The 461,373-nt window shown below is 42.5% G+C and carries 346 protein-coding genes, 3 tRNA genes, 1 pseudogene and 1 riboswitch (2 of these 351 only partly in view); of the genes and pseudogenes, 124 read left to right on the forward strand and 226 right to left on the reverse strand.

Annotated elements, in window-relative coordinates:
- Positions 1-381 carry the 5' portion of a 5'/3'-nucleotidase SurE gene (gene surE, locus E2P86_RS11440; protein WP_134433117.1) on the reverse strand. The gene continues 345 nt to the left of window position 1, outside the view, so 381 of the gene's 726 nt are visible here — the first part of the coding sequence; the start codon lies at positions 379-381; the stop codon falls past the left edge of the window.
- Positions 382-457: 76 nt separating this feature from the next.
- On the opposite strand from surE, the gene E2P86_RS11445 reads away from it, so the two are divergent.
- The 5 genes from E2P86_RS11445 (at position 458) to E2P86_RS11465 (ending at position 7,795) form a co-directional block, all read left to right on the forward strand.
- On the forward strand, positions 458-1,360 hold the full coding sequence (locus E2P86_RS11445; protein WP_134433119.1) for a diacylglycerol/lipid kinase family protein: 903 nt from the start codon (positions 458-460) through the stop codon (positions 1,358-1,360).
- 51 nt (positions 1,361-1,411) lie between these two features.
- Positions 1,412-3,655: a bifunctional alpha,alpha-trehalose-phosphate synthase (UDP-forming)/trehalose-phosphatase gene (locus E2P86_RS11450; protein ID WP_134433121.1), complete on the forward strand. Its 2,244-nt coding sequence runs from the start codon at positions 1,412-1,414 to the stop codon at positions 3,653-3,655.
- Positions 3,645-5,450, forward strand: coding sequence for a glycoside hydrolase family 15 protein (locus tag E2P86_RS11455; RefSeq protein ID WP_085471476.1), 1,806 nt, complete (start codon positions 3,645-3,647; stop codon positions 5,448-5,450). Before E2P86_RS11450 ends, E2P86_RS11455 begins: the two co-directional genes overlap by 11 nt.
- Before the next feature lie 140 nt (positions 5,451-5,590).
- Positions 5,591-6,658, forward strand: a complete 1,068-nt coding sequence (locus tag E2P86_RS11460; protein WP_134433123.1) for a DNA topoisomerase IB — start codon at positions 5,591-5,593, stop codon at positions 6,656-6,658.
- 87 nt (positions 6,659-6,745) lie between these two features.
- Positions 6,746-7,795, forward strand: a complete 1,050-nt coding sequence (locus E2P86_RS11465; protein WP_134433125.1) for a saccharopine dehydrogenase family protein — start codon at positions 6,746-6,748, stop codon at positions 7,793-7,795.
- A gap of 67 nt (positions 7,796-7,862) precedes the next feature.
- Here the strand turns inward: E2P86_RS11465 and E2P86_RS11470 are convergent, their stop codons facing one another.
- The 6 genes from E2P86_RS11470 to E2P86_RS11495 all read right to left on the reverse strand — a co-directional run bounded on the left by E2P86_RS11470 (position 7,863) and on the right by E2P86_RS11495 (position 16,765).
- Complete coding sequence (locus E2P86_RS11470; protein ID WP_134433127.1) at positions 7,863-9,026, reverse strand: iron-containing alcohol dehydrogenase; 1,164 nt, start codon at positions 9,024-9,026, stop codon at positions 7,863-7,865.
- A gap of 254 nt (positions 9,027-9,280) precedes the next feature.
- Positions 9,281-10,972: a RagB/SusD family nutrient uptake outer membrane protein gene (locus tag E2P86_RS11475; RefSeq protein WP_134433129.1), complete on the reverse strand. Its 1,692-nt coding sequence runs from the start codon at positions 10,970-10,972 to the stop codon at positions 9,281-9,283.
- Between the two features lie 28 nt (positions 10,973-11,000).
- Entirely contained in the window at positions 11,001-14,303 is a 3,303-nt protein-coding gene (locus E2P86_RS11480; RefSeq protein ID WP_240775601.1) for a TonB-dependent receptor, read from the reverse strand.
- 177 nt (positions 14,304-14,480) lie between these two features.
- Positions 14,481-15,500: a FecR family protein gene (locus tag E2P86_RS11485; RefSeq protein ID WP_134433133.1), complete on the reverse strand. Its 1,020-nt coding sequence runs from the start codon at positions 15,498-15,500 to the stop codon at positions 14,481-14,483.
- Positions 15,501-15,545: 45 nt separating this feature from the next.
- Positions 15,546-16,112 (reverse strand): RNA polymerase sigma-70 factor, encoded by a 567-nt coding sequence (locus E2P86_RS11490; RefSeq protein WP_166785197.1) that lies wholly within the window; start codon positions 16,110-16,112, stop codon positions 15,546-15,548.
- Positions 16,113-16,303: 191 nt separating this feature from the next.
- A complete protein-coding gene (locus tag E2P86_RS11495) occupies positions 16,304-16,765 on the reverse strand; it encodes an Lrp/AsnC family transcriptional regulator (protein ID WP_085471468.1) in 462 nt (153 codons plus the stop codon).
- 124 nt (positions 16,766-16,889) lie between these two features.
- Between E2P86_RS11495 and rocD the strand changes: the two genes are divergently transcribed.
- A complete protein-coding gene (gene rocD, locus E2P86_RS11500; protein WP_134433137.1) occupies positions 16,890-18,146 on the forward strand; it encodes an ornithine--oxo-acid transaminase in 1,257 nt (418 codons plus the stop codon).
- A 6-nt stretch (positions 18,147-18,152) separates the two neighbouring features.
- Entirely contained in the window at positions 18,153-19,094 is a 942-nt protein-coding gene (locus tag E2P86_RS11505; RefSeq protein ID WP_134433139.1) for an arginase, read from the forward strand.
- A 52-nt stretch (positions 19,095-19,146) separates the two neighbouring features.
- Here the strand turns inward: E2P86_RS11505 and E2P86_RS18215 are convergent, their stop codons facing one another.
- From E2P86_RS18215 to E2P86_RS11525, 5 genes are all read right to left on the reverse strand, one after another.
- A complete protein-coding gene (locus E2P86_RS18215) occupies positions 19,147-19,317 on the reverse strand; it encodes a hypothetical protein (protein ID WP_159451794.1) in 171 nt (56 codons plus the stop codon).
- Positions 19,318-19,478: 161 nt separating this feature from the next.
- Complete coding sequence (locus tag E2P86_RS11510; RefSeq protein WP_085471465.1) at positions 19,479-20,381, reverse strand: DUF3078 domain-containing protein; 903 nt, start codon at positions 20,379-20,381, stop codon at positions 19,479-19,481.
- 211 nt (positions 20,382-20,592) lie between these two features.
- Positions 20,593-20,940 carry a hypothetical protein gene (locus E2P86_RS11515; protein ID WP_134433141.1) on the reverse strand — a complete coding sequence of 116 codons (348 nt, stop codon included), beginning with the start codon at positions 20,938-20,940 and terminating at the stop codon, positions 20,593-20,595.
- Positions 20,941-20,947: 7 nt separating this feature from the next.
- Complete coding sequence (locus E2P86_RS11520; RefSeq protein ID WP_134433143.1) at positions 20,948-23,773, reverse strand: collagen-like domain-containing protein; 2,826 nt, start codon at positions 23,771-23,773, stop codon at positions 20,948-20,950.
- An 18-nt stretch (positions 23,774-23,791) separates the two neighbouring features.
- Positions 23,792-25,054, reverse strand: coding sequence for a gliding motility-associated C-terminal domain-containing protein (locus E2P86_RS11525; protein WP_134433145.1), 1,263 nt, complete (start codon positions 25,052-25,054; stop codon positions 23,792-23,794).
- 394 nt (positions 25,055-25,448) lie between these two features.
- Here E2P86_RS11525 and E2P86_RS11530 point away from each other — a divergent pair, with 394 nt between their 5' ends.
- Entirely contained in the window at positions 25,449-25,937 is a 489-nt protein-coding gene (locus E2P86_RS11530; protein WP_134433147.1) for a DUF4822 domain-containing protein, read from the forward strand.
- Between the two features lie 79 nt (positions 25,938-26,016).
- Here the strand turns inward: E2P86_RS11530 and E2P86_RS11535 are convergent, their stop codons facing one another.
- A complete protein-coding gene (locus E2P86_RS11535) occupies positions 26,017-26,547 on the reverse strand; it encodes an NAD(P)H-dependent oxidoreductase (RefSeq protein ID WP_134433149.1) in 531 nt (176 codons plus the stop codon).
- Between the two features lie 95 nt (positions 26,548-26,642).
- Between E2P86_RS11535 and E2P86_RS11540 the strand changes: the two genes are divergently transcribed.
- Together E2P86_RS11540 and E2P86_RS11545 are read left to right on the forward strand one after the other, a co-directional pair.
- Complete coding sequence (locus E2P86_RS11540) at positions 26,643-27,014, forward strand: winged helix-turn-helix transcriptional regulator (protein WP_085471460.1); 372 nt, start codon at positions 26,643-26,645, stop codon at positions 27,012-27,014.
- A gap of 139 nt (positions 27,015-27,153) precedes the next feature.
- Positions 27,154-27,999 carry a hypothetical protein gene (locus E2P86_RS11545; protein ID WP_134433151.1) on the forward strand — a complete coding sequence of 282 codons (846 nt, stop codon included), beginning with the start codon at positions 27,154-27,156 and terminating at the stop codon, positions 27,997-27,999.
- A 110-nt stretch (positions 28,000-28,109) separates the two neighbouring features.
- On the opposite strand, the gene E2P86_RS11550 is transcribed toward E2P86_RS11545, so the two are convergent.
- The 18 genes from E2P86_RS11550 to E2P86_RS11635 all read right to left on the reverse strand — a co-directional run bounded on the left by E2P86_RS11550 (position 28,110) and on the right by E2P86_RS11635 (position 44,322).
- Positions 28,110-28,661 (reverse strand): GNAT family N-acetyltransferase, encoded by a 552-nt coding sequence (locus E2P86_RS11550; RefSeq protein ID WP_134433153.1) that lies wholly within the window; start codon positions 28,659-28,661, stop codon positions 28,110-28,112.
- Positions 28,662-29,171: 510 nt separating this feature from the next.
- The gene (locus E2P86_RS11555) at positions 29,172-30,521 is read right to left on the reverse strand and encodes an ATP-binding protein (protein ID WP_134433155.1); all 1,350 of its coding nucleotides are present in this window, start codon (positions 30,519-30,521) and stop codon (positions 29,172-29,174) included.
- A gap of 118 nt (positions 30,522-30,639) precedes the next feature.
- On the reverse strand, positions 30,640-31,554 hold the full coding sequence (locus tag E2P86_RS11560; RefSeq protein ID WP_240775498.1) for a helix-turn-helix transcriptional regulator: 915 nt from the start codon (positions 31,552-31,554) through the stop codon (positions 30,640-30,642).
- 365 nt (positions 31,555-31,919) lie between these two features.
- The gene (locus E2P86_RS11565) at positions 31,920-32,744 is read right to left on the reverse strand and encodes a DUF4595 domain-containing protein (protein ID WP_134433159.1); all 825 of its coding nucleotides are present in this window, start codon (positions 32,742-32,744) and stop codon (positions 31,920-31,922) included.
- 10 nt (positions 32,745-32,754) lie between these two features.
- Complete coding sequence (locus tag E2P86_RS11570; protein ID WP_134433161.1) at positions 32,755-33,522, reverse strand: MbnP family protein; 768 nt, start codon at positions 33,520-33,522, stop codon at positions 32,755-32,757.
- 28 nt (positions 33,523-33,550) lie between these two features.
- Positions 33,551-34,276 carry a superoxide dismutase gene (locus E2P86_RS11575; RefSeq protein WP_134433163.1) on the reverse strand — a complete coding sequence of 242 codons (726 nt, stop codon included), beginning with the start codon at positions 34,274-34,276 and terminating at the stop codon, positions 33,551-33,553.
- Between the two features lie 19 nt (positions 34,277-34,295).
- Entirely contained in the window at positions 34,296-34,784 is a 489-nt protein-coding gene (locus tag E2P86_RS11580) for a c-type cytochrome (protein WP_134433165.1), read from the reverse strand.
- Between the two features lie 25 nt (positions 34,785-34,809).
- A complete protein-coding gene (locus E2P86_RS11585) occupies positions 34,810-35,760 on the reverse strand; it encodes a transporter family protein (protein ID WP_134433167.1) in 951 nt (316 codons plus the stop codon).
- Positions 35,761-35,770: 10 nt separating this feature from the next.
- Positions 35,771-36,838, reverse strand: coding sequence for a cytochrome-c peroxidase (locus E2P86_RS11590; protein ID WP_134433169.1), 1,068 nt, complete (start codon positions 36,836-36,838; stop codon positions 35,771-35,773).
- A gap of 15 nt (positions 36,839-36,853) precedes the next feature.
- Positions 36,854-37,741: an MbnP family protein gene (locus tag E2P86_RS11595; RefSeq protein ID WP_134434044.1), complete on the reverse strand. Its 888-nt coding sequence runs from the start codon at positions 37,739-37,741 to the stop codon at positions 36,854-36,856.
- A gap of 156 nt (positions 37,742-37,897) precedes the next feature.
- Positions 37,898-39,019: a cytochrome-c peroxidase gene (locus E2P86_RS11600; protein ID WP_134433171.1), complete on the reverse strand. Its 1,122-nt coding sequence runs from the start codon at positions 39,017-39,019 to the stop codon at positions 37,898-37,900.
- Positions 39,019-39,891, reverse strand: coding sequence for an MbnP family protein (locus tag E2P86_RS11605; protein WP_134433173.1), 873 nt, complete (start codon positions 39,889-39,891; stop codon positions 39,019-39,021). The genes E2P86_RS11600 and E2P86_RS11605 overlap by 1 nt, the downstream gene beginning before the upstream one ends.
- Before the next feature lie 32 nt (positions 39,892-39,923).
- Positions 39,924-40,766 carry a FixH family protein gene (locus tag E2P86_RS11610; protein WP_134433175.1) on the reverse strand — a complete coding sequence of 281 codons (843 nt, stop codon included), beginning with the start codon at positions 40,764-40,766 and terminating at the stop codon, positions 39,924-39,926.
- Between the two features lie 183 nt (positions 40,767-40,949).
- Positions 40,950-41,330 carry a hypothetical protein gene (locus E2P86_RS11615; protein ID WP_134433177.1) on the reverse strand — a complete coding sequence of 127 codons (381 nt, stop codon included), beginning with the start codon at positions 41,328-41,330 and terminating at the stop codon, positions 40,950-40,952.
- 14 nt (positions 41,331-41,344) lie between these two features.
- On the reverse strand, positions 41,345-41,899 hold the full coding sequence (locus E2P86_RS11620) for an SCO family protein (RefSeq protein ID WP_206367961.1): 555 nt from the start codon (positions 41,897-41,899) through the stop codon (positions 41,345-41,347).
- A gap of 735 nt (positions 41,900-42,634) precedes the next feature.
- Complete coding sequence (locus E2P86_RS11625) at positions 42,635-43,258, reverse strand: ExbD/TolR family protein (RefSeq protein ID WP_134433181.1); 624 nt, start codon at positions 43,256-43,258, stop codon at positions 42,635-42,637.
- A 110-nt stretch (positions 43,259-43,368) separates the two neighbouring features.
- Entirely contained in the window at positions 43,369-43,803 is a 435-nt protein-coding gene (locus E2P86_RS11630; RefSeq protein WP_134433183.1) for a MarR family winged helix-turn-helix transcriptional regulator, read from the reverse strand.
- A gap of 186 nt (positions 43,804-43,989) precedes the next feature.
- Entirely contained in the window at positions 43,990-44,322 is a 333-nt protein-coding gene (locus E2P86_RS11635; protein ID WP_134433185.1) for a winged helix-turn-helix transcriptional regulator, read from the reverse strand.
- A gap of 106 nt (positions 44,323-44,428) precedes the next feature.
- Between E2P86_RS11635 and E2P86_RS11640 the strand changes: the two genes are divergently transcribed.
- The 20 genes from E2P86_RS11640 (at position 44,429) to E2P86_RS11735 (ending at position 55,830) form a co-directional block, all read left to right on the forward strand.
- A complete protein-coding gene (locus E2P86_RS11640) occupies positions 44,429-45,193 on the forward strand; it encodes an MBL fold metallo-hydrolase (RefSeq protein WP_134433187.1) in 765 nt (254 codons plus the stop codon).
- Between the two features lie 23 nt (positions 45,194-45,216).
- Entirely contained in the window at positions 45,217-46,113 is an 897-nt protein-coding gene (locus E2P86_RS11645) for an SDR family oxidoreductase (RefSeq protein WP_134433189.1), read from the forward strand.
- A gap of 10 nt (positions 46,114-46,123) precedes the next feature.
- Complete coding sequence (locus E2P86_RS11650) at positions 46,124-46,513, forward strand: nuclear transport factor 2 family protein (RefSeq protein ID WP_134433191.1); 390 nt, start codon at positions 46,124-46,126, stop codon at positions 46,511-46,513.
- Positions 46,514-46,552: 39 nt separating this feature from the next.
- On the forward strand, positions 46,553-46,942 hold the full coding sequence (locus E2P86_RS11655; RefSeq protein ID WP_123868560.1) for a nuclear transport factor 2 family protein: 390 nt from the start codon (positions 46,553-46,555) through the stop codon (positions 46,940-46,942).
- A 136-nt stretch (positions 46,943-47,078) separates the two neighbouring features.
- Positions 47,079-47,927, forward strand: a complete 849-nt coding sequence (locus E2P86_RS11660) for an AraC family transcriptional regulator (RefSeq protein ID WP_134433193.1) — start codon at positions 47,079-47,081, stop codon at positions 47,925-47,927.
- A 155-nt stretch (positions 47,928-48,082) separates the two neighbouring features.
- A complete protein-coding gene (locus E2P86_RS11665; RefSeq protein ID WP_134433195.1) occupies positions 48,083-48,673 on the forward strand; it encodes a TetR/AcrR family transcriptional regulator in 591 nt (196 codons plus the stop codon).
- Positions 48,674-48,742: 69 nt separating this feature from the next.
- Positions 48,743-49,201 carry a hypothetical protein gene (locus E2P86_RS11670; protein ID WP_134433197.1) on the forward strand — a complete coding sequence of 153 codons (459 nt, stop codon included), beginning with the start codon at positions 48,743-48,745 and terminating at the stop codon, positions 49,199-49,201.
- A gap of 1 nt (position 49,202) precedes the next feature.
- Positions 49,203-49,505 carry a DUF3817 domain-containing protein gene (locus E2P86_RS11675; protein WP_134433199.1) on the forward strand — a complete coding sequence of 101 codons (303 nt, stop codon included), beginning with the start codon at positions 49,203-49,205 and terminating at the stop codon, positions 49,503-49,505.
- Positions 49,502-49,873: a rhodanese-like domain-containing protein gene (locus E2P86_RS11680; RefSeq protein WP_134433201.1), complete on the forward strand. Its 372-nt coding sequence runs from the start codon at positions 49,502-49,504 to the stop codon at positions 49,871-49,873. Before E2P86_RS11675 ends, E2P86_RS11680 begins: the two co-directional genes overlap by 4 nt.
- Positions 49,870-50,133, forward strand: coding sequence for a hypothetical protein (locus E2P86_RS11685; RefSeq protein WP_134433203.1), 264 nt, complete (start codon positions 49,870-49,872; stop codon positions 50,131-50,133). Before E2P86_RS11680 ends, E2P86_RS11685 begins: the two co-directional genes overlap by 4 nt.
- 89 nt (positions 50,134-50,222) lie before the next feature.
- Complete coding sequence (locus E2P86_RS11690) at positions 50,223-50,639, forward strand: OsmC family peroxiredoxin (protein ID WP_134433205.1); 417 nt, start codon at positions 50,223-50,225, stop codon at positions 50,637-50,639.
- Positions 50,640-50,709: 70 nt separating this feature from the next.
- A complete protein-coding gene (locus E2P86_RS11695) occupies positions 50,710-51,417 on the forward strand; it encodes a DsbA family oxidoreductase (protein ID WP_134433207.1) in 708 nt (235 codons plus the stop codon).
- Between the two features lie 45 nt (positions 51,418-51,462).
- Positions 51,463-52,038: a class I SAM-dependent methyltransferase gene (locus E2P86_RS11700; RefSeq protein WP_134433209.1), complete on the forward strand. Its 576-nt coding sequence runs from the start codon at positions 51,463-51,465 to the stop codon at positions 52,036-52,038.
- A 60-nt stretch (positions 52,039-52,098) separates the two neighbouring features.
- Positions 52,099-52,377, forward strand: a complete 279-nt coding sequence (locus tag E2P86_RS11705; protein ID WP_240775499.1) for a hypothetical protein — start codon at positions 52,099-52,101, stop codon at positions 52,375-52,377.
- Between the two features lie 25 nt (positions 52,378-52,402).
- A complete protein-coding gene (locus tag E2P86_RS18300; RefSeq protein WP_240775602.1) occupies positions 52,403-52,582 on the forward strand; it encodes a hypothetical protein in 180 nt (59 codons plus the stop codon).
- Positions 52,560-52,853, forward strand: a complete 294-nt coding sequence (gene trxA / locus E2P86_RS11715) for a thioredoxin (protein WP_134433213.1) — start codon at positions 52,560-52,562, stop codon at positions 52,851-52,853. The genes E2P86_RS18300 and trxA overlap by 23 nt, the downstream gene beginning before the upstream one ends.
- Positions 52,854-53,103: 250 nt before the next feature.
- Entirely contained in the window at positions 53,104-53,727 is a 624-nt protein-coding gene (locus tag E2P86_RS11720; protein ID WP_240775500.1) for a TlpA family protein disulfide reductase, read from the forward strand.
- A gap of 105 nt (positions 53,728-53,832) precedes the next feature.
- A complete protein-coding gene (locus E2P86_RS11725) occupies positions 53,833-54,276 on the forward strand; it encodes a hypothetical protein (RefSeq protein WP_134433217.1) in 444 nt (147 codons plus the stop codon).
- Positions 54,277-54,339: 63 nt separating this feature from the next.
- Entirely contained in the window at positions 54,340-55,212 is an 873-nt protein-coding gene (locus tag E2P86_RS11730; RefSeq protein WP_123868576.1) for an AraC family transcriptional regulator, read from the forward strand.
- A gap of 66 nt (positions 55,213-55,278) precedes the next feature.
- The gene (locus E2P86_RS11735; protein ID WP_134433219.1) at positions 55,279-55,830 is read left to right on the forward strand and encodes a cysteine hydrolase family protein; all 552 of its coding nucleotides are present in this window, start codon (positions 55,279-55,281) and stop codon (positions 55,828-55,830) included.
- Positions 55,831-55,963: 133 nt separating this feature from the next.
- Here the strand turns inward: E2P86_RS11735 and E2P86_RS11740 are convergent, their stop codons facing one another.
- Positions 55,964-56,638: a hypothetical protein gene (locus E2P86_RS11740; protein WP_134433221.1), complete on the reverse strand. Its 675-nt coding sequence runs from the start codon at positions 56,636-56,638 to the stop codon at positions 55,964-55,966.
- 293 nt (positions 56,639-56,931) lie between these two features.
- Here E2P86_RS11740 and E2P86_RS11745 point away from each other — a divergent pair, with 293 nt between their 5' ends.
- From E2P86_RS11745 to E2P86_RS11770, 6 genes are all read left to right on the forward strand, one after another.
- Positions 56,932-57,531, forward strand: a complete 600-nt coding sequence (locus tag E2P86_RS11745; RefSeq protein WP_134433223.1) for an SCO family protein — start codon at positions 56,932-56,934, stop codon at positions 57,529-57,531.
- Between the two features lie 22 nt (positions 57,532-57,553).
- On the forward strand, positions 57,554-57,931 hold the full coding sequence (locus E2P86_RS11750; RefSeq protein ID WP_134433225.1) for a hypothetical protein: 378 nt from the start codon (positions 57,554-57,556) through the stop codon (positions 57,929-57,931).
- Positions 57,932-57,968: 37 nt separating this feature from the next.
- Positions 57,969-58,838: a helix-turn-helix domain-containing protein gene (locus E2P86_RS11755; RefSeq protein ID WP_134433227.1), complete on the forward strand. Its 870-nt coding sequence runs from the start codon at positions 57,969-57,971 to the stop codon at positions 58,836-58,838.
- Positions 58,839-59,072: 234 nt separating this feature from the next.
- Positions 59,073-60,554 carry a c-type cytochrome gene (locus E2P86_RS11760; protein WP_134433229.1) on the forward strand — a complete coding sequence of 494 codons (1,482 nt, stop codon included), beginning with the start codon at positions 59,073-59,075 and terminating at the stop codon, positions 60,552-60,554.
- A gap of 12 nt (positions 60,555-60,566) precedes the next feature.
- The gene (locus E2P86_RS11765) at positions 60,567-61,898 is read left to right on the forward strand and encodes a c-type cytochrome (protein ID WP_134433231.1); all 1,332 of its coding nucleotides are present in this window, start codon (positions 60,567-60,569) and stop codon (positions 61,896-61,898) included.
- 128 nt (positions 61,899-62,026) lie between these two features.
- Entirely contained in the window at positions 62,027-62,293 is a 267-nt protein-coding gene (locus E2P86_RS11770) for a hypothetical protein (protein WP_134433233.1), read from the forward strand.
- 19 nt (positions 62,294-62,312) lie between these two features.
- Here the strand turns inward: E2P86_RS11770 and E2P86_RS11775 are convergent, their stop codons facing one another.
- The 3 genes from E2P86_RS11775 to E2P86_RS11785 form a co-directional block, all read right to left on the reverse strand.
- Complete coding sequence (locus E2P86_RS11775; RefSeq protein ID WP_317128132.1) at positions 62,313-62,747, reverse strand: GNAT family N-acetyltransferase; 435 nt, start codon at positions 62,745-62,747, stop codon at positions 62,313-62,315.
- A gap of 354 nt (positions 62,748-63,101) precedes the next feature.
- On the reverse strand, positions 63,102-64,385 hold the full coding sequence (locus tag E2P86_RS11780; RefSeq protein ID WP_134433237.1) for a site-specific integrase: 1,284 nt from the start codon (positions 64,383-64,385) through the stop codon (positions 63,102-63,104).
- A 182-nt stretch (positions 64,386-64,567) separates the two neighbouring features.
- A tRNA-Ile gene (locus E2P86_RS11785) sits at positions 64,568-64,641 on the reverse strand.
- Between the two features lie 250 nt (positions 64,642-64,891).
- On the opposite strand from E2P86_RS11785, the gene E2P86_RS11790 reads away from it, so the two are divergent.
- Complete coding sequence (locus tag E2P86_RS11790; protein WP_134433239.1) at positions 64,892-65,524, forward strand: HAD family hydrolase; 633 nt, start codon at positions 64,892-64,894, stop codon at positions 65,522-65,524.
- 17 nt (positions 65,525-65,541) lie between these two features.
- Here the strand turns inward: E2P86_RS11790 and E2P86_RS11795 are convergent, their stop codons facing one another.
- Positions 65,542-66,666 (reverse strand): MBL fold metallo-hydrolase, encoded by a 1,125-nt coding sequence (locus tag E2P86_RS11795; RefSeq protein ID WP_134433241.1) that lies wholly within the window; start codon positions 66,664-66,666, stop codon positions 65,542-65,544.
- A gap of 315 nt (positions 66,667-66,981) precedes the next feature.
- Between E2P86_RS11795 and E2P86_RS11800 the strand changes: the two genes are divergently transcribed.
- A complete protein-coding gene (locus tag E2P86_RS11800) occupies positions 66,982-67,740 on the forward strand; it encodes a tyrosine-protein phosphatase (RefSeq protein WP_166785198.1) in 759 nt (252 codons plus the stop codon).
- Between the two features lie 105 nt (positions 67,741-67,845).
- Entirely contained in the window at positions 67,846-68,478 is a 633-nt protein-coding gene (locus E2P86_RS11805) for a TetR/AcrR family transcriptional regulator (protein WP_085471454.1), read from the forward strand.
- A 132-nt stretch (positions 68,479-68,610) separates the two neighbouring features.
- Here the strand turns inward: E2P86_RS11805 and E2P86_RS11810 are convergent, their stop codons facing one another.
- The 3 genes from E2P86_RS11810 to E2P86_RS11820 form a co-directional block, all read right to left on the reverse strand.
- A complete protein-coding gene (locus E2P86_RS11810) occupies positions 68,611-69,672 on the reverse strand; it encodes an acyl-CoA dehydrogenase family protein (RefSeq protein WP_134433245.1) in 1,062 nt (353 codons plus the stop codon).
- On the reverse strand, positions 69,665-70,288 hold the full coding sequence (gene pnuC / locus E2P86_RS11815) for a nicotinamide riboside transporter PnuC (RefSeq protein ID WP_085471976.1): 624 nt from the start codon (positions 70,286-70,288) through the stop codon (positions 69,665-69,667). The genes E2P86_RS11810 and pnuC overlap by 8 nt, the downstream gene beginning before the upstream one ends.
- A 184-nt stretch (positions 70,289-70,472) precedes the next feature.
- Positions 70,473-71,966 carry a malate:quinone oxidoreductase gene (locus tag E2P86_RS11820; protein WP_085471452.1) on the reverse strand — a complete coding sequence of 498 codons (1,494 nt, stop codon included), beginning with the start codon at positions 71,964-71,966 and terminating at the stop codon, positions 70,473-70,475.
- A gap of 267 nt (positions 71,967-72,233) precedes the next feature.
- Here E2P86_RS11820 and fabG point away from each other — a divergent pair, with 267 nt between their 5' ends.
- Both fabG and E2P86_RS11830 read left to right on the forward strand, forming a co-directional pair.
- Positions 72,234-72,977 (forward strand): 3-oxoacyl-[acyl-carrier-protein] reductase, encoded by a 744-nt coding sequence (gene fabG / locus E2P86_RS11825; protein WP_134433247.1) that lies wholly within the window; start codon positions 72,234-72,236, stop codon positions 72,975-72,977.
- Between the two features lie 300 nt (positions 72,978-73,277).
- Complete coding sequence (locus E2P86_RS11830) at positions 73,278-74,252, forward strand: LuxE/PaaK family acyltransferase (protein WP_134433249.1); 975 nt, start codon at positions 73,278-73,280, stop codon at positions 74,250-74,252.
- Between the two features lie 7 nt (positions 74,253-74,259).
- Here E2P86_RS11830 and E2P86_RS11835 read toward each other — a convergent pair whose 3' ends face one another.
- Positions 74,260-75,174: a bestrophin family protein gene (locus E2P86_RS11835; RefSeq protein WP_085471449.1), complete on the reverse strand. Its 915-nt coding sequence runs from the start codon at positions 75,172-75,174 to the stop codon at positions 74,260-74,262.
- A gap of 52 nt (positions 75,175-75,226) precedes the next feature.
- Positions 75,227-76,093, reverse strand: coding sequence for a KPN_02809 family neutral zinc metallopeptidase (ypfJ, locus tag E2P86_RS11840; protein ID WP_134433251.1), 867 nt, complete (start codon positions 76,091-76,093; stop codon positions 75,227-75,229).
- 143 nt (positions 76,094-76,236) lie between these two features.
- Between ypfJ and E2P86_RS11845 the strand changes: the two genes are divergently transcribed.
- Positions 76,237-76,815 carry a PhnA domain-containing protein gene (locus tag E2P86_RS11845; RefSeq protein WP_134433253.1) on the forward strand — a complete coding sequence of 193 codons (579 nt, stop codon included), beginning with the start codon at positions 76,237-76,239 and terminating at the stop codon, positions 76,813-76,815.
- Positions 76,816-76,858: 43 nt separating this feature from the next.
- On the opposite strand, the gene E2P86_RS11850 is transcribed toward E2P86_RS11845, so the two are convergent.
- From E2P86_RS11850 to fucP, 10 genes are all read right to left on the reverse strand, one after another.
- Positions 76,859-78,643, reverse strand: coding sequence for a DUF4091 domain-containing protein (locus tag E2P86_RS11850; RefSeq protein WP_134433255.1), 1,785 nt, complete (start codon positions 78,641-78,643; stop codon positions 76,859-76,861).
- 1,120 nt (positions 78,644-79,763) lie between these two features.
- Positions 79,764-81,140, reverse strand: coding sequence for a DEAD/DEAH box helicase (locus E2P86_RS11855; protein WP_134433257.1), 1,377 nt, complete (start codon positions 81,138-81,140; stop codon positions 79,764-79,766).
- Positions 81,141-81,327: 187 nt separating this feature from the next.
- On the reverse strand, positions 81,328-82,245 hold the full coding sequence (locus tag E2P86_RS11860; RefSeq protein WP_134433259.1) for a GNAT family N-acetyltransferase: 918 nt from the start codon (positions 82,243-82,245) through the stop codon (positions 81,328-81,330).
- Between the two features lie 25 nt (positions 82,246-82,270).
- On the reverse strand, positions 82,271-83,068 hold the full coding sequence (locus tag E2P86_RS11865) for an L-fucose dehydrogenase (protein ID WP_134433261.1): 798 nt from the start codon (positions 83,066-83,068) through the stop codon (positions 82,271-82,273).
- Positions 83,068-83,904, reverse strand: a complete 837-nt coding sequence (locus E2P86_RS11870; protein WP_134433263.1) for an amidohydrolase family protein — start codon at positions 83,902-83,904, stop codon at positions 83,068-83,070. The genes E2P86_RS11865 and E2P86_RS11870 overlap by 1 nt, the downstream gene beginning before the upstream one ends.
- 4 nt (positions 83,905-83,908) lie before the next feature.
- Complete coding sequence (locus E2P86_RS11875) at positions 83,909-84,766, reverse strand: fumarylacetoacetate hydrolase family protein (RefSeq protein ID WP_134433265.1); 858 nt, start codon at positions 84,764-84,766, stop codon at positions 83,909-83,911.
- Between the two features lie 64 nt (positions 84,767-84,830).
- A complete protein-coding gene (locus tag E2P86_RS11880; protein WP_134433267.1) occupies positions 84,831-85,595 on the reverse strand; it encodes an SDR family NAD(P)-dependent oxidoreductase in 765 nt (254 codons plus the stop codon).
- Positions 85,596-85,616: 21 nt separating this feature from the next.
- A complete protein-coding gene (locus tag E2P86_RS11885) occupies positions 85,617-87,281 on the reverse strand; it encodes a UxaA family hydrolase (RefSeq protein WP_134433269.1) in 1,665 nt (554 codons plus the stop codon).
- A 172-nt stretch (positions 87,282-87,453) separates the two neighbouring features.
- A complete protein-coding gene (locus tag E2P86_RS11890) occupies positions 87,454-87,783 on the reverse strand; it encodes an L-rhamnose mutarotase (RefSeq protein WP_085471440.1) in 330 nt (109 codons plus the stop codon).
- 84 nt (positions 87,784-87,867) lie between these two features.
- Positions 87,868-89,145: an L-fucose:H+ symporter permease gene (gene fucP, locus E2P86_RS11895; protein WP_134433271.1), complete on the reverse strand. Its 1,278-nt coding sequence runs from the start codon at positions 89,143-89,145 to the stop codon at positions 87,868-87,870.
- 133 nt (positions 89,146-89,278) lie between these two features.
- On the opposite strand from fucP, the gene E2P86_RS11900 reads away from it, so the two are divergent.
- Together E2P86_RS11900 and E2P86_RS11905 are read left to right on the forward strand one after the other, a co-directional pair.
- Positions 89,279-90,136 carry an AraC family transcriptional regulator gene (locus tag E2P86_RS11900; protein WP_134433273.1) on the forward strand — a complete coding sequence of 286 codons (858 nt, stop codon included), beginning with the start codon at positions 89,279-89,281 and terminating at the stop codon, positions 90,134-90,136.
- Between the two features lie 1,550 nt (positions 90,137-91,686).
- Entirely contained in the window at positions 91,687-92,280 is a 594-nt protein-coding gene (locus E2P86_RS11905) for a YceI family protein (protein WP_085471437.1), read from the forward strand.
- 30 nt (positions 92,281-92,310) lie between these two features.
- Here the strand turns inward: E2P86_RS11905 and E2P86_RS11910 are convergent, their stop codons facing one another.
- The 7 genes from E2P86_RS11910 to E2P86_RS11940 all read right to left on the reverse strand — a co-directional run bounded on the left by E2P86_RS11910 (position 92,311) and on the right by E2P86_RS11940 (position 98,682).
- Entirely contained in the window at positions 92,311-92,925 is a 615-nt protein-coding gene (locus E2P86_RS11910) for an HAD family hydrolase (RefSeq protein WP_085471436.1), read from the reverse strand.
- Positions 92,926-93,657 carry an HAD family hydrolase gene (locus E2P86_RS11915; protein ID WP_240775501.1) on the reverse strand — a complete coding sequence of 244 codons (732 nt, stop codon included), beginning with the start codon at positions 93,655-93,657 and terminating at the stop codon, positions 92,926-92,928. It abuts the gene before it with no gap.
- Between the two features lie 2 nt (positions 93,658-93,659).
- Positions 93,660-94,691, reverse strand: coding sequence for a lysylphosphatidylglycerol synthase transmembrane domain-containing protein (locus tag E2P86_RS11920; protein ID WP_134433275.1), 1,032 nt, complete (start codon positions 94,689-94,691; stop codon positions 93,660-93,662).
- Positions 94,681-95,631, reverse strand: coding sequence for a CDP-alcohol phosphatidyltransferase family protein (locus tag E2P86_RS11925; RefSeq protein ID WP_240775503.1), 951 nt, complete (start codon positions 95,629-95,631; stop codon positions 94,681-94,683). Before E2P86_RS11925 ends, E2P86_RS11920 begins: the two co-directional genes overlap by 11 nt.
- On the reverse strand, positions 95,621-96,511 hold the full coding sequence (locus E2P86_RS11930; RefSeq protein ID WP_134433279.1) for an ATP-grasp domain-containing protein: 891 nt from the start codon (positions 96,509-96,511) through the stop codon (positions 95,621-95,623). The genes E2P86_RS11925 and E2P86_RS11930 overlap by 11 nt, the downstream gene beginning before the upstream one ends.
- 1 nt (position 96,512) lies before the next feature.
- Positions 96,513-97,238 carry a nucleotidyltransferase family protein gene (locus E2P86_RS11935; RefSeq protein WP_134433281.1) on the reverse strand — a complete coding sequence of 242 codons (726 nt, stop codon included), beginning with the start codon at positions 97,236-97,238 and terminating at the stop codon, positions 96,513-96,515.
- Between the two features lie 115 nt (positions 97,239-97,353).
- Positions 97,354-98,682: an inositol-3-phosphate synthase gene (locus E2P86_RS11940; protein ID WP_085471431.1), complete on the reverse strand. Its 1,329-nt coding sequence runs from the start codon at positions 98,680-98,682 to the stop codon at positions 97,354-97,356.
- A 496-nt stretch (positions 98,683-99,178) separates the two neighbouring features.
- Here E2P86_RS11940 and E2P86_RS11945 point away from each other — a divergent pair, with 496 nt between their 5' ends.
- The 5 genes from E2P86_RS11945 to E2P86_RS11965 are packed head-to-tail and all read left to right on the forward strand — an operon-like array spanning position 99,179 to position 102,606.
- The gene (locus E2P86_RS11945) at positions 99,179-99,928 is read left to right on the forward strand and encodes a methionine ABC transporter ATP-binding protein (RefSeq protein WP_134433283.1); all 750 of its coding nucleotides are present in this window, start codon (positions 99,179-99,181) and stop codon (positions 99,926-99,928) included.
- An 11-nt stretch (positions 99,929-99,939) separates the two neighbouring features.
- Positions 99,940-100,596, forward strand: a complete 657-nt coding sequence (gene metI / locus E2P86_RS11950) for a methionine ABC transporter permease MetI (protein WP_085471429.1) — start codon at positions 99,940-99,942, stop codon at positions 100,594-100,596.
- 6 nt (positions 100,597-100,602) lie between these two features.
- Complete coding sequence (locus E2P86_RS11955) at positions 100,603-101,421, forward strand: MetQ/NlpA family lipoprotein (protein WP_085471428.1); 819 nt, start codon at positions 100,603-100,605, stop codon at positions 101,419-101,421.
- Between the two features lie 10 nt (positions 101,422-101,431).
- Positions 101,432-101,719 (forward strand): hypothetical protein, encoded by a 288-nt coding sequence (locus E2P86_RS11960; RefSeq protein ID WP_085471427.1) that lies wholly within the window; start codon positions 101,432-101,434, stop codon positions 101,717-101,719.
- Between the two features lie 2 nt (positions 101,720-101,721).
- Positions 101,722-102,606, forward strand: a complete 885-nt coding sequence (locus E2P86_RS11965; RefSeq protein WP_085471426.1) for a DUF72 domain-containing protein — start codon at positions 101,722-101,724, stop codon at positions 102,604-102,606.
- On the opposite strand, the gene E2P86_RS11970 is transcribed toward E2P86_RS11965, so the two are convergent.
- From E2P86_RS11970 to argS, 8 genes are all read right to left on the reverse strand, one after another.
- Positions 102,603-104,258, reverse strand: coding sequence for a GLPGLI family protein (locus tag E2P86_RS11970; protein ID WP_134433285.1), 1,656 nt, complete (start codon positions 104,256-104,258; stop codon positions 102,603-102,605). The two genes, E2P86_RS11965 and E2P86_RS11970, sit on opposite strands and share 4 nt — an antisense overlap.
- Before the next feature lie 112 nt (positions 104,259-104,370).
- A complete protein-coding gene (locus E2P86_RS11975; RefSeq protein WP_166785199.1) occupies positions 104,371-104,838 on the reverse strand; it encodes a hypothetical protein in 468 nt (155 codons plus the stop codon).
- A 91-nt stretch (positions 104,839-104,929) separates the two neighbouring features.
- Positions 104,930-106,066 carry a serine hydrolase domain-containing protein gene (locus E2P86_RS11980; RefSeq protein ID WP_134433289.1) on the reverse strand — a complete coding sequence of 379 codons (1,137 nt, stop codon included), beginning with the start codon at positions 106,064-106,066 and terminating at the stop codon, positions 104,930-104,932.
- A 101-nt stretch (positions 106,067-106,167) separates the two neighbouring features.
- Complete coding sequence (locus tag E2P86_RS11985; protein WP_134433291.1) at positions 106,168-108,381, reverse strand: NADP-dependent isocitrate dehydrogenase; 2,214 nt, start codon at positions 108,379-108,381, stop codon at positions 106,168-106,170.
- A 207-nt stretch (positions 108,382-108,588) separates the two neighbouring features.
- Entirely contained in the window at positions 108,589-110,196 is a 1,608-nt protein-coding gene (locus E2P86_RS11990) for a M60 family metallopeptidase (RefSeq protein WP_134433293.1), read from the reverse strand.
- Positions 110,197-110,814: 618 nt separating this feature from the next.
- Positions 110,815-112,008 carry a BaiN/RdsA family NAD(P)/FAD-dependent oxidoreductase gene (locus E2P86_RS11995; RefSeq protein ID WP_134433295.1) on the reverse strand — a complete coding sequence of 398 codons (1,194 nt, stop codon included), beginning with the start codon at positions 112,006-112,008 and terminating at the stop codon, positions 110,815-110,817.
- On the reverse strand, positions 112,008-113,087 hold the full coding sequence (locus tag E2P86_RS12000; RefSeq protein ID WP_085471419.1) for a Gfo/Idh/MocA family oxidoreductase: 1,080 nt from the start codon (positions 113,085-113,087) through the stop codon (positions 112,008-112,010). The genes E2P86_RS11995 and E2P86_RS12000 overlap by 1 nt, the downstream gene beginning before the upstream one ends.
- A 2-nt stretch (positions 113,088-113,089) precedes the next feature.
- Positions 113,090-114,874, reverse strand: coding sequence for an arginine--tRNA ligase (gene argS / locus E2P86_RS12005; RefSeq protein WP_134433297.1), 1,785 nt, complete (start codon positions 114,872-114,874; stop codon positions 113,090-113,092).
- Between the two features lie 109 nt (positions 114,875-114,983).
- Here argS and E2P86_RS12010 point away from each other — a divergent pair, with 109 nt between their 5' ends.
- Positions 114,984-116,375: an arginine decarboxylase gene (locus E2P86_RS12010; RefSeq protein WP_085471417.1), complete on the forward strand. Its 1,392-nt coding sequence runs from the start codon at positions 114,984-114,986 to the stop codon at positions 116,373-116,375.
- 79 nt (positions 116,376-116,454) lie between these two features.
- Here the strand turns inward: E2P86_RS12010 and E2P86_RS12015 are convergent, their stop codons facing one another.
- The 4 genes from E2P86_RS12015 to E2P86_RS12030 form a co-directional block, all read right to left on the reverse strand.
- Complete coding sequence (locus E2P86_RS12015; RefSeq protein ID WP_134433300.1) at positions 116,455-117,957, reverse strand: alpha-L-fucosidase; 1,503 nt, start codon at positions 117,955-117,957, stop codon at positions 116,455-116,457.
- A 9-nt stretch (positions 117,958-117,966) separates the two neighbouring features.
- Positions 117,967-120,066: a glycoside hydrolase family 2 protein gene (locus E2P86_RS12020; RefSeq protein WP_206367963.1), complete on the reverse strand. Its 2,100-nt coding sequence runs from the start codon at positions 120,064-120,066 to the stop codon at positions 117,967-117,969.
- Positions 120,067-120,283: 217 nt separating this feature from the next.
- A complete protein-coding gene (locus E2P86_RS12025; RefSeq protein WP_085471414.1) occupies positions 120,284-121,723 on the reverse strand; it encodes a dicarboxylate/amino acid:cation symporter in 1,440 nt (479 codons plus the stop codon).
- Positions 121,724-121,981: 258 nt separating this feature from the next.
- A tRNA-Arg gene (locus E2P86_RS12030) sits at positions 121,982-122,058 on the reverse strand.
- A gap of 192 nt (positions 122,059-122,250) precedes the next feature.
- Here E2P86_RS12030 and E2P86_RS12035 point away from each other — a divergent pair.
- Genes E2P86_RS12035 through E2P86_RS12045 form a run of 3 tightly spaced genes read left to right on the forward strand, consistent with a single transcriptional unit; the run spans position 122,251 to position 123,688 of the window.
- Positions 122,251-122,694 carry a VOC family protein gene (locus tag E2P86_RS12035; protein ID WP_134433302.1) on the forward strand — a complete coding sequence of 148 codons (444 nt, stop codon included), beginning with the start codon at positions 122,251-122,253 and terminating at the stop codon, positions 122,692-122,694.
- Positions 122,695-122,707: 13 nt separating this feature from the next.
- Entirely contained in the window at positions 122,708-123,229 is a 522-nt protein-coding gene (locus E2P86_RS12040; RefSeq protein ID WP_134433304.1) for an SRPBCC family protein, read from the forward strand.
- 6 nt (positions 123,230-123,235) lie between these two features.
- On the forward strand, positions 123,236-123,688 hold the full coding sequence (locus tag E2P86_RS12045; protein ID WP_085471411.1) for an SRPBCC domain-containing protein: 453 nt from the start codon (positions 123,236-123,238) through the stop codon (positions 123,686-123,688).
- A gap of 24 nt (positions 123,689-123,712) precedes the next feature.
- Here the strand turns inward: E2P86_RS12045 and E2P86_RS12050 are convergent, their stop codons facing one another.
- Complete coding sequence (locus E2P86_RS12050) at positions 123,713-125,470, reverse strand: amidohydrolase (RefSeq protein ID WP_134433306.1); 1,758 nt, start codon at positions 125,468-125,470, stop codon at positions 123,713-123,715.
- A gap of 154 nt (positions 125,471-125,624) precedes the next feature.
- Positions 125,625-125,975, reverse strand: coding sequence for a 4Fe-4S dicluster domain-containing protein (locus tag E2P86_RS12055; protein WP_085471409.1), 351 nt, complete (start codon positions 125,973-125,975; stop codon positions 125,625-125,627).
- Positions 125,976-126,131: 156 nt separating this feature from the next.
- On the opposite strand from E2P86_RS12055, the gene E2P86_RS12060 reads away from it, so the two are divergent.
- The 7 genes from E2P86_RS12060 to E2P86_RS12090 all read left to right on the forward strand — a co-directional run bounded on the left by E2P86_RS12060 (position 126,132) and on the right by E2P86_RS12090 (position 132,526).
- The gene (locus E2P86_RS12060; protein WP_134433308.1) at positions 126,132-127,145 is read left to right on the forward strand and encodes an acyl-CoA reductase; all 1,014 of its coding nucleotides are present in this window, start codon (positions 126,132-126,134) and stop codon (positions 127,143-127,145) included.
- A 33-nt stretch (positions 127,146-127,178) separates the two neighbouring features.
- Positions 127,179-127,382, forward strand: coding sequence for a fructose-6-phosphate aldolase (locus E2P86_RS12065; protein ID WP_085471407.1), 204 nt, complete (start codon positions 127,179-127,181; stop codon positions 127,380-127,382).
- 8 nt (positions 127,383-127,390) lie between these two features.
- Positions 127,391-128,071 carry a cell division ATP-binding protein FtsE gene (locus E2P86_RS12070; protein ID WP_085471406.1) on the forward strand — a complete coding sequence of 227 codons (681 nt, stop codon included), beginning with the start codon at positions 127,391-127,393 and terminating at the stop codon, positions 128,069-128,071.
- Between the two features lie 149 nt (positions 128,072-128,220).
- Positions 128,221-128,760, forward strand: a complete 540-nt coding sequence (locus E2P86_RS12075) for a nucleotide exchange factor GrpE (RefSeq protein ID WP_085471405.1) — start codon at positions 128,221-128,223, stop codon at positions 128,758-128,760.
- 4 nt (positions 128,761-128,764) lie between these two features.
- Positions 128,765-129,913 carry a molecular chaperone DnaJ gene (gene dnaJ / locus E2P86_RS12080; protein ID WP_134433310.1) on the forward strand — a complete coding sequence of 383 codons (1,149 nt, stop codon included), beginning with the start codon at positions 128,765-128,767 and terminating at the stop codon, positions 129,911-129,913.
- Between the two features lie 375 nt (positions 129,914-130,288).
- A complete protein-coding gene (locus tag E2P86_RS12085) occupies positions 130,289-130,876 on the forward strand; it encodes an outer membrane beta-barrel protein (RefSeq protein ID WP_085471403.1) in 588 nt (195 codons plus the stop codon).
- Between the two features lie 345 nt (positions 130,877-131,221).
- Entirely contained in the window at positions 131,222-132,526 is a 1,305-nt protein-coding gene (locus tag E2P86_RS12090) for a DEAD/DEAH box helicase (RefSeq protein ID WP_085471402.1), read from the forward strand.
- A gap of 313 nt (positions 132,527-132,839) precedes the next feature.
- Here the strand turns inward: E2P86_RS12090 and coaD are convergent, their stop codons facing one another.
- From coaD to E2P86_RS12105, 3 genes are read right to left on the reverse strand one after another with little or no spacing between them, the layout of a single operon-like run.
- Complete coding sequence (coaD, locus tag E2P86_RS12095; RefSeq protein WP_085471401.1) at positions 132,840-133,307, reverse strand: pantetheine-phosphate adenylyltransferase; 468 nt, start codon at positions 133,305-133,307, stop codon at positions 132,840-132,842.
- 22 nt (positions 133,308-133,329) lie between these two features.
- Positions 133,330-133,869, reverse strand: coding sequence for an RsmD family RNA methyltransferase (locus E2P86_RS12100; protein WP_134433312.1), 540 nt, complete (start codon positions 133,867-133,869; stop codon positions 133,330-133,332).
- Positions 133,860-134,654, reverse strand: a complete 795-nt coding sequence (locus tag E2P86_RS12105) for a DUF3822 family protein (RefSeq protein WP_085471399.1) — start codon at positions 134,652-134,654, stop codon at positions 133,860-133,862. Before E2P86_RS12105 ends, E2P86_RS12100 begins: the two co-directional genes overlap by 10 nt.
- Positions 134,655-134,743: 89 nt before the next feature.
- On the opposite strand from E2P86_RS12105, the gene E2P86_RS12110 reads away from it, so the two are divergent.
- Together E2P86_RS12110 and E2P86_RS12115 are read left to right on the forward strand one after the other, a co-directional pair.
- Positions 134,744-136,165, forward strand: coding sequence for an ATP-dependent DNA helicase (locus tag E2P86_RS12110; protein WP_134433314.1), 1,422 nt, complete (start codon positions 134,744-134,746; stop codon positions 136,163-136,165).
- On the forward strand, positions 136,155-136,700 hold the full coding sequence (locus E2P86_RS12115; protein ID WP_134433316.1) for a hypothetical protein: 546 nt from the start codon (positions 136,155-136,157) through the stop codon (positions 136,698-136,700). Before E2P86_RS12110 ends, E2P86_RS12115 begins: the two co-directional genes overlap by 11 nt.
- Here E2P86_RS12115 and E2P86_RS12120 read toward each other — a convergent pair.
- From E2P86_RS12120 to E2P86_RS12265, 30 genes are all read right to left on the reverse strand, one after another.
- The gene (locus E2P86_RS12120) at positions 136,683-137,555 is read right to left on the reverse strand and encodes a hypothetical protein (RefSeq protein WP_134433318.1); all 873 of its coding nucleotides are present in this window, start codon (positions 137,553-137,555) and stop codon (positions 136,683-136,685) included. The genes E2P86_RS12115 and E2P86_RS12120 overlap by 18 nt on opposite strands.
- Before the next feature lie 10 nt (positions 137,556-137,565).
- Positions 137,566-138,588: a Holliday junction branch migration DNA helicase RuvB gene (gene ruvB / locus E2P86_RS12125; protein WP_085471395.1), complete on the reverse strand. Its 1,023-nt coding sequence runs from the start codon at positions 138,586-138,588 to the stop codon at positions 137,566-137,568.
- Positions 138,589-138,652: 64 nt separating this feature from the next.
- Positions 138,653-139,378, reverse strand: coding sequence for a polyprenol monophosphomannose synthase (locus E2P86_RS12130; RefSeq protein WP_085471394.1), 726 nt, complete (start codon positions 139,376-139,378; stop codon positions 138,653-138,655).
- An 82-nt stretch (positions 139,379-139,460) separates the two neighbouring features.
- Complete coding sequence (locus tag E2P86_RS12135) at positions 139,461-140,945, reverse strand: peptide MFS transporter (RefSeq protein ID WP_206367964.1); 1,485 nt, start codon at positions 140,943-140,945, stop codon at positions 139,461-139,463.
- 49 nt (positions 140,946-140,994) lie between these two features.
- Positions 140,995-142,752 carry a peptide MFS transporter gene (locus E2P86_RS12140; protein WP_085471392.1) on the reverse strand — a complete coding sequence of 586 codons (1,758 nt, stop codon included), beginning with the start codon at positions 142,750-142,752 and terminating at the stop codon, positions 140,995-140,997.
- Positions 142,753-142,915: 163 nt separating this feature from the next.
- A complete protein-coding gene (locus E2P86_RS12145; RefSeq protein ID WP_085471391.1) occupies positions 142,916-144,496 on the reverse strand; it encodes a peptide MFS transporter in 1,581 nt (526 codons plus the stop codon).
- Between the two features lie 122 nt (positions 144,497-144,618).
- A complete protein-coding gene (locus E2P86_RS12150) occupies positions 144,619-145,419 on the reverse strand; it encodes a hypothetical protein (RefSeq protein ID WP_134433322.1) in 801 nt (266 codons plus the stop codon).
- 128 nt (positions 145,420-145,547) lie between these two features.
- Complete coding sequence (locus E2P86_RS12155) at positions 145,548-146,432, reverse strand: sugar phosphate isomerase/epimerase family protein (protein ID WP_134433324.1); 885 nt, start codon at positions 146,430-146,432, stop codon at positions 145,548-145,550.
- 19 nt (positions 146,433-146,451) lie between these two features.
- On the reverse strand, positions 146,452-147,180 hold the full coding sequence (locus E2P86_RS12160; protein ID WP_085471388.1) for a (Fe-S)-binding protein: 729 nt from the start codon (positions 147,178-147,180) through the stop codon (positions 146,452-146,454).
- On the reverse strand, positions 147,177-148,484 hold the full coding sequence (locus E2P86_RS12165) for an MFS transporter (protein WP_134433326.1): 1,308 nt from the start codon (positions 148,482-148,484) through the stop codon (positions 147,177-147,179). The genes E2P86_RS12160 and E2P86_RS12165 overlap by 4 nt, the downstream gene beginning before the upstream one ends.
- A gap of 36 nt (positions 148,485-148,520) precedes the next feature.
- Positions 148,521-149,822, reverse strand: a complete 1,302-nt coding sequence (locus E2P86_RS12170) for a D-alanyl-D-alanine carboxypeptidase/D-alanyl-D-alanine-endopeptidase (protein ID WP_085471386.1) — start codon at positions 149,820-149,822, stop codon at positions 148,521-148,523.
- A gap of 75 nt (positions 149,823-149,897) precedes the next feature.
- Complete coding sequence (locus tag E2P86_RS12175) at positions 149,898-150,419, reverse strand: hypothetical protein (protein ID WP_134433328.1); 522 nt, start codon at positions 150,417-150,419, stop codon at positions 149,898-149,900.
- Positions 150,420-150,636: 217 nt separating this feature from the next.
- Positions 150,637-151,755: a TlpA disulfide reductase family protein gene (locus tag E2P86_RS12180; RefSeq protein ID WP_085471384.1), complete on the reverse strand. Its 1,119-nt coding sequence runs from the start codon at positions 151,753-151,755 to the stop codon at positions 150,637-150,639.
- Positions 151,756-151,776: 21 nt separating this feature from the next.
- Positions 151,777-153,321: a PKD-like family lipoprotein gene (locus E2P86_RS12185; RefSeq protein WP_134433330.1), complete on the reverse strand. Its 1,545-nt coding sequence runs from the start codon at positions 153,319-153,321 to the stop codon at positions 151,777-151,779.
- A gap of 23 nt (positions 153,322-153,344) precedes the next feature.
- On the reverse strand, positions 153,345-154,199 hold the full coding sequence (locus E2P86_RS12190) for a DUF4843 domain-containing protein (protein ID WP_134433332.1): 855 nt from the start codon (positions 154,197-154,199) through the stop codon (positions 153,345-153,347).
- 16 nt (positions 154,200-154,215) lie between these two features.
- Entirely contained in the window at positions 154,216-155,685 is a 1,470-nt protein-coding gene (locus E2P86_RS12195) for a RagB/SusD family nutrient uptake outer membrane protein (RefSeq protein WP_134433334.1), read from the reverse strand.
- Positions 155,686-155,702: 17 nt separating this feature from the next.
- Positions 155,703-159,011 (reverse strand): SusC/RagA family TonB-linked outer membrane protein, encoded by a 3,309-nt coding sequence (locus E2P86_RS12200; protein WP_134434048.1) that lies wholly within the window; start codon positions 159,009-159,011, stop codon positions 155,703-155,705.
- Between the two features lie 205 nt (positions 159,012-159,216).
- Positions 159,217-160,389, reverse strand: coding sequence for a FecR family protein (locus E2P86_RS12205; protein WP_134433336.1), 1,173 nt, complete (start codon positions 160,387-160,389; stop codon positions 159,217-159,219).
- A 94-nt stretch (positions 160,390-160,483) separates the two neighbouring features.
- Positions 160,484-161,077, reverse strand: coding sequence for an RNA polymerase sigma factor (locus E2P86_RS12210; RefSeq protein ID WP_085471379.1), 594 nt, complete (start codon positions 161,075-161,077; stop codon positions 160,484-160,486).
- 326 nt (positions 161,078-161,403) lie between these two features.
- Positions 161,404-162,219, reverse strand: coding sequence for an endonuclease/exonuclease/phosphatase family protein (locus E2P86_RS12215; RefSeq protein ID WP_206367965.1), 816 nt, complete (start codon positions 162,217-162,219; stop codon positions 161,404-161,406).
- Positions 162,220-162,223: 4 nt separating this feature from the next.
- On the reverse strand, positions 162,224-164,407 hold the full coding sequence (locus E2P86_RS12220) for a DUF5689 domain-containing protein (RefSeq protein WP_134433338.1): 2,184 nt from the start codon (positions 164,405-164,407) through the stop codon (positions 162,224-162,226).
- A gap of 5 nt (positions 164,408-164,412) precedes the next feature.
- Entirely contained in the window at positions 164,413-166,821 is a 2,409-nt protein-coding gene (locus E2P86_RS12225; RefSeq protein ID WP_134433340.1) for a BACON domain-containing protein, read from the reverse strand.
- A 25-nt stretch (positions 166,822-166,846) separates the two neighbouring features.
- Positions 166,847-167,761, reverse strand: coding sequence for an endonuclease/exonuclease/phosphatase family protein (locus E2P86_RS12230; RefSeq protein ID WP_166785201.1), 915 nt, complete (start codon positions 167,759-167,761; stop codon positions 166,847-166,849).
- Entirely contained in the window at positions 167,748-169,226 is a 1,479-nt protein-coding gene (locus E2P86_RS12235; protein WP_134433344.1) for a RagB/SusD family nutrient uptake outer membrane protein, read from the reverse strand. Before E2P86_RS12235 ends, E2P86_RS12230 begins: the two co-directional genes overlap by 14 nt.
- A gap of 17 nt (positions 169,227-169,243) precedes the next feature.
- Positions 169,244-172,603 (reverse strand): SusC/RagA family TonB-linked outer membrane protein, encoded by a 3,360-nt coding sequence (locus tag E2P86_RS12240; protein ID WP_200811733.1) that lies wholly within the window; start codon positions 172,601-172,603, stop codon positions 169,244-169,246.
- 184 nt (positions 172,604-172,787) lie between these two features.
- Positions 172,788-173,996 carry a FecR family protein gene (locus tag E2P86_RS12245; protein ID WP_134433346.1) on the reverse strand — a complete coding sequence of 403 codons (1,209 nt, stop codon included), beginning with the start codon at positions 173,994-173,996 and terminating at the stop codon, positions 172,788-172,790.
- 86 nt (positions 173,997-174,082) lie between these two features.
- Positions 174,083-174,652: an RNA polymerase sigma factor gene (locus E2P86_RS12250; RefSeq protein ID WP_085471373.1), complete on the reverse strand. Its 570-nt coding sequence runs from the start codon at positions 174,650-174,652 to the stop codon at positions 174,083-174,085.
- 104 nt (positions 174,653-174,756) lie between these two features.
- Positions 174,757-175,779, reverse strand: coding sequence for a hypothetical protein (locus E2P86_RS12255; protein ID WP_134433348.1), 1,023 nt, complete (start codon positions 175,777-175,779; stop codon positions 174,757-174,759).
- 262 nt (positions 175,780-176,041) lie between these two features.
- Positions 176,042-177,754, reverse strand: a complete 1,713-nt coding sequence (locus tag E2P86_RS12260; protein ID WP_085471371.1) for a RagB/SusD family nutrient uptake outer membrane protein — start codon at positions 177,752-177,754, stop codon at positions 176,042-176,044.
- 19 nt (positions 177,755-177,773) lie between these two features.
- Positions 177,774-181,055, reverse strand: coding sequence for a SusC/RagA family TonB-linked outer membrane protein (locus E2P86_RS12265; RefSeq protein WP_134433350.1), 3,282 nt, complete (start codon positions 181,053-181,055; stop codon positions 177,774-177,776).
- Between the two features lie 593 nt (positions 181,056-181,648).
- Here E2P86_RS12265 and E2P86_RS12270 point away from each other — a divergent pair.
- From E2P86_RS12270 to E2P86_RS12295, 6 genes are read left to right on the forward strand one after another with little or no spacing between them, the layout of a single operon-like run.
- The gene (locus E2P86_RS12270) at positions 181,649-182,179 is read left to right on the forward strand and encodes an RNA polymerase sigma-70 factor (protein WP_085471369.1); all 531 of its coding nucleotides are present in this window, start codon (positions 181,649-181,651) and stop codon (positions 182,177-182,179) included.
- Between the two features lie 46 nt (positions 182,180-182,225).
- On the forward strand, positions 182,226-183,308 hold the full coding sequence (locus E2P86_RS12275; RefSeq protein ID WP_134433352.1) for a FecR family protein: 1,083 nt from the start codon (positions 182,226-182,228) through the stop codon (positions 183,306-183,308).
- 30 nt (positions 183,309-183,338) lie between these two features.
- Positions 183,339-186,584 carry a SusC/RagA family TonB-linked outer membrane protein gene (locus E2P86_RS12280; protein WP_134433354.1) on the forward strand — a complete coding sequence of 1,082 codons (3,246 nt, stop codon included), beginning with the start codon at positions 183,339-183,341 and terminating at the stop codon, positions 186,582-186,584.
- A gap of 26 nt (positions 186,585-186,610) precedes the next feature.
- Positions 186,611-187,981, forward strand: a complete 1,371-nt coding sequence (locus tag E2P86_RS12285) for a RagB/SusD family nutrient uptake outer membrane protein (protein WP_085471366.1) — start codon at positions 186,611-186,613, stop codon at positions 187,979-187,981.
- Positions 187,974-189,905 carry a TlpA family protein disulfide reductase gene (locus E2P86_RS12290; protein ID WP_134433356.1) on the forward strand — a complete coding sequence of 644 codons (1,932 nt, stop codon included), beginning with the start codon at positions 187,974-187,976 and terminating at the stop codon, positions 189,903-189,905. The genes E2P86_RS12285 and E2P86_RS12290 overlap by 8 nt, the downstream gene beginning before the upstream one ends.
- Positions 189,906-189,940: 35 nt before the next feature.
- Positions 189,941-190,441 carry a MepB family protein gene (locus E2P86_RS12295; protein ID WP_085471364.1) on the forward strand — a complete coding sequence of 167 codons (501 nt, stop codon included), beginning with the start codon at positions 189,941-189,943 and terminating at the stop codon, positions 190,439-190,441.
- Positions 190,442-190,537: 96 nt separating this feature from the next.
- Here E2P86_RS12295 and E2P86_RS12300 read toward each other — a convergent pair whose 3' ends face one another.
- Positions 190,538-191,140 carry a lysine exporter LysO family protein gene (locus E2P86_RS12300; RefSeq protein ID WP_134433358.1) on the reverse strand — a complete coding sequence of 201 codons (603 nt, stop codon included), beginning with the start codon at positions 191,138-191,140 and terminating at the stop codon, positions 190,538-190,540.
- Positions 191,137-191,406: a LysO family transporter gene (locus tag E2P86_RS12305; protein ID WP_085471362.1), complete on the reverse strand. Its 270-nt coding sequence runs from the start codon at positions 191,404-191,406 to the stop codon at positions 191,137-191,139. Before E2P86_RS12305 ends, E2P86_RS12300 begins: the two co-directional genes overlap by 4 nt.
- Before the next feature lie 177 nt (positions 191,407-191,583).
- On the opposite strand from E2P86_RS12305, the gene E2P86_RS12310 reads away from it, so the two are divergent.
- Positions 191,584-192,225: a hypothetical protein gene (locus tag E2P86_RS12310; protein WP_134433360.1), complete on the forward strand. Its 642-nt coding sequence runs from the start codon at positions 191,584-191,586 to the stop codon at positions 192,223-192,225.
- A gap of 109 nt (positions 192,226-192,334) precedes the next feature.
- Here E2P86_RS12310 and E2P86_RS12315 read toward each other — a convergent pair whose 3' ends face one another.
- The 12 genes from E2P86_RS12315 to E2P86_RS12370 all read right to left on the reverse strand — a co-directional run bounded on the left by E2P86_RS12315 (position 192,335) and on the right by E2P86_RS12370 (position 210,910).
- Positions 192,335-193,849 (reverse strand): DUF4434 domain-containing protein, encoded by a 1,515-nt coding sequence (locus E2P86_RS12315; RefSeq protein WP_134433362.1) that lies wholly within the window; start codon positions 193,847-193,849, stop codon positions 192,335-192,337.
- Between the two features lie 23 nt (positions 193,850-193,872).
- Positions 193,873-195,225 (reverse strand): glycoside hydrolase family 10 protein, encoded by a 1,353-nt coding sequence (locus E2P86_RS12320; RefSeq protein WP_085471359.1) that lies wholly within the window; start codon positions 195,223-195,225, stop codon positions 193,873-193,875.
- A gap of 57 nt (positions 195,226-195,282) precedes the next feature.
- Positions 195,283-196,389 carry an SGNH/GDSL hydrolase family protein gene (locus tag E2P86_RS12325; RefSeq protein ID WP_085471358.1) on the reverse strand — a complete coding sequence of 369 codons (1,107 nt, stop codon included), beginning with the start codon at positions 196,387-196,389 and terminating at the stop codon, positions 195,283-195,285.
- Positions 196,390-196,459: 70 nt separating this feature from the next.
- A complete protein-coding gene (locus E2P86_RS12330; protein ID WP_134433364.1) occupies positions 196,460-197,857 on the reverse strand; it encodes a DUF5018 domain-containing protein in 1,398 nt (465 codons plus the stop codon).
- 15 nt (positions 197,858-197,872) lie between these two features.
- Entirely contained in the window at positions 197,873-199,456 is a 1,584-nt protein-coding gene (locus E2P86_RS12335; protein ID WP_085471356.1) for a RagB/SusD family nutrient uptake outer membrane protein, read from the reverse strand.
- An 11-nt stretch (positions 199,457-199,467) separates the two neighbouring features.
- Positions 199,468-202,632, reverse strand: coding sequence for a SusC/RagA family TonB-linked outer membrane protein (locus E2P86_RS12340; protein WP_206367966.1), 3,165 nt, complete (start codon positions 202,630-202,632; stop codon positions 199,468-199,470).
- A gap of 186 nt (positions 202,633-202,818) precedes the next feature.
- Complete coding sequence (locus tag E2P86_RS12345) at positions 202,819-204,207, reverse strand: DUF4434 domain-containing protein (RefSeq protein WP_134433366.1); 1,389 nt, start codon at positions 204,205-204,207, stop codon at positions 202,819-202,821.
- Positions 204,208-204,221: 14 nt separating this feature from the next.
- Positions 204,222-205,235, reverse strand: coding sequence for a glycerophosphodiester phosphodiesterase family protein (locus E2P86_RS12350; RefSeq protein WP_206367967.1), 1,014 nt, complete (start codon positions 205,233-205,235; stop codon positions 204,222-204,224).
- Positions 205,236-205,257: 22 nt separating this feature from the next.
- The gene (locus E2P86_RS12355) at positions 205,258-206,637 is read right to left on the reverse strand and encodes a calcineurin-like phosphoesterase C-terminal domain-containing protein (protein WP_166785202.1); all 1,380 of its coding nucleotides are present in this window, start codon (positions 206,635-206,637) and stop codon (positions 205,258-205,260) included.
- Between the two features lie 61 nt (positions 206,638-206,698).
- On the reverse strand, positions 206,699-208,249 hold the full coding sequence (locus E2P86_RS12360; protein WP_134433370.1) for an ADP-ribosylglycohydrolase family protein: 1,551 nt from the start codon (positions 208,247-208,249) through the stop codon (positions 206,699-206,701).
- A gap of 40 nt (positions 208,250-208,289) precedes the next feature.
- Positions 208,290-209,471, reverse strand: coding sequence for an AGE family epimerase/isomerase (locus tag E2P86_RS12365; RefSeq protein WP_134433372.1), 1,182 nt, complete (start codon positions 209,469-209,471; stop codon positions 208,290-208,292).
- A 35-nt stretch (positions 209,472-209,506) separates the two neighbouring features.
- On the reverse strand, positions 209,507-210,910 hold the full coding sequence (locus tag E2P86_RS12370; RefSeq protein ID WP_085471352.1) for a sugar porter family MFS transporter: 1,404 nt from the start codon (positions 210,908-210,910) through the stop codon (positions 209,507-209,509).
- Between the two features lie 484 nt (positions 210,911-211,394).
- On the opposite strand from E2P86_RS12370, the gene E2P86_RS12375 reads away from it, so the two are divergent.
- A complete protein-coding gene (locus E2P86_RS12375; RefSeq protein ID WP_085471351.1) occupies positions 211,395-212,528 on the forward strand; it encodes an NAD(P)-binding domain-containing protein in 1,134 nt (377 codons plus the stop codon).
- Between the two features lie 61 nt (positions 212,529-212,589).
- Here E2P86_RS12375 and E2P86_RS12380 read toward each other — a convergent pair whose 3' ends face one another.
- The 8 genes from E2P86_RS12380 to E2P86_RS12415 form a co-directional block, all read right to left on the reverse strand.
- Positions 212,590-213,345: an SDR family oxidoreductase gene (locus E2P86_RS12380; protein ID WP_134433374.1), complete on the reverse strand. Its 756-nt coding sequence runs from the start codon at positions 213,343-213,345 to the stop codon at positions 212,590-212,592.
- A 592-nt stretch (positions 213,346-213,937) separates the two neighbouring features.
- A complete protein-coding gene (locus E2P86_RS12385) occupies positions 213,938-215,728 on the reverse strand; it encodes a mechanosensitive ion channel domain-containing protein (RefSeq protein WP_134433376.1) in 1,791 nt (596 codons plus the stop codon).
- Positions 215,729-215,829: 101 nt separating this feature from the next.
- Complete coding sequence (locus E2P86_RS12390) at positions 215,830-219,267, reverse strand: pyruvate carboxylase (protein ID WP_134433378.1); 3,438 nt, start codon at positions 219,265-219,267, stop codon at positions 215,830-215,832.
- 248 nt (positions 219,268-219,515) lie between these two features.
- Positions 219,516-220,223 (reverse strand): LytR/AlgR family response regulator transcription factor, encoded by a 708-nt coding sequence (locus tag E2P86_RS12395; protein WP_134433380.1) that lies wholly within the window; start codon positions 220,221-220,223, stop codon positions 219,516-219,518.
- Positions 220,208-221,278, reverse strand: a complete 1,071-nt coding sequence (locus tag E2P86_RS12400; RefSeq protein WP_134433382.1) for a sensor histidine kinase — start codon at positions 221,276-221,278, stop codon at positions 220,208-220,210. The genes E2P86_RS12395 and E2P86_RS12400 overlap by 16 nt, the downstream gene beginning before the upstream one ends.
- On the reverse strand, positions 221,275-222,306 hold the full coding sequence (locus E2P86_RS12405; RefSeq protein WP_134433384.1) for a sensor histidine kinase: 1,032 nt from the start codon (positions 222,304-222,306) through the stop codon (positions 221,275-221,277). Before E2P86_RS12405 ends, E2P86_RS12400 begins: the two co-directional genes overlap by 4 nt.
- A 29-nt stretch (positions 222,307-222,335) precedes the next feature.
- A complete protein-coding gene (locus E2P86_RS12410) occupies positions 222,336-224,846 on the reverse strand; it encodes a carboxypeptidase-like regulatory domain-containing protein (protein ID WP_134433386.1) in 2,511 nt (836 codons plus the stop codon).
- A 166-nt stretch (positions 224,847-225,012) separates the two neighbouring features.
- Positions 225,013-225,582 carry a TMEM175 family protein gene (locus E2P86_RS12415; RefSeq protein ID WP_134433388.1) on the reverse strand — a complete coding sequence of 190 codons (570 nt, stop codon included), beginning with the start codon at positions 225,580-225,582 and terminating at the stop codon, positions 225,013-225,015.
- A gap of 239 nt (positions 225,583-225,821) precedes the next feature.
- On the opposite strand from E2P86_RS12415, the gene E2P86_RS12420 reads away from it, so the two are divergent.
- From E2P86_RS12420 to E2P86_RS12430, 3 genes are read left to right on the forward strand one after another with little or no spacing between them, the layout of a single operon-like run.
- Positions 225,822-226,970 carry a 6-bladed beta-propeller gene (locus E2P86_RS12420; protein WP_134433390.1) on the forward strand — a complete coding sequence of 383 codons (1,149 nt, stop codon included), beginning with the start codon at positions 225,822-225,824 and terminating at the stop codon, positions 226,968-226,970.
- Between the two features lie 3 nt (positions 226,971-226,973).
- Positions 226,974-229,781, forward strand: coding sequence for a hypothetical protein (locus tag E2P86_RS12425; protein WP_134433392.1), 2,808 nt, complete (start codon positions 226,974-226,976; stop codon positions 229,779-229,781).
- Positions 229,782-229,827: 46 nt separating this feature from the next.
- Positions 229,828-230,664, forward strand: coding sequence for a DUF1835 domain-containing protein (locus E2P86_RS12430; protein WP_134433394.1), 837 nt, complete (start codon positions 229,828-229,830; stop codon positions 230,662-230,664).
- A gap of 93 nt (positions 230,665-230,757) precedes the next feature.
- Here E2P86_RS12430 and E2P86_RS12435 read toward each other — a convergent pair whose 3' ends face one another.
- From E2P86_RS12435 to E2P86_RS12495, 13 genes are all read right to left on the reverse strand, one after another.
- Positions 230,758-231,975: a TCR/Tet family MFS transporter gene (locus tag E2P86_RS12435; RefSeq protein WP_134433396.1), complete on the reverse strand. Its 1,218-nt coding sequence runs from the start codon at positions 231,973-231,975 to the stop codon at positions 230,758-230,760.
- A gap of 123 nt (positions 231,976-232,098) precedes the next feature.
- The gene (locus tag E2P86_RS12440) at positions 232,099-232,971 is read right to left on the reverse strand and encodes a helix-turn-helix domain-containing protein (RefSeq protein WP_134433398.1); all 873 of its coding nucleotides are present in this window, start codon (positions 232,969-232,971) and stop codon (positions 232,099-232,101) included.
- A gap of 267 nt (positions 232,972-233,238) precedes the next feature.
- Positions 233,239-233,311, reverse strand: a tRNA-Lys gene (locus E2P86_RS12445).
- 249 nt (positions 233,312-233,560) lie between these two features.
- The gene (locus E2P86_RS12450) at positions 233,561-235,168 is read right to left on the reverse strand and encodes a RagB/SusD family nutrient uptake outer membrane protein (RefSeq protein WP_206367968.1); all 1,608 of its coding nucleotides are present in this window, start codon (positions 235,166-235,168) and stop codon (positions 233,561-233,563) included.
- A gap of 10 nt (positions 235,169-235,178) precedes the next feature.
- Entirely contained in the window at positions 235,179-238,124 is a 2,946-nt protein-coding gene (locus E2P86_RS12455) for a SusC/RagA family TonB-linked outer membrane protein (protein ID WP_134433400.1), read from the reverse strand.
- A gap of 217 nt (positions 238,125-238,341) precedes the next feature.
- Positions 238,342-240,582 carry a S9 family peptidase gene (locus tag E2P86_RS12460; protein ID WP_085471334.1) on the reverse strand — a complete coding sequence of 747 codons (2,241 nt, stop codon included), beginning with the start codon at positions 240,580-240,582 and terminating at the stop codon, positions 238,342-238,344.
- The gene (locus E2P86_RS12465) at positions 240,575-241,993 is read right to left on the reverse strand and encodes an APC family permease (RefSeq protein WP_085471333.1); all 1,419 of its coding nucleotides are present in this window, start codon (positions 241,991-241,993) and stop codon (positions 240,575-240,577) included. Before E2P86_RS12465 ends, E2P86_RS12460 begins: the two co-directional genes overlap by 8 nt.
- Before the next feature lie 8 nt (positions 241,994-242,001).
- Positions 242,002-243,822 carry a DUF885 family protein gene (locus E2P86_RS12470; protein ID WP_200811729.1) on the reverse strand — a complete coding sequence of 607 codons (1,821 nt, stop codon included), beginning with the start codon at positions 243,820-243,822 and terminating at the stop codon, positions 242,002-242,004.
- A 20-nt stretch (positions 243,823-243,842) separates the two neighbouring features.
- Complete coding sequence (locus E2P86_RS12475) at positions 243,843-245,102, reverse strand: NAD(P)/FAD-dependent oxidoreductase (protein WP_134433402.1); 1,260 nt, start codon at positions 245,100-245,102, stop codon at positions 243,843-243,845.
- A 22-nt stretch (positions 245,103-245,124) separates the two neighbouring features.
- A complete protein-coding gene (locus E2P86_RS12480) occupies positions 245,125-246,123 on the reverse strand; it encodes a 4-hydroxyproline epimerase (RefSeq protein WP_134433404.1) in 999 nt (332 codons plus the stop codon).
- A 13-nt stretch (positions 246,124-246,136) separates the two neighbouring features.
- Positions 246,137-247,585 (reverse strand): aldehyde dehydrogenase (NADP(+)), encoded by a 1,449-nt coding sequence (locus E2P86_RS12485; protein ID WP_085471330.1) that lies wholly within the window; start codon positions 247,583-247,585, stop codon positions 246,137-246,139.
- Positions 247,586-247,601: 16 nt separating this feature from the next.
- Complete coding sequence (locus tag E2P86_RS12490) at positions 247,602-248,501, reverse strand: dihydrodipicolinate synthase family protein (protein WP_085471329.1); 900 nt, start codon at positions 248,499-248,501, stop codon at positions 247,602-247,604.
- Positions 248,502-248,582: 81 nt separating this feature from the next.
- Positions 248,583-249,464: an AraC family transcriptional regulator gene (locus E2P86_RS12495; RefSeq protein WP_085471328.1), complete on the reverse strand. Its 882-nt coding sequence runs from the start codon at positions 249,462-249,464 to the stop codon at positions 248,583-248,585.
- 193 nt (positions 249,465-249,657) lie between these two features.
- Here E2P86_RS12495 and E2P86_RS12500 point away from each other — a divergent pair, with 193 nt between their 5' ends.
- The 3 genes from E2P86_RS12500 to E2P86_RS12510 all read left to right on the forward strand — a co-directional run bounded on the left by E2P86_RS12500 (position 249,658) and on the right by E2P86_RS12510 (position 256,081).
- Positions 249,658-252,369, forward strand: a complete 2,712-nt coding sequence (locus E2P86_RS12500; protein WP_085471327.1) for a DUF5695 domain-containing protein — start codon at positions 249,658-249,660, stop codon at positions 252,367-252,369.
- Positions 252,370-252,513: 144 nt separating this feature from the next.
- Positions 252,514-253,905, forward strand: coding sequence for an aminopeptidase P family protein (locus tag E2P86_RS12505; RefSeq protein ID WP_134433406.1), 1,392 nt, complete (start codon positions 252,514-252,516; stop codon positions 253,903-253,905).
- Positions 253,898-256,081 carry a S9 family peptidase gene (locus E2P86_RS12510; protein ID WP_085471325.1) on the forward strand — a complete coding sequence of 728 codons (2,184 nt, stop codon included), beginning with the start codon at positions 253,898-253,900 and terminating at the stop codon, positions 256,079-256,081. Before E2P86_RS12505 ends, E2P86_RS12510 begins: the two co-directional genes overlap by 8 nt.
- 70 nt (positions 256,082-256,151) lie before the next feature.
- Here E2P86_RS12510 and E2P86_RS12515 read toward each other — a convergent pair whose 3' ends face one another.
- The 14 genes from E2P86_RS12515 to E2P86_RS12580 all read right to left on the reverse strand — a co-directional run bounded on the left by E2P86_RS12515 (position 256,152) and on the right by E2P86_RS12580 (position 281,008).
- Complete coding sequence (locus E2P86_RS12515) at positions 256,152-257,996, reverse strand: DUF4859 domain-containing protein (RefSeq protein ID WP_240775504.1); 1,845 nt, start codon at positions 257,994-257,996, stop codon at positions 256,152-256,154.
- A gap of 24 nt (positions 257,997-258,020) precedes the next feature.
- A complete protein-coding gene (locus tag E2P86_RS12520) occupies positions 258,021-259,412 on the reverse strand; it encodes a DUF4859 domain-containing protein (protein ID WP_134433408.1) in 1,392 nt (463 codons plus the stop codon).
- An 11-nt stretch (positions 259,413-259,423) separates the two neighbouring features.
- Complete coding sequence (locus E2P86_RS12525; RefSeq protein ID WP_159451790.1) at positions 259,424-260,560, reverse strand: DUF4859 domain-containing protein; 1,137 nt, start codon at positions 260,558-260,560, stop codon at positions 259,424-259,426.
- 18 nt (positions 260,561-260,578) lie between these two features.
- Positions 260,579-262,057: a RagB/SusD family nutrient uptake outer membrane protein gene (locus tag E2P86_RS12530; RefSeq protein ID WP_085471322.1), complete on the reverse strand. Its 1,479-nt coding sequence runs from the start codon at positions 262,055-262,057 to the stop codon at positions 260,579-260,581.
- Positions 262,058-262,069: 12 nt separating this feature from the next.
- Positions 262,070-265,180 (reverse strand): SusC/RagA family TonB-linked outer membrane protein, encoded by a 3,111-nt coding sequence (locus E2P86_RS12535; RefSeq protein WP_159451789.1) that lies wholly within the window; start codon positions 265,178-265,180, stop codon positions 262,070-262,072.
- A gap of 187 nt (positions 265,181-265,367) precedes the next feature.
- Positions 265,368-268,865 carry a family 43 glycosylhydrolase gene (locus E2P86_RS12540; protein ID WP_134433410.1) on the reverse strand — a complete coding sequence of 1,166 codons (3,498 nt, stop codon included), beginning with the start codon at positions 268,863-268,865 and terminating at the stop codon, positions 265,368-265,370.
- Positions 268,866-269,131: 266 nt separating this feature from the next.
- The gene (locus tag E2P86_RS12545) at positions 269,132-270,517 is read right to left on the reverse strand and encodes a DUF6055 domain-containing protein (protein ID WP_134433411.1); all 1,386 of its coding nucleotides are present in this window, start codon (positions 270,515-270,517) and stop codon (positions 269,132-269,134) included.
- A 166-nt stretch (positions 270,518-270,683) separates the two neighbouring features.
- On the reverse strand, positions 270,684-271,523 hold the full coding sequence (locus E2P86_RS12550; RefSeq protein ID WP_085471319.1) for a glycoside hydrolase family 16 protein: 840 nt from the start codon (positions 271,521-271,523) through the stop codon (positions 270,684-270,686).
- Positions 271,524-271,562: 39 nt separating this feature from the next.
- Positions 271,563-272,021, reverse strand: a complete 459-nt coding sequence (locus E2P86_RS12555; RefSeq protein ID WP_134433412.1) for a DUF4488 domain-containing protein — start codon at positions 272,019-272,021, stop codon at positions 271,563-271,565.
- Positions 272,022-272,132: 111 nt separating this feature from the next.
- Positions 272,133-273,368, reverse strand: coding sequence for a hypothetical protein (locus E2P86_RS12560; protein ID WP_134433413.1), 1,236 nt, complete (start codon positions 273,366-273,368; stop codon positions 272,133-272,135).
- A 13-nt stretch (positions 273,369-273,381) separates the two neighbouring features.
- A complete protein-coding gene (locus E2P86_RS12565; RefSeq protein ID WP_085471316.1) occupies positions 273,382-274,617 on the reverse strand; it encodes a DUF4998 domain-containing protein in 1,236 nt (411 codons plus the stop codon).
- Between the two features lie 25 nt (positions 274,618-274,642).
- Positions 274,643-275,836 (reverse strand): DUF5000 domain-containing lipoprotein, encoded by a 1,194-nt coding sequence (locus E2P86_RS12570; RefSeq protein WP_085471315.1) that lies wholly within the window; start codon positions 275,834-275,836, stop codon positions 274,643-274,645.
- Between the two features lie 35 nt (positions 275,837-275,871).
- Complete coding sequence (locus E2P86_RS12575; RefSeq protein ID WP_085471314.1) at positions 275,872-277,791, reverse strand: RagB/SusD family nutrient uptake outer membrane protein; 1,920 nt, start codon at positions 277,789-277,791, stop codon at positions 275,872-275,874.
- A gap of 10 nt (positions 277,792-277,801) precedes the next feature.
- Complete coding sequence (locus tag E2P86_RS12580; RefSeq protein ID WP_085471313.1) at positions 277,802-281,008, reverse strand: SusC/RagA family TonB-linked outer membrane protein; 3,207 nt, start codon at positions 281,006-281,008, stop codon at positions 277,802-277,804.
- 339 nt (positions 281,009-281,347) lie between these two features.
- On the opposite strand from E2P86_RS12580, the gene E2P86_RS12585 reads away from it, so the two are divergent.
- The 6 genes from E2P86_RS12585 (at position 281,348) to E2P86_RS12610 (ending at position 290,095) form a co-directional block, all read left to right on the forward strand.
- Entirely contained in the window at positions 281,348-285,418 is a 4,071-nt protein-coding gene (locus tag E2P86_RS12585; protein WP_134433414.1) for a hybrid sensor histidine kinase/response regulator transcription factor, read from the forward strand.
- Positions 285,419-285,569: 151 nt separating this feature from the next.
- The gene (locus E2P86_RS12590; protein WP_085471311.1) at positions 285,570-286,100 is read left to right on the forward strand and encodes a hypothetical protein; all 531 of its coding nucleotides are present in this window, start codon (positions 285,570-285,572) and stop codon (positions 286,098-286,100) included.
- 4 nt (positions 286,101-286,104) lie between these two features.
- Positions 286,105-287,058, forward strand: coding sequence for a DUF4407 domain-containing protein (locus E2P86_RS12595; RefSeq protein WP_085471310.1), 954 nt, complete (start codon positions 286,105-286,107; stop codon positions 287,056-287,058).
- 53 nt (positions 287,059-287,111) lie between these two features.
- On the forward strand, positions 287,112-287,426 hold the full coding sequence (locus E2P86_RS12600; protein ID WP_085471309.1) for a DUF4342 domain-containing protein: 315 nt from the start codon (positions 287,112-287,114) through the stop codon (positions 287,424-287,426).
- A gap of 487 nt (positions 287,427-287,913) precedes the next feature.
- Positions 287,914-289,554, forward strand: coding sequence for a ribosomal protection-like ABC-F family protein (abc-f, locus tag E2P86_RS12605; RefSeq protein WP_234991051.1), 1,641 nt, complete (start codon positions 287,914-287,916; stop codon positions 289,552-289,554).
- Positions 289,555-289,669: 115 nt separating this feature from the next.
- A riboswitch (SAM-I-IV-variant riboswitch) is annotated at positions 289,670-289,764 on the forward strand.
- A gap of 67 nt (positions 289,765-289,831) precedes the next feature.
- Complete coding sequence (locus E2P86_RS12610) at positions 289,832-290,095, forward strand: hypothetical protein (RefSeq protein WP_085471307.1); 264 nt, start codon at positions 289,832-289,834, stop codon at positions 290,093-290,095.
- A gap of 29 nt (positions 290,096-290,124) precedes the next feature.
- Here the strand turns inward: E2P86_RS12610 and E2P86_RS12615 are convergent, their stop codons facing one another.
- Positions 290,125-291,231: a DUF2891 domain-containing protein gene (locus tag E2P86_RS12615; RefSeq protein ID WP_085471306.1), complete on the reverse strand. Its 1,107-nt coding sequence runs from the start codon at positions 291,229-291,231 to the stop codon at positions 290,125-290,127.
- An 82-nt stretch (positions 291,232-291,313) separates the two neighbouring features.
- On the opposite strand from E2P86_RS12615, the gene E2P86_RS12620 reads away from it, so the two are divergent.
- Positions 291,314-291,985, forward strand: a complete 672-nt coding sequence (locus E2P86_RS12620) for a DUF937 domain-containing protein (protein ID WP_134433415.1) — start codon at positions 291,314-291,316, stop codon at positions 291,983-291,985.
- Between the two features lie 203 nt (positions 291,986-292,188).
- Here the strand turns inward: E2P86_RS12620 and E2P86_RS12625 are convergent, their stop codons facing one another.
- From E2P86_RS12625 to E2P86_RS12635, 3 genes are all read right to left on the reverse strand, one after another.
- Positions 292,189-293,817 (reverse strand): hypothetical protein, encoded by a 1,629-nt coding sequence (locus E2P86_RS12625; protein ID WP_134433416.1) that lies wholly within the window; start codon positions 293,815-293,817, stop codon positions 292,189-292,191.
- A gap of 192 nt (positions 293,818-294,009) precedes the next feature.
- On the reverse strand, positions 294,010-294,981 hold the full coding sequence (locus E2P86_RS12630; protein WP_134433417.1) for a FecR family protein: 972 nt from the start codon (positions 294,979-294,981) through the stop codon (positions 294,010-294,012).
- On the reverse strand, positions 294,978-295,511 hold the full coding sequence (locus E2P86_RS12635) for an RNA polymerase sigma-70 factor (RefSeq protein WP_085471302.1): 534 nt from the start codon (positions 295,509-295,511) through the stop codon (positions 294,978-294,980). Before E2P86_RS12635 ends, E2P86_RS12630 begins: the two co-directional genes overlap by 4 nt.
- 305 nt (positions 295,512-295,816) lie before the next feature.
- Between E2P86_RS12635 and E2P86_RS12640 the strand changes: the two genes are divergently transcribed.
- On the forward strand, positions 295,817-296,584 hold the full coding sequence (locus tag E2P86_RS12640) for a lysophospholipid acyltransferase family protein (protein WP_085471301.1): 768 nt from the start codon (positions 295,817-295,819) through the stop codon (positions 296,582-296,584).
- Between the two features lie 77 nt (positions 296,585-296,661).
- Positions 296,662-297,228 carry a porin family protein gene (locus tag E2P86_RS12645; protein ID WP_166785203.1) on the forward strand — a complete coding sequence of 189 codons (567 nt, stop codon included), beginning with the start codon at positions 296,662-296,664 and terminating at the stop codon, positions 297,226-297,228.
- 105 nt (positions 297,229-297,333) lie between these two features.
- On the opposite strand, the gene E2P86_RS12650 is transcribed toward E2P86_RS12645, so the two are convergent.
- Positions 297,334-298,824, reverse strand: coding sequence for an acyl-CoA dehydrogenase (locus tag E2P86_RS12650; protein ID WP_085471299.1), 1,491 nt, complete (start codon positions 298,822-298,824; stop codon positions 297,334-297,336).
- A gap of 349 nt (positions 298,825-299,173) precedes the next feature.
- On the reverse strand, positions 299,174-300,139 hold the full coding sequence (locus E2P86_RS12655) for a bile acid:sodium symporter family protein (RefSeq protein ID WP_085471298.1): 966 nt from the start codon (positions 300,137-300,139) through the stop codon (positions 299,174-299,176).
- 256 nt (positions 300,140-300,395) lie between these two features.
- Here E2P86_RS12655 and E2P86_RS12660 point away from each other — a divergent pair, with 256 nt between their 5' ends.
- Positions 300,396-301,601, forward strand: coding sequence for a pyridoxal phosphate-dependent aminotransferase (locus E2P86_RS12660; protein ID WP_200811728.1), 1,206 nt, complete (start codon positions 300,396-300,398; stop codon positions 301,599-301,601).
- Positions 301,602-301,732: 131 nt separating this feature from the next.
- Here E2P86_RS12660 and E2P86_RS12665 read toward each other — a convergent pair whose 3' ends face one another.
- A complete protein-coding gene (locus E2P86_RS12665) occupies positions 301,733-302,980 on the reverse strand; it encodes an ABC transporter permease (protein WP_085471963.1) in 1,248 nt (415 codons plus the stop codon).
- A 256-nt stretch (positions 302,981-303,236) separates the two neighbouring features.
- On the opposite strand from E2P86_RS12665, the gene queA reads away from it, so the two are divergent.
- A complete protein-coding gene (gene queA, locus E2P86_RS12670; protein WP_085471297.1) occupies positions 303,237-304,286 on the forward strand; it encodes a tRNA preQ1(34) S-adenosylmethionine ribosyltransferase-isomerase QueA in 1,050 nt (349 codons plus the stop codon).
- Positions 304,287-304,718: 432 nt separating this feature from the next.
- Here queA and rpmA read toward each other — a convergent pair whose 3' ends face one another.
- From rpmA to proS, 7 genes are all read right to left on the reverse strand, one after another.
- Positions 304,719-304,982 (reverse strand): 50S ribosomal protein L27, encoded by a 264-nt coding sequence (gene rpmA / locus E2P86_RS12675; RefSeq protein WP_085471295.1) that lies wholly within the window; start codon positions 304,980-304,982, stop codon positions 304,719-304,721.
- A gap of 46 nt (positions 304,983-305,028) precedes the next feature.
- Positions 305,029-305,340: a 50S ribosomal protein L21 gene (gene rplU / locus E2P86_RS12680; RefSeq protein ID WP_085471294.1), complete on the reverse strand. Its 312-nt coding sequence runs from the start codon at positions 305,338-305,340 to the stop codon at positions 305,029-305,031.
- Positions 305,341-305,426: 86 nt separating this feature from the next.
- On the reverse strand, positions 305,427-307,337 hold the full coding sequence (locus E2P86_RS12685) for an amidophosphoribosyltransferase (RefSeq protein ID WP_085471293.1): 1,911 nt from the start codon (positions 307,335-307,337) through the stop codon (positions 305,427-305,429).
- 94 nt (positions 307,338-307,431) lie between these two features.
- A complete protein-coding gene (locus E2P86_RS12690) occupies positions 307,432-308,487 on the reverse strand; it encodes a fatty acid desaturase family protein (RefSeq protein WP_134433419.1) in 1,056 nt (351 codons plus the stop codon).
- 23 nt (positions 308,488-308,510) lie between these two features.
- Positions 308,511-309,656, reverse strand: coding sequence for a cystathionine gamma-synthase (locus E2P86_RS12695; protein WP_134433420.1), 1,146 nt, complete (start codon positions 309,654-309,656; stop codon positions 308,511-308,513).
- A 26-nt stretch (positions 309,657-309,682) separates the two neighbouring features.
- A complete protein-coding gene (locus E2P86_RS12700) occupies positions 309,683-310,459 on the reverse strand; it encodes an NAD-dependent epimerase/dehydratase family protein (RefSeq protein ID WP_134433421.1) in 777 nt (258 codons plus the stop codon).
- Between the two features lie 160 nt (positions 310,460-310,619).
- Positions 310,620-312,092, reverse strand: coding sequence for a proline--tRNA ligase (gene proS, locus E2P86_RS12705; RefSeq protein ID WP_085471289.1), 1,473 nt, complete (start codon positions 312,090-312,092; stop codon positions 310,620-310,622).
- Between the two features lie 174 nt (positions 312,093-312,266).
- Between proS and E2P86_RS12710 the strand changes: the two genes are divergently transcribed.
- Positions 312,267-313,424, forward strand: a complete 1,158-nt coding sequence (locus E2P86_RS12710) for a hypothetical protein (protein WP_240775505.1) — start codon at positions 312,267-312,269, stop codon at positions 313,422-313,424.
- A gap of 75 nt (positions 313,425-313,499) precedes the next feature.
- The gene (locus tag E2P86_RS12715) at positions 313,500-315,053 is read left to right on the forward strand and encodes an OmpP1/FadL family transporter (protein ID WP_134433423.1); all 1,554 of its coding nucleotides are present in this window, start codon (positions 313,500-313,502) and stop codon (positions 315,051-315,053) included.
- A 150-nt stretch (positions 315,054-315,203) separates the two neighbouring features.
- Here E2P86_RS12715 and E2P86_RS12720 read toward each other — a convergent pair whose 3' ends face one another.
- Both E2P86_RS12720 and E2P86_RS12725 read right to left on the reverse strand, forming a co-directional pair.
- A complete protein-coding gene (locus E2P86_RS12720; RefSeq protein WP_134433424.1) occupies positions 315,204-318,599 on the reverse strand; it encodes a DUF1080 domain-containing protein in 3,396 nt (1,131 codons plus the stop codon).
- Positions 318,600-318,617: 18 nt separating this feature from the next.
- Positions 318,618-319,886 (reverse strand): Gfo/Idh/MocA family oxidoreductase, encoded by a 1,269-nt coding sequence (locus tag E2P86_RS12725; RefSeq protein ID WP_085471285.1) that lies wholly within the window; start codon positions 319,884-319,886, stop codon positions 318,618-318,620.
- Between the two features lie 259 nt (positions 319,887-320,145).
- On the opposite strand from E2P86_RS12725, the gene E2P86_RS12730 reads away from it, so the two are divergent.
- On the forward strand, positions 320,146-321,387 hold the full coding sequence (locus E2P86_RS12730; RefSeq protein ID WP_134433425.1) for an ROK family transcriptional regulator: 1,242 nt from the start codon (positions 320,146-320,148) through the stop codon (positions 321,385-321,387).
- A 9-nt stretch (positions 321,388-321,396) separates the two neighbouring features.
- Here E2P86_RS12730 and E2P86_RS12735 read toward each other — a convergent pair whose 3' ends face one another.
- Positions 321,397-322,155: a DeoR/GlpR family DNA-binding transcription regulator gene (locus tag E2P86_RS12735; protein ID WP_134433426.1), complete on the reverse strand. Its 759-nt coding sequence runs from the start codon at positions 322,153-322,155 to the stop codon at positions 321,397-321,399.
- Positions 322,156-322,279: 124 nt separating this feature from the next.
- On the opposite strand from E2P86_RS12735, the gene E2P86_RS12740 reads away from it, so the two are divergent.
- The 8 genes from E2P86_RS12740 (at position 322,280) to glpT (ending at position 334,542) form a co-directional block, all read left to right on the forward strand.
- Complete coding sequence (locus tag E2P86_RS12740) at positions 322,280-323,845, forward strand: glycerol-3-phosphate dehydrogenase/oxidase (RefSeq protein WP_134433427.1); 1,566 nt, start codon at positions 322,280-322,282, stop codon at positions 323,843-323,845.
- A 33-nt stretch (positions 323,846-323,878) separates the two neighbouring features.
- Entirely contained in the window at positions 323,879-325,372 is a 1,494-nt protein-coding gene (gene glpK / locus E2P86_RS12745; RefSeq protein WP_085471281.1) for a glycerol kinase GlpK, read from the forward strand.
- A 22-nt stretch (positions 325,373-325,394) separates the two neighbouring features.
- Positions 325,395-326,120, forward strand: a complete 726-nt coding sequence (locus E2P86_RS12750) for an MIP/aquaporin family protein (protein ID WP_085471280.1) — start codon at positions 325,395-325,397, stop codon at positions 326,118-326,120.
- Between the two features lie 74 nt (positions 326,121-326,194).
- Positions 326,195-329,440, forward strand: a complete 3,246-nt coding sequence (locus tag E2P86_RS12755) for a SusC/RagA family TonB-linked outer membrane protein (protein WP_085471279.1) — start codon at positions 326,195-326,197, stop codon at positions 329,438-329,440.
- A gap of 12 nt (positions 329,441-329,452) precedes the next feature.
- Complete coding sequence (locus tag E2P86_RS12760; RefSeq protein ID WP_134433428.1) at positions 329,453-330,946, forward strand: SusD/RagB family nutrient-binding outer membrane lipoprotein; 1,494 nt, start codon at positions 329,453-329,455, stop codon at positions 330,944-330,946.
- Between the two features lie 9 nt (positions 330,947-330,955).
- Positions 330,956-332,215, forward strand: coding sequence for a DUF5689 domain-containing protein (locus E2P86_RS12765; protein ID WP_085471277.1), 1,260 nt, complete (start codon positions 330,956-330,958; stop codon positions 332,213-332,215).
- 51 nt (positions 332,216-332,266) lie between these two features.
- The gene (locus E2P86_RS12770; protein WP_085471276.1) at positions 332,267-333,175 is read left to right on the forward strand and encodes a glycerophosphodiester phosphodiesterase family protein; all 909 of its coding nucleotides are present in this window, start codon (positions 332,267-332,269) and stop codon (positions 333,173-333,175) included.
- Between the two features lie 26 nt (positions 333,176-333,201).
- The gene (gene glpT, locus E2P86_RS12775) at positions 333,202-334,542 is read left to right on the forward strand and encodes a glycerol-3-phosphate transporter (RefSeq protein ID WP_085471275.1); all 1,341 of its coding nucleotides are present in this window, start codon (positions 333,202-333,204) and stop codon (positions 334,540-334,542) included.
- Positions 334,543-334,573: 31 nt separating this feature from the next.
- Here glpT and E2P86_RS12780 read toward each other — a convergent pair whose 3' ends face one another.
- Positions 334,574-335,290 carry a DsbA family oxidoreductase gene (locus E2P86_RS12780; RefSeq protein WP_206367969.1) on the reverse strand — a complete coding sequence of 239 codons (717 nt, stop codon included), beginning with the start codon at positions 335,288-335,290 and terminating at the stop codon, positions 334,574-334,576.
- Between the two features lie 182 nt (positions 335,291-335,472).
- On the opposite strand from E2P86_RS12780, the gene E2P86_RS12785 reads away from it, so the two are divergent.
- From E2P86_RS12785 to E2P86_RS12795, 3 genes are all read left to right on the forward strand, one after another.
- Positions 335,473-336,033 carry a helix-turn-helix domain-containing protein gene (locus E2P86_RS12785; RefSeq protein ID WP_134433429.1) on the forward strand — a complete coding sequence of 187 codons (561 nt, stop codon included), beginning with the start codon at positions 335,473-335,475 and terminating at the stop codon, positions 336,031-336,033.
- A gap of 106 nt (positions 336,034-336,139) precedes the next feature.
- Positions 336,140-336,796, forward strand: a complete 657-nt coding sequence (locus tag E2P86_RS12790) for a class I SAM-dependent methyltransferase (RefSeq protein ID WP_134433430.1) — start codon at positions 336,140-336,142, stop codon at positions 336,794-336,796.
- Positions 336,797-336,847: 51 nt separating this feature from the next.
- On the forward strand, positions 336,848-339,496 hold the full coding sequence (locus E2P86_RS12795) for a heavy metal translocating P-type ATPase (protein WP_134433431.1): 2,649 nt from the start codon (positions 336,848-336,850) through the stop codon (positions 339,494-339,496).
- 38 nt (positions 339,497-339,534) lie between these two features.
- On the opposite strand, the gene E2P86_RS12800 is transcribed toward E2P86_RS12795, so the two are convergent.
- From E2P86_RS12800 to fabV, 6 genes are all read right to left on the reverse strand, one after another.
- A complete protein-coding gene (locus E2P86_RS12800; protein ID WP_134433432.1) occupies positions 339,535-341,829 on the reverse strand; it encodes a GH92 family glycosyl hydrolase in 2,295 nt (764 codons plus the stop codon).
- Between the two features lie 78 nt (positions 341,830-341,907).
- Complete coding sequence (locus E2P86_RS12805; protein WP_134433433.1) at positions 341,908-342,873, reverse strand: NAD(P)H-quinone oxidoreductase; 966 nt, start codon at positions 342,871-342,873, stop codon at positions 341,908-341,910.
- A 1-nt stretch (position 342,874) separates the two neighbouring features.
- Positions 342,875-345,583: a carboxypeptidase regulatory-like domain-containing protein gene (locus E2P86_RS12810; RefSeq protein ID WP_240775506.1), complete on the reverse strand. Its 2,709-nt coding sequence runs from the start codon at positions 345,581-345,583 to the stop codon at positions 342,875-342,877.
- Positions 345,584-345,843: 260 nt separating this feature from the next.
- Positions 345,844-346,374 carry a ferritin gene (locus E2P86_RS12815; RefSeq protein WP_085471268.1) on the reverse strand — a complete coding sequence of 177 codons (531 nt, stop codon included), beginning with the start codon at positions 346,372-346,374 and terminating at the stop codon, positions 345,844-345,846.
- A 158-nt stretch (positions 346,375-346,532) separates the two neighbouring features.
- Positions 346,533-346,898 carry a hypothetical protein gene (locus tag E2P86_RS12820; protein WP_085471267.1) on the reverse strand — a complete coding sequence of 122 codons (366 nt, stop codon included), beginning with the start codon at positions 346,896-346,898 and terminating at the stop codon, positions 346,533-346,535.
- Between the two features lie 140 nt (positions 346,899-347,038).
- Positions 347,039-348,235 (reverse strand): enoyl-ACP reductase FabV, encoded by a 1,197-nt coding sequence (fabV, locus tag E2P86_RS12825; protein ID WP_085471266.1) that lies wholly within the window; start codon positions 348,233-348,235, stop codon positions 347,039-347,041.
- A 192-nt stretch (positions 348,236-348,427) separates the two neighbouring features.
- On the opposite strand from fabV, the gene E2P86_RS12830 reads away from it, so the two are divergent.
- From E2P86_RS12830 to rimK, 3 genes are read left to right on the forward strand one after another with little or no spacing between them, the layout of a single operon-like run.
- On the forward strand, positions 348,428-349,606 hold the full coding sequence (locus tag E2P86_RS12830; RefSeq protein ID WP_085471265.1) for an AIR synthase related protein: 1,179 nt from the start codon (positions 348,428-348,430) through the stop codon (positions 349,604-349,606).
- Positions 349,607-350,056 carry an ATP-dependent zinc protease family protein gene (locus E2P86_RS12835; protein WP_085471264.1) on the forward strand — a complete coding sequence of 150 codons (450 nt, stop codon included), beginning with the start codon at positions 349,607-349,609 and terminating at the stop codon, positions 350,054-350,056.
- A 49-nt stretch (positions 350,057-350,105) separates the two neighbouring features.
- Positions 350,106-351,041, forward strand: coding sequence for a 30S ribosomal protein S6--L-glutamate ligase (rimK, locus tag E2P86_RS12840; RefSeq protein WP_085471263.1), 936 nt, complete (start codon positions 350,106-350,108; stop codon positions 351,039-351,041).
- 67 nt (positions 351,042-351,108) lie between these two features.
- Here rimK and E2P86_RS12845 read toward each other — a convergent pair whose 3' ends face one another.
- From E2P86_RS12845 to E2P86_RS12885, 9 genes are all read right to left on the reverse strand, one after another.
- The gene (locus tag E2P86_RS12845; RefSeq protein WP_240775507.1) at positions 351,109-353,076 is read right to left on the reverse strand and encodes an OmpA family protein; all 1,968 of its coding nucleotides are present in this window, start codon (positions 353,074-353,076) and stop codon (positions 351,109-351,111) included.
- Positions 353,077-353,103: 27 nt separating this feature from the next.
- Complete coding sequence (locus tag E2P86_RS12850) at positions 353,104-354,114, reverse strand: PorP/SprF family type IX secretion system membrane protein (protein ID WP_085471960.1); 1,011 nt, start codon at positions 354,112-354,114, stop codon at positions 353,104-353,106.
- Positions 354,115-354,151: 37 nt separating this feature from the next.
- Complete coding sequence (locus tag E2P86_RS12855; RefSeq protein ID WP_134433434.1) at positions 354,152-361,099, reverse strand: T9SS type B sorting domain-containing protein; 6,948 nt, start codon at positions 361,097-361,099, stop codon at positions 354,152-354,154.
- 486 nt (positions 361,100-361,585) lie between these two features.
- Positions 361,586-361,930: a 50S ribosomal protein L20 gene (gene rplT / locus E2P86_RS12860; RefSeq protein ID WP_085471261.1), complete on the reverse strand. Its 345-nt coding sequence runs from the start codon at positions 361,928-361,930 to the stop codon at positions 361,586-361,588.
- A gap of 101 nt (positions 361,931-362,031) precedes the next feature.
- The gene (gene rpmI / locus E2P86_RS12865) at positions 362,032-362,232 is read right to left on the reverse strand and encodes a 50S ribosomal protein L35 (RefSeq protein WP_085471260.1); all 201 of its coding nucleotides are present in this window, start codon (positions 362,230-362,232) and stop codon (positions 362,032-362,034) included.
- A 34-nt stretch (positions 362,233-362,266) separates the two neighbouring features.
- Positions 362,267-362,791 (reverse strand): translation initiation factor IF-3, encoded by a 525-nt coding sequence (gene infC, locus E2P86_RS12870; RefSeq protein WP_134433435.1) that lies wholly within the window; start codon positions 362,789-362,791, stop codon positions 362,267-362,269.
- A 47-nt stretch (positions 362,792-362,838) separates the two neighbouring features.
- A complete protein-coding gene (gene thrS, locus E2P86_RS12875) occupies positions 362,839-364,764 on the reverse strand; it encodes a threonine--tRNA ligase (RefSeq protein WP_085471258.1) in 1,926 nt (641 codons plus the stop codon).
- 148 nt (positions 364,765-364,912) lie between these two features.
- On the reverse strand, positions 364,913-365,875 hold the full coding sequence (locus E2P86_RS12880; RefSeq protein WP_134433436.1) for a SphA family protein: 963 nt from the start codon (positions 365,873-365,875) through the stop codon (positions 364,913-364,915).
- Positions 365,876-365,879: 4 nt separating this feature from the next.
- A complete protein-coding gene (locus E2P86_RS12885) occupies positions 365,880-367,613 on the reverse strand; it encodes an amidohydrolase (protein WP_134433437.1) in 1,734 nt (577 codons plus the stop codon).
- Positions 367,614-367,956: 343 nt separating this feature from the next.
- Between E2P86_RS12885 and E2P86_RS12890 the strand changes: the two genes are divergently transcribed.
- Positions 367,957-369,090, forward strand: coding sequence for a DEAD/DEAH box helicase (locus E2P86_RS12890; protein ID WP_134433438.1), 1,134 nt, complete (start codon positions 367,957-367,959; stop codon positions 369,088-369,090).
- Positions 369,091-369,141: 51 nt separating this feature from the next.
- Positions 369,142-369,333 carry a cold-shock protein gene (locus E2P86_RS12895; RefSeq protein ID WP_085471254.1) on the forward strand — a complete coding sequence of 64 codons (192 nt, stop codon included), beginning with the start codon at positions 369,142-369,144 and terminating at the stop codon, positions 369,331-369,333.
- Between the two features lie 55 nt (positions 369,334-369,388).
- On the opposite strand, the gene E2P86_RS12900 is transcribed toward E2P86_RS12895, so the two are convergent.
- From E2P86_RS12900 to E2P86_RS12970, 15 genes are all read right to left on the reverse strand, one after another.
- Positions 369,389-369,820, reverse strand: coding sequence for a cold-shock protein (locus E2P86_RS12900; RefSeq protein WP_234991041.1), 432 nt, complete (start codon positions 369,818-369,820; stop codon positions 369,389-369,391).
- Between the two features lie 144 nt (positions 369,821-369,964).
- Positions 369,965-370,543, reverse strand: a complete 579-nt coding sequence (locus E2P86_RS12905) for a TlpA family protein disulfide reductase (protein ID WP_134433439.1) — start codon at positions 370,541-370,543, stop codon at positions 369,965-369,967.
- Between the two features lie 70 nt (positions 370,544-370,613).
- Positions 370,614-371,705: an efflux RND transporter periplasmic adaptor subunit gene (locus E2P86_RS12910; protein ID WP_134433440.1), complete on the reverse strand. Its 1,092-nt coding sequence runs from the start codon at positions 371,703-371,705 to the stop codon at positions 370,614-370,616.
- Positions 371,706-371,718: 13 nt separating this feature from the next.
- Positions 371,719-374,886 carry an efflux RND transporter permease subunit gene (locus tag E2P86_RS12915; protein ID WP_134433441.1) on the reverse strand — a complete coding sequence of 1,056 codons (3,168 nt, stop codon included), beginning with the start codon at positions 374,884-374,886 and terminating at the stop codon, positions 371,719-371,721.
- A 10-nt stretch (positions 374,887-374,896) separates the two neighbouring features.
- Positions 374,897-376,297, reverse strand: coding sequence for a TolC family protein (locus E2P86_RS12920; RefSeq protein WP_134433442.1), 1,401 nt, complete (start codon positions 376,295-376,297; stop codon positions 374,897-374,899).
- A 163-nt stretch (positions 376,298-376,460) separates the two neighbouring features.
- Positions 376,461-376,859, reverse strand: coding sequence for a hypothetical protein (locus E2P86_RS12925; RefSeq protein WP_134433443.1), 399 nt, complete (start codon positions 376,857-376,859; stop codon positions 376,461-376,463).
- A 460-nt stretch (positions 376,860-377,319) separates the two neighbouring features.
- The gene (locus tag E2P86_RS12930; protein ID WP_134433444.1) at positions 377,320-378,612 is read right to left on the reverse strand and encodes a TolC family protein; all 1,293 of its coding nucleotides are present in this window, start codon (positions 378,610-378,612) and stop codon (positions 377,320-377,322) included.
- 9 nt (positions 378,613-378,621) lie between these two features.
- Positions 378,622-381,720 carry an efflux RND transporter permease subunit gene (locus E2P86_RS12935; protein WP_134433445.1) on the reverse strand — a complete coding sequence of 1,033 codons (3,099 nt, stop codon included), beginning with the start codon at positions 381,718-381,720 and terminating at the stop codon, positions 378,622-378,624.
- Complete coding sequence (locus E2P86_RS12940) at positions 381,717-382,877, reverse strand: efflux RND transporter periplasmic adaptor subunit (RefSeq protein WP_134433446.1); 1,161 nt, start codon at positions 382,875-382,877, stop codon at positions 381,717-381,719. Before E2P86_RS12940 ends, E2P86_RS12935 begins: the two co-directional genes overlap by 4 nt.
- A 243-nt stretch (positions 382,878-383,120) precedes the next feature.
- Complete coding sequence (locus tag E2P86_RS12945) at positions 383,121-387,971, reverse strand: MBG domain-containing protein (RefSeq protein ID WP_134433447.1); 4,851 nt, start codon at positions 387,969-387,971, stop codon at positions 383,121-383,123.
- Positions 387,972-387,981: 10 nt separating this feature from the next.
- A complete protein-coding gene (locus tag E2P86_RS12950) occupies positions 387,982-388,866 on the reverse strand; it encodes a PorP/SprF family type IX secretion system membrane protein (RefSeq protein ID WP_134433448.1) in 885 nt (294 codons plus the stop codon).
- Positions 388,867-388,934: 68 nt separating this feature from the next.
- Positions 388,935-395,150, reverse strand: a complete 6,216-nt coding sequence (locus E2P86_RS12955) for an MBG domain-containing protein (RefSeq protein WP_134433449.1) — start codon at positions 395,148-395,150, stop codon at positions 388,935-388,937.
- A gap of 9 nt (positions 395,151-395,159) precedes the next feature.
- Positions 395,160-396,254, reverse strand: a complete 1,095-nt coding sequence (locus E2P86_RS18240) for a phage tail protein (protein ID WP_085471243.1) — start codon at positions 396,252-396,254, stop codon at positions 395,160-395,162.
- Between the two features lie 3 nt (positions 396,255-396,257).
- Positions 396,258-396,905, reverse strand: coding sequence for a phage tail protein (locus E2P86_RS12965; protein WP_234991039.1), 648 nt, complete (start codon positions 396,903-396,905; stop codon positions 396,258-396,260).
- Positions 396,906-397,140: 235 nt separating this feature from the next.
- Positions 397,141-398,202 (reverse strand): fatty acid desaturase family protein, encoded by a 1,062-nt coding sequence (locus E2P86_RS12970; protein ID WP_085471242.1) that lies wholly within the window; start codon positions 398,200-398,202, stop codon positions 397,141-397,143.
- Between the two features lie 189 nt (positions 398,203-398,391).
- On the opposite strand from E2P86_RS12970, the gene E2P86_RS12975 reads away from it, so the two are divergent.
- The 3 genes from E2P86_RS12975 to E2P86_RS12985 all read left to right on the forward strand — a co-directional run bounded on the left by E2P86_RS12975 (position 398,392) and on the right by E2P86_RS12985 (position 404,459).
- On the forward strand, positions 398,392-398,730 hold the full coding sequence (locus E2P86_RS12975) for a DUF6660 family protein (RefSeq protein ID WP_134433450.1): 339 nt from the start codon (positions 398,392-398,394) through the stop codon (positions 398,728-398,730).
- Positions 398,731-398,792: 62 nt separating this feature from the next.
- Positions 398,793-403,166, forward strand: coding sequence for a CusA/CzcA family heavy metal efflux RND transporter (locus tag E2P86_RS12980; RefSeq protein ID WP_317128133.1), 4,374 nt, complete (start codon positions 398,793-398,795; stop codon positions 403,164-403,166).
- A 6-nt stretch (positions 403,167-403,172) separates the two neighbouring features.
- Positions 403,173-404,459 (forward strand): efflux RND transporter periplasmic adaptor subunit, encoded by a 1,287-nt coding sequence (locus E2P86_RS12985; RefSeq protein WP_134433451.1) that lies wholly within the window; start codon positions 403,173-403,175, stop codon positions 404,457-404,459.
- Positions 404,460-404,696: 237 nt separating this feature from the next.
- Here E2P86_RS12985 and E2P86_RS12990 read toward each other — a convergent pair whose 3' ends face one another.
- The 3 genes from E2P86_RS12990 to E2P86_RS13000 form a co-directional block, all read right to left on the reverse strand.
- Positions 404,697-405,539: an SDR family oxidoreductase gene (locus tag E2P86_RS12990; RefSeq protein WP_134433452.1), complete on the reverse strand. Its 843-nt coding sequence runs from the start codon at positions 405,537-405,539 to the stop codon at positions 404,697-404,699.
- A gap of 309 nt (positions 405,540-405,848) precedes the next feature.
- Positions 405,849-406,259 carry an Rrf2 family transcriptional regulator gene (locus tag E2P86_RS12995; RefSeq protein ID WP_085471240.1) on the reverse strand — a complete coding sequence of 137 codons (411 nt, stop codon included), beginning with the start codon at positions 406,257-406,259 and terminating at the stop codon, positions 405,849-405,851.
- A gap of 97 nt (positions 406,260-406,356) precedes the next feature.
- Positions 406,357-409,248, reverse strand: coding sequence for a ligand-binding sensor domain-containing protein (locus E2P86_RS13000; protein ID WP_134433453.1), 2,892 nt, complete (start codon positions 409,246-409,248; stop codon positions 406,357-406,359).
- 182 nt (positions 409,249-409,430) lie between these two features.
- Between E2P86_RS13000 and E2P86_RS13005 the strand changes: the two genes are divergently transcribed.
- From E2P86_RS13005 to E2P86_RS13015, 3 genes are all read left to right on the forward strand, one after another.
- A complete protein-coding gene (locus E2P86_RS13005; RefSeq protein WP_134433454.1) occupies positions 409,431-412,508 on the forward strand; it encodes a SusC/RagA family TonB-linked outer membrane protein in 3,078 nt (1,025 codons plus the stop codon).
- 26 nt (positions 412,509-412,534) lie between these two features.
- Positions 412,535-414,085, forward strand: a complete 1,551-nt coding sequence (locus E2P86_RS13010; protein WP_085471237.1) for a RagB/SusD family nutrient uptake outer membrane protein — start codon at positions 412,535-412,537, stop codon at positions 414,083-414,085.
- 89 nt (positions 414,086-414,174) lie between these two features.
- A complete protein-coding gene (locus tag E2P86_RS13015; RefSeq protein ID WP_159451785.1) occupies positions 414,175-416,235 on the forward strand; it encodes a family 16 glycosylhydrolase in 2,061 nt (686 codons plus the stop codon).
- Positions 416,236-416,553: 318 nt separating this feature from the next.
- Here E2P86_RS13015 and E2P86_RS13020 read toward each other — a convergent pair whose 3' ends face one another.
- Complete coding sequence (locus tag E2P86_RS13020) at positions 416,554-417,249, reverse strand: ABC transporter ATP-binding protein (RefSeq protein WP_085471954.1); 696 nt, start codon at positions 417,247-417,249, stop codon at positions 416,554-416,556.
- Positions 417,250-417,278: 29 nt separating this feature from the next.
- Complete coding sequence (locus E2P86_RS13025; RefSeq protein WP_085471236.1) at positions 417,279-418,760, reverse strand: DUF5687 family protein; 1,482 nt, start codon at positions 418,758-418,760, stop codon at positions 417,279-417,281.
- Positions 418,761-418,943: 183 nt separating this feature from the next.
- Here E2P86_RS13025 and E2P86_RS13030 point away from each other — a divergent pair, with 183 nt between their 5' ends.
- From E2P86_RS13030 to mgtA, 4 genes are all read left to right on the forward strand, one after another.
- Complete coding sequence (locus tag E2P86_RS13030) at positions 418,944-419,624, forward strand: response regulator transcription factor (RefSeq protein ID WP_085471235.1); 681 nt, start codon at positions 418,944-418,946, stop codon at positions 419,622-419,624.
- Complete coding sequence (locus E2P86_RS13035; RefSeq protein ID WP_085471234.1) at positions 419,624-420,991, forward strand: HAMP domain-containing sensor histidine kinase; 1,368 nt, start codon at positions 419,624-419,626, stop codon at positions 420,989-420,991. Before E2P86_RS13030 ends, E2P86_RS13035 begins: the two co-directional genes overlap by 1 nt.
- A gap of 103 nt (positions 420,992-421,094) precedes the next feature.
- Positions 421,095-421,799 carry an MgtC/SapB family protein gene (locus E2P86_RS13040; RefSeq protein ID WP_085471233.1) on the forward strand — a complete coding sequence of 235 codons (705 nt, stop codon included), beginning with the start codon at positions 421,095-421,097 and terminating at the stop codon, positions 421,797-421,799.
- A 10-nt stretch (positions 421,800-421,809) separates the two neighbouring features.
- A complete protein-coding gene (gene mgtA, locus E2P86_RS13045; RefSeq protein ID WP_134433456.1) occupies positions 421,810-424,515 on the forward strand; it encodes a magnesium-translocating P-type ATPase in 2,706 nt (901 codons plus the stop codon).
- A 258-nt stretch (positions 424,516-424,773) separates the two neighbouring features.
- Here the strand turns inward: mgtA and E2P86_RS18410 are convergent.
- The 3 genes and pseudogenes from E2P86_RS18410 to E2P86_RS13060 form a co-directional block, all read right to left on the reverse strand.
- Positions 424,774-424,947: pseudogene (locus E2P86_RS18410) on the reverse strand (type II toxin-antitoxin system RelE/ParE family toxin); the annotation flags it as partial.
- Positions 424,948-425,071: 124 nt separating this feature from the next.
- A complete protein-coding gene (locus tag E2P86_RS13055) occupies positions 425,072-425,311 on the reverse strand; it encodes a hypothetical protein (RefSeq protein ID WP_085471230.1) in 240 nt (79 codons plus the stop codon).
- 158 nt (positions 425,312-425,469) lie between these two features.
- A complete protein-coding gene (locus E2P86_RS13060; protein ID WP_085471229.1) occupies positions 425,470-426,348 on the reverse strand; it encodes a DMT family transporter in 879 nt (292 codons plus the stop codon).
- A gap of 351 nt (positions 426,349-426,699) precedes the next feature.
- On the opposite strand from E2P86_RS13060, the gene bla reads away from it, so the two are divergent.
- Entirely contained in the window at positions 426,700-427,497 is a 798-nt protein-coding gene (gene bla / locus E2P86_RS13065) for a BlaB/IND/MUS family subclass B1 metallo-beta-lactamase (RefSeq protein WP_234991037.1), read from the forward strand.
- An 85-nt stretch (positions 427,498-427,582) separates the two neighbouring features.
- On the opposite strand, the gene E2P86_RS13070 is transcribed toward bla, so the two are convergent.
- From E2P86_RS13070 to E2P86_RS13080, 3 genes are all read right to left on the reverse strand, one after another.
- The gene (locus tag E2P86_RS13070; RefSeq protein WP_085471227.1) at positions 427,583-428,917 is read right to left on the reverse strand and encodes a MutS-related protein; all 1,335 of its coding nucleotides are present in this window, start codon (positions 428,915-428,917) and stop codon (positions 427,583-427,585) included.
- A gap of 110 nt (positions 428,918-429,027) precedes the next feature.
- A complete protein-coding gene (locus E2P86_RS13075; protein WP_134433457.1) occupies positions 429,028-429,609 on the reverse strand; it encodes an NAD(P)H-dependent oxidoreductase in 582 nt (193 codons plus the stop codon).
- A gap of 65 nt (positions 429,610-429,674) precedes the next feature.
- Complete coding sequence (locus E2P86_RS13080; protein WP_134433458.1) at positions 429,675-430,244, reverse strand: Crp/Fnr family transcriptional regulator; 570 nt, start codon at positions 430,242-430,244, stop codon at positions 429,675-429,677.
- A 229-nt stretch (positions 430,245-430,473) separates the two neighbouring features.
- On the opposite strand from E2P86_RS13080, the gene E2P86_RS13085 reads away from it, so the two are divergent.
- Both E2P86_RS13085 and E2P86_RS13090 read left to right on the forward strand, forming a co-directional pair.
- Positions 430,474-430,920 (forward strand): GNAT family N-acetyltransferase, encoded by a 447-nt coding sequence (locus tag E2P86_RS13085; RefSeq protein ID WP_134433459.1) that lies wholly within the window; start codon positions 430,474-430,476, stop codon positions 430,918-430,920.
- A 341-nt stretch (positions 430,921-431,261) separates the two neighbouring features.
- A complete protein-coding gene (locus E2P86_RS13090) occupies positions 431,262-432,860 on the forward strand; it encodes an endonuclease MutS2 (protein WP_134433460.1) in 1,599 nt (532 codons plus the stop codon).
- Between the two features lie 128 nt (positions 432,861-432,988).
- Here the strand turns inward: E2P86_RS13090 and E2P86_RS13095 are convergent, their stop codons facing one another.
- Complete coding sequence (locus E2P86_RS13095) at positions 432,989-434,044, reverse strand: NAD(P)-dependent alcohol dehydrogenase (protein WP_134433461.1); 1,056 nt, start codon at positions 434,042-434,044, stop codon at positions 432,989-432,991.
- Positions 434,045-434,192: 148 nt separating this feature from the next.
- Between E2P86_RS13095 and E2P86_RS13100 the strand changes: the two genes are divergently transcribed.
- Positions 434,193-434,720, forward strand: coding sequence for a GNAT family N-acetyltransferase (locus E2P86_RS13100; RefSeq protein WP_134433462.1), 528 nt, complete (start codon positions 434,193-434,195; stop codon positions 434,718-434,720).
- A 42-nt stretch (positions 434,721-434,762) separates the two neighbouring features.
- Here the strand turns inward: E2P86_RS13100 and E2P86_RS13105 are convergent, their stop codons facing one another.
- From E2P86_RS13105 to E2P86_RS13155, 11 genes are all read right to left on the reverse strand, one after another.
- Positions 434,763-435,581 carry a ZIP family metal transporter gene (locus tag E2P86_RS13105; protein ID WP_134433463.1) on the reverse strand — a complete coding sequence of 273 codons (819 nt, stop codon included), beginning with the start codon at positions 435,579-435,581 and terminating at the stop codon, positions 434,763-434,765.
- Between the two features lie 119 nt (positions 435,582-435,700).
- On the reverse strand, positions 435,701-437,857 hold the full coding sequence (locus E2P86_RS13110; protein WP_134433464.1) for an IPT/TIG domain-containing protein: 2,157 nt from the start codon (positions 437,855-437,857) through the stop codon (positions 435,701-435,703).
- A 10-nt stretch (positions 437,858-437,867) separates the two neighbouring features.
- A complete protein-coding gene (locus tag E2P86_RS13115) occupies positions 437,868-441,194 on the reverse strand; it encodes a TonB-dependent receptor (protein ID WP_240775508.1) in 3,327 nt (1,108 codons plus the stop codon).
- Between the two features lie 32 nt (positions 441,195-441,226).
- Positions 441,227-442,228, reverse strand: a complete 1,002-nt coding sequence (locus E2P86_RS13120; RefSeq protein WP_134433465.1) for a fasciclin domain-containing protein — start codon at positions 442,226-442,228, stop codon at positions 441,227-441,229.
- 3 nt (positions 442,229-442,231) lie between these two features.
- Complete coding sequence (locus E2P86_RS13125) at positions 442,232-443,575, reverse strand: fasciclin domain-containing protein (protein ID WP_134433466.1); 1,344 nt, start codon at positions 443,573-443,575, stop codon at positions 442,232-442,234.
- Positions 443,576-443,580: 5 nt separating this feature from the next.
- Entirely contained in the window at positions 443,581-444,648 is a 1,068-nt protein-coding gene (locus E2P86_RS13130; RefSeq protein ID WP_134433467.1) for a fasciclin domain-containing protein, read from the reverse strand.
- Between the two features lie 22 nt (positions 444,649-444,670).
- The gene (locus E2P86_RS13135) at positions 444,671-445,876 is read right to left on the reverse strand and encodes a hypothetical protein (RefSeq protein WP_134433468.1); all 1,206 of its coding nucleotides are present in this window, start codon (positions 445,874-445,876) and stop codon (positions 444,671-444,673) included.
- Positions 445,876-447,591, reverse strand: a complete 1,716-nt coding sequence (locus E2P86_RS13140; RefSeq protein WP_134433469.1) for a DUF4397 domain-containing protein — start codon at positions 447,589-447,591, stop codon at positions 445,876-445,878. The genes E2P86_RS13135 and E2P86_RS13140 overlap by 1 nt, the downstream gene beginning before the upstream one ends.
- A 2-nt stretch (positions 447,592-447,593) precedes the next feature.
- Positions 447,594-451,043: a TonB-dependent receptor gene (locus E2P86_RS13145; RefSeq protein ID WP_240775509.1), complete on the reverse strand. Its 3,450-nt coding sequence runs from the start codon at positions 451,041-451,043 to the stop codon at positions 447,594-447,596.
- Positions 451,044-451,301: 258 nt separating this feature from the next.
- Complete coding sequence (locus tag E2P86_RS13150) at positions 451,302-452,504, reverse strand: FecR family protein (RefSeq protein WP_240775510.1); 1,203 nt, start codon at positions 452,502-452,504, stop codon at positions 451,302-451,304.
- A gap of 638 nt (positions 452,505-453,142) precedes the next feature.
- Complete coding sequence (locus E2P86_RS13155) at positions 453,143-453,766, reverse strand: RNA polymerase sigma factor (RefSeq protein ID WP_159451784.1); 624 nt, start codon at positions 453,764-453,766, stop codon at positions 453,143-453,145.
- A 204-nt stretch (positions 453,767-453,970) separates the two neighbouring features.
- Between E2P86_RS13155 and E2P86_RS13160 the strand changes: the two genes are divergently transcribed.
- Positions 453,971-454,468 carry a ClbS/DfsB family four-helix bundle protein gene (locus tag E2P86_RS13160; protein ID WP_085471210.1) on the forward strand — a complete coding sequence of 166 codons (498 nt, stop codon included), beginning with the start codon at positions 453,971-453,973 and terminating at the stop codon, positions 454,466-454,468.
- Positions 454,469-454,532: 64 nt separating this feature from the next.
- On the opposite strand, the gene E2P86_RS13165 is transcribed toward E2P86_RS13160, so the two are convergent.
- Complete coding sequence (locus E2P86_RS13165) at positions 454,533-457,472, reverse strand: M16 family metallopeptidase (protein WP_134433471.1); 2,940 nt, start codon at positions 457,470-457,472, stop codon at positions 454,533-454,535.
- Positions 457,473-457,836: 364 nt separating this feature from the next.
- On the opposite strand from E2P86_RS13165, the gene E2P86_RS13170 reads away from it, so the two are divergent.
- The 3 genes from E2P86_RS13170 to E2P86_RS13180 all read left to right on the forward strand — a co-directional run.
- Entirely contained in the window at positions 457,837-458,586 is a 750-nt protein-coding gene (locus tag E2P86_RS13170; RefSeq protein ID WP_134433472.1) for a histidine kinase, read from the forward strand.
- A complete protein-coding gene (locus E2P86_RS13175; protein WP_134433473.1) occupies positions 458,552-459,283 on the forward strand; it encodes a LytR/AlgR family response regulator transcription factor in 732 nt (243 codons plus the stop codon). Before E2P86_RS13170 ends, E2P86_RS13175 begins: the two co-directional genes overlap by 35 nt.
- A 104-nt stretch (positions 459,284-459,387) precedes the next feature.
- A protein-coding gene (locus E2P86_RS13180) for a cation:proton antiporter (RefSeq protein ID WP_134433474.1) crosses the window boundary here: on the forward strand, positions 459,388-461,373 show its 5' portion. 291 nt of this gene lie beyond the right edge of the window; the window shows 1,986 of its 2,277 coding nt (coding positions 1-1,986); it begins with the start codon at positions 459,388-459,390; its stop codon lies off the right edge, out of view.

The raw sequence follows: 461,373 nt of genomic DNA on the forward strand, positions 1-461,373 counted from the left end.
GGTACTCAGCGCAATCCCCTTTATTCCCAGTAAGACCGCCTGTTTGGCGGCAGCTAATGTTCCAGAATGCCACATCGAATTTCCCAAATTTGGCCCCATGTTGATACCGGAGAGCACGACATCGACATTTTTCCATAGGTGCGTACCCATCGCCACACAATCTGCCGGCGTACCATTCACCCGATGGGCTTCAATATCTGGGAAATCTATCGGTGACTTTTTATAGCTCAATGGCCTCGAATGGGTAACAGCATGCCCCATAGAAGACTGCTCGACATCGGGAGCAACCACACGAACCTCACCAAATTTTCTGGCAACCTGTGCCAAAGCAGCAATACCCGGACTATAGATACCGTCATCATTTGTAATTAATATTTTCATAGCATCGTCATAAAGAAGTTCTCAAATTTTAAGAACGTTTAAGCCTACATAAACGTTCATTCATAAAACAATATCTATGGAAAAGGCCATTATACTACACAACCCAGGGGCTGGAGATGAGGACCACAAGAAATCGGACCTTATTGAATTGATTGAAGAAAAAGCCTACAAGGTGGGCTACTTTAGTGTAAAAAAAACTAAAGGATGGAAGAAAAAACTTGAAAAGGCAGCTTTTGCTGTCGTGGCCGGAGGTGATGGAACTGTGCGACGTATCGCCAAAGAATTAACGAAAAGAACGATACTGCATAAACAAATTCCTATGGCAATCTTGCCCATGGGAACAGCAAACAACCTGTCAAAGACTTTAGCCATTCATGCCGACAGAGATTATAACAGCTATCTGTTAAACTGGCAAAAAAAGAATATACAACCCTTTGATATCGGTATTATCAAGGTAAAAAGAAAACTACAGTTCTTCTTAGAAGCAGCCGGTTTTGGTCTGTTTCCCTTACTCATGAAAACAATGGACAAGATAGACTGTAGTCAACTAAAGACCACACAGGATGAGTTGATCTTCGCCTTGGAGACATTACATCAGGTTGTCTTATCTGCCCCTACTCAAAAGTATGAGATAACGCGTAATGGCGAAATCTGCTATCGTGGTAAATCACTGGCTATTGAAGTGCTCAATACCCCCTACATTGGGCCAAATCTACATCTTGGGCCACTTGCGAAAATAGACGATGGCTTATTGGATATCGTCTGTATCGAAGCTACACAACGCGCCGAATTCGCTGACTATATCCAACGACTCCTCCAGGGAAAAACGACAAATTTCTTTTGGAAAACATTCCAAGCCGAAGCGCTCACTTTAAAAACAAAAGACAGATGCTTACATATTGATGATGAACTCGTTGAGACGACACAAAAAAACTACGTTTTCGAAATAAGAAAGAGTGCCTTAGGGTTTCTTCGGTAAAAATGAACCTTTTGGGGTGCGAAACTGTTCGTATGTAACTATATGAAAATCATGAAAAAACAAGCAGGTAAAATACTAATCATTTCGAATAGACTCCCCATAAAGATCGAACGACAAGATGAAAAACTAGTGATCAGCGCCAGCGAAGGTGGGCTTGCAACGGGGTTAGGTTCCATTTATAATAAAGACAATAACCTATGGATTGGTTGGCCCGGTATCGTTCCAAAGGATCAAGCGGAGAAAGATTTTATAACAGAAACACTATCGTCGTTAAACCTTATCCCTATTTTCTTAACAGAAGAAGAGATTGCTGGCTATTATGAGGGCTTTTCGAATGAGGTATTATGGCCCATATCACACTACAGCCCCACCTACGCGAATTACAATACGGACAACTGGCATTGCTACCAAACTGTAAACCAAAAATTCGCCGACCTCGTCCAGTTACATTGCAGCAACGAAGACACGGTCTGGATTCACGATTACCAGCTCATGCTCCTTCCTCATATGATACGACAAAAGAAAGAGAATATTGCGATCGGCTATTTTCAACATATCCCCTTTCCCCCGGATGAAGTTTTTAGAAGCATACCATGGCGAGATGAACTCTTACGTGGTATTTTAGGTGCGGATCTCATCGCCTTCCATACCTTCAATGATACCCAACATTTTCTAGATGCCTGTACGCATATCCTTGGCTTATCCATCTTTAATAATAACTTGCAAGTTTCCGGACGAACAGTATATGTGGAGGTTTATCCTATAGGAATCGATTTTGAAAAATTCAATGCCCTTTCGAAGAAAAAAGCCATAAAAGCTCGTTCGAGAGAAATTAGGGAACACTTTTCCAATAGAAAGATCATCGTTTCGGTAGACCGACTTGATTACAGTAAAGGAATCTTACCACGTATCGCCGCGTTTGAAGACCTATTGCTTCGCCATCCCGAGTGGAAAGGTCAAGTGGTCCTCTATATGCTGGTTGTACCTTCGCGAGACACCGTGGACCAATACAAAAGGCTTAAAGATGAAATCGATCGAAAAGTTGGCAATATCAATGCGGCCTATGGCAATAATGATTGGACGCCTATTGTGTATTTTTATACCTCATACCCTGTCGAAGAGCTTGTTGCGCTCTACCGTGCTGCCGATATTTGCCTGGTGACCTCCGTACGAGATGGAATGAATCTCGTTAGCAAGGAATATATCGCGTGCAAGGAACAAACCGATGGTGTTCTCATTTTAAGTGAGCTGGCCGGAGCTTCCAAAGAGCTTATCGACGCCATACAGATCAACCCCCATTCTATCGATCAGATACGAGATGCCCTTTCTCAAGCTTTAACCATGCCCAAAGAAGAGCAACATGAGCGGATGGCAGCCAGCATCGCACTCGTTAAAAAGTTTAATATTCACCATTGGGTCGATCTCTTTTTCACCAAATTAAAAGAAATAAAAATGCAGCAGGGCAAAGATTTTGCACGTCGAATCCGGCCTGAAACCCAAGATGCCATTTTAAAATTGTATCAACTGTCCAAAAAAAGACTGTTCTTTCTCGATTACGATGGTACACTCATTGGCTTCAATAATGATGTCAACAAAGCTGCACCGACCAATGAGCTATATGATACACTGGATAAGATACAGGCGTCACCAAACAATCAGATAGTGATCATTAGTGGTCGTCCCCATCAAATCCTTGAAAAATGGTTTGCAAACAAAAACTATATTCTAGTTGGTGAACATGGCGTCTGGAAAAAATATCCCGATGGTGCGTGGAAAAGTAAGTCCGACTTATCCAATACCTGGAAGGCATCCATCAAGAAAGTAATGCATAAATATGCCAACAAGACGGCCGGTGCCTTTATTGAAGAGAAAGAGTATTCCTTAGCTTGGCATTACCGAAAAACACAAGAAGGATTGGGACAATTTCGTGCGCAGGAACTGATCGATAGTATGCGGTACCTTATCCCGCACCATGGCTTACAGCTGTTGCGCGGCGATAAAGTAATTGAGGTCAAAAATCGCGATGTAAACAAAGGTAAAGCAGCGTTATCTATTGTACGTCGCCTTCAACCGGATTTCATTTTTGCTATAGGCGATGATGCCACCGATGAAGATATGTTCATTGAGCTGCCTAAGAACAATACCATCAGTATTAAAGTAGGCAACAAAAAATCGGTTGCCAAATTTTACGTCGAGAACCAGCATGAAGTGGCGACCTTGCTACAGAGTATTTTCGTAGAAAAAGACAAAACAAATGTAACAGTAACAAAAAAAGAGCATGCCTATGGAATCTAGTCAAAGACATCGTTATAATAGTGGAATAATCGGAAACTGTGCCTATATCGCACACATAGGAATGGATTCCGACATCAATTGGTTGTGTTGGCCGACGTTTGAAGATTCATTTGTTTTCGGTTCGCTCCTCGATAAAAATAAGGGTGGTGAATTTTCCATCAAGCCAAGTACAGAAATAAAGCAAAGCAGACAATTCTATGTTGAAAATACGAATATCCTATGTACCGAAATTTTCAGCACTGATGGCGGATACCGAATTACGGACTTCGCTCCTCGGTTTGAGCAATATGAACGTTATTACAAGCCATTGATCTTGATCCGGAAAGTAGAGCCTATCGAAGGATATCCAAAAATTCAGGTCACCTGTCGCCCTACATATGAATACGGTAAGCAGGAATTTGAAAAACAACGCGGGAGCAATCATGTACAATATTACCACGACAACCTCAGAATGCGATTAGTCACGACTATGCCCGTCAGTCATTTTTTTGAAAACAACACCCATTATGTGCTTTCCAAACCTATCTACTTGATTTTGACATTTGGAAGCGCCTTTGAAGCTCCGATTGAACGGACGGCAGAAGAGTTTTTATCGCGTACAGAAGCCTATTGGCAAAAGTGGATTAAGAGTGCCTCTATCCCCAATTTTTACCAAAAAGAAGTTATTCGATCTGCATTAGCGCTTAAGCTGCATCAATACGAGGATACAGGGGCTATTATCGCCGCTAGCACCACCAGTCTACCCGAATATCCTGGGTCGGGCCGCAATTGGGATTACCGTTACTGTTGGTTACGCGATAGCTATTATGTTTTGACCGCGCTAAGTCATATTGGACAGTTTGAAGAGATGGAAAAGTATGCGGCATATATTGCTAATATCAGCCATATGGATACGGGCCGACTGCAGCCATTGTATGGCATCTTTGGACAACAGAAACTACAAGAAAGCACACTCGATCATATCGATGGTTATTTGCAAAACAAACCGGTACGTATCGGTAATCAAGCCTATGAACATATCCAAAATGATGTCTACGGACAAGCACTAATCGCTTTACTCCCCTTGTTAACTGATAGTCGGTTTAACTACGAACTACAGATTAACGCACGGGAATGGACCTCTTACATCCTACAAAAAATTAAAGCCACTATTGACGAATATGATGCCGGCATCTGGGAATTTCGACAGTTTGAAAATAGACATTGCTATTCGAATCTCTTCCAGTGGGCCGGAAGCACTGCCGCGTTAAAGATTGCCAAAATGTATGGCATGGAAGATATTGCGCATCAGGCGCGCGTAATGATTGGCAAGGCCACGAAGCATATTGAGGACTGTTACGACCAAGAGCGACATGTATATACCAATTCGGCCGGTGGAGAGAATCTAGACGCCAGCACACTACAGCTGATTATGATGAACTATCTTGATCCCGCGAGTGAGCGCGCGAAGCTACATCTAAGTGCTATGGAGAAAGAACTAAAAGGGGAAAACGGTCTATTTTATCGATACCTGCATCGTGATGATTTTGGTAAACCTAAATCTACCTTTCTGGTATGCGCTTTTTGGTATGTGGAGGCTTTGGCCTGCGTTGGTCGAATCGAAGAGGCACAAGAAACCCTGAATAACCTCATCGGATATTCAAATCACTTACTTTTATTCAGCGAAGATGTTTGTGAGCAAACAGGTAGTCAATGGGGCAATTTCCCACAGGCCTACAGTCATGTCGGCTTGTTGAATGCTGCCTACCGGATTGCCGTTAAGTTAGATCAACCTACCTTTTTCGAGAAAGAATAGGCTTGACTATTAAACAGTTTTTAACTATTTTAGATATAGGTTTCTTTTTTGCATTGATCTCTATTTAAATGATAAACAGGTAAGTAAACCAGCTTCAGAAAAAAACTGGTTCTAAGCATAACTTGACAGGGCAATCCATTATGACTCAACGAATAGATCTTGAGACAGAAGCGATGCATCAAGCAGGTCTTCGTTACATTTCATCCCAAGACAAGGGATATCAGCGGATCCGGAAAGGTGATACGTTTTGTTACTTTGACCACAAAGAAAGTATCATTCATAATCCAAAAACATTAGACCGGATTCGAAAGCTTGTTATTCCTCCCGCTTGGCAAGAGGTATGGATTTGTCGTTATGCCAATGGACACATTCAAGCGACAGGAATTGATAGTCGCGGGCGCAAGCAGTATCGATATCACGCTTTATGGACAGCGCTGCGAACCCGTGACAAATTCAATAATCTATATAGTTTCGGTCAACATCTACCTCGACTGGAAAAACAGATTGTACGCGACCTTAAACAGAAAGAGCTAACTAAAGATCATGTATGTGCAGTAGCTTTGGCTGTTATGAGCATGACCTACTTTAGGGTTGGAAATGATATTTACGAAAAAGAGAATAAGTCGTATGGTCTGACAACATTACGCAATCGGCATGTCAAACAGGTATCTACGGATAAAATGTTCTTTCGTTTTATTGGTAAAAAGGGCGTTCGTCAGCAAAGTTACTTAAAGCAAAAAGGATTAGTTGCATTACTTGCTAAGGTAAAAGAAATTCCAGGGCAACGACTCTTTCAGTATTATGATAAGAATAAAGAAATTACACCACTTGAATCGGGAGACCTCAATAATTACCTACGCCATTCTATGAACCTTGAGGTAACATGTAAAACAATGCGAACCTGGTATGCATGCATCTTAACCTTGCAATATCTATCGAGATCTGAAATCCCTACTACGGAACATGGGCGTAAAGATGAACTTCTACAAACAATTGATACGGTCGCGCAGCATCTTGGCAACACAAGAGCGGTTACGCGAAAACACTATATCCACCCTTGCCTTCAGGAGCTCTACCTATCGGGTAAACTGGATTCTTGGATTCGAAGAAATGCAACAAAACAACATGATCCCACCAATCCCGTGTATCGGAAAAAATTAATGCAAATTCTGCAACATTTCTCTCCGGCAGAATCACTTGCCCATTAACACGCAATAAATTTTATAACGAATAGCCAGAATCCTATAACGAACCAACGTCTGTATTCTTCTACATTTGAGGATATAAACATTGGCATGAAAAAAAAGATACTTATTGTTGGTGGTTACGGCGCTGTTGGACGGCAAATAGCGACCAATTTAGTTCATACATATCCAAACTTAATCTTGGTAGCAGGAAGAAACTATTCGAAAGCAGAAAAATTAGCGGACGAGCTGTCCTCTAAGGTAATTCCATATGCATTTGACTTAGCAAACTTTGAAGATGATCCAATACTGAATGAAGTTCAATTGGTCATCGTATGTTTAGACAGTCCAAATACAAAATTCGTTGAAGCCTGTATTATTAAAGGAATCAACTATTTAGATATATCTGCTCAATATGCAAGCCTGCAACTAATAGAAAATCTCGATGCCCAGGCGCGTACGCACAAAAGCACCATTGTATTGAGTGCTGGTCTTGCTCCAGGCATGACAAACTTATTAGCGCAGCACGCTTATAGTCAGCTACAAGCCCCCGTTATGGTAGAGATATCCATCTTACTCGGGCTAGGAGAAAAACATGGGGAACAGGCATATCGATGGACATTTAATCATATGGACCACACTTATATACTGGGTTCTATGCGTATGGACAGTTTTAGCGATCCAATCCGAACGGAACTACTTGGTACGAGAAAATTCTACACATTCGATTTCTCCGACCAGCATGTTCTACGGAAAACGCTACCCCATACGACAGTACAAACACGAATGGCATTCGACAGTAATTGGTTTACATCCATAACAGCATTCCTTCGAAAGTGTCGACTGACAAAGCTCTTTAAAAATAAAAGAATACAAGATTTCGCTATCACCCTATTCGACAAGTGGTCATTCGGCAGCGCTGTTTTTGGCGTAAAAGTGGAGGCAAAAGATAAAATAGGCGATTTGAAGACCTATACCTTCACGGGCTATAATGAAGGGAAAATAACAGCCGCCTTCACCACAGAATTAGCGCGACACTTGTTGACCCTGCCACAGCAGGCACATGGGGTCTTCCACAGTCATCAAATCATTTCGAATATACCGGACTTTATTGAACGGGTACAGCATTATGATCCCAGTTTCGAAATGAAAGAGGTTTAAAAGTACATCTGCTTAGAAAAGAAAAAACTTAGTTGTAAAGTTGCACAACCTACAAGTACGCTTTATACTATGCAATAGATAAACGAACGATTTCTCTAACTTTATCGGGTGTTACAATGCCGTTTTCACCGAGCTTTGTCCATCCTCTTTTTTCAAAGCGATCACTTATTAATTCGATAATATCTTCAGTATCGGATGTATAAGAGGAAAGTTTTCTTTCCATACCCATCTGATCAAAAAACTCGACCGTCTTGGCAATCGCCTCTACAGCAACCTGCTTATTATCTACCCCTTCAATATTCCAAACACGTCTACCGTACTGTGCCAGCTTTTCTTCTTTATGATCGATCATCACGGTATACAAGTTTGGTGCAATTATAGCTAATGTCCTCGCATGGTCGATACCATATAAAGCTGTTAATTCATGGCCAATCATATGAGTTGCCCAATCGGTCGGCACGCCCTTTTGTATCAGTCCATTCAACGCCATCGTACACGACCACATAAAGTTTGCTGCTAGTGTATAATCTTTCGGATTTTCGACCACCTTTACGCCTATTTCAACAAGCGTCTGTAGAATACCTTCAGCAAAACGATCCTGCAAAGAGGCGCCAACCGGATAGGTTAGATACTGTTCCATAACATGCGTAAATGCGTCAATGACTCCATTTTGCAATTGTCTTTTGGGAAGAGACGAAATAACGGTTGGGTCACAGATCGAAAACTTAGGAAACAAAGCGGGCCCTCCAAAAGGCAATTTCTCCTGCGTAGCAGCAATCGTAACTACCGATCCCGAATTCATCTCACTACCTGTTGCTGGTAAGGTAAGGACAGCGCCAAAAGGAACAGCATTCTCCTTAATGGACATCCGCTTGTAGAGAATTTCTTTAGGGTCATTATCAAAATTAACAGCCGCCGAAATAAACTTAGCTCCATCAATAACGGAGCCTCCCCCTACCGCTAAAATAAAATCTAAACCTTCATGACGTATGAGCTCCACAGCCTTCATCAATGTTTCAAAATGCGGATTAGGTTCAACACCACCAAACTCCGTCACCCGAACGCCGTCCAGCGCTTCTTTAACCTGTTCGTAGACACCATTCTTAAAAATACTTCCCCCACCATACAGCAACAAAACCTTCGCATCCGCCGGGACCAACTCTTTCAATTTGGCAATTTGTCCTTCTCCGAAGACAATTCTAGTTGGGTTATAAAATTCAAAATTTATCATATTATTCAATTAAATATGTTCCACTACGCGTCCTCTGCCTACCTCCACCGATTCCTTCGTCTTTTCGCACGCAGTTGTCATAAAACCTTTTATCATTAGGAATGTAAATGTACCGCTAAAGCCATTATTGTCACCTATGATTTTGTCATATTGAAAACACAAAATTTTCTGATCTGGTTATAAAAAACAAAAACTACGAAGACTGAGCTTCGTAGTTTCTTGCTAACTTATCTAACTAAAATCCCAATGAAGGCTTATCTCGCGTATCCATCATTTTGTGGGTAATCTGGTCCTAAGAGATTCATCTGCGCTCTCGGAATCACCCAATTCACCATATACGGGCGAATAATACGACGTGCATCATTCCGATATGGATAGGGATCCAACGGTGTATTGGCATGTCCTGTCGACTGGTTCGTGTCCGAACTCTCATCGCCCGGTTTTCCATACCCCGCATGTTCTTTTACAAAGTCATAGAGCTTTCCTGTACGCTTCAGCATATACCAACGCTTTCCTTCAAATGCCAGCTCGCGTGCCTGTTCATCCAAGATATCTTGGAAGCTTAAAGTTGTCAAACCAGCGGCGCCCGCACGCTTACGAATCGCATTGATTTGTCCTAAAGCAGTCTTCGCAGTTACCTGATCGGCAGCACTACCAATATTTCCAAGATTCAAATTCGCTTCGGCCGCGAACAATAACGTTTCAGCCAATCGATACATCATACGATTCATGGTATGTGCATCACTAACTGGGATCCCAGTCGTCGGGAAGAATTTCTTACAACCCGTCGTTAAACGTACAAAGAACAAGTGACGATCATTACCAGACGCGCCAAACTCCTTCCATTGCGGGTGCTCTATCTTACTACCCAATGTTTGCCCAGCTGGTAATGTCGCTGGATCGTTGTAATAGTAATCTTTGATATAATATGTCCCTTTAATACGTGTATCATTTGGATCCTTCAACAACAGATCACGTAAGTAGTTGTTAACGGTCAGCCAACCAAAACCTCTTCCACCTTGTTCGATAGAATATTTCGATCCAGGAATTAGTTCTGCATAGTTTGGCATAAGATTAAAGTTCAGCTTATTCGGGTTGCCGTCAATAGACTCCTTATACTGTAAGGTCCATAAAGATTCTCTATGGTTTAAATCGCCGGCAAACACCTGTCCTGTCGTGGCAACCAAACTATACGTTCCACTCTGACTAATAACCTCTTCGGCCTGTGTCTTCGCTTCCTGCCAATCTTTCTGCCACAAGGCAACTTCCGCTTTTAAGTGGCGTGCCGTAGCTTGATTGACCCGGCCAATTTGATAACTTGCCCAAGGTAAATTGGCAATTGCATACGTCAGATCCTCATTTACCAGTTTGTAAATATCTGCCTCTGACGTTTTTTCATTGATTGTATTGAAGGCCGTTTCAAAGCTTGTCGGTTCTGTCGTTACGTAAATATTATTAAACGTACGGAATAGCGTAAACACGGCTGTTGCACGGAAAAATTTAGCTTCCGCCAAAACCAACTTGCGTTTACTTTCGTCCATCCCGACCAACTTATCAGCAGACGCAATAAGCGCATTTGCCCGGTCTACAATTTTATAATAGCTGTTCCACCAATAAGAATGCACGGAACTGCTTTCCGCATGGATCCCCTGTCGTAACAATCCATAGTTCGAGATCTCACCACCACGCGGAACGGTCAGATCATCTTTTGCATCTATAATTAAACTGTTCGATCCATTATTATCGTTATTATCAAAAAACGCACGTTGTAAATTATACAAACCAACAACCCCTGCCTCTAATCCTTCCGGTGTATTGTAAACAAAATCCGCACTAAACTGCGTCGTTGGATTCTCTGTTAAAAAGTCTTTACAAGAACTTAGCGATAGTGTAGCCATCAATGCTAAACACCAAGCGGCTTTTCCTCTTTTATATAGATAAGTCATATCTTCTATTGTTATACCTGTAATTCTATTATAAACCTAAATTAATTCCAAAAGTGAATGATTTCGCATCCGGGAATTCATTCGGATTATTCTCTGGGTTATACGATTTATACTTCGTCGCTGTCCAAAGGTTTGTTCCTGTGAAATAAAAGCGTAAACTGCTTAAATTCGCTTTACTGACAAACGATTTCGGTAAGGTGTATCCAACCGAAAATGTGCGTAACCTAAAGTAAGAGGCGTCTGTCACACTTAGAGCTCCAATATTAGCCGGTGCCATATCAAAACTAGGACGTGGATACTCGTTCGACGGGCGCTCTGGCGTCCAATAGTCTACTTTAATACCGTTACGAACTGATTGGAACGTTCCGCCTTGGTTAAAATCACTCAAGTATGGATTTCGTTTCATGGCGCCTTTCACATAATAGAAGTCAGCTAGCAAATCAATCCCTTTATAAGAGAACGTCGTAGCAAAAGAACCGATCCAATCAGGTTGAGTTTTATAACGAACCTTATCATCGTCATTAATAATTCCATCACCATTTATATCCTTTAAACGTATCGCTCCAGCAATCAAAGAAGCCGGCGTTTGAAAATTAGGGGTGTTGGCTTGTGCTGAAGATTTCGCTTCTTCATCTGTCTGGAAGATACCATCAAAAGCATATGAATTAATGACTGTAATAGGACTGCCGATAAAACGACTATTGTTCTCATCATCACGCGGTCTTCCTTGTGCATCAACCAATCCAGTTTTTACAATTTCATTCTTGTTCTTCGCAAACGTCGCATTTATAGACCATTTAAAATCTTGATTCCGAATGATCGCATAATTCACGAGTGCCTCAATACCACTATTTTTAGATTCTCCACCATTCGCAATCGTACTTGTAAAACCGGTTAAGGAGTTAACAGGAACCGTTAACAATAGGTCTCGCGTACGGGTCGTATAATAATCGACCGATCCCGTAATACGATTTTCAAGTAAGCCAAAATCCAACCCCGCGTTGAGCGTCGTGGATGTTTCCCAGGTAATACCAGGATTAGGTAATTGACTGCCTGGCAAACTTCCTCCAACAATATTTCCATTGAAAACATAATTGTGCACATTGACTAATCCCAACGTTTGATAAGGACTCAAAGCTTGATTACCTACAGAACCATAACTTACACGTGCCTTCAATTCATTGATTGCCGAAACTGGCTTCAAGAACTCTTCTTGGTGTATCTTCCACGCCAATGAGGCTGCAGGGAAGAAAGACCACTTATCATTTGCAGAGAAAACCGAAGCACCGTCCTGTCTCGCTGTTACCGTAACTAGATATTTATCCAGGAGACTGTAGCGTACCCGTCCCATATAGGACAACAACCGGCGACGATCGTCGTTGCGCAGCGTTTTAAAGTTGAGCGCACTACTGATACCTTTATATCCTAAAAGATCATTCGGGAAATTATTAGCTTGGGTGCTTGTCAATGAATTATCGATTTGATTGATAGATTGCACCGCCGTCACATCGATATCATGGATATCGCCAATGTTTAGCTTATAGGTTAAGATATTCTCAATTAGATATTCTTGACGTTTAAGATCCGAAACCATTGCCTTTCCATTTACACTTCCCATTCCTTCTTGGTGAAGACGCGTACGGTAGGAACCTTCATCTACGTTTTTATTACTGAACAAGGCATTGATCTTGTAGGTCAAATTATCCAAGATCTTGTAATTACCAACTAGATTCAGATTATAGAAGTTAGACTTTACGTCATTGCTTGACTCCCGTATATTCCACAACGGATTGATGGTACTGCTACTTGCATTTACGCCCGCCACGTTATTCACCAAATTGCCATTGATATCGTAAGGACCGGTGAATGGATTAATCGTGATAAAATCTAAACCAGTAGATTCCTTTTTTTGCTCATCTAAAGCCGCATTCAAGTTCGCTTCGATACTAATTTTTTCGCTTACCTTATGATTAAGGTTTAATCGAAAATTTCCACGCTTATATCCCGAGGAAGGAATTAGTCCCGACTGATTAAAGTAATTTAAACTACTAAATACTTTTGTCTGCGCAGAACCACCATTGATACTCAAGGTACTATTACTGATTCGACCATTTTTTAGCACCGCATCTTCCCAATCTGCAAAATTACCGGCTATATAGTTCAAATATTCAGGCGCTTTCTCTCCACCAAAATTATCTGCATCCTTCGGTAAAAACACCCCACCATTACTTGTTCTTTTTGCTTCACGGCGGAATTGTGCGAATTCCTCTGGCGAATACAGATCAAAGTTTTTTGTTAGTTTTTGACTCGTTAGGTAGGTGCTTGCGGCAATGGCTGTTTTACCTTCTTTACCCTTCTTGGAAGTAATCAAAATTACACCATTGGATGCACGCGCACCATAAATCGCTTGTGACGATGCGTCTTTAAGAATCTCAATCGATGCAATATCATCTGGATTTACATCATTAATATTCTCTATTGGGAAACCATCTAAAACCACGAGCGGTGCATTACTTCCTGTAATAGATCGCTGTCCACGGATCAGAATATTGGATGTTCCACCAGGGCGTGCTGACCCCAACGATACAGCGACCCCAGCTGCTTGTCCCCGAATCATCTCTGAGATATTGGTTGTTGGAATAGCTTTGGCCGTATTCACATTGATTGTGGACACTGCTCCCGTAACATCGCTCCGCTTCTGCGTACCGTAACCAACTACCACCACCTCGCTCAATGCTTGGTTATCGACCGTAAGTGACACATTGATCACGGTTTGATTACCAATCTGAACTTCTTGTTTAAGATAACCGATGAAAGAAAACGTTAATGACGTTGCTCCATCCGGAATAGGCAGCTCATATCCACCGCTTGCATCCGACGTGGTTCCAGCCGTGGTCCCCGCAGCGACAACACTTACCCCGCCTAACGGTTTACCCGTTTCATCAACGACTCTTCCTTTAATTGTACGGACCTGCTTCTCCAAACGAGATTCTTCCATCTCCGTGCCTGCAGGTTTTGCATAAAGAATAACTTTATTTTCGTGAATTTTATAATCTATACCATACGGTCTTAATGCATTCTTTAAAAAGAATGCTAAAGATTGATTTTCTAGTTTAGAACTTATTTTTCTATTGGCATCAATCGCAGTCGGGCTATAAACAAACTCAATCTGATACCGGTTAGAAATATTCTTCAGGGTATTTTTTATCGTATTGTTTTCTGCCGAGACACTGATTTTAGCATCTAAAACAGCTTGCCCCACCGCAGGGCTTGCCATACCTACCGTATTACCTAGGGCAAGTAGTAAAATTTGTGCAACGGAAATTCTCATCACAGTCTTTGAGTGGACAATAATTCGCTTTTTTTTCATAAATTCGGTTTTCGTTCGTTTTGCTTAATTCGGACATTTTTTGCCGGCAGTCTCGTACACTGTCGGCATCTTTTTTAATTGGATGTAAGAATATTTTACATAGGCTACATGTTTTAAGGTTACGTAATTAATTCACGATTAACACCCCTCTCCCTCAATAATTATAGTACTATCATGAATGCTATATTTTGCCCCCAAGGTGGCACATAGCAATTTTAGTTTCTTAAATAAATCTTCGTCATTTAAATTTCCCGTGAAGGTACAGTCCTTCATTTTTGAATTTGTAAATGTGATCTGAATGCCATACATCCCCTCTAAAGCATCCACGACATCCTGTATCGGTGTATCCATAAACGAAAAACTATACTGTGCCGCATGACTTTCCATATCCGCGTTCATTGGCCTTGGCGATGAAACAATAGCTTCTTTAAAATCAGACAATTGCGCATTATAAACAAAGCGTTTGTTTGGTGTCAAAACAACAGTATTCTGCTGTTTTTCAGAAGAAAACAACGTGTTTTTCCGTGGACTGACCTTTACCTTCCCGGTACGAACTTCAACAAAATTCGCTGCGATATCGGGTGTTGATTGGACCATAAAACTGGTGCCAACCACGTGTATATCGTGATGGTAGTTATGCACAATAAAAGGTTTCTTTTTATTCTTAGCGACCTCGAAGAAAGCCTTTCCTTGTAGAAATACTTCTCGTTTTGATCCTTCAAATATTTTAGGAAAGCTAAGGCTTGCTCCTGGATACAATTGAATTTTCGTACCATCACTCAGTAATAGTTTCTTAATCTCTAAACTATTGTTTTCTAAACGCTCGGGTTGACCAACCGAAATGCGGTAAGACAAAGGTATAATACTGGTTTTCTCATAATAAAACCATGAAAACCCTAAAACTAACGATGCTGCCACTGCCACTTTGAAAAAGGGTGCAAATGACCTTTTCTTTTTACGCTGCAAGGTGGCGTCCGCCACGACCTCCCATATATTGGTTCCGATTCTTTTCAGTTCCGTTCCTTCGGGCGAAGCCTGTTGTTGTGCATTGAGGACATCCAAACCATCATACCAGTTCTGGAGCAGCTTTTCTTCTTCAGGGCTACATTGTCCATTTAGGTATTTTTCTAATAGCTTTTTGTATTGTTCCGTATCCATTTACGTATCGTTTCTATAGATAAGTAAACGAACAAGCTATTACCCCTAAAAAGAATTTAAGAAAAAATATATAAAAAGCACCACATAGTCTTTTAGGTGCCGACGTAAGGTTTTTATCGATTGGGTGATATGGTATTCGACCGCTTTTTCACTTATTTGAAAATCCTGGGCTATCTCTTTATTCGTGCGACTTTCAAAGCGGCTTAACTTGAAAATATCTTGCGTCTTTTGTGGTAAAGAAGCAATCCCTGCTTCAATGCAGGCATTTAGCTCTTTTAAATTATATGTCGTTTCAATCGATGGGTTAGGATTCCCATGAAGTTGTTCATGCTGCTTGTATCGCTCTTGAACCAGTTGATTTTTAATATAATTAATTACAGCATAGCGTACAGACATTCCTAAATAAGAACGCAGATTACTGATTTCTTTTCGATGTCTGTTTTCCCATAGGTCGATGAATATATTCTGCACGACTTCTTCTGCAACAACAGTCTTACCTGTCTTCTGCAAAGCTATAGCAAACATAAAGGACCAATACCGATCATAAATCGCCTTAAAAGCATGCTCATCATCATGCTTTATCTTTTCGAGAAGCGTTTCATCAAATTGCATAGGTATTGGCATCAAATTGAACCAAATTAAAGAAACAAGTTGAATTTACCAAAAGAAGGAACAAGATTAAGTGCAGCAGCGGTACACACAAAGGTCAACTCATCCATAGCCTGTATATATAGTATCCTACAAAAAAAGGAAAATAGCATTAAGAAATTGCTAAGAAGGTTTTAAATTTACATGTTACACGGCTACAAAATGATATTTCTTTTGAAAGCGCATCCCAGTTCAATAATAGAATCTGTTTTCGCAATCCCAGGAATCGTATCTATTTTCTCATACAAGACCTGGCGCATATGTTCATGATTTTTAGCAACCAGCTTTATATATAAGGTATAGTTACCGGTAATAAAATAGCATTCTGTTACTTCAGGAATCTTTTTCAGCTCTTCGATGACCCGTTGCGAATCCCCATCCTTTTCTAAAGTAATACCCGTAAATGCCCCCCAGTCATAGCCTAAAGCCTTCTCATTGAGAACAGGTCGCACCCCCAGCAGTAGCCCTTGGTCCAACAAACGCGTAACACGCTGGTGTACCATGGTATTCGAAACCTCCAACTCCGTTGCGATCGCAGAAAATGCTATTCGTCCATCCCGTTCAAGGATTTTCAAAATCCTGACATCAAAATCGTCCAATCTATTTAATGTATCCATCTAATATTTGTAAAAAAGTCAAATTAAACCCAAAACAACTAAAAAAAAGTTAATTTTCATCACAAATAGAGACCCAAGAATAAAATAACCTATTTTTGTATAACAAAACATAGATCTAAAAAACATGAACACAAAAGATAAGTCATACAGCACCGAAGAATACATAGCGCGCGAAGCGCAATATGGAGCACATAACTACCATCCCCTTCCCGTTGTTTTAGAACGTGGCGCGGGTGTTTATTTATGGGATGTGGAAGGCAAAAAATATTTTGATTTTCTATCGGCCTATTCGGCCGTTAACCAGGGCCACTGCCATCCTCGTATCATCGATGCGTTAAAAAAGCAGGCCGAAAAACTAACATTGACTTCTCGTGCATTTTACAATAATAAACTAGGCGAGCTTGAATCATTCTTATGTGACCTATTCGGTTTTGATAAGGCGCTGGTAATGAATTCTGGTGTGGAAGCCGTAGAAACCGCCATGAAGCTTTGTCGTAAGTGGGGTTATGAGGTAAAAGGGATTCCCTCCAATACAGCCAAAATTGTTTTTGCCAAAGATAATTTCCACGGTCGTACGCTATCCGTTATCTCCGCCTCAAACGACAGCACAGCTACCACGAATTTTGGGCCCTTCTTGGAAGGGATTATCCTGGTACCATACAACGACCTTGAAGCACTGGAAACATTGTTTGCAGCAGACAGTAGTATTGCCGGCTTTATTGTTGAACCTATCCAAGGTGAGGCAGGTATCATTGTACCAAGCCAAGAATACTTAAGTAAAGTACGCGCATTGTGCACCAAATACAATGTCCTATTCATTGCCGACGAAATCCAGACGGGTATTGGTCGTACCGGGAGTATGTTAGCTTCTTACGAAATCAACGACACGGCCTCCAAGAGTAAACCAGACGTATTAATCCTAGGGAAAGCTGTCTCTGGTGGCGTTATGCCTGTTTCAGTTGTTCTAGCCAACGATGATGTAATGCTTACTATTCGTCCGGGAGAACATGGATCTACCTATGGTGGAAATCCTTTGGGTTGCGCCGTTGCTTTGGAAGCGATGAAAACATTGATCGATGAAAAACTAGCGGACAATGCTAAAGAGATGGGCGATCTTTTCCGTGCAGGACTCGAAGATATTGCGACACGCTGTAAACTGATTCGCTCGGTGCGTGGTAAAGGTCTTTTAACAGCCATTGTTATTGACGCCGAAGAAGATGATGATCTGGCTTGGAATATCTGTGTGACATTTATGAAAAATGGTCTTTTGGCGAAGCCTACCCACGGGAACAAGATTCGCTTGGCGCCACCTTTGGTTATCACCAAAGAAGAGATTGCGCAAAGCTTGGCGATTATTGAAAAATCACTACGTACATTCTAAAATCTTATGAAAAGGTCTATCGAACTCATTAAAAACAGATCAGATATTGGCGCAGGGACACGAGGAGCAGACCTTGGAATCGATGCCATGGAGATAGCGGCCATTAATAAAGGGAGTTTATTTTTTAAACAGTTCCCGCATGTTGATGTCCCGACACGGAATGAAACAGTATATGAGAATAATCCCTCTCCCTATGCAAAACATATCAAAGAGATCTATCAACAGTGTAAGCACCTGTCCTTTGCTGTAGAGACCAGCCTCTCCAAAGGTAGTTTCCCCGTGGTTTTCTCTGGAGATCACTCCTCCGGTATCGGAACGGTTTCCGGTATCTCGGCTGCTTTTCCTGAAAAAGTAATCGGTATTATCTGGATCGATGCGCATGCGGATATACATTCGCCCTATACGACTCCTTCTGGAAACATGCATGGTATGCCTTTGGCCGCTGTTTTGGGTTTAGACAACCTCCAGGATCGCATAAATGATGTTGACCCAGAGACACAAAAATATTGGGAAAAATTAAAAGCCTTAGGCAAGAGCGAATCAAAGCTTGATCCCGGTCACCTGATATACTTTGGTGTCCGCGATACCGAAATACCAGAAGATAACCTGATTGCTGATTTAGGCATAAAAAATTTTAAGGTCGATGAAGTCCGCCAACGTGGCATCCAAGCATGCATCGACGAAAGTTTTTCCCGGTTGAAAGATTGCGATTTCATCTATGTATCTTTTGACGTAGATAGTATGGACAGCGATTTAGTCTCTGAAGGCACGGGGACACCGGTGCCAAAAGGTTTTGAGCCAACAGAAATTATTCAGTTACTAGATGGGTTCCTGATCAATGAGAAAGTTTTATGCTTAGAAATCGTGGAGGTAAACCCACTGTTGGATAAGCAAGGAAATAAAATGGCTGAAATTGCATTTGACATCGTAGAAAAGACAATTGTTTAGTCATTTTCTCTACAAATAAAAGAATGCATACTTTTACTATGTATGCATTCTTTTATACTTCATCAATATACAAGCTTTTAAACAATGTTCGCTCAATCCAGCACCACTCTTGGTATTCGGATTCATCCCAGTTCTTTCTGATTTTCAGTAAAAGAAAATAATAACGTTCCAGCAATAAATTTCTGCTGAAAGTCGTGTCTTCAAAACTAGACTCTAATTCCATATGATCTAAAATATAAAAGTGACCCCCAGAAACACTACGGTAAAGAAAAGGAACTTATTTCGAATGATACAACACTTTATGTGTGAAGCTTCAAAAAACAACTTTGAAGCGTCCGAATGTAACACCAAACCGTTCCGTTCATTTTCAAATCACTTCATATGTTAGAACTTATATGTCAGTCCGGCACCAAAGATCTGTCTTACCTGCAAACCTTTTCCAATGTGGCCATCCGATTTTGGCACATCAACATCATCATCATAAATAAGCTGTACACCCGCATTGACCGACACATAGCTATTCACTTTCATAAATAGATTAGCAGTATAATCGACATCTACATTTTTGGGGTTATCCAAATAATTAGAGTATAGCTTCAATATGTTTTCAAAAGATACATTTTCCATGAGCTTCACTTTGTAATAGGCATCCAAAGAGGCACCAAACTCGGCACGTGCAAATTTATCTTCATCTACGCCATATCGACTTCGAAGCATCTTATCCTCCACCATAACAAACCGGGCGGCGACGGGCGAAATATTTACGCGAAAATCATCTGATTTCTTATAAGCTACCCCTGGACCAAAGGTTAGGTAAGCTGGTGCGAAAAAGCGCGAAATCGCCTTTCCATCATTGCCTAAGGTATTATCCGATTTATAATCATATCCGTTCGTGAATTGTGTGTTAAAGTTCATATAGAACGTATACAACCAGTATTCGCTCGCCTTAAGTCCCAACAAACTATTTAGTATCAATCGGTCGTCATTCTTACGCCATTTGGTTGCGTCTTGAAATGTTCTTCCATACGCCAATATCACTTTATTATCCCAACTCCAGCGGTCCTTTTTGTAGTTGAAATCATAGTTTACGCCTAAATTACCTGCAAATGAGTTAATACCTCCGGCAGACCAGTTAGAAAAGGCACTTTGATTAATTAAGAAAGTATTTTCCCCCTTAATCGTCCATTTCTTCGTTTCCGCAGGTTCCTTTTCTGCCGCTTTATCCTGCGCATTCGTTTGGAGTCCACCGACTAATAATAATCCAAAAAAAAGTGTCTTAAATCGCATAAATTAAGTAATTAAAAAGTAGACAATTAGTTTAGTATGAACGGAAAACCGCATATATTATTAAACAATAAAAATATAATCTTGTTTAGCGTAATTCAAAGTTTATTTCATACGGGTTTATTTTCTTTTACGGCCCGGACCTCCGCTCATAAAAAATCCTCACCAAAAATGATGAGGACCTTACACAATGCTAAAAAGCTTCGAAAATATGCTACTTTTTAGGTTCTACGCCTTGGTCACTAATTTTAGGTGCCACTGCGGGCGAAGGTGCCTTTTTCGCAGCGTTTTCTAAGACCGCACGGCTAGAGACCAAATCACTTGCTGAGCCTTTGCTTTCGGCAGGATTTACTTTTCCTGTACCTGTATTTTTGATTGTCCCTTGTGGGGTTGAAAATGCTTGTTTAGGAGCAGCACTCTCCTGCTTAAAAGGAAGCTTATTCTTTCCTCCCGAAGTCACAATCTGTTCCCACCTTGCCTGCTCCGATTGTGACTGCGCCTGTACACTTCCTGCTATCGCGACGAAAAACAATATCGCCAAACCTATTTTAATATTCTTCATCACTCGTCTATTTAACGTTTACCAATACTTTTATCTTCTCCACTTTGGAACCCTTATAGGGTTGCAAAGCCTTCCCAATCACCTGACCGACTTTTACCTTATCCACATCCGCTTTCATCGCAACCCCTGGAATAGAAGAAGTCACCAAAAGGTCACCCCGCTCAATTGCTCCTCCTTCCAGACACACCTTCGTTGGAATCACCCCAACCACACCCATCGGTACTTTATCTGATATATCCGTGTCCATACTCTCCTCCGTCAACAAAACCCCAGGTTTAGTAGCATAGACCCCCACCACCAGCGTAGAATACGGAGAGGCAGATTTTTCTACGGTTCGATCTTCATCCTTGGAGATCACCAATACATCGCCCGCCTCGTAGGTGGACAAACCACCTATCACGTCAAAAGCTTCTGCAATATCGGCACCACTGTTTTGGGTTCCGCCATTAAAGAATGCCCTCCCACTTTTATTAATCCGTGCGACATTGGCACCACCACTTTGAAATACAACTAAATTACCTTCCGAACCTGTATGGTTCACCAATAAGGTTGCGCCTTTTCCCTCGGATTCAATATCAACCGTAGCTTGCGTATTGGATTCATTAAAATTGGCAAATTTTGCCGCCTTTCCAAGGCCAAAAGAAGGAACCCAACCGTAAACCGCTGTTCCAGTTCCTTGTGTGCTAGCTTCAATAGCATTTCCATTTTTCGCAGCATTGGTCGTTATGGCGTTACCATTACCATCAGCCTTCACCACTAAGGCGGTCCCATTACCGTTTACATTTGCCGCATGAAACAATCCGGCATAGCCACCCGTTCCCGAAGACTTTCCAAACACTGCGGCAGCACCGAAATTGCCAAAAATGGTGTTCACCTCAGCCCGAACGGCAGCAGCTACACTATTCGTATTATCGACGATGAAGGAAGCTGCATTTCCCTTGCTGTTATCCGGAATATTACCATTTCCATTTGTTACCACTTCTAGGGTATTGGCATCTATATTTTGAGTGTTATAGTTTTCAAAGCGTCCAGCGCGACCGGTACTATTGTTGAGTCCCACTTGTCCGAACACGCCTATCGCTTTTCCTGAAGAATTGGTTGAAATAAATCCGCGAACGCCATAACCACCACCATCATTTCGCCCCACCACGGCACCCGCAATATCGCTGGTTGTTAATCCCACTACGGCTTCTCCTCCTCCACTGTTTTGCCCAAGAATTCCTGCCGAAGTCTGTGCTGTTGTAATTCCTTTGATTGAAATTCCACCATTTGTATTCGCTAAAACCCCACCACCAGTACCCGTTGTTTGAACATTAATTACCGTTCCGTTCCCAACAGTACTCGCATCCAATACATTACTGTTATTCGAATTATTAAAAATACTTATATTAGCCGCCCGGCCATTATTGCTCGTTGCCGTTAAGCCTACCCCTGAGGTACTATTTGCATAGACACCAGTTCCATTCGCAGTAGCATTACCATAAACCCCCAATCCATTGGGCGTAACCCCATATAGGCCCCAACCAGAACCAGCATGGCTTCCCCAAACACCGATACCTAGGCCACCCGTGCCGTCATTCATTCCGCGTACACCCGTAGAAAATCCGCCTGCCGAAGTACTTTCAATACGTCCTTGAACAGCGGATACACTAGAGCTTGTGCTTGTTATCGTGCCAGAAACGGCTGTTCCATCGCCAGCATTGCGAAGGGAAAACAATTTATCTCCACTATTTTCGTCTGCCGTATACGGTAACGTGAATCCGCCTGATGACGCAGGACTAGGTACCCATTGCGTTCCATCAAAACGAAGGATATTATTCGTTGCAGGAGTAGCACTACTCATTGGGACACCTTGTAATTTAACAACTTTCGGATCGGGATAGGCACCTGTTAAGTCGCCTCCCGCAGTCACACCATTAATACTCGCATCCGATCCAGCAGGCCCGGCAGGTCCCTGCGGACCAACGACACCTTGCAATCCCGTATCCCCTTTCTCTCCTTTAGCGCCAGTAATTCCTTGCGGACCAACTGCACCTTGTAATCCCGTATCTCCCTTCTCTCCTTTAGCGCCAGTAATTCCTTGCGGACCAACTGCACCTTGTAATCCCGTATCTCCCTTCTCTCCTTTAGCGCCAGTAATTCCTTGCGGACCAACTGCACCTTGTAATCCGGTATCTCCCTTTTCTCCTTTAGCGCCAGTAATTCCTTGTGGACCAACTGCACCTTGTAATCCCGTATCTCCCTTCTCTCCTTTAGCGCCAGTAATTCCTTGCGGACCAACTGCACCTTGTAACCCTGTATCTCCCTTTTCTCCTTTAGCGCCAGCAACTCCTTGTGGACCAACTGCACCTTGTAATCCGGCATCTCCCTTTTCTCCTTTAGCGCCAGTAATTCCTTGTAACCCCGGATCTCCCTTCTCTCCTTTCGCCCCAGCAATACCAGGTGTTCCAGCAGGACCTACACTTCCTTTTAAGGATGCAATAAAATCAGAAACAGTGCCTTTGTTTCCTGTCTGTAACCAAAGATCATAGGCCGAAGAATTGGCTACCCATTTCTGACCATCGTTATAATAAATCCCAACTTGGACATCACCAACAGCTTTTGTATTAAACACCATAATCCCGGCCTCGTGCGCTGTCAACGGGTATGGATTCGCGGTAGCCTTCAGCTCTACACGTGCATGTAGCAAGCCTCGCTTCGTACTGTTTAGCTCCAAAATAGCGTTCTTACTTGGCAATGCATTTGTTCCACTATCATCTGAAACCTTTGACTGTGCCATCACACTTCCCTGTGCCAATAAGAAACCAATGAAAATACTGTATTTATGTTTCATACTTACTTGTTCAAAATTCTATTTTGTTAATAATACCCATCCTTTGAATACCGTCTTGCTACCTCCTTCATGCGCGGTAATAACATAAAAATAAGTGCCGGCAAGCTGTCCGATTCCAGCCCAACTGTTATCGTATCGCGTATGATGATAAAGCTGATTCCCCCATCGGTTAAATATCTGAACTTCCACATGGTCAAAAGCTTCGATTCCTATTAAGACAAATTGATCGTTAATGCCATCTCCATTCGGAGAAAAGGTATTCGGAATAAAAAAGTCTTTTGTTGAGGTACTAGCTTTTGTAAGCCACGCACTATTGTCTTCTTTATTTGCGGCCAGTGCAAGAGGCCCAATCTGGTGCAGGCCAAGGCTAATTCTCTTTGTCAAAAGTTTATCTAGATTTTCAGTCCCATTAAATTGATAAATGAACGCCTTTTCATCTATATATTTTTCATTATTAACGTCAGCAGGTTGCTCCAACGTTATCACGGCACTTAGCAGCTCCGGGCTATAGATATTCCAATCTAGGTTTATGCCGAATCGGGTATCTTTGGGACGTACAGGGCTACTGAATCTATCGGACGCGCGTACATACACCGTTCCTTCAGTAGTGACAGCGCTGATTGTAACAGGCGCATAATGAAGATCCCCACTCGCCACAGGATAAGTAAACGTTGCACCGGGCGAAAGGAGCTTCAATACATGCCCCCTATCTGTATCCGTAATCAACCGCCGTTGACCGCTATAGTTATTAATCACGGCGTTTCGCGCCAACCCTAGGTTGTAACCATTTAACCGAACATCTGCACCATTCTTCGCCAGGTGTAGCTCTGATCCTATATTTAGCCGTGCCGCATCGGAACCTGCCGGATTCTGGATGCTATATCCAGGATCGTTGATATCTTCCAATACAATCCCCGTGCTGTTGTGGTGCTCTACAAGTACTTGAATAAAATTACTGTTGTTGCCGTCGACTATGGTTGCCTTCTTTTTGGAATTCGGGAAATACGGACTGTCACCTGGGTTATAGATGATCAACCGACCCGACCCTTTTATTGCAGCATTTGGAGCTATCCATATTTTCTGCGACCAGATCTCTACAGTGCCATCGATTATCCAGTCGGCTTCTGGTCCAAAGTAAATAGTTTCAGAAAATAGTTGGTGTATATTTCCTTGTCCAATCTGTACACTTGAATTCTCCATTAAAACACCTCCCGGCATTTCTTGTCCCGATGAAGAACAAATGCTCAAAACGAATAAAAAGAAAAGTAATATCTTTTGCATAGTAAATTCTACCAACACGATTTCTAAACGTTGAATTTAAGTAACCCTAAAAGGGCTATCGTCGAATATGATTTAGTCGTAAAAGTAAGAACAGCACTGTCCCCCAACAAACTTTATAGGGGGACAAAAGGGGGACACACGCTCTAAATGCTGTTATCGCATATAAAAATTACATAAAAGGATGTTATAAAGTCGATTTTTCACTTTAAGGCTTACGATACTTTTAATTTCAACTATGGCTATTGAATAAAAAACTTATAGACACTAGTATATATTATTAATCAACCAAGAGGATAGCCACCAATAGATCTGTTATAAAATTTACAAGTTTCAGCATAAAAACCACAATAGCGTTCCCCTTGCTTCCATGATATTTGTATAAAAATATACAACGATGAAACACCTAAAAAAAATGACTTTCGGCCTTTTGGTCGCCTTGATTGGTATCACACTTTTCAGCTGTGATAAAGACGACCATGTTGTTGAAGACAAATTGACTCCAAGTGAGATCCTAGCCCATACGCCTTGGGTTACTTCCAATGCGAAAAACAACAAAGGCGAGAATGTTGCATTGAGCGATGCGAATGTATCCAATTTCGTGGGTTATGCGTACTTCAAAACCAACGGAACATTCACCATGTTCAACTTGGACGATTCACCTAAGATGCAAGGAGATTGGTCGGTACCTCTTGATGGTAAGACGCGCACTATTGTTGCCAAAAATGACGCTGGTATGGTCTTGTTTACGCGTGTGGTGGATATTACTGTTTTAACAAAACAGGAGTTTACGTATCGAATTTATCCAAACAATAACGATAAAACGGTGTTCTTCGATATTATTCATACACCGACCGACCACAAAGAGCCTTCGGCTAAAAAATAGTAGCCTCAGATACTCGGGCAAATGGTGGTCATACCACTTGCTCGAGTGTTATTTTGAGAACTCGTTCTGGTGAGTTCCCCTATAAACCATCTATATATTGAGTAAAAGGTTGAATACTTCTTTCAATCCATTCCTCCGTTGAATTGACTTCAATATCATAGTAAGCAAAGAAAGAACCATACGTGGCTTTTATGTAAAGGATGGTTACTTCAAAAGGTCTTAAAAGCTCTTCGATGGTATACTTGTACTGTCCATTGGGGCCATATTCTGCTTCACTAATCCCCACAGAAACCGCAAACCCAATGGTTTTATTGGAGAGCTTATATCCACTTTTGCTTCCATAGGCCCACCCATAGGTTAAAACTTCGTCTACATACTTTTTTAAGAACGGAGGGCAGTTAAACCAATAAAGAGGGAATTGAAATACGATTTTATCGAATTCCTCCATGATTTGTTGTTCAGCTCGTACATCTATTTTCTCATCAGGGTATAGTGCATGCAGATCCCGAACGACATACTTGTCTGGAAATTTTTCCAATTCTTGTTTCCACCTTTTATTAATCACAGATTGATCCATATTTGGATGAAAAATTAATACCAATGTTTTCATTTTATACTATTTTAAAACTTCTAGGTAAAATTACATCTTATACTTACGATTTAGTATATTTATGCTAATTGTAAGGTACTATCAAAAATGTAAGTATGGGAAAGATTAAAGAAACATCTACACACTTTTCGAATAAAGAAGCCCTGGAGAATGACTGTCATGAGGTATATGCTTCTAATATTATCGGTGGTCAATGGTCTATAGCCATTTGCTGTTACCTCATTGCTGGAAAGCATAGGTTTGGTGAGCTGAAGAAACGTTTGCCGAATATAACCGAAAGAATGCTGACCTTACAGCTGCGAAAGTTGGAGGAAAATAAAATTGTTAAGCGAACGGTTTATGCGCAAGTTCCGCCAAAGGTAGAATATGAGCTTACGGAAATCGGGCTTGAGTTGGGACCAATAATCAAAGAGCTGGGTAAATGGGGTGAAAAGCATAAAGTTGTATGTGATTCAACAACTACGTGATCTAAAGGAATATATAACGATTTCTTTAAATCAAATATGTCCATCACGAGGTTTAACTTTAAAAATTTATTAACTTGCAGTTACGCTAACCAAAAATCCATTTTCCAGCCTAATAATCGAGAGGACACCACTTACTTTTATGAACCATCTTAGATACTTTCCTTTTTTTATAGCTTTTGTCTTATTCTCATCAGTTTCATCTGGACAAACTGAAACCGATTTCTATAAAAACAAACAGTTACATGACACCTTCCATGAAATATTTCAATCGTATGAAGCCTTGGATTCTATTAGGATGAGAGTTAATAATAATAAAATAAAATCTATTACAATTTTTAAACAATTTGAGAAGGAATACACAGAAAAACATTATCTAAATAAATCAAAAAACTATTTACCCAATTTTTTGGGAGATATTTTTTTTCTAGAAAGAGAATATACAAAGATATACAAGCTATTCAATGATAAGCAAACACTAAAAGCTTTACTTAAAATTAGTAAAATGGAAAACTTCTATATCAATTTCTCTAGAGATAAATGTAATATTCATGAATCATCCCTTTTTTTAGGATATCCCAATGTTCGTGCTAATGAACCAAAATTAAAAGAATTAATTAAATGCTTAAATACGGCTTATGATAATAAAATTATCGCAACAGGAGATTCTGTTTTGATATTTCAAGACGTCATACAAAAAAATGGACTCCCCATGCGGAAGATGGAACTTCTTTACGGAAACAAAGATGAATTTTACTATTTCTTTTTGAATAATTACTATCAATTTCTTGATGAGATTAAGGCAAACTATTTTCGAAAAAATCTCATATTCTTTCCACATTTCCAAAATGGAGCCCGGAGCGGTCTTATCGATATTTTTGTAAAACTGGATAAAAAAGGTGCTGTTATAGTAGATGTATGTGGCCGAGGTAGAAACCTACAATTAAATGACTTTATAGAAGATCCTTATGATAAATTATTTTTTTAATGACTATTTTTCCATTGAAACGAGCCTTATCTCAAATATGGTCGATATTCATATTATAATAAAAACTACAGTAGAGAACTAATTGTAAAACAATTAACTTAGCTCAATCACTATTTTATATCATTTTTCGTTTTATACAGGACACATGTCCTAAGTCTGTTATTTTTAATCAATAAAGGATGTTCAAATTCATATTGCTTCACTAGCCCAATCTTTGTCATAATATGTTCAGACTTTCTATTAATTTTCGGTGCAATGGCATACACATTTTCGAGCTTCAGTTCATTCAAAGCATAGTCCAAACATCTTGCTGCTCCTTCTGAAGCAAACCCGTTGTTCCATTCCCTGCTTTTTATTCTCCACCCAATGTCAACACAAGGTGTAAAATCAGCCTCATACGTTTGCTCAGAAAGTCCGATAAAACCAATAAACGCTTCATTATCTAGCCTCTCAACAGCAAAATAACAAAATCCTTTATCCCGAAATTGCTTTCTCATTCGCTCAATAAACTCTGTGGTCTGTTCTTTTGTCGGAATACAAGGAAAAAACTCCATAACTTTTTCGTCAGAATTTATCGCGTGCATTTCATCGATATCGGATAAATCCCAGTTTCGAAATCCCAGTCTTTCTGACGTAAATTCATATTTTTTCTTGCTATCCATTTTCTACAGTTTATTTGAATAAATGACGATTAACAATGAATTATTAAAAATAACATTTCCAACCTAACCCATAATTGTGGGTCTCTGTCCTAAAAACTTTATAAACATGTTTAAAACAAAAAAAATCCTCCTATTGCTAGGAGGATTTTCCAGTGCGCCCACCTGGGCTCGAACCAGGGACCAAAAGATTATGAGTCTGATGGTCATATATCTTGGAAATGGGGCAAAAACGCCATTTCTACTTTACAGAAGCAATATATAAATAAATTTTGAAACTGTAAAATCTTTTACCGTAACGTATTTGTAACGGTTTTTTTGTTGATTGGATTATGGTGTTACGGACTGTAACTAAGATAGGTTTTGTTAAGGCTGTGGGGGTTCGTTATTGAATTACTTTTTGAGCTTTTCGATAGACTTGCTTATTCTATCTACGAGCAGGTCAAATTCGGGTTGTCTGTTATAATATAGTGCGGTGGAAACTGTGCACAAAATATTTACTATCACTTTTCTCTAAGCATCTGACAAATTAGGTTCTCCCCTCCAATGTTTTGTTAGCACCATCGTTTCATTATGTGGCCTGTTTTCGTCCGGAATCGAACTAACTTCAATGATTACAGGCAATTGAGCTGAAATACCTGCCAAGATACAACTACCCCGCGGTAGAATAGGCAAAGAGTCGAATGAAACCTTATCTAAATAAGAAATTGTCTTCTCTACAGCTTCAATATCTTTATTGTTTATAAGCCGGTGAAGCATATAATTATGTAGCTGTGAAATAATTGTACCGGAAATATCAGATGGTCGCTGGCTGGCTATGGTGAGAAATACTCCAAATTTGCGACCTTCTTTTATAATCTCCTCGAACGTTTCTAACCGATAATCTTTCCAGCTTTCGCTCTCACGTTCAGAATTGTAGGAAAGGATGTTATGAGCTTCATCTATAATTATATTTAGATATTTATCGCGGTCAATTTTTGCCTTCTTTTGTTCATATATCTGCTTACAGATAACCATAGGCAGAATTTTTCTCATCTGTATATTTACGTCTTTCAAGGAAATAATTGATAAAATAGCATTATCATCTCTTTCATCAGTGACATCGACTACTTTTTCCAAATCGCTAATACGATCCTCCATCCCGATCAGTATTTCTTTTTGGCGGTGTAGATTGGGTTCGTCCTCAAGTAATTTGTTGCAGTAGTTTATCCAGTAATTAAAGAATGTAGGTGTATTGAAATCTAATTGACAGAGCAGGTCTTCCAATACTGACGTGTTTAGCGAGTCAGTAGCTTTTAGAGAATCCATAACAGCGATTGTATAGCTTACCTCGGCCCGAGAAATCCCCTTTTTCGAAATTAACATTTGTAGACCTCTAACCAACAGTGAACTTAACTCCCCATCAATATCCGTTATGATGATTTTACGTTGTAAAATATCTAACCGTTGTCTCAATAATAGCCGGACATTGACTATTGAATGCAAAGTTAGAGGAATATGGTAGAATACATCACAGTCAATTTTACCACAGTCTTCTAAAAGAGATTCAAGCTGTCCTAGAATTTTTAGATATCGTTGCCTAATATTTTGAGTTGTTTTGTTTTCACCACGATATCTAGCCGATTCAATCAAAAAGTCATATATCTTATCACTAGCGATCACCAATTGCACCAGTGCAGTTTTGGCCTGTTTTTGAGAAAAACCAAGTCTTTCGACAAAGTATGGTCTAAACATACTAATACCAGTTTCTAATCTATTTTCTACATCAGATTGGTTAGTCTTTTCTTCTAAATTTTCTATTAACCGTTTTGGGGTTAGATGATGCTCCAACGTGTATACCCACTCCATAGATTTGCTGTCCATAACATTCAATTATCAGGTGTGCAACCATGAATCTGTAAAATTGAGTAATACGGGAGTACTACAGCTAGTTGCCTATAGCGTATTTTACTACGCATTGATAGCGTAATGTATTAATAGGTTAAACATTACGATCATCATAGTCGTTCATTTTCTTCACGAGTTGAGACCGAGAATTAACGAGTGTTTTGTTGAAAATATTCTGTACATGCTTGCTGACCGTACGATCAGAAATAAAAAGTTTGTCTGCTATTTCCTTGTAACTCAACCTTTGGCATATCAGATGTACGATCTCTATTTCCCTGCTACTCAGTGCGAAGAACCTACTGTTACGCTCGATAGCTTCAAGATTGATTGGTACCAGCTCGAGTTCGGCGAGCAATTTTTGTTCGGCACGGCTGACGTTTAGTGTTCTATATAATAACAGCGCACTAATGGCAATAAACCCTGCATTGGTAAACAAGGTTTCTATTAGTTGTCCCCATTGAAAGTAAACCACCGGTGCAAAAAAGGCCCAGGGTATAATAGCGAAATATGCTGCCACTTCTTCAATGTAACGATTTCTATTCTTATTCTCACGATATGTGTACCAGATAGCCTTTCCAGTTGAAATCAATAGAATGAAGGAATAGCATGTTGGTATTATGTATCCGTACCTATGGGTAAAAGTCAAATCACCGTGACTGGAGTATCCAAAAACGAAAAATGCAAGATAGGGCAGCACTATGAATAACGGCACCCCGTAGATCGCGAGAAACCGTAGTTTTTTCAATCCAAATGCTCGGTAGAAATAGAATGGGAAGTAGGATACAATGGCAAAGCCAATTCCGTTAACAATAATATGTTGCACATGGATAGGAATAGGATATGTTTCATCAGGGAAAAGCCCGTTGGCGATATTGAAAATTAATAGGAGAACCAACAGAACAAGACACCACAATCTGGTATGTTCTCGTAACCGATTCAGGTATAATACGCTCTGTGCGCCAATAGCGACGAGTTCAATCACAATTGCCAATAGTGTGACAGGATGCATTTGTGTACAGCTTATCTGCATATCAAAAAGTATTTATTTTAAACGTATGACCTAAATAAGCACTGGCTTTACTGATGCTCACAGAGGTACTGGTATACTCGATATGCAAAACAGAAAAGCCCGCACTTAAGGCAGGCCTGCACATGTTTCCATTTATGTTTTTAAAGACGAACCGTTTTTATCAAACGGGAACGTGTGCATTAGTTTTAATATATTTAATTTTCAACGGATTGGAAGTGATCGCCTTCCTTGGGCTTTCAACATCCATTCATAGCAAGTTATTTCCAGTTTAACTAAGAATGTCGGAAACAGCTTGCTAAATTTTCTTTAATCTAAAATATTCGCTTATCCTTCAATATGAGACATTACAAGCATTTATAGTTGATATGATAAACCATCGAATCGATTGATTCAGCCGAATTCACCTCCTTCAGTTTACTTATATTGTTTTTGTCATCTGCTTCGTATGACAGCTCATATGTACCAATAGTCTTAATACGATTTTTTGGAAACTTACCAAAGTATCCGCCGGATGTTAGAACGGCCATTCCGACCGGATTAAATATTGGTGTAGGTGTTCTGTGTAATGAACTAATATGATAAATCGGGGTGGTGCTGTGGATTGGAAGATTAGAGAAATCCGTATTTGTATAATAGGTAAGCTTTATATCCTCATCATTCCCATTGAGTCCATCATGGATATTGACCAAGTTTCCGTCTTCATATGAAAACAAAACTTCTCTGTCTTCTTCTTTTATGCGAGACAAGTATCCTTTTTCATCATATACAAAATCCAATACTAGATAATCTTTGGCTTCGGTCTCCCAAGGCGCCATCCATACACGCCTAAGGTGAGTAATAAGACCGTTTTCATTTAATGAGTAGTAGTCGGTTACAGTGTTGGGAGCTTCTCCTGCATATTTCAGAATCACGCTGTCATCATAATATTCGAAAGAAATCTGATTGTTTCCCACTGGAGCCAATATAACGCGTCCTTGCGCATCATAACCGAACGGTGTTTGCGCTGGATTTCCAGATCGATCTCCCATATACCAATTGCTCGTGTAAAAATTCACACGGCACGGCAACTCGGGCTCCGATTCTAATAACGGGCTGTCGTCCGAACAGCTTGTAAACAGAAATGCTATCCCTAGAACGGTAAATATAAATGGTTTGATATTAAGCAACATCGTTGTATAATTATTTTAGCGTAAAAAATTTAGTGGAAAAATTATCTGATACTGCCTTCATCTCATCTTGTTGCTGCGCTCCGACAACAGGTGTCTGCCAAGTGTCGAAGGAACCGAGAAGGCTAAGTACATCACCTTTAAACTCAATTCTTGATGGTATTGCCCGGGCAAGATTAACGGGAGCTTTAAAATCGAGCTTCACTGTTCGATAACTATCGTTCAGTCCTGTTTCAATCTTAACGATCTTAGTTGTACCGCCCTCTGCCATACCTTTTAGTGAACTGAAGATATAGCTTGTGTGCCACATCCACGAGATATTTGTCATAGCTGTCATAGCGGACAGTTCACCTGAGGTTATACTGAGGTTGTCGTTAAGTTCACTATCGACACCGATACCGAACTCGATTGCGGTGTAGGTTTCAATAGGCAGGTTTTGTAAGTCTATCTGCTCCCGCTTTCTGGCAGGATAGGTATAAGCTCCATCCTGAATAGCAATGTCCTTAGTTTCCTCGATCAGGTAATAAGAGTTTGGGATTTCGATCCATTCACCATTCTGTTTTTGTAATCGAATATTGCTTACCCAATATCTAAAACTATTAAATGTATAGGTCTTGCCATCAATGTCGAAAGCCTTATCAAGCGCAAAATCCTCGTTGCCTAACACATTGTCAAATTCGATGGAAAGATTTCCACCTACTACTTCCACAAGTTCTGTGTCCTTAGAACAAGATGCCATCATTGTCAATAATGCGATAGAAAAAAAACTCTTTTTGATCATTTGTTTATTGTATTGTGTATAATTAATTTTATTTGGATGTACGATATAGATGTTCCACCTGCTCCCAGTTTACAATCTCCCACCATTTATCGACATAGTCGGCCCGCTTATTCTGATAGTTCAGATAATAAGCATGTTCCCACACATCGAGTCCCAAGATCGGAGTACCTTTGAATGACGACACATCCATTAAAGGATTGTCCTGATTGGGTGTCGAACCAATTTTTAATTGATTGCCGTCTTTTACCAGCCATGCCCATCCCGAGCCAAACTGGCCTAATGCGGCTTTAGAAAATTGTTCTTTAAACGAGTCGAAAGATCCAAAACTGCTTCTAATCGCTTGGTCAAGCTGTCCTGTTGGTACATTGTTGTCTGTTGGTTTACGGAGAATAGACCAGAACAGTTCGTGGTTAAATGCTCCTCCCGCATTATTGCGGAGCTTCGTAGAATAGTTGGATATACGGGAAAACAAATCCTTTACATGAGCTGCCGATACGTTTTCCGAAATAATGGCTTCGTTCGCACTGGTGATATATGTCCCGTAGTGACGCACATAGTGTATTTCCATAGTAGCCGTGTCGATGACAGGCTCCAGTTCATTATAGGAATAGTTCAGGCTTGCCTTCTCAAATTTGAATTTGCTAGTTACCTTCGATTCTAGCGTACTACCTGCAAATGTCTTATTGGTTAACAATAAACCGGTAGCCAGTGTTAAACTACCTCTAACAAAGTCTCTTCTATTTGTTGTTTTCATGATAAATGGATTTTAGTTTCTAATTCGTTCTTGCATCTTCCTGTCTTAAATATTCCAGTATAGACTTTGCTTCCTGTTCATTTAGGCCAACACTGACCATCGTACTTTCGAAGTCGTCTTTTATGGCAAGTGCATCCGGATCCTTATCAAACATTTCCTGTGTATTTAATAGCAGATTCAGTATCCATTCCGGTGTTCTTTTCTTCGTTACACCTTTCAAAGCTGGGCCAAGCTTGTTTTCGCTGTATTCATGACACATCGTACACTTCACGATGAAAAGTTTATTTCCTTCATCTGCAACAGTCTGGTCAAATTCAGGTTGTGTAAATGACGTTATAGGTCCGATCCCTTTGTTGCCTTCTTTAAGGTAATCGTGGACGAACATTTCTTTCGGTTGGTCTGCTTTAGTCTGCGGTGGAGCTGCTGAACTGTTTGTCTTCGGACTGTTGTTGCATGCAATAGCTGTAGCGAGAAGACCAACGGCTAATATTATATTTAATTTTTTCATATATCGATTTATTTTACTGGTGAAATCAAAAGGAGAATGATACATGGGTCATAAAACGATTTTCAGCCTTTATACGTCCATCTGCGAGCTTTTGGTTGATCGGAGTCTGAAAATTTCCGCCAATAGAGATTGCCCCGACATTGATCTCAACACCTGCAATTCCCATCGTGGAATGTCCACCAGACTGGGTAACGTCAAAGCGGTTATAAAGCACATCTTTTGGCTGTGTTTCATATAGCACACCTGCATTAGGAGAAATACGTACTTTGTTCTTTATATTGAACTTATAGTATCCCAGTGCATTAATCGTTAATTTGTTGGCATAACGATAATCATGCTTGTTTTCTGTATTGATCTTATACGTTGCATTAACGTTGAGCCCGGCATCCATCAAACGAATGTCGTAAGCTGCATTGATCATAAAGTCTGTACTCGCCGTTCCTAATTGGAAGTTATTCGGAGCACCCATCTCTGCACTGGACTGTTCGCTGGTATCATATTTACCGGTAGGCGCCTTGATTCCTGCCCCCACCCATAACGACTGCATCAGAAGTTTGTTCGTTCCTGTCGTACGGACATCATCCAGAAGTTTGTAATGCCCCATAACAACAATATCACCAAGCCCGTTCTTCTTTCCGGTTTCCAAGCTGTTGTTACCAATGGTCCGCTCATTAAAACTATACGGAATTATCGCCATTACCCTCCAACGTTCTCCGAAATTCCATGCGCCCCAAAGCTCCATCGTACGATAGGTTTCATTCGTTGAATTCGGTGTACGGATACCGTTAGGGCCGAGGTGGGTCTGTAGTCTATTCTGTTGGTATCGTAAACCGACAAAACGTTTGTTGAAGTTCGGTAAGATGCCCAAGTAGTAGCTTCCGACTCCACAGCCGCAGACATCACAGGCTACTGACATGGGTATGTTTGCAAAAAGTGCGACAACGGAAAAAATCGATAGTATTATTCTCTTTCTCATATTCTAATAGCTAATTGACTATAAAATCAGACCCGAATGGTTCTGAAAGTAATTTGTTCGACAAAAAGGCAGGGTCTTCCAGTGTTTTCAGAAAGGCCATTAAATCTGTTTTTTCATCCTCGGTCATGGCAATGCCCAATGTGCCGTTAGATTGACGGAACAGTGGATCCAATGTCGGTGAATCTACCATATCATGGCGATAATGGTCGAGCATACGACTAACGGTCAGATAGCGTCCGTCGTGTGTATAAGGTGCGGTAAAGGAAAGGTTCCTTAAAGAGGGTACCTTGAATTTGTATTCGTCCTTTACGTTACCCGTTACGATAGCTCTTCCTTTGTCATTACTTCTATTGGGACGTATACCATTGTTACGATAACTAAGATCCGTGAACAAGGGTTCTTTGTGGCAGTTCGTACAGTTATTCTGGAAAAACAGATAACCCCGTTTTTCCGATTCTGAAAAAGAAGCACCTTTTTCCTTACGCGTCACTTTGTCGTATTTGGAATCACTACTGGTAGCCATGAGCATAAATTGCGACAAGGCCCTAAAAAACAACACATCTGTAATCTCCTCCGTACCGAAAGCTTTCTTGAACAGCGTAGGATATTCCGGACGTGCCCTTAATTTGAGCAGGATGTTGGGTACCGTCTCGTCCATCTCCACCTCACTATGGATAGCATTTACCCCTGACAAGTCGAGATCAAATACACCGCCATCCCAAAAGAACTCATTGTGCCAGGCCAAGTTCATAATCGGCATGGGATTACGTGTCCCGAGCCGGTCATCAATCCCGTGACTCACGTCATGACCGTGGTGTGTAAATCCAGCACCCTGTATATGACAGCTCCCACAGGCGATTGTATTGTTTCGCGAAAGCCTTGGTTCATAAAACAACTTTTTCCCTAACTCAAAACCATCCTTTGTCACCGGATTTCTGGAAAGGTCATAGGCAGGCTTCGGAAAATTGGAAGGCTGTACAAATCCAAAGAATATCTCTTCGTCCTCCAAAATGTCATTTCCTTTTTTGCAGGCCCATATCAGGGCAAGAATCGTGGTAATAACTATTATTTTCTTCATCTCTTCCTTGTTTTATTAATTCGAGGAAAGCTCCTCTTCACTTCGCACATAGTTCTCGGTATGGTCATGCGTAAACAGGGATTCAAAATTACCCGCGATATTCCCACTATCCTCTTTATTGAACATAACGTTAGGTTTATCCGCTATACTCAACTTATACGGGCCATTAAAGATCTGCATCAGGTCAACCATCAAATGGACATTGCTCCTTAAATCTGTTCTCACGTGCGCCAGATGGTCCCCACTGGTTTTGGTCAGGTCAACGGTAATGACTTTGATATTGTTCATTGCTTCCGGATCGTCAAAAGGATAACCGAAACCTCCGATATGATATTTGAATTGTTTATTACCAGTAGGGTCACCTTGCTGATCATCTGTTACCACGTCACTGTTCCCTTCCAGTTTGAAGAAGATATAACCCTGGCTCCATGTCCAGAACATACCCGCATGGCCTTCTCCCGGATTGAAGGAAAGCACCCCTGTTCTTCGTTCCATAGGCATCATGTTTCTTTCCTGATCGACGCCGATCATAAACTCAACTTTCGTATAATCTCCTTCCGGCACTTTAACCTTTGTAAAGCGGGTCGTTCGATCTGATCCATCTACCATAAAATAACTATCGTCCTGCGGAACGGTATAACTACTTCCATCGGCTTTGTAAAGCTTGATATTGCTGATGTAGTACATCAGGATACGTATACTGAATTGCTCGCCCTTTGCATTTCGGTACAGATAGTTAGGGTCGATATATAATCGGTCTTCCCCAACGATATGGTCAAACTCAATAGAGAAATCGCCCATTTTAGTTTCGTCAATAATATCGTCATCCTTTTTACAGGCCGATAGGAGAAAGCAAAACGCTATAAGTGCGGTCGCCATATTCTTCCAGTTTCTTTTTATCATTTTATATTTCATATGTATATAATTATTCGTCTTTGGTATGTGTTTTATTGGCACTCATGAATGCTTCGCATTTTGTCTTTTAACGGCCATATGGAATATCCACACTATATTCATTCGTGTTTGTGCAGCTTGTGCTACATGGATATTTCATATCAATTATTTAAAAGGACTTGAAAATTCCCTGTTTTTTAAAAATGTCTCATCGGTCAACGCATTCAGAAAAGACTTAATGTCCTCGACTTCTTTGTCTGTCATGGGTATGCCGACCCGGTCATTGTTCTGGTATAATACCGAAGCGGTAACAGGGGTATCTTTAATATCGAAACGGTAATGATTTAGTACCTCATCTATCGTCTTGAATCTGCCGTCATGCATATAAGGTGGACTTACCATCACATTGCGCAGCGTGGGTGTTTTGAAAGCACCCAAATCCAGTGGATTGTAGGTAATACGGTATCTGCCCCAATAAATTCCCTCATGCGATCCGTCCGAGAAATCATCGTCTATCCCATTATTGTGGAAATCATTATCCGTAAATAATTCCCCTGCGTGGCAAGAGCCACACTTTTGGCGAACCAGATTCAGTCCGCGAAGCTGGTCGGCGGATAGCGCGTCCGGCTGCTCTTCTCGACGGTAAAAGTCGTATGGAGCATCTGCCGAGATCAACATCCGCTGGAATTGCGATAGCGCCATAGCCGTTCGATGCTCGCTTGGCAGTTCCCCAAATGCTTTCTGAAATAACTCCACATAAGTAGCATCCGCACGCAAGCGTTCCACCAGCACAGGCAGGTACATGCCCATCTCGTCAGCATGTGTCAGCGGGCCAAATGCCTGTGATTCCAGATTGGTCGACCCACCGTCCCAAAAGAAACCCTTGTCAGTCCATGCGAGATTGATCAATGTGGGGGAGTGCCGCTCCAAAGGCTTACCTGATACACCGGCTGTGGTGAGTGCCACTCCATCGGAAAAGCCTTTGCTTTGGTGGTGACAACTTGCACAGGAAACCTGCTTGTTGGCGGACAGAATCGGGTCGTAGAAAAGTCGCCGGCCCAATTCAACTCCCGTCTCGGTCAGCGGATTTGAGGGCAGACCCGTTTTGGGATCGATAGCGGACTCGACCGCTTTGGGAAAAAATGCAGGCTGACGAAAAGCAAAAGGAATCTCCTCCTCGCCGGTAATGGGTAGGTCATCATCCTTTGAACAGGATAATACGCCGAACAACCCGACCAAAAGGACGAAGACTCCAATGAAATATTTATTTCTTAGCTTTATAGACATTAATTTGCTTCCACAGAAACCGAACCTGCTTCTTTGAATGTTAGCGATTTACTTAAGAAAGCATTGCGAAAAGCTTTCATCAGTTCTTTTTTGCTTTGGCTGATGCTGTTGTTGGTCCAAGGCTGATCGGTAGCTGATAGCAATTCTTTGACATCCACGTCCAAAGTGATTTTTGCCGAGTTTTGAGCATCAATTTTTAGCGGTGTAGCCAGTTCTATAGTTTTTTCAGCGCCATCAAACAGTTCGTTGGAACCTGTTTCCCACGACAGTGCCTTCGAAGTTGGTGTCCCGGCTGCCCAATGCATGGTACCGGCCAAGGTCAAGAATTTGTAACTCGTGAACCACATCCAGCCATCACTGACACCCATTCCGTTCAGCGAACCTAGTTCACCTGCGGTCAGGGTGATATTATCATTGTATTTTTGATCTACACCAATAGAAAATTTAATGGCCTTATATTCACCAAAAGGAATGTCTTTGACCGTTACGTCTTCGCGCTTGGTTGCTGGATACCTCTCTCCATTGACCAAATGCGGTACAGCTATCTCATTGGTTTCCTCCACCAGATAATAGGAATCAGGTAGGGCATGTTCATTATTATCTTTATCAATCAGTTTGACATTGCTTACCCAGTAACGGAGACGATTAAATTCAAATTCCAGATCATAAGTTCCACTGGAATTAACCAGTTTGTAGGGGTATTTCTTATTCAGTTCAAAATCAAACTCGCCATACTGGGCATCAAACGTCAGCGACAAATCTCCAGCCTGATCGGCATAAACAATTTTTTCGACTTCTTTTATTTCAGTCTTTTCACAAGATGTGAACACCAACGCAGCGATGGCTGCAAAAAATAGATTTTGCTTCTTCATTTCTCTAATTATTATACTAATTGGTTTGTATTTTATCTGACCTCAACAGGAAATACCAACTCCTCCTGTGATACTTTTTCTCCACCTTTTAATAGATTCACTTTAATCTTCCAATGACCTTTCATCGTAAAATTGACCATTCCGCTATAACGTCCATTACCTTTACTTGTAGCGGCTTCATTATTCGGAGATCCATGGCCCATATCCGGCATAAAAGGTTCTATCTCGACCGTGTAGCCGTCCAATACCGGGAAGAGGTTATGATCCATTTTGTGAAGCGTGAAGTCAATAGGTTGGCTAGCGGTCTTTACCTCCGCGGGTAATAATAGACTAACGAACACCTGGCTATCATCTTTGGTGCCTACGGGGATCGTGCGCGCAGGCTTCGCCTCTGATACAGGTAAGAGAAAAGACAAGCTATCTTTTTTGTTAAGGACGGCATGCAACATCCATCCTTCACCCATATCATCCATGTTGGCCATGATAAAGACAACTTCGGCCTTAAATAATCCGTTTCCCAAATCGATTAAAGGGTAATAGGGCCCTCCATGAGACATCATGCCCATGTCCATGATTACATCATAATCAAGATGTGCATTTGTAACTGGACTTCCTTCGAGGTCTGTGACCTGAATATAGATTGTTTCGTTTTTACTTGTCAGACTGTCCTGTGCAAATACACTCACCTTATTGTCGGTTAACGTAGTATCTGCAATTTTGGTTAATGTGCTTATATCAAACGTATTACCAGCTGTGTCAGCAGGATTCTTTTGTTGGGTCTGTGTATTGTTTCCGCACCCGGTTAAACTGTATACCAAAGCCATAGACGCAATGCCCAAAAGCATGGATACTTTTCCAAAGTAAACTGATTTCATCTGTTTATTTCCTTTTTAATGGAAGATGAGAGCTCGATGTAAATAATCATTGCCCTGTGATCAATATTATTTACATCTCGGTTTCATTCTCGATTTTATTCAATGCCAAAATAGCTGTGTTGACAGCCATAAGGATAAATATACCTTTGGCCAACACAGCACTACTAAATTTATAGGGGTAAATTAGACTTGGAATCGAGGGGGACGGAAGTTATTCTTAAAATGGATAAAGCTGTAGTAGGCGCTGTAATACGTAATATATTTATGTTCTGCACGAATCAATATTTGCTCCGGGATAGTCAACTGATCTTGAATCAGGCAAATGAAGTTTTCGTATTTTACATTTTGGGGGAGGCTTTTATCAGAAGATTTCTCATCGAGTGCCTTGAGCTTTTTCATGAGCACACATTGACCATTACAATGCATCTCAGGCCGGGCTCTATTTTCACAAAGGTTTGCTGCAATAAATGATCGGTTACTTTCAAACCACACAAACACCCCCATGCTTCCCAGACATTGGAAAGCAAGTACAATAAGGAGTAAGAAAGATACGATCTTTTTCAATTTGGTTTAAACGTTTACAGTTGTTTCAATAATTTTCGGATATCTTCTATTGCCTTTCTTGCTTCCTCTTCATTCGTGCCGTCGTAAACACCCCTTACATGCCCATTGGTATCTACCAGTGTAAATGCGCCGCTATGGTCAAATCCTCCTGGGACATCGGGGTTTTCCTCTGCATAAGAAAAATAACCTTCTTTACCTGCAATCGTATAAACAGCATCCTGAGGTCCGTTTAAGAATCTCCAATTTAATGGAGCTCCAAGTTTTTTGGCATAATCGCCTAGCACAGCTGGCGTATCATGTTTGTCATCAATGGTATGGGATAAGATAACGAACCGCTTTTCATTCTCAAATTCCTTTGCGATTATCAGCATATTTTTGGCAAGCAATGGGCATATCGTGGGACAACGTGTAAAGAAAAAATCTGCGAGATATATCTTGTCCGCTACATCCTCATTAGAAATCCAGACACTATCTTGGTCCACAAAACGGAATTCAGGTATAGTGTGGTATATCGTGTCGTTAACTGTTTTTCCATCTTTTTCCACCAATACAGTTTCCTTCTCACCCATAATAGGAAGATTGTCTTTGTCTTGGTTAATGCAAGAATGAAAGACAGAAATACTAAAAAGCAAAAGAGATGCTTTAAGAAATTTGAAAGACTGCATATATTTTTTCCTTATATCAGATTATACCAATAATTGCACACAAAGTTACCACTCTATATATTCACGAGCATAAACATAAGCGTGCCATTGATTTAGGTTTTCGTACATAAGTTGCGTTAACGAATCTATTAGGAAGATACAGTTGTATTCATAATCGTTTTAAAGAGAATTTATATTTTATAGTGAGAAAGATTGAAATCGACATAAGCACTGGAGCAAAAATTAGCAGAGCCAATTTTATACCCTTCAGATACATACTCACCGGAAAAATATTAGTTAAAAACAATACTTCGATAAGAATAACTACTAATACCAGTATAGTGTTCTTTAATTTTAAGTTTTTTAAAAACAGATTTCTTTTAATTTTTTCAGAACTGACTAGATCATAGCATATTTCTATTCTATCAAATATTAAGTACTCCTTTCGAATAAACCTATATGTTTCCCAAATTATGATGATTGTTCCTATAGATAGGCCATGCTTTAATCCATTTGAAAAATCTGAATAGTTTTGGATAAAATACACATATACTAAAAATAAAAAAACAACAAAAGAGCATGTTCCTAACAGGAAGAATGACAAAAATCGATAAAATTGCACCACTTTCTCTGACATAAATTTAATAATTGAAAGATGTATCAACTCTCGCTCTTTAAACTCGTAACAAAACTAAATTTATTGGCTTTTTGGTTTCGAAGTGTTTCTATAACTTTATCTACTGAGGGGAATTTTGTGTTACCATCTGCCTTGATCAATATTTTTAACTGTTCTTCATGCAATTTGTAGTTTACTTTGCGAACAGTCGAAATCCAGTGAAAAAGTTCATTAGAGATATTTACAGTTGTATCCACTGCAATGCCGAAATGATTCGCCTTATCCATTTGTTGATCTGGAGATAATGCAAGGAATTGTTTGAGTTGGCGCATCGGCACACCTAGGCTTTCCATCGCCATAAACTTCTCTTTCTCTTCAGAATTCAGTGTGAGGTTATATTTTTCAGCCATTATATCTAAGGCCTGTTCTTTCACATCTCTTTCTGCAAATGATAGAAGGCATTTACCATCTTCCGCTATTGTTATCATAGCATAGTTAATATCAGGCATTTTTTCTGTCGTAACAGAATTTGGTAAATCCACGGGAATAGGTTCTGGCGCTTTAAATACCGCCGTCATCACAAAAAAATTCAGGAGTAGAAACGTCACATCGGACATTGCTGTCATGTCTACACTTGGTGCAGTTCTTTTAATTTTAATTCTTGGCATAGTCTTGTATATTAACAAGACAAAAGTCAACAATGTTGACTAATAATAGTCAACATTGTTGACTTATATTTATTATTATGACTGAGATGTGACAATAATAAATTGCGCGGCTATTTTTTTCTTAATGCAGAAAGTACGTTTAAGCTTTCTATTATTGCCTCCTCATCTATTTTTTTTGAATTTTCTAATAAATATTTACTAAACCGCAGATGCGATTCGTAGATAATTTTCCGCCCGTATTCCGTCAAAGAAATTTTCGAATAGCGTTTATCTGAAGACATTGGTTGAATTGTTATAATGTCTTTCTCGACCATCTTTGAAATAATACGACTCATAGCCTGTTTAGAAATTTGCGCTTGTTGGGCTAGAAGTTTGTTTGTGGTGCCTTCTTCATTAATATGTATCAAAATTTGCATATAAGATAGTTGAAACTTTCCAGGCCATAAATCTTTCAAATTGATTTCAGCCCATTCTTCAATATCCTTTTTTAAAGCATATATTGTTCTAATATATTCGATAGGTTGTAAAATTTTAAACAAATCCATTTTCTTAGTTTTAAGGGTGCAACAAACATAATAACATAAACAAGAACTGCCAAATGTTGTAAATCTTTCACATTTCTTACTCTACTCTACTCTATTTCTCATTTAGCGATACACAGGGTATCCAAATATAGGCAGTCCGGAATTGAAGTCGTTCTATATTACAAATCAGTGTGTGAGAGGGCTTCGTCAAACCAAGTTCTCCAATCCAAATTCAGCCAGCTTATCTACGATTGGTAAAGTTTTTAATCCCAATTCCGTCAACTGATATTCCACTTTAGGAGGAATTTGGGGATAGACTTTTTTGCTGACTAATTTATTCTCAACCAGCATATTCAATTCTTGTATCAGCATTTTTTCACTGATGCCTACAACCGATCTTTTCAGTTCGCCATATCGCACCGTATTCTCGTTGATTTGAAACAATATCATTAACGTCCATTTACCACTTAACAAAGTTAAAGATGCTCTTACCGGACATCTTTCGTCGCAAGCCGGATTTATTTTTAAGTTTTTTTTCATTGATATTCAATAATTCTAACCATTTGGTAGGTACCTAACTAGATTGTAAGTACTTGTGCAAAGGTAAGTATTAGTTTAATTTTGTACAAGTTTAAAAATAGAATAAATGAGAATTCAACAAATACGAAATGCCACGCTAATTGTCGAATATGCAGGAAAGAAAATCTTAATTGACCCAATGTTATCTAGTAAAGGAACATTGCCTGCTTTTATTCCGGCTAAAAATTGGACTTTCAAAAAGAACCCTTTAAACGATTTACCTTTTCCTAAAGAAGAAATCATCAAAGATGTAGACTTTGTGTTTGTGAGTCACCTGCATCCAGACCATTGGGATAAAGAAGCTGTTCGTATTTTGCCCAAAGGAATTAAAATATTTGTCCAGGATCATACCGATAAATTGAAAATAGAAAAATCAGGTTTTTCTAATGTAGAAGTTCTTGGTGAACATTCTTTATTTGGAGAGATAAGGCTGAGCAGAACAAAAGCCCAACACGGGAAGGGCTATATTTTGAAAATTGCAGGATGTGTTTGCGGCTTAGTACTAAAACACCCAACAGAAAAAACCCTGTACATAGCAGCCGATACCGTTTGGTACGAAGGCGTCCAGGAAGCCCTTGATAAACACCAACCAGAAATAATTGTATTAAATGGTGGCGACAACCAATTTGCTTTTGGTGGACAGGTCATTATGAATAAAAATGACATTAACGAAGTCCATAAGGCGATTCCGAATGCCACAATTGTTGTAAGTCACATGGAAGGTGTGAACCACAATACGCTTACACGAAAAGAATTAAAAGAATTTCTTTCTGAAAAAAGAATAACCGATAAAGTGAACGTTCCTGAAGATGGACAATCATACACATTTTAATAATTAATCATAAAAATAGAAAAATGAAAATTTTAGTATTTGGAGCTACAGGCTCACAACAATTCAACGTGATAGGCGAAGCAAAGAAAAAAGGTGCAGAAGTAATTGCTGCGACAAGCTCAGAAAATAGTTTTGAAAAGTTGGCACAGGCGGGAGCAACGCCGGTTTTGGCAAACTTAGCTGATGCTGATAAAATTAACGAAATTACCAACGGTGTGGATGCAATTGCCTTTATGATACCTGTATCGCTTCCCAATCCTTCTGATGGTTTTCAATATTCCAAAAATGTAATTGACGCAACAAAAGCAAATGGCGTAAAAAAAATTGTTTGGAATACAAGTGGCTGGTTAGAAACTCAAAAAATAGGTTCTCCGGTAGATGATGTGAAATTGGATGTTCTGGATTATTTAAAAAATAGCGGTGTGGATTATGTAATCATCGAACCAACTATTTATATGGAAAATATGATGGGACCATTTTGTGCCCCTTTCATCACAAATGAGAAAAAATTAGCTTATCCTACGCCAGAGGCAATGCCCATCGGTTGGATAGCTTCCAGAGATGTGAGTGCTTTTGTGGTTGAAGCTATTTATAATGAAAATTTAAAAGCAGATAGTTTTAAGATCAGCGGGTTAGAAAATTTAAAAGGCAATGATTTGGCTACAGCGTTTTCTAAAGGTACAGGCGAAGAAATCGTTTATTATCCGCAGAAGCCGAAAGAATTTGGCGATATATTAAAACCAATGGTGGGTGAAGCAGGAGCAAACAGCGTTGCAGCTTATTACGAAGTGCTTCAAAACGCATCGGAATATCCTTCAAAATTCAATCCTCACATGAACGAAATACTGGAAAAGCTTCCTGTAAAAATGACTTCTGTAGCGGAATGGGCCAAAGAGAATAGAAATTATTTTATTAAATAATTTACAATATATGGGAGCGAAAGACGTTGTAGCAGCATATTTTGAAGCATTGTCAAAAGGTGAAATGGAAAAAGCATTTTCATCATTTACTCCGGACACCAAGTGGTGCCAGCCGGGAGACAATCAGTTTGCCGGATTGAAGAATAATCTCAGTGAAATTATCCAAATGTTTCAAGGTATAATGAGCCATACATCTGGAAATATGCAGGTTAGACCTAACGGACCGATGTTGGAAAGTGGAAATCTGATAGCAGTTCCGGTATGGTTTACCGCTAAAACAGAAACTAAAATTATGGATCTGGGCGGTCTTGATCTTTTCGAAGTAAAAGATGGAAAAATCATTCAGGTTTGGACATTCTCAGATGACCAGTCAGTAGATGATGAATTTTTCGGAAAATAAAAAAAGTATTAATAATTAGAAATTTTAAAACCAAATATTATGACAGCAATAGAAGTAGTAACGGCTTATTCAGTAGCCCTTTCGCAAGGAGACATTCCTACCGCCTTTTCACATTTTAGTCCAGACGCCAAATGGCACCAACCGGGAAACCATCAGTTTGCTGGAACCAAAACAGGTCTGGATGCTATTGGCAAAATGCTTGGCGATATGATGGCAGCCACACAAGGTTCATTGGTGATAGAACCTACAAGCGCCTTAATGGCTAACGGGAATTTAGTTTCATTTCCAACACGTTTTAGCGGTAAAATTGGAGAAAGAACAGTGGATATGAATGGTGTGGATCTGTTTGAAGTGGTGGATGAAAAAATTGTACAGGTTTGGTTGTTTTCTGAAGACCAATCTGCTGAAGACGAGTTTTGGGGAAAGTAAATCCTTTTAAAATTTGAAAATGGACGGTTGGTTTTAAAGCTTTACCGTCCTTTTTTTATCTATGAACGGAACGAGCCATTAGAGGCAAATAAAGTATTTTTGTATATCTCAATCGAAATAATATTAGTATCTATTTATGGAAATTTTAAAATCATTTGGAAGCAAGAAAATCGGTTATTTAGATTTTGACACCACTAGTCCGGCGGATGGTTTTTCGCTGCCATGCCGAAAATCGAACGACTGCTACATCGTTCTTTACGCACAAGCGGGAAGTTCCGTAATTACTGATTTTGTTGAGTATAAAAAAGAACAGGATACTTTATTTTTCTTTAGTGTGGGACAACATTTCCAAATTGAGGATAATAGTAAAGGGGCACTGATTTATTTCAATCCCGAGTTTTATTGCATTGCCTTCCACGACAAAGAGCTGACTTGTGACGGAATTCTGTTCAACAATGTTTTTGAAACACCGTACATTACATTAACTGATAACGAAAATAGATCGTTCAGCAGGATTGCTGACGAGATAAAGGAGGAATTGAATAAAGATGATTACTGGACAGAAGAAATGACAAGAACAAAATTGAAGGAGTTGATCATCACAGCAAGTAGAGCGTGGCTTGCTAGGTCGCCTGAACAAAAAGGATTGGGAACAATAGAGGATGCGGTAACGCGAAAATTCAGCCATTTGGTTGAAGAAAATTACTATCGATATCATGGTGTTTCACAATATGCGGAACTACTTTATATCAGTCCCAAAACTTTATACAGAAAAATTGTAGATGAAAAAGGAATATCGCCTAATACCATTATCAAAAACAGGATTATACTTCAGGCAAAGAAATTGCTTGTCAATACCGACCTCACTATAAAGGAAATTGCTGCCCAGCTCGGATATGAAGACCAATCTTATTTTGTGCGTTTTTTTAGAATACAAACTGGAAAATCTCCAATTGAATTTAGAAAAACAGCAAACGAAAATTAGAGAGAGGAAAATAGAACTCTGAGATAAACATAGACTACCAAGAGCCGGGTAGTGAGCTCTTAAAAAACTCCAAAAAAATTCGATAGTTGTTTTCAAAGCTTGCCAAACTAATAAAATTGTGCGTACTTCGTATTTCATACTAATTAGTATCTTTTATGACAAAAGCATCCACAACACGGCATACAATTCTTCAAAAAGCCTTTGAATTGATTTATACCAAAGGCTATCAAACGACAAGTATTGATGAAATTATTGCAACTACACAAGTTACAAAAGGTGCATTTTACTATCATTTCAAGACCAAAGATGAAATGGGTTTGGCAATAATTAATGAAATTTTGAAACCGACAATGAAAAATGATTTCATTAAACCATTGCAAAATGCTAAAAATCCAATCAAGGAAATTTACGATATGACGAAAGCATTACTTCTTGAAAATCCGTTTCTAAAGCTAGAGTATGGTTGTCCGGCAGGAAATTTAACACAGGAAATGACTCCCTGGAATATTGAATTTGGAAAAGCTCTGGCTGAACTTACTTTAGAATGGCAACAAACAATAGAAAATAGTATAAAAATCGCCAAAGAAAATGGAACGGTAAGAGATAGTGTAAATCCGCAGCAGGTAGCCTATTTTATTATGTCGGGATATTGGGGAATCAGAAATTTTGGTAAGGTTTATAATAATACTGACTGTTACCATTCGTACCTAAAAGAGCTAAAAATTTATCTAAATAGCTTAGGATAAAATATTTTACATAAAAACATACTACTTAGTATGTTTTTAATATCTTTGCATCGTTAAATAAAATTTACGATGTTTCAAACACTTACCTTTTACCATTCCATCATGCGTTGGCTTGTTTTAGCAAGTATAGTTTACGCAATTTATCGGGCATACAGAGGTTATTCTTCGAACGCCCAATTTTCCAAAACAGATAATGCCGTCCGGCATTGGACAGCTACAATAGCACACATTCAGCTTCTAATTGGGATTATATTGTACACCCAAAGTCCGATAATCAAATACTTTTGGCAAAACTTCAATGAAGCCATCCAAAATTTAGACCTTGTTTTTTTTGGCTTACTTCACCTGATTTTAATGCTAACCGCAATCATTTTAATTACCATTGGTTCTGCATTATCAAAAAGAAAAACAACTGACAACGATAAATTCAAAACAATGTTTGTTTGGTTTTCGGTTTCCCTCATCATCATTTTCATCGCCATTCCGTGGCCATTTTCACCCTTAGCAAACAGACCTTATTTTAGATAGTATGATACATTTATTCAAAACAAAAATCGGAAGATTACGCATTATTGGTTTTCTTGAAGGAGTTTCCTTACTGGTGCTCATTTTTATTGCGTCACCGATGAAACATTATTTTGACAATCCAGCTTTTGCAAAGATTCTTGGACCAATTCACGGAGCTATATTTTTACTATTCCTCTTCAATACTTTAGGTGTAGCTGTAGAGCAGAATTGGAAATTTAAAACCACGACCTGGAAAATTATTTTGGCTTGTTTTATTCCATTCGGAACGTTTTACATTGACCATAAAATTTTAAGCAAACTATGAAAACGATATACATTATTTTGGGTGCAATTCTTTTAATCTATATTTCTTACCGCACCTATCGCTTTGCGAAACTTGACAACGGACTTTCCGAAAAGATAGAAAATGGAGCAATAATTTTAGATGTTCGAACCGAATACGAGTATAAAACAGGTCATATTGATGGTTCGATAAATATCCCACTAGGAACAATTCGGGAAAGATACATTGAACTTGACACCAATAAAACCTACATCACTACTTGTTCTCATGGTTTGAGAAGTGTCAAAGTTGAAACGATTTTAAAGGAAAAGGGATATAAAAATGTTTTTAATGGCGGGGCTTGGTCTGATCTTGAAAAAATTGTAATCGAACAAAAAAACAAAAAATGATTTCGGTATTTAAAACAAATGTGACAAACAGGAAAGAAATGGAAACACTTAAACCACTTCTTGACGCACATCTCGAAATTGCAAAATGGAATTTTGACCTTGAAGACTGCGACAATATTTTGCGCATAGATAGTATAAACGAAATCACTGAATGTACTGTTAAAATTTTGATAGACAATGGTTTCGAATGCGAGGAGCTTGAAGGTTCACCGATAAGAATAACAGCCAATAACAACAAGCCAAGATTAAATGTTGGGTAAAATGTCCTATACAATGAGTTCTATATCCATTGTGTGAAATTTTAAGAGCCGGTAACTTTGTACTATAAAATTTTAGTAAAATTAAGTTTATGGAAACAAAGATTAAAGCCGTCTGGCAAGGAAGTTTTAAAGAAGGAAAAGGACAGTTTGATGTAACTGATTCTGCAATAAATAATACAACTTTCAAACCTTCATTTGCTAAAGACAATGAAAGTTTTACAAATCCGGAACAATTACTGGCTTCCGCTCACGCTGCCTGTTATACAATGACGTTGAGTTACATTCTGTCAGAAAACGGATTTTCTGCTGATAATGAAATTGAAACAACCGTTTCATTAGCGCTGAACAACAATGTAATTACAAAATCAATTTTGACCGTACAAGCTAAGATCGCTGATATAACAGAGGAACAGTTCCAAAATTTTGCCTTGAAAGCCAAAGAAATGTGTCCTGTGGGTAATGCCCTTAATGTTGAAATTAGTTTAGAAGCTACTTTGGTATCATAAAAACAGTTATAACCAAAACTTTAACTTGTTATGGAGCTAACCCATTTGAAATAAACAAAAAATCTCTTAAATGAAAATAGAAATCTGGAGTGATGTAATTTGTCCGTTTTGTTACATCGGAAAAAGAAATTTTGAAGCGGCTTTAGAACAATTTGCAGATAAGAAGAACATTGAAGTAATCTGGAAAAGTTTTCAATTGGATCCTGCAATTCCCGAAGTTGCTACGGAAAGCTATACCGATTATTTGGTGAAACGAAAAGGAATGGCTGTAGAGCAAGTCCAGGGAATGTTGTCCAATGTAACACAAATGGCAACGCAGGTAGGACTAGATTATCATTTAGATCAATCAATAATTGTCAATTCGCTAAAAGCCCATCAATTGATACAGTTTGCAAAGTTAAAAAATCTGGGCAGCGAAGCTGAAGAACGTTTGTTCAAAGCATTTTTTATTGAAGGAAAAAATATTGCTGATACAGAGACCTTAGTTCAATTGGGTAAAGATTTCGGTTTGGACGAAAGCGAAATCAAAGCCAATTTAGAGGATGAAAAATACAAGTATGAAATAGCTCAGGATATCCAGGAAGCCCAAAATATAGGAGTCACAGGCGTTCCATTTTTTGTTTTCGATAGAAAATACGCAGTTTCTGGAGCTCAACCAGCAGAAGCTTTTTTAGAAACTTTGAACAAGTCTTTTGTGGAATGGAGAAAGTCTAATCCTGAAGCTATATTAGAAATTACAGAAGGAAATAGTTGTACGGTTGATGGTAAGTGTGATTAACTTTATAAGTCACAAATACTCTTCTTTCTAAAAAATCAACAAAAAATGTTAGATATGTACCGAATGTTTGTTGTTCCAGAAGGCAAGTCGGGCGAAAAGGGAGCCAAGATGATGGTAGATTTAGGTGATGCGATGGCTCGTGAAGCGATCCCATTTCTTGGTCTTGGGCAAAAAGATCGTGTTATTGAAATAGGATTTGGACCCGGAATAGGTTTAGAAACTTTGGTAAAAACGGTATCGCAAGGTACTATTGTAGGAATTGATCCTTCCGAACTAATGCATCGTCTTGCCAGTGAACGTAACAAAGATTCTATAGTTTCAGGAAAAATCACTCTTATAAAGGGAACCGTAGAAAATCTACCTTTTGATGATGATTATTTTAATGGTGCAATCGCGATGGATAATATGCATTTTTGGAATGAACCGTTGAATGGATTAACCGAGCTCAAACGTGTACTGCTGCCGGGATCAAAGTTGGTCTGTTCCTTCACGCCACATTCTGGAGGAAGCAAACATGGCTGGGAAAAACTGTTCGAAAGAGCCGGATATGTGGACTTTACACTTTTGGAATCCGCATTAGGAATTCGCATAGTAGCGAAAATACCGGAGATATCTGTTTAAAAACCAGAACAGCAGTAAAAAAGCATTTTAGCGCATAACCCTGACCATCAAAGCTGTTACATGTCAGAACTTAAATTAAAGCAGCTAATCAAAACGCTTAAGAAGATGAATAGATATTTAAGAAATTGGAATTTAATGCGGGTGCTGCGGTTAGCATTGGGCATTTTTATTATTGTGCAGGGAATCATGGAACAGCAGTGGCTGCTGGTGGGTATGGGAAGTCTGTTTTCATTGATGCCATTAATGAATATAGGTTGCTGTGGTGTATCAGGTTGTAATACGCCAGTTCGGAAAAGCAATAAAAAATTAGAAGATATATTGTATGAAGAAGTTCGGTAAGAAATATTTGTTCACTATAATAGGAATGGCTATTGGTGGAGTCACAGGCTATTTCTATTGGAAATTTGTCGGATGCAATACAGGCAGTTGTGCCATTACTTCCAACCCAATAAACAGCACTCTCTACGGTTCGATCATCGGAGGGCTGCTATTATCAACATTTAAAAAAGACAAAAAGCAATATGACGTTTCAAGAAATAATTAACAGTGATAAACCGGTATTGGTAGATTTCTTTGCCGAATGGTGTAGTCCTTGCAAAATGATGTCACCCATTCTGGAAGAATTAAAACAGCGTATAGGCGATGAGGCAAGCATCATTAAAATTGATGTGGACAAGAACCCGCAGGCGGCAGCAGCGTATCAGGTTCGCGGCGTACCTACACTTATTATATTTAAAGAAGGAGAAATCCGCTGGAGGCAATCGGGTGTTTTTCCTGTAAATGAACTAGAAAGATTGATTAACGAAAACAAATGAGAATATACGTGTTAGAAGTTTTAATAGAACATCAGCAATAACATTATTAACTGCCATTGCAGGTACTTGGGTTTATGGTTTGCTCATGGGGAAGTTGTCACATAAAAGGATTTACTAATAAACTCCGTATATTCCATTTAAAGTAACCTTGGAATGTTATATCTAAAGATTTTAATAAAAAAGTCTGAAGAGGAAAATTGGCTGATACCAAGGATCAATAGTAAGTAAAAAACAAAGAACAGGAATAGTATTGAAAAATAAAGAGACTTCTAAAGAGAAACCAGTTGTAAACAGAATTTGGCAATATCCAAAGAAAAATATATTTACTCTATTAATTGTAATTTTTGTCGGGTCAATGCTTTTTAGCCCAGATGCAAAGTCATTTGTGCTTCGGCAATTAATGGCTACCGGAATTTTTAATGCAAGTATCGACAAAAAGGAGGACGATGCTACAAGCCAAATTAATGCACATTTTGAGTTTATGGACGAAAAAGGAAACATTCAGAACACTTCAACGTTAAGAGGAAAGGTTGTGTTTATTAATTTCTGGGCATCTTGGTGTCCACCTTGCAGGGCTGAATTTCCTTCGATTCAGAAGTTTCACGAAAAATATGAGGGAAATGACGATCTCGTCTTTCTCACGATAAATTTAGATGATGAACCACAAGCCGGAAAACTTTACCTTGAGAAAGAAAAATTTACTATTCCATTTTTAATTCCAAACGGAAATATTCCCAATGAATATTTCAGCGGTTCACTCCCAACAACTGTTGTTTTGGACAAAACCGGAAAAATAAGAATGCATCACGCAGGAATGGCAGATTATAGCAAGGATTCTTTCTATGAGGAAATCAATCAACTTCTAAAAGATTAAGAATAGGCTCTACGCATCCGTTCGTTTTTCCAAGAGCGCTCAAAATCAATCTTATGAGTTCTCGTTTTGAGCGTTTATTTTTTAATTAAACTAAAATTTTTTATAATGAAAGCAAATTTTTTATCAACAATAATTTTACTATCAGTCCTAATTTTCACTTCGAATTACAGTAATGCGCAAACCCAAACTTTTGGAAATAAAGTAGAATACAAAGGCGCTAAAAAGAAATTGGCAGTAATGATTTCAGACGTTAAGCGTTTTAATACCACTGTAGAAACCGTAGAATCACTAAAGCTAAAAGAAAACGGATTGACTTTTGAAATTGTGATAGTTGGTATGTTGGCAAAAGAAATCGTAGAAAATAAAGAACTTTTAGAATTGATTGACAGAGCAGAAAAGTCAGGCGCACATTTGGTAATTTGCGAGTATGCCTTAGATATTCTGAAAGTTGACAAATCAAAACTCGACAAACGAATTACCATCACTCCAAATGCGTTGATATATATGTTCGAACTGAATGATAAAGGGTATAATACGCTGGTTTATTAATAGAAAATAGTAAAATAAAATTGTGTGATTTCGGTTTTATATTTAATAATAAAAAGAGAATAGTTGGAAACAATAAAATTTAACAAGACAGAATGCGGGGTAGATTTTCTGCTCAATGTACTTCCTTCTGATGAAATTGGAGAGACATACCTTAATCATAAATTGTTTAATACAGATTATTTTGAAATCATTTTTTTCAAGAAAGGTAGTGGTCAACTTACGCTCAACTATCAAAAAATAAATGTTGAGGATAACAGTATTATTTTTATTTCCCCTTTTCAAAAACGCCAATGGAAACTTGATGCGGAAGATTTTGATTTTACGGTTTTGGCTTTTAAAGAGGATTTTCTGAATGAATTTTTCTCCGACAAACTGTTTACTTACCGATTGTCTTATTTCTATCAGTTAGAATTTCCTTTAAATATGCAGGTTGAGAAAGAAAACATCGATATGTATTGTGTTTTGTTATCAGAAATTAAAGCAGAATTACGTAAAACCAGAATAGACAGTGTGCATATCATCCGTTCCCTAATCTATTACCTTTTACAAAAATTGAACAGAGTGTATGCGGAAAAGCATCAATTATCATTAAAAAATCAAGATACCAATTATGCCTTCCAGTTTAAAAAACTGATTGAAACAAATATCGAAAACAAACAACGGATCAGCGATTATACAGACTTAATGGGCATCAGTCGTATTACGCTCAACAAATGTGTAAAAGACCAATTTAATGTAACTGCAACTCATTTGCTAAAGCAAAGATTGCTGGTGGAAATCAAAGATTACCTCATCCATTCTGAAATGACCGTTTCACAAATTGCCTATAAACTCAACATTTCTGAGCCCAATCATTTGATGCGTTTTTTTAAAAGTCAAACAGGAATGACGACCACCGAATTTCTAGCCGATTATCAAAATGGTAGCATTGCTTAATAAATTGGTAGACTAGCTCATCGTGATGTGTGCTAATTTTGCTAAACAATAAATAATATTAAAGTTATGAGCAAACAAGCATTGATTATCATCGACATTCAGAATGATTATTTTGAAAATGGCGCACTTGAATTAGTAAACCCAATAGAAGCAAGTTTAAACGCGGGTAAGGTATTGGAACATTTTAGAAAAAATAATTTACCCATTGCACATATTCAGCACATATCGGCTAATCCAGCGGAATCACCAGTTTTTGTAGAAGGAACATCTGGTGCAGAAATCCACGAAAATGTAAAACCACTTGCTGAGGAGAAAGTTTTTCAAAAGTTTTACCCAAACAGTTTCAGAGAAACAGGACTTGGGGAATATTTAAAAGAAAATGAAGTAACCGAAGTGATTATTACAGGAATGATGACCCATATGTGCGTGGACGCAACCACCCGCGCTGCATTTGACTTCGGCTATAAGTGTACGGTTCTAGGCGATACTTGTGCGTCACGTGACTTGGAAATTAACGGTAAAACGGTAAAAGCCGATGATGTGCACCACGCGTTTTTAGCAGCATTAGCGTTTTTCTATGCGGAGATTAAAAATACAGAAGAGTTTCTATCTGCATAATTTCACAAGGAAAAAGCAAAGGACAGGTTAACGTTTTTTAGTCTGTCCTTTTTTATTCCAATACTAAGAAGGTTACGGTTTTCTCCCTTTTTTATCTCCGTATTAGCAATTGTATTTGTCTGGGTTATTGCCCTTAGAAAAGCAAAAAGCTAACGAAGCCACCAAAGCTGTTTTTATTGTGTTTCTCTGGACCATAATAATCGATGTTAGAACCCAATCCAAAAGAAAACTCGTTATAACTTAATCCGGCACGAGCCATCAAATAACTTCTGGTCTGCATGTCGATGATGGTATTGTATTCATATAAAGCCTGAAGTCGTGAATAGACACGCCATTTGTCATTAATCTTTGGCTTATATTCAACTAAAACCAGGCCTTCAACATTGGTGTCTTTAGAAAAATCTATTCTCGAATTAGCCACAAACAACCAGGTCGGGTTGGCTACCGTATAAATTATGCCAGTTATAGGTCGCATACCTTTAACAGGCGTTACATGAAAACCTCCCGCAAGTTTTAAGCCTTTCACAACTTCATAAGTCAGGCTGGCTTGTGTCATGTAGTCGTCGATTTGACCATTATCCCATTCACCCACCAAGGAAGTTACGCTGAAAATTCCCAATTTAGGAATACTCTTAAATTTTTTATCAATGATCATTTGAAAAGCCAGTCCTCTGTTGCTGCCCAATAACTCTGTATTAATTGGAGGGTTTATTACTGGAATATCTGTGTTTTCTTGCGAAAAGGCATTTACGCTTAGGGCTAAAAGCGGTACTATAAAAACATAACTAATTTTTGTTAATAACTTCATTGTTCAGAAATTTACTTGTTTTGGAATTTTTTAAGAAGTTCACCTCAACTAAAGCAACTTACGTCGATCTGAAATTCAATTTATAATTATGTTCCTACCTCAGATTGGGCAGTACCAAAATTTCATACAAAGTTACCACTCTATATATTTCCTGATAGCTACATAAGCGTGCTATTGGTTTAGGTTTTCGTGCATAAAGTAACTTAAATAGAATATCGTGGGAGTCGATACAATAGATTTAAGGTGAGAAAACGTATATTTGGATATGAAATTCTAATATTTGTCAGCACTTTATGAATAAAGTCTTGTTGTTATTAATGGCGATTAGTTTTGCCTCTTGTCAGGAGAACAAATTACCTTATCTGGGCACAGCTTCAACGCAGGGGGATACTACCATTTATCCGACGATTGACTCGTTTACGATGCTCAATCAAGATAGTATGGAAGTATCCTCAAATAGTTTGAGGAACAAGATACATGTGGCATCGTTTATTTTCCTTTCCTGTCCGACAATTTGTCCCGAGATGAGCGCTCAGATGAAGGAGGTGCAGGAGAAAACCCAGAGCATGGACGAGGTGCTTCTGCTTTCGTATAGCATTGATCCGAAACGGGATACCATACCTGCCCTAAAGGCGTACGCTAAAAAAATAGGAGCAAAAGGTAATAAATGGCATTTTCTGTATGGGAATCAGGAAGAGGTAATGCGCTTGGCGGACAAATCTTATTATGCGATTGCATATCCTGATAGTCTGGCTCCCGGAGGTTTTACGCATAGTGGAGGCCTGCTTTTAGTCGACAAGGATCTTCATATCCGGGGAGTATATGATGGCACATCAAACGAAGAAACAAAAAGGCTGTTGAAAGACATCGCTATACTAAAAAAAGAAAAGTAAATTTTATTAAATTCGCTCAGTTTTGAAAAAATTCATGTACATATCGTTGCTTTTGGCTGTTATCATGCAGTCCACCAGCAGTATATGGATTTATCTGGGTTTTGAGCTCAACCGCGATTACATCGCACGCCAGCTATGTATCAATCGATTTGAAACCATTCCTGTATGTAAAGGATCCTGTTATCTGGAAGAAAAGATTAAAGAGGAAAAAAGTAACGCCGATGTACAGATAACAGTTAAGTTGCTCGAGGTTGTTATGGTTTTACCTGTTCTCGATGATAGCCACAAAAAGCCTATTGAACATCCCATTGAAGATATTGTTTTTACTCCGATTCCTATCGGGCCGTTGTGCAACGGATTTTGTTTTAGCATCTTCAAACCACCGATATTCCTTGTTTAATTAATCACAAGATTATTTAAATTAAGGAAATATTTATATGGTTGTCAGAACAGAAGAAATAAACGTTTTGACACTGGAAGATATGGGAAGCCCTAATATAGGCTTTATTGTCACTCCGCTTCACACCTTTAATCAACGATATGGTTTTCTGTCCTTACCCAATCAAAGAATGTTCTATACGATCATCTATTTTGAGGAAGAAGGGGGAAGATTTGCCATCGATCAGACGATCGTACAGGTTGAAAAAGGAGAAGCACTGAGCATTGCACCATCCAGTGTCTGCACATTTGAAATACATAAAGAAGCGAAAGGTTGGATTTTGCTTTTTACGGATGCCTTTTTTACAAAACGTTACAACGATAACGTATTGCATGACTTCTCTTTCTTAAAGAATAATGCAGTATATAAGCAATTGGAAAACAACATCGACATTTCCAAGTTGCGTATGATGATGGATTCGATGTATGATGAGCTCAAGCTGTCGGATAAGGACTCTAAAACGATTCTAAGGTCTTATTTGAATATTGTACTCGGTATGCTGGAACGTTGCAGCGGTATACGGCTTGCTACGCCTTATAATAAGGAAAGAGAAAATAGGGTTCGGGCATTCGAACAATTGCTCGAACAATATTACAAAAGTGAGCGCTTTCCTTCATTCTATGCAGAGAAGCTAAACATATCGACCAATTACCTGAACCGGATCTGTCGGGAGCGACGCAATAAAAGTGTAGGTGAATTGATACGGGAAAGAATTCTAATGGAAGCAGAGCGATTGCTATATCACACGTTCAAGACCGTGTCCGAAATTTCATTTGAACTGGGATTTGACAGTTCTTCGTACTTCATCACCTTTTTTAAAAAGAAACATGGAATCAGTCCAGAGGAATTCCGCAAAATGCAAAGATAAACTCAAAGTTTTAGTCGACATAGGCAGTTCTATTGAGTTAGGGCTGCCTTTCTTTTTCCATACTTACTAGAAAAAAGTACTTTTTTTGGCGATTATTAAGCTGTTACAAATAACTAAACTATTATACCATAAACAGCAATCGTCTGTTCCAAAAACGTAAATCATCCGCATCTCTATTTCATCCTTACCTCCGTAGAAAGTCAGAGCTTTGTCAACAACAAAAGAGAGAGATTTATGGATTTTCCTATGTTTCATTTGGATTGGTTGAATGACCGCTTTTTAATAGCCGTCATTGCCATCATCCACGTTATGATTAACCACGGTCTGGCCGTAGGTTTTATCCCTTACATTACCTGGTTGGAATACAAAGGTGTTAAGAATGCGCCGGCAGACCAGATAACTGATACCAAATGGGACGAGCTTATTTATAATAAGATGAAGGTAGCGTTCATCATCACGACTACAATCGGTGCCATGACCGGTGTCGGCATCTGGTTTTCTGTTGCTCTGGTCAGTCCAAGCTCGATCGGGAGTTTGATACGTGTGTTCTATTGGGCCTGGTTTACAGAATGGATCGTTTTCGTAACCGAAGTTGTACTTATCATGATCTATTACCTTACGTGGAAAAATTCCAATAAATCGTTGAACGCAAAACTAAAACACATACGATTTGGCGCTTTTTTAAGTCTTGCTTCTTGGATTACGATGGTGATTATCGTATCTATTTTAGGATTTATGATGGATCCCGGAAACTGGAATACGGACAAAAGTTTGCTTAATGGGTTTACAAATCCTATTTATATTCCTCAACTGGCATTTCGCACACCTGTAGCCATGTTGGTTGGTGGAATATTTGGGATGCTGTTGACGACTATATTTTCAAAAAAAGGATCCGCAATACGTATTCTAGCTATCAAATATGCCGGTAAATGGGTTATGTTCTGGACACCATTTGCCATCGCGGGAGCAATTTATTATTGGAATGTGATGCCCGATGCGATGAAGGCTAATATGAGTACAGCGGTAGGTTCTATGGATTTCGAAGAATATTATGATTTGCTGAAATACTTTATCGTAGGAGCCGCATCGCTGTCAATCATACTTGCGCTATGGGCCACTTTCAGACCCAAGAAAGTAAATTTTGCACTTGTAGTTGTACCGTGTCTATTCGTTTTCGGATTTCTCGGCATATTTGAGCGAGTGCGCGAATTCGTACGTAAACCCTATGTCATCGGAAATTACATGTACTCCAATCTCCTCCGTGAAGAAGATTATCCCTTGTATAAAAAAGATGGTGTGTTAAAGCATGCAACTTATGCTACCGTCAGTGAAATTACTCCTGAAAATAAAGTTCTCGCCGGCCGGGATGTGTTTATGCTAACGTGTAGCCGCTGCCATACAAGCAATGGTATCAACTCGATTGTCGAAGTATTTGAAAACATGTATGGCAAGGATAAACCGTTGAATGAACAAGCTATGGCGAGCTACATTCCGAATATGCATCAAGGAAGGGCATTCATGCCTCCATTTCCGGGGAATAAAAAAGAGCTCGAGGCATTAGTAGCATACATCAAACAACTGCAAAGCTCGGGTGAGTCGCTGCAGGGTGCGCAGTCCGAAGGTGTTGTAGTTAACCCCATAAATGCGGTCGATGAGGTAGCAAAGCGCATAGAGGCTGATTTGGCGCAAAAAGAACAAGAAGACGATAACAACTAAGATTTTATACCCATGTTATTACAAATAAACACACCAGTACCCAAAGATATACCATTGGATTTACCACTGCCTGAATGGCTACTGGTCACACTATTGATCGTTTCTTTTCTACTTCATATTATTTTTATCAACTTGATGGTTGGAGGTAGTATCGTCGTCCTTTGGGCTCAGGTCAAAGGCTTGAAGGATAAACAGTATGATGTGTTTGCATATGAGATAGCGAAGACTATCACTGTCAATAAAAGTATTGCCGTTGTATTGGGAGTAGCCCCTTTATTGAGTATCAATACGCTTTACACCGTTTACTTTTATTCTGCAAATGCGCTAACTGGATTTGCATGGATTATGATTATCCCATTGGTTACTATTGCGTTCTTGTTGACTTACTTGCATAAGTACAGTTGGAGTGCGATGAAAAACCATAAAGCACTACATATCGGCATCATAGCGTTATCCGTTTTGATATTTTTATTTATTCCCTTAATATTTTTGACGAACGTCAACTTGATGATGTTTCCTGAAAAATGGGGAACGATAAAAGGTTTTCTCAGTGCATTGGTTTTACCGAACGTTTTCCCCAGATATTTTGAGTTTTTAGGTGCTTGTGTTTCGGTTACAGGAGTATTCATTGTCTGGTACAACGGGCGTAAAAATTATCCGTTTGAAGAAATCTATAACAACTTCACCAGAGCCCAGGTTAAGCGCGTCGGCTACCACATCGCATTGGTTGGGTTAGCGGGACAGATCGTTTTTGGTGCTATTGTATTGATGACATTACCCGCAAAAGGGGTGAGTTTTGAGGTTATCGAAATTATGGGGGTAGCTGGGGGATTGCTCGTTTTGGCGCTATGGTGGATATGGCAAACGGTAAAAGATACCGATGAAAACCTGAATAGGCATTTTTGGAAAATAACGATAGCCATATTTGTTTTCATGATCTGTTATGGCGGAAGCCGCCAAATGTACCGACACAATGCTTTAGACAAGCATCAACAGATGATGGCAGCACATACCGCTTCATTTCAAGCCTTGAGTAAAGAAGCACGGGAAAACTATGTTGAAGAAGAGCCAGAATTAGAAATTGATGAGTCATTGGGCGATCTTGCAAAAGGGACTGCTCTCTTTCAGGCGAGTTGTTCAGGTTGCCATCAATTGGATCAGCAACTGGTGGGGCCTCCAATAAGGGAAATGAAGCAAATTTATGAGAAAGATGAACCGAAATTGATTGCTTGGATAAAAGCACCGGGGAGGAAGCGTATGGAACTAATGCAGATGCCGGGTTTCCCACAGATACCGGATGAAGATTTAAAAGAAATTGCAAAGTACATTCTCTCTGTTGAATGACAATTAAGATGTAACACTATGGACGATTACGATAGAAACATGCAGACAAGGGTTGTGGATGGTATACTGATTAGCTGTATGGTATTAAAAATCGCTTATATATTGTTTCACCTGTTTTTTTAAACACTATGATACGTAACATACCTAAAATTAAAACAACGTTTTTACTTATCCTGACAATACTTACGGCGCTGACATTCGCTGTACTTTGGTATATTGAAAAAGAACCAACCATATGGATTCTTTTTGTAGGGCTTGCATTAGGCGTAGTTGCAATTGTGGCGCAGTGCCTCAACCTAGTTTTTATAATGATTTTTGCCGCCAAAAAGCCTGAAGTTGGTTACAAAGAAAACGATAGAAACAAAAAGTATGAGTTTATTCGGGGGCTGTACTAAGATTAATTGGTAAAGTGACCTAATAATTCTTAACCACTTTTCCCATGCCTCTTGATTTTGGCCAAACGGGCTCAAAACCATATTTGGCATACAGGTCATAAGCATTGCCGTCGGCAATAAGATTGACATAGCAAGACGATGGCAATTCGCGTTCGATAAAATCATTTAGCATCGTCATGATAAGCTTTCCTAACCCCTTCTTTTGATGCTCTGGTAATACACAAATATCTACAATTTGGCAATGGCACCCCCCGTCTCCAACTAATCTTCCCATACCTATCACTTCGTTTTTGCTGTCTGTATCTAAGACGACAACACTGCAAAGTGAATTTTTTAGCGCTATTGTTGCGGCTTTTTCTGACTTTGGGAAAAGCCCGCAAGTCTCTCTTAGAAATCGGTATTTTTCTACAGTGGGAGAATCGTACAGAGCTTTGTATGTCATTTCTATTAGCATTATTTAAGTGTCGTTCCTCGAGAGGAATATTTTTTGTAAAAATAAATGACCAACCTTTAAAGGTTGTATTAACAAAAAATCGAAATCATCTTCTACGTCTTCTTGGCTTTGTTGTAGTCCATATAAATATAAACCATATACCAAAAGCGACACCAAACCCAATCCACGGAGTTTTCATAGATAATGCGGCAAAAAAACCTACCGTTGCAATGATGCAGGTAATAAAAAACCAAATTACATTTTTCATTGTTAGCCAAGTTTAAATTTTATTATTTATATAACTATAACGTTGCATAGGCTTAATGCCCATGCAACGAATTAATAGTTTATGCAGCGATCTTGTCTGAATTATCTTTAGCCTGCATATTTTTTTTTCAATATCCTGTCTTCGACTTTCCGAAGCTGTGCAATCACTTTCCGTTGTACATCATCCACAATCTTCCAATCTTTGGCAATATAAATATCTGTCGTACGGTTGCCCTCGTCAACGTGATTGAGCGCAAGAGCCACATCGTCCTTGCTCATCCGGCAATCGTTACGGGCGGTATTGGCAAAGGTGTGCCGGGCCCAATACAGCGTAAGGTCGGGTACGCCCGTTAATTTGCGTAACTGTTCCATGCCTTTGCACAATGCCCAATTGAGACAGCTACTGCTGGAATAGCGAAGCGAAAGTTTACCCAAGTACTTTTCAAGTAAAGGCTTGGCTTCATCAACGATCTTAATACTTATAAAGGCATTGTCCTTACGTTTGCCCTCAGTCTTGGAACGATTGTAGTCTATGCGGCCATTCCTGATGTCCCGTTCAGTTAATTGGTAAAGGTCTACAGCATTCATTCCGCACAGGTAGAACGAAAGCATATATAATTCCTTAGCCAATTCAACACGACTTCCGGGCTTGGTCACACAATCCCTTATAGTCAGCACTTGTTCAAGCGTGTTATTCCTTTTCTTGGTTAGGGGCGGGGAACCAACCTTATATTTCTTGAATGGATAATGCTTAATGCGATATATGCCCAGGTCTTCATTATTATAAATTTCCCGTGCAGTATTGAACAATGTCCGCAAGTCACGCATGTGATTGTGTAGGCCACTATCCTTTAAGCCTTTTTTTGTAGTGACAACAGGTTTACCGTCCTGATTGTAGCGTGTCATCGTACGCTCCGACCGCAGGAAACGTTCATACGCCACCAACATATTTGAATTGATCTCTTTAATGGATACGGATGGGCGTTTAAAATAATCCACCAAACTGTTACGGACAGTATTCTGATTTTTTGCTGTTCCTTTTTCTTTTTCTCCTCCTTTTTTCAGACGTTCGATGTGCTTATCACAAAACTTGATAAAGTCCACATCTTCATCTTTGTCACGCAAGTAATCCCGCAGTGATTCGGCAGTGAAGTAATCAAGACGGTCGTCCAGATCGCTAATCGTCTTCCGATGTTCTTTGAGTTCGTCACTAACCTTTTCCAAAATGAAAGGGTCTTTGATTTTTAAATCTTTCGTGAGTTGTTTCTTGACGACAAAATGTGCGGTGTCAATAAACTTTCTTTCGCCTTTGTGATAGACACAGATTTTCACGTTGTAAGTGTCATCAGCTTTCTTGTGGTGTGCATAAACTTTTGCGCTTACGGTTGCCATAATTTTTCCAATTGCCACGCAAAATGCTGTTACGTATTTGTTACATTTTTGCGTGAGGTTAAACAAAAAACTATGTAAAACCAGCCGTAGGGGCGATTTGCCCGTGACCGCTTCGCCGATGAAATCGGCTTAGAGAAATGAAAAAAAAACCGCTTCAAAATTTCTTCTGAAACGGCTTTTTGTGCGCCCAGCTGGGCTCGAACCAGCGACCAAGAGATTATGAGTCTCCTACTCTAACCAACTGAGCTATAGGCGCTTATGTTATTTTATTTGTCAAATATAGACAAAAATGCTCAAATTTTTTGAGTTTTAAACTTTCTGAAATTTTCTCTCTGTTTAGGAGAGGTTTTCAGTACTAAAAAACTCTTTTTTAGTGCCTTAGCCCATGAGATTATGAGTCTTCTACTCTAACCGACTGAGCTATAGGCGCGGTTTGTTTTTTTGACGGAGAATTCCGTTTTGATGATGCAATTATCGATATTTGGGGCGAGAAAACAAAATTTTAGATGCAAAAAATTGAAAATATTATTCTCGATTACGGCAATGTCATTTTCATGATCGACTTTAATCGAGCGTGCCAAGCTTTTATCACATTGGGTATCAAAAACGTAGACGATTTCTTTGGACATAAAGCACAAGATCCCCTTTTTGATGCATTTGACAAAGGAGAAATCACCCCAGCCGAATTCCGCACAGCGATTCGTGAAAAAACAAATAGCCCCGAGCTAAGCGACCAACAAATTGATGACGCATGGAACGCCTTACTCATCGGTGTACCCCAAGGAAAACATGAGGTCCTTCTTGCACTAAGAGAAAAATATCGCACCTTCCTGTTGAGCAATAACAACGAAATACATTACGCATACTGTATGCAACATATTCAAGAAAAATACGGCATCCCGAACAATGATATTTTCTTTGAAAAAGCATACTATTCCCATCAGATGGGTATGCGGAAACCCAACGCAGAAATTTTTGAACAAGTAGTAACCGAGACCGGTATCAACCCCGCGACAACCCTGTTTATTGACGACAGTCCACAACACCTCGCTACAGCAAACCAGTTAGGGTTTCAAACCGCATTATGCACCAGTGAAGACACATTGGAAATACTGGTGGAACGCTACGGGCTACTGTAACCCGTAGTTACAAACAACTACTCTACCCACCACTTTTTCGGTGCAGCCGCAGCAGTTTCGAGGTAGAGTGGTTCACCAATCATCGGCGTCACCAAAGGCAAAGAATCCCGCTGTGCCGAGCTGTAAATATTTTCCAACGGTTCATACCACGCATGCTTGCCCAACGCATATTTCGAGTTATGCACCGTAAAGAAGCGCTTAGGCTTAAGATCTTTCACCGCCTGTACTAAGTCCTCCGGCATCATATGAATGTATCGCCAATCAGCATTATACTGACCATTCTCCATTATAGCAAAGTCAATCTCGCCAAAACGCTCCCCGATGGCTTTAAAATGCGCCTCATATCCCGTATCCCCAGAAATATAGACCTTACCTGCACTAGCACTTTCCAGCAGATAAGAAGCCCAAAGGGTTTTGTTCGGTTGCAGACCACGTCCCGAAAAATGTCGTGCCGGCAACGTATTAATTTTGAGATGTTCATCCAAAACTACACTGTCAAACCAATCGTGCTCCACAATACGAGCAGGATCAAAACCCCAATATTCTAAATGTGAAGCCACGCCAAGCGGACACACGACCTTCCCTACCCGATTTTTCAGTACCACCATCGTTTCATAATCCAAGTGATCCCAGTGATCGTGTGTAATCAATAAATAATCAATATCAGGTATATCTTGTGGATGATACGCATCCGCACCTCGGAATGCTTTGTTGACAAAGGAAATGGGCGAAGCCGTCAGCAAGACAGGGTCCACCAAAAAGCGCTTACCATCCAACTGCATATATAACGAAGAGTGCCCTAACCACACCACCAGGTTATCCTTTCTGTTTAGCGCTTTTAGATCCGTTTTTATTGCCGGCACATCCTTGGTCGGACGCAAGTCTTTGATCTTCTGAAAGAAGAATTCGGTAAACAAAACAAATTTAGACTTATCGGTCGCTAAATTCGGTGTGATCGTTTGATTTTGAAAAATCCCATTTTTGAAATTTTCAGACTGCTGAATACGCGCTAAGCGAGCACCTTCAGGTAGCTTTCCAAAGCTGGGCTGTTGCAAGAAAAGGTATGTACCTACGGCAACCACGGCAAGCAATATAAAAAGTGTATACAAAATTCGTTTGATTAAAATTCTACGTTTAGACATGTCGATTATGCATTTTATGCATCCGCGGTAAAAATACACAAGTTCCAGGGTACAACTATACGACTACGATCTGAAAGACACATTTTTACGTTTTTCTTACAGAAATAAAGCCCCTTACTTTTAGCACGATACAAACAAAAAATACTTATGCATTGTTAATTCCGTATGTGCACGCACAAACTAACCCTTATTATGTTTAAGTATTACAAAAATATTCGCTTATATTGTTTCTGTCTTACCTTACTTATAACAGTAAATGCTTGCTTAAATCCAAGTGGGACAGATCAAACACAACATACCGAAAAGCAGCAGCAAATGAATAACTCAACTCTTGCAGATTCTGATATTTCCTTCGAAAAAATTGGTAATGCCCGTGATTTAGGCGGGCTGAAGGCTTCCGATGGGCGGACTATAGTTTATAGAAAACTCATCCGAATGGGAAACCCCGGCTTAGCCACCACAAAAGATATACAATACATAAAAAAACAAATAAACCCCGATGTAGTCATTGACTTTAGAACAGAATCAGAAAAAAATCCTGCTGAACAAACCTTTGCCGAATCGTTCGTCTGGGTAGCGGATCCCATTGATGCAGGAAACTTACAAGCGGTCGGAATTGAAGACTGGCTTAAAACAGCAAACGTAGATAGTTTGGAGCATATGATGATAGAAATATATCGACAGTTTCCTGTTCGTTATCAAGCACAATATAAACGCTTCTTAAAGTATGCCGAAGATGATAAAACGATTATGTACCACTGTACAGCAGGAAAAGATAGAACAGGATTTACAACACTGCTCCTCTTGGCGGCACTCGGTCTAGATAAGCAAACTATCTATGATGATTACCTCAAATCTAACCGCGCTATAAATAACCTACAACGAAGTATGGGTGAACAGCTGAAAGATGTTCCAATTGATGTGGAAACGCTGAAACCCCTGCTGGGTGTCAAAGCATCATATCTTCAAGCATCATGGGATATCATTAATAGTAAATATGGTGGTATGGATAATTACTTGACGAAAATATTAGAGATTGATGTTGATAAAATTAGAGCCAACTATTTACAATAAAACATCCATAACAACTTCAATCTCATTGAATATTATCGATAGTCAACAAATAACAAATGGTTCTGTTGTTTTGCATTTAAACGCTATTTTTTCTAAGTTTGACACATGACTAGAAAGACATACAATGGGGAGAAAAACAACAAAGAGCGGACGATGAATAAACTCATTCAAGCCGTTGGTGTTGTTTTGGAAAAAGAGGGGTATACCGGTTTAAGTATTGCTAATATAGCGCATGCCGCGGGTGTAGACCGCAAATTGATTACCGTTTATTTTGGATCGGTCAACCATCTCATTGAAACTTACATCAAAGGAAAAGATTACTGGATTGGCATCACAGAGAGTGTCGAAGCTCGTTTACAAGGATACGAGGATGCCAGTACGCGTGTATACCTAGAGACCATGATCTTAGAGCAAATGGCACATTTCTCTAAAAATGAGGAAATGCAAAAAGTAGTCACCTGGCAAATCAGTGAACAGTCAGATATTATGTCGCATGTTACACAAGAACGTGAACGGATTAGTTCCATGTTCTTTCCAATCGCCGACAAAGAGCTCGCTGGGCGTGCGGTAGATCTTCGTGCTGTAAGTAGTATTCTTATTTCCGCTATTTACTATCTAGTCTTACATGCGAAATATACCGATAGCACTGTTTGCGAAATTGACATCAGAACGGAAGAAGGCATGGCACGTATACAAGAAGCTGTAAAGTTTATTCTAAAAGCAACATACGGAGAGTAGCGGAAAGGATTCGCAAAACTAATCAGACACAAAAATTCGCTGCTTTGAGCCCTCCGCGGATTGTATCTCACTAAGGGAACTTCCAACAATAAACTACAATCTAAAGACTCCCTAAGACGAACAACGACAAAGCTACCCGTTTAACAAAGCGTGTTGTGTAGCGGTAAATATATTCCGAAATACCATATTGATTTCATTATCCCGTTGTGCTCCATCGATCCCCGTACGTGGGAACAGTTCCGTTGTCTTTTCACGTATAAAAAGAACCACCTCTTTCGCTAACTCCGATATCCGTTCCAATGAGATCGCGTCAGGACTTTCCTTCCCCCAAGTCTCCGTCATCAGCGTATACAATTCCTCGCTATGCGTTTCAAATGTGGTCAAAATAATATCCAATTCCTTAAAGTATCCTTTCCCTTTTCGCGTATTCCACACCGTATCTGCTGATTTTTGATACAGCAGTTTTTCGTAAAGCGCAACGAACTTCCGGAACATTCCCATATAATTAACCACCAATGTACAGGCGGCAAACGCCATAAAAGGATAGTAGTATAAGGCGGTATTTATAGTGCGTTGTTCTGGAATCAAATTGAACGATCTATTGGCCGGTACAAATAGACCTTCGACAGAGAAACTATGACTGGCGGTTACTTCCAATCCAAAAGTATCCCAATCATAATGAATCAATACATCAGCGCAGTCCACAAAAAAAGAAGCATAGACAGGCTCTCCTTCATCCGATAATATCGGTTGTCCCTCTTTATAAAGCCAAGCATTCAACGTAAAATGTGTGAGATGTGGAGCACCTGTAGCATACTTCCACAAACCTGAAATAACATAACCACCTTCCGTTATATCGGCTCTTCCGGCCGCTTTCCCACTCCCGCCCCAGCAGACATCATGTGCTTGAAAAACGCTTTCTGCTAATTGCGGTTCCAAAAAACCGGCAAACATATTGGCACCCGAGCACAAGGTTACCGTCCATCCTAATCCGCCATCCTGAAAAGCTAACTCTTCTAATAACTGACACCCACTCTTCAGGTCGTACTCCAATCCGCCATACACCTTTGGCACCCACAAGTTGAACCACCCTTGTTCATAGATCATAGCCAACTGCTCTGCTGTCAGCTGCTTCTTCGCAACAGCCAAATGCATATTATCTTTTATAATCGATTCTATAGATGCACTAAACATAGGTTGTATTTTTCTGATTAGCCATAATCCGCTTCCACTCCAAGTAACCGAAAATAGCAATAATAAACAGGACAAGAGTTAATAACGCAAAGAGAAAGAGCCCCTTATAAAACAAGAGTGGTATCGCTATAATATTACTAATATTCAGCAGAATCCAATTTTCAAGCTTACGTTTTGCTAAAAGCCACATCCCTGCCCACGCTGTACTTGACACGATCGCATCCATCATCGGTACATCCGAATTAGTGAAATATCGCAACACCAGGTACAACGCAAAATACCCCACCACTACAATAGCCGACACAATCTTCCATTCACTCGGTGTGCTGCGCGTAATCTGCACCGGAACAGCAGTCCGTTGTCCCCGCCAATACCACAATCCGTATACGCTCATCACCAGATAATACATATTAAGAAGAATCTCGGCATAGAGTTTTGCTGAGTACAAAACAGAAATCGTCAGTAAAATAGAGATGATGCCGAAGAAATAGTTGGAAATCTTATTTCGTTTGGATAACAGCACTTGCGTTACCCCAAAAAGAACAGCAATACGCTCCAACCAAGATGTTTGTTGCAAACCTTGGTACAGCTGTTCAAAAAGATCATTTACTTGCATAGATAAGTGTGTATTAATAATACGCACTTATGGAAGATGGCTTAAAAAAAGAAAATTTATCCCTACGCCAGCATTACCTGGATCAGGTTCCTCTTACGTTACCGCAAGATTGGGTATATTCTCAGCCTCTATCGTTCAGCTAAAAAATTGCTGAACGAGAGCACCCCATAAGTATTTTAATATATTATGATAATTTCAATGCCTCTGCAGAGCGACGACGTACATCGTTACAAAGCGTTGCATCATCATTTAATTTTTTCCCCCACGAAGGAATCATCTCCCGTAATTTCTTACGGTAATCATCCGATTTCGCACGTTCAGGGAAACATTTTTTCAATAAATTAATCATGATCGGCACCGATGTAGAAGCGCCAGGCGAAGCACCAAGCAATGCCGCAATCGAACCATCTGCACTAGAAACAATCTCTGTTCCAAACTCTAAGATACCACCATGTTTAGGGTCTTTCTTGATGACCTGTACCCGTTGTCCTGCGACCTCAATTCCCCAATCCTCCATCTTTGCAGACGGCATAAATTGCTTCAAAGCATTAAGCTTATCCGCGGGACTCTTCATCACCTCCGTGATCAGGTACTTCGTTAAATCCATATTATCTAATCCTGCCGATATCATCGGACGAATATTCGACAATTTAATGGAAGCCGGTAAATCGAAGTATGATCCTTTTTTCAAAAATTTAGTAGAGAAACCTGCATAAGGTCCAAACAATAACGCTTGTTTACCATCGATATACCGTGTGTCCAAGTGAGGAACAGACATCGGTGGCGCACCCACAGAAGCTTTTCCATATACTTTAGCGTGATGCTGTTTGATGATGGCATCGTTCTTACAACGCAACCATTGTCCGCCTACCGGAAAACCACCATATCCTTTTGCTTCTGGAATACCTGATTTTTCCAATAACAATAAGGAACGACCACCTGCACCAATAAACACAAAACGTGCCTTGATTTCACGTTTTTCGCCCGTTTTAAGATCTTTCACCTCAACCTCCCAACGGCCATCGTCCTCACGTTCGATATCGCGCACCTCGTGGTTCAGAGAAAGGGTAATGTTCTCTTTTTCTTGTAAATGCTTAATTAATTCCTTCGTTAAGGCACCAAAGTTCACATCCGTTCCAATTTCCATGCGTGTAGCGGCCATTGCCTCTGTTTCATCGCGGCCATCCATCATCAAAGGAACCCAGTCTTTCAACGTTTCCTTATCCTCGGTATAGATCATTCCTTTAAAAAGGTTCTCTTTCTGTAGTGTCTCAAAACGTGTGCGCAAGAACTTCACGTCCTTTTCGCCGAATACCGCACTCATATGTGGAACCTGACGAATAAATTCAGCAGGTTTCGTTAAAATTCCTTTTTCGACTAAGTGTGTCCAAAACTGCTTGGATATTTCAAACTGCTCTGCAATATTTATAGCCTTATCAATCTTAACTGTGCCGTTTGCCTGCTCTGGCGTATAGTTCAACTCACATAATGCAGAGTGGCCTGTGCCCGCGTTATTCCACGCATCGGAGCTCTCTGCGGCAACAACATCTAGTCGTTCTATAATTTCAATATTTATATCCGGACTCAGTTCATTGATTAGTGTTCCCAATGTAGCGCTCATAATACCTGCACCAATCAGAACAACATCAACTTCAGATTTTTTCGTTTTTTTACCCATGGTCTTAAAATTCGGTACAAAATTAACATTCACAACTCTTTTAACCGAATCAAAATGTCAAAATTCTTTCATTATTGCTATGATTTTTTCAACACAATCCGCCATTTCGTAAAATCAAATTACAAACTGGCCATTTCAGATAAAACCACGCCGATAGAAATCCTGAATTAAATTGTGATATCTAATGAATATTTAACATTTTTGTTGCCAGCTTCCTTCCTAAAAATCGAATGGAGAGGATGGTTTGAAAACTATATACACAACAGCATGAAACTATTAGAAGGCAAAACGGCTCTTGTTACGGGAGCATCTAAAGGCATAGGCAGAAAAATTGCAGAAGTATTTGCGCAGCATGGCGCCAATGTAGCGTTCACCTATTTATCTTCCGTAGAAAAAGGTCAAGCCCTTGAACAAGAGCTCCAAGCATTTGGCACGAAAGTAAAAGGATACCGTTCGGATGCATCTCAGTTTGCGGAAGCGGAGAAGCTTATTGAAGATATTGTGTCCGAATTCGGAACGATCGATGTTGTGGTAAACAATGCCGGTATCACAAAAGACGGTCTTCTGATGCGTATGACGGAAGAAAACTGGGACGATGTGATGAATGTGAATGTAAAATCGGTGTTCAATGTTACAAAAGCAGCTTCCAAAGTGATGATGAAAAACCGTAAAGGGTCATTTATTAATATGAGCTCTGTTGTTGGTGTGCAAGGTAATGCGGGTCAAGCAAACTATGCTGCATCCAAAGCAGGTATCATTGGTTTCTCCAAATCTGTAGCACGCGAATTAGGTTCACGTAATATCCGTACAAATGTGATTGCTCCAGGTTTCATTCGTACCGAAATGACGGAAGTATTAGACCCGAAGGTTGTTGCTGGCTGGGAAGCTAATATCCCATTAAAACGTGCTGGCGAAGCCGAAGAAGTTGCTAACGCATGTCTTTTCTTAGCTTCTGATCTTTCTTCGTATGTAAACGGACAGGTTCTTCCCGTTGATGGCGGAATGTTATAAGATATTTTTTGAGGCTGTCTAAGAAGAGTAGATCGTCATTACGTATAGGTATCAGGTCATTGCGAACCTGAGGAACGAGGGTGCGGCAATCTTCAGGAGATACATACATAAAGATTGCCGCGTCGCTTCGCTCCTCGCAATGACGAAAAAACTGCTTTTTAGAGTAAATCTTTTTTGCGAATAGGTATCTCGTCATTGCGAACTTGAGGAACGAAGGCGTAGCAATCTTCAGGAGACGTTTTTAGACAGCCTTATTTTTAACAAAGTACGCACCCGTTGTACATTTTTCATGTGTTGAATATGCTTGATAAAATCTTTTCCATTACGAATGAAAACGACTTCAATACCGTATGTATTGAGATATTTCATTTCCAGTATCAACAAAATCCAATCTATCGAAATTACGTTGATCTACTCGGGAAAAGAACAGATAGCATCACACACTATACGGAAATTCCATTCTTACCGATCGAATTTTTCAAAACGCAGCGTGTTACCTCCACTGAGAGCATTCCCGCTATCACTTTTTCGAGCTCGGGCACTACGGGGATGTCAACCAGTAAGCATCATGTGGCTGACCTCGACTACTATGAGCGGAGCTTTCGGCAGTGTTTCGAGATGTTCTATGGATCGGCAGCAGATACTGTCTTTCTGGCTTTACTCCCCAATTATCTTGAACGCACAGGTTCTTCACTGATCTACATGGTTGATGACCTGATAAAACAAAGCAAACAACCGGAGTCAGGGTACTTTCTATATAACCATGGCGATTTGTTTACGACCTTGGAACAGCTTAAGCAACAAGGAAAAAAGACAATTTTAATTGGTGTTACCTATGCACTACTTGATTTTTGCGAAGCCTATACTATCGATTTCCCGGAGCTTATCGTCATGGAAACGGGAGGCATGAAGGGACAACGGAAAGAAATGATCCGCGAGGAGCTACACCACATATTATGTTCAGGTTTTGGAGTTCCTAAAATTCATTCGGAATATGGCATGACGGAGTTGCTTTCGCAAGGTTATTCTAAAGGAGATGGTTTATTTGACACTCCCCCATGGATGAGAATCCTGATTCGCGACACAAATGATCCACTTACGTTAATCGACCAACAAAAGACTGGTGCCATCAATGTAATTGACTTAGCGAATTACTATTCTTGTGCTTTCATTGCCACACAGGATCTGGGCAAACATCACCCTGGCGGCTTATTCGAAATACTAGGTCGCTTTGATAACAGCGATATTCGTGGTTGCAACCTTTTGGTTCAGTAAAAACCGATTAACTCAAAATAAAATTAGCGTTAGGTTCTGTCACCTGCGGAAGTGGTTTACCCACCAGTTCGCATAAGCTGTATTCAATATTCTGACTCATATTATCGAGTGCCAGATCATTTTCCTCATACCCAAAAGGCTCGGCAATTTCTGCCACAATAGCATCCAAAGCGATAAAAGAATACGCCACAAAGGTTACAAAGAAAGGCATGGCCCAGCTAATGGTATCAATCAATCCAAAAGGCAACAGAAAACAATAAAGATAAACTGTACGGTGTAATAAAACGAAATAAACAAAAGGAATGCGCGTATGTAAAATCCGCTCACAGCCCCCTAATATAGACGATAGTTCATTGATATTTTGGTCGATTCGTACTTTCTCTATAGAATCGATGTAGCCAGCTTTCTGTTGGTCCTGCAGCCACCTGGTGAGCTCATTCAGGATCACTGCGGGTTTATATCTTTTGGTCGCTAACGTATCACAAAACTCTGCCGGTAGTAAGCGACGCATCTCTGTCATCATATCCTTGCTGCGAAGTTGCCCATTGAGTGCATAGGTGAATGCAATAATCAGGTCAATGCTATACCCCTGTTCTCTTTTGGAAGTACCACAATAATTTTGAATCTGGAAAGCTAAAGAACGGGTGTGTATAACGAGGCTTCCCCATAGTTTACGTCCCTCCCAAAAGCGATCATAAGCAGCAGAATTACAGAAACCCAAGAATATAGCCAACGAGATCCCCATCAGGGTGAACACCGTCACATTCAAAGGAAAATCGGTATTTGGGGTGTATTTATGGTAAAAGTAAACACCCCAAGAGAATGCAAACAAAAGCAATAAATTGGGGTAAATCTTTTTGAGAACAGATCCCTTCCAAGAAAACAACATCCGTAAAATGGTACCTCTAGATCGAACTATCATTGCATAACAATTTTCACAAAGTTACGAACATCGCGGATCAAAAGACAGGCTTTTACTGTAAACTTCGGTCCCCAAAAGTATTCCCTGCGTTCACATCCCCCGTTTCATATCCTTTTTTAAACCAATATACACGTTGCTCTGACGTACCATGTGTAAAGGATTCAGGATTTGACTTACCGTAAGCTTGCTCTTGTAAGTGGTCATCCCCTACTGCCGCCGCTGCGCGCATACCATCTAAAATATCATCGTAGGTAATTTCAATCTTGGTTTGTTTTTGCAAGTGGTGTGCCCATACGCCCGCATAAAAATCAGCTTGCAATTCAGTCATAACCGACACTTTATTGTACTCCCGCTCGCTCATCTTTGCGCGTAATGCATTCGTTTGATCGAGTACACCTAACACATTCTGAATGTGATGACCTACCTCATGCGCAATAACATACGCTAATGCAAACTCCCCCTTTGCACCGTATTTCTGGGTTAGCTCTTTATTAAAGCTTAGATCTAAGTATATCTTTTGATCGCCCGGACAGTAGAAAGGTCCAAAATGCGCTTGTCCGGTACCACAACCCGCGGTCTCTATAGCCCCATTGTAGACGGTAAGTTTAGGGATTGGATAGTTCTTTCCGCTTTGCTTAAAAATGCTGCTCCAAACATCTTCCGTACTTGCTAAAACGACATCCGTAAAGGCGAGTAAATTGTCTTCCTCAGGGCTTGATACATACTCACCTTGTGTAGTCGTGGATCCCAAACCACTTTGCTGTGCTTGGTTAAGTAACTGCATGGGATCGCCCCCCATCAGGAAGCCAATGATTAACACGATAATCCCTCCGATACCACCAAAGGCCAATTTCTTGCCTCCACTCATACCTCGTTTATCTTCAACATTACCGCTTCTGCGGGCGCCTTGCCATTTCATAATTCCTTGATTTAGTACGTCAGTTACTTGTCTAGTATTTTCTTTCAATATTACAAATTTTTCGTCAAGAATCAAGCCATAGAGACAAAATCGGCGTTGTCGTTAATTTTTAGTACCTTCGGGCTTTAATCAATACATGTATAATGTCTTTAGAATCTCAACTTTTAGAACGCGGAAATCAAGCATGTGAGCTCTGTTTGGGTGGAAATAATCTATCAGTTTATAGTGTTCCTCCGGCGGAACAAACAACAGCAGACAATGCTATCTTAGTGTGTAGCACCTGCCTGGATCAAATTGAAAAGCGGGAACAAATTCAAGCGGATCACTGGAAGGTGTTAGGTGAAACAATGTGGTCAGAGCATGCTCCTGTGCAAGTGGTGGCTTGGCGGATGTTAAATCGCTTCCGTAATGAAGGCTGGGCGGCTGACAATCTGGATATCCTTTATTTGGATGACACGCTTTTGGAATGGGCAAAGAAAACAGGTGATCACGAGCAAGATGGTACCGTGTCATTTCACCAAGACAGCAATGGAACACGTCTCTATGAAGGCGATACCGTTGTTTTAATTAAAACATTGGATGTAAAAGGATCCTCTATATCAGCAAAATTGGGTACGGTGGTTAAAAATATCCGCCTCGTCCCGGATAATGTCGAGCAAATTGAAGGAAAAGTAGAAGGACAAACCATTGTTATTCTAACCAAATATTTGCGCAAAGGTTAGCGTAAATATTTAGGGTCGCCCATCAAGAGCGACCCTAAATATTTTATTTTAACACCAACTGTCTCGAGAGATCATTCAACAGTTTTTTTGCTTCATTTAAGTTTTCATTCCACCCCGCTTTCCGCTCTGCGGTATTTAACTTTGAAATCGCCTCTTTAAGCTTCGCTAAGTTGTCCGCATCCCCTTTTTTCAACAGCGCTTTTTTCACGAGCTGTACCTTCTCATAATCTTGGATACCCTCTAACATTCTTTCATAACGGATAGAGCTACGATCATGCGGGTATACAATATAGGTATCGCCCGCTGGCCACGTCCTAAAGCGTGAGTCCTGCACCGGATTTTCAACCCATGAATTGTAGGCCCACCGCAACAGTCCATCGAAATTAGCGGCCTCTGCGTACCAAGCTAAATAAGTAGATTCTGCCGGGTCAGAAAAAGTAAACTGATTTGGAAACCCATCACTACAACAGATATAAAAGGATGTGTTTAGCCCTCTTGCTTTACGATCCGCCAAATCTTCCTGCGAAAAGGGATGGTTTGCCGCAATGCTGATATCGTCGCTATTGGGATAACGCTGGTAGGTTTTTTGATTATCCGCATACGACACTCCCAGTTCTGGAGCTACACGTTGAATAAGCGCTAAAGCACCATCCATCTCTTCGCGCGAACGCTCGTCAACTGCAATATTTGTTCTTTCTAGCCATCCTTTTTGTTTCAGGTGGTTAACAAAATCCTTTAAGAAAGGTGTCCAAAGCTCTTCGAATATCGGCGTACCAGGTTTTGCAACAACATTGATTACCTTACTCTGCCCTGCATCGGTATAATGGATTTCATTATTCCACGGCACAATGGAATAGCAATTGATCATTTTGGTAATTCCAAGATCCATCATAAACTGCACCCATTTGTCAAATACCGTATAATCATAGGACCATTTCCCATTGGCGTCTTTCTTCCAGGTAATCATATCGGCATACGGATCATAGGTTTGCACATTCCAAGGATCTTTGTTCAATGTCGCTGTAATAACCTTTTGACCTGCATCAGCCAACATTTTCATCGTTGGCTTCATCGCATCGAAATGAGCTTTGCTCCATACCGGCACACCTAATACACGCGCGACAGCTGACGGATGTTGCCATTGATCCAAGTGAAATGACCACGCCTGAGGTGCTGGTAATGACTGACCGATAACCTCGACCTCAAGATTCAGCTTCTGCATGGTTTCTCCTTTTGCTGACACTTCGACATCCGCTTTATAAACACCGGCTTTGGCTGTTCGAGGGATATCGATAGTCACCCATACCGGACGAACTTTCTTGCCTTCTAAATCAAATGAAGACAGATTATCCAACATATCCGGAGCAAGTGAAGCCGCAAAATCTTGCGGTTTACGATACCCGCACCCCGGTCCAAATTCATCGGTCATCACATACCTTACGAAATGGGTCGAAGCAATGGATTTAGGTAGTGTAGCATCCTTTGACTTAAATGACGTTACTGCAACCTGTGCTCCTTGAATCGGACTGCTTGTCCACAGCAAAACCTGAACTGAAACACGTTCGCCTTTCCATCCAGATACGCTTTGTATTGCTTGCGGTCTAAAATTGGGTGCTACAGATTTTGGAAAACGTTTATCTATAGTAACAAAGGAGGAATGAAGTCCTTTTTCTATCGCCGACCAATCTGATAACGTATCTACGGTTGGATCAGGTAGCTCTTGAAATCGTTCAGGTACGGTAGGTCTTACTTGGGCATAGCTCAAGGACGTTGTTGAAATAAGTCCAAAAAACAAAAAATGACGCCACAATCGATTTTTACTTCGCATAAAGAATAGGTTTAGTTGCTTCTGTCTTACAAGCTTACCAAATTTCTTATGTATCAGCAAGGAACAAACACAAGCAATCGATTGAGTAAAATATTGATAGATCATAGAGAGGATTTGTTACTTATTCCTCTATGCCGGAAGGGCATCCTACTTATTCCTCTATGCCGGAAGGGCATGTTACTTTTTACCGAAAAAGTAACCAAACCTCGTCGCTAGGAATTTTTGCAAGGAATGGACAGTGTCTGGGCAAATTACTACAGATCGCAAATATTCCTCAGGCGACATCTAGCTGTTAAGGGAAGCCAGAATATAAGTACTAACTACCAACGACCAACTAACCCCTACTAACTACTAGTAACAAGATTTACTTGCGCTGAGCCCTCCTGGGTTTATGGCTCTACTTTCGACCAACAAGCTACTCTCTCCTAACGACCAACTACCCACTTCGTCATGTCGACTCTGGAGACATCTAAACACTATAAGTACTTATTCCAAAAAGGTACAAACATAAACAATCCATTCAGTAAAATGTTGATAGATCATAGAGAGGATTTGTCACTTGTTCCTCTATGCCGGAAGGGCATGTTACTTTTTACCGAAAAAGTAACCAAACCTCGTCGCTAGGAATTTTTGCAAGGAATGGACAGTGTCTGGGCAAATTACTACAGATCGCAAATATTCCTCAGGCGACATCTAGCTGTTAAGGGAAGCCAGAATATAAGTACTAACTATCAACGACCAACTAACCCCTACTAACTACTAGTAACAAGATTTAGTTGCGCTGAGCCCTCCGGGGTTTATGGCCCTACTTTCGACCAACTACCCACTTCGTCATGTCGACTCTGGAGACATCTAAACACTATAAGTACTTACGCTAAAAAGTGTGAGACAGTACGCTACGCCCAGAAACACGAAGCTACGTCACTGCGAGAAGCACAATGACAAGGCAATCTTTGTTTATTTATCTCCAGACGATTGCCACACCTTCGTTCCTCAGGTTCGCAAAGACGTTTTATAATCATTAGCCACAAAATCTTGTGGCTCTACTAACCTACAAACTATTTCCTACGATCTACCAACTACTAACAACCAACTACAGACTACAAGCTCCCCCTACAATCTACTCCGTTCCTTCGCTATTCTTCGGTCGTTTTGGGCGATTAAAGCGACGCTTAGGCTTCGTTGATTTTGCAACCTCACCTCCATTTGCTTGCGCCTCTCCTGTTACAACAGAAGCCACCACAGGTGCTGCTGTTGCTGCTACGCCATGGGCACCACTGTTCTCTCCTGTTGGCTTGCGGTTCGGTTTTTTCTTTTTGAAAGAATTACGTTTTTTCTTTCCGCTTTTCTTCGGATCATAAACCGGTCCCGCTTCAAAACCTTCCGGTAACGGCATCTTTGGCACCTCACTTTCAATTAGCTGCTCAATACGGGCAAACCGATGTTGATCCTTATCGTTGATAAAAGTAATTGCCGTACCTGTTGTAGCTGCCCGTGCGGTACGACCAATCCGGTGTACATAATCTTCCGGATCTGGCGGTACATCATAGTTGACAACCAAGCTGATCCCTTCAATATCGATACCACGAGATATCACATCGGTACCAATCAATATACGAAGTTGTTTGGCGCGAAAGCGAGCCATAATCGCTTCCCGCTGCGCTTGATCCAAATCGGAATGAAATCCTTCTACCGATACCTTTTTGCGCTGGAGTTCTGCAGCAAGCTTCTTCACCATATCCTTCTTTGAAGAGAAGATAATAATACTGCTGTAGGTATCATTGCTTAGGATATGTTTCAATAAAGCTGCTTTCTGCTCATCATACACTAGGTATGCCTGCTGATCAATCCCCGCCGAAGGCTTCGATATCGCAATATTTACCTCCGAAGGATCTACCAATATCTTCTTTGCTAACGTCCGGATTTTAGGCGGCATGGTCGCCGAAAACAAAAGCCCTTGCCTTTCTTGTGGCAACGCCGTAATAATCCGCATGATATCCTCATGGAATCCCATATCCAACATCCGATCTGCTTCGTCAAGCACCACACATTTAAGCTTACTAAAGTCCACCTTACCACCAGACATATGCGCCAACAAACGTCCCGGTGTCGCTACCACGATATTGGCGCCCTCTTGAAGTGCACGTCTTTGCTGCTCATAGCCCATACCATCCCCACCGCCATACACGGCAATGGATGTTGCTCCTGTAAAGTAGCTCAAGCCCATAATCTGTTGATCAATCTGGAGCGCTAATTCTCTTGTTGGAGCAAGGATAAGGGCATAAATATGTTCTTTTGGATTTTCTCCTATCATATTTAAGATAGGTAACAAATAGGACGCTGTTTTTCCAGTTCCCGTTTGCGCACAGGCAATAAGGTCTTTTTTTTCTAACACAACAGGAATCGCCTGTTCTTGAATTGGAGTAGCCTCCACAAAGCCCATACTATCAAGACCTTCTTCCAGTGTTGGAATAAAGCCAAATTCGTTGAATTTCAATCTATTGCAGTTCTATTTCATGTAATCATAAGGTCCCTCGCCTATCAGGCAGTAATGTTTCTCCCTATAAACGAGAACCTTAGCACCTACAAAAGTGCAGGATTTTGATAAAAATAACGGAATATATCCAAATCCGCAAGGGGTCAACAGAAATTATCGGTTGGCTAACCTGTTAGATACACACCGTTTATGTGTGCGATAGCAAAGGTACCATCAACTTTTCGTGGGTAAATAACCCGACCAATCGTTCCGTCACAAACAACGTCAAATCCTCTTCTTTGTACTGGTGGAGGTCGACAGGAAGATCAGTCTGCGGGGTGAACCCAAAAACTACCCGACGAGTTTCACGAGTAGCGAGTATTTGTATCACCTCCCTAAGCGACACCTCCCGTTTCTGAAAAATCTCAAACACATGGAGTGTGTCCTCCTCATATTGTGCTACGACAACGGTATCTAGCTGTGGGAGGAAGTATATAGCGTCCTTAAAGCCAAAGTCAGGGTACGCATAACAATAAAAAAAAGTAAGTCCAAAATTACGGGTATAGAAACGAGATGTCGCCTTGGTATCCGTAACATAACGTTCAAACAGCAAACGATCTGTCTCCAGATCCAGATTCAATCTCGTCGCTTTGTTGGCCGGAGTGTTCCCCGAAAGGATCGATAAGGTCGGTTGATATTCCGCTACGGGTGTAAAGCCAAACTTCGGATAAAAATCCAATACCGTCTCGTTCGCAAATAGAAAATAACCATCCAAAACATCCTGATAATCGTGTTGAATCTCTTCCATAAGAAAACGTGCAAGACCTTTTCTTTGGTAATTAGCAGCCGTCATTACCGTACCAATTTGCCCCAACTGTAACACCTCACCACCTGTTGTTGTTTCTAAGATACTTAAGGTTGTATGTGCGACCATCTGGTCGCCATCAAAAAGCGAATAAAGAATACAGGTTTTATCCCAATATCCGGATTGATAGTAATTCTCGAAATCGAATCCCCAAAAGTCCATACTCATCCGATTGAGTTCTGCACGCAAATGGTCGACCTCCTGATACCCAATACGGAGGTTATATTTATCGTTCGAGATGTAAACTTCTTTTTCTATCATCAATTTTATTACACGCTAATTATCATTAGTTTGAAGGCTCCTTAATTAAGGAACGATCCAGATGAACATAGCCCCCATCGACATGAATAAGTTGCCCCGTGGTATGGCTCGATTTATCGGACAATAAAAAGACCGTCGTATCCGCAATCTCCTCTGCTGTTGTCATTCTATTTTCCAACGGTATACGCGCCGTTATTTTCTCCAATACTTCTTCCGGATTATCCAAAGTTTGTATCCAGCTATCATATTGCGGTGTAGCACACTCCGCCACCACGATTGCATTAACGCGGATCTGGAAAGGTAAAAGCTCTACCGCCCATTCCCGAGTAAGGGCATTTCTTCCGCCATTCGATGCGGCATAGGCAGACGTCCCCCCTTGTCCTGTCTCGGCCGTTTTGGAACTGATATTTACAATACTCCCCTTACTACTTTTCAACGCATCCAGTGCATGATGCGCCATGAGGTAATAATGAATTAGATTTTTGTGCAACGATGCAACAAAGCCTTCATAATTACCAGAGGCAAGCCCTACTCCATCATTGTGTCCGGCATTATTCACCAAACCATCAATACGCCCAAATACAGCCAACGTCTCCTTAACCGCGTATGCACTCGCTTCGGGATCAGACAGCTCAGCTTCAATACTTAGTGCCTTTCCGCCCAATGCTTCTACTTCGGCCTGCACCAACAGGTTGTCGGCTTGTTTACGTCCGACAATAACAGGAATAGCTCCCTCTTTTGCGAGCGAAATAACAACAGCACGACCGATACCTTTAGCACCACCGGTCACGATAAATACTTTGTCTTTAATATTTAGGTTCATTATGAATTCTTAAACTTGTAAAAATGTGCCGCATTGCCGCCCCAAAATGCGAACTGTTCTTCCGGTGTAAATCCCTTTAACGCATGATCTGCAATGGCGATACTCTCAGCATAGCTTGCCGCCACCAAACTGACGGGCCAGTCGGAACCATACATCAAGCGATCCTTACCAAAAGTAGCAACAGCATGGTCAATATAGGGAACAAAATCATCCAGTTCCCAGTCCGGCCATTGCGCTTCTACGGCCAATCCCGAGACTTTACAATAAACATTAGGAAACGCAGCCAGCTTTTCCATAAAGGATGCCCATGTATCAAACGCTTTATCTCTGATATTTGGCTTCGCCATATGATCCAAAACAAACTGTTGATTTGGATTGGCCTCGACACAAGCCAGTGTACTCGCGTAATGTCGAGGCGCAATTAACAAATCGTAGGTATAGTTGTATTCGGTCAATTGCTTGATTCCATTTAAGAAGGACGGTTGCATTAAAAAATCAGCATCCGCTTCGGCTTCAATAATATGGCGGTACCCTTTAATTATTTTATACTGACTGAAGTATGCAAGCTGTTCGGCGACTTGCGGCGAACGCAAATCGACCCAACCTACCACACCTTTAATCATGGCATACATCGTTGATAGATCCACCAAAAACTGAGTTTCGTCGGTCGACTGATCCGCTTGCACAGCAATCACGCCATCGATCCGATTCTCCTTCAAAGCGAATGATAAATCGGTCGGCAAAAAGTTACGACGAATAGCCGACATCTTTTCCGTAATCCAAGCGTCACGAACCGGGTCGAAAATCCAAAAATGTTGGTGGGCATCTATCCGCATATTCTTATCCTTGTGTGTACGCGATAACCTCTTGACGAGATACGCCTAAATAATCAGCCCCCAGCTCTACGACATCACCAGGCTGCAAGTAAATCGGTGGGTTGAAGCCTAAACCAACACCTGCTGGTGTTCCCGTAGAAATTACATCCCCCGGTAAAAGGGTCATAAACTGGGATACGTACGATACGATATGCGGTACCGAGAATATCAGGTTGCTGGTATTTCCATCTTGGTACATTTTACCGTTTACTTTTAACCAAAGACGTACATTATTAATATCTGGAATTTCATCGGCTGTTGCCATAAATGGTCCCATTGGTGCGAAGGTATCACAACCTTTACCCTTATCCCATGTACCACCTCTTTCAATCTGGAATTCACGTTCTGACACATCGTTGTGTAACACATAACCCGCTACATAATCCAATGCTTCTGCCTCCGTTACATAAGAAGCTTTCTTACCGATCACAATACCGAATTCTACCTCCCAGTCTGTTTTTTGCGAATTCTTAGGTATAACAACCTGGTCGTTTGGTCCAACAAGCGCTGTGGTGGATTTCATAAAGATGATCGGTTCCTCCGGAATCTTTGCTCCCGTTTCAGCAGCGTGATCTTTATAATTCAATCCGATACAAACAATTTTCGAAGGACGAGCAAATGGTGCTCCCAAGCGAGTTCCCGCAGGAACAACCGGAAGTTTACCGGCATTTTCTGCAACAAAAGCTTGCAGGCGCTCCAAGCCTCCTTCTTCAAAAAACTGCTCGTTGTAATCAACTCCTAAAGCTGATACATCGTAGTTTACATCGTCAATCTGTACACCAATTTTTTCCTTTCCGAAGGTACCAAAACGTATTAATTTCATAGTGTTGTTTTTCTTTTCCCTACATCCCGTCATTTAAGCGGATCATGAGGATTATTTTATTAGTCTAGTTGTTCAATTTTATAAAACCTCCATCTATCGGGTAATCATTCCCCGTGATGAAAGCCGCATCCTCGCTGCAAAGGAACAGTGTTAATTTAGCAATTTCTTCAGGTTTCGCCATGCGGCCGATGGGTTGTGAGCTCGATAATTTAGCAAACATCTCTTCTTCCTTTCCGGGGTAGTTTTTAGCAATAAAACCATCCACAAAAGGCGTATGTACGCGTGCGGGTGAAATCGAGTTTGAACGGATATTATGCGCCATATAATCACGTGCCACCGACATACTCATCGCATAGATGGCGCCCTTACTCATGGAATAGGCAAACCGATCACTAATACCGACCACCGCAGCGATAGACGCTAAGTTCAAAATCGCTCCTCCGCCATTTGCTTTCATTCCGGGAACGACCGCAAATAAGGTGTTGTATGCCCCTTTTACGTTCACCGCAAAAACCTTCTCAAAATCTGCTTCTTGGCAGTTTTCCAAATTTCCGACATGCGCAATACCGGCATTGTTGACCAATACATCTACCCGACCGATAGCGCCTACAATGGAAATAACCTCTTCCTGATTTGCAACATTACAAGCATGTACTTTTGCGTTTCCGCCTGTATTCTGTATCCCATCAACAACTGCTTGCGCACCGCTGACATTCAGATCTAAAATATGTACAAATGCCCCTTCAGCAGCAAAAAGTTCCGCAATCGCGCGACCAATTCCACTGCCTCCGCCTGTAATAATAGCTACTTTATTTTCTAATTTCAACATTATTTTCTAATTAATACGTTCTTACAAAGACACTCCACGACGCCATGGAATGAAATCATCCTGTCCCAATTGCACCGCTTTAGGTTGTTCCTCTCCACTCGCTACACGAATTACATAGTCTAAAATACGATGAGCAGCCTCCTCTATCGTTTCTTCGCCATCGATAATCGTACCACAGTTTATATCGATAATATCAGGCATTCGCTCGTAAACTGGCGTATTGGTTGATAGCTTAACAACTGGCGTAATCGGGTTTCCTGTAGGTGTTCCCAGTCCTGTTGTAAACAAAACGATAGTAGCACCGGCAGCCACTTCGGCTGTTGTACTTTCCACATCATTACCCGGCGTACACAACAAATTCAGCCCAGGCGCATTGGCCAACTCCGGATAATCTACGACAGCGGTCACCGGCGAAGTTCCTCCTTTTTTTGCTGCGCCAGCTGATTTTATTGCATCTGTAATCAAACCATCACGAATATTCCCTGGCGAAGGGTTCATATAAAATCCGGAACCATCGGCTTCTGCCTTCGCATTGTACACCTGCATCAGAGACATAAATTTCTGCGCTGTATCTTCATCGATACAACGATCGCTAAGCTCTTGCTCCACACCACAAAGCTCTGGAAATTCAGCCAGTATAACGGAGCCTCCAAGTGTTACAAGAATATCCGACAAGAACCCTAGTGCAGGATTGGCCGATATACCGGAGAAGCCATCCGACCCACCACATTCCAGTCCGATGCATAGTTTATCGAGCGTTGCGGGCTTTCGCTCCTGTTGATTTGCCTGCGCTAGTCCCGCAAAGGTTGCTTTTATTGCTTTATGCATGAGCTCTTGCTCAGTTCCTTCCAACTGCTGCTCAAAAACATATAGCGGTTTATCAAAATTAGGATCTCGCTTTGCAATCTCATCGCGTAAGATGGAGGCTTGTGCGTGCTGGCAACCAAGGCTTAAGATGGTGGCTCCTGCGACATTTGGATGCGTAACATAACCTGCTAATAGTCCGCAAAGGGCATCCGAGTCCATACGTGTCCCGCCGCATCCCATATCGTGGTTCAGGAATTTCACACCATCCACGTTGGCGAAAAGCTTGCTTTTTTGTTTTCCTTCAGCTGAATTGGACAAATCGATCTGAAGCAGATCATCCATAGATGCTCCGGCTTGATATTTCTGAATCAAAGTGTCGACTTCATTCGTATAGTCCTTGGACGCCACTTGATAGCCGAGTTTTTCCTCTAACGCTTTTTTTAGGGTCAACACGTTTCTGTTCTCACAAAAAACCAACGGTATAACAAGCCAATGGTTGGCGGTACCGACGGTGCCATTACTACGGTGGAACCCGTTGAATGTTTTACCGACAAAAGCTGACACATCGGGCTTATCCCATTCGAGTTTCCGTGTTCCCAAGTGAAAATCATCCGCCGCATGACGCAAATTTTCGGTTGAGATCAACGCTCCAGCATCTAACGCATAGTTTAACTTGCCTACAAGTACACCATACATATATACCGGTTCGTCCATTGGCATTGCGGCAATGGTAAACTTGTGCTTGGCCTTCACCTTTTCCCGAAGAACAAATTCTTGTCCAGCAAAAGAAATAGCTGTTCCCTCGGCTAAATCACGTAAGGCAACGAGTACATTGTCTTTCGTATGAATTTGTAAATAAGCTAACTTCTCTCTTCTCATATTTTTATTTTTCGATAAACACAACCCCCGAAGGGTTCATCGCAGTTACATCTACTGTCTCTACAAGGGTCTCTTCAATCTACCAATTAATCCCTTCCAATTAGCCACAAAACCTTGTGGCTCTACAACAAACTACTATCTACGGACTAATCAGACACAACACCTTGTGTTTTTACAATTCAAAAATCTGTTTCATTAAAACCCACTTCTCTCCTGGTTTTGCCCCTGGAATCGCTTGTTGATATTTCCACATCAGCTTTTCCCATTCCTGCACTTTAGGATTATTAGCATCCATTTCACTCTTTTTATCAAAACTAAAGTCCTGATCAACATCCATAATCATAAACAGCCGATTTTCAAACCGATATATTTCCATATGAAGAACACCAGCATCACTGATTGATGCCTTGATTTCTGGCCAAACATTTTGATGGTAGTCTTCGTACTCCTGGATTAATACAGGATCGTTTACTAAATCTAATGCGAATGTATATCTATGCATTTTATATTATTTTAACACTTTATTTGCACGTTTTCATTTTCATATGCTAATCTTAAACAGGTAAGCAACAGATGTTTTATGTCTCTATAACTCATTACGTGTACTGGAAACCGATTCCGGAAGTACCGCTACACTTTTGTTGCGCCAAGCAAAAAACAGGACTACAATAAAACAGAATAGTGGCACGTAATATGACAAGTGCACATTTCCACTAAAATCAGTTACCTTACTGGCCAACGGTGGAATGATCGCTCCGCCGACGATGGACATAATAATCAAGCTCGATGCCGATTTTGTATCGGCTCCCGTACCTTCCAAGCCCATCGCAAAAATCGTTGGAAACATAATAGACATAAAAAAGGCAATACCGACCAACGCATATAGCGTTACGATACCTTCGCCGTAAATAACCAATACACATAGTAGAACTGCAAAAACACTATACAACATCAGCAACTTATAAGGTTGTATGAATTTCATAAAGAAGGAACCTACGAATCGACCAATCATAAAAGCTAGTCCCGCTGCACCCGCGTAGTATTTCGCGTCCTGTCCATGCATTTGTAACGCATCTTCAGCAAAAACCAATAAGAAACTTAACACATAAACCTGCGCACCTACATAAAAAAACTGCGCTACAACAGCCCATGATACATTCTTATGTCTGAACGCACCAAAGAATCCTTTTGAAGCAACCGCATCCTCCTCCTCTTGAATTTCAGGTAATTTCGTTACGATAAACAACATGGCGACAAGCAGGATTATTAAGCCCAACACAAGATATGGACCTTTCACCAAAGCGGTTTCTGCCTGTATGTAAGCGAGACGCGCTTGCTCCGTCATATCAGCAATTTCACCGGCTGACTTAGGTTCATCAGCAAGAATGACATACCCTCCGACAATTGGCGCTACGAACGCCGCTAAACCATTGAATGATTGTGCAAAGTTAAGGCGCTGTGTTGCCTTCGCAGGATCCCCTAGTACCGTGATATATGGATTTGCAGCAGTCTCTAAAATGGTTAAGCCGCAAGAAAGGACAAATAGGGCACCGAGAAAAAAAGCATAACTCATGGTGTTAGCTGCCGGAATAAAAAGGAAACAACCTAATGCAAAAAGCAAAAGCCCCACGACGATACCGACCTTGTATCCAAATCTTTTCATAATGATACCTGCAGGAATAGCCAATACGAAATAGGCAATAAAAACAGCGGAATCTACGAGAGACGCTTGAAAATGGGTTAAACTAAACGCACTCCTTAAATGCTTGATGAGGATTGGGTCTAGGTTATGTATAAATCCCCAAAAGAAAAAAAGGGATGTTATCAGAACAATCGCCAAGCCGTAAGTTTTTGTTTTTGTCATATAGGATTATATTGGAATTGTAAAAATAGGTTGTGGTAAATAGGAATCATTGAACTATTTTACCAAAAAGATAAACAATATTACCACACAACTGATATATTTACATTTTATAACGAATATATACGTTATCACAATGCATATTCAGCGTCTCAATCATATCCAGGAAGATCAGGGTGCTATCTTAATTCGCCACGATCGGGCGCCACAGAATCATAATGTGTGGCACTACCATGATGAATTGGAATTTATCCAGATCACCAAAGGAAAAGGAACTTTCGTTGCAGGGGATCGCATTTTTAAGTTTAGTGATGGAGACTCCATGCTTATCGGTTCCAACATCCCCCATTACTGGCTTTTTGATGAGGAGTTTTTACAGACGGATGCTGTCGCTAAAGTGGATATTAGGGTCATCCACTTTAAACCGGATTTTATGGGGAATGATTTCTGGTCCCTCAAGGAATCTTCCGCTATAAAACAAGGATACCAACGGGCTAAACGCATCCTTTATTTTTCAGAAGATGATGCCTGCATTGCTGATTTCTTTCGTCAATTATCACCGCATTCCTCTTTCAAACAATTGCTTAGCTTGCTGGACACCTTAGATTACATTGGACAGAAGACGGACGCACAACTTCTTATTAGTGAAAGTCACAGTAATTTTCAACAAGAAGAGGACTACCTTCGTATGAATAAGATCCTAGACTATATACGACTCAATTACAAGCAAAAAATTCAGCTTCAATATGTCGCCCAACTGGCTGGATTAACTGAAAACTCCTTCTGCCGATATTTTAAACAAAAAACGGGTAAGACATTAATTCAATTTATCAATGAGTTGCGTATCACGCACGCCTGTAAACTTCTGATGGAAGAAAAGATGGCAATTAAGGAAGTCTGCTTTGAATCAGGGTTTCAGAATTTTGTCAGTTTCCATAAAACATTTAAAGCAATTGTAGGGCTTACGCCTGTACAGTATCGGGTTGGTGGTTAGTAGTTACGTAGTTGGTGGGGAGTAGTTTGTTGTTCTTAGTTAGTAGATAGTAGTTGGTAGTTGGTAGAGCCATAAACCGCGAAGGGCTCAGCGCAGCTATATTTTGTATCTGATTAGTTCGTAAGGATTTTCCTAAAAAATAAAAACGTCTTTGCGAACCTGAGGAACGAAGGTGTGACAATCTTCTGGAGATAAATAAACAAAGACCGCCACGTCGCTACGCTTCTCGCAGTGACGCATCTCCGGTATTTGGGGAGGAGCATACTATCTATTCATCCTTTTGTATAGATGTTGTTTTTATAGGGTTTAGATGTCTCCAAAGTCGACATGACGAAGTGGCTAGTAGTTTGTTGTTAGTAGATTGTAGGGAGTAGTTGGTAGATGGTAGTTAGTAGAGCCATAAACCGCGAAGGGCTCAGCGGAGCTATATTTTGTATCTTTTAATTAAATCCTAAATTGTAGCTTCTCGCTCCCTAAACAGTAAGATGTCGCCTGAGGAATATTTGCATTTGTAGAAATTTGCCCATGCACTATCTCACCCTGCAAAAATTCCTAGCGACGAGGTTTGGTTACTTTTTCGGCAAAAAGTAACATGCCCCTCCGGCATAGAGGAGAACGTTTTGACAGCACTTCGACAGGTCCAGAGTGACATCGCTTATCGGTCTGACATTGTCTGCCTGTGGTAGGCAGGCTCATTTGATAACTACGGTATAGCTTCCAACCCTCCTTAACAGCAGAATGTCGCCTGAGGAATATTTGCATCTGTAGAAATTTGCCCATGCACTATCCCACCCTGCAAAAATTCCTAGCGACGAGGTTTGGTTACTTTTTCGGCAAAAAGTAACATGCCCCTCCGGCATAGAGGAGAACGTTTCGACAGCACTTCGACAGGTCCAGAGTGACAGCGCTTATCAGTCTGACATTGTCTGCCTGCGGTAGGCAGGCTCATTTGATAACTACGGTATAGCTTCCAACCCTCCTTAACAGCAGAATGTCGCCTGAGGAATATTTGCATCTGTAGAAATTTGCCCATGCACTATCTCACCCTGCAAAAATTCCTAGCGACGAGGTTTGGTTACTTTTTCGGCAAAAAGTAACATGCCCCTCCGGCATAGAGGAGAACGTTTTGACAGCACTTCGACAGGTCCAGAGTGACATCGCTTATCGGTCTGACATTGTCTGCCTGCGGTAGGCAGGCTCATTTGATAACTACGGTATAGCTTCTAACCCTCCTTAACAGCAGAATGTCGCCTGAGGAATATTTGCATCTGTAGAAATTTGCCCATGTACTATCCCACCCTGCAAAAATTCCTAGCGACGAGGTTTGGTTACTTTTTCGGCAAAAAGTAACATGCCTCTCCGGCATAGAGGAGAACCGAGAGTAAGAGCGTTAAGAAGGTAGAAAGTTAAAGCGTTAGAGGAGAACTGAGAATTAGATAAAGGTTAAAAAAGCAAACAATTTCAATATTTTTTCACTTCTTATCATAGGTCAATGCTTATGTTTCCTGGAATGGAGAGCTTTGTCTTCAGAAAATAAAAACAAAAAGAATATGAAGAATCTATTGAAACTCGTTGCGGCTGTTGCCGTGTTATTGAACGTCTCTTTTGCGCAGGTGAAATGGTCTGTAGACCCTGCTCACACCAATACTAGATTTGAGGTAAAACACCTTGGTATTGCTCTTATTGACGGTCAGTTCAAAAAATTAGAAGGAAATGTTGAAACAAAGACTGGCGACAGCTTTGATGGTGCAACCATCAATTTCACTATCGATGTAAGCAGCATTGACACTCGTATTGAAGCGCGTGACAACCACTTAAAAAGTGATGATTTTTTTAATGCTGAAAAATTCCCTACAATAACCTTGAAAAATGGTATCCTGAAAAAAGGTAAAAAAGGAGAATATACCTTGACAGGAGATTTAACCATACGTGACGTAACGAAAAAAGTTGTTTTCGACGTGGTGCAAAACAATGGTATCATTACCGATCCTTGGGGAATGACACGTGCTGGCTTTACAGCGAAGACAAAAATCAATCGCTTAGAGTACAACGTTAAGTACAATGATCTTTTGCCAACAGGCGTACCGGCTGTTGCTTCCGATGTAAGCATTGTTGTAAATGCTGAAATCGTTAAACAGAAATAACAAAAAATCCCGCCAAATAGGCGGGATTTTTTATACATGATCTATTCGGATAGACTGCATCCCCGCAGCTGTCGCTGATGCCACACCGGGCGCCCCATCTTCAAAGACTAAGCACTTCTCCGGTAACACACCAAGCTGTTCCGCTGCCGCTAAAAAAGGATCCGGATACGGTTTGCCCCGCAAGGTATCCCCGGCACACACCGTTACTTCTACCAGCCTATCGATTCCCAAGACCTTTAACGTCTTCTCTACCGATTCTCGGGCGCCGCCAGAAACAACAGCAATTCGCACTTTACCCACATGCTGCTCCAAGTGTGCGACCACAAATGGAATAGCCACAACGCGATCCAAATAGTGATCGACATACAGACGATGTCTTCTTTCTGCAAAAACAACCGGATCCATCGCCACGTTATACCGTTTATTTATTTCGCGTACCACATCCACCACTGGCCAACCCGCCAATTCATCAATGATCTGTCCATCAATCTGCACCCCCATCTCTGCTGCCAAATCAACATAGGTCTCCGTATGTAATGGCATATTATCCGCTAACGTACCGTCACAGTCATACAAAAAGGCCTGATAGTCGCCCGCTGAAAGCGCTGTAAGCTTACTTAGTTTATGTAGATTTACCTCGTCCATCTATTTAACCAGTAGCTTGTCAAACATCAAAACTAACTCCGCAATGTCATATATCACATAATCCGCCTCTATTGGCCCTGTTCCACCCTCTTCGTCGCCAGTCCAAGCTGCTCCCTTAAACCAAACGGTTTGGCAACCACAAGCTTTAGCAGGAACAATATCCTTCGCAAAAGAGTCACCAATTACTAAACAGCGCTCTGGAGATAACCCCAACGCAGCAACGCCTAAATTATAGATTGCAGGATCGGGCTTCCGTACACCAACCACGGCTGATTCTATTACCGCATCAAAATAATCCAGAAGACCAAAATCTTCCAAAACAGCATGTAAGTTCCCATAAAAATTAGAAACCATAACCATCGGAATTTGCCCACGCAACATATCCAAAACTTCCTTCGCCTTTTTCACATGCTCACTCGCCAGGAAATAACCATCCCAGGCAATAGCTGTGATAAGCTCCCTACTGAGGGAAATTCCCTGCTGTTGCAAATACTCAAATTGCGCCTCCACCTTTGTTTGTAAAACCTCCTGAAAGTTAAAGGTTGGCAAAATCAATCGCGAAGTTGCCATCTTTCGCTCCGCATACACGTAGGCGGCATTAAAAGCTTCTCTTTCAATCTTTAAACCTGCCTTTTGATAAAGCTGCCAGATTACCTCACCCCAGTGCTGCCCATTGGAATCTAGTGTTCCACCATAATCAAACAATACGCCTTCAATATCTTCTATCTGCATAATTATATTTCGTCAATACTCATCTTTTCTTCCATTTGCGGCACACGCTTTCGCTTTGTCCATGTCATCATAAATAACCCTATAGCGATCCAAACACATTCTCGAATACGGGTAGCAATTCCTATAAAAACACCGATATCAGCAGCATAGCCAATACTGGCCATCGCCATGGCCATACCTCCTTCTCGTGTCCCCAGCTGCATAGGCAGAAAAAATATAAGATTCGCAAAAAAGGAAGAGCCAGAGCTCACCAACAACGATTCCATATAAGTCATCTCCACCCCGACAGCATGCGCAATAAAATAGATTTCAGCACACCCCACCACGCGGGCAAAAAACTCCCATGCCAATGCCGAATAAAACTTACTGCGTCGTCCAGAGTACAAATTACTGACCTGTCGATCTATATCCTCCAGTAAGTCATGCTTTTCCTCACCCAGCTTTTTCATCTTAGCACCAATCAGTGGAAATCTGGACAAAACCGATACCGAACTTACAGCAATACCATGCTGATATACCTTAGCAAACCACCCTCCAAGAAGAATAGCCATCAGTAAAATAAGCACACAAGCTATTAACACCGTTGTATTTATCGGAACAAACCAAATAATAAGTCCTACCGACAACACCCAAAACACCAAATGCGATAAGATATGCATCATGGTATATAACAAAACTGAGGATCCAGCCTTTGCACCACCTACATAACGCTTTAATTCCATGATTCGGTATGGCTCTCCACCTAAAGCAACAAAGGGCGTGATATAATTTATAGAAAAGCCACTGACAATCAGCTGAAAAATTTTCCCAAACGGCACAAAAGTTTTCGGATTATTTTTTTCGACCACGATATCCCGCAAGGCCATTGCATTCATCAGGTAGATGACCAACCAACTTAATAATACAGGAATAAACCACCACCCTGTCGCTAAAAGGCTAGACCAAATCTCTTCTACGCCTAGTTTATAAATCATATACCCGAGGGTTACGATCCCCAGCACAAAGAAAAAAACTTTGTAAATATTATTGCGCATATTTATTTTCTGTAGCTATCTTCTTGACAAAAAAGGAACTGACCTGCTCTTGACGCCAAACCATGTAGATTAAAATTGGGGTTAGTACCAAAATATCAAAAACGAAATATAACCAAACCTGATCGATAAACAACCATAGAAACAAGAAAATAACACGGGTATTGAACTGGACGATATTGGTGTACTTCATTAACGGTTTATTCATAGACCGAAAATCAGTAACCAGCTGCATAGGTAACTGTCCCCTAAAATTAGTTTTGACAAGCGATAACAGCTTTTGTAAGTTCGGCGACAGGTTTTCTTGCATTCGGGTATAATTTGTATAACCATTCAAGACAAATTTCGAAAAGAAATTCTTCGTCCAACTCAGTTTATCCAAATCAGCCTGTAAGCTTTTTGTATTGTCAAGTTCACTCCCTGACTCTCCCTTAATAAAAAAGAGATGAACATTACGATAATAATCTGCCATGGCCGACTGAAAAACATGTGCAACTCCGGCCAATACACCCGGGACCCAAATCCAGGCAGACCAACCGTCATTCATCAACCGTAAACATAAAGCTATATGGATGGATGCAAACCAAAAATCTCCTGCAAAACCGTCTAAGATACGTCCGAAACGACTCTTATTGTCCGTCATCCGTGCCAGCTGCCCATCTGCAGAATCTAAAGAATTTGCAAATATCAGCAGCAACATCCCTATGATATTCGTCCCTAAATCAGGGTAGTAAAATAAAATGCCTGCCGCAACTCCAAAAAATATACTAATGATCGTTACCGCATTTGGCGTGATGCCCACCTTAGCACAAAACTGTGCAATTCTAAAGCCTATAGGTCTATAAAACCAAATATCGATCCGTTCTTCCGTGTCGTTCGATTTTAGGGATTGTACAAAAGCGCTTTCAGGTAGGTCCATGTTTGAATTTTCTTTATTCTTCATGTAAATAGGTTTCTTCCTTTGCATCGTTAGCAGTAAAATAATCAAATAAAAATTGAGCTATCGCCCGACTGGCTTCATTCCGACATGGCGCAAAACTAGGCCAATCATTAAGGTCTATAATATGAAAAGTTCCATCCGAACCCACGATAGCATCACCGCCATAAATATGAACACCAAGCACCGACGCAGCCTGATCTGCACTTCGTTTCAGGTCTTCTATATTAAACGGATAATGTAACGTTTCCCCATTAATAGACTCATAATTTGTGTACTTATGATGATTATGATCGTACGGATAAAACCAGTGAAAAAAATTTGTCCCTCGCACCGCATAAAACTTAAGGAGGTCCCCAACGAGATGCTCCGAAAGAACGGCCTCTGTTATTCCACGCAGCGCATATTCGTTTAGGATAGACTGTGCCTCTTCCACGGAAGTTGCAAAGGTTACATCTTCCTTGTGGATGGCATGAAAGTCGCCTCGTTTAATCCATACGCCAGGTCCTCCAAATGCGGCTACGATGTCACTAATATCTGTGGTCGTATCAACCACCAAGCTCTTCGGATAGGGAACGCCTTCAGCCAATAACTTCAACGTCATATTTTTGCGAAAGCAATTCTCAATCCCATAACCTGAATTGAGCACGATCTTCCCTTGATCTTCTAGTGACTGTAAACGTTTAACAAGTGATTTAGTACGTCCCATAGTAATAATCAACTCTTGTTCCACCACTTCCCTTGCCATAAAGGCTTCTTCATCACAGACCTCCAAATGTCCGCCTTTTAAAAGCAGTTCTTGACTTACCATATCAAAGATGGCCGCATCATTACCAACATGATTCGGTGAAAAGTAGCCTTTTCTTTTTATTCCTAATACTTTCATCTCAATACTGTATAGGTTTTTCTCCAATTTCAGCTAAAAACACTTCAGCGGCATCCCTATCTTTAAGATGATCCACATCCACGATTTTACCAAAACGATGCGCACGAACCTCCAATTGTTGTTCCAGTAAATAACGTTGATAATTACGCATCCTCGTATTGCCGCTCGCGACACTGTCCGCCACGCAGTCGAGGGCTTTTCGTCGCAGCCCATAAATCCCTCCGGAGACATGCGTCATCTCCCCTGTATTCGAATCCGCAAATATCTCTACTTCCATATATTCATTTACGCCGACATACAACGGACTCTCATCATCAACAAACGAAGTCACCCCCATGTAGGCATCGACCCGTGGATGGTAGGTAAAAGCGTTCAGATAATCGATAAAATCACGTTCACTGAACACCGTATCCGTGGTCGTAACGCAAATGGCATTCCACTGTGGATTAACTTTTACAAGCTCATAAAGGCTATGCAATGAGCTCTCCGTATCCTTTACATAAAGTACTATAGGAACCTTAAAATCATGCTCCTGCAAAAAGTCGATTAACTCCTGCGATTGACTATTGACAATGATATGAATTCGCTTCGCATACTGACTTGCAAAGATTCCGATAAGGCGTTCAATCATCGGAATACCAAACAAAGGCAGTAGCGGCTTTGGCAGTGTGTGTCCCTCTTCTTTTAGGCGCGAGCCCTCGCCCGCAGCAATTATTGCATACTCCATAGGTTAAAAACAGGTTGTTATAAAAAACGTTTCCTAACTACAAAATTCTTTTAAAGAAAGTGCATACCGCTTTCAGGGCATGCATCTCCTTTAAAAAAGTCCTCGCGTGGATCCGTTATTGCATACTCTCCACAAGGTCTTGGTAATAATCCAACCCTAAGTGTGTAATCAGATCCTCTCCCATTATATGGCGAAGCGTGTTCTGCAACTTCATCAGTTGTTTAAAAATATCATGTTCTGCCGGTAATCCTGGAGCCGTTTGTGGGGATTTTAAATAGAATGAAAGCCATTCTTGAATACCGTACATATCTGCACGCTGCGCTAAATCTATGAAAAGGGCTAAATCTAATACGATGGGAGCTGCAAGGATAGAATCCCGACACAAAAAGTTAATCTTGATCTGCATCTTATATCCCATCCATCCAAAAATATCAATGTTATCCCAAGATTCTTTGTTATCACCATGCGGAGGGTAATAATTGATCCGTACCTTGTGATATAGATCACCGTATAATTCTGGGTTTTTATCTGCATCTAAGATTTCTTCCAAGACCGATAATTTAGAAACCTCTTTGGTTTTAAAGTTCTCGGGATCATCAAGCACAAGCCCATCTCTATTTCCCAGAATATTTGTTGAAAACCAACCCTCAACCCCTAATGCTCTAGCTTGTAAGCCGGGGGCAACAATAGTTTTCATTAAGGTTTGTCCTGTTTTAAAGTCTTTCCCGGCAATAGCGACCCGGTTTTGAGTGGCTAGCTCTACAATCGCTGGTACGTCACAGGTTAAATTTGGCGCGCCATTAACATAAGGAACCCCTTCTAACAATGCGGCATAACAGTAGATCATACTTGGCGGGATACGTTGATCATCCTGATCCAAAGCAGCCTCTAGTTTGGCCAATGAAGAAAATAAATCGTCCGATTCAATGTACTTCTCCGTAGAACCACACCAGACAATGACCACCCTGTCTAATCCGTTATCTGCAATAAAGCCGCGAATATCGGCACGAACTGCCTCCACCAACTCCCGACGGCTCAATCCTGTTTTGATATGGTTTCCATCTAGGTTTTTCACAAAATTACGATCGAAAACAGCTTTCATTGGCTGAATAGCTTCCAACGTTTCCCGAACAGCATCTAACTGGTGCTGCTCAATAACTTTTGCTTTCGAAGCTGCTTCATACACGTTATCCGCATAGACGTCCCAACCACCGAACACAATATCCGTTAGTTTCGCTAATGGTACAAAGTCCTTAATCAAAGGGTTCCTATTATCCGTACGTTTTCCCAAACGAATATGCCCAAGCTGAGCAACGGAACCAATAGGTTTAGAGAAACCTTTGTTAATAGCAGCAACCCCTGCAATCAGTGTTGTAGCTACTGCGCCTAGTCCAGGCATCAAAATACCTAATTTACCTTCGGCCTCTTTTACATTTTTCTTCATGATTTCAAATGGCAATGATTAATAAATGAATAAAATTAACACCGTAAATATTGGAGTAATAATTCAATGAATTGTTAAAATAACGTAAATATTTGACCATATTGATTAAATAGTTAAATGTTCAAAAAAAATCAATTGGTTACGGGATGCAATAAAATAAGCACATGTCCCTTATATTGAAATTGCTTACCATCTGCGTCCTCAACTTCCTGCAGATAAAAATACGTCCCTGTATTTAACCCGCTTCCTCGCCATTTGTTTTATTAATAAACATTCAAAACATAATATGGTCATTACATTATATTCTAAAATTAAAAAACACAGAACACAACGTTCTACAACATTCCCGCTCGCAGTGTTTTTGACCGTAGTAGAAGGAAGATAATCTGAGTTTCTGGTCTTTTGGCAAAAAAAACGACTAAACAAATAGATTACTTTTAAATCTTAACTTCTATCTTTGCAACATAGTATAGTTTAGGTTATATTGCTTGCGATAATGATAAGGTTAGAGAACATCCATAAAACTTTCTTAAAAAAACACCATAAGATAGAAGCCCTGCGAGCAATCAATTTGCAGGTAGACAAGGGAGATATCTTTGGTATCATCGGTTACTCTGGCTCTGGTAAGAGTACATTGGTACGTACCATCAATCTGCTAGAACGTCCAGATAAAGGGGCTGTCTATTATAAAGATGTGGAGATTTCTGCCTTTTCTGAAAACCAGTTGATCCCGTACCGTCACAAGATCGGGATGATCTTTCAACAATTTAATTTGTTGGCATCTGCTACAGTTTTCGACAATATTGCACTGCCACTTCGTCTTCAAGGCATCGATTCAGCCGCCATATCGACCAAAGTAAATGAGCTTTTGGTTTTGATCGGTTTGCAGGAAAAGAAAGAGGACTACCCATCTAGTTTATCGGGCGGACAGAAACAGCGTGTAGCCATCGCCCGTGCGATTGCGTCCGATCCGGAGGTGCTCCTCTGCGATGAAGCCACCAGTGCGTTGGATCCGCAGACAACACGAACGATACTCGCCCTCTTGCAGGAGATTAATCAACGTCTGGGCATTACCATTGTTCTGATCACCCACGAAATGGAGGTTGTACGAGCTATCTGCAATAAAGTAGCCGTTATTTCTAACGGCGAGATAGTCGAACAAGATAGTGTCGAGAATGTTTTCGCTCAACCACAGTCCGCTATAACACGCGAATTACTGAATCCAAGTTTAAGTTTACATCAATAAAATAAAGATATATGTCTGAATCTACCTACTGGTTATTAGCAAAAGGTATGGGCGAAACGCTTTACATGACCTTTACGGCCGGTTTTTTCAGCTTCCTCATCGGTTTACCGCTCGGTATTTTTCTATTCCTAACGCGTGAACGTCAACTACTTGAGAGTCCGGGTTGGAACCGCGTTCTCTCTTTTTTCGTCAATATATTCCGGTCCATCCCCTTTATTATTCTTATTGTGTGGATGATTCCCTTTACACGACTTATTGCCGGCACTTCGATTGGAATGAACGCAGCCATTGTACCACTCAGCATTGGCGCCAGTCCTTTTGTTGCCCGTTTAGTGGAAAACAGCTTATTGGAGATTCCTTATGGCGTAATAGAGGCGGCTCGATCGATGGGTGCGACAACATTTCAGATCATCCGTAAAGTCCTTATACCGGAAGCACTGCCTTCCTTAATCAACAATGCCTCATTGACCTTAATCACCTTGGTCGGTTATTCGGCAATGGGTGGTGCTGTAGGTGCTGGCGGCCTTGGCCATATCGGTTACCAATATGGTTATGTCGGTTATGACGCGTTCATCATGAATACCGTACTTATCCTGTTAATCTTAATTGTTTTCCTTATACAATTCACTGGGGATCGTCTTTCCCGCTATGTTGACCACAGAAAATAAAAACAAATGAAGAAGATATTCCTAAAAAAAATTGCTTACGCAGCACTTGCGATTACCTTAGTTTCATGCGGTTCTAGCACAAAAAACACCAATACATTGCGTGTCGGTGTACAGGCTGGCCCCGAGTATAAATTAGCTGAAGCAGCGAAAAAAGAAGCGAAAGAAAAACATAATCTGGATGTAGAGCTTATTTCTTTTACAGACTACATTATGCCCAATGAAGCCCTACAGCAGAAGGATATTGATGTCAACGTTTTTCAAACCGTTCCCTATTTAGAGGAGCAATCGAAAAACAGAGGGTATCAATTCGCTGTGGTCGGTAATACCTTTGTGTATCCAATGGCTGGATATTCTAAAAAAATAAAAAGTATCAGTGAGCTGAAGAAGGATGATACCATTGTGATTCCAAACGACCCTAGCAACTTAGGGCGTGCTTTGTTGCTTTTGCAGCAAGTTGGCCTGATTAAATTAAAGGCTGATGTAGGCCTGTTGCCTACGCAACGTGATATCATCGAGAATAAAATTGGATTTAGCATCCTAGAGCTAGAAGCACCACAATTGCCACGCACCTTGGACGACAATAAAGTTACCGTAGCGATCATCAATAATAATTTTGCGGCCAGCAATAATTTTGTAGCGAAGCGAGATGGAATTTTTATGGAAGATGAGAAATCGCCATACGTTAATATCATTGTGTCACGTAAAGACAATGCGATGGACGAGAAAGTGCACAAGTTCGTAAAAGCATACCAATCGGAAGCTGTAGCGAAAGCGGCGGAGGAAGAATTTAAAGGCGGAGCTGTTCAAGGCTGGTTATCGAAGTAATAAATAGGCTATGAAACCAAAAACTATTATTTCAAGTATTATTCTGGCGCTGCTGATCGTGATTCTTTTTAACAATAAGGAGGAAGCTTCATTTTGGTTGTTTGGCGAAATTCGCACCTCTAAACTCTTTATTATCGGAACATTTTTCCTTATCGGACTTGTTACCGGCGGACTTGTTTTTCGTCGCCGCAGCAAGCACCCGAAAGAGTACAGTGTGAGTAATGGAAATCAGCCTGATACCGATTTTATCGACGATGGGCTAACGGATGAGGATCGTAAATTTTTAGGTAAGGAGTAAACATGAAATTCGGACAAGTAAACAATCCGGAGGCGATTGATTTCACGCTTCCTCCAACAAGCAAAGTAAGTCTCGAAGTGCTCGAGCATTACCAAAGCGATACTCCTTTTGAGGCCTATGTAGGCTGTGCAAAATGGAACAAGACTGACTTAAAAGGATTTTACCCACGCGGCACCAAAGATGAACTGGCATATTACTCGAGGCAGTTTAATGCGATTGAGCTCAACGCTACCTTCTATAACTCGCCTTCCAAAGAACAGGTAGAGACTTGGCGCGATAAAACACCAGATGGATTTAAGTTCTTTCCAAAAATCCCACAATCGGTAAGCCATTATAGCCGCCTACTGAATACCAACGATAAGATTAAAGCGTTTGTCGATTCGACCGCTCTTTTTAAAGAAAAAATGGGAATGGCATTTTTGCAAATGCACGATAATTATAAGCCGAAAGATTTTGATCGACTGGCGCATTTCTTACATGATTTCCCCAAAGATTACCCACTAGCCCTTGAGGTTAGAAATGAAGAATGGTTTAAGGACGAAGTAACCCGCGAAAAGCTCTATAAATTATTAGAGGAAACCGGAACAACGAATGTCCTGGTCGATACGGCCGGACGCAGGGATATGCTACATATGCGCCATACAACCAATAGCGCTTTTGTTCGTTATGTTGGTGCCAATCACCCATCAGATTATGATCGTCTCCTGGATTGGGTTCAGGTGATAAAGGACTGGAAAGCCGCCGGCCTGCAGCGCCTCTATTTCTTTATTCACCAAAACCTCGAAGTGGAATCTCCGCTATTAGCGGCTCATTTTATTACGCATCTTAATAAGGAGATTGGCACAACACTAAACATTCCGAATAAAGGACAACTGGGGCTGTTCTAGTATAACAACACCCCAGATACATTCCAAAAGCTGAAACTAGAGCCTTCTGGTTCCCCTTGTGGAATTTTAACACGAATCGTATGTTTCCCGGCTTTCAAGTCGCCTAAGTTGATATAGTTCGGGTTCGTAATTGTACCCGGACACCAATTGGAGCGGCTGAGGTCGGAAGAGGACAATCCATTTTGGAAATTGCCGGAAACCGGATTGTACAAACGGTATGAACCACAATCTGTACGCCACGGCGTAAAGCTAAATACAACCTTATCGTCTAATAGAATAGTGTTTTCTTTGGGGACAAACTCGTCACCATTGCCCCAACCACCGTGACCGGTTGTGATATAGCGCAGCTGTAAATTCTTGGTATCCTCTGGAAGATCGAACGATACTTCTAATCCTTTTTCCTCACTAAAGAACGTCGCATACGTTTGTCCACCCATCTCCATCACATTGGTGGTATTAAATATGGACATTACTTGGGGAGATGCCATTCTTGAACTACCGGGATGAATGGTAAGTTCCAGGCTGACCCGATGCCCGCCTTTATCATAATTACCAATATAAGTACCGATATACACTTCCTTACCAGACATCACGGATAAAAACTCAGAAACATCTTGCCGATAAATGGACGAATCTTGCCACGTCTTTCCCTTCAACGTTAATCGATCGTTAAAATGAGAAACGCCAAATGGTGTAAAGAAACGCATTAACTCATAGACGGGTGAAAAACCTGCTGTACGCACCATTCCGGGATATTCCTTTCCGTCTCCATTACTATACTTCGGTAATGTCTGCATGCCATTCTTCATCCCATCTAGAAACGAAGTGGCTTGATCTTCAGCAATCATAAACACCGAACCAGTACGATCGTAGGCGTCTCCATTCGATTTCTCGATTAACTGTACAAATGCCTGACTATTTGTATCTAATTTTGGGACTTTTACTTTTTTCAAAATCACCGTACCGCTCGCAAAGCGCAGGATACTATCCTGTTTTGGTTGATCGACAAAGTTGATTTGCTCATCTTGAAAAATCGGGATATGAATGAAGCGACTCTTCCATACGATATCCTGATACGTAGGACCATCTACTACTTCATCAAATTTTGGTAAAGCAACATGGTTAGGGATTCTTTTAATCTTTTCCGCTTTCGTGGCAGTTATCTTTGTATTTCCGTTACGGACATATTCCAAAACAAAGCCCAGCTGTTGCCCTAACTCATTGGGTGCCCCCTGTACACCGAGTTCATCTGTATACCAAAGCTCAATGGTATTAGAATTAACGGAAGTGGTGGCTTTTTTACAGGTATATCCTAAAATAACTTTTGTTTCATTTGTTAAATTATAGGTACTTTTTCCAAGTAGGGCCAGATCCTTTGTGACAAGTTGTTTATCTGCCGAAAAGTTCATCTGCTTAAAGTAGGCCGCGTTATTCCGGTCAATATAATAGGTTTCATAAGGATACTTCGCCTGCGATTGTGTGGCACGATCTGTTGTAATAATGGTTTGATCTTTATCAGCGAACACAAGTAATGGATCTTCTGCACCTTGGACTTTGTCATTGTAACTACGCTGAAAAGTGACCTTCCATCCTTGCGCTCCAGCATGCAATGAAACAAAAAGGCACACGAATGTGACGATATTCTTTATCATAAATAAATGGTTTTAGCAAAGTGCTAAGATAAAGAAACTGTCCAAAAATTAGGCATAGAAAAGATACGTCAAGAAAATTTTACGGTTGACAAATAGTTAGGTCCCCTATCGTTTATCGTCCAAGCAGTCCTAACTCTTCATTGGTATACATCTTGGCGCCCTTCAAGTAATTATAAAGCAGATCTTTTGTGTTTTTATCATTGAGTTTATATAGGTTATCTCGGAGAAATACTTTGTCCTCATCAATATGACCCTTATACCCCAAATATGAAGGAATATAATACTGAATACAAAGGCGGATATAGCGCAGCTCGACATTGGAGGGGTTACTTGCAATCTCCTTTTCGAGCATATTTTTACCATTTTTAAAGTAGCCCATCTTTTTAAAGGGATTTCCACTATGCTTTGCCATAAACATGTGGTAGGCCGCTTCATACCCTCGTTCAACAGGACTATCGGCATACTTTTCTAACGCTTCCAGATGTTTTTTGCACGTTTCTTCATCCTTATGCCCTACTTTAAAATCCTTCCGTATGTCGGCTATCTTTAAACCTTGTCCAAACAATGTTGTTATGCACACTATTTGAAACATGAAAAAGCAAATACATGTCGCTCTCATAATGCTGCCTATTTTTTGGTTATTGATTGATAAGATAGTAAAACAACATCAATTATTCAATTAAGGTTTTATATAAATAATTTATTGTTTTGGCAGAAAGCGCCACAAACCCATTTTCATAGGTAGGCACACAACCATTTGTAACAACCACAAATCCATATTTTTTCGTAGGGTTAAAGAACATCGCACTATATAAGCCGTAAGCAGATCCCGTATGACCGACCAAGTGTATACCTGGGATTAAATTTTCTGTTTCCAAAAGAGCCAAGCCGTAACCTTCTTTTTCCGACAATTTTGTTTGCATTATCTTGGCGCTCTTTTCCTTTATTATACGCCTCTTTCCTACTTTACCATAGTTCATATGCATCCCCATATAAGTAGCCAAATCCTCGGGCGAAATTTTCATACCTCCGGTCGGTGAAAACACAGGTGTTGAATGTCCTACTGTATAATTTACAATCTCTTCAGACCGTGGGTTATATGCCGCTGGTTGTGGAGAGAAGCTGTCGTTTTCCTTGCTGTATTCATAGAGTGTTGCAAATCGCTTTTGATCCAGCGAATCCACACAATAACCTGCACGAAGATGGAGTGGATCTAGAATCACCTTCTTTATATAATTATCGAAACGTTGTCCAGTGGTCAATTCTAAGACAGCACCAACCATATTGAAATTTAAATTACAGTACTCGTATCCTGCTCCTGGCTCATATGTATTGTAAGATTTTGCCCAATTGGGATTTTTAGCCGGGTTGATGACATCTAAATCAAAATAGCCATTTCGATCGTTGATGCTTGAAGTATGGGATAAAACCATGCGCAAAGTAATTACCTTTTCTGGAAAATTGGGGTTACGAACCGGAAAGCCTATCAATGTCCCAAAATCATCATCTAACGAAAGTCTCCCCTGCTCTACCAATTGCATAATCGCTGTAGCAGAAAAAGACTTGGAAATAGAAGCTATCCGAAACAGATCCTGTGTACTTAACGGTTCCTTCTGTTCCAGATTTTTATAACCAATTGCCTCTTTATATATGGGTTTACCATCTTTGATGACAACAACAGCTAAACCAACGGCCTTAAATTCATCAGCAATAGTTTGTAATCCGCTGCGTAGATCGGTTTGTGCTCGTACAGCGCTTGTTATAGTCAACAAAAAGAAAAGGACCCAGGTCTTTGCGTTATGGTTCATAGTTTTATGATTTAACATGCACAAGTTAGCATTAAAAATGGGAGGATACAAAAAAATCCCTCGGCCAAATGACCGAGGGATTTCTCTTTTATAAGCAACGACTATAAAGCCGCAATAGCTGTATTTAATGTTGCTGAAGGACGCATCGCTTTTTCGGTCAACGCATCGCTCGGGAAGTAGTAACCACCAATTTCTTGTGGTTTTCCTTGTGCACCGATTAATTCTTCATTGATTTTCGCCTCGTTAGCTGTCAAAGCATCTGCTAAACCTTTGAAACGAGCAGCTAGCTCAGCATCTTTCGTTTGCTTCGCTAATTCTTGCGCCCAGTATAAGGTTAAGTAGAAGTGTGAACCGCGGTTATCAATCTGTCCAACACGACGAGCTGGTGACTTGTCATTGGCTAAGAACAACGCATTCGCCTCATCTAACGCATCAGCAAGCACCTGCGCTTTTGTGTTGTTCTGTGTTTGCGATAAATGCTCTAATGAAGCTTGTAATGCTAAGAATTCGCCTAAAGAATCCCAACGCAAATAACCTTCTTCCACAAATTGCTCCACATGCTTCGGCGCAGAACCACCCGCTCCTGTTTCAAACAAACCACCACCATTCATCAACGGTACGATAGACAACATCTTGGCTGAAGTTCCTAGTTCTAAAATTGGGAACAAATCTGTCAAGTAGTCACGCAGTACGTTACCTGTTACCGAAATTGTGTCTTCGCCTTTACGGATACGCTCTACCGAGAATAAAGTCGCTTCGATTGGTGCTAGAATACGGATATCTAAACCTGTCGTATCGTAGTTTGGTAAATATTTATTTACTTTTTTGATAATCTCTCTATCGTGTGCACGGTTTTCATCTAACCAGAAAACAGCTGGTGTATTCGACAAACGCGCACGGTTCACGGCTAATTTTACCCAATCTTGAATCGGTGCATCTTTCGTTTGACACATACGGAAGATATCACCTTCTTCTACCGCTTGTTCCATAAATACAGCTCCTTGTGCATCAACAACACGGATTGCACCTTTAGCTGCTGCCTCGAATGTTTTATCGTGTGAACCATATTCCTCTGCTTTTTGCGCCATCAAACCTACGTTTGGAACGGAGCCCATTGTGGTAGGATCATATGCGCCATTCGCTTTACAGTCATCAATCACAGCCGTGTAAACACCAGCATAACAACGATCTGGAATAATAGCAATCGTATCTTGTGGCTTACCTTCTTTGTTCCACATTTGGCCAGAAGTACGGATCATAGCAGGCATCGAAGCATCTACGATTACGTCAGAAGGCACGTGTAAGTTGGTAATACCTTTGTCCGAGTTCACCATTGCTAAATCAGGACCATTGGCGATAGCTGCATCAATAGCCGCTTTAACCTCAGCCTCTTCCGGTTGGCCTGCAATCTTCGCATAAACCTCACCTAGACCGTTGTTTTTGTTGATTCCTAGAGAAGCGAACAACGCGCCGTATTTAGCGAACACATCTTTAAAGTATACTTCGACGATAGCACCAAAAATAATTGGATCCGATACTTTCATCATCGTCGCTTTTAAGTGTGCTGATAACAATACACCAGCAGCTTTAGCTTCATCGATCGTTTTGGCAACAAATGTTTTTAGCTTCGCAATACTCAAAACGGATGAATCAATAACCTCACCTGCTTTTAAGTTTGCTAAACCTTTCAGTTCTTTAACAGAACCATCAGCTGCAACAAACTCAATTTTAAATTGTGTGTCCTGCTCTACTGTTACAGATTTCTCTGTTGCGTAGAAATCACCTTCTGTCATCGAAGCTACTTTCGTTTTGCTTGCTGATGACCAAGCTCCCATAGAATGCGGATTTGCTTTCGCGTAGTTTTTCACCGCTTTTGGTGCACGACGATCGGAGTTACCTTCACGCAAAACCGGATTTACAGCTGATCCTAAAATTTTAGCGTAAGTTGCTTTAATAGTCTCTTCTTCCGCATTAGCTGGAGCATCTGGGTAGTTTGGAATATTGTAACCCGCTTTTTGCAACTCCGCAATGGCACCTTTCAACTGAGGAATAGAAGCCGAGATATTCGGTAATTTGATAATATTTGCCTCCGGTGTAGTGGCCAACTGGCCCAACTCCGCTAAAGCATCTGCTGTCTTCTGCTCAGCAGTAAGGTATGCATTAAAATTAGCGAGGATACGTCCTGCCAATGAAATATCTTTTAATTCAACTTCAATATCAGCAGTCTTAGCGAATGCTTGGACAATAGGTAAAAACGAATAGGTCGCCAACAAAGGTGCCTCATCAGTTTTTGTGTAAATAATTTTAGATGACATAGTTCTCTATTGAAAGATTATTAATTTTCTATGAATAAGTATTGATTTTTATCAATGGTATAGAGCCATTTACAAAATCCGTTTAAAGATAAGCATTTGAAAGTAAAAACGCCATAATTGTGTGAATTATGACGTTTTTGACAAAATTTATGACTATTTCGAATAGAAATAGAACGAAATAGTATACTACGCGGAAGCGTGTATCAACTAATCTTTCAATTGTGTAATATCGACCTTAGGCTTCGGTAGTTGCATCGCCTTAATTGCCGCTTTGCAATTATCGACCATCTCCTGCGTCATCTTATAGGTATAATCACCGTAATCTTCAATATCAAACTCACCTACGTAGAAGAAGCCATACTGATCAAAAAAGCCTGTTAAATCCGTTTTACTCACTTCACATGCTTTTTTCACAAAATTCAGCTGATAAACCGCTGGATTATTAGCCGCTAAACGATCGCTAGCCCAGTCGCCACGGCGACGCCCTCTGCTTTGTGGTTGCTCCGACTTCGCTTGTTGACGGAATGCCTCAAACAAATCAGGGTAGAAGTTCGGATTTTGTCCAGCACCTTCAAAATAAAGCTGTAATTGCCAAAAAGGAATTAAGCGATTGAAAACATCCTTATCTTGTAGAAAAGAGATTCGCTTGTCAATAATACTACTACGTGCTGTCGAATAATTATTCTGTTCCGACACCCTTGTTTTATTGCCGAATGACCGCGTAACGTAGAGCGAGAACAGATTGTTACTCACCTCTCCTAGTCCGCCCCAATTAAAGTAAGGTCGCAACTGGTGCACATGGCCTACTTCATGCGAGAAGCCCCAGCAAGGATCTCCTTTAATCACGACATCGGGATTGGCAACCATCCCCATGGCATACCCTGGTTTTACGCCCATGTATGCCACACCATCTCCATCTCTGAACATGTAATAATTGTAGTTCACACGAGCTAATATTTTGTTAGCAGGTACTTTGCCGTGCTTTTCGAGCCCCATTAAGCGATGCTGACGGTATACTAAAGAATCGTAGTTATTGATTAAGTCGGTACCACGACCGGCCGCATATTTTTGTAAGGCTTCCTTCGGGTAAGCAACCTGAATATGCTTCCCTTTTGCATCCAAAACAGGATACACTGTATTGGCAATTAGCTTGTCCCAATCGGCATTAGTATTACGCTGATTATCGAAATATCCATTGACAGCAGCCCCTAAGAAATGAATCTCGACAGCAGGCTGTCCCTTTAACTCTTCCACAAAATAATCTACGTACGCCAATCCGCCAAAATCTTTCACATCAATGATATTAACGCCGTTGCGCAAACTAAAAGTTTGTCTTTTCAATCCCCAGCCATTTGGATCCTTTGTCGGGTCTTCCACCCCTTGCGGTGCACGGCGTTCCCAGTTAGGTACTAATAAATTTACCGGTGTTTCGCCTGTTATCCCATCGACTATGATAACATTTTTCCCGATCGGCAAGTAGATCCCGGTAATATTTTCGTATTTGCTGTAACCGTCACCAATAGACAAATCATGCCCCAAAACAGTCGGCGAAAGGATCGGTTGATATTTTGCAACGCGGTATGTAGTGCTGTACTGGTTTTTTAAAAGTTGAGTAGCAACCGCTTTAATTTCTTTGTTTTGAATCTTGTTGATGGCAGCCAATGCTGTTCCTTTTTTCAATTGCGTCGCCATTGGATTAGCGAACACGGAAAGATCTTGGTACACAGCTGAAACTTCTTTCGCTGTTTGCGCATACCCAACCTGTAAAGATGCAGCAGCACTTAACAGAAAAAATAGTAATCCCTTTTTGTTCATTTTTTGTTCGTTGGTACTTGAATGTGGTTTGTAGAATGTAGTTGGTTGTTTGTAGTTCGTGGTTTATTGTTCGTTGTTTGTAGAAATTGTCTTTAATAGTTGGTTATTGATAGTTTACTATTTGATGAGCACTATCTTCAAACAAAAAACACCGTTATCTGGCACTAAACTAGGTTAATTATCAAATTTTGATAAATGGAAGGTGTAACATTCCTGAAACAAAAAATCGTGAAAGGACAAATACGCAGACTAGCGTATTAGTAAATCGTTTGCGTAATTTTAGGTGGTTTTTAGTGCTTCGTTTCGAGTTTGTAGTAAATCCACAAACTAACGAACAAGAACGACAGGAGCTTACTAGTAGAGGTGAGTTTACAAAAGGACAGAAGTTGTTACAAAGGGCAGTTTCAAAGGACACGAGCCACAGGCTCGCGCCAGCGAAGTGACCCACAAACCACCTACGAACCACACTCTACAAACAACGAACTACCATCCACTTGGACGGGGACAAGCCCAACCCCTACAGCTAACGACCATCGAGAAACCGGAGCTCTACAGACACAAGATCTTGTGTCTCTACTACTTCATACCAACCACAAACTCCCCTCTACCAACTACCAACTAAATATCTTGTGCAATCAAGTAACCTGAGGCCCAAGCCCATTGAAAATTATAACCACCGAGCCACCCCGTGATATCTACGGCTTCGCCACCGAAGTACATCCCGGACATCTTTTTTGACTCCAGCGTTTTTGGATGCAGCTCGTCCGTAGAAATGCCACCACGCATGACTTCCGCTTTATCGTAGCCTTTATCACCGGCTGGTTTTACAGTAAACTGATGGATCGTTGTATTGATAAGTTTAGCATCAGCTTTGCTCAGCGACGCTATTTTTAGGTGTATAGGCAGAAACTTTCCTAGCGCCTCCACCATCTTTTTCGTAAAAAAATCATTCAACAACTGTCCAACCATACGTTTCCCCCCTTGCTCCCGCTCCTCTTTGAGAAGCTGTTCAAACTTATGGTTAGGCAACAAGTCGATCGTTATCGTTTCTCCTGGATTCCAGTACGAAGAAATCTGCAAAATAGCCGGCCCACTCAATCCCCAATGTGTAAAGAGAATATTCTCTTCGAAGGAAATCTTGTTGGTCGAGACACGCGCAAAGACCGAATTTCCTGCCAATGAAGCATACCAATCCGCGTCCTTACCTGTTATCGTTAAGGGAACCAATGCGGGCGCAGTCGGTTCCAATGCCAAGCCATACTTACGTGCTATGCGAAGTGCAAAATCAGATGCACCCAATTTAGCCACAGGCAGTCCACCTGAAGCGAAAACAACTTTAGCAGTTTGAATTACCTGTAGACGTCCCTCTCTTTCGATCGTCAGCGTATACCCACCATCAACCTGTTCTACCTCCTTCACTAAGGTATTGAGCCAAATATCCTGTCCCGTTTCATACATCAACTTCGTAAAAACGGCCACAATATCTTTTGCTTTATTCGTTGTCGGAAACAATTGCCCCAACGTTTTCTCTTCCCCAACGATTCCACCATGCCCTTCAAAAAAATTGATGGTATCATCAACTGTCCATTGCGCAAAAGCAGCATTAAGAAAATCAGGATTAGCGGATATAAAATTTGCTTTCGAGGTATAGAGGTTCGTGAAGTTACAGCGTCCACCACCTGAGATCAATATCTTAGCGCCTGGTTTATCGTTACGTTCTAATACCAACGTATTCTTTCCCAACATCCCAGCCTGCACCGCACACATCAAGCCGCAGGCGCCAGCACCTACAATAACCGCATCATACCCCATTAATACGCAATTAAATCATCGGGAGCTAAAGTAATTGTACGTTGTTCCGCCCAAGACTGCTCTGCAAGCTCTAACAGACGAATAACATCCCGGCCTTGTGCTGCTGTTACCGTAAAGCTAGACTCACCTTTTAAGGTCGAAGCCACATTCTTATAAAAATCTTGTCCGGTTCCCACCTCACTCACAACCTTCTCCACGTGATCTGCACCATTTTCGATAATATTCAAAACGCCCTGAATCTCTTCCCCCTCTTTACCCCAATCCGTAGACTCATGCGGCAGTGCTCCGGCACGCAATAGGTTTTCCTGTGGGTCGACACCATGTTTCACAAAAGATCCATTCCAGCCATACAAAGCAAATCGAGGGGTAGGCTCTTTCGCCAACATCTGCCCGAAAAGGGATACTTTTAACTTCGGATAGCTTAATATAAACTCAAAATCATCCACGGCTTGTGCACCTTCACGCTGCCGACGTAAGTCCGCAAAAATACGCTCTGGTTTCCCAAATAGTTGTAATGCCTGATCCAACAGATGTGCCCCTAAATCATAGTGAATACCTGACCCCGGAAGATCGATCTCCCGCCATGCACCTGGGCGCAAAAAGTTACGAAAACGATCATAGCGCGCTTGGTAATTCACGAGTGGACCTAAACGACCACTCTCGATAAGTTTCTTAACCGTTTTATAATCAGAATGAAAACGGGCATTATGATGCACCGTCAGTAACAGTCCCTTTTCCTTCGCCAAAGCAAGTAACGCATCAGCTTCCGCCACGGTATTGGTAAATGGTTTTTCTACCACGACATGTTTACCCGCTTCTAAAGCTTGCTTTGTCAACTCGAAATGCACATCATTTGAGGTGGCAACAACGACCAAATCGACATCCGGATCGTTGATAATATCATCTGCAGATGGAACCGCTATTGCCGTTGGATAGCGACTTGCTAAAAGCGCCTGCTGATCCGCCTTCCGTGCGGTCACTTTATAAAGCTCCAAATCGGGATTACCCGCTATAAACGGCGCATGAAAAACCTGTCCGCCAATCGAAAAACCGATTAAACCTATCTTAAACTTTGCCATAATTACATTCTTTCTGGAACCTGGATACCTAATAGACGCATACTCTCCGCAATAATGCGTGCAGCAACAGCCGACAGGTGTAAGCGAAAATGTTTCACCGACTCAACCTCTGCTTTGAGAATCGTTTCTTCGTGATAGAATTTGTTATACAATTTCGCTACATCGTATACATAGTTTGCGAGCTGTGCTGGCGAAAACTCGCTCGCCGCAGCGCTTAGAACTGTTGCAAAGTTACCTAAAGACTGAATAAGATCACGCTCATAAACAGATAGATTATCTACACTACTTAAAGGAAGACTTTCGGTATATTCTGCTTTACGTAACACAGATTTGATACGTGCATACGTATATTGGATAAAAGGGCCAGTATGTCCTTGGAAATCCACCGATTCATTCGGATCGAACAACAATCTTTTCTTCGGATCTACTTTCAGTAAGAAATACTTTAAAGCGCCCATACCGATCGTATTGTAAAGCACGGCTTTCTCCTCCTCTGTAAAGCCTTCAGTTTTCCCGAGCTCTTCGGTACGAAGCTTCGCTGTTTCCACCATCTCCGCCATCAAATCATCCGCATCAACAACTGTTCCTTCGCGAGATTTCATCTTACCCGATGGTAGATCGACCATGCCGTATGAAAGGTGGAACAAACCATTAGCCCAAGGTTTACCCAATTTCTTCAAGATGGCAAACAACACTTTAAAGTGGTAGTCTTGCTCATTCCCCACCACATAAATAGATTCGTTCATCTGAAACTCATCGTATTTCAATTGTGCGGTACCTAAATCTTGCGTTATGTATACCGACGTACCATCGCCACGTAACACCAACTTCTCATCCAATCCTTCCGCTGTGAGGTCGATCCAGACCGAATTATCTTCTTTCTTGAAGAAAACACCTTTCTCCAATCCCTCTTGAATAATATCTTTACCTAGTAAATAGGTATTCGATTCGTAATAGTATTTGTCGAAATCAACGCCTAATTGGTTATATGTTTTTTCAAAACCTTCATACACCCAACCGTTCATGGTCTTCCATAAACTTATTACCGCATCATCCCCAGCTTCCCACTGTTGCAGCATCGCCTGCGCAGCCTTAATCAATGGCGCATTCTTCTTTGCTTCCTCTTCCGTCTGCCCCTGCTCTTTTAGCGCTTCAATCTCTTTCTTGTATTCTTTATCGAAGATGACATAGTATTTACCGACCAGGTGATCACCTTTCAAACCGGCCTGTTCAGGAGTTTCTCCGGCACCAAACTGTTGCCATGCCAGCATCGATTTACAAATATGAATACCGCGATCGTTCACCAAATTAGCTTTAATCACATCATAGCCATCCGCTTTTAAGATCTCAGCCACCGAATACCCTAACAGGTTATTCCGGATATGGCCTAAGTGCAATGGTTTATTTGTATTTGGCGAACTGTATTCCACCATCAAACGCTTTCCATTACGAGGCATCTTACCGTAATCGTCCGCCAACATCACGCGTTGAACCAAATCAATCCAGTAGCTATCAGCGAGGCTGATATTCAAAAATCCTTTAATAACATTGAAATCTACAATTTCGGCAATATTGGCTTTTAAATATTCTCCAATTTCTGCTCCGGTTTGCTCGGGTGACTTTTTAGAGAATCGGGTAACCGGAAAAGTCACAATTGTAATTTGACCTTCAAATTCCTTGCGCGTTTCTTGCAAGGTAATCTGGGTTGTTGGAATCTCTGCTTGATAAAGTGCACTTACAGCATGAGCAGTTTGCTCAATCAATCTCTGTTGAATAGAATTAGCCATGTAATAGTTTCGTAATATTTATAACTTTCTGATAATGAACAAGAAAAATATATTCGTTTATAGTTAAGTATTCATCATGAAAGTATATCTTTGCCAAAAATAATAAAAAATGCAGAGCTATCAGGAATTTCTTGACTTAAGTGTTGGTTTTCCGCAAGACGGATTCGAAATTATCGACGACGAATTGTACTTCCACGACCTGAATTTGATGGAGATGATAGAGACGTATGGCACGCCATTGCGTTTTACCTATTTACCCATTGTCAGTAAAAAAATTCAACAGGCGAAGATCCTTTTTCAAACCGCTATCCTTAAGCACAATTACAGGGGATCGTACAAATATTGTTATTGTACGAAATCTTCTCACTTTAAACACATTGTAGAAGAAGCGTTAAAGAACGACATTCACTTGGAAACCTCTTCGGCTTTTGATATGCCGATGATTGACTCTTTGGAACGTGCCGGAACGGTAACCAAAGATATTACTGTAATCTGTAATGGTTTCAAAACCTACCAGTATAAACAGTATATTATCGATATGATTCATGACGGGTATACCAATATTATCCCGGTATTGGACAACAAAGAAGAGTTCAACCTATACGACGACGAAATCGAGCTGGATCAACCTTGTGCATTGGGTATTCGGATTGCTTCTGAAGAGCAACCGGATTCACAATTCTACACATCCAGACTAGGTATTCGCCAGGAGGATGTCCTTGACTTTTATAACAATAAGATTGCGGATAACCCGAACTTCAAAGTTAAGTTGTTGCACTTCTTTATTAACTCCGGTATTTCGGATACGCCGTATTACTGGAATGAGCTAGAGAAATACGTAACACTATACTGTAAATTCAAGAAGGTGAATCCTGATTTGGATACATTGGATATTGGTGGTGGTATGCCTTTCAAAGATTCTTTGGTACACGATTTCGATTACGAATATATGGTAAACGAAATTGTAAATCGTATCAAACAGATTTGTGCACATCACGAAGTAATGGAACCGGATATTATTACGGAGTTTGGTAAATACACCGTCGCTGAAGCTTCAGGTATCTTGTATAAAGTACTGGGGCGCAAGCAACAAAACGATCGTGAGAAATGGTTTATGATCGATGGTTCATTTATCACCAACCTACCAGATGTATGGGCGTTGAACCAGAAATACATCTTGTTACCGATCAATAACTGGGATTCCGAGTATGAACGGGTGAATCTTGGCGGCATTACTTGTGATGGTCAAGACTATTACAATCAAGAGGCACATATGAACTCTGTGTTTATGCCAAAAACGCGTAAAGTACAGTATTTAGGTTTCTTTCACACAGGAGCTTATCAAGATGTATTGAGCGGATATGGCGGTATACACCACTGTCTGCTTCCTTCCCCGAAACATGTACTTGTTCGTCGTAATAGAGATGAGACATTCAACTACGAAGTGTTTGGTGAAGAACAGAACTCCAAACAAGTAATGAAACTATTGGGCTACCAATAACAGATAAAAAAATAAGGGCTACCAAATTGGTAGCCCTTATTTTTTATCAATCTTCCTCACTTTCCCTTCTTACCTCTCCTTACATTTTTGCGTCCATCAACTTATCGGACTTCGATTGCGGTTGACCCAATTTCATCTTGAGAACAAAAGGTTCGGTACTCTGAAAATCGGTAGGCAATTCGATATCATAATACGTGTTTTTATCTAAATCTAAACCGATATCGGCATGCCGCACCGTCAATGCGCCCTTCGTTTTTAACAACATCGCATCTATAGGAGCCATTGTTGCTTTTTTGGGAACCGCTATCCGGATGCTGTTATTTACCGGCCTGTTGAATACCGTTAAATACAAAACATCGCCCTTCTGCGTATAATAACCAAGTTTCGAGGATGGCAAATCCGCATGACGCACGCCATACACCGCTTCACTGTTCACACGCATCCAATCCCCTATTTCCTTTGCCAACTTATCTTCTCCCGGATGCATCATTCCTTGTCCGTCCGGGCCAAAATTAAGTACAAAATTACCGTTCATTGATACGGACTGCATCAGCATATCCAATAAATCGTTGGATGTTTTGGTATACAAGCCAGACCAGTCTTTCATATAGCCCCAACCGTTAGGTGGTATCGTCATAACTGCATCCCAGTCGTTCCCGTCGAGCCATTCGAATGAACCAGGCAACTTCCGTTCCCAACCTTGCTCATAGTCGCCTAATATCTTTCCATTGCTATCAAAGTGACGCTTCCCATGCTCATCATTCCTAAAGCGAGATCCAATAATCAAACCTGGATGTTTCGCACGCAGGTCTTTCTCGAGCTGGTACGTAAACTCATACGACTGAATCCAGGACTGATCCCATGTTCCATCGAACCAAAACCCTTTCACAGCCGGATAATTATCCAACAGTTCCATTAGTTGGTTCTTGGTATAAGTCAAGAATTTTCCAAACTGCGCCTTTTCCTCATCCGTTTTTGGTGCTTTCCCCATATAATTGGGATTATTCCATTCCAACACCGAAAAGTAGAGATACACATCAATTCCTTCCGCCGTATAGGCATCAACGACCTCTTTGACGATATCGCGCTTATAGGGCGATTTGGTGATATTATAGTCAGAGAATTTTGTTGGCCACAATGCAAAACCATCGTGGTGCTTCGTTGTGAAAATCATGTACTTCGCTCCCATCGCTTTGGCTTGCTTAGCCCAAGCTTTCGCATCGAAGCTTTTAGGGTTAAACTGCTTGTACAGATTATCATAGGTATTTTTCCAGTCTTTCGGCACCGTATTTCCGCCCCAAGAACGGATCCACTCCGAAGCGGCGGCACCACCACGTGCGCTCACCCCTTCCCATTCATTTCCAGGAATGGCATAAACACCCCAATGGATAAACTGACCGAGGCCATAATTTCGAAACGCTTCCATGTCCTTATCCGTCCGTTTAGCCGGTGTAATTGGGCCGTATTTCACTTCTTTTGTCTCTGTTGGCTTTGGCTTTGGTCCAGTCCATTGCCCCACAGCGGACATCGTTGTTGCCACAGCAAAAGCGGCAACAAGGCTTGCTCTAATTGTGCTATTCATAATCGTTTATTATTGCAGTGTCCATACCATTTCATCCACCAGTTCTTTCCCAGCGGTGGTCCCTTTTGCTTGGATTTTATTTTCGCCCTTTTGGAGCGATACTTGGTCTACCACCCAATGCTTGGCATTCACTCCATTTTTTGCATGATACACTTTACCGTTCACTGAAATAGTGACTGCCGATAGATTGGAAAATACCTGAATCTTAGTAATCGCTGCTGTACGTTGGTGATCGCGACGGTTCGCCAAATACAACATCGGCTCTGGATTCCAGTTTGCTTTGTACCAATAGAATGAATCTTTCTTCCGTTTACGGTCAAATGTTACCAATCCCTTTAGGTTTCGTGCGTTTACGCCGCCCCGGTTCCATGCGGGAACAGCAAACTCAAACATATTCCACACATAAGAAGCGACGATGATCGGATTCTTCTCAATGGCAGCCCATTGTTGAATATGCGTTTCTGTTTGGTAATTCTCTGGGAAAGACTTTCCAGATACGACGTCTTTCGGCTGCTGCAAGAGCTCCTGACCGATATCCATATTTCCATCTGCCCCGTACTCGGTAAGCATCACCTTATACGCCGGAAAGTCTCGTTGCACCTTTTCTGCCCATGGCCCTAGATCTTCGATCTTACCACCGTACCAACCGAAATAATGGTTTATCCCTTGGACATCGGTACTCAGGTTTTCTTGTCTATCGACCACATTGTAACCTGTTACAGCGCCCGTATAGCGGTCAGGGTCTAATGTTTTGGCTATATCATTGAGCTCCCGCGAAAGAACAGGCACCTGCTCGTCGGCCGTCTTGGAATACACTTCGTTATGAACGCCCCAAATGTATATGGATGGGTGATTAAAGTTTTGTTTAACCAACTCATTCATTTGTTGCTTCGCGTTATCATGCTCATAATAAGAAACACGGTTAACAAACGGAATCTCGGCCCAAACGAGGAAACCCAAGCTATCGGCCAATGAATAGGTATCAGGCGATTGTTGGTAATGTGCCAGACGAACAGTCGTTACGCCAAGCTCCTTCATCATCAGAAAGTCTTCTTTATGTTGCGCAAAGGTCAACGCCGAACCATACCCCAGACGATCCTGGTGGCGAGCAACGCCGTACATGGGATATTTCTTCCCGTTTAAAAACACGCCTTTACCTGCCACAATCTCAACCGTACGCACGCCTAATGGTTGTTTTACTATGTCCAACTCCTTTCCGCCTTGCACCAACTTGGTCGTCACGGCATATAAATGAGGATCCCGAACACCATCCCACAGGTGTGGTTTCTCCAATCTGAGGGTTTGATCCACATAAGTAACGCCTTGTGGACTAATGGTCACGGGTTTCTTTTGGGATAGGACAACCTTACCCTCCATATCTGTGATTTCCGTCAGTAGATCGACTTGCTGTATGGTCTTTTCTTTGGTTTCTAATTTAGCTGAGACTGTAATATCGGCACTTTTTGCAGAAACATTTTTCTGACGGATATAGATACCGGCAGAAGCTTGATCAGTTACCACAAAATTAGTCTTGGCGGTGGTAATTAAAGAGACGGGCCGATAAAGACCGCCATAGACCGGAAACAAGAACTGATTGATGGGTAATACATCTTTCCGCGATTTATTATCGACTACGACTGTTACGACATTTTCTTTTTCGTAGTCAATCGAGTTGGTTATCTCAAACACGAACATGGAGTAACCGCCCTTATGCTCTCCGATATAACTATCGTTTACATATAACTGCGCAACCGCCCCTACACCTTCAAACTTTAGGAAGGTACGTTTTTGCTTCTGATCGGCCGCTGTGTTGAACCTCTTTCGATAAACAGCTTTTCCTTCGAAGAAGTTTCGATCTTGCTGCATATCGTCTTTATTATAGGTATGTGGCAGGGTTACATTATCCCAAATCTCCAGCTTGGTCCATTGTCCTTGCGATTCAACGTACTTCTGCCCATTTTCAAAATCGGTAAAAAAAGTACTGTTATTAGCCTTATAAAACTGCCATCCATCGTTAAAGGACTGCATTGTACGTGACTGTCCAAAACTGGCACTAGATAGTAGCATACCTACAGCACATAATGTAGATAGCTTCTTCAGATTCATCATTCTGTTACGGTTATAATTTACAATCTCTAAGATAGGGATTAATAGAGGAGAGTTTTGGACACAATCGATTGTTTGAACGACGAAAACGTTTACGTAACGGCTATGACACACAAAAAAAGAGACACAAATTAATTGTGTCTCTTTTTGGTATATTTAGTTCGACATAAGCCCAAAGGGCTCAGTATAGCTAAATCTGGTATCGTTAAATCAAGCTGTATTACGACTCGCTGGTATCTTCACGGAAAGGCGCTTCTTCATCAAATTCTCCTTCCCATTTAGCCACAACGACCGTTGCCAGGCAGTTTCCGATAACATTTACCGAGGTCCGTGCCATATCCATCAATTCATCGATACCTAAAATTGCTGCAATAACGAAAGTAGGTAAACCAAACTGATCGGCTGTTGCGATCAATACAATTAGGGAAGCACGCGGAACCGCAGCAACACCTTTAGAAGTAATCATTAACGTAAAGGCAATAAGCAATTGCTGCCCAATAGTTAACTCAATACCAGCAGCTTGCGCAACAAATATAGAGGCTAAAGAAAGGTATAAAGATGTTCCATCTAAATTGAAGGAATATCCCGTTGGAATTACAAAAGAAACTATTTTTCGCGGTACACCAAATTTCTCCATCGCGCTCATGGCTTTCGGTAAAGCCGCATCTGAACTGGTTGTCGCAAAGGCTATTGAAACCGGCTCTTTTATGGCCTGTATAAATTTCTTTACCGGCACCTTTAAAAATAGGGCTACAGGCAATAGGACCAAACCTAAAAAAGCAAAGAGAGCCAAGTATAGACTTCCTAAGAGCATGAAAAGATTTTTTAAAATATCCGCTCCCAAGTGACCTACCGTATACGCCATAGCTGCGCCGACACCGATCGGTGCAAACATCATAACCAAGTTCGTAAACTTAAACATAGCTTCAGAAAGACTTTCTGTAAAGTCAACCAACGGTTTTCGTTTCTTCTCCTCGACAAGCGCTAATCCAATACCGAAAAGCACCCCGAAAATTACGATCTGAAGAACTTTATTCTCATAAACCGACTTTACTATGTTCTCTGGAAATGTATCTCGAACAAAGGCATTGAACTTGTAGAGACCATGTACACTTTCATCAATATGACTCAGCGCTTTGGCGTCACTATCGGTCAAAGCTGACATCTTCGGTAGTTCTTCATGCGGCATATTAGCGACATCGACTCCTACCCCTGCCTTCGTTAAGTTAATAACGATAAGTCCAATAAAAATAGCACAAGAAGTGGCGAGAAAGAAGTACAACATGGATTTCCAGGCCATACGTCCGACAGACTTCAGGTCCGAATGTCCTGCAATACCAAATACCAAGGTGGCAAAAAGTATAGGACCAACAATCGTCTTCACTAATTTAATAAAGCCCTGTGAGAGTGGTTGCATTGCTTTCGCTACTTCAGGAAAATCGAGCCCGACGAAAACCCCTAGAATCAAACATGTTAATATCCATGTAGTCAGGTTTTTACGAACAATAGCATTCAGGGTTAAGACAGCGCCTACGATCCACCGTACAAACATCATAACATTCGGATGGATGGTAAACCAATCGAACTCATAAATTAAGGTCAGAATAATCGCAATCGAAACAGTGAAAAGGGTTAGATACCCAATTTGTTTTTTTAGCATGTAGTGTTATTTATGTTTCTTGGTAGCAAAAATATAAAAATAGGCATGGTATCCAAAATCTATAATGCAGTTAGGGCTGACCCCTGTATAGAAAAGTTACGCTTAAAGCCTATTTTTCTTACCTAAAATTAACAGCCTATCCGTACAACATGTGTAGATTAAAGCATAAAAAATAGTTCAATTCAAGGTTTTGTTTTGAATTCAAGAATCAGCACAAAACGAAAAAAGCCTGCTAATCAAATGATTGCAGGCTTCTGTTGGTACGCCAATCAGGGTTCGAACCTGAGACCTACGGTTTAGAAAACCGTTGCTCTATCCAGCTGAGCTATTGGCGCCTCCGTTTGTGCTACAAAAGTAGCTATTTGAGGCAAATAAGCAAAATTAATTCTCTTTTTTTTTGCGTCCTAATGCCGTTCAAACGGAAGCTACTTATACTGAGCCGCTTATTTTTCTTGCCATAGGACAAGCATAACATTGAAAATTCTATACTATCTTTGGTTTACTTATAAACTTAAAAAATTAACACCATGGCTAAAGTACATTTTTATCTAAACTTCAACGGGAACTGCGACGAAGCTTTCACATTTTACCAGTCCGTATTTGAAGTTCCCTCTTTAGGTACACATCGCTTTGGCGACATGCCTGAAGACCCTCATGTAACAATTCCTGCCGAACAAAAAAACAAAGTACTCCATACTGCACTTCAGATTAACGAGCAAGTCATGCTCATGGGGTCTGACTGTGTGGAAGGTTTTGGTCCAAAGGTCACTTTTGGCACAGGAACTTATATTATGCTGGATACCGACACACCGGAAGAGGCCCAAAAACTACACGCCAGACTTACCAAAGATGCTCAAAACATCGAAATGGATCTGGGGGAAACATTCTTTGCCGAACTATTCTCCTCTTTTATCGACCAATTTGGTATCGCTTGGATGGTTCACTATGAAGGAAACAAGAAATTAGGATAAACAAATAAAAACCATGAAAATTTTAAAGTATATACTGTTTATTGCCTTAGGACTTATTGCGGCCGTCCTCATCGTTGCCCTGATCGTGCCTAAAACATTCCATGCCGGAAGCACTATTAGTATCAACAAACCGGCAAACGAAGTTTTCGACTATGTTGTTTTGCTTCGTAATCAAGGGAACTACGACAATTGGTCAAAACAAGATCCAAATATTGATAAAAAATATACCGGAACGGATGGCACAGTTGGCTTTACTTACGAATGGAAAAGCAAGAAAGTTGGCGATGGAAAACAAGTTATCACCCAGATCGATCCCGGAAAAAAGGTGGAGATGAACCTCTTTTTCAATGGTTCGGAGACAGCCAACCCTTCTTCGTTTGTGGTAACACCGATCGACAGTGTCAGCAGTACAGTAGAATGGCAAATTGATGGAACAATGCCCTACCCTTTCAATATCATGTCTTTATGTTATGATATGAACAAGGATTTCGATGCGGGCTTACAAAATCTAAAGCGTATCTTAGAAAAAAACTAAGAAGATATGACGTTGACTGCTAATGCCTCTATACAAATACAAAAGCCCATTGCCGAAGTATTTGAAGCTATTGTAGACCCCGAAAAAATGCGAAATTATTTTATTTCGCACGCTTCAGGTACATTGGAGCCCGGGGTAACGGTGCAATGGTCTTTTCCTGAATTTGAAGGAAACTTTCCGGTTCTCGGAAAGGAGATTCAGCCGTTCTCCTATATTTCATTTGATTGGAGTGCTGGTAAGGAAGGACAGCTCGTTGAAATTTTCTTAACACCACAAGAAGATGGTTCGACGGTCGTGAAAATAGTAGAAAGCACAATGGAAAACACGGAAGAAGGGATATTAGCCATGAAACAGCAAACAGAAGGATGGGCCAACTTCCTGGCCTGTCTAAAAGCATTTTTAGAATACGGCATCAATCTCCGCACTGGAGCTTTTGATTTTATGAGAGAAAAGAAGTAAAACAACCTTCACGTCGCTTAATGTTTATTTCGCAACGTAAAGTGTAATCCCCTCCTTGATGGTCTCCGCAACTTTAATATTGCGGAGATCTTTCGGATCCATCGCTAATGGATTGCTATCTAAAATCACCAAATCAGCCAACTTACCTTTCGCAATCGACCCTTTATCATGCTCTTCATGGTATTGAAAAGCGGCATTAATCGTGATGGCTCGTAACGCATCCATAACAGAGATACGTTGATCTGCCCCCAAAACGACACCACTTCTTGTTGTTCTATTTACCGCAGCATATACCGCTGTTAACAGATTAGGTGGTGTAACCGGAGAATCATGATGAATAGTAAATGGTATACCGGCATTTTTTGCGGCTTGCGTCGGACTTAAGAATGCGGCTCTTGCGGAGCCAAAAACGTTATTCACAGACCAATCTCCCCATAGGTGTACATACGCCGGAAAGTAAGACGGAATCAAACCTAAGGCTTTAATTTTCGACATATGATCAGGACGGCTATTTTGCCCCTGAATTAACGTCGCCCGAATATCCTCGGTATACACACCTTCGCGAGATAATTGTTCCACCACACGAAGTGCCTGATCGATAGCTGCATCACCATTGACATGGAGCTGCGCCGTTACCTTTTGTAGGAACAGACACTTCAGATCCTCGTATAATACAGAATCCGGATATATAGACCTCCCCCGATACGTACTGCTTTCTCCAGCAGGTGGCACCAGATAAGGAGCTGTAAGCCAGGCAGCCTTCCCTTGTGTAGAGCCATCACTGGAAAATTTAAATCCACCAAGCTTTAGTCGATCTCTATATTTCATATAATCCGCCTTCATAGACCCTATTTCATTCCGTACCGATTCAAAGTCCGGGAAATAAATGACATCTACTTGAAAGAGACCTTCAGAAGCCACCGTTTTTAACAATTCCATACTCCCATTCATCGTTCGACCATCACAAACTGTTGTCTGCCCATTTCGGATCCATAATTCTTGTGCGTTAACCAAACGCTCAATCTTCTTTTTAAGCACATCTTTTGGATTATCGCCTGTCGGCAGTTTGGCCATCAATGTGGCTAAGGCATGGAAAGTGGCATTTCCGTCTAACCTCCCATTTAGCCGATCACCTAGCGAGTTCCTGGCGTAATCATAATAGCCACCTTCAGTATCTTTCGTTTTCTCATTAATCCCTAACAGCGCTAACATAGCAGAATTAACAACAGACATAGAACCGGAGGCGTGCAATACCATAATAGGGTGTTTTGAGCTCACAGCATCCAGTTCATCCCGCGTCGGATGGCGAGGTTCACTCATCATGGCATCATCGTACCCATTCCCGATAACAGGGGTGCCAGCAGAAATACTATCTGTTCTGATGTACGTACGCAATACCTGCTGTATGTTCTTAATCGAATTAACTTTCCCAGGAGGCGCAGGCGATAAATCCACAGCTCCTTCCAGATCGGCCACCGCAGTAAGATGGCTATGTGTATCGATAAAACCCGGAAGTAATGTTTTTCCTTTCAAGTCTCGCAGCACCGTGCGCTTATCCTTATAGTCCTCACTTTCCTCCAACATCCCCACAAAGAGAATCTTTCCATCCTTAACCCCAACGGCCTCAACTAAAGAGTCTTTTCCTCCCTCCATCGTAATAATCGGTCCCCCATAAAAAATAATGTCGGCCTTTTGTTTCACCGTAGGTTGTGAACAGGAGAAAAACAAAGTCAGTCCAACCCCCTGCAAACACAGGGTCAGTCTATTGATACAATTAAACATAAATTGATAGTAGTTTTTATTAACTATAAAAACAATAATTTTCTATTTATGTTTTAGAAGAAGTAAAGAGAGTGAAGACGTAAAGAGAGAGATATTCCAAATAAAAAAAGCGCTTCCTAATGGAAACGCTTTTATATATCTTAAAGTATAGTTACTATTCTGCGTGCAACCATGCTTTTTTCGCTAAAAGTTCTTCTTCACTTTCAACAACTTCTTCATCTTCCACGCAACAGTCTACCGGACAAACAGCAGCACATTGTGGTTCATCGTGAAAACCAACACACTCTGTACATTTATCAGAAACGATATAATAGACTTCATTTGATATAGCATCTTGCGATGCTGCTGCATCCAACGTTACGCCATCACCAAAATCTATCACACCATCCAAAGCGGTACCGTCTGCAAATTTCCACGGCACACCAGCATCATATATTGCATTATTTGGGCATTCTGGTTCGCATGCCCCGCAGTTTATACACTCGTCAGTAATTTTAATTGCCATTTATAACCTTACAATTATAATAAATAAACTAATTTTGTCTTGTCATCAGAGTTTCTACTAAACCCCGAATAAATCTATACAAAGCTAGTAGTTATTTCTTAATGACGGACAAAGATAACGGAAAAAAATATCAGAATAATTCTAAATAATAAGATTTTGACACTGAATCAACGAATAAAAGCCTTCGCCGCCTTGGGTGATTTTCTACGAAGCAAACCACAAGTATTACGCGATGTTATCGCGCAAGCTGCTGTAAAAAACCCGTGGTACACCCCTGCCAACACAATAAAACAGATGGAAGCGATCGCAAGTAACCTTGAATATGACAAGCTCGAAGCATGGGTTGCACCTTTCGGAGATATCGATACAACAAAAAAAGTAGGACTTATTTTAGCAGGTAACATCCCTTTGGTCGGCTTTCACGATATACTAGCGGTCTTAATTGCAGGTTTTACCGCACAGATTAAAGTTTCCTCTGACGATGCTGGCCTCACTTCTTTTCTACTAAACGCACTCGTAGAAATAGAACCACAATTTGCTACGCAGATTGAAGTCGTGGAGCGCTTGAAAGATTTTGATCTCATCATCGCTACAGGGAGTGACAATAGCTCTCGTTATTTTGAGTATTATTTTGGTCAAAAACCAAATATCATTCGAAAAAACAGAAACTCAATAGCCATCTTAACTGGACGTGAAAGTAGGGAGCAACTCGAAGCCTTGGGGCATGATATATTTGATTACTTCGGTCTGGGGTGTCGTTCTGTTTCCAAACTTTATATACCGAAAGACTATCCCATCGATCATTTTTTTGAAGGCATCGAAGTCCATAAAGGAATAATTGACCATTTCAAATACGGAAATAACTACGATTATAATAAATCGATCTACCTTATAAATGGCGATAAGCATTTTGACAATGGTTTTCTTCTGTTAAAGGAGGACACCAAATTTGCGTCTCCTCTAGCCGTTGTCTTCTACGAGACCTACGAAAGTTTAGAAGATCTAACCGCTAAACTGGAACTGGAAAAAGATAAAATCCAGTGTATCGTCACGCCATCAGCAATAAGCTTAGACATTCCTACGTTTGAATTAGGAGGTAGTCAAACCCCCTCTTTAACGGATTATGCCGATGGCGTAAATACGTTAGCGTTTTTGAAAGCAAATGCATAGACAGATTCTTTAAAAAAATTTTAACTTTGTTTTATGTATGTTATTAAAGTCAAAGGCGTCGCAAAAATACCCGACTACGTGCAATTACGGGATAGCGCTTTTACGCTGTTAGCATATTTTCGTGTCGATCGTCCCGACAAATCCCTAGAGAAGCTTGGTTTGGGCGATAAAGCGGAGTATATTATGCAAGTGGTCAAAGAGATGCCCTTTGGGCAGATAAAAAAAATTGATGTTTAAATCATATTATGGCAGAAAATACAGTTATCAAACTTAAAAACGTAAATATATACCAACAGAAGCACCTGGTGCTTTCGCATGTTAATTTGGATATTCAACAAGGTGAATTCATTTACCTCATCGGTCAGTCTGGTACAGGAAAAAGTAGTTTGCTTAAAATTATTTACGGAGATCTCTACATTGCGGATGGAGAAGGGATGGTTGCAGGATTCGACCTACGCAAGTTGCATGAAAATGATGTTCCTTATTTACGTCGTAAATTGGGTATTGTATTCCAAGATTTCCATTTGTTGAACGATCGTACAGTTGAAAAAAACCTTGAATTTGCACTGCGCGCAACGGGCTGGACAGAGAAAGGTTTAATTGAGAACCGTATGCTCGACGTATTGGAGAAAGTAGGTTTACGTTCTAAGTTACGCAAAATGCCACACGAGTTATCCGGTGGTGAGCAACAACGTATTGTGATTGCCCGTGCCCTACTTAACAATCCGGAGATCATCTTAGCCGATGAGCCTACCGGAAACTTAGACCCAGCAACCTCCGAAGAGATTGTTTTATTACTTCGTGATATTGCGGCTGCGGGAACCGCAGTTCTTATGGCGACACATGATTACCAGATCATCCGAAATATGCCTGCGCGGGTGATTAAAACCGCGGACGGCGCCCTACATGACAATGTAACGATATAAGGTCAGATTAGACTGACAGATCATCAAGAAACCGACATTTTGTTTGTTTATTTTCCAAATAAGCTGACAGGGTGTCGGTTTATTTTGCATTGGCAACATAATTGACCACCCCTATTTTAACATATTTAACATAGCTACATAATTTTGATATGACGAACGGACAAGAGAATGATTTTCAAGATGAAAATCTCGAGAATTTGGATCAAACTTCAGCGCAAGGAAGTACAGAAGAGCTATCTTTAGAAGAGAAGTTGCAGAACGAATTAGCAAATGCAAACGATAAGTATACCCGTTTATTTGCTGAATTCGACAATTATAAAAAACGCACATCCAAAGAAAAGGTTGAACTTATTCAATCAGCAAGCAAAGATGTGTTGAATAAACTTTTACCGGTTTTGGACGATTTTGACAGAGCACTAGCGGCTATGCAAACCACCCAAGAAGTAGAAGCGGTAAAAGAAGGAGTAGAATTAGTGAATCAAAAGTTTCGCAAAACATTAACGCAGGAAGGCCTGAAGGAAATGGAAAACCTGATCGGTCAACCATTTGATCCTGAGTTCCAGGAAGCGATTACAGCTATTCCTGCGCCTACTGAAGATTTAAAGAATAAGGTTATTGATGTCGTAGAGAAGGGATACTTCTTGAACGATAAAGTAGTTCGTTTTGCGAAAGTAGTAATAGGTCAATAAGAAGATGTCGAAGAGAGATTATTATGATGTATTAGGTGTTTCCAAGTCTGCGGAAGCTTCAGAGATTAAATCCGCCTACCGTAAGTTGGCGATTAAATTTCACCCAGATAAGAACCCTGATGACAAAGAGGCGGAAGACAAATTTAAAGAAGCTGCCGAAGCATACGAGATCCTAAGCAATCCAGAAAAGCGCCAACGGTATGACCAATTTGGACATTCTGGAAATTCAGCTTCAGGTTTTGGTGGTGGCAGCATGAATATGGATGACATATTCAGCCAGTTTGGCGATATCTTTGGTGGAGGAAGCCCTTTTGAGAGCTTCTTCGGTGGTGGTGCCCGTGGTGGCGGCGGCCGTCGTGTGCAACGCGGTAGCAATCTACGTATTAAGGTAAAACTTACACTAGAAGAAATTGCTAAAGGTGTTGAGAAGAAAGTTAAAGTAAACAAACAGATACACTGTCATACATGTAGTGGCACAGGAGCAAAGGATAAATCTTCATACCATACCTGTAACACTTGTGGTGGTTCAGGATCGGTGCGCCGTGTAACGAATACGATCTTAGGTCAAATGCAAACGACAAGCACCTGTCCTACCTGTAACGGTGAAGGTGTTGAGATTACCGCTAAATGTACCACATGTAAGGGCGAGGGTCTAGAACGTGGCGAAGAAACGATCACGATCAACATCCCTGCTGGTGTAAGCGAAGGCATGCAACTCTCCATGAGTGGCAAAGGTAATGCTGCGCCACGCGGTGGTGTACCGGGCGACTTGATTATCTTGATTGAGGAGGTAGCGCACGAAACATTGAAACGTGACGGTATTAATATTATCTACGATCTATACATCAACTTTGCAGACGCCGCATTAGGCACGAGTGTGGAGATTCCGACTATTGATGGCAAAGCCAAGATAAAGATCGATCCAGGAACACAGGGTGGCAAGATTTTACGCTTAAAAGGAAAAGGTATTCCGGAAGTAAATTCGTACCACAAAGGTGATCAGTTGGTGTATGTCAATGTATGGACACCAAAAGCTGTTTCGCAGGAAGAACGTACACTATTGGAGAAACTTAAAAACTCCGCTAACTTTAAGCCACAACCGGGCAAAAGTGAAAAGTCGTTCTTCGAACGGATTAAAGAATATTTCGAATAAAAAAAGTATAATACAATAAAAGATCCCTCCTTGCGAGGGATTTTTTATTAAACAGTCTTTCTGACATGACAAGAATGCCGCTTTTCGGCACAAACGGCAGCAAACTCATGTGCCGACTCCAAAATCAGTTCTTCTTTTGTATTTAACGATCTAGAACACAGCATAAATGCAACTATATGACAAAAATAATGTAACAAAAATTCTACAAAACAAGCCTCAGGCCAAACAATCGCAAATAAAGACACACAAATACAGATAGTTGCGCAAACAAACATTATTGTGACAAAATAATATTCACTTTGGCACAAGTATTGAACTAACTGAACCAAATAGAAAAATAGTCAGTATTTAAGAACAAAATTAATTTAAAGTACTATGAAAAAGTTATTCTTAACATTAACAGCTGTAGCAGCACTAACATTAGCTTCAAACGCACAAACTGAAAAAGGAAAATTCATCGTTGGTGGTCAAGTTGGTTTCCAATCTTCAAAAGTAAAAGATACAGACGCAAAAACTAACTCATTCTCTATCAACCCTACTGCTGGTTACTTCGTAAGTGACAACTGGGCAATTGGTACAGGTGTAGGTTACAACTTCGGTAAAGTTGAAACAGGCGCAGACAACAGCATAAAAACAAGCTCTTTCCAAGCAGCTCCTTTTGTAAGAAACTATGTAGGTAACGGTCAATTCAGATTCTTCTCTCAATTGTCAGTTCCTATGGCATGGGGAAAAACTACTACAGAAGTTGCAAGTGTTGAAACAGATCGTAAATTTGAGACTTACGGTGTTGAATTAGCGCCAGGTTTTGCTTTCTTCCCTACTAACCGCGTTGGTATTGAATTGAAAGTTCGTGGTTTGTACTTCGAGCACAGAAACGAAAAAACTGCTGATATCAAAACAAACACTTTCGGTTTAGATGCTAACTCTTTAGCACCAACTTTAGGTGTTCAGTTCCACTTTTAATCGGAAGCTTTAACAAGCCTTAAATAAGAGAAGTGCCAGTTTAACGACTGGCACTTTTTTTTGTTCACTGCCCTCCGTATACTTAGGACGACTTACCATCTCAGTACCTCCATCTCTCAAAAAGAAAGGCTTCAATCGGGGAGATTGAAGCCTTACTAACTAACCAATTATTAACCTAAATTATGAATACTAGTACTAGTTCAACTTACATGCCAAAACCAATTAGCAAGCTCCATTTAACACTTCTTAACAAGATCCAGACATAATGCTGACAAAGTCACGCCTCACACCAGGCTTCCTCGAATACCAACCGCCTAGCTCGCAAAAAAAGTGTACTTTTGTGACATGACAATACAGCAGATATTAGACAGGATGCAGATCGCCGAATTGAACGACATGCAAAAAGAAGTTCAAGAACGGTATAATCCAAATGCTGACTTTATATTACACTCTCCTACAGGCTCCGGAAAGACACTCGCATTTACGATGTTGTTGGACAAACACCTTAAACAAGACAAACCAGGTGTTCAAGCTCTAATTTTGGTTCCCACTCGAGAACTTGCCTTACAAATTGAACAAGTAGTAAAAAAAGTTCTTGTAGGCTATAAAGTAACCTGTTGTTATGGCGGTAATGACACCAAGGTGGAACGAAACAAACTGCGTGAAGCGCCTGCCATCCTAATCGGAACACCTGGTCGTATCCTCTACCATATGGATCGCAATCACTTCGACCCCCAGACCATCTCGGCTTTGGTGCTCGATGAATTTGATAAATCATTGGAATTCGGTTTTATCGGACAGATGACATCAATTGTAGAACGTCTGACCAACCTGACCAATAGGATCCTGACATCTGCCACCACGATGACAGATATTCCGACGTTCACAGGAATAGGCGAATATGTCATGGTAAATTACTTGGACAACAGTGCAGCCGCACCGAAGCTCAGTATCAAGAAAGTTATTGCACCGGCGCAACACAAGTTAAAAGCTTTATTCAAGCTGCTCTGCAAAAATGGTCCAAAGAAAACATTAATCTTTTGTAACCACCGTGAAGCGGCTAATCATATCAGTGAGCTACTGGAAGACCGTGAAATCATACACGACCTTTTCCATGGTGGCCTCGAACAAGTGGATCGCGAAATAGCACTTTTAAAATTCAGAAACAATTCGAATCGTATATTAATCACCACGGACCTCGCAGCTCGCGGCCTCGATATCCCGGAAGTAGACACTATTATCCATTATCAACTTCCTTATAAAGAGGATGCTTTTATTCATCGTAATGGTCGTACAGCACGTATGCAATCAAGTGGTGAAGTTTACGTAATCCTGAAACCTGAAGAGGATTATCCTTATATTGATAAGGACTGTCCGGAAGAATTGTTGGATGGTGAATATGACCTGCCACCAAACTCTCCTTTCGCTACACTTTACATTACTGGTGGTAAGAAAGATAAAATCAACAAAATAGACATTGTAGGCTTTATCCTCAACCTAGAAGATGTTCAAAAAGATGATTTAGGGATCATTGAAGTCAAGGAGAAAGAAGCCTATGTTGCTGTAAAGCGTTCTATTGCTTTAAGTATCATTAAACAAGCCAATAATCAAAAAATCAAAGGCAAGAAAGTACGCGTTGGACGGACGTAGGGTTTTAGTTGATAGATCGTAGTTTGTAGAAGGTAGTTTCGTTTGTAGTTTGTAGAGGGGAGTTTGTAGTTCCCTGATGCTGGCGCGAGCCTGTGGCTCGTGTCCATTAATATTAGTTGTTGTTGATAATAAGGAAGGACACGAGCTAAAAGCTCGCGCCAGCGAGAGAAGGATTCGTGCTAAGGCAAGTTGCTACAGGTTGCAAAATCCCTCAAGCGACACCTAACTGTTAAGCGTAGCCACAATATCTTGTGGCTCTACCAACCACGAACTACTATCTATCAACCACGAACTACAGACTACGAACTACGGACTACAAACTAATAAACTGCAAGATCTCTTTAGGCACGAGCTCCGTCGTGTCTCCTCCATTGGTGAGAATATCGCGAACGATGGTGGAAGAGATATGGCCAAGGCCAGAACGCGCCATAAGAAAATACGTTTCAATATCTGCAGCTAGTAACAAGTTATTTTGAGCAATCGCATTCTCAAATTCAAAATCATTGGTATTACGTAATCCTCTCAAGATATAGCTAGCGCCTACACGACGACAAAAGTCAACCGTTAAACCTTGAAATTGTTGTACCTCAATTTTTTCATTCCCGGCAAACAATAAAGCTATCGAAGAAACTCGGTCATCAAAAGCCATAATACCTCTCTTTGAGGGGTTGACACCTACGGCGATAATGATTTTATCAAATAACTGAAGACCTCTTTCAACTAAATCCTGATGGGCAAATGTAAATGGATCAAAAGATCCTGCAAATACAGCTACTTTCATATGTTACATGTTAGTATACCAACTACTTTGAATATGTATAAAAACTAAAAGAGGAATAACCATACTTCCGTGTCTCCACAAAAAAAATAGAGTCGTCCATCTTGCGCGTCGATGGGTGTTCGACCACCAATAACCCGCCTTCATTTAACAATCCAGCAGCCAAAATGTTATTGGCCAACATCGGTAACACCGGCAGGTCATAAGGCGGATCAGCAAAAATAAAATCGTAGTGCGATTTAGTGCTGGTGATAAATTTTAAAACATCCGCCTTTCGTGGATGAATCGCTCCTGCTTCCAACTTTTTGGCCGTTTGGGTAATATATTGTACACATTTGAAATGTATGTCCACTGCATCCACTAATTTGGCGCCACGTGAAGCCAATTCAAAGCTAATATTTCCAGTTCCCGCAAAAAGGTCTAAACAATCCGCATCCTCAAAGTCTATCTTATTATTCAAAATATTGAACAGCGCTTCTTTAGCGATATCTGTTGTCGGCCGCACTGGCAATCCCGCAGGTGGCGTTAAACGCAATCCACCATGTTTCCCCCCTATTATTCGCATAGATGAGCATCAATTAGCGTATTCAAAACCTCTATCTGACTTGAAGGTAAAGCCGAAGGATACCGAACTGCGGTACGCGTCTCCATAAAATGAAGCTCTTTACCATACGCCACCAATCCCGTAGCACGCACATCATCTTTGGTTATGCCGGAAACAATAAGGCGGTCGGCAACTCCTTCTGTACCTACCTGTTTTAGTGTATTCAGAATAAAGTAATGTAAATCTCCAGCCACGTTGGCTTCGAAAGTGCTATACATTTGAAATTGATTGTCTACAAAGGCGTAAATATCCGCCTGACAATCGCGTACATGAACCCCTACTAAAGTTCCTGCAGCAGGAATAAAAGATTGTACCTGACTTAACACCGTTTGAAAATCAGTTCCAAACTTTGCTTCCGGAAAAATCTTTCGCCAACGATTGTGCAACAGCAAATCATATTGATAACAAGCTGTCGCTTCCAATGCAGCAATCGAGAGAAAATTTGTCCGCTCCGATTTATCATCTAATAGAAAATCTTGATAATGCTTTTTGTCTGCTTCTTCAAAAACCTCAGTAGGCACAAAAATCAAGCTTTGTACCGGTAAATTAATATACACCTGTTGAAAAGGTAATCCCAGTAACTTAACAGCTTCACCATCGGGCATATCTGCCGGGTAGCTGTATAAAACCTCCACCTCATTGGCTGCATTCAAGACGAGTAAAGTATCGTTGATAAAATCTGTTTTCACCAATAGTTTATAGCTGGGCAGATAGTGTAACTGAAAATTCTTTGATGTATAATTCATGTATTTGTCGTATAACCCCAATAAGAAGCGTCGCAAAACAAAATTAGCTTTTACAATTGAATTGACCAACCTTTTGGATAACTTTGACTATGCATATCCAGAAACTCCTAACCCAACAGTTCCATTGGCCTCCAACAGTACAACAATCTGCTGCATTCGCCTTACTAGAGGAGTTTCTTTCCGTCTTTCATCCGCTCCATTGCTTTATCCTGAAGGGTTATGCGGGAACGGGAAAGACAACAATTATTAGTGCTTTAGTAAAAACATTACCTCATATCCGCAAACGAAGTGTACTATTGGCTCCTACGGGCAGAGCAGCCAAAGTCATGAGCCATTATGCTGGACGAAAAGCCTTTACCATTCATAAAAAGATATACCGAAAAAAGAGTGCTGCGAGCATTGATATGGATTTCGTACTGGCCGAAAATTTACATGAAGACACCTTGTTTATTATTGATGAGGCCTCTATGATTTCAGATGATGGGGTTCAGTTTTTTTCCCGTAGCCTGCTGGATGACCTGATTCGATATGTAGGAACCGGAAAAAACTGTTCGCTTATGTTTGTCGGTGATATAGCACAGCTGCCTCCTGTCGGCATGGTAGAGAGTCCAGCCTTAGACCCCGCCCACCTTAGCGCCAACTATCATCTACAGGTCTTTCACTATGAACTCCAAGAGGTTGTCCGACAAAAGCAGGAATCTGGCATTCTGTTCAATGCTACCCGGATTCGAGATGATATCCGCGAAGAGCAGCAAGACAACCTCAATTTTCCACAGATACAAACGAAAGGGTTCCATGATATCTTTCGGATGAATGGAGACCGTCTCATTGAAGGATTACACTACAGTTACGACAATTTTGATATAGAAAACACTATCGTTATCTGCCGGTCCAATCGTTCGGCAAACCTGTACAACAAACATATTCGGAATCAAATTCTTTTTCGAGAGGAGGAAATAACCGGAGGAGATTTAATTATGGTGGTTCGCAATAACTATTATTGGTTGCAGCAACACGACGAGACAAATACAGGATTTATCGCCAATGGCGATTTAGCCCGTATCCGCAAGGTGACCAATATGCATGAACAACATGGCTTTCGATTTGCAGATATCGCACTTGATTTCTTGGACGATGATGAATTAGATCCCATTACATGTCGGGTACTGTTGGACAGTATCTATGTAGACGCTCCAAATTTACCTTACGAACAGCAGCAACAGCTGTATGAAGCCATTGCTAACGATTATGCTGACATTCCCACAAAAAAAGACCGCATGGAGGCCATTAAAAAAGATCCGTATTACAATGCGCTACAGATAAAATTTGCGTACGCAATTACATGTCATAAAGCACAAGGTGGTCAATGGCCTTGCGTTTTCGTTGACCAAGGTTATCTCCATGATGAAATGTTGAACACGGATTTTTTACGTTGGCTTTATACCGCGGTAACACGGGCTACTCAACAGCTGTTTTTAGTAAATTTTAACCCCAAGTTTTATGGTGAGTAATCCACAAATAGAAAAATTCTTTAAAGAGGAAATACGACATTACCAGGCAAAAAGCTTTTCATTTGCTTTTGTCCAACAACATCATCTTTCACTACAAGAACTACTCACCTACTCTTTTCATACCGACGATCAAATCGCCTTTAGAGCAGCGTGGCTCCTCGAGCATGTTATGCTGAAAGAGCATCAGTTGTTATCTACAATTTACGACGATTTTATAGGTTTGCTACCAAAGCAAACAAACTGGAGCGCCATTCGCAGCTACACTAAGCTGTTGATGATTGCAACCGATAAAAAGACAGTAAAAAAAAGCACGCCTACGCAAGAGGAAATTATTATTGAAACGGTTTTTAGTTGGATGATCGATCCGAAGTGTCCCGTTGCCACACGCGTTAATTGCATGGATGTGCTATACAATTTGAGCAGCAAGCATCCCTGGATAAAGGATGAACTTGCTGCTCAAATTCAATATCATCTCCGAAACCCATCAGCCGCATTGGCTAGCCGTGGTAATCGTGTCTTAAAACGTATACTTTAAACCTATCGAAGTAAAGTTGTACATGTCATTCTTTGCACCAGAGCGACGCATCCCATCTGGACCAAGCGGATCAAAGCCATCCAGATCTTCATCTCCGGAGAAATTAAACTGGCTGTTCAGTACCGCACTAAAGTAACGACCATTCATAGATCGATCTTTATTTATAGGCACCGATAGACCGATATTTACAACAGGAAGAATAACGCTCTTCGTCTTTTTCTTATACATAATAACATCTGCCATCACCGGATTTCTATCTCCATCCAGAATAGGAGCACCTGCACCGTCAAGCACCGGAATCTGTCCAACATCTTTTGGTCCATTAGCATCCCCTCCGATCAAATCTTCGTACCCTACCCGCGTGACATCATTAAATTTGTAATTATTAAAAACGGCACCAGCGCCAGCACCAATATACAAGCCATTTAAAATATTACGCGCGACAAAACCTTTACGCATCAAATCACGCTCCGAGATAAAGAACCGATAAGGAAAAACAGTCACATTCAAGAAACCCGCATAATAACTGTTACTCGCTTCTCGAGGATCCCAATCAACTGATGTGGTATCTGTATTACCTGTAGCCTTCAATTTCCCAAACTGTCCTTCCAATCCCACAAAAAGACCTTTATACAAGCGGTAGTCACCTTTTAGGAAAACCCCGTACCCCATATTACTGGTAAACCCGTCCGGTTTGATGTCTCCATACAACAGGGTCGGACCACCGCCAACCGTTACATTATACTTACCATCTTGATCGCCACCAGCAATCGGTGGGCATTTTAACTGTGCACTTGCTGCAAATGGCAGTGCCAAACTAACTATCGAGCAACAAATCAGTGTACGTAGCGTCATTCGTTTTCTGTTAAAAAAGTGTATTTCCCTTAGTGTAATTTATCTTACCTAGATGTTTATAAGCGATATCAGTACATTCACGCCCCCGCGAGGTACGCATCAAATATCCTTCTTGTATTAAGAAAGGTTCGTAGACCTCCTCTATTGTCCCTTCATCCTCTCCAACTGCCGTAGCAATCGTTTTTAAACCAACGGGACCACCCTTAAACTTATCTATAATAGTGGTCAAGATTCGATTATCCATCTCGTCCAAACCATTTTCATCTACATTTAGCGCATTCAAGGCATACTGCGCAATGGCCCGATCAATAGAACCATTACCTTTTATCTGCGCAAAGTCTCGTGTCCGCCGCAATAAAGCATTCGCTATACGCGGTGTGCCTCGACTTCTGCGTGCAATCTCATACGCTCCCTCCTCGCTAATCGGAGTGTTTAATATTTGTGCTGAACGCAAGACAATGGTTGTCAAGAGTTTTGCATCGTAGTACTGCAAACGGGAATTTATACCAAAACGCGCCCGTAAAGGCGCCGTTAGCAAACCCGAGCGCGTCGTTGCACCAATTAACGTAAAGGGATTTAATGTAATCTGTACCGACCGTGCGTTCGGTCCTGTCTCCAACATGATATCAATCTTAAAGTCTTCCATAGCTGAATACAAGTATTCTTCTACCAAAGGACTTAACCGATGGATCTCATCGATAAACAACACATCTCCCTCTTCCAAGTTAGTCAACAATCCTGCCAAATCTCCCGGTTTATCCAATACCGGACCCGAAGTGATTTTTATATTCACTCCCATCTCATTGGCGATGATCAGCGAAAGCGTCGTTTTCCCCAAACCCGGAGGCCCATGTAGTAGCACGTGATCGAGCGCCTCTCCTCTTAATTTCGCTGCTTTAACAAAAATAGACAGGTTTTCTAAGATCTTATCCTGACCAGTAAAATCCTCAAATGCCTGCGGACGCAAAGCTCTTTCGATGTCTTTGTCAGCAGCATTTAATCGCTCTGGATTGGGATCAAGATATTCGTTCATGTTTACTCCTTTATTAATCTTATGGTCTTTTATGTCGACTCAACGACACACACCTGTTTTAAATTTACTTCCAACGTTTAAACCAACTTTCCACCTTCAGTTGGATGACTCCAAAGAAGGCTTCTCGAAAGATCCGTGTACTCATCTTTGACTCCCCTTCCGTTCGATCGGTAAAGATAATAGGTACTTCAACCACTTTAAATCCATATTTTATGGCTTTAAACTTCATCTCAATTTGAAAGGCATAGCCCACAAACTTAATTTCATCCAACGGAATTTTCTCTAATACCTTCCGCGAGAAGCAGACGAAGCCGGCTGTCGCATCTTGAATGTCAATTCCAGTAATGAAACGTACATATACCGAGGCAAAGTACGACATCAATACCCTGCTCATCGGCCAGTTCACCACATTTACCCCTTGGATATAACGGGATCCAATGGCCATATCTGCCCCCTCAACACAGGCCTCCCGCAAACGAACCAAGTCCTTCGGGTTGTGACTAAAGTCGGCGTCCATCTCAAAGATATACGCATAATGACGATCTAATGCCCAACGGAAGCCATGTAGATAAGCTGTACCTAACCCTAACTTACCCTTTCTTTCCTCTATAAACAAGCGATCGACAAATTCTGTTTGTAATCGTTTGACAATATCTGCTGTTCCATCAGGAGAACCATCATCAACGATAAGAATATGAAAATCTACCGCTAACGAAAAAACCTTCCGAATAATTTTCTCAATATTCTCCTTTTCGTTATAGGTTGGAATAATAACTATACTGTCTACCACGGACGCTATTATTAATTATCTCTTAAAATAAAAAAAACTTTCCTCGTATACCGAGGAAAGATACAAAAAACTATATGTTTATCTAGTTTACGCCGTGCATCAATTTCTTGATAAATGGCGATAACAAGATTATGGCAACCCCAGCTATCACAGAATAAATAGCCAATTGGTGATACCCTGCGGTATAGCCCAACAATTTATCCATCAAAGAAGCATTATCATCCGGCGAAGACATATTAGCACCGAGCAAACCGGCTACGTATTGTCCGTAGGCACTCGCTAAGAACCAAAGTCCCATCATCATACCGCCCAGATGCTTCGGTGATAATTTAGTAATCATCGACAAACCAATCGGAGACAAACACAACTCTCCCAATGTTACAGCAAGGTAAGCCAGTGTAAATATACCCAATGAAGTCTTCCCGTCCGCATCAGCAAAGAAACGCGTACAGAAGAAAATGTAATAAGCCCCCGCCAACAACAAGAACCCCAATCCAAACTTAACGACGGTATTTGGTTCAATCTTTTTCTTAGCCATCGCTAACCAAACCAGACCGAGCAGCGGACTAAAGATAATAACAAATAAAGAGTTTGCCCCGTTATTTACAACGTTCGGATCGATGTTAACCCCCAAGAGGTTATGGTGTAAATTATTATTCGCAAATAAGGCCAAAGAACCACCTGCTTGTTCAAAAATTGCAAAAAACAAAATAGAGAACAAAATGAGTGTCAATGCCGCAATAAGCTGCTGACGCACCGCTTTATCTTTTTCTTTAAATAGCATAAAGAAGAAATACAATAAAGCTAATGGTCCAATTACATACATAAACATATCCGTATAGGATGTGTTATGAATCATAATAAAAATCAAAGGAATACAAAGTAGCGCCCCAACGTATACAAGTACTTCGCGTGTCACTTTCTTTGTTTTTGGCAAGTGTTCTATCGGGCTATTACCAATTGGGCCCAAGTGTCTCTTTGTTGCCAAGAAAACAATGATACCAATAACCATTACAATGGCCGCAGCTAAAAAGGCGAGGTTCCAAGAGTGACTTTTACCAAGCCAGACACAAAGTGCACCACCTAATAGGGCTCCTATGTTAATTCCAGAATAGAACATGCCAAAACCAGCATCCCGTCTTGCATCTCCATCTTTGTACAACTCTCCCACCATGGAAGAGATATTCGGTTTAAAGAACCCTGTCCCAATAATAGTTAAGGCAATACCAAAGTAAAAGAATTGATGTGGATCTATAGCGATCAAACCGTTACCCGCAATCATCAGGATCGCACCAAAAGTTAACGAACGTTTAAAGCCTAATATCTTATCGGCAAAGATACCACCAACAAAAGTAAAGGCATATACAAAGGCTTGGATAGCACCATACTTTAAGTTGGAATCCTTTTCTGAAAGAAAAAGTTGATCTACCATAAAGATGGTTAGTACCCCCCGCATCCCATAGAAACAAAAGCGTTCCCACATTTCCACCAAAAACAAATACCACAATTGCTTTGGATATTTACCTTCAAAGTTCTGGATTTCCTCTAATGTAAGCTGTTTTGACATATCAATATATACTAAAAAATGCTCCCCAAGGGAAGCATTTCAATGAATGTTATTTAATTCCGTGCATTAATTTCTTAATCACTGGGTTCAGCACCATCACCAACAGACCTGCTGCTGCCGGAATAATGGTAAACAAGAAGAAGAAATGACTTAACGAGTAGTTCTCTTGAATCGTTTCGACCTGTCCCCCTAAAATGGCGGCTAGCTTTTGGGCAATAGCAATAGCTAAATACCACATACCGAACATAAAGGCGAGCATGCGTGCTGGCACTAGCTTCGACACATAAGAAAGCCCTACCGGTGAAATAAATAATTCACCCAAGGTATGAAACAGGTACGTCAACACAAGGAATACCATCGATATCTTTACACCAGGACCCGCACCGAGGGCACCAACACCTAAGATCAAGAAGCCGATCGCTACTAAAATAAGACCGTAACCATATTTCATCGCTGCTGGTGGATTAAATTTGGAATCCCAAATTTTAGAAACCGAAGAAGCCAAAGCGATAATAAAGAAAGAGTTTAAGATGGAGAACCAAGAAACTTTAATCTCTGAAATTTCCGCCGTAAACTCATTGTACAGCATCCATATACCTGCAGCCCATATTAGTAGGAAACAAACAAAAAGAATAATATTTGACCAAGCGATCTTCGTCCATGTAACCAAGGCTAACTTGATCAACACCCAAGAGATAATAATCAACGGAACGATCGTCAATAATGTATTTACGATATTGAACACCAATAAGCTATTTCCCGTCAACTCACGGTTTACATAATCACGCGCCACAAGTACCAATGAGGTAGCTCCTTGCTCAAAGCTCATGAAGAAGAAAACCAAGAAGAAGGCCAATAGAATTACGCCATACATCCGATCTCTTACAACTTTCGCATAACGCTGTATACGCGACACGACAAGAACCAAGAACAACACCAAGGCACCAATGATCATAATATTCTGCCCGCGTAAAAATGACGTATCTAAAAAGGCAAAAACATCGAGTACATTGTTTTTAGAAAGTGGGTCATTGAAAGCGTATACAAAACCTACCACCCCAACGATCGTCATCAAAATGATGTCTATTGTTGTAAATTTATTGTGCTTCGTTTCACCTGCTTCAAGATCTGCTTTCACATCTTTAGTCGCTCTTTCAGCTTTATCCAGAATTCCTAATTTACCTAACAAAGGTCCTGCTAACCAAAACTGGAATGTACCGAGCAACATAAAGATTCCGGCCAGGCCGAATCCCCAGTGCCAGCCCACAGTTTCTGCCAGGTATCCACAAAGCATCATACCAAAGAAAGCTCCGGCATTTACCCCCATATAAAAAATCGTGTATGCACCATCTTTCTTCTCGGGCAGTTGCTTATACATCTCGCCTAAGATTGCGGGCATGTTTGGCTTAAAGAAGCCGGTACCAAGCACTAAACAGCCTAAACCAATAAAGAACATTATCGGCGAATCAAAAGCCATTGACGCATGTCCTAACGTCATGATTGCGGCTCCAATGATTACGGCTGCACGAGAGCCAATATACTTATCCGCAATAACACCGCCGAAAATCGGCGTAATGTAAAGTAGCATCGCATACGTACCGTAAAGTGCACCTGCCTGCTCCGCTGTCCAACCCCAACCTGGATTAGCCCCCAATACAGAAGCTGTAAGAAACTGAATCAAAAGAACACGCATTCCATAGAAAGAGAAGCGTTCCCACATTTCGGTGAAGAAAAGGACAAACAGTCCGGACGGATGACCTAAGACTTTACCTTCCTCTTGAAGTGAAACCGAAGAATTTTCTGACATAAATATTAAATTAAGATGGCCAAATTTACAGAAAAATTAAAAGAAAAACTCGTCATCACGAAGAGAAGTTACAGAACAACTTTATAACAAAAACATATTACAAAGGATGGCTAGACTCCGCTCGCAATGACGAGATTATTTACATGTTTAAAAAAAGCTCCGATTAATTAATACCGTGCATCATCTTTTTAAGCAACGGACTGAATATCAACAAAAGCAATGCTGCTCCTACTGGAAGTGCTGCAATAATCAAGAAGAAGGTACTCATAGAGAAGTTCTCTGCTATTTTATCAATAAGTCCACCTGTAACACCCGCTAGTTTATTTGCAATCGCGGATGCCAAGAACCAGAAACCAAAGATTAAACCTAAAAATTTCTTTGGAGACAGCTTACTTACATAGGAAAGACCTACTGGAGATAAACACAATTCACCTGTTGTATGGAAGAAATAAGCCAATACTAACCAGATCATACTCACGGACGCTGTCTTAGCGCCCTGAGGAATACTCATACTACCATAGGCCAACGCAACAAAGCCAATCCCAACCAATAACAAACCTAAAGCAAACTTAACGGGTCCTGTTGGATTCCAAACACGTTCCCAAAACTTACTAAAAGAAGAAGCTAGCGTGACGATGAAGAAAGCGTTTAAGATCTGAAACCATGAGACAGTAACCTCTGTTTCCAATGAGGTAAACTCACGTTGCACTTTCCATAAACCTAAAAACGTAATAGCCAAGAACGACAGTGCGGTAAAGAAAATAGTTAATGGATATTTTCCGGCAATCTTTTTCGCTAAGCTGTACAGCACGTAGGTAACAATTAAAATAGGAAGGATGGTTAACGCAGCGTCAATCCATTTAAAGGTAGTTGCCGCACTCCCTACAAGTACACGTTGCGTGAAATCTTTAGCAAAGATAGACATCGATCCCCCTGCTTGTTCGAACGCAAAAAAGAAGAAAATACTAGCTACCATCAATACGGCAACCACGATTAATCGATCGCGTACCACATTCGCCGGCGTGTGTTCTTCTTCTTCCTCTTTTTTCGTTTCCCCGATAATTCCTTTACCCTTTGGTTGATCACCGATAATACCGAAGATCTTCTGTGCAAAGAAAAACTGCAACATACCAAAGAACATAAATACACCCGCTAAGCCGAAACCATAATGCCAGCCAATTTTTTCACCCAGGTAACCACACAACAAAGAACCTAAGAAGGCTCCAGCGTTGATTCCCATGTAAAATATGGTATAGCCAGCATCCTTTTTTGCGCTTGTATTTGGATACAATTGTCCAACCATTGAGGAGATATTTGGTTTGAACAAACCATTTCCTAGGATCATGAACAGCAAACCTAAATAGAAGAAATTCTTATCGAATCCCTCCAGCGCCATAGAGGCATGCCCTAATGTCATTACTAAAGCGCCCAATAAAATCGCTTTTTTATATCCTGTAAGTTTATCTGCAATTATACCACCGAGCAGTGGTGTGGCATATACCAACATGGTATACCAACCATAAAGAGACATGGCTTCTTCATTACTCCAACCCCATCCGCCTTTTGTTATTTCAGAAACGAGGAACACGGTCAACAAAGCCCGCATACCGTAGTAACTAAAGCGTTCCCACATTTCGGTAAAGAACAGCACGAACAGACTCGCTGGGTGCCCTAATACCATTTTGTCGTCAACTCCCTGCTTCGCCAGGTGGTTAACCAACACGTCATCTTTTACTTCTGTCATAAATTTTAAGTTAATGCTATAAAAATCTGCAATCGCTCGGATTTTAGATTTACAATTGTTATTATCTCCTTACAAAGAAAACAAAAAACGGCACATTTTTAGAATCTTATTTGGACGAACTTCTAAAATCCACTACTTTTTTTGGGAATTGCTTTACCGGGAACGATGTTTAAGTGATCTTCTTCTCGGGGTGGGTTCTGGAAAGGAATATTGCTTTTCAACACCAGTTTACCTTGCTCTATAACATAGGCATCATACGTTAAATCTGGGCCATAATACGCAAATTTCCCAACTAAATTAGGGGCTGCAGGCACGATATGGTCAAAAATAAAACTATTTTTATCCTTATGATATTTCAAATACATGGACGCTTGACTGGTGTATTTGAAGATACGTCGACTCCATATTGGGTTGTCAGAAAACACTTTTTTACCCAATGAATACACGCCATTTTCGAAATGTAAAATTTCAATTACTTTCTGGGTATACGTTGGTTCATGTCCTTTCCAACCCAACAAAACATAGGCATCCCCCATGGAAACGATATCGTAGTACTGCGCACCATACCAGTGGTCAGGTTTTAAAATATCTGAATCTGGATTCTCTACCCAAAAGGTCTTATCTAACAAGGGGACCAAATCCAGTTTCCCATCCTTAGTTTTCGTTTGAATAGCCCCATAATACAGGTAAGAACCGTCATTTAAGGGTATGTTCCAAGAAAAAATCCGAAAGCGATCATCTGGTGCTTTAACCACAGAAATCATATTTAGCTTCTCAAAGTTATACATATAGGAATGTTTCTCCTTGAGTGCCGACACCAATGATTTCACAAAAGTAAAGTTCTTCTCTAGTCGCTCTGCCTCTCCTTTTAAGCGGTACATATCCTTGCCTAACATAAGCAAGCTATCTTGCCACTTATTCATGTTATAAAAGTTCACCTGCGCTTGCAAACGTCCTCCTATTGTCAGTATCGAAATAAGCAGAAGGAATCTAAAGAAAAACTTTACCATAACAAACTATCTCACTGTTTTACAGATTTTAATTCTAAAATCTATAACGACTTAAATTTTTCCAACAATTTCTTAGAAGCAATAATACCATCTACCTCAGACAAATTACTTCCTTCATACTCAATCCCTACATATCCTCTAAATCCAGCGTCTTTAACAATTTTCATCATGCGTGCATAGTCTACTTTTGTTTCGTTGCCGCTAGCATCAAAATCATGTGTCTTCGCACTTACCCCTTTCGCATAAGGCATTAAATCAATCACACCTTGATAACGATCGTATTCATAGAAGTTACCAAAGTCAGGTAAACTACCACAATTCTTCTTTCCAACCGCTTTCAACACATCAGATAACCAATCTCCGTGTGAGGAAATACCACCGTGATTTTCAACGATAACATTGATTTTCGCTTTCTTGCCATAATCAGCTAATGTGCTTAGACTATGTACGACCTGATTCTTCACTTCTTCTGGGGTACCTTTACCCGCAGCATTTACGCGAATAGCACCGCAACCTAAGAAAGCTGCCGCGTCAATCCATTTATAATGGTTTTCAACAGCCTCTTTACGTTTTGCCTCATCAGCATCACCTAAGTTGCCTTCACCATCAACCATGATTAAAACGTTCTTTACGCCATTATCTTTAGCGCGGTGGTTTAAATCCTTGAGGTACGTCATGTCTTTAGCTTTATCCTTAAAGAATTGGTTCACGTATTCAACACCGTAGATACCAAATTTCTTGGCAGCAAGCTCTGGGAAATCGATATTTTTTAAATCTCCTTTAAACAACGTCTTGTGCAACGACCATTGTGCTAACGAAATTTCAAACCATGATTTTTTCGCAGCAAATAAATCCAACGAGGGTGCCATTGTAAGACCTGCCGTAGCTAAGCCTAAGTTTTTCAGAAATGTTCTTCTTGAGTTCATTGATTTTGTTAGGTTTTAGTTAAATATTTGCCCAGCCAGATGTTAAAACATCGGCTATATGTTTCGTTTTTATGGGTAGCTCATGCTTATCGATGTAACCTTGTAGCTGCATCAAACAGGAGCTATCTGTTGATATGATAAAATCAGCCTTTACGGCCAATGCATTTTGTACTTTTTGTTCAGCCATTGCTGCCGATATACCTTCAAACTTGACGGCAAAAGAGCCGCCAAAGCCGCAACAGCTTTCCTGATCTCGCATCTCCAACAACTCCAATCCACCGACGTGACTTAATAATCGACGCGGTTCATCGCGAATTCCACATTCCCGAAGAGCCGAACAGGCATCGTGGTACACAGCCGTACCGACCAACTCTGCACCAAAATAGTCTTTTTTAAGCACATTTACCAAGAAGTCAGTAAGTTCATATACATTCCCTTGAATATTTCGACAGCGGTTATGCTCTATCGAATTTGTAAAAAGATCATTATACCCGTTCTTAACCATTCCGACACACGATCCAGATGGAGATACGATGTAACAGTCGTCCGAAAAATCGTTCAAGAATTTAGTCCCTACTTTTTTTGCTTGATCCCAAAACCCCGCATTGTAAGCAGGCTGTCCACAACACGTCTGTGCCGGATTGTACGCCACTTCACACCCTGCTTTCTCTAACAATTTAACCGTACTGAATGCGGTCTCAGGATATATCTGATCGATAAAACACGGAATAAACAACTCTACTTTCATGAACCAACGGTTTTATTAAACTTTAACACCCGAGTTAACAAAAGCAACCCGATTAGAAAAAACACCGATAAGAATAAGGCTGACAAACGTATATTACGCGTCAGTTGCTCTATTAGACCAAATGAGATCAAACCAACCACAATGGCAATCTTTTCGGTAACATCATAAAAACTAAAGAATGAAGCCGTGTCTTTGATATTAGCCGGCAAAAATTTAGAATAGGTGGAACGTGACAACGATTGGATTCCTCCCATAACCAAGCCTACAACACATGCCAGCAGATAGAATTGCATCTCCGTTGTAATATAAAACGCAGATAAACAAACTCCAATCCACACACAAACCACGGCCATCAGCACCTTAACGTTTCCAAAACGTTTGGACAACAATGACATCAAGAATGCACCGGCAATCGCAACCAATTGGATTAAGAGAATCGTAATAATAAGCTTCGAGCTTTCCAATTTCAACTCTTTAGCCCCAAAGGCAGCTGCCACAATCATGACCGTCTGTACCCCTGCCGCATAAAAAAAATAAGCAGGAAGAAAGCGTCGAATTGCTATAATTTTATTGATTTTCTTCTGTACAATACGAAATTCCAAAACCACTATACGAAAGAGGTTCTTGGATGCGCGCACAGCCGATCTCTGATTATTGGGAAGAGCCCGAAAAGGAATCGTAGCAAAACCAGCCCACCATAAACCGACCAGGAGAAAAGACAATCGTGGCCCGAACGAAGGGTCAGTGATACCAAACCAATCGGGTTTTAGGATAAACACCAAGCAGATGATCTGCAAAGTAACGCAGCCGACGTATCCGTACGCAAATCCTTGCGCACTCACTTTATCCTGCTGCTCCACCGACGCGATTTCAGGCAGGTAGGAATTATTAAACAGAACTCCACCAATGTACCCCATCGCAGCAACGGCAAATAGAATAATGCTTATTTCCAGTGTTTCCAGCTTAAAAAAGAAAAGCCCCATGCACGATGCGGCCCCCAAGTAGGTAAAAAACATCATGATTTGCTTTTTTCGTCCTTTTACATCCGCATACGAAGAAATAAAAGGAAGTGCAAAAGCCATCAACAGGTAAGCAGCAGCTAAAGCAAAATTTGACAAAGCAGTATTTACAACCTTAAAGCCACAGAAGTTAACAATATCACCGTTCTCCTTAGTCTGGGTGATTGCCGTATAATAAGCCGGAAAAATAGTAGAAGTAATGACGAGGTTGTAAGCTGAATTTGCCCAGTCATACATCGACCAGGCACGTATTATTTTTTTATTGTTTTTTTCAATGATTGCCATACGTAAGAAGCGAAGATACCAATAGATTTGAACTTCCTAATAATTCTGTCTAATAAAAGTAATCAATCGAACCATTTCCTTACGCACGGGACTAGCAGACCCTATAAAATTGTTATTCATAAAGGAAAAAACGAGGTTTCTTCCTGATCGCGTTTTGATAAAACCGCTTTGGCAATGTACCGAAGTAATCGTTCCTGTCTTTGCCCATACAAAAGGCTCCCCTCGATCTAAACTGTAAGCTGACTTTATTGTTCCGTCGACTCCCCCCGTGGGGAAAACATGGTGAAGATCGTCCGGATTCGTTAACTCCGCTTGAACAAGAAGCAGCAATTCGACCATGCTACGCGGCGTCACCTTATTGTATGCAGACAATCCACTTCCATCATTCAAGTCAATTTTATCTGTAAAGTAATGATAATAGGTATCCATCATATACTTCCGCAGTTCGGCCGTCCGAAATGAACCGAACTTCTCCATAGCGGCCACCATGGTGAGCTGCTCTGCCAAAAAATTATCACTTGGAAGCATCATTTCCCGCAAAACAGTTTTGGTGTCGATAGAATAAAGTACAGTAATATCCTTCGGTTTCTGGTATTGAATCCGTTCCACCGTTTTATGAAGCGTATCTTGAAGAAGCTCTACAAAAAATGAAGGTGAATAGCGAAAAGGCTTTTCATTCACATAGTTATTTGGAACACGAGTCGAATTCATATAAAACAAATTAGCATCGAAGCTCCGCGTTAAGTTAAATTTCTTCCCCTGCTGTTCCTTCACCGAAATCTGTGCGTTAAAAAAAGAAGGTTCCGTAACCAATCGTCCAGCCTTTTCCCGGAAAGTCACTACATTCCCATAGATTGGAAAGCTGCTTAATTCTGGCTGATAGTACTCTTCAAAATCTTCAATTGCCCAACCATTCCGATAAAATGGTTCTTCGACGGATTTCTCCTCTACATAAAACAGCTTTTTATCCGTTTGTTTTAATAGGTTATACACCTTTCTGGAATCCAACTTACTATGTAAGAAGGTTGGATCCCCAGTTCCCCAGAAAATCAAAGAGTCTCCGCGCGTGACATACTGTAACCCAGGGATAGAATCTCCAATATTTTTCAAGGTGGTGAACAGGGTAAAAACTTTGGTATTAGAAGCCGGTGTAAAGTATTTATCTTCTTGTGTACCAAAAAGAAATCTATTTTGATCTAGATCGTACAGGTTAAAACCATAAAAATAGCCTTTCAGTACTGTAGAATTGTCAAATTCATATTTTAATGCATCAAACTCCTGCGCCTGAGCCCGCACAAAAAAAATGGACAATAAAGCACTTAAAAGGTATCTATTCATAATGTAAACATACAAAAAGGAATAGAAAAACCCGGTGCTTCTTCGCACCGGGTTCCTTGAAAAAAAGAATTGCAACTATTTTTTTATACCTTTTTTTGTGCGTAGCAACTTAATATTCCCACGGAGGTCAATATAAAAGGTATGTACGTTTAAGTAGGGATGCGTCGCGAGGATACTTGTCGTAAGCGCAGCTGCAAACTCATCATGCCGTTTCTCTTCTCCCTTTTTGAGATAGGCTTCCGTTAAATATGCCTTGTATGCGCCACAATTTTCATGTTCTACGATGTAAACATCCTCGATATGGTGGAGATCAAGCGATATATTTAAATGCATATCCCAGATATCTTTCCACACATGCAATTTTTTCTTTTCTTCTTCGCTCACCGTCACAAAATGCCCTTGCAGCTTCGGATTCTCCCGCTGTGTCATCAACGCAGCCCCCGCTAAAGCAAAGAGGTCATATCGATTGGTGAGGTTATCGTAATTTAGAAACTCTTGCAAATTGTCTGTTAAACGCAAATCTATACAACTCAGAACAAGCACATTACCTTGCGGCACATCATAACCATCTTTTGGATAACTTAAGTTGGAACACATAGTTTATAATATTTAAAAGTGATAAATTAATAAGTATAGCGTTTCAGTACTGTCGTACTGAAACCTTATTTTTTAACAAACGAAATTCGATTTAGTTAAAATAAAATACTTAAAATATAATTATAAACTTATAAACAACATTTGTTCCAAAAAAACTTTCCTATGCTATATGCCATATCGTATACCTTTAGCAAAGCTTATTACTGGATCTAAAAAACTACCGCAACAAACTCTGCACCTTTGCGAACAAGGTCTCCCCTCTCAAATTACTGGCAACAATATTACCGTTAGCATCAATCAACACGTTTTGTGGAATAGCACGTACACCGTACAATGCAGCGGCTGGTTCTTTCCATCCTTTAAGACTGGAAACATGATGCCAAGGCATGCCATCCTTTTCAATGGCAGCGGTCCATCTGGACATGTCATCATCGAGTGAAACGCTAAGCACAGTAAATCCTTTATCTTTAAATGCCTCATAAGTTTTCACAACATGTGGATTTTCTTTACGGCAAGGGCCACACCAACTCGCCCAAAAATCAACTAGGGTGTACTTATTCTTCTGAAGGATACTATGCAGGCTCAATTCTTTACCCTCTGGTGTAGTAGAAGAAAAATCCTTATACGGCTGCCCCGTTAGATCTCCCTTTGCCAGAAGCAACCGTTCTCCGAATTCTTTGCCCAGCATTGTTGCTTTAAGATCGGCACTTAATTTATCATAAAAAGGAAAAGTAGTTTCATAATTAGCCATACGACCCTGTGCTGTTTTTTCCAATTGATGAAGAGCAACATATGAATTTGGATTTTCCAAAACAAATTGATGAATGGTCTCTCTTCTAAAGCGGGTATATACATCCAAATCTTCCAACACCTTGGTGATGTATGCCTTTTTTTCATCCCCTTCCGGCATATCTTTAAACTGACTTAAAGCATTAAAAATTTTATGCTCTTCTGGCCTTAGTTTTTGCGCTAACTTTTCGTAGTTTTTCGCTAAATCCGTCCCCGACACTGTAGCTTGAGCAAGGGATTTCTTAGCCGACAAATTTACCGTTCCCTCAGCAAGAAAAACATCAAACCGGTCACCTGCCTCTTCCCCTAAGAAGCTGACCTTACCCACAGTAGGTGCATTAAGCGTCCCTTTAAACGAAAACCGGCCGTTCTTTACCAACACGCTATCCACGACTTTTGAGTCTTTATTTTCGTAGTAAAGCTTGATAAACTTACCGTTATCAGCAGCTGGCACCTGGCCTTGCAGCGTAAAATTAGTTGTTTGCGAAAACGCCAAAACAGGCGCCGCGACTAACATAAAAAGCATTTTTAATTTTGTTCTTTTCATTCTTTAGTTTTTTGAAAGTGATTAATTAATAGCGCGCCAATTGATATCTTTAATCTTTATCATATCTGTCCACGTGCTGTTATCCTGCAATGAAAGCTCGACTACATTCGGGTTCGTTCCAACCCGGAAGCGTCTCAGCGTACCTTTTGATGCCGTATCGTAGGTCGCGATATAGAGACTATTGACCACATGGTCCATTTGGGTATCAAATTTAACCATGGTTACCTCCGCATCCCCCAACTCCGGAAATGTATATATTTTCTCAAAACCAGGGTTATAATCATAGGCATACAAAGTTTTACCCACCGCATAAAAGACAACCGTTCTATTGGATGAAAAAGCATATAGACTCGCTTTATCGAAATCAGTTGCGATAGCTTTCACTTTATAAGCGGCACGTTTGGCGGGATTGGTTCCATTCGCATAAAATTTATAGATATGAGATGTGTTATCTGTATCCTTCATAATAGCAAAGGAATTTCCATTCGTTGATCCACCATCCGTATTCCGGGTGTTCTCCGCATACACCAAGGTGCGTCCGACAGGTTGATTCCATGGGAACACATCATTTACTCCATCAGTCAACGGAGTTGAGGAGGTAGAAACTCCAATACTGGTATGATTTAAAAAGCGTTGGTTACGTGTATCATACCACATAATACTGCTCATACTTCCAATCGGATACAATAAATATGGCGCTGCAGGAATACGTACATCCAGTGCCGAAGCGACTCGGTTTATCGGATTGTTATAGAAATCGCCCCCCATAATCAATGGCACACTGGAGAACACATCACCACCGACCGTCACCAATGCACGATACAAAGTACTGCCGACAGCTCCAGCTGCCGTACGCACCTGCGGAGCGATAACGACGGGGTGCACCGTTTGTGGATCTATTTCATCCGAGGTGAATAAAAAGCGTCCTAAATTATTTGCTGTGGTAGCCGTCATGGTAGCACGATCAAGAAAATAAGACCCTGTTTTTGTCATGGCCCAGAGGCGGATATAGGAGGCGTCACCGGCTGTATGTACAAGACTGATCGGTTCCCGCAACGACGGTAGGCCACTTTTAGAAAGAATACCTTTAATATGCAACGTATCCGACAACATAGATAACATCTCTGCTTCCGCAAATCCGTTCTCATTTTCGCCCATAATCAGAAGTCCACGGGAATAGGCCGTACTAACCGTTATTTTTGTATTAGCCGTCCATGTAACGCCGGTCACCTTATCCATCACCCGATAAAACAGGTCGTAAGGAACAGGATTAAGGAGAATGGGATACGATAAGTTCCTTTCTCTACTTATCGTATCAAACGTCAGTGACCCTGTTTTAAGAATCCACAGATACTCATATCTATCGCTACCAGACTGTTCTTCAGTCGCGGTAATAGTAGGATTAATGTGCAAGGTATCAAGCCCCGTACGCACCATATAATTAGTAAGAACACCCTTAATATCTAATTCATTAATATCCTTATAATTGTAATTACCTAAATCTTTACTACAGGATACTATAGCTAGCATGCAGCTAAAGATGAGCGGAAAATATAATAATTTCATTTTTCAATCTTAAATAAGTTAAACTAACGAGCAGGAACCCACGGCACACCAATATAGGACGTCCATGGAACGGTCCCCATCCACATCAAGCGGCCATCATCCTCTAAAACAGGGGTCCCGGCATTAAACAACCGAACAAGCGCCGCCGTACCATCGTTTGAAATAAGCATTTGCCGTGCCATCGGCATAATCTGGGTATTAGCAAAGTCTTCGTATTTAAGTCCGAGATAATCTTGAAAAAATTCCATCTTACGTCGACTAAAAACACCAAAGAGCCCTGATTCGCGATTGCCGGCCTGTATCGAACCGGACCATACTGCCGGACGAATCATGACGTCGTTTATCCGTAGGGTATGCAAGCTTGCATCAAACTTTTTGACACTTGCCCCGCCATCCAAAGAAGGAATAGCATCCCACGCGGGAAAAGACAATTCAAAGTCGGGACTAACCAGCAGACGCAGGCCTAGGGTCTGCGGTGTTTCCTCTAAATCCGGTGTACGCATTAAGCGCACCACCATGACAGCAGAAGTTGCACCTGCCGGAACAACCCATTCTCGCTTAAATGCTTCGTAATGCTTGCCCAAAGTAGCCGTCGTAGAATCATTATTCACTTCGACATAAAATGTACGATCATAGCTCTTAACTGGGCCTGAGATATCAACTTTAATTGCCATATCAACAACATCCTTTCCAATTGATACAAAGTCTACATTACTATACGATTGATAAGGCCATGAAGATTCTGCCCGATGTAAATCGCCCCAGCGAACACCAAAATAAACCCCTTCTTTGCCTTCGTAAGGCATAATATCCTTTTCACAGCTTTCCAACATAATCACCGTTATGCTTAAAAGCAGATATATCCATATTTTTTTCATATTGTTAATCGATATATTATTGTCGTTGTGCTGTTTCACTATCCGGTAGCGGAATAATATAATTGTTTAAAACCATGGTTTTCTCCGGCGTCAAGCTTACCGTAGCATGGTTGGGAAGCGACTGATAACCATTCCTTTTATAAAAGAAAAACTGTTGTCCTTCCCCTAGCATTTCACGACGAAACTCTTTCATTATCTCCTGCTTCAGCAAAGCTGAATTAGCCGGCGTTAGGGACACACAATTACGAGCCGTCCGAAGCGTATTAAAATAGCGTATGCCCGTTGTGAGATCAGGATGGCATTCCGCCGCAATTAACAACACCTCAGAGAGTCTAATTAACGGAACCATATACCTACCTGGGGCATCCACAATATCGGCGTACTTCATATTGGTCGTCGCTGTAACGGTACCTGTCGAGGCGCTTTGCCAGATGCGGCGTCGAAAATCATTACTATCATCATAAAGCCCATTTACACGGGTTTCATTGATGTCACCGTCACTGAAAGATAACTTACTATTGGGCTGCAAGCTCACGGCAAACAATCGGTTATACATCTCCAGACGGTTGCTTTTGTACAACGAAAACATGACTTCAGTAGAAAACACCCGATCTGGTTTTTCGACATGTGTAGCATTGGCAAAAGTGACAAATGGAAAGGTCTTCTTCTCTGGTGTCTGCACCTCCAACAAAAGTTCCTCTGCCGCTGCAAGTGCTTCCACCTTCTTGCCTTGCCACAAGTAAGCGCGCGCCAAGAGAGCCTTGGCGGCATAATAGTTTAACCGATATTGACGAAAGTAAAAATCGTTGGGTCCCGATGGATTACTTTGATTGCGTACACCATCTGTTCGGATAGGATCAGTTTCCAAAAGCACTAATGCTTGCTGCAAATCCGTTGTAAGCAGCTGCATAAATTCCTCCGAACTAAGCAAAGGTGCTATTTCATAGCCTGATTTAAGAACGTACGGAATTGCTTTTTTGTCTTTGCTTTCTGGGCTGTAAATCGGCCCAAACAAACGAAGCATATCTAAATGCAGCATCGCCCGAAGCGCAAGTGCTTCTCCCTTGATCACCCTATAATACGGCTCTGGAAGTAACTCGCTAGGGCCATCTCCACATTTTTCGATAATTACATTGCAGTTTGCGATTAACTCGTAGGCTTTTTTCCAAATATTGTCAACATTAGCTTTCACATTAGCATCGGTATACACAAAGGTGGTATACTTCTCAAACGTGTGTGTGGAGCTACGGATAACATAATATTGAGCCAGAACATCAAGGAGACCGGCACTCATATGTTGTCCATATAGATTCGTTGTTGCCATTTCGACATAAACTCCATTGATGGCCTTTACAAAACCTGCACTATTTACAAATAATTGATCCTCACCTAATCGATCAATGGGTTTCACATCCACCCACTTACTGCAAGAACTGGTCGCTAAGCAGACCAAGAGGATCATCACGGCTTTATATATTTTTTTCATCGTATTCTTTCTAAAATTTAAAAACGTAACCCCGCAGAAAATGAAACTGACCGCGCAAAAGGGTAATCAAGTCCACGTTCATTTTTAATTGTCGATACATGGAAAATATCATTCATATAGGCACGAAAAGTCACCGAAGAGGCGCGAATAGTACGCAACCAAGGCGCTGTTGTTGTCTCATAGCCCAATGAAAAGGATTCCCCTATCAACATATTATTATCAGCGACAAACCGAGAAGACATCGGTGTTTGTTCGGTCCTCGATATAGCCTTAAAGCGAGCTTCGTCTCCGGGTTGTTTCCATCGATCATAGAGCGCCCGTTTATCTTGGTTGAGCGCTACACCACGGGCCGAAATATTTTCTACCTTCTCAAAAAGTGTTTGCATAAAAGCTTGACCTCCTACACGATAACGCAGGTTAATGGAAGCTGTAAATCCTTTATAAAATAAGTTTGTGCCGATAACGCCTTCCAGATCAGGATCGCTATTTCCTACGATCACCTCGTCCTGAAAGTTATGAACGAAAGTCTGCTCCCCATTTTTATTGATAAAGATCTCGCGTCCTGTAGCCGGATCGATTCCCGCAGAACGGACTGCCCATAAGTCAGAAGGGCTGCCACCGTCGTAATAGCGCACCAGATTTCTGCTCCTATTGGTTTCATTAAAACTCCCCAGCTGATTCCCGATGTTTTGATATTCAGCTTTGAGCTGACGTACATTAAGATTTACGCGCCAATTGAAGGCATTACCGCGTAGTATGGTATAATCACTGATCAAGGTAAAACCGCGTGTCACCTGTCCGCCCATATTCTGCGCCACTTTCGAGACGCCGGTAGACGTCGGCAACGATACAAATACTAATAAAGGATCGGTGCTTTTTACGAAATAATCTATATTAAACCGCAAGCGATTGTCTAACGTTATTAAATCCATACCAACATTTCTATCCAAGGTTGTCTGCCACTGCAAACTACGGTTCCCCATATTGCTGATAATGGTGCTTGCACCAAAAGGGTTACGATTTTCATTATTATATCGGTATATACGCATCGAAATATAATCGTCGAAATTTTGGTTTCCGGGATTCCCTATCGATCCCCGGATCCGCAATTGATTGATCCAAGTCCACTTTTGGAGAAAAGCTTCATTATGTGCATTCCAGGCCAACCCTACAGACCAGATATTCGAAAATTGTCGGTCCGCGCCATAAACAGAGGAGCCATCTGAGCGTAACGTCGCGTCCATCAGATAGCGCTGATTATAGGCATACCCCGTATTGATGAAGAAACTAGCTCCCCTTCGCTGCGATGCGCTGTAATCCGCGCGTTGATCTTTGGGATAACCCAATGCAAAATTGGGATTAGAAAACTCATCATCAATAAAACCTTGTACCTGAAAGGCACTTTGCTGTCTTGTAAGTTGCTCCATACGCGTTCCTGCCACCGCATTGATCATATGTTTACCACCCAATAACTTGCCGAATGTGACACTTAAATCTCCATCGTAATTAATATTCTTACCATTGGTCTCACTGTAACGACCTCGCTCTAAAGCATCCGTTCCCAAAAATTCTGTATTAAAGGGCGATCGAAATATTTCGTCATGCGTCGTGGTGCTGCGTAATCCAAAACGTCCCCTAACACGAAGCGGAGCTGTGACCCGCCATTCCATCTCGAAATTATTCGTAAAACCCTGAGAACCTTGTTGGTTGATATTTAAGTTACTTAGGTCATATAATGGGCTATAAATGGGATCATCTCCAGAACGAGTGGCACTAAAATCTTCCAACACCATCTTTATATTGCCTGCCGCATCATATTTACGGTGATATGGATTAGCACGGGAAAAATCCGAAAAAGGGGTTGTTTCCTTATTGGCCTTGATATTGTCGATACTCAGGGAGTTATTTACGGAGAAGTTTCCTTTGCGGTAGAGCAAACGAATATTACCATTGGTGGCCTGCCTATCGGAGCCCTTCATGACCCCTTTGGTCAGTCCATGATTTACAGAAACACTATACCTCAAATTGGAATCACCACCTTCTGCAAAAAGCGTGTGCCGTTGGGTCAAAGCAGTTCGCAAGGGTTCATTCGGCCAATAGGTATTAACACCGCGACGCACTTCTTTCAACCGATTCAAATAATTCGCTTCGCTATTGAGGTTCGCTCCGAGAATGAGTTTCCCGTCTGCGTTCAAGAGGCCATAAAATCCCGAAAGGTATTCAAATTGTAGCTTTTCCTCGGCATTCATCAAATTATAATCGGTTAGATCAGCAAAATTCACACTCCCATTGAGGGTATAATTCACACGCAGCTGCCCAGGTACCGGACGTTTTGTTTCGACAACCACAACACCGTTGGCTGCCTTAGACCCATAAATTGCTGCCGCCGCCGCATCTTTAAGCAAGGTTATACTTTCCACACGGTCCATACTCAAATCCGAAATAATGGCCAGCGTGCTTTCAAAACCATCCAAGATAAACAACGGTTGGTTTGGGTTCGCGCTATACTCGTCCGTCAGCCCGATAACACTACTCTTACCACGTATTTCAATATCCGGAAGCCGATTCGGATCGGAACCAAAAAGGTTGTTATCAACAATAGCAAAGGATGGATCCAGCGTCTTTAAACTTTGTAAAATATTCTGATTGCCCACCATCTGTAACTCTTTTACAGTATAGGTCGCCGAGGATCCTGTAAAGCTCTCCTTATCGCGCTGATAAATCCCCGTCACCACGACATCTTTAATCGCATCGGTTGCCGGTTCCAGCTGCACATTCAGCACTTTCTGTCCACTATAGACCGTTTCCAATGTTTTCTTCCCGACATACCGAAACACGATAACATCGCGCGCTGTCACGTTAGTAATAGGCAACTGAAATTGCCCCTTTTGGTTGGTGCTGGTACTGAGCGCTGTTCCTTTTATTTGAACTGTCACGCCTTCCAGTAGTTGTTTCGTTTCACTATCGACCACCACGCCGGTAAGAAATTGTTGCGTCGCTACTGTGGCAAGAGACTTAGCGTCCCCTGTCTTCGCCTGAGGAAAGAAAGAGATTGTTTTGTCTTCTACTTGATACGTTACCGGTTGATTGGCGGTAACCAACTTAAGGAAAGCCATCAAATCCATCCCCTTAACGTCTAGGCTTTGGGGAGGTATCGATTGAAGCGTGTTTTTTGTGCTAAATACCGTATAGCCACTTTGCTTACGGATGACTTCCACGAGATGCAAAAAGGAAACATTTTTCCCTCGGAAAGTAATCTGCTGCGAATAGCTGTTAGCACTGACGGAGAGCATCCCCGCCAAAAGCAAGAATAGGGTTATTCTCATCACTCGTAATAAGTAATTTTTATTCATTAATTTTACATGGATTTGGTTAGTAAAAATCTGTCTTCAAACATGGAGTTTTATGGCTAACTGATATGATCTAGGGAAAGGATGGCAGTCCTTTCCTTTTTTTAACCGTTAGCACAGGAATGGTATAGGTTATTAGGTATCTGTCATTATAAATCTGTATTTAGGTTAATATATAGTGTTAATAAATAATTAGTCTTCTATGGGCCGTATCAAGCTTGTAGGTCACTGCCGCAGCATCTAAAAGACGCAGCACCAGATTAATCTTTTGATTGCGAAAGGCATCCCCCACCAGATCGACATCAGGCACCTGACCTTGATATACAACCGTCAAGTTGTACCACCGCCCAACTTCGTCTAATATTTCTTCAAATGATTTACCGTCAAAGCTAAATTTCCCTTCCGTCCATGCCGTAAAATTTGATGTATTCACGCGACTTACTGTAGTTCCATTGTCGGATGTTGTAGCCTGCTGTCCTGGCTGGAGAAGCAGCTTCTTTTGATTAGCATGCACCTGAACACGTCCCTCTACCAGTGTTGTTTTCACAAAAGGCTGCGTCAAATAACTGTTCACATTGAACTGAGTGCCTAGCACCTCCACCGTTTGCCCCTTGGTTCGTACGATAAAAGGAATCTTTTTCTTCTGACTATCCGTAACTGATGTCACTTCAAAAAATGCTTCCCCCTCTAACTCTACGGCTCTTTCGGCATCACCAAACACTGATGGATAAATCAACCGACTGTCTGCATTTAACCAGACTTTTGTCCCATCAGCAAGCATTATCTTATAAATCCCACCCCTGGGCACATACAGCTGCAGGTCCTTTTTTTGTACTTGCTCATCTTGCACACGGGCTACCTGTCTTCCGTCGGCATAACGTATAGATTCATCCATTACAATCCCCTCTTGCCCGGTATCCAAAGTCAACTGACGCCCATCCGCCAATATCAACACAGCCTTATTAGTCCCAGGCGTAATACTAGTATCTCGCGAATCTGCGATTGCTGTCTCAGAGCCTATATTACCCCCATCATTCACCTGATCTCTACGGGTCCACCACCAAATAGATAGCATAGCCAGTAAGACCGCTGCTGCAGCTGAAACCCATAGTCGTCGGGGTAATTTATTAGCTTTCGGTAACACCTGCTGATCCGCACGCACACGTTCAAGTAATCCATTCAACATACGTTGCTTAAGTTGTTCCCTTCCTAAAGGAGCATCCGTAATCAAGACTACTTTTTCATCCGTATGACTATTATACCATTGCAAAAGTGTCTCGGTCTGCGTAGGTGTTAATGTATCGCCTCGTTGGAACTTGGCGACTAATTCTTCTATGTGTTCCGTGTCTTCCATTATTCATTCATAAACAAGCATTCTTTGCCCGTCATATATAAGGACAGGCAGAAAACACAAAAGGGTGAGTTCCTTTTACTTTTTTTAGAAGAATTTACAACTGATTGAGGTAAATATAAGCGAAAACCAAGGCGATCAATAGGTCGGTATTGTTTCCAAGATCCTTTTTCGCCTTCTTCAGATGAGATTTTACCGTGTTTTCAGACAATTGTAATGTTTCTGCTATTTCTTTGGTAGATAGCCCTTCGTTTTTATTCATCATAAAAACAAGCTTGCATTGTGGTGGGAGGCTCTCGATGGCCTTGTCAATTTGATTTTGCAACTCCTGAAAAATAAGTTGTCGCTCTGGCGATAAAGCTTCGACAACTTCTTCTGTCGAATATTCAGACAGCTGCGATCGTCTCCGGTGGCGCTGTTCCAAAACATTAAAGGTATGATTTCGTATGGCCCGTGCGAGGTAGGCCGAAAGTCCATCTTTTTGCAGCGTAAAGCTATCTCGTAACCGCCAAAGCTTATACAGGACATCTTGTACACACTCCTCTGCCTCCTCCAAATTTCCCAAACGATTTACGGCAACAGCTAGCATCCTCTCCCAATAACGATTGTATATCTCCACCAATGCCTGTTCATCATCCGTCTTAAACAGCGTTAAGAGCTCTTGATCGTTATATGTGTGGTAGCTAGGCATTCTGGGTTAGTTGCAGGGAACAAACTTATATAAATTTCTTCGTAAACAAAAGTCATGAACTTATTGTATCCTACAATTGCTGCTTATTTACGACTTTAAAGGAAAGCACTAGAAGAACGGGGCCACTGATAGATCTATTCTTTCCACCGCGATGTTGACATCGCTGATCTCTGAACAAAAGAGGCTGACAATCCGCACCCCATTTTGCGGGGCACGGATCGTCAGCCGTCGATATTAAAGCCTACAGAGCAAACTACTCCACCAATAGGGAATGATGGATGGCCTGCAGCTCTTCGTTCGAAATTATCGAATTGATAGCTTCGAAACTACCAAGTAATGATTACATCCGCTAGGATTGGAAGATGGTCCAAATCATTCAACGTTGTAAAGGGAGCCTTCACCTGCATAATCTTAATATTACTGCTTGTCACAATATTATCAATACTTTTATTCGGTACTGCGCCAGTCCTTCCCTCAGCGGTATTACCGCCAGCAGCCGTTGCGAACCATCCCATGCTACCTCCATTTGCCATGTTAAAACCAGCATTGGTAAACTTCAGCTGTCCATTATCAGAGGCATTCATATCGCCCATGCAAATGAAGTATTCATACTTCTTCAACATATTAACCAAGGCGTCTAATGAACGAGCATGCCAATCCTTTTGCCACGGAATGTGCGAAGATATAATAGTAATTACCTTATCACCAATCTTCAGGTCGCCCAGGATCGCATAATAATCACCATCCCAATTCTCCTGGCGAATATTTTCCAAGGTATAGTTTGTCGCGATTCCGTTGTATATCCATTTGTGCTCCTTTCCGAAGTATATGTTATTGTAAAAAGGTTTCAAAATTTCATCGGAAGCCACACGCGTACTATCTTTATCAAAGTAATGACTCCACTCGTTCACGGCAAAAATATCGAGTCCTTGCTCTCCCACCCAGTTTTTCCATCGAACCAACTCTGCTTTCATCCAGTTTCCAGTTCCCTGGAAGCCACCGACACGACCTTGGTTAAAATGACCGAGGTTGTATACGCCAACTTTCAAACGTAAGGGTAATCGATCTGCCGTCTGTCCAACAGCGAACGTATAAGTCATGCCGAATAAAACCAGCATAAGTAAAAACTTTCGTAACATCATTTTTCTATTTATTATAGCGAATGGCTAAATAACCAATCCCTGTTGTTGTACTTACCGATAATGGTTCACTCGCATAACTGTTTCCATCCGATCCTAAATTCTTATCAACGACCAGCCGCAAGAAAACTTTCTCCTGACCGAGCAAAGCTAAAGGCAACTTCATGTTGATATTCTTGTAAGCTGCCAACTGATGTATTGTTGTATTGGCCCATAAAGGAGCATCGGGTACGGTAAAAGATTGAATTTTAGTCCAGGTACCATCCATATTACCATGCGTAGACCACTCTACCTTCCAAAAGCGAGGAGCCCCTTTACCCGTTCCGCCCACAAGGTTTAGCGCTGTTAATTGCAACGATAATTGACTGCTCGATATCCCCTGTGAAGAAAATTCGACAACAAAGCCTTCCCCTCTATTCTTATCGTAGTTCCACCACATAGTGGATGCTGTAATTGCACCATTCGTCACCGCTCCTTTTCCATCTGAATTTGTTGTCGTCGCTGTATTCTGCTTCGTGCCAGCGCCGGTCAATACCCCATTTCCATATTGATTGGTATTCCCCAAGTTGGTCGCTCCAACAGGACCTAAATATGAATAATCGATATTCATCCCTAGATTAACCGTCGGTGCAGAAAAACTCATCTTACCATTACTGCCATAAGTTGGAAAAGCAACACCATTTGTGATATTTGGATATTGATATTCCACAAGTAGACTAGAAAATCCCTGATCTACCGAAGCCGCCATCTTGATATCATCTTTAGTGAGGTGTCGAATCTGATATCGACCGATATTGCCATAGTCCTCATCTGAAACGCCATCTTCATATTCAAATCGGGTAAAATTCTCATGCACTATAATACCTGATAGTTTTCCCGATCCATACGGTAAAATCGCACCATCTCGTCGGTATGACGTACGTGTATTAGTCATGGTAAACATACTATTCCCCTGTATATCGCGCATCAACAAAGGATACTTCGCTACTCGGTGTGCCGAAAAAAGCGTCGAATATCCCTCATTAATCGGGGTAAATGATCCCTTTCTTACTGGAAATTCCACATCTTTCAATGTCACAAACGTATAGATATCGTCATCGGTCAATTCCGACATATACTTCTGTTTTACAGGAAGCTGGCTTGCATTACCTTCAACTTGGCTCATCACCATCATAGAAGTTACCCCGGTTAAGGTATAGTGATCTGGATTCGATTCCTTCTCCACCGCTACACCCTTTAATAGCACCTGCACCTTACTGTATCGCTTAAAGATGTTATCAGCCACCGTATTGGTTAGGATACGGAAACCATAACGTCCATCCACACTCTGCACATAGACTGTACGATCATTTTGTGTATAATTAATAACCGTTGGTGTTGTTTGCACGAAATCGCCTACATTCTGGTTCCCAACATCGCTTACGACAACCCCTTCTATAAACAAATCTTTCGTAATCTTCTCTCCCGCCCATACACGTACTTCTGGAAATTCTGCTTTCGTACCAAACATATTCTGTGCATTTGCTTGCAAGAGGTATAAGGTAGAGACATGTTCTACGCCCCATCCATCGGTATATGATAGGCGCAACTGTACACTTCGAAGTTCATTTTGGTCTGGGTTAGGTTGAACGGAAAAACTAAAATCGCTGGTCGATTTTTCCAAACTAAAATCATTGTTAACCCACGGCGTCACATCGGGCGTTGGGTATACGACTTGTACCTTAATATCCTCAAAAGGTATATTCGTCTCCAATTTCCCCGTAACCCGTCCGCCATTTCCTAATACCGTTGTGTTCAATGTCGGGAAATTAAGTACCGGAGTTTGCTTCCCTTGTTGCTTTACCCATACCGTATCAAAGCGCTCACTTTCTGGCGCATATAAAGCGACCTGTGACTTTCTCGGAAAACCGTCATTACCGTCATAAACCATCAGAAAGCTGGTATCGCCCTTCAGCTTTGTACCACTTAATTTTAACCAATTGTTTTCTGCGGGCACCGTCGCGTCAAAAGCCCCGTTAGACAGCACCTTGATTTCGACCTGTCCTGGTTCTGCGGAAACGGTATATTCTTTCACAGTTGTTCCAAGCTCGGAAAATTTCAGATAGGCCGCATCATCTTTCTTACAAGCAAAAGCCAATAAAAACAAGAAACAGGCACCTATTAACCGTATTGTTATGTTCTTTTTTTTCATGAGATCTACTGAATATATTTTAGTGAAACTGCGCCCCACCGCACTGTTATATTTGCTGAAGCATCTGTAATACGACCATCTTCAGCGCCTGTAGCCGTGTTGGCCCCCCCGATATTATTTTTTGCTTGCAGCTTCACGTACACATTTGGTTTATTGAATAATTCATTCGGCAACTTAAACGCGTAGGAGTTTAGTCCATTCGCCGTATACTCGTGATTAAGTCCCCAACCCGCTAATGGACGAATACCATAGGTTGACCCCGGCAAGACCGTATAGGTCACACCATCCAACGAGTAAGCAACTTCCCAATAAGCAGGCACATGTAAAGTTGCAGCTGTTCCCGAGCCACCACCTTGCGTGAAATTAACCGTTAAGACCTTCCCAGAAATACCAGTCGTAGCGAACTTCAGCACAATACCTTCTCCTTTATTTGCCGTACTGTTCCACCATTTTGTTGAATACTGTAACGCCGAGCTAGGCACGACTTTAGAAGCCGCATCGGTATGGTAAATTGGGTGGGCTCCCATAGAGACCGCAGCACCACTCACCGTTGGACGCATTTCCCCTTGTCCAACCGCCGGAACTATCGCACCATTGACCTGTGTGTATGTTCCCGTTGCACTCAGGTTACTCATATTCATCCAGCGCCACTCGACTAATGTTTTTACCTTCTCAGCATCTTGAAGTTTAATATCCGATTGAGTCACCGGTCGAATACTATATCGTCCAATTTCTCCTGTCCCGTATCCATACTTAATCAATTTATGGTGAACAATGATTCCGGCGAAAGTTCCTGACCCGGTCGGCAACGTACTACGGCTCCAGGATACGGCTGTATTTACAACAGCCTTAAGACTTCCCCCTTGTTCGTCCACGACACTCGTTGGCACGGCATCTACATATGGCGTTGTTGCACCCGCCGTGTTCCAGTTAAATATGGCCACGTAGCCCATGTTAACGTTTACATAGCTACCATAAGGAACTGCTATATTGGTGTTTTTAAGCGTCACAAATGTATATACATCACTATCAATCAACTCATTAATAAACTTACTTTTAAGCGGTAGATTAGCTACTGTTCCCGCTTCCGACTTCACAATGTTGGAAGCACTTAATCCGCGAATCGTATACCGTGTTGGATTTGCTTCCTTCACCAATAAAAGCCCATCTAGAGAAAGCGCCACTTTACTGTAACGTTTCAAGGAGTTTGCCGCAGCAGTATTGAACTTTAAACGAATACCTGAAGAGCCTGTTCCATTTTGTACGTACGCTGTTTTTGGTGCCTCGGTGTAATCAATCGTATTAAAGGACGTGTTTGGATTAACATCCATGTTGGTGTTAGCCGCATCAGAGCTAACAAAAGCCTCTAATACCCGTAAAGGCATAACAATCCTTGCCTCTCCTTCAGCCCCCGGGATCAACGCCTTTAACTCCTCCATGGTGGTGTAGGTAAAATCGTCGGCCGACTGGATTACTTTATGTGTAAGATCAATGTATGTCGTACCGTTATTAACATATTTCAGTTGAACATTGGCCGTACGCTCCAGTCCGCTATCATTTGCACGAACAGCAATAACCAACAAGCTATCGTTTAGCAGATCGACCTGCTCGATCCAACCATTGTCCTGTTCATAGGTTACATGCTTCTCAAAATCAGGAAATAATGCACCGACATTTCCCTTCACGATTAGCGTATCGAGCTTGGCACTCCGTGTCAAGAGCGATTCCGCTTTACGTTGCTCTAAGGTTGGAGCAAGTTGTGATTGATCAACATCTGTAAATACGGTATACTCTTTATCAAAACCATCAATTACCGTAAGGTAAATTCGCACGGTTCGATTTCTACCAGCATTGTTCTCTAAAGCCGTAAAGACCACACTATTTTCTGTAAAATCTAAATTAGTGACCCATTTTTCAGAAGTTTCGTCATCATACAAATATTCCACCTTCATCTTTTTAACATTTGACTTTACGTCGTTAACGATAGGCAGATTAATTTGAAAGGCATTTTTGGTAATGGTATACTTCGACTTCGAAAAGCGGAAAGCCGCGTCTAATCCTTTTTGTATAATTTTGATTTCCTGCTGCTCTTTCCCTTTGGAAAGTAACAAAGTCACACTTCGGGAAACGCCAAAGTTCTGCGTATATGAAAACAAAAGATCTCCATTACCGTAACCGCTAGTCCGATCTAAGGTAATCCAATCAACGTCCTCTTTCAGCGAAACTTGCCAATCGCCATTCGCGTAGACCATAATCTTAGTCTTCCCTTCAACGGCTTCCAGGTGAACCTCATTGGAATTTACAGCCAAGGAAAGATCCATTTCATATTTGCGATCACACTGCGTAAACAGAGCGACCACGACCATAAGCATGCTTAGAGTCGCTAGTTTATATCGTAATACTATCTTTTTCATTTGTTAAATACGTAACGAGTAATAATTAGAGAATCAAATGAAACAGCATCGGTGGATGATCCGAATACACCTTTGTAAAGTCATCATAGATCGGCATCGCTTTGGTCACCCGTTTCAAAACAGATGGAGTTCCGAATATAAAGTCGATCCGTCTTCCCGGGTACTGAAAATCATAAACAGCGGTACCATTTGATTTATAGCCATGTAAATGATGAATTGCGTCCATATAACCGGCCTTTTCTATTTCATCCAGTGCTGCGTAGCTGTTTCCCGTTACCGTGGGATCATAATCTTTGCGCGAGATCGAATTGAAATCCCCCATAAATACCCAGTCCTGTTCATTCGGAAACTTACGTATTGTACTATCCAGAATTACATTTGCTTCTTGTAAACGATAATCATTACCTAGATTATCCCCCACCTTATACCAATAGGCCTGTGGCCAAAAATGAGTAACGACAATATTTAAATCCGTATCCTTTAAGCGCGCAAAAATAGCACCATGAGACACATGTAAGGTCACCCGGCGACGTGCATCAATAGGGTACTTTGAGGTTAAAGCCACGGGATAGTTGTCTGTAGATTTCAAATTAGTAATCACATATTTATGACCATAACGTAATGCCAGTTTCTCCAATGCTTTTTGATTAAAACCATTGACTTCCTGTAACGCTAGCACGTCTGGATTATAAGATCGAACCCATTCCACGAACTTATTGTAATTATTAGCCTTATCGTTCTTCATCCCCTCCAAAATATTGTAGCTCATAATCTTTAGGGTATCGGGCAAAGTCAACTCTTCAGGCTCCTTTTCTCCGCCATTATCTGGAAGCTCAACATCTTTTTTGCTGCAGGCCGTCCATAAAACAAGGCTAAAACATGCCAATAATGTCCAGGCTCTCCAAGAACCCGTTTTATATAAATGCTTAACCTTTTCCATAATATTCATATGCTTTATTATCCAAACTATAACCTGATTTTACGACTTCCACATCTGGAATAGGGTAATACTCATGACAAGGCAACATATTGTTCTTTAAGGAGGCATAATCCGTAAAGTCGTATGTCATTTGATACCAATTTCCCCAACGTACCAAATCGTATTTGCGTTGGTATTCGCCCAACAATTCGCGTCCTCTTTCCTTTTGAATTTCCTCGCGCAACAAGTCCCAGTTCTTAAATACATAATCTGCCAAGCCAGCGCGTTGTCGCACTATATTGAGATAGCGAACGGAGGACGCCTGATCGCGGAGTTCCATGAAATTTTCCGCTTGCATCAACAATGCATCCGCATACCTAAATACCCGTTGATTATTACCGTCAGCGACATTATACATGTTGTAGGACCAAAACTTCGTGCCGAGCCACGGTCGCGTTGCTGTGCTTTTGAAATTCACCCCTTTATACGCCCATAGCATATTCATCTCCAAACGTTTATCCGGAGTCGCACGACGCATAACGGTCTGGAAATAATAGTTATTTGGTCGCAGAGGAGACCATGTTGTCGAATTAGCCCCTAACTCTGGAATCTCCACACCATCATAGATGGCCCCCGTACTACGCGTAGGCATACAAATTGCCGCGGCATTCGTCGTAACCTGCAACCCTGTTTCGGAGTAGGTAAATTGTATCTCAAAGATTGATTCTAGGATATTTTTGTTTTTCAACGCGATATCAGACAGCGGATACTGTCCAAAATCACCGTAAATTCCCACAAGCTGATCCATAGCCTCTTTGGCGACATCCCACTTCTTATTCCACTGTGCCAGCTTACCAATCAGCATCCACCCCATCGCGGCACCACTACGGTTTCCCGGCGTATCGTTCGTCCGCACCTGAGCCAGGTAAGGTACATACGTTAAGAGTTCCTGAATCAGATAGTTGCGTGTATCAACTGCAGGCATCCGCCCCATCTTTGAGATTTTATCCAACACTTGTGCATTTGCAACATCCTCTGTATAGAAAGGCACATCGCCAAAGGTGGAGGTCAAGAACCAATAGTAATACGCACGCATGATCATTCCCTCGGCTAACAGCCTATTTTTTGTTTCTTCCGATAAGGGAGAGCGTTTGATGCCCTCAATAATGGAATTACAATACATCACCCCACGGTAACCTTGGGTCCACATGGTTTGACCAAATCGGGGTTGCGCCGGAGAGATATCCAATTGCGCATCCAAAGTCCCTGAAGCGATATACATTAAATCTGAAACACCTTCGGTAGCCATAAGGTAGGTATAGCTGTATATACTCCGCAATGGTATGTATGTCGAATTCAGTCCTGAAATACACTGCGCTTCGGTCTGATAATAATTATCACTATTGACAAAGGAAGTAGGCTGTTCCTCAATCGAACAACTGCTCCACAGCACACTTGCCATAAAAAATAAAACTAAACGCTTCATTTATATGTTTTTTTGAATTAATACCTTATTTGAATACTTCCCACAATGGTTCTTGGCTTTGGATAAGCACCAATATCCACACGTCTCAACGTGGAGGTGCTACTTTGCGAAGACACGTCAGGATCAAACCCATTGTACTTCTTCCAGACAAAAAGATTTTCCCCGGCAAGCCCCAACTGAATGTCTTTCAGCTTACTCTTTGTTATTTTAGACATATCAAATGTGTAACCTATAGAGACACTTTTAAGACGCAGATAGCTCGCATCGTATACCATCCGGTTGGAGGCAATATTATCAGTCGACCCAGCACGAGGGATATCAGAATTCGGGTTGCGAATCGGATGCCAGTTATCCAACATATACGTATACTGGTTGGTGAAGTTTCCACCGTTCCCCATCCATTGTTCTGATATATTGTAAATTTTTCCACCCAATGAATAGTTTAAAAATACCCCCAGGCTCAGCTTTTTGTATCTAAAATTGTTTTGAAGTCCACCATAAATTAACGGATCGGCATTGCCCAGATAGATTAAATCTTTTTCATTAAACACACCATCGTGGTTCGAATCGATATACCGCGCCGACCCAAGCCTATACTGCTGATTAGAAGCAGAAACATAAGCTTTTGTTACTTTATTACGATTGATTTCTTCTTGTGACTTCCAGGTACCTGCATATTGAAATCCCCATAAGGCATTCAATGGATAATCTTTTACATAACCGTACATCATATAGCTGTTATTTCCAGCCGCACCATATACGTTGACATAATCATAATGCCCAATATCGTCTACACGTTGTTTATTGTGCGACACCGAGAAGGTTGTTGACCAAGAGAAATCAGTTTTTTCAATATTACGTGTCTCCACACTAAACTCAACACCTCTATTAGAAGTCTTGCCCACATTGGCAAAACGCGTTGTGTATCCTGTCTGTGTAGGCGTCTGTACATCTAAGAGCAGATCTTTCGTATAAGAAAGGTAGGCTTCAAGTGTCATATTTACCCGACCTTTAAACAGGGAGATATCTGTTGCTATGTTATACATATCAGTCTTCTCCCAAGACAGTTCTTCGGACGCTAAGCGTGATGGGTAAAAAGCGACAGGCTGTGAGCCATTAAACAGGTATCCGTTAGTCGAGGAGGAAAGCGCTGCCAACGAACGATAGGACGAAATCCCATCATTTCCTGTTCGCCCACCACTCGCACGGATAGAAAAGTCACTTAACCAGGTAACATCCTTTAAAAATTCCTCGTTGCTAACCGTCCATTTCAACGCGGCTGATGGGAAGAATGCCCACTTTTTGTTAGGTGCAAAGTTAGAAGCACCATCGCGACGCCCCGTTACCGTCAAATAATATTTGCTTTTATAGTTATAGTTGGCACGTGCTAAATAAGACATGGAGGTTTTACTCTCATTTCCTGTCCCAGCAACATAATTTTCTTTATCCGGAATGGCATTCATATTGTTCCATAAGATTGCATCCGATTGGTACCCTTCTCCCTGCAGGGTAAAATTGTTGCTCGACACCTTCTGTCCAATAAACCCCGCTGTAAAATCCAAGGAATGGATATCGTCCCATTTCTTTTGATAATTGACTGTCGTTTGGCTCATCAGGTTCTCTTCGGTAAATTCACCCCGGTAGGCTGTCCCCCCTTCGTTTTCGGCTTTAGCAGGCATATTACCAGGATCGTAACGATAGGTATGCTGTCCATAATAATAGTAGGTCAACTGTGAATTTACCTTTAGATTTTTGATCGGTTCTACTTCAATGTATCCGGTGTTCGTAATACCATCTCGTTTCACATTGCGTATCACGTCCAGGTCCAAAATAGATCGAGGAGAGTTGAACTTTTGTCCCGAATACCACAGATCATTAAAATTATCATACACCTTAATTAGAGGGTTGAGGTAAATTGCACCACTCCACCAAGTTGTTCCACCAATAGCTACCAAATTCTGATCTTCATCCCGCTTGGTATAATTCGTCTTTATTCCCACTTTCATCCAGGGAAACAATTTATAATCGAGATTCAGGCGCCCCGTAAAGCGTCCCAGCCCACTTTCTTGGATAATCCCTTGGGTATTATCATAAGCAACAGAGGCGTAATACGTGCTGCGACTACTACCGCCCGAAAGGGATAGGTTATGTGTATGGTAGGGTGCAATCCGCGTTATCTCATCGACCCAATCGGTCCCTTTACCGAGCGCACTCGGATCTGGAAATGGATAGTCCGACATCGGTGAATTCTCGGTGATATTACCGTAGGGATCAGAAGTCGTAAATAAAGCGAAGTCGTTTCTATATTGGGCAAATTGAGAAGCATTCATGATATCAAGCTTGCGGGGTAGTTGGGATAATCCAAATGTGCTTCGCCAGGTGATATTGTCCTTACCGGCTTTACCTTGTTTCGTCGTAACAATAATGACCCCATTACTTCCTCGTGACCCATAAATAGCCGTAGCAGAAGCGTCTTTAAGTACAGAGATAGATTCGATATCCGCAATATTGATATCCGCAAGGTTTGTAACCCCATCCAAAACACCATCCACAACAATCAAAGGTTCATTCGTGGCTGTAATAGAACGTGTTCCCCGGATACGAATTGAGGTAGCCGCCCCTGGTTCTCCAGACGAAGCCATAATATCAGCGCCCGGAACACGTCCTTGAAGCGCTAAATCGGCTGATAACACCGGAGCATCCCGTATGTCAGACATTTTCACGTTCACAACAGAACCTGTTAAATCCTTCTTCTTCACTTCCCCGTAGCCAATAACAACGACTTCATCAACGTCTGTTACCTTCTCAGTTAGTACAATATCAATTGGCCCTCCTTTTTGTACAATAATTTCTTTTCTATCATACCCCAGAAAAGAAATTTCTAGGATTGCGGGAAACTGATTCACCTGCAAACTGAACTGCCCTTGATCATCAGTGCGTGTTTGTAAATCACTATTTTTAATCTTTACGGTTACATTGGAGAGGGCAACTCCCCCGGCACCTTTAACAACGCCAGTAATAGGCTGTTGCTGTACCACAGGGGTTAACCAATCGGTGGTAATAGGATTCAGTTGTGCAACCTTGATTTTTCGAATTAGTACCAGACTTCGGTCTTTTCGCTTAAAATCCAGTTCAAACGGAGTTAGTACGTCACGTAAAACATGTAATGCATCGGCTTGCACATAATGAGCGTCTACCGTTGCTTGACGAGGCAACAAGCCCTGTGCATAGAATACGGTATACCCGCTCTTCCGCTCAAACTCTTTTAATAACCGGGATAAGTCTACTTTCTTTCCCGTAATGGTAATCCGCTGCCCGAAAGAAGTAGCGCTTGCATGCATAATAACAACAAGCAATAACATCCATGTCAATTTCATATACAATGGAATTTTCAATATAGGTAGGTCATGGGGATAGCCTATCCCTAACCGTTTTTTTTCATACATTTGTAATAGGTTGAGATTAATAATTTGATACGTTTCAATCTAAGATGTCTTCGGACAAAACTGGCAGGGACGGCTCCAACGTTCCTGCTTTTTTTATCGCCAAAGACCGCAGTCTTTATTTCATAACAGTGACCCTCCTTCCGTCCACTTTAAATGTTACTAGGTCGGTCCACTCTATTAATTGTAACAGTTGTTCAAATTTTTCAAATCGTGATATCGTCCCGCTATAGCGTATTTTGGACATATCTCCTTGATAGGATATATCAATATCGTACCACCGAGCCACCTCTTCCATAACCTGCTCAATAGAGGCATCATCAAAAGCAAAATTTCCAGATTTCCATGCAATACTGTATGAAGGATCGACATCCTTAATTTGGATATCTTTTTCGTTCACGGAATAATCGGACTGCTGCGATGGTTTAAGATGTTTCGGTTTCGCCTGATGCGCGTAGTGCAACGCGACAGCTCCTTCGATCAAGGTGGTTTTTATCTTATTGTTGTAGCTATTGATATTGAATTTGGTTCCGAGCACCTGCAATTTTTGATCTTTTGTTTGCACGTAAAACGGAATCGATGTATCCTGTTTTTTTACTTTTTCGACCTCAAAATAAGCTTCGCCCTCGAGTTCTACTGTACGGCTATCTGCCCCAAAAGAAAGTGGATATCGTAACTTAGAGGCCGCATTTAACCACACTTTAGAACCATCAGGAAGCACCAAACTATACTCTCCACCTTTTGGCGTTACAATCGTATTGTACACCGGTTTCTGTGTTTCTTTTGTCGCGGTGTAGGCGTAAGCAATGCTGCCATCGGCTTGTTTATAGATTCGTAAACCTTGATCTTGTAAAAATGTGTCCTGTTTAATCTTTTCGAGTTCCACAAAACTACCATCCTCAAACAGGATGCGGGCCTTATTGCTTCCCGGTTGAATAATATGTTGCTGATTGGCTAAGTCCTTGTCCGCATCTATCGTTGGTATCTGCCTATAAAACCAAAAGGCGGCCAAGCCTGAAAGAAGCAACAGACAAGCGGCGGCAACGAGTCGTCTCCATGGGAGGATCATTCCTTTCTTTTTGCCCTTATGCTGCGCCAAGATAGACACTATGCGTTTATCGGCTAACATACGTTCAAAAAGTGCATCTTGATTCCTTTCCAGATCTTTATCACCTGTCCAGGCTTCAAATTCTTCATCCCAGCTATCATACAACATTTGCTGCCCGCCCTTCGTTCCCAAAAATTTTTTCAGGATATCCAATTCCTCAGGTCGTAGATGGCCTCTGTGATAGCGTAATAATAATTGATGTAGCTGTTCTTTATCCAATCTCTGTAATATTTAATACTATAAATGCATTAAAACAGAAAATGTACTAGTTCAATTAAAAAAAAATAAAAGAGGAAAGGGTCGCGCTAAAACAAGAAAAAATACATCTTTTGTAATTTAAGACGTACGGTTTTAGTTGCTACTAACAGATGATTTTTAACCGTATTTTTTGAGATTCCCATGTATTCTGCGATCTCTTGATGTGGCAAGTCCTCTAGGCGACTAAGCCTATATACTTCTTGTTGCTGTGTGGGTAAGCTCAGAATAATTTTGTTTAAAACTTGTGACAATTCAGCATAATTGAGCTGTGTCTCCATATCAAAGGAAATCGAAAGCTCTTCCCCTGCATCCACGGGAAGAGCCTCGGTTCCACTAATTTTTTTCCGAAAGTAAATCAGACAAAGTCGCTTCGCGATGACAAATAAGTAAGGATATATATCAACAGCGGAAAAGATCTTTTCACGATGTAAAAATAATAGCGTAAAGGCCTCTTGGGCAATATCCTCCGCATCCTCCCGATCCCCGCATTTACTCATTGCATAGCGGAGGATAATGGGAAAATAAAAATCAAAAGCTTTTCGAAACGCCACAGCATCCCCCTCGATAAATCGATCAAACTCATCTCCAACGAAAACTTCCTTCATTAATTTCATCATGCAATACAGCGTCCATGGCTTGGCTATACAAAGAACTAAAATTTAGATAATGTATAGGTTAGCTTAAGGTTAACGAATTGTTTCTCTTTACCCCACACATTCGGCTATTTTTTGATCGCCTGAAACTGCGCAGTGGTATATAGGTTAATATTATCTACAAATAATCGGTTTTTGGCCATCTCTTGCCCATCTCCAGTAATGAATTCCAACTGGATTGTCGAGGCAGTTGGGTTATGCACGGGCTTCTTCAGTGCAAAAATAGCTTGTGTCTCTTCCCACATTTTAGTTAAGATCAAAGCAGATTGATGATCGTAATACTTTAATTCGACCATCTTGCTCGTCTGTCCATCAGCAAATTCTGCGCCCTTTAGTTTTATGGTCAGTTTATTCCCATCTTGTTCACCATTCCTAGCGGTATAGGCTACAGCATTAAAGGTCAATAGCAACAAACTATCCTTCTCTATACCAGGCACCACAGCAGAAAGCAATGTTCCACCAAAATCTGCCGAGCCAAGTTGCACAAAGCCATTCATCCCGTAGGTCTTCGATGTCGCAGCGGTCCCTGGATTTGTCCATCCATATTCCTTTTGCGCATTGGTCCACTGACCAATTAACGTTCCCCGCCCCTCATCTAGTGGATTTCCATTCCCATAACGCAACCAGGCAAACTCCTCTGCAATACGTGTATCATAACCTTGTGAAAATCGTATAAACTTCCCAGAATATGCTTCTGCACCTTTAATATTTAGCACGCCTGTACGTTTCTTGAATTGGGTTTGCATCGGACTTACCTCTAGGATTAAACGTACGCCGCCTTTACCCCCCACCGGTTCCATCTTATCCACTTTAACCCATGTATTAGGATCACTCGTTTCAAAGTTCACATCCAGCATCTGATCTCCAAATACATAGAGCGTATCCTTCCCCCCTTCAACGGTAAATTCATGTGCTGAAATAATGTGTGCTTGTTCAGCATCTTCGCTCACGATAATTTCAGTTACCCGACCGGTATCTTCTTTGCTTTTCTCACAGGATATGAATGTGCTTACCAAAAGGACACCCCACACCCGATAAGGAAGACCACACCATGATCTCCAGGTTTTGGTTATTAAAATATTTGATTTCATTTTTTAGCTAATTTTTAAGGCGAGTGGACCGACCCAGCAACAAAAATTAGATAAAGCACAAAACTAATAATTTCAATTGAACCCTTAGATTATGTAATTGTTAAGTTTACATAAGTCTTTAAAAAATAATGTCTTTAAACAGGTTTTCTATCTTGATTAGTCGTAATATGGAACTAAAGTAAAAATAAAAACCGAAATGCACAAAAAGGGCTGCTCAAAAGTTTTAATACTTATGAGCAGCCCTATCAATCATGTTTAATGATTAGTATCCTTCGTTTTGCTTTAATGTTCCACCACTGCGATCGATTTCTGTCTGCGGAATAGGGAAATAAGCATTATAAGTATTATACACTAAGCCACCGTAAAACGGAAGATGTTTACTTTCAAATGCCGAATAACTTTCCAGCACCTGTTTGGCAATCCCCCATCGCACGAGATCAAAATACCGATGGCCCTCCAAAGCCAGCTCTAATCTGCGCTCCATGCGTACCGCATTACGTGCAAAATCTGGGCTTGGGAAAGATGGGTAAGGCTTTACCATATAATCAGCCACATTGACATTATTGATCTGCTTACGCGGTAATTTATCGGCACGTTCCCGGACCATGTTTACATACTTCAGTGCTTTAGGTAAATTACCTGTTTCCACGGCACATTCCGCTGCCATCAAGATCACATCCGCCAGGCGCATAATATTGACATCGAGCCCTGTAATATAGTTTTCCCCTGCAACGGCGTGGTTGGCGAATTGACTCTTCCGAATCATCGTTTTGATTCCTACAAAAGGCCCTGCAAAGGAAGCTTTACGGATCCAGTCGTCCCCGGGCATAATACCATAATCCAAGTATGGAACACCTCGACGCCCTACCGTATAATCCAGGCGAGGATCTACCCGAAAGGTAACATCCAACTCATAATCTACTTTATCCTTCCCTGTCAATTCCATATCCGAAGTATTCGGATTATTTCGATAACTACCATCCAGGTACGGTAAACCATTTGCATCCACTTTATAAGCATTCACGAGATCTATCGTTGGTTGGTAAAATCCACAACATCCCACGGGTGAAGTACCATACAGACCGCCGAGCATATCCCCAACATTTGCATTATCGCCTGAGCCGTTCGGGTTGATGGCATGCTTAGATACCAAGATTGCTTCCGGCCCATCTTCTGTCTCGACATTGAAATTATTTTCAAACGGCATGGAAACTAAATTCTTACTTCCAATGACATCTTCAAAGAGCGGAAGTGCCAAGTCATGTTTCCCTTGGTACAAATAAAGTTTACCTAAATAAGCCTTCGCAATGGTTTTATCCATACGGCCAGACTGGCTCTTAAATTTAGTGACCGGCAAGTTTTCTGCAGCGAACTTCACATCATCAATAATCTTATCGTAGATGTCAACATCATTTTGTTTAGCTTTCGCTTCCTCGGTTGTTGTATTTTCATCGATGTAAGGTAGGTAACGGAAGATCCGCCACATAAAGAAATAATAGTGACCACGCAACATCTTGGCCTCCGCTTCAATTTCTAGCGCACGACTGGCCGCAATCTTCGAGGAACCAGCCTGCACGGTTTTCAAAAAGCGTAAGGTCGTATTACATCGCATCACCCCTTCATAGTATACCTGCCACATCGTTATCAACTGATCGTTGGCTGGATTTATTTTTAACGCCTCAATCAGATTCATTGCCGACTGATCGTTTTCATCGGAACCTTTATGCGCATTGTCCGAGGTCATCTCTCCAAACACCCATTGACTTGGTGCCGACGAATAATTACCCCAGGTACCGTTTACATTTCCGTTCATTATACCATAAGCCCCTAACAGGAGCGCTTCAACCCCATCTTCGCTCACAATCTGATCTCCATACAATTGCCCTTGAGGCACCTTATTTAAGAAATCCTTACCACAGCTACCAAATAGTAATCCAGCAGCTAACAAAGACATATATATTGATTTTCTTTTCATGACTTTCTATTTTTTATGCTTAAAAACCCAGACTCAAACCGAATAAATACTGACGCGACTGTGGATAAACACCAAGATCAACACCGATTGCGGGATAATCACTTGGCGTGGCTGTCACCTCAGGATCTAAGCCATCGTATTTGGTAATGGTGAATAAATTAGTCACCCCGGCATAGATACGTAGTTTGTTAATTGCAGTATTACTACCGAATAGACGCTGCACCGGGAAAGTGTAGCCAATTTGCAGATTTTTCATCTTCAAGAAACTACCATCTTTTACATAATAGCTTGAAGTAGCTGTTTCAAAAGACGAAGGATTTGCCGTCAAAGAAGGCATAGCACTATTCGGGTTCTCGGGACTCCACGCATCCAATAGTCGTGTGCTACGCGCACCGTTGAATACACCAAAGTCGGTAAAATAGCGTGTCATATCAAAAATATCATTCCCTTGTGATCCATAGAAAAACATAGCAATATCCCAATTCTTGTATGCCGCATTGATGCCCAATGAATACACAAAATCCGGGTGTGGATTTCCAATTACTGTCCGATCGGCATCATTGATAACGCCGTCTCCATTAATATCTACATACTTTAACCCGCCTGGTCTCCCCTTACCATCAGAATAGTTTGCGGAATTTGCCACATCGGCAGCATCTTTATACACACCCGCCACTTGATACCCATAGAAAGAACCAAATGCCTCCCCTGGTTTCAATACCGTTGTTTGGATTGTCCTGAAATTACCGTAATTCTGCTGTTTTACGGATGGTGCCAAGGCCACAACTTTATTGATATTTTTAGCGAACATTCCCGTTACATCTAAGGTAAAATCTTTTTGTTGACGACGACCATAATGGTAGCCTAACGTTGCTTCGACACCATGGTTCCGCATATTACCGACATTCACATAAGGTGAAGTCGCACGACCCGCAACTGCCGCAGGAAGAGGTACTCGGAAAAGCATATCATTGGTCTTCTTATCGTAATAATCGATCGCCCCATCAAAATCACCGCCCAACAGTGTGAAGTCCAAACCAATATTAAAGGCATTTACCTGCTCCCATTTCACATCCACATTTTCAAAATCACTTTGCCATAAACCACTCTCTACTGTACCATTGATTGGATAAGAAGAGTGTGTGATAGAGCTCGCGTATCGATTCAAATAGTTATAGGAAGGAATGCGTTGGTTCCCGGTTACCCCATAACCGGCACGAAGTTTTAAATCTGTAATCCATGTCACGGGCTTCATAAACTCCTCGGCGGATAAACGCCATGCACCGCTGACACCAGGAAATACCCCGTATTTATTTTTCGGGCCAAAGTTTGAAGAGCCGTCCCGACGTACCGTAGCACTTAAGATATATCGGTCGTCAAAGCTGTAATCTACCTTTCCAAAGATCGAAAACATAGAGCCCATATCTCCATCCCCTGTATTTCCAAAGTTGGATGTTCCTGCATTCAGGTAAAAATAATCCAGACTACTCAAGGTGAAAAATCCATTACGACTTCCAGCGAGATTCTTATTTCGGTTATTGATAGCCTCCGTACCGGCCAAGACATTCAAACTGTGCCTATCAAATACCTTACGATAGTTTAAGGTGTTCGTCCAGGTCCACTCTCGATTGTATCCACTAGACTCATTTAAACTGTTATTGCTGTATGATCCTTCCGAAAACTCTGGATTCGGATAGGTGATTGTCCGCCCTCCGTAGTTTTCATACCGCATACCAAAACTAGTACGTAATGTTAACCCACTGAGTATATCCACCTCACCGAAAGCGTTCCCGAAAAAGAAACTACTTCTATTTACATTATCTTTAGCCCGATAAGCCACCGCAACTGGGTTTCGGGAGTTTCCGTATCCACCCCGGCTACCGGCCCAATTTCCTCCCTCATCATATACTGGAATAATGGTCTGCGACCGGAAGGCCCAACCAATTACACTTTCATCCCCCATATAACCGCCAGCTGCATTCGGATTAACCCCCATCCCTACACCCTCGGTGTAACTATACTGCATATTTTCACCAAAGCGCAACTTCCCATCGAAAGCTTTAAACTGTGTATTTGTCCGGATATTGAATCGTTCAAACTCCGAGTGAATAACGGTACCCTGCTGATTTAAATAACCTCCAGACATGGCATAACTCGCATTTTCACTACCGCCCGTTGCCGAAAGCTGATAATTTTGAGTAGGTGCTGTCTGGCTTACTTCCCGAAACCAATCCGTTCCACTTTTATTGGCTTTTGTTATCTGATAAAATGTGGAAGGATCACGGGAATAGTTATACTTTGACATATCATAATCGGCCGGAGTAATATCATCTTGTTTCTCCAGCCCCTTCGCTCCGACCAACAGATAATCCGGCAAAGCCAAATTCGTCCCATTCATCTTATTGTTCATGTCATACACCTGCTGTGGTGTCATCATTTTTGGAAAACGGTTATACTGCGGCACTTGTATACCGACATAACTTTCCAAATTAATCTGTGGTTTCCCTGATTTCCCCATTTTGGTAGTGATGATCACCACACCATTATTGGCACGCGCACCATAGATTGATGCAGCCGAGGCATCTTTCAGTACCTGCATGGTCTCAATATCATTCTGGTTCAGCCAACTCAGCTTCCCTTCAAAAGGAACGCCATCAATGATATACAAAGGTTCATTGTTATTGATTGTACTATATCCGCGAATCTTTATTTGTGGTGTGGACCCCGGTGCACCATCATTCACGATCTGTACCCCGGCGGCGCGCCCTTGTAATGCTTCTACCGCCGTGGCAGCGGGCTGCGCTTTCAATTGCTCCGTATTAACTACCGCAACGGCTCCCGTCAAATCCTTTTTACGCTGCGTCCCATAGCCCGTTACAACAACCTCTTCCAAGCTACTATTATCTGCTTGTAGTGCTACGCGAATAACCCCTTGTGTTTGCAATACAGTAGTCCGTGCGATCTGATAGCCGATGTAACTTATTTCAAGTATATCGTTTGAGGCAGCCTGAAGCTCAAAGCTTCCATCCGCACCCGTGGAGGTCGCGATTGTCTTACCCGCAACCTTAACCGTTACCCCGGCCAAGGGCTCCTGTGTAACGGCGTCGGTAACGATTCCGCGAACAGTTTTTTGTTGTTTTTCTTTGTTTAGGGCTAATAAAGCGTATTCATGGGTCGAATATGAGTTTGCCATACTCGCATTACTCAGCATTAACAAGGCTCCAGAAATGCACAGAGCTTGCCGAAGCGGATTTTTTCTATCGATGAAAAATCCACTTGAAAACTTCTTAAGTTTCATCATGGTGATCGTAAAATGGTTTATAAAATTGATTAGCTTTTGCGTGTAGTCGCACGCGAAGAAAAATAGAATATTTATCTCATACGCAATTAATTTAGTTTATATACATAGGTGCATGAAATACCTAAAAAGATATTTCATTTAACAAAAATTATACTTGATTGCTTTAGTGTTTAGTTAGCTTAAGTTACACAACATGTTTATATATCAAAATATTTAACCAAAAAAAAATAAAACAATAAACACAACAACCTAAGTTTCAACATATAACAGTAATATTTTTGTAACAAAAACGTAACATAACAACGTTACAAACAGAAATATCTTTTAAATTAATTACAAAAATGTTTTAGCAAATATCTTCTCCGTTTATAAAAACAACCCATATAGTAAATATTTTTAATAACTAGATCCTATATTTAGACACTTGCAGAAACAAGCATATGTACGAATTCCCACGTGTTTATACGTATTTCGTAGCGGGGGTGCACATTGTTTAAATCATGTCATCACCTAAAAAATGACATCCATAACTGGAATAAAATTTGTACTATTGACGCTGTAACAATACCAATACAGACAGGTGTCTGCTTTTAATGAAGATTATTGATAAAAAGGAAATTTTCACCTCACTCTACGAAAGTCACTGGTTAAAACTTTACCTGCACGCTTACCGCATGGTTGAGGATGAGGATGAAGCGAAAGATATTGTTCAGGAAGTTTTTACTAACCTGTGGGATATCTTGGATACCATAGACATCAATAGTTCCTACTCTTCATATTTATATCGCTCTATTCGCAATGTTGTTATCAATCGGTTATCGCGTGGCAAATTGGCTGCTAAATTTGAAGCATACATCCAAGCGGCTCAACTAACCGACTACGCCTATACACCGGATGATCTTTTACGCGAAAAAGACCTGGCAGAAATCATCAACTACGAAATCGAAAACCTCCCTCCAAAAATGGCGGTGATCTTTAAGAAAAGTAGGTTCGAAGACCTTAGTTATCGAGAAATTGCAGCCGAATTAAATATCTCCGAAAATACGGTTCGCAAGCAGATTCACAATGCTTTAGTCATCCTTCGAAAAAAAATTAAATTTATTTTGATTTTCTTCTACTACTAACTCCCCGGTTCTTTGTCATATATCCGAACTAACCGACGTGGATACAATGTCAACACCAAAAATTACACAGGAATTATTACAAAAATATCAACAAAACCAATGCACGCCCGAAGAGCAGGCCGCGATAGAAAGCTGGTACAATGATGTCGCCAAGCAACGCGCGCGTGCACCGCTGGACGAAGAGAGCCTGATGGCGGTGGATGTACACCTACGGTCTATTTTACAGGATAAACTAATTGATCGTAAAGCATCTACCCAAAGGTCTATGATCTGGAAAGTTGCGGCGGCACTTCTCGTGGCTCTGACGGTAAGCAGCATCTTTCTCTTGTACCGGAACAGTACAAAGCCAGAAACGCTGACGGTCTCCAATCAACCAACTTTTTCTCCCGGCATATTTCGTGCAACAGTAAGTCATGGGAACGAAAGACCGGCAAGCAACCAGTACAGCAGCAACGTTTTAACGATGGACCATCAAAGCACAAAAAACAGTTTATCCGTTGAAACAGCTAAAGGTGAAGAGTTTAAGATCGTTCTTGCGGATGGGACTGAAGTGTGGATGAATGCGGCAAGTAAAATCCATGTTCCCGAAAAATTCAATCTAAACGACCGAATCATATTCTTGGAGGGAGAAGCGTATTTCAAAGTTGCGAAGAACAAGGCAAAGCCTTTTATTGTACATGTAGCGGACCTTACTGTCCAGGCCTTAGGTACCGAATTCAATATTCAGTACTATAATCACGATAGAAAATCGATTAAAACCTTCCTCGTGGAGGGTTCTGTTCAACTCAATCAAGGTAAAACGCAAACACTGTTGAAACCGGGCGAATTATTCGAAATAGATATACAGACGGGCGAACATGTACGAACTATCATCAGCGATCCTCCAAAATTGTATGCCTGGAAAGATGGCTATTTTGAGTTCGACAATACCCCTATTGCAGATATCTTACAAAATTTATCGAAGTGGTACAATTTCCAATATGAAATTGCACCAAGCTACAGCCATAAAACCTTAACCGGTAAAATAGCCCGTAAACAATCATTCGATGATGTATTGAAAATACTAAAATTCTCTGGCATAAATTACCAAATAAGCGATGGGTTATTACGCTTATCCCCTAAATCATAAACAAGACAATCAACCATTTTTTTTACACCTATGAAATATTACTTTACAGCACTTTGCTTAGTATTCGTCTCGCTAAGCAGTTACGCTTTTAGTCAGAACTTTACTTTAAAGCTACAGAATGTACGCTTTGAGCGACTTGTTCAAGAGATCGAAAAAAACTCCAATTACCGCTTTGTGTATGACCCGAAAGAAATTAACAGCAAGGCAACTTTTTCCATTTCGGTAACCAATGGCGGAATCAACAGTGTTCTGAGTCAGGCTTTTTCCAAGAACCAGATTTCTTATCAAGTTATTGGAGAGACAATCGTTGTGAAAAATACGCCTACTACATTAGGAAGCGTACAGCAACATATCCATGGTCAGGTGTTTAACCAAGACCAAGAGCCCCTGCCAAATGTGAGCATTCGCAATAAAGCGAATAACAGCAACTATCTTACCGATACAGAAGGAAAATTTAGCGTGAACACAAAAGGAAATACGACACTCGTTTTCAGCTCGATTGGTTATAAAACAAAAGAAATCCAAGTAACCAACGTATCGGAATTAACAGTTCACTTGGAAGCCGATCTAGGAAATTTGGATGAAGTCGTTGTTATCGGCTATGGCACCTCTTCCTTGCGCAAAAATGTCGGCTCTGTATCTAGTGTTACCGCCAAAGATATCGATAAACAGCCTGTTATGGATCCTTTGGCAGCCCTACAGGGACGCATAGCTGGACTAAGCATTAGCTCCAACAGCGGACTTCCAGGTGGTTCATTTAACGTACAATTACGTGGAGCCAACTCTATCAGTAATGGCAACAGCCCTTTATATGTTATCGATGGTGTCCCCTTCTCGGACAACAGCATGAACCAGTTTAACATGGCGAACGGTACGCAAAGCCCTTTATCTATTATCAACCCTCGAGATATCGAACGAATCGATATTATGAAGGATGCCGATGCAACAGCCATTTACGGCTCCAGAGCAGCCAACGGAGTAATCCTGATTACCACAAAAAAGGGCAGTTCCCAAGGGTTGGTGGTAGATGCTGGGGTAAACATTGGTAATTCAAGTGCGATCAATAAGCTAAAAATGCTGAATACAGCACAATTTCTCGAAATCCGTAGAGAAGCCTTTAACAATGATGGTGTAACACCAAATGAAACAAACGCTCCCGATCTTTTAGTTTGGGATCAACAGACAGACATGAATTGGCAGAACGCGCTTTACGGTCATAAAGCGGCATTCAACAATATGCAGTTATCCTTTAGAGGAGGTAGCGAATCTATCCAATATCTTTTTTCGGGAAATTACAACCAACAAGGTGATGTTTTACCGGGAGACAAAAACTACAAAAAAGGTGGAGCCCTGTTAAACGTAAGTAGTCAATCTGCATCTCGTCGATTCAAATTTACTGCTTCTGCAAATTTTAATGCAGACAAGAACAATACCGTTCCAGCAGATATTGCACAGTATTATAACCTGCCAACCAACTATAACCCATATAATCCAGATGGCAGTTACTATTGGTTTGGCACTTCATTGCAAAACCCGTTCGCCAGCATGGATCGTACGAGTATCAGCCGAACCAAATCCCTATTGGCCAATACAGCGCTAAGCTACCAGGTGTGGGATGGCTTGGAAGCGAAATTAAATATGGGTTACAACTATAACCGAATGAATCAATTGCAGATGCTGCCTGAAAAAGGATTCAACCCACTAACTAGCAGCGGAGCAACAGCTAATTATGCTTACTCGGACTACAATTCTTATATTATCGAACCGCAATTAAACTATAGTAAGCAAATAAAAGAACATGACTTCAAAGTATTGTTGGGTGGTACTTGGCAGCAGTCGATCTCCGAAGGTGAAAACCTATATGGGGTAGGTTATCCAAGCGACTCACAACTCGAAAACATCCGAGCGGCCAGTAAAGTTACAGTCAACAATTACAATTATGCTGACTACCGCTACCAGTCTTTCTTCGGACGTATCAGCTACGGTTTTAAAGATCGTTATTTGTTTAATGTAAGTGGGCGTCGCGATGGCTCTACCCGCTTTGGTCCCAAAAACAGATACGGTAACTTCGGTTCGATTGGTGCGGCATGGGTATTTACTGAAGAAGAATTTTTCAAGAACCAGCACATACTTAGCTTTGGAAAGCTACGAGGAAGTATTGGTGTAACAGGAAATGACCAGATTGGCAATTACCGTTTCCTAGATACATGGAGTGCAGGCTTTCCTTATCAAAATATTGCAGGTCTTTCGCCTAGCCGTGTATTCAACCCTTTCTACAGCTGGGAAGAGAATAAAAAAAGGGAAATAGCACTTGATTTGGGTTTCTTAAACGATCGTTTTTTCTTAACCACCAATTACTACAACAACAGATCTGATAATCAACTCATTGATATTATGCTGGCGCCACAAACTGGTTTTAGTTCGTATTTAGGTAACCAACCTGCCTTAGTAGAAAACTCTGGCTGGGAGTTTGAGCTAAACAGCACCAATATCAAAAAGAAAGATTTTGTATGGAGTAGCAGTGTTAACCTTACTTTACCAAAGAATAAACTTCTAAAATATCCGAATTTAGAAAACTCATCTTCTAAAAACAGTTATGTTATAGGCGAATCGGTACGGGTTGTGCGCGGGTTCCAATTTACCGGTGTGGATCCTGAAACAGGTCTAGCACAATTTCTCGATGTAAACGGCGATGGAAAAATCACAGAATATACTGATTTTGTAACACTGGGCAATCTGATGCCAAGTTTCTTCGGCGGTATTTCGAACAGTTTCTCTTACAAACAAATAGCACTAAGTTTCTTGTTTCAATTCGTAAAACAAGAAGGCCCAAGTATCGCTTATGGTCCACAAGCATCGCACATCGGCGCATTATCAAATATGGATGTAGCGGTACTCGACCGTTGGCAAAAACCGGGTGATATAACCGATGTTCCCCGTGCGACCGCAACAGCATCAAACCCCGCATACACAACCTACCGCGATCGGTACCGTTATTCTTCAGCCGCTTGGGATGATGCTTCTTTTATCCGATTGAAAAATGTGGCTGTCAGTTATGATCTTTCCAACTGGTCGCAAAAAATAAATATTAGAAAAATGATGGTCAACTTTAGTGCACAGAACTTGTTTACATGGACCTCCTTCCGAGGCTTGGACCCTGAAATGCAAGGCTTCGACAGAGCCTATGTATCCCAAGTGAATCCATTTGGAGCTGTTCGTACATCGTCCACACCGAGTATCCGTACTTATACCTTTGGTTTACAAGTTTCTTTCTAACATTTGAATTTTAAAAGACACATAACATGAAAACAAATAAACTATATATAGCATCCCTTTGTTTAGGTGCATCTCTAACATTTGGTTCTTGTGATAGCTTTCTGGACATTGACGCCCCTAAGGATCAGGTTGCTGCGGACTTGGCTTTCGCAGATGCTAAAGTCGCAGAAGCAGCTATGGTCGGTGTTTATACCTCCATGAATAATTTCAATAATCAATTCGCCAGCGCGCTACTCAGTCTTGTATTAGCCAGTGCTTCCGACGATTATTACTCTGCATTTACAACCTACGATGAATACAAACTAAATACGATAACTCCGAATACAAGTTACCTAGATCGGCTATGGAGCCAGCCTTACGGATATATCAACCACTGTAATAAGATTATTGAAGGTTTGGCTGTCTCTCCTTTAACAGATGCTGTCAAAAAACAGTTCACGGCCGAAGCAAGATTTGTCCGCGCCTTTAACTATTTCTATCTGACCAACCTGTTCAACAAAGTTCCCTTAGTTACAACTTCCGACATTAATATATCCAATACCTTAGGTCCATCCAGTAAAGAAGAAGTATATGCATTCATCATCAATGAACTGAAACTTGCTGAAACAGATTTAGCGGACGCCTACCCTACATCTGAACGTACACGTCCAAATAAAAAGGCTGTTAGTGCATTGCTGGCCCGCGTATATTTATACCATCAAGATTGGTCCGCTGCGGAAAAAAGTGCTTCCGATGTTATTGGTGACACCCGTTACAAATTGCTTGATAACCTAAATGATGTGTTTTTAAGGACAAGTAACGAAGCGATCTGGCAATTACAAACGGTAAATACCTCAACCGCTGGTGTAAACACATGGGAAGGATTCACGATCGTTCCTGCCCAACCTACCGCCCGCGCCTATTACAATATTTATGACGCTACCCTCGCTAGCTACGAGGCTAACGACAAGCGGAAAGAAAACTGGTTGAAACCATATACAACTGGAGGAAAAACCTTTTTTATGCCGTTTAAATATAAAGTAAGAACAAACGCTCCAGTACTGGAGTACAATATGGTTCTTCGCTTCGCGGAACAATATTTAATCCGGTCAGAAGCTTTACTAAAACAAGGAAAAACAAAAGAAGCTATTACCGATCTTAACCAGATTCGAAAACGGGCTGGACTTACATTACTCGACGAGAACACCCCTATAGCCCAAGTGACATTAGCACTGGAAAAAGATAGACACTTAGAACTCCTTGGGGAATGGGGACACCGCTGGTTTGACCTGGTACGCACCAACCGTGCCGTACCTGTGCTTTCCCAAACAAAAGGGAATTTCGAAGCGGCTGATCAGCGGATACCGATCGCGGCATCAGTTTTATTAACAAATCCTAAATTGGAACAAAATGATTAACCCCAAAATAACAGCTTATGCCCTGGCACTTCTACTGTGTCAAGGCATAGGCTTTGTCCAAGCGCAAGAGGTAGAGGCATTACAGATTTTACCTGAAAAACCGCAGGCCAATGATACGGTGTTTATTCGGTTAAATCAGGCGGAGAGTATCTTTCCGAACACTGTTCAAGAGTTGTATGTCAACTTTTCGACTTCCAACTATTACGAGTTACCGAGCAAGATGAGGATGACGAAGAACGGCTCCTTTTGGGAAGCTAAGTTTAAAATGCCTCCTTATGGAAACTTTAGTTCTTTCACGATAGCGGATGCACAAAATAACTATATTCAACGTCCATCTGACACATCGCATTATGAGATTTTCGTGTATGAAAAAGGGGTATTGAAGGAAGGTAATTATCTCGGTAAGGGGTATAGTATGGGATTGCAAAACAAAAAGGCTCCTAACGTGGAGGCATTGCAACAGCATTACTTTGAAAAGGAGCTGGCGCAATTTCCTAATAATTACGAGGCTCGTTTGCGGGTATTAAATTACCAGATGAAACAGGCTCAGAACGGCAGATCGAAAGAAATTGCGCGTAAAAAAGCCCTTCAAGTCATCGAAAAGCGTTTCCGATCTAACCCCACAGTAGACGGAAACCTGAACAAGGTCACCATGGGTTTCTTGATTATCGGCGAAAACCAAAAAGTAGATTCAATTCGCAATGTCGTTATTAAGGAATTCCCTTATAGCAAATTAGGGTTAAGCTATACATTCAACAAACTGTTTCAAAATCAAGATAAGCAACTTGTCATGGACAGTATCCAGGTGTTATCTAGACACAAAAATGAAAGTAATAGCGAAGCTTTTTCCGCCGTTGATGCCTACCTTTTCACCCATTACATACAAACAAAGAATACACCGCAGGCAGCTCAACTTTTCTCACGCATTCTGGAGAAAAAAGCAAATCCTTATACCTGGCGTACTTACTCGGATTATGTAAGGCTAATGCTTGACCATGATGTCTTGCTGGATTCCGCTAAAGTGTTAAATCAGCTCATACTGGATAATATTCAACAGTACCCTGTATCCTTGGTTCGCTATTTTCCTGAAACAGGTTATTTAGTTGCTCATGACGACCTCCGGCAAGAAAAGATTGACAAGGTGAAGCTTGAACAGCTCGCTGTTTCCGGTTTAATAGATTATAAAACCGGAAACAAAGAAGCGGCATGGAAAGTATTTGATGCAGTTATTGATGGATTGACCACAAAGGATTTATTGACAGAGATTGCAGCTCTTTATAGCGCCCATGACAAATGGTCGGAAGCGACAAAAGCCTTACGTATTGCCTACACCATTGCTCCTTATGATGAAGTCGTACAGGCGGCACTCCGCTCGAGTCTAATGAAACAAGGCAAGACAACGGCCGAAGTCCAAGATTATATAGTAGCCCTTGACCAAGAATGGAAATCGGTTTACTTTAAAAATCTAGATAGCAAGGTTCTAAAGAAGGATTTCCTTTCTGATATCACGATTGTGGACATGAACAACAAACCGTTAACACGGAAAGATTTAGCGGGTAAAGTGGTTGTCATGGACTTATGGGCTACTTGGTGCAAACCTTGCTTAGCCTCCTTCCCTTATGTGCAAAAAGTGTATGAGAAGTACAAAAACGATCCGCAAGTGCTCTTTATTATCCTCAATACAGGAAGTGGAAACACACTCGCTGATGCGCAAAAATGGGCTACCGAGAACCAACGGTATACCTTCCCGGTTTTTTATAACCAAGACAAAAAGTTCAACAGCAAGTTGGAAGTAACAACGATTCCCACAACATTTGTCTTATCGCCTAGTGGACAGATTATATTCAAGAAAGTCGGTTCTGAAGGTGAAAAAATCTTACAAGATCTGGATGCTATGATCGACTACACCAAACGTAAGTTTTAAGTAACACGAAGCAAACAAAAGAGTACCTTTGATGCATGTCTACCGAAATAAACATATTAGAGAAGGTACTCTTTTCACCTTTACAACTTAAGACGACCGCAATTGAGCACGATCCTGAAGCTGCTGAGTATTGGGGATACAACATCGCGTTAAGCGGTGCAAACATCAAATTTAGAAAGGCAAAAATTACCCCAAAGAAGCTAGGTATGTTCGTCACCCTATGGCGACGTAATATGAATAGGCAAACCGAGCCTTTCCACCTTGCAGATAATGTTGATTACTACATCATCCTAACAGAAACAGATGAATATCAGGGTCTATTCATTTTTCCTAAGGCCGCCCTGGCTCAACATCAGATTTTAACAACCGCCACAAAAGAAGGAAAACGTGGTTTTCGTATTTATCCCCCACAGGTGGAGGTAAACAATCCACAAGCTCGAAAAACACAAGCTTGGCAAGCTCCTTATTTTGTAGATCTATCTGACACCTCCGATTCAGCTATGGAACGGATAAAGCGTCTGTTATCCATTACCTAACATTTCACCGTACAAAATTAGCCTCGCAGGAAAGAACTTCTGCTTTCTCGGCTCTAAATCTTTTCTATAACCCTCTAGCCCTGAAGCTACCACTCCTTAAAAGGAGCAGAAAAAGGTCACTAAAAATGGCACCGTAAGGTCTACAATAATACCGTGGGCTATGGCAATCAGTACAAAATCACGTCCGCTATATTGGGTGATAATCGGTAAACAGGTATCCATACTGGTCGCCCCGGCTACCGATATTGGAGAGAGTTTTCCAAACCAGCGCACTAACAAAGGAGTAGCTAGCAACGCAAATATTTCGCGCATAATATTCGACATCAAAGCAATTGTTCCGAGAGCTGCACCTTTATACTTGGTGATAAAAATACTGGATAGCGAATAGTAACCGAACCCGGATCCGACAGCCATGCACTCTGTAATAGACCATTCCGGTATAAATAGACCGATCAATGCAGTTCCTAATAATGTACCTAAAATGGTGCCTATAGGAACCAAAAGAATTTTTAAATTCGTGTTTCGCAATGAGCGCAGTAATTCTTTATCGTAACCAATTGTTATGCCGACCAATAACATTAATACATATAGCACATATTGATTCAAGTCTTTGGGTAATAAATCTGATGGTATATAATCCCCCATTCCCACTAAGACGCCAACGATAAAAAAACCGATAATAATTAAGCTGCCTTTCATTTTTTTTCAAAAAAGAAACGAAAGATAAATGTAGCGAACAAAATACTTCCCGCCACTGCACCTCCAGTAATAAGCAACGCTTGTAGCCCTAGCGTGCTCAAACTTGCCAACAATTGCTTATCTCCGCCTACTTCCTTGCCAAGCAGGAAAAGCAAAATATAGATCACTATGGAGACCCACTTACCGGTATGTCTTACGGCAGGTATGCGTCGCACCCCAATACCAATAGCAACCCCGAGCAGCATAACAAAAAATACAGTTAACATATATGTAGCCTTGGTTTCAGTTGACTGTAAAGTTACAGGATAAAAGTCAGCTTTCGTCGAACGAAAAATAAATTACGTCATCTTTTTCCCAAGCTCTTTACAAAACTTGGTAAACAAATCGTTTATAATTAAGTTCGCGTCCTAAAACAGAAATTTGTTTATCATAAAACATTAGAAATGGGTTTTAATATTGCTGGCATCGCTATTAATGCAAATTTGGAAGACAATATCACCGAACTTTCGAATATTCTTGGAGAAAATTTAGTCTTAGATTCGGAGATTGATTTTGAAACCGCTTCGGAAAACTGGAAAGAAGAAGGCATCTTCGATGTATATTTTGGCGACCATGGCACCTTGATTTTCGGAAACACAGAATCCCTAGATGATGATTTTAAAGCACCTAAATTACAAGTTTTCACTTTTGCTATATCCGAAACATCTATGCTATTTGCGTTTACGCACAGCGAGAATAATAAGATCTTACGGGCCGTTATGAATGTTGAAGGCGAAACGGTAGACGAGCATGGAGATGAGCTTGATGCAGAAGAAAATCACGATGATATTTCAGAAGTCATCTGGAAGCAGATGTCGAATGTATTGGGTGAGTCGTACTGGAAAATAGAGCCCGATGCAAAAGCATATAGATACCGAATCAAAGAGAATATGCATGATAAGGAGGATCGCGAAATAGAAGCTGTATACACCGCTCCTACTCCGAAAGCTCCCATCGTACCGTCAACACCTGTCGTTGTTCAGGAAACGGATACACCATCTGAGGAGTCCGAAGACTCAAAAAAATGGTGGAAATTCTGGAAATAAAGAGGGATATCCTTCACCTTCCAGAATAACGTCTTATTTATTAATCTTATCAATAAGAGGCCTGTTCATAATTGCCAAAATATATGGAATCATGAACAGGGTTATCTTCTTAAAATAAAGGATTCACTAATATCTCATCACAAAAGATCCAATTCCCGGCATCTTGATGAGCTACAATTTTCACATAGCGCCCCGTAGCATTACAACCATCAAGTAACGCTATATCTATCCAACAATCGTGACGATTATTTTTGGAGGTAGACATCGCGACCGTTTTCACTTTTTCATAATTTTTGCCATCTTCCGACACATAGAAATCAACGGTATTTGGCAAAGAAATAGCTGCTGGCTGATACTGTAAAAATCGGGCGGCCATAGTTTTTATAGGCATTTTCTTTTTCAAGTCTACGACAACACTCATCTTGCCCCCATCAAAGCCTAACCAGCTTTCAGTCCTATAGTCCTCTTGTCCCAACTTACCATCGACCAAATTCCCCTTATTATATTTGGAGGCTGGATTTGTTTCATACTTCACGTGTGCAGCAACACCATCATGTTTAAGGTCCCCCTTAAATGTACGCTCCAACAGCGGCCATCTCCCCTTGCGTTGCTGCCAATCCGTGAAGTCAAGATATGCCTGCGCAGCCTCGATCGGTTGTCCAATTGGCATAGTAGAATAGGCATTATCAATTGTTCCGTAAACTGAAAAACTGATTACATTTGCAGCCCCCGCCATCGTGGCACCAACAATCTGTGATAAATACCGAGGGAAGGCCGCTGGAATTAAAGCAGACTCTCGGGAGTTATCCTCCTTTTCCCAAGTGAAAGATTCAGCATTAGACCAAAACTGAATTCCTGTCTGTTGATGCAGTTCACCTAACTTTTTGAAATTCGCCTTCATACGAGGGAGCGGCATTGGTTCCCGAACACAACCTACCTCATCTTGATAGGCAATAATATCAACTTTTAACTTTTTGACCTGCGCAGCAAAAGCTGGATTATCCATATCAGCATAACAAGTACCATATGGTGAGATCATTATTTTAGCTTGCGGGGTGAGGCTTCGCGCCATCGCAGTCAGCGTATTAACAGCCTCTACACCATGCTCCGGAAGGATAGGTTCCATGCTATCTTCAACGGGCAGATACCAGCCATAAAAAGAAGAATGGTGGCTAAAAAGACGCGCTGTTTCTTTCATGATCTCCTGTTGTATGCTCTTAATCTTTGGGTCGCGAATATTATCGTCCTGATCAACGGCCCAACCGCAACTCATAAAAACATGCATGCCATGCGCATCTGCAGCCTCCATAATAGCTTCGACAGGACTCTGTTTTCCTACCGGATAGGCTGGTGCCATAAACGCAGATGGATAAAAGGATTTCCCCTCATTCGCGACTGCCATAATTACCAGATAAGAAAGTCCCATGTCGGCATACTCCTTAATTTTAGTCTTCCAAAAAACAGGATTCATACCATCAACATGTGCCGGATTCATGTACTTATTACGAACATCCTGATAAGGGATATTCAACCATGTCCCTTTTAATGGTTTTATGCTCTGTGCCATCATTGTCTTTCCCAGCGCACAAAACAGCAGCATCAGTGTTATATATTTTAATTTCATTATTTTTCTTATCAAATTTTTTATTAATCAATGTAAAACCAACCCAATCCCTTTTCCGTGTAAACGAGCTTCCACCGTTCTCCTTGTTCCCTTACAACAGATAAAGGAACTACAGACTCTGCTAAAACCGCCCCCTGCAAGGAAGCCTCTTTATAAAGCTTTCGCGGTTTAAGGTCGCTGACATTTCCTTTCAACCAAATGCCGTCCTTCTTTGCGAAGGCATATTCATAGGCTGTATTGGTATAGTATCCGGATTTCAAGGACAGGTCATAAAATTGCAGCCACCATTCGGGATACCTTTTTTCCACCGTTTGGTTGCTATAACCCAGCGACACGATATCGGCCTGTATACTAAGAGCAACACGAGCGTTTGCTTCTTGTATAGCTTTGGCCATCGGCGCATAGTCCTTTAAATAATCTACCGGCAATTTGGGATCTCCCCAGTCTTGAGCTGAGGTCTGTAAAACAAAAACATCAGGCTGTACCTCTTTTACAATCCGTAACATATCAAGTCCATAATGTTCTCTGATCTCAGCCAAAGTCCCTCTTCGCATACCCATTCCCCATGCCGCATACAACACCTCTTTTCTTGTTTCCTTAATCGCAGCCTGGATTTGTTTATTAAACTCGATAATTGCATCTACTCTAAAATCCATCCATTTCGTATATAAAGATGGATCCTTTTTGATATACTCAAATGTTAAAGTAGGTCGATTTTCTCCCACATATTTAGCTGTAAATTTCTTTAGCGCATAGGTGCTCACATCACCATAAAAGCCATTCCCGTCTATTGTTTTCCATTCGGGGAAATAGCTTTCTGCGAACTCAACGCCATCAATATCATAGTTTCCTAAAATATTTTTCACCCGTTGAACCTGCCATTTTACAAATTCAGGGTGGTGAAAAGAATAGAATTTAAGTCCTGGATCGGGATAAGGTTTTAATAAACCCATCTCCCACTCCGCAGGGAGGTTTGATGTTCCATAAATACAATTTCCTAGCAGCATCACCCAAATTGCAATGCCTTCTTCCTTTAACGCCTTGATGTGTGCCGGTGGCATCAACTGATCATTTTTTTGCCCCTCCCATGTGTTTACAATAAAAAAATGAACCGACTTAATATTCGCCATTTTAAGGTCAGCAACTAACTGTTGGGGAGAAATCCCCTGTTTCAGGAGAACATCTGGATCAATTTGTATGGAATTTCCTTTAATCTTCTTTAATTGCGGTGTTTCAACAAAATCGGTATGGGGCGATGTCGGAATTTCCTTATTCGGTGGATTTCCATCCGTTTCATCTTGTGGATCCGCAGTGCTGCAGTTGCAAAAAACAATGCATAAGACAGCCACCCATACCTTACATAGTATATTGGACATATGATAATTCTAAATGATTAAGTTCCCTCTTTACAGGGAGTTTTCTGACTTTAGGTTTTATTTAACCGCTTTGTCAACAAGCGGCCAACCTGTTATGGTGGATACGTATGGTGTTATAAAAAGCGCCATCTTCTGATGTCCCGAAAAACCAGGATGCCAACCGGCTCCTAGATCCGAATCGAAATTCATCACTCCTTGAAGCGAAGCTGTTGCAAACAAGTGAGGATCATTCAAATCAACTAATACACTGTCGATATACGGTTTCACCGGCCCAGTTACAGCTGGAGCGACACATAGAATAGGTACATCCGGACCATATCCTTCTCGTACTTGCGCAATAATCCTCTTGTAAGCATCCGTAAACTCTTTCTGCGAAGGCTGCGGCTGGGTTGAAAAATCATTGATGCCCAACTTTACAACAACCAAATCCGGTTTGTACTGTGTAAATGTGTATATTGTAGATGGATCACTATCGAGCGTGTATCTCATATAATCGCGCATCGTATGTTTAGACGTTGTGACCGAATCACCATAATTACGTACCGCTCCCCTTCCAGAATGTGCAATCAACGCATAATCTGCGTTGAAATACCGAGACAAAATACAAGCGTAGGTCTTATCTGCATTTTCAGTTTTTACCGAAAATGGTTCATTGCGATCTTTACCATCCGTTCCGTAACCGACGGTATAGGAATCACCTATAAACTCAATAAAACGCTTCCTCTTTTCAGGATTTGCTTCGACACGTGATGTTGCGTCGACCATAATATTTTGTATGGTGGTACACCCAAACTCTGCCTCCGATCTTCTCTGAACACGAATAAGGTGCTTTTTATTTCTTGCCAGCTTCGCCGCGATGTTGATTACCGTATCTTTGCCCGCAATACGTATCTCTTGCGTTAATTTATGATCAACAAACACATTATAGAAGCTTTCGCCTTTATCCGATGCCTTTATCCAACACGATTCTCCAGTCAGTACAAATTCGAAATAAGTTCCAGGCCAATCAAAGGTCACTTCTCCATTGGGCGTATTTATTGTACGACCATAATAAGCGATTGCAGCTGCATTAGCAGGTATTTTTTGTGTTTTCTTATACTGTCCAAACGAACTTAGATTACAAAAAACAAACAAGAGAATCGTTGTAATTTTAATATACATCATAACAAAGTTAAAAGACTTTATCCTGCAGCTTTTCCGAGCTGCAGGATAAAGAAATAGTTTATTGGTTGATTTAACGGTTATAGCGCATCTGATATGCCATTACGCCGGCAGTCGTTTTATTATCGGTCGCCATCGTAGCAAATATAGTAATATCTTTGCCAATAACTCGTACATCAAGGTCGCCATAGCGGTTGTAATTTGTACCGCCATACGCATCTGATTCAAAGAGCATAAAATCACGATAACCACCTGATTCAGCGACCAATGCCATCTTATTTGGATCTGTTATATCATATACTTTTATATGCGTGGCATCCCAAGCAAAATACCCCTGTGTCAACATGGCCATAAACTTATTGCCGTCGATGGTAAACACCTCGAAATCCATTATTTTATAATAGTGATTTGATGTTGCCATTGTTTTCACATCCATTGTTGGTGAAAACTGCACAAAACGACTCCCTTTCTCTCTATTTGGATCTGTTCCTAGATAGTTGCAATATGTTAAATAGTGATCTGAATTAGGATCTAACGACTTTCGTTGAACAGTTGCAAATGTCCAAGGATCGGCTCCAGCGTATCGGATAACCGTTGGCGTCGTACTCTTGGCAACCCCATTTTCAAATTCCCAATAGTAAATCTGATTGTCTACAGCAGGTGCCGTTGCGTATACAAAAGCTTTACCTTCTTTCAGGTTTCCAATGACGGACACCTTCCGTCCAATCTCTTTTGGCGCACCTGCGGCGGCGGTGTAATTCAAGATCAATTTTGGCTGACTATCGATATCCTCATAATAATAGAGCATAAGTCCGGCAGAATAAATATTATATCGATTAACGATAAAATGGTCCGCATCATCTGCAACCACCTGCATACAGTAGGTTGTTGGCGGTGCGATAATCTTCACAAAACTACCATTATCCGCATTATACACACGCACGCCAACATCGGCTGCCATACTACCCCCCGAAAAATCGGCCACCAAGATATGGTTTTTCACAACAGCCAGACCTGAAATGTTGGTACGCAACACACCGATTTTCTCGGCGGTATTGAACCATAACTTTTTAAATGTCGTACGCGGAAGTACAGCGACGGCCTTAATAACATGACGTTTCACATTTCCATCCCCATCAGTTACCGTAACGTCCAATGGTTTTGTAAAATCCATAATTCCAGTCAGAGCCGGTTGAATATGCGCATTATTTTGTAAACTCGCCGACGCTCGTAGCTGAGACAAATCGACGGGTTCTTCTTCCGTTGTCGGGACTTCGACATACACGGTATCGCCATCATTGTATGGCCCTGTTGTCCGCGCTTTATATTCCGTGGACTGTCCCGGAATACTTAACATAAAATCCAACAGTCCTTTATCAAACTTATTATCCTTTCGTAGTTCAATTTTCTGACATGCGGCCAGTGTAACCGCCAGAAATGCGATAAAGATATATTTTATACTTGTTTTCATTGCTTCACATTTAGATTACTTCCATTCATCAAACTGTTCCACTTTCGCATTCCGCTGAATCTCTGTGAGCGGAATAGGGAACCGATTATATTTCTCAGGGTAGACACGCGTACGTTTATTGTCAGCATCTACAATTTGATACGTAAAGGTACCTTGTGCTCCTTTCGTGATCTTAACACCGTCGACATGCGTTCCGTGCAACACCGTTGTCGCCAACCCCCACCGGCGCAGATCCCAGAAGCGATGTCCTTCAAATGCCAGTTCCACCATCCGTTCATGACGAATCAAATTCAATAAATGCGTCCTATTTGTTGCGGCTAAGTCTTTTGTAAATCCAGCGCGGCGACGCACCTTATTCAGCGCCTCTGCTCCATCGGTCAATCGATCCTGCTGCGCATACGCTTCTGCTTGGATCAACAATGCTTCCGCATACCGCATAAAGTAAAACGTTAATTCTCCCTGTCCCAAATCGGTTAGCTTTTCATCAAAGAATTTTCGTAGGTAATAACCGGTACAAGTTGTACCTCCACCAATCGCATAGCCATCTTTAGATCCTTCAAATGTCTCCATTGTCCGTCCTTTCCAAGGCGCACCATTATACAATATCGACGCATAAAACCGTGGCTCTCGTCCTTCGTAAGGTTTCGCCGCATGTGCCGTATTGCTCCAACTAAAATCTGTACCATCCGCCATTTGGTATTCGCGCACCAGATTATCCGTCGGACTAATTTGCGCATATCCTCCATCTAAAGGCGGACCAAAGAAGTAATCAAAAGAGTACTTAAAGTTTGGTGCCAGATAACCAAACTCAAGGATACTTTCTTTATTTTCTTTTGCTTCCCGACGGCGCTGCTTAAATAACTCTGCATAATCGGGATAAAGATCGTAAAGATTCAACGCCTGCAACGCTTCCACGGCATCGGAAGAAGCTTTCCATCTTTGTGCATATAGCATCGCGCGTGCCTTCAGTCCGAGAGCCGCTCCTTTCGTTAATTTACCACGGTTACTGGCCGAAACGGTTACCGGTAACTGAGCCGCAGCTTTATCCAAGTCAGCAGCAATAAAGTTCCATACCTCCTCTGGTGTATTTAATGGACGAGCAACGCCATCATTTAAGTCATTGTATAGAATCACCCGGGCACCGTAGCGTTTCGCCAATTCAAAATAGACATACCCTCGAAAAAACAAGGCTTCTGCCTCGGCGCGCTGGTAGAACTCTTTCGGTAAGTGTTGTCCATTCTTTTGTAATCCGTCCAAAAACTCATTACAGGTACGAATCCAGGTATAACCCCAGGCCCAGTTATCTAGGGCATTTGCTCCGGGTGTGATCGTTGTCGATCCCAATACCAATAGATTGATCTCATCGTTCGGCGTATTCTTTTTTAAGATATCGGCATACGCATCTTGATTCACATGTGAGGTGTAATAAGTTTGTCCTACAAGTGGATAAAACTTATTGAGCGACAGCTCCACATTCGCTTCGCTACTCCAAGCCACTTGTTCCACATAGACATCCGTTAATTCGGGATCAATGGAACAACTTTGAACCGCCAATAGGCTGAACAAAGAAAAGGTACAATAGATATATTTAAATTTCATAATCGTAGAAGTTAAAAAGTAAGCGATAAACCAAATTCATAAACACGCTGTTGCGGGTAGTATCCTTGATTGACACTTGGCATCTCCGGATCTAGGTAATCCAGGTGGCTCCATGTAAATAGGTTGCTGCCCGATGCATGTACACGAACACGTTGAATATTCGCTTTCGCCAACCAAGCCTTCGGCAAATTATAACCAATCTGTGCTGTCTTCAACCTTACATAGGAACCATTTCGCAACCAAAAGGAGGAAAATTTACCGCCACTCTGTGCTGATTGTGTACTTAAGCGTGGGTACTTGGCACTTGGATTTTCAGGGGTCCATGCTTCCTCCACCAAATACTTTGGCGAGTTTCCATCCTGATAAAAAGGCATCGTGTAAAAGGTATTGTCATACACCCCCGAACTGCTATAAATTCCCGATAATGCAACATCAGAGATTGCTGCACCTTGGAAGAATGCATTGAAGTCAAAGTTTTTATAACTACCGCCAAGGTTCAGACCAAACATCATCTCAGGCAAATCACTTCTTCCGATAATAGTCCAGTCCTGATCCCAGGTAATACGCCCATCGCCATTAAGGTCTTTCAGTTTTACTTCACCCGGACGAGTTGGTCCAAAAAGGGCACTATGGTCAATCTCTCCCTGCGATTGGAACAGTCCATCCGCTAAGAAACCATACTTCATACCAATCGAACGTCCCGTTTTACGCAAATGATCTGGTATATTGGCATCTTCTGTGATCTCTACAATCTTATTTCTTGACCAACTCACATTACCCCGAATATTATAACTGAAATCATTGATCTGCTTGCGATGTGTTACTATCAATTCAAAACCACGCCCATCTACAATACCCGAGTTTACAATAGCAGGGAAGTACCCCCCAAAGGAAGGTGGATTCAAACCGGATTGACCCTGAAGAATATCTTTAGTCACACGGTAAAACACATCCGCTTCGACGCCCAATAATCCATTCCACAACGTTGCCTCAAATCCTCCATTATAGGTTACGGCAGTTTCCCAACGTACATCGAAATTCGGCACCGTGGTCACATTCAGTCCCTTATTTAAGTTGTTGCCAATCATGACAACAGGATTTGCTCCTAGAGACATCGATCTAAAATATTGGTAATCTGCAATACGGTCATTTCCTAGCTTACCTACGGAGGCCCGTAATTTCAAGTCATTAACGACCGATGTGAGCGGTTTAAAGAATGGCTCATTAGAAATTCGCCAGCCAGCCAATACTGCAGGGAATAGATCCCAACGTGACTTCGCCGGAAGTTTTTCCGACCCATCATAGCGCCCCAATACCTCCAAGAGATACTTATTGGCATAATCGTAATTAAAACGGAAAGAGTATCCTGCACGACTACTCATACCATGCCCGCCTTTTACAAGATCGTTGATAACTTCCTCTCCAAAACTTAAATCCATGATGTCGGTAATCGTGTATCCGCGACGTCCGCCCGACATAGAACTCTGATCTGTACGTAGATATTCATAAAGAAGTAAACCATTGAAGCTATGCTGCCCCATTTTCTTATCATAGCTGATAGAGGACTGCATCGTCTTCTGCCACGAATCCGTAAACCACTGATTAAGTGTAGCCACGCCAGCTGACGCGTGTCGTGCCCACGCCATTGCGTACTGCTTGGTTGAATTATTATACACATCCAACTGATACGGAAGTAGAAACGACTTTTTCATGGTATACCCCTTATCGAAAGCACCATTTACTTTCAAACGAAGGCCCTTCACGCCAGGCACTTCATATTCCAACGACAGGTTACTTTGCAACTGGCTATTACGGGAATTACTTTCACCAGAAAAATCGCGTGCAGCCAACGGATTCTGGTTACCATTCCCCCCATTAAAACTTCCCACCGGAACCCCCGCAGCATTGTGCGTAGGTAAGAACGGATAAGACATCATGGCTTGTGCAAAGATAGAAGCATAGCTATTTCCTAAACCTGCAGATAGTCCTGGCTCGGTTCGCTTGTCATCTTTATACGCAACATTGACCGACAACTTGAGGTTGTCCAAGATATCAGCATCTAAATTAACACGGCCGTTATAGCGATCATAGGCGGTACGATCAATGATACCATCCTGGTTAAATGCGCCAACAGAAACAAAGTAACGTACGCGATCACCTCCTCCATTTAAGGACAGATTATGGGTCATCGTTGGGGCGCTACTTTTAAATAACAAACCAAACCAGTCGGTATTAGCATATTTCCCGTCGGGATCACCGTTGGTAATCTTATCGATATCGGCCGCACTAAATCGTCTCGCCGTTTCGGCTACCCCATCCAGCTCCTGTGCCTTATTGTACCACGTGGCATATTCCGGACCATTGAGAAACTTGGGAAAAGAAGTATTGGTGCTTAACGCATACGAACCGTTGTAATTGATCGTTGGTTTCTGTGTTGTCCCGCGTTTGGTGGTTACCAAAATAACACCATTGGCACCACGGACCCCATAGATGGCTGCTGATGCATCCTTTAACACCGAGATACTTTCCACCTCTTCCGGATTGATCTGTGGAAAACTACGTTCAATACCATCCACAATAATCAATGGACTACTGTCTCCTGTTGTACTGTAGCCACGCACAAGCAGGGATGCTCCGTCGGATCCTGGCTGGCCACTCGCCTGACGCGTCACCAATCCTGGTAAGCGCCCCTGAAGCATAGCAGACAGGGTTCCTGTAGGTCCAGTTTGCAGATCTTTACCTTGTACTTGTGAAATTGCACCGGTAACACTAGCCTTTTTCATCTTGCCAAATCCGACAACGATAACTTCTTCTAACGTACCTTTATCCTCCTGCAAGAGAATTTCAAGCGGCGTCCCGCTCACACCCACCACAGTATCTTTGCTCACATAACCCACCGCAGTAAACAGCAGGCGTACCTTTCCCTTGTCTACCGTCAACGCAAAGTGTCCGTTCTGATTTGTCGAGACCCTGTTTTTACTTGATTCACGGATCGTCACACCTTCTAGCGGTTGACGCCCTGTCGTTGTACGAACAACTCCCTCAATACGGGATTGCTGTACCTGAGCTCTTGCATGGATGCAAGAGACCATACCTAAAAAGAGCATACTTCCCGAAAATAGCTTTCGCCGAAGGTACCGTTCTTTTTGTCCTGGTTTTTGTTTAAATGGATTCATAGATTAGTTTGGTAGTTAATAAGTAGGTGTACAAAATCTTCATATTATTAATATTTATTTTAAAATAGATGCGCAATATTATTTTTTTTAAAAATATAAAAAGAGCAAAATAAATTATTTAAGCATAACTTCATACGCAGTTAACATACACGGATACTTAGCCGTAAAAGATTAAGAAAAAGGCTCTTATTTGCTTTTCTGGGTGTTAAGGATTTTCTTGAGATACTGCTGATAATCGCGAAACAAATCCAGTGTTCGAGGTTCCCCTATACGGATCGACATTTTAGGATCATTAAACACCCCAGGAAATTGATAACACAGAATTTTTTCAAAATTCTGAAACAAGTTAAGGTCATGAATGATTTCTTCCATCGGGCGTGGGTATAAGGATTGATCTTCATTAAACAGAAATGTCTCCAAATCGAACCATAAATGGGATCCTGCCGCGTCACATAACGACTGCAATAAATCCGCTGACTCTTTGCCTGTTAAATCACCTTCTGGCATCCGTGCAAAACCAAATGGACAAAGGATGTCTAGGTTTTGTAATAAAGCGGGATAGGTATCAAGACCTTGTGGCACCTGCATACTATTCGTTGCCAGCATAATCGGCTTCGCGGGTGCTATATCATTACAGTAGGCTTTAAATTCCCGAAAGAAATTAACGATTTCATTTTTTCGTTGCATCCTTTTGGCTTCCGTTTGTTCCCAGTTATCCAAATTCCCTCCACTTTCTTCCGAAACGTAAAATCCATAAAAAGAGCGATGATGCCCATATTTATCCCACAGCTCCTTTGCTACTTTTTTATGCCATTCCAAAGACTCTTTCGTAAAATCAAACCAGGCAAACATCCCTACACCAACGAAAACATGCATATTCAACTTGTCTGCTTCCGCAAGCATCGCTTCTACCGGATCATGTGCTGTAATCGGCATCTTTGAAGGATAAATATCCGAGGGATAAAAGGCTTTTCCAGTATAATTTTCGACTGTCGTTTGATGCTTGCCCACATATTCCTCCTGACGAAAAACCTCCTGGATAACGATAATATCCATTTTCAATTTATGCATCCCCTGTACCATCTCTCCCCACTGTGCATCGGTCATCTTTTGGATATCTTTATTCCAGTGCTTTCCTTCGGTTTCGCTCCAATGGTAAATGCCTGCCCAAGCGCCGTCGATTAATCGCGTCGATCGAATATCTGAATCCAATACTTCAATATCTTTAATTTCACGGTACGTTCGTTTCCCGTCCGTTACCGTTAAGATAACCCGGTTTTTACCGACAAGATTTGTTGTTGGTAAAACATGTTTTACTTCGTAGGCCTTACCTGGAGGTATTTCTTTTTTGGAAAAATGCAACAGGCTTTCCGACTTCTCTTCTTGCAAGTAGATACGTACCTCTACGACCTTGCTACGCTCCTCTTCATTGCGCAAGCCGGCACGAATGTCCAGATCAACCTTATTGGTAATCGTGGAGGGTGGTATCAAAGTCAAGGAAATACCATCCTTAGCATGCAAAACTGATGGTGAGAAAAGCCATAAAATAAGGCCTAAAAAAAATAGATTCTTCATGTTACTATGTTTCATTATTTTAATTGATTGATTAGGTGGAGCAGCAGTTCGGGTTCATCCGTGGTAATCATATCTACGTCACTCCTCAAATACTTCAACAGCTCTTGTTCTTCATTCACGGTCCATACATTGGTAGTTAAGCCTAGCCTTTTCGCTTTCTCCACCAATTCGGTATCTTTTCTATATTTATAGAAATCGTAATCCAGACCGGTTATCCCATCTTTCTTCAGTTCCTCAACCGTCTTATCCCCATAGAGGTATGCGGTCTTCGCAGATTTATCCAATTCGCGAATACGCTTCAGAACCGCATAATCGAAGCTGATATATTCTATGTAAGCCTGCGCCTTGATGCGGTGAACAATGGAGATGACAGAATCTGCTAATGCCAATGCTTTTCCAGTCGGAGAAGGCTTTATCTCCAAGACCATCTTGGTTTTATTCTGTTTCGTCGCTATGGTGATAAATTCAACTAGAGAAGGAACCGGATCGCCATTTGATAACGTAGAAGCGTATAGATCTTTTGCTGTCGACTCCTCCACAGTCAGCCCACCAATATGTGGATCATGTGATAGTACGACAACGCCATCTCCCGAAAGCCAGACATCAAATTCAGATCCTTCACATCCCAGTTCTACTGCGTGCTGAAACGAACGGATAGAATTTTGCATTACCCCAACTTTTCGCCATGCTCCACGGTGCGCTATCACTTTGTTGGTCAAAAACTCATCCTTCACCAATTCAAATGGATACGATTTCCCCGAGATTTGTAAGGTAATACCAAACGCATGCCCCCCTTTCCCTGCATACAAGGCACGCCCTTTACGCAGCCGGATGACACCATCCTCGGAAACATTAAAAAGCTTTGACGTATCATGTATAAGCTTCACACGTGCTACTTTAGCATCATTTATAGTTATTACCCGTCCAATGACCGCCCCTTTTTTCGCAAGCGGAATGCGATAATTGTCTAACGTAACGTAACGATGAGTAACCACTTGGCCATGCAATACGGAACTTAGAAAAAGCATAAATAAGACCGTTAACGACCTTTTAATCTTTTTTGTGTTGTACATATGTTGTATATTTTTTCCCAAAACGATCCTGCACTTCGATTTGGATTTTACTGTTTACTTTTTTAGGTTTTGCAGCGAACAGATGATTAGTCTCGGTTGTCCAAATCCAGCTGTAATCATAGCTGCTTTTATTTTTCACAATATCTGCCGTGGTCTGCGGATCTCGACCTACATAATTTTCCATATCTCCCATGTAGATACCATCTTCATACCATACCACCTTCCAATGGGGGTCATAATTCCACACCAAAGCTGTAATTTCCTCCATTCGTTCAGGATTCGTTCCTACAGGATAAGTCCTAAATTGTATATCTACTGGAGAACCAATGGCCTTATAATACCAACTTAATTCATCTCCATCTGCGAGGTACACGGTATACCCCGGCGGTGTACCATCCGCACACTCGGGTCCTTGCCAAAAAATTCCGGAAACCGAGGCTTGTGTATGCTCCCAAATATTAGGCGCCGGATGATGATGATCATGTAAATGTGTATGTCCTGAAATAATGTGAACACGATAATCAGCGAGTATGGCATATAGAGCTGCCGCGTTCTGCAGCACCTGTTGTGCATCGTTCTTTCGGAAAGACACGGTGCTTGTCGGAATATGCAAAGCCACAACAACCGTACTACCGGGGCTCACAAATTTCAAATCTTGTTCCAACCATGCCAACACTTCCTCCGACAAATAACCAACATACGAAGCCCCTTTACCGAGATAAAACACATCATCCAACACGACGTAATGGATCTTTCCCCGATTAAAGGAATAGTAAGTCGGCCCAAAGTTTGCCTGAAACAAAACGGATGCCGTTTCATGGCTTCGTGTGCCCAGTTCCAGATCGTGGTTTCCCTTCACATAAAAAAACGGAAGAGATGTGCGGGCAAAAAGTTCCTTGACCGGATTCAGCAAGGCTGGCTTATCGCCGGTGATATCGCCAAGCACCATCCCATGCACCGGCAATCCGGGCAAAGAGGTTTTGACATGCTGCATAAGATCCTCCATATAGGAATCACATACCCTTACATCGCGATCTTTGTATACTTGCGGATCTCCGATAGCAACCATAGCATGCTTTTCATCTGATGTTGTTTTTTGCACATAAAAATCATAGGTCTGCGCCTTATCATCTGCTGTATTTAATACTTGGTAAAACTGAGGGGTCCCCCCTGCTTTACCCATGGAATAACCAGCTGGAATCGTAATAAAAATATGGATTGCCTGAGGTGCGGTCATCAACTGATAAGCGCCTTCAGAATCAGTCTGTACGACGGCAAAGCCGTCGCTTACGCTCACCCCTTCTACCGCTCGCCCGTCTACAGTCTTTACTACGCCCGATACAGATTTCGCAAGCATAATATGCGCCCAACATATAAACGTCGCGAATAATAAAAATAGACGTAGCCTTCCCTTCATCTTACTTCGTTTGCGGTCCTTCACGATAGATTAAATAATCACCGAAATAAAGTTGGATTTCTGGCCTAGGTGTTACAAGCCGAACTTCCACTTGATGTTTTGTATCGGTTAACTGATAACGCCAAAATAGCTCAGGTCTACGGTCATTAGCTTGCGTATATAAGGTCGCGGTCTCCACCAGCTTACCATCAATATATAAACCCGCTTGCGCTGTTTGATCGGGCAGCTGTGAATCGGTTTTAATAAGATGACCGCTGATAACGACACCTTTACCCTCAAATTCAAAAGTAAAAGTATCATCATATCGCTTACCGACCTTCACTCTATCGGTCGGAAAATGACCGGCAAAATTCTCCTCATAAGCCACTGCTACGGGATGTTGCAGTGGAATATCTACCATTTCGGGATGTAGTGTTCCGCCATTTTTTTCAATATTGGCCAAAGCAAGCTTCATATTGACTTCATAGATATCATGCAATGCGTACGCTGTAAAACTGAACGGTTTATCTTCTGCTTTCTTTAACGAAGATAGCCACGGTTCAGGTATCTGGCTGTAGCCTTTCATTGTCCCAATAATTCCACATGCAGTGGCGGGATTACAATCAGAATCCTGCCCCGCCCTTGTGGCAATATCCATTGTTTTGAAAAAGTCTCCTTGCCCATACAGCAAGGCCATCACCACATAAGCAGCATTTAATTTAGCGTCAATATTCAATGGATGAAAGACACCGTTTGGACAACCGATATCTTCAGACCATTTTTTCTGAATCTCCCACCACGTAGCTTTCCAATCTTTTGGATTGCGCTTATGGAAAGCGATAACATCCGTAATACATTGGTAAAATTTACTTGGCTTCGGAATTGCAGTTAACGCTTCGCCCACAATCCGTGCAACATCATGATGCCTAAAAGCAAGGGCATACATATTAGCGACATATACCCCGCCATAATATCCGTCGCCAGAGGCGATCATCCGACCGGTACGTTCACAAATACTTGAGGCGGCTTGTGGAAGAGCCGGACTTATCAATCCGGCAAAATCCGCTTCTATTTGAAAGTCTATATCATCGGCATGCGGATTATGTAACCAATGTCCTGCCTCTAGAGGCGGAACACCATTTCTCAGATTATAACGAGCCACCTGATTGGCATGCCAGAGCTCATATTCTTTACCTATAAATGCCTGGGCAAAAGAGTCGATTGGAGCCTCTAACCCTAAGCGATCAAATACTTCTAGAAAAGTCAAATCCACATAGACATCGTCATACAGGCCCGGAAATTCCCGCATCGCTCTATTGATATAATCATCTTCCCATGGAATCTTCTCGTAGTCCTGTATAAAAGTTCCTTGATAAATAAACTCACTCGGCCATCCATAAGTCACACCAATCGTCTGTCCTGCCCAACCGCCTTTAATTTTATCCAAGAGAACTTTTTTTGATAAAGAAAACATGGATTTTGCCTTGGTCTTATCTTGCGCCTTTACCATAACAGTAGCGCACTGCAACAGCAACAAGCCGCAACCAAGAAATATATATTTTAATTGTCTCATAGGTATACAGATTTAGTTCTTTTTATGTACTATTCTTACTTTACGAAGAGGGTCTCTCCGCTAATTCCTCCAACACTTTCCAACATTGATAAAGTCCCCGTGGAATATGAAAACAACCTTTCCACTTCCCTCCTTTTAATGGGATGAGCACTTCCCCCTGCCGATTTAAATAACCAAACCATTCGGGGTATTGGGCATCTTTAAAGTGCGTCCAGGTGTAATCGTGGACACGTTCAAACCAAGCTAAACATTCCTTCGAACCTGTTAATTGATATCCCTTTATCAGAGAGATTAGCGTTTCCACATGAACCCACCATAGTTTCTGGTCCCATTCCAATTGCTGTGGTGGTCGCCCTAAGCGGTCCAAGAAATAAAAGATACCACCATGCTCATGATCCCAACCATATTTCACCATATTTAAGGTAATTTCAACCGCTTTTTCGATCAATTCTTTCCGCTCTAAACGAACTCCCAGATCCATAATAAACCACATAGCTTCTATGCTATGCCCCGGATTAACGAGCCGTCCCTCGAACGTATCAGATAAAGCACCATCCTTATCCACATTCTCGATCACAATACCGCCCAACTCCGGTCGGTAGAAGACATGAAGCACCTCATGTAAACATTCTTCAATCAATGTATCCAATAACGCATGAGGCAAAAGATGTTCTATTTCCAGTGCGAGATTACAAAGGATCATCGGAAGGGTAAAGTTCTTGAGGTCTCTTGTTCCGGGAACTATTTTACTCCAAGGACCTTTTGGGTTATCAACCTTAGCGCGAATAATATCAAATGTCTTCTTCGCTACCTCAGCATAATATGGGTTTCCAGTCGCTAAGCTGAGTTGTCCAAACGCTATTGTTGCAAACGTATAGGAAAAGATGTTGTAGGGTTGCGTCAGTGGGTTCCCTTTTCGATCCAGCGAGAAGTACCAATTAAAATCCCCATCATGACCATGCTCAAGTAAAAAAGTAGCTCCATGTTCGGCAGCATCTAACCACTCCTGTTTCTGTTCCACTTTATTGTACAAGGAGGCAAACATATAAACCTCACGCGCCTGCAGCCACATAAACTTATCGGTATCAAACACTTCACCTTTCTGATCAAGACAGGTGAAATATCCACCATATACTTTATCAAGTGAGTTTTTCAACCAAAAAGGCATAACATTCTCTAACAGTTCTGTTTTATACTGTTCACTTAATTTTTTAAAATCCATTTATTGTAGGTTTATATTTTTTTTGCTGCTATTAATTAATGTATCCAATGACGTTCTATTTCTTCGAGTGATTTCCCTGTCGTTTCAGGAACCAACTTCCACACAATGAGCATGTAAGGCACGCACATCACCGCAAAAAGAAGAAATGTTCCTCCTGGGGTAAGATTCACCAATAGCCAAGGCGTCAGCTGTCCGACTAAATAGGTTCCAACCCATAGCGATAGCCCCGCGACCGACATGGCAACACCGCGGATATTATTAGGATACATTTCTGACAGTAGCACCCAGATTACAGCAGAAATAGAAATCGCACAGCTAAAGACATAGGCTAGAAAACAAACCAACATAAAGGCACTTGGCAAACCTATTTCTTTACCCCATATGAAATAAATACTGATGAGAAGGAGAAAAAAGATCATGGCCGAAACGCCCAAATAAACCAGCCTTTTTCGGCCCACTTTATCAATGACAAAAACAGCCAATATCGTAGTCAGTACATTCACCAAACCAACAATTACTTGATAAAATAGCGAGTCACCTCCAGACAGACCGCTACTTTCAAAAATTGTAGGACCATAGTACAATACCGCATTAACCCCCATAAACTGACCAAGAATAGCAATAGCTGCACCTATCCATACAGCCTTACGAACGCCTGGCTCTTTGAGTAACTTCCAATTCTGTTGCTGTCCAGCGCTACTACGTACATCCTTAATTTTCGCTACTTCTAGTTCAGCCACAGACTTCGAACGATATACACGGGTAAGCACCGTTTCAGCTTGCGAAAGCTCCCCCCGTAGAACCAGCCACCTCGGGCTCTCGGGAATAAAGAATAAGACGATAAAAAAGAATATGGCTGGGATTCCAGAAATACCCAGCATACCGCGCCACACCTCTTCATGAAAAATCCAACGCAGCCAACCCTCTTGTAGATTTGCTCCGCCTTCTAAGGAAAAATTTAGGAGTACATAATTTACCAGATATGCCCCTAGAAACCCAATCGTTACTGCCAGCTGATATAAAGAAACTAATCGGCCCCGATATTGAGGTACCGAAAGCTCCGAAATATACATGGGTGAAATAATAGATACGACACCAATCCCTATTCCTCCGATTACGCGCGCATAGATTAATTGTTGAAAATTTGGAGCAAAGGCGCAGTAAAGTGCGGAGACAGCGAACAAAATGGCTGCAATAAAAAGCGCTTTACGGCGACCAAGCCGATCGCCCAAATATCCTCCACAAAGTACGCCAATGATGGACCCTACTAATGCACACCCAACATACCATCCTTGGGAAACGGTATCCAAACTAAATTGGGTCGAAACTTGGATAATGGTACCGGAGATTACCGCGGTATCATAGCCAAATAGAAAACCGCCAATTGCGGCCACTACCGATAAAAATGCGATGTAATTTAAATTAACTGATTGGTTCATATTTTTCGTTTTCTGAGATATGTAAATTGTTTTTTAGGTTTTTTAAATACGATGTAAAGGAGGAAGGGCCCTGGAGAATGTACCATGGTTTATACGCACTGATGCCCACATGTTGGATAATTGATTTCATAAATAAGTTTGACGTGTTGGTAATTAGTTCATTAGATAAACCGAGACTAATTTATAAATTATTTTTAAAATACATGGATTTATTTAAAATATTTTTTATTTAATAAAACTACATATGTAATAATAATATTATATACAGCTTTATGTTAAATAAAAATTAATTATCATTCCAATGATTTAGGAGTCGATAATGCGCCTTTCAAGTCAATACAGGGAGTTCTAGTTCGAGAAAACAAGCGGCGTTGGGATGAGATTTGTGGAATTAATAGCTACTTTTCGTAACTTGTATAAGTCGATGTTGTGTTTTATAATAATCGGCTTTGACCTATTCAAAATTTAAAAGAGACGTTAAGAAATGGAAACGCAGAACAATATACAAACCACGGATTCCATCGCAGTGAGTAAAGTGGTTCCGGATTTATTTTATAAAGTCGATATTGTGGTGATTGGCGCGGGTCAAGCAGGACTTTCTGCCGCGTACCATTTAAAGCGTCAGGGTATCGAACCTGGGAAAGGCTTTGTGGTGTTGGATGATGAATTCAGTGCAGGAGGTGCGTGGCAGCACCGATGGGATTCGTTGACATTGAGCACCGTGAACGGTATCAATGATCTCCCTGGATTAGCTTTTGCAGATGTCGTCAATACCAGCGACCACGAGTTACAAGCAAATACGGCTATTCCACAGTACTACGAGGCATACGAAAAGGAATTTGAACTTCCTGTCATTCGCCCTATCCGTGTACATGAGGTGACGGAGCGCAATGGTCGCTTTATCATTCGCACCAATGGCGTGCAATTCAATGCGCGAGGCATCATCAATGCAACCGGAACCTGGAAGACCCCTAATTGTCCACGTTATCCGGGATGGGAAAAATTCCAAGGTAGGCAACTACACACGGGGGAGTATAAAAATGCACAAGAATTTATTGGGAAACACGTCATTATCGTCGGTGGTGGTATTTCAGCCGTTCAATTATTGGGGGAAGTTTCAGCTGTAACCCAAACAACTTGGGTCGCCCGGAGACCGCCAGATTTCAGACCTTATAAATTCACGCCAGAGCTGGGACGCGATGCCGTTGCACTGGTGGAAGAACGAGTGCGGGAAGGCTTACCGGTCACTTCGGTCGTCTCCGTAACCGGGCTTCCAATCACCCCAGCTATACAAGAAATGTTGGATACGGGCACGTTAGATTGGAACCCCATGTTCGATGAGATTACAGAAACAGGCGTCCGTTGGGCCGATGGCCGAACCTTAGATGCCGATGTTATTTTTTGGAATACTGGTTTCCGTCACTCCTTGGATCACCTCGCCGCTCTGCATCTGCAAAATGATCAAGGTGGCATTGAAATGTCAGGAACTTTAGCGACTCAGGTCGTAAAAGATCCGCGCATACATCTCACGGGTTATGGTCCTTCCGCTTCCACCATTGGGGCAAACCGAGCGGGACGTGCCGCGGCTAAAGAATTGATTGCATACCTGCAGCTATAAACAAAAAGGCGCCAGTAATCCAAACCGACGCCTTCTATTACTTCCATGCGATGTGTATACCTTAGCCCTCGATAGCCGTCATTCCTGCATCGACCGCAAGTTCGGCACCATGAATGTAGGTCGCCTCCACCGAAGCTAAAAAAAGTACAGCATCGGCAATTTCTTCAGGCTCTCCCTGCCGCTTCAAAGGGATAGTCGGGATTATGTTATCAATAGCCACAGCTATCTGCTCTGCATTCAAACCTGTGTTATTGAAAATATTGGTACGGATATGTCCCGGGCTAATTCCATTGACACGAATACCACGCGGAGCTAATTCCGCTGCAAAGGTCTTGATAAAAGATTGTACAGCAGATTTTGCCGCAGAGTATACCGAAAAATTAGATGTGCCTCGCTGTGTGACAAAAGAGGTGTTTAAGACGATTGCCCCTCCTGCACTCATCAATGGTAAAACCTGCTGAACGGTAAAAAAAGTTCCCTTGACCAACATATTGAAAAGCTCGTCAAAATGTTGTTCATCCACGTCTTCGACCCCTCCAAATCGACCATACCCTGCATTCACAAAAAGCAGGTCGATGGCATCGGTATACTTTTCAACCTCCGATCGAAGCTGCATCACATCAGCCATCGTCCCGGCATTAGACACCAGACCATGGGCTTGAGGTCCTAACTTGGATACCGCAATATCCACCGTTTCCATACTTCGTCCTGTTATAATGACCTTCCCCCCTTCATTAATAAATTTTTGGGCGCTCGCAAACCCCATTCCATTCGTTCCCCCCGTAATGAGAGCAACTTTATTTTTAAATCGTTCCATATCCTTACTGTTTTAAGATGAACCAAAATTCAGTAGAAACAAGGGACTAAAAAATCTGAAACATGCGAAGTTTGAAAACGAAATTATATTTCGAATAAAACTCAGTTTCAAAATAAAATACTTATTTTAACATATTCACACCGCAAACAGGATTATAAATTCAAAAAATATGAGATACAAAGAAAGTATAAACATAAGCGGGGCTATCCTTTTTCCATTTATTAGTGCAGTGGTCCTTATAGATGTATTCCGTGCTATTGTTTCCGCTGGTTTTTCAGCAATCGAAATACCAACGTCCTTTTTTGAGTACTTCAGCTATGCATTTCTTTTACTCGTAATATTAAACACGATAAATTGGGCTTATATCTATACCAGATATAAACTTGGGGATCAAACCATTCTTTACAAAACAGACTACTTATACTTTGCTTTATTAATTGCTGTCTTAGTTGTAGGAACAGGGCTCGCAATCGAATCAGAGAGGAGCGACAATAATATTTTTATCATAGCAGTTGTTCTTTTTTCGTGCTTCCGTATTTATCAATACATTATCCTATTTCGGAATAAAAGAAAAACGAAAGGATAAAACTATTTACTCCCCCGCTTTATACTGTGGAATAAAATCTGTCTTAGTGTACACGTGGGCTCCATTCATTTCAATACCTGCGGCCAAGAAGTCATCTAAAATCAACTGATAAATCTCCGATTTTGCCAAGTCGATTTCACCAGATTGACTAATAAAGACATTGAGCTCGTATCGCACATAGAAATCGTCCAGCTTCTTTTGTAATACGAAAGGTGCTGGTGTGTCTCTTACGCGTGCCACGCGTGGTGGAATCGCGAGTAACATTTCATGGATACGATGCCATGATTCCTCATAACCAATTGTAATTTCCACTTGGAAGCATATCCCCTGATCGGAAAAAGTTGAATAGTTGATGGTATTCCCAGAAAGGACCGCCGAATTTGGAATAGTAATCTCCTCGTTTTTAATCGTTTGCAAACGCGTCACCAAGGGAGATTTCTCAATCACTACACCGGTTTTATCGCCAATCGTAATGCGATCCCCAATACGGAATGGACGCATGTAGGTAATTACTAAGCCCGCAATAACATTGGATATCGCTGACGAAGATCCTAAAGAAAACAAGACCCCAATAAAGACCGATATACCCTTGAAGATATCCGAATTTGCTCCCGGGAGATACGGAAAAATAAGCACCAAAGTAAAGGCATGCAATAGAAAGCGAACAATCGTAAAAGTCGGCATCGCAAATTCTGGATGAAAACCATTAATCTCAAGCTTTCCTTTGTCTATTTCACTAAATATATACCGAACAAAACGTATACTGTAGCGCATTACGAATAGAATCACCACCACAGTAATCATGTCTGGAATGTAATGCCAGATTGCTAAAACTGCTTTTTTAAGAGGCTGTGTAAATAATCCTATTAAGTTATTCGCCCAGCTTTGTGTAAAAGGAAACACACTGAAAATAATCGGCAACATGATAAAGGCCATCAGGATAATCACCCCCCATCGCAGAACATTTATCACATTGATCAAGATTCGTGTTTTTTGCATCGAAGTAACCAACACATAATTCTTGATTTTGATATCCTTTATCCGTTCGGTTCGCTCCGCCAATATACGCTGTACACTATAACGTTTCAACCTGTTGATCAACAAGATTAAAAGATAAAACACAAATAGGATAAGAACAATGAGGCCACAACGAATCAATAACTTCGTAATGCTGTTATCTTCTCTTTCTTTCGTAATTGTTTCTTGAATACTTTTGAGATACTGGGCGGCAACCTCTTCCTTGGTCTTCTCTTCCAACAACGCATCCAATTCGGTGATCGAGGTAATAATTAGATCCTTATAAATAATATCGGCACTGATTTCATTATTCTCGATCGTAAAAGAATCGACATTAGCAAAGTCATCCTCATAAAGGTTTTGTATACGCGCCACTACATTTTGAGCGCGATCTCTCGCTAAGGACGAACCAAGCTTGTTATATATATAAAAAATCGTATCTCGGAAAGGTGCGACCGCATAACGTTGTGTATTCTTTTTAATCGAATCTACTCTGATCTTCAACTGCTGCTTCCGGATACTATTTTCTTCCTCCAACTCACTAAGCTGTTGTTTAAGGCCCTGTCCTTTCGCACTATTCTGGCTTTTAAGTATGGTTATTTCATGCTGAAGCTTCGCCCGTTCGAGTGAGTCATTAATCTGCTGCTGTCGAATCTCATTGAGCATCACACTAAGACCAAGTTCTTTAGAATCCGTCGAATCGACCTCCTGTGCTACAAGTGGTGTAATGGTTGGAAAACAAAATAAGACAACAAGAAAAAGAATGTATAATACGCGCATACTTCAGGTCGATAAAATATTAAAAAATGAGAAGGTGTATAAAATTTACGCTCGTTAAACACCTTCTCATTTACCTCGTATAACAAAGATAACAATGTTTTCTATTCCATTACTATGACCAGATCATTGGTATCGACCATAGATCCCCCAGAGAGTTCAATTCGTTTGACTGTTCCGCCAGAAACGGCACATACCGTAGACTCCATCTTCATCGCTTCAATAACAAAAAGGGGCGCATTTTCGGCAATGGTATCTCCTTCCTTCACATGTACTAAAGACAGAAGCCCGCGCAGCGGAGAACCAATATGTCGTGGATCAGCTGGATCACTCTTCACATTTGCCCTTCTTTCCACCGCTACACTGGCATCCTGAACCTCTATATTTCGGGTTTGTCCGTTCAGCTTAAAGAACACGGTACGCCTTCCGTCATCATCAGCCGGCCCTACAGCCGTGAGCTTCACCAGTAATGTTTTTCCTTGAGCAATTTCAACCGTTGTCTCCTCCCCAACCTCCATGCCATATAGAAAAATAGGTGTTGGAACGAGCGATACATCGCCATACTTACGTCGATTTTCCAGATAGTCTATGAAAACTTTTGGATAAAACTTGTAACTCAAATAATCTGTAAAAGACAATTGTTCACCATACTGATTTTTAAAGTCAATAAAATCCGTTTCGATAGCTAACGCTGGAAGATATTTATTCGGACGTTCGCTACTCGCGGACGCCCCTTTAAGCACGACTTGTTGCATCTTCGCCGGGAAGCCACCTTCGGGTTGACCAATATCGCCTTTAAAAAAGGAGATAACAGAATCTGGAAAAGACAAGGACTCACCTTTAGATAAAATATCATCGGCTACAAGGTTATTGGACACCATATATTGCGCCATATCTCCCACCACCTTGGAGCTTGGCGTTACCTTCACCACATCTCCAAACAAGAGATTAGCTTCGATGTAAGCCTTTTTAATTTCCGGAATCCGATCGCCCAACCCGAGCGCCGTTGCCTGTTGTTTCAGATTGGAATACTGTCCGCCTGGAATTTCATGTTGATAGACCTCAGCAGAACCGGCTACCATACCGGATTCGAACGGCGTGTAGTATTTACGAACGCTCTCCCAGTAGTTGCTATACGCTTGCAGACTATCCGCATCATATGGCTGATCCCGTTCTTGGAAACGCATCATTTCGACCACCGCATTGAAATTAGGTTGTGACGTTAATCCCGACAGGGAGCCCAATGCACAATCCACCACATCGACACCCGCTTCAATCGCTTTCAGATACGTCGCCGCTTGAACCGAAGACGTATCGTGCGTATGCAAGTGAATCGGAATCGCAACCGTATCGCGGAGGGCTGTTACCAGCTCCTGTGCGGCATAAGGTTTGAGTAAGCCCGACATATCTTTGATCGCCAACATATGAGCCCCTGCATTTTCGAGGTCCTTTGCCAGGCGCAGGTAATAATCCAAGTTGTATTTACTTCGCTTCGGATCCAATATATCACCGGTATAACACAGCGCTCCCTCCGCAATTCCGCCAGTTCGTTTACGAACCATTTCGATGCATGGCGCTATATTTTCCATCCAATTCAATGAATCGAAGATTCGGAATATATCGACTCCTGTTTCCCAACTTTTCTCCACAAAAGATTCAATCAAATTATCGGGATATGCCGAGTAACCAACGCCATTACAGCCACGGATAAGCATCTGCAGTAAAATATTTGGTATTGCTTCACGCAATTTAGCCAGTCGCTGCCAAGGGTCTTCCAGTTGAAAACGCAGCGCCACATCAAAGGTCGCTCCCCCCCATACTTCCATACTAAATGTTTGCGGATGTGCTTTCGCAAATCCTTCGGCAACCTTCAGCATATCGTATGTACGCACCCTGGTTGCCAAAAGCGACTGATGCGCATCGCGGAATGTCGTGTCTGTATATTGAATCGCCTTCTCTTCCTTCAACCAAGTACACAAGCCTTCAGCGCCTAATTCGTTCAATCTATTTTTTGAGCCATAGGGGTAGCTTCTTACCGCATCAAAATGAGGCACCACCGGAATTTCCAAATCAAGCGGTCGCTTCCCTTTCACATCGGGGTTGCCATTTACGGCGGTATCGCCCAGAAAGTAAAGTAATCTCGTTCCCCGATCCAATCGTTTTGATGGTTTGAATAATTGCGGATTGTTGGCTAAAAAGCCGACATCAACCTGACCGGATAAAAATGCCGGATGCGTGATCAGATTCTCTAGGAAGCCGATATTACTCTTTACACCACGGATACGGAATTCACGCAATGCCCGATCCATCCGAAAAGCTGCTTCTTCCAATGTTTTTCCGTGCGTACTCACCTTCACCAACATGGAGTCAAAGAAAGGGCTCACTTTCATCCCAGCATACGCGCTCCCTTCATCCAGGCGTACTCCAAATCCAGCTGCCGTTCGGTATGTTACGATCGTACCATAATCCGGCCTGAAATCGTCTGCAGGGTCTTCGGTGGTTATACGACATTGAATCGCGTATCCATTTGTTTTGATCGCTTCCTGTTTACCTAGCGCCAGCGCACTATCCGAGAGTTTATAGCCCGATGCGATATACAATTGGGTGCGGATAAGATCCACCCCGGTAATCATTTCGGTGATCGTATGCTCCACCTGAATACGTGGGTTAACTTCGATAAAATAAATCTGTTCGTTGATGTCCACAAGAAACTCAACCGTGCCTACATTATCATACTTGGCGAGATGCGTAATACTTGTCGCATATTGATAGAGCTTATCCTTGGTCGCTTGCTGCAAATTACTCGCAGGCGCGACCTCCACCACTTTTTGAAACCGCCTTTGTACGGAACAGTCCCGCTCATACAGGTGCACGACATTTCCATGCTTATCAGCGACAATCTGCACCTCGATATGTCGCGGATTTTCGATGTATTTTTCTAAGAAAACGGTACCATCTCCAAACGCATTGAGCGCTTCTTGTCTCGCACTATCAAAAGCGATTTCCAGATCGTCCCTGCTTCGGATTACACGCATCCCGCGGCCGCCCCCGCCGGCCGAAGCTTTCAGAATAACAGGATAACCAATTCGCTCCGCTTCTGCGCGCGTAATTTCAATAGCTGTTAATGGTTGATGACTACTTTCAATGATGGGTACACCTGCTGCAACCGCAACTTCCTTGGACCGAACTTTATCGCCTAATCGCTCCATCACCTCCGGTGAAGGGCCAATAAAGAGGATTCCTTCTTCAGCGCATCGACGCGCAAACTGACTATTTTCGGAAAGGAAGCCATAACCTGGGTGAATCGCGTCAGCGCCGCATTTCTTTGCTGTCCGCAAAATGGTCTCCATATCGAGGTATGGCTTTAAAGGATCACCATCGCTGCCTACTTGGTAGGCCTCATCGGCTTTGTATCGATGCAAGGAGTATCGATCTTCAAATGTAAAAATAGCAACCGTAGCAACCCCGAGCTCGTTGCAGGCTCTGCTAATGCGGATAGCGATCTCGCCTCTGTTGGCAATAAGTACTTTCTTGATGTTCATACTAGTTTATAAGTTTAAAATGGTGTTTTATGCCTGCCTAAAACGAACATCTATTTAGACAGACAATTTATCGCTGATCAAAAAAAAAGCAATAAATCTTTTATAAAATCGAGTATAAACAAAACAATACCCAACCATAAAACATAAATTTAGTATATTATTTTCAAAAAGAGTTATTTTAAAGAAAAACATGGAGGAAGTGCTTCTTTTTTCAATGGTTCCCCAACATAAACTGTATGTAGCTGATTTTAAACCTCTCCCATCATCTTCATAAAAAAGTCATCATGGTAGGAACTGCCGATTGCAATTTCATATTTTTTAATAAATACGTCCCGATGATCAAAGGAGTCTACTTTCTCTTTATTCACAATAAAAGAACGATTAACCCGAATAAAAGCGGTTTTGGGTAGGCTATCATACATACACTTTATGGTCATGCGCGTAATAATCTGTCGGTCGTCCAACTGCAGGATTATATAGTCCTTCAGCGCCTCTATAAAAAGAATATCTGCCAGCTTAATTTTAAAAAACCGTCGATCGGACTTTACAAAAATGTGGTTCTCTGCTATTTTCTCTATATTTTTATTCTCCTCACCCAATAAAAGCGCATGGTACGCAATCGCTTTTTCTACCGCTTTACGGAATCGAGCGGCATCAATTGGTTTAACCAAATAGTCCAAAGCATCTAGTTCATAGCTGTCTACTGCATATTCCGAATAGGCTGTTGTAAAGATAACCAGGGTGGTATCCGGAATCGTCCGAGCAAATTCAAGCCCATTCATTCCTGGCATATTGATATCCAGAAAGATTAGATCAACCTTTGTGTCTTTCAAAAAAAGACTTGCTGATTCCGTGTTATTAAAACTATCTAACAACTCCAATGGCGCGATCTCATCGACCAATCTTTTTATCCCCTTACGTGCTATAGGTTCGTCATCAACTATGATACACTGCATAATTTCAATTTTACGGTATAATTTTGCGCTGTTTCTATTTTCTCCAGCGTGTATGTATTCGCATATAGTAAATTCAACCTACGGACTATGTTCACCAACCCTATCCCTCCGACTTTCTGCGGAACGGGGCGCTGAGGCTTTGAATTCTCACAGGTAAAAACGAGCGTCTCATTTTCTACCTTAAAGTTCAACTTAACATAGGAAGCCCCATTACTATCGAGGTTATGTTTAACTGCGTTTTCAACAAATGGAATAAACAATAAAGGTGCAACGACAATATGGTCTAATGCGCCGTCCATCTCGACTGTAAATTCAAAGTGGTCTCTTCTTACTTTCTCGAGCTCGAGGTAATCAATCAGCAAACGGATATCATCAGTTAAACGAACTTTATCTTTAAAACCATCTGTCAACTGAAACCGCAATAAGTCATCTAATTTAGTCAAAATATGTCGTGCCATCTCCGGCTCATCCTCCACCAAAATATTGGCGTTATTGATGGTATTGAAAAGAAAGTGTGGGTTAATCTGACTCTTCAAAAACTTGAGCTCCGATTCACTTGCTACTTTTTGCAATTCTTGCTTTTTTATACGGCTGTACATGATCGGCTTAAATAGCAAGACAGCCGACATCCCTCCCATAAACAACAGAATGGCCAAAAAAGAAGAGGATAAACTCAGAAAGATTGCCAACGCGCTCGGTTCTTGTCGGGTGACCGCAATATCATAAAATTGATCCTGTAAAACCATCAAGATTAATAGCGCAAAAAAGGTGAATAACACGACCGACAAAACATAGGGCACTATTTTATCTTTTGCCAAAAAATAAGGAAACAAGACGTACACGTTAACAAACACGAGCATATTCATAAAGAGGTAATAGGTAAGCCAACCCCAGAAACGGTTAACGGATAGATTTAGCGTGTCCGGTGTATCGAAAAACACCCCTATAGTAATCAGCAGTATAATGCCTTGTAAAAAAAGGTGTCTATGGATACGATAGGCATCCGATGTCAAGAAAGGAATCCCTTTATTATGTTCAACCTTCACATCCATCATACCACCTCTAATTTAAGTTCTATGCTTCCTCCATAAACTGTCAAGGCATATAAATCTGGATAGAGCGTATCGAGCTTTTCCATTACATCTTGTCTATTTTCATCCGCCAAGGTAATACGATCGGTAAATTTACACTGAAACACGATATTCTTATTTACGGCTTCGATAACCACATCCAGCTGCTTTACTTCCGCCTGTACCAAAATAGATTGCAACAAGACAATCACGAGTAAAGGAGAAATGATTGCCTTATTTGTATTTCCTTTTACTTCCAAGTGGTAGTCAAAAGGATCATCAGTAATCAATTTTTTCAACTCTAAGAATTGTTTAATAAACGTGATCTCGGAATGGAGAAATACCTTTTCCCGGTCACACTCATACAACTGGTAGCGTAATAGCTGCCCCAGTTGCATGAGTATTTGGGAGGATTTATGTGCATCGGAATTCGCTAGATAAGCGGCTTTCTGTAATGCTTTAGATAGAATAACCGGTGACACCTGCCCTTTTAGCTTGTTTACTTCTGATTCCAGGTACTTATATTCCAACGCCATGATATGCGCATTCATGGTATTCCATTTACGGAATAAGGTGACGGCACACATACTCCAAAAGCAAATAATGGTAATAGCCGAGGCAGATAAACTATCAACCAAGATAAGAGGATTGGTGTATGAGATTATGCGATGGCTTAATCCCAAAAATGTCCGTATGCTATATTCCATCGATATCCCTACACACAACAGCAGAAATACAAAAATCACAGAAGATAGGACGTAAGTTACATACCGCTCACGAAGCAAAAACTTTGGTATTAAAACGAAGTAATTAACGTATGTGGTTAGTAAATAAGTAGCGAATGATAGCAAACCAATCAGATATATTTTACCGCCCAAATGAGCAAGGGATTCCTGATACCCAATGAATACTTGATTGAACGTGATGATCCCCAACGTAACGATAAAGAACAAATGTCGGCCTATTCGATATTCGGGATCGACAATCAAACGATAGAATTTACTTTGATGCATAATTTCCGCAGAATTGCACTAAAATTACATTAAAAATCGATCCTATATAATATATTGAACAATGAAGTGGCCTGTTTTTTTGCTTCGATCCTATTATTTTTCACATTGTACGCATGTTCATAATACTCTTTGGTGCGACTCGCGTTTAACCATTTCACAGCAAATTCATGCGATCGGTTTGTTCTGTTCATCCGATAGCTTATCGCGTAATTAGCAAGCAACATCGGTGCGAACTGCCGAGCATAAGCATTCGTTTCGTCGTATTGGATTTCTTTGTCCACATGATGGAGTGAAGCCGATTCATCAACGGGTGTATATCGATTACCACCTTGATAGGTTAGCTTTAAATTGACACTCAGCAGATTTCTCTTTTGAACACCCAACATCCATTCTTTACCGACTAATCCATTCACAACAAAACGCCTGTTATATTTGGTATTGAACCACACACCATTCCCTCCCCTATATTTGGAGTCGAACACGGAGGCCGTCAGCATATAATAATATCCTTTGGTGAGGTATTTCTCCAACGTTACATCTAATCCATAATTCCGTCCTTTTCCTTCATTCACCAAGGCATCTTCGACATAGAACAAACTGCGGTTAAGTACCGAGTAAGAGCTATCTGCTATAACCGGTAGATCGAATAGATGCTGAAAGTACGGTTCAACTTTAAGGTTCATATTGTCCGCTATTTTATACTGATAGGACAAGGTTAAGTGATGTGTTTTTGTGAAATCAAGGTCCTTGTTCAGCTGCTCTCCCGTATGTTTATCCTGGACATAGTACACATCCATCTTTTCCATTCGGCTGTGTAAACCGTAAGCCAGTGCCAACGTGTTTTTTGGCGATGATTGCCATCTCACCGAAACGCGGGGTTCTACTGTCCATTGACCATTTAAGCTAAGAACCTGACTGTTTACGCCTAAAGTAGCGGACACGCTATTGCTTAACGTAAACAAGGAACTACTGTATGCAGAGATCAGATTGGTATTGCCTTTTCCTTTCGAAATGGTTTCTAGATTTTCACCTATAAAAGGCGATAGTCCTAAGTTCATTGTGTAGTCCATATGTGTCAGCGTGACTCCACTTTTATTGGTGTGCGTTGCGCTGTACTTTTTATCGAATGCCGTTGTCAAGATCAGGTTGAGGTATCGATTATCCAAATCGAGGTACGGCGTCGTCGTATTGGCGTCTTTGTAGTAATTTTCCTGTGCTTTATTCTTCGTGTAAACAGAAGCCATCGTGCTTTGTAGAACCCCACCATTCTTAAAATTATACCGATGACTAATGCCGGCGGTTCCTGAAGTTTGTTTCATTTCCGAAAATTTACTATCATCGATATACTTCCATTTTTCCGGATCTTCTTCTTGGGTTAAAAACTTATCAACCAACCCTGTTCCCCAAATAGAAAATGTATTTCCTTTTTTACTCGGGAAGTTCAGTTTGAAATTCAAGTCCTGATAATCCAGCAGTTGATCTTTGGTCTGGCCAGCACTCATTTTATTCATCAATCCGGTGGTCGAATAGCGATAATTAAAAAGATAAGAAGCATCACAATTCTTACGGAGTGGGCCTTCGGAAGCGAAGTCTAACCCCAATAGCCCCATTTGAAAGGTATGTTCGAAATGGCGATTATTTCCATTGCGCATCTTCATATCAAACACACCGGATACGGCATTACTATATTCGGCAGGAAAAGCGCCGGTATAGAAGTCGGATTTACCTAAAACATTGGCACTTAAAGCGGATAAAACACCTCCACCTAAGGTGGCTATATCGGCAAAGTGATTTGGATTGGGTATTTCCACGCCTTCCAATCGCCACTGGAGCAGGCTGGGTGCATTGCCATGAACCGACAAACCGTTGTTTCCGACGCTCGGGGATATACCGGCAAAGGAGCTCAACAAACGGGCCGGATCATCCATCCCTCCCGCGTACCGACTTGCTTCCTCCACGCGTAAGGATCGTCCGCCCGTTAACGCCATTTTATTAGAGACTTGTTCTTTGCTGCTAACGGAAACGACAGTCACATCTTTTATCGCCAATTCACTGGGATCCATGGTTACTTCTAGAAATACCTCCTTCGTAGAGCTTAATAAAATTTCTTGAACAATTGTGGGTTTATAACCGACGGATGAGACCTGAATACTGTACCGACCGACCGGTATATTTTGTAGTATAAAATGTCCCTGAAGATCTGTTTGTCCGCCGATACTGGGATGCTCCACCACCTTCAAAGACACAAATGATATAGGTTCTGCCGATACGCGATCTGTTACAACACCTCTAATGTTCTGCGTTACCTGTGCCTGACTGTAGGCTAACGGCGCCCCCCATAGCAGGAGCAGAATTATCGACATTCGGTTCTTGCATGCACGCATAAGGTTATATAGTGCGTGGAATAGATGTCGGACTCCTTTCTTTTTGGATAACTGCTCACTGAGGACCTTCTCTAGCGCGTCCAACACTTTCTCGCAATCGGAAATAGATACTTCTGATAGGGCTGCTATCTTTTCGACCGTTTCTTGATTCTTCATTTCGTTTTTATCTAATTGATAAGACAAAACTAGAGCGTGACGAAACATGCCACAGAAAGATGAGACAGAATATCCCCTTTCTGCGACAGAAACTGCTTTTTAGTCTAACTATACCTGTAGAATATCGTCGTTTCGGACGGGGCTGACTGCTACAAGAAGATTATGTTTACTCCTTCTTTTCCAATCTTCTGTCTGGTATGATCCATATCATGGCTACGATATAATAGAACACCAACGCTAAATACGGGTAGTAAAAGGAGCTTATTATACCGATCAAATACAGGATAATGGAGGCTTTCTCTTTGATGCTGTTACCTATCGCTAATGAGAATTCAGACCCTTTTCCTTCTTGTTTTTTTATACGGTAAGACAAGTTTGCATAGGCGATTGCGACCATGATGAGTAAGATTCCATAAAACAGGGTTGTTCGTTCAACGAAATGGTGCTCCCCCATCCAAGCGGTTCCAAAAGGGATCAACGATAAACAGAATAGAAAAAAGAGGTTACTCCATAGTATGCCACCATTGACTTTATGTAGGTAATGCAGCATGTGATGGTGGTTGTTCCAGTAGAGTCCGACATACAAAAAACTGAGGACATAACTGATAAATTTAGGGTGAAGACTGTAAAGAGCTTTCCAATCGGTAGACTCTGGCACCTTCAGTTCGAGGACCATGATGGTGATGATTACTGCGATCACGCCATCACTAAAAGCTTCCATTCTAGCGGTATTCATATGCATTAGTTTAATTGACAGTTGTTCAATATGTAATTATTTGCAACAGTGGGTATTTCCTAGAATGAAAAGCAGTGCTGTTGACAGGAATAAAAATAGAACTATTTTCGGGTAAAGAATAGCCTGTTTGATTTTTTTCTCTTACACGCATAAGTTACTACGAATAAGTAGGTTAAAATAAATATTCCCCTATATGTGAATTATGTTATTTTTAATTATTTTAGAGCAAGATTAACCAAATGAAAAGAAACTTACTAATTACCTTGTTATTGCTGTCAACTCTTGCTTGTTATGCGCAGCGACTAATACATGACCCCAGTATCCCGATACAGAAGTTCCGCATTATCATTGAACAATTACGTGGAGGGACCGTCTCTGAGAACCTAACAGATTTAACGTATATTCCATTAGGTGGAACCAAAAACGATGTTATAGACTATATCGCTAGTTCTGTTTTTACCAAAGAACGAATCGCTATTGTGAATAATGAAAATGGTCATTTGTTTCTCTATGATGAAAAAGGAAACCTCATAAAAAGAATATCAAAAATAGATGGTTATAAACCAAAAGATAAAAGAGTTTTCTACGGTGTGCAAAGAGAAGGTAATAAGCTGATTCTTTTCGGTGAACTGCTGAAGGCGACACTTGACTTTGACGGAAATATTTTGGAAAAAGATATCGATTACAAATATAAGACGGAACGGCCGATCGTAACATTGGGAGAAACGACCTATACCTATGGTCGGACCGAAGTTAAAAAAGATTCCTTCCCAGAATTTGCACTAAAGATGAACGATCAGATTTTAGTACGCTATGATACACGGGATACGGTTAGCAATATCTTTTCTCAAGGAACACCACTGGTTAAGATTTCGGACACAAAAGCCTTTGCCATTTTTCCAACGACCTATAATTTTTTCGAATTGTCGCCCGATGGAATATCAAAAATCCATCAGTTTCTATTTCCACTAAAGAATACGATAGATACGTCAAATTTCCAAGTGTACAAAAGTGGGCAAAAGCTTTTCGAGTATTTAAATAAGAATCAAGAAAAAGTTTACGGCGTAGGGCAACCTCTTCTTTACAAAAACTACCTTATCCTGCAAATTGGAAGCCTGAAGTTAGCAGCTTGGGTTGCCTACGATATAAATCGTGGAGAAATTATAAGTTTAAATAAAATTCTGCCCGATGTGTCAAATGATTTCTTGGAATTCCTGGATAGAAACACGCTGACAACAGACGGTGAATATCTATATAGCATCATCTATCCTAATGCTATTCCGCGAGCCAAGGATAAATCCAGAAATGAAGGACACAGCATGCGGAATGAGTATGCTAAATTAGAAAAATCCTTAAACCCCATCCTTGTACGCTTCAAGCTCAATTAATTGATGAATATAAAATCTATTTTTCTCGTCCTAATCTCTTTAGGGTTGTGCTTACATGCAATTTCACAGACCAAGATTACAGGTACACTCATCGATTCGACATACAACCGTGTACTGGAGTCCGCAACCGTATCGGTATATGAACAAGGAAAGAAGGCGGTTGATAAAGTTACACTAACCGATCGCTATGGCAAGTTTGAAATCCTAGGTTCCGCCTCCGGAAAGCCCCTGATTTTGGAACTGTCGCTCCTGGGCTACGATAAGCTACGCATTGATTTTCAACTAACGGCTAACGAGAAGAAAGATTTCGGGAAGTTCAATATGAAGCAGTCTGTCAACGAAATTGAAGCCATTGAGATGGTACCACCGGTACGTATGAATGGAGATACTATAGAGTTTAATGCAGATGCCTTTGAACTAGACTCCAACGCTGTGGTGGAGGATCTACTAAATAAGCTTCCCGGTATTGTTGTCTGGGGTGATGGAGCGGTAACCTATAACGGTCGGCCAGTGCCCACGATATTGGTGAATGGGAAACCATTCTTCGGTGCAGATATGGCCATCGCCTTACAGAATATAGATAAGAAAGCAGTGAATAAACTTCAGGTATACGATAAGAGAAGCCGGGAAGATAAAGAGAACGATCCTGAAGGCAAAAAACTGGAAATGAATGTCGTGCTAAAAGAGGGAAAAGAAAATATGATTTTCGGAAATATTGGTGGAGGGTACGGTACGGATGAGCGTTATCAATCCTCCATGAATATAAATAAGTCACACAAGAAAGCACAAACCACCGTTGCTTATTCCGGCAGCAACATTAATAAAGATCTCGCTAATATCGATCAGCTCCTAAAGAATACGACGTTTAAAGGAATTGGTATTAATGCGGACTTTGCTCCAGACTTTTTACGGCAAGGTATTTTAGAACAACATGTTGTTGGGGGTCGGTATCAATATGATTTTAAAGGTTCCGCAACACCCAATAACCAACATATTGCTACCGGAAATATTACGGCGCGCTGGAATAGAAATAACAATGAAAATGAATCGAGTACGATCTTGCTAAACCCAGAAAGTGCAGATCGCAATTCGCGGTCTTACTCTTCCACGAGTGAGCAGGACTGGCGTGTCCAAAATGGAAGTTTCAACTATCAGCATACAGATTTCACCTATAATCAAGGAAAGCGGAATAGTATGTATTCAGGAAACGTATGGATGGAAAATTCAAAAAACGATAACCGCAATAGTAGTCTGACAACATATAATTACCTCAATAACCAATCTTCTAATAATCTTAACAATACGGATGAAACCTGGCGAAAGGGATTAAACTTCAATGGTAGCATCCAACTGGAGGCCAAACCAAACTATATGATCAATGGCAAGAGCCAACTCTCTTTTATGGATCATATGCGTGTTCATCTTCAAGTCGATGGTAATTTCAATAATGAGCGTGCCGATTCTTATAAGTTAGGCGATTATGTAAACTTTACCGATTCGTCCCTGGACAAAAAGTCGGAAAGGAGATATAATAATGAACAGTCAAACCAGTATTTTAACGGCAATCTTTTGATTCGACATAAAACGTTTGGAATAAGAAATCGGATTAATTTCAATACCAGGGAAGAAAACAGTTTGGTCAATGATTTAGTAGGTACTACCCTGTTGCAAAACAACAGTCTCTCCCATGATTCGAGATTTAGACAGACACAATATGAGCCTAGCTTAGAGTTTTACAAAACGTTAAAAAATAAATATTTAAACGGCCGCTACTATTATAATCTGAATCTTGAAACATCCATCGGTACACGCTTCTTCCGCAACAAAAATATCTCTACACTGGATTACCGTAACTTAGCGCAACGATTTAACAGTGTTTTAGGTTCGCTGGCTCTTAACTATAGCTATAGTAAAATGGGCAAATTTTATTCTTCACATAATCTGCGATACAACTACAATGAAGAATATGCCAACCTACAGCAATTGCGTCCTATTTATGATGACATCAATCCTGGTTACCGGTTCTATGGCGCTATTAACCCAATTAAGGCAACAGGTGTTCATTACATCAGTTATAATGGATACTACAACCAAGAGCGTCAGCATGCTTTATCTTTAAATTATAATATTGGTTATCGCCTTTATAAAAATGGATTAACGGACAGTTTGGTATACGCGGAGAATGAACAACAAAATTATACCGTTCAGGTTCCTAACGACATGTATGTCCTCACTTTCACGACCTATCTATCGAAGCCTTTCTTTATAAAAAAAGGTCAGACGCTTACGCTTAATATGTCAGTTAATGGCAATTGGGGCAACAAGTATCAGTTTGTGGATGGACATATGCAAGAGATGATAAATCGTCGTATTGGCAGTAATATGAGCACCTACTATACCATTCTGAATAAATTTCAGGTAGGCTGGAAAAATGACCTGAACTTTTATAAGCGTCATGATAAATTGGCTACCGATGCCAAAAACGACTATTCCTCCTCTACATGGAATTCGGGGCTAGCTATGGCCTACCAGGTAACTAAACGTTGGACCGTAAATACCAGCGTGGACAATCGATCTAATTTTTCTAAATTTCAGGATAATCATGCTGTTATTTGGAATGCCAATACGACTTATAGAATGCTTAAAGGCAATAATCTGGAGTTGAAGTTCGAAGCGTTAGATTTATTACGTCAAAATAAAGGATTCTACTTTAATGATGGGGTAACAGAGTTTACTACGGGGTATCGAAACATCTTGACACAGTACTACATGATTAGCTTGAGCTATATGCCGCGTAAATTTGGGAAATAAGTATAAATTATAGTAAAGAAAAATTTATCATATAAACATACTTAATATGAGACAAAAAGATTTACATATAATCTTTGGATTGCACAGCAAGAATCTATTAATGCAAAGTGAACAAATTGACCCTGAGCGATCCGAGATATTAGTATTGCATGACTCCCTTTCCTTAGGTCCATTATACGATCTCTATGATAAAAAATCTAGCGAATATAGAAACCTATGGTGGGATAAAATAGGAGCAACAAAACTGAAAGAGGATGAGGTTAATTACATACTTGATGAAACAAATAACGTAAAAAATGCAATTGATAAAAGTGACAATTATGATAATATCTACTTATGGCTTGGCCATAATACTGATGAAATAATTCTTACTGCCAGAATACTTCACTACCTTAAGGAAGTAGCTATTCCAGTCTTCAAGTTAAATCTTACTAAGACAATTTTCACAAATGACAAGGGCATGGAAACCGAATTTCATTCTATTCAAATGATGAAGGCAGAGCATGTTCAAGGAGTATCAAAATACTTTGAAGAGCTAAACATCAATGATAAAACTTATTACGCTTCACTTTGGGAACAAATTGGTAAGGAACAATCATTTGTCCGTATTTTTGGCAAATCAATGAACTATGTATCTGGAGATGAAACCTTTTTGGATCAATTTTTAATAAACAATTGCAAGGAAACAGTACAAACATCTTCATATGTTGTGGCTTACACCCTTTTTGAGCTTTGGAATCATTATGGTTTTGGCTGTGGTATAGGTGATCTTTTTCTCTATTATAGATTGAGACAATTAGGAAAAATGGGTAAAATTGAAATTCAATACGCACAGGAAGGTACCGACAGAAGAGAAACAATATTTGATGTAAAATACAGGTAGACCTACCCCTTTGAAGAAAGAGAACTAATTTGATGGTTTCCGTTTTAGTCTTTCTGTATGGAATAAATGGAGATGTAAACCTTGTCATAAAAGTCATTTACTTTTCCGTTGAAAAGCAAAATATACAATAACCGCGCTAATAGACATTAAAATAGATGCCAGAAAAAAGGGGGCTCCTGAAAATTCAAAGGGCGCTTTATCGTGCGTAAAATAATAGAATATGTTTGTCATAACCGGAGGACCAATAATAGAGGTAGCACTCACTATACTTGCTAAGGCTCCCTGAAGTTCCCCTTGTTTATTTGAAGGAATATTTTTACTGATTATGGATTGCAGTGCCGGTCCGCAGATTCCGCCTAAAGAATACGGGATCAGGAAAACAAACATCATCCAACCTTGATTAGTGAATGCAAATAGCATTAATCCCAGGGCATAGAATAACAAGCCGAAATATACACTTTTCTGTTCTCCCAATTTTGGGGTTGTCCATCGTATTAGAACTCCCTGCACTAATCCAATCAATAATCCAAGTAGACCAAGTGATAAACCTACGGTTCGTTCTGTCCAATTAAATTTATACATGGTAAAGAAATGCCAGTTGCTCTGCACAGCATGAAGAGCGACATAGACCAAAATTAAAGCAACAACAAGGTTTGATATCTTTGATTGTTTTCTCAGAAAGATAAATGTTCCGATAGGGTTTGCACGTTTCCAATTGAATGCCCGACGTTTGTCTTTTGCCAAACTTTCTGGTAGTATAAATAGTCCGTAAAGAAAATTCACCATACATAATACAGCAGCAACGTAGAAAGGAACCCGGGCTCCATATTGTCCTAGCAAACCACCCATTACCGGACCAATAATAAAGCCCAATCCAAAAGCAGCACCAATTAAGCCGAAATTTTTAGTTCTATCTTCGTCCGTGGATATGTCAGCTATATATGCACTGGCTGTTGAAATACTTGCTCCAGTAAGCCCTGCAATGACTCTTCCGAAAAACAACCAACCGATAGAAGGTGCAAGTGCTAATAGTATATAGTCAATAGCAAATCCAAAAAGAGAGATTAAAATAATAGGCCGTCGTCCATATTTATCGCTTAGATTACCTATTATAGGTGCACATATAAACTGCGTAATTGCATAAGCGAAACCGAGCCAACCTCCATATTTTGCCGCTTCACTAAGGTCACTATGAATAAGTTCTCCAATGAGCTTAGGAACGACAGGAAGTATAATTCCCCAACCTGTTATATCGATCAACAACGTGATAAATATAAATCCAATAGCTGCCTTTTTACCTGTTTTTTTCATGCTGTAAAATTAAACAGCGATAAAAACAAGGGGTTGACAATTTGATGGTGTTTACGTACAATTTGAAAGCTGCTAATCCGCAGCAATCTGTAAATACTTAAGATACATAAACGTATTACATTATTATTCGTTTCTATACGTTTTTGGCGACACTCCTGCTATTCTTCTAAAATATCTGCTAAAGACACTTGTTTCTTCAAAATGAAGCGCATTACTAATTTCCTTAATCGAAAAATTAGAAGATTTCAATAATGTTTTAGCATGCAGAATGGTGATATGATCAATCCACTGTAATGCAGATTTTCCAGTTTTCTGTTTTAGGAAAGTAGAAAGATATTGTGGTGTTAAATGTAGCTTTTCAGCATAAAATGCAACACTTCTTTGTTGGTTAGCATGCTTTGAAATTAGCAGATAGAAATCGTCTATGATTTCATGTGTACGGTTTTTCACGAAGCTTTTGCTATTCGGTAAATTAGAATATACTTCAGAAATCATACTAATTAAAACCATAACAAGATGCTTTAGCATTTGGGTCTTATTAGGACTTGGTTTTTTATGATAGAAATTTTGTATAAGGGTTAATAGTTCATTCTGGAGCTTGATGTCTTCGAGTTGAAGTCTGATAATGGGCTGCCATCTAATTTGATTATTCATTACAAACTCACGTAGAATGGGAAATTCTGTAATAAAATCTAACGAAAGACCAATAGTTACTATTTCGGCATCTTCACTCAATGACTTTGTATCAATCATTAATTGTGGTTGTAAAATAGCGATATCACCGGCATTTATTTCATACTCTAAAAAGTGGATTTGGGATTTCATGGATCCTTTTACCATGAAGCCTAGTAATAAACCTTCAAATAGGCGACTATGCGTTGTATATTTCTTCTTGGGGTCATTTTGTTGACTCAGAACAATTATCCCTTCCGTCTTTTTCGAAGGATCAAGATTATACAATTCATAGACGTTATCTAAAGTTATAAATAGAGCCATGTACAAATATCAAAAAATAATATTTTATAACTCACTTTAAAATTTTTGAACCTGAGCCTTCACGAATCGAACCCTTGGGTTCTCATCCCATGGGATTAAAACAAAAAAAGCAACTCTTGTCAAGTTGCTTTTTTGTGATCCCGCTGGGAGTGGCTCAGCCCCACAGCCCCCAACACAAACCCTGAGCCTTCACGAATCGAACCCTTGGGTTCTCATCCCACGGGATTAAAACAAAAAAAAAGCAACTCTTGTGAAGTTGCTTTTTTGTGATCCCGCTGGGATTCGAACCCAGGACCCATACATTAAAAGTGTATTGCTCTACCAGCTGAGCTACGGAATCTTTACTCTTTCTTTTTTCGAAGTATCCTTCGTTGTTTGGAGTGATGCAAAGGTAGGTAAATCCTTTTAAAATGCAAACCCTAGCGTACTTTTTTTTGAAGTTTATTGCGAATAACCTCTGTTATAGGGAATTATTTTTCGATTGATTAACGACATAATATGTGTCCCTCCCAATATTAGACGTCGAGAGGGACACATTTGTTTTAAAAATGATACTTTTTAAGGTATATGTACGTAAAAGCACCACACATTAGTAGCCTGTGTTTTGTTTTAATTTCGGATTTTTATTGATTTCATCATTTGGAATAGGAAACAAGGTGCGACTTTGTGCGTTCGCATGTGGTGCATGATTGAACCAAGACTTCGTCTGAAAGACACCAAAACGAATAATATCTTGGCGTCGATGTGCCTCCGCCGTAAATTCCCAGCCAAGTTCATCCAAGAAGCGTCCATACTTAATATCCTGTCCCCCATTTGTGCCCGCAACACTACCATCTTTGTTCTGTAATCCATAATTGTATTTACTTCCCGCAAGAAGGTCCGCGCCCGAAACCGTAGCTTTTGTCGGATTCGCCCTGAAGGCACGTTCACGCACTTGGCTCACTAAAACTGCGGCATCACCTTCACGCCCTGTACGAAGCAAGGCTTCCGCTTTCATCAATAGCACATCGGCATACCTAAACATCGGATAATCGTTATCCAAATTGTTAGTCGCTCCTTTCTTTATCTCATACTTACCAATACGATACCCCGCATTAGAAGCAGCGATGGTGCCGTCTCCACCAATCCCTGGAACAGCTTTTTCGTACGTTATCACAAGTTCCCCTGTTGTGGCATGGTACTGTGGTCCCTGAATCCAACTGTCGTAGAGTCTTTGGTCTTCCTTGTCGTAGCTATCGATAAACTGTGGTACAGCGCAATTACCGCCCCAAGGACCAGCAGCCATATTATACACCAATCGACTAAGTGGATCTAGGGTCTTCATATGTATTTGGCTCCCCTGTCCATACACTTCGTCGTAGGGAACAGAAAAGATGATCTCAGGTGAATTTTGATTCGTTGGAGAAAAGACACTCTTGTATTCTGTATCCAAGCGATATTTATTTGCATTGATAATATCATCTGTCAGACCAATCACCTTATCCCACGACGATACACCGACGTAAACTTCAGAATTTAAATAAACTTTTGCCAGCAGCGCACGGGCTGCCCATACATTCATACGACCGTACATACTGCCTACTTCATTCGATAAAAGCGGGATAACGGTTGTCAACTCATTCACAACGAAATCATACACTTCCTTACGCGTTTTTTGTTCTGGAAGACTAACGTCACGGTAGTCCGTAACAATAGGGACATTGCCATGGTTATCCAACAGCAGGTAATAGGCTAATGCACGAGCGGCACGCAGCTCTGCAATTGCCGATTTACCCACGCTTTCCGGAAGCGGTAAAGTACCGTCTTCAATCTGCATAATGACCCGATTCGCCTTCGTTATACTGGAATATGCTTGCTGCCAGGTATTGTAAGGCTGCCACTGTATAGTGGTCCAGGTATGCTGGTGCATCCGTCGATATGTCCCGGCATCGTCCCAACCATTCGGGCGTACAGGCGTGATAATATGATCCGCCGATTCTTCTTGTAAGTCAAAATACCCTTGCCAGCCAAACATCAGGTTTCTAAAGGACGCATAAACCGGTGCTAAAATTGTCGGCAAATCACGCTCTTGTGGTTGATATTCCTTCTCGAGCACTTCCGAGAATACTTCTTCGGAAAGATCCGTACAGGAGTTAAAAGATAGCAGCCCAAATCCTACAAGCGCTGTCATCCATATATATTTATTATTTCTAGACATAATTTCAAGATTAAAATGTAACGTTCAGACCTGCCGTAAATGTCCGTGTCGTCGGGTAACGATCCCGGTGTTCAATACCTGGTGCAAAAGTGAAATCCCCCGAGTAGCTTGTCGCCTCCGGATCCAGTCCTTTATACCCTGTAATGGTCATCAGGTTCAATCCGGAAACATATAAACGCAAACGATTTATGCCCTTTATCGCCTGCGGTTTAAAACTATAGCCTAAGGTCACATTATCCAATTTCACAAAGTCAGCATCCTCAATATAGTGCGAGACATACACCAAGTCATTATTCAACGTTTTACCATAAACAGGGTCATAAGCCGTCTTTAGTGCATTGTAAGCTTTATTGATTGGGTTTTCATAATACATGCGGGTCATATTCAGAACTTGGTGCCCAAAAGCCCCCCGTAGGGTGAAACTAAAGTCAATATTCTTATAGTTAAAGCTGTTATTCCAACCCAAGTTAAAGTCCGGGATACCATTTCCATAATACTGACGATCATCCGGTGTCGCATCCGCCATGGTTACCGCTTCTCCGGTCTTACTTTCTACCAGCCACTTTCCATTATCATCAACACCAACGGTCTTCCAAACATAAAAGTCACCAATGGAACGTCCTACCTCCACCCTGTGTGTCGCAATCTGAATAGGCTCCCCTGTATATCCTGCTTCAAAGAAAGGTACCGTTACATTAAATGCATCGTTCGAAAGATTAATCAGCTTATTTTTGTTTGTAGAAAAGGTAAGTCCTGTCTTCCATTTGAAATTTTCTTTCCGCACGGCATCGACATTGATCAAGACCTCCACACCACTGTTACTCATTTCTCCGGCATTCAACATCATGCTCGAATACAAATAAGGTGGTGAAGGAACGCTGAACTGATACAAAAGGTCTTTTATACGACGGGAGTAATAATCTACCGAACCATAAACACGATTATTAAGCATACTAAAGTCTAACCCGACATTATATTCATGCTTCTTTTCCCATTTCAGATCGGGGTTGAAATTTCGTACCGGTACAAATCCAGGAACCCATTTACCATTGATATATGCGCCCTGGCCACGGTCAAAATTATAACTCGTTTGCGACATATACGAAGAAGAAGCAATCGTTCCTGTTACCCCAAATCCGGCACGTAACTTCAATTGATTAATGGCTTTGACCTCTTCCATAAAAGGTTCCTTCGCCATATCCCAACCTAGTGAAATAGCTGGAAAATTTCCCCACTTATTGTTCTCTCCAAATGTTGAGGATCCCTCTCTACGAATACTCGCCATCGCCATATACCGCTCCTTATAGCTATACGTCGCGCGCGCAAAGAAACCCGCTAGTTTCCATTGACTCTTTCCACTGGTCATCGACGCCATTCCGCGTTGAAGCGCCATCCCTGACTCTAATTTATTATAACTGTAATTATCCGTTGGGAAGTCAAAATTGTAAGCATAGAAGTTCTCTGCTGTATTATCCTGCCAACTATAACCACCTAAAACACCGAGTTTATGAAGACCAAACGTCTTATTGTAATTTGCCGTTAGCTCCATCAGGTTTTCAACCATCGCCGATGTACTCCGCGAGGCTGTTCCATTCAGGTTATTTTTTGTTGTATTCACATGATCAAAGGAGGTCGAGTTTCCGTATAGATCGTTCTGCTGTACACGTGATAACAACATCTTTAAACTCAAGTCCTGAATCGGTCGATACTCCAAGGATCCATTCATTCGGGTTTCGCGAAAAATACGATCATTTACCGTCTCGTGGATCATACCTAAGGGATTATCGTACATATACGCATTATTCTCTTGCCATTTTCCTTGATCGTTAAATACACGATCTGTAGGGTTCCGGATAATCGCTTGGCGCCACATATAATCCGACGAACCACCCTGCTTAGCTGTGGTACTCCGATTAATAACCTGCATATTGGTGCGAAGCTTCCCATCAAACATTTCGTGGTTTAGATCCGCACGTATATTGAGACGTTCCTGTCCACTTTTCAATAATACACCTTCCCAGTCTCTATAATTGACCGAGCCCGTAAAGTTTGTTCGTGCATTACCACCAAAAAGGGTCACATTGTGGTTATGACTGAATGGGTTCTGGGTGACTTCATCAATCCAATTCGTTGAGCTTCCTAAATCGGTATATTTTACGCCCTCCCCAATCAGCCGCTTATAGTCATCCGCTGTCATCATATCCGGTTTACGGAATAACGTCTGTAGGTTGGCGTAGTTGTTATACTCGATAGAAGTACGATTATCGTTGGATCTATTCTTACGCGTGGTGATCAAGATCACACCGCTTGTTGCGCGTGTACCATAGATCGCCGCAGCCGAACCATCTTTCAAGACATCTATTGATTCTATATCTTCCGGTGCCACCGTATTCAGGCTTCCTGGGATTCCGTCGATAATAACCAATGGATCTTGTGAACCATTAATAGAATTTAAGCCCCGAAGGTTAATTTGCGAAGACGAATTGGGATCTCCATTCGGAGTTGTAATCCGTAACCCGGCTACTTTACCTTGAATGAGCTGACCCGCATCTTTTACAGCACCTTGTGTAAAATCCTCTGCTTTTACACTTGCAATTGCGCTAGTCACCTCGCCCTTCTTTTGGGTACCGTAACCGACGACGACGACTTCATCAATGGCTTCCGAAAAAACGGATAAGTTAATGGTTAAGGATGACTCTGTTGTCAGTACGATCGTTTTGGAGGCGTAGCCAACAGCTGTGACCAATAAACTGGCTCCCTTTTGGTAGCTCAGAGAAAAGGATCCATCGTTTTCTGATGATTGTTTCTGATTTGTGCCTTGGAGCTGTAACGTTGCTCCCGGAATGCCCTCCCCAAGTGGGTTGAGCACCTTTCCTTTCAATAGAATACGCTCCTGTGCATACAGGCCCGTCATTAAAAGACAGGTTAGCAATAGGTACGAAATAATTTTTTTCATGCTTGGTTTAAATCTGGTAATTTATAACAACTAAGTTATTTTTTATTAAATGTTATAATAACACTTATTTTAACAAACCTTTACCAATTCTTAACCATTTATTCACCGTGGAGACATCAAAAAAAAGAGGCCTTACGTATATCGCAAGACCTCTTGACTTCAAACTAAACTAAAAATGTATCCGGTTATTTAAACCCTAATCGCATAAAATTTATTCTTATGGTATAGCGTTCCAGGCAGGGGGATTAACCTCTAAGAGATTTTTAACAAAGAAATCGCGACGCTTTTTTTCACCATAATCTCCACCGGAGGAGTGCCCCATTCCAGGAACCATAATAAGCTCATGTTCTTTATTTGCTTTTATCAACGCGTTGGTGAGCTGGTAGGTCGATGCTGGGTCGACATTGTCATCTAATTCACCAACAATAAGCATCAGCTTACCTTGCAATTTATCGGCGTTATCAATATTGGAACAAGCTGCATACTCGGGACCAATCGGCCACCCCATCCACTGTTCATTCCACCAAATTTTATCCATCCGGTTATCGTGGCATCCGCACGATGAGACACCTACTTTATAAAACTCTGGGTGAAATAATAGAGCCGCTGTCGAACTTTGACCTCCTGCTGATGTACCATAAATACCAACTTTCTCTAAATCCATATACGGATATTTCTTGGCTGCATCTTTCATCCACAGGATACGATCGGGAAAGCCGGCGTCTTTCAGATTTTTCCAACATACATCCTGAAAGGCCTTCGAACGATTAGATGTTCCCATTCCATCGATTTGTACAACGATAAAACCAAGCTCTGCCAACTCTTGCATCCCACTCGGGTTTGGAATAAATGTTTTCGGAACAAAAGAGCTGTGTGGTCCGGCGTAGATATATTCAATTACAGGGTATTTCTTCTGCGGATCGAAGTTCGTCGGACGAATAATTATACCCCAAATATCGGATTTACCATCACGTGCCTTTGCAGTAAACACTTCGGGGGCTTTCCAGCCCGTAGCTTTCAACGCTTGATCATCGGCTTTTTCTAAATCTATAATTACCTTTCCAGAGCGGTCTCTCAACACCGTAGTCGGTGCCTCGTCGATCCGTGAATAGGTATCTACAAAATAGCTATGATCGTTGTTAAAATATGCGGTATGATTACCATTCTCCCGTGTTAATTCGCGTAGATTTTGACCATCAAAACCAATACTATAGTACTGAATAAAATAAGGGTCTTGGTCTTTATTTTTGCCGCTTCCTTCAAAAATAATTTCTTTACGTGTTTCATCCACATGAACCACTTTACGAACAACCCACTCTCCTTTTGTGATCTGATTTATAACAGCTCCTGTTGTTCCATCGTAACGGTACAGGTGATTCCATCCATCGCGCTCCGAAGCCCAGATTATCTCTTTGCCATCTTGCAGATCTTCGCGGTACCGCTTTCCGCTATAATCAATAAAGGTTTTATTGGTCTCATTAATCAAATAACGGCTACGCCCCTGTGTCGCATCGAGCTCCACAACAGCATATTGCTGATGCCCCCGCTTGTTATATTCAAAAGTTAACGCTCGGCTATCTTTTCGCCACTCGAGGCGTCCAATGGAAAACTGGTTTTCGATCAGCCATGTAGGACAAGCAAATAACTGATTGCTTTCCAGGTTATAGATAACCGGATAATATTGTGACAAAGCATCTCCTGGTTTTGGATAATCCCGTGTTTGTAATTTCGGCTGTAATTGATCTCCTGGAGAAGATTCCAGCAAAGTCAAGATCCGCACTTCTGCTTTACGAACTTTACTGGCAGCAATTTTTTTTCCATCTGGCGACCACTGGATATGCGCCGCATAATACTCCCCCGGACTACCGTCAAAAGTGAGTTGTCGTTCGGCTTTTAAATTTCCTTTTGGCGCTACATAAAGATTACTGTTTTTGATAAAAGCCACGCGAGACTTATCGGGTGATTCTACCGGCTCTCCTTTGCTATCATCATAACGCTGTCCCCAATATCCACCTCGACGGTTATCCCGGGCTCCTTCTTTTTTTGTTATTTTTTTAGTAGATCGATCCCATGACCATACCGATCCCTCAGCCTCCAATTCGACAGTGGATCGGTCAATTACTTTGATACGGTCGCCCCCAATACTACGTGGGTCAATATCTTTTTTTAAATCGCTCTTCAAGGCCTCAACGACCTCCGTCACTTGGAACAATTCCGATTTTGTCTTGCTTTTTGTATCCACCAAAACAAACTCTTTTCCATGTACTGTATTCTTTTCGTACCACAACAAATCTCCCGACTCGTTCCATTTAATTTGCGAAGGTGCATGGTATACCTTATTACTAATTAATCCACGCAAATCCTTTGCTCGCTTATAGTCATCAACGGTTCCCTGTGCGAAACCCTGTGCCACAGAAAGGGCTAAACACAATAGGATATTAAATCTTGTTCTAAACATTCTTTTTAACTTTACTATTCACAAAATAAAAAATCGGCACCCCAGCCAACGTGATGAGAATCCCCGGCACGGTATAATCTGGCTTATAGATTAACATAAGTACAATAAACGCGATTCCCATCAGGATATAGATAATAGGTAGATAGGGATACCCAAAAGCTTTATAGGGACGCTCCAAATCCGGACGCGTATAGCGCAGACGGATAACACCGGCTACTGCCAGGACATAAAACACCACTACCACGCACGTAATCATATCCAATAGATCACCATATTTACCACTTAAGCACCACATACAGGCGATGACGCACTGTAGCCATAGTCCATAGGCGGGAACAGCATTTTTATTGAGGTTGCCCACTTTCTTAAAGAACAAGCCATCTTGCGCCATCGAGTAATAAACACGCGCACCAGCGAGAATAATACCGTTATTACAACCAAAAGTACTGACCATAATCATCACGGCTATAATCGTAATCCCAAACGGCCCAAAAATCTCCTGCGCCGCGCTCATGGCTACGCGGTCTTTAGCGGCACTTGCCATCTGCGGTAGGTCAAGAATAGCGGTATACATCAAATTGGTTAACAGATAAATTACCGTTACAATGGTCGTCCCCAGTGCCAGACTAAGTCCTATATTCCGTTTCGGATTTTTAATCTCCCCGGCTACTGAAGAGGATGAATGCCACGAATCACTACTGAATAAAGCGCCCACCATCGCCGCCGAAATGGCACCAAAAGCACCAAAGGTACTGTAGGATTCATAGGTTCCGTCTACATTCAACCGCCGCAGGCTCCACATATCCTCAGCATTCCAATTGACATGCCATATTTCATGCTTAAAAGCTAAGAAACCAAATAATATCAACAGAAGTAAGCTTGCTATTTTGATCAATGTTAATGTTGTCTGTACGAGCTTACCGCTATTGATACCACGGGAATTAATGAAGGTCAATAAGGTAATAACCGCTATAGCCACGACCTGTGCGGAAGAAATTTGATAATCCCCCAAGGTGAGCAAGTAGACATCTTCATCAAGGGAAGGAAATAAATATGCTGTAAATTTAGCAAATGCCACACCCACCGCCGCAATGGTTGCTGTTTGAATGACGGCAAAAAAGGTCCAGCCAAACACGAAACTAACCAGCGGGTTATACGCTTCGCGAAGATATACATACTGTCCACCGGCTTTGGGGAACATGGCACTTAATTCACCATAGGTCAAAGCGGCGGTCAATGTCATAAAACCACAGATGACCCAAATCAACATCATCCAACCGGCAGATCCTGTATGCCTCGAGATATCCGCCGATACGATAAAAATTCCGGAACCAATCATACTTCCAGCAACCAACATGGTTGCATCAAGTAGGCTCATCGATTTTTGAAAAGACTGTTTCGGTTGCTCCATCGCTCTGCTTATTTAAAATCGTAAAATTTCCATACGGTCTCATGATCGGGCGATAGGTTCTGATTGGTCAGAATAGCACGAAGCATTTCCATCGGCATATAGTTCTCCTTGATTACCCGATCATGAAACGCTTTGTACGTTAACTTACCGGTATCGACTAACTCATGTTTAATCTGCATCAACTGCAACCCTCCAACCAAATAGGCCAATTGATAAAGTGGACTATAACTTCCTTCAAAAGAACGTTTCACTTCACCATGTGCATTTGCCTTTTCAAAACCAACGCGGTCCACTAAATAATCGATGCACTGCTGGGGCGTCCATTCCCCTAAGTGGAACTTAATACTAAAGGTAATACGGGCACAACGGTGCATACGCCAAAAAAGCATACCGATACGCTCTTCTGGCGTGTGGGCAAACCCTTTGTCGTACATTAACAGCTCCCAATATAATGTCCATCCTTCGGTCCAAAAAGGGGTATTAAAGGCCCGCTCCCGGTAAGGCTTATGCCGACGATTCATAAAATACTGTAAATGATGCCCCGGATTGAGCTCATGTTGCACGGTGCCTCGCGAGAAATACGGGTTATTTCCACGCATACTCATCAGCTTCTGCTCCTGCGTCATCTCTCCTGTTGGATAAGAAATACTAATCTCCCGTCCCCCCGTAAAGAAAGGGTTCACCAATTGCCGTTCAGGCGTCATCATAATCATGCCCCAGGTTTCATCAGCAAGTTCGGGGATATCCATCAAATCGTTTTTACGAATAAACTCCTGCGCGTCGTTATACAACTTCAAAATCAACTCCGGCTGCTTACCCTCCGGCACATAACTGTTTTTCACCTTCTCTTGTGCAGCCTTCCAATCTTTTCCAAAACCCATTTCCTGGGAGGCCTTGAGCAATTCAGCCTCACACCAAGCAAATTCCTTATCGGCAAGCCGCAATAGATCATCTGCCGTATAGGCAATCATCTCTTCTTTTAACTGCTTATTCAGTTCGTCTCGCCCAATAGGCGCTCCTCCAATTTGACTCCCGTCGTCAAACACTTTCCAGTCGCTCTTACTCGTGAGCAGCTCACTATAGGCATCCAACTGTCCTAAAAGTTCCTTATGTGGAGCAGGGCCCCACCAGGTAAACATGGGGTCATAACCGTTGTAAAAATCAAACGAACTGTTTAAGCGTAATTTTAAACTGTGCAGCACGTCCTTCAAAAAATCGACGTCCTTATACGATATAGTTGCCACCGAAGATACCTGCTGAATCGCGCCCTTTACTTCTTTCGCGGCGGTTGTCATAGATTTAGCCAGCTGCTCTCCCTCTATCGTCGTTCCGCGTCTGCGAAGTTTTTCAAAATCATATATTTTTGACGCAAACGGAAGGTACGATGACAACCGTTGATACGTCTCCTGTTGTGCTGTCAGGCGTTCAATATCTTGCTTCACCTTCCGTTTTAGCAACACAAAATCTACTTGCCCATTACTATCCAACGCCTTATATGGAAAGGCTTGTAGCTTTTCCAAATAGAGCCGATCCAACGTAAGCAACCGTTGCACTTGTTCCGGTGATTCTGCTGCGCTCTGATTTCCCCATCCTTTCGGCATTGGCCCATAAAAATAGTTAATAGCCTGTACGTCATGACTGTATTGGACGATTAGAGGTTCAATGGGGGTTGTGTGCTGATATAAATTAAGGTTTAGGTTTGGGTTTGGGGCTTGGTTTAGGTCTTGGTTTTGCTTGCTGTTTTGCTTTTGTGCCATCACAGTATGTTGAGCGAACAGCAATGCTAAGCAGATTGCTGTCTTTTTGGTTAAGGAACGTGGGTTTATCATAATTTTGGGTTTATCGTCTGTTAATCAAATCGATCGGGGCGAAAGTTGGAAATATCAGTTTCTGTAGGTCTTCCGGAAAGGATATCGGCTACTGCTTTCCCAAATGCAGGGCCCAGGCTCAACCCCATCATTCCACCACCGCCAGCTAGGCTCACATTCGATATTTTTCCGACACGCCCCAGGTAAGGAAGACCATCTGGCGGACAAGGTCGGTAACCAAACCAAATTTTATCTTCCGGATAGGCAACTTGAATATCGGGCATGTATTTAGGAATTGATTCGACGATTCCCTGTACTCGATTTCTATAGATGGTATCATTGGCAGAACCAAGCTCCATGGTTCCACTAAAGCGGATATGTCCATTCATAGGCGTCACGGCAACACGTGCCTCTAACAATAATGCAGCATGTTTCAAGGTGGTTCCTTCTGCCGGATTATACATAAAGGAGTATCCTTTTCCGGGCATTAAAGGTGTTTTTAAACCAAGCTTTGCTGTTAATTGAGGTAAATAAGCACCCGTCGCTATAATAACCTCGTCCCCCGAAAAGCTTCCTTTATCGGTTATCACTTCGCGTACTTTACTACCTTCCTTCACAAAACGTAATACATCGACATGCTCATGAAATGTTACGCCACCTGATTTTAGGTAGTTAATAAGTTGACGCATCAGCTTCGGTGGATATAACTTTCCATCACACTTGTAGAAAGCTGCACCAAGGACATCCAATTTCAGGTTCGGCTCCAAGGCTTGCACTTCCGCCGCATCCAGAATGGATACATCAAGCTGCAGATCCTGCGCACGCTTCGCCAGCTCCACTTCCTCGTGTTGAACCTCCTTGCTCTTGTACAGCATGATAATACCATTCTGCTCCAGTTCAAAGTCAAAATCAGGTTGATTTGAAAGAGCATCATAAAGCTTACTGCTATAAAGGTTTAAGTCCCGAATCGCGACAGCTTGTTTTTCGACATGCTGTTTATTCGCATATTTCATGAACTTCATTCCCCAGTCCAATAGGTTCCAACTGAGGTTAGGTCGTACATAAAAGGGGCTCTTGCGGTCGAACATCCACTTGATGCCCTGTGATACCATGCCAGGAGCCGCTAATGGAGTAAAATGACTGGGCACAATCATTCCTGCATTGCCGTAGGAACAATTATCGTCCAGGTTACCTTTTTCGAGAATGGTCACTTTCCAACCATCCTGCAACAAATAAAAAGCGGAGGATAGCCCAGCTATCCCTGCTCCAATAATCAATACTGTACCTTTATCTTGGCTCACTGTCTTGTTTTCGTCTATATTTTTACATCACTTGGAATCCCTCTTTGTAGGGATCATCGTCATCAATAATGATCGTATTGTATCCTGTAATTCGTGCCCATCCTTCTATAGAAGGAACAATGGCTGGTTTATTTGCTACGGTCACTGTCTCCTCTATCTTTCCGATAAATTGTGAACCGATATAGCTCTCATGTACAAACTCTTGTCCAGGCTTAAGCTTCCCCTTCGCATACCACTGTGCCATACGTGCCGATGTTCCGGTACCACAAGGTGAGCGATCCAATGCATTTTCGCCCACTAAAACAGCGTTCCTTCCCGAAGAATTAGCCTTCGTAGGCTTTCCTGTCCATTGAACATGCGTTAAACCATGGATATGTGCATTCTCTGGATGAATAAATTCATATTTTTCATTGAGTAGGGTACGAATCAATTTTCCATAATGAATCAGTTGACTTGCTGTAAAAACGCTGATATCTTCAAAATTCTCTTGTGGATCTATAATACCGTAAAAATTCCCACCATAAGCTACATCCACCCTTATTTCACCCAGATCCGGACAGTCTACAACCAGATCCTCACTGTGTAAAAAAGAACGTACATTGGTAAGTTTTACCGTATCGACTTTAGCACCCGTTTGTTTGTAATCAATCAAGACCAAGCCCGCCGGCGTTTCCAGACGAAGTTTTCCGGGCACTTTAGGAATCACTAAGCCTTCCTCGATTGCAATAGTTACGGTACCAATTGTACCGTGTCCACACATCGGTAAACAACCGCTAGTTTCAATGTAAAGCACGCCGATATCGTTCGCACTATCCGCTGGCGGATACAACATACTACCACTCATCATATCATGTCCTCGCGGTTCAAACATCAGTCCTTTTCGAATCCAGTCGTATTCCGCCATAAAGTGTAAACGCCGTTCCATCATGGTATTTCCATGGAGCAACGGCGTACCACCAGTCACCAGTCTAACCGGACAACCACAGGTATGTGAGTCTATACAAAAAAAAGTCTTCTTCATTTTTATTCGTTACTTAATCGATTCGGTATTGCCCATCTACAATGCGTGCGATCTGGAGCGGGTTTTCCTCTTGTAGTTCTGCTGGTAGAAAGGTATTTGGCCAATTCTGAAAACTGACAGGACGCAAAAATCGCTTCACCGCATCGGGACCTACGGAAGTAAACCGTGCATCAGTCGTTGCTGGAAAAGGGCCTCCATGGTGCATACCATATACCACTTCCACACCAGTCGGCATACCATTAAACAGTAACCGCCCACACTTCTCTTGTGCCCGCATAAAAAAGTTCTTATGTTCCGCAACATCAGTGTCTGTTGCTGCAAACGTAATGGTAAGCTGTCCGGATAAGCGATCCAGAATGTGATACATTTCGGCTGCATCTGCACACTCCACCAAAAGTCCGGTTGGACCAAAAACTTCTTCAGAAAGATGTTCGTTCGTTAAAAAAGCTTTTCCTGTGGTCACAAATACCGCTGCTTGTGCAAGAGTGGCAGTTCCCACCTGTCCGGTTGCCAATAGAGACACCTCGGGCTGTCCTGTTAGTTTATGCTTCCCATGATCGTAGGCTTTCTGAATACCTTCATGAAGCATTTTTGCTTCACTTATATTGTTTATTTCTGCACTAACCGCTAATTTAAAAGCCTGGAAGGCCTCTCCCGACACGGCTAAAAAAACACCCGGGTTTGTACAAAACTGTCCTACACCTAATGTGAGTGAGCCAATATATTGAGCCGCCAACGTTTGTGGATTCGCCGCTAAATATTCTGGAAAAGCAAAAACTGGATTGACGCTTCCCATTTCAGAAAAAACAGGAATAGGTTCCGCCCGCTTGGCGCCCAAGTCAAACAATGCCTTTCCTCCCTGAAAAGACCCCGTGAAGGCAACGGCTTTGATTGCCGGGTGGAGCACTAAAGCTTCTCCTATAGCATGGGAACTACCTTGAACATAGGTAAAGACAGATTCTGGAGCACCGTATGAGGCCAACCCTTTAGCGATAGCCTGCGCCATTAGCTGCGATGTGCGCGGGTGTGCGGGATGTTCTTTAAAAACGACAGAACAGCCAGCGCCAATCGCACTTGCCGTATCTCCTCCTGCCGTAGAAAAAGCAAAAGGGAAATTGCTTGCACCAAAAACGGCTACAGGCCCTATCCCTTTATTATATTTTCGAATATCGGCTTTGCCTTCACCCGCTTTATCGATACGTGCTTCTGCATAAATACCGGTACGTATGGCATTGGCGTAGCTCCGCCACTGCCCCACCGTTCTCCCCTTTTCGCCCTGCAGGCGTGCCAAAGGGAGCGCTGACTCTTCATGTGCCGTTTGAATCAGCGTCTCATCAAGTGCTTCAACCGCATCGGCAATAGCGTGCATTAATGCTGCACGCTCTGCCAATGATAGTTGTTGTAAATATTGATACCCAGCCTCTGACTGCTGGACTATAGTATTAATTTGTTCATGAACCATCTGTGTAGGCCTAAAATCATAACTGTGGTCTTAATGCCAACGCATCATCGATCACTTTATTGACACGTACTTCTTCTTCCCCAACCAACGGTAAACGTGGCGCTCTTGTGAATGGTGTAGATAAGCCTTCTTTTGCTGCTGCCAGCTTGATGTACTGCACAAGTTTCGGATGAATATCCAATTCCAACAATGGCATAAACCATCTGTAAATAGCAACCGCTTTATCTACTTCTCCTTTTTTAACATAATCAAAGATGGCGAAGGTCTCTCTTGGGAATGCATCCACCAATCCACCAACAACACCATCGGCTCCTAAAGCCAACGACTCCAAGAAAATGGTATCCACACCCGCTAATATTTTGAGGCGATCACCAAAACGATTTTTTAATCGTGTAATATTGGTCAAGTCCCGTGTGGACTCTTTTACGGCTTGTATATTAGGCTCCTGCAACAATTCATCAAACATATCTAACGAAATATATGTTGCGTAATCAACGGGGTTATTATATACTAAAATAGGCAGCTTCGTATGCTGTGCGATACTTCTAAACCAGGAAACAACTTCTCTATCATCTCCGCGGTAACGCATAGGAGGCAATACCATCAAACCATCTGCACCTAATTTTTCTGCTTGTTGCGCAAATGCAATAGCATCCGCAGTGGTATTCTCGGTAATGTTTAATAAAACAGGTATTCTACCTGCAACCACCTGCAAAGCATGTGTTAAAATTTCGAACTTCTCCCCCGGCGTCAATACGCTAGCTTCTCCTAAAGATCCGGCTAATATTATACCGTGTATACCTGCTGCAATCTGCGCTTCAATGTTAATAGATAACATTGCAAAATCAATTTTACCGTCCTCATCAAAAGGGGTCAACATAGCTGGAAATATTCCGCTCCAATTTATACTAGCCATAATTAATTAAAATGTTTTCTTCAAAACTATGGCCTATCGCACGGAATTGCTACACAGGTTTTAATCAAAAGTCACCACATTTTAACTAACGTGCCGCTGTAACCGTTTTTTAACCTGTCCGTAATATTCTTTCGGACAAAATCCGGTCACCGTTCGAAACACGCGATTAAAATTTGTTATGCTGTTAAAGCCCGAATTAAAAGCGACTAGCGCGACACTCTCGTAACGTTCGGCAGAAATAAGTTGACAAGCCTCCTCAATACGAAGCTGGTTCAGGTAATTCACAAAAGTGAGCCCTGTATGTTTCTTGAAATATCGACAAAAGGCTTGCGGCGTCAAACTTGCGCGTTCGGCTATCTCTTCCAAGGTAATATTATGTCTAAAATTGGATCTAATGTAGGTGCAAATTGAATTTATCCGTCCCTGCCCTTCATCATTACCCGGGATGGCTATTACTGACAATGGTCTGAGTTCATCAGAAACCTCGTACAATTCTTTTATTAAAAAGAAAAAACTAACGAGCTGATTCATCATGTCTGATTTCCGCATAATGTCAATTCTTCTTTTTATTCGAGACCGATATTTTTCTGGAACCTTAAACCCTTTTTTACTCATGGTAACAAACTCCAGCAACGCCGCAAATTCGGGCGTATGAAAAATACTGGATAATGTACCATTTGTATCAAAAAAGACGGAAACCGACTGTACACCATTCTCCTCCAAATCGTCGATACTCTTTTTAAATACATGCGGTTGATTAGGCCCCAATAAAAAAATATCTCCTTCTTCAAAATCGTGAAAACTATCCTCGACATACAATGTTCCTTTTCCCTTTACAATCCACATGAATTGATATTCCTCATGTTTATGGAAAAATGGATAAAACTCACTTAAATTATCTTCTTGAACATAAACCGATTTATTTTTCGGCGACGGAACATTGAATTGGATCATTTTCATCATAATTCAGGTTAAGTGTATAATTAACATTTAATCACAATTTACAATTTAGTTATCGTAATTTACAGTAAATAATTACACAAACAAAGCAAGAAAATAATATTGGTGAAGATTAGACCAAAATTGGTTAAATATCAGTCGATTTATTTTTTTTTACAACCCTACCTTTAAAAATCATCAATTTAGAACAATAATTATGCACAAACTGATCAAAACAGCTATACTACTTTCTATAGGTTTTGTAGGCGGAACGACAATTGTTCACGCACAGAATCCATTTTGGGAAGCTATTAAAAAGCAACCGGCAACTTTAGGTGTGGACCAAGGTGTTGACAACTTCAGCTTAACGAACCTCAATCTGGGTATCTTAAAGAGTTCTCAAACCGTTGCTTCACTCAAACTAAAAGATGACAACAAGTTTGACTATACCCCCGATGAATTATTGACGAAACGCGATCGGGATAAGTTTTTCCATCTGGGCGATATCAATTTATCTATACGTCCGGTTGGAACAGACGGCTGGACAGCCTTTTCTTCGGCAAAGAGCCGTCAGCAGGTGAAACCCTTAGGTGCAACCGGAAAGGTTCTTGCCGCAGCTGATATATCGGCTTCATTGGGCGATATTCCGCTACAGGTGGTTCGAAACTGGGAGAATATCAATGGCGATCTTTGCCTACGTTTTACCATCACCAACAATACCGCGCAGGACTACGAAATAGGTGCCTTGGGGATTCCCATGATCTTTAATAATAACATGGATTGGAAAAACCTGGACACAGCACATGCTGATAATGTTTTCTTTGATCCTTATATCGGAAAAGATGCCGGTTACATTCAGATCAATAGATTACATGGAAATGGCCCCAGTCTCTTAGTTATTCCGCAAGAGAATGCCTCTTTTGAAGCCTACAATCCTTTGAACAGCGATCCTACGCCTCGCAGCATTACCTTTGAGGGATTTCATGAATGGCTCATACATAGTAAAGCATTAGCTGAAACAGAATGGAAAGGTGTTGAACAATGGAATACACCGACCTCCACTGTTCTACGTAAAGGTCAATCTACCACCTATGCCGTGCGTTTTACATTAGCTCCAAGCATTCGGCAGATCGAAGAAACATTGGTACAACAACAAAGACCTGTTGCCATTGGAGCGCCTGGCTATGTCGTGCCGACCAACAATCCGGCAAAACTTTTTATCCAGTATGCCAAGAAGATAAAAAGCATCGATGTATTTCCAACAGGCGCACTGACGGTCGAGAAATTAGATCAAACGAAAAACAAATGGCAAGCCTATCAAGTAAAAGGAAATCAATGGGGGCGTGCTAGACTGACAATCACCTATGTTGACGGGCTGGTACAGACCATTCAATACAAAGTCATTAAGCCCGAACAGGAAGTTGTTAATGATCTGGGGCAATTCCTCACCACTACACAGTGGTACGAAAATCCAAATGATCTCTTTGGTCGCTCCCCTTCTGTTATTAGCTATGACTATGAAACCAAAAAACTGATTACCGAAGAGCAACGCGCCTGGTATGCAGGCCTAAGTGATGAGGCTGGCGCCGCAAGCTGGCTTGCCGCTATCATGAAACAGGTCGTCCAACCGAACCCACAGGAAATCCAAAAGCTTAAACGTTTCGTCAATGAGACCATGTATGGACGTATCCAGCACAAGGAAGGAAAGGACCAATATGGCGTGGTAAAAAGTTTATTTTATTACGAACCGGATAGCATGCCTAAAGGCACATACAGTGAATCTATTAATTACAAAACTTGGTCTGCATGGCCGAAAAAAGAAGCAGATAATATTGGCCGCTCGTACAATTACCCGCATGTGGCAGCAGCGCACTGGGTCATGTACCGCTTAGCCCGAAATTACCAAGGCTTAGTGACCGAAGAAGCATGGCAAACGTATCTTGACCGGGCCTGTCAAACCGCAATAGCAATGGTTGAAAAAGCACCTTACTACGCGCAATTTGGACAGATGGAAGGTAGTATTTTCTTACTGATCTTGTTGGATATGAAAAAAGAAGGCTTAACCAACGAAGCGGCGAAACTGGAAGAAGTTATGAAGAAAAGAGCGCTACATTGGAAATCCCTGAATTATCCTTTTGGTAGCGAAATGCCTTGGGACTCTACCGGACAAGAGGAAGTCTATGTATGGTCGCGTTACTTTGGATTTGATGATAAAGCAACCGTCACATTAAATGCTATTTTAGCGTATATGCCAACGGTGCCACACTGGGGCTACAATGGTAGTGCGCGTCGGTATTGGGATTTTGTATATGGTGGTAAGCTTTCACGTATCGAGAGACAATTGCATCATTATGGATCTGCTTTAAACGCAATTCCGGTCTTGACAGAATACCGTCAACAACCACAAGACTTCTATTTGCTACGTGTTGGACACGCTGGAACCTTAGGAGCCTTAGCTAATGTGACCGAAGATGGTTTCGGACCAGCGGCATTTCACTCCTACCCTTCGACACTTGCCAACGATGGCATTTCGGGTGATTATGGAACGGGCTTTTACGGATATGCGGTGAATGCCGGAACCTATATTTTCAACCACCCTGAATTTGGTTGGCTAGCCTTTAGTGGAAACTTAAAGCAGTCGAAAGAAAAAATAGATATTGCAGTCACTACGGCTTCTCGGGGTCGTGTTTTTCTAGCCGCTGAAAACCTATGGTTGACAGCCGACGCAGGGGAAATTGCAAACCTCTCTTACCACCCTAAAAATAAAACCGTAGAACTACAACTAGGCACGCCTGATAAGGCTACCCCTTCCGTTCTGCTACATATTAATCCGGAAAGCAAGTATACGATCGACGGTCTGGCAAAGGATCCGCAAGGTCGCTACGTTATTCCTGCATCGACAACAAAAGTGACTTTGCGAAAAATCTAAGTCCCGTAATATTATGTATAAAAGGAACCTGTGGAGTTGTACAATGACTTCACAGGTTTTTTCGTTAACTTCGTCTGTGACATGGATAACTAAGCGTATGACAGTCCTTGTCTCATATATTAAAGCGTATTAATAAACAACATCATGTTTTCCAAAGAAACTTATATCCAACGCCGTGCTGCGTTGAGAAATCGCCTTTCTTCCGGCATTGTCTTATTCCTCGGTAATATTGACAACCCCATAAACTTCAAGGATAATTGTTATCCTTTCCGTCAGGACAGTACTTTTCTCTATTACTTTGGACTTTCCGTTCCCTTTATTGCAGCGATCATTGATCTGGATGAAGATAAATCCATTGTTTTTGGCGATGAGCTCAGTATAGATGATATCGTGTGGATGGGGCAACAAGAGACATTACAGGCAAAATGTACCAAATCGGGTGTCGCACAGACCAGCCCTTCGGGGTCCCTTTCGACCTTTATACAAAAGGCGATAGACAGCAAGCGAACCATCCATTTTCTACCGCCATATCAATCCAGTAGTAAAATTCGGTTAAGTGAACTGCTTCAGGTACCTGTCAGCAACCTCAAGCCGTCCGTGTCCCTGATTAAAGCAGTGGTTGCCCAGCGTTCCATAAAGGAACCGCAAGAGATTACAGAGATTGAAAAAGCCTTGCAGGTTGCGACAGAAATGCATCTCCTCGCTATGCGTCTAGGAAATATTGGAACCAAGGAATATGAAATTGTAAATGCGATGCAACACTATGCCGGCGATCATAATTGTTCCTTTGCCTACCCTCCGATTGTAACACGTCATGGTGAAATCTTACATAACCACCACTACCATAACACCTTTGGCAAAGGGGACATGGTCTTGAATGATTCCGGCGTAGAAACAAGCTTGGGTTATGCCAGTGATTTAACGCGGACCTTCCCTGCTGATACAACTTTTACACCCTTGCAACGGGATATGTATCAAATTGTTCTTGATTCCTTTGAAAGTTCACGCAACTTGCTTCAGCCCGGAGTAAGTTTTAAATCTATCCACCTACATGCCACTGAGATATTAGTACAGGGGCTAAAAGATATCGGCTTAATGCGCGGCAATGTGGCTGATGCCGTAGCTGCACATGCGCACAGTCTTTTCTTTCAATGTGGACTGGGACATATGATGGGCCTCGATGTCCACGATATGGAAGATTTGGGTGAACAGTATGTTGGCTACACCGATGAAAACCCGAAAGACACGACAACTTTTGGCATAAAATCTCTACGCCTAGGGAAAGAGCTTGAGGCGGGCTACGTTCTGACCATCGAACCTGGAATTTATATTATCCCGGAGTTAATTGATATCTGGCAAGCCGAAAACAAGCTCGCTGAATTTATTAATTACGATAAACTAAAAGAATTTAGACATTTCGGTGGTATCCGTATTGAGGATAATTTCTTGATTACACCCGAGGGATATCGCTTACTAGGTCCTGAGCTTATCAAATCTGTCGAAGACATTGAAAATTATAAACAAGCATATGCATAAATCATTAAACCGTAAAATATCGCGGTGGGTTATCGGTGTATTTTTCTTTTCCTCCTTATCCCTATCCGCACAACAGCAATGGACACCTGATGGTAACGGTTACTACCTCTTTTCTCCAGATCGCGGCATTGAAACTGTTGACGTTCTCGGCAAAAAGACGCCGGAAGCTTTTATTCCACCGGCATTGCTGATTCCTCCTGGCGCCACGAAGCCTTTATCGGTACAACATTTTGAGGTATCAGCAAATGGCGAGTTGGTACTGCTATTCGCAAACACCAAACGGGTGTGGCGCGAAAATACACGGGGTGATTATTGGATCTACAACAAAAAAGATAAATCCCTTAAGCAGCTGGGGAAAAATCTCCCGTCGGCTTCTTTAATGTTCGCAAAATTTTCACCGGACGGTTCAAAAGTAGCGTATGTCTCTAAGCACAATATTTACATCGAGTCATTGGATACCTACAAACCGCAGCAGATTACAACCGATGGAACAGACCGCATGATCAATGGAACATTTGACTGGGCCTATGAGGAAGAATTTGGCACAAAGGATGGGTTCCGTTGGTCTCCCGATGGCGGTAAGATCGCGTATTGGAAGCAGGATGCACGCCATACGCGTAATTTCTTAATGATCAATAATACGGATAGCCTCTACTCGTTTACGATTCCTGTAGAATACCCGAAAGTGGGGCTCGATCCGTCTGGCACAACCATTTGGTTTTATGACTTGAAAAAACGGGAGAACAGCCAGGCGAAAATTGCTGGCGATCCTGTACAGCACTACATTCCGCGGATGGAGTGGTTACTTGATTCTAAGGGCATTATTCTACAACAGCTAACACGCAAACAGAATGAAAGTAAAATCATTGTTAGTGAGGCTTCTTCCGGACAAAGCAAAACCATCTATACCGAAACGGATGCTGCATGGATTGATATAAAAGCACGATGGAATCACGGCGATCCGAGTGGATGGGATTGGATCAATAACGGAAAGGCATTTATCTGGGTTTCGGAACAAGGCGGATTTCGCCAGATCTATACCATCGATATGGAAGGAAAAGCATCACTGGTGACCAAAGAGCCTTTTGATATGATACAAATTGACTTTATTGATACGCAAAAACAAGATATTTATTTCTCTGCCTCACCGAAGAGCGCAACCGAGAAATTTTTATACCGCGTATCCATTGCCACAGGTCAAACGCAGCGTGTCAGTCCCGCTTCTTTACAAGGTACAAACGACTATAAGATATCACCCAATGGTAAACTCGCATTATTCAACACCAGCAGCATCAATTACCAGGCATCGGGCGCTGTTGTATCCTTACCTGAACACACACAATTAGTAGCGCCGCGACGCACCAATCAACGGAGTCCTGACGATAATCATCGTGCGGAATTCTTTCAGGTAACAACAGTGGACGGAATTACGCTGGACGGCTGGGTCGTAAAGCCGTTAAATTTTGACCCGACAAAAAAATACCCCGTTGTATTTTACGTATACGGGGAACCGGCATCACAAACCGTGACAAATAATTTTTACACCGGATACAACCGTCTCTACGAAGGAAATATGGCCGCTGATGGTTATGTTTACATTTCATTGGAAAATAGAGGCGCTCCGGCACCTCGGGGACGTGAATGGCGTAAATCCATATACCGGAATATCGGTATACTAAATATCCGTGACCAAGCGATGGGTGCTTTAGAAGTCTTTAAATGGGGATATATTGATACCAGTCGTGTCGCCGTGTGGGGCTGGAGTGGCGGTGGCGCAACAACACTCAATCTCCTCGGGCAATATCCGGAGATCTACCAAACAGGAATATCCGTAGCACCGGTAACCAACCAGTTACTTTACGATAACATCTATCAGGAACGTTATATGGGGCTACCACAAGAGAATGAAGCAGATTTCTTACGTGGTTCGGCAATTACCTATGCAAAAAATGTAAAAGGTAATTTATTACTTGTCCACGGTACAGGTGATGATAATGTACATTATCAAAATGCGGAAGTATATATTAATGAATTGGTGAAACATGGTGTGCCTTTTCAGATGATGGCCTACCCGAACCGAAGCCATTCGATTAATGAGGGGGAAGGTACGAGTGAACACTTGGCAAAAACCTATACGAACTTTTTACGTATGTACTGCCCGCCTGGCGCGCGATAGTATAACTTCTCTATTAAACGAACAAGGCGGAATTACTTCTTAAAATTCCGCCTTGTTTTGTTTAAGACACTTAGGTAACCTTAATACGGAATACGAAAGTAGCTTTTACAAAGGTGTTCGGTGTATGCTCGTATACCAATGCTTGTTTAATGGTATAAGTTTCCCCGACCGTCAGTCGATTCGGATATTGACCAATCGAGAATTCTAATGTATTTTCATTGAATTCAGAAAAAACAAAAGCATTCGCACCCCAATTCACAACAGCGCCTGTCTGCCCAAACCAATGTCCATAACCGTTTGCTGTCGTTGTTGCATTTAGTGTCCCATTAGGCTCAACGGCATAAAATTTCACCTTATTCCCAATGAGTGATGTCAACTGACTGGGTTGCAAAAGGAAGGCTTTACCTAAAGCTGTTTGGTCTACACTTATTTTGGTTCCTGTATAATTTGTAGCATCCAGCGGAAAGGAAACATCTTGCGTCACTACGATATCAGATGGTTCATCATCTGCGTCGAAAGTAAGATACCCCACCACATTGGTTTGTTGTACCGCGATGCGATACGGCCATTGTTCATCGTTACTTTCATTATCATCCCAAGCATGCGCTTTGTAGCTTGTCGGAGCCCCAGTAACAACAAACCAAAGACGACTTGTGCCTGATGGTACGGTGAACTTTGCTTGCCCTACTTTTGCATTGTGCATGGTACCATAGACCCGATTTCCATTACTGAGTAAAGCGACAAAACCATAACGCCATCCGGCCCTTGCCGCGTTATCAACAGCATTAAATCCCGGTTCATTAACAAATCCCTCAAAATTTATGGTAACCTCGGTACCCGCCGCTGGTACTTCCAACGGTACAACATTATAACCGGTGGTACCTGGAGCTTTATCGTTCGTTACCTGTAAACGTCCATCATTAAGTACATCAAACTTATACGTATGTTTACCTATGAAATTTTGTCCCAAATCCCGCAAGCTATTAATATCCCAGCTCGCAAACTTACTCGCAGCATCGTACATCTGATCGTTGAACTGGCTATCATTTATGCCTGTAATCCGCTTGTATGCCTGAATTGGATCTTCTGGTTCCAGTGCCCCCCGCCAAATACGGCCTATAATATCAATCCCGTGCCGATCGGCCCAATAATGATGAATAAAGTAGTTGGCATACCGATACAACTCGTGTATTTGATGACGGTGATAATTTTGTGTATACACCGAAAAATGATGTGAGTTGAAGTTCTCTAAGGGGTAGCTTTGGTGGGCTTGCCACTGTGCGGTCTGCTCCCAAAAGCCATTCCCACCGTTGCCGCCAAAACCATAGCGAAAGCCATGTCCCACACCAAGGTCGCAGCGTACCTGATACTGAAAGCTATGCCCTATTTCATGCGCAATAGTTGCCCCAACAGGCTTACAGGTACTCGGACTGATCCACAAGGCACCGATAACATCGTCGTAACCGCCCCCATAGGCCATCCAATCGGTAGTATGATGTAAGAAAATCATCATTTTATACGTATCCAAATTCGACTTACCAACACCGCGTTCAGCGAAGCCCAATGTATTGATATTTAACGCATAAAACTGTTCTGCCTTGGCGAGTAAATCGTCTATATCAACCCGATACTCCGTTGCTACACTTGCGGCTCCAGGATCAGTCGTGCCGTATTCTTTCCCCCAGAATACGATAAAGTGTTCCGATTGTTTGCTTCGGGTGTACGACCAGGTACTTGCCGCACTATGGAGATCCATATTTTGAAACTCATTAGGAACATAAATCTGCAAGGCAGGATTATTCTGCTCTTCTACAGGAACAGCAGTCGACTTGCTGCACGAAAGAATAAATGTAGGAGCCAACAGTAGCAGCAGGCATAGCCGGCGGACAAGGCTCATTTTTTGTTTTGAAATCATCGCTTTTCTGATTTTAAATCCGAGTTATTGAACACGAACATTGAACACAAATACAACTTCCACTATTCCCGACCCTGAATCATACAGTAAGGACTGCCTGATGACAAACTTATCTCCCGCAAAATTACGATCTGGGAATTGGCCAATATCAAAAGCCATATCAGCCATTTTAAACTCGGAGAACAAACGTGCACCGTCGCCCCAGGATATCGTATTACCATCTTTATCCAACCATTGCCCCGGAGCTGCGGCTGTACTTCTGGAATCCCGTGAACCATCTGCCTGAATGGCATAGAAGGTGATACTTGTTCCAAGGCGGCTGGCAATTTCAGCGGATGACATACCCAAAGCTTGTTCGACCATTGCACGATCCATAGCGACTCGCGTGGCCGCGTACCCCGCTCCTTCCGGAAGAACGACATCTTTGGTGATGGTCGTAATCTTTGGACCGGTATGCTTAACTGTTTTTAATTTAAAACGAACTATATGTGTCCCGGGTTTATAGAATCGTGCTGTCGTAGCGGTGTTGATGTTACGTCCCAGATCCGTATAGTCTGCCACCACACGGTAGTATGATGCAAAGTCGGTATAGTTCGTCGTCCCGACACGCGTTACCGTCTTTACTGGATAGACGATCCCTTTATAATAAGGGTATGGGTGTACAATGGCAGTATCGGTCATCTCCGCAGCATAAAATGGGGACCAATCTGCAAAACTCGGTAATGTAGCCCGTCGCATAATCTCTCCCTTTTTGGGATTAAATGGTTTCCCATCCTTATCGAGCCACATATATATAATTTTGTTTTCGGCTGATTCTTTATGCTCGATCGAAACTGTAAAATCCTGATTCCTTAGGTTTACAGCATTAGATTCAGAACCCACTGCTGTCGTTGTCGCACTGGCCGCAAAAACCGAATCCGGTTTCATCTTGACAAGATTTATATCCAGTGCCTCTTTATACAGTTTTGATCCCGCGATATTGGTCGCCTTAAGATCCACCGTATAAAGGCCTGCAGGAATACCTTCTGTCGCAGGAGAAATCACCGCAGCGCCACCTAGCCCATTAATGGAAATTGCGGGTGCTGTTTTCTTACCAATACGTTGCGAGAGTTGCTCTAAGGTGGTTACATCTTCCCCCACCTGTCCAAGGTATACATTAAACTCCTGCGGTACCAGAAAATCTGGAACAACGGCTCCTGTAGCTCTATTCCTGATCTCCACTAATTCTACGGTCATTGGTGTGGAACTACCGTTCGCGATAATCGGATTCGTACTCGTAGCCGTTCCTTGTACGACCTGAAGCGTTGATACGCCATAACGCAGATTATCGTTCAAAAATCCTATTTGATCTGGTTTACATCCTTGATACATCGCAAAAAAAGCGATGCATAAGTACCATACGTGTTTCTGTTTCATAACGAAGCTGATTAATTGATCTTGATATTAAAAACAAACTCTGCACGAATCTTTTCATTACTTCGGTTGGTATATACCAAGGCCTGCTTAATGGTGTACGTATCTCCCATGGCAGATCGATCTGGATACTGGCCTATATTAAATGTAAAAGTTGATGCATTATACTCAGAGAATAAGCGCGCCGTGGTTCCCCATGTGACGACATTTCCATTCGCGTCAAACCAATGACCTGGAGCATTTGCTGTAGAATTTCCATTCAGAATATCACCCGGCTCAATCGCATAGAATACAATAGAACTACCCATCAGTCCTGGAATATCATCGGCCTCCAATCCAAAAGCATCGGCGATCCATGCGCTGGAGGCAACAACAGAGCCACCCGTATATGCACTTGCGGCCTTAAAAGCAACGCTATAGGTAAAACGAATGCCATTCGGTAGATCTTCGATAAACGGTCCATTATCTCCTGTTTCATTAAAATCACTGATAAAAACATGTTGATTGCTCAGTACATTCAAAACAGTTCCTGAAGCCGTTTTAATTCCCGTCGTTTGACATAATACCCGGACATCGGCCTGATCGTTCCTATCCACACGAACACTTCCATCCGGTGCTGTTTGATCCGGTTCTCCACGCACTTTGATATAATACAGGTAATACACATCCTGGTACGACCATTGCCCCTGCGGTTGCTTCTGTTTATTGAACGCAAAACCTGTAACAGGCGTATTATTGTTCATGGTCGTATAAGTCGTGTTAGCACTCGTCAGGCTATGTTGACCATCCCCATAAAAGTAAGCGCGAACAGAATCTACACTAGTTGCAGTAAGAAAATCTGCAAACGTATAGGTACCATTTTCATCATCTTCCAAAAACAAAGCTTTCTTCATTTTAAAAGCGCGCGAAATCGAATAGTCCGATGGTACCCAAAAGGTCTTCGCATTATTAATCTCATCTTTCAACCCAAAGTGATCGATGACTTGAAGTAGCGTATCAAACATATGTTTGGGATGCGAGGCCAGATAATCATACGTAGACATATTGACCTCAGCCTGGTGCAAACCATCATCGGTGAGATATGCATCTTTCTTGCAGGCCGAAAAACTGGCTACTAAAATTGCTACTATAGCGATATATATTCGTTTCATATTATAGTCTCCTTTCATTTAAAAACCTACGGTAGCCCAATATGAAGTCTGCCGTAAAAACGGATTCTGATTTAACATACTGGGATCAAATGGCCAATAATACTTGCCGAGGGCAAACTGCTGCTGCGTCATCCGGGTGTTTGAAAATTCATAAATACCGGCGGCTTTATACAGACGAATCATATCGTAAAAGCGGTGTCCTTCGAGAAATAGCTCCCGGGCACGTTCATCAAAAACAGCCTTTAACAGCTCGCCTTTACCATCCCACTCCCCCAGACCAGCTAAAAGACGAACCTCATTCAGCTGATTTTTCGCGTCACTGGTTCTGCCTAACGCCGCCAGAGCCTCGGCGCGAAGAAGCTTAATATCGGAATAGCGGAAAATGATAATATTATTCTTGAACACAGGGACAGCATTATTCCCCTCTTCCGGATAGGTGAGATTCGCATACTTGTTGCAAATCACATAACTGGTGCTTATTGTTGTATCCTGTGAATATTTCCGTCGCTTGTCTACTCTTTCCTTAAACAAACTATCAATTCGAATTTTGGTCGTCGTTAAGCGCGGTACCGTTAGTGTACGGTGGTATTTCGAAGAAGCAAGCGTGTAATCACCGATTCCAATGCTGGTACCTTCGTTCGCGGCACTTTGTGATATCTCAAATATCCCTTCAGCGGACTTCCCTTGAAAGATGGTCCGGTACGGAATACTATCGCGCGAGACATACGAATACAAGCCACTTTTAATAACGGAGTCAGCCGCCGCTGCTGTTTTTTCATAGTTCCCTAACCAAGCATTAGCATGTGCTTCTAAGGCAAAAGCAGCGCCTTTATTAGCCCGTAAAGCAAAGTCTGCCGTTACAATATTGCGCCAGCCTAGTAATTTTTTTGCAACCTCCAAATCTTGCAGGCTTTGCGCCAAAACCTCTACCGCTGTTGCTGCTGGTTTATTTTCAGCATAAATAGGCTGAACGGCCTCGGTGATGATAGGCACGCCCCCCCAAATACGTCCCAAATAGAAATACGAAAAAGCACGCATATAGTACGCTTCTCCTATTAAATGGTCACGTGTACGTGTATTGGTAAAAAGGTTGACGTCCATTTTTTGCACATGCTCAATCACGCGGTTCGCTTGGTCGATAACCCGATAAAACAAATCGTAACGGCGCAACTGATACAGTTGATGACTGGTATTGGATGCTGCAACAAACAGACTCCAGTTCATCGCGACCACATCGTTATATGGAGCGGTATTTGAAGACGCAATTTCATCGGATGGTAAATCGCCGTACGCATAATGTGCGATACCGTTGGCACCATTAAGTGCGGAACGTAAGAGTGCATACATGCCCGCTACCGCAGCATTTGCATCGTCCTGTGTTTTCCAAAAATTCTCATCTGTAGCAGCACTCTTAGGCTCAAGATCTAAAAAGTCCTTGCAGGATGTCACTACGATGAACAAGCTAAAAAACAGTATAAGTAGTCTATTATTTTTCATGACTTTCTTTTTTTACAGTGAAATATCTAAACCAAAAGTCCATTTCTTAGGGATTGGGTATCCGTTACCTGTAGAATATCCATTAGCTTCCACAGCTTCTGGATCCGGCACGGTAGACCACGATATAATGGCAATGTTATCCAATACGCCATACAGGCGCAACGACCGAATACCAAGTTTCTTTGAAAACTGTTGTGGTACATTATAGCCGATACGCACATTCTTCAGACGGATAAAACTTGCATTTTCAACAAACGTGCTATTGGCAATATGCCAGTTGTCGACCGTATTACGGAACAAACTTGGAAACTTACTTTGATCCCCAGGCTTCATCCAAAAGTCAGCCATCTCAAAGTCTCCAGCAATCGCTGAATTTGGTCCCCACGTATTGTACAAGGTCGCAGACCCCGCATCTTGTAACTTATCGGATAGGTATCCATTCCATAATGTACGACCGAAGATAAAAGTAGTCAGTGCCGAGATAGACCAATTTTTATACGAAAATGTATGCGTCATCCCGCCTATAAAATCTGGATTCGGGTCTCCCATATCGATTTTATCATTATCATCGATTATGAAATCACCGTTCATATCCAATCGTCTTGGATCACCGGCCTGGTATTGCGTGCCTGAGCCTGAACCATGCCTAATGCGGGCGCCGGTCAACGGATTAACGGGAACGTCATCCGTGGTTGCATAGACGCCGTCCACCTCCCATACTTTAAACGGATAAAGAGGTTGCCCCACGTTTAGAGCACGCTCCATCCATGGTGGACCGACCTTGATCTCCTGTCCGCCATTCGGAAGTTTGGTGACATAGTTTCTATTGTATGAAATATTGAAATTGGTATTCCACTGAAATTCGGATTTAGGAGACATATTCCGGGAGTTAATGGTTAGCTCAGCCCCCGTATTTCGAACACTGATAAAGTTGGTCGAAATCGTGGAGTACCCTGAGGTTGCAGGCATTTGCAAGCCATATACTAAATCCTTGGAATCACGCACGTAGTACTCAAGATTGATAGCAATCCGATCTTTCAGCATATTCAAATCTACCCCTACGTTAAGTTGCGGCGAACGCTCCCATTTAATAGTCGCTGAAGTAGCCGTACTGCCATAATTTGGGTAAACAACATTAGCGCCATTGTAGGTAAATTGATTACCGCCCATACCGTTATCCAATACAGAACCATAATAGGCGCCACTATATCCCAGCATCGTATAATGTGCATATTCAGACCCTGGATCGCGACCGGTTAAACCATAGCTACCACGTAACTTTAAGTACGATACCAAGCTCTCTTTTTTGAAGAAATTCTCTTCCGAGATAGCCCATCCAGCAGAGATTGATGGAAAGATTCCCCATCGGTTATCGCTGCTGTAACGAGAAGAAGCATCCATCCGGTAACTTGCCGAAACTAAATACCGATCCTTATAGTCATAACCGACACGACCAAATACAGATATTCGGGAACGTTCAGCGATATTAGAATATCCCGATAAATTGGGTCCAGCACCAATACCCGTAACCGTTTTAACAGCTTCGCTATTATTATTTCTCCCCCAGAGATAGTTCGAGTTTGCTACATTCTTCTCCATCCCGTATCCCAAAACACCACTTAATGTGTGTGCCGAATTAATGATCTTATTGTAGTTAAAATAACTCTCCCATTCCCAACGGCGGTTTTGGTTGACCCAATTCTCAGCAATATTCTGTGAACCCGTTAATAGTTTTGGTCGGTAGAGATCCCGGGTGTTATTGTTCAGATTAAAAGAAAATTGAGATCTAAATGTTAGCTCTGGAATAAAAATTTTCTTTACAGTACCCGCCACGTTTCCATTGATACTGGTACTTCTGTCATCATCCAGGAGCCCGTCATAACGTCCTGTATACACCTGACGTTCGAGATCTGTAATTTGCCAGAAAGAGGAAGGAAAACCCCAGGTTGAAAATGGATACTTACTACCGTCGCCAGAACCATGCTTAGCTTTTGTAATACCCGAGAAAATATTCGTTTCAAACTGCAAATTTTCCATCGGATTTACCTGGAGCATAATCCGAGGGGTGATGCTTTTATTTTCATAGCCCATCATTACCCCTTCTTCATAATAGTGTTGAGCCGAAATACGGTATAGAAACTTCTCCATATTTTGACCTATGCTCACATTAACATTGGTAATCGGGGCAGATTGTAGAAAAAGACCTTGCCAATCAGTCGCGTGATTGTAAGCTGCATTCAAACTATCGGTCAACATTTGATGAACCTGTCCATCATAAAACCAATCATAATTCCCGCCATTATATAGAAGGTTCATTTTCATGCGGCGTTCTGCCGCGCCTACAGTTATTGGCTTCATCGCAGGTCGACTTGATATCCCGGTATAAGCGGCTACGCGAACTTCCGGAACCCCAAAAGCGGGTCTTTTGGTTTTAACGATAATAACCCCATTAGCTGCACGCGCTCCATAAATGGAGGCCGCCGATGCATCTTTTAAAATATCGACCGATTCAATGTCATTGGGATTGATTGCTTGCAAAGGACTGGCATCACCATATGCCGCACGAATATCACTGACATCATAAATAATCCCATCAATCACATAAAGAGGCGATTGCAACTGATTATCCGCCAGCCCCAGGTTACTCGATCCACGAATATTCACAATGTTATTTGTCCCCGGTTCTCCCGATGTACTCAAAACCGTTAAACCTGCTACACGTCCCTGTAACATCGCGTCAAAAGTAGCGTAAGGTGTATTTTCAAATTCTCGCCCTTTCACCGACGATACCGCGCCAGTCATCTTCCGACGTTGAATATCTTGGTATCCGACCACCACCACCTCATCGAGATCGGCGGCATCATCGTCCAAGATTACATTTACTTTTGTTTCCCCTTTTGCAATAACATGTTCCTTTGGTCGAAACCCCACAAAAGAAAACACCAGGTATTTGGCATTGCTTTCGGTCTTAATTTCATACAGACCCTTTTCATCCGTTGCGGCGGTACTCCGTCCACCCTTCTCTTTTACCGTCACGCCGGCAATGGGATTACCATGCCGATCACTGACCGTTCCTGATATGCGGGAGCCCTGTCCATGAACTTTGGAAAAGACTAAGGACATACAGAGTATACAGCATACTCTAAAAAAATGTAGACTTTTCATTAGTAAAATAATTTGGTTAATAAATATGTTATAATCGCTTAAGGCATATGCTGCCTCTATTCGAAAAGCGTACAGAAGCTTTTCTTTCAATTTTTATTCTTCTCACTAATAAAAAACGTCCTGCAATTCAGAAAAACCGAAGCTTTTACTGTGAAATCCGGATACGCTTAAAGTCTGCAAAACCGTCCTTATTATCATTTGTCGATTGATAAACCCCGACACGCACAACCGCTCCAGGCTGGTTCAACGACATATCAAACGGACTTCCTGGCAATTCTTGCCAGACATTCCCGTCTTTGCTGGTACGTAAGAAAAATTGATCCCCTACTCGTTGCACCTGTAAATAGCGATGAAAATTCCATCCTGCCCCCGTATTCTGCTGCATTTTATAACCGCCATCGATTCGCGTTGCCATGTTACCTACACCCCAACCGGTCATAACGGAGTTCTGCAATGCAATTATTTTACGCTGCTCCGGACCAACGTGCACGAGAATGCCTGACTCATTCGCACTCCCCTTACGTTCTGTCTGCCCATTAACGTTTGCCAATTCCACCTCAAATACAAAATCGCCCGATACCTCCTTGGATAAAAACGGCCCACTTTGCTCGCGTCCATCCCATCGTGTATCAGCAGAACTCAGGCGAATGCCGCCGTTCTGAATTAAAGCTTCTTTTACGCGCGCACCATCCCCCGAAAACAGATTCCACTGTCCTACATTATCTTCCGTAAGCAGATTAAACCGTTCATCAATCCCGACCAACTCTTTGATACGGTAATTTTTTACGGTTGCCACAGCAGACGCCATATCTGCTACATTTCCATACCGATCTTTCGCTAATATGCGGAAGTGCGGAAGCGCTGAGACATTATCCCAATTGACGAGATAATTAGGTGAATCCTGCCAACCGCTCCCCGTCTTTTCGCCATCCGCAATAAACAGGTACTGCACGCCTTCTCCCGGATGAGACTTCGCTTGCATGAAAATGGTATTGGCATTAATAAAACGAGGCTGGACAAAAAATGTGGTTCTTTCGTTTGTCCAAGATGAAGGTTCATTAAGCGGTATCAACGTATCACTATGCGACACAAAAAGAGAAGCTATTGCTACATGGTTCAATTTAATCACACCCGTACTCATATTGATAAAGTCCTTTTCGATCGACTTCAGATCTAAAGCAACCGGTACACCATCAAGTAGAACCTGTCCTCCTTTAGCACGGCGACTTAGCGTCAGTTTATGCCATTCCCCAACTTTAATTTTTTGTCGCATCACTGGATAATTCAGTAAGGCGAACTTGTTATCCAAGGCTTGAAACTCCAAGTCCAGTCGCGTATCCTCCTCTTCGGAAAACATAGACTTTAAAGCGATAGTTTCCAGGCTGGCACTGGGCTCCCCAACAACCGCAATTTTGTGCCCCACAACTTTAGTTCGCGCCATCCCCTCTTTCACCAGTAAACCGCCCTGCTTTACCCCTTCATTTGGCCATTCTTTCATCTCCCCAAGCGTCAATTGATCTGCACGGTGCCAAAGCCCAATTTTAGCATTTGATGTTTGTTTATAAAGTGTTTCTATTTCCCCAGGGCTTAAAGCCTTATCATATACCTTTAAAGAAGAAATAGCACCAGAAAAGAATCCCGCGTCATTCCCTGCTTTACCGATAGAAAATGCAGAAGCAATACGCATAAACAGCATCTTATTTGCAGCGTTAACCTCTATCCCATCAACATATACGCGTTCCATATACCCATCAAAAGAAACCACCATATGATGCCACGTATTGGCTGTGGGTAATTCCTTAAAAGCAACATCGGGCCATGCCCCACGCACTATAGCCCCATTGTTTCGGTCGTGACCGTATCCGAAAACTGCACGTGTTAAATCCTGCGTTCCTTGCGTCCAAGTCAAAAGTGGTTCATGTCGCTCAATAGTTGGATTAAGCACCCACATCGCTACGGTATGACTACTGTTGCCGGCAAGTGTAGTTGGCACGGTAAATGTCGAATGAAGCGCACTTCGTCCGTCTAAAATGACAGCTTGTCGACCTTTTAACAGGGTTACATACGGACTGCCTTCGGTTGTCCATTGCCCGACCAGGCTTCCTTTGTTTGCAACGGGAGAGGTGAGATTTCCAAGGGAAAGTCCATCTGCCTCGAAATCGATCAACAGTCCACTTTGGCGATCTGAAATAACGGCGTCCTGCGTGCTCGATAACACGGTACTTTGGTTTATATCTTCACTAAAAACTTTAATATTCCACAGCGCCCGAAAGAGACCTTCTACTTGTGTTTTATCGATGGTTATTCGGAGGTATCGAGCTTCCACATTTCCTTTATCAACCATCGGACTCCCCCACTGCTGATTCGCGCGACGATCAGAAAAAATATGCCAATCCTTCCCGTCATTCGAATATTCAATAAGATAACCGTAATACCATGTTGGGTATTCAAATTGCGTCAGTATGGTCTTGATGACTTTCTGTTCCCCTAAGTCTAGCTTTAGCCAAGCTGGATTCATATTGTCTTTCGCTTTCCAGAGCGTCCCATTATTATCATCAATCGCAAACGTTGGACGGAAATCATCGCTATAACTTGAAGACGCTTCTACCGCAGCATGCAAAGCATGATTCGTGTAAGGGAGCGTATTTTTGGCTAATAAACCGATACCAGTATGCGTTGGAACAACCTTTACAATATTCCCTTCGGCATCAAACTCCATTTTATCAGCAGCGATCTGTCGATGAAAACCTCCGCCTGAATGTGGATTATTATGCCTATGATACACGATGTAATACTGATCACCCTCCTGCAAAACACTATGGTGACCCGGACCATGAACGGTGCCATCGATCGTGGTGGATAATACGGGGTTAAAAGCCTCTTTATATTCAAAAGGTCCCATAGGACCTACCGTGCTGGTCGCGTACTGAACGCGATAGGTATGATCTTCGCAATGTCCCGAAGAATACATAAAATAATAAATACCATTGCGCTTAAAAACGAGCGGTGCTTCAAAGAAATCTTTTGCATCGGTATTAGGGATCAACTTAATTTCGGCAAAAGTTTTCATATCCGGATTTAAGAGACCGACGGCACATCCATGATCCGGATAAATTCCCCAGGTTCCCCAATACATATATATTTTACCATCGTCGTCCGTAAATGTCTGGCCATCCAGGGTAATCACACCCGGGATTTTATAATTTGGCACCAATGCCTCTCCTTCGGGCTGTAATGGCGTCCAAGGACCAACTGGTGTATCTGAAACCGCACCATATAACTGTACAGGCTGACTGTAGTACAAATAATATCGACCATCGTACCCCTGCGTCATATCAGGCGCCCAATACCAATGTGTATCGGGCCAGTTCATGGGCTGAATCGTCCAATTGACAAAATCCTTAGATGTCCAAACTTGTGATGGTCCCAGTCCACCTCCATTGCCATCTGTAGTTGCATAGAGGTAATAGGTATCGTCAATCTTTTTAATCGTAGGATCCGCAAAATAACCTGGAATAATAGGGTTTCCCATCTCCTTTTCGGTATGCTGTGACGAGGTGATTGTCTGACCGGCAACTGTAGTTACAAAGCCAAACTTCAAGCACATCAAGCATAGTCGAGTAAAGAATGAGAAACAATTCATATCATTTAATTTTGGTTTAACGAGTCGAAAGCCATCACCATCCCCTTGCGAAATACATAGGTATTTCGGCTTCCCCCGACAAGTGAATTATTAGTTAATCAGTTTATATTGATTAAGCGTTATTTTGACACTTATTAATTTATAAACCAAATTTACAGTGACATAGCATACCATGCTAATCAAATTTTCACCTATTCCAACTGTATTTTAACTAAAAGTAACCTTTTTGTTACTTTTGCCAGAAGTAATTAAGAGATCGCTCGCTATTATTTTGTTTCTCCGGTCGTTTTTGCAAGGACCTTAGTATTCATTAATTCAATTTCATAGGGCCATCTTTCTTTGGTCTCCTCTTTTCCATCAATTAAATGAACGTGATGCTCCCGGGGCGCTCCCATTACGACCAACCATAAAAATTCGGTATTTTGTGGTACGTTAAAAGAAGCCTGTCCCTGAGGGTTATGATATGTTTCGCCATACGTTCGCTTTCCTTCCTTTGATACCGCAATAAAGCCATAACGCCATCCTGAATTTTCAGGTTGGGGTACGGTCACATTATTATAAGTCGTCATGCCTGCAAATTGCAGCTTCACAAGGTTGTTTTCTCCTTGAGGAACCGCTAGGGGGATTGCGTTGTATCCATAATTCTGAGGAACATGGCTTGCTGCAATACGCCATCTCTGTCCGGATATGGAATCGAGATTGGTATAATGCTGATTTGCGTACGGAGCAGAGACCTTTTCTATACGGGGCATATCCCACGTAACAAAACGACGATAGGCATCAAAAAGCTCATCATTAAAAGCTGTTTGTGAGATATTACTCAACCGCTGGTACGTCCGAACGGGGTCTTCCCCTTTGATGGCGTTGCGCCACATCTTCCCGATAAAATCTATGCCATGCTTAGTTGCCCAATACTCCAATACGAAGGGCGCATGATATTGGTTGGTTTCATGTAGAAAAGCGTAGTGTGTTTTACCGAGAAAAGCCTTTAGGTGATAATTTTCAAAAGTAATCCATTCCGGATATACCTGCCATAACATATATTGCGATGTCATTTCAAAAATACTGTTTCCACGGCTTCCTTCTATTGGCGAAGAATAAGCCCAATTGCCATCACATTTGGCGAGATATTGGAAACTATGTCCCATTTCGTGTGCCAACGCACCATACGGCGTCTTATGAATGCGAGCAGCAGGTGTCCACATCACCCCAATTTTATCTTCCGCACCTCCCCCGTATGCCGTACCATCGTCTCCTCCAAATACAAACATCAACAACTTATATGTATCGGATAAGGAGTTTCCAACGGAAACGAACTTCAGATCATTCGCGTAGAAACGATAAAATTCTTCACAGGTGGCCAACACCATTTTGGGGTCAAAACGTTTCGTTTCTTCCTGATTGTCCATCGGGTTCGGACCATACTCTTTAGACCAGAACAACACGATGTTATCGGACTCTAAGCGTCTTTCATTGCTATACTCACTTTCTGGATTGTTGTAATCATTTCCTTCGGGTACACGCCAAATCGAGGTAGGTATATACGCTTCTTTGGTCGATTGTGTTTTTGTGGTCTGCGCGATGCTGCATACCGATATGCACAGCAGTCCAATCAAGGAGCTTACATACCGTATTATTTTTGTTGCTATCATATGTTTAGGTGTTCTAGAGATCAATGGTTTGTGTTTTCGTGAAAACTAAAACACAAACCATTGACAAGACTAAAGATACACCAATCGAAAACCGTCTTGCACCACGATATTAACCTCTTATGTGTAATATTTAACTAAAAAAGAAGACATCTCCTTTTTAAAACATTTACTTGTTCTTCTTTTGATAGACGCGAACGTAGTCGATTTCATACGTTGACGGGAGTAATGATTCATCAATTTTCCCGCCGTTCATTCCACCCAATGCAAAGTTAAGAAGAACGTAATGTGGTTGACGGAACGGATTAAAGCCACTTCCATCTTTATTTTCGAGTTGATCCATTGGTACACGAATCATCAGTAGATCGTCTACATAGAGGGCAATCTCCTTTTCATCCCAATCCATTCGCCATACATGGAATTTACTGGCCCAATCCTTACCCCCTAATTCCTCAACGGATTTCGTACTGCTGTGCCAATGCGCTTTCCATTGTTCGCTGGTCCCTATGGCAATATTTGCTAAGATATTACCACGATAGTACTCCATAATATCTATCTCTCCATTGGACGGCCATTCTTTTTCTATCCCTAAAGTCCAGAAAGCAGGCCACAAACCAGATCCGATCGGTATTCTCGCCTTCATCTCAAATCGACCATAGGTCCATGCTTGCTTGTCCCGTGTATTAATAGACGATGATGTATACTGAATATACTTTCTCTTCTTTGCCCAGTCCGTACTACCTGCGACATACGTTGGGTTTTTCTTCTTTTCTTTTTTCAGGTTTATAAGCAGTAAACCGTCCTTGCAATATGCATTTTCTTTTTGATACCATTGATCTTCATTGTTGCGCTTAAATCCTTCTTCAAAGGTCCAATAATCGGGGTTTGGCGGTCCATTCTGATTAAACTCATCGGCCCAGACTAATTGATAATCTGAAGAATTGGCTTGCTGCGCAAAGTTAACCTGGGAAAAAGTCAATAACGTAATAAAACAAATAAAACGATTCATAAATAAAAAGGGGTTATACTGATATATTTTCATTAAAAATTAGATTACTGGGGTTTTAACACGCTTCCATTTTTCAACAAATGGAACGCCATTTACCGTTCCTTTAATTTGTAAGGTGTCTTCGTTCAAAAAGCTATACGAAACTTTTGAGGCTGCATTCCGTAGATTCGGATTGATGGAAAATTTGATATTCTCACTATAAATATCTTCTGACAGCACCTTAAATGATCCCTGTTGTGAATTAAAGGCCCCCTCTGGGGTGACAATCACAAACATATAGCTCCCATCTTTGCCGAAGAATTTCAGGTAGCCCGGCGGAACACGCAGCTCGATCCCGCTCTCATTTTCGGCAACAACCATTTCCCAGATGCCGACAAACCGTTTTCTATTTTCTTTTGTTGAAGAAGACGTCGGTACCGTAGCCGAAAGAAGGAACCAAGTAATAAAAAGTAGTCCAATGGGCAACAGTCGCTTTAATTTCAAAAGATTCAATTTCATAATAATTCTATTTAGTCCGTTACAATTAAGTGCAATGCATAGGTATTCTTTGCGGGATCGCAGCAGAAAAAGAAGCCTCCGTTCTCTCTCGAGAAGGAGGTTCCTTGATTGCTAATTGATATAAGATCCACTATGTGAGGTCATGCCATCTTTTCGCATGGCCTCTATAATGAGGCAATTATACACGTAGTCCCAACTCGACGTTACTTCGGAGTTTTGGTTTAGGCCATAGGGCCACCAGTGTTGCGTATCACCGTTTAACGTTTGTTCTTTATTTTTTGTAATCAGTTTAAGCAAATTGTTCACGCCGTTAAACTGATATTTACCAGACACAATTGCTTGATCTCGCCACCAACTAGTGGTTCCGGTTCCAAACGTATGATTCATCTCATGCAGCATGGTACGTAGATTCTGGAAACCGGCTTCCGTTCCGAAGCGCATCCATCCTTCATTGTTAGCATCAGCCGTGGGAACACCTGGCACATAATTTATCCATACATGCTTTGTCGCCGAGGTATAGTTATTGGCGTACCATACGGCACTATCTATAGCCACCTGCAACCGTGCATACGCCGCTTGTTGTTCTGCCGTAGGATTCGTCTCTTTATTAAAGGTATAAGTTACTTTTCCTTTACCTATTGTTTTGAAAGTAATGTTTGCGCCGTAACTAACCCCTTGCTCATTGATGGCGTACGAACGTAAATGGTAGGTCGTACGTTCGTTCAACCCAGTAATGTTACAACGGTACGCCCCCTGCCCCACGGCTCCGTGGACCACTTTTCCTTGATCGATCGTAGGGTTTTCTACTGTTCCCCAGCAAATTCCTCGTTCCGTGATTTGCCCGCCTCCATTTCCTGTAATCTCCGCATCATATGAGGCCAACGTCGAGCCAATAATAAACATGGGCCCATTGGCAAAAGTAACGGACTGGATACTCGTTGTCTTCAAAGTTTGCTCTTCACCATAAGCCACACCACCTTTATTGCGGACATAAGCACGCACATAATACGACGTATTACTTTTCAATCCGGTCAATTGCACCGAGAAAGTTCCATCTCCCTTCACCGTATTAGCTTCCATATATTTATCCTCAACAGTTGGCTTGGGCGCTTCTCCCCAACAGATTCCGCGATTGGTCACCAAAGCGCCTCCTTTGCTCGTTACTTGAGCTTGTACCAAGGCAGTATTTGTCGTAATAGATGTAAATTTTGGCGAGCTCACGCTCGCCAAAACAACCTCTTTACCCGGCTCCTCTCCTTCTTTTTCATCGCTTATCGAATCACTCTTAGAGCAGGCCAAACATAGCACGGCCAAACATGTCAACCAGGTAATACCGTATCTTTTCATATGTATACCCATGCTATTTCGCCAAATATTTAAGTTTCACACTACTTACTTTCCAATATTGTCCTGTGCTTCCTGTTCCCGTCAGTGAACCCACGAATCCGAATGAAAGTTCCGTCTCTTCTGTTAGCTCAAACGGGACTGTAATAACACCAGACCGGTTTACAAAAGAAACATACGCTTTGGCCTGTGTAGCAAGGTTTTCAATATTTGGTATATCCTTACCCTTTGCAATAGCAATGAAGAATGAACCTGAAGAGCTCGCGCCATTGACATCAACCACATATTCATATTTACCTGCCGGTAAGGTGGTCGTTTGGTGGATTTTACCATTTGTAAAGGATGTTAAGTTATTGCTACTCCAACCGGCTTCCATCGTTAAGCGATAGTTCTGATTACCATCCACACCACCGTAGTAAGCACCGTTCAAAAGGAAGTTTTTAACCGCGGTGTTCGTGACCCAGCTTGCTGGAATTCCCCAACGACTGCCACTAAAGGCCGATGTTGCGAATGGTGCCGCCGTATTCTTCAGATATTGGCTTGTTACGTAACGCGTAAAATTAGTGGACGCGTATTCAGTATAAAAGGTGTCGATAGACAATGTATCCGGCAGGAACAAAGTGCGGTACTTCACCTCCGTTCCGATCCGATAATCTTTCGGCAACGTATTTTCGCTTTCGTCAATAGGTACAAGCAATAACTTTTCCTTATTATCGATCGTTTGATATTTCACCTGTGTTCCAAACACGCCACTCGTCAAATCCATACCACCCCACTCGATTACACCTTCTTCCGTTTCCGATATAAAGGCATTGGCAACAGGTCTATTGATTAAGCCCGAAATATAACGCGCGCCATACGATGCTCCGGTTTTAAAAACTGGTAAAGACTTATTTCCTTGTGCATCGAATGTGATAAACTCAAAATTATGCACCCCTTCCGCAACAGGAATCATTAGTTTTAAGGTATCAACCCCCGTAGTTCGCTGGATAGGAACCTCAATAGAATCCTTACGTCCATTCCAAAACGCTTTGAGTTTAACAATTTTTGGATCCGCCATAAACAGTCCGGTTACATATACACGCTCTTTCCCAGAGTATACGATAACCGAATCTATTTTACCAGTATATACCGTTTCACCACCCTCAAAATACTTCTTATACTCATCTCCTTTGGTACACGAGCCAAAATAAACGGCTAGGGCAAGGAGGAAAGAAATACGGGTTAATATTTTATTATATGTTCTTTTCATCTCTATAAATTTTACACGTTTATACTTAGCGCGGATCTCCGTAAACTTGAAGCTCTGCGATGGACATAAAGGTAGATCCCTGCCAGTTTCTGTTTGATTTTATACGGAGGTACCGAACCTTAGGAACAGCAATATCAAAATCGTAGCTCAGTCCACTATTGGCCAATTGATAGTCCTCATCCGTTTGTTGTCCAGCAGGTAAGCCGGAGGGTTTGACACTCACGTACGTTCCGAGCAAGTGCCAGTTGTTCCAGCTACCATCCGACGGTGGGTTTGTGGATCCCCAAATTTCGAACTGACGAAGGTTTCCTCCGAAGAAATACATCCGACCGCTGTTGGTATACTCGGGGTAGTCCCAAATAACGATACGACTCATTTTCGATAAAGCCCCGGTATCAAAAGTCACCCATTGAGAGGTTGTAATACCTGGTTTGGTTAAGGAAATATTAGGCCAGTGGAAATTATCCCCATCCCACATTTTATTCAACCCAGTAGATGTATACTCCTGCTGCGCATCGCCTGGCAAGACTAACGGAGCGTATCGAGACTTAGACAAAGCTGTCTCATACAATGGTTTAAGGGTGGTAATCATGGTATCCGTGAAGTTCATATACTTATCGCGAACAGTAATAGCGAAAGTTTGTGCCACCGTATCCAAACCTCTGATAGTCCGATTAATCTGCTTCGTAGCCGTATAGATATTATCCACAGATGGTACCCATTCGCCTAAGGAATCGACCATCACCATAATGGTGATATCTTTTTGTTTTTCATTTTCTCCCGTGATGCGGATTCCTCCAAAAGCTGGTATAACCTCCAAACTGCGGAATGCATCCCAGATTGGGTTCTCTTTCGGGCGAATGGTTACCTGCACCGGTTGCGAGTTTACCTCGCTTCTATTTACGGCAAATAGGTCAATGGTATAATCAGCCTCGTCAGCAAAGCCCTCCACGATCAGGAAATTATTATAATAAGAGGATTTCACTTCCATCTTACGACCTGAAGACAACGTATAGACTGCTTTCACGTAGAGGAGGTCCTGATCCATCGGCAATCGATACGCTATGCGAGCAGCACCGGGCAAGTTCTCTACCCGCACATCAGTGACTATGCCCGGAGGCGTTGTATTTTGTTCTGAGATATCCTTAACCTCTTCTTTACAAGACCAAAAGGATACGACAAGAGCTATACAAAAAATACTATATAATAGGGATTTCATAATATATGCGTTTTATAATTCTTTTCGTTTTTATTCTACCAACCTACATTTTGTACGAGATTCGGATTGACCAATAGCGCATATTCGCCTAAAGGCCAGAAGTAATCTCTCGGTGCGATAAAAGTTTGTGGAAACAGCGTCCGTAAGCGGTAATAGTCATTGGTTGTCTCTTGGCTAACGCTCCAGCCGGTAATATTTTGGTTCAGATAATTTACGGCTAACTTCCAACGACGGAGATCCCAAAAGCGCTTGCCCTCAAACACCAACTCAATCATACGCTCTTGTCGGATAATATCGCGAAGACCTTCTTTGGTGCGTGGTTTATTGGGATTGGAAGAATAACTGTTCCAAGACTCCAACACACCTTTTAGTCCAGCTCTTGCACGTATTTTATCTAAAGCGGCATAAACCTCTTCGCTCGGGCCAAACGCTTCATTTGATGCCTCGGCATACGCTAAATACACATCGCTTAAGCGGATTTCCGGCCACGGGTACGAACGATAGCTCACACCACTTGAGGCAAATGTTTGTTCCCAATTAACCAGCTTACGTAAGAAATAACCGGTTTCATTAATCCAACCGTGGTTATTCGCACCTGCAGACTGATTTAATTTGGCCTCTAACACATAGGTATCCTCATCCGTTAAGCTCAATTCATCAAACTTAAACCATACACTGCCATCAAATGCGAGGTTCGCGTAGAAGCGTGGTTCCCGATCAAAGTTCAAACGCGCCGTGCGGTACCCCTCTTTGATATAGAAACGCTCGGCATGGTTAGCTTCACGAACGGTATATCGGTTCGTAAAATCCAGCGTTTTATCCTCGTTCAAGGGAACGCCATTTTTTGTATAAAACATTTCTGCAATTTTTATCGGTGCGCTCAAATGTTGTCGCGCCGTTCCAACAACTGCCTCAGCAGTGAGTAAAGGCATGGCATCGCGCTGAATGTTGGACGCTTGGCTATTGGAGTTTGCCCATATATGTTCTTCTTGCCAACGCTCATTAAAGCCATTTGCAATGCTCAACATATTCGCCGTCGTATCCGATAGTCGAAACTGTCCATACTGTGCTTTGTTAAACTTATATAGCTTGAATCCCGCCGTTTCTGACGACTGAACTGCCGCTGCCGCTGCTGCTGCTGCACGTACCCATTTTGTTTCGTCGTATACAGGATTAAATAACTGCTCGCCTTTTGAATTCTTAAAACTCGCGTAGTCTGGATTGCCATTAAATAAAGGACTGGCCGCTGTCAGTAATACATTTGCTTTTACGGCGTGGATAATAGGTTTAGTGATCCGCCCAAGTTGTAGCGCGCGATCGGTAATCAACAACGGTACAGATGTGTTAACCGCTGAATCCAATAAACTGACAATATAATCGACGGCCTCATCTACAGGACGCTGTTCCACCCGAACCTGTTCTGCGGTTGCATCCAAGGGAAGATTTTCACGAACAACAGGAATTGGTCCATAGGCCCGAAGCAGTAAAAAATGGTAATATGCCTTTAAGAACATGACTTCACCCAACCATCTCGAACGATCATCCGCATTTAGATCCGGTACTTTGCTGGGATTAGATACATTCTCCAGAAAAATATTACAATCGCGGATGGCCTGGAACAAACCACCGTCCCAACGATTAACTAAAACATTATTTACATTTTGTGCACCGCGTGCAATCTGCCAGTTGCTACCCAATATCTCCCGCTGAGCAACCGGCAACCAAACTTCATCCCCGGCCAAAAAACCGTCGTTTTGCAGCGGATCAGCGTTGCGCGGCAAATAGGAATAACAGGTGTATAAATATTTCTCTGCCTCATTTCTCAACGAAAAGGCATGTTCGATTGTTGCTACATTATCCGGAACCACATCGATATAATCTTGACAGCTGCTCGCCAGTACCAGCATGCCCGTCAACATCGAAAAACGAGTTATTATATTTTTAATCTTTTTCATTTTCTAACGCTTAAAAAGTAAACTGTAAGCCTAAATTATATACGGCTTGTACCGGGTATCCAATACCCTTACCGCCCATTTCTACATCCCATAGCTTAAATTTGCTAACAGAAAATAGGTTCATACCATTGGCATAGATTCGCAAATTTTTGGCACGGATCCGTTCCATTAGGCTCTGCTTAAAGGTGTATCCAAATTCAACGCTTTTCAGACGAAGAAATGCGCCATCCCGAAGCCACCACGAAGAAACCTGGTTGTTGTTTGCAATGACACCTTCGCTCAAACGTGGCCATAAGGCGTATAAATCTCTGTTGTCTTCGCTCCAGTGACTATCGGCAATAGCCTGTAGCAGTCCGTTCTGATTGCCACCATTCTGATAGAAAGGAGATATATTTTCCGGGTTTAGGAAAAAAGAAGAGCGCGCAGATCCTTGAAAGAAGAAACTAAAGTCAATACCCTGGTATCCTAAAGAACCTCCAAAACCATAAATTAATTCTGGATTTTCCGGGTAACCTAGCGCCACTTTATCCAGATCGGTAATCCGGCCATCGCCATTTAAGTCTTTGTACTTTATATCCCCTCCGAGGTAGTGAACTCCCGGTGTTCCAATCTGTGTAGGAGAATTTAAAACCTCTTGATCATCCACAAACAAACGCTCTGCCACATACCCGAACCATTGCTTCGCCGGGTAATTCACTGTATAGCGGTAACTCTCCGCATACGCAGGCTCATCAACGATCAGCAGTTTACTTTTTGCGTAGGTCAGTGTACTTCTCCAGTTCATCCACCAGCTGTTGTTCAATGTTTTATTATAATTCAACATCAAGTCCACACCACGACTTTCAGCCTTGTTGGTATTGGCAACAATAGGCACCTGTAATCCCATTGTTGTCGGTACAAAAGCACGATCTGTTAAGATATTACTACGTACTTGCTTGTAAACATCCACGTTGATTTCTAAAGCATTGAAAAGCGTGGCATCTAATCCTAAATTCGTTTGTTCTGATTTTTCCCAGGTTATACCTTCATTAGCGTAGCGATTAATCGCAATACCTGGACGCCCAATAATACCGAGCTCGCCAAATACTGCCCCACGCCCTACGCTATTCATGTTAACCTCAGACATATAATAAAAACGCTGTTCTGCACGTCCAATTTGATCATTTCCGACAAAGCCATATGTTGCACGCAACTTCAGGTTGTTTACTGTGTTTTTAATCGGTTCAAAGAATGCTTCATTCGAAATATTATACGCTAGACCAAAGGAAGGGAAGAAACCCATACGACGATTTTTGGCAAATCGCTCCGAACCGTTATATCCAAAGTTAAATTCCGCCATATAACGATCGTCATAACCGTAGGTAAAGCGTCCCGACAAACCGATATTTCTAGCGGGTAAGGATAGTTGTAAACTGCCGGCATTACCATTTAGCTGATTCTGGATCAATCCAATTAATGTACCTCCTACATTATGTACACCAAATCTTCTGTTATAATTGGCAATAGCGTGTGCATAAAACATCGATGACACTCTTTTTTCAGATTCGCTATAATCTAAGTATTCACGTCCTACTTGCCCGATGGAACCTATTCCTCCATCGTTTAATACCCGAAGGTTCAGCGTTCCATCAGGGTTTACATTACTGGAATAATAGAAAGGATTATATTGGCGACTAACTTCGAAAAAAGCATAGCGACGTACATAAGCCATAGCCGTTAGGTTCAAGCCCGGAATAACCGCACTTAAATCTTGTCTGATTTCAATCTGCGGCATAATAGTCGATGTATTATACTCCTGGTAACCTCGTACCATTTCAGCGTATGGATTTACATAGAGACCGCCATTCCGATTGACTGCATTCCCAAAAAGTGGGTGATTTAAATAAGGTCGGAATGAAGCCGGATAAACGGCTGGAAACATCACCGGGTTGGACCATATTGCTCTTCTAAAGGTAGCTTGCCCCCCATTGACCCATCCACCATCCGAATCCCGGTAACCGATAGGTCCGGTGTAGTCATCAAACTGTGCATACACACGTACAATACCTGTTGTTGTCGGGGTGAAATTGATGTCCACATTTGATCGAACAGAATAATTACGAAGCTTGATATTATTGTTGAAATTATTGATCCCGTTCATTTTCAACAAGCCGTTGTCTACGTTATAGGTTCCCGCCAAGTAGTAACGTGCGCGTGTCCCTCCACCCGATAAACTGAGGTTATAACGTTGGTTTAAGGTATAATCCTTAATCAATTGATCGATCCAATTGTTATTCGGGTACAACAAAGGATCCCGTCCTGCTTTCGTATTATCGATCTTACTCTGCCAATACGGTAGTCCTTGTCCTGTACTCGCATCCAAAGGGCGTGTTAGGTATGCCTCATTGGCTAACTCCATGTAGGTAATATTATCTGCAAACTGGAAGTTACGCGTATTCGTCGATAGCGAATTTTCCATACGAAAATCAAAATTGGTCCGTCCTTCTTTTCCGAGCTTCGTGGTAATCAGCACGACACCATTTGCACCGCGAGCGCCATACATAGCGGCTGCATTCGCATCCCGCAACACCGAGAATGATGCAATATCATCGGGTTGTAGGCGAGCCATATCGGTTGGTGTGGATTCCACGTTATCGATCAAGATCAACGGATCCTGTTTCCCGGTACCGAAAGTACCGAGCCCCCGGATAAAGAAATTGGCATTATCAGCTCCCGGTTCACCACTCCGTTGGAAAGCAATCATACCAGCAACACGTCCTGCCATCATCGTGGTTAGGTTGCTCGTTGGCCCTTTCAGCTCTTTTGGTTCTATGGTGGTTACCGAACCGACTAAGCTGGCCCGTTTTTCACGTTGCCCGAAACCGGTAACGACAACATCTTCGATCATACTGTCGTCTGTCTCTAAAACAATATCCAGCACAATGTACCCTGTGGCGTCAGCTTTCTTTCCGGCAAGAGATACCTCTTTTCGAATAAAACCGATATTACTAAAAACTAGAGTCGATCCCCCAGGTACAGCAATTACGTAATTTCCTTTGTCATCCGTAAGTGAACGTGCTTCCCCTCCGAGCACGCCGATGGTGGTGCCCCCTAGCGGTGCGCCCCCACTTGTTATCAAACCTTTGACATTGACATTTTGCGCAACACCTATACCATACATCATAAAGAGACATAAAAATATGCCCAGACGTTGTGTAAGCATTTTGTAAGTTTTCATTGCATTTATTTTGGTTAGTTTATAATCTGCGACAGTTCATACACTGCCTGCACAATTATCGGGAGTATCTTACACTTTACTTAGGGGGGATTTCATCAAAAACAAGGGGGTAATTAGGCAGGACAAGCTAAAAAAAAAGGAAACAGGAAAACAAACAACCGTTTTTTATCCACCAACAACCACATATTAACCGGTCTGCCCGCCGACAATTACGAGGCACATATACCGTAGAAAAACGGCAGAAAAAGAATAAAAAAATAAATGTCAAACTTACGCTTGTTATTAGTAAAGCTTTTAACTAGCTTTACTTTATAACCTATTAATGAAACCAACCCAATTATGAAGTATAGTATTTATACCTTTCTTCAGCTTTTTTTGGTACTTATTAGTGCAAAAGGGCAAGGTACAATAGAGTATCTCGGCATAGAAAAAGGACTATCGAACGACTATGTAACAAATATCTTCCAAGATAGACATGGCTTTATGTGGTTTGGTACCTACAGCGGATTAAATCGCTATGATGGCTATAGCTTTAAGGTATATAAAAATATACTACACGATGCACAATCACTCCCCGACAACCGTATTACCGATATTGCGGAAGATAAAAACGGAAATCTTTGGGTGGCAACCAAGATTGGTATCGCCCAGTTAAACCGGGACGAGACGACCTTCTTGCGCCTGCCGCTCTACGCGGAGAATGGAAAAAAGGTCGATATCAATTTTTCCGTGCACCAATTAAGAAACGATAAAGAGGGAAATATCTATGCTGGCAGTGAGCAAGCGGGATTATTAGCCATCCAACAGCATAAGGGCAGCTATGTAGCCTCTTCCATTCCATTACAACTTCCCCAAAACGAAACGACATCATACAGTGTTAGTGGTTTATGCAGAACACCAGAAGGAAATTTATGGCTCGTTGTTCAAAACGTAGGCCTCTGTTATTATGACCCTCAGCATAGAACGGTGGTGGTCAAAGCTGCTGGAACCTTTAATGCGACCACCATGGCAGCATCCGCAGATGGTGATGTATGGTTTGCTACAAACTGGGGCATCAGCCGATACAATCCATCGCGTCAGGCGTTTGTTCACTATACAGCGGCGGCGGGACTAGGTCTTGACCGCGTGGTGCACCTATATTTTGGTAAGGATAAAAAAATGTGGGTTGGAAGCGACGGCGGCGGAATACAAAAGATTGATATGATGACCGGCAAAGTGGAACAACACAACGATCACAATAAATATGTCCTGACGAGTAACTCTGTCTTCGCCATCTATGAAGATTCCCAAAACAGACAGTGGATCGGAACCTTACGTGGTGGGATAAACAAAATCGATTATAGCAAAGGGAAATTTCAGTTGATTAAAAATAAAACGCACGGCCAGCTTATCAGTGAGAAGGATTTTGTGCTATCCATGGCCGAGGCAGATAACGAAAACCTGTGGATCGGAACTGATGGCGCCGGTCTTTTGAAATGGAATAGAAAAAAGCAAGCGTTTGTGGATTTCCCTATCCAGCACCATGCTTTACAGAAAGCTTTCGTGACGGATTTAATACAACAGTCGGACAATAAGTTATGGGTAAGTACCTATGACCAAGGCCTCTTCCTGTTGGATACCAAAACGGGAAACGTTAAACAGTATCATTGCTATTATCCCAATACCGATTATATTAATCTTACGACCTGGCGCTTGCATCAAGACAGCAATAACCAAATTTGGGCTGCAACCTTAAACGGCGGATCAATTTATAAATTAGACACGAAAGCAGATCGTTTTGTCCCCTTGGATATCCCAACGAAAGATATCCTGGTCTTTACAGAAGAAAGTGCAAACAACTTTTGGCTGGGTTCCTGGAGAGATCTTATTCGCATCGATGTAACCACAAAAAAACAGCGCACATTTACCATCGGTACCCCAGTGCGCTTTATCCATCCCGCAGGAAAAAAACACCTGTGGATAGGCACCGAGGGCGGTGGTTTACTGTTCTTTAATAAAGAAAACGGGGCATTTGATCGCTATACCGAAAAAGAAGGTCTCCCCAGCAATACCTTGCTCAATGCGCTGGAGGACAAAGAAGGAAATTTGTGGATATCAACCTATAATGGACTTTCAAAGTTTGATCCAAAGACCAAGAGTTTTCAAAACTTTAGCCGGACAGATGGACTACAAAGCAACCAATTTACATACAATGCTGCACTAAAATTACGTTCCGGTGAAATGGCATTTGGCGGTATTCGCGGGTTCAATATTTTTACCCCTAAAGATATACAGGCACAACAGCACTTTCCGAAACTGGCTATTACGCAATTACAGATTGACAATAAGCCATACGGCAGCGCGGAGCAGCAGCGAGATCAGGCTTTAGGAACCGTAGACAAACTGACCATTCCTTACCATCAGGCCATGCTTTCTTTTTCATTTGCTGCCCTGGAATATACCTTCCCAGACAAGATCAAATATGCCTACTTTTTGGAAGGGTGGGATAAAGATTGGAACTATGTGGGAGAGCAACGCAATGCGCAATATACCCATTTAAAGGAAGGGGCCTATACCTTACGTATCAAATCGACCAACGCCGATGGCAGCTGGAACCCAAAAGAAAGAATAATAGCGATAGAGATCCTTCCTCCATGGTGGCGAACCGGATGGGCCTATTCTGCTTATATTTTGTTGATAGTAGGCTCCTTATATCTTTATATCAATCATATAAAGTACAAAACAAAACTATTATATAAACTCAAAACGTCAGAGTTTGCACGCAATAAAGAGCAGGAACTCAGTGAGAAAAAAATAAGTTTTTTCACCCATATAGCGCATGAGTTTAGAACGCCACTAACCCTCATGGTCAATCCGCTCAAGGATATGTTGTACCGTGCTGCACATGAAGATATCAATAAGCAGGAACTACATCATGTCTACAATCACTCAAAAAGATTGTTGAGTCTGGTGGATAAATTGCTTTTGTTTCGAAAAGCTGACAGCGGCTTTGATGAGCTACGAATTGTAAAACTTGATTTTATAAAACTGTGTCGAGAAGTGTATTATTGTTTCCAACAACTGGCACATTCGCAGGATATCGATTACCAGTTTGAAAGTTACGCGGATAGCTATGAGATGTATGGTGATCGGGAAAAACTGGAAATATGTCTCTTTAATCTATTTCATAATGCGATTAAGTATACAGCTAAAAATGGGAAGGTAACCATACAGATCACGCCTCACAATGACTATTTAGTATTGGAGGTAATCGACTCCGGAAAGGGCATCATAAACACGCTGGCGTCCAGTATATTTAAACCATTTCATCGGGACTACTCCAGCAAAGGGAGCCAGCAATCCGGATTTGGCATTGGCTTATTTTTGGTCAAGAAATTTGCCGAAGCACACGAAGGGACTATCCATTTTGAAAGCAATGAGCTCCTAGGAACTACCTTTACGCTGACCCTACCACACAAACCAAAGATGCTAAAAGATAGCCTTGTCTTCGAGGATGTTCCAGAGCACTCTGTCTTTCTCCATGAGTTTATGGACAGCGATCTCCCGGTGGATCAAAATACAGTACCGTTGGAGTCTAACAACACGATACCTACAAGGAAAGACCAAACACTTACGACCGAGCAGCGTATTATCCTGGTGGTAGATGATAATGACGAAATCCGGAATTACGTAGCGAAGATATTTACCCCTGATTATGAAGTGATACAAGCGGAGGACGGAGAAAAAGCGCTTGAAATTTTGCGAACAATAGAACCGGATATTGTCATTAGCGATGTTGTGATGAAAGATATTTCAGGTATCGACCTATGCGAAAATATCAAAGCAAACAATCGACTCAACCATATTCCGGTGATCCTACTGACGGCCAGCTCCTCCCCCGATGTTCGTCTGAAAGGGATTGAGGGGGGGGCGGATGATTACATCACCAAACCTTTTGATAAAGAAATTCTTCAGGCACGGGTGAGCAACCTGATACAAAACAAACAACGCCTTCATCAGTATTTTCACAATGAGATTACGATGCAGGCCACGGATAACAAAATACCACAAGAGTATAAGGACTTTCTACACGATGCGATGCATATTGTAGAAGCGCACCTGCAGGAGGCCGATTTTTCCGTAAAAACATTAGCCGACAAGTTAAGCATGAGTCACTCCAACCTATATCGACGTATTAAATCTATATCAGGGAAATCGGCAAACGAATTTATCCGCTATATCCGATTGAGAAAAGTCGCCCGAACCCTGATTGATACCAATGCTAACATAAATGAAGCGGCCTACGATGCGGGATTTAGTGACATCAAACACTTTAGGCTTCAATTCACAAAACTATTTGGGTGTACGCCATCCGAGTATCGTAAAAAATTTGGACACGTTAAAAACAAATATCAGGTACGCATGAATTAAATATGGTTCCGTCAGCTTCGCTGGTTGACGGGATCATATTTTCACCGACATTCTTCCTGCATTCACCTAATTTATGGAAACCTTCACCTAATCACTGTATTAATCCCTCTGATTGATCCCTTACTTTGGAGAATTAAACAGAGAAACAAGCATGGGATTATTTTCATTTTTAAGAAAGAAAAAGGAGCTGCCACTTTCAACTATTCCACAAGAAGATATTACACTTCCTGAAAACGAGCAAAGTACGGAGCTCCATACGACAGTACCTGGCGGAGATGGTATTTTCCGCATCTACAATTACTTACAGCAAGATTTTGAAGCCAAAGGCTTTAATGACGCCCTCATCAGTCCCGATGATGGATACAAAAACGATAATATCCGACTGATTCGTTATGATCTTGAGATTCTGATCCATCAGGTAAAAACGTACCATGACTCCTTAATGAAAGATATGGAGTTTCATATCCACTCACGGGGACGCGCTGGGTTGATAGATCTTGTCGATGAGCTTAAAATCAAACAAACAGACCTTCTCGACCACATGGAAAAAGTAAAAGAATTCGAACGATCAGTAGCCACCGATAGTGGTTTATGTGAACGTGCGATTTTAGCATACAAACGTGGTTTCATGAAAGGTATGGCATCCATCACACAAGCCTATTTATTAAACAAAAAATTCTAGTACGATGAAAGATTGGTGGTTAAAATTTGGTTGTTTTCTAACAGGGTTCAATTATAATCTAGTAAAAAACTCGAGCGAGCAATCGGCCAAGAACGTAAAAAAATATACATCGGCCATGCTGTTGATTACGCTAGTCTGGTTTTTCATTGGCTACAGTTTTGCAACACGATACCTTCACTTGGAACAATGGGGAGGGCTTCTCGGTGGGCTCTTAATGAGCTTTGTCGTTATCCAGATCGAGCGGATTATTATCCTATCGACGAAAGTTAGTTTAGGTTCCAGCATCTTCCGTATTCTCCTCGCTTTGGTGATGTCTATTTTAGGTGCCTTTATTATGGACCAAATTACATTCAAAGACGATATCGAACTGCGTAAAGCGCAGGTCATGGACGAACGTGTAAAACTAGCCGTGCAACAATCTGAGCAGGATATCCAGAAGCAAATAGCAGGTTTGGACAGCATGATCGCTAAAGCAAACTTACGCTATGATGCCGTAAGTAATGACCTAAAGAAAAATCCGGTCATTATAACGACGTATACGAACAGTAGTGTAACCAAGGATAAAGAAGGAAAAGCGATCAATAGTACCCAATCGACCAACAAATCGGTGATGGAGAATCCGAAAAAACTGGAAATGGAGCAGCTCCATAAACAAATAGAAACGCTGCAACATAAAAAATTTGAGCTGGCTCAGTCGATCACGACCATCAAAGAACGAAAAGAAAAAGAATTGAAAGCCAGTACAGGATTTCTCGATGAACTGACCTTACTACATGATGTGGTTACATCCTCACAAATTGGTATTTTCGTATATCTCCTCTTCCTGTTGTTCTTTCTAGCTATTGAACTTTTTGTACTCGTCATGAAACTAACGGACAAAGAATCAGACTACGATAAGCTTTTGCAACACCAAACAGAAATTCGTGTTCACATGCTAGAAAAGCTACGTAATCCGTAAACAAAGTCTCTATTATAACTGTTAATTTTTATAAACTCAAAACAAATACAATTATGTCTATCAAAGAAACATTCTTCGTAAACGGGGAAAACCTACTCAAAAAAATAAAGGAAATTATCGCAGAAGGTAATGTGACCAAAATCAGCATTTCGGACAAGAACGGAAAAGAAATAATGAGTTTTCCAGTAACGTTGGGTGTCGTTGGGGTCGTATTCGCGCCCATTTTTGCGGCTGTTGGCGCCATTGCGGCTTTACTGACCGAATGCAAGATTACAGTCGAGAAAGAGCACAAAGAAGATGAAGCAACACCCCCTCAGGAAGAGGAGAAAGAAAATGCTGCAACAGAACCAGAAGAACCGCTGTTGTAAGGCTATCTTATAACAGGCTCCTTTTAGTCTAAAAATTGGACTATACTCATAAAATAGATCGACCTCTTGCCTCTGGAAAACAACAAGCAAGAGGTTGTATTCTAAGCTCCCACGTGGCTGAGAGGACAGGGACAAACAAGGGAGACACGAGCCAAAGGCGCGCGCCAGCGGATAGCAAACTAGCGAACCGTCTTCAAAATACTCGACGCTCACTAACACGCTAGTTCGAGCCTGCCTACCGTAGGTAGGCTTGTAACCCAGACTCCTAAAGGTTAAAGCAAGTAATATGATATGCTAAGCGACAAACCTACTACAGGTAGGCTTGTCGCTTGGACTTTTAAAGACATTATGAAGAAGCCAGCCATCACCGGGATTACTTTTTTTTCAATTTTAACTTTTTAATTGCTACCTTTGTAAGCAACAAATCACTTACTGCATGTAATAAATATTTCTTTCCACCGAACATACTCAGCATTATCCTTAATGGATGAACTGCCTATTGTTAACTTCTACAACGAAAGAAATCATGCTTATTATCGACAATATTTCCTATATACATCAGGATAAAGAAGTCCTGTTTACACATTTAAATTTTAGCCTTCGTCAAGGTGCTAAAGCTGCGCTTATCGGGAATAATGGTGCAGGAAAATCTACACTGCTTAAACTTATTGCAGGTCTTCACACTCCCAATACGGGTCAAATAAGATCGGTAGAGTCCCCCTATTACATCCCTCAAATACTTGATCAATACCAAGACAAAACAGTGGCTGAGGCGCTTCAAGTAGCCCATAAATTGCATGCTTTTTATGAAATCTTGGCGGGAAATGCCTCGGAAGAGCATATGTTGATGCTCGATGATGATTGGAGCCTCGAAGAACGCTGTCACGATGCCTTTACCCGTTGGGATTTGAAGGGAGTAAACCTGAATGACAAGATGGCGACACTTAGTGGTGGACAAAAGAGCCGTGTTTTTTTAGCCGGTATACACATCCACCAAGCGAAGTTTATCATCATGGATGAGCCCAGTAATCATTTGGATAATCAGGGCCGGCAATTGCTTTATGCATACATCGAACAAACTGCAGCAACTTTACTTATTGTGAGCCACGATCGTACCTTGCTCAATTTACTTGACACGATGTATGAACTTAGTAAAGAGGGCATAAAGACTTACGGCGGGAATTATGATTTCTACGCGGAGCAGAAAGATGCGGAGCGCAACGCGCTGGGCGACCACATCCAGGCAATGGAAAAAGACCTTCGGAAGGCCAAAGAAAAAGAACGTGCCGTAGCCGAGCGTCAGCAGAAGCTGGATGCACGTGGTAAAAAGAAGCAAGAAAAAGCCGGCGTTGCGCGTATTATGATGAATACGCTCCGCAATAACGCCGAAAATAGCAGTGCTAAATCCAAGCAAGTCCATAGCAATAAAACGAATAATATCGGTGAAGAACTATCATCGTTGCGCATGCAGCGTGCCGATATCGACAAGATGAAGTTTGGTTTCGAAAGAACAAGCCTTCATCAAGGTAAGGTGTTATTCGAACTCACGCATGTAAATCATCAATACGAAGCCCAAGCGGTTTGGTCGGATAAATTAAATTTAAAAATTACAAGTGGCGAGCGCATTGCGTTAAAAGGAAAGAACGGATCCGGAAAAACGACCTTCATCCGGCTCTTGTTAGGTGCGTTAACGCCCGCGACGGGATCGATTTTCCGTACCGCGATTGAAACCGTTTATATTGATCAGGACTACTCCCTTTTGAATGATGCACTTAGCGTATACGAACAGGCCGAGGATTTTAATGACGGAGCACTCCAAGAACACGATATAAAGATTAGGTTGGATCGCTTTTTATTTAACAAAGAAAGCTGGAACAAATCGGTTGCTGCATTAAGTGGCGGAGAACGAATGCGCCTTGCTCTATGTTGTTTAACAATAAGTAATAATGCACCAGAGCTTCTCGTATTAGACGAACCTACCAATAACTTAGATATCCAAAATATCGAAATTCTAACCGCAGCTATTCAACAGTATCAAGGAACATTATTGGTCGTTTCGCATGATGCCTATTTCTTGAATCAAATAGCTATTACAAGGGAGATTGAGTTGGTAGGAAGTAGTTCGTAGAGCGTAGTTGGTAGGGAGTAGTTGGTAGAGCGTAGTTGGTAGGGAGTGGAGCGTTGTTACTAAATATACGTTATTTAAAAAAATATTTGGAAATAAAAAAAACTCTACTATATTTGTAGAGTATTCAGAATTGCATAAGCAATACCAACCGAGTGTAGGCACCGCGGTGGTAAAATAATACGGGTATCACGCCAAAATAAACGTGTCTTCACGATTGTTTTAAACCCTTGATTTTCTGAATACAATTTATGGTTAAACGTTTTTAATTTTAAATTGTATGTCAACAACAAATCAACTATCCAGCCATCTACAAGAGCAGTTCCACCACTATACGGTGAATGAGTTGATCACCATCAACAATGACATTGTTGAAAACAAGGTTTGGGGAAGCTCACGCTCTACCTTCCGGAATGCAGTGCTTAAAGCACTTGCCCAGAAGGGAATCGACCTATCCCCTATTATTTCCAAAGAGGACGGTTTTACCGTAATCCAGATTGTGAAAGTAAAGCTAGAAAACAATAGCCTCATTCCAGTCTGTTAAAGCAAGCAAATCTCCCCCTTTACATATAGCTACTGGTTAGACAGCGCCAACAAGGCAAATGATCCTAACCAGTGGCTTCCCATATAGTCGTCGTTGCTGATATTTTTCAAAGAAAATTCAATGTGATTATTCCCGAGCTGCACCAAAACATCATGAAGTTCCGGAAGCACTTGTGCAATACCGTACAGGCAATGGGCACGACTAAAGTTCAACCCATCCAAGTGAACCAATTTTCCATCCGTACGATCGCTCACAATAGCAGGCTGCAATAACTTTACTTCCTTTTCAAACAAACCTGGCATAAAATTCAAAAGCCACACTTTATACTCATCATGTGGTAACACCTTACTCATGAGATAGGCTTCCTCCAAACACGGTGACAGAAAATCATATCCACTCGGTTCGTACGCTAAATCACAATTTTTATCCTTTTCAAAAAAACGTGTAGTATTGGTCTTTATAGCATTCAATAGGTTATGATCTCCAACTTGTTTGGCATAATCAAACATCAAAGCAAGACTAAAAGCTGTATTATCGTGTTGCCCTGTTCGAATCGGGTAAACTAATTTTGTTAAATAAACTTGTGTCCGTTCCGAAAGCAAATCGACCAAAGGTTGTAATACGGATGCCCACTTCTGTGCATCCTTATCTTCCCATGCCAACAGCTCTTGCTGCAACTTGAACAACCAGGCCCAGCCGTAGGTCCGCTCGAAGCTCAAATTATTTTTATCTTGAAAAAAAGCAAGCTCCACCGCGAGATTTTCCTTCGTGATATGAGCGTTCAATATCTGTCGGATTTTGCCGTCGGAATCTAAATCGGGATGAAGGCGTAACAAGTGCACAATGGACCAGTAACCGTGCACGGAAGAGTGCCAATCAAAACATCCATAAAAAATCGGACGCAGTGCTTTAGGCCCTTTTAGATCTTGAACGCTCCCCAAGACCTGTCCCATTTTATTCGGGTATTCAATCGTTAAACAATGTGTAGGGAGTGCGAAAATCAGGGCTGCCATTTCGGAATCCAATGTCAGCTTATCTACTTTCGCTTCATTCTCTGTTGCTGTATTTCGTTGCTGTTGACAACCACTTAAAACAGCTAAAAAACACAACGATACAACAAATCCTAGGTACTTCATAAAACAATTTATTTTTCTGTAAGTTTATAAGAACAAGAATAGGCATAAAAAAATACATATTGTTACTTAACAAATAAAAATCATGGGTATTACAGATTTAATTACAGGTGGTATCGGTTCGAAAGCGATATCAGCCATTTCCAGTACGTTGGGTGTTAGCGAGACGAAAGCAAAGTGGATCGTTGCAGCCGCCGTTCCGCTGATGATTGCTGCGTTGAACTACAACTCCAAAAACAAAGGACAAGCAGAAAATATCGACAAAGCGCTTGACCAACACAGCAGTAGCGGTATTCTGGATAAGATAAGTGACGTTTTTGGCAGCAACAACAACGATGATGGCGGAAAGATTGTCAACCATATGTTTGGCAAAAACACAGAATCTGTAACACAAAATTTTGCAGATAAGCTAGGCTTGAGCAGTGCACAGGTAGGTGGAGTACTCGCTAGTTTAGCGCCCATGGTTATGGGATATCTCGGCCAACAAAAACAAAGTGCCAACAGTGGGGGTGGCATTGGCGACCTCATCGGCTCAGTATTAGGCGGTGGCGGTGCGCAACAAGCTTCCACAGGAGGTGGTATTGGAGATCTAATCGGCAATATTTTTGGCGGCGGAGGCAACACACAAGCGGCTGCACAATCTAACGGTATTACCGATATGATTGGCAACCTGGCGGGCGACTTTTTCAATCAAAACAAAAGCCAACAGGATAAAGGCGGCATTTTGGATTCTTTAGCTGGCATGTTTGGAAAGTAAAAAACAAAAAGAAGACTACCGCGTAGCCCCGCTTCTTGCGGGGATGTGGTAGTCTCTTTAAATTTTATCTGGAGAAGATAGTTCACACTTTACTATATTGCCTGCGTTAGCAACGCTTCTAGCTTTCTTAACGACCAAATGTCGCCTGAGGAATTATGGCGATCTGTAGAAACTTGCCTTTGCACCACCCGAACTCCCTAACCCTAATTAAACACATAATTTATCCCGACCGTTCCTCCTCCGTGGAAGCTATTTCTAGTACGGCTTGCCCCCCAGAAACGCCATGCAGTACCCGCCCCACTTTCTTGCTCCAGCGCTTGGGCGTAGTTAAAGGAAGGAGCTGCAAAAACCTGTAAATGCTTGCTCAGGTACATCGCTGGCATAAAACGTAGGGAAACACGATTATTATCAGTCGTACGAAAGTTATCCGCAAAATTTGTTCGTTGTACAAGTTCGGTCGAAAAAGAAAATTTCGATGTATGTATAAGGCGTGCGCCCAACCCAAATTCCGCCGCATACTTCATTATCGGATCATCTACATATAAACCAAAACCAAGTACGCTGTACAGGACACGCCCCCCAGAACGGAAATTTAGTGCCACCAGCTTGCTGTCATCAATATGAACCGACAACTGCTTTGTTCCATTTTTCACTAAACTCAATAAGGCAATCGGGTAGTCGCTACTATCTGCGATATTCAATACGCCTGCAAGCTGTACACCTTTTACTTTCTTTGCTATGTTGATACCACCCGCAAGCTGACTTACCACCTCTTTACGACTCACGTTGAGAACCCCAGCAAGCTGGGCACCTTTAACCACCTTGGCTATGTTCACTCCTCCAGTAATCTGCACGGCCACCTCATTACGGCTTAAATTATGAACACCAGCTATTTGGCTTCCATAGGATGTTTTTGCGCCGTTAAAACCACCTGAGAGCTGGATACCGTGATGAACGGTATCGGCTAAATTCCATACACCCCCTATTTGCACGCCTTCCACATCATTCATCACCACATTGCCGCCGCCAGCCAGCTGAAATCCTTTCACATTCCCCCCAACCACATTGATGACACCCGCAAATTGAGCACCACGCATATCATATTGGTTCACATTAAAGCCGCCTGCCAACTCTGTACCATCGACCCCAGCCGTGGCACCACCAATTAAATTCAATGAAAAGGTGTTCACAATTTGTGAATTGAAAAAGCCATGCGTGCTAAGTCCCGGTGTCAGCGACATTTGAAAAGGGCTATAGGCAAAAACACCACCCAAATTCAAACTCTGCAACCGTTGCGCGGAGCTCGTAAAAAAATGACCAAAATAGCTATCATAAACGGTTCGGCTGCTATCCTGTCGTGCATAATAGCCTAACTTACGGCCCTTCAAATTCTTTACCGCATCAATTGGCAACAACAGCATAATGGAGGTGTCCCTATAATTTTCCTTACTTAAACCGATTGCAAGGATATGATCCGCTTTCTTTAAGTCTAAAACGAAATAACCGTTTTTATCCGATAACGTGGAAGTCTGAAAGGCAACGCGATCGTAAATACTGGCATGCGGAATACCCTCTTTTGTTCGGATATCACGGACATACCCCATCACCATCGCTCTATTTGATGTGGGTTCCACTTCTACAGATACATCCATCCGTTGTGGTGCATAGGTAATAATAACATGCGATTCGGTTTCCTTGAAGCTAAACTTCTCCCCTAATAATTTCTCCAAATAGTCAATCAAAAGGCCATCAAAAGGTTTTGTATCTACTATTTTCTCGGTATCCAACAAATTACTGTTGTATGAAAAGTAAAAAGATTCTGTTCTCTCCAAGTGGTTAAAGATGGTTCGGAGCATCGTTTTCTCAAACCCCGGTACCTTAATCTTTTTAGATAAGCTTCCTTGGGCTGTTGCCGCACTGCAAAAAAAACAAAAACAGATTAACGCTATAAATAATTTAGACTTGCGCACGATATATAAAATAATTTTCAAACTGCTAATAAACTGACTTTTGAACATCCCAGCTTAATTAATATAATACTTGTTTCCTCTTTTTTTCATCTTCAGATCAAAGGTCTTCAGAATCACATCAATCATCTCGCTTAAGCCCTGTTGTTCGAACTTAGCAGAGTACAACAACTTTCGATGCGCTGGATTTTCCAAGACAAATTCTTTCTCATAGGCTTTACCTAAGGCCTCGAATACCCGCGATAACGGCGTGTTGTCAAACTCAAACACCTGATGTACGTAATAACGATATAGATTATCCTTCACTGAATCCACTTTTACCGTTTGCTTGCTTGTATCAGCGATCACGATACGCTGTTCAGGTAGTAAAAAGACTTCTTGATCGCCATAATTCACACGCACCTTGCCTGTCGCGACGATAACTTCCGTTTCACCCGGCGTCCTTCGTACATGGAAACTCGTGCCAACAACCGTAATCCGATGCTGCCCCGCTTCGATCACAAAAGGATGTGCCTTATCTTTTTTGACCTCAAAGAAAGCCTCCCCCTCCACTAAGCTTACCGCACGTTTTTTTCCAAACCAACTTTTATGGTAATGTAACTCTGTATCTTTGTTTAGACTCACCATACTTCCATCAGGCAATGGCGCACGCAATGTTTGCGTTAATGTACGTAGATCTGTCTCCTGAGATAGCTTATCATTTAATCCCCAATAAGATAAGCCTAAAATCAAAAGTATTGCGGCTGCTGCTCCGATCCAACGAAATGGAGACCTACTCGTGCTTATCTTGACGACAACTTCGTCCTTTGACTGAGCCCTTTCCGTGCGAAGCTGCGTAAAGGTGTTCCAAGCCCGATCAATATCAATCTCAGGCGCATCTCCTTTTTGTGCACTGAGCTCCCATACCTTTTTCATCGCGATATATTCTTCTTTATGTACGGGATCCGCTTCAATCCATGCTTCCATCGTTGCTCGTTCTGCAGCATTCATCTCCCCCACAATATATTTTGTAATCCATTCCTTGTTCATAATCCTGAAATTAAGGTTAACAATAAAACTGTTAAATAATCGACCAAATGTATCCGTAAATGCCGCAACGCTTTGGTCATATGTCCTTCGACGGTTTTTAACGATAAATTCAATGAAACCGCAATTTCCTGGTATTTCAGTTCTTGAAATCTGCTCATCTCAAACACCACTCTACTTTTCTCAGGCAGCGAATCCAAAGCGCTATGCAGTAATTTTTTCAGCTCTGCATCACTCTGATCTGCATACACGGTTTGGATACCATGGTGTACTTGATGATCTGTGTATCGCTGCTTTACCCGATTACGCTTCACGATGTTTAAGCTTTCATGGTATACCGACTTGTAGAGATACGCACGCAGTGAGGTGTGAATATCCGACTCCCAGTCTTTCTCCCATAACCGTAGAAACACTTGCTGAACAACCTCTTCTGAAAGTGCACTATCCTCCAGAATGCGATACACATAAGCATGCAACTCTTTAAAGTGTGCCCGGAAGACTTCCTCAAATTTTTTTTCCTTTTCCGTTGACATATCGTATTAAATAGTACTTCCCAACAAGCCTGTTTTCGGCTCGCTTTAAAGATAAGACAACTTACATAAGCTATACCCTTAACAATATTTGAAAAAAAAACGCTTACGTATCGCTGCTTGTCGATCAAAAAAAATCAACTTCTACCGAGGGTATATACCAAGTTCGTTGTCAAAGGTATAAAAAGCACGCTTATGGAAAGTATAATATATAGTACGGTAATCCTTGTGACTCTCTTTATTGGTTTCACTGGATATATGCTGTACAACTTGATAAACAGTATACACGAAACAGCTGATTGATCACGATGGAGCATATATACAGCACCGTAGGTTTTATCCTTCGTCACATATGTCGGTATCGATATGCCGTGTCCCTACAGAATTTATCACGTGCCCTACCATCGGCTTCCTATAGCGAGGTGAAACAGCACCACCTACATTTTTATAAAAATGCGGCGCGGATCTTAATTGAAACAGTCGTTCCATCGATGCAGCAGCTACACGTTCCCAAGGCGGAACAGCACATGTTATCCATGCTCGAGACAAAAAGGAAGCGTATTATTCTTTTGACAGGACATTATGGTAATTGGGAAGTCTTAAATAAACTACCAAAGCATACGAGCATACCCGTACAAGCTCTGTACAAGCCCCTGAGAAGCAAATTCTGGGATAAACTTTTCACGAAGTTCCGTAGCATACATGGTATCCGGCTTTTGACGGCATCACAAGCATTGCGCATATTACTCCGGGAGGAACACGAAAGCAGCATTACTCTTTTTATCGCGGATCAATTTCCAGGAAAAGAAAATGGTCTCTCCATCGATTTTCTGTCGCAGCCTACGCAGATGTTTACCGGAGCGGAGCAATTGGCCCGAAAAACCAACGCTTCTGTGCTGTACCTTGAACTTGTACCGGTTGGAAACTATGGTTGGAAAATTCGTTTAGAGCCAATTTGCGATAGCGCACAATTGACTGCCCCAGGATTTATCACCACACAATATACCCGAAAACTTGAGAATAGTATCCGACGAAATCCAACGTGGTGGCTTTGGACACATCGTCGATGGAAATAAAAATAAATGAAAGCAAGGGTATAGCCCGCAAAGATTGTCTCATCATTAAATAACAATTAATAAAAAAGAACATGAAAATGAAAAACCAGATTAAGCAAGGAATGCTCGTTATGGTAATGGGTTTATTAGTAAACCAAGTAGCACGTGCACAAGAAGTGGACTTTGGCGTAAAAGCAGGAAGCGTTTACACGATGCCTAGCTATTCAAATAAGAGTGTAAGTGATAAAAAATCTGAATTTGGCGCACAGGTAGGTATATTCGCTCGCACTACAGATCGATTTTTTGTACAACCGGAGTTGACGCTTTCCTTTACTTCGACAACCTATAATTTTGAGGGTAAAAAACACAACCCAAATTTTTATCAGCTCCACCTTCCAATACAAGCGGGGTATAAATTTTATGAATCTGAAAAGATGGGAATACGGGCTTCTGTTGGACCGCAGTTAAATTACCAATTGAACAAAGCAAAGGCAACAAGCACAGCAAACTACAAGTCTTTTAGTTACGATGCTTTGGCGAATGTTGGGTTAGATATTAATCGTTTTGGAATTGATTTGCGCTATAATCATGGTCTAAACACGATCAGCAAGGAGTTGGGTGCAAAAAACAAGTCAATAGCTCTTTCTGTAGGATATACATTTTAACCTACCTTAGACCACAGCAAAAAAAGGAGACTCTCATAGGTCTCCTTTTTTTATTCGTCTTTAGCTGGCAAGATATAATATATCTATGCGGACAAACAGTATTATCTACACAAACGACAACCAATCACCACCCTCTTGGTATTCCACAATAGGTGTCGCATCATTAGGGTTCAAGAACGTTGCTAACAGTTCCTGGATATCCATTTTAATATGTTTCGTCGTGTTTTCGTATAGATCCTGACGGAATCCTTTTTCCACTAACTCGTCTACGTATTGCAAACAAACTAAACGTGCAATCACTTTACCCAATACCACCGTTTGTCGCTGTGCCAAATTATCGCTTATAGAAAAATCTAACAACGCTTTAAAACGAGGCGCCACGCGCGCTGTTGTATCAAGGCTAGTAAGGAAACGTCCAAAATGAAGCTCTTTACTTTTCTTCATTTGTTTAACAATTGCTTCTGCTATCTGACTGTACAACATTTCGTTGGAACCTTCAAAGATCTGGAACGGTCTGGAATCTACGATACCTCGGCCAGCAATATGATCCAATTTGTAACCACTTGAACCCGATAGTTGCACACAGATATGTGCGGCTTCCTGCATCAAGTCTGTTACCAAGGCTTTCATACTATTTGCCTCTACCCCATTTCCAGAAACGTCATGCGCTATCGAACTCATGCCCGAACTATGTGCACACATCCCCGAGCACAGCGTAAACGACGATTGAATACGCGAAATTTGATATTGTACCGAATCTAACGCTAACAACGGTTGTCCGCCCACCTTACGATTGGTACAGTGTCCGATTGCTTCGTCCAGCATACGTTGTAAGAATCCCATTCCCATACCCGGGAACTGCAAACGGCTACGGTGCAAAATATCCAGCATCATCTTGATGCCTGTACTTGTTTGTTGTAGCTTTTGATTGGCTGGAACAGTGAGGTCAATAGTATTTAAACCGTAAGGAATCATGTAAAGTCCCAAGTTGTTGAAATACTTCTCTACTGGAATATGTTGTTCAGAACGACTATTGTCCGTTACAAAAAAATCGATATCACGCGCTAATTCACCATTATCCATGGCCTTACGAGCAGCTACAATCCAAAAATCGGCCATACCAGTAAGTCCTTGCCAGTGTTTTTGCCCTTTGAGCTGATAGTTATCATCGGTAAAGGTATGTTGGGTACGCATGCTTAATGCATCACTCCCATAATCTGGCTCAGTGATCATTAATCCGCCCATCGCTTGATTCTCGATAAAACGCTTAAAGATATCTCCTTTGATATCGGCATGGCCGTATTTCGCTAGAGGCTCCAAAAAGAGTGCTATATTGATTCCAAAAGTTAGTGAAAGCGGAAGAGATTCATAAGACGCCGCAGATAATAATCCAAGACATTCCTTTACTTTAACTCCCCGGCCGGCAAATTCTTCCGGTACGGCTACCGACAGCGGATTGAATGCCATAATGCCTTCCCAGATCTCTTTAGGAAGACCGCGCTCCAAACTAAGTTCATTAATATCAGATGTGTTGTGAAACAATTCCACTAACCCTGCTTTGAATTGTTTTATAAAAACATCAAAAGATTCAATCATATAGCATTTGGCTTTAATTACGTTTTGTTTGCGAAAATACAATTAATTAATTGCAAGAGGTATACAAAATGATCTTTATAAAGGTGATTTTCGTCATTAATTACAACTAATATCCGTATTTGAAGCTTTCCGAAAAAAAAAGTAAAATAAATTTGGACTTAGTGTTTAAAATACACTATCTTTGTGGTATCATAATTTAGGTTTATAATTGGTTAGTAAAGGTTTCCATTCTCCCCGTTTGGAAACCTTTCTTTTTTAGATCACCGGAAAACCTTCCTCTTTCATCAAAAAAACATATGTTTTGTCGGCTTCTTTCCAGCATTTTCGCTGCCTGTCACGCCCCTGATTATTATCCCTTATTATGGTAACGCTGGGCAATGATTGTCACTACAAAAATCTGAAAAGCATGAAAAATCATCAAAGGCAAAAAGTATAAACCAGCACCAGCGGTATGAACAAATAGAAACTTTCCAAATACGGAACCATGCGTCAAAGATTTCTTGGAACCACAAAACAGTGCCGTAATCTGATCTTCCCGTGAAAATTTTAACACATACCTGCTCAAAGCATAAATTAATCCATACACGAGGCAGAAAAGGACAACCACCCCTACAAATACCCAGACCAGATACGTTCGTCCGATGGAATCAAATACACCACTTACAAAAGATTCGGCAAAACTGGCATAGACAATAAGCAGAATAACAGACTTGTCAAACCGACTCAATTGCTTGCTATATGCCGACGCCCATTTCCCGAGATAAGGTTGCAAAAACTGCCCCAATAACACCGGAATAATTATTTCTTTCGTCAGCCCCCAGTATACGTGCCCTAAGATATCTACGTCTCCAAAGTCCATAAACAACTCCATCCATAAAGGGGTAACAACCACACCGATCAAACCCGAGATACTGGCATTAAAAATAGCGGCTGCCATATTTCCGCGTGCAATGGAAACCATTACCACAGAGGATGAGACCGTGGATGGCAGCGCAGCTAAAAAGAAAAATGATAGCCAAAAATCGTGTTGAATGGATGTTTTAATAAAGGGATAAAAGGGTAGCAATACCAAAGGGAACAACAGAAATGTCGAAAACTGAACCAACACATGAAGCTTCCAATTACTCAAGCCATCCTTAATCTGCTTAAAACTGAGTTTTAAACCGTAAAAGAAGAAAATAAGCGAAACGCCTATAGTTGTAATCATCTCCAGCCCCTTTCCTGCTCGCCATTCGTAAAGCTGTGGAAAGAAATAAGCTAATACAATGCAACAAAGCAACGCTATTATAAAAGTATCAATCTTAAATTTTTTCATATCTCAAAGTAGAGCCAAATGTAAAACTTCCATCATGCACTCATGCAAAATAAGCTGTAACAATTGAAAGACACAGCGCGAAGCGGCAAATTAACATTTTAACAACAGAAGTGCCATAAAAATCAATTTTCCACAAAGCATACAGGAAATTCATAGAGAAGGAACAACATTTCTCCTAAAATACCGATAAACCATATGAAATATAGCCATGAATATTATTGTTTATAAAAGCAAATTTCTATAAGTTTGTACCATCATGAGCACGACACCGTATTTATCTGATCGGATCAACAATTTGTCCGAATCCGCAACTTTAAAAATGACCAAATTAGGTCGCGAATTAGCCGCTAAAGGCGTTAATGTCATCAGCTTAAGTGTTGGTGAGCCAGACTTCAATACACCTGACAATGTAAAGAACGCAGCAAAGCAGGCCTTAGACGACAACTTCACGCGCTATTCGCCGGTACCGGGATACCCAGAATTGCGTCAAGCAATCGTTAACAAGCTCAAAAATGAAAACGGTTTAGACTATGATCCTTCGCAGATCGTAGTGTCTACTGGTGCGAAACAATCGCTTTCCAATGTTATCCTAACGCTTATAAACCCGGGTGATGAAGTAATCATCCCTACGCCATACTGGGTATCCTACTCAGAAATGGTTGTTTTAGCAGAAGGAAAATCGGTTTTCATCAACACAGACATCGATTCTGATTTCAAAATTACGCCAGCGCAGTTAGAGGCGGCAATTACGCCGAAGACTAAACTCTTCATGTTCTCTTCACCATGTAACCCTACAGGTTCGGTTTACAGTAAAGCAGAATTGGAAGCCTTGGCAAAAGTGTTTGAAAAGTATCCAAATATCTTTATCCTTTCGGATGAGATCTATGAGCATATCAATTTTATTGACAAGCATGAATCTATTGCACAGTTCCCTAGCATCAAAGACCGCGTAATCGTTGTTAACGGTTTCTCAAAAGCGTATGCAATGACAGGCTGGCGCTTAGGTTATATTGCTGCAAGTAAAGAAATCGCGGCAGCAAACGATAAGCTGCAAGGACAAACAACATCGGGTACCTGCTCTATTGCACAGCGCGCTGGTATTGCTGCTTACAATGACGGACTAGAGAGTGTTAAAGTCATGAAAGAAGCATTCTTACGCCGTCGTGAACTGGTATACAACTTACTCAATGAAATTCCTGGCGTAAAAACAAACCTTCCAGAAGGTGCTTTTTACTTCTTCCCGCAAATCAGCTCTTTCTTTGGAAAGAAAGATTTAAATGGAAACGTAATCAAGGGATCAGCAGACTTAGCATTATACCTTTTAAATGAAGGCCATATTGCAACTGTAGGTGGAGATTCTTTCGGTAACGACAATTACATCAGATTATCTTATGCAGCATCTGACGAAAGCCTAATTGAAGCCCTTCGTCGAATGAAAGAAGCATTAGCAAAACTAGTATAAATAGAAGCTGCTATAACATAAAAAAAGCTAGACCTCAGGTCTAGCTTTTTTTATGTTATAGTATTTTAATACGAAGGATCAAGTATACATCACAAACGACAATCTACCTGCCACCAACTACTCCCTACAAACTACTTACTTCGAATCGCTTCGACAGGGTCTAACTTCGCAGCATTGATCGCAGGTACGATTCCAGCGATAAGTCCAATAATAGTCGATAGCAAGGAGGTAATTACAACCATCTTCAAGCTAACGACAACCGTAAAGTCAAACAAAAGCTTGGCGAGTGCAGCTAAGCCATAGACGAAGCCCAACCCTATTGCTCCACCAATCAAGCAAAGCAAGATACTTTCAATCAGGAATTGGGAAAGTATAAAGAAATTCTTCGCCCCAAGTGCCTTCTGGATACCTATTAAATTTGTTCGTTCTTTTACACTCACAAACATAATATTAGCGATTCCAAATCCCCCCACCAAAATAGAGAACACACCAATACAAAAACCCGCTAGATTAATAATCACGAACATTTGATCCAACTGTGCAGTAATAAGCGTGGTTTTATTAACCGAAAAATCATCTTCGCGCTGTGGCGCCAACCGATGCGTAGATCGCATAATACCGATCAACTCACTTTCTGCTTCTTCCAGGCTGAATTGAGGCTTCACCTCGATTGCAATACTGGGTGAATAGTTTTCATAATTTACAATATTACGTCCCAACGCAAAGGGAATATACATGGCGTCGTCATTAGACACATTAATCAACATGCCTGAGCCCTCCTTCTTAAGCACGCCTACCACTTGAAGCTTCCGTCCTCTCGCCGTCACATAGCGACCAATAGCGCTTCCATGTGGAAAAAGGCCTTCCGCCACCGTGGCCCCAAGCACCGTAACACTGGTACCAGCACGCGACTCCTGCTCTGTAAAATAACGCCCTTCTACAATATCCAGTTTCCGAACATCATAGATATTATGTGTTCCCGCAGCAATACTGACATTCGAGGCCGAGTTATTTTGATACTTTATGGTACTCCCTCCAATGTAAATGGAGTACGCGACATCACTTGCCGTGGTCATACGATCTCTAACAGATTCGTAATCTTTATACTTAGGTTCCGGTCTATTTACATATTTCCACCAGGGGAAGTCAGGTCCTCCATCCCAGGGCCATTTCTCTACGTATAGCGTGCGGCTACCAATTTTACGTACCGATTCTTCCAAATTATTACGAAGGGTGTCCACGGCAGAAAAAACACCGATAATCGTCATAATACCAATCGTAACACCTAATAGTGACAACAAGGTACGCGTACGATTATCCTTCAACGCAGACAACGCAAATAAAAAACTCTCCTTTAATAATCGAAAGACTAATAGCATATTTCGTATAAACATAATTAAATTACTGTTTATTTACAAAACATTTCCACGTCTTTTCAGACGTAAAAAAAACGAACCTTCGGCATCCATCAAGGTAAAGGTGTAGACGAGGCCTCGAATTCCGCAAACACACTAATAATCCAGTGAAAATACGACTTTTATGTTTTATTTTCGTATCTTTGTAAGCCTTTTTGAAACCTTTAATCAGGCTGATTGTTAAGGTTTCAATACATTAAACATATCGATATAATAAGAGATGAAATTATCACAGTTTAAATTCAACTTACCTGAGTCTTTGTTAGCATCAGAACCTTCGGAGCAACGTGATGAGGCACGCCTAATGGTTTTGCACCGCGATTCAGGAAAAATAGAACATAAAATATTCAAGGACGTACTCGATTACTTTGATGATCAAGATGTCATGATTTTGAACAACACCAAAGTTTTCCCTGCACGTATGTATGGTAACAAAGAGAAAACCGGTGCTACAATTGAGGTGTTCCTATTAAGAGAATTAAACAAAGAATTGCGTCTTTGGGACGTTCTTGTTGATCCGGCACGTAAAATCCGCGTAGGTAATAAGTTATATTTTGGTGACGACGATTTATTGGTCGCTGAAGTGGTAGACAATACAACATCACGCGGACGTACTATTCGCTTTTTATTCGATGGTACAGACGAAGAATTCCGTCGTAACATTGAAATCTTAGGCGAAACACCTCTTCCTAAATACATCAAACGTAAGGCTACACCTGAAGATAAATTCCGTTACCAAACAATCTACGCTAAGAACGAAGGAGCTGTTGCTGCACCTACGGCAGGTCTTCACTTCTCTCGCGAGTTAATGAAGCGTTTAGAGTTAAAAGGAATCAACTTCGCAGAGGTAACTTTACACGTTGGATTGGGTACTTTCCGTACCGTTGAAGTGGAAGACTTGACGAAACACAAGATGGACTCTGAACAGTTTATCATTACCGATGAAGCAGCAAAAATCGTTAACAAAGGTATTGACAGCAAACGTCGTGTTTGTGCCGTAGGTACAACCTCTATGCGTGCTATTGAATCAGCAGTATCCGCAGACAGACATTTAAAAGCTTCGAGCGACTGGACAAGTAAGTTTATCTATCCGCCATACGATTTCAGTATCGCGAATTCAATGATCACCAACTTCCATACGCCAGAATCAACCTTATTGGTCATGATTGCGGCTTTCGCTGGATACGAAAACACCATGAATGCATACGAAGTGGCTGTAAAAGAAAAATACAGATTCTACTCATACGGAGATGCGATGTTAATCATCTAACATTTCTACCCCTATAAAAAAAAGCGTTCTGTCTAAGGCAGAACGCTTTTTTTTATATCTTTTTTTCGATTGACTGTATTTTCTTAAAAATATCTTTATATTTACGTAACACGTATAACCCTAAAGATGAGCACAATTGGAAAAATAGTCATGGCAGCAGGCATTGTATTGTACTTTACCTGGTTGTCACAATTCAATCAAATAGCCCAACCCGGCTATACTGATTTGGGAAAAATATGCCTTTATAGTACCCTACCGGTATTTCTTACGGGTCTTTTAATTTACTTTAAAGGAAAAGTAAGGAGTAAAGAAGTAAAAGGGTAAGTCAAAAGTAAAGAAGTAAACACCATCATAACTTCTTAACCCTATAACATAAAAAAGACCGTTGATTGTTCAACGGTCTTTTTTATGTTATGGAAAACCTACGTAAAATTAGTTCTGCTCAGCAGGAACTACAGATACATAAGATTTGTTGTTAGCTTTCTTACGGAAAACTACAGTACCATCAACCAATGCATATAATGTGTGGTCTTTACCAACACCTACGTTTGCATCTGGGTTGTGCACGGTACCACGCTGACGAACGATGATGTTTCCAGCAATAGCTTGCTGACCACCGAAAATCTTGATACCTAATCTCTTACTATGTGACTCACGGCCGTTCTTGGAACTACCCGCACCTTTTTTGTGTGCCATTTCTTTATCTTAATTTATGACTTAAAAAGTCAGATTAAAAATTCAATTATAAACTGATACCAGTGATCTGGATTTTCGTGAACTGTTGACGGTGTCCGTTTTTCTTTTTGTAACCTTTACGGCGTTTTTTCTTGAAAACGATCACTTTATCACCTTTCAAATGAGACAAAATCTTAGCTGAAACTTTAGCACCTGCGATACTTGGCGTACCTACAGAAAATTTACCACCGTCCTCGGCTAACAATACATTGTCAAATTCAATACTAGCGCCTTCGTCTCCTTGCAAACGGTGCACAAAAAGAAACTGGTCTTTAGCAACCTTGAATTGCTGTCCTGCTATATTTACTATTGCGTACATTGTTATAAAATAAAATTGTTAATATTTTAATGAGCTGCAAAGATATCTATTTTGATCAATAAAACCAAAATAGTTTCTTTGTTTTTTTATGAACTAAAGTATGCTCTAACGTTCTTTCCTTCTACCCAGTTCATAAATGCTTTGTTCACGACTCTATTTCCACCAGGAGTTGGATAATCTCCAGAGAAATACCAATCTCCTTTATGGTTAGGACAAGCTTTATGCAAGTTATCCAAAGTTTGGTAAATCACTTCAAATTCTGCCTCCAAGTTATGCGGACGAACGATATTCGCAATCTCTTCCGAAATCTCTTCATCTGTGAATGGCTCGTAAATAGCTTTGACGTAATTTTCGATCTCCTCGATCGGTTGTGTCATAGCGACTACACACTTCTGGTATACCTCGTCAATGATGTGCGCTAAACCATTACGTTTTAACAAGTTGATCGCAGCCTCAAAAGCAACAAACTCTCCCATCCGTGACATATCGATACCATAACAATCTGGGTAACGAATCTGCGGTGCGGAAGAAACAATAACAATCTTTTTCGGATGCAATCGATCCAAGATTGTTAAAATACTCTGTTTCAATGTTGTTCCACGAACAATAGAGTCGTCAATAGCAACAATAGTATCTTCATGATTACGCACAATACCATACGTCGTATCGTAAACATGTTGCACCATATCTGTACGATCAGCATCCTGGGTAATAAAGGTACGCAGCTTTGCATCCTTTACATTCAGCTTTTCAAAACGTGGTGTGATACTGATTACATCCTCTAACTCCTCATCCGATATCTTATCGGAACGATTTAATAACGCTTCTTTCTGGAAGTTCCGCACATAACTATTAATCCCTTCCATCATCCCGTAATAAGAAACTTCGGCGGTATTTGGAATAAACGAGAATACGGTATTTTTAATATCGCTGTTAACCGACTTCAATACCTGAGGGCACAACAATCGGCCTAACTCTTTACGTTCTTTATAAATATCAGCGTCTGAACCTCTAGAGAAATAGATACGTTCAAAAGAACATGATTTCTGCTCGACTGGCTGACGGAACATCTCTTCCGTTACCGTACCATCTTTCTTCGCAATAAGCGCATGCCCCGGTTTAATTTCCTTAACCGCCTGCAAAGGAATGTTAAATGCAGTTTGAATAACCGGACGCTCCGATGCTACCACAAGAACTTCATCATCCTGGTAATAGAATGCCGGACGGATTCCTGCAGGGTCACGCATAACAAAAGCATCCCCATGACCAAATATACCAGCAATGGTATAACCACCGTCCCACGTTTTAGCAGAACGCGTTAATATCTTCGTTACGTCAATGTTTTTTGCAATCAGTGCACTGATCTCAACATTGGAGTAATTTTCCTTTTTAAACTTGTCAAACAACTCTTGATTTTCATCATCCAAGAAGTGCCCAATTTTTTCTAAAACCGTAACGGTATCGGCTTGCTCTTTCGGGTGCTGACCTAGTTCATACAGTTGTTGCAACAACTCGTCAACGTTCGTCATATTAAAATTCCCTGCAACAACCAAGTTACGGCTCATCCAGTTGTTCTGGCGTAAAAATGGGTGACAGCTTTCAATGCTATTCTTTCCATGGGTACCATAGCGCAAATGCCCTAACAACACCTCTCCTGTAAAGCTAACATGATCTTTCAACCACTGCGTATCTTTAGATTCTGCGGGATAAGCCTTCCCTACTGCAGCAAACTTCTTCTGCACATATTCAAAAATATCTGCCACCGCAGAAGAGCCCATCGCTCGGTATCGTGAAATATAGCGGTTTCCAGGCTTCACATCGAACTTAATCGTTGCAATACCAGCACCATCTTGGCCTCGGTTATGTTGCTTCTCCATAAGAAGATACAACTTGTTGATTCCATAGTAGGGCGTGCCATACTTTTCCTGATAATAAGATAGGGGTTTTAGAAGTCGAATAAGTGCAATGCCGCACTCATGTTTTATAGCGTCACTCATAGCTTGAATTGATGGTGCAAAGTTAAAAAAAATATTTAAAAACAAGTGCAACTAAAAGATGAAGGGAGCTTGCTGTGGCAAACTCCCTTCATCTTTACTTTGACATGGCATGAATAACCTGCACATGTGATAAAAAAGCAGATCTAAAGCTCTTAAATTCAATATAGTTTATATTGAATTCTTGACAGGTCTGCCTAACAATTTTGTTTAGTGCAGGATAATGCACATGACTGATTTTAGGGAAAAGATGATGTTCAATTTGAAAATTCAAACCACCTAATAACCAAGTTAACACTTTATTCTCTGTTGAGAAGTTGGCTGTTGACTTCAGCTGGTGGATCATCCATTCATTTTCAACGCGATCCGTATCGACCACCTTAAACTCTGTTTCTTCTACAACATGAGCCAACTGAAAAATCACAGCTAAAAATAAACCGCACACGACGCCCGAGATCAACAATCCAATCAACGTAGGTAGCCACCCAACATAAATTACCGGAAAAATAATAAATATGGAATGATGTATAACTTTCGTCATCCAAAAAATAACCTTCTCTTTTAATGGAAAATGAAACGTTTCAATACCTGCAACCTGTTTAAAATACTTTTCGTAATCCTGGTAGTATATCCATGTCAGATACGAGATACTATACAGCAATGGAAAATAGTACTTCTGAAAACGATGATACTTTTTCGCCTTTTGATCACTGTGCAAACGCATAAACTTCACCTTGATATCATGATCCTCTCCCTCGATATTGGTATAGGTATGGTGCGCAATATTATGCTTTAACTTCCAGAAATATATATTTCCTCCCAAAAGGTTAAGGCTATAAGAAAGGACCGTATTCAGTTTTTTATTGCTTGAAAAAGAATTGTGCCCTGCATCGTGCATGATATTAAAACCAATAGCAGCGAAATTAATTCCAAAAACAACACACAAAAGGACACTGATCATCCAGTGTGGCTGCACAAAAACCAGAATTCCGTAAATCAGAAAAAACACCGTCAGCAGGATTGCCGCTTTGGTAAAAATCCGCTTATCGCCGGTTTTATCTTTTAATGTACTTTTAAAATAGGCATTTGCTTTTTCCTTTAACGCTTTTGAAAATACGGTATTAACGTTATTAAACTTTATTGTAGGATTCATTTAATTGAACTGATCTTAAACACTTAACCCAATACCTGTTGTAAATCAGCAATTAGATCGTCTGCATCTTCGATCCCCACAGACAAACGCAATAGATTATCCACGACCCCTACTTTTTCACGTGCTTCTTTTGGAATAGAACCATGTGTCATCGTTGCGGGATGGTTAACCAATGACTCTACACCTCCCAAAGACTCTGCTAGCGTAAACACCTTAAAGCGTGATGCTATACGAAATGTCTCTTGTAGATCGGCGTCTTTCAGTACAATGGATATCATACCCCCAAAATCACGCATTTGCTTCTTCGCAATTTCATGTCCGGGGTGATCGGTGAAACCTGGCCAGTATATCGTTTCGACCTTAGGATGATCTTTTAGAAATTCAGCAACCCGACGGCCGTTTTCGCAATGTGCTCTCATGCGCACATGCAAAGTCTTTATACCGCGTAAAGCCAAGAATGCATCCTGTGGACCTGGTGTGCCCCCCACTGCATTATAATAAAACCACAACTGCTTGTACAACTCTTCGTCGTTAAGCACCAAAGCACCCATCACGACATCAGAGTGTCCATTCAAGTACTTGGTTGCTGAATGCATCACGATATCTGCTCCTAGATCCAATGGGTTTTGTAAATACGGTGAAGCAAAAGTATTGTCCACCACATAAAGCACCTTATGCGCCTTAGCCACCTTGCCTATCGCTTCAATATCAGCCAGCTTCAGTGTTGGGTTTGTAGGTGTCTCCACCCATATAAGTTTCGTCTTCTCCGTTATGGCTTCTTCGACTGCCGATACATCAGACGTGTTGACAAACTTAAACGTAATACCATACGGTTCGTATACCTTTGTGAAGATACGATACGAGCCACCATAAAGATCATCTCCTGTCACCACTTCATCCCCCGGTTTCAATACGCGTAATACCGTGTCTGTTGCTGCCATGCCGCTAGAAAAAGCTAGTCCGAAACGACCATTTTCTAAAGCAGCCAAACAGTCCTCCAATGCTTTACGCGTTGGGTTTGTACCGCGTGAATACTCATATCCTTTATGTTCTCCTGGAGAAGCTTGTTTATAAGTCGAGGTTTGATATATTGGAGTCATTACCGCTCCTGTTGTCGGATCAGCCTCCTGTCCGGCATGAATAGCTTTAGTTGCAAATTTATAGGCCATAAAACAATGTATAAAAATCAAATATATTAAAAATCTAACGGTGACTTATATATAAACGTATATTTCAATTCAGAAATAATACGTTCACCTGACACAACTTTCTGAAAACTCGCTTCATCAGTAAAAGACGAGGGTAACGAAAAACCGTACCGTCGTGCCGACTTCAGAATCACCTCTTTTTTTAGCGGGTGTTCGGGCGCGGTGATATTATAGACCGAATATTGGAGTTGTGCCTGAAAACCAAGCTGCAAGAGGGCTAAGACATCTTCCTGATGTACGAAATTGGCCGGCTGTCCACCCGTAACACAAACACGGTTTTGAAAATATTTAGCAAAAATACGCTCCTGACCAAAAAGTCCCCCCAAACGATACACAGTGGTACGCGGACAGACCTGCATCCGTTGTTCTGCATAACGGAGATTGCTTGTTTCATCCACTGCGGATTCCTCTGTATACAGGCCGCTTTCATCGGGGTACACGCCCACAGAGCTCAAGAAAATCTGTTGTTTATATGTTACTTTTTCCAGGACGCGAACGACCTGGTTAAAACGATGCGATAGAACTTCCTGCCCCAGTTGCTTGGTCGCTGGAATGCTATTTAATATATAGTCGACCTGTTCAGGAAAAACTGAGATGTCGATGCTCGTGTCAAAATCCACACACAAGACCGTAAAACCTGCTGCAATAAATCGCTCCTGCTTAGCCGGATTTGTAGTCGTCACGATAACCGTATGACCACAGGCTTTCACCGCGTGAGCGAACGCCTCTCCTACCCAACCGCAACCTAATATAAGGAATGTCATTTTTTAATAGTGTCTAGATAGTAGTTGGTAGATAGTAGTTGGTAGATAGTAGTTGGTAGATAGTAGTTGGTCGAGCCACAACATCTTGCGGCTCGACCAACATTTACTTTGTAATCAATACTTTGCTCCGGCTACAAACCACGAGCTACCCACTCCCCTACTAATATGCTTTCGCAAATAAAACTCTCTTCGTCGAAGGCTTACCCGTGAAAATACATACACCAGCCTCTTCTTTTGCATCCAAAGGAATACAACGAATTGTTGCTTTGGTCTCTTCTTTCACCCGCTTCTCTGTTTCTACCGTTCCGTCCCAGTGGCATGAAATGAAACCACCTTTACCTTCAAGCACTTCTTTAAACTCATCATACGAATTCACTTCGGTAATATGCGCATCGCGATAGTCTAATGCTTTCTGATAAATATTCTCTTGAATAACGTCCAGCAAATTCTCAATACGAACAGCCAATCCTTCTTGTGACACCGTCTCTTTCGATTGGATATCACGACGTGCCAGCTCTACGGTTCCATTCTGTAAATCACGCGCCCCTACTGTTACGCGCAATGGCACCCCTTTAAGCTCCCATTCTGCAAACTTAAAGCCCGGGCGCTGCGTATCACGATCATCGTATTTTACAGAAATACCTTTTGCTTTTAATTCGGCTCGCAGGCTATCTACAAAACCATCTACCGCTGCCTTTTCTTCCTCGGTTCTATAAATAGGTACAATAACAACCTGGATCGGTGCCAACTTTGGTGGAATCACCAAACCTTGATCGTCCGAATGTGCCATTACCAAAGCGCCCATCAAACGTGTCGATACACCCCATGATGTCGCCCATACATATTCCTGCTTTCCTTCCTTGGATGTGAACTTCACATCAAAAGCCTTGGCAAAATTTTGTCCCAGGAAATGAGAAGTTCCTGCTTGTAGTGCTTTACCATCTTGCATCAATGCTTCAATCGTATAAGTATCTACCGCTCCTGCGAAGCGCTCATTCTCTGTCTTCCGTCCACGCACAACAGGTACGCCCATTACTTTTTCAGCGAAATCAGCATACACGCCTTGCATTTTTTCTGCTTCCTCGATCGCCTCCTGTTCCGTTGCGTGTGCGGTATGTCCTTCTTGCCACAAAAACTCAGCGGTACGCAAAAATAAACGTGTACGCATCTCCCAACGCACCACATTCGCCCACTGGTTCACCAAGATTGGAAGATCCCGGTAGGATTCGATCCAACCGCGGTATGTATTCCATATAATAGTCTCCGAAGTCGGACGAACAATCAGCTCTTCCTCTAACTTGGCTTCTTCATCAACAACGATGTTACCGTTACCATCATTCTTCAATCGGTAATGGGTAACTACGGCACACTCGGTCGCAAAACCTTCAACATGTGAAGCTTCTTTCGAGAAAAAAGATTTGGGGATAAATAAGGGGAAGTACGCGTTGCTATGTCCTGTCTCTTTAAACTCTTTATCAAGGATCGCTTGCATGCGCTCCCAAATAGCATAGCCATAGGGTTTAATGACCATACATCCTCTTACAGCAGAATACTCCGCTAAATCAGCCTTAATTACGAGGTCATTGTACCATTGTGAATAATCTTCACTACGACTTGTGATTCCTTTTCCCATTATTTACCTTATTTTTTACTGTAACAATCTGTAATATTATCGTCTTAATCAGAAAAACTTTAGCCTCAACTAAAGTTTTATATATATTTTTGAGATAGCATTAAACCACTTCAGAAAATACGGGTCTAAGATAGTAATAAAGACTTACATTATCGAAGTTTAACTGTATTGGAAATGATGAAAACAAATAGATTATTATTCGGAAGTTTGACACTAGCAGCGGTTTTTGTCCTGTCATCGTGTTCAACAAGTAAGCAGGTTGCTTACAAAGACGACGTTTATAATAATCAATCCAAAACTCCTAAAGATTACCAGAGTCCGGATTATTATTATACAAACGGACAACCAGAGCAGTATTCACAAAATGAGTATTATGCCGACGAGTACGCCGATGAGGATTACATAGAAGGATATGAATATGATACCGATTTGGAGTATGCCAATCGTATCAACAGATTCCACTATGCTACACCAGGTATGGGTTACTATGATCCATGGTTTGACCCTTGGTATGGCTATTCCGGTTTCGGACTTGGCTTTGGATGGAACAACTGGGGATGGAACTCTGGTTGGTCAATCGGCATGGGCTGGGGAATGGGCGGCCGTTGGGGCTGGGGTTCTCCATACTATAATGGCTGGGGATACGGTGGTGGTTTTGGCTGGGGCTACGGCGGAGGCTGGGGCGGCTGGGGCTACAACTCTTGGGGACATCCATATTATGGATATAACAACTATTACGGAAACTATTACGGTGGTAACCGCTACAGTATAAGACCGGCAAACTCTTCTGTTCGCTCGGGCTCAAGAGATCGTTATAACTCTAGAGTTGGTACAACAACACGCACAGGAACATCAAGCCGTACCGGTGTTAGCCGTGATGCAAATGGTAGAATCGTTACCGGTAGCCGTGTCGGAACAAGAGAAGGAACCGTGTCAAGAAATGGATCAGGTACACGTGTAGGTGATCGCTCAACAACAGGCAGCCGCACGAGAGAATCCGGAACAATATCGAGAAATGGTTCAAGAACACCTGTAGGAACAAGACAAACCTCTGGTTCACGTGTAGGTGGTTCGACAAGAGAAGGTAGCGGTGTGGGAACAAGTAGACAAACAACACGCCCTACATCAACCGCTCCATCGCGTAGCACAACAAGAAGCTCGGGATCAGAAACCCGCTCTAGTCAGCCTTCTTCAACAAGAAGTTCTGGATCATCGTACACACCATCACGTAGCTCTGGCAGCTCGATGTCTAGCGGTGGCGGTGCGTCAAGAAGCTCTGGATCAAGCAGCTCTTCTGGCAGCTCTAGATCAGGTGGCGGTAGAACTCGTTAAGAAAATATACCTTAAATAGCCAATATCTACGGATATTGGCTATTCTATATCTCCTATTACATTTCACAACATATTATGAAGTTAAAAAATATACTTTTTACGTCTTTATTGGTATCCGGTCTAATGTATTCTGCGCAGGCGCAGTTTGTGGGTGATGCCATTATCTTCGGCCAAGAAAACAATGGCGGAACAGCGCGTTTCAAGGGTTTAGGAAATGCAAAGACAGCTCTTGGTGGAGATATTAGCTCCATAACAGGCAACCCAGCAGGATTAGGCTTTTTTAAGCAGTCTGATATTTCGGTTTCCGTAAACTACAATAATGCAAACAACAAGGGTACCTATTTTGGACAAAATACATCCAAAAATAAGGGGCGCTTTGGGATCGACCATGCCGGGGTAGTTTTTCACTTCCCAACGAATGAGGGGTACCACGGATGGCAAAATTTCAACGTAGGTATTAGCTACGAGAACACGAATACGTTTACCAATAATGTACGTTATGAAGGAACAAACCCGGATAACTCGTTGGTAAACCGCTATAGCGATATGGCAAGCACAAGCACCAATACAAATTGGATCGATCAGATGTATAAGTCGATCTTAATCGAAGAACATAGCGACCCGACCAAAGGTTATTTCCCTGTTGTTGGAGAGCGCGCAAATAAAACACAAATTGCGGATGTCTTAGATAAAGGTTACAACTCGAGAACGGCTTTAGCTTTTGGCGCAAACTACAATAATGTATTTTACATTGGTGCCAATTTGGGATTCACATCATTCCGCTACGATCACTCCTCCCAATTTTCAGAAGGTGGATGGACCAAAAACAGAGCGCAAATCCTAGCAAACAACCCAAATTCAGAAATTGCAGACCCAACGAGTCCCCTATTTGATTTCGTTGAGGCAAACTATGAATTGTTGGATGATTATTACCAACGCACAGAAGGTTCAGGGGTTGATTTCAAAATCGGCGCGATCTATAAACCTGCGGTCGATTGGAATATCGGAGCAACCATCTCCTCACCTACTTGGTATACGATAGATGATTATACAGATAGCTATATTAAAGTAGATTATTACGACAATGAAACTGCATCTTCGGCATTTAGCACGAAAGAAGTACTTTCTGATCCAACCGAAGATTCATATAATTTGATTACTCCATGGAAATTCAGCGTGGGTCTTTCGAAATTCTTCAGCCGTGGTTTACTGTCTGCCGATGTAGAGTATGTAGACTACAGTACCATGAAACTGAGAACTATTGGTGGCGGTAATCCTTCTCGCGAAAGAGAATGGGACGCCGATATGAAAGCAGCTTACCAATCAGCAGTAAATGTACGTGTCGGTGGTGAGGTCTTATTTACCAATGCCCTAAGTGGACGTGCTGGTTTCAATTATTTCGGTAACCCCTATAAAGGAGCAGATAACAAACAATACAGCGGTAGCTTAGGCTTAGGGGCTAAAATTACGCAGTCTCTATACCTAGACTTAGCGGTTGTACATTTAGTAAACGACTATAAAGTAACACCCTACGAAGTCGATGAAACATTCTGGAATACTAAAAACCCAGTGGCTGACATCAAGCATCAACGTACGAACGTCGTGCTGACTTTAGGGGCTAAGTTTTAGTAGTTGGTAGATTGTAGTTTGGTGGTTGGTAGTTGGCAGATAGTAGATAGTAGATAGTAGATAGTGAACTATGTCCTATGAACAAAAAAACCACAAACCATGAACTAAAAAAAAGCTCTCGAGGATCTCGAGAGCTTTTTTTTATCTAGCTTATAAGCTTTTCACGCGGATATTTCGGAAAAACACTTCAGAACCATGACCCAAGAAGCCAATGTGTCCCGACTTATTTGCCAATCCAGGGTGTTGCTTATTATCTAAAGTGCCATTCTTTTTGGCTTGCGAGAAATCACCGTCCAAAATAACAACACCGTTTAGCGTCACCTTAATCTTATCACCTTGCACACGAATTTCCTCTGTATTCCATTCGCCGATAGGCTTCATACCGATACGTTTTGCAGGTAAAATACCGTATGCAGAACCGTGGTATTGATACTCTTTCAGGTTTTTGTAGATATCAGCATCATTATCCAAAATCTGGATTTCTGTACCAACATAGGCGGCATCCCCTTCCAACGGTGTACGAATACCGACCCCATTGTTTGCGCCCGGCGTGAGCTTAAACTCAAAGCGGTACACAAAGTCTGCATACTCCTTCTTCGTGTATAAATTCTTGCCGAATTTAGCGTTTGGATTAGCCCGAACATACCCCTCCGGTGTTAGTTCATAAGCAGGAGTTTCCGTCCATTTATCAAGGTTGGTACCATCAAACAACATTTCGAAACCTTCATTACGTTCCGCATCGCTTAATGTATAAACCTCTTTTCTAGCCAACTCTTTGATAAAGATATCACGGTACCATACCTGCGAACCATGTGCCTGAAGCTCAATCTGCTCCACCGGGAAGATCGACTGATTTCGATCCCAGTAATTCTCCAAAGTCACATTATCGACAACCAACTCACCGTTCAACCATACCCATACCTTCTCACCCACCATACGGATTTTCAAGGTATTCCATTCGCCCAAAGCATTATCAGCTACTTTCAATGGATCTTTTGGATTTTTCTGGTTATTGTATAAACCACCAGAACCAACCTGAGCACCTACATTCGTACGAGAGATATCCCACATTTGAACTTGAGGTGTTCCCCGTAAATAAACGCCGGCATCAGGCTCTTTACCATTTGGATCTAACTTCCAGTCTACCAACATCTCAAAATCACCGTATTGCTTTACTGTCGCTATATTATCACCGTGTCCGCTAAATACAAGTTCACCATTGCTAGCACGCCAGTTTTCGCGCATCTTTTGATCCGCAATAGCTTGCTTGTCTGCCAGCTCTTTTGCTGTCATCTTCGCCCGCTTGATTGGATTTTCCACCAAGCCTTTCCATCCCGTAAGATCCTTACCGTTGAAAATCGAAACATAACCCGCTCCTTGTGGCATTTCTGCTAAATGGCGGACAATAGCTTCCCTTAAATACGAGCTTTCACTTCCCGAAAGATTCGCATTTGCACGCTCCAAGATATTGCGCACATCAGGCCCAACGAAAGACTTATCATCCATCGCAATATTCATCGCCGTATTTGTGGCGGCACCTTTAAGCTCTGCGTCATCTAAAAATTGTGCCGCAAATATCATCGCTTGGTACGTACCTGTCGCTTGCAAGCTCCCCAAAGCACTACGCTTTTGGTTTACATTTTGTGCCAGATGAAATGCATCTTTCAACAACAATGTCTTTTGCGTCGGCGTATCGTTACTTGCATTGATCTTGCTGATCAACCCTTTGAAGATCGTATCAAAATTTTGCGGATCTTTTTCTGTTCTGGACAACGCGATCAAGGTAGACAACACCTCTGGATTCGACCAATTTGACAAAGCAGAAATAGCCTGATTCTTAAGACCTTCGTTATTCAGGTAATTCTTCACCGCCGTTAGTGATTCCGCACCACCTACACCAGCAAACACAGGAAAATATTTACCTACGCTAGGCGCTGCCGAACGAGAGATATTAGCCGCCAAGCGCTTGATTTTAGCATCTTTATCAGCACTCGCATTCAATGCAATAACCATTGCGCTCTGTAAATATTTAGCATCCGCTTCTGGGGCATTAGGTACCAACGCAGCAATAGCTTCAAAGTCATCTGCGTTCACAACATTCGGCAATGCTTTTAATGCTGCCGTTTTAATCGTATTATCTGTCGCGCTCAACAAAGGTAAAACTGCTTTTGCCGAATTAGCATTTGTACGTTTTGCTAAGACATTTAACAAAGTCAATTGCGTTTTTGCATCAGCACCTGGTAAAGCTTGATTGATCTCCTCTACGGTGTTTGCTCCCTTCGAAGACAACAACAACGATTCAATCGCCTTTGCCGTTAACTCATCAGCACCCGCAATTTGCTTGATCAAACTTTTAGCGTTTGTACCTTGTGAGAGACTTGACAACGTATTCAAGGCAGCAATTTTTGCCTGCGTACCTTTAATCTTACCTAGCCCCTTTTCAATACCAGAAATATCGCCCGCAACACCTTTCTGTGCAATAAAGTTCAAAATCCCTTCTTGTACATCCGGTGCAGAAGAACCTATTAAAGCAATAAGTTTTTTAGTATCTGCCGCTGTACCATATTTACCCAACAGTTCTAAGGCTGTCGTTCTGTACAATGCATTACTACTTGTTGCCGCCTTCATCAGCTGCTTACGTGTCGCATTCGGGTTAATCTTCGTCAACAACTGCAAAGCGCCCGCTTGTAACGTAGCCGATCCTGCTTTCTCCGCTTCCGCAGATATGGTATTTGCGACCGAAACTGCAAGAGCCTGTTGACCATTACCAACTAGGTTGTTCGCATAGTCCAGCGTTAACCCACCAATATTCGTTTTATCGAATTGGTAATTAACCGACTTCAACTTTGCCAACAACACAGGAGCCGATTTTGCACCTGCAATCTTACTTAAAGCCGTATAGGCATTACGCTGGTAGTTTTCAGATGTGTACTTAGCCAATGTCGCAATAATTGCTTCCTCATCGGACTTCGATTTTAAGTCCCCTAAGGCCGCAACAATAGCTGTTGTGGTTTTTTCTGAAGTAGAACCTGCCAACGCCTTTGACAAAGCCGCCGCCGATTGCTCGGTACGAATACCATTTAGCGCAAGAGCCGCTTTATCAACCAGATACTCATCCTGTAGGTAAGGAACGATAGCTTCTATCGCCTCGTTCTTAGACGCTTGTTTCATAAGCGCCAAAACAAAGCCTTTATTATCTTTATCGGTAAGGTTATTTAGCGCTTTTACTAATCCTTGAGAAAATACGGTACGTTTCGCATCCATTCCCGGTTGCATCACGTAAAAAGAATACGAATTTGCTGCATACTCGATGCCCGCATTATTTCCACCTTGCGGCTTCAATCCAAGCAAAAGATTGGTAATATCGTCGGCTGTAAAATTTTCCAACTCCCGCATGGCCGATAAGAATTTCGTCTGTTCTTCGGCCGGTTGTTGGGCCAAAACGTCCGCAATCTTTGTTGCTGATGTTCTGTTTGCAGGTTGTTGGGCATACGCCGCAACCTGTATTATCAATAAGGCTGATAAGGTATTAAATACTTTTTTCATTTCGTTCAGGTAGGTCGGTTAAATAGTCCAAGGTCCACGCATCGGTTGATTAATCAAGCGGTTTGCTCCTTCATCGTTCACAAACTCTTGCTTTTGCGAATCAAAATGCAACGTTCGGTTCAAACGAAGAGCCGCCAATCCTAAGTTGACTAAGGTTGCTGAATAGTAACCATTCTGCTCATTAAGCGCAAACTTTTGACGCGTTCTACAGGCCTCCACAAAATCAGTCATCTGTGGTGCTGGATCTGGATACTGCGCTAATTTGCGTTCCATGTCTGGGATATCACAAACAAAGCCTTTATACAGTTTACCTTTTGGCCCTTCAATATACGCTTGACCTTCTTCGGTTCCTGCTCCATCAAGAATAATCTGACAACCATCGGCATACGTATATGTAATTTTACGCCAGGTGCCAACCGCATCGGAATGCTGCTGTGGTGCATCGACCTCAATCTTGATCGGACTCTCTTCATCCTTACCTAAGAAATACTGAACGGGATCCAAATAATGTTGTCCCATATCCCCTAAACCACCACCATCATAATCCCAATATCCTCTAAAAGTCGTGTGAACACGGTGTGTGCTATACGGTTTATATTGCGCCGGACCTAACCACATATCGTAATCCAACTCTTTAGGCACTTGCTCTGTAGGTAAATTTTCTTTACCAACCCAATAGAATTTCCAGTCAAAACCCGTATGCTTACTGATGGTAACTTTTAACGGCCAACCTAACATACCTGTATCGACTAATTTTTTCACCTTCTTTACAGGTACATTCAAACCGTAGAAGTTTGCATCGAAACGAAACCACGTATTCAAGCGGAAGATATTGCCATGCTGAGCAACAGCTTCTTTCACTTTCTTACCCTCTCCAATAGTTCGGGTCATCGGTTTCTCACACCAAATATCCTTACCTGAACGGGCTGCTTCAACAGCCATAAGTCCATGCCAGTGTGGAGGTGTCGCGATATGCACAATATCGACTTCTGGGTTTTGAATCAACTCACGGAAATCGTGATGTTCTTTCACGCCACCACCCAGGGCTTTTTGAGCAAGCGCTAAGTGTCGGGTATCCACATCACAGATGGCAACGGTTTTAGTTCCAGCATAGCCAAAATGACCACGTCCCATAGAGCCTACACCAATCACCCCTTTGGTTAAATGGTCACTTGGCGCCAAAAAGCCTTGCCCGCCCAAGACATGTCTTGGAACAATCGTAAAAGCTGCAGCACCAATCAATGACTTTTTGATAAAATCACGTCTTGAAGTGTTTTTTTCTTTCATTATGGATTAGTTAGTTTAGTTGAAGTTTCTAATTTAATATAAATTATATTGAATGTCTATACTGTCAGATAATTGTTGCGAAGAACACCCTGCCGACAGTCGTATCATAACCTAGATTTTGAATGCTATATTCCTTTCAAAATCGAACTAAAGTTAGAATAAGTTTTTAAGAAATAAAAAAACTTTAGCAAAAATTTCATAAAAGTAATTTATTATTTTCCCTATCTTAGGACGTTGTTAAAACCACACTAATCATTTTATGACATTAATCAGCAAGATTTTTTCGGAGAATCCATCATTTACGTCCAAGCAAAGAAAAAATGCCTTAGTTAAACTAAAGGTTCTGAAGACTATTTTCGAAAATTATGCGATAACGATAAATGAAGTTGCTACGAAAGTAAACTTAAGCTTACCTACACTTAATCTGATTATGTCGGAGCTCATCCAAGAAGGACTACTAGAGCAAAAGAGCAAAGGTGAATCAATCGGTGGCCGTAAACCTAACCTGTACCAAATAAAAAACAGGATATTGAATATCCTCAGCATAGAAATTGAACGCTTCACAGTTCGTCTCATCGTATTGGATAATAATAATGAGATCGTTCACGAAGGAAAAACATACACCAATAATCTCGCGAAAGATGCAGACAAGATAGATAACCTAATCGAGATCATTCGTCAGTATGCCGTAGAAAGCAAACTAGATTGGCTTACTATTATGGGGATCGGAATTTTAATGCCTGGACTTATCAATACCGAAACGGGCGAGAACCTCACCTTTTATTACGCCCCAAACTTTAACTTACGCCAACACATAAAAGAAACCTTTCAAAAGGATGTCTATATTCTAAATGATGTAAAAGCGGCCGCAATAAGTGAACTAAATTACGGTGCCGCCATTGGCAAGAAAAATGTACTGATCATTCAAATGGATTGGGGTATTGGTCTCGGTATTATTATTAATGGAGAAGTGTATATGGGGAACGACGGTTTCTCTGGCGAAGTGGGGCACATGGTTTTTGTAGAAGATGGCCAACTCTGCTACTGCGGCAAACGGGGGTGTCTGGAGACTGTAGCTTCAGGAGTGGCTTTAGTAAACAGAGCAAAAGAAGATATTGCTGAAAAAATACCGACGACACTAACACAATTACCAGAAAAAGAGGCTCTCCTTCCGAAAGACATAATTGAAGCGGCAAATCTGGGGGATCAATACGCCATTGATCTACTTAACATACTGGGCAAAAATCTAGGCAAGGCAATTTCTCATCTCATCCAACTATTCAATCCACAAATGATTGTTATGAGTGGCAAATTTGCAGATGCAGGTACATTTATCACTCTTCCTATTCAATTAGGTATTCAAACCTATACGATGAACGCACTAAAAAATAGTTGTGAGCTCCGGGTATCAACGTTGGGTGAAAATGGTCCAGTCAATGGTATCGTGCTCTACTCGATCACCCGATACTTAGACAGCCTAATCGTTAAAATGGAAAAATAGATCCCTGAATTAGCAAATCCGATATTCAATCCCCAATGAATCAAACAACTGTTGGTATTTAAGTGGGATACTATCACTAATGATCATATCTATTTTAGCAAGGCCGGCAATCTTACCCAGACTCTTCCGATCAAACTTAGAAGAGTCTGCCAACACAATAACCTTATGTGCCGACTCCATCATCCGTCGGTTGAGCAGCGCTTCGTGTACATTAGTCGTCGTAATGCCGAAGTCCAGATCAATGCCATCCACCCCTAAAAAGAGTTTCGAACAAAAAAAATCACCTAATAGATCTTCTGCGTATCGGCCGGTTATGGAAGACGATGTTTTCCGCACCGGCCCACCCAACTGGATGATATCTACATTATCATGCTTTATCAGTTCTAGCGTTACATTAATAGCCGAAGTAATTACCGTCAACCGATCCTGAGGAGCAATTTCCTGTGCAAAATACTGCATCGTTGTTCCCGATGCAATAATAATAGAGTCATTGGGCTCCACCAACTTTGCGGCCTCTGCCCCTATCTTTCGTTTTAAATCGGCAAACAAACTCGCCTTTTCGTTAATCGAACGATCCTTCTGATACGGATTAACATTGGTTGCACCACCGTGCGTACGAAACACAATGCCTGCATCTTCCAAAAACTGCAAGTCCTTTCGTATCGTAACCGACGAAACCTTTAGAGTCTCACAAAGATCAACCACGGAAACATGACCATTTTTTTCAATCTCCTTAATGATGTATTGGTGCCTTTCAACATTATTCATATGTCCAAGATAGGAAATCGTAAGCACTTGCAAATCCAAAAGTTAAAAAATTTCACAAATCTTCGTTTATTTACGCTTTTTATTATCTTTACCATATAATCACCATAAAACGAAAGAAACGGAAATGAATTTCAAAAGAACCGAAGCATTAAAACAGGTCAAAACAGCTGACCAATGGGATATCGCAATTATTGGTGGCGGCGCTACCGGACTAGGAATTGCGGTTGATGCAGCGTCTAGAGGATACAAAACATTGCTGATCGAAAAATATGACTTTGCAAAGGGAACCTCCAGCAAGAGCACAAAACTCGTACATGGTGGTGTTCGCTACTTGGCTAATGGCGATGTAAAACTTGTTTATTCTGCACTAAAAGAGCGCGGCTTGTTATTTAAAAACGCCCCGCATGTTTCTTTCGTACAGAGCTTTGTCATTCCCTCCTATTCTTTTTTCGGAAAGATGAAATTCCTTATCGGTTTAAAGATGTACGATTGGATGGCCGGCAGTCTACGGATCGGTAAATCTTCGCTCCTTAATAAAAGAGAAGTAATTGAAAAACTTCCCAAGATAAAAACGAAAGGCTTAATTGGCGGGATTCAATATTTCGACGGTCAGTTTGATGACGCTAGATTGGCTATCAACCTGGCGCAAACAGCGGCAGAACATGGTGCAACGGTTCTGAACTATACGGATGTTACCGCCATCACAAAAGATGATGCAGGAAAGGTGAATGGTTTAGTATTTACAGACCAACAGACCCAGGAAGTGTACACCATTAAATCGAAAGCTGTTATCAACGCGACCGGAATATTTGTAGATGACATTCTGAAGCTCGATACCGCAACACATAAAAACCTAGTACGACCGAGCCAAGGGGCGCACATTGTCGTAGATAAAAAATTCCTCGGAAATATTGATGCCCTCATGATTCCAGAGACAAGCGATGGTCGCGTACTTTTTGGTGTGCCATGGCATGATAAAGTATTGCTTGGAACAACCGATACCCCGCTCAATGAGCATCAAATCGAGCCGCGTCCTTTGGAGGAGGAAATTACCTTTATTTTGAACACCGCAAATGCATATTTAGAGCATGCACCAACACGTCAGGATGTGTTGAGCATCTTTGCGGGACTTAGACCGCTTGCAGCGCCTACAAACAGCGATAGTAACAGTACAAAAGAAATATCGCGTGACCATAAGCTCATTAAAAGTCCGTCCAACTTAGTAACCATAACAGGTGGTAAATGGACAACTTACCGTAAAATGGGTGAAGAAACCGTTGATTTTGCCATTGCCACAACCGGACTGGAAAATAAAGCCTGTAAGACCCTACATCTACCGATTCATGGATCAACAACGAACAAACAGTCTGGTCACTGGCAGGTGTATGGCAGCGATATGGATGCGATCACGAAATTAATGACCGATACACCAGCGCTTGCCGAAAAAATACACGAAAAATACGACTTTAGAATGGCAGAAGTAGTATGGGCCTGTGAGCATGAAATGGTTGTCAAACTAGAAGATTTCTTGGCACGTCGTATTCGTTTCTTACTATTGGATGCGCAAGCTTCACTGGAGGCCGCTCCAAAAGTTGCTAAACTAATGGCTGAACAACTAAATAAAAATGAAGACTGGGTTATCCAAGAGCTGGAAGACTACCGTAGTCTCGTAAAAAATTATACCTTATAAAAACAAATAACCATTTAAACCATATATGATATAATGAAGGAGTTTATTTTAGCACTAGACCAAGGAACGACCAGTTCACGGGCCATTTTGTTTGATAAGCAAGGGGGTATCGAAAATGTTGCGCAAAAAGAATTCACACAATTCTTCCCGCAATCGGGATGGGTAGAGCATGATGCACAAGAAATCTGGTCCACCCAATTGGCGGTCTTGACAGAGGTTATTGCGAAAGCAAATATTAAGCTGGAAGCGATCAAGGCCATTGGTATTACCAACCAACGCGAAACAACTATTGTTTGGAATAGAAAGACAGGCTTACCTATATACAACGCAATCGTATGGCAAGATCGCCGTACCGCAGATTATTGTAAAGCCATCGCCGAACGTGGATTAGAACGCTTAATACAGGAGAAAACAGGATTACTTATCGATGCATATTTCTCTGCCTCAAAAATTAACTGGATCCTGAATCATGTACCTGATGCAAGACAGCTCGCCGAACAAGGGGATCTTGCTTTTGGTACTGTAGACTCTTGGTTAGTTTATAACCTGACAAATGGAGCGAAACATATTACCGATGTTTCTAATGCATCGCGCACACTCCTATTTAACATCAATACGTTGACGTGGGACCAGGAATTACTGGATATCTTCGAAATTCCAGCCTCTATGCTACCTACTGTTTGCGCAAGTTCCGAAATCTATGGGGAAACCAGCACGGAGCTTAGCAGCAAGGCCATTCCAATTGCAGGTATTGCGGGCGATCAGCAAGCTGCTCTTTTCGGACAGTTATGTACACAGGAAGGCATGGTCAAAAACACCTACGGTACCGGTTGTTTCTTATTAATGAATATCGGCCAAAAACCCGTTATATCGACCAATAAATTAGTAACTACCGTTGCCTGGAAAATAGGCAACGAAGTAAGTTATGCGCTGGAGGGAAGCATTTTTATTGGTGGAGCAGTGGTACAATGGTTACGTGATGAACTTGGCATTATTAAAAAATCCGAAGACATTGAACCACTGGCTATGCGCGTGAGCGACACCAATGGCGTGTATGTTGTCCCTGCTTTCTCGGGCTTAGGCGCTCCGCATTGGAACCCAGAAGCGCGCGGCACAATTGTGGGCTTATCTCGTGGATCTAATGATGCACATATTGCACGGGCAGCTTTGGAAAGTATTGCTTACCAAACACACGACATCTTAAAGGCGATGGAAATGGATGCCAAAGCACCGATCAAGGAACTGCGCGTTGACGGTGGTGCAACACAGAATAATTTCTTGATGCAATTCCAGGCAGAAATACTCCAAACGAAGGTCATCAGACCAGCCGTAACCGAGACAACTGCGCTGGGTGCCGCCTTCTTAGCAGGTCTGGCTGTCGGCTTTTGGAAGGATATTGAGGAGCTTAAAGCACTATGGAAGGAAGACAAAACATTTACACATACCACAGAAAAAAACTATGATGTACAGCTTCGTGAATGGAAACGGGCAACAGATACCGTAAAATTCTGGGCTGACTATAAATAACCAAAACATAAACCTTGTTATTATGACACCATTTTTAGCTGAACTTATTGGTACAGCCGCCATGATACTTCTGGGCGGAGGCGTTGTCGCCAATGTTGTTCTAAAAGATACGAAAGGAAACAACGGCGGTTGGATTGTAATCTGCACCGCTTGGGCACTCGCTGTCTTTGTCGGCGTAACCATTGCGGGCCCCTATAGCGGAGCACACTTAAATTGCGCCGTAACCCTGGCGAACCTCGCCTTGGGTAAATTGGATGCAGCAACTGCTATGCAATATATGACGGCTCAAATTTTAGGCGCCATGATTGGAGCCTTCCTCGTATGGGCAATCTACAAAGACCATTTTGACCGAACCGATGATGCGGGAGCCAAACATGCGGTTTTCTGCACTTCTCCAGCCATCCGCAATCTTCCTATTAACTTGTTGAGCGAAATAATCGGAACGTTCCTTTTGATCTTTACTATTCTGCATTTCACCGATGCAAAGATTGACAATACGACAACTATAGGCCTAGGGTCTATCGGGGCAATCCCCGTCGCTTTTCTAGTTTGGGTAATCGGTTTATCCTTGGGTGGAACAACGGGCTATGCTATAAATCCTGCACGCGATTTAGGTCCTCGGATAATGCACGCCTTACTTCCAATCAAGAAAAAAGCTGCATTTGATGTTACATATGCATGGGTTCCTATTGTCGGCCCCATACTAGGTGCGCTGATAGCGAGCGCTTTGTACTTAACAATTTATTAATTCATGTATTCTTAACATTAAGTTAATGTGAATTAACAATTTTTGAAACCAATATTTAATTATAAAATAACCCTATGTTAACAAAAAAGCTTAAAAAAGTAAAGCCAGGTCGCGCTATCTCTAGCGCCTTTTGGCTAGCCTTAGCTACAGCTTGTTACTCTGGCAGTCATGTGTATGCACACGTTTCTCAGCCGATCACGAAGGCTCATCCACAACAAAAAGTAAAAATCAAAGGCCGGATTGTAGATCAGGCAACTAAAACAGGATTGAGTGGTGTTTCCATACGTTCGAATGGCGTGAACTTAGGCTCTAGTCAGAATGATGGAACTTTTGAAATAGAAGTAAATAGTGGCGCAACATTAACCTTTCACCTAATTGGTTATGATGCTTCAACATACCAAGCAAGCAACAGTAATGATCGCGTGGTTATCAATCTAAAAGAAAACTCGCAAGGGATCGAAGAGGTTGTGGTAACGGCGTTAGGCATTAAACGGGAACAAAAATCATTGGGATACGCTGTTACAAGTGTATCCGGAGAAGAATTAACCGACGCACAATCGGCAAACTGGACGGATGCATTAAGTGGTAAGGTTGCGGGTCTTAATCTCGTGAAATCAGGCGGTGGTCCTGCAGGAACCAACCAAATCATTCTTCGTGGTGAGAATTCTTTATCGGGCGACAACTCGGCTTTAATCGTGGTTGATGGGGTGATTACCAGTTCCAGCTCAGGCCGTATGACGACCAACGGAAATGGAAACTACCTATCCGATGATTCACCTGTCGATTTTGGAACTGGATTGGCCGATATCAACCCAGAAGATATCGAGAATATATCGGTGCTTAAAGGTCCGGGAGCAACCGCCCTATACGGTGCGCGTGGCGCCAATGGTGCGATTATTATCACCACAAAAAAAGGAAGTAAAAAAAGTGCAGGATTGGGTATTAGTGTAAACTCCAATACATCAATCGGTACGATCAACCGCTGGCCTGATTACCAAAATCAATATGGTGCCGGTGTTGCGGGAGGTGATTTTTACTATTCATACGGGGGATCCGAAGATGGTGCCAGCACCTACTCTACTTCCTCTGCATGGGGACCTAAATTTAACGGACAGATGTATTACCAGTTTAACCCGGAATACTACCGTCTGACAGCGCCTGAGCGTACCCCATGGGTGGCATATGAAAACAATAAAAAGGATTTCTTCGAAACGACAGTAAACAGTTCGAACAATATTTCTTACTCTACGGCAACGGACAAAACGACGACTAGAATTAGTTTGGGAAATACCGTCAACCGATGGATGGTCCCAAATACGGGATTCAACAGAAGCAATCTTGATCTACAACTCGGCTACAGACCAACAGATAAGTTGAGCATGCAGGGTAAGGTAACCTTGACGAACAAAAACTCAGACAACCTACCAACGACTGGATACAACAACGGTACCGTCATGTACTTTATTCGCGGACTAACACCAAACATGAATTTGGATTGGTTCAAGAATCCGTGGATTGAAGAAAATGTAGAACAAAACACACCGATGTCTACGTTGCTTGATAACCCATACTTACAGGCGTATGAAATGTTGAACGACCAGAATAGAAACGGTTTCTTGGGAAATTTCCAGCTAGACTATAAGTTCACCAAAGAATTTAGTTTGATGGGACGTGCTTCCATGGATGTAAGCTATGATGGACGAAGCTCCAGAAGGCCTTTTGATTCTAACAAGTTCGCAAACGGTTATTACCGTACAACGAATGTTTTTGCAAAAGAGACCAATGTGGACTTCTTAGCGCGCTACCGTAATGAACGCAACAAGGATATAAAATGGGGTGCAAACTTTGGGGGAGCACGGATGTCTAATACATATCGTAAATATGATAAGGCAACCAGCAAGCTTTTGGTTCCGGGAGTTTATAACCTAGGAAACACAGCAGAGCCGATCGTATCGCGACCGTACCGTAGCCAATACGCCGTAAACTCTATTTATGGTATGGCCAACCTTGAGTTTAAAGACTATTTATTTTTGGATGTTACCAGTCGCGTCGATTGGTCCAGCACGTTGGCTTCGCCTACATTTGGCGCCGGAAAAGGCTTTATGTACAATTCGTACAACGGAAGTTTAATCCTTTCACAATTACTAACATTACCTAAAGCAATCAACTTCTTCAAAGTACGTGCTTCCTTGGCTAATGTGGGTAGTGGCGGAACAAACCCATACCTAACGGCTTATACGTATCCACTGGTACCGAGCTATGGTGATGGTTTGACCAATCCAGTACAAATTCCAAATGAAGGACTAAAATACGAATCGACTCGTTCCATCGAGTTTGGTACCGACCTTCGTATGTTCAAAAATCGTTTAACATTTGACATTGCGGTTTATCAGAACAATACCTTTGACCAAATTCTCCCGGTGCCAATCGATCCATCAAGTGGATACACTCGAATGGTTATTAATGCTGGTGAAGTCCGTAACAGAGGAGCTGAATTTGCAACATCGTACCAAATCCTGAAAGCTAAGGATAAACTAAACTGGAAAATGTTTGGTAACTTTTCTTACAATGATGGTATTATCATATCACTGCCTGAATCTTCAGAAGAGAATGCGATTATCTTGTCGACTATCTACGGTTCTCGAGGTACTATTGAAGCGCGTGTGGGTGGAAATTATGGCGCAATGTATGGCTATGGCTACAAACGGAACACGGCAGGTGAAATTATCTACAAGGATGGTTTCCCTGAGCTAACGACAGACTTGGTATATCTAGGTCGCTCCACCGCACCTTGGAAAGCAGCATGGGGGAACGAGTTCAAATACAAAAACTGGCGTTTTAACTTCCTGTTCGACGGTCAATTTGGTGGTGTAGGCTACTCCCTTACCCATGCCGTATTAATGGAAGAAGGAAAACTCAACAAAACAGTACCTGGCCGTTACAATGGTCTTGTGGGAAAAGGTGTCGTGGACAATGGCAATGGCACATACAGTCCGAATACAACGCTTGTGAATGCGCGTGATTTCTATTACAGTCACTTCAACAGAGACAATCTGGAGTCTAACACTTTCTCAACGAACTATATTAAACTTCGTGAGTTACGCATTGACTACACCATCAACAAGGATTTTCTACGTGCATTAAAAATCCAACGTGCAACATTAGGTCTATATGGCCGTGACCTTTTGGTATTCACCAAATGGCCAGCCTTTGACCCTGAATTTGGTTCACTAACTGCTGCAGGTATTCAAAAAGGTGCTGAAATAGCACAGTTCCCATCAACAAGGAACTTCGGTTTTAGTTTATCAGCATCATTCTAATCTAGAGAACTCATGAGAAAAAATATAACACTCAAAATAGGTATAGGTGCGCTTGCAGGACTGTTGTTAACGACGAGCTGTACCAAAGATTTTATTGAAAAGAACACCAATCCCAACGAAAACAATTTCGCTAGTCCGGAGTCTTTATTTGCTCCTGCTCTTTTATCTATTGTCAACAACAATTTAAACAGAGGTTTCCGTATCAATGGAGAATTAGCGCAGGTATCCGTAACCAACAGCGATAGCCGTGAAATACACCGCTATGAGATTCGGAACTCGGAGTCAAATAGTTCTTGGCAAAACTGGTATGTACAATTAACGAATATCCGCAACGTATATACCTCGGCAGAGGAGACAAAACAAGAGGGATACGAGACATGGCAAGGTATGTCCTTGATCATCGATGCCTACGTCGGATCTCTTTTGACCGATGTTTACGGAGATGTCCCTTATTCAGAAGCGAACCAAGGACGCGAAGGAGAAGTGTCACCAAAATTTGATCGTCAGCAGGATGTATACAAGCAATTATTCGAAAAACTGGAGAAAGCGAACGAACTGTTGAAACTAAACAAAGTAATTCCGGCTCGTGCATTCAATGATGATCCTATCTATCCGTTCAGCTACTCCAACGGAGGTACGCGGACCAGTGCAGAACATTGGCGTCGTTTCGGAAACTCGTTATACCTACGCCTCCTTCTTCGTACGTCAGGCAAATCCGAGTTAGGAAGTGTTGCTAAGATCAAAGAAATCGTAGAGACTAATAGCGCAAACTATCCGATCTTCGAAAACAATAACGACAACGCAAACTTTAACTTCACGAATGTTGTACCTTTCGTTACAGAATTTTACAATTATCGGGATCTAGATTTCAACGGCGATAAAGGATATAGCGAATTTTTCATTAATACTTTGTTGGATTTGAAAGACAGTCGTATTACCAAATGGGCTACCGAAGCAACATTAGGCGTATATTCAGGTATTCAAAGTGGGTACAAGCAAGGAAATGTTCCTGAACTGGGCTCTCGCATGCTCCTGTCTTTGAAAACAGAAAGACTATTGGGGAATATTATGAATTACAGTGAGCTCCAGTTTATTTTAGCTGAAGCAGCCGCCAAAGGTTATATCACAGGTAACGTAACAGACTTTTACAACCGCGGGATTGCTGCTTCTTTCCAAAGTTGGAAAGCCCCGTTGACGGCAGACTATTTTGCACAGCCTATTGTCAAATTGGCGGCAACGGACAATCTGGACACGAAAATGGAAAAAATACATACACAACGCTATTTCGCGATGTTATTCACCGATTTTCAACAGTGGACAGAAATTCGTCGTACAGGTTACCCTAAACTATTCGTAGGACCCGGCGTGGGCAATGATGGCATCTATCCTACACGTTTGCCTTTCCCGGCTTCAACGATCTCTTACAATAGAACAAACTACTTGAAGGCTGTTGCGAATATGGGTGGTGCAGATGATAGCAAAACCAAAGTTTGGTGGAATAATTAATAGAGCATTATGAAAAGTACTTTTTTAAAATATACAGTATTCGGCACCCTGGCAATCAGCAGCTTTACCTTAGCTGGATGCCTCAAGGATAACGATGAAGAGATCATAGACCACGTAAATACCGAGGCGTCCATCTATGTCCTGCGTAGTAACTATAAAGGATCAGACATCCGTATTTCGGAGTCTACATTAGAAGGCGCTTCCACCGTTGGCGGTGTCGTTATATCAAATCATGAAAACAAGAACCTAACACCCAACACTATTGCTGTTCAAAGCACATGGCGGGGAAAGACGCGCGGTATCCTTGTTCAAGTAGATCAAGCCAGTAAATATACGTTTGGTGACTCGATCTCCATGCAACTTGTTGGCTCCACTTTATCGGGGTCTGAAGGTGCTCTTCGCGTGAAAGATCTAGCGGCGGACAAAATTAGTATCATCTCTAAAGGAAACAATAAAGCATACCTTCCTGTTGCGATCACCAATCTACATGCTAAGCCTGGCGATTTCGAGAGCACGCTTATCAGTATCACGGCAGATGTTGACCCTGAACCTAGTAAGGGGCAGACAATTGCAGGAGAGCATACCTTAGTGGATAGTGAGAACAAAAAAATTGTTTTATCAACAAACAAAGAAGCAACCTTCTCGGAACTTGCGCTATCGCCATCCGCAACATTTCAGGGGATTTTTTACAGCAACCAAGGGCAGCTGGAACTTCGTATGCAGAAAGCAGAAGACCTCACCTTCCCTTCCGGTAAAATCTATGCCGGATGGCCAGAAACATTTGAGGAACCATATCAACAAAAAACAGGATATGCAGCTGCTGTTATCAATTTCCCAACTGGACCATGGAATCTAAATCAGTCCTTACAAGGAAATACAGCTGGACGCGACCGTATTGTATCCGGAAAGCAGTCGATACGTTTCCAACAAAACTTAAGCACATCTGCCTACCTGCAAATGAACTTTGATTTACCAGATGGAGCATCCAAAGTAACCTTGTGGTACGGTGCTTACTATACCGATAGATCTTCGACATTCCAACTGGAATCCTCGATAGATCAAGGTAAAACATGGCAAATCGTGGGTAAACCCATATCAGATGCACACCCTACTTCGCAGAGCTTAGTAGCAAAGCAAGCTATTTTCTTGATGGATATCGATCAACCTGTCCGGTTTAGAATAAACAAACTCGGATTAGGAACAAGCAGTAATACCGTAAACAACGGCCGATTAGGCATGGATGATTTTGCGATTTACAAAAGTTATTAATAGTTTGGGGGCTTTACAAGTAAAGCCCCCAAACTGTTTTATAAGAAAGGTATGAAAAACATAAATAAAACATTACTTATATTAGCTAGCGGACTCATATTTGGTTGTTCGATGCAGAAAAATACACCAAGTACAATCGACAGCTTCCCGACCTTCTCGTACGAAGGACACCGTGGTGCTAGAGGATTGTATCCAGAGAACTCCATTGGAGCGATGAAGACAGCGATAGACTTACCTACGGTAACGACATTAGAAATGGATTGTCACATCACGAAAGATAAAAAAGTAGTCGTTTATCACGATGATTACCTTAATCCTAAGTTTGTACAATATGCAAACGGCGAACAACTACAGGGCGCAGATAACAAAGGTTTGATATACAGCTACAATTATGACGACCTAAAAAAGTTTGATATTGGCAGCAAAGTATATGCGGACTTCCCAGAACAAAAAAAGGTGAAGACGCAAATAGCCTTGTTATCAGAGCTAATTGATGCTTCGGAAAAATATGCGAAAGAAAAGCGTAAAACACCCATGTTCTACAACATCGAAACAAAGAGTGTTAATGGCAAAGATGGGGTGTACCATCCCCTACCGCAAGAATTTTCAGACTTAGTCTTACAAGTCGTCATTGATAAAGGAATTGCAGCGAGAACAGTCATCCAATCATTTGACAAACGCACAATTCAGTATATCAACAAAATTTATCCGCAGATAAAAACATCCTATCTGATCGATGCAAAAAACAAAAAATCGATCAAAGAGCTGATCGAAGATTTAGGGTTCACTCCTTTTATCATCAGTCCAAACTACAAATTGGTCAACAAAGATTTTATGGCAGATGCACGTCGCAGTGGGGTGAAAGTGATTCCATGGACAGCTAATGATAAAAATGAAATCGATCGTTTAAAATCCTTAAAAGTCGACGGTATTATTAGCGATTATCCCAACCTCTTTTAACCTCAACCTTTTTAACGTAAATCTGCATGTTACACCTATTTAAGCCGGCGGAACACAAACCGCAACTGCCGGCAGAACGAATTGATCCCGAATACAAAAAACTGCGTTTACAGGTATTCTTGGGTATCTTCATCGGATATGCCGCCTACTATTTTGTGCGGAAAAACTTTTCTTTTTCTATTAAAGATCTACAGGATAATTTAGGCTATACCAAAGCACAACTTGGTTTCGCCATGTCAGCCCTATCTATTGCATATGGATTGAGTAAATTCTTTATGGGTAATGTATCGGACCGTAGTAATGCGAGATACTTCCTCGCAACCGGACTTATCCTCTCTTCGCTCACTATGATTTTTATGGGGTTCTTCTCCTTTGCAACCTCTTCGGTAGCAGTCATGTTTGGGCTCCTTTTCATCAATGGTTGGGTCCAAGGTATGGGCTGGCCCGCAAGCGGACGAGTGGTCGTACATTGGTACTCTATTAAAGAAAGAGGTACCGCCATGTCGATATGGAACCTTGCCCATAATGTGGGCGGCTTCCTGGTTGGACCATTAACCATCTGGGGCGTGGAGCTATTTGCTGATTGGCAAGCGCGCCTTTACTTCCCAGGGATGATTGCGATCCTCGTGGCCTTTGTTTCTATTTTATTGGTTCGCGACACACCACAGTCTTGTGGTCTTCCGCCAATCGAAGAATATAACAATGACTACCCGAAAACATACGATGCTTCACAAGAGAAAGAATTCACAGCGAAGGAGATCTTTTTAAAGTATGTCCTAAACAATAAAATGCTTTGGTTTATAGCGATCGCAAATGCCTTTGTCTATTTAGTTCGAAACGGTATTATCAACTGGGCGCCGACCTTTCTACAAGAAGCAAAACATTTCTCTGCCTCAGAAGCAGCATGGTCCGCTTCTTTCTACGAACTTGCAGCAATCCCAGGTACCATCCTTTGTGGTGTCCTGAGTGATAAAGTGTTTAAAGGAAGACGAGCTCCGGTCACGATAATCTATATGGCCCTAACGTTCCTTGCTGCCTTTGTATATTGGCAAGCACCAGGCGAAAACGTGTGGGTGATTAACATAGCACTTTGGTCAATTGGATTCTTAATCTACGGCCCAGTGATGCTTATTGGTGTACAGGCGCTAGACTTGGTTCCTAAAAAGGCTGCAGGAACAGCTGCCGGACTAACAGGCTTGTTTGGCTACTTTATTGGGGATCTACTCGCCAACGCCGCATTAGGCTCTATTGTCGATAAAAGCGGATGGAGTGCTTCTTTCGAACTTATTCTAGGCGCCTGCATTTTGGCGATCGTCTTCACAGCGATGACATGGAATAAAGAAAAAGATTTCTTACGATTGAAATAAAAAAAACAGGCTTCCAAGGAAGCCTATTTTTTTATTCACATCCTTCGGGGCCACAACTTGGTCCCTCAATGACTTCAAACGGAGAAGCGGGATTTTCCTTTCGCCATTCGGTAAAAGCTTTCTCCATCGTCTGTTTAAACACGTCCACATCTTGTGCGCCAGAGATCGCGTACTTCCTATTGTACACAAAGAATGGAACACCGCGAACGCCTAGTTGCTGTGCTTCATATAAATCCTCACGTACCGCATCACGATACTGTCCGGCCTCCAACGCTTTTGCTAAACCGGCCGTATCCAAACCTAGTGCTGCAGCCAATTCTTGCAACACACCGATATCATCCACATTTTTTCCTTCCGTAAAATAGGCCTTAAACAACAATTCTTCTGCTTCATCCTGCTTGCCAAATGTTTTCGCAAAATGAGAAAACTCATGCGCCCGAAAAGAATTGGCAACAACAGCTTTATCAAAATCGTAATCTAACCCTACGGTCTTAGCCATTTCTGCTACTTGCGCAGTCATCGCTTTAGCCTGCGCAACAGACATCCCCTTATTCTCCGCTAAATAATCATATGTTGTAATATCCAGATTAGTCTCCAATGTTGGGTTTAATTGATAACTTTTCCATTCCAACTCAATCTGATCTGCAAAAGGTAAGTCTGCCAACGAAGCCTCGTACCGCCGTTTACCAATATAGCAAAAGGGACACATCACATCGCTCCAAACTTCAATTTTCATTTTCTTCTCCATAAACTACCGTATTAATAATATTAAAGTTAGCGAATAGCAGCCGTATTGCCGATTACACCTACGAAAAATGACGGTCTACCGATATTCAACAACCCACAAAAGTAATTTCCACGTCACATCCATATCCCACATTTTCAGTTCAGCAATATTTTATCTATTTTCGACATTATCACGTTAAATCCATGGAGCTGTTCATAAAAAATATGGTCTGCGATCGTTGCAAAATGGTTGTAAAAAACGAAGTAACCGCCTTAGGCCTTACGGTTACCCAGATTGAGCTGGGTAAAGTTACCGTTTTGGAAGAGCATATAGACCCCGTAAAGGAACAACTAGAGCAAAAGCTCAACACACTGGGCTTTGAGCTCTTGACCGATAAAAAAGTAAAAACAGTCGAGCAAATAAAAAACCTGATTATCGCCTCCATTCACCATAGCGATGATAACTTAAAAGTAAACCTCTCTGACTACCTTTCCGAGAAGCTAAACAAAGACTATAATACCATCAGCAGCTTGTTTCGTGAGGTTGAGAAAAACACCATTGAAAAGTTCTTTATTAGCCAAAAAATTGAACGCGTGAAAGAACTCTTGGCTTACGATGAGCTCAACCTTAATGAAATTGCCTTTAAGCTTAACTACAGCAGCGTTGCCCATTTAAGCAGTCAATTCAAGAAGATAACCGGCATCTCCCCTTCGGTGTTTAAAAAGCAAGCAGAGGATAGCCGTATTGCGTTGGATAAACTGTAAAACCATTTCAACCTACCGTAAAATTATATAAACCATACATCAAATTATGTAACATTTCCCCTTTCTGATTGTTGATCTTTGTATAGTGATTTAACTCATTGTATATATGGAGGATATCGATAAATTAAAGGAAATAGCAGATCAACTACGCATGCCCACAGGAAAAAAGGGCGAAGAGATGGCTTTGATGATGCAAACCACCAACGCGAATATGACGCAGCATGCTGTAGCTCACCTCCACGTTGGAGACGGGGATACCGTACTGGAACTGGGGCATGGCAATGCCGACCATATCACACCGCTCCTAAAAAAATATAGCGGAACGACCTACCACGGACTAGAAATTTCGGATTTAATGCAACAAGCTGCACAACACAATAATCAATTGTTCGTTGATCAAGGTCGTGCTCAATTTACGGTATACGATGGTCAAACTATTCCCTATACAACCGAAACCTTCCATAAAATATTGACCGTAAACACGATTTATTTTTGGAAAGACCCGCTCAATCTCCTACAGGAACTGCACCGCGTGCTAAAGCAGGATGGCCTACTGGCTATTACGTTTGGTTTAAAACAATTTATGTCAACCTTACCCTTCACTGCATTTGGTTTTCAACTTTACGATGCGGAGGAAATAGAGAAACTCGCTTTGCATGTCGGTTTTCACATACAGGCGGTGGAAGAAGAGTTAGAATCAGTAAAAAGTAAAACCGGTGAGCTCGTAAATCGCCGCTTTGCAACCGTCCTATTGCGGAAATAAGACAACGTTTACGAACTATATACATACAACGATATAAAACCGTTACAAGATATGAATAAACAATTCAAAATATTAGGTATGACGTGTAGCGGCTGTCAAGCTACAGTCGAAAAGAAACTCAATGCATTAGAAGGTGTACACGCACATGTAAATCTAGAGAAAGGTATCGCAGATTTACATATGGAAAAACCATACACCCTACACCAGCTTCAAGAACAGCTGGGCGAAGATGGGCCGTACCAGATTGTAGCACTAGACTCCACCGAGAAAGCAAAACAAGTGGAAATCGCTGATTCCCCTAGTGGCAAGTACATATGTCCGATGTTCTGCGAAGGACACGACAAGACCTACAACGAAAAAGGTCGGTGTCCGGTCTGTAACATGCACCTAGTCCCTATCGAATCCTTAAAAGATATAGATCACAGCATGCATGTACCCAGTGGCACGATGAAACCGAGTGCCGACAACGCGGGTAAATACTATTGCCCGATGATGTGTGAAGGGGATAAAGTATACGATGAGTTTGGCTCCTGTCCTGTCTGCGGGATGAATCTGGAGAAAATACCAGCGCTCACTTTGAAAGTGGAATACAGCTGCCCGATGCACCCTGAGATTGTGCAAGATAAACCAGGAAACTGTCCGATTTGTGGTATGGATCTCGTTGCGAATCAGGTTGATGATGCGGGGGACGAAGTCTATCAAAATCTACTTAGAAAACTTTGGATTAGTGTTGCGCTAACTGTGCCTGTATTTATTTTGGCCATGGGGGATATGCTTCCGGGAGCTCCTGTGAGCCAAGTTATTTCGCCAAAAATTAACGGTTGGATACAATTGATCTTGACGACACCTATTGTTTTTTATACCTGCTGGATGTTCTTTACCCGTGCATGGACCTCATTCAAGACATGGAACCTGAATATGTTCAGTTTGATCGGTTTAGGCGCGGGGGCAGCATATGTATATAGCATCGTTGCGCTGCTGTTTCCGCAGATCTTCCCCGATGAGCTAATCGGTCATCACGGCGATGTGGCATTGTATTTTGAGTCGGCGGCGGTGATCCTAACTTTGGTGTTGTTGGGGCAGGTTATGGAGGCAAAAGCACACTCCAAAACCAATACAGCGGTTAAGGAGCTGATCAAACTTTCCCCTGCCGATGCGATCCTCGTAAAAGACGGTCAGGAAAAGAAAATATCCGTATCCGATATTCAGATTAGCGATATCTTGCGCGTACGCCCTGGTGATAAAATCCCAATCGATGGTACCATCACCGAAGGCTCCAGCAGTATTGATGAGTCGATGATCACGGGCGAATCAATTCCCATGGAAAAAAGCGAAGGTGATGCCGTGATTGGTGGTACAATCAATGGTAATCAAACCTTCTTGATGAAGGCCAAACATATTGGTAGTGAAACACTGCTGGCACAAATTATCCAACTGGTCAATGACGCCAGCCGAAGTCAAGCTCCAATCCAGAAGCTAACAGATCGGGTATCACGAATCTTTGTGCCTATCGTCATCGCTATCGCCATTATTACCTTCATCGTGTGGTACTTTAGCGGCATCGACAACAGCACCGCTTTTGCTTTCACCAACTTACTGGCCGTTCTGATTGTCGCATGTCCATGTGCACTGGGTCTAGCAACACCGATGTCGGTCATGGTGGGTATCGGCAAAGGAGCTAAAAGTGGCATTCTGATCAAGAATGCAGCAGCTTTGGAAAAGCTCCAAAAGGTCGATACGCTTATCGTAGATAAGACGGGGACCCTGACTGAAGGTCGTCCTTCTGTATCAGGCATTACCAGCGGACATGAAAAATTTAAAGAAAATGATGTCTTGCAGATTGCAGCATCCATTAACAAAAGCAGCTCCCACCCGCTAGCCGAGGCCATGGTAAACAAAGCAAAGGAGCACGGTTTAGCTTTACTAGATGTAACAAATTTTGAAAACATCAGTGGTAAAGGGGTATCCGGAAACATCTTTCATATGTCCGTACTTTTGGGCACACGCAAGCTGATGGAGGAGAATGGCGTGGTACTGCCACAACATCTACAAGAAGAGATTGTTACAGCACAAAAGCAAGGAAACAGCATTTCTATCTTAGCCATCGATCAGCAGTATGCGGGTCTATTAACGATCATCGACCAGGTCAAAGCCACCAGTGCTGAAGCGATCAAGCATATTCAAGCACAGGGGATTGACGTGTATATGTTTACAGGAGACAACGAGAATACAGCGCAAGTTGTGGCTGATAAGACCTATATAAAACATATTAAAGCCAATATGCTTCCGGGAGATAAGTTAAACGAAATTAAGAAGTTGCAAGCGCAAGGAAAAGTAGTGGCAATGGCAGGTGATGGGATCAACGATGCTCCGGCCCTTACGCAAGCCGATATCGGAATTGCAATGGGTACAGGAACAGATATAGCGATTCAGAGTTCAGAAATAACCTTGGTCAAAGGCGATCTTAAAGGGGTTAATAAAGCAATCACATTGAGCCATCAAATGATGCGTAATGTAAAACAGAACCTCACCTTTGCTTTCCTATACAATGTCATCGGGATACCGATCGCTGCCGGTCTACTTTACCCCACATTTGGGATGTTGATGTCACCCATGATCGCTGCTGCAGCCATGAGTTTAAGTTCAGTCTCTGTTATTCTAAACTCCTTGCGGCTCAATTCATCGTCCTTAGAGAAATAAGTAAAACAAAAAAGAGCGCAAAGGCGCTCTTTTTTGTTTTACTTATCGTCTTTACTCAGCGAGAAAGGTAAATCACCTACCGCTGTTCCGCGACTCGTATTAGGCTTCGCCTGCATATCAAAACGCAAAGTCGCTCCCTGTATCAAATCACTGTGTTTTACAAAGTTCTTTGTATACGCTTTACCATTCCATTGCAAGCTATTTACGTACTTATTTGCATCCGAATTATTATCAGCTTGAATCACCACTTTCTTGCCATTGGAAAGATTCAGTACCGCTTTCTTGAAAAGTGGAGCGCCTAGCACATACTCATCAGTCGCCGGCGTTACCGGATAAAATCCTAAAGCAGAAAAAACATACCAGGCCGAAGTCTGTCCATTATCCTCGTCGCCACAATAGCCGTCAGGATTTGGGGTATACATACGTTTCATCGTCTCACGTACCCAATGCTGCGCCTTCCATGGTGCGCCGACATGATTATACAAATAAATCATGTGTTGAATAGGCTGGTTTCCATGCGCATACTGCCCCATATCTGCGATCTGCATTTCCCGGATTTCATGGATCGGAAAACCATAATAAGAATCATCGAAAATTGGTGGCAACGTAAAGACCGAGTCCAATTTTGTTTCCATTGCTTTATGTCCGCCCATTAACTTAGCCAGACCTTCAACATCCTGGAAAACAGACCACGTGTAATGCCAACTGTTCCCTTCCGTGAAAGCATCTCCCCATTTAAATGGATTGAATGGCGATTGAAAGGAACCATCTTTATTTTTGCCCCGCATTAAACCTGTAGCTGGATCAAATAGCTTCTGGTAATTAAAAGCACGCTTTTTATACAAATCAATGTCGGCTTTCGATTTTTTCAAAGACTTTGCCAATTGATAGATTGTAAAATCATCGTACGCGTATTCCAACGAGCGCGCTGCATTTTCATTGATATCAACATCGTACGGCACATAGCCTAATGTTGTATAATAAGAGGCTCCCGCCCGTCCAACAGCGGTTAGGGGGCCCGCATTATTCGCACCGTGCAATAACGCTTCATAGAGCGTTTCTATATCCTTTGAACGAATGCCCTTCACCCACGCATCAGCCACCACAGAAGCTGAATTATTTCCAACCATCACGCTACGATAACCCGGACTTGCCCACTCCGGCAACCAGCCTCCTTCACGATAGGCATTGGCCAAACCCTCTTGCATCTTAACACTCACCTCGGGGTACATCAGATTCAAGAAAGGAAATAAGCTTCGGAAAGTATCCCAAAAACCGGTATCTGTAAACATATATCCCGGCAGTACTTTCCCGTTATACGGGGAATAATGAACCACCTGACCGGTCGCATCAATCTCATAAAACATGCGTGGAAAAAGCAGCGAACGATACAGACAAGAATAAAATATCCGCATATCATCAATGCTTCCCCCTTCAATTTCAATTTTCTTTAACTCCGTATTCCACGTTTCCTCCCCTTTTGCAACGCGTTGATCAAACGTAGCACCATCTAGCTCTTTTAAGTTGAGCTCGGCCTGCATAGGAGAAATAAAAGACGAAGCCACTTTAGCCAATACTTGTCCTTTAGCCTTAGCAACCTTAAACCCAACCAGCGCGCCGACGTGATCGGCCTTTACCAAATAACGACCATCCGTCAACACCGAATCGGCAAAAGTAGCTACATTCGCGAAAGGCGCATCAAAAGTCATCACAAAATAGTTCTTAAAATTATCGGGTACCCCCCCACTATTTTTTGTCGTATAACCAATAATCTTTTGCTCACCAGGTATTACTTCCACATAGGAACCTTTATCAAAGGCATCGAGTAAAATATAAGCTTCATCTGTTTTCGGGAATGTAAAACGAAAATAGGCGGCCCGTTCGGTCGGTGTTATTTCAGTCGTTACATCATAATCCGCTAGGTATACCGAATAATAATGCGGCTTCGCCACCTCTGCTTTATGCGAAAAGTAGCTGGCACGCTTATCCTGATCAAATGTTTTGACACCCACCATCGGCATAATGGAAAACTGACCATAGTCGTTCATCCATGGAGACGGTTGATGTGTTTGCTTAAAGCCTCTAATTTTCTCTGCCGTATACATATACATCCAGCCGTCGCCCATCTTACCTGTTTGAGGACTCCAAAAGTTCATCCCCCAAGGCATAGCGATCGCCGGATAGGTGTTCCCTGTTGACAAGAAATACGTAGATTGCGTTCCCACCAATGTGCTTACCAAATCAATGGGTTTATCAACTTTCTCTATACGCTGGCTTTTACCGATCAAAATACTACCCGCCAACAAAACGGTTGTTAGAAACTTTAGCTTCATAAAACAGTAGGTTTAATGTTTATTTTGGCAAGATAAATAAAAAACGACATAATTACACTGCTAAAAGTATTTAGCTACCTAAATAACTAAAGCAAGCTTACCAAGGAAATCACCAGATTCAAGTAATTCATGCGCCTTAGCGGCATCCTCCAATGGAAATGTTTTATATAATTGTGGACGAAATTTTTGCCCAATTAAAGACCATACATGGTCATAGACCGCCTGGGTGAGTTCTATTTTAAAAGAAAGGTCTCGTGCACGCAGTGTACTACCGGTAAGCAACAAGCGCTTTTGCATCATTTTCAAGATATGAAGCTCAACCTTTACACCGCCAACAGCATTGACATGTATCAAACGTCCATCCGGTGCCAGCATATCGATATGCTTGCTAAAATACGAACCACCAATACTATCCAAAACTACGTCCACCCGTTCCTCCTTCAATACCGCTGCAAAGTCTTGTTCCTTATATGGAACAACCACATCTGCCCCCAACTTTTCGCAATATGCACCTTTTACAGCGTCGCCAACCGTGGTAAAAACCCGTGCGCCAAAAGCCTTCGCCAACTGAATCGCAGTCGATCCTATGCCTCCCGAGCCGCCATGTATCAATACCCCTTCGCCAGCGACCAACTGCCCCCTTCGAAAGAGATTATCCCAAACGGTATAAATCGTTTCGGGGAGTATTGCCGCTTCCGCAAAAGAAAGTCCAACCGGAATCGGTAAACACATAGCAGCATGGACAGCGACATACGCTGCATAGCCACCGCCCGCTACTAAGCTGCATACCTGATCGCCCACCTTCCATCGCGTTACGGCGCTTCCCACTTCCTCAACGATACCGGCCACCTCAAGCCCCGGAATATCGGCTACGACACCTGCTGGCGCCGGATAATTTCCTTTGCGTTGAAAGTGATCTGGTCTATTAATTCCGGCGGCTTTTACTGCAATAAGCACCTCCTCCGACCCTATTGTTGGACGCTCGCGCTCCTGCACCATAAGAACCTCGGGGCCACCAAACTCGGTAATCACAACTGCTTTCATATTACTTCTTTTTAGGATACTTCTGCAAACGTAAGTTAAGACTGACCATAAAGTATCGCCCTAAACGATTGTTTCGTGCTTCATACAAGTCATTCCCGATATACTCGCTGTAGGTACCCATATTTTTATTCTGATCCAATAAATCGTATCCCTGAAAACGTAACAGAGCCAATCTATTTTTCATAAATGAAAACTCAATATAGGCATTGATAATCGTCGGGTTATTATTCATGAAGCTACTTTCATATCCTTCATTGAAGCGTTGCGACATTTCGGCACCCAGCGTGATATAATCATTGAGATACCCCTTCGTTGCCGCTCCGAGAAGCAAGCTCTGCGCGGTAATCTTTGTCCGGTACGGCCAGGTATAGGTCGCATTGTTCAACATATAATTTGCATTGAAAACCGACTCAAAATAGTCACTCCACGAATAACGCAATTGCATGGATTGCGAATAGATAAATTGTTTGGTTAGATTACGGGTATCATTTACAAAAGCCAAATTGTTGTAATAGTCTGTATTCCCAACCACATCTAACTGTAAATTCTCACTAAACAAAGGCGTGTTGAACAAGAAGTACCACTTCAGATCATAATAACCATCTGTGTTCTTAAATGTGGTTTGTTGGATGGTCGAATTAGCAAGAGCTTTTTTATCGGATACGATTTTATTCAGAATAAAATTATACGCAAAATTGGTTTCAAAATACTGCCCCTTTGCGGTAATAAATTTACGCAACATTGTCGAAATACGATTGGCAAACTCTGCTTTTAATTCTGGATTTCCAACAATGATATGCTGCAGATTGGTGTTATCGGTAATAGGAATAATATGCAAAAAATTAGGTTGATTATTTTTACCGATATAATCGACACTCCAATCTACTTCGTCATTCAACCGCCATTTAAAGCCTGCTGTGGGCACCAAGTTTACATTAGCATATTCATAATACAAATCCTCCCTCGGCAAGTTACCGCTTAAAACCAGGGGCTGTACGGCAAAGCCTATATTTGCACGGAACATCTTGTTGGGGGTGTACTGGTAGTTTAACCCAGCACGGCTACTCATAAATCGGTAGTCATAATGAACGGCTAACGAATCGACATAATAAAGACTTCCTTTTTCCGCACTCTTCAACTTATCTTCCACTCGTCTCAACGTCCGCATATTGGTCAGCTCATAGTCGTAAACAATTTCTAAGAGACTGTAAGGCGAAAATGGCTCTACATAAGAGATCGAGGCTTTAACACCGTCGGTTCCGTTATTCTGACGCACATAAAGCTCTTGCTCTACACGTGTAAACTTTGGTGTCGCCGTAGACGAATCGATCAGTACATAGCGGTCCTGTACATCCTCGAACTTATCATGGCTATTGAAATTTAACACGACACTGCCCAACAACTTTCGGCCTTGCTTTTTAAAGGCCTTGGAATACACGAGATCCACATTGAGGTTCGGGTTTTTATTCAATGAAGTATCCCGGTAGGTACCCACTGTTGATACCCGCTTGTTATTGATCAGGCGATCTTTACTATTTCCAAGATATACGCGGTTGTAAGAAAAAACAGGCTTAATCTCTAAGACATCGTTATTCTTAAAGCGATGCTTGAACTCCGCCGTCATCTTGTGAAAGTTATCATCACTATTGGTTTGATAAGATTCCGAGTTCTGAATAACATTCCACATATAATTGGAGCGTAAGATTGAATTCCCCTGCGTTACATTTTCCTTTCGCGTATAGCTATAACTTGTATTAAACTGTGTTCGAGGTGTTATCTGATCTGAATAATTAAAACCAAGAGACTTCACGGTATTCAATCCATCCGTGGGGTCAACAAAATCGATCACATCTACCAACGTCTTTTCACGCTCTCCACCTCCGCTAGGTGAACCAAATGAAAAGAGACTCGTATTCGTATTGTTGACCGAGCCTAAGATTGAAACTTCCTGTCCGTCATTAAACCGGTTTATACCCATACTGCCCAAAAAGCGATCCCGAGTCCCTCCTCCGGCGGTAACCTGCCCAAAAGAGATACGCTTGCTATCATCCTTCAGCACAATATTTATAATCTTCTCTGGCTCTTCATTCCGGATGCCGCGATCCTTAGCAAAATCGCCATAATAGTTAATGACCTGAATTTTATAGATAAAATCGGCCGGCAGATTTCGAGTTGCCGTAAGAACATCGCCATCAAAGAATTTTTTTCCATCTACCTGCACCGAAGATATGGCTTTTCCCTGTGCATACACTGTACCATCCCGCGACACCTGAATCCCGGGGAGTTGCTTCAAGGCTTCTTCAAGGAGGGAATTCTGTCGAAACTTGAAGGCATCCATGTTGTAATGTATCGTATCATCCGTGTAAACGACAGGGATAGTTTTCACAACATAGACATCCTCGATAAAAGAGTTTTGGGGTTCCAGTATCACATTGGGAATCAGTAGCGAGGTTGCATTTTCTGCAAAGGACACACTTTTCGATACAATCTTATGGCCTAACATGCTGTAGGATACCCGAATATTGGCACCTTTTACATTCTTAAAACTGTAATAACCGGAAGAAGAGCTGGTAACAACGGCCGTATCGCTTGTACTCGTCATTCGAACGGTCACCCCTTTCAGGTTGACGCCCGCAGTATCAACGACATATCCATAGATTTGTTTCAAATTGGACTGCCCACAAAGCGTTCCAAAACTTAAAACCATCATGCAACTGGTTAATAGTAAATATATCAGATACTTATTTTTCTGCACAAAAAAAGGTCTTTACTCCGTGGAGGTCAATATACAAAAAAACCTCTTCAAAAACATATTTTATCTATACACAAAACATCTATAAATTCTCCTAAATATCAGGATAAAACTTACTTGAAGTTACAGTAAGAACGGAAAAAACAAGATTTTCGTATATACAAAAACGGGCTGCTTCAATTGAAACAACCCGTTTTCTTCTTTATGGGAAAATTTGATTATTCTTGACCGCTGAATGTCACTTTCACTAAGTGTTTATCGATCTCCCAACGTCCCGTACCTTCTTCACCAATAACATCGAACAATTCCAGAATGCGACGTGCTACATACTCCTCTTCTACTTGTTCTGCTAAGAACCATTGTACAAAGTTAAAAGTTACATAGTCTTTTGCTTTCATACATTTGTCCGCAATATTATTGAATTGCTCTGTAACGAACATTTCTTGTAATAATGTCTGTTCAAACACACCACGGAAAGAATCAAAATCTGTAGGGATATTTGTTACCTCTGGAGAGATAGCACGACCACCGCGGTTATTGATGTAGTTAAATAATTTCAACATATGCTCACGTTCTTCATTCGCTTGTTTTGCGAAAAAGTCAGCGGAATTGTCTAAACCTTGATCATCACACCATGATGACATCGCTAAGTACAATGCAGATGCATGTGCTTCGATTTTAACTTGTGCGTTTAATATATTTTCGATGTCTTCTGCTAGAGAAGTTTTTAATTTCAATAAATCTTTCATATCTATAGTTGTTACTCGTCTTGTCTTTATGTTAATACTTTCCTCGTATTAACTAATACAAAGATAAAACAGAACAACCTGAAAGCAATAAAAAAAAAGCAATACAAATTCAGTCTAAATTAGACGAATAAACGATAAGTTGTTTAGAATCAATACAATTAAAAGGAAGCGAGCACGGCCTCTTTGCGCAGTATGCGCTTCACCTCGCTGTTGAGTTCAATCATAAATTTAGCACCAGCAAGAACCTCTCTTAGGTTCAAAACATCTTGTGCAGATAAGATAAAGCAGCGATCAGTACGATGTGGCATCACTAGTTCGAAGTCTGCAGTACGGGAAGTGTCAGACAACATCTTTTCAATATCAATCGCATCAATGGTTTTCTTGAACAAAAAGAAATCGGAGATCTTGAACGCCGTCGTCGTGTCCTTAAACTCCAACCAGTAGCAATTCTTACGGCTACACTGATATACAGCGCCAAACGACTCTTTAAAAACCTCTTCTACCTCTGCTAATGGACAAATCATACCTCTGCAATTGCTATTTGATGAGCAAATATAATCCTTATCAAGATTTAATCCAAATAAAATGATTTTAAAAATAAAATGCCCCAAAAAGTATGTATACTTTTGGGGGCATCCCAATTATTTTGTTCGTACCTGCTGTGTTAGTTGATACTTGGTATATCTACTAATTCGTTGCTATCAGCTTCGTAATTAACGGTATCGAAATTAAATCCAAACAGGTGGAAGAAATCATTTCTATAGCCTTCGATATCTGAAATTTCTTCTAAGTTCTCTGTAGTGATTTTTTCCCATAACGCTGCTACCTCTGCCTGTACATCTTCGCGCATCTCTAAATCGTCGACACGGATTCTACCCTTATCGTCCAACTGTAGATCAGCATTGGCGTATAAACGTTCTGCAAAAAGACGTTGCATCTGCTCAATGGTACCTTCATGGATTCCTTTTTCCTTCATCACTTTATAAAGCAATGAAATGTATAGAGGCACCACAGGAATTGCAGAACTAGATTGTGTAACTAAAGCTTTGTTTACAGAAACGTAGCTCACCCCTCCTAAATCGCTTAACAATGCATTAAGTACAGGTACCGTACCTTCTAAATCATCTTTTGCACGACCAATGGTTCCATTTCTATAAATTGGATATGTCAATTCAGGGCCGATATACGAGTACGCTACAGTTTTCACACCTTCTGCAAGGACGCCAGCTGCTTTCAACTCTTCGATCCAGAATTTCCAATCTTCCCCCCCCATTACGGCAACCGTATTTTCGATATCTTCTGGATTTTCAACAGGTTGAATCGTAATATCAGATACTACACCGGTATGAAAATCAACCGTTTTATCCGTAAAAGGTTGGCTGATAGGCTTCAAAACAGACGCGTGCGCCACACCTGTCTTAGGATGTGTACGTCTTGGAGATGCCAACGAATAAACCACTAAATCAACTTGACCTAAATCGCTTTTAATCAAATCAATAGTTTGTTTTTTAATCTCGTCAGAGAATGCGTCACCATTAATACTTTTAGCATACAAACCAGCTGCATGTGCTTCTTTTTCAAAAGCAGCAGAGTTGTACCAGCCTGCTGTTCCCGGTTTACCTGGTGCGGCAGGTTTTTCAAAAAACACCCCTACAGTTGCAGCTTGTGAACCAAATGCAGCTGTAATACGTGATGCTAATCCAAAACCTGTAGAAGCCCCAATTACCAAAACTTTCTTCGGACCGTCCTTGATCTCTCCCTTAGACTTTACATAGTCTATCTGCTCCTTAACATGTTGCGCCGTCCCTTCAGGGTGCGACGTCAAACAGATAAAACCTCTTACGCGTGGTTGTATAATCATATTCTTTTATTTTCTTATCAAAACAACACTGCAAAGTAAATAAAATTAATAGAATAATGCAGAAGTTCCTACCTACTTTATATAATCCACCCTTATATTCCACAAAATAGAAAAAGCCGATAATTACCTTTTCACTTATTTGTTACGTTAGGATTATAGTAATATCATTGGGTTTATTATTTTTGCAACGAGATGTCAGATTTAAAATACAACCAACGAGGTGTATCCGCTGGGAAAGAGGATGTACACAATGCTATCAAAAATATTGATAAAGGATTGTTTCCAAAAGCTTTCTGCAAAATCGTACCCGATATTTTGGGTAATGATGAAGCATGGTGCAATATCATGCATGCCGATGGCGCGGGCACAAAATCTTCTTTAGCATATGCCTATTGGAAAGAAACAGGTGACATTTCGGTGTGGCGCGGTATCGCGCAGGACGCCATTATCATGAATCTTGACGATCTGTTATGTGTAGGTGCACTTGACAATATTTTGTTATCCTCTACAATTGGCCGAAATAAAAATGTAATCCCTGGTGAGGTAATTGCCGAAATCATTAATGGTACAGAGGATATTTTAAGTGAACTACGTGCCTTAGGTATTGGCATTCATTCCACAGGTGGTGAAACGGCTGATGTAGGCGACTTAGTTCGTACAATTATTGTAGACAGTACAGTTACATGCCGTATGAAACGTGAAGATGTGATCTCCAATCACAAAATTAAGGGTGGAAATGTAATTGTCGGCCTCGCTTCTTACGGACAGGCAACTTATGAAAAAGAATATAATGGCGGTATGGGCTCTAACGGCCTAACTTCAGCACGCCATGATGTCTTTAACAAAAGCTTAGCGGAAAAATATCCGGAAACATATGATCCAGCCGTGCCTTACGACCTTGTTTTCTCTGGGGGCTGCAATTTAACAGACCTAATCGAAGTGGAGTCGGGCAAGAAGATTACGGCAGGCAAACTGGTTTTATCACCAACGCGTACTTATGCTCCAGTAATTAAATCTATTTTAGATAAATACCGTTCACAGATTGATGGTATGGTACATTGTTCTGGTGGCGCACAAACGAAAGTATTGCACTTTGTCGATAATGTACATGTGATCAAGGACAATCTCTTTGCTACACCTCCTCTCTTTGACCTGATCCAGAAACAATCCAACACAGCTTGGGAAGAGATGTACAAAGTATTCAACATGGGCCACCGCATGGAGCTCTACGTTCCGGAAGAAATTGCACAAGATATTATCGCAATCTCAACTAGCTTTGGCATTCCTGCACAAATAATCGGTCGTGTAGAAGCTGCTGAACAGAAAAAAGTAACAATACGTTCTCCACATGGAGAGTTTATTTACGAATAAATGGTTAAAACACCGATAGAAAAACTTGTTATTGGCCGTCTTGAGATGGTAGATTTACCAGAATTAGGGCTGTATAATATATATGCGAAGGTGGATACTGGAGCAGAGACATCGGTACTGCATTGTGAAGATTATGAGGTCTTCGAAGAGAAAGGGCATCGGTATATACGTTGTTATATTAATGCCCATCCCGAAAAAGAAGGCACTGAGGCTATGGAATATGTTTTTCCCATACATCGTGAACGTATTATCAAAAGCTCATTTGGACAAGCAGAAACTAGGTATATCTTTTTAACAAAAATAAAATTATTTGATCGCATGTACGACATAAAACTGTCGGTTCGGGATCGTTCAGCAATGTCCTTCCCCATGCTCTTAGGAAGAAACTTCATAAGTAGAAAGTTCTTGGTTGATGTATCCAAGAAGAACTTAGCGAGAGGGAAAAGCTAGGTCTCTATTCCACACCTTCAATTGTAAACTACTGTAAACAAAATATTCCGTGAATATTGCTGTATTATCAACGAATAGAAATCTCTATTCCACTAAACGCCTTGTTGAAGCTGCTGTTTCGAGAGGGCACAACTGTCAGGTTATAGACCATAGTAAATGCTATGTTGGCATCCAACAAGGTAAACCGACTATTCATTTCAAGGGGCAAGATTTATCACATATCGATGCCATTATCCCACGTATTGGCTCCTCATTAACGTTCTATGGCTCTGCTATTGTACGTCAGTTTGAGGTGATGAACGTGGTCTCCGCAAATCCGAGCCAAGCGATCACGCGATCACGCGATAAACTGCGTTGCATGCAAATCTTATCGGGAGCCGGCTTAGGCCTTCCAATCACGGGCTTTGCACGCTCTGTTTCCGATGTGGATGACCTCATCAGCATGGTGGGGGGCGCTCCTTTGGTTATCAAGCTTTTGGAAGGAACGCAAGGCATTGGGGTGGTACTTGCTGAAACGAAGAAAGCAGCCTCTTCTGTAATTGAAGCTTTTTACGGCTTAGGAAACAACATCCTAATCCAAGAATATATCAAAGAAGCAAAAGGTACAGACATTCGCGCTTTTGTAGTAGACGGAAAAGTAGTCGGCGCAATGAAACGTACAGCAAAAGAAGGTGAATTTCGCTCAAACCTGCACCGTGGAGGCAGTGCTGAGATCGTCAAGCTTACTCGTGCAGAAAAGGAAAGTGCCATTTCTGCGGCAAAAGCAATGGGCCTAACCGTTGCGGGCGTAGATATGTTGCCTTCTGCGCGTGGACCATTAATACTTGAAGTAAACTCCTCACCGGGTCTGGAGGGAATCGAAACAGCTACAGGAAAAGACATTGCCGTGGAGATTATTAAATATCTGGAGGGACAACATGCAGTGAAACAAGCTTCAAAACCGACCGTAGTAACACGGAAAGTCAAAAAAGAAAGTAAGCTATAAAAAAAGAGCGGTCCGTGGAGACCGCTCTTTTTTATGGTTCGTAGTTGGTAGTTCGTAGTTTATATTTTTAGTAGGCTAAAACCTCAACCTCTGTACGGCGGTTCGCTTGATGCTCATCATCCGAACACTTCACCCCATTACTACATCTATTAACCAGCCTAGTCTCCCCATATCCCTTCGCCACCAACCTATCCTTACTAATACCATGGCTCACAATGTAATTGACCGCTGCTTGTGCTCTTCGTTGTGATAACGCTTTGTTATATGCGTCGTTACCACGACTATCCGTATGACTTGATAATTCGATCTTCAATGTCGGGTGTTCCTTCATGGTCGCAACCAGTTCATCCAACACTTTAGCCGCGTCCGGACGAATATTGTGCTTATCAAAATCATAGAAAATATTTTCTAACACAAAACGATCCCCAACCACAAATGGAGGTTTCTCTTCATCAGGCTCTAAGGCCAAAGTCACTTTAATGATGGTATCTTTGGTTGCTCGGATTGGTCCTACACTTAATGCATCATCCGAAAAGCCGGTTTTTGAAGCACTGATCTTATAGGTTTCATTCTCCTCAGCATCCACCTTGAACTCTGCTTTACCATCACTCAACACTTTACCCACTAAACGCTGTCCGCCCGCGCTATAAATGGTAACATCTGCACCTGGGAGCAACGCTCTTGTTTTCTTATTTATGGTCACACCTTCCAAGAGAATGATAATTTTTGGTTTTACGTAACCAAAGGAATAAATATCATCACTTCCTCGACCTCTCACTCGATTTGAAGATAAGTAACCCGCATATTCACGCTCTCCCTTCGTCGTAATCACAAAAGCAAAATCATCGGCTGCCGAATTTACGGGGTAGCGCATATTAACCGGTTTGGACATATTCGACCGCGAACCTTTCGCATGGAAAATATCCAATCCACCCATGCCCGCAAATCCATTACTGGAATAATAGAAGTCATCTCCATTTACCGTTGGAAACATCTCATCACCAGCCGAATTTATAGTGGTGCCCGCATTAATTGGTTTTCCCCACGAACCATCGCTCTGTAACTCGGAGTACCAAATATCAACACCACCTTGTCCACCTGGCATATCTGATGCATAATACAATGTTTTTTCATCAGCACTCAAAGCAGCATGTCCAAGAGAATACGCTTTAATATTGTTATATGGAAAAGCCTCTTCACGCCAGACGCCATTCACGCTCTTATAGATGATTAGTTCCAGATTCTTGCGCTTTACCTTTTTATTGTAGGATCGATAACGTTCGCCATCCGTCCCTGGATGCGTACGTGTAACATACAGAACCTCCTCTTTCGCATCCGATGCAATGGGGCCTACGTGGTAGCGCGCATGATTAAAATTCAGCTGCTTAACACTTCCTGCCTCCAATGCATTTTGATCTAATTTTGTCGAAAACACCTTTAGGTAAGACTCCCCAGTCATCCCACTTCTATCCGTTCGCGTCAATTCCGGTTCTGCCGTATATAGGATACCAAAACTAGTCGTCGGTGTAACGCTAAATTCGGCACGTTCGGTATTCACATTTGCTTCGTTATGAAGCGTATGTGCCGTAGGTTTTTCCATCCATATGGCCGCCGAATCCGTACCGGCAATAGCTAAACTCACCTCCGGTGCTGCACCAAACTTACTGACATATTGTTCATACTGCCCCTTCGCTTCGCGATATTTTCCATTTTGCTTCAGCGCTTCCGCATAGTTCAACAACGACTCCTTTTGATAATCTGACCGTTGGACCACCTGGCTATACCATTTTTCGGCCAGATCATAATTATTGAGATACAAATAACTTTCTGCCAGGTGCTCCAGGTCCAAGGTATGGGCGTTCTTTTTTGCCGCAATTTTTTCTAATACCTTCGCGGCATTTGCAAATTCATACCGCTGCAAATATTGCTGTGCTTTCGTTCCCGCACTCGGCTGTTCTTGCGCCATGGCACCCAAAGGTAGTAGCACAGCCCCTAAAAGGCAAGCAGCGAGTGTAGATTTTATTTTTTTATTCATGATTTTCATATTCATCCAACATTAGTATTAGAAAAAGCGTGGACTTAGCAGCTGCTTCACGGTTCCAAAAGTAACGCCTAATGTTACCTCATGGCTACCATTCTGTAAACCACGCATCCTGTTTAGCATGATATCATACGAATATCCGATACGGAAACGATCTGTAGCATAGAACTGTGCAATCGCAGTAATCGCATTCGTTGCGCTCAATTTCAACGGCGACTGGTCAAAATACTCCCGCTTGAAGATACGTGCACGCGTCCGATAACCGGCACCGATCCAGAATTTGTTATTGAAGATAAACATCGCATTAACATCCAATGAGGTCGGTCCTTTAAAGTCATCCTTCACCAAGATACTTGGACGGAAGTGTGTTCCGCGATCCAGCTCAAATAATGCTCCCCCAATTACATACATACTCACATTCCGGTACAAGCTTTCCAATGAGTTTTCATTAAACCTAAACTCATCATTGCTGCTTGAGTTTGCGAAAAGATCCTGCACGGATACCCCCGCGTACCACTTCGGATTGTAGTAGTACACACCCAATCGAATATCTGGGCGCCAACTGGTGATCTTCCCCGCAGGAATAACAACATCTCCCGTTTCAACAGCTTGTAGTTTATTCCCATCAAGCCCATACTGGGTAAACCCGCCGGCAACCCCTAGCGCTAGACGTTCTGTATCTTCACTGTTGAGCTGTAACCGCAACGCATAGTTTGCGTAGATGGATGTAGCAGACTGCGCACCAAGCTTATCGGCCGTAACCTGCAAGCCAACACCATGTCGTTTATTTACGGGATCAACGACCCCATCAATCGACACAGACCCTGTTTTAGGTGCGCCATCCCAACCCGTCCACTGACTCCGAAGGGCCATTTGACCGAACCACTCCTCTTTATATCCGGTATACGCTGGGTTCACACTGATCGAATTGAAAATGTATTGCGTAAATTGGATACTCTGCTGCGCGTAGCTCTTCCCCATAAGAAGAGCTGCAGCACAACAAAACAGAACTTTTAAACGTTGACTTTTCATATGTTTATCTTGTCTTTTAAAGGCCATATTTCAAAAATTATCTAGACTTAATCGCAACCCAGCCCTTCACAACTTTCTCTGTTCCGGCTTTGTACAATGTAATAATGTAATAGTAAGTACCCTCATTTAATCCTTTTCCTGCCCAGGTATTATCATATTTATCGTTGCGATAAACCTCATTCCCCCAGCGATTCACAATGGTCAATGCCACCCGGTCGAATCCTTCAATTCCCACAATCTCGAACGTATCATTGGTACCATCTCCGTTCGGTGTAAAGATGTTCGGGATAAAGAAGTCGTTGGCCTCGATGGTAATTGTTACCAGTGCCACATTACTCCAGAAACCGAGCTCATCTTTCATACGATATTCAAACGTATCCTCACCTACATATCCGTGATTTGGCGTGTAGGTCACTGTACCATCTGCATGCACCGTTAATGTTCCATGCTTCGGCTGGCTCATGATCTCTACAGATGATGGTACGAGCGGACTGTTCGTTAACCCTGGATAGTCATTTGCCAGGATAACAATATCAATCGGTGTATTCGCTTTCGTTGTCTCCCGATCGTCTACCGCTACCGGAGGCGATGCCAACGGAACAGGCGTTACTACACTCAAATCATTTTCCGGCTTCGGATCAGGCTCATTTCCTGTCACATTAGCGGTGTTCTTGTATTCGCCTGTCGCCAACACTTTCACCGTAACGGTTAACGTTTCTGTCGCCCCGACGACCATATCTCCTACCGTCCATACACCAGTTCCTTGTGCAAAAGCACCTTTTGAAACCGTAGACGATACGAACGTATATCCACTCGGGATCACTTCCTTAACTTTCACACCTGTCGCATCGCTCGGCCCATTATTCGTGACTTTGATCGTAAACACGGTCTCTGTACCCATAATTGGCTTATCGTTGGCCACCACCTTCACCACTGCAAGATCCGTCACCCGATTTACTGGTGTATTCTCATCATCGTCGTTATTGTCAATATTTGGATCAGTCACGCCCGGCGGAACTGTCACATCCACTCTATTTACAATCGTTGCCCCCTGCGCCGTTGAAGAAGCTACTTTACCACTAACGGTTAGTGTCACTACACCTCCTGCTGGAAGCGCTTTATTCAAAGTCAATTGCTGCTTCTGTGCGTCATACACGCCATCCGTTGTGGCATACGTAACATTCGTCAATTCTTTCGGCAAGGTCTCTTTCACACCAATTATTTCGCCACTCACAAGTCCACTTACACCAAGATTCGAAATCTTAATCGTATAGGTAATAAACTCACCAGCAACAACATTTGTTTTATCAGCGACTTTTTCTACCGATAGATCGGTACTGCGATTAACAAGTGTAGTCTCATCATCATCATTATTATCCAGATTTGGATCCGTAACCCCAGGAGGAACACTAACATCCACTTTATTCACCAGACTGGTTCCTGTAAAGTTTGCTGCGACCGTACCTTTCACCGTCATGGTGATACTATCACCTTTCTTCATTGGTGCGGTCAACGTCAATTTACCTGTTGCCGGTACAAACGCTCCGCTCGATACAGTGAACACAGCACCATCAAACCCGACTGGCAATGTCTCTTTCACCGTCAATACTTCTCCAGATAGTAATGTTGCAGCCCCGTTATTGGTGATTGTAATCGTATAAGTAAGTGCTGTACCTGCTATCACATTCGTTTTATCTGCCGTTTTCGACACCGCAATATCAGCCTCACGCGAAACAGTCACCGTTTCCTCGTCATCATTATCATCTGGATTCGGATCCTCAACGCCCGTTGGAGGTGCCACCGTCACTTTATTTACCAGACTTGTACCCACAAAATCAGGTTCGACTAACGCATGCACAACAAGTGTTACAGTACCATCTTTTACCAAATCACTATCCAATTTGAAGATGCTTGTAGTTGGCGTATAGGTTCCCCCCGACGTCGTATATGTTACATTTGCTAAACCAACTGGCAACGCTTCTGTAAGGGTCAATTCTTGACCACTAAATAATGTTCCCGGCCCTTTATTAGTCACCGTAATTGTATACGTAATCGGATCACCGACAAGATACGAAATTTTATCTGCTTTTTTAGAAATATACAAATCAACCAGCCTGTCAAATGATACAATTGCAGAATCTTCTTCCGAGCACAAGCCATTAGTCACGGTCCATTTCAATTCGGCCTGCCCACCTTCTGGTATGGTAACGGTTGTATTGTATAAGCTTGGGTCAGCGATAACAACAGGATCCACAGTTTTTGAAACAATAGTCCACAAACCTGTTTGCCCTGCTGCAGGTTGATTTCCCTGAAGCGTAAACGTACCGCTATCGTAACTGATTTGATCAGGTCCAGCATTCGCGACCGGTGCTTCATCGATTTTAATCGTCACCGCGAGTCTGGTACTTATACATACCGAACCTGTAAGTAATCTATTCGCAACACAATAGGTTTTACCATCCTCCAGCACCGTAGTTGCTGGTAACTCTGTGGTACTTGTCGCTGACTCAAACCAAGCCAAGAAACTTTCATTTGCTAAGACGATATCGCCTAATGTTGGTAGATCCGTCGCACAGAACTCTTGGTTCAGACTGCCTGTCGGCGGCGTCGGCGTTCCCAATTTAAGTGCCGTATTATTTTCTGTTGTCAATAATTCGGTCTCACAATTTACAGGTGGCACACATGCAGACGTTGGCGTAAATACAGTAAATATCTGTTCATGTATTAATCCAAAATCATGTGCACAGTCTAAACTCGCTGCATCGCTGGCTGTATAAACCAGTTTTGCATTTTCAATTTTAATCTCTGCACCAACTGGTAGCGTTTCATTAATATCAAACAAGTATCCTTTCTGTGGATCGATACCTTTAAATGTAGCCACCGTGAGCGGAACCAGATCTTGTGGGTTACCAGCAATCTCCCATCCTGCAGGAAGCTTGATTGCAAAACTATACACAAATGAACCCGCATCTAAAGATTTAGCTAATGTACCCGTCAGTGGAACTTCAAAGATACCGTTACCTTGATTTTTCAACGTAAAGTTATAAAGTGCTTCAAAGCCATCTCCGGTTTGATTCACTTCTACATCCACGGTAGATACCAAGTTTATGGTTGGCTCATCTTTTGGTGCCCCTTCCAGAATAATTCTATTTGACTCAGCCGTTTCGAGATTCTCCTTATCAATAGCACTACCACAGAAGTTTTTACCATCCGGTGTTATCTCCAAGTGATGCCCGCTCTGGAATTCACATGTTTTAACCACCACCATAAAGCTTACATAGAAACGTGACCCGGAACCCAATTTAGGTAAGGAAGCCTCCGGCACGTTAATGTGTAATCCGGCACCATCCACAATAATATTTCCTTGATCTGCCAATGGCGTCATCACAGGATTTAGCTCTTCATCCTCATAAGCTCCCGAAACCTTAACGGATCCCGGTTCGTATTCAAGACCTGCAAGAGCAGCCAGTGGAACATTCAATTTTAGATCTTTTGCTTCCCCCCCGGCATTGTTCACCTCTACAAGATATTCAAAAGGCTCACACAACTTAGGGAAGGTGGTTCCTCCAGGTTGTTTTCTGATCGCCGTTTGCAATTCAGCTTGCTGTGGTGTATATGTTAATTTAATCGGGTTATACGAACAAGCGGCACCAGCCACTGTCGCTGGATAGCCATTACAATCGGCGCCCGACTTAATTTCCACTTCTCCTTTTCCACAGTGGTCAAATTCAGCCGTAATCAAATAATAACTAGTCGATTCTTTAGCCACTTGGCCGATTTGGAAAACGCCTCCAGTTTGTTGCAACGGAGCGCCCACATGTGTTGTATCAGTTAATGAAACTATTTTCTGTACCCGCACTAGATCCGTGGATTGGGCTCCTCCAGACTTTCCTAACCATACATTAGCAAAATCTCGATTTGCAGAATTGTTCTTCACTGTAACAATCCAGTTCGCTTCAGCAGACAGTGTATTCACATCTTTAGCGGAAACGTTTATTTCCATCTTACCGCTATCGGTGTTAAACAGCAGACGCTGCACGACCGTTTCCACATTCGTCGCGTTATAGTAGTCTTGATTGTTATACCGGAAAGTACCATCAAAAACCGAGGTAGCTGTCACCGATTCCTCCTTCAGGGCGTTGCAATTTATTGTTACTACCGGGCGCACTTGAATTAAGAACCCTTCATCCAGATCGCCTCCATTAGTGCCTCCTTTCAATGACTCCAACACCTCCTTCATATCAATTTCATGCATAGCACCCGAAACAGGAGTTGCCAACACCCTATCCGCTGTTATTGGAGTCGTTAACGCATTCCGATAAACCTCCACGCGGTATCCCGTTAATGTCAAACCTGTAGGCACATCAAAACGTACTTTACGTAAATGTGCAAACTGTCTAAATTCATTTACAAATAAAGCATTACGTGTAGAGCGGTTCATAATCTCCAAGGAACCTGTCCATGCCGGTCCAGCAAATTGAGAGGAACAATCCGTCATGTTAAAGGCTTTATCTGTTGTACGTCCAGTTGCTAAATTTAAAGGACCATAGTAACCAGTCGCGGTATACCCGCCGCCACAAATATATGGTGTACCATTATGTATTAAACTATAGGTTGTTGGGAATGATTTGAGTCCACTGGAAGCCGATAAGGTCTGGATTCGAACCCGTAGCGAACTTACGATCTCATCTCCGTCTTCAAATGCGAATCCTGCAGGCAGCGCCGGCGTGGCGGTTACTCCGGATCCCCATCCGTTAATATCTAAACTTACCGTATAGTCGTTTCCAGTTTTAGTCACCGGAATATTCGATATGACATAGGTTACCCCGCCACGTGTTACGACCACCTGACCACTATTTACAATCTCCTGACTTGTAAGTCCTGAAGGGAAATTCACCTTGAATGAACCATTTACCCACTTTCCAGTAGGATTGGCCGTTCCACCGATCACTCTTCCTTCTTGTTTTATTAAAAGCGTATCTCCGCCAACAAACGAACGAACTTCCAGATCACTCAAATCATCATCTAGCGTTAATTGAATGCCGTTATCCGGTCGCGCATCATTATCCGCATCTCTATAACCTAAACTAACCCGTTGAAGCTTGGCTAAGCCATTGCTTAAACCGCCCGCTGCACACGGGTCGCCACAATGTGCATTTAACGATACCGTTTGGCAACGGAATGGTATCACTTGTGCACAACTTCCTCCTTTACTTAAGGAACCGGCCACTTGATAATAGGCCTCATTCGTTGGGCAGGTCACACTTAACGGGAAGTGTAAACGCCAACCCTGTCCACTAAAGTTCAAATCCTGTCCCGTCGGCCACAAACCTGAACCATAGTTTATACGAACCGTATACGTATTTCCACTTCCTGAAACTAGAAAATCAGTCCCAGCCTGTAGGTAGGTTACACCGTTAAAGAATTTAATATCATTAGCGTTAAAAGAACCCGCTAAAGAGGGGGACAACGTAATTTTATATTCAAAGTAGGCTCCTGCTTCCACCCCTTCCTTCGACACAAACCAATCATCAATACGATAATCCGCCTGATAATCTTCGCCGGAAACAATATCAATTTCGCCAATATTTACCCCAGAAGAACCGTAAGTCAGTTCACCTTTTGTACCGACGCGAGTTAGGGTATGCACAGGTGGATTACCATCTTCATCACATCCCTGTAGGTTGGTATACTCCCCTTCATAGAAGGTATTACCCGTTCTAAAGCTTGATGGGATCTGACTACAATCTGCCGTAGGAGAAGGTTTTGCATAATACTGTTCAAACGTTATGATAAGCTCTTCTCCGGGAGCCAGTGTAGGGATAACAATGTCCGCATTTTTATTTTGTCCCGTCGTTCCAAACACACCACCATCACCCGCCGAAATAGGATCACTCATGATGGAAGAAACGCCAATACCTCCTACGGTAAACGAACCAGGAACCATATAACTGGAGCCACCTGCTGTACTTGTTCCTATTTTTAGGAGTACATTAGAAGCCATAGCAGTTCCGTTATTCTTGATTTTCCAGGTATGCAAATACTTCTCATTCAAACAAGTAATAACGGGATTAGTAACAACCGTCACATTGATCACCGGTCGCTTATTCTGGTCGATTGCAATAGTTGGTGAGGCGACACGTCCATTCTGCGCGCACTCGGTATCACAACCATAAAAAGCCTTGTACGAAGATGATAAATCCGCACAAGAAAGAATCTTTACCTTTTCTGTAAATGAAATCGTAGAAAAACCAGCACCGGATCCGGACGACAATATCCCCGAATAACGATATTCGTTGGTGGCCGGATCAAATGTCCAATCACCTGTTTCACCACCACTCACTCGTTCTAGACCTGCACCATAGGTTGCGGCAACCGTAAAACCAGTAATTGATCCGTTACCAGTATTAGAAACCGTTACCGTCCGTTCGATTACATCTCCAATAAGACCTTGCGAAATTGCCGGATCGACATTCACGTTTAGTACAGCGTACTCAATATTAATCGCATTACTTTTCCCGGTTTGTGTGGTTCCACATCCCGTCAGACTATAATCCACTTCTTTCCCTCCAGTTCTTGCTGCATCGCACTTCGCACGCGCTTCGTAGGTGATCAGGATCTCGTTGGTGCTGGATCCGGCGGGAATATTTACATTTATCGTTGCTCCGGAGACACTCGTATTACTCTCCGGGACCGGAACACCGGCGACCTTCGCAGAACCTACGACATACTCAATACCCGCAGGCATTTTAAAGGACAGTTGGCCATTGGGACAAGCGGCAGCACCGCTAGCAATACGAACCGTAAAAACCTCTGCGTCGTGACAAACTGCCAATGCGGGAACATCATCGTCTGTTTTCAAAGTCTGCGATTGCGCAGGATTAAAAAAACCTGCCAGTAGCACAAACAACAATGAAAAAATGAAACTGTTCAAAGCTTTACGGGCAAAGCTGTCGTTTTGAAAAGTAACTAATTTTAATCTCATAATAATCTAGAATAATTATTCAACTTCTGGGATTGGTCATTCATAAAAAGGGGTAAAACCCTAAATCTCAAATCAAACTTACAAATTAAGCGCACAATAAAAACAAAAAATATTAAAAAATTTAAATATAAATTAATAATGTTTCCAAAAAATGAATTTGTAAGCAAATACATAACATCGTAAGCGATTACAGGATTTATCAGAACATTTAAATTAATCAGTAGTTATATGATAACAGCAATATTATATAGTTAAACTATAATTAAATTACTTTACCTCAATTCAATAAACCACTGAGATTAAATATTGTTCGAGTAACAATAGATTTTTGTTAAAATAAGTTAAAAAAACAGCGATAATACGGATTAAACCGCGGTAGGAAAGAAGATACTAGATTCGAATATATCCTGCAGGCACAGGTATAAAAGCAAAAAAGAGCCCAATGGGCTCTTTTTATCTCTAACAAATCGATAAGGGTTTAAAACTCTATTTTACGGCGTCAATTACTGCTTTGAAAGCATCTGGGTTATTTAAAGCTAAATCAGCTAATACCTTACGGTTTAATCCGATGTTTTTAGCGTTTAATTTACCAATCAACTGAGAATAAGAAATTCCGTGTTGACGTGCTCCAGCATTAATACGTTGAATCCATAAAGCTCTAAACTCGCGTTTTTTGGTTTTACGGTCGCGGTAAGCGTACTGTAAACCTTTTTCTACTGTATTTTTAGCAATAGTATAAACTTTGCTTCTTGATCCGAAATAGCCTTTCGCTAATTTCAGGATTCTTTTTCTTCTTCTTCTAGAAGCTACTGCGTTAACCGAACGTGGCATAGTAATTAAAATTAAGTTTGGTATGAGGTGTTACGTATTTCAGTAAGCTTACGACCTAATACCCGGTTAAAAAATTATTGTTTATTAAATTGAAATAAAACTTATTTGCCGATAGCAAGCATACGTTTAACGTTGCCCATATCTGCGTCATGCACATAACTTGTTTTAGTTAAGTTACGTTTTTGCTTTGTAGTTTTCTTCGTCAAGATGTGGCTTTTGTAAGCACTTTTTCTTGCAATTTTACCTGTTCCAGTTAATTTAAAGCGTTTTTTCGCGCTGGAATTGGTTTTTACTTTTGGCATAATTATTAAATTTTATATCAATCTGTTAGATTCTCTATTTTTTCACTGCTTTTGGTGCGATGGTAATAAACATACGTTTACCTTCCAATTTCGGAAACAATTCCACCTTACCGTAGTCTTCTAATGCTTGCGCAAAACGTAGTAACAAGATCTCTCCTTGTTCTTTAAAGACGATAGCACGACCCTTGAAGTGTACATATGCACGTACCTTCTCTCCACTTTCTAAGAATTTCATCGCATGTTTCAGCTTGAAATCAAAATCGTGATCGCTCGTGTTAGGCCCGAAACGGATCTCTTTAATTACAGTTTGCTTTGCATTCGCCTTGATCTCTTTCTGTTTCTTCTTTTGCTCGTAAACGAATTTACTGTAGTCGGTTATCTTACAAACCGGCGGAACAGCATTTGGCGAAATCTCCACTAAATCAAGGTCCAACGCGTCAGCTAACTCCAACGCTTTACGGGTTGGGTAGATGCCTTGTTCTACATTATCCCCTACTAAACGTACCTCCGGTATTCTAATAAGTTCGTTAATGCGATGATCTGGTTCTTTCTTTCTCATTGGTGGTCTTGGACCACTCGATCTTTTTAATGCCAAATGTTTAAAAATTAAACGGTTATTTCTTTAATTAATACTTCTCTAAAATCGTCTGCAGTCATGGATCCCAATTCCACAGACCCGTGTTTACGAACAGAAACTGTGCCACTTTCAATCTCTTTTTCCCCGATAATTAGCATATAAGGGATTTTTTTGACCTCAGCGTCACGAATTTTACGACCCACCTTCTCGTCACGAAGGTCAATCAGTCCGCGAATATCGGAATTATTTAACGATTCCAAAAGATTTTTCGCATATTCTTCATATTTTTCTGACACTGGCAAGACGATAAACTGCTCTGGCGCAAGCCATAACGGAAACTGTCCCGCACAGTGTTCGATCAACACAGCGACAAATCTTTCTAAGGAACCAAACGGCGCCCGGTGAATCATCACCGGACGATGCTTCATGTTATCACTACCTGTATATTCCAACTCAAACCGCTCCGGTAAGTTGTAATCGACTTGAATAGTACCCAACTGCCATCTACGTCCCAAGGCATCTTTCACCATGAAATCAAGTTTCGGCCCGTAAAATGCAGCTTCGCCATACTCGACAACCGTCTGTAACCCTTTTTCTGCCGCAGCTTCAATAATTGCAGACTCCGCCAATGCCCAGTTTTCATCGCTTCCGATATACTTGGTTCTATTTTCCGGGTCACGCAAGGATACCTGTGCGGTAAAATCTTCAAAGCCTAAAGCACCGAAAACATAAAGCACCAGGTCGATTACTTTCTTGAATTCATCTTTCACCTGATCCGGGCGGCAGAACAAGTGCGCGTCATCTTGTGTAAACCCACGCACGCGTGTTAAACCATGTAACTCACCTGACTGTTCGTAACGATATACGGTACCAAATTCTGCAAAACGTACCGGTAATTCTTTATACGAACGTGGTTTAGTTTTATAAATTTCACAGTGGTGCGGACAGTTCATCGGTTTCAAGAAAAACTCCTCCCCTTCTACAGGCGTATGGATCGGCTGAAATGCATCAGCACCATACTTCTCGTAGTGCCCTGAAGTGATATACAACTGTTTATGTCCAATATGCGGCGTTACCACCGGTTCATATCCAGCTTTAATCTGTGCACGCTGTAAAAAGTCCATCAATTTCTGACGAAGAGCCGCACCTTTTGGCAACCATAAAGGTAACCCCGCGCCTACTTTTTCAGAAAAAGCAAACAATTCCAACTCTTTCCCTAATTTACGGTGGTCACGTTTCTTCGCTTCCTCAATAAATTTCAGGTATTCCTGCAGCTCGGAAGCTTTCGGGAAAGTAACGCCATATATACGTGTCAACTGTTTACGGCTTTCATCACCTCTCCAGTAAGCACCCGCAACATTTGTTAATTTAATAGCCTTGATCGAGCCTGTATTCGGAATATGTGGTCCACGACAAAGATCGGTAAAGTTTCCTTGTGTGTAGAACGTAATCTTTCCATCTTCTAAGTCTTTGATCAGATCCAACTTGTACTCATCGCCCTTTTCTTCAAAGAAGGCAATAGCATCAGCCTTCGATACAGCTTTGCGTTCAAAAACTTCTTTTTGCTTCGCCAACTCCAGCATCTTATCTTCAATCTGCTTGAAATCATCCGAAGAGAACTCCCGATCGCCAAAGTCTACGTCGTAATAAAAACCGGTTTCAATAGCGGGTCCAATACCGAACTTAATCCCCGGGTACAACGCCTCAAGAGCTTCAGCCAATAAGTGAGCCGAGGAGTGCCAGAATGTAGATTTACCTTTGGTATCGTTCCATGTAAGCAGCTTAACGGCTGCATCAGACTCGATGGCACGCGAGGCGTCCCATACTTCACCATTGACTTCGGCTGCCAACACATTTCTGGCTAACCCTTCTGAAATAGATAAGGCAACTTGCATAGCAGTCGTGCCTTTTTCATACTGACGTACTGAACCGTCAGGTAGTGTAATGTTAATCATCTACGAATATGATTTTTGTTTATAAATAAAATAAGAGTCTGTATAGCGCGCCAGCAAACGAAGCTGTAAATAGCTACCAGACTTGACACCCGATTTTTCGGTATGCAAAGATACCCAATATCTTTAACAAAGTAAAGTTTCTTTTCCTTTAGTGTTTATCTGTGGGAATCAAGAAATTAACACCTGTTTGCATAGCCAAACCGCCGAATCTATTTTCCGTTGCAAAGTTTTGCGTAATACGCCCCATCAACCCCACCTTGCGTGGCACCACCCAGTACGAAATAAAGCCCCCGATTCCAGCCATCTGATCTGCAACAAAACTACCACCACCAGCGCCTTTATCATCAGAAATCTGTTTGGTGTAATGACCGAAAAGACCGACCTCATCGCCACGTTTATTCCATACATAGGAACCCCCCATATCTACCGTTAAATGCGTACCTTCCTTAAAGTCCGTATCCTTCTGCCAATGGTTTATTTCTAACGTGGGTGCTATACTCATATTGATAGACGGTGTTGGTTTGTACTTCAATGCGGCCCTGATATTATGCGACCAGTAGCCATGCCCACCATTATCCAAATCATTCGGTTTGTAGCGCCCGGTAGGTGCCCAAACACCATAATTTACCGCATATTGCATATTCCCTTGTTGCCAGGAAAGCCAAACCGGCTGGATATACATATCCCCAAAACCTATACTTTTATTCTTAAAATGGTAACGACCACTTCCCGTCTGCTGTGAATAATAATCTAAAGCGATACCTGCAGTCGGACTATTTAACGTCGGGATGAGCATCATGCCCCAGTTTGCGCCCAGCACCTTTCCTTTACCTCCGTAAATGGCCATCAGAATAAAAGAATGCGTCTTCACATTCTGTGTAATATCCAACGATGTGGGATTGCCGGGCTTTGGGTTGATCAATTGATCGGACTTTTTTCCCTGCGCATTGTGATAATCCATATTGGCATACCCATACCAAACCGGAACAATAAGTCCTGCATGTGGTGCAAAATAATCATTGGGATTAAACGAAGAACCGGTGTAATGTCCTTGTGCCAATCCCTGCTGCCCTGCAGCAAGAGTCAACAATAAAATAACCAGCTTTTTCATGAGTTTAATCTTTTCTTTGATAAACAATAGCCCCCTCTTTTATCGTCTGCTCTACCTTTATGTCCTTTATCTTTAGCGGATCTATCTTCAGTGGGTTTTCGTTCAACACCACAAGATCGGCTAATTTACCCACCGCTAGCGAACCTTTTTTATCTTCTTCTTGATACTGTCGCGCTGCGTGAATTGTAATAGCTTGAAGCGCTTCCCACGGCGATATCCGCTGATCGGGTCCCAATACCATTCCTGAACGAGTCACCCTGTTTACTGCCGAATAAACGCCCATTAACAAATCAGGTGGCGTCACCGGAGCATCGTGATGGATCGTAAAAGGAATACCAGCTGTTTTAGCGGCATGTGCCGGACTGATAAAAGCAGCTCTCTTCGGTCCAAAAACACTTTGATAATGCCAATCACCCCATAAATACACATGTCCTGAAAAATAAGACGGGATCACACCTATCTCCTTGATCTTAGCGATGTGGTCGGGTCTGCTGTTTTGAACGTGAATCAAGGTCGCTCGCAACGCTGGCTTATACACCCCTTCCGCCTTAAGCCGACCGATAACACGCAACGCCTGATCGATTGCAGCATCCCCATTTACATGTAATTGCGCAGTAATACCTTTCGAAAAGACAATTTTTAAATCTTCGTAAAGCAAGCTGTCGCTAAAAATTGGAAAACCTTTGTAATCTTTCGTTTGCCCTTCTGGCGGCACGAAGTAAGGCTCCGTCAGCCAGGCCGTTTTACCTTGCGGGGAGCCATCGTCCGAAAATTTAAAACCACCAAACTTCAACCGGTTTTCATACTTCATATAATGTGGCAGAAATGTCTCCCACTCTTTTTTGTTGGCTTCGAAATCCGGGAAATAGACCAGATCGACCTTCAATAATTTTTTCTCCGCGGCCTTCCGTAACAAGGTCAATCCAACCCCCATGGAACGTCCATCACAAATCGTGGTTTGCCCATAACGGATCCATCCGTCTTGCGCTTTCACAAAATCGCGTAAATCCGACGAGAGCCCATCAGCGGACTCCGGTGGTTTCGGTAAGGCGTTTGTCAGCTTAACCAATGCATCGAAACTAGCGTTCTCTTCCAATTTACCGTTTAATTTTTTCGTCACCATATCACGCCCGTAATGCCCCCCCACAGGATCCTTAACATCCTCCGGAATTCCCAGCAAACGAAGCATGGCACTATTGGCAACACTGGCATGGCCGGAAGTATGGATAACAATTATGGGAATAGTAGCACTAATAGCGTCCAATTCTGTTCGTGTGGGATGTGTATGTTCCACCATAATCGCATCATCGTAGCCATTGCCCAAAACAGGAATACCGGCCGTCAAGGCGTTTTTATCGATATAAGCTTTAATTACCCGCTGTAGATCTGGAATACTGTTTACTGATCCGTAAGGCGTGGGGGAAAGATCTACCGCCTGCTCCATCCCTGCACGGGAGGTAATATGACCATGGACGTCAATAAAACCGGGAAGCAATGTTTTCCCATTAAGGTCGATCTCTTGGGTCGCTTCCCCAACAAACTCTTGTGCATCGCGTAAATTACCTGCAAAAATTATTTTTCCACCTTTGGTCGCGAGCGCTTCTACTTCCGGCCTTTGATCTTCCATCGTCAAAATGGAACCTCCAAAATAGAGGCGATCTGCAATTTCTGGACTTGCACAGCTTAACGAGCTTAAGGTTGCACAAAGCAGAACGATTTGTTTAAACTTCGCTTTCATAAAGTTGAAAATTAAGTAATTACTTATCGAATTTACGCAAAAAATTTAAACAACTATATAGGTATGCGAAGATAAAAACATGAGATAATTCTTTTATTGTTAAATATTTACCTTACCTTTGTGACTTTAATACGGGCCTCTGCCTTTGCTTTTAGCTGATTTAGTTCGATTTCATCTTATCACTCAGTTTTTGCTTTTTCAGCTGCCAAACAATTTAATGCATGCATATTTGTTTTTATAAAGCAGCTAAAACAACAATTTATTTAAAAGAATCACCGGCACAAAACGTCTTTCCGAGGTTTTATCTGCGCATGATTGCTTTTGCCCCCTCCATACTATTTTCATGACTTTTCAAGATTTTAATATTTCAACGCCTATTCAAGAGGCTATTCAAGCGGTTGGTTACACCAGCCCTACCCCTATACAGCGCGAAGCTATTCCGATTATTTTAAGCGGCAGCGATATTATTGGCTGTGCACAAACAGGAACCGGAAAAACAGCGGCTTTTGCGATACCGACACTGGAACTTCTTTCTAAAAAGAACAGAACTCCAAAAAAACCAAAAGTATTGGTTCTCACACCAACACGTGAGCTTGCTTTACAGGTATACGAAAACTTTAGTCTATACGGTAAAAAGCTCGCTGTAAAGCAAGTCGTAATCTACGGTGGTGTGTCTCAACATAAACAAGTAGAGCAATTAAAAAATGGTGCCGATGTAATTATTGCAACGCCAGGGCGCCTCTTAGATCTATCCAACCAAAAGTTATTGGATTTATCCGGCATTGATACCCTGATCCTGGATGAGGCTGATAACATGTTGGATATGGGCTTCATTCACGACATCAAGAAAGTATTGGCGAAAATCCCTGCAGATAGACAGACCTTGTTTTTCTCCGCAACGATGCCACCGAACATTCGTAAGTTCGCGAATTCTATCTTAAAGAACCCAAAGGAGATCAATGTTAACCCTGTTTCTTCTACTGCCGCTATTATTGAGCAATCTGTTTATATGGTAGAGAAAACGGACAAAACATCCCTTTTAATCTCTATCATCAAAGAGCAAAATATTCAACAGTCGTTGGTATTTACGCGGACAAAACACGGTGCGGACCGATTAGTTAAGCACCTGAAGCGCGCCAATATCACCGCCATGGCGATTCACGGTAATAAATCGCAAGGGGCACGCCAAAAAGCATTGAGCGATTTCAAAAAAGGTGAAATACGTATCCTCGTCGCGACAGATATTGCTGCTCGTGGCATAGATATTGATGAGCTACCGCATGTGGTAAACTATGAGTTACCTGATGTGTCTGAGACCTATGTACACCGTATCGGAAGAACAGGTCGGTCCGGGAAATCGGGAATTGCCATTTCCTTCTGTAGCAGCGAGGAACGAAATAACTTGGTCAATATCCAGAAACTGATTGGCCAAACATTAAAAACTGAAAAATATAAACTATCTTCGAAGAAAGGGTAGTTGACAAAGAAACTGGATAACAGTATATTATTTATTTAAACAAAAATCAAAATGCAAGAAGGAAAAGTAAAATTTTTCAACACAACTAAAGGTTTCGGATTCATTACACCTAGCAATGGTGGTGCAGATATCTTTGTTCACACAACAGGTTTGATCGATGAGATCTACGAGAACGACAACGTAACTTTCGAGGTTGAGAACGGTAAAAAAGGACTTAACGCTGTTAAAGTAAAAGTTGTTTAAAAACAAAAAAGGACTGCTTTATTAAGGCAGTCCTTTATTTACAAAAAAAACAATATTAATTTTCAATAATTACTTCCGAAACCTGCTCTCCTTGCTTACCACGGATCGTTTTGTACTTTACCTTCTGATCCAGTCTTAATACCATCCCGATTAATTTATCGTTGAAGTAAGCCGTTTGCTTATTCTCGTTATCACGAATAAAACCATAATGACCTTCGTGGTTGTAGTATGATACTTTCCCATGACGGTACTCGTCCTCTTCTACCTCCGGTCTTGTTAGGTGTTCTTCTTTAAACTCATATTTTTTCTCTGGAGGGGTATCCGTTAGGTTCCCAAACTCATCCACATAGGCAAACATCTCTTCTAAGGCTTTACCCTTATCATTGTTCGCTTTGTTAAATTCTTTCTTCTCCAGTTTTTGCTGTTTTTTTTGTTGTTGCTTTTTCGCTCTATCTTTTTTGTTGGAAGTAATTTGGTTTCTAGCCATTCATTGAAAATAATTGTTAAAAATTCAGATATCTATATCCTTTACGTGCAGAGAATCCCCTTGAAGGGAGAAAGGCTGTATGAAGGGGTATGCTGCAAATTTACCTAAATTTTCTTTGATATGCAAAACACATAACGTCACTTCCTAATTAGGCATACGCACTAAATCGGTAAGTGCCTTTTTAATCCCCGGAGACATATAATCTCGTCCCCCTTCAGCACGAACCACCAACTCACCTTTCTTATCCAGCACAACCGTAGTGGGGATTGCTCCCCCCAAATAGTCGGAAGGAATCGCACTCTCCGCCGTAAAAACTGGCAAATTGTATTTGTTCTTTGCCATAAAAGACTTTGAACGCTTTAAGTCGCCATCGACATCAACCAGCATAAAAACGATGTCCTCACTTCCTTTGAACGTAGCTTTTAATTGATCAATGGAAGGCATCTCTGCTACACATGGACCACACCATGTAGCCCAAAAATTGATAAAAACAACTTTTCCACGCAGGTCTTTTAAACGAACAATTTTTCCATTTTCATCGCGGAATGTAACATCAGGGGTTTCGGCAACTTGATTTTCGGACGCAAATTGTGCCGTAGAATCCTCCGGAACAGCTTGTTGTGTTTGTTCAGACATTGGATTTCCGCAACGTATCAGAAATACCACACTACATAATAGCATGACGCCATAAATTCCTTTGATATTTTTTAAAGTAGTTTTCATTTTTTATATTTTATATTTTCATAATTATCCATATCACCACGAAGGGATAGATGCGACAATCTTCGCAGCTTTACATCTCTTCTGTTGGTTTTACAACCACGACATCCTTCTCCTTCAAATCTCCAAAAACCTCCATCAAACTATCCAACCGAATCCCCTCCTGCACCGCAACGCGTTTGATTTCAGCATTTGTCATTGTCAAAACAAATATACCTGCTTGCGTTGTTAAAACACTTTTTGTTGGCACCCAAAAAGTTGGTGACTTACGCTGAAGCTGTAGATTTACCTGGGCATAATCACCTCCTTGTAATTCGGCAGCACCATTAGCGACATCAAACTCTAAGGCCAAGGAGCGATCCGTTTGGTTAAGCACGCCTGAAGTGCGTGCGAGCACCGCCGAAAACTCTTTCCCAGGTTGCGACATCACCGTAAATGTCGCCCGCATCCCTGGACGAACCGATGCCGCATGTCGTTCCGGAAGAGCGACCTTTAACCGCAGACGATTACGCTCTGCCATCAGAAACAAAGGCTGTGATCCTCCCGCGCCAACCAAAGCGCCAACAGACACATCCTTTTGTACAATGACACCATCAAAAGGCGCAGTAATGCGCAAGTATCCCTGCAACTGTGCTGTCCCTCCTGCTTCGGCCTTTGAAGCCTCATAGGCTGCGGCGGCACTTTCCATTCTACTTTTCGCTTGATCCAGTTCCAATGCAGCCACGGCTCCCTCTGTTTTTGCAGCATCTAATAATCGCGTATATGCTTGTTTTAAATAGTGATAATCACTTTGCATCTTCTGTTGCGCAGAACGATCAGAACGTGACCGCTGGTCCATCTCCGGAGCTTCGAGTACCGCCAACAACTGCCCTTTTCGTACCCGACTTCCTCGGTCTACGTACAGCTGCTTAACAAAGCCACTCACCTTGGCGTGGATAGCCACTTGTTCGTAAGGAACAAGTTCTGCGGGAACAGACAGCGTATACTCCGGCTGCATAAACTGAACAACAGTCGTTTTTGGCGGGTCCATTTTCTTTTGCGGTCGATCTACGGTTGCACTTTCTTTTTGAGCTCTCCCCTGACAACCCGCAAACAACAGGACAACAGCAATATATACAAACAAAGCGCGCCCAACAGTTTTAATTTTACAAAATATAATATTCATCTTTTATGTTCTTTTAATGTGTTTGAGTGGTGAAATAAGGATTATCTGCATCATCCGGATCCATTGATGGGCTTGCCACCTTCGCATGGCGTAAAAATGCTGCATAGAAATGTGGGACAAGCAGTAAGATGACAAGTGTCGATGCGATCAATCCACCAATTACAGCTCTGCCCAAGGGAGCCACTTGTTCTGCCCCGTCTCCCATACCAATAGCCATGGGTAGCATGCCCGCAAGCATTGCGCCTGCTGTCATAAGGATTGGACGCAAACGTGACGAAGCAGCCAGTCGAGCAGCATTTACAGGTTTCAACAACAACTTCCGTCGATAATGCTCTGCCTGATTCACCAAGAGCACCGCATTGGAAACGGATACACCGATAGACATCACAATCCCCATATAGGATTGTAAATTCAGTGTACTTCCCGTCATGTAAAGAATAATCAACGCACCTGTAATGACCGCTGGCAATACGGAAAGAATGACGAGTGGCACCTTAACCGATTGATAGTAGGCTGTTAGCATCAAGAGAATCGCTAAAATAGCGACCCCTAAACCCGCCAGTAAACTGCCCAATGTGTCGTTCAGCAATTGCAGGGTCCCCTCTGTCCATACCGTAATGCCGCGCGGGGGGGCTCCCGCGTCCTTTATAGCCTGATTCACCGCTTGGGATGCCGTCCCCAAATCCTGTCCGTGTAGATTCCCCAAAATAGTCACATACCGACTCGGCCCTTTTCTATTCACCTGTGCTGGGGTCATCGTCCGGCGCACCGTAGCCACATCTTCCAGGACCGGGCGCAGACTTCCCTTTTTAAGGGGCATCGCTCTTAATTTCTGTTCGGTTGACATCATCGCTTCAGGTACCTGAACCTGAACTTGGAACACCAAGCCCGACTTCGGATCAACCCACAGATTTTTATCGGTAAACCGTGTCGAAGAAGTGGCCGCCACCAAACTTTTTGTGATGTCTTGCATAGTCAAGCCAAACTGCCCCGCCAGATCCCGGTTCACTTCAATCTCCAAGGTCGGATACGCTGTAGCCTCCGCAATACGGACATCCCGGAGGTATGGCACTTCTTTCAGATTTGCTTCAATTTTAGACGCAAAGGAAAAAGCCCCCTTTACCTGTGGAGCAGCGACCTTCACTTCGATTGGTGTCATCGCTCCCTGTCCCATAATCTTCTCGGTCAACTCCATCGGTTCAAAGTTAAATTTCACAAGAGGCCATTTGTCGTGCAATTTCTGTCGAATCTCTTCCTTTAGTGCTTGCATATCGCCGGTGTATATGCGCTGATCCACAGACACCTGTAATACCGCCTCGTGCGAAGCACTTGAAAACAAGAAAATGGGGTTAATCGGTGAACTTGCGGAATGCATCCCCACAAAAGCCGAACTGATAGACACTCCTTTTTCGGGTAATAAGGATGCTATATCCGCTGTAATACCTTTCACAATACCTTCTGTCTTTTCTAGTCGGCTACCTGGTTCGGCTTGCACGCGCAATTGAAAATCACCGCTGTTGGATAAGGGCATCACATCTGTTCCCACCTGTCGCAATAGCACAAAACCAAGGATACCAGCCACCGCGATGTAACACATAAAAAGTAAAAGCGATCGTGTCGACCAATTTCGCATACCATACGAATAATGCACCCGGAACTTCGCAAAAAAGGCACGCTTCCGCGGAGAGCCTTCCTGGGGTGTATGCTTTCCTTTCATCAACCAATTTGCGAGAATGGGAACAAAGGTCTGTGAGGCCAAAAACGAAGCGATCATCGCAAAAGCAACAGCCATAGATAACGGCATAAACATATCTCGTGGAATACCTGTCATAATAAAAGCTGGGGTTAACACCGCCAGGATACACAACAGGATGAGTAGTTTTGGAATTGATATTTCGATCAACGCATCGGCAATTGCACGTTGCTTACTTTTCCCCAATTCCAGATGCTGGTGAATATTCTCGATTGTAACCGTAGCTTCATCCACCAGAATACCAATCGATAGCGCCAGCCCGCTCAGCGTCATAATGTTGATGGTCTGCCCAAAGAGATATAAAACCGTTACGGCAGATAGAATAGCAATCGGGATCGTCAAGACCACAATAAGTGCGCCCCGGGTATCCCCTAGAAAGAGTAAAATCATCAATCCGGTAAAAACGGCTCCCAATATACCCTCGTGAATCAAATTAGAAAGAGACCGTTCAATATATTTGGATTGATCAAATTCATAGGTAATATGTACATCTTCCGGCAATTGATTCTTGATTAGGTGTAAGGATGCTTTTAGGTTTTTAACCACTTCCAAGGTTGACGCATCCGCTTTTTTAATAATAGGTAAATAGACCGATCGTTTCCCGTTTACCAAGGCATACCCTACGGTCTGATCCGCACCATCTTCCACGCGAGCAACATCGCGCACATAAATCGTACGATTGTCCCCTACTTTCACTGGGGTATTTAAAAATTCCTCGGGGTTCTTTGCTATGGAATTGATGGGAGCCATCAGATTTTGTTCTCCAATACGGATATTCCCTGCCGGCGAAGGCAAACTATTTTTGCTCATTGCAATCGTGATATCCTCTGGGCTTACCCCATTGGCCTGCATCGCTTCGGGATCAGCCTGCACCACAATCGAACGCACATTTCCACCGAAAGGAGCCGGTGCCGTAATCCCAGGAATCTCCACAAACATGGGGCGTACCTTTGTTAAAACCAATGTTTGGATCTCGTTAATAGACCGCTGGTCACTCTCAAATACCAACTGACCAACGGGCAATGAGCTCCCATCAAAACGCACCACCATCGGGGGGACCGCACCTGGTGGCAAAAAGCCCATAGCACGCGAAACTGAGGTCGAGACCTCGCCCGCCGCTTGTGCCATATTGGTTCCCGGATAAAAGGTTAATTTCATCAACGTAAGTCCTTGAATACTCTTGAAGTCGATGTTCTTAACCCCACCGACAAACAAGAGCACCTTTTGAAACTCATTCGCCATAAAACCATCCATGTACGCTGGCGACAGTCCCCCATAAGGCATCGCGATATACATCGCAGGTAATTCTACTTCGGGAAAAATATCAACATTGATCTTTTTGATTGTATTTATAGAAAAGAACCCGATAGTCAGCACAATCACTATAACAGCGATCGGCTTTCGAAGGGCAAATTTTATTAAACTCATATCGGTTAACTTATAGATTATTGAATATGTAGGTAAAATCAGTTGTTAAAGCGGCCTGATCGGTCAGCAACCGCCAGTACGCATAGGTTGCTTCGAGTCGGTTATTCTCCGCCTGTTCCAATAATAGACGTATCTGTAAAAGCTCACTTAAGCTAATCAATCCCGTACGGTAGCGTGCCAAATACATATCATATGCTGCCAGCGCTTGCTTTTCACCCTGTGTGAGCTGTAGCAACTGTTCCTGCTGCTGTATCCGACGCACCTCAACGGCCCGCAAATCGGCGGCTAACACCTGTGTATACTGTTGGTGGAGTTTCTCTACACGTTCGCTTTCTTGCAGTAGACTTTTACGTTTCAGTTTCCCCCGGTATCCACCAGTCAGGTTCCAGGTGACTCCTACGCCGGTCAGGAAATTATTCGTTTTGTTGGAAAAGCCATCTATCCAATGGGATGAAACCACTCCTTGTGGATTTATGCTGGAACCACGATACGCATAGCCCCCCAGTAATCGTATCGAGGGATATGCATTTCGTTGCTGCACGTCAGCCTCCAGCGCATACCGCATTGCTTCCAGCTCCAGCCCGACCAGTGTTGGGTGCTGTCCCGGCGCTGGAATATTGCCCGGTGTACCCTCGACTTCATCTGTTATAAAAAATTTATGCAACGCAGCTTCGTAATCAATGGATCGACTATCTACCAGCTCCGATAAACGAACTTCTTCGGCGGCTCTAGCACCGCGCCATTGCGCCTGATCACCCCGTGCTTGATTATAGGAAGAAAGTGCTAGCAGACTATCTGCCGCAGGACGTAAACCCGCTGCCGATAACCCACGTGTTATTTCACGAATGGCCGCTAAACGAGCTACATTTTTACCGTTCCATTGTAACTTAAGCTCACCATACAGGACCGCGATATACCGTTCTGCGAGGATCTTCTTTAACTGAATGAGGTACCCCTCCTTGTCACTCCTCTTCTTTTCTGTATCGACCTTCGCCGATCTATTTTCCGCTTGCAACCGTCCAAAAGAAAAAACCTCCCAATCAACTGTCGTTGAACCAAATGTATTAACAGATAAAGCGGAACCCGTTACCGGCATACCAGCACCGCTAACATTAAAGAATCCTGGTTGCGGAAAAACTGCACCGGCCGAACCCGCATACGTTCCGTATGTATTTTGGAGTTGTACTTTCACCTCAGGCAATGCATTGCTTTTTACAACTTGTTCTTGCAGGACCGCTGCCTCGATACCATACTGATAAGCGGCAATGCCCGGATATCGCTGTTCCACCTCAGCCCACAGGTTATTTAAAGTCTTTTGACTTTTTAAGGTATGATGTTCTTGCCCATATACATACGTACAAGAGCCTATGGATCCGCAAAAAAAAGCGAAGGCCATGCTATATTTTTTCATGTTTATTGGATAAAAAAATTAGGACGTAGGGACCGGCTCCGATGATCAGCAATACCGTGTCATGTGACTAAATCAATGCGAGCGCCCCTAACATAAAAAAAATGAAATCAGCCCCTAACAAGATTCTGTTACGGGTATCTACGAAATGTAGGTTGGAAAATTCCTAAAGAATAAGTTTTCGTGTTTGGAGGAAGATAGGTAAAAAGCCTCCAATTTTAAGGTTGCTGTATCCGGGATGTTCCTTGTCTGCACGCGGCACCACAAAGGCGAATACAAGAAGAAAAAGGACTGTCAACACAGCCGCAGGCATAAAATTTGCCTGATGCATGCCGATCTGCTGTCCGGTACCGATTTCTGAACTTACGCTGACCGAACAAATAGGCGGAGCCTCCACACGGATATTTGTTCTATTTGCCGTACGCTCTGTATTCGGGGGCATCCCCGCCATACTTTTCAGAACCGATTTAATCGGACAAGAAGACAGCAGCAAACAGAAAACCGCTGCTATCAATAAGATAAAGCGCCTTCCAGGATTCATGTGTATGATTAGCTGTCTGCTCATGTACCAACAAAGCTATCATAAATTATTATTTTTCAAGACTTCATTTTGTCTTTTCATCATTTGTCACGAAAACGTTTCGAGGCGCCCACTCTTTCCGTCATTCCGAACGAGATTACGAGATGGAATCTACAAACCATAAACTCCCCTCTACAAACTAATACCCCAAATTCCCATGCTGGCGCGAGCCTTCGGCTCGTGTCCCCATAATATCAATAGAAGTCCGAGCTAAAAGCTCGAACTAGCGACGGTGATAGCCACAAACAAAAAGGGCACAAGATCTAGCTACGCTTGAGCCCTTCAGGGTTTATGTCTCTACAAACTCATCCCTAAAAACTATTATCTACAAACCACAAACAAAAAGGGCACAAGATTTAGCTACGCTGAGCCCTTCAGGGTTTATGTCTCTACAAACTCATCCCTAAAAACTATTATCTACAAACAACCCACTAAAAACTACCATCTACAAGTCAATATCCCAAATTCCCGTTGCGCGCTCCAGCTCCACCAATGCCGCCGCATAATCATAGAGTGCCTGATAAAAGCTTTGCTGCACACCATTATAAGTACGTTGTGCATCCAAAACCTCCAATAAAGAAGTTTCACCACGTTGATAGCTATAAACCTTACCATCCAAGATTGCTTTTGCATCTTCCAGCAAACCTGCATTAAACTGTTCCACTTGTTTCGCCGCAGCCTGGTAGGTATAAAAAGCCTGTCGCACCTCCGTTTTTATGGTCAGTTCGACGAGCTCATAATTTTTTTCCGCCTGTAAAATACCATACTGCGCAGCACGCAGCTCCCCCGGTCTTCTATTAGAGAATTTCAGCGGTATACTTACACCAGCCTGTACAGCCGTGAACGACGGAGAAGGCGCCATCTCGTTTCGGGCTTCTGCATTATATTCCATACCCACCGATACCCCCAGATCAATCACCCGATTAGCCTTCGCCAACTGCAGCATCTTATGCGATATATGCTTACTGCCTAAAGCCGCTTTTAAATCCGCTCGGTTATCCTGCGCTTCCAACACCAGCGTTGGCAACATAAATGTACGCGCCCCGACCTGCAAGTCACCTTCCAGCAAAGGCAGACTCTCCTGCTCTTCTCTACCGAGCAACAACAACAGATGAGCGTACGTCGCCTGTTGGTCAGCCTCCGCTGCAAACACCTCATTGCGCATCGTACGCGCTTCCAGCTTCGACTGTCGGGCATCAACCTGTGTAATCGACCCCAGCCGCAACCGCACGCTATCCGCCTGAGCCAAGCGCAACAATTGCTGGTACGAATCCTCTTGCACATGCAACACCAAGCCACTGTGAATAGCTCGCAGATACGCCAAGGTGGCATCCGCGCGCAGATGACGAAAGAAATCCTCGACCATCAACTTCGTTAGCTCCACTTCATTCTGCGCCACATCCACACGCGCCCTTCTCTTTCCGCCCAGCTCCATCGTCCAACTTATTCCCGAAGAAACACCATAGCCCATTTTCATACGCCGCTGTGCATTATCAAACAAACCAACTTCCACTTCCGGATCCGGAAAGATGCCAGCACTCAACAAATTCGCTTCCGCCAACTGGATATTATATTGTTCCGCAGCATACGCCATATTTCGTGCTGCCACCTCCTTCAAAAAAGTACGGTAATCCAGCACGGGCGTCAGGGTATCGGGCGAGATCGTCTGTCCTTTCACCGGGAGAACCCAGACATAAAAAACAAAGACAACGTATAATTTAATCCTATTTTTCATCATAACAAAGCTTTAAGATTCTTCGGTTTTCACGTTCCCCTTACCCCATCTCTTTTCGATCAAGAAATACAAAGCCGGCAGAGCAAAGAGTGTAATAATCGTAGAGAACAAGAGTCCATATACAATCACAGTCGCCAATGGACGTTGCACATCCGATCCGATTCCTGTCGCCAACGAAGCCGGAAAAAGCCCTAATACAGCCACGGTTGCCGTCATCAGTACCGGTCGAAAGCGATGCTTTGCTCCGTCAATAACCGCAGGCAACAATTCGTATCCCTTCTTTCGGAGCTCATTGATATGCGCGATCATAATGACGCCATTTTGGATGGCGACACCAAACAAGGCAATAAAACCAACAGCAGACGAAACGCTCAGGGACATCCCTCGAATATGAAGCGCCAACATTCCACCAAAAAGAGCCAGAGGCACAATACTCATCAGCAGTCCTGCCTGCCGAAAAGAACCGAATGCGCTGTACAACAACACAAACATAATCGCCAGTGCAAGTGGAACAATAACAGAGAGTCGTGCATAAGCGCGGTGTTGATTCTCAAACTGTCCGCCCCACTTGATATGGTATAGGTCATGATCGTATGCTACCTGCCGTTCGATCGCCTCCTGCGCTTCGGCCAACAACGATTGTAGATCGCGGTTACGTACATTTAACTTCACCGTTAAATGCCGCTGATTCATCTCCCGAGTAATTGTACTCTCTCCTGTACTCAGCCGTACTTCCGCAACCTGGGAGAGTGGAATTTTGGCCCCCGTTTGGGAAGTAAGCATCAAATTAGCAATCTTCTCCGGTGTATTTCGGCTTTCCTCCGAATACCGACAAATAATATCATACACTTTGTGTCCGATAAACAATTGCGATACCGCTTTCCCACCGATAGCCACCTCAATCAGCTCCGCAACATCCGCCACGTTCAACCCATATTGTGCAATCTTATCCCGATCGGCATGAATCTGAAGCTGCGGCAGAGGCGGTTCCTGATCAATAGCGAGATCCACTGCACCAGGCACTTCTTTTACTGTCGCTTTGACGGCTTCCGCAATACGGCGTGTTTCTTTAAAATCATCGCCATATACTTTAATGACCAGCTCACTATGCGCTCCCGCGATCTTATCCATCACCCCATCGATCATCGGCTGAGAGAAACCCACTGTAAAGCCCGCCATACCTTCATATTCTTTCGCAAGCTCATCAATAAGGTCATACTTGGTTTTTCCCTTCGGCCACTCTTTATAGGGCTTGATACCAATAGATACTTCAAAATGCGAAGCTGTCCAAGGGTCCGTACCATCGTCATTACGCCCGGCCTGTACCATAATATAAGTCACCTCCTCATACCGCATCGTTCTCGCGCGTAAGGTATCGCTCATGGCTTTCGATTTTTCAACCGATATACCGGGCGGGAGCTGCACCTGTAACCAGATCGACCCCTCGTCCAAAGGCGGTAGAAAATCCTTACCGACGCGAAGCGTCAGTATCGTTGAGGCACCTAAGATCAGGATCAACGGCAGAATCACCTGCATCGGCTTCCGCATAATCTGCTGTATACGCCGGTGATACACAACCGTCAGTTTCTCCAACCAACGATTATGGTATACTTTCTGCGGTTTACGGTATATCACATAGGCCAACCCCGGGATCACAAATAGCGCGACCAAAAGGGCTCCCAAAAGGGCATAGCCGACCGTAAAAGCCATCGGTGTAAATAGCTTCTTCTCCACGCGTTCGAAAGCAAACAGCGGTAAGTATGCTGTAATGATAATAATGGATGCAAAAAACACAGGTTTGGCAACTTCAGCGGCACGTTGCGCAATGGTTTTTTCCTGCAACTCTTCTAGTGGATTATCCTCCCTCTTCTTCAAGATCGTCTCCATCATCACAATCGCTCCATCTACAATAATTCCAAAATCTATCGCGCCTAATGACAAGAGATTGGCGGGAATATCGGTAAAGTACATCAAGATAAAGGCGGTGAGCAAGGACAAAGGAATTGTTATGGCAACCAATAAGGCACCCCGCCAACTTCCTAAAAACACGATGAGCACCACAATCACCAAAGCCATCCCTTCCAACAACGTATACGACACCGTATGCAAGGTGGTATCCACCAAATCGGTGCGATCTAGAAAAGTATGGATATGCACGCCGCTAGGCAATCCCCCCGTATTGAGTTCTTCCACAGCAGTATGTATACCCTCCAAAACTTCGGATGGATTTTCACCTTTCAACAAGAGCACAATTCCCTCTATACTCTCGGCATAATCGCGTTGTCTATCCGTATAGCCGAGAACACCCTTGCGCTCCAGCTGCCCATATTTGAGTGCACCAATATCTTCTAAGAAGATCGGTACACCGTCCACAGACTTTACCACAATCTTCCCGAGGTCATCCAGGTTTTTTACCAAACCAATTCCCCGGATCACGTAGCCCAGTTCGCCGCGCGGTAACACGCTCCCGCCCGCATTTATATTGTTGCTTTCAATGGTTTCTACCACCTCGGCTAAAGCCAAATTGTACTGCTCTAATTTCCAAGGGTCTACTTCCAACTGGAACTGCGTGGTTATCCCTCCAAAGTTGGTCACATCAGCCACACCAGAGACTTGCTTGATACGTGGGATAATCGTGAAATTCTGTAAATCAGTCAGCTCCCGTAGATCTTGTCTTCCATCGCTTTCAAGGATATACCGATAGATTTCCCCGGTCGGTGAAGTCAGCGGATCTAATCCAGGGAGCACATCATAAGGCAGCTCCACCTCATTCAGCCGTTCCTGAATCCGCATCCGTGCCCAATAATCTTCCACTCCATCCTCAAAAACAATCGTAATCATCGACAGGCCGAACGTACTCTTACTCCGCATCACATGCATTCCCGGAAGCCCATTCAACGCACGCTCTACCGGAATAGTGATCTGCTGCTCCACTTCTTCTGCTGCCAACCCCGGAACCTGCGTCACCACCTGCGAAGTAACGTCCGCAATATCAGGGTACGCTTCAATGGCAAGCTGCTTCCAGGAATAGTACCCGAAGAAGGCGATTAACACAAACAGCGCCACCATAACCCAACGCTTTTCGATACCGATATGTATTAATTTATTCATCGCAACAACATTAATGAGCCACCACTTGATACAATCACCTCACCAACCTTTAGTCCGGTCGAAACAATAGCCTTCCCATTCACCGTGCCGCGCGTTTCCACCCTTCTTTTTTCATACCTCCGGGCATCCAACTTCATAAATACGAACTGTCCCTTTTCTTCCTGAAACAGGGCTTCTGTCGGAACAAGAATGGTTGTTTCGGGCGCATCCTTAAACAAAACCGTTACATACATACCGGGGCGAAGATCCTGTTGGTGATTATCACATTCCACCAGCACTTCGACACTGCGCGTCTCTTCATTTACAATCTTATTGATATGCTTAATCTTCCCGCGCATGAGGCGATCAGGGAAGGCTGCCATTTTCACATTTACGGCATCCAATTCATTGATAAAAGGAACATCTTTCTCTTTTACCTGACCTACAATCCATACCTTGGATAACTCCGCCACCACAGCCAAGGGCTCGGCCTCTTCACGGAGATATTGACCGATAACAATATTGTTGGTTACCACTTCTCCCCGTATAGGTGCGGTCACGACCAATGCCTGTCCGAGTTTTACCTGCGCTAAATCAACATTAAATATCTGTAAGGCGGCACCCGCATTGGAGAGCGCGGTCTTCTGTGTTTCAAACGTTGTTTCAGCTTCTTCCAGTTCACGCGCTATGCCCACCCCATTACGTAGCAGATCCTTCTGCCGTTTGAGGTTTAATTCTCCTTGCCGAAATGCCTGCTTCGCATCGAAATACTCTTTCTGCGCCGTAAAAAATGCCGGCGAACTCATCTCAAAAATCGGCGCTCCCGGGTTCACCTTTTGCCCGAGGCGGACATAGGACTTCAATACCCTTCCTGCAAATGGAGGGGCTATCTCTGCATAATTATTGGGAATAGCGCGTACGATACCAGCCGTCGTTAGTTCCAATTGAAACAACTGATCACTGACCGTATCATGGACAAATTGATGTTGCAGTGTGGAGCTGGGGGATAATAACACGGTATCTCCCTGTAATGTGTAGTCGGTGTGATGACCATCATCCGCCGAAGAGCCTTCCCGGCAAGCGGAAAAAAGGACGATAAAAAAGACGAATAACACGCCTGCGATTAGCTTACCGTTTATTCCTTTCGTTTTCTTGCCGCGTAACCATGTGATTTGCATTTCTGTTTTCTTTACGTTGTTTGGATTGACCCTGCAAAAATGGGTAGGTTCACCCGCAAACGCTGTTAGAGAACAAACAGAAAAAAATTAGAAAATAATTAGAAAGGCCCAGCTGGATCACCTTCCGTGATGACACAAAAAAAAGCAGACCCGAAGGTCTGCTTTTCTGTTTTGTACTTATTTAGACACAAATCCCAAAGGGCTTAGCATAGCTAAATTCTGCGTCTCTACTATGTCCTAAAATCACCGCTTCACGACAAAGAAACCTTTATCGCGTTTCCATTGACCGTTTTCATCTTTGACATCGATGTAATAGAAATATGTACCATCGATAACATGATCTGCGGTAAAGACGCGCTCTCGGTTATCATAACGCTCGATCACCTTCAACACCTTACCTGATTTATCGAATATCGTTACTTTATTCTCTGGATAATCCTGAATACCTTCAATCAAGAAGAAATCATTGATACCGTCTCCATTTGGCGACAACGCTGGTTGTACCCGAATTGGAAGCTCCGCGTCGGCATTGTTCTTCACTCGGATGGTCACCGAAACAGGTGTTGCTGCTTCATAGTTTTCATTACCCGCTTGATTTGCTGTTACCACAACTGTTCCCAAGCGTAATACCTCAAGATCCGATCCGTTGATCCGTGCAACCATAGGTTCATCCACAGTGAGCTGTACTGGTAATCCACTACTTGCTTTTACATCCAACGATACCTTAGCAGCATCGCGATCTACGACCGCAGGCGCTGTCATCGTAATCTGTTGCTTCGCTTTACGTATCGTCAAGTTTGCCTTAAGCGATGTGCCTAAGTAGTTTCCAGTTTCAACAATAGTTGCCGTAACCTGATAGGTTCCCGCATTTACTTGATTGTTATTCTGGTATTGCACTGCGACCCCAGCAGGCAACGTACCTTGTAGTGCCAACGACTTCGCGGAACCGTCGTACGTGAAGCCAGCGTCTTTCAAGCTTAAACCTATAAGCGTTGCTTTGCTAATAGTTAAGTTTGCCGCCTGATAATCGATCGTATAGTTTATAGCTGCTAAATCCACGTTACGAATGTTATAGTCCCCTACATTCTCTCCTTTATCACGAGTTATCGAGCCCATAACAACAGTCCGTAGATCCCCATTTTTCAAGCCATCAACTTGATAAGTAAGCACAGGATCCAACGCTCCAAACACCTTTGTCTGCGCATCTGCAGTCACCCTCAACGTCGCCTTTCCAACCACCAAGTTTTGGCTGGATGATGGCGCTGCCAAATAGACTCCGTTACCCGATTGAGATGCTGTAATCATCGTTTGACCAGCAGATTTCACCTTCACTTTCCATTGTTGACCCTCTTGATAGACCTCGGCTACAGCTTTATCACTAGAAATATAGGAAACCGGTAATCCCGAACTCGCGGTTGCGCCCAACACCGCATCCGACACACCATAAACCACGGGAGGTAATGAAGCAAAAGATATCGTCTGTTCCCCCATCGTCGTTGCTTCAACTTTCGTTTCTACACTTTGGTTACCAACATGATCTTCCGCCAGTAGATAAAGCGTATAGCTTGTTCCATTTGGTAAGTCCGTATAAACAAAAGCTTCTGTCCCACGTTGAATTGTTTCAAGTAAAACCTTTGTTCCATTTTTAGGTTGTACAAAGAGTTTATACTGGGCAAAATCAGATTCTGAATTGGCATTCCAGCTCAACTGCACCCGACCATCTCCGCCTACCGCAACAAAGCCTGTCGGTTTGGCTGGAGGAGTTTCATCAAGAACAATCCCGTCATTATATAGTGCAGAAATATTATCCGCCTCATCTTTAAATCTTGCATATACAGTTTTCATCCCATCACCGGCAGGTAATGTCAAAGCTTTCGATGCAGCAAAGGATTCCCAAGACGACCATGTCGTTCCATCATTCGAAAACTGCATCATCCCCGAAGGCTCAGTTACAGTGAGAGTAAGCCGTACATCACGCGAACCCGTAAAAGATGCGCCACCATTGATTGCTAAAGTTCCGCTAGGTGCAATACCATCCACAATAATCATCTTGTTATCGCTCAGCGAACCCGCCGCTTGCGGTGCTGGGAGTGTGCGGATTGCATTCCTATTCTGGGCATCTGTTATTGATCCACCCTGTAGGGACATTGCTTCTGTAGATGTATAATCCAGATGGTTGGTGATATCACCATCTTGAATTTTATAGTTAAACGTTAGCGCATCAGTACCACTACCTGCTACGTAATTAGCTTGTACCGAACCGTTCTGCAACTGTAAAGCGATTGACGGGACGCCCGAGACAGTCACCGGTTTAGTGAACTGTACCAAAACGGGAATATCCTTTCCGATACCGTATGTGCCGTTACGTAAGGTAGAAGTTACCTGTGTAACACTCACTGGAGCATGAAGCTCTGCCCTCGCCGTTACTTCGCACCCATTGGCATCGGTAACGGTCACCGTGTAAACACCTGCTGAAAGACCTTTCGCCGTTGCGGCGCTACCCCCCGAAGGCGACCAACTATACGTATAATTCGGCGTTCCACCTTGAACTACCACAGAAGCACTTCCGTCTCTTGTTCCAGGCGCAGAAGGCGAAGTAATATTGCCTATTGAAGCCAGCAGTACGCTAGGTTCTGTGATATTAAAAGTATATGATTTCTGACATCCATTTGCATCCGTTACTGTCGCAGTATGTATACCCGCAGACAGATTAATTGCGGTTTCTGTGGTTGAGGAAGAGCTAGACCAGCTATACCGGTAGGGTTCCGATCCTCCGGAAGCCGAAACCGTCGCCGATCCGGTTGCCCCACCGTTACAGGCAATATTTGTCTGCGCAAGAGGATTAATAGACAACGCGGAGGCAGGCTGACCAATGACGACCGTGGCTCTTCTCATGCAACCGTGCGCATCTGTCACCTCCACTTCATACGCCCCTTTTGCCAGCCCAGAAACGGTGGCCTCTGTGCTGTTGTTATGCGTCCACCGATACGTATATGGCGCTGTACCTCCATTGGGAACTACCGTTGCCGTTCCAGTACTTGTTCCAAAACACAAAACATCCGTTTTATCAAATGTAGCTTCCAAAATATCCGGTTGCGTTATCGTAACTCTTTTCGTTTCGACACAGCTATTGGCATCCACGACCGTTACGGTGTATGTGCCTGCCGGAAGCCCAGTCGCTGTAGCATCAGTCCCACCCATAGGTGCCCAACTATATGTGTATGCACCCGTTCCGCCCGTTACGTGCACGCTTGCTGCGCCATTGGAGCCACCGTGGCAGGAAACATTGTCTTGCCTATCGATAGCGATCTCTATTGGATCCGGTTGTGTAATCGTTATGGTCTGTGTTACCTCACAAAGGTTTGCATCTGTGACCGTAACGGTATAAGTTCCTGCACGCAGTCCGGAAGCCATTGCCCCAGTACCTCCTGATGGCGCCCAACTATAGGTATAGGATCCTGTGCCGCCTCTCACATATACACTAGCTAAGCCATTTCCTCCGCCATAGCATGAGACATCTTGGTGCTCTGCAGGAATAGCTTGTAGCGCTGATGGTTCTGTGATCGTAAAATTCTTTGTTATTGAACAGCCGTTTGCCGCTGTAATCAGAACACTGTAACTACCAGCGCTTAGATTGTTTGCGACATCCGAATTACTAACACCACCTGTCCATACATACGTAAAAGGTCCTGCTGCCCCCGACGGTATTACACCGGCAGATCCCGTTGCTGACCCATTGCATAATATATTTGTTTGGTATGTGCTTGCTACCAAGGTATTCGTTGTTCCTATTGTAAAGTTCTTCGTAATCGAACAACCATTAGCGTCCTTAATCACACAGCTAACAGGCCCGGCTGCCAAACCCGTTAGTATCTGTGTTTTAGCACCTGTACTCCATTCATAGGTATATGGTGCCTTACCACCAGATGGAAAAACTGAAGCCTCTCCAGCAGTACTACAGGTTGCATTTGTCTGACTCGTCGATGCTTTCAACTCTGAAGGTTGCGTAATTTCAAAATCAAGTGTCTTAAAACACCCTTTGGCATCCGTCACCGTTACCGTATACGTACGGGCTGCTAAATTGGAAGCGGTAGCTTGAGTTCCCCCACTTGGTGACCATGCGTAAGTATACGGAGCCGTTCCTCCTGTCACGTTGACTGTTGCTTTACCATTGTTTTCTCCATAGCAGCTTACATTTTCCGTTCCCCCATTACTCAACACCAACGCTGAAGGCTGCGTAATTTCTACCTGTAGAGACTTTGTCACATTTTGAGCATCCTTGACCGTCACTGTATACAAACCTGCAGCAAGTCCCGAAGCAGTTGCTCCAGTCCCTCCCGAAGGAGACCAACTATAAGTATATGACCCTGCGCCACCACTTCCTTTAACGGTCGCAAATCCATTACTCCCACCATTGCAAGAAACGTTCTCCTTCGATTCCAAACCAAGCTCCAGGGGAGTACCTGGATTATCTGGCAGAACCATCCCAGAATCCTTTACCCACCTAAAGGCATCAAAGCCAACATACCGAAAGCCCCCATTTGCTGTTATCCGCAATTCATCGATAACAATATTGGAAAAGTTCATTCCATTTAGATTGGTCAAATCAATGAGCGTATATCCGTTTGTTGCCCCCAGACTCGTCATGAAGCCACTACTCTTTGTTGCAGAAAACTTGGTTACCCCCGACAATCTCCCTGTAATGGTTACTGATCCTTGAACGTCTAAGCTTAAATTCAATGCAGATAAGTACAACCAAAATCTATGGACTTTAAACAGATTTGATGTTGTTTTGATACTGAAAGAGGGTGGACTTTGCGTGTCGTTCGCGTTATCAATATATCGATTATCATTCGCTGTCCCACTCCAACCCGTCCCAGGATAATTTCCTTGAATATCGAAAACACTCACGTGAGAGATAATTTTAAACTCCACCCCGTTGTCGATAAATGTAGTACTCCCATTTGTCTCCGTCTCAAAAAGTTCGGTTGTTGCTTGTCCAAAGACAGTTGCAGAGAAAAATAGCGACAACAGCACAAACAAACAAGGAGTCAAGCGTTTCATATTCATCCATATTTTTTTTAATCCTTTCATAGCGTCAGACCTATAGTAAACCAATTCCACCCACGCGATACCGCAAACCGACCTCATGCGTATTATTTGAAATCCGCTGATTCATGGTTGGACTTTTCGGACTAAATTGGTAGCTGTAGCCGATGCCGAAATTGCCAAAATTAAATTGCAGTAATCCAGAGAGGTCACCTTGATTCTGTACGCCCATACCGACCCCAATCTTACGTGCCATAAAGACCAGCGCACTAACATCATAACGTGGGGTCAAATCATCCATGTGACTCACGATAAAGGATGGTCGGATATGGAATGCATCGTCCAAACGAAATAAAGCCCCTCCGGTGATGTAGTATACATTCCGAAACTCGTACTCGCGGTTGGCATCCCGCTTCAGCGAAAAACGCGGCATGGACACCCCCACATAATAACGGTCCTTTCGATAGTAGGAAGTACTGATGCTCAAAATACCATTTGTTTCCCGGATGTTATCCCGAAATGCAGGGTCATTCGGATCGAGGTGGTTGTAGTTCCCCTGGAAGTACAATAATCCTCCCCCCATCGAAAGGCTCAAATACTCATCCTCGGATAGACGCACCGCTTTGGCGGCAAAGACCGAAAATTCACTTTCTTTTACAATTCCGAGTTCGGAGTGTTTCACATCCCCTCCGACAGAAAGACCAATGGGCTTAATTACCGCATTTCCGGTTGCCCATATAGACTTCGGTGCGCCGTCCACACCCACCCATTGACTACGCCCCAACACGGAGAAACTCCCCCGATCATCCATTGTACTCAGCGAGCTATTAAATGAGTTACGCAGTTGTCCAAATTGATTGTAACTAATGCCGTGCTGCGCCCTACCTATAAAAGGTAGAGACAACAACATAGCTCCCATGATTATTTTTAATGTTTTCATTTTATATTTTAGCTTTCTCTATAAGATTGTCGCGTCGTTCCTCCTCGCCATGCCGAAGAAGTATGCGGTTACCGTTTCACAACAAAGTAACCCTTATCCCGTTTCCATTGCCCATTATCATCTTTGATATCGAGGTAATAGTAATATGTACCATCAATCACATGGTCGGCGGTAAACACATTCTCCCGATTGTCGTAGCGCTCGATTACTTTCAATACCTTTCCAGATTTATCGAAGATCGTCACCTTGTTTTCCGGATAATCCTGGATTCCCTCGATCATCAAGAACTCATTGATTCCATCTCCATTCGGAGACACCGCTTGGTGTACACGAATTGGAAGTGGTGCATCGGCACTGTTCTTCACGCGGACCGTTACCGACACTGGCGCTGCTGCCTCAAAGTTGGCATCCCCCGACTGCGTTGCTGTTACTACGACCGTCCCCAAGCGTAATACCTCTAGATTCAACCCATTAATTCGGGCGACCATAGGTTCGTCTATCGTTAGCTGTACCGGTAAACCGCTACTTGCTTTTACATCCATTGGTACCGTACCAGCATCACGGCCAAGTACCGCTGGCGCAGTAAATGTGATTTGTTGTTTCGCTTTCGTAATCGTTAGCTTCGCTTTCAGCGTTTGTCCGATGTAATTCACACCGCCATCTACCGTAGCAGTAACCTCATAGGTACCCGCATCCGTTTTCGCATTGCCAACATAGCTTACCGAAGTACCTTGCGGCAACGTGCCTTGCAGTAGCAATGACTTCGCGGAACCGTCGTATGTAAAGCTTGCATCGTTCAGACTTAAGCCCGTCAACGTCGCTTTCTCAACAGTCATCGTAGCCTTAAGCGTCTGCCCGATGTAATTCACACCGCCATCTATCGTAGCAGTAACCTCATAGGTTCCCGCATCCGTTTTCGCATTGCCAACATAGCTTACCGAAGTACCTTGCGGCAACGTCCCTTGCAGTAGCAATGACTTCGCCGAACCGTCGTATGTAAAGCCTGCATCTTTCAGACTTAAGCCCATCAACGTCGCTTTCGTAATCGTTAGCTTCGCTTTCAGCGTTTGTCCGATGTAATTCACACCGCCATCTACCGTAGCAGTAACCTCATAGGTTCCCGCATCCGTTTTCGCATTGCCAACATAGCTTACCGAAGTACCTTGCGGCAACGTCCCTTGCAGTAGCAATGACTTCGCGGAACCGTCGTATGTAAAGCTTGCATCGTTCAGACTTAAGCCCGTCAATGTCGCTTTCTCCACAGTCATCGTAGCCTTATACGTCTGCCCGATGTAATTCACACCACCATCTACCGTAGCAGTAACCTCATAGATTCCCGCATCCGTTTTCGCATTGCCAACATAGCTTACCGAAGTACCTTGCGGCAGCGTCTCTTGCAGTAGCAATGACTTCGCGGAACCATCGTATGTAAAGCTTGCATCGTTCAGACTTAAGCCCGTTAGGGTCGCTTTCGTAATCTCGAATACACCCGGCATATATTTCAAGGTATAGTTCGCATTCGTCGCTAGGTTAGCTCCTAGAATAGCATAACTGCCAACCTCTTCACCCGGCTCACGTGTTAATGTTCCCGAAACCACATGATCGGTGTCATTAAATTGTAACCCATCGACATCATATATCCAAGCCGGATCCATCGTTCCAAACACCTTAGTTTCATCCTTTGCGGTAACGGTTAATAGTGCAGGAGTAATCGAAAGATTATTTCCAGTATAATCAAGGGTATAATTTGCGGCGTTCAGGGTATTGCGTGTAATCGCATACACCCCAACGTCCTCTTGTCCGGCAGCTCGACCTAACACGCCCGTCAACACTGATTTATCTTCATTATTTACAAAACCGCTGACGGTGTAGGTAAATACAGGATCATTCGCGCCATATACCTTGTTACTTGCATTAGCGTCTACCACTAACACGGCAGGCGTAACAACAATAGCACCTGCTTTATGCGTGATGGTATAGTTATTTGACGTCACTCCAGACACTAGTATTGGGTATGTTCCGACAGACGAACCCGCTACTGCAACCGTTGTCAATACAGGAGTCGAAAGCAAATCAGCAGCAGCATCACCGTTAACAAAACCATCATAACGGGCGGTCAACACTGGCACCATCGCTCCATAAACTTTGGTTATATCATTGGCAATCACGTTCAACGGTGCTTTAGTCACATCAATTCCACGAACAACATCTGGCGCGGCCAGGTAAGCAGCATCTCCTGCTTGTCGAGCCGTAATCAAGGCATTTCCAGCCCCCTTAATCTTAAGTTTCCACTTATTTCCGTCTGCGACATCGATATACGGCTCGGCGATCAAATTATTCGAAGACGCATACACGACCGGCAGTCCAGAAGTCGACACCGCCGTCAAAACAAGATCCGCCATACCATACGACACGGTGTTCAATGGATCGAATGTGATGGTTTGCTCTCCTTGTGTTGTCGCCGTAGCGCTCGCATACGGTCCCTCATTGTCGACTACATCAACCGCACGCAAGAAGTATCTATACGTCATACCATTGGTTAATCCTGTATGGGTATAGCTGGTCTCACTTTCCGTTAAGGTGGCAACCAGTTGTTCGGGTTCACCCGCTTTCTTCGCCGTCAATCGGTAGCCCTTTAAATCGACTTCCATATTTTTATTCCACTGCAGCACCGCTTGTCCATTCCCTCCTTTCGCCTGAAAACCTGTCGGTTGAGCCGGTGGAGTTTGGTCGTATATTACACGCAGTGTATTCGACCGCACATTATCATTCCCTCCTATATTTTGTACAGAACCTGCAGGTAGGTATATCGTAAACTCGCCTTCACGAGCAGGCGAAAGTAAGAAAGTATAGGTAATATTGTCAGTCGTAGAAAGATTAGAAACCGTTGTATTTAAAACAGATAAATCACCCACTGACAGACCTACTACAGCTTCAGAAAATGTCGCAGTCACAATAAATGGTTTATTCGTTATACCAATACTTGTTGTAAGCGTAACTGTTGGTGGAATAGTTGAAACCCTGACGCCTGTCGTGGAGGCAACATTGTTTAAGGTTAACAACATACTATTACCGGCTGCATCGGTGATGGAGCCCCGTTCAATAACCACCTCTCTACCTAGCGTAATACCATCCAAATCGGTATCACCTTGTTTTACAACATACTGAAATGTAAGCGTTCTGTTGTTATTTCGTACATACGTAGCCTTTACCATAGCAGAACCGATGGTAATCGGAATATAATGTGGATGGTCAACCTGCCCTAAAACATGTACCGGTTCACTCATCGTTAGCTCGAAAGTCAGCACATCGTTTGTCTTATAGTAGCCATTGGCTGGCACACTTACAGCAGTCACTACAGGAGCTGTTTTATCGATGGTAAAAGAAACAATTGTTGTATTACCAGCCGCATCCGTTACAACCAACGTATAAGACCCTTCTGCCGAAACAATCGTTCCTGATGTAAAGTTCGCTCCATTCAAAGTAGCATTACCTTCATCATAGGTAATTGTTCTATTTGTATTATACAATTCCCCATTCGTAACACCTAAAACTACAGGAGGTTGCGTATCCACGACAATATTATCATGCAGGGTAGTACTTACGTTCCCTACCGCATCCCTTAATTGGGCCGAAACGGTTTTTGCACCATCTCCTTCTAGTAAGATCCACGATCTCGAAACACTGAATGTCTCCCATCCGCTCCAGCTTACACCATCATTTGAAAACCGAATCTGCGTATTGCTCTTATTGGAGGTCAGGCTCAAGGTGACTGCCCGATGATTTGTATACAACGCACCATTGTTAATTAAGATCGTACCCGTTGGTGCTACGCCATCGATCACCAAGTTCTTATTTGCGCCCAGCGAGCCCGATGCTCCAGGTGTCGGTAAGGTTAATAGGGCATCCTCTGTCAAACCATTTTTAATCCTACTGTCATTTAATTCCAGCGCTGATGTTGATTTATAATCTAAATCTGACGACACATCCCCCGCTTGTACGACATAGGTAAATGTCAGCGTGGATGTTCCACTACCTGAGAAGTAAACTGCCTTTTGATCGTTCACGCCCGTTTCCAGTAAAAGTGTAGGTGATCCTCCGCCTGTTGTTACGGTAACGGGTTGATCAAATGTAACGTCTATTGAAATCGCACTACCCGTGCCATATGCAACGTTAGCCATAGGAGAACTTACATTCGTAACTTTCGGGTTGGTAGCTGGTGTTACGATAATCGGAAACGACGTACTAGCATTTTTAGCTCCACCGCTACCTGTATTACCATTATCGTTCACATTGACGGTCATCTGTTGGGACACAATCCCTGTAACAGTCAATGTCAAACGCCCCATAGCGATAAATGTATTGATATCTACAATACTTCCCGTTAAGGTTATGGTATTCGTTTGTGTTTGCGAACTAACCGTTACCCCGGATCCCGTAGTTGCATTCAACGAGCCCGAAGGTATTGAAAAAGTCGCCGTTACAGGCGCTGCTCCAGCATCGATATCAGCAAACGAAATCCCCGTTATCGTGGTCGCAACATGTTGCTTAACCGTTATCGTTGACGGAACCGTAACTGTAGGTGCATCATTCACCGCCGTTACTGAAATAGAAACCGTTGCTATATTGCTGTCCGACGTACCGTCATTGGCCTTATAGGTAAAACTATCCGTTCCGTTGAAATTTGGTACCGGTGTATACGTAAACGAACCATTTGCACTTAATGTCAACGTTCCAGACGAAGGCCCCACAACCAAAACGGCCGTCAATGCATCGCCATCCGCGTCGGTATCGTTCACCAAAATCCCTGGTGCAGCGACCGTCAACTGCGAGTCTTCATTAACAGTATAAGCATCACTATTCGCTATCGGCGCGGTATTTATTTTGGTCACACTCACCTGCTTGGTAACGGTATTACTGGTTTCCGCTTCCCCTGTAAGGGTAAAAGATACAGTGCGCGTTGCTAAAGTTGGTGCACTACTCGAATTGCTATATGTCACTGACTGCAATGCGCGCTGCCATTGTTCCGGTATAGCTGTTGCGCCGTTAGAGGTAAGTTTCATTTCACCCGTACTAGCGTTAAAGCTTGCCGTTATATTCCCCATCGTCGCCGGATTGTTCGTGAAGGACAAGACATCTTGCGCCATTTGTAAATTACCTGTGATAGCTACTTTCGCGCTGGAAAGACCTTCTGGTTCTAAACGCACGATCGATAATGCCGGATCGATAGGCACGGCTGCGCCCGGTGTTTCTGCGTTTGTCATATAACTTGTTGTACCTGCACTTGCGGTCAAGGTTAGGTTTTGTGGACCGAGACGAATCGCATCCGTATATACCGTTTTGGCGCCACTTAGCCGTACGCGGAACCAGCGCGGTGAACTGTAACTCGCATTCGTCACCATCGTCGAAGTGGTTGCCTGACCTATATCCACGAAATCTACACCATTCGCACTTTCCTGCCATTGGTAATAACAGGCATCCGATGTTATGGATAAGATGATACCATTCTTCACGATAGCCGACTTGGTCGGTGCATCAACATTCCAAGCAACCGCCAGTTGTTCCAACTGAGCCAAATTGCTATAGATATCGTTAAAAACAGTAAGCGGATGGTTAAACACCTGCTGACGCAAGGTCTGCCGTGAGCCCATCACCGCTAACCCCACATTCATACGTGCCTGATACGCGTCCTCATCGGGAGAACTTATCATCTTTGATTGCTTAAAACCAGGGGGCAGATTTGGATTCAAGGAGGCCGAAGAAGACACAGCGGGCATACTAAGGTTCCAGGCATCTTTATTTAGTAACAAAGCTGCTTGGAGTTTTTTTGCTCCACTTACCATTTTATACGCAAACAACTGATCCCCGCCGATACCGAAATTAAAACTCCCCAGCGTCTCGGTTACCGCTCCATGCGTCGCCGTTTTGTCTCCGACCTTGACCACCACCAAGGTACCACCTTCTAATGGCGTTGTGGATTTCCATTCCAAAATCCCATCAGTGGGCGATTGCGCAACGGTCTGGAAAATGGTCTGCCCTACATCCGTCAAACCAAAGTCCGTAAAGAAAATAGATGTATTCGCAGGTAGGTATTCCAACAGGATAAAAGAAAATTGATCTTGCTGCCCTTGCGGATTGCCCGCATCGGCGATTTGGTACCCCGTAAAAGCGAGTACACCGTAATCATCCGTGCATTGGGCATAACTAGTGCCCGTCTTTACAAGCAGCAGCATAAGAAGCAAGCCACTGCAAAAAAGACGATATATTGTATTGCTCTGGATCATGATCGGAAATTAAAACTGGGAAGGAAAAATGCCGTAAAGGCATATAATAAAACTAACCGCGAGAGAAGGTTGCATATTCTCATGTGGCAAAGTTGCGCCCGCAAGAGCCGTTACCCCCTTTGTGAACGCGCCTGTTTTATTTGTTGATGCGGTCTTACCATACTGTTTTAACCCCGGTACAATGGCCGCATGGCGCCCCAAAGGGCTACCGGAATCTCCCGAAGCACTCGCATTTCCATATTTTATTCTCTTGCCCCCTGCTGACTCGGGTGTCAAATGTGTATGCGTCGGCAATTGTGTTGACAGTATGGTGGTCGTTTCTGCTCCAGCCCTTTGTCCCAACGTATAATTAGGTTGTCCCGGACTTTGCCCCAGTCCAATAGGCAGACGCCCACGAAGATCAGGTAACATAAAAGTCGTTTGACCATTTCCGCCAAAGGTGGTCCCCAGCAACGTATACAAAGTCTCATTTTCACTGATGCTCATCTCTTTTCCATCACAAAAAGCCCAACCCATCGGAGCATAATCGCCGGCAAACATCTTTATCTCACCAACATAAGCCTCAACAGGAGAGCCTCCATCTCCTCTTACAGGAAATATACCTTCGGTAGCAATACAGAAGTTCATCGCCAAATAAGGTTGCATATTATTATGAGGCTGTGTACCTCCGGCTGGAGCAAGTACAATATGCTCTGTTGCTCCAGATTTTGGAACACTGGTATACAACTCTTTACCCGTTGCTTCTGCTACATAGCTCTGTGCGGGGCTCGCCGTATTGGCAGCCGTCGCCACATTTGCTTTTCCTTCAAAGGTATGTTGATGCGCAGGTATTTCATTAAGCCCTAAAGTCACATTCGATAGACCTACTTTATCCCCCACATTCCGAGGACTTAAGCCCGGACCCTGACCCCTACCTATTGGCGCATTCCCATTCATACTAGGAAGTCCTACGGTAGTCGTTCCATCGCCTCCAAATCGTGTTCCAATAACAGCAGACAATGTTGAATACGCTTGTACAGGTAATATCGCACCATTACAAAACGCCCAACCTATAGGTGCATAATTGCACCCAAATATTCTTATTTCTCCAACAAAAGGTTCCATAACTTATGATCTTGGGGGATATATACCGGTAAGTGCAATACAAAAATTAAGTGTTAAAAAAGGCTGCATATTATTGTGAGCCTGATTCCCACCTTGCAAAGAGGCGTTCACATCAAGCGGGTATTCCTGCATCACTTCGTCCTTGGTCGATGAAAAACGATTGTTATACTGTGGGTTCGTTGCGGGATAATTATTGATCGGGGAGCTTTGATTTGCAACGTCCCCAACTTGCTCCTGTATAGTCAGCTGTCCACCATGGTTGTGCATAGGCATTTCCTGCATCGTCAAGGTATGCGCAACCTCCCCCCCAGGCTGCCCTTGGGGATAAGATCCTCCGGGAACCCAGCCTATCGGCACCCGTCCGCGGAGATCCGGTAAGCCAAAAGTGGTTCGGCCGTCCCCGCCATACATAGTACCTAATAGCGAAAACAAAGCCGTATTTGTTGAAATATTTAATATTTGTCCATTACACGGAGCCCAACCTTTCGGCGCAAAGGCATACGGAAAAAGACAAATCTCTCCCATATAAGGTTCCGTTCCGCCAAAGGTACCGTCGGCACCTAGGCTTCCCATCGCTCTTCCTGACAGCAGTAAACTACCCAGCAGTAAACCACTGTTCTTTAAAAAATCTCTACGATTATTATTATCCATAGTCTGTTAATTCGGTGTTGTAGTAAACCGCCATTAACAGCACATTCGCTGACATATGGGTATGTCAGTTTCCAGTGTTTTTGGTTAATCTTAACAACGGTTAATCAAAATAACGCAAAGAGAGGGGACAATACCAAGAGAAAAAAGGGGACAAAAAGGGGACACTTTTATAACAGGTTGATTTACAGCTCGTATAATTCAAATAAATGTTGTAAAAGGAAATAATAAAAACCAGCTATTTAGACATCAACTGAATCACTTTAACATGCGATTGGAAAGCCTTCCAGAAGGTAGAAAACTCCACGTAAGGGATATTATGTTCGCGGCATGTTTGCTGGACAATACGATTTAAAGCAGGATAATGCACATGGCTTATTTTAGGGAACAAGTGATGCTCTACTTGAAAGTTCAGCCCCCCCAATATCCAGGTCAGCACTTTACTTTTCGTGGCAAAGTTAGCCGTCGACTGGATCTGGTGCACCATCCATTCTTCTTCTACTTTGGCTCCTTCGATCGTTTTAAATTCGGTTTCCGTCACCACATGCGCCAACTGGAAAACAGTCGCCAGGCTAATCCCACAAACCACCCCTGCAATAAGCAAACCGATCAATGTAGGTAACCAACCAACAAACAGCACGGGAATAACAATAAACAAAACAAAATGTAAAATTTTACTCGTCCAAAAGATCACTTTCTCCCGCAGCGGGAAATGAAAAGTATCCGAGCTCCCCCCCATCTTTTGGCGGAAGTATTTCTCATAATCCTGGTAAAAAATCCAGGCCAGATACGACACCCCATACAACAAAATAAAATAAATGGGTTGATAACGGTGGTGCTTTTTGAGTAGCTGATCGTGATGTATACGCATAAACTTCACCTCGATATCATGATCTTCGCCATCAATATTGGTATAAGTATGATGCGCAATATTATGCTTTAGTTTCCAGAAATAAATATTTCCGCCCAGCAGATTTAAGGTGTACGAAAGGACGGTATTCATGTTTTTGTTGCTCGAAAAGGAATTATGCCCCGCATCATGCATAATATTAAAACCGATTGCGGCGAGGTTAACACCAAACAACATGCATAGAACGATATGGATTGCCCAATGCAATGGCAAGAACACCAACGCTATATAGAGTGCAATAAAGGTGCTCAATAGCACCGTCGCCTTGATAAAAATCCGTCTATTTCCCGTTTTCTTTTGAAAAGTATGACTGAAATAATCGTTAATCCGAAGCTTTAGCGATTTGGAAAACAACGCATTAGCATTGTCAAATTTAATAGATTTACTCATTTTACTTGTTCAGAGAAGGGAATAGCGTTGCTTAGCTTTTCGTACAATTAACTGTTAATAATTTTGTCGAAGATACGGTTTAAAATCAGTAAACTCCGAAAAATAAACGTTAAGCAATTGTTAAAGAGAAGCTTAAAAATTCGAATTGACCTCGTTTTTTAGGGTATTATTTCGTACCATTGTATAACAATGAAATGGTTATCAACGATATTACTGGTCTATGTATTGGCGCTTACGCTGATGCCGTGCACCGATAATGACCTGGTTCCTCCATCTCAGATGGCGGCAACTTCGTTGGTACAACATAACCACCAAGCAGAAAAAACAGGTTCGCATGATCATAAACAAGATAGCTGCTCTCCATTTTGCAGCTGCTCCTGCTGTGGCATTACCTTAAGCACCATATATTTCCAAACCATTCATGTCGAAAAACCTTTCACGACCTTCCTACCGATGGAGATCACCCGTGAAAAGTTCCCTTTAATTTCCAATATTTTAGAAAACATCTGGCAGCCTCCCCGGGTTTAACAGAAGAGATTGTATTTTCTAAGGATGTAAACAAAGGTTCTGTATAAAACAGATTCTTTTTATTGGATATTAACATTTTCAATGTGTTAGATAAAATCATAAATTTTAGCATAAAGAATAAGGTTATTATTGGTATAATGACCCTATTGCTTATCGTCTGGGGGCTTTGGAGTGCAACCAAGCTACCGATAGACGCCGTACCTGATATTACGAACAATCAGGTGCAGATATTCACCTCCTGCCCTACTTTGGCCGGACAAGAGGTGGAGCAACTCGTGACCTTTCCGATTGAACAAAGTATCGCAAACATTCCGGATATCGAGGAGATACGCAGTATTTCCCGCTTCGGTCTTTCTGTTATTACCGTTGTTTTTAAAGAAAGTGTCGATATTTATTTTGCCCGCCAGCTTATTAATGAGCGGTTACAAGAGGCCAACGAGGACATTCCGAAAGGTATCGGAACACCAGAAATGGCACCGGTAAGTACCGGTTTGGGTGAGGTATATCAATATATTATTCACCCCAAGAAAGGGAGCGAACACAAATATAATGCGAAAGACCTGCGCGAGATGCAGGACTGGATCGTAGCGCGACAGCTCTACGGTACGCCCGGCATTGCCGAAGTAAATAGCTTTGGCGGCGAATTGAAGCAGTATGAGGTCGCGGTAAATCCGACGCGCCTGCTGGCCATGGGTGTCAGTATTCCCGAGATCTTTACGGCCTTAGAGCAGAATAACCAAAATACGGGAGGCGCCTATATCGACAAAAAACCAAATGCCTACTTTATACGAGGTATCGGCCTGGTTACCTCCTTGGAGGATGTCGGCAATATCCCCGTAAAGACCAGCGGAACGGTTCCCATCTTCATTAAGGATGTTGCCGAAGTACGCTTTGGTAGTGCGGTTCGCTATGGTGCATTGACCTATAACGGTGAAGTGGATGCCGTGGGTGGTGTGGTGATGATGCTGAAAGGTGAAAACAGTAATGAGGTTGTCCAGCGCGTTAAAGAAAAGCTGCCAACCATTCAGAACTCCCTCCCTAAGGATGTGGTCATCGAAGCATACCTCGACCGAACTGATCTGGTGGATCGCGCGATCAATACGGTCCAACGAAACCTCATTGAAGGGGCGTTGATTGTGGTTTTTGTGTTGGTGATCTTCTTGGGTAATCTTCGTGCAGGCTTAATTGTGGCTTCTGCCATTCCCCTCTCCCTGCTATTCGCCTTAGGCTTAATGAATGTCTTTGGTGTGAGTGCCAATCTGATGAGCTTAGGTGCGATCGACTTCGGCTTGATTGTGGATGGGGCAGTCATTGTCGTCGAAGCAACTTTACATCACCTGGGCTTGCGCAAAACAACACATAGGCTATCCCAAGCGGAGATGGATCAAGAGGTTTTTGACTCGGCTTCCAAAATACGGACACAGGCTGCCTTTGGGGAGATCATTATCCTGATTGTTTATATTCCGATCTTAACCCTGGTGGGTGTCGAAGGAAAAATGTTCACCCCAATGGCCAAAACCGTCGGTTTTGCCATTTTAGGCGCGTTAATTCTGTCATTAACCTATATTCCAATGATGTGCGCCTTGTTCCTACCACGCACCGGTCATACCAAGAAAACATTTAGCGATAAGATGATGGATCGCCTTCATGCGGCCTACGCACCGTTATTGGATAAAGCGATCCGGTTTAAATATATGGTGGTGGCCACCACGGTTGCTGTCTTTGCCATTGCTTTGCTCTTCTTTTCGCGCATGGGTGGCGAATTCATCCCGCAGCTGCAAGAGGGGGACTATGCCTTTCACTGTATTCTGCCACAAGGGAGCTCGCTCAGTCAAAGTATTGAGACCTCCATGCAGGCATCCCGCATTATCAAATCATTCGATGAAGTTAAGATGGTGGTCGGAAAGACCGGATCGGCCGAAGTGCCAACCGATCCCATGCCGCCAGAAGCAACGGACATGATGGTGATCCTGAAACCCGAAAAAGAATGGAAATCGGGACGTAGCTATGCGGAGCTTGGGGATGCCATTATGGAGAAGCTGGAAGTTATTCCGGGCGTATTCTTTGAAAAGAACCAGCCGATACAGATGCGTTTTAATGAACTGATGACGGGTATTCGTCAAGATGTCGCGGTTAAGATTTTTGGCGAAAATATGGATACCCTGGCCATGTATGCGCAGCAGGTAGCTACGGTGGTTCAATCGACGCCGGGCGCTACCCAACCGCAGGTCGAGCAGGTTGCGGGACTTCCCCAGATTAATATTACTTACGACCGAACGCGTATGGCAAACTATGGATTAACGGTACAGGATGTTAATGATATGGTGAGTACAGCCTTTGCCGGTCGCAGCACCGGTGTCGTCTACGAAAACGAACGCCGCTTTGATCTCGTGGTACGTCTGGATAGCACGTTCCGCAGCAGCATAGACGATGTGAGCCACCTGATGATTCCGGTTGCCAATGGGCAACAAGTGCCTTTATCGCAGGTTGCCGACATCGATATGAAGCTCGGTCCGGCACAGATAAGCCGAGAGGCGGGCAAAAGGCGTATTGTCGTGGGCTTCAATGTCGCTGACCGCGATGTACAGAGTGTCGTCAACGATATTCAACAACAACTATCGGCCAAGGTTCCCTTACCAACGGGATACTACTATACCTATGGGGGGCAATTTGAAAACCTACAGCAAGCCAGTCAACGGTTACTGATTGCGGTTCCCGTGTCCTTGCTTCTTATTTTCCTGCTTTTGTATTTCACCTTTCACTCCATCAAGCAGGCTATCCTGATCTTTACCGCCATACCGATGAGTGCCATCGGTGGAATATTTGCATTGATGTTGCGCGATATGCCTTTTAGTATCAGTGCAGGCATTGGTTTTATTGCCCTCTTTGGGGTCGCCGTACTGAATGGAATTGTACTGATAGGTAAATTCAACCAGTTGGAAAAAGAAGGAGTCACCAACATATTAGAACGTATAAAACAGGGCACACAAATCCGACTTCGTCCGGTCCTGATGACTGCCACCGTCGCTTCCTTAGGCTTTCTACCTATGGCATTAAGCACCAGCGCAGGGGCTGAAGTACAGAAACCACTAGCCACCGTGGTTATTGGCGGCTTAGTTACAGCGACCTTCCTAACGCTCTTTGTGTTGCCGCTCTTATACTTATTTTTTTACACAAAATTTAAACCCATGGGCAAGAAAGTAATACCGAGCACGCTGCTGGTCTTGTTCTTTTTTAGCGGACTTCTATCCACGCAGGCACAGGAACGCATGACACTGCAGCGTGCCCTCGAGACTGCCATACAAAATAACCCGCAGCTACGGGTAAATAACCTGGAGATTCAAGCCGCAGAAGCCTTACGGAAGACCAGCGGGGAGCTTCCTAAAATGGATGTGAATATTCAAGTGGGGAATAATGAAGGATTTGAGTTTAACGATGGGATTACTATTGCACAGAATATCCCCTTCCCGACCATTTTTAAAGCGAAGCGGGGCTTGAATGAGGCCCAAGTAAAAGCACGGGAATGGGCAAAAGCTGTCTCCGTCAATGAACTTCAAAAGGAGGTACGCTCCTATTTCTATCAGTTGGAATACCTACAACATAATGCACGCGAACTGTACACCTTGGATAGCATCTACACCGACTTTACACGGATCGCGCAACTGCGCTATAAAGCGGGTGATACCAAAAAGGTCGATATCAGCACGGCGGAAGCAAAGCGCGGTGAAATAAACCTCCTGCTGCAGCAAAATAAGATGCTGCACGACAATGCATACAACAGCTTAAAGATGTTGATACGCAGTCCGACAGATTTTCAGGTTGTGAGCTCGGGTGCTTATGAACCCATGTTGCTGACCACCGTCGTAGATACCACCGTGCTGGAGCAGCATCCACAGGTTCAAGCTTGGTATCAGGAAGCAAAAATAGCAGAAGAAACCAAGAAGGTGGAACGTGCAAGTGGCTTGCCGGACTTTACGCTGGGCTATAATAATATCTCTTTGATTGGCCCACATGAACGTAATGGCGTCGAGAAATACTACGGCCGGGGACAACGCTTCAACTACGTGGATGTGGGAATCGCCATTCCGCTTACGTTTGGTGCCACCAAGGCACGTGTACGGGCGCTCGATTACCAGCAACAAGCCGCTGTGCAATCGGCACAATGGCAGCAGCAACAGCTACGCACAGAACTCCAAAATGCGATGAACCAATACACGCAGAATGTAGCGCAATACCGCTATTTCAAGGAACAAGCCTTACCCAATGCACGGGATATCATCGGCGCTGCCCAATTGGGATACCAAGCAGGAGATATCTCCTACGTGGAATACCTTTTCGCCTTGCAAACAGCAACCGATATACACTTAAACTACCTGCGCAGTATTCAGGAGGTCAATGCATCTGTAGTCCTCATTTATTCACTGATTAATCAATAAAGAACGATGTTATTTTCTATATATAAAATTAGATTGGGTCTTGCGGTAGTGCTGGTCACCTATAGCCTGACCGCGTGTAACCGCAGCACAAAAGAAGCGCCTGCAGATACCAAAACTGAAGTGGAAGCCGATGACCATGACCATGAAGGAGCTGAAGCGACCACCGTGGCGACACTGACAACCGAGCAGATTAAAGCAGCAGGTATTGCGCTCGGTGAGATCAGCCAAAAGAATCTGACCGCAGCAATTCGGGCGAATGGTGTCTTGCGGATACCGAACAATAACCGCGCGAATGCGACCTCACTCTACGGCGGTGTAATTAAGACGCTTCCGATTGAAACCGGAACGTATGTCCGCAAAGGACAGGTCATCGCGACGATCGTCAATCCGCAGTTTATTCAGTTACAAGAAGATTTCCTGACCACGAACAGTGAAATTGTCCTGGCAGAACAAGAACTGAGGCGGCAACAGGAGCTAAATGAAGGCAGTGCCGGTACCAAGCGGAATTTACAGACCGCCACCGCACAGCTCGCTACATTACGCACCAAGCAGGCGTCACTCCGCCAGCAGATACAACTGATGGGATTGAATCCGGCGGCGGTAAGCACCACTTCCCTCCGTTCAAGCTTGGTGGTGACCAGTCCGATCAGTGGTATAGTAAATAATATTTTTGCAAAAATTGGTAGCTATGTTGATGTTTCTTCCCCTATTGTTGAAATTGTAGACAACGATATGATCCACCTGGATCTGCATGTCTTCGAGCGCGATTTGCCGAAGATCAAAATCGGACAAACGATCAACTTTACGATTACGAATAATCCGACGCAGACCTACACCGCGAAAGTATCTCGCATTGGTGCTTCTTTTGAGAATGAAAGCAAGACCATTGCCGTACATAGTGTCGTAGTGGGTACGAAAAGTGGATTGATCGATGGGATGAATACGATGGGAACGATTAGTCTCAACGATGTGAAAGGAAGTGCCCTGCCAAACGAAGCTGTTGTGGAGGCTGGCGGGAAGTACTATATTTTTGTGCAGACGAACAAAGAACCGGAAAACGAACATGAAGGTCACGACCATGGAACCGAGGAGAAGGAAGCGCACAACCATGCCGCCGAAGCTAAAGGCAATACGGTGAACTTTGAGAAGATTGAGGTCTTGAAAGGGGTTTCCGATCTGGGCTTTACGGCGATCACACCGGTATCCGATCTGCCGCCAAATACCAAAGTTGTGGTCAAAGGTGCATTCTTTATCCACGCGAAAATGGCCGGTACAGTTGGACATAGCCATTAGTTTGGTTGATGGTTGGTAGAGCGTAGTTGGTAGATTGTAGTTGGTAGATTGTAGAAAAGGACACGAGCCGAAGGCTCGCGCTAGCAAGATTGTGACTTCGCTAGTTCGAGCCTGCCTACCGCAGGCAGGCTTTTAGCTCGGACTTATCTTACCTTTTCCCATTCAAACTAACGCTACTCATTCAAGCGGAGGCGTCTAAAAAGCCTTTAGACACCTCCGCTTATACCTCACTCAATCTTACAACGCAGCTCGTACGACGTCTGCTAAAGGAGTTGTTGGTCGGCCGATCAGTTTAGATAGTGTTTTACCATCATCAAATAAATCACCTTTCGCAGCACCACTATCCCATCCGGCGATTGCTTCTGCCAATGGAGCGGGTACATCGAAAGAGATCAGCAGATTCGCATATTCTTGCTCCGGTAAATTCATATACGGAATATCCTTACCTGTCTGTTTAGACACCTCAGCCGCTAGATCCGTCAATGTATACGCCGTATCGCCTGCAAGCTCATATGTTTTGCCTTGGTGTCCCGCACTTGTCAAAACGGCTACCGCCGCAGCCGCGTAATCGGCACGCGCAGCCGAAGCAATCTGACCATGGCCAGCACTTCCCACAAAGGCACCTCCAGCAATTGCATTGGCAATAGAACCGGTATAATTCTCGGTATACCAACCATTACGTAAAATCGTATACGGTACCCCGGAAGCTTTTAGTAACGCTTCGGTCTCCACATGCTCCGCAGCGAGGCTTAGACCGGATTGATCTGCATGCAATAAACTTGTATATACAATCCATGTAACACCAGCAGACTGCGCCGCCCGAATCACATTTCCGTGCTGCTGTGTCCGTGCACCAACCTCACTACCCGAAATCAACAACAAAGTATCAATCCCTCGTAAAGCATCCGTCAAAAGATCTGCTTGATCATAATTAAAGGTACGTGCTTCAATTCCAAGATCCGTTGCATTCTCAGGGCTTCGAACCAAAGCCACTAAATCTGTTGCGACCACTTTACCTTTTAATCCTTCGACAACCAAACGTCCTAATTGACCGGTTGCTCCTGTTATTCCTATTTTCATCTATTTAAAATTTTAATTTATTTTTTTATGATTTTACTTTCAACCCGAAACGTTAAACAGTTTCTATTATTTTCCTACAAACTAACAACGCCCCAACTATTAGACACAAGATTTAGCTACGCTGAGCCCTTCGGGGTTTGTGGCTCTACTATCGACCCAACTACAAACAACGAACTAACAACTATTAGACACAAGATCTTGTGTCTCTACAACTACAAACCACGAACTACCCAACAACGAACTAACAACTACAAACTATACTCCCCTCTTAATATGTAATAACTTTTGTTACATTAATAAACAAAAAAATTACCTAAACTGTTTTGAAAAATCTGCTAAAGACTTGTTTTTTAAACTTTCCATCACCAATGCATCCATCTCCGTGGATAGTAGATCCAATTTGTTATTCATTTCCTTACCGACCGGACATTTGGGATTGGGATTTTGATTTTTCTTTCCCAGGATTGCGGCATTTTTGACCAATGCATAAATATCAGACAACATCACTACCGTACTAGGCTTCGCCAATTGCGAGCCCCCATCCTTTCCCTTTCTACTGATAACCAAACCTTGCTCTTGCAACATGCCCAGCTCTTTACGAACAATTACAGCATTGATATTAATACTGTTTGCAATCCACTCCGAACTCAACCATTCCTCCGGATTACAATCCAATAAGCTTAAAATATGTATAACTGTGGCAAATCTTGTATTATTCATTTCGATACAAATGTACAATCTATTTTAATATGTAACAATTATTATTACATATAGTTTTATTATATGAGTTTTCTTTGACAATAAGTATGCCTTCCACTTAAATCTGACTCAAGTAATCGTTCAAACTCCGTTCTGTTTCCATATCCATTTTCCGTCGTAACCGATAGCGATGTATTTCTACCCCCCGAACCGAAATACTTTGGAGCTGTGCTATTTGTTTCGAGGAGAAATTAAGCCGCAGATAGGCACATACTTTAAGATCATTTCTTGACAATTTAGGATGTTTTGTTTTCAGGCGGTGCAAGAAGCCATCGTTCAGTTCGTCAAAATGTGAAGCAAACTGATCCCAGTGCGCGGTGTTTTTTTCAACATCCTTCAAGAGTGTGGTAATCTTTCGAAAATCTTCACCTTCATCCCCTTTGTCCAGTTTCGCCAACTCAACTCTTAGTTTACTCAACGCGCCCGAATTTTCCATCAGCTGCATACTGGTACTCGCCAGTTCCTTGGTCTTCGACAGCACCTCGTGCTCCAATTTTTCATTTTGGAGCTTAACGATTTCTTTTTCATTCTTCTCTATTTCCAATTGGTGGATATAGCGTAGTTGCGCCAATTGTGCATCAAACTTCTGCTGCTGCTGAAGCCATACTTTCTTCTGCCAGATCACCAAGCCATATAGTCCAACCACAACCCCCAACGCATACAAAGCAAAAGCCCATACTGTCTTGTACCAAGGCGGTAGAATAACAAAAGAGTACGCTACAATTTCGGATTCTTCATTCAAGTTATTACGCACCTTCACCCTAAAGGTATAGGTACCGTTGGGAAGATTCGTATATTGTTTTTCTGTACTGGATATCCAAGCCGACCACTCTTTATCATACCCGTCCAATCGGTAACTATAGGTTACGTTTTCATGGATACCGTAGCTTGGCGCGGCATATTCAAAGATGTAAGCATTATAAGAGGCCGCAAGTTTCGGAATCTTTTCGGCATGTTGGTACTGACCCTTTTCTCCACCGTCTTGAAAATAACCGTTAAAGATGATGCTATCGCGATCACCAATAGCGACAACGGAAGAAAGGAGCACTTTGGGTTTAAACTTCTCTTGGGAATATTTTTCGTAATTGATATGGATGATTCCTTTTTCGGAACCGATGTAAACATTGTTTCGGTCATAGGGGTAGATATTTTCAAAACCAGACGTATATAAACCCTCTATCTCCGGAAAGTAAGTGATTTTATAGTTTCCATTGCCCGCATCCCGATGTGCAATACCAATTTTTTTTCCACTACAGAACCAAATATTCCCGTCCTCATCCGCGGTGAGGTATTTTATCGGCATCCCCGTAAAGACGGCAAATTTAGCATCGGGAACAAATCGATTAGTCGCCTCATCAAACTTGTAGATACCATGTCCCGTGGCAAAAAGCACCGTACCATTTACGCGGAATACATAATTTTGAAAATCCGATGGTAAGCCTTCCTTTTCCGTATACAGGGTTGCCACATAGCTATCTAAGCTCCTGGAAACATTAATTTTATAAATACCCCGATATGGATGGGAAGCCCAAATATTACCGGCGGTATCGCGTTCTAGAAAACGATACGAATCCGACACACCCCGTAACGTTGATTTCCACACAAATCCATGCGGTGTTAAGGAAATTAAATCAAGGCCGGTATACGTACCTACCAGCGCCTCCTGTTGTTCTCCTGTTGTTAAAGTCGGTAATACCGTCCAGGAGCCTGTTTTTAAAGCAATCGGTCGCACCTGATCGTGATCAACTTTATACAACCCGCGATTGTGCCCTAACAGCAAGGAGCCCTCCCAGGTATCTAATCGCCATGCCTCGCCGCCATCGCTCCCTTTTATCAAGGAGAACGTGCCGGGAGACAAACTATGATCCGGGATACCGGCCGTCAATGGGGCTTGGTATACGCCATTGGTGGACGACATGTATAGACGCCCTTGATAGACCCGCGTGGAATAACCCGTTACATCGTTTTCCATATTGGGACGAAAATAACGAACAGCACTTCCGTAACTAATAACAGCAATGGCATTATCCACGGCAGCCCATATATTTTTCTGTTGGTCTACGAAAACGGCCGAAACATTTTTATTCTGCAATCCTTCAACTACCCCGATACGCTGCTTAAACCGACCGTTCATATCGCGTACGATGCAACCTTCCGTAGCCGTTGCGACAACATACGCCTGCTCGTCGATTTTTGCCGCTGACGGGGTATAAAAATTCTGCCAGGTAGAAGTCTCCGTTCTATAAATCTTATCGCCCTGTAATATATAGCTCTTGTTATTCAAGGTTGTCAGCATGATCTTATCCTTGGCTATCGCAAACATATCGGACAATTTAATGCCCTGGAAAGGGTTTACCACCCCGACGCTGCGCCACGTGGCGTCTGTAAATTCCAAAAGCCCATCTTCGCGGTCTTGCGCAAACAACCGTCCATCAGCCATTCCCATAAAATCCCACTCCACACGTGCCTTATGCACTTTGATCTTCCCGTTTTTAAACTCAAACACCGCATTGCTTGCACGAAAGAAAACGGAAGGTCCCTGCACCACCGTATTCCATATATCCGCAAAATTATGATACGCCTGCGGTACCTTTTCCTGGAGCGACGTATACTGTAAGCCTTCTCCCTGCGCCGCCTCAAAGTAACCAAACTCCCCTTGTCCCCCCACATATATCCGATCGTTATCATCAATAAAAATAGACCGCAAAATAGTCTGGTTGGGTAGTGTATACCGCTTCCAATACTTCCCATCAAATGTGATGAGCCCTTCATTATTTGCAAAGTACATGATCCCTCGGCTATCCTGCTTGATATCCCATGTCCGGCTTCCCCCTTGAAAAACAACCTTATTGTAGTTGTTTACTAACGGAAAACCAAGCGGATTTTGCGCCATAACAAGAGAAGGGCACAGCAGCATCAAAACAAGAAAAAAGCGAATTTCAAATAGCATACTAGGTTGATTCGGATAATGTGATGTAGCAATGAAGTATCACAAATATAATAAAATCAACGAATTTGCCGGGCATGATGTAGAAATGATGTAGTCCTATTCTTTGAAGTACGCCCTGCTTCACCCTACTTTTGATTAGCTAATTTATAAACAAGATTTCCTAAATGTTAAATTGATCGTGCATGAAAAACAAATTTCTACTATTTGCTTTAGTTATGTTCGTGTCCGTATGTTATGCCCAAGCGCAGAACCGGACAGTAACGGGCAAAATCACTGATGAACAAGGTCGCGCTGTTGTCGCGTCGATTACCTTGAAAGGTTTTCCTTCTGTAGGAACAACCAGCAATGAGGCCGGAACCTACAGCCTCACCTACACACAAACGGCAGACTCTTTAGTTATCTCGTCCATCGGCTACCGCAAGAAGACCGTGCCCCTAACCGGTGCGACAGTTAATATCGAAATGCAAACCGATGGTAATTACCAACTCGATGAGGTGGTCATTGTGGGATACGGTACACAACGGAAAGGCGACCTAACCGCCCCCGTAACAACCGTCAACATGGAGCAGGCAAATAAACGTACGGTAACCAACCCGATGGACGCTCTTCAAGGTGCGGTGTCGGGCGTACAGGTGGTGAGCTCAGGCGCACCGGGATCGTCACCGATCGTGCGTGTACGTGGTGTCGGATCGTTCAACAACGAAAGCCCTCTTTATGTTGTAGACGGGATGTTTATGAATAACATTGATTTTCTAAACCCGAATGATATCGCCGAGATGTCGGTGTTGAAAGACGCTTCGGGTGCGGCTATTTATGGGGTTCGTGCCGCCAATGGAGTGATCATCGTGACCACGAAAAAAGGAACGCTCAACATGAAAACACGCGTTACCTACAATGGGTACACTGGTTTCCAGCTACCAACCAACGTTTTAAAAATGGCAAATGGCACACAGTATGCGGCCTACGCGCGCGCAAAGGGTGATGAATATATCGTCAAGAACTCCATTGAAAAATTTGGTGGCACATTGGAAAATCCAACCATGAATACCGATTGGTACAACGAACTCTTACGTTCCAAAGCGCTCATCACCAACCACAATGTCGATGTTCAAGGCGGTAGTGATAAAATCACCTACACCTTTGGCGTAAACTACTTGGATCAAGATGGTATTATGGATGCGGAGAATTACCACCGCAAATATAACATCCGCATGCAAACTGAAGCACGCGTTGCGCCATGGTTAAAGATCGGTTTTACCGCACATATTAACAACACACGCGCCTATCGCCCGAGTAATGTTGCCTTCCGCCAGGCTTACTTCGCATCACCGCTTTACCCCGGTTATGACCCTTCTCTGGAGCAAGCTGATCCAATTAAATTTGGAACCAGCGCGTCCCTGGGGATCACCTCCGGATTCTGGTTCAACAATCCGCTCGCAACAGCTTATTACAACAATAACCAAAATAAAGGCTTTCAAATTCTGCCAAGCGCATATTTAGAGGCAGAGTTCTGGAAAAACAAGCTGACATTCCGTTCCCAATTAAGTCAACGTTATCAATCAAACCACGGTACAGAATACACCCCGGTTTATTACATTGATAACAACCAACGCAGTGAACGTTCGTACCTCCGCTCTGCACAAGGTCGGAATACAGACTACATCCTAGACAATTTACTAACCTACAAAGATCAAGCAGGAGATCACCATTGGTCGGTTCTCTTGGGTCAATCTGTCCGCGAAGAGCGGTGGCGCGAAACATGGGTATCCGCCAATGATGTGCCGGCAGCACCAGAATTCTGGTATGTGGGTCAAGGTGCGCAAGGTATTGGATCGGCGACAGGCTATGGTGAAAATGGTTTCCGTAATTCTGGTTTATCTTTCTTCACCCGGGGTACCTACGATTATAAAAACAAGTATCTGCTGACGGCAACGTTTCGTGCCGATGGTAGCTCCAAGTACCAGACGAAATGGGGGTACTTCCCTTCTGTCGGTCTAGGCTGGGTCTTGAGCCGCGAGAAATTTATGGAAAACCAGTCCTTATTTAATCTGTTGAAAATCCGTGGTAGCTGGGGCCTCTTGGGTAACGATGGTATCCAACCAAATGCCGGTTATGCCATTGTCAACTCAGGCAACAATAACTCTGGAATTTTTGGCAGTATTGGAGACAGCTATGGTGCGCGTGTTCCTGGATATCGCGTGGGCCGTTTCTTTACGCAGGTACGTTGGGAAGTTGTTGAAGAATGGGATGGTGGACTTGACTTTGCCTTGCTGAACAACCGTTTAAACGGTACGGTTGACTACTACCATAGAAAAACCAAAGATCTTGCCTTCAGTCGACCGATTCCTTTTATGTGGGATCGCGTATATGGAAACTGGGGGACGGTCGCCAATAGTGGATGGGAATTTCACTTGGATTGGAAGGATAAAGTCGGGCAATTGGGCTATAATATAGGCGCTAATCTATCTACGTTGAAAAACGAGGTAACCGATCTTGCCGGCTTAGCAAATATTATGAATGGATTCCCTGAGTGGGCCGCTGAATTTCCAGCGCGTATTCAAGAAGGTCAACCCATCAATTACTATTATGGTTATGAGGTTGCTGGTGTCTACCAGAACCAAAACGAAATCGATGCCGACCCTATTGCCAGTCGCTACAACCAGCAGAACCCAGGTTCCCCGATCTTACCCGGATACCTGAAATATAAAGACCAGAATAACAATGGTGAACTCGATGAAGCAGACCGTGTTAATTTAGGAAGTTACATCCCTAAAATCACGTATGGTTTTAATATCGGATTGAATTACAAAAGATTTGACATGAATATAGCCTTCCAAGGGGTTTCTGGAAATAAGATCCACAACCTAAACCGTGCTATGCGACGCAAATATCCACAGATGAATGCCGATGCGGCCTTTGTTGAGGGGTTATGGACAGGTGAAGGTTCCACAAATGTCTACCCTTCTGCACAAGGAAGTGTGGCCTCTTGGAATCTACAAGCCAGCTCTTTCTTTGTCGAAAGTGGTTCTTACTTGCGTATCCAGAATATTCAGGTGGGATACAACTTCCATATCAAGGAATCTATTCCGGTGCGCATCTTTGCTACGGCCGATAGACCTGCTATCTTTACGCGCTACAATGGTTTTTCACCTGAAATTGCAGGAAATGGCAATACCGCACAGGAAGCTACAATGGGCTACGATGCCAATGTATATCCGATTTCCTCGACCTACAGTTTAGGGCTGCGTGCAAGTTTCTAATTATTTAACGACAAAAAGAAAGCAACATGAAAAATTATAAATTAATCCTTTTAAGTGGGTGCATCGGCGCCGCATCGCTGCTGAGCGGATGCGACAAGTTCTTAGATAAGCCCTTAGAAAATCAACAACGCTCCGAGGAAATAAACTACAGCAACCTGGCACAGATGTATGCCCCGGTTTCAGGTGTATATCGTGCTGCATCGGATGATAATTTGGTTCACTGGATCGACCTGTCTATTCGTTGTATGCGGGACGACGACTACCAACAGGCTGCACCTAGTCCCACCGACAATCCGGAGCTCATGGCGATCAAGAATTTTCAGCGCGATGTAACGATTCAATCCTACTGGGGGCTAAATCAATCCTGGATCAGCTATTACAGTCTTGCCATAGCGGCCAATAATGCGCTGATGGAGCTGGACCTCTTCGCGCAACATATTCCTGCAGGAAACAGTGCTGATCTCGCGTTAAACAGGCAGTACAAAGCAGAAGTACGCTTCCTACGCGCCTACGCACACCTCATGGCTTCACGCCTTTTCGGCGATGTGCCTATCCTTTCGGATAGCGGCGATATTGCGCGCTTAACAACGATCGGAAAGAGCTCCTTTGCGGAAGTCAGACAGTTTATAATCGACGAAATGAACGCGAGTATTCCCGACCTGGAAGATAAACGACCGAACGAATCCAAGCATATCGGTGCGGTCACCAAATACTCGGCGCTCTTGCTGAAAGCGAAGGCAGCGGCAGACCTTGCCGGAAATAACAACAGCAGTCCGTTTTGGGATGAAGTACTAAATGCAACTGATCAAATCATTAACAGTAATAAGTTCTCTTTGTATGGAGATTATTACCAATTGTTCAAACGTCCTGGAAAATTAAGCAACGAATCCCTATTTGAGTTGCAGTATTCAGACTTTGGGCTTCCGGCAGGTGATATTGTTCGTCCGGGTGTCGATTGGGGAACGTTCTTTCGCTGGCAAGGCCCGGCCGGTGACCAACGTGGAAGCGCGATCTCGGGAGCCGGATGGGTACCACCATCACAGAATATTGTAGATTTCTTGACAAACCGCGGCGACCTTACCCGACTGAATACAACAATTCTTCATTGTGGTATTGATGGCGACCCCGCTACATTCAAAGAAACCCCAAGTGGCGATAAAGTGTATGGAAACACATTCCGAATCAAATATTTCAACGGAAAAACATACCTCCCTGTTTCACAAATGACCGAAGGACGGGTGGAATATGGTGCAAACAACAATGTGCGTATCCTTCGCTATTCGGATGCCCTCCTACTCAATGCGGAAGCAAAAGTGCGGAAGGGACAAAATGGAGATGAGCCTTTCCGTTTGGTACGCGAGCGTGTAAACATGTCGGCAATTACCGGCGTTACCTTAGAGCAGATACTGGATGAACGTCGCGCCGAGTTTGCCTGTGAATGGTGGGGCGAACGTTTCAACGACCTCGTACGCACGGGACGCGCGAAGCAAGTCTTTGGGGATCGTTTTATTCCAGGACAAAGTGAATATATTCCGATCCCGCAAACACAAATTGACGCCAACACAAATTTTAGATAACGTAACTTGCATGACTGTATGGTGCCTCTTTAGGCGAAGCACCATACGGCCATACTTCCCATAAGGATTCTTCACTAATACGAATGACAATGAACTGGACAAAACGAATAGCATGGATGGTATTTTTATTTATTTCGACCTCCACCTCCCTCTTAGCGCAACGAAAAACTGCAATAAAAGCAGAAATCGTCAAGCAAAAAAGTGGCTATGTATTAAAACGCGGCGGCAAACCTTACTTTATTAATGGTGCCGGTGGCACGGGGTATTTAGACCGTTTACATGCGTATGGCGGTAATTCGATCCGCACCTGGAGCATTGATAATGCGAAACGCATCCTCGATGAAGCACAACGTTTGGGTCTCACCGTTACGTTGGGTATCCGCATGGGCACCGAAAGACATGGTTTTGATTACAATAATCCGCAGGCCGTAGCCGAGCAATTGGAACGCGTCCGAAAAGAGGTGGCGGAATTTAAAGACCATCCGGCGCTTTTGGCCTGGGGAATTGGCAACGAGCTTAATCTACATTACAGTAACCCCAAAGTATGGGACGCGGTAAATGAGGTCGCTGCGATGATTAAGAAACAAGACCCAAACCACCTGGTTACAACAATGTTGGCCGGTGTAAACAAAAAGGAAATCGATTTCATCAAAGCAAAATGCCCGGCATTAGACCTCCTTGCTGTGCAGGTCTATGGCGGATTAGCTTCTGTTCCGCAGCAGCTCCGTGAGGCAGGTTGGGATAAGGCCTATATTGTGACCGAGTGGGGACCTACCGGCCATTGGGAAGGACCGCAAACGCCATGGAAGGCATCCATCGAAGAAAGTAGTAGCGAAAAGGCTGCCGTGTATAAAAGTAGGTATCAGGCGTCTATAGCACAAGATAAAAACTGTCTGGGTTCGTATGTATTTTTATGGGGACAAAAACAAGAGCGTACACCAACTTGGTACGGGCTCTTTACCGAGCAAGGCGAAGAGAGTGAGGTGATCGATGTTATGCATTACTTATGGACCGGAAAAGAACCACAGAATAGAGCGCCACATTTGGATGCACTTCTACTCGATAAAAAGAAAGCTTTGGATTTTATTTACCTACGCCCCGATCAGCTGTATAAGATTGACGTGCAGGTTTCGGATCCAGATGGTGATACACTTCATACGCGTTGGGAGTTGCTCCCGGAAAGTACCGATCTAAAAGAAGGTGGTGACCGCGAAAGCAGACCTGCACCGATCGCAGGTGCTGTTGACCCTGAATCCTATAATAGAGCGACACTTACGGCTCCTGCTACACCCGGCGCATATCGTCTCTTTGTCTATGTGACGGATGGTAAAAATAAAGTGGCGACCGCCAATATTCCGTTTTATGTACAGCCGGCCGATGCCACCACGGCAACAAACGGAAAATCGTACCGTTTTTCAACACAACCTACCTGGGCAGATGAGTTTGATTACAAGGGGCTGCCTGATCCAAAAAAATGGTCCTATGATGTAGGTTCGCAAAACGGCGGTTGGGGAAACAATGAACTCCAATATTACACGGACGCCGATTCAAAGAATGTCAAGGTTGAAAATGGTGTATTGAAGATCACGGCCCTCAAGGAAGAAAAGGAAGGGATGAACTACACCTCTACCCGCCTTGTAAGCAAAGGTAAGGGAGACTTCCTTTACGGACGTTTTGAGGTTCGCGCAAAAGTACCGTACGGTCGCGGCACCTGGCCTGCTGTATGGATGTTGCCAACCGATTGGGTATATGGCGGCTGGCCTAACTCCGGTGAAATCGATATCTTGGAGCATGTCGGCTACGATCAAAATGTGGTGCATATCTCCGTACATACCAAAGATTACCACCATTCCGTAGGCACACAAAAAACAGCGGTTAAGAAGATTCAAGGAGCCAGCGATACGTTTCACCTATACCGTATCGACTGGACCCCCGATTATATTAAAGGATTTGTGGACGACATCGAGATCTTTCATTTCGACAATGAAAAGAAAGATTTTAAGGCTTGGCCTTTTGACCAGAAATTTCACTGGCTAATCAACCTGGCAGTGGGCGGTTTCTGGGGCGGCCACAAAGGTATCGATGACGGTATCTTTCCGGCAAGTATGGAGGTGGACTACGTGCGGGTATATGACTTGGTTAATCCGTAGTTGACTAGTTGGTGGTTGGATAGTTGGTAGTTGGTGGTTGGTAGTTCGTTAAAACTAAGGACTACCAACTACTATCTACGATCTAAAAACTACACACTAAACTTGCTGGCGTGAGCCTTTGGCTCGTGTCCTTCAGCATGATATCATAGTAAGTCCGAGCTACAAGCCTGCCTGCGGTAGGCAAGCTCGAACTAGCGGAAATGATAGACATAACCCCAAAAGCCACAAAATTCAGCTGCGCTGAACCCTTCACGGTTTGTGGCTCTACTATCTACGAACTACGATCTAAAAACTACAATCTACTCCCTACCAACTAACCTAAATTGCAAAAAAAGCTTCCAGCTCTTGCAAGGTCTCGGCAGACGTTACGCTATCCTTCACGACCACCCCTTTGTTCAATGCGATAATCCGATTCGAGACATCCACGGTATGCGATAGATCATGGCTCGACACCAGGATCGTGTGGGCACCCGTCGTCGAAAGATCCAGGATTATCTTCTTTAAGCGAAATTGACTACTCGGATCCAGGTTCGCAAAAGGTTCATCCAAAATAATAAGTTCAGGATTGCCAATAAACGTAGCAACAATACCGACTTTTTTCTGATTTCCTTTGGACAGGTCACGCAGGTATTTCTTCTTTCCTAAGATTTCATCATTAAAGAAGTCACTGTAGTTTGCTAATAACGCATCAACATCCAGGTTACGCACGCCTCGCAACTCCCCCACAAAGTAAAAATACTCTTCTGCCGTTAAGTAATCAATCAAAAAGCTTTCGTCTATAAAAGCGCTCGTAAATTCCTTCCAACGTCCATCACGCTGTACATGGACATCGTTAACAGAGATTTCACCTGTAGTGGGCCTAATCAGATCCAATATCAGACTAAAAAGAGTGGTCTTTCCCGCGCCATTATTACCGACCAAGCCAATGCTATCACCTTTACGAATAGTTAAGGCCGGAATATCCAATACACATGCTTCGCCGTAATATTTAGTAAGATCTTTTATCTCTATCATGTTATTCAAATTATAGTTAAAGGAAGTCATTAGTTTACACTTTGTTTAAAGCCAATCAACATATCATGCTTTTTTTCATCATAGCAGGCGGCGATGCGCTGTATAAGCATCTTGCGCAACAACAGCCCCATCACACCGAACAACGCAAGCGCTACGACAGCGGCCTGTTGGTTCCAAATCATTGAGGTGAGCCCCCAAATCAACATCGGCCCCAGCATAAAAGGAATAATGATCAGCCATTGGGCTGCGCCCGTTCCCTGGTAATTAAAGGTCGCCGATTTATCCAGGTCAATCCGTTTCCGGTTAAAGCTGCCAAAGTATAAGATCAAAGGGATATTAACGCCTATATTATACAGAGCACAGGCTAACTGAAGGAACAATATTTGATACCCGAAATAGACATAAGGTGTACTCAATATCGCCAATATGACCACCGATAAAGTCATCAATAATGCTTTTGATTGTAAGTATTGGTAGAATGGTATATTTTGAGTCATCAACATCGGAAAATAAGAGCTATCCCATGCCGGTACAAACTGACCAAAATTAGCAACAAAGATCCCCGTAATGAAAATACCAACAAAGATCAACATTACCGATCCTTCGGGTTTGCTACTCGGGTAAAAAATCAATCCATAGCCCAAAAAGAGTAAGGCCATATAAAGGGTGGCTTTTGTTCGTTTATTACGCCACATCAACCGAATATCGAGCTGTAAAAAAGGAGCGAGTTTACCGAATCTATTTGTCCAATCTAAATCCAGCTGCTGTACGGTCTCGCTTTTCCCCTTTAAAGAGGCATCCAGGTACAACAGGTTGGATAACTGCCTGACATTGATAATGTATAGCAACACACATAATACCGCGGGTATCAACGCCAAAATCGGATATTTAAGTACCGTGTCTAAGTATGTACCAAAGAGGCTGGTAAGCGAAAAAATAGCATAATGATCCAACAGGTATAACCCACCTACCAGCGAGACAACCAGTGCAAAAGATGTGATACTACTGTTTATGGTACGTTGTATTATGAAGTTCAAGAAATTTATCGAAAAGACCACCCCTTTGACCGCAACCAACCAAGCCAATATAGCAAGGAGATCCGGTTGATTTTTGGTATAATATACAATCACAAAAGGAATAAAAAACAGAAATGCGAGTAAATTAAAGAAAGAGAACAAAGTCTTGATCAACACATAGTTGACAATAATCTTCCGTTTAATTTCCTGCAAGAGCAATGGCTTCACCCGCATAACCGGTAAGTTCTGCATCATAAAACGAATGAACAGATCTACTGCAAACCAAACCAAAAGATAGCTATTGATAATATGGAGCGGATCCTGACCGGGAAAATACTTTTCGAGCAACGGATGTATCCCAAGTCCCAGCGACAAGAAAATCATCATAAAGTACAGGGCAAAGAAACCCAGCAATGCTTTCATCGCAATCCCCTTACCTAAACTAGCCGAACGAAAAAAAGCCTTCCATTCTAAAACGAACAATCGTCTGAACATATACAGGAAAAATTTAAGTTGGAAGAGGTCATACTCTCCCTATGTTAGTATGAATTGTCCTAAAAATAGGAAAAATAATAGACTTTCACCGGTCTAAATTTCATTACGCACGAAACCGTCACGGTCAGTAGCTCTAACCCCTTAACCATCTAACTTCTTAACTTCTTTTCCTAACTTTGTGTTATGCAGATTCTCCTGATCGAAGACGACTTACGTGTAGCTGAACTTATCCAGCGCGGATTGACCGAGCATGGCTTTACCCCGACGTTGGCCTACGACGGTCTTTCGGGTAAGAAGTTAGCCCTACAAAACAACTACGATCTCCTCATTACGGATATCATCCTTCCTAAGATGGATGGTTTAGATCTATGCAAGGAAATTAGGCAAGCCAAACCCGATATCCCCATTATTATGTTGACTGCCTTAGGTACGACTGATGATAAGGTAGAAGGTTTTGATGCCGGTGCAGACGACTACCTGGTCAAACCGTTCGAGATGCGCGAGCTTTTGGTCCGCATTCGAGCGCTCCTAAAACGAAACAGTAAGAATACCCAACACACTGGATTTATCATCCGATATGCCGATCTAGAGATGAATCTACATGCCAAAGTGGTCAAACGGGAAGACAAAGAAATCAACCTGACACCGAAAGAGTTTAAGCTGTTGGAATATATGCTTCAAAACCCCGAACGCGTCCTTTCCCGCTCAGAGATAGCCGAGAAAGTATGGGATACCCATTTCGACACAGGCACCAACTTCATCGATGTTTACATCAACTATCTGCGTAAAAAAATAGATAAAGACCACAACAATAAGCTGATACACACCAAATCAGGCATGGGCTTTGTGCTAAAATCAGAGTAATGCAGATTAAAACAAGATTAACCTTACTATTTACCCTCATAGCGGCAACTATTCTCCTGATCTTTGCTGCCGTTATATATTACGCGGCGAAGGAAAGCCGAGAGCGTGAATTCTATGCCTTATTGCAGAAGGAAGCCTATACCAAGGTTAATCTATTCTTGGATGCACAAGTAGACAAAAACACACTCCAAGAAATCTATCACAATAATCGAAAGATACTGAATGAGGTGGAAGTAGCGATCTATAGCACGGACTATAATCTACTTTATCACGACGCCGTCGATCTGGATTTCGTCAAGGAGACCGAAAAGATGTTGCAAGAAATCCGAAAGAAAGGGAAGATCGAATTTTACCAAGATAACTGGCAGGTAATCGGTATCGTTTATCCCTACCGAGGGCAAGACTTTATTGTCACTGCTGCCGCCTACGACCAATATGGATACAACAAACTGGAGCATCTGCTCCAAACGATGGTGGTGGTGTTTATCTTCTCCATGGTCATCATCTACCTGGCGGGGCGGTTATTCTCCACACGTGTTTTCGCCCCGATCAATAGCATGACCGAGAAAGCACGTCGTATATCCGCAACGAACCTCGATCTTCGCTTAGCGAGCAACCACACCAAGGATGAGCTATCACTTCTGGCTGATACCTTCAATGATATGCTGGATCGTTTGGAAAATTCATTTGATGCACAAAAAAGCTTTGTCTCCCATATATCACATGAGCTACGGACACCATTGGCTGCGATTATTGCCGAGCTGGAACTGGCAGGAAACAAAGAACGTACCACAACAGAATACAAGCATGTCATCAACAATACCTTATCTGATGCTCAAAAACTAGTACGCCTCTCCAACAGTTTATTGGATTTTGCAAAAGCGAGCTACGACCCTACGGAAATTGCTTTTCGTCCGGTTCGAGTGGATGAACTTCTTTTAGATGCGCGGCAACAAGTCCAGCAAGCGGAGAAGACCTACAAAATAGATATCCACTTCAGTGAAGATATTGAGGACGAAAACCATATCTCGGTGAATGGAAATGAATATCTTCTGAAGGTTGCTTTTATCAATCTTTTTGAGAATGGTTGTAAATTTTCACCCTTACGTCAAAGCACCGTACATGTTGCCTTTGATGCCCAGGACATTATCCTCCATTTCTCCGATCAGGGGATTGGTATTCCTGCAGAGGATCTCGAGAATATCTTCCTCCCCTTTTACCGCGGAGAAAACCGACAATTTGCCGATGGAAACGGTATCGGTCTCCCCCTGACAAAAAAGATTATTCTACTACACCAAGGCGAGCTGTCCGTACAATCGATCGCACAGGAAGGGACCCGCTTTACCGTTCGGCTTCCCCATCTCTAATTCATTCTAATAAAATTCTAATATTTTTCTAGTGGCCTTCTAACGGCGACTATGCGCTTGTATCCTCACTTTTGTGCACTGCAAAACATAAAGCGTGTCAAATATGGGAATCTTAGACTTTACATTACGTCTCCTTACCGGCCTTGTGCTCGGAGCTGCAATCGGTCTGGAGCGCCACTGGCGGCAGAAACGTGCCGGTTTACGCACCAATACCTTGGTATCCTTAGGTGCCACGGCTTTTATGTTACTGTCCATCGAAATCGGGGGTGATGCCTCCGCCCGTGTCGCTTCGTACATCATCAGTGGCATTGGTTTTTTAGGGGCTGGTGTCATCATGAAAGATGGCTTAAACGTTCAAGGCCTAAATACCGCAGCAACCATTTGGTGCTCGGCGGCAGTCGGTTCACTAAGCGGCATGGGGAAACCACGACAAGCACTCGTCCTCACGGCCGTTATTATGCTTACCCACCTCATCTTACGACCCATCGGCCGACGACTCAGCAAGCTCACCTTTACGCAATCAACAGATATGGAAATCGATTACCTGTTTACCATTGTCTGTAAACCACAGATCGAAAATCAGGTGCGGGTGTTGCTGATGCAAATGTTGGGCAATGAAGATGATTTATTGCTCCAGTCACTCTCCTCTGATGATACCGAAGACAGCGATAAGGTATCGATTCAATCGGTTATCAAAACCGCCAGTCCGCAGGACGGATTAATAGAACGGGTAGCGAGCCGATTAACCATCGAAGAACATGTTGCCAAAGTAAGCTGGGAAATTATAGGAACACAATCGGACCTCTAAAAGAGTCGTTATGAAAAAATTAAAAGACAAAATCAGCACCCCATTCCAAAGTGCGATCCACGCGAGTGGTATGAATATGGCCACGGTTATCAAATTGCAGCAAGCCTCCAGTCAGGATGATAAATACGTGTATGCGATGCTGGAAACTAATGTGCAGGGTATCACGAAAGTAATGGCGGAAGAGCGGCGTACCAAGTTTGGCTTAAACGAGGTACAACACCAAATGGCACCTCGCTGGTATAAGCAACTGTTGGATGCTTTTGCCAATCCCTTTATCTATATATTAATCGCGATCGCCGGTGTATCATCCATTATTGATATTTGGCTCCCACAACCGGAAGACCGGGATTACAAGACGGTGCTCGTCGTATCCATCATGATTTTCATCAGTACCTTTCTCCGTTTCATACAGGAGTTTCGCAGCAACAAAGCCGCAGAAAAGCTTAAAAGTATGGTGAAAACGACAGCTACGGTGCAACGTCGTTTTACGGGGAAGCTCGAAATACCAATCAGCAAATTGGTTCCTGGGGATGTGGTCTATTTATCGGCAGGCGATATGATTCCGGCGGATTGCCGCATCGTGCAGAGCAAAGATCTTTTTGTCAGCGAAAGCATGCTGACGGGCGAAGCCCTACCTGTGGAGAAAAACCATCTCCCAATCCGAGATGCAGCAGATAAACGGGTCATTGACCTGCACAACCTCTGCTTTATGGGGACCAATGTGGTCAGTGGTTCTGCAATCGCCGTAATTGTGGCGACAGGTAATAGCACCTACTTTGGAAGTATCAGCAAATCCATCACGGAGGACCGTCCGGAAACAAGCTTCGACCAAGGGATCAACAAAGTAAGTTTACTACTCATCCGTTTTATGTTGGTCATGGTGCCTATTATTTTTTTAATCAATGGTTTCGTTAAGGATGATTGGTTGGAAGCCTTATTGTTCGCTATTGCCGTAGCTGTGGGATTAACGCCCGAGATGCTGCCTATGATCGTGACCGCCAATCTGGCGAAGGGAGCGGTGAATATGAGCAAACGAAAAGTAATCGTCAAACGCCTGAATGCCATTCAAAATATTGGAGCGATGGATATTCTGTGTACGGACAAGACGGGGACGTTAACCCTGGATAAGATCGTGCTGGAAACACACCTGAATGTGTATGGTGTAGAGGATGACGAGGTCTTGAAATGGGCATATCTGAACAGTTTCCATCAAACAGGCCTACGAAACTTAATGGATAAAGCGGTACTCGATCATGTGGAGCTACACGATTACCTCAAGGTGGAAGAGAAATATATCAAGGTCGATGAGATTCCTTTTGATTTTGAGCGTCGGCGGATGTCGGTTATCCTAAAGATGCATAACGGTAAACATTTGTTAATCTGTAAGGGAGCTGTAGAGGAAATTTTGGAGCTTTGCAGCAAGGCGCTGGATCCGGGCGATGACCGGACAGTCCATTTAGAGAGTGATAAGGCTGTTCCTATGGATGATACTATGCGTAAGATTGTCCTGCGCACATCCAAACGACTCAATGAGGAGGGATTGCGCGTACTTTTAGTAGCCACTAAAGAGTTTGATGCGGCCCATCCCCTTACCTATTCATTAGAGGATGAAAAAGACCTAACACTAACGGGGTTTATCGGTTTCCTTGATCCCGCTAAGCCTTCTACAGCGCCGGCCATTGAAGCACTACAAAAGTTGGGCGTGGGCATAAAGGTGCTTACCGGCGATAATGAGACCGTGACACAAAAGATTTGTCGTGATGTAGGTATTCCGGTAAATGAAGTCGTAAATGGCAATGAGCTGGATAACATTTCCGATGACCAATTGATGGAACAGGTGGAACGTGTATCTGTTTTCGCCAAATTGAACCCCTTGCAAAAGGTACGTGTTGTCAAAGCCTTACGCGAAAAAGGACATACCGTAGGCTTCTTAGGGGATGGAATCAATGATGCGGCGGCGCTTCGGGAAGCGGATGTGGGCATCAGTGTGGATACCGCAGTGGATGTGGCCAAAGAGAGTGCGGATATCATACTCTTGGAAAAAGATCTTTTGGTGTTGCGCAAAGGGGTGATCTATGGACGTCGTACCTTTGGAAATATCATTAAGTATATTAAAATGACGGCCAGTAGCAACTTCGGAAACATGTTCAGTATGGTCGGTGCAAGCGCTTTTCTGCCGTTCTTACCGATGCTTCCTATCCATCTATTGGTACAGAATTTATTGTATGACATCTCACAGATTTCGATTCCGTGGGATAGCGTCGATGAAGAGTTTTTACGGGAACCCAAAAAGTGGGATGCTACTGGTATATCCCGATTTATGGTATACATAGGCCCCATAAGTTCGATCTTTGATTTTGTGACTTTCGCCGTCATGTATTTTGTGTTCAAAGCAAATACGGTGGAACATCAGACCTTGTTTCAAACGGGTTGGTTTGTGGAGGGATTACTCTCGCAGACGCTGATTATCCACATGATTCGTACCCGCGAGATTCCGTTTATCCAAAGCTGGGCAGCGGCTCCGGTGGTGGCCTTGACTTCCTTAATCATGGTCATCGGGATACTCCTTCCTTTCTCTCCTTTTGCGGGAGCACTTAAAATGGAACCACTCCCGCTAGCGTATTTCCCGTGGCTGATCGGTATTTTAACCGCCTACTGTTTATTGACGCAATGGGTCAAGAATTGGTTTATCCGGAAGTTTGATACCTGGCTTTAGGAAGGGGCCTTGGTAGTTGGGTGGTTGGGTAGTTGGTGGTTTGTAGATTGTAGAGCCACACCCCCCCGAAGGACGCAGCTACATTTTGTGGCTTTTCTATTTACTACCCTTGCTAATTCGAGCCTGCCTACCGCAGGCAGGCTTGTAGCTCGGACTTTTCTTTGAAGCCTACAGCTCAATCTTTATAGTTAGTAAAATAGCGAAGCACACTAGCCCAAGGCTCGTGCCAGCAATAGATGTAGTACCTTGCACGATATTTTACTTTCGATATTTATTAATTGGATTCTTACTCGTATGAAACACGGCCAAGATTAGAACTATACGTAATTGTTCGTAGATTTTGAAAACTAAAACAAAAGGAAAGACGCCGATTTTACATTCCCTGTATTGGTTGAACTTTATCTGGTATTGCTCTGGATTATTTGCTATTAGGTTTACTTTTTTTCAACTGAAGATTCAAATTTCGCACCTAGACCTTTTAATTTTTCTTCATACCATAAATATGCCTCGATATATTCTTTCTCTGCCAATTTATGGAAACGAATGTTGTATTTCGTCAAACCTCTTTATGTGTTTTTGCGTTCTCTTTTACTTCCATCCATGAAGAAGTCGGCTTTCCATCTTCTTCAAACATTTCTACACGTTTATCAAGCTCTTTAATTGTCTTAGCATCATCCCATCCGATACTTTTGCTATTAATTTCGTCTTCTAATAATGTATAGGCTTCTCGCAAGCTGTTTTCATCAGCATTGTTGATATAGTTAAATAATCGATTTCGAATAGTTTTTACTAACATAGCCCCTACTTAATAGTTGTATCACAAATATACATAACACCATACGAAAACCAAAACATTCGATTGCTGCGTCTTAACCTCCTCAAAATGAAGACGAAGTTTTCGGTAGAAGTTCAAGGGAGTAAAAACTGCTCTCCCTTGAAACATCTATTTAACTACTATGCGGCCAGTTTACTTTCTCGCATGGAGAAGATCGACTGTAAAACCACCGACATCATAATCAATCCAAGTCCGATATAGAAGGAAGCATTCACTTCTTGTCCTTCTTTAAAGAAAAGAAATGCCATCGCAATCGCATACACCGGCTCTAAATTAAACGTTAAGCTTACCGTAAACGTCGGAATTCGCTTCAACACCTCGGCAAAGATCACATATAGTCCTGCCGTACAGAAAAGTGCCAATAGAAATAAATACAACGTATCACTTCCGGTCGGAACAAGCGTATCCGATGGAAAGAAATACAAGTAAACAGGTAAGAGGAGCCCGATTCCAATCATTCCTCCTGCCATCTGGTAATAGTTGATCAGTAAACTGTTATATCGCTTCACTAATCGTGCATTAAACACCGTATACAAAGCTGCTAATGCAGAGGATACAACGCCCAACATAATGCCCAGTTGGTAGCTACTATCGAAATGGAAAATAAGTGAAATACCTGCAATAGTCAATCCGCTTAACAGCAGTTCCATCGGGTTGATCTTCGTCTTATCGATCATGGGTTTAAAGATGGCCGTAAAGAAGCTCGTTAAACAATAGCATACCACACCGATCGATATGTTTGCAGCCTTAATACTGCCATAGAAAAATACCCAGTGTATCGCAATCAACATGCCCACCTTAATAATATCCATGCGTTGTGCGAATGGAATCTTTGTATTGACTTTAAAAATTCGTGTTAGAACAAAGAGAATGATCGCCGCAAAGAGCATCCGATACCAGGTCAAAAGACCTTCGTTTAATGTAATAAGCTTGCCGAAAACACCTGTAAATCCAGCTAAGAGCACAGCCAGGTGTAAGAGTAGATATGATTTTTTCATAAGAAGTCCTACTCACCCTTCTGGGCGAGTACAATATTAATGTTTGATAAATAATCACGCAGCCTTTTAAACTGTTGTTAAAAGGGCTTTACTGCGCATCCGATACGTACGAAAACACTAATATCTTGGTGGAGGAAGACTACTTTTTCTGTTCATATGTTATACAAGGTGAAAAAAATCAAAAAACGCGGTCATGGATTGCGCACAAAAAGGGCAAATATGCTCGTGGTTTGGTTGATTTACGTAACAAACGTAATAAAAAATCGCTACTAATCCTATAGGTATTTATTAGATATGATAATTGATTTACATGGTTCTACACGTATCTTTGTATGACATAAAAACGAGAACATGGCAGGATTAAAAAAAAGCAAAGAACTAGCTCATAACGGGTTCGGCACAAAAAAAAGCGGATTAAAAGAAAATATGATGCGCTTGATTTTTAGTTTCATCGCTATAATTGGAATAAGCCATGCGTCTGTCTATGGACAAGGCAAGCCTTTGGTCATCGAAAAGATAAATGATAAGATCTATTTATTTACCACATACAACACGTATAATGGCGTAAAAATATCGGCCAATGGGCTCTATATGTTGACAAAAAAAGGCGCGATCTTGTTTGATACCCCGTGGGACGCTACACAATATCAACCCTTATTGGATAGCATCCAGGAAAAGCACCAGATGTCGGTAATCGGTGTTTTCGCCTCCCACTGGCATGAAGACCGCGCAGGAGGCTTTGCGTACTACAATGCAAAAAAAATTCCGACCTACGCAACCAAGCTGACCAACGAGCTTTTGCACGCCAATGGGAAAGCTCGATCCACACACCTGCTTACCACCGGAAAAACATACACCATCGGTGGTGAATCATTTGTGTTTAATTTCTTCGGGGCAGGGCACTCTATGGATAACACGGTGGTTTGGTTTCCGGCATACAAAATCCTTAATGGGGGCTGTTTTATCAAAAGCGCTGATGCACAAAATCTCGGTTTTGTAGGTGATGGTGATGTTAAAGCCTGGAAACCAGCACTCGCTCGACTGATGCACCAATATCCCGATATAAAACTGGTTATTCCAGGACACGACGACTGGCGTGCTTCGGGTCACATGGAGCGAACATTAGAGTTGCTGGAGGGTAGTTTGTAGTTGGTGGTTCGTAGTTTGTAGTTTGTAGATTGTAGTTCGTAGATTGTAGAAGGTAGTTGGTGGTTCGTAGTTGATCATTTTTAGATCACTCAGCGGGTCCAAAAGCTTCGAAGACACCTTCCCTCCTTAACAACCACATACCCAATTTTTGATCGGCTACCCCATCGCGTAGACGGTACGTAAACAATACACCCGCATCATCATCGGTACGTGTCTCCATGGATTGGAAGCTAATCTGCTTATTTTCAGTCAGCACCTTTGTCAATTCCGTAATATGTGTAGAAAGAAAAAATAAGCTCTCCTCATCACTTTTCAAGCGCTGCACCAACAACAGTGTAGCCTCAAAAGCATCGTCGTAATTTGTTCCTTTAAAGAGCTCATCAAACATCACTGCCACTCGTTTCTTTTGTCCAACCTCCTGGGCAACTAATTTCACCCGATGTACCTCGCTCAAAAAGTGACTCTGACCAGATGCTAAGCTATCCGAAACATTAATGGACGTAATCAAACCACTATAGCACAGCAGATCCATCCGTTTTGCAGGCACGGGAAAGCCCATGTGTGCTAAAGCAATACATGCCCCCACACTTTTCAAGAAAGTAGATTTACCCGTCATATTGGCGCCCGTCAAGAACACGATATTTCGTCCCTTTTTTATGACAAGGTCGTTTGTCACCGGATTTTCCAGCGCCAGGTTATACAGCCCATCAATACGGATAAGCGTATCGCCTTCACGATGGAACGATGGGAAACACAGGTTCGACTGCCCCAACGTACGGCCGACGGCTCGAAAAGCGTCCAACGTGTAGACCATACGGAATATATCCTGTATCTCCTTTTGCTTGACGCTACGAAAGAGATGGTCGTACCGGATGCGTGTGCTTGCGGACAGTTTTCCAGACGCGATATTTTCCAGCTCCTCCATCTGCATATCTGCGACCACCTCGTAAAAGGAATCCGCCAGTATCTGCAACACCCCTGTGGCTTTCTTCTCTTTCTTTACTCCCGCAAAAAAAGAGGAAAGCCGAACAAGAATCTGTGCAATTTCTTTAATAGACTGCCGGATCAACAAATCTTCTTGCTGACTCCGTAAGGTCCAAAAATTAGTCGCCAATTTATCCACATAATGCGTAAATACGCTGTCAGAATACAGCTTATTGGTATTCGCGAGATACCGTTCTAAGTCAGACAGCATAAATTTATCGAACACCGTATCCAAGGCATCCACACCAGAAAGGTATTGAATAGCTTGTTGGCGTTCGTTGATTTCTGCGACGGTATCTAAGGGATGGCGGAAGTATTCGTACAACATATCTCGCCCTCCCACTGTTCCTGCGGAGTCGAAAAAACGCAATAAACTTGCGGAATTCCAATCCAGTGCATTTAGATCCGAGAGCGTTTGCTGGTCCAGCTTAAACATAATTTCACATCGTGGTTGGTTATCCGAATGTAACGAAAAAAGTGCAACAGCAAACCCTGAGGCAGAGGAATTAACATTTTTAACATTATCTCAGGAATAAGCGCGATCACCTACTTCCATTTTTCACCTAAACGGCGCACCTTCGCCACCCATTTCGATCGTTGTTCCGCGGTTGCTTTCTTTACCACACCAACATAGGTCAATCTGACGGGTCTGATACCACAAAACTCCAATGTAGACTTGCGAAGCTGATTCACACTTGGACGGCCAAACAGGAGTCTATATATCCAGCCGGGTTGATCCAACGTGGTAATAATCCTTGCCGATCGTCCCTTCAGCAGCTTCTCCCAGAAGAGCGAATTCTCCCGGTAGCTAAATGCCATCCCCGGCAAAAACAACCGATCAATAAACCCTTTCATCACGGCTGGTAGACCACCCCACCATACCGGGTGTACCCACACCAAATGCTCCGCCCATAGAATAGTTTCCCACGCGCGTTGCAGGTCAGGCTCCAATTCCATCCGTTTTTGATAACCATATCGTAAATTCGGATCAAAATCAAGTGCTGAAATAACAATCTCCCGAACCTCTGCCCCAGTATTTCGCGCACCTTCCACATAAGCCTGCGCCAATCCAGCGTTAAGGGCGGAAGGATTCGGGTGTCCATTGATTACTAGTATTTTTTTAGCCATTTTTATCTTATTCTATATCGTTCCAAAGGTAAAACAGTGAACAGCGGCTTTTAGTGGACAAATGTCTAAAAAGTAATCTCCTTACGAATACGGCTCAAATGCCGTTGGGTAATGCCCAAGAAAGAAGCTAAATAATGAAGCGGAATCTGTTGAATATAGATCGGATGATGACGCAATAAATAGGCATAACGCTCGGCCGCCGTTTCCCGGAGCAACTGAAAAATTCTATTCTCCAGTTCTAAATACTGCTGTTCGGCGACAACCTTTAGGAAAACCATCCATTTCGGGTTTTCCGTCACCCATTGATCTAAATCTTTCTTTTGAATAACAAGGAGTGACGCATCTGATAGTGCGCACAAGGTCTCTAGTCCCGGATCCCCCGTAATAAAGGATGAATATGCCCCCAAGAGGTCTCCAGGAAAGCGAAAGCAATAGGTGACCTCTTCGCCATTTTCTTTTGCATAATAAGACCTGAAGATGCCTGTTTCGATAAAGGCAACTTCTGTGCAACGCGTTCCCTCACGGATAAATGACGCCCCTTTCTTCAGGTGGCGAACCGTAAACAAGGGCACGAAGGCTTCAATTTCCTGATCATCGAAGATCGCAAAGCGCTTAAAGAATTCCGTTAGTGTCATCCCTATAAAAATAGTATTTATTCCCTGTTATCACACAGCATACCCCACTAAACGCCATCTTATTTATCCACAAACTGGACTAGCTAAAGGATTTAGGTAAAGAATACCTTTGTCACATCATTCAAAAAGGACGATTTATGATGAACTATCCATGTCATACAGACGCCACAAACACGCTTAAAAAAGCGTTGGATATTCTCTAAGCCATAGAAAGACAAATTATTTATATATGAAACATCTTATTAAAAAAGCAAGTTTAGAAGATCTGGACGAAACAGCCGAATTGTTTAACCTCTACCGTATTTTTTATCGGCAGGAATCAGACCTGGAGCGTGGAAAAGCCTTTATCAAAGAAAGATTACTGAACAATGAGTCGGATATTTTCTTAGCGATATACGAAGGAAAAGCCGTGGGTTTTACACAGCTGTACAAGCTTTTCCACTACACGAAACTGGAGAAACAGTGGTTATTGAGTGATCTTTTTGTACACCCCGATTACCGCGGTAAAGGGCTATCTATTGCACTCATTGACCGCAGTAAGCAATGGTGCGAGGAAACCGGCGCTTGTGGTTTGATGCTTGAAACAGAAAAAACAAATGATGTCGGCAACCAATTGTATCCGCGTTGCGACTTTGAATACGACGGTTTACACAATTACTACCATTGGTGGAAATAAACCCCTTTGCGAAGCCGGTGTCTGCGCCTCTTGCACACCGGCTCTTTTGCTTCCTCAGATAATTTGGCTACCTTTGTACCAATAAGTACAACATTTTATGTTTTCTGCATCCGTGTAAATACCATATCGCGAGTTAGCATCTCTACCCTGAGAGGCCAAGAATACTGAATGGGCACCTGTAAATATAAACAACAGCCCGCATCAAATTCAGTAGATTGTCGTGGTATGGAAAATCTCAATCCTTTTTTATTTAATTAATTAATCTAGTTGACCCTTTTTTGGTGACGGGTTACTAGTGGATTTATGTGGATCAACAAGATCCCGTATTATGATTTGAGATCATGATTTACCCGAATAATTTCGAACAGCGAATCGGCATCGATACGATTCGTCATTACATTATTGAAAAATGCCTGAGTACGCTTGGTACCGCGTGTGTACAAGCGATGTCTTTCTCTACCGACTGGTCCACGATCGAACAGTGGCTCTTGGAAACCGAGGAATTTACCCGTATACTAAACAACAAGGAAACTTTTCCGATCGATTTTTACCTGGACATGCGCGATACTTTGCGTCAGGTCGAGCACGATTTTACGCTTTGGTTTTCCGAGGAAGATACAGCTGGTTTAATGAACTCGCTACAGACCTTATCCGACATCGTCGGTTTCTTCCAACGTGCCAAGGTAGGCGCAGGTCGTCCCAAGTATCCCGCTTTATTGCAGGCCGCAGAGCGGATAAAAACCTTTCCAGCCGTAATTGAACAAGCAAACAATATCCTCGATAAATCTTTTAAAATCAAGGACAATGCTTCCAGCGCGTTGGCGCAGATTCGACGTGGCAAGATCGAAGCTACCAAGGCTATTTCACGTCATATGGAGGCCGCTATGCGCCAGGCGAAGGCAGACGGATTGATCAGTAAGGACATGCAGCCCAGTGTACGCTTTGGGATTCAGTTGATCCCAGTCAATGCCACACATAAAAGAAAGATCAAAGGTATAGTACATGATGGGTCTGGTAGTGGAAAAACCGTTTATATTGAGCCGGAAGCAGTCGCAGAGGCCAGCAATAAGTTAAAAGAACTGGAACGTGCAGAACGTCAAGAGATTATTCGCATATTGACGGTCTTTACCAACCTGGTTCGCCCCGCGATACAAGAGATGTTGGATGGATATAACTTCTTGGGCACGATCGATTTCATTCGTGCAAAAGCAGCTTTTTGCATTCGGATCAATGCTATCAAGCCTGTACTGGTGGACACCCCTCAGATACGATGGTCCAAGGCGGTCCATCCGCTCCTGCATATAGCGCTTTTACAGGAAAATAAAAGGGCGTATCCACTGGACATCACACTAGAGCAACAGGCGCGGATCTTATTGATATCAGGCGCAAATGCAGGAGGCAAGTCACTCTGCCTAAAAACAGTAGCCTTGCTGCAATACATGTTGCAATGTGGTTTATTGATCCCTGTTGAGGCAGGATCAGAGGCGGGTATATTTGCGCATATCCTCATGGATATCGGTGATGGACAAAGTATGGAAAATAGCTTAAGTACCTACACGTCCCATCTTTCCAATATGAAGGTATTCTTGCAGGAATGCCACAATAAGACATTGATTTTAATTGATGAATTTGGTGGCGGTACAGAACCGCAAATTGGGGGAGCCATTGCGGAAACACTGCTAGAGCGGTTTAACGAACGTGGATGCTTTGGTATTATTACCACACACTTCCAAAACTTGAAGCATTATGCCGACAGAACAGCAGGCGTTATCAATGGTGCGATGCTGTACGATGTGCAGCAGATGAAGCCTTGTTACCAATTGGCTATCGGTCAGCCAGGAAGTTCATATGCCGTCGAAGTTGCCCGCAACATTGGACTACCCGAAGATATAATAGAAGCGGCATCGGTAAAAGTGACGCGTTCAGCAGAAATTGTGTAACACGCTCTTCCTCTTTAGCCTAAAAGAGGGATACAGGATTTTTCAGAACGATAAAGGGTGCCCTTACAGGCACCCTTTACTTCTAATAAAACGGGGCAACCCCAGTCTTTACGTCGTAAATAAGATTGCTACCCTTTTAAGCTTTGCATATCAATCACAAAGCGATACTTCACCTCTCCTTTTAATAGGCGTTCATACGCTTCATTGATATCTTGCATGTTAATCAATTCGATATCCGAGGTGATGTTATGTTCACCACAGAAGTCCAACATTTCTTGTGTTTCTTGGATACTTCCGATGGTCGATCCGGCGAAGTTCTTACGTGCAGGAATCAAGCTAAATGGTGCGATTGGCAGCGGATGTTCCGGCGCACCGACCAAAGCCAATGTACCATCTACTTTCAACAGTTTCAGATATGCATTCACATCATGCTGCGCCGACACACAGTCTAACACAAAATGGAGTGTATTGGCATGCGCTTTCATCTGCGCCTCATCGGTCGATAAGATTACTTCATCAGCGCCTAAGCGTTTTGCATCCTCCACCTTTGATTGTGATGTGGTAATCACGACCACATGCGCGCCCATTGCTTTGGCAAGCTTAACCCCCATATGTCCCAAACCTCCGATACCAACAATCCCTACCTTTTGGCCGGGTCCCACCTGCCAGTGTTTCAAGGGCGACCAAGTCGTCACACCGGCACACAACAAAGGTGCTGCGGCCGCCAAATCCAAATTTGCGGGCACCCGTAGCACGAAATCCTGATCCACAACAATACGTTCAGAATAACCGCCAAACGTCTGTTTATTCAAGTGTTTATCCGCACCATTATAGGTTTGAATATTACCTTTTTCGCAATACTGCTCACTTCCCTTTTTACACTGTTCACATTCCCGGCAGCTATCCACCATACACCCCACAGCAGCCAAGTCTCCTACTTTAAATTTTGAAACGTTAGGCCCCACTTTCGTCACACGTCCCACGATTTCATGTCCCGGAACATTCGGATACACGGTGCCACGCCATTCGTTGCGGGCTGTATGCAAGTCAGAGTGACAAACACCACAATATAGGATATCAATCTCTACATCATTGTCGGTTGTCTCACGACGATCAATTTGCATTTGATGCAGTGCGGAAGCCGGTGCATCTGTACCAAAAGCTTTTACAGAAATTGTACGCATTATTTTTCGTTTTTAGATAGTAAACAATATAGCAATAAGCCGATTTAGCTTGACACTAATTTACGATATGTCTGCGATAGATTTTCAGTAGAATTAATTTTTTCTTTCTAAATTCGTCTCCATATATTATCCCAACAGCAAGAAAGAAATGGAAATACCGGGCACCAACACCAGCAATAACCTGATTTTTAGAGATGCTACACGCGATGATTTACCGATCGTTGTTTCGATTTACAACTCGACAGTTCCATCGCGCTTGGTGACCGCAGATACCGAACCTGTAACCGTTGAAAGCCGCATTCCTTGGTTTCAAGAACATTCTCCCAAAAAAAGACCCCTTTGGGTAATCGAGGATACGACAGGAAAAATCATAGGTTGGGTCAGCTTTCAGTCCTTCTATGGGCGGCCGGCTTACGATGCCACGGTAGAGATCAGCATCTACCTGGATGAATCTACCCGGGGGCAAGGCGTGGGTAAAAAGGCCTTGGAGTATGCCTTAGCAAAGGCACCTTCTTTTGGCGTGAAAACAATTTTAGCGTTCATCTTTACCCATAATGAAATTAGTTTGAAGCTCTTTGCAAAATACGGTTTTGAGACATGGGCACAGATGCCCAATATTGCCAATCTGGGTGGCATTGAACGCGGCTTAACCATTCTGGGCAAGCGTATTGCGTAACCTGCTGCTGGAAACAGATACAGCGGGATGAGGACCATGAAACTATCCCAGCGCTACGTCAAGCGTCATCATAATGATAAACCCGCCGATAAAACCCAGCGTGGCGATATCAGAGCTTTTGTTTTGCTGTGCTTCCGGGATGACCTCCTCGACCACTACAAAAATCATAGCGCCCGCAGCAAACGCCAAGGCGTACGGCAGTATCGGCGTAAACGTCGTAACCGCTAACGCCCCCACGACCCCAGCGATGGGTTCTACAATAGCGGAAGCTTGTCCATAGAAAAAGCTCTTCCGGCGACTCAGTCCCATACGACGTAACGGCATGGCAACAGCAATACCTTCCGGAAAATTTTGTAGACCAATACCGATAGCCAATACAACCGCTCCTCCAATAGTTGCTTCTGGAATACCTGCAGCCACACCCCCAAAAAGTACGCCCACGGCTAGTCCTTCCGGAATATTATGCAACGTAATGGCTAGAATCATTAACGTCGTCTTCTGCCACGGTGTCTTCACCCCTTCTACCTTTTGGAAGTTAACATGTAAATGTGGTAAAATCTTATCAATCGAAAACAGAAAGCCTGCTCCCATTATAAATCCAAGCACTGCGGGAACCACTTGCACGAACCCTTCCCCCTCACTCATATCAATAGCCGGAATCAATAAACTCCACACACTCGCTGCGACCATCACCCCGCCCGTAAAACCCAGCATACCATCCAGCACATTTTTGTTCATCTCCTTAAAAAAGAAGACAAATGCAGCCCCCAGCGCGGTTACCAACCAGGTAAACAACGTGGCATATAACGCCGCTAATATGGGATCAATGGTTTCAAAATATGCGATTACGGATTCTATCATGCTATTGGCACTACCTGGTTTTGATGTTGATGTAGCGCTACAAAAGTACTAAGTTTAAAGAAAAAAACCGACCCATTCTAAAGATTGGGCCGGTTCACAATATAAACTAGACTAAATCGCTAAAAGAAAAGCTTGCGGATCGCCTTATTGTTGGGATCCAACAAATATATATTCCCCTCATTATCCACCGCAATATCGCTGATCGCCGCAAATTTCGCTACTTGCAACGAACCATCAACAAAACCAAAACCAGCTCCTTTGAAGATGGTCGTCACCCGACGTGTAGCCATATCCACTTCCCGAACCGCACTGTTATAGGTATCTGCCACATACATCTTCGTACCTTGATAAATTACTATACCATTTATGCCGTTGAAGTAAGCATTCGATCCAATACCATCTTGATACCCGCCTTCGGAGTACCCCACCCAGTTGATATTCTGCGTGCCACTGACATCACGACGAGCAACACCATTGCCACTATTCGAGTTTTGATCCGCCCAATATATAGCACCTGACGCATCCACTGCCGGTCGTGCACTTACCCAGCTCGGTCCATTAATCTTCGAATAGTTCCCTGTATTATTCACCCGATTCATGCCCGCAGAAAATCCCGCTACATTCACATAAAGGACACCCGCATTATCGATCGTTAATTTACCCGGAGAGAAACCACTCGCGTAAACCGACCGTTGTCCGCCAGCTGTAATTTTGATGATCTGGTTCGCCGTCTGATCACCTATATAAATATTATTCTGCTTATCGATCACAATACCGGACGGCATACCAAAGGTCGCATCTTGACCATTAACCTTTAAAATTGATAGGTCACCCGACGGTGTTATCTTTTTCACCACCTTTTCTGCAGCATCTGTCACGTAAACGTTTCCTTGCTGATCGACAGCTATACTACCTAAATTATTACTCAATGCATTGCTCGATGGGCCACCGATCAAGGTCATGATCCCGGCTCTCCGGAAAGGTTTGGGCGATACCGCCTCTTGGCCACCCACCACGATCTTAATATCACCGGTAGTCAATCCTGCTGGTGCATCCAGCACCAAGGAGGTCTCCGTTGCTGTTTTCACAGCAGCCAACACACCGTTGAAATACACTTTATTTTCCAGCGCTACCGCGCTAAAACCTGTTCCTTTGATGGTCACCGCTGTTCCCGTAAGGCCGTTATCCGGGCTTACCGAGGAGATCCCTAGCGTTTGATCTTTAAACAGCGGTCCCGTACTTGCTTGATCATTCACCACAACGCGAATCGCACCAGAACCGGTTCCCCCAGGAACGATAAGCTTCAATTGATTTTCTGTTGCCTCCGCCAATGGAACCAATACATTGTTGATGTATACACTATTCTCATCCAACAACTTGCTAAACAACGACCCCGTAATCACCATCTCCGTTCCTTTGGGTCCGCTAAGCGGCGTTACTGTCTGTATAACCGGTTTATCAACGACCGTGAAGGTCGGGCCCGTTGTTTTCTGCTCATTGATACTCACCGATAAAGCACCCGTCGTTACCCCTTCCGGGGCACGCACCACCAAGCGCTCCGGTGTTGCTTCTACAATCGTTGCCATCTGACCGTTGAACTCCACCTTATTATTCGTAGCCAGGGCCTCAAATCCTTCCCCGGTGATCACCACATTCGTTCCCTTCCCCCCGGTTAACGGTTTAATGCTATGAATCGCCTGATAGATAAAATTTTGCCCTTTTGCTTCCTTGCCATCAACCTTGACCATCACGGCACCTGTTCCCGCTTCATTCGGCACCTCCGCTACAATCAACGTATCCGTTAAGCTAACCACCAAGGCTTTCTTATTATTGATATACACCGCAGCCGGGCTTTCAACACTTCCAAAACCAGCCCCGCCGATGCGAATCTGAGAGCCGGCCGGCCCATTGGTCGGAAACACCCGAACCACGCTCAGATCTTGATAGGTGTACGTTCCGATAGGCAATACTTTATCCCGGTATTTCACGTCCAAATTTCCGGATGCAGCGCCCACCGGCATACGCAACACGAGTGCCGTCGCTGTTGCACTGATTACTTCCGCTGACTTCCCCCCAATTGTCGCCTGATAATCGCCAATCGACGTCCCAAATCCTTCCCCTTCAATGGTGACCAACGTTCCTGCCTTACCCGAATTCGGATAATAGCTCGTCACCTTTAATTCCACCTGAGGTGGTACATCTTCCTTTTTCTCACAACTTACCGTTCCTATCACGAGCGCTAGAAACAAGAGCAAAAAATGATTATATCTTTCCATAAATAGTTTGTTAAAAAGTATATCGAACTCCAAATTGCACCTGTGCACGACTATTAAAATAGTCTATACTATAAGGTGATCCTGGATCCCTGAATGTAAACACCGGCCAGCTATCCGCATTCTGCTGCGGTCCGAACAGCGTTGGCGTAAGCCCCACACTGCTTGTTGAATTAAATGTATTGGGTGAAAAATATTGTACACCCCATTTTTTATACAACAGATTCGTAACATTCATAATATCCGCCGAAAACGTAATAAACTGTCCCTTTGATTTACCGATATATAAATCGTGCGCAATACGCACATCCGCCTGTACATTCCATGGCGTACGTCCTTTATTTCGTTCCGTAAAGTCACCACGACGACTACTCAGGTATTCATTTCCATCAATAAACTTGTTGAAAGCATCTGCTTGCTGTTGTGCCGTTTGTCCGCCCGCAATGTCTTTGAAATAACGAACCGCTTCCATCGATTCCGGAATATAAACCAAGCTCACCTGCTGGGGCAATCCCTGAATGTTTCCATTCACCAAACCATAGGTAAAAGGAGAGCCGGATTGCGCACTGAAGAACAAGGTCACCTGTGTACGCCCCGCATCCCGCCACGTATGGCTGTAGTTAAAACTACTTACAATACGGTGTCTAATATCAAAATTACTGTTCGCCAAGGTCGGATTATTAGGAATCAAGGATTGATTCAACTGCCAGTTACTCTCCATGGAGTTACGCACCCCATTACTCAGATCCTTGGATTCGCCATAGGTATAGCTTGCCGTACCATGGAAACCACCGATCTGTTTGCTCGCTGTTCCCGTTAAGCTGTATCGATACCCTTGATTCGTATTACTCAACAGGTAAACATTGGAGAAACGATTGTCCACTGTGCCGCTATAAAACGGTTGGCGATGTGCTTTATCGTACCCATACCACAGCGGATTATCCTGGTTGTTGAGTTGTTGGAAAAGAACATCGCTGATGTTCTTGGTATACATCGCTTCTACTGTAAATTTCCACTTGTCCGCGGTTTCATAATCTCCCCCCAAACTACCCCGCAATACCTGTGGCAATGTAAAGCCATTATCCACGAGATCTACCTGTGTTTTACCACTATTGGGATTGCTTACATCGGCCCCATTTTGTGCAATAAAATCAGCCAACCCATTTGGACTCGGTTTAATAGCATCACTTCCCGGAACAAACGGTTTTTGATCCGCACGTTGATCGAATCCACCAAAAGAATCCCCTGTATTGTAGTAGGCATAGGCTAGCCAAGCAAAAGGAATCCGCCCGGTAAATAAACCAGCACCACCGCGCACCACCAAATTACGATCATCCAACAGCTCCCAACGGAAGCCCACCCGTGGCGATAGTTGCACCTTATTCAAGAAATCATTTTTAATGCGTGCAATAGGTGTATAGCTGTAGGTGGTTCCGAAGTACGGATCAGCGGCCATAGTTTTCACCTTTTCACTAAGCGTAGGCATCGTTGGTAGCTGTGCAAAATCCGCTCGTAAGCCCGGCGTCACTCGAAAACGATCGCTCACGCGGATCTCATCCTGCACGTACAAGCTATACATATTCACATTAAAATCTGCGGCCGGATTATCCAACAGGTAATTGCGCGAATTATTGCTGTAGTTATAACTACCGCGCACCCGATACGGGTTGTTGGAAACAAAATCCTCTATACTATTGTAATCCACGCGGCCATTCCAGGCATTTACAAAACCGTACCGAATGCCGTACAACTCATTATGCGTTCCGAACAACAACTTATGGCGTCCCAAATTCCAATTTAAGTTTGCCGTCAGCTCCCAGGTACGCTGTTGCATATTAAAGATACTCGCCTCCCGGTCTGTGCCCAGATAAATCGTGGTGCCCGGTGTACGTCCTTGTATCTGCACCTGCGGCAAGGTCGGGTCACTTAACGGATCCCGGCGATCATTGACCACCGTAAATCCCAGCACCGCATTTCCGGACAAGTTATTCCGAAAACGGCTCTTTAGCTCCGCGACCGTGCTACTCTGGTTATTCGTTTGCTGAAACGCCATGCTACTGAAACGAAAATCTTGCTGGTCGCGATCCATATGTGTCGCCTTACTGCGAATCGTATTATTACGCACCGCTAACTGATGGCGATCGTTGATATTCCAATCCACCCGATTGAAAAACTTAATTGATTTCGACCAGTTGGTATAAGTACCCGCTGTACCGACATCAAAAATATCCCCATACCGATCTTTGGCTTGTTGCGCTATAAGTTGCGCATCCGACGCACTAAGAATAGATGCGGTCTCGATCGTACCCACCGCAAGTTGCGTAGGGTCTTGACGACGCGTGATCTCTTCATTGCTAAAGAAGAATAATTTGTTTTTTATAATCGGAAAACCAATTCGGAAACCACCTTGATAATCGTAGAAATCGCTATTCATTTTTCCCAGCGACCCCACGCGATCCTTACCGGTCAAGGCTGCATTTCGGCCATAACCATATACCGAGCCTTCAATTTTATTGGTTCCACTACGGGTTACTGCATTGACCGATCCCCCCGTAAAATTACCAATCTTGACATCATACGGCGCCAGGTAGACCTGCATATCTTGAATCGCGTCAATCGATATCGGATTGGTACGCGTGCTGCTTCCAGCCATCCCTGAGGTACCTGTCTGTCCACCGAGCGACGGACTAAACCCTATCGCATCGTTATTGATCGCACCATCTATCGTCACATTGTTGTACCTGAAATTTGTACCACCAAAGCTGTTGTCGCGACTCCCTTGTGGTGTCAGGCGTGTGACATCCGTAATCGATCTGTTCACCGTCGGCATCGAACGCACCTGTTCCCCACTAATATTCTTGCCTGCACCATAATCATCAGCCCGTTGGCGTGCGACACGGGAGGTGACAGCCACCCCTTCCAAAGCCTGAGCAACACCACTCAGCACCAGATCCAGCTGCTGTGCCGCCCCCAGTCTCACCTGGATATCATTCCGCTCCGCGGCTTCCATACCCACCATCGTAACAACCACCTGGTAGGGACCACCAATACGAAGATTATTTAAGGTATATCGCCCATCGCCATCGGTCGACAAAGCGTATCGCGTACCCGAAGGCGTATGTACCGCAACAAGAGATGCGCCGACTAAAGGCTCTCCTTTGCTGTTGACCACACGTCCGGTCAAAGCGCCGCTGGTCTCTTGTGCCATCACACCTGTTCCCCATAAAAATAAGAGGACGAACAACAGGAATGCCCAGACCATGGTTACCCCTTTAGCAATTCTTATACTTCTCACTCCACTCGTCTCTCTAACACTTCTAACTTCTCTTACTCTCTTCATTTTCATTCCTTTTTTTTAAGGTAATCGCCAGCCTACTGCGTGAGTCGCAACGTGCCATTGATTACATGTAAAATTCCATTTCCTGTGAGCATATCCTGTTTTGTCAAGAGGACATCTGTGGTATTACCGATTCCCCGCAAGCTGATTCCCGAGAATGCCCCGGGCGAGCTTGGATTCGGCACCAAACGGACAGTCACACTATTCCCATTCATCATCCCCTGCTGCGCGGTATTCGATGGACCAGCACTCAATACATAATCGTATACAAAGCGGCGGTCACGCACAATGTGATAGGAAACCAGATCCAATAATACTTTTGGATCGGTCTTTTCAATCTGTTCCACCGATGCATAACCGATCGACTGCATGGCCGTATTAACAGGTGCAAACACGGTGTAAGGCCCTGTCTGTCGCAGCTGTTCCAGCATGCCTGAAGTACGCAGCGCCTGCGTAAACAAGGTAATGCTCGCATCGGCCGCCAAGGCATCCACCAACACATCGTGCACGTACGGGGTCAATACCCGATCCAGCACCTGCACCAAGCCATTGGATGCCGGAAGATTGGTGGACAATATCCGAGCACCATTCAATGTCAATACGGTATCTTGCCCTTTCACCCAATGTGTAGCGAACATTTTACCGCCCCGTGAGCGGAGCTCCTGATTAAAGGCAAAAGGAAGCTTGTTCAACTCGTACTTACCATCCAGCGTATGGTAATTGGCGATACGGGATACCACGGTATTGCTCGCACTCAATACGGCCGTTGGCCCCGCATACCCAGCCGTAATAAAAGCGGCATCCGAAGGAGCCAATACCGTGAAGGGACCTTCCCCAGCGTTGAGCACCTTATCCATTCCACTCTTCCGCAGCGCAGCGGAAAAACTAGATAAGTTAAAGTTATCAGCGATAACCAGATTCAACTTATTGTTATCGAAATCACTCATCTGTTGTACATCTTTCTCGCAACTTGCACCGAGGAGAAGAACCAGAAAAAAGCTGCTTAATCGTTTACTATATTTTAAAGCGATTGCCATATCCTATTTAAGTTTAAAACCTTTCGGTAGTAAGAGATTATCCACCACATGAATGGGACCATTCAACGTTAATATATCCGACTCCACAATATGTGCCGAGGGCTGTCCCGACTCTTTAAAATGGAGCCCCAATGTTCCATTATTCGTGCTAAATGCAAAAGGCATCTTATAGGCGTAACGTATCTGGGCCGTTCCCCCGATATTCACAAAATAGTCGTGGATAAACGGCGCGGCCAAGTCATTACTAAAGAAGACCGTTTGATTCCCCCTCGCCATACCATAACCAGGGTCTTGCGGGGCATAAAATCGAGCCCAATTCCGGTGTGCATCCACAATAGTATCCATCACAAAATGACCCGCCGGCTGAAACATATTCTCATCAAAACGTACATCATTCCGTTCTGCATTCAGCGCCATTACGTCATCGATGCTGGTTAAGCCTGCTTTTTTGAACGCATCATCGGTCGGCGCAAATAAGGTGGTAATGGTGATGTTGGGGTCTGCATAGTTGGGGTCTGACGCTATTGTTATTTCCCAAAATTGACGGTAGGCGTAACGGACAGATGGATAGTACATCCAATACTCTTCCGGTGCTACCTCATACCCATACCAGTACGACATTTCCCGGACCATCGTCTCCACAAAAATGTCATCCATCTGGCGCTGCATTTCCAGGAAAATGGTAAACCGACCATCCGCTTCCATCACTTGAAGCGCCGTTTTTGTTGGTTTCTCGATGTTATTTTCCATAAAGATCACCGCGCCATTCGTCGCTAACTGGTGGTTAAGTTTCCCCATCGACTTCCCGTTCACCAAGAGATTCCCTGCCGCATTTAATGCGAGGTAATGCTTATAGCGATACTTGTCGTGACGCTGCCCCCAGACATTGGGTTCATCATAAAATGGAACGCGCAGCTCTGGATTCACTAACATCGAACGCATCGGCATACTTTCCGGGCGTAACTGATCCTTCCGCAACGTCCCCAGAATCGTATAAAACATCATTAAGCTATCCACATCGGCTGTCGCCATCGCATCAATCTTAGCGGCCGTAATCCCAATTTTTGTCCAAGCTGCGTCGTTCGGAACAAACAACGTATAGGTGGTATTCGCGCCCATCCGGCTCAGGCTATCCTTGACTCGGCTTTTGTCCCACGCCTTCCGAAAGATACTGGCACTGGCTTCACCCGCAAGCAGCTCTCCGACCTTCTTGGTCGCCTCTTCCTGATGCGGTACTTGTTCCCCTTCCGGGGCCGGCATAAATTCATTCTTTTGACATCCTACCGTACACATCAATGTACCGAAGAGCATCATACTGTATATAAAATCGTTTAGTAATCGTTTCATTTTATTTACTTCTTAAGGGCTTGTCCCGGTTTCACCAAACCTGTCTCTAAATTGTGTACCACACCATTGGTGCACAGAAAATCTACCTTGGCACGCTGACGATACTCCACCCGTGCTATAATCTGTGCGAAAACATCATCGCTGCTTTTGAGTTCGAGATTATATCCTAAAATCCATTCGGGGTATGAGGTATTACTAAAATAAGTCATCACATAGGGGCTCCCTTTGAGCTTATAGCTATATCGCCCATCTGCGTTAATCGTCGAAAAAACCTTCGAATCTGATATAAAAAAATGCTTATTGTAGATAATGTATGTCCCGAATAATTCTTCAGCATTGTACTTCGCAACATCCATCGTCGCGAGTACCTCTTCCGTTATGCCGAGACTTTCCAATGCTTTATTCGTTGGGGCGAAGACGGTAAAAGGCCCTGCGGTACCAAACTGTTCCCAAAGGCCAAATTTTTTCAGTCCGGCAACAAAAACACGGTATTCCGGTTTTGCCGTTAGCAGGGCTTGGATATTGGTTTCAAACTGTGGTTTCATCACCTTATCCAGCACATATAAAACGCCGTTTGCTAACCCCACATCCTTGCGCAGCACACTCGCTCCATCGAAAAAGAGATCATTGACCGCTGAGCCACCCGTCGGATTAAAGCTCGCTAATGACGTATGTAGCGAAGTTCCTTCCAAGGTCGCGTAACGGACATCTACCCCATTCGCCGGAATATCGGCTAAAAACATACGACGTGGCAGCACATGATATTTTATAATCCGACGCAGGCTGTCCTGATTCATTCTATCAAAATCAGTCGGTCTGAACACGCCGATTTCATTAAAAGCAACATCATTCGGCACCAACACCGTAAAAGGTCCCTCTTGATTAAGTTCCGCCGCAAGCCCCGTCTTTTGCAGTGCCGCATGGAAAAGTGTCATCTCAAAATTGTTCTTGATAAAATCTGCCGCTGGTCGAATATTTTCATTGGGTGTCACCACCGTTAGATCCGGATGTTCACAAGAAGCCACAAAGCACGTGGCAAAAAGGAAAATAGTACGTAAAAATCTATGTTTCATTTCAAAATCTCCTGGCTATGAATTAATAAATTGGGGGTGCAAATTTCCGTTGGATCGTCGTCATGTAAATACGTCCATTCACCACCTCCAGTGTATTGACCGTGGCAAATGTTCGCGGGTTGTGAATACCGGAGTGCACATTCACCAGCATATTAGGCAGCATTGTCCCATTATCGGGGCTGGTCAGGTTAACCTTTCCATTCAACAAGCAATTGACCACCGCCCAATTCCCTTCGGTATTTGATGTCGTACTGTGAATCGGGTTATTGGTTATGTCCATTCCCGGTACAAAAAAGTCAAATCGTTGCCACATATTGGTTTGGATACCATTGGTCTTGCTACTGGCCCACAGCGGGAAGCTCACATAAGGAGCAACGGTCGAAGAGCTATTATTACGTACGACACGCGTCATGTACTTCCCTTTGTAACCCGGTACTGTAGGGGCGATGTGGCTCAAGACGCCCTGATCTTCATAGAGGGATAAAAAAATATTCATTTCCTCTTTTATTCCCCCCATGAAACTACGTAGTCGATAATCGCCATCTTTCAAACTGGCGTCCGCCTCCACAAAACCTTTCGCACTCATATTATAGAAATTCACATACACCAAAGAGTCAGACAGCGGCAACTTATGGAAGTTTTCCTCCCGTAATAACAAACCGTGCTCTTTGGTTACAAAATCTTTCTGCAAAAGGTGCAAGGTATATACCTCCTTACTTCCCAAATTAATGACCGTATCGATCAGAATATCTTTCTTCAGATGACTTTCCAACTGTAGGAAAGGAACGGTATTCTTAGGGCGATACGCAAACACGATGCGCAACGATCCCGAAGGTACCTGCGCCCAACTACTGAGATCAAACCCATTCAACATGGGGGCAACCAACACATTCCTTTTACCTGGATATTCTGGATTATCCAGGGACGTGCTGTTACCAATATGTGAGGGATAGGGCGGCGCATAGGCATCGCGTTTATCAAAGAAGTCCCCAATAACTTCTGCACCGGTGATCTCGCCCGTTGCGTCCATCGTCGGATTAATCAGCATACAGAAGTACGGTACTTTATCATCCTTACTGCCCAAGGTCTGCACATAATTCAGGTTATTAAACACCCGTAAATAAGCCGGTTCCTTAATTTCAGTATATTCTACCTTGGTACATCCAATGATACATAATGCGCATATTGAAAGTAGAGCTATGTAGATCTTTATTCGTTGATTTTTCATTATTTCGTGTGTTTTATAATGATCATTCGTGCTTTATTTGTCGGCGTTGCTGTGTTTCCGGTATGTCCGATCAATGCCACCGTATACACACCAGGCTCCTGTATAGGCAACGGTCGGTTCGGGCGCAGGTACAGCGCTTCATTGGCTATAAATCGCTGATGCGAAAGCGAAGCAATATCGCTGGCCCATAATCCCGGCACCACCTCTGGTGTGGACCGATAGGCCATGATATCAAACGGGGTTTGGACATTCCCTAGATCCATATATGGTCCCTCCAACTTTGGCAGACCTGGCTGCAGATTTTGATTCGGCAAACTACTCCCAACACCACTGTTACCTAGCTGTCCATTATTCAGCGTGAAGGTGATATAGGGATTTCCTACAGCGAGGTTTAAAAAGCGTTTAAAAAAGAAGAATTGGTGTTGCGTCCGTGCAAAAGTGCCATCATCGGTAGCACCTGTAAATACGGCACCACTCAGGTCATTCGCAACAGCCAGCAGCCTCGGGCTGCCATCTGCATTAGGGTGCAGCCAAAAGGTATAATTCTGGGCAGGTTGCAACACTTGATCTAAGCTTGCCAGTACCTGTCCCCCCGCATCGACGGCTTCAACTTTATACGTACCATGGATTTGAACACTGTAATCTGTCGCTTCGCCAAAGGAGACCTTTTCTCCGACCGTTTTTCCGTTTACCTTAAACGAGACCGTCTTATCGGTGTATGCATTTGCCCCCTGGAGACGTACATAGGTTTGATTGGCAAGAGCAGATACATCCGTTATAACCTGAAAAGAGTTCTGGTATAACCACGAGGTATTCCCAATTTCGTCTACAATATAATCGTAGCGTTGGGGGGTGACCACAATTGTATAAACACCACCCGGTTGGTAGGTTTTTACGGCTGCATAGTGTAGGTTCGTTAACTTCGCATGATCCAGCGGTATCGTCGAAGAAGCGGGGTCGATAACTTTATATTCGGCACGTTCATTTCCCAAGGAGGGTACCTGACGGCCATCTCCTACTAACACCTTAAATTGATAGGTGCCATAGGGAAGCTCAATGTATTCGGAGGCTTTGACTTGCGTACTCACCTGGTTTGTTTTGTTATGAACAAGCGTACCATCGGCATAGGCTAAAGATACCGGTCCTTTCAAATCTTCCTGCATGCCGGTAAGCCCCATGGTGAGGCGCTTTATTTCGCCTCCCAGGTTCACGATACGAATCTTAAAATGATCGGGTTTCGAGGGACTGGATACATCTCTCGGCACTTCCACAACCTCAGGTTGCCCATTCATAAAGAGATGATTTAACAGGTAATAATCCGTTGGATGCGCATAATTCTCCTGAACTTTTACCCGCATATCCATATCGCCCGCGCTTTGGTAATTGCGAAGACTGATTTGCAGATCCAATTGTTGCTGTTGATCAAACAGATCCTGTGGAATGGTCCACGTTTTCCCCAACCGCCCATCGGTTGGAAAATATGAAGTACCGGGATATTTGTAGTAATCCGGATTATTCGAATTTCGCGTTACAAAATTTGTTAAGCTATCGCCATTGGCTATAACCTGATTGTAACCCACCAGGTTGACAATACGGACCTGCGATCCTTTCCGAGCTTCCGTTGTTGGCCTGTTATCGGGTTTCAGGTCTAATTTTTCCTTTTTGCAACTTACCGCTAACGGAAGTAAAAGGATATATAAGATAAGTTTCTTCATAACTAAAACAGGTTATAGGTAAAGCCCATCATGATCTCGGTGCCTCTTTTGAAACTCCGGTTGATATATTCATTACCATACCACTTACCGCCTGTTTGCGGGTTCGCATATACAGTCTTATTTGCTGGGTTGATTATATTTTTGGCATATCCCTTAAAGATGATCCGTTTGTTTATACGCTGACTAAAGACAAAGTCGAGGTAGGGTACCGGCTGGGTATATAAATCAGGTTCCCCGGTCAGGTTGATCTGCACCAGGCGCTCTCCGACCATGTTAAATGTCAAGGTAAGGTCGGTTCCCGACTTATCGTTATCATAATTCAACCATCCGTTAATAGAATAGGGTGCTTGCTCAAAGAGTGGACTATTTTTCGGGGCGTGGCGATCCAGGGATCGATTTGCTTCATACCGTTCTTCCGTTTTCTTGATTTCACTTTGTGCCAACAAGAGGTTACTTCCCAGGAAGAAATGCTGCAAAGGCGCAATTAATGTTCCCAAGTTCTTTACGACCTCAAACTCCAATCCCCACACCCGACCGATATTAGGGTCGTTCTGGAACTGTATGGTTGGAAACTCCGGATAAGTGGCTGCCAATCCTTGTGTTTTCAGGTTAAACACCTTAACCAGCTGGTTCTCGATGCGCTTACCAAAGGCTGACACCGCAATAACCTCCCCTTTAGCGGGGAACCATTCCCAACGGAAATCCGCATTCTGGGTATACTGATTTTTCAGGTCTGGATTTCCGACCACCAAACCCATCTGAAAGGCGTCAAACTCAAAGACATTGGTTATTTCGCGCAGTTCCGGGCGCGCCAACGTGGTATTAAAGGCCCCTCTAAAATTCATGTTGTCGTTGAGTGTAAAGGTCGCATTGACGGAATAGAAGGGTTTGTATCCGGTCTTGTATACTGAATTTGGGTTGATGGGATTCAGTGGGATACGCGATCCATCCGGCGACACCGCTGTCAACGAAGGATCAAGAAACACGCCCACGGTATCAACCGAAGAGCCGATATTGGTCATCTCGAAACGCACGCCCCCCGCCATACGAAAGCGCTTTGCTAGTTTCAGATCCACCATACCATATAACGCATTCGTCTCGTAGTATCCGGTATAGTTGTTCGGCGATTTCTGACTGTTGTATAAGAAACCACCCACCGGCATCATCCCCTCGCCTTGTCCGGCAGCAGGCAGGTGCACGCCAATAATTTCATTGCTGACCAAGCGGTCCAAGTTACCGGCCACATCATACAGCGGTACTGCTTTATTGGAGGTAAAATTTGATCCAGGCAAGAACAATTGGTTTTCCGTGAATGCACGATCCCTGAACAGGTAGTTCACCCCCGTCTTGAATTCTTGCTTTTCACCCAAAATGCGGAAGGGGATGCTGAGGTCGGCTTTGTAGTTATAATTCTTCTCATCGAGGTTTCGCCAGCGACGGCCGTTTGGTTCGGCTTGCATAATACCATAGACACCAAAACCATTTACATAACCTGAAGTCAGGGCATAAAGATGCTCCGAATAAACACGCGCGTCACCACCATTATCGGCTCCTACTGTCGGTCGGTAATACCAACCACCACCGCGCGGCATATAATCCACCAGGCTGGCAAATCGAAAATCAGGATCATTTTGTCTCGAGCGAGAACTTGCCGCATTATAACTTAAGCGCGGGGATAGCTCGTGCTTAAAGAACTTGTGCTCTCCTTGCAGATTAAATGTATTTAAGTTCCGAAACGTTTGCTTCAGCGAATAGGTTGTGCTTTTCACCCCACCCGGCAGCCCCGTATATTCATATTTTCCCGATAGGTTCGTACCGATACTCTCTCCGCCCCAGCTACCCAGATATTGCATACTGACCTCATGCTGTGGACTAAAGCGATACGTTAATCCCGCTAGCGTACCATAATTCAAGGTCTCGGTCCCGGTATTCTCTTTATACGTTTGGTACTTCCCCATATATAAACTATTCGGTGTGATATAATTTGGAATATTACGGAAGCTGTATACATCTGGATTTCCCGTCACCACACCTTGGTAAATACTGTACTGTGTCAGCTCACCGGCATTGATATCGGTTGTTCGGCGGTAATAATTCCCACCGAGAATCACCCCTATTTTATGCTTCCCATCAAAAACATTATAACTATTTCCGAAGGTTACTGAATAAAGCTGGTTAAGCGGAGCTTTGCGGTACGTGCTGGTCATCACCGGATCGAAGCCTTGCATAATACCATTAATGCGCTTCACTTCCTGATAAGCTGCCGGGCTGTAATTGCTATTGGCAATCATTCGTTGTATAGAACCCAATCCACCCGGATATTCGGTGGCTAAATTGGTAAAGTCGGTCGTCAGGTTCTTATCGTTTATCTTCGTTCCCAGTACGCCCATACCACTATTCCAGAAGCTATTGTATTGACCACCCAAACCGATATTTGAGTTCAAACCCGTCTGTGCAATGACCTCAAAGGTCATCTTGTCGGGTACAGACTTCGTTTTTAGTTCTACGATTCCCGACGCGGCATCGGCCGGTTTATCGGGAGTCACCGTTTTATAGATCGTGATATTATCGAGTAAAGAGGCCGGCACCAAATCCAGTGGAATAGCGCTGCGATCCGGGTCCGATGAAGCGAGGCGTACCCCATTTAATTGCCCAATAACCGAGCGATCTCCCAATCCGCGTACCGCAACATATTTATCGTCTGTTACCGTGACACCGGTCACACGCTGCAACGCCTGCGTGGTTGTAATACTCCCTGTCCGCTCAATAAGCTCCGCCGATATCGCATCTTGTACGATAGCCGCCTTTTTACGCTCCTCGAGGACGGCACTCTCCGTATTCGCCTTACGTCGTGCTTGCACCGTAACCTCTACGGCATCCAATGCGGTCGAGGTAGGCACCAATTGCACCACGATATTGCGATCTGCGGCATGAACAGCAACCTCTTTTGTTTGGTGTCCCAGTAAGCTGAATACTAAGGTTTGTTTGCTTTCGGACACGGTGATTGTGAATGCTCCGGACCCGTCGGTTGTTGCCCCACCCTGCTGCCCTTTTACTTTCACGGAGACGCCCGCCAGGGGTGACCTATCGGATGTACTGATCACTTTTCCGACAAGGGTAAACTGTTGTTTTGCAACCACGGAAGGCCTCTCTTCGCGCGGAGCCTCGGTGACCACCACCAATTTGTTTTTGATAACATAGCGGTAAGGCAGGTTGGTAAAGCAAGCGGCCAAGGCCTGTTCTATAGAAGCATCCCTAACATGGATATCAATGGATTTTGCTTCTTTAAAAAGGTTGGCATCGTAAAAAAAATCATATTGACTTTGTTTACGAATTTCCTGCAAGATGGTCGGGATATTGCTATTTTGCCTGTTGAGGTTGATACGCTGGCCAAAGGTGGACGCACTGACCTGGACTAACAAGCATGTGATAAGCATCATGGTGATTTTCATAACACGCATGCATTGATAAAGATTCATAGGTAATAAACTCTCCTTTTCCAGCTATACGGAATACATCGCCTCCATGCATGGAAGGCTAAACGAATATTTCATATATTTGCTGACGTTAATATTAGTTGATGATTTTGTTTGCGCAATGTTGTCGATAGGCTTAACAAAACTTGCCAAAGGTGTTACCAGCATCTTTGGCTCTTTTTTTGTCGTCTCTCCTGTTCTCTTTCTCTTAAGCCCCATAAAAAGTATATGTCACTATTCGGTCACTGTCATCCTCCTTTCTTTCAGTTGTATCTTCACTTTTCCGGTTGCTTGTACCATATCTATAATAGCCGATAGCGGTTGCTTGCGGGAGACAATTCCTTCAAAACGTAACTGCCCCAATTGTACTGGGCAGTCGACATCGATATCGTACCATCGTTCCACTTTTCGCAAGATGCTGTGTAGCTCTTCGCCATGAAATACAAAGTCTCCATTTTTCCAGGCGAGCTGCTGCTCCATATCTGCCGGACGCACCTGTAAGGTATGGGTCAAGACCGCCTGCTGTCCCGGGCGAAGGAGGACCGTTTGTCCATTATCCATTGCTTTTACGCGAACGCTACCTTCTACGAGCGTTGTCACTACACTCGGCTCATTGCTGTATGCATTGACATTAAAATGTGTACCCAATACTTCGATCTGCTGCTTGTCGGTATCAACATAAAAGGGCACCGAGGCGGCACCGTTGTCGGTATGTTGGTTTTGTTTTTCAATTTCAAAATACACCTCACCTGTCATCGTTACCCGACGTTGGTTTGTTGCAAACTGTACCGGGTAACGAAGTGATGAAGCCGCATTGAGGAATGCTTTGGAGCCATCAGGTAGCACCACTGTGTATTGACCACCATCGGGTGTAGAGATGGTGTTGTATGCTGTACGTGAGGGTGCAGCACCTCCGTCAGCGTGATATATAAGGTTTCCGTCTTTATCTTTCTCGATGCGGATGCCGGCCTGCTCGGCAATCGTTCCCCTGTTGGCGTCGGCTAAGGAGATAACCGTTCCATCATCCAAGGTGAGGAGTGCCTCATTTCCGCCGGGCACCACGGCAATTTCTCCATGAGCAACCGATTCAGGCAGGAGATTATCCTTAAAGCGATAGGCCACCACACTACCGGCAGCAACAAGAAACAATGAAGCAGCCACCTTTCCCCAGATCCCTAAACGAAAGGGACGCTTATCGCCCATAGAGCTAGGTTCCATTCGCTCTTTTAAGCGCAGGTAGTTTTGTTCTACGTTATGTTCCGCCGTAAATGCAGCCATAGCGAGGCCTATTTTCTTTTGCTCTTCCACTGCATCCCGAAATTGTGGATGCTCAAAAAGCCAATGTTCCCACTTCGCAATATCCTCTGCATTGCGACCCGTACAATAATTTATGAAGCTTTCGTCGCTTAATAATGCGCTTAGATCCAATTCTTCCATGTTGTATTTTTCTTATACTGAACTATAGAGCAGAAGACATTCGATTTTCACTACTGCATGGAAGATTTTTTTTAGATAATAGGGTGTAGTGGGTAGATAGTAGTAGTTGTTTGTTTATAGATTGTAGTTCATAGAGCGTAATTTGTAATGAATACGTCCTACTTTGTACTAATGTTAAGAGGACACGAGCCGAAGGGTATTAGTTCTTTGTTTATAGATTCTAGTTCATAGAGCGTAGTTTGTAATGAATACGTCCTACTTTGTACTAATGTAAGAGGACACGAGCCGAAGGGTATTAGTTCTTTGTTTATAGATTCTAGTTCATAGAGCGTAGTTTGTAATGAATACGTCCTACTTTGTACTAATGTAAGAGGACACGAGCCGAAGGCTCGCGCCAGCATGGGAGTACAGCGTATAAAGTTTAGAGTGATTGGTAATAGTCAGGTTTATAGCTCGTTTCGCTGGCTCGAGCTTGTAGCTCGGACTTATGTACCATCATAAATAGAAGGGACAAGTAAAACAGGACACGAGCCGAAGGCTCGCGCCAGTGTGGGGTAGTAAGTTGGTAGATAGCAGTTTGTAGTTAGATAGATTGTAGTTTGGCTCAAAAGTAAGATGCCGCTCCGGCATAGAGGAGACTAAAATCCGGAATAGAGGAGAACCGATAACGCCCCGATTGCCACCCGGAGGAAAGCTTCCTGTTCGCGGCTTAATAGGTTGCGTAGTTTATCAACTGACTTGTAAATGGTATTATAAACGGTATGTATAGAGATCTGATTTGTTCGGGCAATCTCTTCGTAGGAAAGTCCCAAATAAAACTTTTGATAGATAAGCAGTCGTTGTTTTTCGCCCAGCTGATCCATTTTATCCTTCACCAATTCCCCTACGGTATCTTCGATCGAACGTTGGATAATGCCTTCTTCAACCGACGGGCTGACTGCATTTTCTTCATGAAGCTCCTCGTCGGTAAAAAGAATATTTTCACCCATCCCCTGCTTCCGAAAAAGAGCTCTCAAAAACATCGTCACCAGATAGTTGTGATGATTCAGGATATGACCATTATTGGCTTTGTTCTCCCAGATATATAGAAACACATCGTTAACGACATCCTGAACTTGTTCGATAGGAAAACCTCGCTTCAGGCCAACAAAGGTAAGGTAATGGTGGTAATACTGATATACCTGATAAAAAGCTTCCTCCGATTCGCTACGCACAAATACTTTCCAATAATCTTTCAAGTTTTCCTGTTTAATAGTCGACATCTGCTTCCTTGTATTGGTTAATCTTTCCTCACAAAGGAATAGAACTCTTATTAACAACATGTTAACTGCAAATAATCAAAGTGTTATCGTTAGACTACTTCCTACAAACCACAAACAAACAACTACAAACTATAATCTACCAACCACCAACTACGCTATCATCTCTAAAAAAACATTATCTTTCATGCACCTAACGACAACACCATGGCGCGACCAAAAAATAAGACAGATTTAGTCCAGCAGAGTGAAAAAAGTTTTGCCGATCTGCAATCTTTTATCGCCGGTCTTTCCGAGGCAGAGCAGCAGCATGCATTTCCGGCGCAGTACATGAATCGAAATATCCGCGATGTGCTGGGGCACATCCATGCCTGGCATCTGCTATTTTTGCGTTGGTATGAAGAAGGGATGGCAGGTAGGAAACCCATTATGCCGGCGGAGGGATATACATGGAAGACTACCCCCGATTTAAATCGTATGATTCAAGAAAAATACAGCCAAACGCCATTATCTGACATACAAAAGCTGCTTCTTAACTCCTACCAGGAAGTACAGATCATCCTTGCGGCCCACAGTGAAGAAGAGCTCTTCACTAAAAAGCGCTATGGCTGGACCGGCACCAGTTCACTCGGCCAATACCTGATATCGGCAACATGCAGCCACTATGAATGGGCCTTACGACTCATCAAAAAAGGAACCAAATAAAAAGGCTTTCTGCTGTATTCGAAAATACAACAGAAAGCCCCTATACGATTTACATCTGCTATTATTAGTAACCGAAAATCTCCTCGAGGGTAAGCTTTTTCACTGTTCCTATTTTTTCAAGTTCAGCTTGGTCCAAACCTTTCTCGTCAGCAACAACACAGTATACATACGGTTTACTGCTCATCTCTTTACCATGGAAAGATTTCAAATCCTGAAAAGTTAACTTCGGCGCTTGCTCGTACACCGCTTTACGGATGTCTGTGGTATTTCCTAAACGTCTTGCAGCCATATAGCTATTCAACACGGCGGAATTCGTAATACGCTCGCTTGCGATCGATTTCACCAAACTAGTCTTCGCTGTTTCCAAGGCCGCTGCCGATTCTGGTAATGTCGTTAACAATTCGTTCATCCCGTTCACCGCTTCCTTGAATTTATCAGCCTGCGTACCGACATAAGCACCCACGCTGTAGTGATTCTCTTTCTTCTGTGGCTGTCCGAAGAATGCATACGTGGAGTAAGCCAACGCTTTTGATTCACGGATGGTTTGGAAAACAATACTTCCCATACCACCCCCAAAATAGTTGTTGAACAACGAGATCGTTGGGGTACGGCTGCTGTTGTATAAATCAGAATTTCTGAACCAGAAAACTTCCGCTTGCTTCATATCATAATTTGCAAACAATACTTTATTGGTCTCCGTTGGAAGCTCCTTAAACTGTTCTCCCGCAGCAGGTACGATAAAGGCACTTTTCGAAACTTTCAATGCCGGCAATGAAGCCGTTAACTCAGATAACGAGCGTGGTCCAAAATAAAGTACCGTATGCTTCATATTTGCAAAGTCGTGTAATGCTTTAACCAAATCTTCAGCTTTCAGCTGATCCAATTCGGCATCCGTAAAGGTGTAATTAAATGGGTTCTTAGCTCCATACTTCGCATACGAGCGTAGACCTTCCATAATCGAACTCTTATTCTTTTTCGCATTCTCACGAGATTGCTTCATCCGTCCGATGTACGCTTTAAACGCCACTTCATCCACCACGCAGTTACGAAGTAGGTCTTGAATCAACAACACCGTTTTATCAAAGTTACTATTCAATCCCGAGATTGAAATATTCGTCTCTTCGGCGCCCGAAGAAGCGGAGAAATCAGAAGCCAGCTTGTAAAACTCTTTACTGAATTCTTCACTCGATTTATCTTTCGTTCCCAAGAACTTCATGTAATCCGTCGCAATACCAAGCAGTTTATTATTCCACCGTCCGGTTTGAAAACGGTACACCATACTGAACAATTCATTGTCCTTATTCTTTACCGCAAGAACCTCTACATCCTTACCCGCATTCTTTTGGATATCTTTATTATAGTCTACCCAAACCGGCTCAATAGCCGCTTCTGGCATGTTGTTTACTTGGGTCAAGAATGCAGACTGATCGGTTCTATTGACGCTAATTGGGGTAATCGTAGGTTTCACCACTTTTACCACATTCTCATCGACACCTTGACGCTTATAAACAATGACAAAATTTTCGTCGTTCAAGTACTTATTCGCAAAATCAACAACATCCTGCTTGGTCACCCCTTTTAGACGTTCCGTATAGCCGAGCTCATTGGCCCAATCCAATTCCGATGTAAAGGCAGACATCAGCTCTTCTGCACGGCTGGAGTAGCTATCATTGCGGGAGATTTGTGACCGACGCTCATTGTTTACAATAGAGGTAATAAGGTCTTCCGAGAATTCCCCATTTCTAAGCTTACGTAACTCACCCAATAGCAGATCACGTACTTGTTCCAAGGATTGTCCTTGCGAAGGATTTCCTTGCAAAATCAACATGGAATAATCTTTCAACACATACGGGAAAGCCGCTGCGCCTAATAACTTTTGGGATTTCACTAAATTTAAGTCGATCAAACCTGCCGAACCGTTAGTCAAAATATTACCCATTAAATTCAGCATCTGCGCATCTTTATGTGCTGCTCCCGGAAAACGGAAACCCATAAACATAAATTCTGAATTCGGACCTTTTACTTCGCGAATAATTGGTTTGGTAATCTCCGCTTCTTTGTCGAACGTGTATGGCGGAATGGTTTTTGGTTGCATGTAAGCAAAAGCGGCATCGATCTTCTTCACCATCGTTGTTGGATCAAAATCGCCCGCCATAATCACTCCCATATTATTCGGCACGTAATACGTGTTGAAATATTCACGAATTGCTTTTAACGATGGATTTTTCAGGTGTTCGATCGTACCGATTACCGTTTGACGACCGTAATTATTACCTGGAAATAACGATTCGAACATGGCCTCAATAGACTTCCGTCCGTCGTTGTCCAATCCCATATTCTTTTCTTCATAAACCGCCTCTAACTCCGTATGAAACAAACGTAAAATTGGATTTCTAAAACGTTCACTCTGCACAGCCAGGTACTTATCGACCACATTATTTGGAATATCTTCGATATACACGGTTTGCTCAAAAGAAGTGAACGCATTGGTACCATCCGCTCCCATATTGCTCATCATCTTATCGTATTCATTGGCAATTGCAAACTTAGCCGCCTCGCCAGAAACACTATCGATCTTTTTATATATCGCGGTACGCTTTGCTTCGTCCGTTGTTGAATTGTACTGTTCATACAAGGCATCAACCTGATCTAATAGTGGCTTCTCTTTGCTCCAATCGAGGGATCCGAACTTATCTGTTCCCTTGAACAGCATGTGTTCCAAGTAATGGGCTAACCCGGTATGATCTTTTGGATCGGTCTTACTACCCGCTTTTGTGGCAATATAAGTCTGGATCCGTGGTTCTTTTTTACTTGGGCTCAAAATAACGGTAAGACCGTTCTTTAAGGTATAAAATCGGGATTGTGTTGGATCATTAGCAACGTATTTGTAGCTATATCCACCTTCGGACGCCTCTTTCCACTCGAACTTCTGCTGCCCTAAGGCAACACCACTCGTAGCGAGGATAAAAGAAACGACAAAGATTGACTTAAATAATCTTTTCATAAATGAATTCAGTTAGGGGGTACCTAGAACGCTGTAGGGTATACAAAGTAGTAGGTACTATTTGTAAACCACTAAGTTACCATTTTAATTATGCAATAGACAAAAACATTCTTTATATTCTGTATTTTTTATTAAAAACAAAACTTAAACAAAAAATATTTCGGAAAGTGCAGGGGGATTGGGGCAAAGTTGGAAATTTCAAGTACAAAGTAGAAATACTCAGTACTCTCTACTTTGCACGCTCCACAAACTACCAACTACCAACAACTAACCACCAACTACTCCCTACCAACAACTAACTATCCCATCCATCCGGTTTTCACAAAAAAGATGTATTTTCGATAGCTGAAAGAGCGAATTGCCTATGGAAGACATCACATTATATTTCTGCCTTGCCCTACTTCTTGCTGTCCTCGTGGTGGTCGTTTTGGCGATGCAGTTGGGTAAAGCAAATAAAAAGAACAACGCCATGCAGCTGCAACTTTCACGCTTGGAAGGACAGGTATACGCCCAGCAGCTTTCTGACATTGACAATAAGCTAAATCCGCACCTGTTTAAAAATGTCCTTAATGCGATCCAATCGCATGCCTACCAAACCTACCATTCGCTCGATTCTTTATCCAGTGTGCTCGATTATATCCTATACGAAAGCAAAAAGCAATATGTAACACCCCAGCAGGAGATAGCCTTCGCCTTGAGTCTGATTGAGATTTACCGCATCAAGCTAAGCCCGCTTTTTGAACTCAAGGTCAAGAAAAAGATCAATGAAAATGAACCTTTATACCATCAGCACCTGATGACCCCAATGGTGAGTATTGACCTCATCGAAAATGCTTTTAAACATGCGGATCTGCAAAGTCCAAATGCTTTTATCTCCATTACATTCGAATTTAAGGAGAATAACTTTATGCTAACGGTAGCCAATAAGATATCTAACAAACAGCCTTTAAAGAAGGAAAAGCAAGGCCTTGGGGGTAAAATATTAGAGCAACGTCTGCAAATTATTTATAAAGAAAACTATAAGCTCGATAAGTTTATCGAGAACGATGTCTATATTACGCACTTAAAAATCAATCTACTTGAACACAAAGCTAAAATGCTTGCTGCTCGATGATGAGCTTCCAAGCTTAACCTATTTAAAGCTGCTGTGTGAGCAGATTCCGGCGTTGGAGGTTGTCAAGGTATACAATGCAGCAACCAAACTACTTGCAGATCTGGAGGCCCCGGAGGCGCTAGATTTTGACTTACTCATCACCGACATTGAGATGCCGGAGGTCAATGGCTTGCAGCTCGCCGAGCGGCTCCAGGGCAAAGCGGTGATTTTCACGACGGCCTATTCGGATTATGCCGCAGATGCCTTCGACCTGCATGCCATCGATTACTTACGGAAACCACTCAAGCTGGATCGCCTGCAACAAGCCATTGCGAAAGTCAAGTTGCAACGCCCTAAGAAAGCGGCTCCTGCCCCCAAGACTTTCGTACCAGTCAACAGCGACAAGGGTAAGCTATTGTTGTACTTCGATCAAATCTGTTATATCCGCACCGCAGATCTAGATAGTCGCGACAAGGTGGTATACTTGTCGGATCACAATGAAGTAACGCTTAAAAACATATCCTTCGCACAGTTGATAGCGCTCCTACCCACCGACGCCTTTTGCCGGGTCAACAAAAAGGAGGTGATTGCCATGCGCCTGGTTTCTTCTTTCTCCCACGAAGAGATTACCAGCACGCTAGCCGGAGAGCAAGGAAATAAAACCTTCATTTTAGGCGAAAAGTTTAAGACGGACTTCCTGCAGAAGGTCGCCTTTTAAGTTTTATTACATTTTTTCCCCTTTCTATTACACCCGTACCGGATAAAACCTAGAATTGTTTTATTTTTCCAACCTCGATGTTCGCATCAAACAGAACAGGTCTTATGAAAAATATAAAAAGCAGCATATTCTATATCGGTATTATCGGTAGTTTCTCGCTTTTAATCTATTGGATTATCAGCAAAGGGACAGGTATGGAGGTCGGTCGTCAGATTGCGACCGAAAGATCCGGAAAAAGTCAGTGGGAGGAGTTTATCCTGACCTTACTTCACAACCTGCAACATCCACTCGCCATCCTCCTGGCACAGATTATCATCATCATCCTGGTCGCACGCGTATTTGGTTGGTTGTTCAAAAAAATAGGTCAGCCTACTGTTATCGGTGAAATTATTGCCGGGATTGCTTTAGGTCCCTCCTTTCTCGGGATGTACTTCCCCGAGTTTTCGGCTGCGTTATTTCCGGTGGCATCGCTGAGCAACCTACAGTTTTTGAGCCAGATTGGATTGATCCTCTTTATGTTTATTATCGGGATGGAGCTAGATCTGAAAGTGCTGCAAAACAAAGCCCATGATGCGATCGTCATCAGCCATGCCAGTATTATCTTTCCCTTTGCTTTGGGCGTCGGCTTAGCCTATATTATTTACAGCACTTTTGCACCCATGGGGGTAGAATTTTCTTCCTTCGCCCTCTTTATCGGTATCTCCATGAGCATCACCGCCTTTCCGGTGTTGGCGCGAATCGTCCAGGAACGGAATCTGCAAAAGACGAAACTGGGTACCATTGTCATTACCTGTGCGGCAGCGGATGATATTACCGCCTGGTGTATCCTGGCTGCCGTGATTGCCATCGTTAAGGCGGGTTCCTTTTGGAGCTCCCTTTATATCATTGTCCTCGCCGTGGGGTATGTTTTCCTCATGGTGAAGCTCGTTCGGCCCTTCTTAAAGCGTATCGGTGATATGCATGCGACCCGGGAGAACCTCAGTAAACCGATCGTAGCCATCTTTTTCCTTACCTTGATTATCTCCGCTTACCTGACTGAAGTTATCGGTATCCATGCCTTGTTTGGCGCTTTTATGGCGGGCGCCATTATGCCGGAGAACAATAAATTCAGAAATATATTTATTGAGAAAGTAGAGGATGTAGCCTTGGTATTACTGCTGCCTTTATTCTTTGTATATACCGGTTTACGTACGCAGATTGGCCTTTTAGATGAGCCTTATTTATGGCAGGTAACGGGGTTGATTATTCTGGTTGCCGTAGTCGGTAAATTTGTCGGCAGTGCCTTGGCGGCTCGTTTTGTCGGACAGAACTGGAAGGATAGCTTAACCATCGGGGCACTGATGAATACACGTGGTTTGATGGAGTTGGTGGTCCTGAATATCGGTTACGATCTGGGTGTTCTTTCTCCGGAGATTTTTGCGATGATGGTTATTATGGCTTTGGTTACCACCTTTATGACGGGCCCTGCCCTGGATCTCATCAATAAAATCTTCCATAAAAAAGACACGATTATCCCGGACGAAATCAGCATGGTGGGTAAGTATAATATTTTGATCTCCTTTGGTAACCCGGAGCGTGCCCGAAGCCTACTTCGCTTGGCCCACGGCTTAGTTAAAAAATTGGATAAGAGTTCTTCGATCACGGCGATGCACTTAACCCCAACCAATGACCTGCACCAGTATAATGCCGATCAATATGAAATGGAAACTTTCGAACCCATCATTGACGAGTCAAAACAGATCAACCAAAAGATTACAACGCTTTTTAAGGCGTCAAACAATATGGAGTCCGAGGTGGTGGATATTGCGAATGAAGGGCCTTACGACCTCTTGCTGATCGGTGTCGGACAATCCATCTACGAAGGTAGTGTATTGGGTAAAATTTTCGGCTTTACCACGCGTATTATCAACCCGGAGAAGCTGATCTATCAGGTGATGGGTAAGGAAAGTCTGTTGGAAAATCCGATGTTCTCCTACAGTACACAGCAAATCCTGCACCGGGCGAAAATATCTGTCGGTGTCTTTATCGATAAGAAATTCGAAAAGGTGGATCATATCTTACTGCCGATTTTTACAGCCAACGATTTGGCA

The organism is Sphingobacterium psychroaquaticum (assembly GCF_004421025.1).
Lineage (GTDB): Bacteria > Bacteroidota > Bacteroidia > Sphingobacteriales > Sphingobacteriaceae > Sphingobacterium > Sphingobacterium psychroaquaticum.

Bases quoted from the DNA above. Each gene is read 5' to 3' on its own strand.
- E2P86_RS11445 (WP_134433119.1), top strand. From the start codon at position 458: ATGGAAAAGGCCATTATACTACACAACCCAGGGGCTGGAGATGAGGAC.
- E2P86_RS11450 (WP_134433121.1), top strand. From the start codon at position 1,412: ATGAAAAAACAAGCAGGTAAAATACTAATCATTTCGAATAGACTCCCC.
- E2P86_RS11455 (WP_085471476.1), top strand. From the start codon at position 3,645: ATGGAATCTAGTCAAAGACATCGTTATAATAGTGGAATAATCGGAAAC.
- E2P86_RS11460 (WP_134433123.1), top strand. From the start codon at position 5,591: ATGACTCAACGAATAGATCTTGAGACAGAAGCGATGCATCAAGCAGGT.
- E2P86_RS11465 (WP_134433125.1), top strand. From the start codon at position 6,746: ATGAAAAAAAAGATACTTATTGTTGGTGGTTACGGCGCTGTTGGACGG.
- E2P86_RS11470 (WP_134433127.1), bottom strand. From the start codon at position 9,026: ATGATAAATTTTGAATTTTATAACCCAACTAGAATTGTCTTCGGAGAA.
- E2P86_RS11475 (WP_134433129.1), bottom strand. From the start codon at position 10,972: ATGACTTATCTATATAAAAGAGGAAAAGCCGCTTGGTGTTTAGCATTG.
- E2P86_RS11480 (WP_240775601.1), bottom strand. From the start codon at position 14,303: ATGAGAATTTCCGTTGCACAAATTTTACTACTTGCCCTAGGTAATACG.
- E2P86_RS11485 (WP_134433133.1), bottom strand. From the start codon at position 15,500: ATGGATACGGAACAATACAAAAAGCTATTAGAAAAATACCTAAATGGA.
- E2P86_RS11490 (WP_166785197.1), bottom strand. From the start codon at position 16,112: ATGCAATTTGATGAAACGCTTCTCGAAAAGATAAAGCATGATGATGAG.
- E2P86_RS11495 (WP_085471468.1), bottom strand. From the start codon at position 16,765: ATGGATACATTAAATAGATTGGACGATTTTGATGTCAGGATTTTGAAA.
- rocD (WP_134433137.1), top strand. From the start codon at position 16,890: ATGAACACAAAAGATAAGTCATACAGCACCGAAGAATACATAGCGCGC.
- E2P86_RS11505 (WP_134433139.1), top strand. From the start codon at position 18,153: ATGAAAAGGTCTATCGAACTCATTAAAAACAGATCAGATATTGGCGCA.
- E2P86_RS18215 (WP_159451794.1), bottom strand. From the start codon at position 19,317: ATGGAATTAGAGTCTAGTTTTGAAGACACGACTTTCAGCAGAAATTTA.
- E2P86_RS11510 (WP_085471465.1), bottom strand. From the start codon at position 20,381: ATGCGATTTAAGACACTTTTTTTTGGATTATTATTAGTCGGTGGACTC.
- E2P86_RS11515 (WP_134433141.1), bottom strand. From the start codon at position 20,940: ATGAAGAATATTAAAATAGGTTTGGCGATATTGTTTTTCGTCGCGATA.
- E2P86_RS11520 (WP_134433143.1), bottom strand. From the start codon at position 23,773: ATGAAACATAAATACAGTATTTTCATTGGTTTCTTATTGGCACAGGGA.
- E2P86_RS11525 (WP_134433145.1), bottom strand. From the start codon at position 25,054: ATGCAAAAGATATTACTTTTCTTTTTATTCGTTTTGAGCATTTGTTCT.
- E2P86_RS11530 (WP_134433147.1), top strand. From the start codon at position 25,449: ATGAAACACCTAAAAAAAATGACTTTCGGCCTTTTGGTCGCCTTGATT.
- E2P86_RS11535 (WP_134433149.1), bottom strand. From the start codon at position 26,547: ATGAAAACATTGGTATTAATTTTTCATCCAAATATGGATCAATCTGTG.
- E2P86_RS11540 (WP_085471460.1), top strand. From the start codon at position 26,643: ATGGGAAAGATTAAAGAAACATCTACACACTTTTCGAATAAAGAAGCC.
- E2P86_RS11545 (WP_134433151.1), top strand. From the start codon at position 27,154: ATGAACCATCTTAGATACTTTCCTTTTTTTATAGCTTTTGTCTTATTC.
- E2P86_RS11550 (WP_134433153.1), bottom strand. From the start codon at position 28,661: ATGGATAGCAAGAAAAAATATGAATTTACGTCAGAAAGACTGGGATTT.
- E2P86_RS11555 (WP_134433155.1), bottom strand. From the start codon at position 30,521: ATGGACAGCAAATCTATGGAGTGGGTATACACGTTGGAGCATCATCTA.
- E2P86_RS11560 (WP_240775498.1), bottom strand. From the start codon at position 31,554: ATGCATCCTGTCACACTATTGGCAATTGTGATTGAACTCGTCGCTATT.
- E2P86_RS11565 (WP_134433159.1), bottom strand. From the start codon at position 32,744: ATGTTGCTTAATATCAAACCATTTATATTTACCGTTCTAGGGATAGCA.
- E2P86_RS11570 (WP_134433161.1), bottom strand. From the start codon at position 33,522: ATGATCAAAAAGAGTTTTTTTTCTATCGCATTATTGACAATGATGGCA.
- E2P86_RS11575 (WP_134433163.1), bottom strand. From the start codon at position 34,276: ATGAAAACAACAAATAGAAGAGACTTTGTTAGAGGTAGTTTAACACTG.
- E2P86_RS11580 (WP_134433165.1), bottom strand. From the start codon at position 34,784: ATGAAAAAATTAAATATAATATTAGCCGTTGGTCTTCTCGCTACAGCT.
- E2P86_RS11585 (WP_134433167.1), bottom strand. From the start codon at position 35,760: ATGAGAAAGAGAATAATACTATCGATTTTTTCCGTTGTCGCACTTTTT.
- E2P86_RS11590 (WP_134433169.1), bottom strand. From the start codon at position 36,838: ATGAAGAAAATAATAGTTATTACCACGATTCTTGCCCTGATATGGGCC.
- E2P86_RS11595 (WP_134434044.1), bottom strand. From the start codon at position 37,741: ATGATAAAAAGAAACTGGAAGAATATGGCGACCGCACTTATAGCGTTT.
- E2P86_RS11600 (WP_134433171.1), bottom strand. From the start codon at position 39,019: ATGTCTATAAAGCTAAGAAATAAATATTTCATTGGAGTCTTCGTCCTT.
- E2P86_RS11605 (WP_134433173.1), bottom strand. From the start codon at position 39,891: ATGAAGAAGCAAAATCTATTTTTTGCAGCCATCGCTGCGTTGGTGTTC.
- E2P86_RS11610 (WP_134433175.1), bottom strand. From the start codon at position 40,766: ATGAAATCAGTTTACTTTGGAAAAGTATCCATGCTTTTGGGCATTGCG.
- E2P86_RS11620 (WP_206367961.1), bottom strand. From the start codon at position 41,899: ATGGGTGAGAAGGAAACTGTATTGGTGGAAAAAGATGGAAAAACAGTT.
- E2P86_RS11625 (WP_134433181.1), bottom strand. From the start codon at position 43,258: ATGCCAAGAATTAAAATTAAAAGAACTGCACCAAGTGTAGACATGACA.
- E2P86_RS11630 (WP_134433183.1), bottom strand. From the start codon at position 43,803: ATGGATTTGTTTAAAATTTTACAACCTATCGAATATATTAGAACAATA.
- E2P86_RS11635 (WP_134433185.1), bottom strand. From the start codon at position 44,322: ATGAAAAAAAACTTAAAAATAAATCCGGCTTGCGACGAAAGATGTCCG.
- E2P86_RS11640 (WP_134433187.1), top strand. From the start codon at position 44,429: ATGAGAATTCAACAAATACGAAATGCCACGCTAATTGTCGAATATGCA.
- E2P86_RS11645 (WP_134433189.1), top strand. From the start codon at position 45,217: ATGAAAATTTTAGTATTTGGAGCTACAGGCTCACAACAATTCAACGTG.
- E2P86_RS11650 (WP_134433191.1), top strand. From the start codon at position 46,124: ATGGGAGCGAAAGACGTTGTAGCAGCATATTTTGAAGCATTGTCAAAA.
- E2P86_RS11655 (WP_123868560.1), top strand. From the start codon at position 46,553: ATGACAGCAATAGAAGTAGTAACGGCTTATTCAGTAGCCCTTTCGCAA.
- E2P86_RS11660 (WP_134433193.1), top strand. From the start codon at position 47,079: ATGGAAATTTTAAAATCATTTGGAAGCAAGAAAATCGGTTATTTAGAT.
- E2P86_RS11665 (WP_134433195.1), top strand. From the start codon at position 48,083: ATGACAAAAGCATCCACAACACGGCATACAATTCTTCAAAAAGCCTTT.
- E2P86_RS11670 (WP_134433197.1), top strand. From the start codon at position 48,743: ATGTTTCAAACACTTACCTTTTACCATTCCATCATGCGTTGGCTTGTT.
- E2P86_RS11675 (WP_134433199.1), top strand. From the start codon at position 49,203: ATGATACATTTATTCAAAACAAAAATCGGAAGATTACGCATTATTGGT.
- E2P86_RS11680 (WP_134433201.1), top strand. From the start codon at position 49,502: ATGAAAACGATATACATTATTTTGGGTGCAATTCTTTTAATCTATATT.
- E2P86_RS11685 (WP_134433203.1), top strand. From the start codon at position 49,870: ATGATTTCGGTATTTAAAACAAATGTGACAAACAGGAAAGAAATGGAA.
- E2P86_RS11690 (WP_134433205.1), top strand. From the start codon at position 50,223: ATGGAAACAAAGATTAAAGCCGTCTGGCAAGGAAGTTTTAAAGAAGGA.
- E2P86_RS11695 (WP_134433207.1), top strand. From the start codon at position 50,710: ATGAAAATAGAAATCTGGAGTGATGTAATTTGTCCGTTTTGTTACATC.
- E2P86_RS11700 (WP_134433209.1), top strand. From the start codon at position 51,463: ATGTTAGATATGTACCGAATGTTTGTTGTTCCAGAAGGCAAGTCGGGC.
- E2P86_RS11705 (WP_240775499.1), top strand. From the start codon at position 52,099: ATGTCAGAACTTAAATTAAAGCAGCTAATCAAAACGCTTAAGAAGATG.
- E2P86_RS18300 (WP_240775602.1), top strand. From the start codon at position 52,403: ATGGCTATTGGTGGAGTCACAGGCTATTTCTATTGGAAATTTGTCGGA.
- trxA (WP_134433213.1), top strand. From the start codon at position 52,560: ATGACGTTTCAAGAAATAATTAACAGTGATAAACCGGTATTGGTAGAT.
- E2P86_RS11725 (WP_134433217.1), top strand. From the start codon at position 53,833: ATGAAAGCAAATTTTTTATCAACAATAATTTTACTATCAGTCCTAATT.
- E2P86_RS11735 (WP_134433219.1), top strand. From the start codon at position 55,279: ATGAGCAAACAAGCATTGATTATCATCGACATTCAGAATGATTATTTT.
- E2P86_RS11740 (WP_134433221.1), bottom strand. From the start codon at position 56,638: ATGAAGTTATTAACAAAAATTAGTTATGTTTTTATAGTACCGCTTTTA.
- E2P86_RS11745 (WP_134433223.1), top strand. From the start codon at position 56,932: ATGAATAAAGTCTTGTTGTTATTAATGGCGATTAGTTTTGCCTCTTGT.
- E2P86_RS11755 (WP_134433227.1), top strand. From the start codon at position 57,969: ATGGTTGTCAGAACAGAAGAAATAAACGTTTTGACACTGGAAGATATG.
- E2P86_RS11760 (WP_134433229.1), top strand. From the start codon at position 59,073: ATGGATTTTCCTATGTTTCATTTGGATTGGTTGAATGACCGCTTTTTA.
- E2P86_RS11765 (WP_134433231.1), top strand. From the start codon at position 60,567: ATGTTATTACAAATAAACACACCAGTACCCAAAGATATACCATTGGAT.
- E2P86_RS11770 (WP_134433233.1), top strand. From the start codon at position 62,027: ATGATACGTAACATACCTAAAATTAAAACAACGTTTTTACTTATCCTG.
- E2P86_RS11775 (WP_317128132.1), bottom strand. From the start codon at position 62,747: ATGCTAATAGAAATGACATACAAAGCTCTGTACGATTCTCCCACTGTA.
- E2P86_RS11780 (WP_134433237.1), bottom strand. From the start codon at position 64,385: ATGGCAACCGTAAGCGCAAAAGTTTATGCACACCACAAGAAAGCTGAT.
- E2P86_RS11790 (WP_134433239.1), top strand. From the start codon at position 64,892: ATGCAAAAAATTGAAAATATTATTCTCGATTACGGCAATGTCATTTTC.
- E2P86_RS11795 (WP_134433241.1), bottom strand. From the start codon at position 66,666: ATGTCTAAACGTAGAATTTTAATCAAACGAATTTTGTATACACTTTTT.
- E2P86_RS11800 (WP_166785198.1), top strand. From the start codon at position 66,982: ATGAATAACTCAACTCTTGCAGATTCTGATATTTCCTTCGAAAAAATT.
- E2P86_RS11805 (WP_085471454.1), top strand. From the start codon at position 67,846: ATGACTAGAAAGACATACAATGGGGAGAAAAACAACAAAGAGCGGACG.
- E2P86_RS11810 (WP_134433245.1), bottom strand. From the start codon at position 69,672: ATGTTTAGTGCATCTATAGAATCGATTATAAAAGATAATATGCATTTG.
- pnuC (WP_085471976.1), bottom strand. From the start codon at position 70,288: ATGCAAGTAAATGATCTTTTTGAACAGCTGTACCAAGGTTTGCAACAA.
- E2P86_RS11820 (WP_085471452.1), bottom strand. From the start codon at position 71,966: ATGGGTAAAAAAACGAAAAAATCTGAAGTTGATGTTGTTCTGATTGGT.
- fabG (WP_134433247.1), top strand. From the start codon at position 72,234: ATGAAACTATTAGAAGGCAAAACGGCTCTTGTTACGGGAGCATCTAAA.
- E2P86_RS11830 (WP_134433249.1), top strand. From the start codon at position 73,278: ATGCTTGATAAAATCTTTTCCATTACGAATGAAAACGACTTCAATACC.
- E2P86_RS11835 (WP_085471449.1), bottom strand. From the start codon at position 75,174: ATGATAGTTCGATCTAGAGGTACCATTTTACGGATGTTGTTTTCTTGG.
- ypfJ (WP_134433251.1), bottom strand. From the start codon at position 76,093: ATGAAATGGCAAGGCGCCCGCAGAAGCGGTAATGTTGAAGATAAACGA.
- E2P86_RS11845 (WP_134433253.1), top strand. From the start codon at position 76,237: ATGTCTTTAGAATCTCAACTTTTAGAACGCGGAAATCAAGCATGTGAG.
- E2P86_RS11850 (WP_134433255.1), bottom strand. From the start codon at position 78,643: ATGCGAAGTAAAAATCGATTGTGGCGTCATTTTTTGTTTTTTGGACTT.
- E2P86_RS11860 (WP_134433259.1), bottom strand. From the start codon at position 82,245: ATGATAGAAAAAGAAGTTTACATCTCGAACGATAAATATAACCTCCGT.
- E2P86_RS11865 (WP_134433261.1), bottom strand. From the start codon at position 83,068: ATGAACCTAAATATTAAAGACAAAGTATTTATCGTGACCGGTGGTGCT.
- E2P86_RS11870 (WP_134433263.1), bottom strand. From the start codon at position 83,904: ATGCGGATAGATGCCCACCAACATTTTTGGATTTTCGACCCGGTTCGT.
- E2P86_RS11875 (WP_134433265.1), bottom strand. From the start codon at position 84,766: ATGAAATTAATACGTTTTGGTACCTTCGGAAAGGAAAAAATTGGTGTA.
- E2P86_RS11880 (WP_134433267.1), bottom strand. From the start codon at position 85,595: ATGTTGAAATTAGAAAATAAAGTAGCTATTATTACAGGCGGAGGCAGT.
- E2P86_RS11885 (WP_134433269.1), bottom strand. From the start codon at position 87,281: ATGAGAAGAGAGAAGTTAGCTTATTTACAAATTCATACGAAAGACAAT.
- E2P86_RS11890 (WP_085471440.1), bottom strand. From the start codon at position 87,783: ATGCATAGATATACATTCGCATTAGATTTAGTAAACGATCCTGTATTA.
- fucP (WP_134433271.1), bottom strand. From the start codon at position 89,145: ATGACAAAAACAAAAACTTACGGCTTGGCGATTGTTCTGATAACATCC.
- E2P86_RS11900 (WP_134433273.1), top strand. From the start codon at position 89,279: ATGCATATTCAGCGTCTCAATCATATCCAGGAAGATCAGGGTGCTATC.
- E2P86_RS11905 (WP_085471437.1), top strand. From the start codon at position 91,687: ATGAAGAATCTATTGAAACTCGTTGCGGCTGTTGCCGTGTTATTGAAC.
- E2P86_RS11910 (WP_085471436.1), bottom strand. From the start codon at position 92,925: ATGGACGAGGTAAATCTACATAAACTAAGTAAGCTTACAGCGCTTTCA.
- E2P86_RS11915 (WP_240775501.1), bottom strand. From the start codon at position 93,657: ATGCAGATAGAAGATATTGAAGGCGTATTGTTTGATTATGGTGGAACA.
- E2P86_RS11920 (WP_134433275.1), bottom strand. From the start codon at position 94,691: ATGCGCAATAATATTTACAAAGTTTTTTTCTTTGTGCTGGGGATCGTA.
- E2P86_RS11925 (WP_240775503.1), bottom strand. From the start codon at position 95,631: ATGAAGAATAAAGAAAATTCAAACATGGACCTACCTGAAAGCGCTTTT.
- E2P86_RS11930 (WP_134433279.1), bottom strand. From the start codon at position 96,511: ATGAAAGTATTAGGAATAAAAAGAAAAGGCTACTTTTCACCGAATCAT.
- E2P86_RS11935 (WP_134433281.1), bottom strand. From the start codon at position 97,238: ATGGAGTATGCAATAATTGCTGCGGGCGAGGGCTCGCGCCTAAAAGAA.
- E2P86_RS11940 (WP_085471431.1), bottom strand. From the start codon at position 98,682: ATGAAGAAAAATGTAAAAGAGGCCGAAGGTAAATTAGGTATTTTGATG.
- E2P86_RS11945 (WP_134433283.1), top strand. From the start codon at position 99,179: ATGATAAGGTTAGAGAACATCCATAAAACTTTCTTAAAAAAACACCAT.
- metI (WP_085471429.1), top strand. From the start codon at position 99,940: ATGTCTGAATCTACCTACTGGTTATTAGCAAAAGGTATGGGCGAAACG.
- E2P86_RS11955 (WP_085471428.1), top strand. From the start codon at position 100,603: ATGAAGAAGATATTCCTAAAAAAAATTGCTTACGCAGCACTTGCGATT.
- E2P86_RS11960 (WP_085471427.1), top strand. From the start codon at position 101,432: ATGAAACCAAAAACTATTATTTCAAGTATTATTCTGGCGCTGCTGATC.
- E2P86_RS11965 (WP_085471426.1), top strand. From the start codon at position 101,722: ATGAAATTCGGACAAGTAAACAATCCGGAGGCGATTGATTTCACGCTT.
- E2P86_RS11970 (WP_134433285.1), bottom strand. From the start codon at position 104,258: ATGATAAAGAATATCGTCACATTCGTGTGCCTTTTTGTTTCATTGCAT.
- E2P86_RS11980 (WP_134433289.1), bottom strand. From the start codon at position 106,066: ATGAACCATAACGCAAAGACCTGGGTCCTTTTCTTTTTGTTGACTATA.
- E2P86_RS11985 (WP_134433291.1), bottom strand. From the start codon at position 108,381: ATGTCATCTAAAATTATTTACACAAAAACTGATGAGGCACCTTTGTTG.
- E2P86_RS11990 (WP_134433293.1), bottom strand. From the start codon at position 110,196: ATGAACAAAAAGGGATTACTATTTTTTCTGTTAAGTGCTGCTGCATCT.
- E2P86_RS11995 (WP_134433295.1), bottom strand. From the start codon at position 112,008: ATGGGGTATGATGCGGTTATTGTAGGTGCTGGCGCCTGCGGCTTGATG.
- E2P86_RS12000 (WP_085471419.1), bottom strand. From the start codon at position 113,087: ATGGCAAAGTTTAAGATAGGTTTAATCGGTTTTTCGATTGGCGGACAG.
- argS (WP_134433297.1), bottom strand. From the start codon at position 114,874: ATGGCTAATTCTATTCAACAGAGATTGATTGAGCAAACTGCTCATGCT.
- E2P86_RS12010 (WP_085471417.1), top strand. From the start codon at position 114,984: ATGCAGAGCTATCAGGAATTTCTTGACTTAAGTGTTGGTTTTCCGCAA.
- E2P86_RS12015 (WP_134433300.1), bottom strand. From the start codon at position 117,957: ATGAATAGCACAATTAGAGCAAGCCTTGTTGCCGCTTTTGCTGTGGCA.
- E2P86_RS12020 (WP_206367963.1), bottom strand. From the start codon at position 120,066: ATGATGAATCTGAAGAAGCTATCTACATTATGTGCTGTAGGTATGCTA.
- E2P86_RS12025 (WP_085471414.1), bottom strand. From the start codon at position 121,723: ATGCTAAAAAAACAAATTGGGTATCTAACCCTTTTCACTGTTTCGATT.
- E2P86_RS12035 (WP_134433302.1), top strand. From the start codon at position 122,251: ATGGCTAAAGTACATTTTTATCTAAACTTCAACGGGAACTGCGACGAA.
- E2P86_RS12040 (WP_134433304.1), top strand. From the start codon at position 122,708: ATGAAAATTTTAAAGTATATACTGTTTATTGCCTTAGGACTTATTGCG.
- E2P86_RS12045 (WP_085471411.1), top strand. From the start codon at position 123,236: ATGACGTTGACTGCTAATGCCTCTATACAAATACAAAAGCCCATTGCC.
- E2P86_RS12050 (WP_134433306.1), bottom strand. From the start codon at position 125,470: ATGTTTAATTGTATCAATAGACTGACCCTGTGTTTGCAGGGGGTTGGA.
- E2P86_RS12055 (WP_085471409.1), bottom strand. From the start codon at position 125,975: ATGGCAATTAAAATTACTGACGAGTGTATAAACTGCGGGGCATGCGAA.
- E2P86_RS12065 (WP_085471407.1), top strand. From the start codon at position 127,179: ATGTATGTTATTAAAGTCAAAGGCGTCGCAAAAATACCCGACTACGTG.
- E2P86_RS12070 (WP_085471406.1), top strand. From the start codon at position 127,391: ATGGCAGAAAATACAGTTATCAAACTTAAAAACGTAAATATATACCAA.
- E2P86_RS12075 (WP_085471405.1), top strand. From the start codon at position 128,221: ATGACGAACGGACAAGAGAATGATTTTCAAGATGAAAATCTCGAGAAT.
- dnaJ (WP_134433310.1), top strand. From the start codon at position 128,765: ATGTCGAAGAGAGATTATTATGATGTATTAGGTGTTTCCAAGTCTGCG.
- E2P86_RS12085 (WP_085471403.1), top strand. From the start codon at position 130,289: ATGAAAAAGTTATTCTTAACATTAACAGCTGTAGCAGCACTAACATTA.
- E2P86_RS12090 (WP_085471402.1), top strand. From the start codon at position 131,222: ATGACAATACAGCAGATATTAGACAGGATGCAGATCGCCGAATTGAAC.
- coaD (WP_085471401.1), bottom strand. From the start codon at position 133,307: ATGAAAGTAGCTGTATTTGCAGGATCTTTTGATCCATTTACATTTGCC.
- E2P86_RS12100 (WP_134433312.1), bottom strand. From the start codon at position 133,869: ATGCGAATAATAGGGGGGAAACATGGTGGATTGCGTTTAACGCCACCT.
- E2P86_RS12105 (WP_085471399.1), bottom strand. From the start codon at position 134,654: ATGAATTATACATCAAAGAATTTTCAGTTACACTATCTGCCCAGCTAT.
- E2P86_RS12110 (WP_134433314.1), top strand. From the start codon at position 134,744: ATGCATATCCAGAAACTCCTAACCCAACAGTTCCATTGGCCTCCAACA.
- E2P86_RS12115 (WP_134433316.1), top strand. From the start codon at position 136,155: ATGGTGAGTAATCCACAAATAGAAAAATTCTTTAAAGAGGAAATACGA.
- E2P86_RS12120 (WP_134433318.1), bottom strand. From the start codon at position 137,555: ATGACGCTACGTACACTGATTTGTTGCTCGATAGTTAGTTTGGCACTG.
- ruvB (WP_085471395.1), bottom strand. From the start codon at position 138,588: ATGAACGAATATCTTGATCCCAATCCAGAGCGATTAAATGCTGCTGAC.
- E2P86_RS12135 (WP_206367964.1), bottom strand. From the start codon at position 140,945: ATGTCAAAACAGCTTACATTAGAGGAAATCCAGAACTTTGAAGGTAAA.
- E2P86_RS12140 (WP_085471392.1), bottom strand. From the start codon at position 142,752: ATGTCAGAAAATTCTTCGGTTTCACTTCAAGAGGAAGGTAAAGTCTTA.
- E2P86_RS12145 (WP_085471391.1), bottom strand. From the start codon at position 144,496: ATGACAGAAGTAAAAGATGACGTGTTGGTTAACCACCTGGCGAAGCAG.
- E2P86_RS12150 (WP_134433322.1), bottom strand. From the start codon at position 145,419: ATGAATAAGTGGCAAGATAGCTTGCTTATGTTAGGCAAGGATATGTAC.
- E2P86_RS12155 (WP_134433324.1), bottom strand. From the start codon at position 146,432: ATGAACTCAAGAAGAACATTTCTGAAAAACTTAGGCTTAGCTACGGCA.
- E2P86_RS12160 (WP_085471388.1), bottom strand. From the start codon at position 147,180: ATGAAAGTAGAGTTGTTTATTCCGTGTTTTATCGATCAGATATATCCT.
- E2P86_RS12165 (WP_134433326.1), bottom strand. From the start codon at position 148,484: ATGGCAATCATTGAAAAAAACAATAAAAAAATAATACGTGCCTGGTCG.
- E2P86_RS12170 (WP_085471386.1), bottom strand. From the start codon at position 149,822: ATGAATAGATACCTTTTAAGTGCTTTATTGTCCATTTTTTTTGTGCGG.
- E2P86_RS12175 (WP_134433328.1), bottom strand. From the start codon at position 150,419: ATGTGTTCCAACTTAAGTTATCCAAAAGATGGTTATGATGTGCCGCAA.
- E2P86_RS12180 (WP_085471384.1), bottom strand. From the start codon at position 151,755: ATGAAAAGAACAAAATTAAAAATGCTTTTTATGTTAGTCGCGGCGCCT.
- E2P86_RS12185 (WP_134433330.1), bottom strand. From the start codon at position 153,321: ATGAAATTATTATATTTTCCGCTCATCTTTAGCTGCATGCTAGCTATA.
- E2P86_RS12190 (WP_134433332.1), bottom strand. From the start codon at position 154,199: ATGAAAAAAATATGGATATATCTGCTTTTAAGCATAACGGTGATTATG.
- E2P86_RS12195 (WP_134433334.1), bottom strand. From the start codon at position 155,685: ATGAAAAAAATATATAAAGCCGTGATGATCCTCTTGGTCTGCTTAGCG.
- E2P86_RS12200 (WP_134434048.1), bottom strand. From the start codon at position 159,011: ATGAGAATAACCCTATTCTTGCTTTTGGCGGGGATGCTCTCCGTCAGT.
- E2P86_RS12205 (WP_134433336.1), bottom strand. From the start codon at position 160,389: ATGGAAGACACGGAACACATAGAAGAATTAGTCGCCAAGTTCCAACGA.
- E2P86_RS12210 (WP_085471379.1), bottom strand. From the start codon at position 161,077: ATGCCTAGCTACCACACATATAACGATCAAGAGCTCTTAACGCTGTTT.
- E2P86_RS12215 (WP_206367965.1), bottom strand. From the start codon at position 162,219: ATGATGTTACGAAAGTTTTTACTTATGCTGGTTTTATTCGGCATGACT.
- E2P86_RS12220 (WP_134433338.1), bottom strand. From the start codon at position 164,407: ATGAAAAAAAAGAACATAACAATACGGTTAATAGGTGCCTGTTTCTTG.
- E2P86_RS12225 (WP_134433340.1), bottom strand. From the start codon at position 166,821: ATGAAAAAGATAGTATTACGATATAAACTAGCGACTCTAAGCATGCTT.
- E2P86_RS12230 (WP_166785201.1), bottom strand. From the start codon at position 167,761: ATGGAAAAGGTTAAGCATTTATATAAAACGGGTTCTTGGAGAGCCTGG.
- E2P86_RS12235 (WP_134433344.1), bottom strand. From the start codon at position 169,226: ATGAAGCGTTTAGTTTTATTTTTTATGGCAAGTGTGCTGTGGAGCAGT.
- E2P86_RS12240 (WP_200811733.1), bottom strand. From the start codon at position 172,603: ATGAAATTGACATGGATGTTATTGCTTGTTGTTATTATGCATGCAAGC.
- E2P86_RS12250 (WP_085471373.1), bottom strand. From the start codon at position 174,652: ATGATGAAATTAATGAAGGAAGTTTTCGTTGGAGATGAGTTTGATCGA.
- E2P86_RS12255 (WP_134433348.1), bottom strand. From the start codon at position 175,779: ATGAAATCAAATATTTTAATAACCAAAACCTGGAGATCATGGTGTGGT.
- E2P86_RS12260 (WP_085471371.1), bottom strand. From the start codon at position 177,754: ATGAAAAGAAAATCAATATATATGTCTTTGTTAGCTGCTGGATTACTA.
- E2P86_RS12265 (WP_134433350.1), bottom strand. From the start codon at position 181,055: ATGATGAAACTTAAGAAGTTTTCAAGTGGATTTTTCATCGATAGAAAA.
- E2P86_RS12270 (WP_085471369.1), top strand. From the start codon at position 181,649: ATGAAGATTATTGATAAAAAGGAAATTTTCACCTCACTCTACGAAAGT.
- E2P86_RS12275 (WP_134433352.1), top strand. From the start codon at position 182,226: ATGTCAACACCAAAAATTACACAGGAATTATTACAAAAATATCAACAA.
- E2P86_RS12280 (WP_134433354.1), top strand. From the start codon at position 183,339: ATGAAATATTACTTTACAGCACTTTGCTTAGTATTCGTCTCGCTAAGC.
- E2P86_RS12285 (WP_085471366.1), top strand. From the start codon at position 186,611: ATGAAAACAAATAAACTATATATAGCATCCCTTTGTTTAGGTGCATCT.
- E2P86_RS12290 (WP_134433356.1), top strand. From the start codon at position 187,974: ATGATTAACCCCAAAATAACAGCTTATGCCCTGGCACTTCTACTGTGT.
- E2P86_RS12295 (WP_085471364.1), top strand. From the start codon at position 189,941: ATGTCTACCGAAATAAACATATTAGAGAAGGTACTCTTTTCACCTTTA.
- E2P86_RS12300 (WP_134433358.1), bottom strand. From the start codon at position 191,140: ATGAAAGGCAGCTTAATTATTATCGGTTTTTTTATCGTTGGCGTCTTA.
- E2P86_RS12305 (WP_085471362.1), bottom strand. From the start codon at position 191,406: ATGTTAACTGTATTTTTTGTTATGCTGCTCGGGGTTGCTATTGGTATT.
- E2P86_RS12310 (WP_134433360.1), top strand. From the start codon at position 191,584: ATGGGTTTTAATATTGCTGGCATCGCTATTAATGCAAATTTGGAAGAC.
- E2P86_RS12315 (WP_134433362.1), bottom strand. From the start codon at position 193,849: ATGAAATTAAAATATATAACACTGATGCTGCTGTTTTGTGCGCTGGGA.
- E2P86_RS12320 (WP_085471359.1), bottom strand. From the start codon at position 195,225: ATGTCCAATATACTATGTAAGGTATGGGTGGCTGTCTTATGCATTGTT.
- E2P86_RS12325 (WP_085471358.1), bottom strand. From the start codon at position 196,389: ATGATGTATATTAAAATTACAACGATTCTCTTGTTTGTTTTTTGTAAT.
- E2P86_RS12330 (WP_134433364.1), bottom strand. From the start codon at position 197,857: ATGAAAACAAGTATAAAATATATCTTTATCGCATTTCTGGCGGTTACA.
- E2P86_RS12335 (WP_085471356.1), bottom strand. From the start codon at position 199,456: ATGAAATTTAAATATATCTATTGTACCTTTTCTTTGTTCAGCCTATTG.
- E2P86_RS12340 (WP_206367966.1), bottom strand. From the start codon at position 202,632: ATGAATCCATTTAAACAAAAACCAGGACAAAAAGAACGGTACCTTCGG.
- E2P86_RS12345 (WP_134433366.1), bottom strand. From the start codon at position 204,207: ATGAAGAATCTATTTTTTTTAGGCCTTATTTTATGGCTTTTCTCACCA.
- E2P86_RS12350 (WP_206367967.1), bottom strand. From the start codon at position 205,235: ATGCTTTTTCTAAGTTCCGTATTGCATGGCCAAGTGGTTACTCATCGT.
- E2P86_RS12355 (WP_166785202.1), bottom strand. From the start codon at position 206,637: ATGCTTGCGAAATCTGTATCGGGCGTAGTAAAGACTGTAGACGGGCGA.
- E2P86_RS12360 (WP_134433370.1), bottom strand. From the start codon at position 208,249: ATGAGACAATTAAAATATATATTTCTTGGTTGCGGCTTGTTGCTGTTG.
- E2P86_RS12365 (WP_134433372.1), bottom strand. From the start codon at position 209,471: ATGGATTTTAAAAAATTAAGTGAACAGTATAAAACAGAACTGTTAGAG.
- E2P86_RS12370 (WP_085471352.1), bottom strand. From the start codon at position 210,910: ATGAACCAATCAGTTAATTTAAATTACATCGCATTTTTATCGGTAGTG.
- E2P86_RS12375 (WP_085471351.1), top strand. From the start codon at position 211,395: ATGGAAACGCAGAACAATATACAAACCACGGATTCCATCGCAGTGAGT.
- E2P86_RS12380 (WP_134433374.1), bottom strand. From the start codon at position 213,345: ATGGAACGATTTAAAAATAAAGTTGCTCTCATTACGGGGGGAACGAAT.
- E2P86_RS12385 (WP_134433376.1), bottom strand. From the start codon at position 215,728: ATGCGCGTATTATACATTCTTTTTCTTGTTGTCTTATTTTGTTTTCCA.
- E2P86_RS12390 (WP_134433378.1), bottom strand. From the start codon at position 219,267: ATGAACATCAAGAAAGTACTTATTGCCAACAGAGGCGAGATCGCTATC.
- E2P86_RS12395 (WP_134433380.1), bottom strand. From the start codon at position 220,223: ATGCAGTGTATCATAGTTGATGACGAACCTATAGCACGTAAGGGGATA.
- E2P86_RS12400 (WP_134433382.1), bottom strand. From the start codon at position 221,278: ATGATGGATGTGAAGGTTGAACATAATAAAGGGATTCCTTTCTTGACA.
- E2P86_RS12405 (WP_134433384.1), bottom strand. From the start codon at position 222,306: ATGCATCAAAGTAAATTCTATCGTTTGATTGTCGATCCCGAATATCGA.
- E2P86_RS12410 (WP_134433386.1), bottom strand. From the start codon at position 224,846: ATGAAGAATCAAGAAACGGTCGAAAAGATAGCAGCCCTATCAGAAGTA.
- E2P86_RS12415 (WP_134433388.1), bottom strand. From the start codon at position 225,582: ATGAATACCGCTAGAATGGAAGCTTTTAGTGATGGCGTGATCGCAGTA.
- E2P86_RS12420 (WP_134433390.1), top strand. From the start codon at position 225,822: ATGAAAAGAAACTTACTAATTACCTTGTTATTGCTGTCAACTCTTGCT.
- E2P86_RS12425 (WP_134433392.1), top strand. From the start codon at position 226,974: ATGAATATAAAATCTATTTTTCTCGTCCTAATCTCTTTAGGGTTGTGC.
- E2P86_RS12430 (WP_134433394.1), top strand. From the start codon at position 229,828: ATGAGACAAAAAGATTTACATATAATCTTTGGATTGCACAGCAAGAAT.
- E2P86_RS12435 (WP_134433396.1), bottom strand. From the start codon at position 231,975: ATGAAAAAAACAGGTAAAAAGGCAGCTATTGGATTTATATTTATCACG.
- E2P86_RS12440 (WP_134433398.1), bottom strand. From the start codon at position 232,971: ATGGCTCTATTTATAACTTTAGATAACGTCTATGAATTGTATAATCTT.
- E2P86_RS12450 (WP_206367968.1), bottom strand. From the start codon at position 235,168: ATGTCTAGAAATAATAAATATATATGGATGACAGCGCTTGTAGGATTT.
- E2P86_RS12455 (WP_134433400.1), bottom strand. From the start codon at position 238,124: ATGAAAAAAATTATTTCGTACCTATTGCTAACCTGTCTTTTAATGACG.
- E2P86_RS12460 (WP_085471334.1), bottom strand. From the start codon at position 240,582: ATGTTTAGAACAAGATTTAATATCCTATTGTGTTTAGCCCTTTCTGTG.
- E2P86_RS12465 (WP_085471333.1), bottom strand. From the start codon at position 241,993: ATGGAGCAACCGAAACAGTCTTTTCAAAAATCGATGAGCCTACTTGAT.
- E2P86_RS12470 (WP_200811729.1), bottom strand. From the start codon at position 243,822: ATGATAAACCCACGTTCCTTAACCAAAAAGACAGCAATCTGCTTAGCA.
- E2P86_RS12480 (WP_134433404.1), bottom strand. From the start codon at position 246,123: ATGAAGAAGACTTTTTTTTGTATAGACTCACATACCTGTGGTTGTCCG.
- E2P86_RS12485 (WP_085471330.1), bottom strand. From the start codon at position 247,585: ATGGTTCATGAACAAATTAATACTATAGTCCAGCAGTCAGAGGCTGGG.
- E2P86_RS12490 (WP_085471329.1), bottom strand. From the start codon at position 248,501: ATGGCTAGTATAAATTGGAGCGGAATATTTCCAGCTATGTTGACCCCT.
- E2P86_RS12495 (WP_085471328.1), bottom strand. From the start codon at position 249,464: ATGATGAAAATGATCCAATTCAATGTTCCGTCGCCGAAAAATAAATCG.
- E2P86_RS12500 (WP_085471327.1), top strand. From the start codon at position 249,658: ATGCACAAACTGATCAAAACAGCTATACTACTTTCTATAGGTTTTGTA.
- E2P86_RS12505 (WP_134433406.1), top strand. From the start codon at position 252,514: ATGTTTTCCAAAGAAACTTATATCCAACGCCGTGCTGCGTTGAGAAAT.
- E2P86_RS12510 (WP_085471325.1), top strand. From the start codon at position 253,898: ATGCATAAATCATTAAACCGTAAAATATCGCGGTGGGTTATCGGTGTA.
- E2P86_RS12515 (WP_240775504.1), bottom strand. From the start codon at position 257,996: ATGATTTCAAAACAAAAAATGAGCCTTGTCCGCCGGCTATGCCTGCTG.
- E2P86_RS12520 (WP_134433408.1), bottom strand. From the start codon at position 259,412: ATGAAACAGAAACACGTATGGTACTTATGCATCGCTTTTTTTGCGATG.
- E2P86_RS12525 (WP_159451790.1), bottom strand. From the start codon at position 260,560: ATGAAACGAATATATATCGCTATAGTAGCAATTTTAGTAGCCAGTTTT.
- E2P86_RS12530 (WP_085471322.1), bottom strand. From the start codon at position 262,057: ATGAAAAATAATAGACTACTTATACTGTTTTTTAGCTTGTTCATCGTA.
- E2P86_RS12535 (WP_159451789.1), bottom strand. From the start codon at position 265,180: ATGTCCTTAGTCTTTTCCAAAGTTCATGGACAGGGCTCCCGCATATCA.
- E2P86_RS12540 (WP_134433410.1), bottom strand. From the start codon at position 268,865: ATGAATTGTTTCTCATTCTTTACTCGACTATGCTTGATGTGCTTGAAG.
- E2P86_RS12545 (WP_134433411.1), bottom strand. From the start codon at position 270,517: ATGATAGCAACAAAAATAATACGGTATGTAAGCTCCTTGATTGGACTG.
- E2P86_RS12550 (WP_085471319.1), bottom strand. From the start codon at position 271,523: ATGAATCGTTTTATTTGTTTTATTACGTTATTGACTTTTTCCCAGGTT.
- E2P86_RS12555 (WP_134433412.1), bottom strand. From the start codon at position 272,021: ATGAAATTGAATCTTTTGAAATTAAAGCGACTGTTGCCCATTGGACTA.
- E2P86_RS12560 (WP_134433413.1), bottom strand. From the start codon at position 273,368: ATGAAAAGATACGGTATTACCTGGTTGACATGTTTGGCCGTGCTATGT.
- E2P86_RS12565 (WP_085471316.1), bottom strand. From the start codon at position 274,617: ATGAAAAGAACATATAATAAAATATTAACCCGTATTTCTTTCCTCCTT.
- E2P86_RS12570 (WP_085471315.1), bottom strand. From the start codon at position 275,836: ATGAAATCCCTATTATATAGTATTTTTTGTATAGCTCTTGTCGTATCC.
- E2P86_RS12575 (WP_085471314.1), bottom strand. From the start codon at position 277,791: ATGAAAAAGATTAAAAATATAATAACTCGTTTTTCGATGTTGACGGGC.
- E2P86_RS12580 (WP_085471313.1), bottom strand. From the start codon at position 281,008: ATGAAAACTTACAAAATGCTTACACAACGTCTGGGCATATTTTTATGT.
- E2P86_RS12585 (WP_134433414.1), top strand. From the start codon at position 281,348: ATGAAGTATAGTATTTATACCTTTCTTCAGCTTTTTTTGGTACTTATT.
- E2P86_RS12590 (WP_085471311.1), top strand. From the start codon at position 285,570: ATGGGATTATTTTCATTTTTAAGAAAGAAAAAGGAGCTGCCACTTTCA.
- E2P86_RS12595 (WP_085471310.1), top strand. From the start codon at position 286,105: ATGAAAGATTGGTGGTTAAAATTTGGTTGTTTTCTAACAGGGTTCAAT.
- E2P86_RS12600 (WP_085471309.1), top strand. From the start codon at position 287,112: ATGTCTATCAAAGAAACATTCTTCGTAAACGGGGAAAACCTACTCAAA.
- abc-f (WP_234991051.1), top strand. From the start codon at position 287,914: ATGAACTGCCTATTGTTAACTTCTACAACGAAAGAAATCATGCTTATT.
- E2P86_RS12610 (WP_085471307.1), top strand. From the start codon at position 289,832: ATGTCAACAACAAATCAACTATCCAGCCATCTACAAGAGCAGTTCCAC.
- E2P86_RS12615 (WP_085471306.1), bottom strand. From the start codon at position 291,231: ATGAAGTACCTAGGATTTGTTGTATCGTTGTGTTTTTTAGCTGTTTTA.
- E2P86_RS12620 (WP_134433415.1), top strand. From the start codon at position 291,314: ATGGGTATTACAGATTTAATTACAGGTGGTATCGGTTCGAAAGCGATA.
- E2P86_RS12630 (WP_134433417.1), bottom strand. From the start codon at position 294,981: ATGAACAAGGAATGGATTACAAAATATATTGTGGGGGAGATGAATGCT.
- E2P86_RS12635 (WP_085471302.1), bottom strand. From the start codon at position 295,511: ATGTCAACGGAAAAGGAAAAAAAATTTGAGGAAGTCTTCCGGGCACAC.
- E2P86_RS12640 (WP_085471301.1), top strand. From the start codon at position 295,817: ATGGAGCATATATACAGCACCGTAGGTTTTATCCTTCGTCACATATGT.
- E2P86_RS12645 (WP_166785203.1), top strand. From the start codon at position 296,662: ATGAAAAACCAGATTAAGCAAGGAATGCTCGTTATGGTAATGGGTTTA.
- E2P86_RS12650 (WP_085471299.1), bottom strand. From the start codon at position 298,824: ATGATTGAATCTTTTGATGTTTTTATAAAACAATTCAAAGCAGGGTTA.
- E2P86_RS12655 (WP_085471298.1), bottom strand. From the start codon at position 300,139: ATGAAAAAATTTAAGATTGATACTTTTATAATAGCGTTGCTTTGTTGC.
- E2P86_RS12660 (WP_200811728.1), top strand. From the start codon at position 300,396: ATGAGCACGACACCGTATTTATCTGATCGGATCAACAATTTGTCCGAA.
- E2P86_RS12665 (WP_085471963.1), bottom strand. From the start codon at position 302,980: ATGCTATTAGTCTTTCGATTATTAAAGGAGAGTTTTTTATTTGCGTTG.
- queA (WP_085471297.1), top strand. From the start codon at position 303,237: ATGAAATTATCACAGTTTAAATTCAACTTACCTGAGTCTTTGTTAGCA.
- rpmA (WP_085471295.1), bottom strand. From the start codon at position 304,982: ATGGCACACAAAAAAGGTGCGGGTAGTTCCAAGAACGGCCGTGAGTCA.
- rplU (WP_085471294.1), bottom strand. From the start codon at position 305,340: ATGTACGCAATAGTAAATATAGCAGGACAGCAATTCAAGGTTGCTAAA.
- E2P86_RS12685 (WP_085471293.1), bottom strand. From the start codon at position 307,337: ATGAGTGACGCTATAAAACATGAGTGCGGCATTGCACTTATTCGACTT.
- E2P86_RS12690 (WP_134433419.1), bottom strand. From the start codon at position 308,487: ATGAATCCTACAATAAAGTTTAATAACGTTAATACCGTATTTTCAAAA.
- E2P86_RS12695 (WP_134433420.1), bottom strand. From the start codon at position 309,656: ATGGCCTATAAATTTGCAACTAAAGCTATTCATGCCGGACAGGAGGCT.
- E2P86_RS12700 (WP_134433421.1), bottom strand. From the start codon at position 310,459: ATGACATTCCTTATATTAGGTTGCGGTTGGGTAGGAGAGGCGTTCGCT.
- proS (WP_085471289.1), bottom strand. From the start codon at position 312,092: ATGGGAAAAGGAATCACAAGTCGTAGTGAAGATTATTCACAATGGTAC.
- E2P86_RS12710 (WP_240775505.1), top strand. From the start codon at position 312,267: ATGATGAAAACAAATAGATTATTATTCGGAAGTTTGACACTAGCAGCG.
- E2P86_RS12715 (WP_134433423.1), top strand. From the start codon at position 313,500: ATGAAGTTAAAAAATATACTTTTTACGTCTTTATTGGTATCCGGTCTA.
- E2P86_RS12720 (WP_134433424.1), bottom strand. From the start codon at position 318,599: ATGAAAAAAGTATTTAATACCTTATCAGCCTTATTGATAATACAGGTT.
- E2P86_RS12725 (WP_085471285.1), bottom strand. From the start codon at position 319,886: ATGAAAGAAAAAAACACTTCAAGACGTGATTTTATCAAAAAGTCATTG.
- E2P86_RS12730 (WP_134433425.1), top strand. From the start codon at position 320,146: ATGACATTAATCAGCAAGATTTTTTCGGAGAATCCATCATTTACGTCC.
- E2P86_RS12735 (WP_134433426.1), bottom strand. From the start codon at position 322,155: ATGAATAATGTTGAAAGGCACCAATACATCATTAAGGAGATTGAAAAA.
- E2P86_RS12740 (WP_134433427.1), top strand. From the start codon at position 322,280: ATGAATTTCAAAAGAACCGAAGCATTAAAACAGGTCAAAACAGCTGAC.
- glpK (WP_085471281.1), top strand. From the start codon at position 323,879: ATGAAGGAGTTTATTTTAGCACTAGACCAAGGAACGACCAGTTCACGG.
- E2P86_RS12750 (WP_085471280.1), top strand. From the start codon at position 325,395: ATGACACCATTTTTAGCTGAACTTATTGGTACAGCCGCCATGATACTT.
- E2P86_RS12755 (WP_085471279.1), top strand. From the start codon at position 326,195: ATGTTAACAAAAAAGCTTAAAAAAGTAAAGCCAGGTCGCGCTATCTCT.
- E2P86_RS12760 (WP_134433428.1), top strand. From the start codon at position 329,453: ATGAGAAAAAATATAACACTCAAAATAGGTATAGGTGCGCTTGCAGGA.
- E2P86_RS12765 (WP_085471277.1), top strand. From the start codon at position 330,956: ATGAAAAGTACTTTTTTAAAATATACAGTATTCGGCACCCTGGCAATC.
- E2P86_RS12770 (WP_085471276.1), top strand. From the start codon at position 332,267: ATGAAAAACATAAATAAAACATTACTTATATTAGCTAGCGGACTCATA.
- glpT (WP_085471275.1), top strand. From the start codon at position 333,202: ATGTTACACCTATTTAAGCCGGCGGAACACAAACCGCAACTGCCGGCA.
- E2P86_RS12780 (WP_206367969.1), bottom strand. From the start codon at position 335,290: ATGGAGAAGAAAATGAAAATTGAAGTTTGGAGCGATGTGATGTGTCCC.
- E2P86_RS12785 (WP_134433429.1), top strand. From the start codon at position 335,473: ATGGAGCTGTTCATAAAAAATATGGTCTGCGATCGTTGCAAAATGGTT.
- E2P86_RS12790 (WP_134433430.1), top strand. From the start codon at position 336,140: ATGGAGGATATCGATAAATTAAAGGAAATAGCAGATCAACTACGCATG.
- E2P86_RS12795 (WP_134433431.1), top strand. From the start codon at position 336,848: ATGAATAAACAATTCAAAATATTAGGTATGACGTGTAGCGGCTGTCAA.
- E2P86_RS12800 (WP_134433432.1), bottom strand. From the start codon at position 341,829: ATGAAGCTAAAGTTTCTAACAACCGTTTTGTTGGCGGGTAGTATTTTG.
- E2P86_RS12805 (WP_134433433.1), bottom strand. From the start codon at position 342,873: ATGAAAGCAGTTGTGATTACCGAGTTTGGTGGCCCCGAGGTTCTTATG.
- E2P86_RS12810 (WP_240775506.1), bottom strand. From the start codon at position 345,583: ATGATGGTTTTAAGTTTTGGAACGCTTTGTGGGCAGTCCAATTTGAAA.
- E2P86_RS12815 (WP_085471268.1), bottom strand. From the start codon at position 346,374: ATGAAAGATTTATTGAAATTAAAAACTTCTCTAGCAGAAGACATCGAA.
- E2P86_RS12820 (WP_085471267.1), bottom strand. From the start codon at position 346,898: ATGATTTGTCCATTAGCAGAGGTAGAAGAGGTTTTTAAAGAGTCGTTT.
- fabV (WP_085471266.1), bottom strand. From the start codon at position 348,235: ATGATTATACAACCACGCGTAAGAGGTTTTATCTGTTTGACGTCGCAC.
- E2P86_RS12830 (WP_085471265.1), top strand. From the start codon at position 348,428: ATGTCAGATTTAAAATACAACCAACGAGGTGTATCCGCTGGGAAAGAG.
- E2P86_RS12835 (WP_085471264.1), top strand. From the start codon at position 349,607: ATGGTTAAAACACCGATAGAAAAACTTGTTATTGGCCGTCTTGAGATG.
- E2P86_RS12845 (WP_240775507.1), bottom strand. From the start codon at position 353,076: ATGAATAAAAAAATAAAATCTACACTCGCTGCTTGCCTTTTAGGGGCT.
- E2P86_RS12850 (WP_085471960.1), bottom strand. From the start codon at position 354,114: ATGAAAAGTCAACGTTTAAAAGTTCTGTTTTGTTGTGCTGCAGCTCTT.
- E2P86_RS12855 (WP_134433434.1), bottom strand. From the start codon at position 361,099: ATGAGATTAAAATTAGTTACTTTTCAAAACGACAGCTTTGCCCGTAAA.
- rplT (WP_085471261.1), bottom strand. From the start codon at position 361,930: ATGCCACGTTCGGTTAACGCAGTAGCTTCTAGAAGAAGAAGAAAAAGA.
- rpmI (WP_085471260.1), bottom strand. From the start codon at position 362,232: ATGCCAAAAGTAAAAACCAATTCCAGCGCGAAAAAACGCTTTAAATTA.
- infC (WP_134433435.1), bottom strand. From the start codon at position 362,791: ATGAGAAAGAAAGAACCAGATCATCGCATTAACGAACTTATTAGAATA.
- thrS (WP_085471258.1), bottom strand. From the start codon at position 364,764: ATGATTAACATTACACTACCTGACGGTTCAGTACGTCAGTATGAAAAA.
- E2P86_RS12880 (WP_134433436.1), bottom strand. From the start codon at position 365,875: ATGAAAAAGCTGGTTATTTTATTGTTGACTCTTGCTGCAGGGCAGCAG.
- E2P86_RS12885 (WP_134433437.1), bottom strand. From the start codon at position 367,613: ATGAAAGCGAAGTTTAAACAAATCGTTCTGCTTTGTGCAACCTTAAGC.
- E2P86_RS12890 (WP_134433438.1), top strand. From the start codon at position 367,957: ATGACTTTTCAAGATTTTAATATTTCAACGCCTATTCAAGAGGCTATT.
- E2P86_RS12895 (WP_085471254.1), top strand. From the start codon at position 369,142: ATGCAAGAAGGAAAAGTAAAATTTTTCAACACAACTAAAGGTTTCGGA.
- E2P86_RS12900 (WP_234991041.1), bottom strand. From the start codon at position 369,820: ATGGCTAGAAACCAAATTACTTCCAACAAAAAAGATAGAGCGAAAAAG.
- E2P86_RS12905 (WP_134433439.1), bottom strand. From the start codon at position 370,543: ATGAAAACTACTTTAAAAAATATCAAAGGAATTTATGGCGTCATGCTA.
- E2P86_RS12910 (WP_134433440.1), bottom strand. From the start codon at position 371,705: ATGAATATTATATTTTGTAAAATTAAAACTGTTGGGCGCGCTTTGTTT.
- E2P86_RS12915 (WP_134433441.1), bottom strand. From the start codon at position 374,886: ATGAGTTTAATAAAATTTGCCCTTCGAAAGCCGATCGCTGTTATAGTG.
- E2P86_RS12920 (WP_134433442.1), bottom strand. From the start codon at position 376,297: ATGAAAAAATATAGCATGGCCTTCGCTTTTTTTTGCGGATCCATAGGC.
- E2P86_RS12925 (WP_134433443.1), bottom strand. From the start codon at position 376,859: ATGAGCAGACAGCTAATCATACACATGAATCCTGGAAGGCGCTTTATC.
- E2P86_RS12930 (WP_134433444.1), bottom strand. From the start codon at position 378,612: ATGATGAAAAATAGGATTAAATTATACGTTGTCTTTGTTTTTTATGTC.
- E2P86_RS12935 (WP_134433445.1), bottom strand. From the start codon at position 381,720: ATGAATAAATTAATACATATCGGTATCGAAAAGCGTTGGGTTATGGTG.
- E2P86_RS12940 (WP_134433446.1), bottom strand. From the start codon at position 382,877: ATGCAAATCACATGGTTACGCGGCAAGAAAACGAAAGGAATAAACGGT.
- E2P86_RS12945 (WP_134433447.1), bottom strand. From the start codon at position 387,971: ATGAAAGGATTAAAAAAAATATGGATGAATATGAAACGCTTGACTCCT.
- E2P86_RS12950 (WP_134433448.1), bottom strand. From the start codon at position 388,866: ATGAAAACATTAAAAATAATCATGGGAGCTATGTTGTTGTCTCTACCT.
- E2P86_RS12955 (WP_134433449.1), bottom strand. From the start codon at position 395,150: ATGATCCAGAGCAATACAATATATCGTCTTTTTTGCAGTGGCTTGCTT.
- E2P86_RS18240 (WP_085471243.1), bottom strand. From the start codon at position 396,254: ATGGAACCTTTTGTTGGAGAAATAAGAATATTTGGGTGCAATTATGCA.
- E2P86_RS12965 (WP_234991039.1), bottom strand. From the start codon at position 396,905: ATGGATAATAATAATCGTAGAGATTTTTTAAAGAACAGTGGTTTACTG.
- E2P86_RS12970 (WP_085471242.1), bottom strand. From the start codon at position 398,202: ATGAGTAAATCTATTAAATTTGACAATGCTAATGCGTTGTTTTCCAAA.
- E2P86_RS12975 (WP_134433450.1), top strand. From the start codon at position 398,392: ATGAAATGGTTATCAACGATATTACTGGTCTATGTATTGGCGCTTACG.
- E2P86_RS12985 (WP_134433451.1), top strand. From the start codon at position 403,173: ATGTTATTTTCTATATATAAAATTAGATTGGGTCTTGCGGTAGTGCTG.
- E2P86_RS12990 (WP_134433452.1), bottom strand. From the start codon at position 405,539: ATGAAAATAGGAATAACAGGAGCAACCGGTCAATTAGGACGTTTGGTT.
- E2P86_RS12995 (WP_085471240.1), bottom strand. From the start codon at position 406,259: ATGAATAATACAAGATTTGCCACAGTTATACATATTTTAAGCTTATTG.
- E2P86_RS13000 (WP_134433453.1), bottom strand. From the start codon at position 409,248: ATGCTATTTGAAATTCGCTTTTTTCTTGTTTTGATGCTGCTGTGCCCT.
- E2P86_RS13005 (WP_134433454.1), top strand. From the start codon at position 409,431: ATGAAAAACAAATTTCTACTATTTGCTTTAGTTATGTTCGTGTCCGTA.
- E2P86_RS13010 (WP_085471237.1), top strand. From the start codon at position 412,535: ATGAAAAATTATAAATTAATCCTTTTAAGTGGGTGCATCGGCGCCGCA.
- E2P86_RS13015 (WP_159451785.1), top strand. From the start codon at position 414,175: ATGAACTGGACAAAACGAATAGCATGGATGGTATTTTTATTTATTTCG.
- E2P86_RS13020 (WP_085471954.1), bottom strand. From the start codon at position 417,249: ATGATAGAGATAAAAGATCTTACTAAATATTACGGCGAAGCATGTGTA.
- E2P86_RS13025 (WP_085471236.1), bottom strand. From the start codon at position 418,760: ATGTTCAGACGATTGTTCGTTTTAGAATGGAAGGCTTTTTTTCGTTCG.
- E2P86_RS13030 (WP_085471235.1), top strand. From the start codon at position 418,944: ATGCAGATTCTCCTGATCGAAGACGACTTACGTGTAGCTGAACTTATC.
- E2P86_RS13035 (WP_085471234.1), top strand. From the start codon at position 419,624: ATGCAGATTAAAACAAGATTAACCTTACTATTTACCCTCATAGCGGCA.
- E2P86_RS13040 (WP_085471233.1), top strand. From the start codon at position 421,095: ATGGGAATCTTAGACTTTACATTACGTCTCCTTACCGGCCTTGTGCTC.
- mgtA (WP_134433456.1), top strand. From the start codon at position 421,810: ATGAAAAAATTAAAAGACAAAATCAGCACCCCATTCCAAAGTGCGATC.
- E2P86_RS13055 (WP_085471230.1), bottom strand. From the start codon at position 425,311: ATGTTAGTAAAAACTATTCGAAATCGATTATTTAACTATATCAACAAT.
- E2P86_RS13060 (WP_085471229.1), bottom strand. From the start codon at position 426,348: ATGAAAAAATCATATCTACTCTTACACCTGGCTGTGCTCTTAGCTGGA.
- bla (WP_234991037.1), top strand. From the start codon at position 426,700: ATGGCAGGATTAAAAAAAAGCAAAGAACTAGCTCATAACGGGTTCGGC.
- E2P86_RS13070 (WP_085471227.1), bottom strand. From the start codon at position 428,917: ATGTTTAAGCTGGACCAGCAAACGCTCTCGGATCTAAATGCACTGGAT.
- E2P86_RS13075 (WP_134433457.1), bottom strand. From the start codon at position 429,609: ATGGCTAAAAAAATACTAGTAATCAATGGACACCCGAATCCTTCCGCC.
- E2P86_RS13080 (WP_134433458.1), bottom strand. From the start codon at position 430,244: ATGACACTAACGGAATTCTTTAAGCGCTTTGCGATCTTCGATGATCAG.
- E2P86_RS13085 (WP_134433459.1), top strand. From the start codon at position 430,474: ATGAAACATCTTATTAAAAAAGCAAGTTTAGAAGATCTGGACGAAACA.
- E2P86_RS13090 (WP_134433460.1), top strand. From the start codon at position 431,262: ATGATTTACCCGAATAATTTCGAACAGCGAATCGGCATCGATACGATT.
- E2P86_RS13095 (WP_134433461.1), bottom strand. From the start codon at position 434,044: ATGCGTACAATTTCTGTAAAAGCTTTTGGTACAGATGCACCGGCTTCC.
- E2P86_RS13100 (WP_134433462.1), top strand. From the start codon at position 434,193: ATGGAAATACCGGGCACCAACACCAGCAATAACCTGATTTTTAGAGAT.
- E2P86_RS13105 (WP_134433463.1), bottom strand. From the start codon at position 435,581: ATGATAGAATCCGTAATCGCATATTTTGAAACCATTGATCCCATATTA.
- E2P86_RS13110 (WP_134433464.1), bottom strand. From the start codon at position 437,857: ATGGAAAGATATAATCATTTTTTGCTCTTGTTTCTAGCGCTCGTGATA.
- E2P86_RS13115 (WP_240775508.1), bottom strand. From the start codon at position 441,194: ATGAAGAGAGTAAGAGAAGTTAGAAGTGTTAGAGAGACGAGTGGAGTG.
- E2P86_RS13120 (WP_134433465.1), bottom strand. From the start codon at position 442,228: ATGGCAATCGCTTTAAAATATAGTAAACGATTAAGCAGCTTTTTTCTG.
- E2P86_RS13125 (WP_134433466.1), bottom strand. From the start codon at position 443,575: ATGAAACGATTACTAAACGATTTTATATACAGTATGATGCTCTTCGGT.
- E2P86_RS13130 (WP_134433467.1), bottom strand. From the start codon at position 444,648: ATGAAACATAGATTTTTACGTACTATTTTCCTTTTTGCCACGTGCTTT.
- E2P86_RS13135 (WP_134433468.1), bottom strand. From the start codon at position 445,876: ATGAAAAATCAACGAATAAAGATCTACATAGCTCTACTTTCAATATGC.
- E2P86_RS13140 (WP_134433469.1), bottom strand. From the start codon at position 447,591: ATGAAGAAACTTATCTTATATATCCTTTTACTTCCGTTAGCGGTAAGT.
- E2P86_RS13145 (WP_240775509.1), bottom strand. From the start codon at position 451,043: ATGAAAATCACCATGATGCTTATCACATGCTTGTTAGTCCAGGTCAGT.
- E2P86_RS13150 (WP_240775510.1), bottom strand. From the start codon at position 452,504: ATGGAAGAATTGGATCTAAGCGCATTATTAAGCGACGAAAGCTTCATA.
- E2P86_RS13155 (WP_159451784.1), bottom strand. From the start codon at position 453,766: ATGTCGACTATTAAACAGGAAAACTTGAAAGATTATTGGAAAGTATTT.
- E2P86_RS13160 (WP_085471210.1), top strand. From the start codon at position 453,971: ATGGCGCGACCAAAAAATAAGACAGATTTAGTCCAGCAGAGTGAAAAA.
- E2P86_RS13165 (WP_134433471.1), bottom strand. From the start codon at position 457,472: ATGAAAAGATTATTTAAGTCAATCTTTGTCGTTTCTTTTATCCTCGCT.
- E2P86_RS13170 (WP_134433472.1), top strand. From the start codon at position 457,837: ATGGAAGACATCACATTATATTTCTGCCTTGCCCTACTTCTTGCTGTC.